General features: G+C 33.7%; 385 protein-coding genes, 4 tRNA genes and 2 other RNA genes (2 of these 391 running past the window's edge). 217 read left to right on the forward strand and 174 right to left on the reverse strand.

Translation table 11 applies throughout. From position 1 onward, the window contains the following. Both FN795_RS11920 and FN795_RS21425 read left to right on the forward strand, forming a co-directional pair. A protein-coding gene (locus FN795_RS11920; RefSeq protein WP_142450813.1) for a class I SAM-dependent DNA methyltransferase crosses the window boundary here: on the forward strand, window positions 1–575 show its 3' portion. Its footprint begins 58 nt before the window's first position; 575 of the gene's 633 nt are visible here — the last part of the coding sequence; its start codon lies beyond the left edge, outside the window; the stop codon is at window positions 573–575. A 108-nt stretch (window positions 576–683) separates the two neighbouring features. After that, a complete protein-coding gene (locus FN795_RS21425; protein WP_167498076.1) occupies window positions 684–857 on the forward strand; it encodes a hypothetical protein in 174 nt (57 codons plus the stop codon). A 46-nt stretch (window positions 858–903) separates the two neighbouring features. Here the strand turns inward: FN795_RS21425 and FN795_RS11925 are convergent, their stop codons facing one another. From FN795_RS11925 to FN795_RS11970, 10 genes are all read right to left on the reverse strand, one after another. Further along, on the reverse strand, window positions 904–2,523 hold the full coding sequence (locus tag FN795_RS11925) for an ABC-F family ATP-binding cassette domain-containing protein (protein WP_142450814.1): 1,620 nt from the start codon (window positions 2,521–2,523) through the stop codon (window positions 904–906). Window positions 2,524–2,662: 139 nt separating this feature from the next. After that, window positions 2,663–3,436: a TlpA family protein disulfide reductase gene (locus tag FN795_RS11930; RefSeq protein WP_142450815.1), complete on the reverse strand. Its 774-nt coding sequence runs from the start codon at window positions 3,434–3,436 to the stop codon at window positions 2,663–2,665. A gap of 334 nt (window positions 3,437–3,770) precedes the next feature. After that, window positions 3,771–8,507, reverse strand: a complete 4,737-nt coding sequence (gene chiA, locus FN795_RS11935) for a T9SS-translocated chitinase ChiA (protein WP_142450816.1) — start codon at window positions 8,505–8,507, stop codon at window positions 3,771–3,773. A gap of 468 nt (window positions 8,508–8,975) precedes the next feature. Further along, complete coding sequence (locus FN795_RS11940; RefSeq protein WP_142450817.1) at window positions 8,976–11,042, reverse strand: beta-N-acetylhexosaminidase; 2,067 nt, start codon at window positions 11,040–11,042, stop codon at window positions 8,976–8,978. A 158-nt stretch (window positions 11,043–11,200) separates the two neighbouring features. Beyond that, window positions 11,201–13,141 (reverse strand): glucosamine-6-phosphate deaminase, encoded by a 1,941-nt coding sequence (gene nagB / locus FN795_RS11945; RefSeq protein WP_142450818.1) that lies wholly within the window; start codon window positions 13,139–13,141, stop codon window positions 11,201–11,203. A 119-nt stretch (window positions 13,142–13,260) separates the two neighbouring features. Beyond that, window positions 13,261–14,841, reverse strand: a complete 1,581-nt coding sequence (locus FN795_RS11950) for a RagB/SusD family nutrient uptake outer membrane protein (RefSeq protein WP_142450819.1) — start codon at window positions 14,839–14,841, stop codon at window positions 13,261–13,263. Between the two features lie 11 nt (window positions 14,842–14,852). After that, on the reverse strand, window positions 14,853–17,882 hold the full coding sequence (locus tag FN795_RS11955) for a SusC/RagA family TonB-linked outer membrane protein (RefSeq protein WP_142450820.1): 3,030 nt from the start codon (window positions 17,880–17,882) through the stop codon (window positions 14,853–14,855). A gap of 359 nt (window positions 17,883–18,241) precedes the next feature. Next, window positions 18,242–19,267: a glycosyl hydrolase family 18 protein gene (locus tag FN795_RS11960; RefSeq protein WP_142450821.1), complete on the reverse strand. Its 1,026-nt coding sequence runs from the start codon at window positions 19,265–19,267 to the stop codon at window positions 18,242–18,244. Between the two features lie 91 nt (window positions 19,268–19,358). Further along, window positions 19,359–20,873, reverse strand: a complete 1,515-nt coding sequence (locus tag FN795_RS11965; protein WP_142450822.1) for a SusD/RagB family nutrient-binding outer membrane lipoprotein — start codon at window positions 20,871–20,873, stop codon at window positions 19,359–19,361. A gap of 11 nt (window positions 20,874–20,884) precedes the next feature. After that, the gene (locus FN795_RS11970) at window positions 20,885–24,073 is read right to left on the reverse strand and encodes a SusC/RagA family TonB-linked outer membrane protein (RefSeq protein WP_142450823.1); all 3,189 of its coding nucleotides are present in this window, start codon (window positions 24,071–24,073) and stop codon (window positions 20,885–20,887) included. 270 nt (window positions 24,074–24,343) lie between these two features. On the opposite strand from FN795_RS11970, the gene FN795_RS11975 reads away from it, so the two are divergent. From FN795_RS11975 to FN795_RS21550, 3 genes are all read left to right on the forward strand, one after another. Beyond that, window positions 24,344–25,396 (forward strand): sensor histidine kinase, encoded by a 1,053-nt coding sequence (locus tag FN795_RS11975; protein ID WP_035648060.1) that lies wholly within the window; start codon window positions 24,344–24,346, stop codon window positions 25,394–25,396. Continuing rightward, window positions 25,386–26,087 carry a LytR/AlgR family response regulator transcription factor gene (locus tag FN795_RS11980; protein WP_142450824.1) on the forward strand — a complete coding sequence of 234 codons (702 nt, stop codon included), beginning with the start codon at window positions 25,386–25,388 and terminating at the stop codon, window positions 26,085–26,087. Before FN795_RS11975 ends, FN795_RS11980 begins: the two co-directional genes overlap by 11 nt. Window positions 26,088–26,264: 177 nt before the next feature. Next, window positions 26,265–28,025, forward strand: coding sequence for an MFS transporter (locus FN795_RS21550; protein WP_244289972.1), 1,761 nt, complete (start codon window positions 26,265–26,267; stop codon window positions 28,023–28,025). Between the two features lie 120 nt (window positions 28,026–28,145). Here FN795_RS21550 and FN795_RS11995 read toward each other — a convergent pair whose 3' ends face one another. The 4 genes from FN795_RS11995 to ffs all read right to left on the reverse strand — a co-directional run bounded on the left by FN795_RS11995 (window position 28,146) and on the right by ffs (window position 30,612). Further along, complete coding sequence (locus FN795_RS11995; protein ID WP_142450825.1) at window positions 28,146–28,643, reverse strand: hypothetical protein; 498 nt, start codon at window positions 28,641–28,643, stop codon at window positions 28,146–28,148. Window positions 28,644–28,734: 91 nt separating this feature from the next. Further along, on the reverse strand, window positions 28,735–29,391 hold the full coding sequence (gene fsa, locus FN795_RS12000; RefSeq protein ID WP_035646944.1) for a fructose-6-phosphate aldolase: 657 nt from the start codon (window positions 29,389–29,391) through the stop codon (window positions 28,735–28,737). 126 nt (window positions 29,392–29,517) lie between these two features. Further along, window positions 29,518–30,321 carry an SDR family oxidoreductase gene (locus tag FN795_RS12005; protein WP_142450826.1) on the reverse strand — a complete coding sequence of 268 codons (804 nt, stop codon included), beginning with the start codon at window positions 30,319–30,321 and terminating at the stop codon, window positions 29,518–29,520. Window positions 30,322–30,514: 193 nt separating this feature from the next. Then, an RNA gene (gene ffs, locus FN795_RS12010) (signal recognition particle sRNA small type) lies at window positions 30,515–30,612 on the reverse strand. Window positions 30,613–30,700: 88 nt separating this feature from the next. Here ffs and FN795_RS12015 point away from each other — a divergent pair. Beyond that, window positions 30,701–31,753 carry a glutaminyl-peptide cyclotransferase gene (locus FN795_RS12015; RefSeq protein ID WP_142450827.1) on the forward strand — a complete coding sequence of 351 codons (1,053 nt, stop codon included), beginning with the start codon at window positions 30,701–30,703 and terminating at the stop codon, window positions 31,751–31,753. A 90-nt stretch (window positions 31,754–31,843) separates the two neighbouring features. After that, entirely contained in the window at window positions 31,844–33,082 is a 1,239-nt protein-coding gene (gene hutI, locus FN795_RS12020) for an imidazolonepropionase (RefSeq protein WP_142450828.1), read from the forward strand. A 72-nt stretch (window positions 33,083–33,154) separates the two neighbouring features. On the opposite strand, the gene FN795_RS12025 is transcribed toward hutI, so the two are convergent. After that, entirely contained in the window at window positions 33,155–34,033 is an 879-nt protein-coding gene (locus FN795_RS12025; protein ID WP_035646952.1) for a hypothetical protein, read from the reverse strand. A gap of 97 nt (window positions 34,034–34,130) precedes the next feature. On the opposite strand from FN795_RS12025, the gene FN795_RS12030 reads away from it, so the two are divergent. Next, on the forward strand, window positions 34,131–35,177 hold the full coding sequence (locus FN795_RS12030; protein WP_142450829.1) for a formimidoylglutamase: 1,047 nt from the start codon (window positions 34,131–34,133) through the stop codon (window positions 35,175–35,177). A gap of 124 nt (window positions 35,178–35,301) precedes the next feature. Then, window positions 35,302–36,549: a DEAD/DEAH box helicase gene (locus FN795_RS12035; protein WP_035646954.1), complete on the forward strand. Its 1,248-nt coding sequence runs from the start codon at window positions 35,302–35,304 to the stop codon at window positions 36,547–36,549. Here the strand turns inward: FN795_RS12035 and FN795_RS12040 are convergent. Beyond that, entirely contained in the window at window positions 36,546–38,648 is a 2,103-nt protein-coding gene (locus FN795_RS12040) for a response regulator (RefSeq protein WP_244289973.1), read from the reverse strand. The genes FN795_RS12035 and FN795_RS12040 overlap by 4 nt on opposite strands. A gap of 396 nt (window positions 38,649–39,044) precedes the next feature. Between FN795_RS12040 and FN795_RS21615 the strand changes: the two genes are divergently transcribed. Then, window positions 39,045–39,176 (forward strand): hypothetical protein, encoded by a 132-nt coding sequence (locus FN795_RS21615; RefSeq protein WP_262711387.1) that lies wholly within the window; start codon window positions 39,045–39,047, stop codon window positions 39,174–39,176. 104 nt (window positions 39,177–39,280) lie between these two features. Here the strand turns inward: FN795_RS21615 and FN795_RS12045 are convergent, their stop codons facing one another. Beyond that, complete coding sequence (locus tag FN795_RS12045; protein ID WP_142450831.1) at window positions 39,281–40,558, reverse strand: dicarboxylate/amino acid:cation symporter; 1,278 nt, start codon at window positions 40,556–40,558, stop codon at window positions 39,281–39,283. A 52-nt stretch (window positions 40,559–40,610) separates the two neighbouring features. Continuing rightward, window positions 40,611–41,669, reverse strand: coding sequence for a chorismate synthase (gene aroC / locus FN795_RS12050; protein WP_142450832.1), 1,059 nt, complete (start codon window positions 41,667–41,669; stop codon window positions 40,611–40,613). A 186-nt stretch (window positions 41,670–41,855) separates the two neighbouring features. Between aroC and FN795_RS12055 the strand changes: the two genes are divergently transcribed. Then, a complete protein-coding gene (locus FN795_RS12055) occupies window positions 41,856–42,707 on the forward strand; it encodes a UDP-2,3-diacylglucosamine diphosphatase (protein WP_142450833.1) in 852 nt (283 codons plus the stop codon). 130 nt (window positions 42,708–42,837) lie between these two features. Further along, a complete protein-coding gene (locus tag FN795_RS12060; protein WP_142450834.1) occupies window positions 42,838–43,335 on the forward strand; it encodes a hypothetical protein in 498 nt (165 codons plus the stop codon). A gap of 245 nt (window positions 43,336–43,580) precedes the next feature. Here the strand turns inward: FN795_RS12060 and FN795_RS12065 are convergent, their stop codons facing one another. From FN795_RS12065 to FN795_RS12100, 8 genes are all read right to left on the reverse strand, one after another. Then, window positions 43,581–44,003 (reverse strand): protease complex subunit PrcB family protein, encoded by a 423-nt coding sequence (locus FN795_RS12065; RefSeq protein ID WP_142450835.1) that lies wholly within the window; start codon window positions 44,001–44,003, stop codon window positions 43,581–43,583. 23 nt (window positions 44,004–44,026) lie between these two features. Beyond that, the gene (bshA, locus tag FN795_RS12070) at window positions 44,027–45,163 is read right to left on the reverse strand and encodes an N-acetyl-alpha-D-glucosaminyl L-malate synthase BshA (protein ID WP_035646963.1); all 1,137 of its coding nucleotides are present in this window, start codon (window positions 45,161–45,163) and stop codon (window positions 44,027–44,029) included. Window positions 45,164–45,933: 770 nt separating this feature from the next. Continuing rightward, on the reverse strand, window positions 45,934–46,416 hold the full coding sequence (locus FN795_RS12075) for a hypothetical protein (RefSeq protein ID WP_035646965.1): 483 nt from the start codon (window positions 46,414–46,416) through the stop codon (window positions 45,934–45,936). A gap of 80 nt (window positions 46,417–46,496) precedes the next feature. Beyond that, entirely contained in the window at window positions 46,497–47,099 is a 603-nt protein-coding gene (locus FN795_RS12080; protein WP_142450836.1) for a hypothetical protein, read from the reverse strand. Between the two features lies 1 nt (window position 47,100). Continuing rightward, window positions 47,101–47,892, reverse strand: a complete 792-nt coding sequence (locus FN795_RS12085; protein WP_142450837.1) for a (Fe-S)-binding protein — start codon at window positions 47,890–47,892, stop codon at window positions 47,101–47,103. 128 nt (window positions 47,893–48,020) lie between these two features. Next, a complete protein-coding gene (locus FN795_RS12090) occupies window positions 48,021–49,358 on the reverse strand; it encodes a (Fe-S)-binding protein (RefSeq protein WP_142450838.1) in 1,338 nt (445 codons plus the stop codon). Window positions 49,359–49,364: 6 nt separating this feature from the next. Beyond that, window positions 49,365–50,330 (reverse strand): MlaD family protein, encoded by a 966-nt coding sequence (locus FN795_RS12095; RefSeq protein WP_035646970.1) that lies wholly within the window; start codon window positions 50,328–50,330, stop codon window positions 49,365–49,367. A gap of 50 nt (window positions 50,331–50,380) precedes the next feature. Then, window positions 50,381–51,508 carry an N-acetylmuramoyl-L-alanine amidase family protein gene (locus tag FN795_RS12100; RefSeq protein WP_142450839.1) on the reverse strand — a complete coding sequence of 376 codons (1,128 nt, stop codon included), beginning with the start codon at window positions 51,506–51,508 and terminating at the stop codon, window positions 50,381–50,383. A gap of 82 nt (window positions 51,509–51,590) precedes the next feature. Here FN795_RS12100 and FN795_RS12105 point away from each other — a divergent pair, with 82 nt between their 5' ends. Both FN795_RS12105 and FN795_RS12110 read left to right on the forward strand, forming a co-directional pair. Then, the gene (locus FN795_RS12105) at window positions 51,591–54,335 is read left to right on the forward strand and encodes a putative LPS assembly protein LptD (protein ID WP_167498077.1); all 2,745 of its coding nucleotides are present in this window, start codon (window positions 51,591–51,593) and stop codon (window positions 54,333–54,335) included. Between the two features lie 28 nt (window positions 54,336–54,363). Beyond that, the gene (locus FN795_RS12110) at window positions 54,364–54,744 is read left to right on the forward strand and encodes a RidA family protein (RefSeq protein ID WP_035646972.1); all 381 of its coding nucleotides are present in this window, start codon (window positions 54,364–54,366) and stop codon (window positions 54,742–54,744) included. On the opposite strand, the gene FN795_RS12115 is transcribed toward FN795_RS12110, so the two are convergent. From FN795_RS12115 to FN795_RS12135, 5 genes are all read right to left on the reverse strand, one after another. Further along, complete coding sequence (locus FN795_RS12115; protein WP_111379227.1) at window positions 54,725–55,099, reverse strand: methylglyoxal synthase; 375 nt, start codon at window positions 55,097–55,099, stop codon at window positions 54,725–54,727. The two genes, FN795_RS12110 and FN795_RS12115, sit on opposite strands and share 20 nt — an antisense overlap. Before the next feature lie 10 nt (window positions 55,100–55,109). Further along, window positions 55,110–55,961, reverse strand: coding sequence for an N-acetylglucosamine kinase (locus FN795_RS12120; RefSeq protein ID WP_035646974.1), 852 nt, complete (start codon window positions 55,959–55,961; stop codon window positions 55,110–55,112). A 134-nt stretch (window positions 55,962–56,095) separates the two neighbouring features. Continuing rightward, the gene (gene gap / locus FN795_RS12125; RefSeq protein WP_142450841.1) at window positions 56,096–57,100 is read right to left on the reverse strand and encodes a type I glyceraldehyde-3-phosphate dehydrogenase; all 1,005 of its coding nucleotides are present in this window, start codon (window positions 57,098–57,100) and stop codon (window positions 56,096–56,098) included. A 92-nt stretch (window positions 57,101–57,192) separates the two neighbouring features. Beyond that, window positions 57,193–58,179, reverse strand: a complete 987-nt coding sequence (pfkA, locus tag FN795_RS12130; RefSeq protein WP_035646977.1) for a 6-phosphofructokinase — start codon at window positions 58,177–58,179, stop codon at window positions 57,193–57,195. A gap of 296 nt (window positions 58,180–58,475) precedes the next feature. Then, entirely contained in the window at window positions 58,476–62,975 is a 4,500-nt protein-coding gene (locus FN795_RS12135; RefSeq protein ID WP_244289974.1) for a translocation/assembly module TamB domain-containing protein, read from the reverse strand. Window positions 62,976–63,169: 194 nt separating this feature from the next. Here FN795_RS12135 and tsaD point away from each other — a divergent pair, with 194 nt between their 5' ends. From tsaD to FN795_RS12175, 8 genes are all read left to right on the forward strand, one after another. After that, window positions 63,170–64,192 carry a tRNA (adenosine(37)-N6)-threonylcarbamoyltransferase complex transferase subunit TsaD gene (gene tsaD / locus FN795_RS12140; protein WP_035646982.1) on the forward strand — a complete coding sequence of 341 codons (1,023 nt, stop codon included), beginning with the start codon at window positions 63,170–63,172 and terminating at the stop codon, window positions 64,190–64,192. A gap of 3 nt (window positions 64,193–64,195) precedes the next feature. After that, a complete protein-coding gene (locus tag FN795_RS12145; protein WP_142450842.1) occupies window positions 64,196–64,909 on the forward strand; it encodes a 16S rRNA (uracil(1498)-N(3))-methyltransferase in 714 nt (237 codons plus the stop codon). Between the two features lie 143 nt (window positions 64,910–65,052). Continuing rightward, window positions 65,053–65,691, forward strand: coding sequence for a DUF4159 domain-containing protein (locus FN795_RS12150; RefSeq protein WP_142450843.1), 639 nt, complete (start codon window positions 65,053–65,055; stop codon window positions 65,689–65,691). A 70-nt stretch (window positions 65,692–65,761) separates the two neighbouring features. Beyond that, window positions 65,762–66,259 (forward strand): TrmH family RNA methyltransferase, encoded by a 498-nt coding sequence (locus tag FN795_RS12155; RefSeq protein ID WP_142450844.1) that lies wholly within the window; start codon window positions 65,762–65,764, stop codon window positions 66,257–66,259. A 282-nt stretch (window positions 66,260–66,541) separates the two neighbouring features. Next, entirely contained in the window at window positions 66,542–67,501 is a 960-nt protein-coding gene (locus FN795_RS12160; RefSeq protein ID WP_142450845.1) for a zinc metalloprotease, read from the forward strand. Window positions 67,502–67,612: 111 nt separating this feature from the next. Then, window positions 67,613–68,704 (forward strand): AI-2E family transporter, encoded by a 1,092-nt coding sequence (locus FN795_RS12165; protein WP_142450846.1) that lies wholly within the window; start codon window positions 67,613–67,615, stop codon window positions 68,702–68,704. A 2-nt stretch (window positions 68,705–68,706) separates the two neighbouring features. Continuing rightward, window positions 68,707–69,888, forward strand: a complete 1,182-nt coding sequence (locus FN795_RS12170; RefSeq protein ID WP_142450847.1) for a class I SAM-dependent methyltransferase — start codon at window positions 68,707–68,709, stop codon at window positions 69,886–69,888. 3 nt (window positions 69,889–69,891) lie between these two features. Further along, entirely contained in the window at window positions 69,892–70,455 is a 564-nt protein-coding gene (locus FN795_RS12175) for a hypothetical protein (RefSeq protein WP_035646991.1), read from the forward strand. On the opposite strand, the gene FN795_RS12180 is transcribed toward FN795_RS12175, so the two are convergent. Then, the gene (locus FN795_RS12180) at window positions 70,456–71,109 is read right to left on the reverse strand and encodes a M15 family metallopeptidase (RefSeq protein ID WP_142450848.1); all 654 of its coding nucleotides are present in this window, start codon (window positions 71,107–71,109) and stop codon (window positions 70,456–70,458) included. A 174-nt stretch (window positions 71,110–71,283) separates the two neighbouring features. Between FN795_RS12180 and FN795_RS12185 the strand changes: the two genes are divergently transcribed. Beyond that, window positions 71,284–71,802: a hypothetical protein gene (locus tag FN795_RS12185; protein ID WP_142450849.1), complete on the forward strand. Its 519-nt coding sequence runs from the start codon at window positions 71,284–71,286 to the stop codon at window positions 71,800–71,802. 85 nt (window positions 71,803–71,887) lie between these two features. Here FN795_RS12185 and FN795_RS12190 read toward each other — a convergent pair whose 3' ends face one another. Then, window positions 71,888–72,991 (reverse strand): fatty acid desaturase family protein, encoded by a 1,104-nt coding sequence (locus FN795_RS12190; RefSeq protein ID WP_142450850.1) that lies wholly within the window; start codon window positions 72,989–72,991, stop codon window positions 71,888–71,890. Between the two features lie 307 nt (window positions 72,992–73,298). Between FN795_RS12190 and FN795_RS12195 the strand changes: the two genes are divergently transcribed. Further along, complete coding sequence (locus FN795_RS12195; protein ID WP_142450851.1) at window positions 73,299–75,059, forward strand: glycoside hydrolase family 9 protein; 1,761 nt, start codon at window positions 73,299–73,301, stop codon at window positions 75,057–75,059. 30 nt (window positions 75,060–75,089) lie between these two features. Continuing rightward, a complete protein-coding gene (locus FN795_RS12200) occupies window positions 75,090–75,863 on the forward strand; it encodes a ThuA domain-containing protein (protein ID WP_142450852.1) in 774 nt (257 codons plus the stop codon). 112 nt (window positions 75,864–75,975) lie between these two features. Here FN795_RS12200 and FN795_RS12205 read toward each other — a convergent pair. From FN795_RS12205 to FN795_RS12215, 3 genes are all read right to left on the reverse strand, one after another. Further along, window positions 75,976–76,049 (reverse strand) — tRNA-Arg (locus FN795_RS12205). 34 nt (window positions 76,050–76,083) lie between these two features. Beyond that, window positions 76,084–76,158, reverse strand: a tRNA-Pro gene (locus FN795_RS12210). Window positions 76,159–76,173: 15 nt separating this feature from the next. Then, a tRNA-Ser gene (locus FN795_RS12215) sits at window positions 76,174–76,257 on the reverse strand. Window positions 76,258–76,494: 237 nt separating this feature from the next. On the opposite strand from FN795_RS12215, the gene FN795_RS12220 reads away from it, so the two are divergent. The 4 genes from FN795_RS12220 (at window position 76,495) to FN795_RS12235 (ending at window position 79,559) form a co-directional block, all read left to right on the forward strand. After that, window positions 76,495–77,673: an acetyl-CoA C-acyltransferase gene (locus FN795_RS12220; protein ID WP_142450853.1), complete on the forward strand. Its 1,179-nt coding sequence runs from the start codon at window positions 76,495–76,497 to the stop codon at window positions 77,671–77,673. Window positions 77,674–77,740: 67 nt separating this feature from the next. Further along, the gene (locus FN795_RS12225; RefSeq protein WP_035647004.1) at window positions 77,741–78,502 is read left to right on the forward strand and encodes a C40 family peptidase; all 762 of its coding nucleotides are present in this window, start codon (window positions 77,741–77,743) and stop codon (window positions 78,500–78,502) included. Between the two features lie 89 nt (window positions 78,503–78,591). Beyond that, window positions 78,592–79,092 (forward strand): type II RES/Xre toxin-antitoxin system antitoxin, encoded by a 501-nt coding sequence (gene parS / locus FN795_RS12230; protein WP_142450854.1) that lies wholly within the window; start codon window positions 78,592–78,594, stop codon window positions 79,090–79,092. Beyond that, entirely contained in the window at window positions 79,092–79,559 is a 468-nt protein-coding gene (locus tag FN795_RS12235) for an RES family NAD+ phosphorylase (RefSeq protein ID WP_142450855.1), read from the forward strand. The genes parS and FN795_RS12235 overlap by 1 nt, the downstream gene beginning before the upstream one ends. 3 nt (window positions 79,560–79,562) lie before the next feature. Here the strand turns inward: FN795_RS12235 and FN795_RS12240 are convergent, their stop codons facing one another. Continuing rightward, on the reverse strand, window positions 79,563–80,408 hold the full coding sequence (locus FN795_RS12240) for an AraC family transcriptional regulator (RefSeq protein ID WP_142450856.1): 846 nt from the start codon (window positions 80,406–80,408) through the stop codon (window positions 79,563–79,565). A 118-nt stretch (window positions 80,409–80,526) separates the two neighbouring features. On the opposite strand from FN795_RS12240, the gene FN795_RS12245 reads away from it, so the two are divergent. From FN795_RS12245 to FN795_RS12265, 5 genes are all read left to right on the forward strand, one after another. Further along, window positions 80,527–81,513 (forward strand): aldo/keto reductase, encoded by a 987-nt coding sequence (locus FN795_RS12245; protein ID WP_142450857.1) that lies wholly within the window; start codon window positions 80,527–80,529, stop codon window positions 81,511–81,513. 281 nt (window positions 81,514–81,794) lie between these two features. Beyond that, window positions 81,795–82,400 carry an NAD(P)H-dependent oxidoreductase gene (locus FN795_RS12250; RefSeq protein WP_142450858.1) on the forward strand — a complete coding sequence of 202 codons (606 nt, stop codon included), beginning with the start codon at window positions 81,795–81,797 and terminating at the stop codon, window positions 82,398–82,400. Window positions 82,401–82,402: 2 nt separating this feature from the next. Then, window positions 82,403–82,681 (forward strand): putative quinol monooxygenase, encoded by a 279-nt coding sequence (locus FN795_RS12255; protein WP_142450859.1) that lies wholly within the window; start codon window positions 82,403–82,405, stop codon window positions 82,679–82,681. Between the two features lie 8 nt (window positions 82,682–82,689). Beyond that, on the forward strand, window positions 82,690–83,667 hold the full coding sequence (locus FN795_RS12260) for a zinc-dependent alcohol dehydrogenase family protein (RefSeq protein ID WP_142450860.1): 978 nt from the start codon (window positions 82,690–82,692) through the stop codon (window positions 83,665–83,667). A gap of 60 nt (window positions 83,668–83,727) precedes the next feature. Continuing rightward, window positions 83,728–84,186 (forward strand): DUF3291 domain-containing protein, encoded by a 459-nt coding sequence (locus FN795_RS12265; protein ID WP_142451297.1) that lies wholly within the window; start codon window positions 83,728–83,730, stop codon window positions 84,184–84,186. A gap of 115 nt (window positions 84,187–84,301) precedes the next feature. On the opposite strand, the gene FN795_RS12270 is transcribed toward FN795_RS12265, so the two are convergent. Continuing rightward, window positions 84,302–85,009, reverse strand: coding sequence for a class I SAM-dependent methyltransferase (locus tag FN795_RS12270; protein ID WP_142450861.1), 708 nt, complete (start codon window positions 85,007–85,009; stop codon window positions 84,302–84,304). 202 nt (window positions 85,010–85,211) lie between these two features. On the opposite strand from FN795_RS12270, the gene FN795_RS12275 reads away from it, so the two are divergent. Continuing rightward, a complete protein-coding gene (locus tag FN795_RS12275) occupies window positions 85,212–86,090 on the forward strand; it encodes a LysR family transcriptional regulator (RefSeq protein WP_142450862.1) in 879 nt (292 codons plus the stop codon). Between the two features lie 176 nt (window positions 86,091–86,266). Then, on the forward strand, window positions 86,267–87,553 hold the full coding sequence (locus FN795_RS12280) for a DUF2130 domain-containing protein (protein ID WP_142450863.1): 1,287 nt from the start codon (window positions 86,267–86,269) through the stop codon (window positions 87,551–87,553). 120 nt (window positions 87,554–87,673) lie between these two features. Here FN795_RS12280 and FN795_RS12285 read toward each other — a convergent pair whose 3' ends face one another. After that, window positions 87,674–88,447 (reverse strand): META domain-containing protein, encoded by a 774-nt coding sequence (locus FN795_RS12285; RefSeq protein ID WP_142450864.1) that lies wholly within the window; start codon window positions 88,445–88,447, stop codon window positions 87,674–87,676. Between the two features lie 268 nt (window positions 88,448–88,715). On the opposite strand from FN795_RS12285, the gene nirB reads away from it, so the two are divergent. The 12 genes from nirB to FN795_RS12345 all read left to right on the forward strand — a co-directional run bounded on the left by nirB (window position 88,716) and on the right by FN795_RS12345 (window position 101,416). After that, window positions 88,716–91,229 (forward strand): nitrite reductase large subunit NirB, encoded by a 2,514-nt coding sequence (gene nirB / locus FN795_RS12290; protein ID WP_142450865.1) that lies wholly within the window; start codon window positions 88,716–88,718, stop codon window positions 91,227–91,229. Window positions 91,230–91,531: 302 nt separating this feature from the next. Continuing rightward, complete coding sequence (nirD, locus tag FN795_RS12295; RefSeq protein WP_132988103.1) at window positions 91,532–91,909, forward strand: nitrite reductase small subunit NirD; 378 nt, start codon at window positions 91,532–91,534, stop codon at window positions 91,907–91,909. Between the two features lie 147 nt (window positions 91,910–92,056). Further along, the gene (locus tag FN795_RS12300) at window positions 92,057–92,641 is read left to right on the forward strand and encodes a DUF4202 domain-containing protein (protein WP_142450866.1); all 585 of its coding nucleotides are present in this window, start codon (window positions 92,057–92,059) and stop codon (window positions 92,639–92,641) included. Window positions 92,642–92,648: 7 nt separating this feature from the next. Next, a complete protein-coding gene (locus FN795_RS12305) occupies window positions 92,649–94,460 on the forward strand; it encodes a PAS domain-containing sensor histidine kinase (protein WP_142450867.1) in 1,812 nt (603 codons plus the stop codon). Window positions 94,461–94,847: 387 nt separating this feature from the next. Next, complete coding sequence (locus FN795_RS12310) at window positions 94,848–95,507, forward strand: response regulator transcription factor (RefSeq protein WP_142450868.1); 660 nt, start codon at window positions 94,848–94,850, stop codon at window positions 95,505–95,507. A 7-nt stretch (window positions 95,508–95,514) separates the two neighbouring features. After that, entirely contained in the window at window positions 95,515–95,922 is a 408-nt protein-coding gene (locus tag FN795_RS12315; RefSeq protein WP_142450869.1) for a hypothetical protein, read from the forward strand. A gap of 107 nt (window positions 95,923–96,029) precedes the next feature. Then, window positions 96,030–97,508 carry an MFS transporter gene (locus FN795_RS12320; RefSeq protein WP_142450870.1) on the forward strand — a complete coding sequence of 493 codons (1,479 nt, stop codon included), beginning with the start codon at window positions 96,030–96,032 and terminating at the stop codon, window positions 97,506–97,508. 78 nt (window positions 97,509–97,586) lie between these two features. Next, complete coding sequence (locus tag FN795_RS12325) at window positions 97,587–98,855, forward strand: alginate export family protein (RefSeq protein WP_142450871.1); 1,269 nt, start codon at window positions 97,587–97,589, stop codon at window positions 98,853–98,855. Between the two features lie 138 nt (window positions 98,856–98,993). Beyond that, window positions 98,994–99,359, forward strand: coding sequence for a hypothetical protein (locus FN795_RS12330; RefSeq protein WP_142450872.1), 366 nt, complete (start codon window positions 98,994–98,996; stop codon window positions 99,357–99,359). Window positions 99,360–99,505: 146 nt separating this feature from the next. Continuing rightward, entirely contained in the window at window positions 99,506–100,039 is a 534-nt protein-coding gene (locus tag FN795_RS12335) for a hypothetical protein (protein WP_142450873.1), read from the forward strand. 37 nt (window positions 100,040–100,076) lie between these two features. Beyond that, the gene (locus FN795_RS12340; protein ID WP_142450874.1) at window positions 100,077–100,790 is read left to right on the forward strand and encodes an exonuclease/endonuclease/phosphatase family protein; all 714 of its coding nucleotides are present in this window, start codon (window positions 100,077–100,079) and stop codon (window positions 100,788–100,790) included. A 5-nt stretch (window positions 100,791–100,795) separates the two neighbouring features. Beyond that, the gene (locus FN795_RS12345; RefSeq protein WP_142450875.1) at window positions 100,796–101,416 is read left to right on the forward strand and encodes a class I SAM-dependent methyltransferase; all 621 of its coding nucleotides are present in this window, start codon (window positions 100,796–100,798) and stop codon (window positions 101,414–101,416) included. A gap of 100 nt (window positions 101,417–101,516) precedes the next feature. On the opposite strand, the gene FN795_RS12350 is transcribed toward FN795_RS12345, so the two are convergent. Beyond that, a complete protein-coding gene (locus tag FN795_RS12350) occupies window positions 101,517–102,221 on the reverse strand; it encodes a Crp/Fnr family transcriptional regulator (protein WP_142450876.1) in 705 nt (234 codons plus the stop codon). 154 nt (window positions 102,222–102,375) lie between these two features. Here FN795_RS12350 and FN795_RS12355 point away from each other — a divergent pair, with 154 nt between their 5' ends. Together FN795_RS12355 and FN795_RS12360 are read left to right on the forward strand one after the other, a co-directional pair. Then, a complete protein-coding gene (locus tag FN795_RS12355) occupies window positions 102,376–105,894 on the forward strand; it encodes a nitrate reductase (protein ID WP_142450877.1) in 3,519 nt (1,172 codons plus the stop codon). 195 nt (window positions 105,895–106,089) lie between these two features. Then, the gene (locus FN795_RS12360) at window positions 106,090–107,520 is read left to right on the forward strand and encodes a rubredoxin (RefSeq protein WP_142450878.1); all 1,431 of its coding nucleotides are present in this window, start codon (window positions 106,090–106,092) and stop codon (window positions 107,518–107,520) included. A gap of 358 nt (window positions 107,521–107,878) precedes the next feature. On the opposite strand, the gene FN795_RS21555 is transcribed toward FN795_RS12360, so the two are convergent. Then, window positions 107,879–108,298 carry a hypothetical protein gene (locus tag FN795_RS21555; RefSeq protein WP_244289975.1) on the reverse strand — a complete coding sequence of 140 codons (420 nt, stop codon included), beginning with the start codon at window positions 108,296–108,298 and terminating at the stop codon, window positions 107,879–107,881. 22 nt (window positions 108,299–108,320) lie between these two features. On the opposite strand from FN795_RS21555, the gene FN795_RS21560 reads away from it, so the two are divergent. Continuing rightward, window positions 108,321–108,542 (forward strand): hypothetical protein, encoded by a 222-nt coding sequence (locus tag FN795_RS21560; protein WP_244289976.1) that lies wholly within the window; start codon window positions 108,321–108,323, stop codon window positions 108,540–108,542. 265 nt (window positions 108,543–108,807) lie between these two features. Here FN795_RS21560 and moaA read toward each other — a convergent pair whose 3' ends face one another. The 9 genes from moaA to FN795_RS12410 all read right to left on the reverse strand — a co-directional run bounded on the left by moaA (window position 108,808) and on the right by FN795_RS12410 (window position 116,112). Next, window positions 108,808–109,815: a GTP 3',8-cyclase MoaA gene (moaA, locus tag FN795_RS12370; protein WP_142450880.1), complete on the reverse strand. Its 1,008-nt coding sequence runs from the start codon at window positions 109,813–109,815 to the stop codon at window positions 108,808–108,810. Next, window positions 109,802–110,716: a bifunctional molybdenum cofactor biosynthesis protein MoaC/MoaB gene (gene moaCB, locus FN795_RS12375; protein ID WP_142450881.1), complete on the reverse strand. Its 915-nt coding sequence runs from the start codon at window positions 110,714–110,716 to the stop codon at window positions 109,802–109,804. Before moaCB ends, moaA begins: the two co-directional genes overlap by 14 nt. 9 nt (window positions 110,717–110,725) lie before the next feature. Continuing rightward, window positions 110,726–111,157 carry a molybdenum cofactor biosynthesis protein MoaE gene (locus FN795_RS12380; RefSeq protein ID WP_035648088.1) on the reverse strand — a complete coding sequence of 144 codons (432 nt, stop codon included), beginning with the start codon at window positions 111,155–111,157 and terminating at the stop codon, window positions 110,726–110,728. Window positions 111,158–111,282: 125 nt separating this feature from the next. Beyond that, the gene (gene moeB / locus FN795_RS12385) at window positions 111,283–112,350 is read right to left on the reverse strand and encodes a HesA/MoeB/ThiF family protein (protein WP_142450882.1); all 1,068 of its coding nucleotides are present in this window, start codon (window positions 112,348–112,350) and stop codon (window positions 111,283–111,285) included. A 9-nt stretch (window positions 112,351–112,359) separates the two neighbouring features. Beyond that, a complete protein-coding gene (locus FN795_RS12390) occupies window positions 112,360–112,599 on the reverse strand; it encodes a MoaD/ThiS family protein (RefSeq protein WP_142450883.1) in 240 nt (79 codons plus the stop codon). A gap of 2 nt (window positions 112,600–112,601) precedes the next feature. Next, a complete protein-coding gene (gene cobA / locus FN795_RS12395) occupies window positions 112,602–113,390 on the reverse strand; it encodes a uroporphyrinogen-III C-methyltransferase (protein WP_142450884.1) in 789 nt (262 codons plus the stop codon). Between the two features lie 6 nt (window positions 113,391–113,396). Next, complete coding sequence (locus FN795_RS12400; RefSeq protein WP_142450885.1) at window positions 113,397–113,969, reverse strand: molybdenum cofactor guanylyltransferase; 573 nt, start codon at window positions 113,967–113,969, stop codon at window positions 113,397–113,399. A 95-nt stretch (window positions 113,970–114,064) separates the two neighbouring features. Further along, window positions 114,065–114,811, reverse strand: coding sequence for a sulfite exporter TauE/SafE family protein (locus FN795_RS12405; protein ID WP_142450886.1), 747 nt, complete (start codon window positions 114,809–114,811; stop codon window positions 114,065–114,067). 128 nt (window positions 114,812–114,939) lie between these two features. Next, complete coding sequence (locus FN795_RS12410) at window positions 114,940–116,112, reverse strand: molybdopterin molybdotransferase MoeA (RefSeq protein WP_142450887.1); 1,173 nt, start codon at window positions 116,110–116,112, stop codon at window positions 114,940–114,942. 911 nt (window positions 116,113–117,023) lie between these two features. Here FN795_RS12410 and FN795_RS12415 point away from each other — a divergent pair. From FN795_RS12415 to FN795_RS12485, 15 genes are all read left to right on the forward strand, one after another. Continuing rightward, entirely contained in the window at window positions 117,024–120,155 is a 3,132-nt protein-coding gene (locus FN795_RS12415) for a SusC/RagA family TonB-linked outer membrane protein (RefSeq protein ID WP_142450888.1), read from the forward strand. Between the two features lie 16 nt (window positions 120,156–120,171). Next, complete coding sequence (locus FN795_RS12420) at window positions 120,172–121,644, forward strand: RagB/SusD family nutrient uptake outer membrane protein (RefSeq protein ID WP_142450889.1); 1,473 nt, start codon at window positions 120,172–120,174, stop codon at window positions 121,642–121,644. A gap of 28 nt (window positions 121,645–121,672) precedes the next feature. Continuing rightward, entirely contained in the window at window positions 121,673–123,574 is a 1,902-nt protein-coding gene (locus FN795_RS12425; RefSeq protein WP_142450890.1) for an arylsulfatase, read from the forward strand. 12 nt (window positions 123,575–123,586) lie between these two features. Then, window positions 123,587–125,515 (forward strand): arylsulfatase, encoded by a 1,929-nt coding sequence (locus tag FN795_RS12430; protein ID WP_142450891.1) that lies wholly within the window; start codon window positions 123,587–123,589, stop codon window positions 125,513–125,515. A gap of 325 nt (window positions 125,516–125,840) precedes the next feature. Next, window positions 125,841–126,893 (forward strand): sterol desaturase family protein, encoded by a 1,053-nt coding sequence (locus FN795_RS12435; protein ID WP_142450892.1) that lies wholly within the window; start codon window positions 125,841–125,843, stop codon window positions 126,891–126,893. 13 nt (window positions 126,894–126,906) lie between these two features. Next, complete coding sequence (locus FN795_RS12440) at window positions 126,907–127,623, forward strand: thioredoxin domain-containing protein (protein ID WP_142450893.1); 717 nt, start codon at window positions 126,907–126,909, stop codon at window positions 127,621–127,623. Between the two features lie 211 nt (window positions 127,624–127,834). Then, entirely contained in the window at window positions 127,835–129,451 is a 1,617-nt protein-coding gene (locus tag FN795_RS12445; protein WP_142450894.1) for a sulfatase-like hydrolase/transferase, read from the forward strand. 62 nt (window positions 129,452–129,513) lie between these two features. After that, window positions 129,514–130,776: a YeiH family protein gene (locus FN795_RS12450; RefSeq protein WP_142450895.1), complete on the forward strand. Its 1,263-nt coding sequence runs from the start codon at window positions 129,514–129,516 to the stop codon at window positions 130,774–130,776. Between the two features lie 616 nt (window positions 130,777–131,392). Then, the gene (locus tag FN795_RS12455; RefSeq protein WP_142450896.1) at window positions 131,393–133,048 is read left to right on the forward strand and encodes an arylsulfatase; all 1,656 of its coding nucleotides are present in this window, start codon (window positions 131,393–131,395) and stop codon (window positions 133,046–133,048) included. Window positions 133,049–133,078: 30 nt separating this feature from the next. Next, window positions 133,079–133,900 carry a serine O-acetyltransferase EpsC gene (epsC, locus tag FN795_RS12460; RefSeq protein WP_142450897.1) on the forward strand — a complete coding sequence of 274 codons (822 nt, stop codon included), beginning with the start codon at window positions 133,079–133,081 and terminating at the stop codon, window positions 133,898–133,900. Between the two features lie 14 nt (window positions 133,901–133,914). After that, window positions 133,915–134,826, forward strand: a complete 912-nt coding sequence (gene cysK, locus FN795_RS12465) for a cysteine synthase A (protein WP_142450898.1) — start codon at window positions 133,915–133,917, stop codon at window positions 134,824–134,826. A gap of 61 nt (window positions 134,827–134,887) precedes the next feature. Then, on the forward strand, window positions 134,888–135,808 hold the full coding sequence (locus tag FN795_RS12470; RefSeq protein ID WP_142450899.1) for a family 2A encapsulin nanocompartment shell protein: 921 nt from the start codon (window positions 134,888–134,890) through the stop codon (window positions 135,806–135,808). Next, the gene (locus FN795_RS21620; protein WP_142450900.1) at window positions 135,792–137,723 is read left to right on the forward strand and encodes a family 2A encapsulin nanocompartment cargo protein cysteine desulfurase; all 1,932 of its coding nucleotides are present in this window, start codon (window positions 135,792–135,794) and stop codon (window positions 137,721–137,723) included. Before FN795_RS12470 ends, FN795_RS21620 begins: the two co-directional genes overlap by 17 nt. Window positions 137,724–138,102: 379 nt before the next feature. Beyond that, a complete protein-coding gene (locus FN795_RS12480) occupies window positions 138,103–141,087 on the forward strand; it encodes a SusC/RagA family TonB-linked outer membrane protein (RefSeq protein ID WP_142450901.1) in 2,985 nt (994 codons plus the stop codon). A gap of 10 nt (window positions 141,088–141,097) precedes the next feature. Next, window positions 141,098–142,492, forward strand: a complete 1,395-nt coding sequence (locus FN795_RS12485) for a RagB/SusD family nutrient uptake outer membrane protein (protein WP_142450902.1) — start codon at window positions 141,098–141,100, stop codon at window positions 142,490–142,492. 126 nt (window positions 142,493–142,618) lie between these two features. Here the strand turns inward: FN795_RS12485 and rocD are convergent, their stop codons facing one another. After that, window positions 142,619–143,869 carry an ornithine--oxo-acid transaminase gene (gene rocD / locus FN795_RS12490; RefSeq protein ID WP_142450903.1) on the reverse strand — a complete coding sequence of 417 codons (1,251 nt, stop codon included), beginning with the start codon at window positions 143,867–143,869 and terminating at the stop codon, window positions 142,619–142,621. A gap of 219 nt (window positions 143,870–144,088) precedes the next feature. Here rocD and FN795_RS12495 point away from each other — a divergent pair, with 219 nt between their 5' ends. From FN795_RS12495 to FN795_RS12525, 7 genes are all read left to right on the forward strand, one after another. Then, window positions 144,089–144,541, forward strand: coding sequence for an Lrp/AsnC family transcriptional regulator (locus FN795_RS12495; protein ID WP_035648092.1), 453 nt, complete (start codon window positions 144,089–144,091; stop codon window positions 144,539–144,541). A 20-nt stretch (window positions 144,542–144,561) separates the two neighbouring features. After that, window positions 144,562–146,043 carry a M20/M25/M40 family metallo-hydrolase gene (locus tag FN795_RS12500; protein WP_142450904.1) on the forward strand — a complete coding sequence of 494 codons (1,482 nt, stop codon included), beginning with the start codon at window positions 144,562–144,564 and terminating at the stop codon, window positions 146,041–146,043. A gap of 11 nt (window positions 146,044–146,054) precedes the next feature. Continuing rightward, window positions 146,055–146,918, forward strand: coding sequence for a cyanophycinase (locus FN795_RS12505; RefSeq protein ID WP_142450905.1), 864 nt, complete (start codon window positions 146,055–146,057; stop codon window positions 146,916–146,918). Window positions 146,919–146,920: 2 nt separating this feature from the next. Continuing rightward, a complete protein-coding gene (locus tag FN795_RS12510; RefSeq protein WP_142450906.1) occupies window positions 146,921–149,119 on the forward strand; it encodes a penicillin acylase family protein in 2,199 nt (732 codons plus the stop codon). 101 nt (window positions 149,120–149,220) lie between these two features. Next, on the forward strand, window positions 149,221–149,994 hold the full coding sequence (locus tag FN795_RS12515; RefSeq protein ID WP_142450907.1) for a dienelactone hydrolase family protein: 774 nt from the start codon (window positions 149,221–149,223) through the stop codon (window positions 149,992–149,994). A 43-nt stretch (window positions 149,995–150,037) separates the two neighbouring features. Then, window positions 150,038–151,027, forward strand: a complete 990-nt coding sequence (locus FN795_RS12520) for a DUF3667 domain-containing protein (protein WP_142450908.1) — start codon at window positions 150,038–150,040, stop codon at window positions 151,025–151,027. Window positions 151,028–151,033: 6 nt separating this feature from the next. Beyond that, window positions 151,034–152,050, forward strand: coding sequence for a M28 family peptidase (locus FN795_RS12525; protein ID WP_035647090.1), 1,017 nt, complete (start codon window positions 151,034–151,036; stop codon window positions 152,048–152,050). Window positions 152,051–152,197: 147 nt separating this feature from the next. Here the strand turns inward: FN795_RS12525 and rho are convergent, their stop codons facing one another. Continuing rightward, window positions 152,198–154,036: a transcription termination factor Rho gene (rho, locus tag FN795_RS12530; RefSeq protein WP_142450909.1), complete on the reverse strand. Its 1,839-nt coding sequence runs from the start codon at window positions 154,034–154,036 to the stop codon at window positions 152,198–152,200. 181 nt (window positions 154,037–154,217) lie between these two features. Here rho and FN795_RS12535 point away from each other — a divergent pair, with 181 nt between their 5' ends. The 3 genes from FN795_RS12535 to FN795_RS12545 all read left to right on the forward strand — a co-directional run bounded on the left by FN795_RS12535 (window position 154,218) and on the right by FN795_RS12545 (window position 156,392). Beyond that, entirely contained in the window at window positions 154,218–154,634 is a 417-nt protein-coding gene (locus FN795_RS12535) for a DUF4293 domain-containing protein (protein WP_142450910.1), read from the forward strand. 146 nt (window positions 154,635–154,780) lie between these two features. Beyond that, window positions 154,781–155,443, forward strand: coding sequence for a response regulator (locus FN795_RS12540; RefSeq protein WP_142450911.1), 663 nt, complete (start codon window positions 154,781–154,783; stop codon window positions 155,441–155,443). Window positions 155,444–155,474: 31 nt separating this feature from the next. Continuing rightward, window positions 155,475–156,392 (forward strand): sensor histidine kinase, encoded by a 918-nt coding sequence (locus FN795_RS12545; protein ID WP_142450912.1) that lies wholly within the window; start codon window positions 155,475–155,477, stop codon window positions 156,390–156,392. 6 nt (window positions 156,393–156,398) lie between these two features. Here the strand turns inward: FN795_RS12545 and FN795_RS12550 are convergent, their stop codons facing one another. Together FN795_RS12550 and FN795_RS12555 are read right to left on the reverse strand one after the other, a co-directional pair. Continuing rightward, complete coding sequence (locus FN795_RS12550; RefSeq protein WP_142450913.1) at window positions 156,399–156,893, reverse strand: metallophosphoesterase family protein; 495 nt, start codon at window positions 156,891–156,893, stop codon at window positions 156,399–156,401. 222 nt (window positions 156,894–157,115) lie between these two features. Further along, window positions 157,116–159,032, reverse strand: a complete 1,917-nt coding sequence (locus tag FN795_RS12555) for an SPFH domain-containing protein (protein WP_142450914.1) — start codon at window positions 159,030–159,032, stop codon at window positions 157,116–157,118. A 462-nt stretch (window positions 159,033–159,494) separates the two neighbouring features. On the opposite strand from FN795_RS12555, the gene truA reads away from it, so the two are divergent. The 14 genes from truA (at window position 159,495) to FN795_RS12625 (ending at window position 170,375) form a co-directional block, all read left to right on the forward strand. Next, window positions 159,495–160,229, forward strand: coding sequence for a tRNA pseudouridine(38-40) synthase TruA (gene truA, locus FN795_RS12560; RefSeq protein ID WP_142450915.1), 735 nt, complete (start codon window positions 159,495–159,497; stop codon window positions 160,227–160,229). 175 nt (window positions 160,230–160,404) lie between these two features. Then, window positions 160,405–162,159 carry an ABC transporter ATP-binding protein gene (locus FN795_RS12565; RefSeq protein ID WP_142450916.1) on the forward strand — a complete coding sequence of 585 codons (1,755 nt, stop codon included), beginning with the start codon at window positions 160,405–160,407 and terminating at the stop codon, window positions 162,157–162,159. Window positions 162,160–162,450: 291 nt separating this feature from the next. After that, complete coding sequence (locus FN795_RS12570; RefSeq protein WP_142450917.1) at window positions 162,451–163,035, forward strand: NUMOD4 domain-containing protein; 585 nt, start codon at window positions 162,451–162,453, stop codon at window positions 163,033–163,035. A gap of 199 nt (window positions 163,036–163,234) precedes the next feature. After that, window positions 163,235–164,623: a dihydrolipoyl dehydrogenase gene (gene lpdA / locus FN795_RS12575; RefSeq protein ID WP_142450918.1), complete on the forward strand. Its 1,389-nt coding sequence runs from the start codon at window positions 163,235–163,237 to the stop codon at window positions 164,621–164,623. 107 nt (window positions 164,624–164,730) lie between these two features. Next, complete coding sequence (locus tag FN795_RS12580) at window positions 164,731–165,636, forward strand: arginase family protein (protein WP_142450919.1); 906 nt, start codon at window positions 164,731–164,733, stop codon at window positions 165,634–165,636. 137 nt (window positions 165,637–165,773) lie between these two features. After that, window positions 165,774–166,160: a YdeI/OmpD-associated family protein gene (locus FN795_RS12585; RefSeq protein WP_142450920.1), complete on the forward strand. Its 387-nt coding sequence runs from the start codon at window positions 165,774–165,776 to the stop codon at window positions 166,158–166,160. A gap of 42 nt (window positions 166,161–166,202) precedes the next feature. Continuing rightward, window positions 166,203–166,883 carry a DUF4919 domain-containing protein gene (locus FN795_RS12590; RefSeq protein WP_142450921.1) on the forward strand — a complete coding sequence of 227 codons (681 nt, stop codon included), beginning with the start codon at window positions 166,203–166,205 and terminating at the stop codon, window positions 166,881–166,883. 13 nt (window positions 166,884–166,896) lie between these two features. After that, complete coding sequence (locus tag FN795_RS12595; RefSeq protein ID WP_142450922.1) at window positions 166,897–167,328, forward strand: GNAT family N-acetyltransferase; 432 nt, start codon at window positions 166,897–166,899, stop codon at window positions 167,326–167,328. A 20-nt stretch (window positions 167,329–167,348) separates the two neighbouring features. Further along, a complete protein-coding gene (locus FN795_RS12600) occupies window positions 167,349–167,978 on the forward strand; it encodes a hypothetical protein (RefSeq protein ID WP_142450923.1) in 630 nt (209 codons plus the stop codon). A 7-nt stretch (window positions 167,979–167,985) separates the two neighbouring features. Further along, the gene (locus FN795_RS12605; protein WP_142450924.1) at window positions 167,986–168,375 is read left to right on the forward strand and encodes a DUF1801 domain-containing protein; all 390 of its coding nucleotides are present in this window, start codon (window positions 167,986–167,988) and stop codon (window positions 168,373–168,375) included. Between the two features lie 32 nt (window positions 168,376–168,407). Then, window positions 168,408–168,998, forward strand: coding sequence for a hypothetical protein (locus tag FN795_RS12610; RefSeq protein WP_142450925.1), 591 nt, complete (start codon window positions 168,408–168,410; stop codon window positions 168,996–168,998). Window positions 168,999–169,080: 82 nt separating this feature from the next. Then, entirely contained in the window at window positions 169,081–169,527 is a 447-nt protein-coding gene (locus tag FN795_RS12615; protein WP_142450926.1) for a hypothetical protein, read from the forward strand. A gap of 17 nt (window positions 169,528–169,544) precedes the next feature. Beyond that, window positions 169,545–169,952, forward strand: coding sequence for a hypothetical protein (locus tag FN795_RS12620; protein ID WP_142450927.1), 408 nt, complete (start codon window positions 169,545–169,547; stop codon window positions 169,950–169,952). Window positions 169,953–169,955: 3 nt separating this feature from the next. Then, window positions 169,956–170,375: a hypothetical protein gene (locus FN795_RS12625; protein ID WP_142450928.1), complete on the forward strand. Its 420-nt coding sequence runs from the start codon at window positions 169,956–169,958 to the stop codon at window positions 170,373–170,375. 49 nt (window positions 170,376–170,424) lie between these two features. Here the strand turns inward: FN795_RS12625 and FN795_RS12630 are convergent, their stop codons facing one another. Next, a complete protein-coding gene (locus FN795_RS12630; RefSeq protein ID WP_142450929.1) occupies window positions 170,425–172,932 on the reverse strand; it encodes a M14 family zinc carboxypeptidase in 2,508 nt (835 codons plus the stop codon). Window positions 172,933–173,037: 105 nt separating this feature from the next. On the opposite strand from FN795_RS12630, the gene FN795_RS12635 reads away from it, so the two are divergent. From FN795_RS12635 to FN795_RS12720, 18 genes are all read left to right on the forward strand, one after another. Next, entirely contained in the window at window positions 173,038–173,637 is a 600-nt protein-coding gene (locus FN795_RS12635) for an NAD(P)H-dependent oxidoreductase (RefSeq protein WP_142450930.1), read from the forward strand. Between the two features lie 241 nt (window positions 173,638–173,878). Continuing rightward, window positions 173,879–174,364, forward strand: a complete 486-nt coding sequence (locus FN795_RS12640) for an SRPBCC family protein (RefSeq protein ID WP_142450931.1) — start codon at window positions 173,879–173,881, stop codon at window positions 174,362–174,364. Between the two features lie 110 nt (window positions 174,365–174,474). Then, complete coding sequence (locus tag FN795_RS12645; protein ID WP_142450932.1) at window positions 174,475–175,371, forward strand: NmrA family NAD(P)-binding protein; 897 nt, start codon at window positions 174,475–174,477, stop codon at window positions 175,369–175,371. A 12-nt stretch (window positions 175,372–175,383) separates the two neighbouring features. Continuing rightward, window positions 175,384–176,298 (forward strand): helix-turn-helix domain-containing protein, encoded by a 915-nt coding sequence (locus tag FN795_RS12650; RefSeq protein WP_142450933.1) that lies wholly within the window; start codon window positions 175,384–175,386, stop codon window positions 176,296–176,298. Between the two features lie 62 nt (window positions 176,299–176,360). Further along, window positions 176,361–176,786 (forward strand): hypothetical protein, encoded by a 426-nt coding sequence (locus tag FN795_RS12655; protein WP_142450934.1) that lies wholly within the window; start codon window positions 176,361–176,363, stop codon window positions 176,784–176,786. Window position 176,787: 1 nt separating this feature from the next. Beyond that, window positions 176,788–177,003, forward strand: coding sequence for an ArsR family transcriptional regulator (locus FN795_RS12660; RefSeq protein ID WP_142450935.1), 216 nt, complete (start codon window positions 176,788–176,790; stop codon window positions 177,001–177,003). Between the two features lie 83 nt (window positions 177,004–177,086). After that, on the forward strand, window positions 177,087–177,455 hold the full coding sequence (locus FN795_RS12665; RefSeq protein ID WP_035647134.1) for a nuclear transport factor 2 family protein: 369 nt from the start codon (window positions 177,087–177,089) through the stop codon (window positions 177,453–177,455). A gap of 188 nt (window positions 177,456–177,643) precedes the next feature. Continuing rightward, window positions 177,644–178,690, forward strand: coding sequence for a serine hydrolase domain-containing protein (locus FN795_RS12670; RefSeq protein ID WP_142450936.1), 1,047 nt, complete (start codon window positions 177,644–177,646; stop codon window positions 178,688–178,690). 7 nt (window positions 178,691–178,697) lie between these two features. Beyond that, entirely contained in the window at window positions 178,698–179,120 is a 423-nt protein-coding gene (locus FN795_RS12675) for a DUF1801 domain-containing protein (RefSeq protein WP_142450937.1), read from the forward strand. Window positions 179,121–179,127: 7 nt separating this feature from the next. After that, window positions 179,128–180,225 (forward strand): MBL fold metallo-hydrolase, encoded by a 1,098-nt coding sequence (locus FN795_RS12680; protein WP_142450938.1) that lies wholly within the window; start codon window positions 179,128–179,130, stop codon window positions 180,223–180,225. A 148-nt stretch (window positions 180,226–180,373) separates the two neighbouring features. After that, window positions 180,374–180,904, forward strand: a complete 531-nt coding sequence (locus FN795_RS12685) for a GNAT family N-acetyltransferase (protein WP_142450939.1) — start codon at window positions 180,374–180,376, stop codon at window positions 180,902–180,904. 136 nt (window positions 180,905–181,040) lie between these two features. Then, complete coding sequence (locus FN795_RS12690) at window positions 181,041–182,165, forward strand: lactonase family protein (protein ID WP_142450940.1); 1,125 nt, start codon at window positions 181,041–181,043, stop codon at window positions 182,163–182,165. A 27-nt stretch (window positions 182,166–182,192) separates the two neighbouring features. Then, the gene (locus FN795_RS12695; RefSeq protein ID WP_142450941.1) at window positions 182,193–182,720 is read left to right on the forward strand and encodes a GNAT family N-acetyltransferase; all 528 of its coding nucleotides are present in this window, start codon (window positions 182,193–182,195) and stop codon (window positions 182,718–182,720) included. Between the two features lie 10 nt (window positions 182,721–182,730). Continuing rightward, window positions 182,731–183,312: an LOG family protein gene (locus FN795_RS12700; protein ID WP_142450942.1), complete on the forward strand. Its 582-nt coding sequence runs from the start codon at window positions 182,731–182,733 to the stop codon at window positions 183,310–183,312. A 127-nt stretch (window positions 183,313–183,439) separates the two neighbouring features. After that, window positions 183,440–183,907: an SRPBCC family protein gene (locus FN795_RS12705; protein WP_142450943.1), complete on the forward strand. Its 468-nt coding sequence runs from the start codon at window positions 183,440–183,442 to the stop codon at window positions 183,905–183,907. A gap of 88 nt (window positions 183,908–183,995) precedes the next feature. Next, window positions 183,996–184,364 carry an iron chaperone gene (locus FN795_RS12710; protein ID WP_142450944.1) on the forward strand — a complete coding sequence of 123 codons (369 nt, stop codon included), beginning with the start codon at window positions 183,996–183,998 and terminating at the stop codon, window positions 184,362–184,364. Between the two features lie 64 nt (window positions 184,365–184,428). After that, the gene (locus FN795_RS12715) at window positions 184,429–185,328 is read left to right on the forward strand and encodes a TlpA family protein disulfide reductase (protein ID WP_142450945.1); all 900 of its coding nucleotides are present in this window, start codon (window positions 184,429–184,431) and stop codon (window positions 185,326–185,328) included. Between the two features lie 8 nt (window positions 185,329–185,336). Further along, complete coding sequence (locus FN795_RS12720; RefSeq protein ID WP_142450946.1) at window positions 185,337–186,020, forward strand: 2'-5' RNA ligase family protein; 684 nt, start codon at window positions 185,337–185,339, stop codon at window positions 186,018–186,020. Between the two features lie 17 nt (window positions 186,021–186,037). On the opposite strand, the gene FN795_RS12725 is transcribed toward FN795_RS12720, so the two are convergent. The 5 genes from FN795_RS12725 to FN795_RS12740 form a co-directional block, all read right to left on the reverse strand. Further along, window positions 186,038–186,253 (reverse strand): discoidin domain-containing protein, encoded by a 216-nt coding sequence (locus FN795_RS12725; protein ID WP_142450947.1) that lies wholly within the window; start codon window positions 186,251–186,253, stop codon window positions 186,038–186,040. A 121-nt stretch (window positions 186,254–186,374) separates the two neighbouring features. After that, window positions 186,375–186,824 (reverse strand): DUF6438 domain-containing protein, encoded by a 450-nt coding sequence (locus tag FN795_RS21625; RefSeq protein WP_317131765.1) that lies wholly within the window; start codon window positions 186,822–186,824, stop codon window positions 186,375–186,377. A 54-nt stretch (window positions 186,825–186,878) separates the two neighbouring features. Next, the gene (locus FN795_RS12730; protein WP_142450948.1) at window positions 186,879–187,175 is read right to left on the reverse strand and encodes a hypothetical protein; all 297 of its coding nucleotides are present in this window, start codon (window positions 187,173–187,175) and stop codon (window positions 186,879–186,881) included. Window positions 187,176–187,186: 11 nt separating this feature from the next. Beyond that, a complete protein-coding gene (locus tag FN795_RS12735) occupies window positions 187,187–187,552 on the reverse strand; it encodes a VOC family protein (protein ID WP_142450949.1) in 366 nt (121 codons plus the stop codon). Window positions 187,553–187,567: 15 nt separating this feature from the next. Next, complete coding sequence (locus tag FN795_RS12740) at window positions 187,568–189,715, reverse strand: cation:proton antiporter (protein ID WP_142450950.1); 2,148 nt, start codon at window positions 189,713–189,715, stop codon at window positions 187,568–187,570. 301 nt (window positions 189,716–190,016) lie between these two features. On the opposite strand from FN795_RS12740, the gene FN795_RS12745 reads away from it, so the two are divergent. From FN795_RS12745 to ypfJ, 7 genes are all read left to right on the forward strand, one after another. Further along, the gene (locus FN795_RS12745) at window positions 190,017–191,444 is read left to right on the forward strand and encodes an L-serine ammonia-lyase (protein ID WP_142450951.1); all 1,428 of its coding nucleotides are present in this window, start codon (window positions 190,017–190,019) and stop codon (window positions 191,442–191,444) included. A gap of 90 nt (window positions 191,445–191,534) precedes the next feature. Then, window positions 191,535–192,353, forward strand: a complete 819-nt coding sequence (gene panB / locus FN795_RS12750) for a 3-methyl-2-oxobutanoate hydroxymethyltransferase (protein ID WP_142450952.1) — start codon at window positions 191,535–191,537, stop codon at window positions 192,351–192,353. Between the two features lie 177 nt (window positions 192,354–192,530). Further along, window positions 192,531–193,220: an RluA family pseudouridine synthase gene (locus FN795_RS12755; RefSeq protein WP_142450953.1), complete on the forward strand. Its 690-nt coding sequence runs from the start codon at window positions 192,531–192,533 to the stop codon at window positions 193,218–193,220. A 78-nt stretch (window positions 193,221–193,298) separates the two neighbouring features. Then, window positions 193,299–194,627: an aldehyde dehydrogenase gene (locus FN795_RS12760; protein ID WP_142450954.1), complete on the forward strand. Its 1,329-nt coding sequence runs from the start codon at window positions 193,299–193,301 to the stop codon at window positions 194,625–194,627. A 120-nt stretch (window positions 194,628–194,747) separates the two neighbouring features. Next, window positions 194,748–195,539 (forward strand): hypothetical protein, encoded by a 792-nt coding sequence (locus tag FN795_RS12765; protein WP_142450955.1) that lies wholly within the window; start codon window positions 194,748–194,750, stop codon window positions 195,537–195,539. Between the two features lie 90 nt (window positions 195,540–195,629). Continuing rightward, window positions 195,630–199,313, forward strand: coding sequence for a response regulator (locus tag FN795_RS12770; protein ID WP_142450956.1), 3,684 nt, complete (start codon window positions 195,630–195,632; stop codon window positions 199,311–199,313). Between the two features lie 93 nt (window positions 199,314–199,406). After that, on the forward strand, window positions 199,407–200,255 hold the full coding sequence (ypfJ, locus tag FN795_RS12775; protein ID WP_142450957.1) for a KPN_02809 family neutral zinc metallopeptidase: 849 nt from the start codon (window positions 199,407–199,409) through the stop codon (window positions 200,253–200,255). Between the two features lie 175 nt (window positions 200,256–200,430). Here ypfJ and FN795_RS12780 read toward each other — a convergent pair. The 4 genes from FN795_RS12780 to FN795_RS12795 all read right to left on the reverse strand — a co-directional run bounded on the left by FN795_RS12780 (window position 200,431) and on the right by FN795_RS12795 (window position 202,881). Then, a tRNA-His gene (locus FN795_RS12780) sits at window positions 200,431–200,504 on the reverse strand. Between the two features lie 77 nt (window positions 200,505–200,581). Then, window positions 200,582–201,298, reverse strand: a complete 717-nt coding sequence (bshB1, locus tag FN795_RS12785; protein ID WP_142450958.1) for a bacillithiol biosynthesis deacetylase BshB1 — start codon at window positions 201,296–201,298, stop codon at window positions 200,582–200,584. Between the two features lie 83 nt (window positions 201,299–201,381). Beyond that, window positions 201,382–202,446 carry a chorismate-binding protein gene (locus FN795_RS12790; protein WP_142450959.1) on the reverse strand — a complete coding sequence of 355 codons (1,065 nt, stop codon included), beginning with the start codon at window positions 202,444–202,446 and terminating at the stop codon, window positions 201,382–201,384. A gap of 3 nt (window positions 202,447–202,449) precedes the next feature. Next, a complete protein-coding gene (locus tag FN795_RS12795; RefSeq protein WP_142450960.1) occupies window positions 202,450–202,881 on the reverse strand; it encodes a PaaI family thioesterase in 432 nt (143 codons plus the stop codon). A gap of 124 nt (window positions 202,882–203,005) precedes the next feature. Here FN795_RS12795 and FN795_RS12800 point away from each other — a divergent pair, with 124 nt between their 5' ends. From FN795_RS12800 to FN795_RS12830, 7 genes are all read left to right on the forward strand, one after another. Further along, window positions 203,006–204,517: a hypothetical protein gene (locus FN795_RS12800; RefSeq protein ID WP_142450961.1), complete on the forward strand. Its 1,512-nt coding sequence runs from the start codon at window positions 203,006–203,008 to the stop codon at window positions 204,515–204,517. 11 nt (window positions 204,518–204,528) lie between these two features. Next, complete coding sequence (locus FN795_RS12805; protein ID WP_142450962.1) at window positions 204,529–205,113, forward strand: XAC2610-related protein; 585 nt, start codon at window positions 204,529–204,531, stop codon at window positions 205,111–205,113. Window positions 205,114–205,310: 197 nt separating this feature from the next. Then, window positions 205,311–207,158 carry an endonuclease gene (locus tag FN795_RS12810; protein ID WP_142450963.1) on the forward strand — a complete coding sequence of 616 codons (1,848 nt, stop codon included), beginning with the start codon at window positions 205,311–205,313 and terminating at the stop codon, window positions 207,156–207,158. A gap of 252 nt (window positions 207,159–207,410) precedes the next feature. Next, window positions 207,411–211,082 carry a phosphoribosylformylglycinamidine synthase gene (gene purL / locus FN795_RS12815; RefSeq protein WP_142450964.1) on the forward strand — a complete coding sequence of 1,224 codons (3,672 nt, stop codon included), beginning with the start codon at window positions 207,411–207,413 and terminating at the stop codon, window positions 211,080–211,082. A 278-nt stretch (window positions 211,083–211,360) separates the two neighbouring features. Beyond that, on the forward strand, window positions 211,361–213,757 hold the full coding sequence (locus tag FN795_RS12820) for a TonB-dependent receptor domain-containing protein (RefSeq protein WP_244289977.1): 2,397 nt from the start codon (window positions 211,361–211,363) through the stop codon (window positions 213,755–213,757). 142 nt (window positions 213,758–213,899) lie between these two features. Continuing rightward, entirely contained in the window at window positions 213,900–214,331 is a 432-nt protein-coding gene (locus tag FN795_RS12825; protein ID WP_142450966.1) for a hypothetical protein, read from the forward strand. A gap of 183 nt (window positions 214,332–214,514) precedes the next feature. Beyond that, a complete protein-coding gene (locus FN795_RS12830) occupies window positions 214,515–216,293 on the forward strand; it encodes an AMP-dependent synthetase/ligase (RefSeq protein ID WP_142450967.1) in 1,779 nt (592 codons plus the stop codon). A gap of 54 nt (window positions 216,294–216,347) precedes the next feature. Here the strand turns inward: FN795_RS12830 and FN795_RS12835 are convergent, their stop codons facing one another. The 8 genes from FN795_RS12835 to FN795_RS12875 all read right to left on the reverse strand — a co-directional run bounded on the left by FN795_RS12835 (window position 216,348) and on the right by FN795_RS12875 (window position 225,784). Next, window positions 216,348–216,893 carry a 3'-5' exonuclease gene (locus tag FN795_RS12835; RefSeq protein WP_142450968.1) on the reverse strand — a complete coding sequence of 182 codons (546 nt, stop codon included), beginning with the start codon at window positions 216,891–216,893 and terminating at the stop codon, window positions 216,348–216,350. A gap of 37 nt (window positions 216,894–216,930) precedes the next feature. Beyond that, window positions 216,931–217,416, reverse strand: coding sequence for a hypothetical protein (locus tag FN795_RS12840; protein ID WP_142450969.1), 486 nt, complete (start codon window positions 217,414–217,416; stop codon window positions 216,931–216,933). Between the two features lie 1,246 nt (window positions 217,417–218,662). Further along, a complete protein-coding gene (locus tag FN795_RS12845) occupies window positions 218,663–221,008 on the reverse strand; it encodes a hypothetical protein (protein ID WP_142450970.1) in 2,346 nt (781 codons plus the stop codon). A gap of 27 nt (window positions 221,009–221,035) precedes the next feature. Next, window positions 221,036–221,752, reverse strand: coding sequence for a DUF434 domain-containing protein (locus tag FN795_RS12850; protein WP_142450971.1), 717 nt, complete (start codon window positions 221,750–221,752; stop codon window positions 221,036–221,038). A gap of 67 nt (window positions 221,753–221,819) precedes the next feature. After that, window positions 221,820–222,632, reverse strand: a complete 813-nt coding sequence (locus tag FN795_RS12855) for a hypothetical protein (protein ID WP_142450972.1) — start codon at window positions 222,630–222,632, stop codon at window positions 221,820–221,822. A 138-nt stretch (window positions 222,633–222,770) separates the two neighbouring features. Then, complete coding sequence (locus tag FN795_RS12865; protein WP_142450973.1) at window positions 222,771–223,568, reverse strand: TatD family hydrolase; 798 nt, start codon at window positions 223,566–223,568, stop codon at window positions 222,771–222,773. 162 nt (window positions 223,569–223,730) lie between these two features. Then, the gene (locus FN795_RS12870; protein WP_142450974.1) at window positions 223,731–225,152 is read right to left on the reverse strand and encodes an RtcB family protein; all 1,422 of its coding nucleotides are present in this window, start codon (window positions 225,150–225,152) and stop codon (window positions 223,731–223,733) included. 71 nt (window positions 225,153–225,223) lie between these two features. Next, window positions 225,224–225,784: a hypothetical protein gene (locus FN795_RS12875; RefSeq protein WP_142450975.1), complete on the reverse strand. Its 561-nt coding sequence runs from the start codon at window positions 225,782–225,784 to the stop codon at window positions 225,224–225,226. Between the two features lie 124 nt (window positions 225,785–225,908). On the opposite strand from FN795_RS12875, the gene FN795_RS12880 reads away from it, so the two are divergent. The 9 genes from FN795_RS12880 to FN795_RS12920 all read left to right on the forward strand — a co-directional run bounded on the left by FN795_RS12880 (window position 225,909) and on the right by FN795_RS12920 (window position 238,223). Next, complete coding sequence (locus FN795_RS12880) at window positions 225,909–226,523, forward strand: HD domain-containing protein (protein ID WP_142450976.1); 615 nt, start codon at window positions 225,909–225,911, stop codon at window positions 226,521–226,523. Window positions 226,524–226,634: 111 nt separating this feature from the next. Next, entirely contained in the window at window positions 226,635–227,672 is a 1,038-nt protein-coding gene (locus tag FN795_RS12885) for a helix-turn-helix transcriptional regulator (protein ID WP_142450977.1), read from the forward strand. A gap of 221 nt (window positions 227,673–227,893) precedes the next feature. Further along, window positions 227,894–228,352 (forward strand): MarR family winged helix-turn-helix transcriptional regulator, encoded by a 459-nt coding sequence (locus FN795_RS12890; RefSeq protein WP_115888678.1) that lies wholly within the window; start codon window positions 227,894–227,896, stop codon window positions 228,350–228,352. Between the two features lie 54 nt (window positions 228,353–228,406). Then, a complete protein-coding gene (locus FN795_RS12895; RefSeq protein ID WP_142450978.1) occupies window positions 228,407–230,797 on the forward strand; it encodes a 3-hydroxyacyl-CoA dehydrogenase/enoyl-CoA hydratase family protein in 2,391 nt (796 codons plus the stop codon). A 4-nt stretch (window positions 230,798–230,801) separates the two neighbouring features. Then, window positions 230,802–231,983 (forward strand): thiolase family protein, encoded by a 1,182-nt coding sequence (locus FN795_RS12900; RefSeq protein ID WP_142450979.1) that lies wholly within the window; start codon window positions 230,802–230,804, stop codon window positions 231,981–231,983. Window positions 231,984–232,106: 123 nt separating this feature from the next. Continuing rightward, a complete protein-coding gene (locus FN795_RS12905; RefSeq protein ID WP_142450980.1) occupies window positions 232,107–232,457 on the forward strand; it encodes a four helix bundle protein in 351 nt (116 codons plus the stop codon). A gap of 48 nt (window positions 232,458–232,505) precedes the next feature. Then, window positions 232,506–234,311, forward strand: a complete 1,806-nt coding sequence (locus tag FN795_RS12910; RefSeq protein ID WP_142450981.1) for an acyl-CoA dehydrogenase family protein — start codon at window positions 232,506–232,508, stop codon at window positions 234,309–234,311. 225 nt (window positions 234,312–234,536) lie between these two features. Then, a complete protein-coding gene (locus tag FN795_RS12915; protein WP_142450982.1) occupies window positions 234,537–235,628 on the forward strand; it encodes a glycoside hydrolase family 18 protein in 1,092 nt (363 codons plus the stop codon). A gap of 87 nt (window positions 235,629–235,715) precedes the next feature. Continuing rightward, the gene (locus FN795_RS12920) at window positions 235,716–238,223 is read left to right on the forward strand and encodes a mechanosensitive ion channel family protein (RefSeq protein WP_142450983.1); all 2,508 of its coding nucleotides are present in this window, start codon (window positions 235,716–235,718) and stop codon (window positions 238,221–238,223) included. Window positions 238,224–238,276: 53 nt separating this feature from the next. Here the strand turns inward: FN795_RS12920 and FN795_RS12925 are convergent, their stop codons facing one another. The 4 genes from FN795_RS12925 to FN795_RS12940 form a co-directional block, all read right to left on the reverse strand. After that, window positions 238,277–238,762 carry a hypothetical protein gene (locus FN795_RS12925; protein ID WP_142450984.1) on the reverse strand — a complete coding sequence of 162 codons (486 nt, stop codon included), beginning with the start codon at window positions 238,760–238,762 and terminating at the stop codon, window positions 238,277–238,279. Between the two features lie 81 nt (window positions 238,763–238,843). Beyond that, complete coding sequence (locus FN795_RS12930; RefSeq protein ID WP_142450985.1) at window positions 238,844–239,734, reverse strand: transporter; 891 nt, start codon at window positions 239,732–239,734, stop codon at window positions 238,844–238,846. A gap of 36 nt (window positions 239,735–239,770) precedes the next feature. Further along, entirely contained in the window at window positions 239,771–240,292 is a 522-nt protein-coding gene (locus FN795_RS12935; protein ID WP_142450986.1) for a DUF4251 domain-containing protein, read from the reverse strand. Between the two features lie 33 nt (window positions 240,293–240,325). Next, complete coding sequence (locus FN795_RS12940; RefSeq protein WP_142450987.1) at window positions 240,326–240,751, reverse strand: META domain-containing protein; 426 nt, start codon at window positions 240,749–240,751, stop codon at window positions 240,326–240,328. A gap of 213 nt (window positions 240,752–240,964) precedes the next feature. Between FN795_RS12940 and FN795_RS12945 the strand changes: the two genes are divergently transcribed. Continuing rightward, window positions 240,965–241,492 (forward strand): superoxide dismutase family protein, encoded by a 528-nt coding sequence (locus tag FN795_RS12945; RefSeq protein WP_142450988.1) that lies wholly within the window; start codon window positions 240,965–240,967, stop codon window positions 241,490–241,492. 111 nt (window positions 241,493–241,603) lie between these two features. Beyond that, window positions 241,604–242,806: an LETM1-related biofilm-associated protein gene (locus FN795_RS12950; protein WP_142450989.1), complete on the forward strand. Its 1,203-nt coding sequence runs from the start codon at window positions 241,604–241,606 to the stop codon at window positions 242,804–242,806. 38 nt (window positions 242,807–242,844) lie between these two features. Here FN795_RS12950 and can read toward each other — a convergent pair whose 3' ends face one another. The 4 genes from can to FN795_RS12970 all read right to left on the reverse strand — a co-directional run bounded on the left by can (window position 242,845) and on the right by FN795_RS12970 (window position 246,217). Then, window positions 242,845–243,480, reverse strand: coding sequence for a carbonate dehydratase (gene can, locus FN795_RS12955; protein ID WP_026730365.1), 636 nt, complete (start codon window positions 243,478–243,480; stop codon window positions 242,845–242,847). A 120-nt stretch (window positions 243,481–243,600) separates the two neighbouring features. Beyond that, window positions 243,601–245,250, reverse strand: a complete 1,650-nt coding sequence (locus FN795_RS12960; RefSeq protein WP_142450990.1) for a SulP family inorganic anion transporter — start codon at window positions 245,248–245,250, stop codon at window positions 243,601–243,603. Between the two features lie 80 nt (window positions 245,251–245,330). Further along, window positions 245,331–245,615, reverse strand: coding sequence for a hypothetical protein (locus FN795_RS12965; RefSeq protein WP_132989912.1), 285 nt, complete (start codon window positions 245,613–245,615; stop codon window positions 245,331–245,333). A 122-nt stretch (window positions 245,616–245,737) separates the two neighbouring features. Further along, window positions 245,738–246,217 carry a Dps family protein gene (locus FN795_RS12970; RefSeq protein WP_035647250.1) on the reverse strand — a complete coding sequence of 160 codons (480 nt, stop codon included), beginning with the start codon at window positions 246,215–246,217 and terminating at the stop codon, window positions 245,738–245,740. A 107-nt stretch (window positions 246,218–246,324) separates the two neighbouring features. On the opposite strand from FN795_RS12970, the gene FN795_RS12975 reads away from it, so the two are divergent. Further along, window positions 246,325–247,269, forward strand: a complete 945-nt coding sequence (locus tag FN795_RS12975; RefSeq protein WP_142450991.1) for a LysR substrate-binding domain-containing protein — start codon at window positions 246,325–246,327, stop codon at window positions 247,267–247,269. A 29-nt stretch (window positions 247,270–247,298) separates the two neighbouring features. Here FN795_RS12975 and FN795_RS21570 read toward each other — a convergent pair whose 3' ends face one another. Then, window positions 247,299–247,496, reverse strand: a complete 198-nt coding sequence (locus FN795_RS21570) for a hypothetical protein (protein WP_026730370.1) — start codon at window positions 247,494–247,496, stop codon at window positions 247,299–247,301. Between the two features lie 166 nt (window positions 247,497–247,662). After that, entirely contained in the window at window positions 247,663–248,328 is a 666-nt protein-coding gene (gene mnmD / locus FN795_RS12985; RefSeq protein WP_142450992.1) for a tRNA (5-methylaminomethyl-2-thiouridine)(34)-methyltransferase MnmD, read from the reverse strand. Window positions 248,329–248,638: 310 nt separating this feature from the next. Here mnmD and FN795_RS12990 point away from each other — a divergent pair, with 310 nt between their 5' ends. Further along, on the forward strand, window positions 248,639–249,709 hold the full coding sequence (locus FN795_RS12990; RefSeq protein WP_035647259.1) for a branched-chain amino acid aminotransferase: 1,071 nt from the start codon (window positions 248,639–248,641) through the stop codon (window positions 249,707–249,709). Window positions 249,710–249,951: 242 nt separating this feature from the next. Here FN795_RS12990 and FN795_RS12995 read toward each other — a convergent pair whose 3' ends face one another. Further along, the gene (locus FN795_RS12995) at window positions 249,952–250,332 is read right to left on the reverse strand and encodes a pyrophosphohydrolase domain-containing protein (RefSeq protein WP_035647261.1); all 381 of its coding nucleotides are present in this window, start codon (window positions 250,330–250,332) and stop codon (window positions 249,952–249,954) included. 458 nt (window positions 250,333–250,790) lie between these two features. Between FN795_RS12995 and FN795_RS13005 the strand changes: the two genes are divergently transcribed. Genes FN795_RS13005 through FN795_RS13020 form a run of 4 tightly spaced genes read left to right on the forward strand, consistent with a single transcriptional unit; the run spans window position 250,791 to window position 253,538 of the window. Continuing rightward, window positions 250,791–252,014 carry an SRPBCC family protein gene (locus tag FN795_RS13005; RefSeq protein WP_142450993.1) on the forward strand — a complete coding sequence of 408 codons (1,224 nt, stop codon included), beginning with the start codon at window positions 250,791–250,793 and terminating at the stop codon, window positions 252,012–252,014. Window positions 252,015–252,072: 58 nt separating this feature from the next. Beyond that, a complete protein-coding gene (locus FN795_RS13010) occupies window positions 252,073–252,615 on the forward strand; it encodes an RNA polymerase sigma factor (RefSeq protein WP_142450994.1) in 543 nt (180 codons plus the stop codon). Window positions 252,616–252,648: 33 nt separating this feature from the next. Continuing rightward, window positions 252,649–253,062 carry a hypothetical protein gene (locus tag FN795_RS13015; protein WP_142450995.1) on the forward strand — a complete coding sequence of 138 codons (414 nt, stop codon included), beginning with the start codon at window positions 252,649–252,651 and terminating at the stop codon, window positions 253,060–253,062. 17 nt (window positions 253,063–253,079) lie between these two features. After that, entirely contained in the window at window positions 253,080–253,538 is a 459-nt protein-coding gene (locus tag FN795_RS13020; protein ID WP_035647275.1) for a sensor of ECF-type sigma factor, read from the forward strand. A gap of 85 nt (window positions 253,539–253,623) precedes the next feature. Here FN795_RS13020 and FN795_RS13025 read toward each other — a convergent pair whose 3' ends face one another. Further along, window positions 253,624–254,685, reverse strand: a complete 1,062-nt coding sequence (locus FN795_RS13025; protein ID WP_142450996.1) for a WD40/YVTN/BNR-like repeat-containing protein — start codon at window positions 254,683–254,685, stop codon at window positions 253,624–253,626. Between the two features lie 236 nt (window positions 254,686–254,921). Between FN795_RS13025 and FN795_RS13030 the strand changes: the two genes are divergently transcribed. The 3 genes from FN795_RS13030 (at window position 254,922) to FN795_RS13040 (ending at window position 259,675) form a co-directional block, all read left to right on the forward strand. Next, a complete protein-coding gene (locus FN795_RS13030; RefSeq protein WP_142450997.1) occupies window positions 254,922–256,205 on the forward strand; it encodes a DUF3300 domain-containing protein in 1,284 nt (427 codons plus the stop codon). A gap of 134 nt (window positions 256,206–256,339) precedes the next feature. Next, window positions 256,340–258,316, forward strand: a complete 1,977-nt coding sequence (locus tag FN795_RS13035) for a KUP/HAK/KT family potassium transporter (RefSeq protein ID WP_142450998.1) — start codon at window positions 256,340–256,342, stop codon at window positions 258,314–258,316. 144 nt (window positions 258,317–258,460) lie between these two features. Beyond that, window positions 258,461–259,675 (forward strand): RsmB/NOP family class I SAM-dependent RNA methyltransferase, encoded by a 1,215-nt coding sequence (locus FN795_RS13040; RefSeq protein ID WP_142450999.1) that lies wholly within the window; start codon window positions 258,461–258,463, stop codon window positions 259,673–259,675. A 76-nt stretch (window positions 259,676–259,751) separates the two neighbouring features. Here the strand turns inward: FN795_RS13040 and FN795_RS13045 are convergent, their stop codons facing one another. Beyond that, complete coding sequence (locus FN795_RS13045) at window positions 259,752–260,795, reverse strand: AMP-binding protein (RefSeq protein ID WP_142451000.1); 1,044 nt, start codon at window positions 260,793–260,795, stop codon at window positions 259,752–259,754. A gap of 20 nt (window positions 260,796–260,815) precedes the next feature. Then, window positions 260,816–261,733, reverse strand: coding sequence for a CPBP family intramembrane glutamic endopeptidase (locus tag FN795_RS13050; protein WP_142451001.1), 918 nt, complete (start codon window positions 261,731–261,733; stop codon window positions 260,816–260,818). Window positions 261,734–261,845: 112 nt separating this feature from the next. On the opposite strand from FN795_RS13050, the gene arsC reads away from it, so the two are divergent. Together arsC and FN795_RS13060 are read left to right on the forward strand one after the other, a co-directional pair. Further along, window positions 261,846–262,190, forward strand: coding sequence for an arsenate reductase (glutaredoxin) (gene arsC / locus FN795_RS13055; RefSeq protein WP_142451002.1), 345 nt, complete (start codon window positions 261,846–261,848; stop codon window positions 262,188–262,190). A gap of 92 nt (window positions 262,191–262,282) precedes the next feature. Then, window positions 262,283–264,742 (forward strand): outer membrane beta-barrel family protein, encoded by a 2,460-nt coding sequence (locus FN795_RS13060; protein WP_142451003.1) that lies wholly within the window; start codon window positions 262,283–262,285, stop codon window positions 264,740–264,742. A gap of 127 nt (window positions 264,743–264,869) precedes the next feature. Here the strand turns inward: FN795_RS13060 and FN795_RS21580 are convergent, their stop codons facing one another. After that, entirely contained in the window at window positions 264,870–265,049 is a 180-nt protein-coding gene (locus FN795_RS21580; protein ID WP_056202312.1) for a hypothetical protein, read from the reverse strand. A 357-nt stretch (window positions 265,050–265,406) separates the two neighbouring features. On the opposite strand from FN795_RS21580, the gene fumC reads away from it, so the two are divergent. Continuing rightward, entirely contained in the window at window positions 265,407–266,792 is a 1,386-nt protein-coding gene (gene fumC / locus FN795_RS13070; RefSeq protein ID WP_142451004.1) for a class II fumarate hydratase, read from the forward strand. A gap of 105 nt (window positions 266,793–266,897) precedes the next feature. Here fumC and FN795_RS13075 read toward each other — a convergent pair whose 3' ends face one another. After that, complete coding sequence (locus tag FN795_RS13075; protein ID WP_142451005.1) at window positions 266,898–268,106, reverse strand: NAD(P)-dependent oxidoreductase; 1,209 nt, start codon at window positions 268,104–268,106, stop codon at window positions 266,898–266,900. A gap of 240 nt (window positions 268,107–268,346) precedes the next feature. Here FN795_RS13075 and FN795_RS13080 point away from each other — a divergent pair, with 240 nt between their 5' ends. Then, window positions 268,347–269,549, forward strand: a complete 1,203-nt coding sequence (locus FN795_RS13080; protein ID WP_142451299.1) for a serine hydrolase domain-containing protein — start codon at window positions 268,347–268,349, stop codon at window positions 269,547–269,549. Window positions 269,550–269,704: 155 nt separating this feature from the next. Beyond that, window positions 269,705–270,102, forward strand: a transfer-messenger RNA (tmRNA) gene (gene ssrA / locus FN795_RS13085). 50 nt (window positions 270,103–270,152) lie between these two features. Here the strand turns inward: ssrA and mug are convergent. Further along, on the reverse strand, window positions 270,153–270,650 hold the full coding sequence (mug, locus tag FN795_RS13090; RefSeq protein ID WP_142451006.1) for a G/U mismatch-specific DNA glycosylase: 498 nt from the start codon (window positions 270,648–270,650) through the stop codon (window positions 270,153–270,155). Between the two features lie 111 nt (window positions 270,651–270,761). Further along, a complete protein-coding gene (locus tag FN795_RS13095) occupies window positions 270,762–271,667 on the reverse strand; it encodes an aldo/keto reductase (protein ID WP_142451007.1) in 906 nt (301 codons plus the stop codon). A gap of 335 nt (window positions 271,668–272,002) precedes the next feature. Here FN795_RS13095 and FN795_RS13100 point away from each other — a divergent pair, with 335 nt between their 5' ends. Further along, on the forward strand, window positions 272,003–273,643 hold the full coding sequence (locus FN795_RS13100) for a hypothetical protein (RefSeq protein ID WP_142451008.1): 1,641 nt from the start codon (window positions 272,003–272,005) through the stop codon (window positions 273,641–273,643). A gap of 190 nt (window positions 273,644–273,833) precedes the next feature. Here the strand turns inward: FN795_RS13100 and FN795_RS13105 are convergent, their stop codons facing one another. Then, complete coding sequence (locus tag FN795_RS13105; protein WP_244289978.1) at window positions 273,834–275,897, reverse strand: beta-galactosidase; 2,064 nt, start codon at window positions 275,895–275,897, stop codon at window positions 273,834–273,836. A 342-nt stretch (window positions 275,898–276,239) separates the two neighbouring features. On the opposite strand from FN795_RS13105, the gene FN795_RS13110 reads away from it, so the two are divergent. After that, window positions 276,240–277,112: a DMT family transporter gene (locus FN795_RS13110; RefSeq protein ID WP_142451010.1), complete on the forward strand. Its 873-nt coding sequence runs from the start codon at window positions 276,240–276,242 to the stop codon at window positions 277,110–277,112. An 85-nt stretch (window positions 277,113–277,197) separates the two neighbouring features. On the opposite strand, the gene FN795_RS13115 is transcribed toward FN795_RS13110, so the two are convergent. Continuing rightward, window positions 277,198–278,622, reverse strand: a complete 1,425-nt coding sequence (locus FN795_RS13115) for a SusD/RagB family nutrient-binding outer membrane lipoprotein (protein ID WP_142451011.1) — start codon at window positions 278,620–278,622, stop codon at window positions 277,198–277,200. A 12-nt stretch (window positions 278,623–278,634) separates the two neighbouring features. After that, on the reverse strand, window positions 278,635–281,823 hold the full coding sequence (locus FN795_RS13120) for a SusC/RagA family TonB-linked outer membrane protein (RefSeq protein ID WP_142451012.1): 3,189 nt from the start codon (window positions 281,821–281,823) through the stop codon (window positions 278,635–278,637). A gap of 795 nt (window positions 281,824–282,618) precedes the next feature. Here FN795_RS13120 and gndA point away from each other — a divergent pair. The 7 genes from gndA to FN795_RS13155 all read left to right on the forward strand — a co-directional run bounded on the left by gndA (window position 282,619) and on the right by FN795_RS13155 (window position 290,066). After that, a complete protein-coding gene (gene gndA / locus FN795_RS13125; protein WP_142451013.1) occupies window positions 282,619–284,028 on the forward strand; it encodes an NADP-dependent phosphogluconate dehydrogenase in 1,410 nt (469 codons plus the stop codon). Window positions 284,029–284,056: 28 nt separating this feature from the next. Then, complete coding sequence (gene zwf, locus FN795_RS13130) at window positions 284,057–285,586, forward strand: glucose-6-phosphate dehydrogenase (protein WP_035647414.1); 1,530 nt, start codon at window positions 284,057–284,059, stop codon at window positions 285,584–285,586. Beyond that, a complete protein-coding gene (gene pgl, locus FN795_RS13135) occupies window positions 285,570–286,286 on the forward strand; it encodes a 6-phosphogluconolactonase (RefSeq protein ID WP_142451014.1) in 717 nt (238 codons plus the stop codon). Before zwf ends, pgl begins: the two co-directional genes overlap by 17 nt. Before the next feature lie 125 nt (window positions 286,287–286,411). After that, on the forward strand, window positions 286,412–286,987 hold the full coding sequence (locus FN795_RS13140; protein WP_142451015.1) for a Crp/Fnr family transcriptional regulator: 576 nt from the start codon (window positions 286,412–286,414) through the stop codon (window positions 286,985–286,987). Between the two features lie 292 nt (window positions 286,988–287,279). Further along, window positions 287,280–288,050: a putative quinol monooxygenase gene (locus tag FN795_RS13145; RefSeq protein WP_142451016.1), complete on the forward strand. Its 771-nt coding sequence runs from the start codon at window positions 287,280–287,282 to the stop codon at window positions 288,048–288,050. A gap of 54 nt (window positions 288,051–288,104) precedes the next feature. Continuing rightward, the gene (locus tag FN795_RS13150) at window positions 288,105–288,890 is read left to right on the forward strand and encodes a DJ-1/PfpI/YhbO family deglycase/protease (protein ID WP_142451017.1); all 786 of its coding nucleotides are present in this window, start codon (window positions 288,105–288,107) and stop codon (window positions 288,888–288,890) included. A 66-nt stretch (window positions 288,891–288,956) separates the two neighbouring features. Then, complete coding sequence (locus FN795_RS13155; RefSeq protein ID WP_142451018.1) at window positions 288,957–290,066, forward strand: alkene reductase; 1,110 nt, start codon at window positions 288,957–288,959, stop codon at window positions 290,064–290,066. 2 nt (window positions 290,067–290,068) lie between these two features. Here FN795_RS13155 and FN795_RS13160 read toward each other — a convergent pair whose 3' ends face one another. Beyond that, a complete protein-coding gene (locus FN795_RS13160) occupies window positions 290,069–290,644 on the reverse strand; it encodes a Crp/Fnr family transcriptional regulator (protein WP_142451019.1) in 576 nt (191 codons plus the stop codon). A 220-nt stretch (window positions 290,645–290,864) separates the two neighbouring features. On the opposite strand from FN795_RS13160, the gene FN795_RS13165 reads away from it, so the two are divergent. Genes FN795_RS13165 through FN795_RS13175 form a run of 3 tightly spaced genes read left to right on the forward strand, consistent with a single transcriptional unit; the run spans window position 290,865 to window position 292,239 of the window. Next, window positions 290,865–291,122: a 2TM domain-containing protein gene (locus FN795_RS13165; protein WP_142451020.1), complete on the forward strand. Its 258-nt coding sequence runs from the start codon at window positions 290,865–290,867 to the stop codon at window positions 291,120–291,122. Next, window positions 291,097–291,663 (forward strand): cupin domain-containing protein, encoded by a 567-nt coding sequence (locus tag FN795_RS13170; protein WP_142451021.1) that lies wholly within the window; start codon window positions 291,097–291,099, stop codon window positions 291,661–291,663. Before FN795_RS13165 ends, FN795_RS13170 begins: the two co-directional genes overlap by 26 nt. Before the next feature lie 18 nt (window positions 291,664–291,681). Continuing rightward, window positions 291,682–292,239, forward strand: coding sequence for a carboxymuconolactone decarboxylase family protein (locus FN795_RS13175; RefSeq protein WP_142451022.1), 558 nt, complete (start codon window positions 291,682–291,684; stop codon window positions 292,237–292,239). 90 nt (window positions 292,240–292,329) lie between these two features. Here FN795_RS13175 and FN795_RS13180 read toward each other — a convergent pair whose 3' ends face one another. Then, complete coding sequence (locus FN795_RS13180) at window positions 292,330–292,974, reverse strand: NAD(P)H-binding protein (RefSeq protein ID WP_142451023.1); 645 nt, start codon at window positions 292,972–292,974, stop codon at window positions 292,330–292,332. 195 nt (window positions 292,975–293,169) lie between these two features. Beyond that, the gene (locus tag FN795_RS13185) at window positions 293,170–293,730 is read right to left on the reverse strand and encodes an NAD(P)-binding domain-containing protein (protein WP_142451024.1); all 561 of its coding nucleotides are present in this window, start codon (window positions 293,728–293,730) and stop codon (window positions 293,170–293,172) included. A 170-nt stretch (window positions 293,731–293,900) separates the two neighbouring features. Between FN795_RS13185 and FN795_RS13190 the strand changes: the two genes are divergently transcribed. Beyond that, a complete protein-coding gene (locus FN795_RS13190; protein ID WP_142451025.1) occupies window positions 293,901–296,951 on the forward strand; it encodes a sensor histidine kinase in 3,051 nt (1,016 codons plus the stop codon). Here the strand turns inward: FN795_RS13190 and FN795_RS13195 are convergent. The 10 genes from FN795_RS13195 to FN795_RS13240 form a co-directional block, all read right to left on the reverse strand. Then, window positions 296,948–297,574 carry a response regulator gene (locus tag FN795_RS13195; RefSeq protein WP_142451026.1) on the reverse strand — a complete coding sequence of 209 codons (627 nt, stop codon included), beginning with the start codon at window positions 297,572–297,574 and terminating at the stop codon, window positions 296,948–296,950. The genes FN795_RS13190 and FN795_RS13195 overlap by 4 nt on opposite strands. A 144-nt stretch (window positions 297,575–297,718) precedes the next feature. Beyond that, window positions 297,719–299,581 (reverse strand): TonB-dependent receptor plug domain-containing protein, encoded by a 1,863-nt coding sequence (locus tag FN795_RS13200; protein ID WP_142451027.1) that lies wholly within the window; start codon window positions 299,579–299,581, stop codon window positions 297,719–297,721. 138 nt (window positions 299,582–299,719) lie between these two features. Continuing rightward, a complete protein-coding gene (locus FN795_RS13205) occupies window positions 299,720–300,862 on the reverse strand; it encodes an exo-beta-N-acetylmuramidase NamZ family protein (RefSeq protein WP_142451028.1) in 1,143 nt (380 codons plus the stop codon). A 196-nt stretch (window positions 300,863–301,058) separates the two neighbouring features. Continuing rightward, window positions 301,059–302,366 carry a serine hydrolase domain-containing protein gene (locus FN795_RS13210; RefSeq protein ID WP_142451029.1) on the reverse strand — a complete coding sequence of 436 codons (1,308 nt, stop codon included), beginning with the start codon at window positions 302,364–302,366 and terminating at the stop codon, window positions 301,059–301,061. Between the two features lie 4 nt (window positions 302,367–302,370). Further along, window positions 302,371–304,872, reverse strand: coding sequence for a beta-N-acetylhexosaminidase (locus FN795_RS13215; RefSeq protein ID WP_142451030.1), 2,502 nt, complete (start codon window positions 304,870–304,872; stop codon window positions 302,371–302,373). A 13-nt stretch (window positions 304,873–304,885) separates the two neighbouring features. Further along, a complete protein-coding gene (locus FN795_RS13220; protein ID WP_142451031.1) occupies window positions 304,886–306,367 on the reverse strand; it encodes a glycoside hydrolase family 10 protein in 1,482 nt (493 codons plus the stop codon). A 142-nt stretch (window positions 306,368–306,509) separates the two neighbouring features. Then, complete coding sequence (locus FN795_RS13225) at window positions 306,510–307,337, reverse strand: alpha/beta hydrolase (protein ID WP_142451032.1); 828 nt, start codon at window positions 307,335–307,337, stop codon at window positions 306,510–306,512. 56 nt (window positions 307,338–307,393) lie between these two features. Next, window positions 307,394–310,309, reverse strand: coding sequence for an FAD-binding and (Fe-S)-binding domain-containing protein (locus tag FN795_RS13230; protein ID WP_142451033.1), 2,916 nt, complete (start codon window positions 310,307–310,309; stop codon window positions 307,394–307,396). A gap of 112 nt (window positions 310,310–310,421) precedes the next feature. Next, window positions 310,422–312,350, reverse strand: a complete 1,929-nt coding sequence (gene nagB / locus FN795_RS13235; protein WP_142451034.1) for a glucosamine-6-phosphate deaminase — start codon at window positions 312,348–312,350, stop codon at window positions 310,422–310,424. Between the two features lie 139 nt (window positions 312,351–312,489). Then, window positions 312,490–313,239, reverse strand: coding sequence for a DeoR/GlpR family DNA-binding transcription regulator (locus FN795_RS13240; protein WP_142451035.1), 750 nt, complete (start codon window positions 313,237–313,239; stop codon window positions 312,490–312,492). Between the two features lie 248 nt (window positions 313,240–313,487). On the opposite strand from FN795_RS13240, the gene FN795_RS13245 reads away from it, so the two are divergent. The 7 genes from FN795_RS13245 (at window position 313,488) to FN795_RS13275 (ending at window position 326,901) form a co-directional block, all read left to right on the forward strand. After that, window positions 313,488–316,754, forward strand: a complete 3,267-nt coding sequence (locus tag FN795_RS13245; protein WP_142451036.1) for a SusC/RagA family TonB-linked outer membrane protein — start codon at window positions 313,488–313,490, stop codon at window positions 316,752–316,754. 24 nt (window positions 316,755–316,778) lie between these two features. After that, on the forward strand, window positions 316,779–318,512 hold the full coding sequence (locus FN795_RS13250) for a RagB/SusD family nutrient uptake outer membrane protein (protein WP_142451037.1): 1,734 nt from the start codon (window positions 316,779–316,781) through the stop codon (window positions 318,510–318,512). Between the two features lie 270 nt (window positions 318,513–318,782). Further along, window positions 318,783–319,976 carry an exo-beta-N-acetylmuramidase NamZ family protein gene (locus FN795_RS13255; RefSeq protein WP_142451038.1) on the forward strand — a complete coding sequence of 398 codons (1,194 nt, stop codon included), beginning with the start codon at window positions 318,783–318,785 and terminating at the stop codon, window positions 319,974–319,976. A 124-nt stretch (window positions 319,977–320,100) separates the two neighbouring features. Further along, the gene (gene murQ, locus FN795_RS13260; RefSeq protein WP_035647460.1) at window positions 320,101–320,913 is read left to right on the forward strand and encodes an N-acetylmuramic acid 6-phosphate etherase; all 813 of its coding nucleotides are present in this window, start codon (window positions 320,101–320,103) and stop codon (window positions 320,911–320,913) included. Window positions 320,914–320,981: 68 nt separating this feature from the next. Continuing rightward, on the forward strand, window positions 320,982–322,490 hold the full coding sequence (locus tag FN795_RS13265) for a sodium:solute symporter (RefSeq protein WP_142451039.1): 1,509 nt from the start codon (window positions 320,982–320,984) through the stop codon (window positions 322,488–322,490). 70 nt (window positions 322,491–322,560) lie between these two features. After that, window positions 322,561–325,557 (forward strand): glycoside hydrolase family 3 N-terminal domain-containing protein, encoded by a 2,997-nt coding sequence (locus FN795_RS13270; protein WP_142451040.1) that lies wholly within the window; start codon window positions 322,561–322,563, stop codon window positions 325,555–325,557. 72 nt (window positions 325,558–325,629) lie between these two features. Then, window positions 325,630–326,901, forward strand: coding sequence for an acyltransferase family protein (locus FN795_RS13275; RefSeq protein WP_142451041.1), 1,272 nt, complete (start codon window positions 325,630–325,632; stop codon window positions 326,899–326,901). Window positions 326,902–326,980: 79 nt separating this feature from the next. Here FN795_RS13275 and nagA read toward each other — a convergent pair whose 3' ends face one another. The 14 genes from nagA to FN795_RS13345 form a co-directional block, all read right to left on the reverse strand. Beyond that, window positions 326,981–328,096, reverse strand: coding sequence for an N-acetylglucosamine-6-phosphate deacetylase (gene nagA / locus FN795_RS13280; protein WP_142451042.1), 1,116 nt, complete (start codon window positions 328,094–328,096; stop codon window positions 326,981–326,983). Between the two features lie 215 nt (window positions 328,097–328,311). After that, on the reverse strand, window positions 328,312–330,357 hold the full coding sequence (locus tag FN795_RS13285; RefSeq protein ID WP_142451043.1) for a protein-disulfide reductase DsbD family protein: 2,046 nt from the start codon (window positions 330,355–330,357) through the stop codon (window positions 328,312–328,314). A 144-nt stretch (window positions 330,358–330,501) separates the two neighbouring features. Continuing rightward, complete coding sequence (locus FN795_RS13290; RefSeq protein ID WP_142451044.1) at window positions 330,502–333,318, reverse strand: M16 family metallopeptidase; 2,817 nt, start codon at window positions 333,316–333,318, stop codon at window positions 330,502–330,504. A gap of 11 nt (window positions 333,319–333,329) precedes the next feature. Then, window positions 333,330–334,712: a TlpA family protein disulfide reductase gene (locus tag FN795_RS21585; protein ID WP_244289979.1), complete on the reverse strand. Its 1,383-nt coding sequence runs from the start codon at window positions 334,710–334,712 to the stop codon at window positions 333,330–333,332. Window positions 334,713–334,740: 28 nt separating this feature from the next. After that, on the reverse strand, window positions 334,741–336,213 hold the full coding sequence (locus FN795_RS13300; protein ID WP_142451045.1) for an aspartyl protease family protein: 1,473 nt from the start codon (window positions 336,211–336,213) through the stop codon (window positions 334,741–334,743). Window positions 336,214–336,219: 6 nt separating this feature from the next. Beyond that, window positions 336,220–337,089, reverse strand: coding sequence for a thioredoxin family protein (locus FN795_RS13305; RefSeq protein ID WP_142451046.1), 870 nt, complete (start codon window positions 337,087–337,089; stop codon window positions 336,220–336,222). A gap of 84 nt (window positions 337,090–337,173) precedes the next feature. Continuing rightward, window positions 337,174–338,676, reverse strand: a complete 1,503-nt coding sequence (locus FN795_RS13310) for a PKD-like family lipoprotein (protein ID WP_142451047.1) — start codon at window positions 338,674–338,676, stop codon at window positions 337,174–337,176. Between the two features lie 34 nt (window positions 338,677–338,710). After that, on the reverse strand, window positions 338,711–339,487 hold the full coding sequence (locus FN795_RS13315) for a DUF4843 domain-containing protein (RefSeq protein WP_142451048.1): 777 nt from the start codon (window positions 339,485–339,487) through the stop codon (window positions 338,711–338,713). A gap of 12 nt (window positions 339,488–339,499) precedes the next feature. Continuing rightward, a complete protein-coding gene (locus FN795_RS13320) occupies window positions 339,500–340,948 on the reverse strand; it encodes a RagB/SusD family nutrient uptake outer membrane protein (RefSeq protein ID WP_142451049.1) in 1,449 nt (482 codons plus the stop codon). Between the two features lie 10 nt (window positions 340,949–340,958). Beyond that, entirely contained in the window at window positions 340,959–344,282 is a 3,324-nt protein-coding gene (locus FN795_RS13325) for a SusC/RagA family TonB-linked outer membrane protein (protein ID WP_167498078.1), read from the reverse strand. Window positions 344,283–344,453: 171 nt separating this feature from the next. Next, complete coding sequence (locus tag FN795_RS13330) at window positions 344,454–345,599, reverse strand: FecR family protein (protein WP_142451051.1); 1,146 nt, start codon at window positions 345,597–345,599, stop codon at window positions 344,454–344,456. Window positions 345,600–345,771: 172 nt separating this feature from the next. Then, on the reverse strand, window positions 345,772–346,362 hold the full coding sequence (locus FN795_RS13335) for an RNA polymerase sigma factor (RefSeq protein ID WP_167498079.1): 591 nt from the start codon (window positions 346,360–346,362) through the stop codon (window positions 345,772–345,774). A 406-nt stretch (window positions 346,363–346,768) separates the two neighbouring features. Next, window positions 346,769–348,463 carry a ribonucleoside-diphosphate reductase subunit alpha gene (locus FN795_RS13340; protein WP_142451053.1) on the reverse strand — a complete coding sequence of 565 codons (1,695 nt, stop codon included), beginning with the start codon at window positions 348,461–348,463 and terminating at the stop codon, window positions 346,769–346,771. A 12-nt stretch (window positions 348,464–348,475) separates the two neighbouring features. Then, window positions 348,476–349,450, reverse strand: a complete 975-nt coding sequence (locus FN795_RS13345) for a ribonucleotide-diphosphate reductase subunit beta (RefSeq protein ID WP_142451054.1) — start codon at window positions 349,448–349,450, stop codon at window positions 348,476–348,478. 549 nt (window positions 349,451–349,999) lie between these two features. Here FN795_RS13345 and FN795_RS13350 point away from each other — a divergent pair. The 3 genes from FN795_RS13350 to FN795_RS13360 all read left to right on the forward strand — a co-directional run bounded on the left by FN795_RS13350 (window position 350,000) and on the right by FN795_RS13360 (window position 352,168). Next, complete coding sequence (locus FN795_RS13350) at window positions 350,000–350,878, forward strand: helix-turn-helix domain-containing protein (RefSeq protein ID WP_142451055.1); 879 nt, start codon at window positions 350,000–350,002, stop codon at window positions 350,876–350,878. A 71-nt stretch (window positions 350,879–350,949) separates the two neighbouring features. After that, window positions 350,950–351,777, forward strand: coding sequence for an NAD(P)H-binding protein (locus FN795_RS13355; protein ID WP_142451056.1), 828 nt, complete (start codon window positions 350,950–350,952; stop codon window positions 351,775–351,777). Between the two features lie 10 nt (window positions 351,778–351,787). After that, on the forward strand, window positions 351,788–352,168 hold the full coding sequence (locus FN795_RS13360; protein WP_142451057.1) for a DUF5367 family protein: 381 nt from the start codon (window positions 351,788–351,790) through the stop codon (window positions 352,166–352,168). Window positions 352,169–352,231: 63 nt separating this feature from the next. Here FN795_RS13360 and FN795_RS13365 read toward each other — a convergent pair whose 3' ends face one another. From FN795_RS13365 to FN795_RS13385, 5 genes are all read right to left on the reverse strand, one after another. Beyond that, on the reverse strand, window positions 352,232–353,479 hold the full coding sequence (locus FN795_RS13365) for an MFS transporter (RefSeq protein ID WP_142451058.1): 1,248 nt from the start codon (window positions 353,477–353,479) through the stop codon (window positions 352,232–352,234). Between the two features lie 17 nt (window positions 353,480–353,496). Next, the gene (locus FN795_RS13370; protein ID WP_142451059.1) at window positions 353,497–353,724 is read right to left on the reverse strand and encodes a hypothetical protein; all 228 of its coding nucleotides are present in this window, start codon (window positions 353,722–353,724) and stop codon (window positions 353,497–353,499) included. 6 nt (window positions 353,725–353,730) lie between these two features. Further along, window positions 353,731–354,327, reverse strand: a complete 597-nt coding sequence (locus FN795_RS13375) for a TetR/AcrR family transcriptional regulator (protein ID WP_142451060.1) — start codon at window positions 354,325–354,327, stop codon at window positions 353,731–353,733. Window positions 354,328–354,529: 202 nt separating this feature from the next. Further along, window positions 354,530–356,131 (reverse strand): family 43 glycosylhydrolase, encoded by a 1,602-nt coding sequence (locus FN795_RS13380; RefSeq protein WP_142451061.1) that lies wholly within the window; start codon window positions 356,129–356,131, stop codon window positions 354,530–354,532. Between the two features lie 72 nt (window positions 356,132–356,203). Further along, window positions 356,204–356,803 (reverse strand): murein L,D-transpeptidase catalytic domain-containing protein, encoded by a 600-nt coding sequence (locus tag FN795_RS13385; protein WP_142451062.1) that lies wholly within the window; start codon window positions 356,801–356,803, stop codon window positions 356,204–356,206. A 346-nt stretch (window positions 356,804–357,149) separates the two neighbouring features. On the opposite strand from FN795_RS13385, the gene FN795_RS13390 reads away from it, so the two are divergent. Then, window positions 357,150–358,250: a hypothetical protein gene (locus FN795_RS13390; RefSeq protein WP_142451063.1), complete on the forward strand. Its 1,101-nt coding sequence runs from the start codon at window positions 357,150–357,152 to the stop codon at window positions 358,248–358,250. A 75-nt stretch (window positions 358,251–358,325) separates the two neighbouring features. Here FN795_RS13390 and FN795_RS13395 read toward each other — a convergent pair whose 3' ends face one another. Next, window positions 358,326–358,805, reverse strand: coding sequence for a YybH family protein (locus FN795_RS13395; protein WP_142451064.1), 480 nt, complete (start codon window positions 358,803–358,805; stop codon window positions 358,326–358,328). A 404-nt stretch (window positions 358,806–359,209) separates the two neighbouring features. Here FN795_RS13395 and FN795_RS13400 point away from each other — a divergent pair, with 404 nt between their 5' ends. Genes FN795_RS13400 through FN795_RS13410 form a run of 3 tightly spaced genes read left to right on the forward strand, consistent with a single transcriptional unit; the run spans window position 359,210 to window position 363,346 of the window. Further along, window positions 359,210–359,659 carry a response regulator gene (locus tag FN795_RS13400; protein WP_142451065.1) on the forward strand — a complete coding sequence of 150 codons (450 nt, stop codon included), beginning with the start codon at window positions 359,210–359,212 and terminating at the stop codon, window positions 359,657–359,659. 11 nt (window positions 359,660–359,670) lie between these two features. Continuing rightward, a complete protein-coding gene (locus FN795_RS13405; RefSeq protein WP_142451066.1) occupies window positions 359,671–362,910 on the forward strand; it encodes a PAS domain S-box protein in 3,240 nt (1,079 codons plus the stop codon). Between the two features lie 43 nt (window positions 362,911–362,953). After that, window positions 362,954–363,346 (forward strand): hypothetical protein, encoded by a 393-nt coding sequence (locus FN795_RS13410; protein ID WP_142451067.1) that lies wholly within the window; start codon window positions 362,954–362,956, stop codon window positions 363,344–363,346. Between the two features lie 108 nt (window positions 363,347–363,454). On the opposite strand, the gene FN795_RS13415 is transcribed toward FN795_RS13410, so the two are convergent. The 15 genes from FN795_RS13415 to FN795_RS13485 all read right to left on the reverse strand — a co-directional run bounded on the left by FN795_RS13415 (window position 363,455) and on the right by FN795_RS13485 (window position 388,441). After that, window positions 363,455–365,374, reverse strand: coding sequence for a sialate O-acetylesterase (locus FN795_RS13415; RefSeq protein WP_142451068.1), 1,920 nt, complete (start codon window positions 365,372–365,374; stop codon window positions 363,455–363,457). Between the two features lie 234 nt (window positions 365,375–365,608). Continuing rightward, entirely contained in the window at window positions 365,609–367,540 is a 1,932-nt protein-coding gene (locus FN795_RS13420; RefSeq protein WP_208743579.1) for a RagB/SusD family nutrient uptake outer membrane protein, read from the reverse strand. A gap of 11 nt (window positions 367,541–367,551) precedes the next feature. After that, a complete protein-coding gene (locus FN795_RS13425) occupies window positions 367,552–370,578 on the reverse strand; it encodes a SusC/RagA family TonB-linked outer membrane protein (RefSeq protein ID WP_317131763.1) in 3,027 nt (1,008 codons plus the stop codon). A 610-nt stretch (window positions 370,579–371,188) separates the two neighbouring features. Then, on the reverse strand, window positions 371,189–372,163 hold the full coding sequence (locus FN795_RS13430) for an aldose epimerase family protein (protein WP_142451070.1): 975 nt from the start codon (window positions 372,161–372,163) through the stop codon (window positions 371,189–371,191). Between the two features lie 26 nt (window positions 372,164–372,189). After that, the gene (gene fsa / locus FN795_RS13435) at window positions 372,190–372,846 is read right to left on the reverse strand and encodes a fructose-6-phosphate aldolase (RefSeq protein ID WP_142451071.1); all 657 of its coding nucleotides are present in this window, start codon (window positions 372,844–372,846) and stop codon (window positions 372,190–372,192) included. Between the two features lie 360 nt (window positions 372,847–373,206). Continuing rightward, entirely contained in the window at window positions 373,207–374,532 is a 1,326-nt protein-coding gene (xylA, locus tag FN795_RS13440; protein WP_142451072.1) for a xylose isomerase, read from the reverse strand. Window positions 374,533–374,540: 8 nt separating this feature from the next. Beyond that, window positions 374,541–376,022, reverse strand: coding sequence for a xylulokinase (locus FN795_RS13445; protein WP_142451073.1), 1,482 nt, complete (start codon window positions 376,020–376,022; stop codon window positions 374,541–374,543). Between the two features lie 2 nt (window positions 376,023–376,024). Then, on the reverse strand, window positions 376,025–377,032 hold the full coding sequence (locus tag FN795_RS13450) for a GntR family transcriptional regulator (RefSeq protein WP_142451074.1): 1,008 nt from the start codon (window positions 377,030–377,032) through the stop codon (window positions 376,025–376,027). Between the two features lie 522 nt (window positions 377,033–377,554). Further along, window positions 377,555–378,580 (reverse strand): glycoside hydrolase family 43 protein, encoded by a 1,026-nt coding sequence (locus FN795_RS13455; RefSeq protein ID WP_142451075.1) that lies wholly within the window; start codon window positions 378,578–378,580, stop codon window positions 377,555–377,557. A 30-nt stretch (window positions 378,581–378,610) separates the two neighbouring features. Next, window positions 378,611–380,044, reverse strand: coding sequence for an MFS transporter (locus FN795_RS13460; protein WP_142451076.1), 1,434 nt, complete (start codon window positions 380,042–380,044; stop codon window positions 378,611–378,613). Window positions 380,045–380,266: 222 nt separating this feature from the next. After that, the gene (locus FN795_RS13465; RefSeq protein WP_142451077.1) at window positions 380,267–381,376 is read right to left on the reverse strand and encodes an endo-1,4-beta-xylanase; all 1,110 of its coding nucleotides are present in this window, start codon (window positions 381,374–381,376) and stop codon (window positions 380,267–380,269) included. Between the two features lie 172 nt (window positions 381,377–381,548). After that, a complete protein-coding gene (locus FN795_RS13470; RefSeq protein ID WP_142451078.1) occupies window positions 381,549–384,155 on the reverse strand; it encodes a glycosyl hydrolase 115 family protein in 2,607 nt (868 codons plus the stop codon). Between the two features lie 97 nt (window positions 384,156–384,252). Next, the gene (gene uxuA / locus FN795_RS13475) at window positions 384,253–385,416 is read right to left on the reverse strand and encodes a mannonate dehydratase (protein ID WP_142451302.1); all 1,164 of its coding nucleotides are present in this window, start codon (window positions 385,414–385,416) and stop codon (window positions 384,253–384,255) included. Window positions 385,417–385,533: 117 nt separating this feature from the next. Continuing rightward, window positions 385,534–386,271, reverse strand: a complete 738-nt coding sequence (locus FN795_RS13480) for an SDR family NAD(P)-dependent oxidoreductase (RefSeq protein ID WP_142451079.1) — start codon at window positions 386,269–386,271, stop codon at window positions 385,534–385,536. 16 nt (window positions 386,272–386,287) lie between these two features. Then, window positions 386,288–388,441 (reverse strand): alpha-glucuronidase family glycosyl hydrolase, encoded by a 2,154-nt coding sequence (locus tag FN795_RS13485; protein WP_142451080.1) that lies wholly within the window; start codon window positions 388,439–388,441, stop codon window positions 386,288–386,290. Between the two features lie 446 nt (window positions 388,442–388,887). Between FN795_RS13485 and FN795_RS13490 the strand changes: the two genes are divergently transcribed. Continuing rightward, window positions 388,888–390,504, forward strand: coding sequence for a L,D-transpeptidase family protein (locus FN795_RS13490; RefSeq protein ID WP_142451081.1), 1,617 nt, complete (start codon window positions 388,888–388,890; stop codon window positions 390,502–390,504). 56 nt (window positions 390,505–390,560) lie between these two features. Here FN795_RS13490 and FN795_RS13495 read toward each other — a convergent pair whose 3' ends face one another. Continuing rightward, complete coding sequence (locus FN795_RS13495) at window positions 390,561–391,478, reverse strand: hypothetical protein (protein WP_142451082.1); 918 nt, start codon at window positions 391,476–391,478, stop codon at window positions 390,561–390,563. Between the two features lie 342 nt (window positions 391,479–391,820). Here FN795_RS13495 and FN795_RS13500 point away from each other — a divergent pair, with 342 nt between their 5' ends. From FN795_RS13500 to FN795_RS13515, 4 genes are all read left to right on the forward strand, one after another. Then, window positions 391,821–392,000, forward strand: coding sequence for a hypothetical protein (locus tag FN795_RS13500; RefSeq protein WP_142451083.1), 180 nt, complete (start codon window positions 391,821–391,823; stop codon window positions 391,998–392,000). A gap of 133 nt (window positions 392,001–392,133) precedes the next feature. After that, window positions 392,134–393,756: a tetratricopeptide repeat-containing sensor histidine kinase gene (locus FN795_RS13505; RefSeq protein WP_317131764.1), complete on the forward strand. Its 1,623-nt coding sequence runs from the start codon at window positions 392,134–392,136 to the stop codon at window positions 393,754–393,756. Window positions 393,757–393,763: 7 nt separating this feature from the next. Then, window positions 393,764–394,432, forward strand: coding sequence for a response regulator (locus FN795_RS13510; RefSeq protein WP_142451085.1), 669 nt, complete (start codon window positions 393,764–393,766; stop codon window positions 394,430–394,432). A 264-nt stretch (window positions 394,433–394,696) separates the two neighbouring features. Next, entirely contained in the window at window positions 394,697–396,049 is a 1,353-nt protein-coding gene (locus FN795_RS13515) for a GH1 family beta-glucosidase (RefSeq protein WP_142451086.1), read from the forward strand. 82 nt (window positions 396,050–396,131) lie between these two features. Here the strand turns inward: FN795_RS13515 and FN795_RS13520 are convergent, their stop codons facing one another. Both FN795_RS13520 and FN795_RS13525 read right to left on the reverse strand, forming a co-directional pair. Next, window positions 396,132–396,494 (reverse strand): hypothetical protein, encoded by a 363-nt coding sequence (locus FN795_RS13520; RefSeq protein ID WP_142451087.1) that lies wholly within the window; start codon window positions 396,492–396,494, stop codon window positions 396,132–396,134. A 345-nt stretch (window positions 396,495–396,839) separates the two neighbouring features. Next, window positions 396,840–397,487 (reverse strand): hypothetical protein, encoded by a 648-nt coding sequence (locus FN795_RS13525; RefSeq protein ID WP_142451088.1) that lies wholly within the window; start codon window positions 397,485–397,487, stop codon window positions 396,840–396,842. 564 nt (window positions 397,488–398,051) lie between these two features. Between FN795_RS13525 and FN795_RS13530 the strand changes: the two genes are divergently transcribed. Then, window positions 398,052–398,279 (forward strand): hypothetical protein, encoded by a 228-nt coding sequence (locus FN795_RS13530; protein WP_142451089.1) that lies wholly within the window; start codon window positions 398,052–398,054, stop codon window positions 398,277–398,279. Window positions 398,280–398,329: 50 nt separating this feature from the next. Beyond that, window positions 398,330–400,039, forward strand: a complete 1,710-nt coding sequence (locus tag FN795_RS13535) for a tetratricopeptide repeat-containing sensor histidine kinase (protein WP_142451090.1) — start codon at window positions 398,330–398,332, stop codon at window positions 400,037–400,039. Between the two features lie 71 nt (window positions 400,040–400,110). Here the strand turns inward: FN795_RS13535 and FN795_RS13540 are convergent, their stop codons facing one another. From FN795_RS13540 to FN795_RS13560, 5 genes are all read right to left on the reverse strand, one after another. Next, a complete protein-coding gene (locus FN795_RS13540) occupies window positions 400,111–401,553 on the reverse strand; it encodes a TolC family protein (RefSeq protein WP_142451091.1) in 1,443 nt (480 codons plus the stop codon). Continuing rightward, the gene (locus tag FN795_RS13545; RefSeq protein WP_142451092.1) at window positions 401,546–404,713 is read right to left on the reverse strand and encodes an efflux RND transporter permease subunit; all 3,168 of its coding nucleotides are present in this window, start codon (window positions 404,711–404,713) and stop codon (window positions 401,546–401,548) included. Before FN795_RS13545 ends, FN795_RS13540 begins: the two co-directional genes overlap by 8 nt. 98 nt (window positions 404,714–404,811) lie before the next feature. Next, window positions 404,812–405,894, reverse strand: a complete 1,083-nt coding sequence (locus FN795_RS13550) for an efflux RND transporter periplasmic adaptor subunit (RefSeq protein WP_142451093.1) — start codon at window positions 405,892–405,894, stop codon at window positions 404,812–404,814. A 177-nt stretch (window positions 405,895–406,071) separates the two neighbouring features. Next, window positions 406,072–406,458 carry a hypothetical protein gene (locus FN795_RS13555; protein ID WP_142451094.1) on the reverse strand — a complete coding sequence of 129 codons (387 nt, stop codon included), beginning with the start codon at window positions 406,456–406,458 and terminating at the stop codon, window positions 406,072–406,074. A 259-nt stretch (window positions 406,459–406,717) separates the two neighbouring features. Beyond that, window positions 406,718–407,122: a GNAT family N-acetyltransferase gene (locus tag FN795_RS13560; protein ID WP_142451095.1), complete on the reverse strand. Its 405-nt coding sequence runs from the start codon at window positions 407,120–407,122 to the stop codon at window positions 406,718–406,720. Between the two features lie 179 nt (window positions 407,123–407,301). On the opposite strand from FN795_RS13560, the gene FN795_RS13565 reads away from it, so the two are divergent. Next, window positions 407,302–407,865, forward strand: a complete 564-nt coding sequence (locus FN795_RS13565) for a porin family protein (protein WP_142451096.1) — start codon at window positions 407,302–407,304, stop codon at window positions 407,863–407,865. A 52-nt stretch (window positions 407,866–407,917) separates the two neighbouring features. Here the strand turns inward: FN795_RS13565 and FN795_RS13570 are convergent, their stop codons facing one another. The 5 genes from FN795_RS13570 to FN795_RS13590 form a co-directional block, all read right to left on the reverse strand. After that, a complete protein-coding gene (locus tag FN795_RS13570; protein ID WP_142451097.1) occupies window positions 407,918–408,529 on the reverse strand; it encodes a hypothetical protein in 612 nt (203 codons plus the stop codon). Window positions 408,530–408,675: 146 nt separating this feature from the next. Beyond that, on the reverse strand, window positions 408,676–409,074 hold the full coding sequence (locus FN795_RS13575; RefSeq protein WP_142451098.1) for an ACT domain-containing protein: 399 nt from the start codon (window positions 409,072–409,074) through the stop codon (window positions 408,676–408,678). An 11-nt stretch (window positions 409,075–409,085) separates the two neighbouring features. Further along, window positions 409,086–410,960 carry a M1 family metallopeptidase gene (locus FN795_RS13580; protein WP_142451099.1) on the reverse strand — a complete coding sequence of 625 codons (1,875 nt, stop codon included), beginning with the start codon at window positions 410,958–410,960 and terminating at the stop codon, window positions 409,086–409,088. Between the two features lie 244 nt (window positions 410,961–411,204). Beyond that, window positions 411,205–412,785, reverse strand: coding sequence for an NADP-dependent glyceraldehyde-3-phosphate dehydrogenase (locus tag FN795_RS13585; protein ID WP_142451100.1), 1,581 nt, complete (start codon window positions 412,783–412,785; stop codon window positions 411,205–411,207). Between the two features lie 77 nt (window positions 412,786–412,862). After that, the gene (locus FN795_RS13590) at window positions 412,863–413,174 is read right to left on the reverse strand and encodes a rhodanese-like domain-containing protein (protein WP_142451101.1); all 312 of its coding nucleotides are present in this window, start codon (window positions 413,172–413,174) and stop codon (window positions 412,863–412,865) included. Window positions 413,175–413,534: 360 nt separating this feature from the next. On the opposite strand from FN795_RS13590, the gene FN795_RS13595 reads away from it, so the two are divergent. Together FN795_RS13595 and FN795_RS13600 are read left to right on the forward strand one after the other, a co-directional pair. Continuing rightward, the gene (locus FN795_RS13595) at window positions 413,535–414,161 is read left to right on the forward strand and encodes a Crp/Fnr family transcriptional regulator (RefSeq protein WP_035647615.1); all 627 of its coding nucleotides are present in this window, start codon (window positions 413,535–413,537) and stop codon (window positions 414,159–414,161) included. 247 nt (window positions 414,162–414,408) lie between these two features. Then, window positions 414,409–415,194, forward strand: a complete 786-nt coding sequence (locus FN795_RS13600) for a sulfite exporter TauE/SafE family protein (RefSeq protein ID WP_142451102.1) — start codon at window positions 414,409–414,411, stop codon at window positions 415,192–415,194. A gap of 137 nt (window positions 415,195–415,331) precedes the next feature. On the opposite strand, the gene FN795_RS13605 is transcribed toward FN795_RS13600, so the two are convergent. The 5 genes from FN795_RS13605 to FN795_RS13625 form a co-directional block, all read right to left on the reverse strand. Continuing rightward, entirely contained in the window at window positions 415,332–416,183 is an 852-nt protein-coding gene (locus FN795_RS13605; protein ID WP_142451103.1) for a hypothetical protein, read from the reverse strand. Between the two features lie 159 nt (window positions 416,184–416,342). After that, entirely contained in the window at window positions 416,343–417,131 is a 789-nt protein-coding gene (locus tag FN795_RS13610; protein ID WP_142451104.1) for a DUF1444 family protein, read from the reverse strand. Window positions 417,132–417,309: 178 nt separating this feature from the next. Beyond that, window positions 417,310–418,386 (reverse strand): cytochrome d ubiquinol oxidase subunit II, encoded by a 1,077-nt coding sequence (cydB, locus tag FN795_RS13615; RefSeq protein WP_142451105.1) that lies wholly within the window; start codon window positions 418,384–418,386, stop codon window positions 417,310–417,312. 2 nt (window positions 418,387–418,388) lie between these two features. Continuing rightward, window positions 418,389–419,735, reverse strand: coding sequence for a cytochrome ubiquinol oxidase subunit I (locus FN795_RS13620; protein ID WP_142451106.1), 1,347 nt, complete (start codon window positions 419,733–419,735; stop codon window positions 418,389–418,391). Window positions 419,736–419,944: 209 nt separating this feature from the next. Further along, entirely contained in the window at window positions 419,945–420,535 is a 591-nt protein-coding gene (locus tag FN795_RS13625) for an HD domain-containing protein (protein ID WP_142451107.1), read from the reverse strand. 200 nt (window positions 420,536–420,735) lie between these two features. On the opposite strand from FN795_RS13625, the gene FN795_RS13630 reads away from it, so the two are divergent. From FN795_RS13630 to FN795_RS13735, 22 genes are all read left to right on the forward strand, one after another. After that, entirely contained in the window at window positions 420,736–422,151 is a 1,416-nt protein-coding gene (locus tag FN795_RS13630; protein ID WP_142451108.1) for an MBL fold metallo-hydrolase, read from the forward strand. Between the two features lie 96 nt (window positions 422,152–422,247). Next, window positions 422,248–422,811: a YeeE/YedE family protein gene (locus tag FN795_RS13635; protein WP_142451109.1), complete on the forward strand. Its 564-nt coding sequence runs from the start codon at window positions 422,248–422,250 to the stop codon at window positions 422,809–422,811. A gap of 10 nt (window positions 422,812–422,821) precedes the next feature. Continuing rightward, window positions 422,822–423,301: a DUF6691 family protein gene (locus FN795_RS13640; RefSeq protein WP_142451110.1), complete on the forward strand. Its 480-nt coding sequence runs from the start codon at window positions 422,822–422,824 to the stop codon at window positions 423,299–423,301. A 456-nt stretch (window positions 423,302–423,757) separates the two neighbouring features. Continuing rightward, window positions 423,758–424,219 carry a MarR family winged helix-turn-helix transcriptional regulator gene (locus FN795_RS13645; protein WP_142451111.1) on the forward strand — a complete coding sequence of 154 codons (462 nt, stop codon included), beginning with the start codon at window positions 423,758–423,760 and terminating at the stop codon, window positions 424,217–424,219. Between the two features lie 4 nt (window positions 424,220–424,223). Beyond that, the gene (locus tag FN795_RS13650) at window positions 424,224–424,856 is read left to right on the forward strand and encodes an NAD(P)H-dependent oxidoreductase (RefSeq protein WP_142451112.1); all 633 of its coding nucleotides are present in this window, start codon (window positions 424,224–424,226) and stop codon (window positions 424,854–424,856) included. Between the two features lie 30 nt (window positions 424,857–424,886). Further along, window positions 424,887–425,453 carry a YceI family protein gene (locus tag FN795_RS13655; RefSeq protein WP_035647640.1) on the forward strand — a complete coding sequence of 189 codons (567 nt, stop codon included), beginning with the start codon at window positions 424,887–424,889 and terminating at the stop codon, window positions 425,451–425,453. Window positions 425,454–425,657: 204 nt separating this feature from the next. After that, window positions 425,658–426,938 (forward strand): hypothetical protein, encoded by a 1,281-nt coding sequence (locus FN795_RS13660; RefSeq protein ID WP_142451113.1) that lies wholly within the window; start codon window positions 425,658–425,660, stop codon window positions 426,936–426,938. Window positions 426,939–427,238: 300 nt separating this feature from the next. After that, window positions 427,239–428,639, forward strand: coding sequence for an anthranilate synthase component I family protein (locus FN795_RS13665; protein WP_035647642.1), 1,401 nt, complete (start codon window positions 427,239–427,241; stop codon window positions 428,637–428,639). A 97-nt stretch (window positions 428,640–428,736) separates the two neighbouring features. After that, window positions 428,737–429,180, forward strand: a complete 444-nt coding sequence (locus tag FN795_RS13670) for a hypothetical protein (RefSeq protein WP_142451114.1) — start codon at window positions 428,737–428,739, stop codon at window positions 429,178–429,180. 79 nt (window positions 429,181–429,259) lie between these two features. Next, window positions 429,260–429,826, forward strand: a complete 567-nt coding sequence (locus FN795_RS13675; protein ID WP_035648151.1) for an anthranilate synthase component II — start codon at window positions 429,260–429,262, stop codon at window positions 429,824–429,826. Window positions 429,827–429,951: 125 nt separating this feature from the next. Then, window positions 429,952–430,356, forward strand: a complete 405-nt coding sequence (locus tag FN795_RS13680) for a GNAT family N-acetyltransferase (protein WP_142451115.1) — start codon at window positions 429,952–429,954, stop codon at window positions 430,354–430,356. Window positions 430,357–430,471: 115 nt separating this feature from the next. Then, window positions 430,472–431,467, forward strand: coding sequence for an anthranilate phosphoribosyltransferase (gene trpD, locus FN795_RS13685; RefSeq protein ID WP_142451116.1), 996 nt, complete (start codon window positions 430,472–430,474; stop codon window positions 431,465–431,467). 79 nt (window positions 431,468–431,546) lie between these two features. Continuing rightward, window positions 431,547–432,326, forward strand: coding sequence for an indole-3-glycerol phosphate synthase TrpC (gene trpC / locus FN795_RS13690; RefSeq protein WP_142451303.1), 780 nt, complete (start codon window positions 431,547–431,549; stop codon window positions 432,324–432,326). Window positions 432,327–432,417: 91 nt separating this feature from the next. Continuing rightward, window positions 432,418–433,050, forward strand: a complete 633-nt coding sequence (locus tag FN795_RS13695; RefSeq protein ID WP_142451117.1) for a phosphoribosylanthranilate isomerase — start codon at window positions 432,418–432,420, stop codon at window positions 433,048–433,050. A gap of 12 nt (window positions 433,051–433,062) precedes the next feature. Then, complete coding sequence (trpB, locus tag FN795_RS13700) at window positions 433,063–434,244, forward strand: tryptophan synthase subunit beta (RefSeq protein ID WP_132989783.1); 1,182 nt, start codon at window positions 433,063–433,065, stop codon at window positions 434,242–434,244. A 127-nt stretch (window positions 434,245–434,371) separates the two neighbouring features. Continuing rightward, entirely contained in the window at window positions 434,372–434,689 is a 318-nt protein-coding gene (locus tag FN795_RS13705) for a gamma-glutamylcyclotransferase family protein (RefSeq protein WP_142451118.1), read from the forward strand. A 10-nt stretch (window positions 434,690–434,699) separates the two neighbouring features. Continuing rightward, window positions 434,700–435,437 (forward strand): carbon-nitrogen hydrolase family protein, encoded by a 738-nt coding sequence (locus FN795_RS13710; protein ID WP_142451119.1) that lies wholly within the window; start codon window positions 434,700–434,702, stop codon window positions 435,435–435,437. A gap of 57 nt (window positions 435,438–435,494) precedes the next feature. Continuing rightward, window positions 435,495–436,256, forward strand: coding sequence for a tryptophan synthase subunit alpha (trpA, locus tag FN795_RS13715; protein WP_142451120.1), 762 nt, complete (start codon window positions 435,495–435,497; stop codon window positions 436,254–436,256). 275 nt (window positions 436,257–436,531) lie between these two features. Beyond that, window positions 436,532–437,161, forward strand: coding sequence for a TetR/AcrR family transcriptional regulator (locus FN795_RS13720; protein WP_142451121.1), 630 nt, complete (start codon window positions 436,532–436,534; stop codon window positions 437,159–437,161). Beyond that, the gene (locus FN795_RS13725) at window positions 437,151–438,473 is read left to right on the forward strand and encodes a TolC family protein (RefSeq protein ID WP_142451122.1); all 1,323 of its coding nucleotides are present in this window, start codon (window positions 437,151–437,153) and stop codon (window positions 438,471–438,473) included. Before FN795_RS13720 ends, FN795_RS13725 begins: the two co-directional genes overlap by 11 nt. Window positions 438,474–438,485: 12 nt before the next feature. After that, window positions 438,486–439,565, forward strand: a complete 1,080-nt coding sequence (locus FN795_RS13730) for an HlyD family secretion protein (protein ID WP_142451123.1) — start codon at window positions 438,486–438,488, stop codon at window positions 439,563–439,565. A 5-nt stretch (window positions 439,566–439,570) separates the two neighbouring features. Continuing rightward, window positions 439,571–441,160, forward strand: a complete 1,590-nt coding sequence (locus FN795_RS13735; protein ID WP_142451124.1) for a DHA2 family efflux MFS transporter permease subunit — start codon at window positions 439,571–439,573, stop codon at window positions 441,158–441,160. A 244-nt stretch (window positions 441,161–441,404) separates the two neighbouring features. Here FN795_RS13735 and yaaA read toward each other — a convergent pair whose 3' ends face one another. Continuing rightward, on the reverse strand, window positions 441,405–442,163 hold the full coding sequence (gene yaaA / locus FN795_RS13740; protein WP_142451125.1) for a peroxide stress protein YaaA: 759 nt from the start codon (window positions 442,161–442,163) through the stop codon (window positions 441,405–441,407). A gap of 449 nt (window positions 442,164–442,612) precedes the next feature. Here yaaA and FN795_RS13745 point away from each other — a divergent pair, with 449 nt between their 5' ends. After that, window positions 442,613–444,034, forward strand: coding sequence for a CCA tRNA nucleotidyltransferase (locus FN795_RS13745; RefSeq protein WP_142451126.1), 1,422 nt, complete (start codon window positions 442,613–442,615; stop codon window positions 444,032–444,034). Window positions 444,035–444,047: 13 nt separating this feature from the next. Further along, window positions 444,048–445,073 carry a COX15/CtaA family protein gene (locus FN795_RS13750; protein ID WP_142451127.1) on the forward strand — a complete coding sequence of 342 codons (1,026 nt, stop codon included), beginning with the start codon at window positions 444,048–444,050 and terminating at the stop codon, window positions 445,071–445,073. 200 nt (window positions 445,074–445,273) lie between these two features. Here the strand turns inward: FN795_RS13750 and FN795_RS13755 are convergent, their stop codons facing one another. From FN795_RS13755 to FN795_RS13810, 12 genes are all read right to left on the reverse strand, one after another. Then, window positions 445,274–446,041: a LytR/AlgR family response regulator transcription factor gene (locus FN795_RS13755; RefSeq protein ID WP_035647681.1), complete on the reverse strand. Its 768-nt coding sequence runs from the start codon at window positions 446,039–446,041 to the stop codon at window positions 445,274–445,276. Between the two features lie 52 nt (window positions 446,042–446,093). Next, a complete protein-coding gene (locus tag FN795_RS13760; RefSeq protein ID WP_142451128.1) occupies window positions 446,094–446,462 on the reverse strand; it encodes a 2TM domain-containing protein in 369 nt (122 codons plus the stop codon). 17 nt (window positions 446,463–446,479) lie between these two features. Next, the gene (locus FN795_RS13765) at window positions 446,480–446,848 is read right to left on the reverse strand and encodes a 2TM domain-containing protein (protein ID WP_142451129.1); all 369 of its coding nucleotides are present in this window, start codon (window positions 446,846–446,848) and stop codon (window positions 446,480–446,482) included. A gap of 18 nt (window positions 446,849–446,866) precedes the next feature. Next, on the reverse strand, window positions 446,867–447,172 hold the full coding sequence (locus FN795_RS13770; protein ID WP_244289981.1) for a 2TM domain-containing protein: 306 nt from the start codon (window positions 447,170–447,172) through the stop codon (window positions 446,867–446,869). A 2-nt stretch (window positions 447,173–447,174) separates the two neighbouring features. Next, window positions 447,175–447,507: a 2TM domain-containing protein gene (locus tag FN795_RS13775; protein WP_142451131.1), complete on the reverse strand. Its 333-nt coding sequence runs from the start codon at window positions 447,505–447,507 to the stop codon at window positions 447,175–447,177. Window positions 447,508–447,509: 2 nt separating this feature from the next. Further along, window positions 447,510–447,812: a 2TM domain-containing protein gene (locus FN795_RS13780; RefSeq protein ID WP_142451132.1), complete on the reverse strand. Its 303-nt coding sequence runs from the start codon at window positions 447,810–447,812 to the stop codon at window positions 447,510–447,512. Between the two features lie 2 nt (window positions 447,813–447,814). Continuing rightward, the gene (locus FN795_RS13785) at window positions 447,815–448,117 is read right to left on the reverse strand and encodes a 2TM domain-containing protein (RefSeq protein ID WP_142451133.1); all 303 of its coding nucleotides are present in this window, start codon (window positions 448,115–448,117) and stop codon (window positions 447,815–447,817) included. Between the two features lie 2 nt (window positions 448,118–448,119). Continuing rightward, the gene (locus FN795_RS13790) at window positions 448,120–448,449 is read right to left on the reverse strand and encodes a 2TM domain-containing protein (RefSeq protein WP_142451134.1); all 330 of its coding nucleotides are present in this window, start codon (window positions 448,447–448,449) and stop codon (window positions 448,120–448,122) included. Further along, window positions 448,449–449,807, reverse strand: a complete 1,359-nt coding sequence (locus FN795_RS13795; RefSeq protein ID WP_142451135.1) for a 2TM domain-containing protein — start codon at window positions 449,805–449,807, stop codon at window positions 448,449–448,451. The genes FN795_RS13790 and FN795_RS13795 overlap by 1 nt, the downstream gene beginning before the upstream one ends. A gap of 23 nt (window positions 449,808–449,830) precedes the next feature. Then, window positions 449,831–450,454 (reverse strand): hypothetical protein, encoded by a 624-nt coding sequence (locus FN795_RS13800; RefSeq protein WP_142451136.1) that lies wholly within the window; start codon window positions 450,452–450,454, stop codon window positions 449,831–449,833. Between the two features lie 47 nt (window positions 450,455–450,501). Further along, window positions 450,502–450,909, reverse strand: coding sequence for a DUF2141 domain-containing protein (locus tag FN795_RS13805; protein WP_208743580.1), 408 nt, complete (start codon window positions 450,907–450,909; stop codon window positions 450,502–450,504). 264 nt (window positions 450,910–451,173) lie between these two features. Beyond that, a complete protein-coding gene (locus FN795_RS13810; RefSeq protein WP_142451137.1) occupies window positions 451,174–453,333 on the reverse strand; it encodes a TonB-dependent receptor in 2,160 nt (719 codons plus the stop codon). 139 nt (window positions 453,334–453,472) lie between these two features. On the opposite strand from FN795_RS13810, the gene FN795_RS13815 reads away from it, so the two are divergent. The 9 genes from FN795_RS13815 to FN795_RS13855 all read left to right on the forward strand — a co-directional run bounded on the left by FN795_RS13815 (window position 453,473) and on the right by FN795_RS13855 (window position 459,970). After that, window positions 453,473–453,931: a DinB family protein gene (locus FN795_RS13815; protein ID WP_142451138.1), complete on the forward strand. Its 459-nt coding sequence runs from the start codon at window positions 453,473–453,475 to the stop codon at window positions 453,929–453,931. A gap of 11 nt (window positions 453,932–453,942) precedes the next feature. Further along, window positions 453,943–454,401: a YciI family protein gene (locus FN795_RS13820; RefSeq protein ID WP_142451139.1), complete on the forward strand. Its 459-nt coding sequence runs from the start codon at window positions 453,943–453,945 to the stop codon at window positions 454,399–454,401. A gap of 2 nt (window positions 454,402–454,403) precedes the next feature. Beyond that, on the forward strand, window positions 454,404–454,979 hold the full coding sequence (locus FN795_RS13825; protein WP_142451140.1) for a sugar O-acetyltransferase: 576 nt from the start codon (window positions 454,404–454,406) through the stop codon (window positions 454,977–454,979). Then, the gene (gene gloA2, locus FN795_RS13830; protein ID WP_035647704.1) at window positions 454,979–455,368 is read left to right on the forward strand and encodes an SMU1112c/YaeR family gloxylase I-like metalloprotein; all 390 of its coding nucleotides are present in this window, start codon (window positions 454,979–454,981) and stop codon (window positions 455,366–455,368) included. Before FN795_RS13825 ends, gloA2 begins: the two co-directional genes overlap by 1 nt. Before the next feature lie 340 nt (window positions 455,369–455,708). Beyond that, window positions 455,709–456,989: a chloride channel protein gene (locus FN795_RS13835; protein WP_142451141.1), complete on the forward strand. Its 1,281-nt coding sequence runs from the start codon at window positions 455,709–455,711 to the stop codon at window positions 456,987–456,989. Between the two features lie 78 nt (window positions 456,990–457,067). Further along, complete coding sequence (locus FN795_RS13840) at window positions 457,068–457,667, forward strand: HPP family protein (protein WP_142451142.1); 600 nt, start codon at window positions 457,068–457,070, stop codon at window positions 457,665–457,667. A 202-nt stretch (window positions 457,668–457,869) separates the two neighbouring features. Then, complete coding sequence (locus FN795_RS13845; RefSeq protein WP_142451143.1) at window positions 457,870–458,412, forward strand: IS1096 element passenger TnpR family protein; 543 nt, start codon at window positions 457,870–457,872, stop codon at window positions 458,410–458,412. A gap of 94 nt (window positions 458,413–458,506) precedes the next feature. Next, window positions 458,507–458,866: a four helix bundle protein gene (locus FN795_RS13850; RefSeq protein ID WP_142451144.1), complete on the forward strand. Its 360-nt coding sequence runs from the start codon at window positions 458,507–458,509 to the stop codon at window positions 458,864–458,866. A 45-nt stretch (window positions 458,867–458,911) separates the two neighbouring features. After that, window positions 458,912–459,970, forward strand: coding sequence for a nucleoid-associated protein (locus FN795_RS13855; RefSeq protein WP_142451145.1), 1,059 nt, complete (start codon window positions 458,912–458,914; stop codon window positions 459,968–459,970). An 86-nt stretch (window positions 459,971–460,056) separates the two neighbouring features. On the opposite strand, the gene FN795_RS13860 is transcribed toward FN795_RS13855, so the two are convergent. After that, a complete protein-coding gene (locus tag FN795_RS13860) occupies window positions 460,057–460,638 on the reverse strand; it encodes a TetR/AcrR family transcriptional regulator (protein WP_142451146.1) in 582 nt (193 codons plus the stop codon). Between the two features lie 72 nt (window positions 460,639–460,710). Further along, on the reverse strand, window positions 460,711–461,373 hold the 3' portion of the coding sequence (locus FN795_RS13865) for a glucose 1-dehydrogenase (RefSeq protein ID WP_142451147.1). It continues 90 nt past the right edge of the window; only the last 663 of its 753 coding nucleotides appear in the window; its start codon lies beyond the right edge, outside the window — the gene reads right to left on this strand; it ends in the stop codon at window positions 460,711–460,713.

Below are 461,373 nucleotides of genomic sequence, written 5' to 3' on the forward strand. Positions count from 1 at the left end.
ATAAGTTTATGAATTTAAGCTTGTACGATGAGACTTACGATTTCTTTTGTAACATTCTAAAACAGGAGCAAATAAACATATTTGAAATTGGTTGCGGGCCAGGAAACATTACAAAATATTTATTATCCAAAAATCCCAACCTAAAAATTACAGGTATTGACATTGCTCCAAAAATGATTGAATTGGCAAAAGCAAATAATCCTTCTGCCAACTTTGAAGTAATGGATACAAGAGAACTTAGCACATTAAATCAAAAATTTGATGCCATTATGTGTGGCTTTTGCTTGCCTTATTTATCCGAAGAAGATTGTTCTAAACTAATAAATGACTCGGAAAAAATACTTTTAAACGATGGGATTTTATATTTAAGTTTTGTTCAGGGAAAACCTTCTGAATCTGGTTTTATTTCTGGAAGCACTGGTGATCGTACTTATTTTTATTATCATTCTTTAGAAGATATAAGCAATCAACTTTTAAGACATCATTTTGAGGTAATTAAACTATTCAATGTAAATTATCCAAAAGCTGAAAGTATAGAAATTCATACCATAATAATTGCTAAGAAAAAAGGATAGTCAATTCAAAAATTATCTCCAAATCCTAAAACATTTCCCAAAAATTCTATAACACATTTTTCTGATTCCTGAAGTAATTTTAAATATCAATTTAAAACATCAGAAGTCATGCAAAATAAAATACTAAGATTGTTAATGGTATTTGTAATACTGTTTTCATTTACAAGCTGCGAAGTTATTGGAGACATTTTTAAAGCCGGAATGGGATTCGGGATATTTATCGTAATTTTTGTGGTTGCGATTATTATCTGGATTTTCGCAAAAATGTTCGGCAGTAAATAAGACATAAAAAAATCCCGTTATTCTCATAACGGGATTTTTGTTTTTATTAAAGATTGTACATCTTTTTTCTTTGTTCCTGAATCTTTTCATCATCAAGATATTCATCAAATGTCATGTAACGGTCGATTACTCCGTTTGGCGTCAATTCTACGATTCTGTTACCAACAGTTTGCGCGAACTCATGGTCATGCGTTGTGAAAATTACAGAACCTTTAAAGTTTTTCAATGAGTTATTGAAAGCCGTAATAGATTCCAAATCTAAGTGATTTGTTGGTTCATCAAGCATTAAAACGTTAGCACGCTCCATCATCATTCTAGACAACATACAACGTACTTTTTCTCCTCCAGATAAAACTCTTGACGTTTTTAAAGCTTCTTCTCCAGAAAAAATCATTTTCCCTAAGAAACCTCTAATAAATACCTCATCACGCTCTTCTTCTGTTTTAGCGTATTGACGTAACCAATCTACTAAAGTCAAGTCGTTTTCGAAGTATTTGTGGTTTTCAGCTGGTAAATATGCTTGGTTTGTAGTAATTCCCCAATCAAAAGATCCTGAATCTGCTTTTTGTTCACCATTTAAGATTTCGTAGAAAGCTGTTGTTGCACGTGAATCTTTAGAGAAAAGAACGATTTTATCGCCTTTTGCCATATTCAAATCAACATCTTTAAAAAGAACTTCTCCATCTACAGATGCAGATAAGTTTTCAACATTCAAAATCTGATCTCCAGCTTCACGATCCTGATCAAAAATAATTGCAGGATAACGACGGCTTGAAGGTTTGATTTCAGAAATATTCAATTTCGAAATCATTTTTTTACGAGAAGTTGCTTGTTTCGATTTCGCCACGTTTGCACTAAAACGACGAATAAATTCTTCCAACTCTTGTTTCTTCTCTTCTGCTTTTTTGTTTTGTTGTGCACGTTGTTTTGCCGCTAATTGGCTAGACTCGTACCAGAAAGTATAGTTTCCTGAATAGTGATTGATTTTTCCGAAATCAATATCAGAAATATGTGTACAAACCGCATCTAAAAAGTGACGGTCGTGAGATACAACGATTACAGTATTTTCGTAGTTTGCCAAGAAATTTTCCAACCAAGCGATTGTCTCGAAATCCAAATCGTTGGTAGGCTCATCCATAATCAATACATCAGGATTTCCGAAAAGTGCCTGCGCCAAAAGCACACGAACTTTCATTTTTCCTTCCATATCAGCCATTAAAGTATAATGATCTGCTTCTGAAATTCCTAAGTTAGACAACATCGCAGCAGCATCAGAATCGGCGTTCCATCCGTTCATTTCTTCGAATTGAACCTGAAGCTCCCCTATTCTGTCTGCATTTTTATCATTATAATCTAAATAAAGTTCATCCATTTCTTTTTTAACAGCGTACAAAACTTTATTTCCCATTAAAACGGTTTCCAAAACTGTATGCTCATCGAACATGTTGTGATTTTGGTTTAAAACCGACATACGTTTTCCTGGCTCTAAATGAATATGCCCCGAAGTTGGGTCCATATCGCCTGAGATAATTTTAAGAAATGTAGATTTTCCAGCACCGTTGGCTCCAATAACGCCGTAAATATTTCCGTGAGTGAATGTGGTATTTACTTCGTCAAACAAAATTCGTTTGCCAAATTGAACTGATAAATTATTGACTGTTAACATGAATGTCTTTTTAATTAATTTGGTGCAAAAGTAGTGAAAAAGGTTCTAAGTTGCAAAGATACTAAGGTGCTAAGGTTTTTTATGCGAACGAATATTTCTCGCAGTCCCAATAGCTATCGGGATTGCGAGATTAATTCATCTAAAGCTTACTTTCTTTAGCTAACGCAACTTCCAGACTTTCGAAATTCGGCAGAACTTTCGAAATCATTCCTTCTTTGTTTATAATAAAATGCGTTGGAAATGAATTTAGCTGCAAAGCTTCATTCATATATTCTTTCATATCAGGAATTACGGAATACGAAAGTGGTTTTCTTGCTAAAAATGTTTTTAATTGCTCTGGAGAATCTTCGGCTAAACTTATAAAAAGAATATCTTTTTGGTCTTTGTAATCTTCTACTAATTTATTGACTTGTGGAAACTCTCTGATACAAGGCGTGCAGTGAATGTACCAACATTTTATTACGATGATTTTTCCTTTCATGGATTCATTCGTTACCAAATTTCCGTTTAAATCTTTAAATGAAAATTTTGGAAATGCGGTTCCTTCCATTTTGAAGTTTTTATAAGCATCAAAACCAATTTGGTTTATTGTTGCTTTTATACTTGTATCGGTTTTCGGCTGAATTTTGAATAGTTTATAGACATATTCACTAGATTCTGATTTTAAACGAATTGGGATAAAATTTCCGTTTGCTAATTGATCCAAAAAAACTTCTTTTGAGATTTCTTTCGAATTAAAATCAAATGCCGTAAAATCTCTGGAAAGCATTATTTTTTTACTCTGATAAATTGACCAATCGCTAAAAGTTTTCTGAATTTGAATGGGATCAACTTCTGGATTTCCAAGTTTGTTTTGGCTGAAGCTTGAAGTGAAAAATAAAAATATAATTATAATAGTGAATGATTTTTTCATGAAGTTTTATGCGATAATTCTAAGGTCAAAAATACTGATTTCTTTTTAACTGCAATGAAAGCAAAAGGTTTTCACTGGGGACACAAAGGTCTTGTCTGGCATTTGCCATCTCTCCTTCGTCGAGATGACAATATTGTGTTTAAATTTAGACATAAAAAAAACCTGGCAATAGAGATTTGCCAGGTTCATAATGCGCTTTTCAAGGAGAAAACCAAATAACAAATCTCCCTAATTCACAGCATTTGTTTGAAATAAAAATTAGATTAAAAAATAAATAACCAAACTCAATTTTAACCGTCCCAATTTTTTATTTCGAAATTTTCAATTCTTTACTCTAGTTTAAAAAATTCATTACTTTGAGTGTTTTTTTGTTTCCTGCTTTGTCTGTCACTATCACTAAAAATACTTGTTTAGATGAAAAATTATGATTCTGAAGCAGTACTTCCTTATTATTCAAAGCGTTTCTCTTGCTTACTAAATTTTGTCCAAAAACATTAAAAACATCAACTTGAGCAATATCTTCATTGTCATTTGAAACTAGTAAGGCATCATTTCTAAAATAGGCTATCGTTGCATCGTTTTTTGGAGAAATATCATCAAGAGCTAATGTTTTTGCTGCTGATTGCGATGCAAAATAAGCGGCATAAGCATTAGACAATTCAGATGAATTACCACAAGAAGATGCATCCCAGTTTACAGACCAAGTCATTAAACCTCTTAAAGAAGGATATGGTCCGCCTGGCTGCATAGTGTATGTTCTTCCTGAAAAAGTGGTTCCCGTTCTTAAATAATTCATAGCACTAATTCCTTCTGTCGGCGTTAAATAACCGCTACCTGCTGCACTTGGACAAGCTGGTAATGCAATAAGAACTTTTGAAGCCGGTAAACCATCAAAATGCATTCCTGTTGTAGCAATGTTATATCCTTTTATTACCATATCAGTTAGAGCTGTTACCATGTTTGCTTTCTTAGCTGTACCATAATATTGACCATCTAATCCGTTTTCTCCTCCTGTATTATACAATTGTACCGCTAACAAATCCAATTCATTACGCAAGTTTTGAATAATTGGCAGGAAAGAACCAAAAGTATCTGTATAAGTAGAATACCCTCCTTGTACATATTGTGTTTCCGGAGCTGCAGTTAATAAAAATCCAGGTCCATAGTACGCTTTTAATTCTTTGCAAGCATCTACTATGTTTTTTAATCTTGGATAAGCAGAAATACCCGCATAAGAAATATCTCTTAAACCTCCTGCGTTAAAATTCATCGATCCGCCTTCAAAATCCAAATCAACTCCATCAAATTGATACTCATCAATAATGGCTTTTAGACCATTAACAAAAATATTTTTTTGAGTTACATTGTCTAAAACAACATGACCATTTTGACCTCCGATAGAAACAATAACAGGAACGCCGCTATCTCTTAAAGATTTGATATCATTTTTCAACAATTGCTTATTGAAAACACCATTGGTCAAATATCTGTTGTCATTTGTAGTTAATACTGGTGTATAACCATCACGATTAACTGTTTCTACGAAAGAATAATCAACTACGTTAAACTTTTTCCCCACCATTTGAGAAAAATATAAAAATGGCGCTGAAGTATTTTCCCAAGAATGTGCATACCCTAAAATAATTTTAGACGGAAGCGGAATGAATCGATTAGTGCTCACTGGAGCAATTTTAATGGTATTGTTTAATGTAGTTACGGCAGCTTTATTATCGGTTGCTTTAATTACAACTGGATAATCCTGATAAGCAGATGGTGTGAAATTATACGTGTAAGTATTATTTGTACCTGCTGTCATATTGAATGTACCTCCGTTTATAGTAATAGTAACACCTGAAACTGATCCGTCACTATCTACAGCTGTAACTGAAATTGGTACAACTTGAAAAGTACTTTGATTTACAGTAGTATTCGATGGCGAATTCCAAGTAATTACTGGCAATGAATTTGGGCAGTTTGCACCTGAACAAGTTAATGTAAAACTATATGTTTTTGAATCTGTTGTTCCGTTTGATGCAGTAGCCGTAACGGTTAAAGTATGACTAAGCGAAAACTGATTTGCGACTGGTGTCCAAACCGCTGTATAAGTTCCTGAAGAATTAGTAGCGCTCAAACTTTGTCCATCTAAACTAAATGCCACAGATGAGATTGTAGTAGCATCAGCAGCACTTAATCCAACACTTGCAACAAAATTAATTGATGATCCTAAATTTATAGCAATCGTCGAAGCTGTTGGCGCCGTAATGGCAACCACTGGCTTAGTTGCAACCACCGCTTGTCTATTAAAATTATAAACTGTTGGTGTTGTTGGAACTGCAAAATTGGCTAAGTTGTTTGGATAATAAGTCACTTCACCATTTTCCCATGTGTTTAATTTCAAGCTTAAAATTTGAGTATAACCTGCTACAACTGAATTATCGAAAGTATAATTTCCTGATGCATCTGTTGTTGCTAAAACACTCTTCCAGTTGTGTGTACTGTCTGTCCAAGGTAACACGATTTCTACTTTAGCATTGGCTACTGGCGTTGTTCCGTCTTTAACACTACCGCTAATTAAATTTGTGGCTGCTGCCAATGCTGATTTTGCTGTAGAACTTGTATTAAAATTATAAACCGTTGGGTTTGCAGGAACAGCAAAGTTTGCCAGGTTATTTGGATAGTAATTTACTTCTCCGTTTTCCCACGTATTCAATTTCAAACTTGTTACTGTTGTGTAACCTGCTACAACCGAATTATCAAAACTGTATTTCCCTTGCGCATCAGTCACAGCAATAACGCTTTTCCAGTTATGCGTGCTGTCTGTCCATGGTAAAACTATTTCTACTTTGGCACCAGCAACCGGATTTGCTCCGTTTTTAACTGTTCCGCTTATTTTGTTTGTACTTACAACAACATCTTGTGCAAAGTTCAATGTTTTATTGGCATTCAAATTCGAATAAACTGTTGAAGCTGGTGTAAATGTTTGTCCTGTTAAAGCTGCAGTTACTGTATAGTTTCCGCCAGAAGGCAAACTAAGAGAATAACTACCGCTTGCATTTGTAACCGCTGCATAACTTCCACCTGAAAAACTAGCCGTAACTGTTACGCCAGAAACTGGAGCTGTATTGTTTAAAACAGTTCCGCTAACAGTATAATTAACTACTGCCGCACCCTGTGCAAAGTTCAAAGTTTTATTTGAATCAATTGCGTTATAAACTGTTGAAGCTGGTGTATAAGAGAATCCAGATTTTGCCGCCGTAACAGTATAACTTAATCCTGCTGTTAAACCTGCAACACTGTAAACTCCGCTTGCATTTGAAACTGCTGTTAACGTCGAACTTCCTGAAACCGCAGAAATAGTTACACCAGAAACTCCTGTGCTTCCGTTAAGAACTGTTCCGCTTACTGTATAAGTTGGTTGTGTTCCGTTAATAACAACTGCTGTTTGATTTACCGTAACATTTGTTAAAGTTACAGGAGTAAATGTATAAGTCGCTTTTAAAGCTGTCAATGTATAATTTTGTCCTGAAGTTAAATTGTTGAATGCAAAATTTCCATTAGTAGAAACCACTGTTTGAATAACAGCATTACTTGCATTTCGTAATTCAACCGTAACATCTGTAACTAAAGCTGATCCGTTTTTTACAGAACCCGAAATACTTACCGTTCCCGGAACAACGCTTCCGAAAGAAGTATCAACCTGAGTTAGCAATGAGTTTGGAATTGAACCTCTTGTATCCTGAGATAATTCCCAAATCATTCCTCCAGCTAAGTTTTTAGATTTTATATACTGAACTTTTAAATCCATTGATTGTTTATCTTCATAAGAAATAAACTCTTTTGTCGTAGCATTATATAAATAAGGAACTTTTGTAGTATTATCAAAATATCTTACCCATCCTGCTGCTGCAGCAGATGCCGTTACCTGCATTGTATTTGGATCTAAATAAGCATGTGAATTCGTAACCGGATTTCCAACTAAATCACAAATTTCAATACTCCCTGAACGCTCGCACGCTCCAGAACCATCCCAAGTTCCGATTGGGTTTTGCGGATTTGTACATCCTCCAACTATATCCCTTGGAGCCGAAACGAATAATCCGTTTGTTGAGTTAGTGGCAACGTGATCGAATTTTTTTCCGTAAAAAGGCAATCCCATAATTAATTTATTGGCTGGAAAACCAATTACGTTTAGATATTGATTTGTTAATTCATCTAATGATTCAGATTGTGTTGCACCATACAAAGGATCATTAGGGTTTCCACTTGCATATAAAGGAGCATTGTAGCATGTTTTATCATACCAGTTTCCTCCGAAATCATATCCAAAATAAGTGATATAATCGCAATATGTAGAAATATCTTCAGTCATTCCGTATTGTGATCTGTTGTTTGGGCCTAAATATTGCTTTGCTACATTTCGAACATTGTTTCCTGCAGCGATTGTAATCAGCTTATTTGGCATTGCCTGACGCATTGCTTTTAATAAAAGCACTAAATTTTTATTGTCATCAGGACTGTATTTTTGTGCAGGAACAGGCGCTCCATTCACTACTTCTGTACCATCAGTTCCGCCTGAAAGAGGATATTCCCAATCGATGTCGAAACCATCAATAAACGGATAAGTCACAATGAAGTTTGCCATATCTGCTGCTAATGCAGCTCTAGCTACCGGACTGGCAGCAATTGGCGAAAGATCCTGACCTTTTGTCCATCCTCCGACAGAAATTAAAACTTTTAAATGAGGATACTTTTGCTTAAGTTTCATTAAGTCATAAAAGTTTCCTTTTACGGGAGCATCCCAAGGGATTCCACCTTCCATATGCTCATAATCAGCATAGGTATCCAAACATTTCAATTTTGTATTCTCCGGATGCGCCGGATCATACGTTGTACCATAAAAAGAATAATTTAAATGCGTCAATTTACTTCCATCAATTTTCGGAACGTTAAAATCCCGGGCATAAATAGACCATTGCGCATAATACCCTACTACTTTTTTACCGTGAGCTGGTTGGGCTAACGAAAGCAAGGGAAACAATAACAAAAAGAGCAATCTGTAATAATGTTTCATAGTTATTAATATTGGTTAATAGAAAATAAATAATTGGGCCGAAGCAGTTTTCACTGCTGGGTTTCGCTCAACACAGGTTGGAAGGCTGCGTCGATTGGAAATAAACTCAAATTAAATTCTATAGATAAATATTACTATTACTGATTCTTTATAATCATTAGCAAATAGTAGTGATTGATATTTATTTATAATTTTTAAAAAATTACTATTAAATACAACTGATAAATTTGGGACTACTCATCAATTAACTCTGTTTTGTCATGTTTTAAATTGTACTCTCTCTATTTGGTTTTTAAATGTTAATACTCCGTTAGTGGTTATTTTGTAATTATTCTGTTTGAGATGTGGAATTAAAAAGAATCTAAAAGTTTAATTATAATTACCTCTGCCAAATGTTTTTTTGGCAGAGATAATCAGCATTCTTAAAACAATACTTAAACTTACTAAATACTAATTCAAACCAAATCTTTATATTAATTTCTTTAAACCTGCATAAACTGCAAGCTCAACATCAGCATATTCTTTTGTATTGCAGTCTTCGATTAATTTCTTCAAATCTTCTGATTTTAAAGTCGATTTATTATCCAAAACCAATAAAACCTGTTCTGACGCATCACTTAATTTTTTTGATAAAGGAAGGAATGACTGTACTAGTGGCGCATTTGCACTTAATTCATTTAATCCTTTATTCACAGAAATCCATTTCGTTAAAAATGATGTCACTTTAGCTTTATTCTCAGGCGTTTTATTCGCTACATATTGCGTTACTGCTTCATTAAAAGTCAAAGCATCTTTTGCGTCTGGTGTGCATGCATCTGCGAAAAGCGTTAATGGCGAATACATTTGATATTCAGTTCCGCCTTTGTTTCGCGTGTATCCTTTTAATGGTTCACAAACATTCGAAAACTCATTTAACAAACTGATATCCTGATTGTTTGCTATATTTCTTAAGATTACTGCTTTGTTGCGAATATGCGTCAATCCTAATTCTTCAAGTCTAAATGAAACTACATCTAAACGCTTACGCATATTTGAAACATCTGTAATATCTTCTGCTGACCAAAGTCTTTCTGCAATTGCAGCTGTTCTTGGCCAAACTCTTGAATCAATTGTCGTTTCAGATGCAAGCTCTGTCCACATTGTAGCTTCTCCACCTAGAATTCTTGCTTTTTCTTCTGCAGTCAATACAGCACCTTTAGGCATCGGATCATTTAAATAATGGCTTTCAACCGGATACATCAAGTCGATATAATAACCGTTTGATAGTACGGTTTTATATCCTTTTTTTACAGCATCAACTAAAGACTGTCCAGCTGCCATTCCTTCATTTGCGCCTCTCCAAGAATGAACAATTGCTTCTTTTGAAAGATCTTTAGTTAAAATTTCTTCCCATCCCATTAATTGTTTTCCATGTTTTTTAAGCATTGGAGCCAACTGCATAGTGAAATAGGTTTGTAATTCGTGGTTTGTTTTTAAATTATGTTTCTTTTTAAACTCTTGAATTTTTGGGTTGGCGTCCCAGTCTTTCCCTTCATTTTCATCTCCCCCAATATGAAAATAAGCGCCTGGAAATAAGGGACAAACCTCATCAAAAAGTTCACTTAAAATTTGATATGTTTTAGGATTTGAAGGATCTAATGTTGGCGAAAAAATACCCGCATTTCTTTCAATTCCATAGGTAGCAATTGCTGTTCCTTGAATATTTTTTTCAGAAGTTCCTCCTGTCAACGTAATCACTTTGCTTCCAATTTCTGGATAAGCTGTTAGTATCGAAGATCCGTGACCTGGAACATCTATTTCCGGAACTATTAAAATACCGCGCTCATCAGCATATTTTACGATATTTTTAATTTCCTCTTGTGTGTAATATAATCCATCCGAAGCAACCTCAATTAGCTTTGGATGTTTTTTCATTTCAATTCTCCATCCTTGATCGTCAACCAAATGCCAGTGAAAAACATTCATTTTCATTGCCGCCAATCCGTCAATATTTCTTTTGATAACATCAACAGGCTGAAAATGTCTTGAAGCATCAATCATTAAACCTCTCCATGTAAATCTAGGTAAATCTGATATTTGTGAATTCGGAAAGTAGAATGAGGTATTGTTATTCTGCAATAATTGCAATAAGGTTTCAAGACCATGCAAGGCACCTAAATCACTTGTTGCATTTATTGTGATTTTATTTTGTTTGACATCTAAATGATAACTTTCATCTTCATACAAAGCAATTTTCCCGCTTTTGGTACAGTTTATCTGAAGCTCAGCTGCTGGAACTTCATTTAATTTTGTAATAAAACCTTGAGAAAAAAACATACCAGTCCGTCCATCTAAACGGCGCAAAAAACGCGTTACCCCTCCAAAAATTCTTGGATTTGGGTTTCCGGTAATATTTACTTTAAAGTTTTTAGTTAAAGTAAAATTTCCGTCGTTTATAACAACACTCTGAGGCCAAGGCATAAGATTTAGCTGCTCTTTTTGAATCTGAGCACTAGATGTTAAACCTGCAAATAGTAGGACTAATAAATACTTCATTTTAATTTTTTTGAAATGATGTTTCTGTGAAGAAACATTAATAAATAGATAAAAGAAACAAAACTCAGAATGATCTCTATTGAACCTCACTAATCGCTATGAAACCAATCTGAATTTTGTAATTCGACTCGCTCTAAATACGAATCTTAAATTTTATTCTAGTAATCAAAGCGTTTAAAGGCTTCAATTGCTTCATATTCTGCTAAACCTAATTCATCGTAAAGAATCGCAGTATTTTTGTTTCGGTCTTCGGCTCTAACCCAGAATTCTCTTGAATCATTTCCTTGGAACATAACTCGGTCTTTTTGAGACTGGTGATACAAGATTGCATGACGTTTCAACAATACTTCTGATGGAGAAAGTGGAACTGCCATATCAATTTCGTGGATATCCCATTCGTGCCAAGCTCCTCTGTACAACCAAAGCCAACAATCATCCATGTATTTTTCTGGTTTCAATTCTTTCATGGCTGCAAAAATTGCGTTCAGACACACTTCATGCGTTCCGTGTGGATCTGCCAAATCTCCTGCTGCAAAAACCTGATGCGGTTTTATTCTTGCGATGATTTCTTTTACAATAGCAATATCTTCTGGTCCTAACGGATTCTTTTTTACCTGTCCAGTTTCATAAAACGGAAGATCTAGAAAGTGTGTATTTTCATCTTTTAAGCCAATGTATCTTGTTGCTGCGTAAGATTCTCTCCTTCTGATTAATCCTTTTAGTTTTCTAACTTCAAGAGAATCTATTTGATTTTCTGATTTGTTGTTCAAAAATTCAATAACCGATTTGAAGTTGATATCTTTTGGAAGATTTTCTCCAGCAAAATCGTTGCAAACTTCAGCGAACTTCAATGCCTCGTCGTCAGTAACTGCTATATTTCCAGAAGTCTGATATACGACGTGTACATCATGTCCTTGTTTGATCAATTTTGAAAAAGTTCCTCCCATAGAAATCACGTCATCATCTGGGTGCGGACTGAAAAGAATCACTCTTTTCTTGGCTGGATTGGCTCTTTCCGGACGATGCGAATCATCTGTATTTGGTTTTCCTCCTGGCCATCCTGTAATGGTGTGCTGCAGAACGTTGAACATATTGATATTCAAATCATAAGCAGAACCTTCCTGCGCCAAAAGATCAGACATTCCGTTATTATTGTAATCTCTATCAGTAAGTTTTAAGATGGATTGTTTCGTTTTTTGGCACAACCAAACAATTGCTTTACTTTTTAATTCCTGATTCCAGATGCATTCTCCAACAAGCCAAGGCGTTTTAAAACGTGTCAACTCAGAAGCTGCAGATTGATCCAAAACAAAAGTTGCATTTGGATGATTTTGTAGAAATGTAGCAGGAACCTCAGAACTAATATCTCCCTGAATTGTTCTTTTGATGATATCAGCCTTATTTTGCCCCCAAGCCATTAATACAATTCGTTTTGATCTCATAATGGTTGAAACTCCCATCGTGATCGCACGTTTTGGAACGTTATCAATTCCGTTGAAATCAGAAGAGGCATCAACTCTTGTAATATGATCCAGTGTAATAATTCTTGTTCCTGAATTGATGTGTGAACCTGGTTCGTTGAAACCAACGTGACCTGTACGTCCAATTCCTAACAACTGAAAATCTAAACCTCCAGCTTGTTTAATATTCATTTCGTAATCGATGCAATATTGATTCAATTCATCAATTGCAACTGTACCGTCAGGAATATTAACATTTTCAGGCTTAATATCAATGTGATTAAAAAGATGCTGATGCATAAAATAATGATAGCTCTGATTATTCTCTTTTGACATTGGATAATATTCATCCAAATTAAAAGTGATTACATTGCTAAAGCTTAATCCTTCTTCTCTGTGCATTCTCACTAGTTCCTCATATACCTTTATAGGAGAAGAACCTGTTGCCAAACCTAATACGCAAGATTTGTTTTTTTCTTGCTTCAATCTGATTAACTGAGCAATTTCCTGCGCTACAATTATAGATGCTTCGGCAGAATTTTTGAAAATTTCGTTGTGAATTTTCTCGAATCTTGTCTCTTCAAATTTACCGGCGCTTTTATAGCTGATATCAGGTTTAATTTCTAAAGCACTTTTCATTTTTTTTCTTTTTTTGGTATGTACAATTTTGGTTTTTTAAATGGTATAAGTAATTCACATTACTTATACCATTTTCAATTACTAACCAAACTTAAATTCTTTTAACCTTAAATTCTTTCTTAGAAATTAGGACCTGTAGTATCCCACCAAAGTCTTGTTCCTCCAGTATCTGGCCCATTTAACTTTGCAATTCCACTAGCAACTCCGCCTGCATTGGCAGCTTTCTCAGATGTTACATAATTGATTCTTCGAACACCAAATTGAGTGGTAATTGTTCCTCCACTATAATTTTTAAGTACTGGGAAAAGTTTTGGATAACCTGTTCTTCTGTAGTCAGACCAAGCTTCTTGTCCTTCTGGGAAACCAGCAATCCATTTTTGAGTAATGATTTTTTGCAATTTAACTTCATTTGTTGCTGCAGCATCCCAAGCAACTGTAACGTTATTTAACGCAGGTGAATTATTCTCTGGGAAGTTTGGATCTACATAAGCAACAGCAGTTTTTACGTTATCTGCAATATAAGCTGCTGCACCAGAAGCTCCTCTTTGATCAAATGAAGCTTTAATACCTTCTTCATATAATGCTTGAGCTGTTCCATTCATATTCCAACCTCTCAATGCACCTTCAGCTCTTAAGAAATAAGCCTCAGCTGTAGTCATTAAAACAATTTCTTTAGATCTAACAACAGAACCGATACCAGAAAAATCCTGGTGATCTCCTTTACCGTTAATTGCAATACCTGTACGCACACCTTTGTATTGACCTGGAAATTGAGTTGAAGTATCAAAATAAGTTGCAGTTCTAGGGTCATTATATCCTTTTAGGATAGACTCCATATCAGCTGACATGCGGATATCTAACCAAGAACCACTAATTGTAGCGATTGGGTTTGTATAAACTGGAGATACAATTTTAAATAAATCTGCATTTGTTGTAAATACTCCAAATTTATGTGCTACTGCTTTTTCAGCTTGAGTTTTAGCTAAAGTTGGATTAACTTTTACTATACGCATTGCAAGTCTCAAACGTAAAGTATTTGCAAATTTTACCCAAGCTTTATAATCTCCACCATAAGCTGACAAGTCTGTACTAACAAATGTTGAAGGCTCTCCAGCATCTACTCTTTTAGTTAATTCAGCAACAGCTGTATCTAATTCAGCAAACATTTGATTGTAAACCTCTTCTTGAGAATCGTAAGGAATTGTTGTTTCTGGCGAACCAAATTTAGAATAGATAATTGGTCCCCAAGTATCAGTAACTCTATGCATTCCTTCTACTTTCAAAATCAATGATAGTGCATAAAACTGATCGTATTTACCTTTTGATTTATTAGCAATATCATATGCATTAAACATTACATATTTATAAGCATAATCCCAGTTGAAAACATTCCAACCATCAACTAATGAATAAGTAGTATTGTTAATACCTCCTGCAAATCCAGTTGGTGTAGCCATGTATCCAGACCAGATATCACAACTTAAACCTTGCTGTAATTGATAAACCCATTCTGGAGTCAATACTTGTATATTGTTAAACATTGGAGCGAAACCTCCTTTAATGTTATTAAAATCCTGTTCTAACTCCTTTGGTGTAAAACCATTTGGATTAGTATTTATATCTTCAAAATCACCTGTACAACCTACTGCCGTAAGTAATGAGATACAGATAGCTGCTTTTGCTATTTTATTTAGTTTCATTTTTTTTAAATTTAGAAAGTTACATTTAAATTAAGACCGATACTTCTAGTAGATGGCAATCCATAAATATCAACTCCTTGAAGACCTTGGCCAGTACTTAATGCAATATTTGGATCAAAAGGAGCATCTTTGTAGATAAAGAATAAGTTTCTAGCAATTAATGAAATACTAGCTGTATTTAAGAAAGGTAATGTTTTGCGGTTAAAGTTATATCCTATAGACACCTCTCTAACACTTACGTTAGTTGCTGAATAAACATATTCACCAGTAATACCAGCTCTACCACCAACTTGTGTATAGTAAGATTTAGCATCCATTGAAGTAACTACTGTTCCGTCAGGTTTAACTGCATTGATAGCAACACCACCTGCATTTCTAGCATCTCCAGTTGCTTTTGAAACTCCAAAAGAGTCATTTTGAGCTTGAGTCAAACTCATTACATCACCTCCAAAACGACCATCAAGCAATACATTTGCAAAGAATGGACCAAATTTGAATGAGTTAGAGAAACCTAACATGAAATCAGGATTAGAATTACCTACTTCTTCAAAATCAGTTTTTTGGAAAGTTCCGTCGTCATTTAATAAAATTCTTCCTTGTGCATCTTTTTTGAAGTTGATACCTTCAATAACTCCATAAGGTCTTCCTTCGATTAATGCATATCTGTAGCTGTTTACTCCAGCCTCAGTTAAATTAACTCTGTTTCCAATGTTGTCAGGAAGCTCTTTAACTTTGTTTTTATTTTGTGAGAAGTTGATAGATGAATCCCAAGAGAATTTATCCCCTCTGATAATACCCGCATTTAACACAACCTCAATACCTTTATTCTCAATACTTCCTGCATTAAATCCGTAAAAGTCAACACCTTCTTGGTTTCCAACTGGAGCAACAACTTGTAAATATTGGTTTTTAGTTTCAGAATTATAATATGAAACCTCAAAACTGAATCTGTTATTAAACATTCTCCACTCTGTACCAAACTCGAACTCTGATTTTAACTCAGGTTTCAAAGTAGTTCCATTTTTTGGTCCAGCACTTGGTTTTGGATCTGTAAAACCTGGTCTGAAGTAATATGTTGGAGTTGAAATGAAAGGGAAAATATCGTTACCAACTTGCGCATAAGTACCACGTACTTTTCCATAATTAATCCACTCTGGCAATGTTGTCATTTCACTAATAAGAGCTGTAACCCCTACAGATGGATAAAAATAACTTGATGTTCCAGTATTAGCCAATGTTGAAGACCAATCGTTTCTTCCAGAAAGATCTAAGAACAACATATCTTTGTAACCAAAAGTTGTAGCAGCAAAAACTGACTGTACTTCTCTTCTAGAATCAATTGTCTGATAGTTATTTGCATTATTTACAAAATTAGCTAATGTAAACCAGTTAGCATAAACTAGACCTGCACTAATTCCTGAATCTAAAATTGTTTTTTGATTTGTTAATGTATTTGTGATACTTGTACCAACGTTAGCGTTGAAAGTAAAATCATCTCCAATTTTTGTATTAATTGTAGCAATTAAATCACCATAACGTTGTGTACTCAATGAGTTCTCAGAGTAATATCTACCATTTGCATGAGAAAGAGTTCCTTGAGTTGTAGCAAATATTCTTTTATCAAAAAGACTTGTTATTCTATTATAGCTATATCTTGAAGCAATAGTTAACCAATTATTAGCTTTGTATGATAAAGACAATGCTCCATTAAAGTAATCATTTTTGTCTTCAGATTTATTTCTGTTGATAGCCCAATATGGATTTTGCATAATATCTCTATTAGTCATCCAGTTTTGCGCCATTAAATTTCTTGTTGGATCAAAAACTTCGTAGTTTTCTTTGTACTCATTAAAGTCGTTACCTCTTGGCATTAAATAAACACCTGTTAATGGGTTAAAGTAAAATCCGTTAACTGGCTTATTAGCAATTGTTTGACTTGTATAGTTTGCATTAGCTGCAAAAGTTAGTTTGTCATCAAAAAATTTAGCAGTTTGACGAATTCCAAAGTTATTTTTCTTTAAGCTATTTCCTGGAGTAATACCGCTAGCTGATGTATTAGCATATGAAAAAGCTGTAGAAGATTTTTCAGAACCAAGTGAATATCCTACTGAAGTAATTTGTGTTACTCCCGTATTGAAGAAATCTTTTACGTGATCAGGAGAACTTTGTTTAGCTCCCCAAGATTCGTCTGCTCCTGCAGCAGCAATATAATCTGTTTGGAATTTAGGAAGATAAGCAGCAGTTTCAAAAGTAGTTACAGAAGAAGCAGCAATATTTGCTTTTCCTTCCTTAGATTTTTTAGAAGAAAGTAAAATTACACCGTTTGCTCCCTGAGAACCATATAACACAGAAGCTGCAGCACCTTTAAGAACTGTCATTCCTTCGTAATCATCAGGATTCACTAATGAAATAACATCTCCTCCATCACGGTTACCTCCAGCTAAACTACCAAATGTATCATTAGGTTGCCCAGAACCAGAATTTAACATTGGAATACCATCAATAACATATAAAGGTTGGCTATTAGAAACAGAAGAGTTACCACGAATTACTACTTTTGTAGAACCTCCAGTACCACCAGCACTTTTTGTAACAGCAACACCGGCGATTTTACCAGCAATTGTATTAATAACGTTAGCATCTTTTACACGAACTAATTCATCTCCTTTAAGCTCTTGTGCAGCATAAGTCAATGATTTTCTAGTTTTCTTAATACCTAAAGAAGTTACAACAACTTCACTCAAAGCATTTGAAGATGCATTAGCCATTTTTACGTTAATTGTAGTAGCATCTCCTACAACTATCGTTTGTGTTTCAAGGCCTACATAGCTAAAAACTAATGTCTGTCCCTTTTGTGCTTCGATTGTGTACAATCCATCAAAATCAGAGCTTGCTCCTTTTTGACTTCCCTGTACTAAAACAGAAGCCCCTGGCAACGGCATTCCATTAGAATCTGTAATCACACCTTTGACATTTTTTACCTGAGCAAGTGAAACTTGCGCCGTAAAAACAATCATAAAGATTAAGAAAATTTTTTTCATGTTTATTTATTTTGTTAGTTATGACGTAAAATTATTCTTAAGGCATTGTTAAAAAAAATAAATTATACAAACAACCTCAAACTTTAAACAAACGACATAAAACATTCAATAATGCGTTTTGCGAAAACGTTTTCAAATAAAAATACTTAGGTGTTTTCAATAATTTTTCACATTATATGCAAAAAATTTGCATGTTTAGTAAATAATACAAAATATTTCAACTATTTAAAATACAGCCCATTAAATTCAATAATCACTTCAAAAGCTTCTAAATAAACTAAATATTAACAAAATATTAAGAATTATCCTTTCTTTTCATTTAACAGATTATATGAAAAATAATGTCGTTCGTATTTTTTTTAATTTCCACAAAGATTAGTGGTCTTGATTTTTAATGATTTAAATTTTTGATGAATAACTTCCAATAATGAATACTCATCAAAAGAATCCTGGGCAAGTTCCCAAATCATGATTCCTCCCGTGTTTTGAGCTGCATATTCTACCTTTTGTGAAATGGTCGGTCTTCCGTTATAATATATCTTCCCTAATTCATCAAGTTCTGCAAATTGTTTTCCTGCTTCAACAATTTGTCCATAAGTTGAACTGGTGACATTCGGATAAGTAAAATTATATCCATAAAAAGGCACTCCGAGTGTTAGTTTTTCACTTGGAACATTTTGAAGTTTATGCCAAAACTCAATTCCGTTTTTCGCAAATTCAGAAGAGCTGTGCTGACCTGGATTATTTGGAGTCCATGGGCCTGTGCTGTCATAGGCCATAATGTTTAAAAAATCAAATGCATTTAAAGCTTCGGCATTGATATTTTCAAAACGAGTATTATTAGGCAATGCTGCCGTCATAATTTTTTTATGTTCAAAAAGACTTTTTTTTAATTCGATTACAAATCCGCTATAACCAACTGTTACAGCATTCCATTCGAGATCAACATCAACACCATCTAAATGATGAAGCTCTACAAAATTGATTATATTCTGAATTAAAACAGGTCTCTTTTCTGGTTTGTCAATTAACGAAGACCAATTTGAGGCCTGTTCATCTGAAATTACGCCTCCTGCGAGAGAAATACTTATTACAATATTAGGATTGACTGATTTGGCATATTTAATAAGTGCATCTATATCTCCGGTAAAAATGATATTTCCATTTTTATCGGGATTTGCAAAAGCAATATTCAGATGGGTTAATTTGCAAAACTGAATCGAAGTCATTTTATTAAAATTATCCGATGCTAGATAACCTACAACTCTGGCCGTTTTCGGCTGGCGATCATCAATATTTGAATCTTTATTTGAAGTGCAGCTGTAAACCGATGCAAGCGAAGTTATAAAGAAAAGAATGCCTAATAAGGCTTTATTATTGATCATAATTTTGAATTTTAAACAAATTGTTTTTAATTTTAATTAGATTGAAATAATACCTTATTAGGCATAACTCTATATTTTTAGGATTTTATTTTTAGTTTTTATCCCACCAAACTTTATTTGTCCATTCATTCTTACCTCCCATTCTTGACAAAGCTTCCTGGAAATTTGGTCCATTTTTCTGTGCTTCATCATTTGGATAATACAAGCGTGTTGGTACAACTCCGCCAGTTTCAGAATCTGGATTTGTAATTGGCAATAACTTAGGGAATCCAGTTCTTCTCCAGTTTGAATAAGCTTCAATACTATTTAATAAATAAGTAACCCAAAGCTGTGTTGCAATTTGTTCTTTTTCTTTTCCTGCAACCAAAGGTTTATTATTCAAATAAGTATCTATCGCACCTTGAGTTGGCAACGCTGCACCATACATTGCAAGATGTCTGATACCTGCTTCAACACCTTTTTTATAATAATCAGCTGCAGAACCTGTAACCCATCCTCTAAACGCAGCTTCAGCCAATAACAATTGTGATTCTGAATAACTTACGTGCAAAAATGGAGTTGTTTTTAATTTTAAATAAGGCTGAATACCTGATATAGCATTTGATCCGCCTGGCATTTCCCATTGAAAAACTCCAGGAGTATTTCCAACATACAATTCTTCACCAGGTCCTGGAGGTCCCCAATTTGAACTTCCAGTTTTTGGAGTAGCCAACATTGTTAATCTAGGATCGCCATTGTTTCTTAAAAAATCAATCATTAAAGAACTGAAGTGATCCCCATTTTCGTTTCCAATAAAAGCATATGACAATCCATTTCCTCTAAAATCAAGCGCTCCTGGCGTATCATTAAATGGATAATCCAAACATTTCATAAAACAGTTGTCTGCATTGCTTTGAAAAACTCCATTTTGAAATGCTGCTTTAGCTTGTTTTTCTGCTTCTGCCGGACTAACTTCAGAAATTCTCATTGCTAAACGCAAACGCATAGTGTTTGCTAATTTTTTCCATTTTGTAATATCTCCATCATAAAATTGATCTCCTTTTACAGCACCTCCACCAGCATTTAATTGAGCAAATGCTTCTTCTAATTGTTTAAAAAAGGCATTATAAATATCCTCTTGCTTATCATATTTAGGTGTTACAATTCCTTTAGAGAATCCCAAACCAGCTTCTGAATAAGGACAATCGCCATAAAGATCTGTAATACGCTGCACAATCATTACTCGCATAATTTTTGCTACTGCGTTCATATTTACTAAAGTTGGATCGCCAGAAGTTTTCTCAATAATATCTACAACACCTTTTAATTCATTCGCATAACCATTTCTCCATAATGCTGTCGCATAATCATCATTTTTCTTGAATTTACTTCCAAACTCTGTTACGTTCCATGCACCTGCATAGTGCTGTACAAATCCTCCTGAGTAAATCAAGTTGGCTCTCCATTGGTAATAACCGTCACCAGACATACACAATTGTGCAAACGTAAGTTGTCCTGCAGGATTTGCAGATAACGCCACCGGATCTTTTTCCAGTTCGTCAAAATTTTCTGTACAGCCAACCAGCGTAAATATTGCCAATAAAGCTATTATTTGTTTAAATTTCATAATTTCTTTTTTTAGAATGTAACTTTAAGATTAAAACCATATGATCTTCTAAATGGCAATGAACCATATTCAAAACCTTGTCCATTTCCTGAAGTGTACATAGACTCTGGATCAATGTTTGGCAAATCTTTATTGAAAGTGAATAAGTTTCTTGCAAATGCCGAAACATAGATCGAGTTAATTTTTGCTCCGCCGAAAACACTTTTCGGTATCTGATATCCTAAACTTACCTCTCTCAATTTCACGTAAGAAGCATCATAAATAAATGGTGCTGGTGTATTATTGAAAACTGAAGTCCAGTAATCTTGCGGATTAACAGGAGTTGTATTTTTTACATAAACCGGATTAGCCTCAGTTCCTGTATTTTGAACACCATTTGCTACATAACCTGCTGTAGGAATCCAAGTTGCCTGGCTAAAGTTAGGATCATTTGCAACTGCCTGAGCTCTTGCTGCATTGTAAGCATCTCTACCTTCTGTTGTAACATCAAGAAGTCCTTTTTGTGCTGCAAGTGAATTTGTCATAGAATAAACATCCATTCCGAATTTCATATCAATTAAGAATTGTAATGTAAATCCTTTATAAGAAAAACGGTTTGTTAAACCTGCTGCCCAATCAGGAAGACCTTTTCCTAAAGCAACTTTAGTATCTGTATATAAAGGTAAACCATTTGCTCCAACGATCATTTCTCCATTTGGTGTCTTTTGGAAATCTTTACCAATGATAGTTCCGTATTGTCCGCCAACTTGTGCAACAATTGCAGCACCAGCCCAACGAGCTTCAGAAATAGTATAAGTATCAATATCTGGATGCAAAGAGATAATTGAGTTTTTGTTTTTTGAAAAGTTCAAATCAATTCCCCATTCAAAATCTTGAGTTTTAATAGGTGTTCCTGACAAGAAAATCTCAATACCTTCATTACGAAGTTTACCAGCATTTACCGAAATATACTCATATCCAGAAGTTGCTGAAGATGGTAAATCAATTGTTTGATCTGAAGTATCTTCACGGTAAACTGTAATATCAGCTTTTAATCTGTTTTTGAAGAAAGCCGTTTCAAGTCCAAACTCAACTCCAGTTTTAGACTGATAAGTCAAATTAGGATTTGGTGCTGAAGTATTTTTAATGTTTACAACACTTCCACCATTATAAGAAGAATATGTAGTATAGTTTAAAGCATTTTTGTAAGCTCCAGGTGCATTTGAAACCTGTGCCCAAGATGCTCTGAATTTTCCATAAGAGAAAGCATCACTTTGAATATCGAATGCGTCAGAGAATACAAAACCTAACGAAGCTGCTGGATAAAAAGCATCTTTATTGATTACACTGAACCAGTCATTTCTTCCTGTAAACTCAGCATACAAATATCCTTTATAATCGAATTTAGCAGAACCGTAAACTGAATTTGTTCTTGTTTTTGTATCCTGTGGTGCATTTTCTGTCTGATTAGAGAAGTTGCTGATATATTCTGTACCCGGCTCAATAATATTTGTCCCGAATCTAGAATTTTGCTGTCTTCTAAAATCTCTTCTTCCTGTTCCTAAAATTCCAGAAAGTGTTAAATCTGTAGCTAATTTTATGTTACTGAAAGTGGCAATAAAATCGGTATTCTGTTCAGAAACTGTAATAGTTTCTAATCCTAAGTAACCAAGGTCTCTTCCTGGCCAGGTACTTCCTTTAGCCATAAAATCTTTAGAATTAAAAGTATAAGTATCTAAACCTGTTCTGAATGTTAATCCTAACCAATTTTTAACTTGATAAGTTCCAGTAACATTCCCTATAAAACGGTTTTTTACAGTAGCATTATGATTTTCATTTACAACCCAATACGGATTTAATAAATACACATTGTTATTCCACTGATACATTGAGCCATCTGCTGGATTTACAGAATTTTTAAGCCAAGCCTGATCAATATTTGGCGCTAATCCGCTTAATGAATATCCAACGTTATTTGGTGAATCTCCCAAACCTGGTCTGTTGTTCGTGTTTTCAGCAATATAATTTACATTAGCATCTAAAGTAAATTTATCTGATTTAATAGTTCCATTCAAAGTAGCATTGTTTCTTTCTAAACCTGACTCTGGAATCACGTCGTCGTTTTTAAGACTATTGAATCCAAAACGAACAAAAGCATTATCACTTCCTGCCGAAAGCGCAACTCCATTTGATATTGTAACTCCCGTTTTAAAGAAATCCTGAATATTATTATCTACTTTAGCATAAGGTCTCATAGAACCGTCAAATATTTTTACCTGTTGTCCTACTGTTTCAGAGAATTTAGGTCCCCACGCATTCGTAGTATATCCATAAATTTCGGTAGGGGCTTTATTTGGATCTGGCAAAATTCCGTTTGAACCAGTACCATATTCCGTTTGATAGTCATTGTATTTAGCATTTACTCTATCGAAACTTACACCGCTAGTTAATTCAACCTGTAGTTTTCCTTTGCTTCCTTTTTTAGTTGTAATTAAAATTACTCCATTTAACGCTCTAGAACCATAAAGTGCCGCTGCTGCCGCACCTTTAAGAACTGTCAAGCTCTCAATATCATTTGGGTTGATGCTCGAAATACCGTCTCCACTATCTCTTCCATCAAACCATTTACTTGTTGCAGCCTGATCATTATTCAAACCTGAGTTATCAATAGGAACACCATCTACAACATAAAGTGGTTGGTTACTCTCACCTATACTTGATATACCTCTAATAATAACTCTTGTACTTCCTCCCACACCTGTTGCAGGAATCGATACATCAACACCGGCAACTTTTCCAGAAAGAGCTGTTGCAACGTTAGTTGTAATTACTTTATTTAATTGATCTCCTTTAACATCCTGAACGGCATAACCCAATTCTTTCTTTTGTCTTTTGATACCTAATGCAGTAACAACTACTTCATTTAAGTTTTGTGCATCTGGACTCAATACAACGTTAACTGTTGTTGCACCTGCAACGGTAACAGTTTTAGTTTTAATTCCGATATACGAAAATACAAGCACATCTCCTGCAGATGCCTGAATCGTATAGATTCCGTCAAAATCCGATTGAGTTACGGTTTTTGTACCTTGAACTAATACAGTTACTCCAGGCAACGGTAATCCGCTCTCATCGCTTACCAAACCTTTGATAGTTTTCACCTGTCCGCTCATAAATTGCGTGGTGAGAAAAATCACAAAGATTAATACAAATTGTTTCATTTTTTCATGGTTTTTTTTAGTTATGCGATAAATTTATTGTTAATTTTAACATAAATAAAACATTTTATACAAACAGCAGAAAACTTTAAACAAACGACATAAATCATTCAACATTATGTTTTACGAAAACGTTATTCTCAAAAAATAAAATACTATTTCACTTTTTTTACATTTTTTTCTTCAAAAGAATTGCGTTTTAGCTTCTAATTGTTTAAAGTTGCACAATATTTAAACATTTACTTAAGAAAAGCTAAATCCCAAAAAATTAAGTTGAACGAAATTCAAAAGTTAAAATTCGACATCAAACTTCAAAACCACATTTGGTTTTGGAGCATTTATTTTACTTTAAATTTTTTAAGATGGGGAGCTTATTTTAATGACTATCCTTATGCTTTCAAATCAAATTCGATTGAATTTGCATTAGTTATACCTTTAGTATATTTCAATTTATTTGTTTTAGTACCACGATTTGTCCTTAAACAAAGATATATTCTATATACATTTTCGCTTTTAATAAGCTTATTTGTAATGTATTTATGCAAAACCGCTCTTACCTATTATATTATATCTGAAAATATATGGCCCGAAGCCAATCGGGAATATCATCCGTTTGAAATTAATCATATTGTAGCCGTTTGTATTGGTGAACTTTATGTTCTTGCAATGGCTTCTTCGGTTTATTTGACTTTAACCTGGCTTCGCGAACGCGAACGAAACAGATCATTGAGAGAAAATCAATTCAAAATCAAATTAAAGTATCTTGAAAATCAAATACAGCCACATTTTTTCTTCAATACCTTAAATAATTTATATGCCTTGTCGCTTGAATCTTCAAATAAGGTTCCTGACGTTATCATTAAATTATCCAATTTGATGGAATATGTGTTGTATGATGTAAAAGGAACAAAATTTGTTCCTTTGATTAAAGAAATTGATTACATTCAAAATTATATTGAAATCGAAAAGCTTCGTTTTGAAAACGTGGAAGTTACCATTAATTTGGAGTCTAATATTGAGGACATTGTTGTACCGCCTCTAATTTTCATTTCATTGGTTGAGAATGCCTTTAAGCACGGAGGTTTAAACAATCGAAACCTGAAAATAAAAATCAATTGTAAAGTTATCGACAATAAATTGTTAGATTTTGAAATCCTAAATAATTTTGTAATTTCACAAAATCTTAATCAAAAAGGAGGAATTGGATTAGTCAATACTAAAAAGAGATTAAAGTTAATTTACAAGAATAATTTTACTTTAAAACAGGCAATAAAACTTAACTACTATATAATCCGTTTGCAAATACCTATTCAAAATGAAGATTAAATGTGTTTTGATCGATGATGAACCTTTGGCTATCAAAGTCCTGCAAAATTACTTTACTAATTTTACAGATTTTGAAGTGGTTGCGACATTCAATAATTCTTTGGAAGCACTTGATTTTATAAACAGCACTCCTGTTGATGCCGTATTTCTAGATATCAATATGCCAATGATGACCGGATTTGAATTAATCAGCCTGATTGAGAATAAAACCAAAGTAATTATAACCACTGCCTTTAGGGAATTTGCTGCCGAAAGTTATGATCTTGATGTTTTAGATTATTTGGTAAAACCAATTCCATTACCAAGATTTATAAAATGTATTAACAAAATAACTACCGAATACAATCTAAAAAACAACATCAAGGTTGAAACAACAAAAGGCGATTCTCATATTTTTATCAAAGTCGACAAAAAGATGATGAAAATTAATATTGAAGAAATCCTATTTGTCGAAGGAATGAAAGAATACATAAAAGTAGTTACTCCCGACAAAACTTATATTACACACAAATCTTTAACATCTCTATCTGAAGAATTGCCAATTGATAGATTTTTGCGCATACATAAATCATACGTAATTGCACTGAATAAGGTAAAATCTATTGAAGGAAACCGTATTCAGATACAATCTTATACAATTCCTATTGGTAGAAACTACAGTAAGGATGTAAAAAACAAAATATTGGAATAAAATCCACTTCATATTCCATTTTCTAACTAAGTTAAAACTAACACATTGTTGAAAAAATGATGTTGTTTGTTTAAATTTAACATTATTTGTGCCTTTTTATTTTTTTTTGCTATTCGTAACAAATATATTTACGGTCTTCAAAAAACACTATAATAAAAAATTAACCTTATTACAATTATGAGTTCAGAAAATGTACAAACCAAGTGGGGACAATTTATCTCATTGATAATCGTCTTCTTCTTTTGGGGTTTTGTTGGTTCTGCCAATGACATCCTGATACCAGTCTTCAAAAAAGTATTTACTTTATCACAAGTACAATCACAGTTAGTAGCATGGGCTTTTTATGCTGCTTATTTTGTTGGTGCAGTAATCTTTTTCCTTGTATCTCTAAAAAGAGATGTTTTACAGCAATTTGGATACAAAAAAACTTTAGCGGCAGGATTAATTCTTTCTGCAGTTGGTTCATTTTTGTTTATCCCAGCGGCTTCTTTAGGTAGTTTCCCTTTCTTTTTAACAGCTTTATTTATCGTGGGACTTGGTTTTTCAATTCAACAAATTGTTGCCAACCCATTAGCTATTAAAATGGGAGATCCAGCAACTGGAGCACACCGTTTGACTTTAGCTGGAGGTATCAACTCATTTGGAACAACAATTGGTGCTATTTTGCTTGGAATCGCTTTATTTGGAATGGGAAATGACGATGGTAAGAAAAAAGACCTTCAATCAATTGAAATTGTACAAAATGATTTCACTAAATTAAGAAATGAATTATCTGAAAACATAAAAGCAATTTCAGTTGACAACATAGATTCAAAAGAAGAAACTCAAGCCGCTACGGTTGCGTTGACTGAAAAAGTAAGCCAAATTGATACTCAATTAGCCGAAATTTCAAAAAACTTAAACAATCCTTCAGTTTCTGTAAAACCTTTTGTTGCGCAATATGAAGTAATTGAAAAAGAGGTTGCAAAAATCAAATTGCCACTTGAAGTTGTAAAATCTAAATTACATTTGGTTAAATTCCCTTTTACAATCTTAGGATTTGCATTTATTGTTGTAGCAATTTTCATGTATTTCTCTAAAATTGAAGATCCTGCAAAAATTGACGAAGAAGAAGCCGTAATCGAACACAAGCATGCTAAATTCAGCATTTTTGATTATCCTCAATTATACCTTGGAATGTTAGGAATCTTTATTTATGTTGGAACTGAGGTTACCATCATTAGTAATCTTCCGGCATTATTAAAAACAAGTGAGTTCGGAAGCGTACTAGAGGATGCTATTGCGCCATTTATTGCCTTATACTGGGGAAGTTTAATGATCGGACGCTGGAATGGTGGTGTAAACGTTTTCAATACTTCTAACCTTGTAAATACAGCTTTAAAATTCATCGTTCCTGCTTTAGCATTCGGAGTAATTATTGGAGCTAATATTTTTGCTGCTCATGACGTTTCTTCATTTTATATTTACCCAATCTGGATTTTATTATTCATTGCAGTAAGTTTTGTAGGAGGTAAAAATGCTGGAAAAACTTTAATGCTTTTCGGAATTTCAGGTTTATTGATGATGGTTTTAGGTCTTGTTTGGCCAAATCCAGAAGTTGCTAAATTCTTCTTTATCTCTGGAGGTTTATTCTTATCTATCATGTGGCCTTCTATCTTCGATTTAGCTATTGCAGGTTTAGGAAAAAACACAGGAAAAGCTTCATCTTTCCTAATCATGATGATTCTTGGAGGAGGAGTAATTCCGTTAATCCAAGGAAGTATTTGCGATTTAGATGCTACAAATCCAGGTGGGATTTTAGGAATTTCATACACACATTTCTCATACATTGTACCACTTATCGGTTTTGCTTATTTAGCTTTTTACGGGTTCTATTGCCCTAAAGTTCTAAAAAGACAAGGAATCAGCCATGTTGAAGGTGGCGGTGGCGGACACTAAAATTTTGAAATACCAATAAAAAAAATCCAAATTCCAATTAAAACGGAATTTGGATTTTTTTATTTACAAAAGAAAAAACCTTAGAATCTTAGTATCTTAGAATCTTAGTCCCTCAGAACCTTACTTAGCATTAATAATATTACTCAAATTCTTTTTAAAAATAACCCTGCTTTGCTCTGATACTTTATAAACAACTTCTTTATCAGCATGAACAACAACTTTATCAATATTAGCCGCTAAAAGAGCATTTGGATCTTTTATTTTTAATGTACAAGCACCATCAAAAAAACCATCATCTTCAATTATTTTTCGAGCTTCAATCACAGTGCCATCTGTTAATACTGCCGAAATAGTCATTTCTTTATTCAGCGTTTTCGAATAAAAACCATCCATAACCAACAATAGTCGATACGAATTTTTCACCTCAGGACCTTTAAACTCATGCCTGGTAATATTATACCGAAGACCTTTTGCCAGAGTCTGAAATTTAGTAGTACAATCTAGCTCATAAGTAGCTACATCGCCTGCGTCATTAACACTTGTCAAAACTTTTGCTGCTTGCGCATTGATAGAAATTGTAGCAGCGAAAAACGAAACTAAAACTAGGATAATTTTCATAAGCTATTTTTTTTACATTTACATAAAAGTAAAAAAAAATCGCCTTTTTCAATGAAAAAGACGATTTAAATATTTTACAAAAACCTGATTCTTACTTGTTTCCTTTTTCAAAGTCAGCAACAAACTGCGCTAAACCAATATCAGTTAAAGGATGTTTCAATAAACCAGTGATTGCAGATAATGGTCCAGTCATAACATCAGCACCAATTTTTGCACAGTTTACAATATGCATTGTGTGACGCACAGAAGCTGCTAAAATTTGAGTCTCATAACCGTAGTTATCATAAATCTCTCTAATTTCCTGAATCAAGTTTAAACCATCAGTTGAAATATCATCTAAACGACCAACAAACGGAGAAACATAAGTTGCACCAGCTTTTGCAGCCAATAAAGCCTGACCTGCAGAAAAAACAAGCGTTACGTTTGTTTTGATTCCTTTATCAGAGAAATATTTTGCCGCCATAACACCTTCTTTAGTCATTGGCAATTTTACAACGATTTGATCGTGCAATTCAGCCAATTCTTCACCTTCTTTAACCATTCCTTCAAAGTCAAGCGCATTTACTTCAGCACTTACATCACCTTCAACAAGATTACAGATATCAACATAATGCTTCAAAATGTTGTTTTTTCCGGTAATTCCTTCTTTTGCCATCAATGATGGATTAGTGGTTACACCATCTAAAACACCTAAAGCCTGCGCTTCTTTAATTTGAGCTAAATTAGCTGTATCAATAAAAAATTTCATAATCTATCTATTTATAATTGTGTGTTGAAAAATTCGGTGCAAAATTACAAAATCAATACCAATAACAGTTTTAAAATTTAAATCAATTTAACAATTATGTTTGAAATCTTGCTATTTACCTAATTTTTATAGTTTATAATGATTCATTAACATTTTCTCGTACATTTTATCTGGCAAAGCACGTTTTAAAACAATTGAAAATTTCTGCATAAAAACACCAACTTTATAATGCACGTTTGGTTTCTTAGTCTGCATGATTTTATAGATTGCCTCAGCCATTTCATTCGGATTGCTTCCTGCATCAACATGCTCATTCATTGTTGCCAGTGTTTCACCATACACTTTTTCATAAGCAGAGCCTTTTATAACTGGCGCATGAAAACGTCCTGCAGCAATATTTGTCGCAAAATCACCTGGAGCTACATTTGTAATCTCAATTCCAAACTGCTTTACTTCCATTCTCAATCCTTCTGTAATCAATTCCAAAGCACCTTTTGAAGCCGAATAAACACTTCTATACGGTAATCCCATATAAGCAGCAATTGAAGTAATATTGATAATCAAACCTGATTTTTGCTCGCGCATTTGCGGCAAAACTGCTTTCATCACCTCAATTGGGCCAAAGAAATTAGTTTCAAAATTGTTTTTGATTTCCTCCATCGGAATTTCCTCCAAAGGTCCGGTGATTCCAACTCCTGCATTGTTAATCACTACATCTAAACGTCCTGAAATCTCAATAACTTTTGCAACCGCAGAATGAATTGAAGCTGCATTTCTAACGTCTAATGCTAAAAGCGGAAAAATAGAATTAACTACTTTTTCTGGATTTCGGCTTGTACCATAAACTATGTAACCTTTTTTATGTAAAAACTCACCAATTGATTTTCCAATCCCTGAGGATCCTCCTGTAATTAAAACAACTTTATTCATTTTTCTAGTTAGATGTTAAATGTTATAAGTTAAAAATATTTTTGGAATCAAAAATTACTGACATTGCAAAGCGCTTTTGACTTTTGATAATAATTTTTATTTCCAAAAGCCCAAAAATAAAAAAATCTCCCCGAAGGAAGATTAGATTTATATGAATTCTAAAAAAGAATCTTAATAACGAAAAAAAAAAAAAAAATGGCAAGCGACCTACATCGCACCGCTCAACCACGTACCCTTGCTATGTTCCCATCCTGGGGGAGTCTGCAGGAGCTGGTCGTGTAGGACTTGCCGGTGCAAATATACAATCTTTTTATATTTTTGCAAGAGCTTTGTTGCTATAAAAATATCGTTGTATATTGGCTTATTCAAATTTTAAACTATGAAAAAATATAACTTCCTAGCTGTCATTTTATTAGGAATCACATTAATTGGATGTGGAGAAAAAAATAAAGGCGAAAATTCTTTATTTACTATCGACGATTCTGCATTTCCGGCTCATTTTACGCAAAAAGAACCGCTTACAATCGGAATTTTAAACCCAAAATCGAAAGAAATCGACAGCGTTGCTTACTTCATAAACGACCAAAGAGTTGGAAGCACAAAAGGTGCTACGGATTTTAGAATTGAATTACTAGATCAAAAATTAGGTTACCAATATTTAAAAGCTACCGTTTATTTTGGTTCAGATTCTTCTGATGCGACTAAACGAATTGAATTAGTTTCTGATGTTGAACCTAAATTATTAAAGTATAAAGTCGTAAATACTTACCCACATGATAAAAAGTCTTTCACGGAAGGTTTAGAGTTTTATAAAGATACTCTATATGAAAGTACAGGACAAAACGGAACTTCGTACGTAAGAAAATACGATTATAAAACAGGAAAGATTTTTAAGCAAATCGATCTTGATTCAAAATATTTTGGAGAAGGAATTACTTTTATTAATGGTAAATTATATCAATTAACCTGGCAAGAAAAAACAGGTTTTATTTATAACGCCAATACTTTAAAACTTGAAAAAACTTTTGCTTACGATAAAGATATTGAAGGTTGGGGAATGACAAATGATGGAAAATACATTTACCAAACAGATAAAACAGAAAAAATCTGGAAAATGGATCCGGCAACGCAAAAAATGATTGATTACATCAATGTTTATTCTGGTGAATCCAAAATAAAAGCTATCAATGAATTGGAATGGATTAACGGAAAAATCTATACCAATGTTTGGCTAAAAGATGCTATTGCAGTTGTAAACCCAACTTCTGGAGCGGTTGAAGGAATTTTAGATATGTCTGGCTTACGTAAGTTTATGAGCGACATTACTAAAGATGATGTTTTAAATGGAATTGCTTACAATCCTAAAACTAAAACTATTTTTGTAACTGGTAAAAACTGGAGCAAAATGTTTGAAATAACAGTTTCGGAATAAACCAAAACAAATAATTTTACGAATTTCACAAGTTTTCAACGTTTAATACGTTGAAATTTGTGAAATTTGTTTTTTAACAACCTTACAAACATGATCACATTAATCAAAAACATACAAGAGCTGCTTCAGGTTCGTGAAATTTCAATAGCAAAAGTTTCAGGTTCAGAGATGGCGATACTTCCTTCACTAAAAAACGCTTTTTTAATTCTAAAAGATGATCTTATTGAAAATTTTGGTTCAATGGAAAATCTGCCTGAAATTAATGCCGATAAAATTATCGATGCTACAGGAAAAGTAGTTCTTCCAACTTGGTGTGACAGTCATACACATATTGTATATGCAGGAAACCGTGAACAGGAATTTGTAGACCGTATCAACGGATTCACTTATGAAGAAATTGCCAATCGCGGTGGCGGAATTTTAAATTCGGCTAAAAAACTAAATGAAACTTCAGAAGATGAAATCTACGAACAATCAAAACATCGATTAGAAGAAGTAATGCATTTAGGAACCGGCGCCGTTGAAATAAAATCAGGCTACGGTCTAACAATTGAAGGCGAATTAAAAATGCTTCGAGTTATTAAAAAATTGGCCGAAAATTATCCTATTTCAATAAAAGCTACATTTTTAGGTGCACATGCTTTCCCAACTCATTATAAAGAAAACAAAGCAGGTTATATTGACGAAATCATAACCAAAATGCTTCCTGAAATTGCCCAAAACAAACTAGCCGATTATATTGATGTTTTCTGCGAAACTGGCTATTTTTCTGTTGCAGAAACTGAAAAAATAATGCAGGCGGGAATTGATTTCGGCTTAAAGCCAAAAATTCACGTAAATCAGTTTAATTCCATTGGCGGAATTCAAGCCGGAATTAAATTTAACGCGCTTTCTGTAGACCATCTTGAAATAATGAATCCAGAAGATATCGAAGCTTTAAAAAACACCGAAACGATGCCGGTTGCTTTACCTTCATGTTCTTATTTTTTAAGTATTCCGTACACTCCAGCACGAGAAATGATAAAAGCAGGCCTACCAATAGCATTAGCCACAGATTTTAACCCTGGGTCTACTCCATCCGGAAATATGAATTTCGTTGTAGCAACAGCCTGCATCAAAATGAAAATGACGCCTGAAGAAGCTATAAACGCTGCAACTATTAATGGTGCTTACGCAATGGGACTTTCAGAAACTCACGGAAGTATCACAAAAGGAAAAAAAGCAAATTTAATCCTGACAAAACCAATTTCTTCTTATTATCAAATTCCTTATGCTTTTGGAAGCAATTTAATCGAAAGTGTTTTTCTCGAAGGAAAAATTTTAGAATAAAAAAATAAAAAAGGTCTGTAAAAACTCACAGACCTTTAATATCAAAGTGGTATTATTATCCTAAAACGACAATTATCTTAAACTAAAACTTGTTTTTGAAACTAATTCACCATTATCAAAAACATTGATAAAATAAGTTCCTTTAACAAAATCTTTTCCAGGAAGATCTTCACTTACATTTACACTCTTATTTTCATACTGAACAGTAGTTTTAAAGCTATAAGTTAAAGAGTTATCACCAAAACTTTCTGTTTTCTTTTCTCCTAAAACATTATTTTTAGCGTCAATAACCTGAACATAATATGTTTTATCTCCAGATTTAGCGATTTGGTTTTCAGCAATTGTAAAACTTACTTTCAAAACATCAGCACGACTTGCTTTATCTGTTTCAATTTGTTTTCCAGAGCTTTTCAATTTGTAAGCTGCTGTTTTTGTGTTTAAAATAGATAATTTAGAACCTTTTTCAACAGTTTTAGCCAGTTCTTCGTTTTGCCCAACTAATACTTCATTGTATTTTTTAGACTCTCCTAAAACTACAATAGTACTATCTCTTTGAGTTGTTAAAACACCATTTTGTTTTTTCAGCTCATCATTTTCAGCAACTAAAGTTTTCATTTTGGTCTGCATTGCCTGAACTTGAGATCTATATTTAGAAACGTCTCCTTTTGATTTATTCAAATCATCCATAAGCGCTACTACTTTATCTCTTTCCTGAATTAATTCATCAGACATTGAAGTATTTTCAGCAATTGCAGCATCATAAGTTGCTTTTAATTCTTGTAAATCCTTCATAACAGATTCTTTTTCTGTCATTGTTGTGGTAAGTTCAGTTTTAACCACTTCTGTATCAGAAGATAATTTAAAAATATACACTAAACTACCAATCAGTAGGACTGCTAAAACTGCGATTACCGCTTTTAGACTTGAGTTGTTGTTCTTTGGGTTTTCCATATTTAATAATTTTCTTTATTAACAAATTTAAGAATTAATATATCGTAATAACGTAAGTTGACGCAATTATATTATTTTTGGACAATATTTTTTTTATATGGAGAAATTAATTCCTTTTACTGTTAATGATTTAGCAAAAATCACAAATCACCGAAGCGGCGAAATTAAATTCGGCGAAAAGATGATTGTCATTCCTAAAGAAGCTGACAAAATAAAATTCTTGACTGAAAGTGAGGCTAAATATGTACTTCTAGGAATTCCGGAAGATATTGGCGTGCGTGCAAACTATGGTCGTCCGGGCGCAGCATCGGCGTGGGAATGCGCTATAAAAAGTATTGCTAATATTCAGCACAATCGTTTCTCGAAAGGAAGTCAGATCATCGTTTTGGGTCAGATTAACGTTTCTCAAGAAATGCGCGATGTCGAAAATCTGGATTTTAATGATATCGACGATCGTTCGAAACTGAGTCAATTGGTTGAAAAAATCGACAAAGAAGTTTCTCATATTATATTCACTATTATAAAAGCCGGAAAAACTCCAATTATCATTGGCGGAGGCCATAATAATGCTTACGGAAATATTAAAGGTTCGGCTCTTGCCAAAGGAAAACCTATAAATGCAATCAACTTTGATGCGCATTCAGATTTTAGAATTTTAGAAGGTCGACATAGCGGAAACGGATTTTCTTATGCTTATGAAGAAGGTTTTTTAAAGAAGTATTTCATCTTTGGATTACACGAAAATTATACTTCAAAAAGCGTTTTGGATATTATTAAGAAACTCGAAGATCGTGTTCGTTATAATACTTACGACAGTGTCAATATTCGCAAGGAAAAAGATTTTGACAGAGAAATGGCGCTTGCTTTAGAATTTATCAGAAACGACTCTTTTGGAATTGAAATTGATTTGGATGCTATTCCAAACATTGCCAGCAGCGCAATGACAATCAGCGGATTTTCGGTAGAAGAACTACGTCAGTTTGTTTCCTTTTTTGGTCAGCATAAAAATGCTACTTATTTGCATATTTGCGAAGGAGCACCAGATTTGGCAGATTCTCCAAATAATAATTTAATTGGAAAATTAATTGGTTATTTGGTTACCGATTTTATTAAAGCAAATAATGAAAAAGAAAAATCCAACTGAACTTCAAGTAGCTTAAAACCACACATTTTCCAAATAATACAAGATTCAAATAAAGGATTAAGCGAATAAACCTATCTTTGCACAGAATTTTAGTTATACAAACTAAATTCTTAATACCTAAGATATGTTATTCGAAGATTTATCACTTTCAAAAAGTATACAAAAAGCCGTATTTGAAGAAGGCTACCTAAACCCCACTCCAATTCAGGAACAATCTATTCCAATTATTTTATCAGGAAGAGATCTAATTGGGTGCGCACAGACAGGAACAGGAAAAACAGCAGCATTTGCAATCCCAATTATACATCAATTACACCGAATTGTAGGTTCATCAAAAAAAGCGAAACAAATTCGCGCTCTTATTGTGACGCCAACACGTGAACTTGCTGTTCAAATTGGAGAAAGTTTTGACACTTATGGCAAATATACCAATTTAACACAATTAACAATCTTTGGCGGTGTTTCTCAAAATCCACAGGTTGAAACCTTAAAAAAAGGAGTAGATATTCTTGTGGCAACTCCAGGAAGATTATTGGATTTACACAAACAAGGATTTCTTGATTTTGACCATTTGCATACATTAGTTTTAGACGAAGCCGATCAAATGTTGGATATGGGTTTTATAAACGATGTAAAAAAGATCGTAAAATTGACTCCTAAAAATCGTCAAACTCTACTTTTTTCTGCAACAATGCCGATTGCTATTCGCGAATTAGCAGAAATGTTTTTGAAAGATCCTGAAAAAGTTGAAGTTTCACCAGTTTCATCTACTGCAGAAAATGTCGAACAACGTATTTATTTTGTTGACAAAACAGAGAAAAGAAACTTACTTTATCATTTAATTAAAGAAGAAAACCTATCAAACGTACTGGTTTTTTCAAGAACAAAACATGGTGCGGACAATGTTGTAAAAGCCCTTCGTAAAAAAGATATTCCGGCCGAAGCAATTCACGGAGATAAATCACAAAATGCCAGACAGCGCGTTTTAGACGCTTTTAAAAATAAAGAAGTTGGCGTTCTTGTTGCTACTGATATTGCGGCAAGAGGAATTGATATTGAACAACTTCCCTACGTAATCAATTTTGATTTACCGAATATTCCTGAAACTTACGTACACCGAATTGGGCGTACTGGACGTGCTGGAAATGGTGGAATTGCAATTTCTTTCTGTGGAAAAGATGAAGAACCTTACTGGAAAGATATTAAGAAACTGATAAAAGTCGATGTCAAAATAATTACTGAACATCCTTATCAATGGCATTCAGGAAGCCCGGAAGCGGGAGAAAAACCTAAAAATTCAAACAGAAGCGGAGGCGCTCATAAATCGCGCAAATCAAACACTTCTAAGAAAAATAAAAAACGCTGGTACTAACCAGCGTTTATTGTTTCATGTATTAAGTAATTTACAATCTTAAAGAGCTTAACCGGCTCAAAAGGCTTAATAATAATATCATTCATTCCTGATGAAAGTGCTTCGTCTGTAATTTCATCCTTATCAAAAGCAGTTAAAGCCACTATTGGTGTTTTTATTCCTTTTAAACGAATTCTTTTTGTTGTTTCAAAACCATTCATCAAAGGCATATTTATATCCATCAAAATAAGATCAAAATCTTCTTTTTCTAAAATTTCCAAAGCAGCAAAACCATCATCTACAACTTTACAAGTGTAATTATTTTTTTCAATGATCTTTTTAGTAACCATTTGATTGATTAAATTATCTTCAACAACCAAAATTTTAAAGACATCATTCGAAGTTAAATCAACTTCAATATCCTCTATGATTTTCTTCGTCTTTTGCGGGTCATGTTCAAACGGAATTACAAATGAAAAAGAAGTTCCCTGCCCTATATCGCTTTCAAGAGTAATATTGCTGCCAAAAAGCCCTAATAATCGTTTTACAATACTCAATCCAAGTCCTGTTCCTTGATAATCTTCCTCTTTTCTGCCAACCTGAACAAATTTTTCAAAAACTTTTCCTTGATCTACAGTTGCAATTCCTACTCCATTATCTTTAATCAAAAAATCAAGGAAATAATTTTTTCCTTCAATTTTAGAAAGATCAACTTTTACTTCGACTTCTCCGTCTTTAGTAAATTTCAAAGCGTTGCTCACTAAGTTCATTAAAATTTGTGCAAGTCTTAATTTATCTCCAATCAAATACTCTGGTATATCCGGGTCGACATAAACGTTGATTTTATTGTTGTTCTTTTGAGACAAAAAGGAAAGTGAGTTCTTGATTACTGTTATTTCATCCGAAATATTAAAAGTTAGATTTTCAAGCACTACTTTGTTTTCTTCAATTTTATTAATCTGCAAAATATCATTTACAAGCGATAATAAATATCTTGCAGAGAACTTGAGAGAACTCAAATGTTGGCTTCTTGATAATTCCTTGTGCTCTTCTAGAAGCATATTTGTAATTCCGACTACACCATACAGTGGTGTGCGCAATTCGTGACTTATAGTCGAGATAAATTGAGTTTTGAGCAATGAAGCTTCTTCTGCAATTTCTTTAGCCTGCAAAAGCTCTATATTGGCCTTTTTCTTTAAACGAATATTTTTAATTAAAGTGATAATTAACAGTAATAGAATCAATGAAATTACGATAAACAATATCACAATTATTCTCGATTTCCTTAAACTATGATATTGTTCTATTTTTTCGCTTTCAATTTTGTCAATTTGTCTTTTATACTCATCCAACTCACGATTAAAACCTGCAGTAGAAGCCTTCTTTACTTTTTCTTTATTTGTTATTTCATCTTTAATGCTGTTGTAAATAACCAAGTTTTTGTAGGCATTCTCAAATTCGCCAATATTATTTAAAAATTTCGAATATTCTAAATGGGCATATAGCAAATCTGTAATTTCATCACTAGATTTATCATAAGATGAAATTGCTTTCAAAAAGTATTTTTTTGCCTTTTCATTATCTTTCTCATGGCCCCAGTACATTCCGTTGAGAAAATTTAATGCAATATCATCCGATTTCCCTTTTAAATCATTTTGATGATCATTAATATAGCGCAGATAAGGCAAACCTTCGCTATAATTTCCAATTTTGAAATAAGACCAAACTATATTCAGATTTGTAATAGCAACTTCTTTCGCATATTTTTGATCCTTGCCAAATTTCAAAGATTCTTTGTAGTACCTAATTCCGTCAGTATACATTTTTTTTTCAAAAAAATAAAGATTACCCAAATTACTGGTAATCATCATTCTCATGCTAATAATATTGGAGTGTTTCGCGTAGAACAAGGCTTTTTTATAAAAGAAAGCCGCTTTATCAACTTCGCCTAATTCGTGAAAATTTATAGCAATTATGTTGTAATTTCTTGAAATTAAAGTATCATTTTTGAGATCAAATGCATATTTTAAAGCAATTCCAGATTTCTCTAAAGATTTTTCATAATTGGCATTATCCAAGTAGTCACAGGCCTGCTGAGTTAAATCATTAATTTTCGCCATTGATGCAGTATTGCTCTGAGCCGGCGACTCATGGCAAAATATACTTAGGAAAATTAAAAAAAGAGAACAAAATCTATAATAAAGCATAATTGGGGAAATCTTTATTCAAATATTTATCATTACAATAATACGAAATAAAAGCAATTAATTAATTGCTAATGATTCTATAATCAGTTTTTTATATTTTATGTTAATAATATTCCGAAAGTCCTTAAAAGAAGATCATAATAATTTCTTTATTATAAAATTTGAGCTCTTATTGCATCGTATTGTCAAAAATTTTCATTCGATTTTTTCAGTAAAATATTATAATAAATAAAAAATAATACTATTTTTAACAAAATAAAAGACACAAGCCCCAAGTGTTTAAGAGATTGGAGCATTAAAATCAAAATTATGTTAGAAAATTTTAAAAAATTCGCAGAAACAGAAAAATTGACTAAAGCACAACAAAAATCAATAACAGGTGGTGACGCTCCAGAACCTGAAAGTGAAGAAAGCAGAAAAGGAAAAGTAGCAGCAAAATAAATTATTAGTTGCTATTTTCTTTCGCTCAAAGAAGTGAATAAAATAAGAAAGCCGTGAAAAAATATTTTTCACGGCTTTTATTTTACAAGAAACAAATTAAATATTTACTCAATATTCAAACTCTCTTCTTTATTATTTTCCCATTGTCCTACAACAGAAGTAGCCAAGGCATTTCCTAAAACATTTGTTGCACTTCTGAACATATCACAAAAATGATCGATAGGCAAAATTAACGCAATTCCTTCTACAGGAATATCAAACATTCCACAAGTAGCAGCTACCACAACTAAACTTGCCCTTGGTACACCTGCAATTCCTTTACTAGTTAGCATTAAAACCAAAAGCATAACCATTTGTGTTCCTAAATCTAAATGAACGCCATAAAACTGAGCAATAAAGATACTGGCAAATGTCATATACATCATACTTCCATCCAGATTGAACGAATAACCAAGCGGCAACATAAAAGAAACAATTTTATCTTTTACACCAAAATCTTCTAATTCCTCTGTCAATTTTGGAAAAACAGCCTCACTACTTGTTGTTCCAAAAGCGATCGCTAATGGTCCTATGATACGTTTTAACAACTCTGTCATTCTTCCTTTTAAGAAAATATAACCAACTGCAATTAAAACTACCCAAAGTGTAGTTATTCCCACTAAAAATGATCCGAAGAATTTAAAATAAGTAATCACTAATTCTTCTGCATCTCTAATTGCAAATACTCCCGCAATCGCACCAAAAACTCCAATTGGAGCAAAATTCATCACATAATTTACCATTTTCAAAACGATGTGCGAAGCTTTATCAAGTGCATTAATTACAGGTTTTACAGGACTTCCAATAGAAGCTGCAGCTAATCCGAAAAAGATTGAGAATATTACGATTTGTAAAATTTCATTGGTAGCCATTGCTTCAAAAATACTTTTTGGAACAATATGTTCAACGAAATTCTCTACAGAAAGTGTTTTTGTTTTTCCAGTTACTTCTGTCGCTGCGGCCATATCAACGTGGCCTAATTTCAAACCTACGCCTGGCTCCAGGATATTTACATAAAATAATCCTATTAACAGTGATATAAATGAAGCAGTAAAAAACCATCCAAGTGCCTTTCCGCCAATTCTTCCAACTGTTTTAATATCGCCAAGTTTTGCAATTCCAACTACTAGAGTTGTAAATACTAAAGGCGAAATAATCATTTGGACCAATCGAATAAAAATGGTCGCCAACATTTTTATTTTGCTGCTAAAAGATTGTGCTGCTTCAGGAGAAATTGTAGCGTGCAATATAATTCCTAAAGTTGCCCCTAAGACCATTGCAATAATAATCTGACCTGTTAATCCTGAAAGAAATGATTTTTTTTTAGTTTCTGTAACTTGCATTAATTGTTTGTTTTAAATTAAAATATTAAGACCCTCACTGCCTTAACTTTTATTAATATGTTTTGTTGATTAAATAAAAATCAGCCAAAACAATTGCGGCCATTGCTTCAACAATTGGCACTGCACGAGGTACTACACATGGATCATGACGGCCTTTTCCTGTCATTGGTGTAATATTTCCTTTATTATCTAATGAATCTTGTGTCTGCATAATAGTGGCAACAGGTTTGAAAGCTACTCTAAAGTAAATATCCATTCCATTGCTGATTCCTCCTTGAATTCCTCCTGAAAGATTCGTTTTTGTACTTCCGTCCGAATTGTACAAATCGTTGTGTTCGCTTCCTTTCATTTCAGAACCTGAAAATCCACTGCCGTATTCAAAGCCTTTTACAGCATTTATCGAAAGCATTGCTTTTCCTAATTCGGCATGCAGTTTGTCAAAAACCGGTTCACCAAGACCAACTGGCACATTCTGAATCACGCATGAAACAACACCACCGACAGTATCGCCTTGCTTGCGGATATCACGAATATATTCTTCCATAATCGCAGCTGATTTTTCATCTGGACAACGAACTGGATTGCTTTCTATTTTCGAAAAATCTAAATCTTGATAAGGAGTATCCAAATGAATTGGACCTACTGAAGAAACATAAGCATTAATCTTAATCTCGGGCAACATTTGTTTTGCAATTGCTCCTGCAACCACTCGGCTTGCCGTTTCACGTGCTGAGCTTCTTCCGCCTCCACGGTAATCTCGAAAGCCATATTTTTGATCATATACATAATCAGCATGACTTGGTCTGTAATTATCTTTTATATGCGAGTAATCGTCAGATTTTTGATTGGTATTCGGAATAATAAAACCTATTGGGGTTCCTGTAGTTTTTCCTTCAAAAATTCCAGATAAAAACTGAACTGCATCTGGTTCTTTTCTTTGTGTTACAATTGCCGATTGTCCCGGTTTTCTTCGAGACATTTCAACTTCGATTGCTTCAAAATCAAGCTCAATTCCTGATGGACATCCATCAATAATACCGCCTAAAGCCTCGCCGTGTGATTCGCCAAATGTTGTAACTCTATATAATGTGCCGTAGCTATTTCCTGCCATGTTATTTGTTTTAGCAAATGTAAGTTTTATGAATTAAATTAAAAAATATAAAATTGTGATTATTAAATAAAGGTTAAGCCGTTTAAAAATCATAATTTATTAAAATTGACCTCAAATTGATAACCTTTTGATAAAATAAATCCAGCGTTTGTTTCTTTTATTTGCTAAACTTCAAATCACGAAAAATTGAAAAAAAGAAATGTCGAACTGGTCATTATTTCTGATGTCCATTTGGGAACTTACGGAAGCCACGCCAAGGAATTAAACAACTATTTATCAAGCATTAAACCTAAAACATTAGTTTTAAATGGAGATATTATTGATGCCTGGCAATTTCGAAAATCATACTTCCCAAAAGCACATTTAAGAGTAATTCAACGAATAATCGGGATGGCTTCAAAAGGTACAAAAGTCTATTATATCACTGGAAACCATGATGAAATTCTTCGAAAATTCAGCGATATGAACATGGGAAATTTTTCTCTAGTCGATAAATTAGTTTTGGAGTTAGATGATAAAAAAGCGTGGATTTTTCACGGCGACGTTTTTGATGCCTCGGTACAACACTCCAAATGGATTGCAAAATTAGGCGGATTAGGTTACGATTATTTGATCCTTACAAATCGTTTTGCAAACTGGTGTCTGACAAAACTAGGAAGAGAACCTTACTCATTCTCAAAAAAAATAAAAGCCAGCGTAAAAAAAGCAGTAAAATTCATTTCGGACTTTGAAACCACGGCAACCGATTTGGCTATTGAAAAAAAATACGACTACGTTATCTGCGGTCACATTCATGAGCCAAAAATAGCAGCCATAGAAAATAAGCACGGATCTACTTTATATTTAAATTCTGGTGATTGGGTTGAAAATCTGACAGCTTTAGAATATCATAAAAAACGCTGGAAATTATACACTTACGAAAAAAACAATTTTACCGAAGAAGAAAATTTATTTGAAATGGAAGATAATCTTACTTCTCAATTACTGACTTCAATAGTTGAAAAAGAAGCCGCTAAATTAAAAAAAGGCAATATTTAACAGACTTTACAACTGATTTACAAAATTCGGTTTTCATAAAAATGTAAATTATATAACAATTTTCAAAAATCTTATACGTTCTATAGGTAGTTGTAATTATACATTTGAAAAAATTAATTGAATCATTTTTATGAAAAAAATCATTTTATCAGCCATTATGCTATTAGGTTTAGCATTTACGGCTCATTCACAAGACATTGCTAAAAATGCGTTAGGTTTGCGTCTAGGCGACAATAACGGTTTTGGAGGAGAAGTATCTTATCAAAGAGGATTAAATCAAAAAAACAGACTAGAATTTGATTTAGGCTGGAGAAATAGCAGTGACGTAGACGCTATTAAAGGTGTTGCACTTTATCAATGGGTTTGGAATATAGACGGAGGTTTTAATTGGTACGCTGGTGTTGGTGGAGGACTTGCTGCTTGGGATCACGATTATTACAACGGAAATGTAAAATATAATGACAGCGGAACGTATGTTTTTGCCGCAGGAGATATCGGAATCGAATATGGTTTTAAAGAAGTGCCAATTCTTTTATCATTAGATGCAAGACCAGAGATTGGTTCTGGATATTATGACGATGATAATTTCGGATTTGATGTTGGTTTAGGAATCAAATTCAAATTCTAAATAAAAATAAAAAATAATTGTAAAAGAAAACCTGTCGTTTTAATTGCGACAGGTTTTTTTTTGTTTTATTAGGTCATCCTGAACAAAGTCAAAGGTCTTAATGGTAACCAAAGGACTTCGACTTCGCTCAGCCTGACATTTACTCAATAACTTTTCACTAATTACTAAGAGCTAATTACTAAGAGCTAATTACTAAGAACTAATTACTAAGGACTAATTACTAAGAGCTAATTACTAAGGACTAATTACTTAATAATAATTTCTTTTTTAGAGTGTACTTTTACGACAGTATAAGGATATGAAATAACCTGCATTACCATTGCATCTGGCGCTGGACTGTTTTCCTTCACCGTAATGATAATATTTTTATCAGTTTCTTCTACTTTCTCAACGCCAATAGAATAACCACTTGTGCTTTTTTCTCCCATATTTAAAATAATATAGTTCGAATTGCTAATATCGGTCTGTTTCATCTTACTAGCTAAAAGCGGATCGTTTTCAAGCATTTTAATTTCGTTAGGTTCAGTCAAAATTTCAAAAAACTTGATATTGCCACCGCCATCTGACTGCTCCGTCAAAACCTCATATAGCGCGGTTGAATTCGAAGATTTTTTCGCTCCACACGAAATCAAAACAAAAATCACTAAAACTGAAATTATCTTTTTCATGCATTAAATTATTAAATTGATGTTTATTCTTTATAATCGTCAATTGCTTTTTGATATAACGCTTCATACTTTGGAAGTATATTTTTAATATCAAATTTCTTAGCAACTTCCAGCGCATTCTTTTTAAATTCTTTTAGCGTTGCATCATCTTTTAAAATCTTGATCGCATTTGCAGCCATTTCATCAACATTTCCAACATTGCTCAAATAACCCGAAACACCATCAAAATTCACTTCAGGCAAACCGCCAGAGTTACTTGAAATTACCGGAACACCAAGTGCCATTGCTTCCAAAGCAGCTAAACCAAAACTTTCTGTTTCCGAAGGAAGCAAAAATAAATCGGTCATACATAAAATCTTATCAATTTCATTACTGTTTCCAAAGAAAATCACTTTGTCGTAAATGCCCAATTCCATACATAGAACTTCCGCTTTTTCCTTTTCAGGACCGTCACCCACCATCATCAGTTTAGCAGGCATTTCTTTCTGGATATTATAAAAAATCTTAATAATATCCGGAATACGTTTTACCTTTCTAAAATTACTAATGTGTGTCACAATGCGCTCATTTTCCTTCGCCATAACATAACGATGACAAGGTGCATCTGGATCTTTTACCACTTTATCCAATTCGATAAAATTCGGAATCACCTTAATTTTGTTCTTAATCTTAAACAATTTCAAAGTATCATCTTTCAAACTCTGAGAAACCGAAGTCACATAATCTGATTTATTAATACTAAAAGTCACCGCAGGTTTATAAAAAGGATGATTTCCAACCAAAGTAATATCAGTTCCGTGAAGCGTAGTAATCATTGGAAGATTAATTCCTTCGTTTTTCAACATTTGCTTTGCCATATAACCCGCATATGCGTGTGGAATTGCATAATGCACATGTAAAACCTCAATTTTATAGAGTTTCACCATATCAACCAATTTGCTCGATAAAGCCAATTCATAAGGCTGATAATGAAAAAGAGGATATTCAGGAACGTTAACTTCGTGATAATGAACATTGGCGTTCAAAAGTGCCAGTCTCACCGGCTGACTGTAAGTTATAAAATGTATTTCGTGTCCACGTCTGGCTAATTCGAGACCTAACTCAGTGGCTACTACCCCACTACCGCCAAACGTTGGATAACAAACTATTGCTATTTTCATGTATTAAATTTAATTCTACGAAAATACTCAAAAATAGCGTTTAATTGACCGTTTCGTTTGTTAGATTTTCGTAAATCTTAGATTCCTCAGAGTATTAAGCTGTTAGAATTCACAACATAAAATCTCTTGTTTTTTATCAGGAGCAGAAAAATCTATTTTCATAAGAAAGTCCAGTCCCGCTGTCCGCTATATCTTTTGTGCCGAACCCCGGCACAAAAGGATACCACTTCCATCGGGGCTAGATGAAAAGTTTTTGTTTTTATAAGAAATCCATTTAAAAGATTTATTCGAAAAAGAAATTACCGTTCCAAGGATATTCCATTCCCTGGTAAATTGTCATTTTTAAAGTAAAAAGCAAAACAAAGACAATTAATAAAATAGTCACTAGTTTAATTTTAGGCAAGGCCACTTTGTTTTTAATGTTTAGAAAAAAAACATACCCGAATATAATTTGTAACACAAGCAATAATATGAGATAGAACATATCCCCTATTCCTTGTCCAAAAACGATCTTTCCCCCAAAAATAAAGCTCAGTATTGTTAAGCTCCAAATAAAATATAAAACACTTGAAGTATTAAAAACTCTCCTCATAAACATCAAATCATTGATAAAAATAGATAATCTGCTCTTAGAAGAGCAACAAACTTAAGCAACTTTGTCAAAGTTTAAAACTTTGGCGAAACCTGAAACCTGAAACTTGAAAACAATTAAAACCAAAAAAGGCATAAAATCTAAATTTCATGCCTTTCAAATATTTTATAACTTCCTCTTAGAAAAATCTGCTATGCCAGCTATCCGCAGCAGGAACTTCCCAAGATTCATTAAATTCTTCTATATTGTTTACAAGATTATTAAAAACAATCGTATTCTCAGAAACCGATTTATCTTTAACCATCTTTTTAAAATCAATTAATGGTTTGTGAGCGATATGTTCGCCTAATTTAAAAGTAACGTTCATTTTATCCAATAAATCAACATTATACTTTTTCTCCAAACCCTGAATAAATTCAACAGAACTATCAATTGAGCAACCTGTCGCCGCCTGCACGTCCTGATTCACAGCTAAAATAATGAAACGATTATACTTCAACAAAAACGAAGCCTCAAGACTTGTTCCGTGTGCAGCCCATTGTTCGACAAAAGCTTTTAAATCCGTTTCAATTTCAGAAAACTCTTCCTCAGAAAATTTTCTGTTCGATTGGTAAATCCAAACTCTAGATTCACCAGGTAAATTTTCAAAAGGTATATACATTTTATTTTTTCTTTAAATTTATTTTGTCTCAAGTCATAAAAAATTACAAGCTCAAAACTTCAAAAATCAGGTTTTAAAAACTACTTTTTTTCAATTTTGGTTATAATTTTATAATATCTGAATTCTTTTGCTTTAGAATCAAATAACTCAATCTCAGAGTAGCTTACTTTAACCTTATCTTTTTTCTTTATTTCATTATTTGTTAACAAAGATGCGGTATCAAAATAATCCAGTAAAAGAAGATTGTAGCTCCTTCCATTTTGATCTTTCAATTGCAAAGTCACAAATTGTTCTGATAAAATATCAACAACTACGCCTTCAACAAATGCGTCTTCTTTTTGAACCTCTTCCTCATCTTTTTGAGCAGCTTGTCCTAATTCCATAATTACATTAGGACAATATTGCATCATTTTAATTGCAACATTTTCTCCTAACTTTCTCATTCCTTCGCTATCACCAAAATCTACTTTATCGCCATTTTTAAATTCAGATAAATGATTTGAGTAACTTTTGATCATACAAACGCCAACTTCTTTTTTTAAATCCTCACCAGATAAATTAGGTAGTTTATCTTTTTTAGCCTGCAAACAATCACAAGTTTCTTTTGCTATCACAGTTAAAACTTCTTGTGAATATCCTGCAACATTGCACAATAAAACAACTAATAAGAATATTTTCTTCATATTATAAATCTTGCGCATTTGCAATTAATTCTGCAATATCAAGCACTTTAACTTGACCTTCTTTTTCCTGATGTTTAATACCATCCGTCAACATTGTATTACAGAAAGGACAACCTGCCGCAATAATATCTGGTTTAGTTTCCAATGCATCTTCAGTACGCAAAACGTTCACTTCTTTATTACCAGGCTCAGCATCTTTAAACATTTGTGCTCCACCAGCTCCGCAACATAATCCGTTTGCTTTAGAACGCTTCATTTCAACTAATTCAACATCTAGTTTCTGAATTAAATCTCTTGGCGCTTCGTAAACTTTATTTGCTCTTCCTAAATAACAAGGATCGTGAAAAGTGATTTTCTTTCCTTTAAACTGACCGCCTTCAACAGTCAATCTTCCGTCATCAATTAATGATTTTAAAAATTCTGTATGATGAATAACTTCATAGTTTCCGCCTAATTCCGGATATTCATTTTTTAAAGTATTAAAACAATGCGGACAAGCCGTAACAATCTTTTTTGCTTCGTATGCATTTAAAACCTCGATATTCATCATGGCTTGCATCTGAAACAAAAATTCATTTCCGGCACGTTTTGCAGGATCTCCAGTACAACTCTCTTCAGTACCTAAAACTGCAAATGAAACATTAGTACGATTCAAAATACGTACAAATGCTTTGGTAATTTTTTTTGCTCTATCATCAAAACTTCCCGCGCAACCAACCCAAAATAAAACTTCCGGCTGCGTTCCTTGGGCTAGCATTTCAGCCATTGTTGGCACTACTAAACTTTCTGACATTTCTCTCACTTTAGTTAAATCGGTTAATCGTTTATTTGGTTAATCGCACTCTTTGCCATAACCTTACCAAAAACCTTAAATATTTTCAAATCGATTAAACGGTTACACAAATAACCGATTAAACTTTTTTAATTCTCATTTTTCCAATTCAAACGGTCTTGCTGGCTGTACTGCCATGGCGCTCCATTATTTTCAATATTAGTCATCATAGCATTTAGCGACATTGGTGCAGCACTTTGCTCCATCACCAAATAACGACGCATATCCATAATAATAGAAAGCGGACTAATATTTACAGGACATTCTTCTACACATGCATTACATGATGTACAAGCCCACAATTCTTCTGGCGTAATATAATCGTTTAATAATGTTTTATTATCTGGAACAAAAACACCTTTATTTGCATCAATATTTTTTCCAACTTCTGTCAAACGATCCCTTGTGTCCATCATAATTTTACGTGGAGACAATTTTTTCCCTGTTTGATTTGCCGGACATGAAGACGTACAACGTCCACATTCTGTACACGTATAGGCATTTAAAAGTTGAACCCAGTTCAAATCCTGAACATCACTTGCTCCAAATTTAGCCGGAGCAGCATTTTCATCAACTGGAGCCGCCGCAAACGGATCTGCATTTGGATCCATCATCAATTTCACTTCTTTTGTAACCGATTCTAAATTATCAAACTGACCTTCTGGTTTCAAGTTTGCAAAATAGGTATTTGGGAATGCCAAAAGAATATGCAAATGTTTTGAGAAGTACAAGTAGTTCATGAAAACTAAAATACCAATGATGTGAAGCCACCAAAATACCTCAAATAAAAGTCCAACTAATTCATTAGATGTACCATTAAAAATTGGCGCTATAAATTGACTTATTGGATAACTTCCTGCTTTATGAAAATGAGAATATCCACCTGGAACATTCTGTAAATGTAAATCAGAAGCATTCATTAATAAAAACAGAATCATTAAAACGGTTTCGAAATACAAAATATAATTCGCATCACTTTTAGGAAATCCGTTCAAATCATTACTTATAAAACGTTTTAAACGAATTACATTTCTTCTGATCCAAAAAGTGACAACTGCAATAATTACAAGTATTGCCAAAATTTCAAATGAAGCAATAAGAACGTCATAAACAACTCCTAAATAAGGAGCAAAAATTCTATGCGTACCAAAAAGCCCATCAATAATAATTTCAAGCAATTCAATGTTAATAATTACGAAACCAACATATACAAAAACATGAAGTATTCCGGCAACAGGGCGTCTCACCATTTTTGATTGTCCAAGGGCAATCAATGCCATGTTTTTCCAACGAGCTTTAGGATTATCTTTTCGATCTACATCAACTCCCAAATTAATGTTGCGGATGATTTTTTTTACGCTCGCTGTAAAAAAACCAAAACCAACTATAAGAAGTATGGCAAATAAAATATTATCTAAATAACTCATTTATAATTATTTTTTATCGGTTGAGTTTGTTTGTTCTGTTGGTGCTACGTAAGGTTTGTTTTTCTTTCCAAAAAGCGAAACATTCACATAACGTGTTGGGTAAAGACGAACGTCTTGCAACAGTAATTCTAGTTCTTTTGAAGTTTTTGCTAAGTTATTATATAATGCATCGTCATTTAATAATTTACCTGCTGTACCTTTTCCTGAATTTAAATTTGTCATTAAACCGTCTACTTTAGCTAAGGTCTGATTTAAGCTTCGTACTGTTTTTCCTAAATCGGCTTTGTTTAATGAGTCAGATATTTTATTAAAGTTGCTTGACATTTTATTGAAATTTGTCACAACTCCATTGATCTGACCTTTATTAGTATCCAAGATAGAATTAAGAGTTCCTGAAGCTTTATGAAACTGCTCCATTGTCTGGCTTAATTCTGCAATTGTTTTCTTTAAATTTTCTTGTGTATTTTTATCTAAAGTATTGTTTAATCCAGTAACTAGATTATCAATATTCACAAGCATTTTGTCTAATTTCGCCTGAATTGGTTCAAGTTTTCCCCCTAAAGATTCTGTCAAACCAAGCTCAACAGTTCCATTCAATGTCTGACCTTCTGCTGCTGGATCTTTATCCGTTAAATTTGGCACAATTTTAATTTGTTTTCCACCAATCAAACTTGGAGAATACAAAGCTGCTGTACTTGTTTTAGAAATTGGGAAATCAGTTTTAAGCTGAAGCTCTACTAATAATTTTCCTGTTGTTTCATTAAGTGTAATTTTATTTACTTTACCAATTGCAAGTCCGTTAATGGTAACTGGAGCCGATGGTGCCAAATCCTCAACATTATCATACTCAACAAATAATGTTTTGTAATTTGTAAAAAGATCTCTGCCTTTTAAAAAACTGTAGCCCCAAATAAATAATAAAATTGACGCGATGACTAAAATAGCCGTTTTAATTTCTCTTGTTAGTTTCAAAATTCTAAGTGTTTGTACAAAATTAATATAAATATTCGAACTTGTGACTATTATTTAGTAGCGTCTTGAATACTGATTTTTTCTCCATCTTTAGTTGCAGTCAAAAATGCAGCGCCATATCCTTTACTCTTAGCTTCTTGCAAAAATTTCTTCGCTGCTTCATAATCCGAAGTTTCCTGATAGAAATATTTATAAACATTATTTTCGTAAAGCATCGTTACATTTTTTAAACCTTTAAAATTTTTAGGTTCTAATGTAGTCTTTTTGATACTAGCAATAAGCTGTACTTTATAAAATGTTCCTTTTACTGCATTTTTTGCTGCTGCAGATGGCTCAGCAGGTTTAGCCTTTTTTGGAGTTGAAGTATCTTTTGCAGGTCTAACGTCTGACATTTCAGGAATTCCAGAACCAAAATACTCGCTTTTATAACTCAAAATAGCATCTGCAATTGCTTTTGCAATATCATTTTGCCCTTCTTCTGAATTCAGAATATTTCCTTCTGTAGGGTTTGAAACAAAACCTGTTTCCACCAAAACTCTCGGCATATATGCTTTATGAAGTACCATAAACGGCGCTTGTTTCACACCACCTTGTCTTAATTTCTTTCCAAGTCTATCAAAATTATCTTCAATTTTAGTTGCCAAAGAAATACTGTTATCTAAATATTCTTCCTGCATTAAAGTCATTCCGATCATTGATTCTGGCGAATTCGGATCGTAGCCTTCATATTTACGCTTATAATCTTTTTCTAATGTAATTACCGAGTTCTCTTTTTTCGCCGCCTCAAGATTCGATGCAACTTTACTCAAACCCATTACATATGTTTCTGTACCATCAGCCGCTGTATTTTTGTTTGCATTACAGTGAATCGAAACAAAAATATTAGAATTAGCTCTGTTTGCAATGTTAGCTCTTTCGACCAAATCGATGAAAACATCCGTTTTACGCGTATAAATCACATCAACATTTGGACTTGATTCTAATATTTTACCAACTTTTAGTACAATCGCCAAGGCAATATTTTTTTCAATTCGGCCACTGTAAACCGCTCCAAAGTCATGATCACCATGTCCGGCATCTAGTGTTACTTTAAAAACATTTGCCTGACTGTAAGCACAAAACGAAATTATAGTTAGAAAAAAACTAAATAATAGCCTAGTTTTGTTAAATATATTCATAAATCTAAAAGTTAATTTTAATAATTTGCAACTGTTATAATTTTCGCAATTGATTATTTTTGCCAAAAAATTATATGTAGTTTTGACATGTCAAAAAACAAGCCATACTTTTACAAAAATAGCATTTAAACCTTTGCACACAAACTTATTTAATATCGTTTTAATATCATTTTTCCTAACACTAGGATGTGGTAAAGTATATTCACAAGATATAAAAAGCTCAAAAAAACCGTTACCAACTGTAAAACAAACAGATAAAGGTTCAACTGCAAAAACCGATACAGCAAAACAAAAAGATCAATCTGTAGCAACAAAAGTTGATACTGTAAAAATTGACAGTATCAAGCCTGTAAAGACTTTTCTTGATGGTAAAGTAAAGTATAAGGCAAAAGATTATGCCACAATTGACAAAAAAAAGAAACAGCTTACCTTATATAATGAAGCTGAACTCTACTATAAAGATGTAGAATTAAAATCTGGAATCATTGTTTTGGATTACGGAAAAGATGAAGTTTATGCCGGAAGAATAAAAGATTCAGCCGGAGTTTTAATTCAGTATCCAAATTTCAAACAAGGATCAAATGAAGTACAACCAGATTCGATCCGTTTTAATTTCAAAACTAAAAAAGCCTTAATTTTTAATTCCAGAACAGAGCAAGGTGAATTTAAAATTAAAGCTGCGGTTACTAAAAAAGAAAACGATTCGGTTTACTTTTTAAGAGGCGCACGTTTCACCACATCAACAGACGTAGACAATCCAGAATATTACTTCAAAACCAACAAAGTAAAATTTGTTCCCGGAAAAAAAGTAGTAACCGGTTTAACCAATATGGTTATTGCAGATGTTCCTACTCCACTGGCTTTGCCGTTTGCTTATTTTCCAATGAGCCAAGAAAAAAGTGTTTCAGGGATTATCTTACCAAGTTATAACGACTCAAACACAAGAGGTTTCTCCCTTCAAAACGGAGGATATTATTTTGCTTTAAGCGATAATTATGACTTGACTGTTTTAGGAGATTATTATACCAATGGAAGTTACGCCTTACGTTTTGAATCGGCGTATGCCACAAGATATAAATACAGAGGAAATATCAATGTGCGTTTTGAGAATTTAATCAGCAGCGAACGAGGCTACCCTGATTATTCGAAACAAAAAATCTACAACATTCAATGGTCGCACTCAAAAGATACTAAATCCAATCCAAATTCAACCTTTTCTGCATCGGTAAACATGGGTAGTAGTAAGTATTTTAAGCAATCTATCAATCAGGCAAATATTGGTTCTAATTTGAACAACACATTAAGTTCATCTATCTCATGGAATAAGACTTTTAATACTATTCCACAAGCCAGAATAGCCTTAACAGCTACACATTCGCAAAATACACAAACCGAAGTCATTAACATGACTTTGCCATCACTTCAGGCAAGTATTGATCGTATTTATCCTTTTGTTGGAAAAGATGGAGTAAAAAAAGGTTTCATAAAAAACATCAATTTACAATATAACTTAAGCGGAAAAAATAGTTTTGTAACTACTGATTCTTTATTCTTTAAACCACAAATGTTTAGAGATGCTCAAATCGGAATGCAGCATACAATTCCGTTAAGCACTAACTTTAAGCTTTTCAAATATTTTAGTGCTGGAATGTCAACCAATTATCAGGAAACATGGGTAACTAAAACAATCAGCCGAAGCTACGACGCAAGCCAAAGCAAAGTTGTGGACACACCTGTAAATGGTTTTGACGCTTTTAGAACTTATAATTTCAGTTCAAATTTAGGAACAACAATTTACGGAACATTCAATTTTGGTGCAGACAAAAAAATTCAATCAATTCGTCACGTCATGCGTCCTTCTATTACATACGCATATACGCCAAGTTTTGAAAAATACTACGATACTTATGCCGTAGATGCTTCTGGTCGAATCACAACAGAATACACACGTTTTGAAAACGGTGTTTACGGAGCTCCAGGAAAAGAAAATTCAAATGTTGTAGGCTTTGCATTAAGCAATACGTTTGAAGCAAAAGTAAGAGACCGTGACAGCACAAAAACGGAACCTAAAAAAATAATGTTGTTAAACAACTTAAACTTCAGTACGAGCTACAATTTTAATGCCGACGGAAAACAAGTTCTTGCCTGGCAGCCTGTACTTGTATCAGGCGGAACACAGTTTTTTGATAATAAATTGAACATGAATTTTGGTGCTACTTTAGATCCTTATGCAATTGACAATTCAGGAACAAGAATTGATAAATATAATATTGATAACGGAGGAAGTTTATTTAGAATGACAAGTGCCAATGTTACTTTAAACTATTCGTTTTCTAATAAAGGAGGAGACAAAGAAAAAACGAATACACAAAGCCAGCGGAACGGAGGTCGTAATGATGATTTGTTTGGAACCAATACCGACTTAACTGACAGCAGAAACAGTCAGTTTGCCAATGAAAAAGACGATGACAAAGATGTCATAACAGAATTTTTCAATGCAAAAATTCCGTGGGACATGACAATGGCTTATTCATTAACATACTCAAATGTAAACAGGGAAAACAAAATAAGCGGAAACTCTATTATGATTTCCATCAATACTGATATTACACCAAAATGGAAAGGCGGAGTTTCGACAGGATATGACTTTGTACAAAAAGGGATTACTTTTACTCAATTCCGTTTTGAAAGAGATTTATTAAGCTGGAGAATGGCTTTTAACTGGCAACCTCTAGGAACAAATTCTAACTGGAATTTCTTTATCGGAATTAAATCTGGTATGCTTAGCGATATCAAATGGAACAAACGAAGCGTTTCAAATAGATAAACAATTTTCGAATCAAAATACTTTCATTATGAAAAAAATCATCTTTACCGAAAAAGCTCCGGCTCCAATCGGTCCGTATAATCAAGCCGTATTATCTGGAAACACACTTTATGCTTCTGGCCAAATTGCTATCAATCCAGCTTCAGGAGAACTTGTAACCGATAATATCAACGACGAAACAAAACAAGTTATGGAGAATATTGCAGCTATTTTAGAAGCTGCAGATATGACTTTTGAAAATGTTGTCAAAGCAACTATTTTCATCATGGACATGAACAACTTTGGAGCAATAAACACCGTTTACGGTTCTTATTTTAACGAAAAAACCGCTCCAGCTCGTGAAACGGTTCAAGTGGCTTGTCTGCCAAAAAATGTTAATGTAGAAATTTCTATAATTGCTGTGCAATAGCATCTAATAATAATTGTGCCGTTGCTTCATTTGTTGCCAGCGGCACATTATGCACATCACAAACGCGAATAAGCATGTTGATATCTGCTTCATGCGGATGACTTGATAATGGATCTTTAAAAAAGAAAACCATCTTAGTTATTCCTTCCGCAACTCTTCCGGCAATTTGCGCATCACCACCTAACGGACCAGAAAGCATTCTCTGTGTCTTAAATCCAGCAGCTTCAGCTTTTCCTCCGGTTGTTCCGGTACCAATCAATCTTATTTTTTCATTGTGTAAAACAGCTTCATTTTTGATTAAAAAATCAATTAAATCAGCTTTTTTTCCGTCATGAGCAATAATTGCAATTTCCATAAATCCAGAACTATTGATTAGCAACATGGTAAGCAATTAAACCGTCAATAGGTCTTCTTAAAACATTTCCTAATTTAAGCTCATATTTATCGAAAGTTTCTTGTAATTCATCTTTTAAATAAAATGCAATAGAACCTACGAAATGCACAGGAACTTCTTTACAGTTATCAAACTGCTTAATGTAGTTTTTAACGAAAGATTTCATTCCTTTGAAAATAATTTTTCTGCAGAATTCAGTGTCTTTATGTTTAATTAAAAACTTAGCATACGTTGCTAAATAAGCATTTGGATTTGGCTCTTTGTATAATTTATTTTTAATAAAATCAGGATCAACGTCGTACTCTTTTTCAAGTTCAACAGCTAATTCTTTAGGCATTTTATTAAAATAGTACTTTCTGATTAATTCTTTTCCAAAAACATTTCCACTGCAGTCATCCATTACGATATATCCTAATGACTGTACTTTTTGATGCAATACTTTTCCATCAAAATAACTGCAATTAGATCCTGTTCCAAGGATTGAAACAATAGCTTCTTCACCTTTAGGAGTTGTTGCGTAAACAGCCGCATAAGTATCTTCCTGAACATCCACGATAGCGTTAGAGAAATACTCCTGAAAGATTTGTTTTAACCATTCTTTCATTCTGTCTGTTCCGCACCCTGCTCCATAGAAGAACAAATGTGAAGCATTTTTTTTATTTTGCAAAATATCAAAACGGTCGTTTAATCTTTCGATGATTTCCGGACCATCAAGAATTTCAGGGTTCAAACCTAAAGTTTGTGTCGTGAATAATACTTTTCCATTATCATCAATTGCAATCCAATCTGCCTTAGTAGATCCACTATCAACTATTAATTTCATTTTATTTTTTTGTTTTTTGAGTTAGTTTTTCTTCATTTAAATAAAAAGTGTATTTTTTACATTAATTAAAGACGTAACAAAATAAGAAAATCCCGTTACTTGGAGATAACGGGATTTTGCAAAAATATATAATATTATTTTAAACCTGCGATATGCACAGATAAATCGATCAATTTGCTTGAGTATCCGTACTCATTATCGTACCAAGATACTAATTTAAAGAAAGTTGAATTTAAACCAATTCCTGCACCAGCATCAATGATAGATGTTCTTTTATCAGAAATAAAGTCTTGAGAAACAACAGCATCTTCAGTATATCCTAAGATACCTTTTAGTTCATTTTCAGAAGCTTTTTTCAAAACTGCCATAATTTCTTCGTATGAAGTTTCTTTAGCAACTTTTACAGTTAAATCTACTGTAGAAACGTCAGCAGTAGGAACACGGAAAGCCATACCTGTTAATTTTCCGTTTAATTCTGGAATAACTTTTCCAACCGCTTTAGCAGCACCTGTTGAAGAAGGAATAATATTGATTGCAGCAGCACGTCCACCTCTCCAGTCTTTTCTAGAAGGTCCGTCAGCTGTCATTTGAGTTGAAGTTGTTGCGTGAACAGTTGTCATTAAACCTTCAACAATTCCAAAATTATCGTTGATCACTTTAGCTAATGGAGCTAAACAGTTTGTAGTACAAGAAGCGTTAGAAACAACTAAGTCAGAAGCTTTTGCAGTTTCGTGGTTTACTCCCATTACAAACATTGGAGCATCAGCAGATGGAGCAGAAATGATAACTTTTTTAGCTCCTCCTTTTAAGTGCTCGCTTGCAGTTTCGATAGTTGTGAAGATACCAGTACATTCAGCTACTACATCAACATCAACTTCGTTCCATTTTAAGTCAGCTGGATTTCTTTCAGCAGTGATACGGATGTTTCTTCCGTTTACATATAATTTTCCTTCTTTAACTTCAACAGTTCCGTTAAAACGACCGTGAACTGAATCATATTTTAATAAGTAAGCCAAGTGATCTACATCTAATAAATCATTGATTGCTACAACCTCTACATTATCTCTATTGAAAGACTCTCTAAAAACGATTCTTCCGATACGTCCAAATCCGTTTATTCCTAATTTTACTTTTGACATTTTACTAAATTTTTTGCTTTTGTTTTTATTACACTAATTTAAAAGTCTAATTTCCTCACAATAAACTTTCTTTCCTTTTAAACTTTTATTTATTAGGTCGACATGATGTCTGACACTCTTAACAATTCTCTATCAATTTCTGATTTTCCTTTAATTGCCTGTTCAAGCGGAGTCAAAACAACTTTATCCTCTTTTAGTCCAACCATATAATTTGATTTTCCTTCTAATAAAGATTCTACAGCTTTTACACCTAAACGGCTTGCTAAAACACGGTCAAAACAAGATGGCGAACCACCACGCTGCATGTGTCCTAAAACAGAAACTCGTACGTCATATTCAGGCAAATTAGCTTCAACGTAATCTTTTAATTCGAATACATTTTTACCAATTTTATCGCCTTCTGCAATAACTACTATACTTGATGATTTTCCTGAAGCTTTACTTTTTTGAAGTGAGTCTAACAATCTGTCTAAACCTAAGTCTTCTTCAGGAATAAGGATTTCTTCAGCACCTGCACCAATTCCGGCATTAAGCGCAATATGCCCAGCATCTCTACCCATAACCTCTACAAAAAACAAACGGTTATGTGAACTTGCTGTATCTCTGATTTTATCAATAGAATCAACAACAGTATTTAAAGCTGTGTCATATCCTAATGTATAACTTGTACCATAAATGTCATTGTCAATGGTACCCGGAATTCCTATTACTGGAAAATCGTACTCTGAATTAAAAATTAAACCTCCGGTAAAACTTCCGTCTCCTCCAATAACCACTAGAGCATCAACTCCAGCTTTTAAAAGGTTCTCGTGAGCTTTTTTTCTACCTTCTGGGGTTCTAAACTCAACTGAACGAGCTGATTTCAAGATCGTTCCGCCTTTGTTTACAATATTATTTACGCTTCGAGGGCCCATTTCTTTAAAATCACCTTCGATCATTCCTTGATACCCTCTATAAATTCCTATGCATTCTATATTATGATAAGCGCATGTTCGAACAACTGATCGTATTGCAGCATTCATTCCTGGTGAGTCTCCTCCCGAAGTAAGAACACCAACTTTTTTTATTGTTTTTGGCATTATTTAAGTATTAAGTTGTAAAATTAGCAAACATTCGGCACTTTTCAGGCTATGTTTATCATAAATTAATAAAATATGTTAAATTCAAACGTTTTCGTTAATAAGTTTTTTGATGGCAAAAAATTCATTTAAAATAATAAAAGGCGCTTATTTTAATTAAATCCTTAAAATTAACAATACATAAATGAAGTGTTATAAAATTGCGAAGTGACTTCATTTGAAAAAAAATGTTTAAATCTTTAAATTTAAGCATAAAAAAAACCATTACGAGAATAATGGCTTTTTTTAACAATATCTTAAAAATCATCGTTATCAGGAATTAATCCTTGATTATTGTTTAAGGGAGGAGGTTTCTTCTCCTCTTCTTTTTTCTCAGGTTTCTTTTTATTCTTATCCGCATCCTTTTTATTGGTAAAATTGATGTAATCTGGATTTAAATACGAATCTTGAACATCATCTGAAGAACCTTTTATTGTACGCTCTAATTTATGGCTTTTAAAAAGCTTGTTTACCAACTCACTGAAAGTATCAAAATCGACTTCATACGAAATACCGACACCTTGTGTATAACCAATTCCCTGTCCTATATAATTAATGTCGTTTTCTTTGTTAAACAACCTAAGATTCATTGAACCATCTTCATTAACTCGATAAAGTATTTCAATATCTCCAACAATAGCCGATTCATTGACTCCTCCTACCGGAACTCCGACTTTTCCATTGATGGAAATTTTTTCATTAATCTGCGATGATATATTAGCCACAAACTGGCCATCGGCTTCCTGACCAATTCGTTTATCAGCAGAAATAAAATTCAAGTCAATATTTACTTTATCATTATCAGATTTGATAATACCACCTAATAAACTTGCTGCAGTTTCTGCAAATGTTCCAGACAAATCACTTTGATTAAATCCATCCGGACTCATAAACGAACCTGTCGAAAGTAAATATAAAGCCTGTGTCTGACGAACGTCTTTATCGTCCAGTTTATATTGTATTTCCGATTTTAAAACACTGCTCACAGATGGAAACTGAATATCGAAATTAGGATCAGGACTCGTTAAATCTCCTCTTAATCCAATAACAACTTCAACCGGTACTTTTTTATTGAAAGACGAATTCTCTAATAATACGGCTGGATTTGCAGATGTTTTATAAACGGCTTCCAGATTCAATTGTGCTTTCATTGGGTTTCCTTCCCAAATGATAGATCCTCCTTTTTTTACAGCGAATTTTTTATCAATCAAACCGCCGTATTTAAAATTATAAGTTCCTTCATATGCCTGGAAATCCCCCCACATATTAAACTTACCGAGTGTATTAATTTTAAATAGTAAAGATCCATAACCTTTACCTTTCATACCGTGGCCGGAATTTCTGTCCAAGATTACTTCAACTTCGGCATCTGGTGTAATATCAAAATCAAATTCTAATTCCAGTCCGTTGTAATTTCTTGTTTTTTCGACAATTCCATTCGCTAAATTGTACTTTTCTTTTGGCGTTACAAAATGTATCCAGCTGCTTTCAGCAACGCTTTGCGCATTGCTAATCGGAATTTTAATTTCTGTTCCTTTTTCAGATTTGGCATCTACTTTAATAAATAAACCTTCTGTTGGTCCTTTTATACTTGCAGTTCCGTTAATGAATGCAGTTCCAAAGTACGCCGCATCTTCACTATCTTTAGTATCAAGTGCTAATAATCTTTTTGAAGTAACGGTTAAATCCAGTTTCCAGTCTCCAAAATTATGATGTTCAATCGTTCCATTCAGCAATCCTTTTGTTTTGTATTTCGTATCGGTAAGCTGATTATTTCTAAATAAGAATTTCTCGTCTGTCAAATCAATTACAGTACGATCACTCAATTCATAATCTGTATTCAAATACGGAATTGTCATTCCTGCTTTTTCAACATACAACCTTCCGTTAATTTCCGGTTTTTTAAGATTCCCAACAACAGCCGCATTTCCTGAAACTGAACCACGCACATTCGAAATAACATCAACACCAACCGTTCCTAAAGTCGCCAGATTAAATCCTTCGAGCTTTAGATTCAAATCTAAAAATGTTTCTTTATTTTCAATCGCAAAAGTTCCGTTTGCTTTAAACGACTCGGTAAAACCATTCTGAATTGAAGAGTTTATCGTAAATTTTTTAAAGCTTTCATCTCCCGAAATATCAAAATTCAACGTTCCTAATTCAGTTTTATTCAAATTAAGATGATCAATTTTGATCGAAGCTGTCGGCTGATAAACATTCTTGTTCTGCTTATAATTTACACTTCCATTCAAATTTCCATTAAAGACAAACTTGGAATTAAATGGCGTAATTTTATTTATATCAACATCTTCAAAATTGAGGACGAGATCTTTATAATCTGTTCCTTTAATAACTCCGTTTAAATCAATCTTTTGATTTTCGTGCGATAAGACAATATTATTGAAATTGAAATTTTTAAAATATTGATCTATAATAATCTGATTATCCTTCTCTGCATCTTCATTCAAATACCATATATAGTCTTTGAACTTCATTTCAGATTTTTTAATTCCTACTATATTATTTTTGTTTTTATCGATAGTATGAAACAAATCCAGATTGAAATAATCCTGACCTTTATCACCTCCCTTAAACTCTGAACGAACAAATAATGTATCTTTTGCTGTTACATTGATCAAATTGAAATCACGTATTTTATAATATGGCGTTTTGATACTATCTAACTCAACATACGCATTATAAAGTGTGTTTTTATTATCAATGTTGATTCTGATATTATCAAATGTGTTTTTAGCTGCTGTTATTTTCTGAGATTTAAATCTAAATTTAAATTCCTGTAAATCTGCATCAATTTTACCGCGAACAACTGTAGACGAATCAATATTCACATCCGGATAAAGCATTTCGACAACTTTATCATAAACATGGAAGTTGAAACGAAGGAATTGTCCTTTTCGAACTTTATAAGGTTTATAATTGGTATACAAACTTCCCACTGAATTCATTACCAATTTATCCAATTGATCAAAACGGAATTTTCCAACAATTTTTCCGTTTACAACATCTGTTGAATTAACTGTTATGGTGCGCAATTTATCAGTGTCAAAACTAGAATTGATTGTTACATCATCAAAAGCATATGTGTTTTTAGGATTTTTATAGACTGCATCTTTGATGAAAATATTTCCTTGTAGATTTTCTATCGAATTTCCAGAAACCTGAACAACAGCATCTCCATTGAAATGTGAAATAGAATCCGACACAAATCTCAATTTTCGCAAATCGGCATTTTCTACATTAATATGAAAATCATATCTATTTTCTCGTTTACTCAAATCCACTAAACCGTCAAAAGTCAAATTCAGATTTGGATCATTTACAGTAACTTCACCTTTATAATAAGGCAACTTAAAATTCCCATTAATCGTTATATTATTATAGGTGTATTTATTGTAATCTAATTTTGCAATATCACCTTTTATAATCGTATTCAAATATTTCTCGGTAAAGCCAACACCATCAACATCTACATTTAAAGTTGTTTTACCAATATCTTTTCTGTCTAAAAATGCGCCAATATTAAAATTATCCAATATAATATTTCCCGAATAAGATGCTTTATCAATAAAGTCCATATTATTCATATGAATATCAGCTTCACCATTTCCTAAATCTGTTACCATTTTAAATTTGGCTTCCAAATCAGTCGTTGAAACTTTTGCTTTACCAACAATATTGACTTTTCCTATTCGCTTAAGTTCTATTGGAAGTTTTTTTCCAAGCACATTTGGCAACAACACAACAAGATTATCATAACTGGAAATCAGTTTATCAAACTTCCCTTCCATTGAGAACTTTTGCATTTTATCACCTAAAAGATTCTTGAAATTAATATTTCCGACAATTCTCGAACCATTGGTATCGCTCAATCTCAAGCGGCGCAGATTTAAATTATTCAAAGGCCCGTTTAATTTTGTGCGGACTTTAAAATGTTGGTTTCTTCCCAATCCATCATAGAAATAACGAATATCATTTGACGCAATAGAAGCAGAATCAATTGCAACATCAAATCGAACTTTATCCGTAAAATGAAGAAAATCCTCAACTTTATAATTTAAAATAGCGTAGCCATAAATAGAAGATCTTTTAGTTTTTATGGCCAGATTCTCAACTCTAATCTGTTTTTTGGTATAACTAAATTTCCCGGCAAAATTAGAAACATACAATCCGCGATGATCCTGAAATGAAAACCTGTGAATGTTTGTATTTACATCTGGGCCATATAATTTGAATTCGCTGATATAAGCGTTCAGCTTTGTAAACTCAAGAAATTTTGGCGTTCTTTTATTTTCATCAACAACAGAAAAGAATCCATTTGAAATGTATGCATTTCGCGCAGTAAGCAAAAAATGTTTTTTTGATTTTGAAGGCTTTCCGGTTTCAAACAATTTTACAAACTTGTTGATATTATTTTCGTCTTCGTTTTTGTATGTTTTCAAATTAAAAATCAAACCAGTTAAACGAAGATCACCAAAAATCAAATCTCCATCCATCAATCTTTTGAAACTCAAAATATCGGTCGTAATAATATCCGAAGCGATCATTACTTTTTTATGATGGTCTAAAATCAAAACATCTTTTAATTTCACACCACCAAAAATATTGATAGCCACCCTTCCTACAGTGATATTAGCCTTAAAATCTTCCCGGAGAGAATCTGTTGCGTATCTTGCAATTTTTGTTTGCACGACAGGCAAAGACAATGTGATAGCAACTGCCAACAAAAGTAGAATCAACCCAATTAGGGTTCTGGATACTATTTTCTTTACTTTTTTGATAGCTGTATTAATTTTAGTTTACTTTAAATTTATTTTGAACAGACAAAGAACGGCTGTTTTTGATAAAAATTCTTTAATTTTGGCTTCTCCTTACAATCAAAGAAAATTAAAAATTTGATTTGTCAAATATAATTCAAAATTTGTGCCTTTATATGCAAAATTCAGAGGTTTTTATTCTTGCCATTGAAAGTTCCTGCGATGATACTGCCGCTGCAGTTTTACATAACGATAAAGTACTCTCAAATGTTGTTGCCAACCAGCTAATTCACAACCAATATGGTGGTGTTGTTCCTGAATTGGCTTCAAGAGCTCATCAACAGAACATAGTTCCGGTAATTGATGCAGCGCTTCGCAAAGCAAATATACAAAAAGAACAGCTAAGCGCCATTGCTTTTACGCAAGGACCTGGCTTAATGGGATCGCTATTAGTTGGAGGTTCTTTCAGTAAATCATTATCATTGGCATTAAAAGTTCCGCTTATTGCCGTGAATCATATGCATGCCCATATTTTAGCGCATTTTATTGATGAAGATGGCTTTGATAAGCCAGAATTTCCATTTTTAGCACTAACAATTAGCGGCGGACACACACAAATCGTAAAAGTAAACAGCTTTTTTGATATGGAAATCATTGGTGAAACTACTGATGACGCAGTTGGAGAAGCTTTTGATAAAAGTGCCAAAATTCTTGGACTCCCTTATCCTGGCGGACCTTTGATCGACAAATATGCTAAAGAAGGAAACCCAAAAGCTTTTCCTTTTACAAAACCAAAAGTTCCTGGATTAGACTTTAGTTTCTCTGGGCTAAAAACGGCGATTTTATATTTTATCCAGAAAAATAAACAGGAAAATCCAAATTTCATTGAAGAAAATCTGAATGATATTTGTGCTTCGATTCAGCATACGATTATCGAAATTTTAATGGACAAATTGAAATTGGCTGTAAAAGAAACCGGAATTAAGCAAATTGCAATTGGCGGAGGAGTTTCGGCAAATTCAGGAATCAGAACGACATTGAAAGAAGCAGAAGGCAAATATGGCTGGAAAACTTTTATTCCGAAATTTGAATATACCACAGATAATGCCGCAATGATTGGAATTGTGGGTTATCAAAAATATTTATCACAACGTTTTGAAGATGCATCTGTAGTTTCGAAAGCCCGAATTCAATTTTAAATTATGCAGTTATTTTATAATCCTGATATAGACGAAACTACCGAATCTTTTTCATTTGATAAAGAAGAAAGCCGCCATATAATAAAGGTTTTACGTAAAAAAGATTCCGATATCCTACATGTTACAAATGGTCAGGGAATATTATTTGAAACCGAAATCACTTTGGCTTCAGATAATAAATGCATTGTTGATGTACGATCAATTCAGAAATTTCCAGAACCAAAATTTCACTTGCATTTAGCTGTTGCACCAACCAAAATGAATGATCGTTTTGAATGGTTTTTAGAAAAAGCCACAGAAATTGGAATCCAAGAAATTACGCCAATATTTTGTGATCGTTCCGAAAGAAAAGCAATAAATGCAGAACGTTTTGAAAAAATCATTCTATCAGCAATGAAACAGTCAAATGAAACATTTTTACCTAAATTAAATCCGGCAATTTCGTTTAAAGAATTTATCAAACAAAAAAATACAGGTTTGCAATTCATAGCGCATTGCGAAGAAACCGACAAAAGATCACTGAAAGAAGCGCTTAAACCAAATGAGAATATAACATTATTAATTGGCCCGGAAGGTGATTTCTCTGAAAAGGAAATCGCATTAGCTTTAGAAAACAATTTTCAGCCGGTTACTCTAGGAAATACACGCTTAAGAACTGAAACAGCAGCAGTTGTAGCTTGCCACAGTGTTGTTTTTTTTAATGAAATTTCAAATTAAAATTATTGTTCTAATAGCGTTAAGTTTGTCATCTCGACGAAGGAGAGATCACACTCGTAACTCTACAAAGATTGGCGATATAGCATGAGGAATTTCTAGTGTGATTTCTCCTTCGTCGAAATGACAAAAACATATAAAATTGTATGAAAAAAATATTCTTTTTGTTTTTATTGGTTTCTGTTTCCTCATTTTCGCAAGAAATCGCTTTGCTAAAATACAGTGGCGGCGGCGATTGGTATGCAAATCCAACTTCATTGCCTAACTTAATTCGTTTTTGCAATTCGAATATCAACACACGTATTAAGACAAAACCTTCAACTGTAGAACCAAGTAATCCTGATCTTCTGTCCTATCCTTTTGTGCATATGACGGGACACGGAAATGTTGTTTTCAGTGATTCTGATGTAACCAATCTGAGAAATTATCTGACTTCAGGTGGTTTTCTGCATATTGATGACAATTATGGAATGGATCAATATATTCGAAAAGAAATCAAAAAAATATTTCCAAATAATGATTTGTTAGAAATTCCGGCCAATCATCCTATTTTTCAAAAACCATTTCCTTTCCCGAATGGATTACCGAAAATCCATGAACACGATGGCACACGTGCACAAGCATTTGGAATTTTTGTCGACAACAAATTAGTCCTTTTATACACCTACGAATGTGATTTAGGTGACGGTTGGGAAGATCCGGAAGTTCACAATGATCCAGCAAATGTTCGCGATAAAGCTTTGAAAATGGGCGCCAACATTATCAATTATATTTTTACCAATTAGTGATTGGTACTTAGCAATTCATCAAATAAAAAAACAACAATAACCAGACTTTTCACTTTTCACAAAAAAAATGCAGCTTACTCACGAAGAAAATCAATTTGAAAGAAAGACATTTCCAATAACATTAATTTGCGATCATATTTATTTTCAGCAGAATATTGGTTCTATTTTCAGAATAAGCGAAGCTTTTGGAGTTGAAAATATTGTCTTTTTTGGAAAAGATATTCCGCTGACACCTCGTAAAATCAATAAAACTTCACGAAGTACACATCTTCATGTGCCACATATGGTTATTGAAGAGTTTTCTGAACTTCATTCCTTCCTTTCGGAAAATAATTTTGAAATTATTTCATTAGAAATCGCATCTAACAGCAAACCTCTTAAAGAAGTCATTATTCCTGAAAATCAAAAAATTGCGCTTATAATTGGAAGTGAAATAAACGGAATTTCAGATGAGCTTTTAAAAATTTCGCATCAAATTGTGCATATAAATATGTTTGGAAAAAACTCTAGTATGAATGTTGTCCAAGCTGCAAGTATTGCACTCTATGAGATTACTTCTTTATAAAAAATTCTTTTTTGAAACATCCTATCTTTTTTCTATGATTTGATTGTTTATTTTTCTCGATAAACAACAGATAATCACGACGAAATACATTTAAAAAATTAAAAAGAAAGAAAAAACTTATTAATATTTTTTGTTAAATTTTTGTAGGAATCAGTATTTGTAAGGGATTGTAAAATTTCTCACAAAATAATCTTTGTAATATTTTTCTACAATACATTTTTGTTATAAAATTGCGTTATAATTAACCAAAAGTAATTTTTTATAACAAAAATCCAAACTATTATGAAAAAAGTTTTTATTACCGCAGTTGCAGCGTTAGTGCTGTTTGCTTGTCAAAATGACCAAACTGATTCAGCTAATTCAGAAACAAGTGCTGCAGCACGTCGTTCTTGTGCATCGCAAGATGTATTAGAAGCACAATTGAAAGCAGATCCGATGCAGGCCATCAGAATGAACCAAATTGAAGCTTTTACAAACGAACAATTACTTAAAGGTTTTTCTGGCCGTTTAGTTAATGGCAAAATTGAAATTCCAGTAGTAGTTAACGTTTTATACAAAACAACTGCACAAAACATTTCTAATGCACAAATCCAAACGCAAATTGATGTTTTAAACAAAGATTTCAATGCTTTAAACTCAGATTACAATAGCGTTCCTGCTTTGTTTGCTGGAGTTAAAGCTAACATTGGAATCACATTTGTATTGGATCAGGTTATCCGCAAATCGACTACCAAAACATCTTGGGGAACAAATGATGCCATGAAAAAAACGGCTCAGGGTGGTATTGCACCAACATCTCCTACTACAAAACTTAACTTATGGTCTTGCGCTATTGGCGGCGGAATTCTAGGTTATGCGCAATTTCCTGGTGGAGCATCTTCAACAGACGGAGTTGTAATTGATTCTCGTTACTTTGGATTATCAGGTTCAGCAAACGCTCCTTTTAATTTGGGAAGAACTGCTACTCACGAAGTAGGTCACTGGATGAATTTACGTCATATTTGGGGAGATGCAACTTGCGGAAGCGATTTAGTATCTGATACTCCAACTCACAACGATGCAAATTATGGTGTACCAGCTTATCCTCATTATAGTACTTGCTCTGGAACTCCAGTTGAAATGACTATGAATTACATGGATTATGTTGATGATAATGCAATGTATATGTTCTCTACAGGTCAAAAAAGCAGAATGATGGCAATATTTGCTACTGGCGGACCAAGAGCAGCTTTTGCACAATAAAAACATTATAAAACCAAGTCAATGTTTTAAAAGCGAGATTTAACGATCTCGCTTTTTTTTGCCTTAAAATTTTAAAAGCTTTTTCCTATATTTATGGTCTAAAACCTAAATATGATAACATCAAAAATCATTTCTAACGGAATTTTAAGAGCATTAGCAACTATTCTTGTAATTAGTGCTGTTTTATACTTTTTATACGAGATACAAACTGTAATCGTTTATCTCTGTATTTCTCTAATTTTATGTTTGATAGCAAATCCGTTAGTACAGTTTTTAAAAAATAAGCTAAAGTTCAGCAATTCATTAGCGGCAACTACAACCATTATTCTTTTTATATTATTGATGGTTGGTTTTATTCTTTTATTTGTTCCTTTAATTATTTCACAGGCAAATAATTTGTCACTTTTAGATACGAACCATCTTCAGTCACAATTTGTAGAAACAGAACAAAGTTTAGAGACTTACTTCAACATTCAACATGTTGATTTAAACAAAATGCTTAATGATTCGAAGATAACTTCGGCATTAGATTTTAACTATTTTACGAGCTTTATAAACTCAATTATGAGCTTTATGGCTGATATGGGAATGGGATTAGTTTCTGTTTTCTTCATCACTTTTTTCTTCATCAAAGATCAGGAAACTTTTAAAAGTCAGGCCAGAAAAATTCTTCCAGATACAAATGAAGACAAAATCTTGAATTCAATAACCAAAATAAATCATTTACTGACACGCTATTTCATTGGCTTGTTATTGCAATTGACTGTAGTTTTTATTTTGTACATTATTGTTCTCGTTATTTTTGGAAACAAAAATGCTTTTGTAATTGCCTTTTTATGTGCCATTCTGAATGTGATTCCGTACATCGGACCAATTATAGGAACTGTATTAGCGGCAATATTAACGATGATTAGTTTGATTGGAAAAGATTTTCAGTCAGAAATACTTCCTACAACAATTTATGTCGTAATTGGGTTCTTATTGGTTCAGGCGATTGATAATAATATCAGCCAACCAATAATTTCATCAAAAAGTGTAAATTCGCACCCGCTTGAAATATTCTTGATTACTCTAATAAGTGGTATTACGTTTGGAATTGTCGGAATGATTATCGCAATTCCGGTTTATACCATGCTGAAAGTTATTTTAAAAGAATTTTTCCCGAACAATAAAATCGTCTCCGTATTAACTGAAAGAATTTAGCTTTGAACACAATTATTTTGCACCAAGACATTCAAGATTTTATATCTCAAAATATTGGTGCTTCAATTTCGAAACTGGCGCTTCAAAAAAATCCTTTTCCTGAAGCCGACTGGATTTTGATTTTAAATCAAATTGAAGCTAAAACAAAAGCTAAAGAAAAACTGCCAACCTGGTTTAAAACAGAAAATATAATTTTTCCGAGCAAAATTTCAGTTGAACAAACTTCTTCTGAAAAAACAGCCGAGTATAAAGCATCTTTAATTTCAGGAAAAACTTTAATTGATCTTACGGGAGGTTTTGGCGTAGATGATTATTATTTCTCACAAAAATTTAAATCTGTAACACATTGTGAAATCAATTCAGATTTATCTGCAATTGTAAAACATAATGTAGAACAGTTACAAGTAAAAAACCTGACTTGTCATGCAGGTGATTCTACCAATATTTTAAAAGAATCCGACCAAAAATGGGATTGGATTTATATTGATCCTTCCCGAAGAAATGATGCAAAAGGCAAAGTTTTTATGTTGAAAGATTGCTTACCGAATGTTCCTGAATCATTGGATTTTTATTTCGAAAAAACAGATTCTATTTTAATAAAAACAGCGCCTTTACTGGACATTTCAGCAGGCTTATCTGAATTAAAATTTGTCAAAAACATTCATATAATCGCGCTTGAAAACGAAGTAAAAGAATTGCTTTTTGAAATTCATAAAAATTTCACAGGAGATATTACAATCAAAACCGCCAACATTCTAAAAGATAAAACGGAAACATTTGAATTCATTTTAGGCAATGAAACTGAATTTCCGTCTTATCATTTGCCTCAAAAATATTTGTTCGAACCAAATTCATCTATAATGAAATCGGGTGGATTTGATGAAGTTAGTTCGTTTTTTAAAATAAACAAACTTCATAAGCATTCCCATTTGTATACTTCGGAAGAATTAATTGATTTTCCAGGAAGAACTTTTGAAATCCAAAAAGTGATTCCGTATAGCAAAAATGAAATGAAAACCGAGCTGGCAAATCAGCAAGCAAACATTACAACTCGTAATTTTCCTGAAACAGTCGAAAACATCCGAAAAAAATGGAAAATAAAAAATGGCGGCAATTTGTATTGTTTTTTTACAACTGATGTAAAAGATAACAAAATAGTTTTAATTTGCACCAAAATAATCTAAGCAATGAAACAACTAATTACACTAACTCTTTTTTTATTAACCTTTACTGCATTTGCACAAAAACCATGTGAATACAGTGTAAATGTAAACGACTCTATCGGGTCGTATAAAGTAACAAATGAATATCTTATAAGTGAGAAAAACTTTGGAGGAAGCTCTAGTTATGTTTTCTTTTCACTGGCGCAAACCGATGGATTACCAACACTTAACTTACAGCTTATTCAAAAAAGCAAGGATTTCATTAAGGCAAACTGTTTTGACAAAAACTCACGTGTATTTTTGCAACTTCAAAACGGCAAAGTTGTTAGCTTAATGCACATCAATCAGGAAAATTGCGGGACACTTATTCACGACAACGGATTTGATAACCGAGTAAATACAGGGATTTTTATGTTCATGAAAGATAATTACGAAGAACTAAAAAAATCGCCAGTAACCATGATGCGAATTAAATATTTAACCGATACGGAAGATTATATTGTAAAAAGCGAAATAACATCTGAAATGAATAAAAAAGTATATAATCCTGATACTTATTTCATTCAGAACATTCGATGCGTTGAATAATTATTCGCATTTCCAATTTTGATCCGAAACCTTATCTTTTAAACCCGCTTTTAAATTATAATGCCACCATTCTGAATCAAAAGAATTGAATCCATTTTTGGTCATTATCTTTTTCAGAAACTTTCGGTTTGATTTTATTTCTTTTGAAAGATTCTCATAATTATGACTGGCTTCGATTCCAAAAAAATCAAAAGGAGTTCCCATATCGACTTCTTTCCCATTAGAATCAACTATTGAAATATCAACGGCTCCTCCTCTATTATGGATGGAGCCTTTTTTTGGATCAGCCACATACTTTGGATTCGAAACAATTTCCCACATTCTTTTTTGAATTGATAAAGGTCTGTAACAGTCGTAAAGTTTGATTTTGAAACCTTTCTTCTTAAAATCATTATTAGCCGCAATTAATGCCTGAACCGTTTTCATTCGCAAAACACATTCAGCACAATCATACACTTTTGCTTTCAAAAAATTATCCTCTGTTGCATACTTCATGTCGTAGACAAAATCTTTGCTAAAATCTTTTAAATTAACAAAAGTAGTATCTGAAATTTCATGTTTTACAGGACTTGAATACATTTCATTTTGAGCATTTGACGAAATATTCCAAAAAAGAAAACCGGTAAAAAAGAAAGATTTTAGAAACTGTGACATAATTTATAGGATTTAAAAATTGAAATTAAACAAAAAAACGCAATCTATGGTTTAATATTTTACAATTTTAAAAATCCATTTGGTGCTTCTTTTAAAATAATAATTTGAGATTTTTTTATTAAATTAGCGAAACAAGCCATTATAAATCAATTAGTTATTTTAAAAAGTTATACTATGAAAAAAAGAACAAAATATTTATTTATAACTGCATTGACTTGTTTTACAATAGTATCATGTAAAAAAGAAAGCATCAAAAATGTTCCAACAACCGACTCGACCTCAATAAGAACTGAAGCTTTGAAAGCAGATTCGGTGGTAATTAATCCGATTGATACACTGAATAATTTGGTTGGAAAAAGCGTTATTGGCACTCATTTATTAGCGCAAAGCAGTTTAACTCCAAGATTAAAAACGCTTTTAGGCACTGATTATGATCAAATGGTGAAATACTGGAATACGGAAACTCCATTTACAAAAGAAGGCGAAATTTTACATGCCAGCGGATGCAAACAACATGATTGCAATACTTACTCATATGATTTATACATAGATATAAAAAACAACAAATTAAATGTGTACAAATTCAGCGAGTCAAAACTGAACATTTTTGCCGAAGATAATTTCAGAATTGTTTTAAAAGATTCTTTATTGCATGATTTAAATATCAAAAAAAGCAATTCTAAAATTCAGTAAAAAAGTAATTACAATTTTTTCAAATAAAAATAGCGGCTTAAAACCGCTATTTTTATTTGAACTTTCGACTTTTGACTTTCGATTACTAGATCTCCCCAGTCATCAGAATATTTTCCTGAATGCCTTTATCTCTAAGCATTCTGAAATGTGACCGAACGGCATGATAAAATGGATATGAAGTATAAGGCAAATCATATTCGGCTGCATAACGCATTATTATTGGCGTGATATAAGGATAATACGTATGTGCAACAGCAGGAAAAAGATGATGCGCTACATGGTGCGTAAAACCTCCGTATAAAAAATTAGCCAATTTACTATTTGTACTAAAATCTTTGGTTACAATCATTTGGTGCATGGCCCAAGTCGCCGAAAGATTTCCTTCTTCGTCAGTTCCCGGAAAATGTGCATCTTCGTCAACATGCGTTGATACAAGTGCCACAACCCCTAGAGCACTTCCGCATAAATGCATGGCAAACCAACCTCCTAAAACTATATACCAAGGCTGATTTAAGAGAAACATCGGAATGAAAAGCATGTAAATCAGATTTATGATTTTTGCGGCAAATAATCGATAGATTTCACGTGTTGGAATCTTCTCAACTACTTTCTTTACATAATTATTTTTTGTTCCAAAGAAATCTTTAAAATCACGAATATAAATCCAATTCAGACTATAAAGTGGATAAATAAACCACATATAAATATGCTGGTATTTGTGATAATTAAACAATGGACTGTTTGGAAAAATCCTAATGATATCGCTTTGTTTGATATCAATATCCCAATCTGGGACATTTGGATAAGCATGATGAAGATTAATATGGCGACGTGTCCACAGCCAGTGATTACTTCCAAAAAGTTCCAAAATATACATGAAACGCTCATTATGCATTTGTTTCTTGAAAAGTGCTCCGTGCGCAGCATCATGAAAGGCATTTATAAAAAGTACGATCATAGTGAAACCGCACAAAATATAAAAGAGAAATAATAACGGTGTTCTATTCCCGAACAACAAAATACAAGCGTAAAATAAAAAGAAAAGAAATACAAGTCCGACAGACTTAATAATGTTTAAACGATACAATGATGAATTTTGTAAAACAGTTTCGTTCACTTCCGAGCGCAGCTTTTTAAAAAAATCATCATTACCCGCTTTGACATAAACTGGGCGTTTTAATTTTTCCATAAGATTTGATTTTGCTGAAATTGTCATACCAAATTTAATAAAAAAAAGTTAAAACACGGTAAAACAAAGCTTTACAGATTGAAAAAAGTAAGAAAAACTTAACATTGGAAAAAGTATAGAAAAATACAGAAGTACTCATAAATAGCACAACAAAAACACATCATTTTTTATTTCCATTTCCTTGCAAATACAGCAAATACTTACCACAGCTTGTTATTCATCTATTAATTACTGAATTTATAAAGACGCTATTAAATTTCACTTTTTCGTATTTTGCTTCTTCAATACCTTTTTAAACCTTTCAATTATGCTGAAATTAAAATACATCGTTATCACTTTGCTTTTTTCTGTTATGGCGTATAGCGGCCCTATTATCTATGTAAATCAGGTTGGATTTGACCCAGAAAGCCCAAAAGTGGCCATTATCGGTTTCAATGGAAACTTTTCAAATACAACTTTTGATATTATTGATACAAAAAGTCAAAAAACAGTTTTCACATCGACAATTGGAAAAGCAGAAAATATTGAAGACTGGATGCTTGATAAATCCTACTACAAAGCTGATTTTTCGTCTTTCAAAAAGCCCGGAAATTATAAAATCACCATAAAAATTGCGGATCAAATCTACAACTCGGCCAGCTTTTCAATTGAAGAAAATATCTTGGCAAAAAGAACCATTTCATCAATCGTACATTATTACAACAAACAAAGAGCCAATACTCCCGAAGAACTTGAAGCCGACAAAAATATGCTGCTATTTGGAAGCACAAAAAAAGTCGATGTTCATGGCGGATGGTGTGATGCATCTGGTGATGTAAGCAAATATTTTTCGCATTTGGCTTATGCTAATTTTGTTTCGCCACAACAAACACCATTGGTAACGTGGTCGCTCATCAATACATCAGAAGAAATTTCAAAAGAACTCATTCAATGGAAAATAAAAGATTCATTAGACAATGAAGCCATTTGGGGCGCTGATTACATGATGCGTTGCTTATCTGACGAAGATTATTTCTACATGATTGTTTTCAGCTATTTTGACAAAAATCCTGCAGCCAGAAGAATTGTCGGGCTTAAAGCCAATAGCGTAACTACAGATGAATATCAGTCCGCTTTTCGTGAAGGCGCTGGAATGGCTATCGCATCACTCGCCCGAATTTCGCAGTGGAAAAAAAATGGAGATTTCACTTCAAAACAATATCTCGACGGAGCAAAACGCGCTTATGCTCATCTTTTAATCAATAACACAAAATATGACGATGACGGAAAAGAAAACATCATCGATGATTATTGTGCATTAATGGGCGCAACAGAGTTATGGATTGCCACGAATGAGAATTTCTATAAAGAAGAAGCCAGAAAATGGGCTCATAAATTAGAAAACCGAATGACAGATCAAGGCTGGTTTAGAAGCAATGATGGCAATCGTCCATTTTGGCATGCTGCAGATGCAGGTTTGCCAATTGTAGCTTTAACTCGCTATTTAAAAAAGGAAAGCGATGAGAATGAAAAAATTAAAGCAAAAGAAGTGATAAAAAAAGCTTTAAATTATAATTTGGCCGTGACTAATAATGTAAGCAATCCATTTGGTTATGCCAGACAGAGTTTTCTATTTAATGACAAAATAAAAGACGGTTTTTTCATTCCGCATGAAAATGAAACTGGCTGGTGGTGGCAAGGCGAAAATGCCCGATTAGCATCGCTTGCGACAGCTGCTACTGAAGGTGGAAAAGCTATATCTCTTCAAAAAAATGATGCCACAAAAAAATCACTTGATTTGTATGCATCTCAGCAATTATCGTGGATTTTAGGTTGTAATCCTTATTCTGTATGCTTTTTATATCAATTTGGAGAAAAGAATGTTCCCTATATGCACTCCAATTATGGGCACGGCTCAGAAAAAGGCGGAATCTCAAATGGCATTACCGGAAAAGAAGGAAATGGCGATGGATCAGGAATAGATTTTAAAATGGATGTTGACGGAAATGATGAATGGCGCTGGACCGAACAATGGATTCCACACTCAGCATGGTTTCTACAAGCAATAACCGCCACCGTTAATAAATAAAATAATGTTGAAAACAACTTTAAAAATCAAATGAAAAAGTCACTTATCATAATTGCTTTGCTAACAATATGTTTTTTTCAAGCGGATTGTTTCGCGCAAAAATCAAAAAAATCAAAATTCAGAGCTTTGGTTTTATATGAAAACGGCGGGCATCATCTGGAATTTACCAAAGCAGCAAAACCATGGCTAAATAAACTCGCAATTGATAGCAGTTTTACAATTGATTATATCGAAAATACCAAAACAATAAATGAGGCACTTTTAAGCAAATATCAGGTTTTTATTCAACTTGATTATCCGCCTTATACCTGGAGCGAAGAATCAATGAAAGCATTTCAAAATTATATGGCGAGCGGCAAAGGTGGATGGATAGGTTTGCATCACGCAACTTTGCTTGGAGAATTTGATGGATATCCAATGTGGAAATGGTTTTCTGATTTTATGGGAGGTATAAAATTTGTCAATTATATTCCGGATTTTGCTAATGCGAAAGTGAATATTGAAGATAAATCTCATCCTGTAATGAAAGGAATTCCATCTGATTTTTTTGTAAATAAAGAAGAATGGTACATTTATGATAAAAGTCCGCGCGAAAATGTTCATGTTTTAGCCTCGGTTGACGAATCAACTTACGAACCTGATTCAAAAATAAAAATGGGCGATCATCCGGTAATTTGGACAAACGATCATTTTGCTTCCCGAAATATTTATATTTTCACGGGACATTCACCCGAATTATTTAAAAATGAAGCTTACACTACTCTTCTTAGGAATTCTATTTTTTGGGCAGCTAATAAAAACTGAAGTTTTTTTCAAACAGAGAAAAATTTTAACTTAAAACCACCTGCCTTATAAGCAAGAATCAAATAAATAATATTAAAAACAAAAAAGCCACTCGATTGAGTGGCTTTTGATGTGATTCCAGAAGGATTCGAACCTTCGACCTACGCATTAGAAGTGCGTTGCTCTATCCAGCTGAGCTATGGAACCATTTATTTTAAAACTTTATCGCTTAAAGTTTTAGTCGGGGTGGCAGGATTCGAACCTGCGGCCTCCTGCTCCCAAAGCAGGCGCGATAACCGGGCTACGCTACACCCCGAAGGCAAAATTTAAGCGGAGAGACAGGGACTCGAACCCTGGCGACGGTTACCCGTCGACAGATTAGCAATCTGCTCCATTACCGCTCTGGCACCTCTCCAAGCTCAAGAAACGTGTTCTGTTTTGCGGTTGCAAATGTAAGACAACATTCCATATCTCACAACTATTTTTGCGCTTTTTTTAAAGTTTTTTTCATCTTTTTTCTAAAACACTTCACAATCAAACGAATAGAATTAACAAAAATTTCATCTTAAATTTAAAATCACCCTATTTCATACAAAATTTGAATTTATTCAAATAAAGAGTAAATTTGCTAGATAACTAATATTAACAGAAAATGAACAAAAGAGTTGTTATCGTTTCTGCCGTTAGAACACCTATCGGAAGTTTCATGGGAGGGTTATCTACCGTACCCGCACCAAAATTGGGCGCTGCCGCTATAAAGGGAGCCCTTCAAAAAATTAACCTAGACCCAAAATTAGTTGATGAAGTTTTTATGGGTAATGTAATTCAGGCAGGTGTTGGACAAGCTCCGGCACGCCAGGCAGCACTTTTTGCCGGTTTGTCTGAAGAAGTTGCTGCAACAACAGTAAACAAAGTTTGTGCTTCTGGAATGAAAGCTGTAATGTTCGCTGCACAATCAATTGCTTGTGGAGACGCTGAAATTGTAGTAGCCGGCGGAATGGAAAGCATGAGTTTGATTCCTCATTACGTACAAATGCGTGCCGGAAATAAATTTGGCCCGGCAACTATGCTTGACGGAATGCAAAAAGATGGTTTGACAGATGCTTACGATAACAACGCAATGGGAGTTTGCGCTGATTTATGTGCAACTGAATACAACATCAGCCGTGAAGAACAAGACGCTTTCGCAATTCAATCTTACGAAAGAAGTGCAAAAGCCTGGGATGCTGGAAAATTCGACAATGAAGTTGTTCCTGTTGAAGTTCCACAAAGACGTGGAGAACCCATTATATTTTCAAAAGACGAAGAATATACTAACGTTAAATTAGATAAAATTCCATCTTTAGCTCCAGTTTTTACAAAAGACGGAACTGTAACTGCTGCAAATGCTTCAACAATTAATGACGGAGCTGCTGCTTTGATTTTAATGTCTGAAGAAAAAGCAAATGCATTAGGATTAAAACCTTTGGCCTACATAAAAGGCTACGCTGACGCCGCACAAGAACCAAAATGGTTTACAACAAGTCCGGCGAAAGCATTACCAAAAGCGTTAGACAAAGCAGGAATTTCAATTTCAGATGTTGATTATTTCGAATTTAACGAAGCTTTCTCTGTAGTTGGTTTAGCCAATTCTAAAATCTTAAATCTTGACAATGATAAAGTAAACGTAAATGGTGGAGCTGTTTCATTAGGACATCCTCTTGGAGCTTCAGGCGCCAGAATTATCGTAACTTTAATCAATGTTTTAGAACAAAACAATGCAAAAACCGGAGCTGCAGCAATTTGCAACGGCGGTGGAGGTGCATCTGCAATTGTTATCGAAAGAGCTTAAATAATATCACAAAAATTAGGAGCTATAGCTTTATGGCTCCTAATTTTAAACTTATAAATTACCCTAAATGTTCGGAATTTGCAATTTAGCTATAGTACCCGTTCGATCTGAACCAAGTGACAGAAGTGAAATCGTTACACAACTTTTGTTTGGCGAACATATCGAAATTTTAGAACGCCAGAATCAATGGGCTAAAATTAAAATTCAATTTGACGACTATATTGGTTGGGTCGATTCTAAACAATATCAGGTAATTTCTGAAGCCAATTTTAATCAGTTGAGCAAAGAAGCTATAATTTTAAATGCTGACTTAATTGATTACATAACTGCGCCAGATAATTTGTTGCTTCCAATTCCGCTTGGAGCTTCTTTATCATTTTTAAATAATAGCGAAATCAATACTTCAAATTTTGATTTTGAAGGCACAAAAACCAGTGGCATCAAACCAAAAAGCGCTATTATAAACACCGCTTTTATGTATCTGAATGCGCCTTATTTATGGGGAGGAAAAACACCTTTTGGTATTGACTGTTCTGGCTTTACGCAAATGGTCTACAAATTAAACGGATATAAAATTCACCGTGATGCTTCCCAACAAGCACTTGAAGGCGACCCATTAAGCTTTATTGAAGAAAGTGAAGCGGGAGATTTAGCCTTTTTTGATAATGACGAAGGAAATATTACACATGTCGGCATCATAATGGAAAATAATTACATTATTCACGCAAGTGGAAAAGTTCGCATTGACCGTTTAGACCACACTGGAATTTATAATCCTGAAATAAACAAACATACGCATAAGCTTCGTGTGATTAAAAAGATTATTTAGTATTTCTTCTAAAATCAAAAACATATTTTCAGCAAGCTTTCCATAAAAGCAACAAAATTGTTGTATATTTACAGCAAATTAGTTGCGTTATGAAAAAAGTTGCATCAAAAACAAAACCGTTCGACACAAAAAGAAGCATTCAGAATGCCTCTGGGAAAGTGATATCTATTAGAAAATCGACTTTGTATTCTGGTGGAAAAGAATATAGCTGGAGCACTAAAATGGAACGCGTGGGAGTTATCAGATCTGGCATCCCGTATGATTCTATTGAAGAAATCAGCCGAAGACTAAACAATCCCGTAAAATCAGTTTTAGCTATTGTAGGCATTCCGCAAACTACTTACAACAAGAAAAAAAGCGAACATCTTTTGCTTGATAGCAGAGACAGCGAATTAGTCATTCTAATCAATGAATTAATCGATTATGGCTTAGAAGTTTTCAACGATGAAGAAGAAAAATTTCAGCGATGGTTAAAAAAACCAAACCTTTCTATTGGTGGCAATATTCCAGAAAATATGCTGGATACTATTACTGGAATCAACGAAGTAAAATTTAGCCTAAACAGATTAGAATTCGGAAATTTAGCATAATGATTGTATTTAGAATTGAAAGAGAAAAGCATTTAAATACTACATTAACAGGAATTGGAGCATCAATGACTGAAGGCTACAGATGGAACAGCCTTAATACACGCATCGTCTATACCGCCGATAGCAGAGCACTTGCAACACTTGAAGTGTCAGTACATTTAGATTTAAGCGAAGACTTACCGACGGATCGATTTTATGTAGAAATTGAAATTCCTGATGAAATCACAATACAAGAAGTACACTTAAATGATCTGCCAACTGAATGGAATTCTAAGCCACCAACTCTAATTACCCAGACAATTGGCGATGATTTTGTGTATTACAATGACGCCGCAGTTTTAAAAGTTCCGAGCGCTGTAGTACCAGAAGAATTTAATTATTTAATTAATCCAAATCACGAAGATGCTTCAAAAATCAAAATCATAAATACCAAAAAAATGACTTTTGATTCGAGAATAAAACAATAAATTTTAGGCGCTAATTCGAATCGTCTTTCTAAACTCAGAAGGGCTATTTCCTTTTTGCTTCTTGAAAAACTTATTAAAGTGGCTTTCATCTGTAAAACCAAATTCATACGCAATTTCATTAATGCGCTTATCGCTGAACTGCAAACGATGCTCAATCAGTTTCGTTTTATAATTACTGATATATTGTTGCATTGTTTCATCAGCATGTTTTTTAAAATAGCGTCCTAAATACGTATTCGAAATTCCAAAATAATCACTTATAGATTCCGCTTTAATCTTCTCCGGATAATAAATATTCGTTTGAATATATTGCAAAATATCCATCGCTTTAGCTTCAGTTCCCACATTTACCTGTTCTGGCAAATACTTTGCAATATTTCTGGCAACAATAATGATAAGTGTATTTACTAATTGCTGAATCAACTCCTGATTGTAAACATCTTTATCCTGATGTTCACGGCAAATCGCTTCCACCATCACTTTCACCAAACATTTATCGGCGTCATTTTTTAAAATACAACCTGGCTGATGATTTGCATTTTGCAGAATATATTCCAATCGCTGAATATTTTCATTCTGTAAACTGGAATTCTTCAAATAAATATCATTAAACCTTAAAAAGAAAAACTTCGTTTTGGTCTCAATCGTAAAATTGTGACAATCCTCCGGAGTTAATAAAAACATATGTCCGGCATCATATTCAAAAATATTTTTGTTGATGCACTGCGTTCCCGTCCCATTTAAAATATAAACCAATTCAAAAAAATTATGACGATCTCCAACATCCGGATATTCATCTAAAGTTTCAAAGGAAACGGTAAACGGTTCGTATAAATTTTCTTTTTTCATAAGTCTAAATTATTTGAAGTTGCAAATTTACATAAAAAAGACAAATATATACAAGTTTATACTCTTAAAAATGGTATAATTTTGCCAAGTGAAATTTAAGATTTAAAAATACAACATTATGGAATATAGAAAATTAGGCAATTCAGAACTTCAATTATCAACCATAACTTACGGTGCTTTTGCCATTGGAGGAAATATGTGGGGCGGAAATGAAAAAGCAGATTCAATCGCTTCAGTTCACGCATCAATCGACCACGGTGTTACTACAATCGATACCGCTCCTTTTTATGGTTTTGGTTTAAGCGAAGAAATGATTGGTGAAGCAATTAAGGGTCAGGATCGTTCAAAAATTCAATTACTTACTAAATTTGGTTTAGTTTGGGACGGAAGCAATAACGGAAAAGGCGATTTCTTTTTCGACGCCGATGATAACGGAAAAAAACTTCCGATTTACAAATATTCTTCAAAAGCAAACGTAATTAAAGAAGTTGAAGAAAGCTTAAAACGCCTTCAAACAGATTATATCGATTTACTGCAAATTCACTGGCCAGACTCCACTACTCCAATTTCTGAAACTATGGAAGCTGTTGAAACTTTAATTCAACAAGGAAAAATCAGAGCTTTTGGTGTAAGTAATTATAGCATTCCGCAAATTCAGGAAGCACAAAAAACAGTTCAAATTTCATCAAATCAGGTTGCATACAGCATGTTAAATCGTAAAATTGAAACCGATTTAATTCCGTTTACCGTAGCAGAAAACATCGGAATTATTGCTTACAGCCCAATGGAAAGAGGTTTGTTAACCGGGAAATACTTCACAGACAGCAAACTAAAAGAAAACGATCACAGAAATGGGTATTTCGGACAATTCGATCTTCAAAAAGTAAAAACTTTAATCGAAGAATTAAGTTCTTTGGCAAACGCAAAACACATTTCGATTTCGCAATTAGTGCTTCGCTGGACAACATTACAAAAAGGAATTGCAATAGTTTTAGCCGGCGCAAGAAACGCAGAACAAGCTATTTCAAACGCTAAAACAATGGATTTCGATTTATCAGCTTCAGAATTGGAATTTATCAATCAGGCGATTTCAAAAATAAAATAATTCTCTTTTTAAATACATAGAGACATAGTTCTTATTGCGCACAAAAGGTGTTTCACCTCCATTACCTAACATATTCAGCGCAATCTTGTCATTCCGAGAACTATGTTTCTATGTGTTTCAAAAAAATCTCAAAAAATTAAATAATTAGAATTTGGGTGTGTTCGCCGCGGCGAATCGGGCTATCCTTTGCAATCTTTTGTATCTCGTTAAAAAACGAGACACAAAAGGATTTCCTCTACTATCCCTCACACATCCTGAATTCATCAGAACAAAAAAGTAAAATGAAAAAGATATTTATAATTAACGGCGGACAAAAATTTGCTCATTCAGGTGGAAAATTCAATCAAACAGTTCAGGACTGGACAGTTGAATTTCTTTCAAAAAACACAAATTACGAAATCAAAACAACACATATTGAAAGCAAAATCGATCTTCAGGAAGAAGTTGAAAAATTCGTTTGGGCAGATTTAATCATTTACCATACACCGGTTTGGTGGTTTCAAATCCCGAATCTTTTCAAAAAATACATTGATGATGTTTTTACGCAAGGACACAACAACGGAATCTACAAAAGCGATGGAAGAAGCCGAGTAAATCCAGATATCAACTACGGAACTGGCGGACTTTTACATGGACGAAAATATATGCTTACAACAAGCTGGAACGCACCTGCAACCGCTTTTACACTTCCGGGAGAATTCTTCGAAGAAACTTCGGTTGATGATGGCGTAATGTTCGGTTTCCATAAAATGAATAAATTCACTGGAATGGAAAAAGTAAACGGATTTCATTTTCATGATGTTGAAAAAGGCGCAACACCAGAAAATATTATTACCTTTAAAGAACAGTATACCAAACACTTAGAAGAAACCTTTAAAACTTTATAATTATGATATCAATTACCGCAATCATTAAAAGTAAAAAAGAGAATATTCAACAACTTCAAAGTTTATTGAACGACTTGGTTGTCGAAACTAGAAAAGAAGCAGCTTGTGTGCGTTATGATCTTCATCAATCTGAAAACGTTTTTATAATCTGGGAAGAATGGAAAGATCAAACTGGCTTAGATCTTCACAACAATCAATCGCATTTACAGGATTTTATCAGCAAAAGCGAAAATTTTGTTTCTGCTCCTATTCAGGTTTACAAGACAGCACAAATTTTATAATTAAATATATGAAAGCATTATTTACAAATACATACGAATCTGAGTTCGTAAAAACCGAAATAGCAAAACCTACTCCTAAAAAAGGAGAAGTTTTAGTTAAAATACATGCAAGCGGCGTAAATCCAATTGACAATAAAATAAGATTAGGACTTTCTCCTTATGCTTCACCTGTTTTACCAGCTATATTAGGCACCGACCTTGCTGGAGTAATTGAAGAAATTGGCGAAGACGTAACCGTTTTTAAAGTCGGTGACGAAGTTTACGGACTTGCAGGAGGTGTTTTAGGTCTTCAGGGAACTTTAGCCGAATATACCGCTGTTGATGCCGACTTATTGGCCATAAAACCAAAAAACCTAAGCATGAAAGAAGCCGCGGGAATTCCGTTAGTGTTACTTACAGCCTGGGAAGGTTTAATTGATAGAGCAAAAGTTCAAAAAGGTGACAAAGTTTTGGTTCACGCGGGCGCAGGCGGCGTTGGACACATGGTAGTGCAACTTGCAAAAATTTTTGGTGCCGATGTATACGCAACCGTTTCTTCTCAAAAAGCAGAAATAGTAAAATCATACGGAGCAATTCCAATTGATAAAAACACAACAGTTGATGATTATGTAAATCAATACACAAACGGAAAAGGATTTGATATTATTTACGATACTATTGGCGGTCAAGCATTCGATGATTCGTTAAAAGCCATTCGTCATTACGGACAAATCAGTAGTTGTTATGCTTTTGGAACTCATACTTTAGCAACAAGTTCACTTCGCAATGCAAGTATTCACGGTGTTTTTGTTTTACGTCCAATGATTGGCAACGAAGGAAGAAAACATCATGGTGATATTTTAAAAGAAACAACGAAATTTATTGAAGAAGGAAAACTAAAACCACTAATTGATCCTAGAACATTCACTTTAGATAATGCAATGGAAGCGCACAAAGCTGTTAGTGACAATTCTGCTATTGGAAAAATTGTTATAGATATAACGTAATTGTCCGAAATAATTATTCAGAAAAAAGCTAAATTGCTTCATATTCAGAAAAATATAAAAATGAGCAGTTACCATCTTGCCGAAATTAATATTGCGAAAATGAAAGGAGTCGATATCAACGACCCAATCATGAAAGAATTTGTAGACAATTTAGATTTAGTAAATACTTTAGCCGAAAACAGCGAAGGTTTTATCTGGAGATTAAAAGACGATAGTTATAATGCCACAAGCCTGAATCCATATAATGATGAGCAAGTTATCATCAATGTATCAGTTTGGGAAAGCATTGAAACTTTGGAATATTATATGTACAAAACTTTTCACAGCGAATTTTTAAAGCGAAGAAAAGAATGGTTTCAGAAATTCGGAAAAGCGCATACAGCCATGTGGTGGATTCCAAAAGGACATATTCCAACGATGGAAGAAGCTGTTGAAAAATTAGATTATCTTCAGCAAAACGGTCCATCAGAATTAGTTTTCGATCTTCGAAACAAATATCCGATGCCAGTTCACGCATAGTTTTTATAGCCACGAATTCACGAATTTATTTTTGAAAATCTATGCACAACGATTTTAAATTAATTCGTGACCCGAGCGATAGCGAACAGGCGAAGCAATTCGTGGCGAACAAAAATTACTTTATTCCGCCAAAAGCCCCGAAACACATATTTTTGTGTAAAATTTCGACTTTTGAAAAACCTACTTTTTTCATCAAATCCAATTGATAATTCATAGATCTTGGGGAATCTTCTTTTTCAATATAATCTAAAACTTTCTGGCGATAATCAGCCCCTCCTATTCCTTCCAAATATTCGCCATAACGTTGCCAGGTATATTCATTTAATAATTCTGTGTCTTGAGTGATCAAATCCGAAATCATTAAACAACCTCCGGGTTTCAATAATTTAAACAATTTGATAAAAGTTGTTTCCCAATCGTTATCATCTCTCAAATGATGCAAAACTGCACCTGCCAAAATAATATCAAAACTATTTTCTTTTAATTCCACTTCTCGAATATCGCCCTGTCTTATTTCAACTTTTCCATTTGTTTCCGCCGAAACTCTTTCAAAAGCACGATTTAACATTGGTAAACTCAAATCGACCAAAGTGCAATTTAAATCTGGCACTTTAGACAACATTTTTAAAGTATAATTTCCGGCTCCGCAGCCCACATCTAAAATAGTTGCAGCATTCGGAACAATTCGTCTTGAAGCTTCAGTTATTAATTCCAAAGAAATAGTTGCGTCGATTGTGGCCACTTGTCCTGTTTCTAGATTTGAAAATCGCTCGACATCATTGTCAAATCGTTCTTTTATTTCTGCAATAGTTGATTTTTTCATAGTCTTTGTTTTTTTTTAATCTCTCGCAGATTTCGCTAATCTTTTGCTATTATGGATTGGAAATATTATGGTTAGATGATTTTATCTAAATTAATAATCTGCTTTATCTGCGAGAGACTTATTTTTTGTTTTTCAAAACTATTCTTTTCATAAATACTTTAAAAATACTATTTTTATCAATTAATAATACTTAAAAGGTATCATGGAATTGCGTCACCTAAAATATTTTCTGGCTGTAGCCGAAGAACTGAACTTTACTAAAGCTTCAGAAAAACTCTTTATTTCCCAGCCTCCGTTGAGTCGACAAATTGCAGAATTAGAAGAAGAACTTCAGGCGAAGCTTTTCATCAGAAACAATAAAAAAGTAGAATTGACCGAAGCCGGAAAATATTTTGAAAAAGAAGTAAAAAACCTTTTCCAAAATCTTGAACGCATTTCTGTAAAGACAAAAAAGATAGCAGAAAACGTTTCAGGAGAATTCAGGATTGCTTATATCAGTTCGATTTATTCTTCTGTCATTTCAGAATTAATAAAACATCTGAAAGCGCAATTTCCATACGTAAATTTTAAACTTTTCGAGGTTTCAACAACAAAGCAAATCGATGCCTTAGAACAAGGAAAAATTGAAATGGGAATTATCAGATCACCAATTCAGTCTCCTAAAATAAAATCGCATTTATGGTTTAAAGATGGATTTTCATTGGTTTACAATAAAAAATCTGTTCAAATAAAATCGGAAAATGAGATTTTAAAATTGAAAGACGAAACATTTGTTTTCTTTAATAAAGATTATGCGCCACATTATCATGAAGTTTTATTGGAACTTTGCGCCTTTTATGGCTTTACGCCGAAGATAATTCACGAAGCGAATAATATCAATTCTATCGTACAATTAGTCAAAAATGGATTAGGAATTTCGATTGTTCCTTCGAATATTGCAAAGAATAATCAAGATCCTGAAATTGATTTTATTGAATTGAAGAAAGTGAATCTTTTTACAAATGTTTCAATTATAACTTCAAAGGATGATGATTCTGAAATCACGCAATCTGCTGTTGATTTTTTATTAAAAAAAGAATAGCCACGAATTCACGAATTTAATTTTTTAAAATCTATGCATAGAGTTTTTATAATAATTCGTGAATTCGTGGCTATAACAAAAAATCGTTACAATTTAGTACAGAAATCCACATAAGAAAAACAGAAGTTTTAAATACCTTAGCAAATTATAATCCCACTCAATAAAAATCAATAAAAATGGCTGAACAATCTTCAATTCAGTGTCCAAACTGCGGAACTCCTATCGATGTAAATGATGTTTTAAAACATCAGTTGGAAGATAGTATCCGTAAAGAATTTCAACAAAAAGCAAATATTCAAAACCGTGAATTAGAGCTTAAAAACGAACAATTGGAAAAAGCCAAAACGGAATTTGAAGCGAAGAAAAAACAGGAAAATGAACTTTTCGCTGAACGTTTAGAGCGCGAGAAAAAAACAGCCGAAAAAGAAATATCCGAAAAACTAAAAGCTAAATTAGAAGAAGAAAACAAAGATCGTTTGTTATTGATGGAAAAAGAACTCTCTGAGAAATCTGAAAAAATCAGAGAATTAAATAAAATGGAAGGTGAAATCGCAAAATTGCAACGCGAAAAACTGGAAATGAAAGATGCGATTCAGGCTGAAGCTGAAAAACAATTGAATGTACAATTAGGTTTGGAACGTGAAAAAATCAGAAAACAGGAAGATGATAAAAACGAACTAAAATTCAAAGAACTTCAGAAACAGTTGGAAGAACAAAAAAAGCTGACTGAAGAAATGAAACGCAAGCAAGAACAAGGCTCAATGCAATTGCAAGGTGAAGTAATGGAATTAGCGATTGAAGAATGGCTGGCTAACAACTTTCCGCTTGATAGTATTGACGAAATTAAAAAAGGAGCAAACGGCGCCGACTGTCTGCAAGTTGTAAACACAAGAGAACATCAAAACTGCGGTTCTATTTATTACGAAAGCAAGAGAACAAAAGCGTTTCAGCCTTCATGGATTGAAAAATTCAAAAACGATATCAGAACCAAAAGAGCAAATATTGGAGTTCTGGTTACCGAAGTTATGCCAAACGGAATGGAACGAATGGGAATGCGAGACGGAATCTGGATTTGTACGTATGAAGAATTTAAAGGCTTAAGTGCTGTTCTGCGTCAATCATTGATTCAGGTTAGTCAGGCAGTTCAGGCGCAAGAAAACAAAGGCGATAAAATGTCGATGTTATATGATTTCCTAACAAGTAATGAATTCCGTTTACAAGTAGAAGGAATCGTAGAAGGCTTCACTCAAATGCAAAGCGATTTAGATTCTGAAAAAAGAGCGATGCAAAGAATATGGAAACAACGTGAAAAACAAATTGAAAAAGTGGTTCACAATACTTTAGGAATGTATGGCTCCATTCGTGGCATTGCCGGAAATGCAGTTCAAAGTGTAAAAGCTTTGGAATTGGATTTTATTGAAGGCAATGATGAAGAGGAAGGAACTAAAGAATTGTTCGAATAATTAACCATAGTATTGTCATTTCGACCGAAGGGAGAAATCACACAAGAAACTCCACAAAGAATATCTACAATCTTTGTCGATTAGCGTGTGTGATTTCTCCCTTCGGTCGAAATGACAAAATCAATCCACCTTCTTAAAAACAGCTAATTTCCCAGAAGGATTAGACAGAGTCAATTGATTATTTCCAATGGAATAAGTTGTAGTACTCTGTAAAGCTTTCAAAAATTCGCCTTCTTTATTTCCTTGTGGACAAGCCATTAAAGTTGAAATCACTTTAGTGAAACGCAAAACATCTTTCTCATAAAAGATTTGTCCCGTTATCGAATTACAGCCTCCAAAACCAGAAAATCTGTTTTCTGTTGAATTAATCTCAAGTCTTGGAAATTCCTTTTGAAAATCAGTTGCAAAAACTTTGTATCCATTTAATTCTTCCAAAACCCAAATATCATGAAGTCGATAATCGGTTAAGTATTTTCCGCATCCACTTAGTTTTTTTGTTTCTAATTCCGAATTATTTTTGATTTCAATTTTTACACTATAAGGCGAAATCGCTCCAGACATTGAATCCTGACAGTCCAATTGCTGAATCGTAATTGTCGCCGAAACAGACTCATTACTAACTTTATACATCTTTACATTAGCATCCATAGCTTTAATCGCTTCAACGGCTGGAAAAACTAGTTTTTCTTTTCCAGGTATTAATGACGTAAAAACAATTTCCTCATTTCCTATTTTAATTCCCCAAAACGGTTCGTTTCCAGTTCCTTTGAAGTAATATTTTAAATCTTCTTCGGTAGAACTTACAGAAGATGTCGTGCCAGATTCTTTGTTTGCAGTTGTTTTACAGCCTATCATAAAGACTGATAACAACAATATTGAAAGTATTTTTTTCATGAGATTTTAGTTTAAAAAATATTCTTTTATAAAACATTGGTAAAATTCTTATGAATTTACGACATTTTTTTGAAACGCTTATTTAGAATCCTTTCAAATTTAAAAAAACTAAATCACTCAAAAATCATTCAAAACCCGCACTACGTAAAAGATTACGACAAAATACGTAGTAAAAAAAACTTCCATCTACTTAAAAAAATAAATATATTACGTATTTTTATAAGTATAAATACTTATATTTGCGTAGTAATACTTAATTAAAGAAATCATGATTAAAGTAATAGTAGTTGGAAACGGCATGGTTGGTTATAAATTTTGCGAAAAGTTTGTTGCAAAATCAGGACAAGAAAAGTATCAAATCACAGTATTTGGAGAAGAACCGAGACGCGCTTATGATCGTGTCCACTTAAGCGAATACTTTGGAGGAAAAACGGCTGATGACTTATCACTTTCCACAAGCCAATGGTATACCGAAAACAATATTATTCTAAATACATCTGAGCTAATTACAGATATTAATCGTGATGTAAAAACAATACATACACATTTAGGGAAAACACATACGTATGACTACTTAGTTTTGGCAACCGGTTCTTCGGCTTTTGTTCCGCCAATTGAAGGTGTCGAAAAAGAAGGTGTTTTTGTGTACAGAACTATCGAAGATCTGGATGCTATTATGGCTTACGCCAAAAAAATAAAGCAAAAAGGAGCTACTGAAGCAGCCGTTTTAGGAGGTGGTTTATTAGGACTTGAAGCTGCAAAAGCCGTTAGAGATTTAGGATTGAATCCGCATGTGGTAGAATTTGCGCCACGCTTGATGCCAAGACAATTAGATCAAGGCGCGAGCGATATGCTTCAATCAAAAATTGAAGAATTAAACATCGGAATTCACCTTAACAAAGCAACGCAATATATTGATGGAAAGGAAAGTATAACGGGAATGATGTTTGCAAACGACGAATTGTTAAAAGTAGACATGTTGGTTATATCTGCCGGAATTAAACCTCGCGACGAACTGGCAAGAGTTTCAGGGCTTGAAGTTGGTGTACGAGGCGGAATTGTGGTAAACAATCAGATGCGAACATCAGATCCTTCTATTTTTGCGATTGGAGAAGCAGCGCTTTACAACCACAACATTTACGGACTTGTTGCGCCAGGTTACGAAATGGCCGATGTAGCCGCTGAGCAAATCTTAAATGGCGATAAAACCATGAGAGAAACCATCGATATGTCAACACAATTGAAATTAATTGGTGTTGAAGTTGCGAGTTTTGGTGATCCTTTTATTGAGAACAATGACGTTACTGCTATTATTTATGAGAATAAATTAAGCGGTGTTTATAAAAGAATCAACGTTACAAAAGATTCTAAAAAATTATTAGGCGGAATTTTAGTCGGAGATTCCAGTGATTACAATTCTCTTTTCCAGATTTATATCAATGAAATGGCGTTGCCTAAAAATCCAGAAGATTTGATTTTGGGTTCTCGCGACGGTTCTGAAGGTTCTTCTTTAGGAAGCGTAATGGATTTGCCAGATACGGCTGTAATCTGTTCTTGCGAAAATGTCACTAAAGGTGCTATTTGCTGTAAAATTTTAGACGAAAGCTGTTCTTCACTTTCAGATGTTGTCAAAGCAACAAAAGCAACTTCGGGTTGTGGAGGTTGCAAACCAATGGTATCTGATTTGGTAAAAGCAACTCAGAAATCTTTAGGAAAAGAAGTAAAAGAAGTTATTTGCGAGCATTTCAGCTACACACGTCAGGAATTATTCGATTTGGTAAAAATCAATAAATACGAGAATTTCTATGACGTTCTGGATCATCACGGAAAAGGTGACGGATGCGAAGTTTGCAAACCAGTTGTTGCTTCTATTTTCTCTAGTATTTACAACGATACGGCGAACAAACACGTAACTACACAAGATACAAACGATAGGTTTTTAGCCAATATTCAGCGAAACGGAACTTATTCTGTTGTTCCAAGAGTCGCAGGAGGTGAAATTACTGCCGAAAAACTAATTGTAATTGGCGAAGTGGCAAAACAATTTGATTTATACACTAAAATTACTGGAGCACAAAGAGTCGATTTGTTCGGAGCGCATTTAAGTGACCTGCCAAAAATCTGGAAAATATTAATCGAAAATGGTTTTGAAAGCGGTCACGCCTACGGAAAATCACTTCGTGCCGTAAAAAGCTGTGTTGGAAATGCTTGGTGTCGTTACGGAATGGACGACAGCGCTGGATTTGCAATAGAATTAGAAAACAGATATAAAGGAATTCGTTCTCCCCATAAACTAAAAGGCGGCGTTTCAGCCTGCATTCGCGAATGCGCCGAAGCACGCGGAAAAGATTTCGGATTAATTGCCGTTGAAGGTGGGTGGAATTTATACATCGCAGGAAATGGTGGTGCAAATCCAAAACACGCGGTTTTATTAGCTGAAAAAATAGATAAAGAAACGGTTATAAAATACATGGACAGATTTTTAATGTATTATATCCGCACTGCCGGTCCGCTAATTAGAACTTCAACTTGGTTAGAAAAACTAGACGGCGGTTTAGAGTATCTCAAACAAGTAATTATCGAAGATAGTTTAGGTATCTGCGAAACATTAGAAGCTGAAATGCAAACCTTGGTAAATACTTTCGAATGCGAATGGAAACAAGTTCTTGAAAAACCAAGATTATTGAAACGTTTCAATCATTTTGTGAACTCAGACGAGAAAGATGACAATATTGCTTTTGTACCATTAAGAGATCAAAAAATGCCTAAAGCTTGGTCGTAACTTAAAACATAAACTTTTAAACACGTAGAGACATAGATTTTAAAAACTTAATAAAGGCGTTTCACTTGCATAAATAAACATAGCTATGTGTTAGAAACTAGTTTCTTTTAATTTTCTTTTTCTCAAACAAAAAACAAAAAAATCTATGTTTCTATGCGTTTAAAAAAATAATAAGCTCCAAAAAAAAGAAAAAAAATCATTAAACGTTTGCTGTCCTTCTTACCCTCTTTTTTACTGCGCCATCATAACTCTCTTGATTGTAAAAAGAGGGCTAAGAAACAGGAAATCAAAACTTAATCAAAATGGAAGAAATCTTAAATCAATACGAAACGGTTCACGCAAGCGATGCTACAATTTGGTTCAAAGCGGGTAAAGTTGAAGATTTCCCGACCAATCGAGGCGGATGCATCAAATACAAAAACAAACAAATCGCCATTTTCAATTTCACTCGCCGTAACGAATGGTATGCTTGCCAGAATGCTTGTCCGCATAAAATGGAAATGGTCCTTTCAAGAGGAATGACAGGTTCAGCAGATGACATCCCAAAAATCGCCTGTCCGATGCATAAAAAGACTTTTTCTTTAGTTGACGGTTCAAATCTAAACGGTGAAGAATACAGCATTGCAACTTATCCCGTAAAGATTGTTGAAGATGAAGTTTTTGTTGGATTTGTAGATTAGAAAAATTGTGAGATGTTAAAAGTAAAATGTTAGATAGATTTTAGTACGGAAACATATATTCTCATTTTTCACTTTTTACAACTCACATTTCACATTTCACATATTTACTAATTCCGTATCTTTGAAATTCTATTATCAAACCAAAAAATGACTACACCTTTTCAAAAAGCAAGCGAATGGATTGATGCTGAAAATGCTCAAGACCCAAACATCGAATTAGATCAAAACAAAGAATATCCAAAAGAATTATTGTATTCCGACAGGATGTACAAAAGACTGATGGAATTTGAGCCGAATGCATCAGAAGAAATTCAGATCGCTTCAAAAGCGCAACATATATGTCGTTGGAAAGTCGCTCGTGAATCTTACCCAATGGATCGTGTTGGTTATTTGAAATGGAGAGAAGAATTGAAAAAATTCCACGCTAAAACCACAGCAGAAATTCTGGTAAAAGCAGGTTATGATCAAACTTTTATTGATCGCGTTTCTTTTTTAATTGAAAAGAAATTACTTAAAAAAGATGCTGAAACCCAATTATTGGAAGATGTTATTTGTTTAGTATTTTTAGAATATTACTTAGAACCATTCGTTCACAAACACGACGAAGAAAAACTAAAAAACATCATCAAAAAAACTTGGGATAAAATGTCAGACAAAGGACATCAGGAAGCTTTAAAAATCAATTATTCTGAAGAAAACTTAAACCTAATAAAAGCTTCTTTAGGATTGTAAAAAAGATATGAAGAAAAGCAATCAGGAAGCTGCAGAAAAAATCACTTTCAAAAATTTACGCCGTCTGTATTTTTTTGCGCTTCTTACTATTGCCTTAACAATAATTGTCAGTCAGTTTTTAGTACAATACAATCTGAATCAGCAATTAAGCGATTCTAAAATCATTAATTTTTCGGGCAAGCAAAGAATGCTGAGTCAGAAAATTGTCAAAGAAGTTCTGATTTTACATTACGTTTCTGATTCGGCTACAGCCAAAAAAACTTCGCATTTAAAAGAGGTTTTAGAACTTTGGAAAAAGAATCAAAATGCATTGGAAAACGGAAATGACAGTTTAGCTTTTCCAAAAGAAAAATCAGAAACACTTTCTAAATTATATCTTGAAATCAATCCGATTTTCAATAAAATTGCACAAACTACAGATTCATTTTTACTGAATTTACAACAGAAAAAATCGACATCTGAAAATCAAAAAAAGGTTCAGATTATTTTGGAAAACGAAGGAACTTTCCTTTCGAAAATGAATCAGATTGTTACGCAATACGATCTTGAAGCACACGAAAAAGTAACCGAACAACGCAAAATCGAATATTGGATTTTTGGTTTTACACTTTTGGTTCTTCTTCTGGAATTCTTCTTTATTTTCAAACCAACCAACAAGAAAATCGAAAAGTTAATTGCCCAGCTTTTATCTTCTGAAAAGAAAGCACTAAAACTGGCATACGACACAGAAATTATCAGCGAAATCAAAGAAAACTCAGTAAAAGAATTGAAATCGCTCAATTATGCAATGGAAAATACGTTGCTTTATTGCCGAATTTCACCAGACGGTTCCATCATTCACATTGGAGAAAAATTTGCTAAACTTCTCAATTACACTAAATTTTCATCTAACAAAAAATTCTCCGAAGTACTTACCGAAGACGAAAAAGAACAAGTTAATTTTGATCGTCTGATTTTCGAAAAACAACGCAGCGGCTGGCAAGGCGAAATCAAAATTCTAAATAAAGAAGAAAAAGAAATCTGGCTCGATTTGTCGATGGTTCCGGTAATGATCAAAAAAGACGAACTGGAACTTTTAATTGTTTGTTTCAACATCACGGAACGCAAAAAAGCACAACGCGAAGTCGAACGTTTAAATCTTGAAAACACAACCGAAAAAATCAATCAGCAAAAGATTATTTCGAGCAAAATTGTTGAAAATCAAGAAAACGAACAAAACCGAATCGCCAAAGAAATTCACGATGGAATTGGTCAAATGCTTACTGGTTTAAAGTTCAGTTTAGAAAGCATCAATCTCGATGACAGAGAAAAATCAGAGCAAAAAATTGAGTATTTAAAGAAACTTTCATTAGATATAATCAAAGGCGTCCGCACAGCAACTTTCAACCTAATGCCACCAGAATTAAGCGATCACGGAATCGTTTCTTCTTTAGCAAAACTTACACAGGAACTTTCAAAACTTACCGGAAAAGAAATTCTATTTTACAATAAAACCGATTTCGATCAGCGTTTAGATTCCCTAATCGAAATAAACATTTATCGACTAACTCAAGAAGCCATCAACAACGCCATAAAATATGCCGAATCGTCGCATATTATTGTACAGCTTTCGCACAGTGAAACTTTATTAAGTATTATTGTCGACGATAACGGAAAAGGTTTCGACGTCAATTCAGTCGACAAAAAACGCAACAGCGAATCCGGAATGGGACTTTTATTTATGAAAGAAAGAATCCAATACATCAACGGGCGTGTTTTCATGAATTCCATTCCAGGCGAAGGAACCAGAATTACTTTTAATATTCCGATTCTTAAATAGAAATTCCAATATTTAAATTCCAAATTCCAAACACTTTACAGTTAGAAACATGTTAAATTTCAAACTTTGACAATGTTTGTGAAATGTAAAGTTTGTCAGGCTGAGCGAAGTCGAAACCCACGTAAGTAGTTCTACAAAGATTGTCGATTTACTTTGCGCGGGTTTCGACTTCGCTCAGCCTGACAATACTGCATGTTAAATTTAACATTTAAATATTGAAATTGATTTTTACAATTGTCATTGATATTGCACTTTTTTCTAATGATTTTTTAATATTGGAATTTGAAATTTCAAAAAATTGGAATTTTAAATAAAAAAAGTACGTATATTAGCGTCTTCTTTATAGATGAATATACGTAAAAATTCAGAATCAAAATTAAGTAAACTATGAGTAATATCATTCGTGTAGTACTGGCAGATGACCATGTTTTTGTTAGAGATGGGATTAAATCTTTACTGGAAAACGAAGCAAACATTGAGGTTGTGGGCGAAGCAATTGATGGTGCAGATGCTCTGGAAGTAGTTACAGAAACAAAACCCGATTTACTTATAGTAGATATCCGTATGCCAAACTTAACTGGTATCGAGGTAGTAGAAAAACTTAGAAGCGAGAATAACAACGTAAAAATCATCATGCTTTCGATGCACGAATCAGAAGAATATGTTTTAAAATCCATAAAAGCCGGAGCCGACGGTTATTTATTAAAAGGTTCATCAAAAGAAGAATTCTTAAAAGCATTGCATAGTGTTTCTGCTGGCGGAAAATATTTCAGCGGTGATATTTCTTCTATTTTAATTGGTCAATTGACAAATTCTTCTGCATCATTAGAACCTAAACAAACTTTGGGTGAAGAAATGATGATTACCAAAAGAGAAAAAGAAATCCTTACACTTTTATTATCAGGAAAAGGAAACAAAGAAATCGCTGAAGCTTTGGATATCAGCAAGCGTACCGCCGAAGTACACCGTTTTAATTTGATGAAAAAATTGAAAGTAAAAAACTTAATGGAACTTTCTAATAAAGCGGCAGAGTATTCCTTATTGTAATCTTGCAATGCGAAATCAATTAAAATATATTCTAGTAATTTTCATTTTTAGCTTAAAAATATATTCCCAAAATGATTCTGATTCAATTAGAAAAAACTGGAAATATTTCCACTTAAAAACAAATACAAAAGCTTTTGTAATTGACCATACTCCTGCCCCAGCACTTTGTGGTACATTCGCATTCTCTTCTATTACAATAGTAAAAACAGAAAGCGGAGAAACATTTCGTGTTCTAGATTTATGTAACTCAAAAAGTTATAAAAAAAATCAGAAAATTGAAATCATGCCAAGTGATAAACCTCAGTTTAATGTAATGCTTCCTTCGATAATAATTGAGAGCAATGAAGGTCATATTTTAGAATTCGGATATGAAAAAACTATTTTAGAGACAACGTGGGCAATTATAAAAGAATAATACCTTTTAATAATTACGTATAAATACGTAATTATTTTTCAAAAACTGCGTTTTAGCAGGTTTTAACTAAGTTTTAGTACTTACTTTTACATAAAAATATAAGTACTATGAAAAATACAAACTCACTATCGCAATCACACAAAATTTTATTTTTGAACACATTGGCTTTTACAGTGTGTTTTGCCTGCTGGACATTAAACGGGGTTCTGGTAACCTTTTTGGTCGATAACGGAATTTTCCATTGGGATGTTATTCAAGTTGGATGGCTTCTTGGAATTCCAATTTTAACCGGATCAATCATGCGTCTGCCAATCGGGATCTTAACTGATAAATTTGGCGGAAAATATGTTTTCTCACTATTATTATTACTAAGTTCAATTCCATTGTTTCTCCTTCCTTATGCTGACAGTTTTTTCATGTTTGCTGTACTTAGTTTCTTCTTCGGAATGGTCGGAACCAGTTTTGCAGTAGGAATCGGTTACACTTCAATCTGGTACCCAAAAGAATGGCAAGGACGCGCACTCGGAATCTTCGGAATGGGAAATGCCGGAGCTGCTATTACCACTTTTTTAGCGCCTTCTTTATTAAATCATTTTTCAATTGATGATCCGCAAAATGGCTGGAAAATACTTCCTGTTATTTACGCTATTTCATTGGTTGTAATTGGCGTTGCCTTTTTAATTTTCGCTCAAAATAAAAAATTAGAAAGCAATGGTAAAACTATTTCACAAATGTTGACACCTTTAAAATCAGAAAGAGTTTGGCGTTTTGGAGCGTATTACTTCTTAGTTTTTGGATGTTTTGTAGCCTATTCACAATGGCTTTTGCCAAATTTCATGAACGTGTATCAAACAAGTTTGGTTATGGGTGGTTTGTTTGCTACAATGTTTAGTCTGCCTTCTGGTGTTATTAGAGCTTTTGGAGGTTATTTATCTGATAAATTTGGTGCCCGAAAAGTGATGTATTGGGTCTTGAGTTCTTCAGTAATTTTAAGTGCACTTTTATCGATTCCTAAAATGGAAATTATGACTTCAGGTCCGGGAATACTAGCTGCTAAAAAAGGTGTTGTAAATGAAATCAGTGATAAAACCGTAAAAGTTGGAGATAAAGAATATCCTATTGCACAAAAAACAGCCAGTACAGCTGAAAATGCCATTTTCCCAACTACTTCAAGCTGGCAGGATGTGGTTGTAGCTCACAATCAAAGCGTGGCCAAAAAAGAACTAATCGCAAAAGGTGTGACCGTTATTAAGTTTGATGCTAATATGTGGGTATTTCTGGTTTTAGTTATTCTGATCGGGATTTCTTGGGGAATTGGAAAAGCGGCTGTTTACAAACATATTCCGGAATATTTTCCAACAGAAGTTGGCGTTGTCGGCGGAATGGTCGGAATGATTGGCGGTTTAGGCGGATTCTTTGGTCCAATTATCTTCGGATATTTATTGACCGCAACTGGAATCTGGTCTAGCTCATGGATTTTTATTCTGATATTCTCCACCGTTTGTCTTGTTTGGATGCATTACACCATTCTTAAAATGGCACCTAAGAAACAACCTGAATTAGTTTTAGCATTAGATGCACAATAAATCACAACAATATAATTTCAATCATATTTTCTAAGGAAATAATCTTATAAATTTGCCTCACAATTAAAACCATGAATCATGAATAAACTAAAATTGGCCATTTTATTGCTTGTGGGAATCAGCTTTGAAATGCAGTCACAGGAATTAGATGTGAATCTGCAAATCAGGCCTCGCTTTGAATACAGAAACGGTTACAAAACTTTGTTACCTTACGGACAGGAAGGCACATCTCAAATTTCACAGCGTTCCCGATTAAATTTCAACTATAAACAAGAAGATTTAATTGTAAAACTGACTTTACAAAATACAAGAACTTGGGGTGATGTTACTCCATCAGCTGTTGCTGACAAAAATGGCATTGCAGTTTTTGAGGCTTGGGCACAATATAATTTTACTGATAAATGGAGCGCCAGAATGGGACGTCAAGTACTTTCATATGATAATCAACGTATTTTAGGAGAACAAGATTGGGGACAACAAGCACAAAGTCACGATGCGTTGACAGTCTCCTTTCATAACGAAACTCAAAAGTTAGACTTTGGAGGTGCGTACAATTCAACTGCCGAAAATACATTTCAAACGCCTTATACCGTTGCTAGTTATAAAGCGTTACAATATGCATGGTATCATAATCAAGTTAACGAAGCTTTTGGTTTAAGCTTTTTATTGCTAAACACAGGTTATGAATATGCGCCTAATCCTAATCCTGCGAATAAATTATTAGTTGATTACAAACAAACTTTTGGACCTTACCTAACTTATAAAAAAGGTAAAATCGATACTAACTTTTGGTTTTACGGACAAACTGGAAAAAGTACCAATTTGCAAGTAAGCGCATGGAATGCTGCAGCTAATTTTGGATACAATATTACAGATGCTTTCAAAGCTGGTTTAGGTTACGAATTTTTGTCCGGAAAAGCTTCAAACGATGGAAGTACGGTAATCAAATCGTTCAATCCTATTTTTGGGACCAACCACGGTTTTAATGGTTACATGGATTATTTTTATGTTGGAAATCACCTGAATAATGTTGGTTTACAAGATGCTTTTATCAAATTGAATTATAATGTCAATAAATGGCAATTTGCTTTGATTCCACATGTATTTTTATCTGCCGCTGATGTAGTTACGCCAGCAAATGAAAAATTAGAATCGTATTTAGGAACAGAGGTTGATGCAACTTTTGGCTATAATTTCAAAAAAAATATTACCGTTACCGGAGGTTATTCTCAAATGTTTGGATCTAGTACTCTAGAATTCATCAAAAACGGAGATGCAAATCATACCAACAATTGGGCTTGGTTGATGATTTCTGTAGATCCGAGAATTTTTAGCTGGAAAAAATAGTTTTTCTTCAAAATTAACTCCTAAAAAATCCCCTTTTCCTATTTCGGAAAAAGGGATTTTTTTTTGTCTTACTAAAATTTTGTTATATGATTTAATTATTTATATTTGAAGTGATTACGAACCCCAAATTCTATCAAAATGAAACCTTTCCTAAAACTGTCAATGCTGACATTTATTGTCACGCAAACAGGCATCGCTCAAAAGTACAATGATGCCTTAATTTCTAATAATTCCGAAATAAATTTTGCCAAAACGCAAAAAAGAGGAATCAAAAAAAACAGTATTGTTTATTATGTCGAGAATGACTTACAAACAATCTCTGCTTACAAAAGAAGCAAATTGAAATGGCAAACCAATGTGATTTCGGTGTGCGGAAAACCAAAAAAAGGACAACCTGAAATTAGATATGTTGGTTACAATTCAGATAAACTGCTTATCGTTATGGGAAAACATAATTTTGCTGAAATTGATGTAAATAGTGGTGAAACAAGACTTGTTGGTTAAGATTTAAAATAGATCTTAAAAAAGATATAAACTGTCCTTTTTTCTTATTTGAAAAAGGGCAGTTTTTTTTATCTGTAATTATAAAATCTTATTCGTATTTTTAATTTCAATTAAAACTTACAATCTATAAATACTAATCATTTTTCATGAATCGAAATTATTTTATTTTAGCAATAGTTGTTCTCTTAACTTGCTGTAAATCCAAAGAAATAGCTTCAAATAACGATTTTTATATTGAAAATGATTCTATAAATCTTTATGCATTTATTGGTGAAAAAATTTCATTAGAGGAATTTGATCCCAATGAAAATAATGCAGATCGAATTGAAATTGATTCCTTAACAGGCGAAAAGATAATTCATAAAAAAATAGTTATGGATAACGCCTTTAAAGCAAAATATAAAGTAATAAAAAATGTGTTCAACAAACTTAAAACAGACACAATTACTTTTGTGGTTTATGATCATTATGGTCGTCCTAAATTTGAAAAATATCAGAATGTTCTTTTATACATTTCAAAAAATGCAAATGAAAAATCCTTCTATCATCAAAAATACTTATTTGATATTGTAATTAAGAATTCAAATGAAAAATGGACTGGAACTAAAGGACAGAACTTAAAAAAATTATTCAAAGAAAAACAAAATGGAGTCTTGAAAGAACGAAAGGTTTTTAATTAATCTATATTGTAAAAAGAATCCAATCAAAAAAACTCAAATGAAACTAATCGCCTGGAATTGCAACATGGCATTCAGAAAAAAAGCAGCATTCATTCTCGCTTACCATCCTGATATTGCTGTAATTTCAGAATGTGAAAATCCTGAAAAACTAAAATTCCCAGATGAAATAAAAGCACCAAACGACATTCTTTGGTACGGAACAAATCCGCATAAAGGGCTTGGCGTTTTCTCTTATAGCGATTATCGATTTCAATTGCTTGATTGTCATAATCCCGATTTCAAAAATATTTTGCCAATTTCCGTTACTGGCGGAAAAGTTGATTTTATTTTGTTTGCAATTTGGGCAAACAATCCCAGCGATAAAGATGACGCTTACGTTACTCAGATCTGGAAAGCGATTCATTTTTATGAAGATTTGATCAAAGAAACCAAAACCATTTTAATTGGCGATTTCAACAGCAATACAATTTGGGACAAACCACGTCGTGAAGGCAATCACACAACCGTAGTAAATAAATTAGCCGAAAAGAACATTTTCAGCACTTATCACAACTACTTCAATCAAATTCAAGGCAAAGAAGAACATCCAACTTTATATCTTTATAGACACGAAAACAAACCTTATCATATGGATTATTGTTTTGTTTCAAATGATTTTATGGAAGTTTTAGAAAGCGTTGAAGTCGGAAATTATAAAGATTGGACAATGTACAGCGATCACAAACCTTTAATAATTAATTTCAATATATAAACCAAATGAACAACTGGACTCAAAGATGGGATGACCGTTACAAAACCGAAGATTTTGCATACGGCACAGCACCAAACAATTATTTACAAGAAGAAATCGAAAAATTAAATCCCGGCGCTATTCTTTTTCCTGCCGAAGGCGAAGGTCGAAATGCTGTTTTCGCTGCACAATTAGGCTGGGAAGTTTCAGCTTTTGACATTAGTGAAGAAGGAAGAAACAAAGCGCTTCGTTTAGCAAAAAACAATGATGTTGCAATCGATTATCAAGTTGGAGAATTAGAAACTTTAGACTTTCATACCGAACAATTTGATGCAATTGCTTTAATTTACGCACATTTTCCAGCAACAATCAAATCCGAAATTCATAGACAACTTGACGAACTTTTAAAAAAAGGCGGCATTATTATTTTTGAAGCTTTCAGCAAAAAACATTTGGAATATGTAACAAAAAATGAAAAAGTTGGCGGACCAAAAGACATTGAATCTCTTTTTTCAATCGAGGAAATCAAAGCTGATTTTCCAAATTATGAAATCATCGAATTAGAAGAAAAAGAAATCGAACTCAACGAAGGTTTATTCCATAACGGAACGGGTTCAGTAATTCGATTTATAGGAAGAAAAAAATAAAAACACGATGTAGAGACGCATGCGGTAAAGACGCACTGCAGTGCGTCTCTACAATAAGAAACCTTAGTATCTTAGAATCTTAGGAACTTAGAACCTTAGATTAAAAATACTTGTGCTCCATAATTTCAGCTCGCAAGGTTGAAACTTCCAAAATCCCAACACGTTTTCCTTCCGTTTTAATCAGAGCTTCTTTTTTAAGGCTTGACAAAATACGAATCGCCTGTTCTTCTGTAGTTCCGGCAAAATCTGCTATTTCCTTTCGCGAAAGCTCAATATCAATCAAACCATTTACCTGTCCAAATTTACGATGAATATAAAGCAGTAAATCAATTACACGTTCTCGAACATTCATGTGCGCAATCTTTCGGATATTGTTTTCGCTTTTGTTTAATTCTTCTGCATAAAACAGCATTAAAGCATAAGTAAATTCAGGAACATGCTGTAAAATTTCCATCATGGTTTCGTTGCTGAAATTGCACAAAACAGTATCTTCCAAAGCATACGCACCAATCAAATAACGTTTGCTCGTTCCGAATCCGCGGAAACCAATAGTGTCGCCATTTGTAGTCAAACGTACAATTTGCTCACGTCCGTTAATTCCCGTTTTTACCGTTTTTACTTTTCCTGAACAAACAAAATAAAGTCCTTGCAACGGCGCGCCTTCTGTAATAAACTGTTGCGATTTTTTGCAGACAAAACTATGTTTCTTCGAGACATATTGGTTCATTTGCTCTAAATGCAAATGTTTTTTAATGAAACAATTTTCATTGGCACAATTATAACAAATAGATTGTTCTTCTTTCATGAGTTCCATTTTTTCAGCATTAAACGTATTTGTTGTTCCTCATTTCTTTTCATCAAAAATAATAAAAATAAAATTAAAAAATACGTATTAATACTTAAAAAATACTTATTTTTGTTTCAAGTTAAGTAAGTGATTTATTTAAAACCGAACTGTAATGCAAAGTACTAAGATCAAAACTACCTGTTCCTACTGTGGCGTTGGCTGCGGAATAATCGTGACCAACGATGCTAAAAATGGTGTAATGGTCGAAGGTGACAAAGATCATCCTGTAAATAAAGGAATGTTATGTTCTAAAGGAATGAACCTGCACTACGTAGTTAATGATACTTCAGACCGAATTTTATATCCGGAAATGCGCGGAAGCAAAAATTATCCGTTAGAACGCGTTAACTGGGATACTGCTCTTGATCGCGCCGCAGCTGTTTTTTCTTCTATCATAAAAAAACACGGACCAGACAGCGTTGGATTTTATATTTCAGGACAATGTTTAACCGAAGAATATTACTTAGTCAATAAATTGGTAAAAGGCTTTTTGAAAACCAATAACATCGATACCAACTCCAGACTTTGTATGAGTTCGGCAGTTGTGGGTTATAAAAAGACATTTGGCGAAGATTCTGTACCAATTGCTTATGATGATATTGAATTGGCCGATACTTTTTTAATTACAGGCGCAAATCCGGCTTGGTGCCACCCTATTCTCTTCAGACGATTAGAAAAACATAAAGAGAAAAATCCGAAAACAAAAATAATATGTATCGATCCAAGACGAACTGATACAGCCGCTTTCGCTGATTTACATTTGCAGATTATTCCTGGTTCGGATATTATTTTATATCACGCGATTGCGAGACGAATTATCGAGAAAGGTTACGTAGATCATGATTTTGTAAAAAACCACGCCGAGAATTTCAAACAATATAAAGACTTGGTTTTAGGAACTTCTCTTGAAAAAGCTTCTAAACTTTGTGGCATTTCCGTAAACGATATTAAACTTGCTGCCGATATTATAGGAAAAGCAAAAGGATTTATTTCGCTTTGGGCAATGGGATTGAACCAAAGTGCTGTTGGCGTTGATAAAAATACGGCTTTGCTGAATTTATCTTTATTAACAGGACAAGTTGGAAAACCGGGTTCTGGGCCATTTTCATTAACAGGCCAGCCAAATGCTATGGGCGGACGCGAAGTGGGCGGAATGGCGACACTTTTAGCCGCACATAAAGACATTGCCAATCCAACACATCGAAAAGAAGTTGCTGACTTTTGGGGCGTTGACGAAATTTCAGATAAACCAGGTCTAACGGCAACAGAAATGTTTGAAGCTCTAGAATCTGGAAAAATGAAAGCCGTTTGGATAATCTGTACTAATCCTTTAGTTAGTTTACCAGATTCCAGAAGAGCAGAAAAAGCACTTCAAAACGCTAAATTTGTTGTCGTTCAGGATATTTCACATAATGCCGATACAGCCAAATTTGCTGATTTATTATTACCGGCGGCAGGTTGGTTAGAAAAAGAAGGAACGATGACCAATTCGGAGCGTCGTATTTCTTACTTACCAAAAGGAATCAATGCGCCAGGCGAAGCACTTCCAGACATTGAAATCTTAATTCGTTTTGCTAAAAAAATGAATTTCAACGGATTCAATTTCAACAGTGCCGAAGAAATCTATAAAGAACATTGCGCACTTACCAAAAATACCAATATTGATATTTCATTCTTAAATTATAATCGTTTAAAAAATGAAGGCACTTTTCAGTGGCCGGTTCCTGATTATAATCATCCGGGAACACCGCGATTATTTACAGACAAAAAGTTCTATACGCCTTCAGGAAAAGCAATTTTTAATTTGCCCGTTTCCATCGAAAATACATCTATTCAGCCAAATGCCGAATTTCCTTTTATTTTAACAACAGGAAGAATTCGCGATCAATGGCATACGATGACCAAAACCGGAAAAGTTTCAAGATTATTAACGCATATTCCGAGTCCGGTTCTGGAAATAAATCCGATTGATGCTTTTAAAAATGATATTAAAAACGGAGATATTGTTACCGTTACGAGCAAAAACGGAGAAGTTCGCGTAAAAGCAAAAGTTACCGATTCTATTAAAGAAAAAGTGGTTTTCCTGCCAATGCATTGGGGAAAACAGCTTGAAAATGATTTAAACAGAACGAACAATTTAACAAACAACGTTGTTGATCCAATTTCGAAAGAGCCAGATTTTAAATACACTACCGTTTCGATTACGAAATATGTAAAACCATTTCAAAAAATTGCCATTGTAGGCGCTGGCGCAGCTTCTTTCCGATTCATTCAAAACTATCGCGAATTCAATACTACTGATGAAATTATTGTTTTTTCGAATGAAGTAAATCCGTTTTACAATCGCGTTTTACTTCCAGAATATATGACCGGAGAATTTAGTTGGGAACAACTTTTAAAGGTTAAAGATGGCGAGGCTTTCAGTAAATTAAAAATTACAATGAAAGCCGGAGTTGCAATCGAAAAACTAGATCCAAACAAAAAAACGATTCTGGACAGTCAGGGCGAAATTCACACTTTTGATTCCTTGATTATAGCAACAGGAAGCCGTCCTTTTGTTCCGGAAAATGCGCAACTTCATCTTCCGGGCCGATTTACAGTCAGAAAAAAAGAAGATGCTGACCGTTTGAAAAAACATCTGGACAGCACCAATCTTCCTCCAGAAGAACAACATGTTGTCATAATTGGCGGTGGATTATTAGGATTGGAATTGGCGGCAGCCTTAAAACATAAAAAAGTAAAAACCACGATCGTTCAAAGAGCTTCTCGTTTGATGGAGCGTCAGTTAGACCGAATTTCAAGTAAATTATTGGCCGAAGAAGTACAGCTTCGTGATATTCAGATTTATTTTGATAATGAAGTCAGCACGGTTTTCGAAACTGACAATCCTAACGAAATTGAAATTGCTTTAAAGAGTGGTAAAATCATTACAGCAAACGCGATTGTCTATACAATTGGAACAATCCCAAATATTGAAATTGCTCGCGAAAGCGGACTTTCATGCGGCCGTGGCGTAAGAGTAAATCAGTATTTGCAAACTTCAAATCCAAATATTTTTGCGATTGGGGAAATAGCGGAATTCAACAATAAATTATTCGGAATCACTTCTGCAGCCGAAGAGCAAGCCGATATTCTGGCCAACTTTTTAGCAGGAGATATCAGCAGTTATTATAAGGGTTCTATTTTAATGAACATTCTAAAATTAGAAGACATTAACCTTTGTAGCATTGGTGATATCGAAATTCCGGAAAATGACGATTCGTACGAAGAAATTGTTTTCTCAGATTTGAAAAAACGTTATTACAAAAAATGCATCGTAAAAGACGATCTTTTGGTTGGCGCAATTTTGATGGGCGATAAAAACGAATTTGCCGAATTCAAAACCATGATCGAAACCAAAATCGAATTATCAGATAAACGAAATTTATTACTCCGAGGCAGCTCAACCGCAAAACCTGTTTTAGGAAAATTGGTTTGTTCGTGCAGTCAAGTCGGAGCCGGAAATATCGAAGAAACAATTAAAAGTGGCATCAACGATTTCACCGATTTATGCAAAAACACAGGCGCAGGTTTAGGCTGCGGAAGTTGTAAAACAGAAGTTAAAGAGATTTTGGCAAAATGTAAAGTTTAGTTTCTTTTTGTTTCAGGTTTCACGTTTCAAGTTATTGGAACGAACAAAACTTGAAACTAAAAAAACATGAAACTTGAAACTTGAAACTTGAAACAACGCAATGTCACCCTGAGCGGAGTCGAAGGGCGCTCCAATTGGAATCGGGCTTCGACTCCGCTCAGCCTGACAAACTTGAAACCTGAAACAAAAAGAAAAATGGAACTAACAAGATTAATAGTAAAAGGAGGCGTTATTTCGCCGGGAGAATTGCGAGAAGTAGTTAATATTGCTTTGGAAGAAGGTCTGGATTCCATTTCATTTGGTTCAAGACAGGATATTATTTTTCCGCAAGGTTTTAAATCTTTGGACAAAACCACTTTAGGAAAACATCATTTTGTTTATCCTGATCAAAAAAGTGGCAACAATATCGTTTCTTCATACGTTTCGACTGATATATTTAGAAATACAAATTGGCTTACCGGAAACCGCTTTTTATATGTTTTGGAAGAATTTAAAGAACAGCCAAAACTCAAAGTCAACTTAACTGATCCAAAACAGCAATTGGTTCCTTTGTTTACAGGACATTTGAATTTTATCGCTTCAGAGCATGAAGATTATTGGTATTTATACATTCGTCTTCCAAAATGGGAAAAAATGGAAGTGTATCCCGTTCTGATTTACAGTTGGGATTTAGCTAAAATTTATTACGAAATCGAAAAAATATCCGAAGAAGATTCTATTGATATCGAAATGCTTTTCACGTTAGTGAGCGAAGCTTTGGACACCAATAACAGAACAATCGACAAACCGCTGAATATTCCTTTTTATCCATTTCCATATTACGAAGGAATGAACAGAATGGGAATTGATCAATATTGGTTGGGCTTGTATTGGCGAAATAATTTATACGATTTAGATTTTCTGAAGGAAATGTGCGATTTGTGTTTTGAATGCAAAATCGGGAAAATCTGTATCACGCCTTGGAAATCATTTATTGTCAAAGGAATTCCAAAAGACAGAAAACTGGAATGGGAAAAATTCTTAGGAAAACGCGGTATCAACGTTCGCCATTCTTTATTAGAATTAAATTGGCATTTGCCAGTTGCGATGGAATGGGCTTTGAATCTCAAAACTTTTCTGGTTCGAACATTGGATCAATTTGACATCAGTACGTACGGATTAAATTTCGGAATTTCCGAATACAACCGCGACGGACATTATTTCACTTCGATTGTTATCGAAAAAAATGAACTTCCACAAGCTTTAGAATCCATTAAAATCAGAGATACTTATAATGTTTTATTCGCGAAGAATTTTGATCCAAATACACGAGAATACATTGTGCATTCTCAAGATATTGACAAACTCGAATTGCCAACAATTTTAATTGAGTTAAGCCGAAAATATTTCGATGAACTCGGAAATTCAACATCTGAAACAACCGAAAATCCTCAGAAGAAAGAAAAACCACAGTTGGATATCTACCAATGCCAGGAATGTTTAACGCTTTATAATCCAGAATACGGAGATGAAAGTCAGGGAATTCCGAAAGGCATTTTATTTACCGATTTATCAGATACCTATTGCTGTTCCTTATGCGAAGCCCCAAAAAGTAATTTCAGAATTTTGGAATTGGTAAAAAACTAATCAAGAAATTCAGAATATTTATTAGGAGCTAATCCCGCTGTCCGCTATATCTTTTGTCCGCCGCGGCACGACAAAAGGATGCCGCTCCCATCGGGGCTAGGGCACTCGTTTTCAAAAGAAGTAATTGCCAAAAAAGCTTTATTTATAAGGCATTTTCTTCTAATTTTTCATGTAGAATTGTTAAGAGATTTCGTTTTAAAATTTCGGTCAAAAAACTAATTATTTAAGATTCAGTTATTTAAATACAAAATTTATAGAAAAGCTTAACATTGAGATGCTTGTTTTATAATTATCTTTACTTAACTGAAACTTAACAATTTAGTTACATTGTTATTAACATACTCATCTAAAAGTACATTTATATGGAAAACAAAACCGAAGAAACGACTCCTGAGAAAATCGATTCTCCAGCAGTAGAAACCACAAAACCAGCTACAGAAAATACTGCAAGCACGCCATCAGCAAAAGCACCAGTACGTAAAACTGCACCAGCTAGAACCGCTGCTACAAAACCTGCAGCTCCAAAAACAACAGCTGCGAAACCAGCTACAGCTAAAGCTCCGGCAGCAACTGTAACAAAAACCGCAACAACTTCGACTGCAAAAACACCTGCAAAAGCCGTTATAAAAACCGCTGCAGCAACTTCACCAAAACCTGCGACAAGAAGAGCTCCAGCTAAAAAAGTATTAACTCCAGCTGCAAAGCCAGAGGAAAAAGCAGCAGTTACTGAATCAACAGAAGAAAATACTAACCCAGCAGTTAAAACTGAAAAAGACAAAGCTGCTAAAAAAGCCCAAAAAGTGAAAGATAAAGAAAAGGAAAAAGCGAAAAAGAAAGCAGCAAAGCTAAAAGAAAAAGCAAAAAAAGATAAAAAGAAAGAAAAAGCGAAGAAAGCAAAACAAAAAGCTGCCGCTAAGAAAAAAGAAAAAGCTAAAAAAGCGAAAGACAAAGCGAAAGCTAAAAAAATTGCTAAAAAGAAAGCTAAAGCTCAAAAAAAGGCAAAAGCTAAAAAGAAAAAATAATAATTTGAAGAAGGTTTGACTTTAAAAAAGTTGAACCTTTTTTTTGCTCATTTTTTGTCATTTCGACGAAGGAGAAATCACACTAGAAACTCCGCAAAGAAGATCGCCAATCTTTGTCGATTTACGAGTGTGATTTCTCCTTCGTCGAAATGACAATATTGTATAAAAAGACTTCGACTTCGCTCAGCCTGACAATCGTTATGTCACCCTGAGCGAAGTCGAAGGCCTATTAACAATTCACTCATAACTCATAACTCAAAATTTCCTACCCTCCAATCGCAATCATACTACGATTATCAAAATGTTTAGCAGGGTCATCCATTTCATCCATCGTAACCATTCCGGCACGGACTTTCTTTTTATTTTGAATGGATTCTGAAATCAATTCAGTGATTGATTCTCCATTTCTAAAAGCAGTTAGTAAATCAGTCTCAGAATTCGAGAAAAGACAGTTTTTTATTTTTCCGTTGGCCGTCAAGCGGATGCGGTTGCAGCTATCACAAAACGGATTTGTAATTGAACTTATAATTCCGAAATCGCCTTGAAAACCTTTAATTTTATAATTCCTCGATGTAAAGTTTTTTTCATCTTCTAACTTTTCAATTTCTTCTGATGAAAATTGTGTTTCAACTAAAGATAAAATCTCCTTCTGTGAAACCATTTTACTTCTATCCCACTCGTTTCCGGCAAACGGCATAAACTCAATAAAACGTACTGAAATTGGCAGAAACTGCGTCAGTTTTACAAAATCAACAATTTCGTTATCATTGAAACCTTTCATCAAAACCACATTCACTTTTACCTGAAAATCATTATTCAAAAGCAAATGCAAATTATCAACAACTTTCTCAAACTGGTTTCTGAGCGTTATAGAAGCAAATTTAGACGAAACCAAAGTATCTAAACTCAAATTGATCTTTTTAACTTTAAACTGTTTTAAAACGTCGATATGACGATCAATTAAAATTCCGTTTGTTGTTATGGAAAGTGAAACATTTAAATTCGATAATTTCGAAACAATTTCAGGAAAATCTTTTCTAAGTAAAGGTTCTCCACCTGTTAATCTAATTTTGTCAACACCATTTTTCACGAAAGTCTGGGCAATGGCAAAAATCTCCTCAGCCGTCATTAAACTGGCTTTTGGAGATAATGCGATTCCATCCGCCGGCATGCAATACGTACAACGCAGATTGCATTTTTCCAGCAGCGAAATGCGCAAATAATTGTGTTTGCGCCCAAAACCATCCGTTAAAATAGTATTAGAGGCTGTCATGATTTTTTCCTTTTAAAATATGAAAAACGTGCATTACGTGCGGGAAAACAGCGTCCATAGATTCTCTTACTCCGTTTGTTGAACCCGGCAAAGCCAAAACCAAAGTTTTGCCCAAAGTTCCTGCAATACTTCGAGAAAGCATCGCATACGGCATTCTCTGTTGCCCGTAACTACGGATTGCTTCTTCAATTCCTGGAATTCTGCTTTCTAAAATTGGTTCCAAAGCTTCTGGTGTTACATCTCTTGGCGACAAACCAGTTCCACCAGTAAAAATTACCAGCTGATTTTCTTTAGCGAAAGCTTTTGTTTTTTCCTGAATAATATCCAATTCATCTGGAATGATTTCGTAATGAGAAGTTTCAACTCCGTAAGAATTCAGTTTTTCTACTATTGTTTTACCGGAACGATCTTCTTTGTCACCAGCAAAAATTGAATCAGAACAAACAAAAACTGCTGCTTTGATTACATTCGGAAATTTATTTTTGAAAGACGATTTTCCGCCTTCTTTATTGATTAATTTGATTGATGAAATTTCAATTTCCTTATCAATTGGTTTCAGCATATCGTACATAGTCAATGCAACAATTGACGCGCCGTGCATAGCTTCGACCTCAACTCCAGTTTTGTAAACGGTTTTTACTTTGAAAATAATATGAATTTCTAAACCTTCTATAATATACTCAACAGCAGTAAATTCAATTGGAAGCGGATGACAATCCGGAATAGACAAATGTGTGTTTTTTACCGCAAATAATCCCGCCGTTTTTGCCATTTCAAGCACGTTTCCCTTTGGCACTAAATTATTGACAACGGCATCAATTGTTTCTTGTTTACTAACTTTTACAATTGCGGTTGCGGTTGCGACTCTTAAAGTGCTTATTTTATGCGTAATATCTACCATTATAATTTCTTAGGTATTTTGTTTCCAGGTGAATGTATCGTTTTCAAACATTTCTTTGCCAAAAATCGGCACATCGGTTTTAATCCAGTTTACGATGGCTTCTGTAGCTTCATAGACTTGTTTGCGTCGCGTTGCCGAAACAAAAACAAACAAACAGATTTCGCCTGCTTTTACAACACCTAAACTGTGGTAAATGTGCATGCAGGTTAAATCGAATTTGGCAAATGCTTTTTCACGAATCGCATACAATGCTTCATTTGCCATATCGGTGTAAGCCGAATAATCAATCGCCACGACTGTATTGTCGTGAATGACATCGGCGCGAACTTGTCCTAAAAAAATATTGTGCGCCCCAATTGTGTGTTTCGATTGGTGTTTCGCAATCGACTCGGCGATAAATTCAGGAGCGATTGGTCCTTCTACAAATACATTTTTACTCATTTATATTTATTTTTTTTCGCCACGAATTCACAAATTAATCCAATACTTTACGAATAGATTTTAAAAAATAAATTCGTGAAATTTAGATTACACAAATTATTACGTGATAATTCGTGAATTCGCGGTTATATCTTTTCTTCTTTCAATATATTCTTCATTGTCAAAGCTCCGCCTGCAATGCTTTTTGCACTTTTAAATTGATATTTCTGAAGCAATTCAACAGCGATTTTACTTCTGATTCCAGATTGACAGAAAACATAAAATATTTGATCTTTATTCAGTTTTTCAATTTCGCTTTCCAAATTTATTAACGGAATTTGAACTTTATTTTTTAAACTGATTTTTGGTAATTCGTCTTCATTTCTAACATCCAAAAATAAAACGTTATCATCGTCTATTTCTTCAAAAATCGATTCAAAACTTATTTCTTCAACTTCAGCTTTATTGTATTTTTCTTCGAATGATTCTCTACTTATGTTTTGAGCATCACTTTTATCGAAATCATATTTTTGCTGTTCGTTTTTCAACGTATTGTAAACCAATATTTTTCCGCTTAAAACTTCTCCAATTCCGAGAATCATTTTTAGAACTTCATTGGCCTGAAACATTCCAATAATTCCAACCGAAATTCCAATTACGCCTGCATCTTCACAATTTAAAGCATTCGAATTTTCATCTGGATATAAACATCTGTACGTTGGACCGTTTTGATAATTAAATACCGAAACTTGTCCTTGAAATCTAAAAATAGATCCGTAAACCATTGGTTTATCGGTTGCCAAACAAGCATCGTTTATTAAATATTTTATCGAAATATTATCTGTTGCATCAACAATAATATCATATTTTTCAAATAACGAAATCGCATTTTTACCCGATAATTTTTCAGAAAAAGTATTGACTTTTATTTCCGGATTTAATTCTGAAATCATCAATTTAGCTTCTTCAACTTTGGATTTTCCAACAGCCGAAGTTTTGTAAATAACCTGTCGATGGAGATTCGAAACGTCAATTACATCATCATCAACAATTCCGATTTCACCAACTCCCGCGCCGGCCAAATAAGGTAAAATTGCGGTGCCCAAACCACCCGCACCAATTACCAAAACTTTCGATTTTAATAATTTCTGCTGGCCTTCCTCTCCTATTTCAGGAAGAATTGTTTGTCGGTTGTATCTCGATGATTCTTTCATGATTTTTAATTATCCTCCTGCAAATGGAGGTAACAAAGCTACAACATCACTTGTTTGCAAAGTGTAATCTGAAGCTTTTGAAACTATTTTTTGATTTACTGCAACGCTGAAAGTCAGTGATTCAAAATCATATTTCCCGTTTAAATCCTGCAACAATTTTTGCAATGACAATTCTTCGGAAAAAGATAATTTTTCGAATTCACATTTTGTTTTTTCAGCAACAGCTCCAAAATATTTAACCTCGATCATTTTTATAAATTTAAATTTTGAAAAATGAATTCATCATCAAAATGTTCCTGAAAATATTCAGTCAGTTTTGATGTATTTTTCACTACTTCGCCAATCACAATAATGGCTGGCGATGAAATATTTTTTTCGGATACCAATTTAGTAATTGTGTTTATAGTTCCAATCACTTTTTGCTCTGAATTTTTAGTTCCGTTTTGAATAATGGCAATTGGAAGATCATCATTTCTGTTTTCCTGATAAATCGAAATGATTTCGTCTAACTTATGCATTCCCATCAAAATAACCACCGTCGCCGCCGATTTTGAAGCTAAATGGATATCTTTCGATAATTCATGATTCGAAGTTGTTCCGGTAATTACCCAAAAGCTTTCGGCAATTTTACGCTGTGTCAAACTAATTCCTGCCGAAGCCGGAACGCCCAAAGCAGACGAAATTCCTGGAACAACAGCCGTTTCCAAACCGAATTTTACTGCATAATCAATCTCTTCGCTTCCTCTTCCAAAAACGAAAGAATCACCACCTTTTAAACGAACGACATGTCCGTGAATATTTGCCATAGAAACTATCAAATCGTTGATCTGATCTTGTGTGTAAGCATGACAGCCTAAACGTTTTCCAACAAAAATAATTTCTGCATTTGATGCATATTCTAGTAATTCTTCGTTTACTAAGGCATCATACAAAACGACATCAGCGCTTTCTAAAGCTTTAATTGCTTTTAATGTAATCAATTCAACGTCACCCGGACCTGCGCCTACGATCGTCAATTTTGGGGTTTTAAAACTTTGCATAATCTTTTAGCTTAAATTGATATTCAGATCATTTAATTCGTCTGCTGAATTAATATTAGTGAGAGGAAAGTTTTCACTTTCTTCAATATTGATGATTTGATGCGGAATAGTAGCAAACAAGTTCATCATTTTCAAATCGTCGTTATCAATTGCGCCTTTGATAACAGGCAATATTTTTTTAGAATAAATTCCGATCAACGGATGTAATCTACTTTCAGAAGCAAAAACCGTAATTTCGGCTTCAGTATTATGTTTTGAAATTAATTCCTGTAATAATTCGGTTGAAATCAACGGAATATCACAACTCAAAATCAAATTAAATTCGGTTTCAGAATGAGATAATGCAGTGTAAATTCCACCTATCGGGCCTTTATCTGCAATTAAATCTGGAATTTTTTCATACTCCAGATAATCATATTCTTTAGAAGCCGTAATCAGTTTTATATTATTTGTAATCGGCAAAATCGCCTGAATAATGTGTTCAATAAATGGTTTTTCCTGAAACAGTACTAATCCTTTTTCAGACTGCATTCTGGAGCTTTTTCCTCCGCAAAGAATAAATACTGTTAGTGTTTCCATTGTTTTTTTGTTTCAGGTTATCTTTGCTTCAGGTTTCAGGTTTTAGATTCATTATCTAATTATATAAATGTCTAATTATCTCAATTTTCTCTTTTTTAAGGAAAAATCAATTTAACGCTTGCCATTAAAATAACCGTTCCTAAAACCATTTTTAATGTTCTATTCGAAAATTTCCCACTTCCATAAAAACCTCCTAACATTCCTCCAACAACTGCAATTGGAACTAAATAAAAACTTTCTATCGGAATTGTTTTTCCTGCTAAAAAGAACCCAAGCATTCCTGCAAATGAATTCACAAAAATGAATAAACTCGAAACAGCCGCTGATTCTTTTACCGAAGCCCATCCTAAAAACAATAAAATTGGACTCAAAATTATTCCGCCGCCAATTCCTAACATTCCTGATAATAATCCGATTGCGAAACCTATTAATAATGCAAAAGGAAGATTGATTTTCACTTCTTCTTTCTCTTTAAAATTAAAGATTCCGAACAATCTTAATGCTGCGAAAACTAATACAATTCCTAAAACAATTTTATAAATCGCATTGTCTAAAGTTATAAATCCACCAATAAAAGCCGCTGGAATCGAGGCAATCGCAAACGGATAAAAGAGCTTTGGCTTGAAATAATTATTTCGATAATAAAATAAGAACGAAATACTCGAAACAAATAAATTCAACAGCAAAGCCGATGGTTTCATCACCGAAATCGGAAAAGCAAAAATGCTCATCAATGCCAAATATCCCGATGCTCCGCCGTGCCCAACACTAGAATATAAAAATGCAATTATAATTAAGGCAAAACTGAATAATAAGATATTTTCGGAACTTAAAATGCTCATTTGGTATTTGTTTGTTTCAGGTTTAAAGTTTCAAGTTGACTCAGCTATATGTTTTTATTTACATACTGCTTTTTATCTTTAACAACTAAAATCTTTTTTCTTGGCTCTTTATTCTATTTTCTTAAAATCTAATCAATTGGCAATAATGTTACTAACTGACCTTTTTTGTAATTTTCAATATCTTCCGGAACGATTAGTAAACTGTTTGCAACTGCAAATGTATTTAGCATTGCAGAGCTTTGACCATCTAAAACCGTTACGCTTGTTTCATCGTATTTTGCTTTTAAAAAAAGCGTTTTTCCTGTGTTGTTCTTAATTTCCGAATTTAATTTTCGAACTACTTTCGACTTATGAATTTCCGAAAACCCAATTCTGTTTTTTACTGCCGGTGCTACATAAATGTAAAAATTAGTCAGTGACGAAGCCGGATTTCCCGGAAGTGCAAAAACTAAAGTTTCATTTTTAGAACCAAAAAACATTGGTTTTCCTGGTTTCTGATTGATTTTATAGAAAAGCTCTTTTACATCGTTTTGTAATAATGCTTCTTTTACAAAATCATAATCTCCAACTGAAATCCCACCTGAAATAAGAACAATATCGTATTTTTTTAAAATACTTTTTAAAGCTTTTTTTGTTGCTTTCAGATTGTCTTTTACTCTGTAAACTTTCGTTTTTTCAATTCCGATTGTTTGAAGTCCCGCTTCAAGCATAACCGAATTGCTTTCGTAAATTTTCCCTTTTTTTAATTTCTTTCCTGGCTGAACTAATTCATTTCCTGTCACTAAAATGGCGACTTTCGGTTTCTTATAAACCTCAACTTCTGTAATCCCTAAGCATGCTAGAAAACCAATTGCTGCAGGTGTAATCAAAGTATTGGCTTCAAAAACAACCTCATCTTTAGCAATCTGTTCTCCTTTTGGACGCACATTTGATAATTTTTGAGGCATTTCAGCAATCAAAATTGAATTACTGTTTGCCATTACATGTTCCTGCATTACAACTGTATCGGCATCATCAGGAACGTGAGCGCCTGTAAATATCCGAACAGCTTCAGTCGATTTTAATTTTATATTTGAATGATCTCCGGCTTGTGAAATCCCAACAACGTCATATTGATGTCGAATACTGTGTGTAAAAGCATATCCGTCCATGGCTGATTGGCGAAATGGAGGCATATTGATTGGCGAAATCACTTTTTCTGCCAGAACATATCCTAAAGCTTTGCTTACCGAAATATGTTTCGTTGGCATTTTAGTACTATTTACTTCAATTATTTCAATGGCTTTACTGACTTCTATCATTTTTGAATATAAAAACTAAGTACAAATACTTAATACAAATATAAGTATTTATTCGTACGATGAATAAAAAATTAAAATTTATTTTAATGTCTATAAAATTACTCTAATTTATTCAAAATCAACTTTAAAAATTGAAGTACTTTTTATAAAAATACTCTAAAAGAACATCGGAGGAGCTGTTTTTTATTTCATTCTTCTTAAAATCATACATTTAAAAAATTAAAAATTAAGTATAAAATACTACAATTTAAAGATGCCTTAAAAAAATATTTAACATTTTAAGCAAACAAAAACAACAATTTAAAATACTGAATATCAATTAATTAATACACAAAACCCAACTCAAAAGCATCTTAAAGACTACTCGCTTTAAAAAAAAACTTAATATTTTTTTGGATTTTATTATATTAAAATTAACTTTGTCTATAGGATTAGTAGAGTTTAGATTTTTATTGAAAACCAAAAAAACTATATTTTGAAAACAACCGAGAGCATATCGTATTTAAATCTTCAAAAAAAATATACTTATAACAATTGTTGTTATATGTGCTTCTGTTGCTAATTCATCATGCAATACATTCGTCATTTGATCCATTTCTGTAAGTCAAAAACGAAATTCAAATTCACCCACAAATTACCTTTATTGAAAATACAAATATCTGGCTGATGCATATTTTGCATTGTGATGATTTTTTGAATATACCCCTATTTTAAAAAGAAACTAATTAACAACTAAAAAAACTAAAATGAAAAATATGCAAACGTGTTGCTGTAAATAAAAAAAGCCATTTCTGCGGCAACAGAAATGGCGAGGCTTAAAGAACATTTATCACTAAATCAAGGAAACAATTAGAGGGTTGAAAATTCAACGCTCAGGGCGCCTTGTTAATTACTTAAACCATTACAAAGAAATGAAAAAAATTTTAAAGATATACTCAATATTATTTCTCTTGCTTCTGACGGCAGGACTAAATGCCCAGAATACAACCCCGCTTATTCAGTCAAAACTTGATGGAACTGTTGTGGATGATATTACAAATCAGCCCATTATAGGCGCTTCAGTAACCATTAAAGGAACCACACACGGCGTTGTAACAGATGTTGAAGGAAAATTTTATTTTCAAACTGGTCAAAAATTGCCTTATACATTAATCGTAAGTTATATAGGATACAAAAAGCTTGAAATCGTAGTTGATAAAAATCCAGTAACCATCCATTTAAAAGAAGAACGTCAGGAATTAGACGAATTGGTGGTTGTTGGATACGGATCTCAGAAGAGAAAAGACATTACAGGTTCAGTTGCTTCGGTTCCAAAAGCAAATTTGTCTCAAGTAACTTCTTCTGCAGATAACTTGCTTCGTGGTGCAGTTCCTGGTGTGGTAGTTACACAAAGTTCAGGACGTCCGGGGGCTTCATCAAGTGTGCGTATTAGAGGTGGAAATTCTATTACAGCAGGTAATGAACCTCTTTATGTATTAGATGGCGTTTTAATTTACAATGACAATAATAATGGTACAGCTGGCGTAGCATACGCAGGAGCTTCGGTAAACGTGCTTTCGACAATTAATCCAGCGGATATCGAGTCTATTGAAGTTTTGAAAGATGCATCAGCAACTGCCATTTATGGATCTAGAGGAGCAAATGGTGTTGTTATTATTACAACCAAAAAAGGAACAAAAGGACAGGATAATATTTCTTACCAAGGGTATTTCGGGTTTCAGAATGTATCTAAAAAACTGCATTTGATGGATGCCAGCCAATGGGCAAGTTTACGTAACGATGTTCAGGCAAGTATTGGTCAGTCTCCGTCTTTTACTCCTGCCCAAATTGAAGCTTTTAAAACTTCTGGAAGTTATGATTGGCAAGATGCTGTTTTTAGAACTGCGGCTCCAATACAAAATCATCAATTGACTTTTTCTGGAGGAGATGATCGTTCGAGATATACAATTTCAGCAGGTTACTTTGACCAGGATGGAATCGTAATTGCAACTGATTTCAAACGTATTTCGCTTCGTGCTAATTACGAAAGAAATTATTCTCAGAATTTCAAATTTGGCGTAAATGCAAATTACACAAATTCAGATTCAAATGGAGTTGGAACAAATGGTGGTTCAAGTGCAGGAAGGCAGCCAAATCCATTAGTGGTTGCTTTGTATCAGCCGCCTGTAGTACCTATCAGAAATCCAGACGGAAGTTTTAATTTAACAAACAATCCTTACGCTACGGCAACTAACGGTATCATTCCAAACCCTATTAATGATTTGGAAAACACTACAAATGAAACTAAAATCAACAGAATCTTAACCAGCTTGTTTGGTGAATATAAAATTACAAAAGAAGTTGTTGCAAAAGTTGCAGTAAGCGGTGATGTAATTGATACGAAACAAAATTATTATGCACCTGCAACTACTACAACCGGAGCAGGAGTTAAAGGTTTAGCTTCTGTAGGTACCCGTCGAGTAAGTTCAGTTTTAAATGAAAACACAATAAATTACAATACTACTTTTGGCGAAAGCCATAAATTCTCAGCTTTAGGAGGTTACACACTTCAATACACTAAAGGTGAGGTTGTTAATGCAGGAGCGCAGACATTTGTAAATGACGCGAATACTTATAATGCACTGCAAGATGGTGTTCCGGTAAAACCTTATAGCGATGCTTTCGAAAGTGTTTTAAAATCTTGGTTGGCGAGAGTAAATTATTCTTATAAAGGAAAATACAACTTTACGCTTTCTGGCCGTGCGGATGGTTCTTCAAGATTTGGATCAGAATCGCTTTGGGGATATTTCCCATCTGCAGGTTTTTCATGGAATATTACTGATGAAGAATTTGCCAACAACATTAAAGGTGTAACCGAAGCTAAACTTAGATTAACAGCGGGAACAACAGGAAATCAGGAAATCGGGAATTACCTTTCACTTGCTTCAATGGGTTCTGTAAATTATTCTTTTGGAGGTACAACTTATACCGGACTTGCTCCTACTCGATTGGCAAATCCGGATTTGAAATGGGAAAAAACAAATCAATATAACGTTGGTTTAGACTTATCATTATTGGACAGAAAAATCAATTTTGTTTTTGATGTTTATTACAAAAAAACAAAAGATTTGTTAATCAATGTTCCAGTGCCGTTAACTTCAGGATATGCAACTGTACTTCAAAATATTGGAGGTGTTGAAAACAAAGGTCTTGAAATTGGTTTGACTACTGAAAATATTAAAACAGAAAATTTCTCATGGAATTCTAACATTGTTTTCTCAACTAACAAAAATAAAGTAACAGCGATAGGAAACGGTGTAGATCAATTCTTTCCTGTTGTTCCAAACGGATCATTATTACAGCAACAGCCTGTAACTGTAAAAGTTGGATTGCCTTTAGGAACTTTCTGGGGATACAGAACAAACGGAATTTTCCAAACTCAGGAAGAAGTTAATACACAACCAAAAATCAACAGTTTAGCCAACACAAAGGTGGGAGACAGAAGATATGTTGATACAAACGGAGATGGTGTAATTACTGCTCTTGACAAAGGAGACTTAGGCACTTCTCAACCAAAATTTGTTGGAAGTTTCGGTAACACCATTTCGTATCATGATTTTGACTTGAATTTCTCTTTCCAAGGTGCTTATGGCGGAAAAATATTCAATGCTTTGAATCAGCAATTAGAAATTTCTACACTTGGAACAAATGCTAATGTGACGTTAGACGATCGTTGGACGCCAACAAACCCGAGCAATGAAATTCCGAGAGCAACAAGTTCACCTTTAGGAATCGTATCTGAACGCTATGTGGAAGATGCTTCTTTCTTGAGATTGAAATTAATTACGCTAGGTTATACTTTACCAAAAAGTGTTTCTAAAAAACTGGGAACAAAAAGCGTGAAATTCTATGTTTCGGCAGAAAACTTAATTACATGGACAAAATACACTGGTTATGATCCGGAGGTAAGTTCATACGAACAAAACAACTTATATCCGGGAATTGATTTTGGTTCTTATCCAAACTCTAAAACATTTATCTCGGGCTTGAACGTAACTTTCTAAGTAAAAAAAATATAAAATGAAAAAGATTATTATAACATTCCTATTAAGTGCCGGTTTATTTGTATCGTGCACAGAATTAGAGGTAACGCCAACCTCTTTTGTAACCGAAGATAATTACTTTAAAACCCAGGATGATGCTGTAGCAAGTGTAACGGCTGTTTATGCCTCATTAAGCTTAGATCCTGGAGAACAGAGTTTATTTGGAAGAAACCTTTATTTCTTAACTGATATGGCTTCAGATTATGCTGCAGCTGGGGTTTCAGCAACAAATCCACAAGTTAGAGCATTAAGCAGTTTAACGCACGATGCGACTTCAGACCGTGTTCAGGTGGCGTGGAGACAAATTTATGCTGGAATCAACAGAGCGAATGTTTCTATTGATAATATTCCGAAAGTTGCCGGAACAGAAGCTGTAAAAAACAGATTGATTTTGGAAGCAAAATTTATCCGCGGATTGCTGTACTTTCAGGCAGTTCGTCTTTGGGGAGGCGTTCCAATTGTTTTGCACGAACCAACTTCTATTCAGTTAGAAAGCTTAAAGTCAAAAAGAGCAACGGTTGACGAAGTTTACGCACAGATAATTTCAGATTTAAAAGATGCTGAAGGTCTACCGTCAACTTATCCAGCAACTGATGCCGGACGCGCAACATCTGGCGCTGCAAAAGCGATTTTGGCAAAAGTATATCTGACAAGAAAAGACTGGCCAAACGCAATTACGAAAGCAAAAGAAGTTATTAACGGTGGTTACGGTTATGCTTTGTTCGAAACTTTTCAGGACATTTTTACTAAAACAAAAAAGAACGGAAAAGAGCATATTTTCTCTGTTCAGTTTGAACCAAATCAAGCTGGAAATGGTTCAAGCGGAAGTACTTTTCAAGCGACATCATTTACAGGATTTACAGCAACTGAACCTGCAGATATCATTTCAGATGTAGCTTTGTTTTATGATATTTATGCGCCAGGAGATGTAAGAAGAGATGTAAGTTATGCTAAAACATTACCAATTCCTGGTACAGCAAACGTTTATACTTTTCCTAAACCAATTTTCAAAAAATATTTAGATCTAACGAATTTGGCAACTCCTGCAAACGTAGCAATCAACTTTCCGGTTATTCGCTATGCCGACATTTTATTGTCTTTGGCGGAAGCCATAAATGAGCAAGGCGGACCAACTGCTGAAGCTTATGAATTGATCAATCAAGTAAGAAGAAGAGCTTTTGCAAAACCAATTACAACGCCAGATGCAACGGTAGATTTAGTTGGCTTAACGCAAACCACTTTTAGAGCTGCCATTCAGGAAGAGCGTAAAAAAGAATTTGTTCAGGAAGGACAAAGATGGTTTGACTTAGTTCGTTGGGGAACTCTAGTTACTGAAGTGAAAAAAGTAACGGCTAAAAACTCTGTTTCTGAAAGAAATAATCTGTATCCGATTCCACAAAGTGAAAGAAATATCGATCCTGTAGGTCTGCCTCAGAATCCTGGATATTAACCAATCAACCACTATTAAACCATAAATTATGAAAGATTATAAAAATAGCATATCAATCAAAAGTCCTAAAAAAGGGCTTTTGATTACTGCAGTTTTACTTGCGCAATTTGGTTTTGCACAAACTAAACCAGAAGAATTTAAAGGTGTAATCGGAAAAACATTAGCCGATTCTAAAGAATATTGGCCAGAACTTGTTACGGCTCCAAAAGGCGCTCCAAATGTCGTTTGGATTATTTTAGATGACGTAGGTTACGGAGCTTCAAGTGCTTTTGGAGGCTTAATCCAAACTCCGGTTTTAGAGAGTCTTGCTAACAACGGATTGCGATATACTAATTTTCATACGACAGCGATTTGTGCTCCTACTCGTTCCGCTTTATTAACGGGAAGCAATTCTCATAAAGTTCATGTTGGCGGATTCTCGCATACTATTATGTCTGCAGGATTCCCTGGCTGGGATGGAAGATTGCCTTCAAAAAATGGAACCGTTGCTGAGATTTTACGTGATAAAGGATACAATACTTTTGGTGTTGGAAAATACGGAATTACTCCAGACGAAGACGCTACTGATGCCGGACCTTTTGATCGCTGGCCAACCGGAAAAGGATTTGAACATTTCTTCGGATTCTTAGGTTCCGCAACCGATCAATATAAACCCGATTTAATTGAAGATCAAGCACATGTTACTCCTGATGGACGCCACCTGAGCGAGCAAATTACTGATAAAGCAATCAGCTATATTTCGAGACAGCAAAAAGCCGCTCCGGGAAAACCGTTCTTTTTATATTATTCACCGGCAGCTGTTCATGCACCTCATCAAGTTGCCCAAAAATGGAGCGATCCGTATAAAGGAAAATTTGACGATGGTTGGGATGCTTACCGCGAAAAAACCATAGCTAATCAGAAGAAATTAGGAGTTATTCCTTCGAATGCTGTATTGCCGGAACGTAATCCGCTTATTGCAGATTGGAAAAAATTAACTCCGGATCAAAAGAAAGTATATTCCAAATTTATGGAAGTATATGCTGGATATCTTACTTATACCGATTATGAAATTGGAAGATTGGTCAATTATCTGAAAGAAATTAATCAATTGGAAAATACAGTCGTTTTTGTTTTAATTGGTGACAATGGAGCAAGCAAAGAAGGAACATTGCAAGGCGCTGTCAACAGACAAACTTATGTTGTTGGTGAAACAGACGAAACCGTTTTTCAAAATAACTTAAAGCGAATTGGTGAAATTGGAACACCTGAAACCTATACTAATTATCCTTTAGGCTGGGCGCAGGCAACAAATGTTCCATTTAAAGATTGGAAACAAGATGCCAACTCTGAAGGCGGTACTCATAATCCGTTGATTGTTTATTATCCAAAGGGAATTAAAACTCCCGGAATCAGAACACAATACAGCCACGTAATTGATATTTTACCAACAACGCTGGATATTTTAGGCATTAAAGCGCCTGAAACGATCAGAGAAATTAAGCAAGATACCATTCAGGGATATTCTTTTTACAATTCTTTAAATGATGCAAAGGCAGTTTCAAATCATAAAGTACAGCATTATTACATTTTTGGAGCCAGAGCTATTTACAGTGATGGTTGGAAAGCCGCTGCGGCACATCATCCAAATTCAATTGAAGCTAAAGAAGCTTTGAGTGATCCAAAAAAAGCAGGTTTACTAAAAGCTGATTTCGACAAAGATGTTTGGGAACTGTACAACATCAACGAAGATTTTAACGAACAAAAAGATTTGGCTAAAAAATATCCAGAGAAACTGGCCGAATTGAAAAAACTATTTGACCAACAAGCCAAGAAAAACAACTTATATCCTTTAATAGATTGGTCGGATGTTTATCAGAGAAAAATACATCAAACGCCAGGTACAGAAGGAAAATCTGCCCAAGAACTATTGACCAAAGCAAACAAGTAAAAAATAAAAACTATGAAAAATTTTAAATACAACAGTTTAATCAAAAGTCCTAAAAAAGGGCTTTTGATTACAGCGCTCCTGGTTGCACAATTAGGAACTGCACAAAATAAAACAGAAGAATTTAAAGGAGTAATCGGTAAAACTTTAGCCGATTCTAAAGAATACTGGCCAGAACCGGTAAAAGCGCCAAAAGGTGCTCCAAACGTAATCTGGATTTTATTAGATGACGTAGGATTTGGAGCTTCAAGTGCTTTTGGAGGTTTGATCAGCACGCCAACTTTTGATCAGTTAGCAAATAATGGTTTACGTTATACTAACTTTCATACAACGGCAATTTGTGCACCAACTCGTGCGGCTTTATTAACAGGAAGAAATTCTGGAAGAGTGCATGTTAGCGGATTTTCACATACTATTTTATCTGCTGGTTTCCCAGGTTGGGACGGAAGAATTCCTTCTGATAAAGGAACAATTGCAGAGATTTTACGTGAAAATGGTTACAACACTTTTGCTGTTGGAAAATACGGAGTAACTCCGGATGAAGATGCTACAGATGCAGGACCTTTCGACAGATGGCCAACCGGAAAAGGTTTTGATCATTTCTTCGGATTCTTAGGTTCTCAAACCGATCAATACAATCCTGATTTAGTTGAAGATCAAGTTCATGTTACACCAGACGGACGCCACTTAAATGAATTAATTACGGATAAAGCAATAAGCTATATCCAAAAACAACAAAAAGCGGCTCCGGGAAAACCATTTTTCTTGTACTATGCACCAGGCGCAGCGCACGCACCTCATCAAGTTGCTACAAAATGGAGCGATCCTTACAGAGGAAAATTTGATAAAGGCTGGGATGCTTATCGCGAAGAAGTTATTGCGAACCAAAAGAAATTGGGTGTAATTCCGGCTAATGCAGTTTTACCAGAACGCAATCCTTTGATCACAGATTGGAAAAAATTATCTCCAGATCAGAAAAAAGTCTATGCAAGATTCATGGAAGTTTATGCTGGATTCTTAACCTATACAGATTATGAAGTGGGAAGAGTTGTAAACTATTTGAAAGAAAGCGGTCAACTTGACAACACTGTAATTTTCGTAGCAATTGGCGATAACGGAGCAAGTAAAGAAGGAACAACTGAAGGAACAATCAATCAAAGTTTGTTTTCTCAAGGAGTATCTGAGCAAGAAAATTTAAAGGCAAACTTAGCTAATATTGACGAAATTGGAACTCCAAAAGGTCTTAATACCAACTATCCTTTAGGATGGGCTCAGGCAACAAACGTTCCGTTCAAAAACTGGAAACAAGATGCGCAGTCTGAAGGAGGAACTCATAATCCACTGATTGTTTTTTATCCAAACGGAATTAAAGACAAAGGCGGAATCAGAAATCAGTACAGCCACGTAACCGATTTGCTTCCAACTACTTTAGACATTGTTGGAGTTAAAGCACCAGAATCTATCAAAGGTATTAAACAAGATATTATTCAGGGTTCCTCTTTATATGCATCTTTAGATAACGCTAAAGCGGAGTCTTTACACAAAGTACAATACTATTATATTTTTGGAAACAGAGCTATTTATAAAGATGGTTGGAAAGCTGGAGCTGCACATGCAAACCCATTTACCTCTCTAAAACCTAACTCGGCACCTACACCAAGCAATTTTGATACTGATGTTTGGGAATTATACAACTTGAACGAAGATTTTAACGAGCGCTACAATTTGGCAGCGAAATATCCTGAAAAATTAGCCGAGCTTAAAAAACTGTTTGATGAGCAAGCTAAAGAAAACAACGTTTATCCGTTAATTGACTGGCAGGATGTAATTACAAGAAAAATACATAATACGGGTCCTGATAAAGGTAAAAGTCTTCAGGATTTAATTAAACAAGTGACCAAACCAGGAGAAGGTACAACACCTACTGCAGGAAGCACTAATTAATATATTGATTTCAAAACCTGCAAGGTATTTTAAAAAACCTTGCAGGTCTCTCAATACTATTTACAGAATAAATCACAATAAATAATAAAAAAAGAATAATTTAAACACTACTAGTTCTATAGAATTAAAAGTTTTTAATTTAAATTTACACTTTATAACTTTTTGATTTTCAACAACACACAATAAAAAATAAGAAATCATGAAACGAGTAGACTATGAAATCATAGGAAAAAAAATCATCGTGGGCGCGATTGTTTTTTTAGTTCCGCTAGTCATATTGGCGGGAGGTTTAGCATTAATTAATCAATTTTTAAAATAAGAAATCATGGCAATAATTCAAAAAGAAAAACTGACAAGAGACTTACTAATAAGCCTTTTTATATATTCTTTGCCTGTAGTGGCAATTTTCCTTTACTTCAAATTAAGCAATAATTTGGTAAGCGAATCTCACATTTCATTACCTGCTTTTTTAGAATTTTCAAAACCTGCTTTTGAGCATATTAGAACTTGGGGATTAACTGTTTTTATGCTGATTTTAGGCGTAATCGAATTCACTGCAGGTTTATACGATGACGAATGGACAGGGCAGGAACGTAAAGTTGATATTATTTGTTTCTTAGCGCCAAAATTGATTTTACCTCCAATAATTGCTTTTTTCAGCTTGACCGCTTTACCTTATTTGATCCCAAATTTGGCTAACACCCTTTCTTGGGTTCCTTTCTGGGGAGGCTTTTTCCTAATCGCAATTGCTGATGATTTGACGCAATATTGGTACCATAGATTACATCACCAAGTTCCGTTTTTATGGCGTTTCCACAGAACACACCACTCTGCTCCATACATGGGAATGGCGATGGCGTCTAGACAAAACTTTATTTATACCGTTTTCTTTTCTCAAATTTATTTGACTGCAACGCTAACGTATTTAGGTTTAGGATTACCAGCTTTATTTGTTTTGGTTATTAAAAGTTTCATCACTTTGGGCGCGCATTCAAGTATTGCATGGGACAAACCATTTTACAAATACAGAGTTTTGCATCCAATTGCATGGGTTTTAGAACGCTTAATTTCTACACCTGCAACGCACCACGCGCACCACGCAGATACAAGCGGAGACGGCGTTGGACACTTTAAAGGAAACTTCGGGAACATGTTTTTCATTTGGGACGTAATCTTCGGAACAGGATTAATCACTCGTAAATTCCCGGAATCTTACGGAACAAAATCATACAAACAAGAAGAATGGTACGCACAATTTTTATGGCCGATTTTCAAATCTAAAAAAGAAGGAAGCCCACTTGCTGATGGCGTATTGTCACTTCCGTTAAAAGCAAAAGTTGTTGAACAGGCTCCTGCTCCAGTATTAGAGCAAGTTTAATCTTAAAACAAAGATGAAAAACTCAACTTTCAAAAATAGTTTGACAGCAATTGCATTTTTCATTGCAATTGCTGTTTTTTCGCAAAACAAAAGCGAAAATACTTTGTCAATAGATGCATTTTATTTCAAAATCCAGGCAGAGAAAAATCCGCAGATTATTGATGCTCGAGGTCCTGAAGAATTTGCTTTGAATCATATTTTAGGCGCTGTAAATTTCAATTTAGATTCAAAAGATTACGCTCAAAAAATAGCAAAATTAGATAAAACAAAACCCGTTTTTACGTATTCAATTGGAGCCGGAAGAAGCGTTTGGCTGGCAGACGATTTACTAAAAAAAGGCTTTAAAGAAGCCTACAGTTTAGAAGGCGGAATCGCAAACTGGATTGGAAGCGGAAAACCATTTTTTGCTAATTCGAAAAGCAAATTGACATTAGCAGAATACAATAAAATTATTTCTGATAATAAAACGGTTTTAGTTGATATTGGATCTGTTTATTGTGGTGCGTGTAAAAAAGTAAAACCAGTTTTAGAAACTATAAAAACACAATACGGAAGTAATCTGAAAGTTGTTGAAATTGATTTGGAAGACAACACGCAAGTCATCGCCGATTTGAAAACCATAAAAGTTTTCCCGACATTAATTCTTTATCAAAATGGAAAAATCATTCTTAAAAAAGAAGGTTTTGAGAATTTGAAAAATGAGATTGATGTGGCTTTGGTATCGAAATAGCTTTTTGACCTTTATTTAGACTTGGATAACCACAATATTGTCATTTCGACGAAGGAGAAATCTTCACGAGTAACTCCGTAACGAATATCCAATCTTTGTAGAGCTTCTTGCGAAGATTTCTCCTTCGTCGAAATGACAAAAATGCACATAAAACACAAAGCTCTTATAGACACTTTTATTCCATTCAAAAAAACTAACCAAAAACCAAAACATGGCAAACTATAAAAAAATAACCAAGATTGTTATACCGATTTTAATCGTACTCTTTCTTTTAGCCGCATTTCTTTTCTGGCCAATAAACACAGATGGAACTCTAATAAAACCAGATGATAAATTAGCCGAAGGAAAAGCTGCATTCTTAGCACAAAAAGACACTTCCGCTTCAGTAAAAAAGCCCAATATTATTATTCTACTTGCCGATGATTTAGGCAAATATGATATTTCATTATACGGAGGAAAAGCAGCGCCAACCCCTCAGATTGATTCTTTGGCAGCGTCAGGAGTTACTTTTACAGATGGTTATGTATCGGCTTCTATTTGTTCGCCATCGCGCGCTGGATTGCTTACAGGACGTTATCAAGAACGTTTTGGCCACGAATATCAACCGGGCGACCGATATCCAAAAAACAATTTAGAATATTACGCTTTCAAATACTTGATCAACACCAATAATTGGAGATTAAATAATAAAATAAATTATCCAAATGAAGCGTCTATAGCCACGCAAGGTTTGCCACAATCTGAAATTACTTTTGCTGATTTAGCAAAAAAAGAAGGCTACAACACGGCGATTATTGGAAAATGGCATTTAGGACACAACAAAGGATTTTTTCCTTTAGACCGAGGTTTTGATTATCATTATGGTTTTTATCAGGCATTTTCGCTTTACACTCCCGAAGATGATAATCCGGATATTATCAATCATCATCATAAAGATTTTACCGATAAAATGATTTGGGGAAATGGACGTGTCGGAATTGGACAAATTCGCCTCGATACCACTATTATTCATGATAAAGCCTATTTAACTGAAACATTTGCTGATGAAGCAGAAGCTTTTATCGACAAAAATAAAAACAAACCCTTTTTACTTTATGTTCCGTTTAATGCGCCACACACGCCGTTTCAGGTTCGTAAAAAATATTACGATCGTTTTCCGAATGTAAAAGACGAAAACAAACGCGTGTATTATGCGATGATCAGCGCACTTGACGATGCAATTGGAAGAATCAGAGCCAAAGTGAAAAAGGAAGGTTTAGAAGAAAATACGCTAATCATTTTTGCAAGCGACAACGGTGGTGCCGATTATACTTTTGCAACCACAAATGCACCTTTAAAAGGTGGTAAATTTTCTCATTTTGAAGGCGGGATAAATGTTCCGTTTGCACTTTCGTGGAAAGGGAAAATCAAACCGCATACCGTTTATAAAACGCCTGTAAGTTCTCTTGATATTTTCAGTACGATTGCTTCTGTTACGGGTTCTGGCTTGCCAAAAGACCGTGTTTATGATGGCGTTGATTTAATTGATGTGGTAAATAACAATAAAGAAGCACATAAAGATTTGTACTGGCGTTCCGGCGATGCAAAAGCAATTCGAAGCGGTAATTGGAAATTAATCATTAGCGGAAAAACACATGAAACCTGGCTTTATGATTTATCAAAAGACAAATCTGAAACAACTGATTTAGCTTCAAAAAATCCAGAAAAAGTAAAAGAATTGCAAACTGCCTTACAAACATGGGAAAAAGGATTAGTTAAACCACTTTGGCCAAATTTGACATACTACGAATTCGATTTTGGAAAACAAAAATACTTTGTCGATTTATAATTAAACAATATGCAAACCCGACAGGTTTTAAAACCTGTCGGGTTTAATCTAAAACTCAATTAATGTCATCTCAAACTAAACAATTCAACATTCACGAAGACTGGACCGTAGTAATTCTAGGATTTCTAATTATCGGAATTTCTCTTTTCATATTTCTTCCTCAAGTTCCTGTTTTTAGCTGGTCAAGCACTTCCGATTTATTTACGAATGTATTTGATTCTAAAAATCTTATAATCCTTTTTATTCAATTTGTATATCTGATTTCCATTGGTACACTTGGTGCTTTTTTAATTGGAAAATCAGTTAAATATTTTCTATTTACGTTTCCGATAGTGTATATTTTAACATTAATTGCCTTAATTCTAGCAGGAAATTCGGCTATTAAATCTATTAATCTTGAAGCTGTAATTTTTAGTTTGTTAATAGGTTTAATAATTGGAAATTTCTTTAAACTTCCAGAATGGCTTCGTTCGGCACTTTCTACAGAAGTTTTCGTCAAAATCGGATTGGTTTTATTAGGAACTAGTGTTATTTTCTCTGATATTTTAAAGGCAGGTTCATTAGGCTTAATTCAGGCTTTAGTCGTTGTTTTATCGGTTTGGTACTTTGCCTTTTGGCTTTGCCGAAAATTAAAAGTCGATGATGAATTGACCATGATGATTTCGAGTGCCGTATCTATCTGCGGAGTTTCAGCTGCAATCGCAACTTCGGGCGCTATTAAAGGCGATTCAAAAAAACTGTCTTATGTCATTTCTATCGTTTTGGTAACTGCCATTCCAATGATGATTTTCATGCCCATAATTGCCAAATATTTCAACTTTCCTGAAGAAGTTACCGGCGCATGGCTTGGCGGAAGTATTGATACTTCTGGAGCTGTTGTAGCTTCTGGAACTTTGGTTGGCGAAACTGCTTTAAAAATTAGCACCATTGTAAAATTTTCTCAGAATGTATTATTAGGATTAGCCGCTTTTGCAATTTCGGTTTATTGGACTTACACGCATAATAAATCGGCTGAAGTTGTGGAATCAAAGCCTACTTTGAAAGTTATTTGGGAACGTTTTCCAAAATTCGTAATTGGTTTTATTCTGGCTTCTCTCCTATTTTCTTTTTTTATTACTTCAGAAGTCCGAGATTCGGTAAAAGACAGTTTAAAAAATTTGCAGGGAATTTGGTTTGCCTTAGCTTTTACAAGTATTGGTTTAGAAACTAATTTTAAAGATCTGCTTTCTAATAACAGTCGTAAACCTCTATACGCTTTTTTAATTGCGCAATTATTCAATGTTATTGTTACGTTGATTATTGCTTATTTGCTTTTTGGGAAGTAAGTTTTGATAATTTTATAGCACTGCAAAATTCTCTAGCAAAGTCGCAAAAACGCAAAGTTTTTTATAATCATCAATTATCCATTCTGTTTGTCATTTCTCGCTCCTCGAAATGACAAACTAAATCTTTAATATATTTCCAAACATTATCACAATTACTTAAAAATCAGTAAACTACATTTTAAAACATTTCTTAATACCTTCTACTTCACTTCTTTTTTCAAAAAAAAATCAAGATTAATTTGGTTTTTACAATATTAAATATAACTTTGTCTATATAATTAGTAGAGTTTAATATTTAAAACTTACATTTTGAAAACAATAGCACACAGAACGTCTTTCATTCTTCCTAAAAATTACGCCTATAACACTTTTTGTTATATGTGTAGCTGTTGTTAATTCTTACATTGGTTTGTCATGATTTTGCTTCATTTAAAATCGGAACAAACCCCACTTTTATTCCAATTTCATTTACAATATAGTATGCAATTCGCCTCAAACGAAGCTGCGCCTTAATGGTATATAATTAAAAATAAAGGAATTTCTGCGGCAACGGAAAACCTCTATTAAAGAACATTTATCACTTACAAAACAAAAAAAACAAAAAAAGCATTTTAAAATGAATAATAAAATTACCTCAATATTATTTTCTGCCTTAATAACCGGAACTGTCAGTTTTACTACAATAAGCGCTCAGAATACAGCAAAACCAAATATCATTCTGATTATGGTAGATGATATGGGATATTCTGATTTAGGAAATTATGGTTCAGAAATTAAAACTCCCAATCTTGATAAATTAGCGAGTGAAGGTTTGCGTTTGCGCGAATTCTACAATAACTCGATTTGTGCGCCAACGAGAGCTTCTCTCCTAACCGGTCAATATCAGCACAAAGCGGGCGTTGGTTTTTTTGATGTGAATTTAGGATTGCCAGCTTATCAAGGCTATTTAAATAAAGAATCTTTGACTTTAGGAGAAGTGTTCCATTTTGGCGGCTACAGTACAATTTTATCAGGAAAATGGCACGTTGGTTCTGAAGATCAGGCACAATGGCCCAACCAAAGAGGTTTTGATAAATTTTACGGCATCTTAAAAGGCGCATCTAATTATTTTGATACAAAGCCTTTGCCTTTCGGGAAAACGCCCTATCCAGTAAAACTGATTCGTAATAATGAAGAACTGCATCCAAAAGACGATTCGTATTATTTTACAGATGAAATTGGAAATAATGCGATCACTTTCTTAGATGAGCAAAACAAAGAAAATAAACCTTTCTTTTTGTATTTAGCTTTTACAGCACCACATTGGCCTTTGCAGGCAAAACCGGTTGATATTGCCAAATACAGAGGAAAATTTGATGAAGGTTGGGATATTTTAAGAGAAAAAAGAATTGAGAAATTAAAAGCAAACGGAATTTTACCAGCCAATCAAACTATTTCGCCAAGAGACCCTGAAGTTCCTGAATGGAGCAAACTGACTTATGACGAAAAACAATTCTGGAAAGCAAAAATGGAAGTTTATGCCGCAATGGTCGACAATATGGACCAGAATGTGGGGAAAGTTTTGGATAAATTAAAAGCCCTTAAAAAAGATAAAAACACACTTATAATTTTCATTTCGGACAATGGCGCTCAAGGCGGATTTAATACTTACAATCCGTTAGGAAGAGGTTTAGTTCGAAATGACGGACCAGTTGGAACTTCGGGATCATTTGATTATCAGGAACAAAACTGGGCATATTTATCGAATACGCCACTTCAGCAATATAAAAATAATATGCACGAAGGCGGTTTCAGTTCGCCGTTTATTGCTTGGTTTCCTTCAAAAATAAAAGCCGGAAGAATTGACAAAGGAACTGGACACATTATTGACCTCGCTCCTACTTTCTACGAATTGGCCGGAATTGAATATCCTAAAAATTATAATAACGTAAATACGAATCCGCTTCCGGGGAAAAGTCTGCTTCCTGTTTTATTTGACAATGTTTCAGAAGTTAACCGAGGCGAACCACTATTCTGGGAAAGAGCAGGAAACAGAGCGGTTCGTGACGGAAAATGGAAATTGGTTTCGATTTATCCTTCTTACGAATGGGAACTGTATAATTTAGAAACAGATCGTGGTGAAACTACCAATGTTGCACAACAAAATCCGGGAATTGTAAACAAACTTTCGGCATCTTATTTTGAATGGGCAGACCGCACTGGCGTTGTAGAATACAGCAAATTCAGGCTAAAACCGGAGGTAATGCCCGGAGGTGCCTCTCTCAAGAAATAAAAACCTTTTTCTAACCATAAAATAATCATTATGAGTTCATTTTATCAAGAAATAGCAAAACAGCATCATGACTTAGTAATTCTGCCTGAGAAAAAATTAATTCATCAGTTTATAGATGATTTGTTTGTCATCTTATTTTCGAATACCTCAAAATCATTAGAATCTGAAGCAACGATCAAATACAAATTCAATCAGCTGGAAAAACAGTTTGACGAATTAGTTTTGGATTTTTCACCAAAAAGTGACCAAAAACAGCAGACCAAAAACTTTTTTGAAGCGATACCAAAATTGCACAAAAAAGCATTAAACGATGCTGTAACCATATTTACAAAAGATCCTGCGGCCAAATCTCTGGAAGAAGTGCTATACTCGTATCCTGGTTTTTTCGCTATTGCCGTTTACCGATTTTCTCATCAGCTTTGGGAGCAGGATTTAAAATTATTAGCACGAACAATTTCAGAATATGCTCATATTAAAACGAGCATCGAAATTCATCCCGGTGCACAAATTGGAAAAGATTTTGCAATCGATCACGGAACAGGAATCGTGATTGGAGAAACAACAATTATTGGCGATAATGTACAAATTTATCAAGGCGTTACACTTGGAGCTTTGAGTGTAAAAAAAGATGAAGCCTTTATAAAAAGACATCCAACTATTGAAGACAATGTCATTATATATGCCAACAGCACCATTCTTGGTGGTCAAACTACAGTTGGAAAAGATTCTATAATTGGCGGAAATGTCTGGCTGACGTATACAATTCCTTCCAATTCTGTTGTATATCATAAAAACGAAATTAAAATCAGAGATAATAATCCTTTCCCTGCACCCATTTTTTATTCTATTTAAAAATATCAAAACCAATGAAATATCAAAACATTTTAGAAACCATAGGAAACACTCCTCACATTCGATTAAATAAACTTTTTAAATCACATGAAGTGTGGATTAAATTGGAAAAATCAAATCCAGGTTCAAGTATTAAAGACCGAATCGCTCTTGCAATGATTGAAGATGCAGAACAAAAAGGACTTATAAATCAAGATACTGTAATTATTGAACCAACTTCAGGAAATACCGGAATTGGACTTTCATTAGTTGCAGCCGTAAAAGGTTATAAAGTGATTGTGGTAATGCCAGAATCGATGAGTATTGAGCGCAGGAGAATTTTGAATGCCTATGGTGCCGAATATGTTTTGACACCGAGAGAAAAAGGAACTTCGGGCGCAGTTGAAAGAGCAAAGGAACTTGCTTCAACCATTAAAAACTCGTTTCTTCCTTCACAATTTACCAACAAAGCAAATGTTGAAATACACGAAAAAACAACCGCTCTAGAAATTTTAGCTGATTTTCCAGACGGAATCGATTATCTAATAACCGGAGTTGGAACTGGAGGTCATATTACAGGAGTTTCAAAAATATTAAAACAACATTTCCCAAATCTTCAAACTTACGCAGTTGAACCAGCCTTATCACCAGTTTTGAGTGGCGGTTTGCCTTCTCCACATCCATTTCAGGGAATTGGAGCTGGATTTATTCCAGAAGTTTTTAATCGCGAATATGTCGATCATATTTTAACAGTTGATAAAAACGAATCGTACAATTTCACTAAAAAAATAGCCAAAGAAGAAGGAATTTTTGCCGGAATATCGACCGGAGCTGCACTTGCAGCACTATCAAGAAAGCTCAAAGATATTCCTGAAGATGCCGTAATTCTAACTTTTAATTATGACACTGGAGAAAGATATTTATCTGTAGATGAGTTATTTGATTAAAATTATGAATAACTTTAAGCAAGCAAAAAATAATTTACAAACCTATTAAAATACCCGAAAAATGGCAGAATCAAAACAACAACAGACCGCATTAGGCGATGTTGCAGCAAGACAACTCGCAATTGCAACACGTACAGTACCTCAAATTGGAACAACTTCTCCACGCTGGCTGACACATCTTTTACATTGGACACCGGTCGAATCGGGTGTGTTTCGTTTGAACAAAGTTAAAAATGCAAATCATATCGAAGTCGATTGTTCTGCACGCGACGAAAGAGTTTTACCAAACACTTTTGTTGATTATGTTGAAAATCCGAGAGAGTATAATCTTGCTGCCGTACAAACCATTGTAGAAGTTCATACACGTGTTTCTGACTTATACAGCAAACCGTACAACCAGATTTCAGAACAGCTTCGTTTGGCTATAGAAACCATTAAAGAACGTCAAGAAAGCGAATTAATCAATAATAAAGATTACGGATTATTAAGCAATGTGGCGCCTTCGCAAATTATAAAAACACGTACTGGTGCGCCAACTCCAGATGATTTAGACGAATTGCTGACTAAAGTTTGGAAAGAACCAGGTTTCTTTTTATTGCATCCGCTGGCAATTGCCGCTTTTGGACGCGAATGTACGCGCAGAGGTGTTCCACCACCAACAATCTCTTTATTTGGATCTCAGTTTTTAACTTGGAGAGGAATTCCGCTTATCCCATCTGATAAATTGCCGATTGTCAAAGGAAAATCAAAAATCATTTTATTACGTACCGGCGAAAGCCGTCAAGGTGTAATCGGGTTAATTCAGCCGGGATTACAAGGTGAGCAGTCTCCAGGATTATCAGTCCGTTTTATGGGAATTAATGAAAAAGCGATTGCTTCATACTTGGTTTCACTTTATTGTTCTTTAGCTATTTTGGTTGATGATGCCATCGCTGTTTTAGAAGATGTCGAAATAGGAAAGTATCATGAGTACAAATACTAACCCAGACGGATTACCAAACATTGACGATTTGCAGTTTTTAGCAAACGAACTGTTCAGTGCACTGCCAAATGAATTTCCAAAAGAAATTTCATTGAGTCCAGATAAAGCTGAACATCCTCGTGCGACAAAAATTGCAGAAACACTTTTGCATGCTGGCGGTGCCAATATTTTAACGCCGTTTTCTGCGCAAAGTCCGTTAAATGTAAATCTGGCTCCACCTTCGTTTAGCGGTTTTGGAGGTTCTCCAGCAAGTGCTTCTCAAAGTTCCAGTGCCTCGGCTTTGTATCCAAACGCTGGTGCAGGTTTTGATCCTAAATATGGCATCCCTTCTTCTGGAATTCCTGAAGATAACGGACTAAATATTAATAATCCGCAGACTGGATTTTATGATATCAATTTAAAAAACAGCAGATCACCACAGCTTAATGAAGAATCGTTGTTTTCATCGCTGTTTTTAAATGATCAATATTTGCCTTTTCAAAGCGAAAATTCTTCTTTTGAAAACGAGTTGAAAATAGCTTTAGAAACGGTTGATACTTTTTTTAGAAAGCGAAATGATTTTCCGTCAAGCGGAAGTGAACTCCAAAACTCGTATTATTTTTTAGATCAGAATCCGTTTGCTTTTGATTCTAAAAACACCAATGCAATTGTGGGAAGTTCCTTTGGAACAAATCCATTAAGTGGTAGTACAAATTCAGCTTTTAATGCCGAATTAATCAAAAAAGATTTTCCTATTTTGAGTGAAACTGTAAACGGAAAACCTTTAATATGGTTTGATAATGCAGCAACAACTCAAAAACCAAAATCGGTTATCGATCGCATTGCGTATTTCTATGAGCATGAAAATTCGAATATTCATCGTGCAGCGCATGAATTAGCAGCGCGCGCATCTGACGCTTATGAAGCTGCTCGCGAAAAAGTGAAAACGTTTTTAAATGCCGGTTCAGTAAATGAAATTGTTTTTGTTCGCGGTGCAACTGAAGGAATAAATTTAGTAGCTTCAACTTGGGGCGATCAAAATTTAAATTCTGGTGATGAGATTATTGTAAGTAATCTGGAGCATCATGCAAATATAGTTCCGTGGAAAAGATTAGCCGATAAAAAAGGTTTGAAATTACGAGTAATTCCAGTCGATGATGACGGTCAGATTTTGCTTGATGAATATGCAAAATTGCTGAATTCAAAAACACGTTTAGTGGCTTTTACGCAAGTTTCAAATGCATTAGGAACTGTAACTCCAGCAAAAAAAATAACTGAAATGGCTCATGCAGCAGGTGCAAAAGTCTTAATTGACGGCGCACAATCTGTTTCACACATGAAAGTTGATGTTCAGGATTTAAATCCGGACTGGTTAGTTTTTTCTGGACATAAATTATTTGGTCCAACCGGAATTGGCGCTTTGTACGGAAAAGAAGATTTATTGAACGAAATGCAGCCGTATCAATCGGGCGGAAATATGATTCAGGATGTAACTTTTGAGGAAATCAAATACCACAAAGCTCCTAATCGTTTTGAAGCCGGAACCGGAAATATCGCCGATGCAATTGGTCTTGGTGCCGCAATTGACTACGTAACGAAACTCGGAATTGAACAAATTGGACAGTATGAGCATTATTTATTAGAATATGCAACAAGGCTTCTTAAAGAAATTCCAGGTGTACGTTTAATCGGAACTGCAAAAGACAAAGCAAGTGTATTATCTTTTAATTTGCAAGGCTATACAAATGACCAAGTTGGTCAGGCATTAAACAAAGAAGGTGTTGCGGTAAGAACCGGACATCATTGTGCTCAGCCAATTTTGCGACGAATGGGAGTTGAAACAACGGTGCGTCCGTCATTGGCATTTTACAATACCACTCAAGATGTTGATACTTTTATCAAAACTTTGTGGGAACTGAAAAAAGTCAAATTTTAAAAATACTGAGATTAAATTCTCTACTTGAATAATTACTTTTTTTGATATTTTAAGTAATTATACCCAAAAGCGATTGTTTTCCTGAACAGTCGCTTTTTTTTTTATTAACAAATTAATCAAATTCTTTTATAAATATCTACCGCAACTAGTACTTTCTCCTTTTTTATGTTAATTCTTAATACATACAACTAAAACAGAACCAATCAATTAAACATTAATCACATTACCCCTTAAATTTTTACAAAATAAAAGTATTTGAGCACCAATTGTTACAAATATTACAAAAATGAAGTTATGTGTTATTTTTAATGTTAAAAAGAGGTTTCAACTTAACATAAATTTAAGATATTTGAAAGAACTAATTTAAACACAATAAAAAATGAAAATTAATTTAAAACATTTTTTTTGGCTATTGCTCGTTTTGAGTGTGCAAATAGCTGTGGCTCAAGGAGGGGCAATTTCTGGTACAGTTACTGACAATAAGGGTGTTCCCATTCCAGGAGTAAATATTGTTCTCAAAGGAACAAATGTCAGTACACAAACTGATTTTGATGGAAATTTTAAAATTCAGGCCAAAACTGGCGATATTTTAGTAGCTAGTTATGTTAGTTTTGCTACTATTGAAGTCAAAGCTTCTAATTCAATGACAATTAAAATGGTTGAAACTCAAAATGAGCTGGAAGCCGTTCTTGTTGTGGGTTACGGTACACAATCAAAAAAGAATTTAACCGATAATATAGCTCGTGTAACAGCAAAAGATATTCAGCAAGTACCTGTTGCTAACGTACAAAATGCCTTAGTTGGTAAATTAGCCGGTGTACAGATTACACAAACAAATGGTAAAGTTGAAGGAGGAATGAATATTAGGGTTCGTGGAGCTGCGAGTATAAGCGCCAGCACACAGCCTTTGTATGTTTTAGATGGTATTCCGCTTATCACAGATGATGAGTCTAGCAATGGAGCACCAACAAATCCATTGTTGACCTTAAGCCCAAATGAAATTGAATCAATTGATGTTTTAAAAGATGCTTCTTCTGCAGCAATTTACGGAGCTCGTGGAGCTAATGGAGTTGTCATCATTACAACTAAAAAAGGTAAAGAAGGGAAAGGAAATTTCTCTTTAAACTTCTCTCAGGGTATCAGTGAAGCCACTCACACGAAAAAATTTCTGAATGCTAAACAATATGTAGAATTACTACAGGAAGCTGGACGAAATGTTGATGATTTAGAATCTGTCGAAGATGAATTGGAATATTTATCTCAAGGAACAGATTGGAGAAACGGAGAAATCGATACGAATTGGCAAGATATCGCTTTACGCACAGGTTATACTACTGATGCCGATTTTTCTGTATCTGGAGGTGACGACAAAACAAAATATTTCTTTGCAGGAGCTTACAATAATACTACGGGAATAGTTGACAGCAATGATTTAGAAAGAATAACAGCGAGATCAAACGTATCTCATAAAATTACAGACCATTTTACGGCCGGAATGAATATTGGTTTTTCCAGATCAGTTATCAATAGGGTTCAAGATGACAATTCATTCTCTACTCCTATGCAATCTCTAGCTCAGGCTCCAATTTCGCAAGCGAGATTAGAAGATGGAACTCCAAATCCAAATACTGAGTATGTCAATTATTTATTAGCAAAAGACAATACTTCTTGGAAAACTATTATGAGAAGAGTTACAGGAAAAATATTCGGAGAATTAAAACTGGTAAAAGACTTGAAATTCAATTCTGATTTTGCTTATGACTTATTAACTCAGACTGAGGATTACTGGCAAGGCAAAAATGCTCCTTTTATGGCAACTGACGGAGCTGTATTTGCAACTTCTGTAAACACTGAAAGTTATATTTTCAGTAATTACTTTACGTATGATCTTACTTTTGCTGAAAACCACACTATAAATGCTGTTGCCGGCATGGAATTCAATAAATACAACAGAAGATACCAAGATGTAAATAGTATTTATTTTCCAAATGACAGTTTTCATACTGTTGATGGTGGTGCAGAAGTTAATGAAGGACATGGTAGCGAAACGGATTATGCCTTTGTTTCTCAATTTGGGCGTTTCAATTATAGCTTCAAAAATAAATATCTTTTCAAAGCAAGTATTCGTCGCGATGGATCATCTCGCTTTGGAAAAAATGAAAGATTTGCGGTTTTCCCTGCATTTTCTGCCGGTTGGGTTATGTCGCAGGAAGAATTCTTAAAAGACAATACTGTTTTAAGTTATTTAAAATTAAAAGCAAGCTGGGGTAAGGTAGGAAATGCTGAAGTTGGTAACTTCGCGTCACGACAATTATACAGACCTAGTTCTTACAACTTAAAATCTGGATTGACTTTTAGCCAAGCTGGAAATGACAACCTTACTTGGGAAAAATCTTCTCAAACAGATGTTGGTATTGAGGCTGGATTCCTCAACAAAATTAATTTAGAAGTCGATTACTATGACAAACGTACTGATGGTCTTCTTTTTGCAAAACCTTTGGCTTTAAGTTCAGGCGCTACATCAATCAACACAAACATTGGAGAAATAAAAAGCAGCGGGTTTGAATTCACTTTGAACACAAAAAATGTTGAAACAGAAAAATTCAAATGGACTACAAGTTTTAACCTTACGACAAACAACTCAAAAGTAAAGTCACTGCCTAACAACAATACTGATGTTATTACAAGTTATAACATCAATCGTGTTGGAGAAAACATTTCATCATTTTATTTAGTTGAATACGCGGGCGTTGATCCTGCAAACGGAGATGCACTTTTTGTAAAAAACACTGTAAATGCTGATGGAAGTCTTGACAAAAGTACTACTAACGATTACAGTGAAGCCAAAAGAATCGTAGCTGGAAATCCTTTCCCAACTTTAATGTCTGGATTGACCAATACGATTAATTATAAAAATTTTGACTTTAACTTTACATTTCAAGGCGAATGGGGAGCTAGTATTTATAACTCAGCTGGTATATATATGTCGACAGCAGCAGATTATTTTGATAACCAAACCGCAGATCAGCTAAATCGTTGGCAAAATCCAGGTGATATCACAAATGTGCCTCAGGCAAGATTTGGAGGCTCAAACGGAACACAAGAATCTACTCGTTATCTAGACAAAGCCGATTTTATTCGTTTACGTAACGTTACATTAGGTTATTCTTTACCTAAAGAAACTGTACAAAAAGCAGGAATGAGTAATTTAAGAATTTATTTTACAGCTGTAAACTTGCTTACTTTTACAAATTATGAAGGAACAGATCCAGAAGCAAGAAGAGATGACACAGGAATTGGAGAAGATTTTTACTCTGCCCCACCTGCAAGAACTATGGCAATTGGAGTAAATATTAATTTTTAAAAAGAACAAAATGAAAGCAAATAAATTAATCTTACTTATAATTTTCTCAGTCTTTTTTGCAAGCTGTGAAGATCAACTAAATTTAGACCCTAAGCAGGCTGAAGACGCATCGGTTACATTAAGTACCGAGGAAGGTATTACAAATGTACTAACAGGGACTTATGCGATTGCCGCAAACGGAAATGCTTATGGCGGAAGAGTTTTACTTTATGCTGATTTACTTGGTGTGACTGGCTCATTGAGCACTACCGATTTAAGATGGAGAGGAACTTATGGCGAGCTTAGACAAATGTACCTTAAGACAATGGTATCTAACAACGTAATTATTGAAGGAACATATTCTAGACTTTATTCGATGATCAATGCTGCAAATACAGTTATCGAAAACATTGACAAAGTAAAAGATCCGGGCAAACAAGCTGTTATGATTGGAGAAGCTAATTTTTTAAGATCGTTAGCGTATTTTGATTTGGTTCGTTTTTTCGCAAAACCTTATGTAGCCGGACAAGCTAACTCCCAATTGGGAGTTGTTATCAGGCCTAATGCCATTTATGATTTCAGTGTAGATCTTTCAAAAGAAAGAAGCACTGTCGATGAAGTTTATAAAGTAATCATTGATGGATTAAATTTAGCTTATACTAATCTTCCTGAAGAAAATGGTTTTTATGCAGACAAATATGCTGCTAAAGCTTTATTAGCAAGAGTTTATCTGCAACAGCAAAATTATGCCGCAGCAAGAGATGCAGCAAATGATGTTATTGAAAACAGCGGACACGGCCTATCTCTTAAATATGCAGATGCATTTAATCACGACACAGATAAGACTGAAGATGTTTTTGCAATTCAAATTACAAAACAAACTGGCTTGAATGATATGGTAACTTTTTATGCTTCTGAAGGGAATGGAGGCCGTGGAGGAGATTTCTCTATCAGAGACACTTATTTAGAGAAATTTAGCGATCCTGATGACAGAGCTGCTTTTAATTATGTAAACGACGATAACGGGCGACTTTTAACTTCTAAATTTACGGATCAGTTTGGTGATGTACCTCTTATTCGTTTAGCCGAAATGTATTTAATTAGAGCTGAAAGTAATTTACGTGCCGGAACTGCCGTTGGCAACACGCCATTGGATGACATCAACATTATTCGTTCAAGAGCAAATGCCGATGAATTGGCAAGTGTAACCGTTGATGATATTTTGTTAGAACGTCAATTGGAATTAGGAATGGAAGGGTTTTTAATTCATGATATTCGCAGAACAAAACAATCTATTGATATTAGTTCTGATGGCGACGGTTCTGATTTGATTCCGTATGATGCAAACAGATTGGTCTTCCCTATTCCATTAAAAGAAATGGATGCCAATAAAAAAATCACTCAAAATCCAGGTTATGGAAGTTAATTTAGGTTCAAAGTAACAAAGTAAAAAGGTCCAAAGTTTTATAAATAACTATAAAACTTTGGACCTTTTAAATTATATAATAAAAACCTTTGAGCCTTTGTAACTCTGAACCTTAGTCCCTAAAGTTTATCTAAACTCATTCAAAGATTTCTCAATAATTTCAAGACATTCCTGAATTTGAGCTTCAGTCATTACCAATGGCGGAGCAAATCTAATTTTATTTCCGTGAGTTGGTTTTGCTAACAATCCGTTATCTCTAAATTTTAAGCAGATTTCCCAAGCCAAATCAGACTCTTCATCACTATTAATCACAATCGCATTCAAAAGTCCTTTTCCACGAACCAGTTTAATCAAATGATTTCTTTCAGCGATTTCATTTAATCCTTTTCTTAAAATAGCACCAAGACGTTCAGCATTTTCAGCTAGTTTTTCATCTTTTATAACTTCCAATGCTGCAATCGCAACCGCCGCTGCAACAGGGTTTCCACCAAAAGTAGATCCGTGCTGACCTGGTTTAATCACATTCATGATCTCGTTATTTGCTAAAACAGCCGAAACCGGATAAACACCTCCCGAAATTGCTTTTCCTAAAATCAAAATATCAGGCTGAACATTTTCGTGGTGAACGGCTAATAATTTTCCTGTACGTGCAATTCCTGTCTGAACTTCGTCGGCAATAAATAATACATTATGTTTTTCGCATAACGCTTTTGCTTTCGCCAAATATCCTTCTGACGGAACATAAACTCCTGCTTCACCCTGAATTGGCTCAACTAAAAATCCTGCAATATTTTTTGATGATTCTAAAGCTTTTTCAAGAGCTTCAAGATTATCATATTCAATTTTTATAAATCCATCTGTGAATGGTCCGAAGTTTTTACGAGCCGATTCATCATTAGAAAATGAAATAATCGTAGTGGTTCTTCCGTGAAAATTATTTTCGCACACAATTACCTGCGCTTGATTTTCAGGAATTCCTTTTACCTCATAAGCCCATTTTCTACATATTTTAAGTGCTGTTTCTACAGCTTCAGCACCTGTATTCATTGGCAAAACTTTATCAAAACCAAAATAATTGGTAATATACTCTTCGTAATTTCCCAATTTGTCATTGTAAAAAGCACGAGACGTCAGCGTTAATTTTTGAGCCTGATCCACCATTGCTTGCACAATTTTCGGATGACAATGACCTTGATTTACAGCAGAATAAGCTGACAGAAAATCATAATATTTTTTCCCATCAACATCCCATACATATACACCTTCTCCTTTTTCTAAAACCACAGGAAGCGGATGATAATTATGAGCTCCGTATTTATTCTCTTTTTCAATCAAAACTTCAGATTTTGATGAAAGTATGTTTTCTGTATGTGTCATAATATATTATTTTTCAAACACAAAAGTATCAAAAAATCTCAAATAAGACATAAAAAAGTAAAAATTAAACTTGTATCTCATTAAAATAAGTCAAATTTTATTTTTAAATCGAAATTAAAATCAAATTCACCTATTCAGTATTTTGATTTTATTCCTCATTATTGAAAAAAATAGTTACTTTTATAAATCAAAAAAAGAAAATAAACTCAATTTCAACGAATGGATATTTTAGACGAATTCGATATTAATATACTGAAGGAATTAGAAAAAGACGGAAGAATGGCTTTTTCTGCCATTGCAACTAATTTAAAAATCTCCAACACCATGGTGCATCAGCGAATCAATAGAATGATTGAGCAAGGTGTCATTGGCGGAATAAAACCTATCATACAAGAAAAAAATATTGGTTACGATTGGGCTTCTTTCACCGGAATCACATTAAATAAAGATTCTGATTCTGATCGAATTATTGAAGAAATGAAAAAAATTCCCGAAATTACAGAATGCTATTATGTCACAGGTTCTTTTACACTTTACATAAAAATTGTAGCGAAGAATCACGAACACATGCGAAAAATTCTTTACGAGAAAATCGATAACATTCCCGGAATTGCTAAAACTGATTCGATTATAGAATTAGGTTGTGCTTTTAAAAGAAACATTTCATTATAATCAACTTTTAAACTAAAAAAATGCGTTTACGAATCCTGCTTTTATTTACTCTTTTTTGTTGTAAATCAATGCTGTTTTCGCAGATTTCAGTTCCAAATCCTTCTAAAAGTGATTTTTCTGAAGCAATAATTATTTTAGCTTCAGATTCGATGCAAGGTCGAAAAGCCAATCAAAAAGGCGCTTTTATGGCTGCTGATTACATTGCCTCTAAAATGTATGCTTACAATCTAAAACCTTTCACTAAAATCAAAAATTACTATCAAATATTTAAAATTCAAGAACATACTATTAAAAACACTTCTCTAGAATTCAAAAAAGGAAATCAGGAAACCATTTCTCTCTCTTCAGAAAAAGATTTTCAAGCTATTCCAATTTCAGCCTCTATCAACAAAAAAGAAGCAGATGTAGTTTTTGCAGGCTATGGTTTAAGTCTACCAAAAGAAAATTATAACGATTATAAAAAACTCAATGCAAAAAATAAAATTGTTGTAGTTTTAAGTGGATTCCCAAGCGATCAGGACAGTACTTCTGCAACTTATAAAAAATTCAAAAAGATATTTCCTGAAAAAAATGATTTAGAAGAAACTAAATTAAAAACGGCCATTAGTAAAGGCGCAATTGCCTTAATCGTTATTGAAACACACGAATATTTTAAGTCTCCAAACACCACAAAAAATGAGGTTTTTCATTCTTTAGAAAACTCAGTTACAACTTCAATACCTGTATTCAAAATTCATAGAACAACGGCTGAAAACCTTTTTTCAAAAATTAATATTCCATCAAAAAGTAGCCTCACTTCTACTTCATTGCAAAAAGTAAAAATCAATTTTTCGATAGCATTAGAGTCAAAAACTTTTCCCGTTACAAATGTATTGGGAATGATCCCTGGAAAAGACACTACAAAAACTATTATCGTTGGTGCACATTATGATCATTTAGGAATTATAAAAGATTCAATTTACAACGGTGCCGATGATAATGCATCGGGAACTTCAGGAATGCTGGCTCTAGCAAAAAAATGGTCAGAATCTAAAATAAAACCTCCTTGCAATATTCTTTTTGCTTCATGGACTGCCGAGGAAATGGGACTTTTAGGAAGTGAATATTTTGTTCAGAATTTTGATTTCAACAAACAAAAAATACTGTTGGCGATCAATATGGATATGATTTCCAGAAGCGCGCCTGAAGACAAATTACACCGAATTTTGAGTATCGGAACTCAAAAAGAAGATGGAAATTTAAAAAAGATGTCCACCGAAATCAATGCGAAACTTCAAAAGCCGTTTACTTTAGATTTATGGGAAACAAACGGGCATTCAGGAAGTGATTATGCGTCGTTTACCACAAAAGGAATTCCTATTATGACTTTTTTCAGCGGTTTTCACGATGATTATCATACACCGAACGACAAAGCTTCGAAAGTAGATTTTGACAAAATAGAAGATGTGCTTTTTATTGTCAATTCTTCTCTTTCAAAATTTTTAGAAAATCAGAATAACTAAACCGAATAACTATGAAAAATCAGTTTCTTTTTAAATTTTCTTTCCAAAAATCAATTTCGGCTTTATTGTTATTGACAAGCTTTTTAATGCAGGCTCAAAATCCAAAAGGAAAATTATTCATCATTGGCGGAGGCGATCGTTCAGATGCGTTGATGAAACAGGCTTTGGCTGTCGCCGAATTAGGAAAAAAAGATTATATAGTGGTTTTGCCAATGTCAAGCGAAGAGCCGGATAGTTCGTTTATTTTCTTTAAAACGCAAATGGTGAAACTAACTCAGAATCCTATTGTGATGCTGAATTTCACTGCAGCAACCGCACAAAATAAAAAACTTACAGATTCTGTTCAAAAAGCAAAATTGATTTTTATAAGCGGAGGCGACCAAAGCCGTTTCATGGCAGTTGTTCATAATACGCCTATAAAAACAGCAATTCAAAAAGCATATGAAAGTGGAAGCACAATTTCTGGAACGAGCGCCGGAGCCGCCGTAATGTCTGAAAAAATGATTACTGGGAATCAGAAATTAGAAAAAGAATATTCGGGCACTTTTGACAATATTCGATACGATAATTTAGAAACTTCTGAAGGTTTGGGATTATTGAAAACGGCCGTTATTGATCAACATTTCTTAAAAAGAAACCGTTACAACAGATTGCTTTCTGCTTTGGTTGAATTTCCAGAACTAACAGGAATTGGTATCGATGAAGCAACTGCAATTATTGTTCGAAATAATCAGGTTGAAGTTGCTGGAGAAAGCGAAGTTATTGTAGTTCGCAAACCACAAGGCATCAAAAAATCAAACAAAAACAATCTTATATCGATCGAGAATTTACAAATGAGCATTTACACTCCCGGTCAAAAATTTAATATCAAATAATCATGCATTTCTATTCTAAAATAATAAAATCCTTCTTTTTCATTTGTGTGAGTTTTCAAATTTCGGCACAAAAAATCAACACAAAAGAAGTCGCCCGATTAGAAAATCTTGCCAAACAAGTTACCATCATTAGAGACAATTGGGGAATTCCTCATGTTTATGGAAAAACAGATGCCGATGCGGTTTTTGGATTATTGTACGCGCAATGCGAAGACGATTTCAAAAGAATTGAAATGAATTATATTGAAAAACTGGGACGACTTTCTGAAATAAAAGGACAATCGGTCTTGTACAATGATTTAGAAATCAAACTTTTGATTGACGTCGACGAAGCTAAAGCTGATTATACTAAAGCACCTGTATGGCTAAAAAAGCTATTGAATAGTTATGCCGATGCCATCAATTTTTATTTATACAAACATCCTGAAGTAAAACCAGCGCTTTTAACACATTTTGAACCATGGTTTCCGCTACTTTGGACGGATGGAAGTATTGGCGCGATTAGTACCGCCGATCTTTCAACAGCCGAATTAAAAGCTTTTTATTCTGGAAATAATGATAAAGTGGCTTACGTAGAAAGAGAAAAATACGTCCAAACCGGATCAAATGGATTTGCATTTGCACCATCTAAAACCGCTGACGGAAATGCGATTTTATACATAAATCCGCATACAACTTTTTATTTTAGACCCGAAGTTCAAATTACCAGCGAAGAAGGTTTGAATGTTTACGGCGCGGTAACTTGGGGACAATTCTTTATTTATCAAGGTTTCAACGAAAATTGCGGTTGGATGCATACATCATCAAACGTTGATGTGGCAGATATGTATGCTGAAAAAATCGTCAATCAAAAAGGTAAATTATTCTACGAATTTGACAACAAACTGTTGCCTGTAATTGAGAAAGAAATCACGATCAATTATACCGAAAATGGAAAATTGATTCCAAAAAAATTCAAAACCTATTTTACCAACAACGGTCCAATTATGGCTAAACGCGACGGAAAATGGATCAGTTTAAAATCAAATAACAGATCAATGACAAGTTTGATTCAAAGTTGGGTACGAACAAAATCGACCAATTTTGATGATTACAAAAAAGCTATGGATTTGAAAGCCAATACATCAAACAATACTGTTTATGCCGATAATAAAGGAAATATAGCGTATTGGCACGGCAATTTTATTCCAATTCGGGACAAAAATTTAAATTGGTCAAAAGTAATTGATGGTTCAATTTCTGCAACACAATGGAAAGGTTTGCATGATGTAAATGAAACCGTTCATATTTATAATCCTGTAAATGGCTGGTTACAAAACTGCAACTCTACTCCTTTTTCTGTTGCTGGGATTAACAGTCCCAAAAAAGCTGATTATATTCCTTATATGGCGCCAGATGGAGAAAATTTTAGAGGAATTAATGCAGTCCGAATTTTCAGCAAAGGAAATAATTATACTTTGGACAAAGTAATAGCTGATGGTTATGATTCTAAATTATCAATTTTCGAAATATTAATTCCAAGTTTAGTTAATGTTTTCGAAAAAAACATAAACGTACAATCTCCAGAATATACTGCATTAAAAGAGCCTATTTCGATACTGAAATACTGGGATTATTATGCAAAAGAAAATTCAGTTGCAACTACTCTGGCTGTTGAATGGGCTTATAAATTAGACCCAATTATTTTGAAAGCTTATATTGACGAAGGAGAATTGGATCAAGTTGAAAACACCAAGAAATTTGCAAAAAATGCTACGGCAGCACAAATGATCCCACAATTGCAGGCAGTATTGAAAGATTTAGAGTCAAAATTTGGAAGATGGCAAGTGGCTTGGGGTGAAATCAACCGCTTTCAGCGTTCAAGCGGTGCGATTGATTTAAAATATGACGATTCAAAACCAAGTATTCCAATTGGTTACGGACCCGGTTCTTGGGGAAGTTTGCCTTCTTTTAAAAGCAGTTATCAGAATAATTCTAAAAAACGCTATGGTTACAATGGAAACAGTTTTATCTGTGCGGTGGAATTTGGACCAAAAATAAAAGCAAAATCATTGTTGGCTGGCGGAAACAGTGGAGACGAAAACTCAAAACATTTCACTGATCAGGCCGAAATGTATCGAAAAGGACAATTTAAAGATGTTCTTTTTTATAAAGAAGATGTTACTAAAAATGCCGAAAAAACGTATCATCCCGGCGAATAATTTTGATCAGAAAAAACATTACAAACAAACCTTGGAAGAACTTTCTTTCGAGGTTTTTTTATAAGAGAATATTTCTGATATTTGTTTAAAATTGTAAAATCATGAAAAATTCAGCCCTTCTTATTTTTGCTACCATACTGTTTTCTAACACTATAAGCGCACAATTAAAACCCGTAAAATATGCCGATGGAAATCAGGCATTAAATGGTTTATCTATAAAATCTGCTAAAAAAAGCAGTCAGAATCCTGGCATTTTACTTTTGCCGGCTTGGCTTGGAATTGATAATGCTTCTAAAAAATATGCCGAAGATTTATCAAAATTGGGCTACCATGTTTTTATAGCCGATATTTATGGCGAAGGAAATTATCCAAAAAACACTTCAGAAGCAGGAAAGCAAGCAGGTTTTTATAAAACTAATTATGAAGCTTATCAAAAAAGAATCAATGCAGCATTACAGGAATTAATTAAATCAGGTGCAAATGCTGATAATATTGTGGTAATTGGATATTGTTTTGGAGGAACAGGCGTTCTTGAAGCTGCACGCGGACATTTGAACGTAAAAGGAGTGGCTTCATTTCATGGCGGTTTAGGAAAAGATGCATCCAGAAAAACAGAACCAATTACAGCTAAAGTTTTGATTTGTCATGGTGCAGATGATCCTTTTGTTTCAAAAGATGAAGTTGCCGCTTTTCAGCAAGAAATGCGCGACTCAAAAGCCGATTGGCAAATGATTTATTATGCAGATTCAGTTCATTCTTTCACAAATCCGGAAGCTGGAAGCGATAATTCTAAAGGCGCAGCCTATAATCCTGTTGCCGCCAAAAGATCTTTTGATCATTTATTGCTTTTCTTAAACGAAGTACTTAAAAAGTAAAAACAAAAACTAACCCAAAACACCAAATCAACTAAATAAACCAATGTCACACAATAAAATCAGAGAAGACAAAACCTGCCTGAACTGCAGGCATGTAGTCGAGCAAAAGTTTTGTCCAAACTGCGGACAAGAAAATAGCGATACCCGCAAAACTTTCCATCATTTATTTGTTCATTTTTTCGAAGATTTAACGCATTATGAAAATGCATTTTGGAAAACAATTAGAAACTTACTTTTAAAGCCTTCAACATTAACCAAAGAGTATCTTTCTGGAAAAAGGCTGTCTTATCTGGCTCCGGTTCGTCTTTATATTTTCATAAGTTTTATTACTTTTTTATTGATTGCCTTGTTTCCAAATAAGGTAAGTGAAGAAATAAATAAGAGCGAAAATCAATTTTTTTCTCAAACATCAACAAAGGATAAAAAAGACAAAAAAGATAAAAAAGTAGTTACAACTTTTAATGATAAAAGCCATTTCGAATTAAAAACGATGAAAGAAATTGATTCCATTCAGAAATACGGAAAGGAAGATCAAAAATTATCTGAGTTTGAATATTGGGTTTATGAAAAATCTATACATGTTACTGAAAACAATTCAAAAAAAGAAATTATAGAAAAATTCATAGAATCTTTCATTCATAATATCCCTAAAATCCTCTTCATCATAATGCCATTTTTTGCCTTTTTTCTATGGATTTTTCACAGTAAGAAGCGATGGTATTATTTTGACCACGGAATTTTTACACTGCATTATTTTTCGTTTTTGCTATTAATCTTTCTGATATTATTTATTGTCAATAAAGTAGCCGCGTTATTTGGCGGAAATGGAATTGCAGAAGCAATAGCAGGTATTACAAATTTTGTAGGAATCATATGGATGTGCTACTATTTTTATCCGGCACATCATCGTTTTTATGGTGAAAGCCGATTTGTTTCATTTGTTAAAAGTGCACTTCTATTTGTTATAAATTCTCTTTTTATTCTATTTTTACTGATATTCTATGTTTTATACATATTCATTAATTTACACTAACCCAAAATGAAAAAAATTGTACTTCTTTTATTAATTGCTTCGGCGTTTTCATGTAAAAATGCGCAGTCTGTTGCTTCAAAAGACAATTCAGACCCAACGAAATACATGAATTCGATCACAGCAAAAGACTTGAAAAAAATGCTTTATGTTGTTGCTTCTGATGAAATGGAAGGCCGTGAAACTGGTTCGAAAGGACAGAAAAAAGCCGGACTTTATATGATCGAACAATACAAAAAAAATAAAATCTCATTCCCTAAAGGAGCTGCAGATTACTATCAGCATATTCCAGCATCATTTTTAAATGCAAGACGTAATGAAAATTTACCTGATTCAGAAAATATCTGGGCGTATATCGAAGGTTCTGAAAAACCAAATGAAGTTTTGGTAATTTCTGCGCATTATGATCACGTTGGAATTAAAGATGGTGAAGTTTACAACGGAGCCGATGATGATGGTTCTGGAACTGTAGCTGTAATGGAAATTGCAAAAGCATTTGCAAAAGCTAAGAAAGAAGGACATGGACCAAAACGTTCTATTTTGTTTCTTCACGTAACTGGTGAAGAACACGGTTTACACGGTTCTCGTTTTTATTCTGAAAATCCTTTATTCCCAATTGCCAATACAATTACAGATATCAACATTGACATGATTGGACGTCGCGATGTTGAGCACGCAAATACAAATAATTACGTATATGTAATTGGAGCAGACAGATTATCTAGTGAATTACACAATGCAGTTGTAGCTCAAAATGATAAATACATTAAAATGAACTTGGATTTTAAATTTAATGATCCAAAAGATCCAAATCATTTTTACGAGCGTTCTGATCATTACAACTTTGCAAAACATGGTATTCCGTCAATCTTTTTCTTCAATGGAGTTCACGAAGACTACCACGGAAAAGATGATACACCTGAAAAAATAGAATACGACGCCTTAGCAAAAAGAGCACAACTTGCCTTTGTACTTGCATGGGATTTAGCAAACAGAGAAAACAGACCTGTAGTTGATAAGAAATAGGTACTAAGGTTCTGAGGGGCTAAGGCTCTAAGGTTAAAAAAGCAAAAAGGGATGAGTTTTAAAAACTCATCCCTTTTTTATATTTTAAATAATCTCAAAGCAAAAAACCTCAGAACCTTAGCCCCTCAGTACCTTGAGAACCTTTCCTTAGTCATTCATCGAAATCAAAAACTCTTCGTTATTTCTAGTTTTCTTGAAACGATCGTTTACAAAATCCATAGATTCTACTGGGTTCATATCTGATAGATATTTACGCATAATCCACATTCTCTGTAATGTTTTTTCGTCTAATAATAAATCATCACGACGTGTACTTGACGAAGTAAGATCAATTGCAGGGAAAATACGTTTGTTTGCAATTTTGCGATCCAATTGAAGTTCCATGTTTCCAGTTCCTTTAAATTCTTCAAAGATAACCTCATCCATTTTAGAACCTGTTTCAGTCAGTGCAGTTGCGATGATACTTAATGAACCACCGTTTTCTACATTTCTTGCAGCTCCAAAGAAACGTTTTGGCTTCTGTAATGCATTCGCATCAACACCTCCACTCAATACTTTTCCAGAAGCTGGCTGAACCGTGTTGTATGCTCTAGCTAAACGTGTAATCGAATCTAATAAAATTACAACATCATGTCCGCATTCAACTAAACGTTTTGCTTTTTCAAGAACGATATTAGCAATTTTCACGTGTTCCTGTGGCTCTCTGTCAAAAGTTGACGCGATAACTTCACCACGAACACTTCTTTGCATATCGGTAACCTCTTCAGGGCGTTCATCAATCAAAAGAACGATTAGATAAACCTCAGGATGATTGGCGGCAATTGCATTTGCAATATCCTTTAAAAGCATTGTTTTACCCGTTTTAGGTTGTGCAACGATCATACCACGTTGTCCTTTTCCTATTGGAGAAAATAAATCGATAATACGAGTTGATATAGAACTGCCTTTTTCGGCTAATTTGAATTTTTCAGAAGGAAAAACTGGTGTCAAGTGTTCAAAAGAAACTCTATCGCGAACTACTTGTGGGTCGTGACCATTGATTTTAAGTACACGAACTAAAGGGAAAAACTTCTCACCTTCTTTAGGAGGACGAACCACTCCTTTTACTGTATCTCCAGTTTTTAAACCAAACAATCTGATTTGTGAAGTTGATAAATAAATATCATCTGGAGAAGCTAAATAATTATAATCTGATGAACGTAAAAATCCGTAACCGTCTGGCATCATTTCAAGAACACCTTCACTTTCGATAATTCCGTCAAATTCGAAATCTGAATCTCTGAAATTATTATTCTTTTTATTTTTATGATTTGGGTTTTGATTTCCGTTATTCCCATTTCCATTACCGTTTCCATTTTGGTTTGGATTCTGATTCGGGTTTTGGTTTTGATTAGGGTTTTGATTTTTATTTTGATTCGGATTTATCTTTTTTACCTGAGGGGCATTTTCCGTTTTTTCTGCGATTGGAGCAGCATTTTCAGTACTTTCTTCGGCAATCACTTCTTTTACAGTGTCTTTTGTTGCCTCTTTTTCTTTTTGCAGCGCTACCTTTTTTTCATAAGCCGATTTGTTGAACTTAACAATTTTTGGCTCTTTTTTCACTTCTACAGGGCTTTCCGTACTTTCCTGAACTTTTGGTTCAGACTGAATTTTTGGTGTCGACTGAATTTTCGGCTTAGCTGTTGGTGCAGCTTCCTTTTTTTCAGGCGCAGCTTCTTCTGCTTTATCAAATTCTAAAACTGGAGCATTTTTTGGTGCTGCTGTTTTTTTTGCAGGAGCTATTCTTGCTCTTTTTGGTTTTTCGTCTGCTATTTCCTTATCAGCCACAGCAGGTGCCGGCGGCGCAATAGTCGCTTCTTGATGCGCTAAAATCTGAGTAATCAGAGTCTCTTTTTTAACACCATTAAACTTTATAGTTTTAGCCAACTTAGCTATTTCTTGAAGCTCAGAAAGCTTCATTTCTTTTAATGCAGAAATATCAAACATGAATGTTCTATGAATTTAATTATTTTAAAGGAAATACTGTAAAAAGTAGGTAGATAAATTATTTCAATTGACCGCAGTATGAAGTGCTTACGGTATTATGATGCAATAATACGAATAAATTTTAATCATACAATAGTATTTATAAAAAAGAAAATATATTTTTGTAAAACAATTTCAAGTTATGTTACAAAGAATTCAAACCGTATATTTAATTCTTACCTTTGTAATTACAGGGGTTTTATTATTTTTTATACCACTTTGGTCAGTAAACGGCGGTAAACCTTTTTACTTTATGCAGGATCAGGTTTACACTGTATTATTAGGATTAAGTACAATGCTGACTATTATCAGTATTATTTCATACAAAAAAAGACAAAATCAGTTTGTTATGAACAGGCTGAACATAATATTAAATTTAATTTTATTAGGATTATTTGTATATCGATCACTAAATTTATCTGGAGAAGCAGCTACGGCTGTTTCTGAGAAAGGTATTGGGATGTTTCTTCCAATTGTTGCTATCGTATTATTAGTTTTAGCTAATAAGGCCATCAAAAAGGACGAAGATCTTGTAAAATCTGTAGATCGTTTGAGATAAACCTATAAACTTAATTTTTTGTGCGAAGAAGAACCCGAATATTTATTCGGGTTTTTTTTGTGTCTTATATTATTATAAATCAGACTTAAAGAGCACTTCTAAAGATGATTCACTTGGTAAATTTGCCTTTTCAAAATCAAATTATCATGACATCAAAAATAAGGATTCATCTTGCAGATGATCATCAAGTACTTATTGATGGCCTTACCAATTTATTACAAACAGTTGTAAACTTTGAGGTTGTAGGCAGTTCCTTAGATGGAACTACAGTATATAATGATGTTATTCAAAATAATGCTGATATTTTGATTTTGGATATCAGCATGCCTGAAAAAGATGGGATTAAAGTTTTACAGGAATTCTATGCTCAAAAAAATACATTGAAGGTTATTATTCTTTCTAGTTATGATGATTTAAAGATCATTAAAGAAGTTGTGAAATTAGGAGCAAAAGGTTATCTCACAAAAAAAAGTGCAGGTGAAAATATTATTGAAGCAATTAAAACTGTTTATGAAGGACAAGAATATTTTTCAGATTCGATAAGAGAAAAAATATTCAACAGTTTTACGCAAAATAATCCACAATTAAACAACAACGTCTATATTGAAAACCCCATTTTAAGTCCGCGCGAAATTGAAATTGTCACTTTAATATCTCTCGAATACAGTGGAAAAGAAATAAGCGAGCAGCTCTTTATCAGTCTTAATACTGTTGAAACGCATCGAAAAAATATCATGAAAAAACTACAGACAAAAAACACAATTGGCTTAGTCAAATATGCTTTAAAACACAATCTAATAAATCCATAATCTGAAAAATGATATAAAAACAGTTGTAATTATGCATATTTTTAGAATTTCAATCATATTCTTTTTCCTGCTTTTTTTTAATGAAAATACTGTTTTTAGTCAGCAAAAAGAAATTCCAAAAGAAAACGTTCAAAACACATCTATATCAAAAAAAATAAGCATTGCCGAATTAAATAAGCTTGAAAAACTTCGAAATAAAAAAGTAGTCAGTTTAGGGATTGTTCTTGTTATTATCCTCTTTTTTTTATTTTATTTCTTTTATCAAAACAATAAACTAAAACAAAAAATAAAACGAAAAGATCTCAAGCAAAAGATTCTTCTAAATGTCATTAATTCCGGAATTGATACTCAAGAAATAGAACGTAAAAAAATAGCTTCTTTTTTACACGACAATATCAATTCGCTACTATCGTCTGTAGGGCTTCATCTCAATACTTTTACCACACAAAACAGTATACAATCAGAAGAAATCCAAAAAGCAAAAGCCATTTTAGCCGAAGCACATGATCTTCTGCGCGATATATCACATGACCTTGTTCCTAGTCTTTTGGTTCGTTTTGGGTTAATTTATGCATTGGAAGATTTATGCGAAAAAACCTCAAATCGTACTCTAAATTTTGATTTTACCTGTTCAATTTCATCCAATAAACGATATACCGAAAAATTTGAAATGAAAATCTATTTTATTATATCTGAACTCTTTAACAACATTATAAAACATAGTAAAGCAACAAATGCACAATTAATTCTAAGCGAAACAGGAAACAATTTCATCATTAAAGTACAAGACAACGGACTAGGTTTTAATGCTAGAAAAACGGATGAATATGAAGGTTTTGGTTTAAACAGAATACGAGCCCGAATCAAGAAATTCAAAGGAAGTTTTGACATTGTTTCAAAAATGAATCAAGGTACTACTATAAAAATAAAAATCCCGATTCCGCATTAAAAACCATTATTTTTTCCCGATTTCAATAATTTCCAAATCTTTGATTTTATCATCATCAATTACAAATCGAAGCATAGTTCGCATTTGATGAAAACCGCTTTTTCCTGCCGCACCTGGATTCATATGTAATAAATTATTCTTTTTATCAAACATCACTTTCAAAATGTGAGAATGTCCACAAATAAATAATTTAGGAGGATTTGCAGTCATTTCTTCTCTGATATTCGGATTGTATTTTCCCGGATAACCTCCAATATGTGTAATCCAAACGGAAACATTTTCACACATAAAACGATTATTTAATGGAAATTCCAACCGTGCTTTAGCATCGTCGATATTTCCGTAAACTGCTCTCAAAGGTTTTAATTTTTTAATTGTATCGGTAACATTCAAATCTCCAATATCTCCGGCATGCCAAACTTCGTCAGCTTGTACTACATATTTTAAAATAGTATCGTCAATGTGACTGTGAGTATCAGAAAGAAGAAGGATTTTTGTCATTTTTAAGAGGCTAAGATTCTAAGTTGCTAAGATACTAAGGTTTTTTTTCAAAGCTACAAAGATTCAAAGCTACAAAGTCACAAAGGTTTTTAATTGTAAAGACTAACTAACCGCAATGCATATAATGTCTGGATTAGGGAAAATTAAAAAAACCGATTTACTTTCGTAAATCGGTTTTGCTTGAATCTGTTTTATTTTAAAAATCTTTTCGATTAAAAACAATTATTGTTTTTTAGGATTTTTTCCTTCTTTTAATTCTTTGGTATCCATCATTTCCATTAATTTCAATCCTAATAATCCACTAATTGAACCATCAGAACCACCATTTCCGGAAATCAATACATCTGGAATTACTTTGATATTTCCTTTACCAATTTCTTCAGTTACTTTATAACGGGTAAAGTTATCACCTCCCATTGCACTCACCTGAAGTTGATAAGCTTCGGCAGTTGATTTACCAATCGCCATAATTTTCTCCGCTTCAGCCAAACCTGTTTTTGAGATTTTTTCAGCTTCGGCGCTGGCATTTAATCTTGTTGCTTCTGCCTGTGCTCCTGCTCTTGCTTTAGTCGCTTCGGCTTCAGCACTTGCACGCATTTTTGTTGCTTCAGCTTCGGCATTTACATTCAGTTTCAAACTTGTTGCATCTCCTTCTGCTTTTTTTACAGTTGCATCGGCAGTTCTTTGTGCGATTTCAACACTTTGCGAAGCGCGAACAATTTCTTTCTGCATATCAGCGATGGCAGTTTCTTTTTCCATACCCTGACGCTGTTCCTGAGCCATTCTTTGTGTTTGATATGTTTTTTGCTCTTCTTCAGCTAATTTCCTATCAGTCAAAGTTTTCATCAACGAATCAGGTGGAACAATATCTCCAATTAAAGTATCAACAGCATTTACGTTATATTCGTCAAGCACCAATTTAATGTGATTTTTAGCCGATTCCTGACGCTCTTTTCTTGTTGTCAAGAACGAAATCACATCACTGTCCTGAGCCGAGTTTCTGAAATAGTTACCAATCGTTGGTTCTAAAACCTGAGAAACCAAGTTATTCATACTTCCAAAACGTGCAATTACTTTTGGCGCTTCAGCAGCCGGTACGTGTATGATTTGCGCAACGTCTAGATTAAAGGGGAAACCATCTTTTGAACGAACTGTAATCGTAGACAGATTTTTATCTAAATCATGTGATTCACTTCTAGCATTTGCCCAGTTTAAAACCAAATTGGTTGTTGGAACCGCTTCTAACTTAGTAGTGTACTTATTTAGCGCATATTTTCCAGGTCCAAGAGGTTCCATCCAGACACCACGTTGTCCTTTTGAAACAATATTTCCATGTTTGAAAGTATCTCCGGTAACATCCTGACCATCTTCTCCAATATAGGAAATTACAACACCAACATAACCAATTGGCACATCTGTCATAGGATTTTGTTCAATTTGAATTCCCCATGTATTGATATAATACGAACCTGCCAACATCACCTGAGGCTGTAAACCACGATTTCCGCCACTTTCCAAAAACTTGTCAAAATCTTGAAAGTTATTATGCGCTTCAACAAACTTACCAGCGATCTGACCTTGCGGAATTGGTTCACCATCAAGGGCCGTCACGATACCAATCATATTTTCATAAATCTTAATTTGCTCTGCCACTACAATTTCAAATAAAAACGTATTAATACGATAAGATCCTGTAGTGATAAAAGCAGTCTGACGGCCTTTTTGACCTCCATTATTCAAGAATGCAGTAGCATCCTGAAAATTATCACTGTCTACTCTTCTGGCCAAGATGCGTCCGGTTGGAATTTCCTTTCCGTCTTTACTTAAAACCAATCCAATTTTTCCTTCCGGAATAATCGTAAATCCAGTCATATCGATTGAATATTGCCAGATCCACATTCCCCAGTATAAACCCGGAGCAAGTGTTTGCGCCTGATAACCCGCTTCGCCTTTAGTCGCAATAATACGGCCATCTGGCAAAGATTTGTCGGCTCCAAACAAAACGAATTTTTTGGTCACTAAACCAATTTTATCCTCAGGAACGATTACCATTCCGAAGAAAACACGTAAAATAAATTTGTAAAAAAGAAAGGCAAATAAAATTAAAAGTATCCACCAATAAGAAGTAATTTCATTCATAGTTTTTGATATTTAGTTGTACAAACATAGGAGAAATATGAAATGTTAAAATGAAATTTTTTAAAAATTAACATTTGGAAATTTCTGCTTAAAAATGTTAAAATTTGGCTTAAATTATATCGTTGGAATTGTCAATTTTTGACACGATTTTTAACTGAACAAACTATGATTCGCATTTTGGGTTTTAAGCGATTTTAACAAAGGTTCTGAGATTGTAAGAAACTGTTATGGTAAGTTTTCATTTCTGAATTTTATAATATTGATGTTAATCGATTTTTCATTTATATCGAACTATTACACCTAATATATAAGTAAAAATTTTCCAATCTGGCGTTAGACGCACCGCAGTGCGTCTCTACGATAACGTCATGCAAAAAACCTTAGAATCTTAGCATCTCAGAATCTTAGTATCTTCAAAAAAACCTTCGTACCTTTGCCATTCTGAACCTTTGAACCTCTACTGTGAGATATTTTATTCAATTTGCTTATAACGGAACCCATTATCATGGCTGGCAATTTCAGCCCAATGCGTCTTCTGTTCAGGAAACCCTAAACAAAGCACTTTCAGTTTTACTAAATTCACCTATAAATGTTATGGGCGCCGGACGCACTGATACTGGAGTTCATGCCGAAGAACTGTATGGGCATTTTGATTTTGAAACTCAATTAGACATCCCAAATTTAGTGCATAAACTGAATTCGTATTTGCCGAAAGATATTGCCATTTATGACATTATTTTGGTTCATGATGAAGCGCATTGCCGATTTGATGCTACAAAACGAACATACGAATATCATATCAACACTGTTAAAAATCCGTTTTCACAGGAACTCAGCTGGTATTTTAATCAAAAATTAGATGTAGCTTTGATGAATGAAGCTGCGAAAATTTTATTGAATCATACCGACTTTCAATGTTTTTCTAAAGTAAATACAGATGTTAATACATTTGATTGCACGGTTTTTGAGGCATATTGGAAACAAGAAAACAACAAATTGATTTTTACGATTTCAGCAAACCGTTTTTTACGAAATATGGTTCGTTCTATTGTGGGAACTTTAGTAAATATAGGACTGCATAAAATCTCTTTGTCTGATTTTGAAAATATTATTGCCAGTAAAAGCAGAGAAAAAGCAGGATTTTCGGTTCCTGCGCATGGTTTATATTTAACCGAAATAAAATACGATTATTTGTAGCTGTAAACTATAAGCTTTAGGCATTAAGCTTTAAACTTTGAGCCTAAAACCTATTGATCAAAGCACTAAAAAAAATACGATTATTTATAGCTTTAAGCTATAAGCAACAGGCTTTAAGCATTAAGTGTTGAGCCTATTGCCTAAAGCCTAAAGCTTAAAGCTCATAAAAAAATAAATGAAAGCAAAAGCATTCGATACCGGATTATTCAAACGAATTTTAAAATATACAAAACCTTATAAATGGCGCTACTATGGCGTTATTGTTTTTGCAATTTCGTTATCGATTTTTGCTGCGCTTCGTCCTTATTTACTAAAACAAACGGTTGACGGCTATATCAAGACACATGATAAATATGGTTTACTCCTATATATTGTCTTGATGGGCGGCGTACTTTTAATGGAAGTTTTTTCACAATTCTATTTTGTTTATTGGGCGAATTGGCTTGGGCAAGACATCGTAAAAGATATTCGTACCAAACTTTTCAAACATATTTTAAGTTTTAGAATGAAGTATTTTGATTTGGTTCCGGTTGGACAACTGGTCACCCGATCAGTTTCGGATATTGAATCGATTGCCCGTATTTTCAGTCAAGGTTTATTTATGATCATCAGTGACTTGATGAAAATGCTGGTGGTTTTGCTTTTTATGTTTTATATGAACTGGAAACTGACTTGGATTGTGGTAGTAGCCATGCCGATTTTGGTTTACATTACCAGAATTTTTCAGCGCAAAATGCAGGTTGCTTTTGAAGAAGTGAGAACTCAGATTGCCAATATGAATTCATTCGTTCAGGAACGTGTTACAGGAATGAAAATCGTACAGCTTTTTAACAGAGAAAAAATCGAGGCTGAAAACTTTAAAGTTATAAATGACAAACATCGAGTTGCATGGATAAAAACCATTTTATATAACTCGATTTTCTTCCCGATTGCTGATATTATTTCGTCAATTACTTTAGGATTAGTGGTTGTTTTTGGTGGATTCAAAATTTTAAACGGAGATCATTTTACGACTTTCGGAGATTTATTCTCTTATACGATGTTTATTGGAATGCTTTTTAACCCGTTACGACAAATTGCTGATAAATTCAACGAGATGCAATTAGGAATGATTGCGGCGAATCGAGTTTTTGATATTATTGATACACAAGATCATATTCAGGACACTGGAACTATTGAAGCTCCTGTATTTGAAGGAAGTATTGAATTTAAGGATGTTCGTTTTAGTTATATTCCCGAAGAAGAAGTAATAAAAGGAATTGATTTATCTGTCAATTCTGGACAAACTATTGCAATTGTAGGTTCTACAGGTGCAGGAAAATCGACTATTATTAATTTGCTGAATCGCTTTTACGAAATCAACAGCGGAAGTATTTATATTGACGGACATAATATCGAAAATTATACATTGGCATCTTTAAGAAAACAAATTGCTGTGGTTTTGCAGGATGTGTTCCTGTTTGCTGATACAATCTACAATAACATAACTTTACACAATCCAGAGATTACACGCGAAAAAGTATTGGAAGCTGCTAAAAAAATTGGCGTACATGACTTCATTATGAGTCTTCCTGATAATTATGATTTTGATGTAAAAGAACGTGGTGTGATGCTGTCGTCTGGACAAAGACAATTGATCGCATTTTTACGTTCGTATGTAAGTAATCCTAGTATTTTGATTTTGGATGAAGCAACCTCATCAATTGATACCTATTCTGAAGAATTAATTCAACGTGCTACTGAAACTATTACGAAAGGAAGAACTTCTATAATTATTGCCCACCGATTAGCAACAATCGTAAATGCAGATAAAATTGTCGTAATGGATAAAGGACTTATTGTGGAGCAAGGAACACATCAGGAGTTACTAAATAAAACAGATGGCTATTACAAAAACTTATACGATTCACAGTTTTCTGTAGCTAATTAAACTTAGAATAGCACAAATAATTTAAGCTTTCACAAACGATTTGACCAACATCTTAACTTATTTCATTAAAACCAAACAAAGAACCAACCTCTTTCTTATCAAAAATGAAAAATAAAAGAGAATTCATAATTTTATGTACTAAAATTAGGTTTAAAATGCTAAAAAACCATTTCTAAACGTTAAATCAGCGTTATAGAAATCATAAAACTGCTCTTGAGCGCTAGTGCTTTAACACTTCATTTTTGGTTTATTATTTATCTTTGAGATTATAGAAATCAAATGTAAATGAAAATGCCACAAAATAGATTTTACCCAGAAGAACAATTCAAAGAAATAGAAATAAATGCTTCATTACAACTTAAATATGCCATTTCAAACAGAGGCCGATTAATAAGTTTTACTGACGAAATTGAAAACGGCCGAATCCTTAAAGGCGGATTGAGCGATGGTTATCCAACTTTTAGATTCAAAGTTAAAAAGGACGACAAAATTGTCAATAAATATCTTTTTCTTTACAAATTAGTTGCCCAATATTTTATTCCGAAACAATCTGAAGACCAAACCTATGTGCTTCACTTGGATTACAACCGAAGCAACGATGACGCAAGTAATTTACGTTGGGCGACAAAGCAGGAAATGATGGCGCATAGCCGTAAAAGTCCACGTGTTATTCAGGCAAAAAAGAATCTCATCGAGCACAACTTAAAAGCTGATGGAAGAAAATTGACCACTACAAAAGTGATGTTGATCAAGAAAATTTTAGCCCGACCAGAACAAAAAACACGTTTAAAAATGATTGCTAAACAATTCGGCGTGAGTGAAATGCAAATCAGACGAATTGCCAGCGGTGAGAACTGGGGGCATGTTAAAATTTAATTGCATTATAAAATGTTAAAAGTAAAATGTGAGATGTTTGATATTGAAATCAACATTTCACATTTTACTTTTTTACATCTTACCTTTTTTTAAAATAAATCCTTAAATTCGCAATCACAAATAACAAAAGAATAAATCGGAAAATGAGTTTCGGAATTAAACCTCATTATTTCGGTAATAAATACTAAAAACCAAAAAAATGAAATACGACGTTATTGTTTTAGGAAGTGGTCCTGGAGGCTATGTAACAGCGATTAGAGCTTCACAATTAGGCTTTAAAGTAGCTGTAGTTGAAAAAGAAAACCTTGGTGGTGTATGTTTAAACTGGGGTTGTATCCCAACTAAAGCATTATTAAAATCAGCTCAGGTTTTTGACTATTTGAAACATGCTTCTGATTATGGATTGAAAGTTTCTGAATTCGATAAAGATTTCCCTGCAGTTGTACAACGTAGCCGTGGTGTAGCAGAAGGAATGAGCAAAGGAGTTCAGTTCTTGATGAAAAAAAACAAAATTGACGTTATTGAAGGTTTTGGAAAACTAAAACCAGGAAAAAAACTTGACGTTACTGATAAAGATAATAAAGTTACTGAATACAGCGCTGATCACATTATCATCGCAACTGGAGCTCGTTCTCGTGAGTTACCAAACTTACCTCAAGATGGTGTAAAAGTAATTGGTTACCGTCAGGCAATGACTTTGCCAACGCAGCCAAAATCTATGATTATTGTTGGTTCTGGAGCAATTGGAGTTGAGTTCGCTCATTTCTACAACTCAATGGGAACTGATGTTACTATCGTAGAATTTATGCCAAACGTAGTTCCTGTAGAAGACGAAGATATCTCAAAACAATTTGAGCGTTCTTTGAAAAAAGCTGGAATTAAAGTAATGACTAACTCTTCTGTTGAACGTATTGATACTTCAGGTGCAGGAGTTAAAGCATTCGTTAAAACAGCAAAAGGAGAAGAAGTTCTTGAAGCTGATATCGTGCTTTCTGCAGTTGGAATCAAAACTAACATTGAAAATATTGGTTTAGAAGAAGTTGGAATCGCTGTTGACAGAGATAAAATCTTAGTTAACGCTTACAACGCAACTAACATTCCTGGATATTATGCAATTGGAGACGTTACTCCAGGTCAGGCTTTGGCTCACGTAGCTTCTGCTGAAGGAATTAACTGTGTAGAGAAAATCGCTGGTTTACATGTAGATCCAATCGATTACGGAAACGTTCCTGGTTGTACGTATGCAACTCCGGAAATCGCTTCTGTAGGTTTAACTGAAAAACAAGCTAAAGAAAAAGGATACGAATTAAAAATTGGTAAATTCCCATTCTCAGCTTCAGGAAAAGCTAAAGCTGCCGGAACTCCAGACGGATTCGTAAAAGTAATCTTCGATGCTAAATACGGAGAATGGTTAGGATGCCACATGATTGGTGCTGGTGTTACAGATATGATTGCCGAGGCAGTTGTAGCTCGTAAACTAGAAACTACAGGTCATGAAATCCTTAAATCGATCCACCCTCACCCGACAATGAGCGAGGCTGTTATGGAAGCTGTTGCTGATGCTTACGGCGAAGTAATTCACTTGTAAAAATAAACCGTTTTACGGTTACTTATAATTTTCAATTTAAAAATCCGATTTGTGAAAGCAAGTCGGATTTTTTTATTTTCATAACTTTACCCTAAACAGAGTAAATTATGAAAGAGATTTGTATTGTTGAATTTCCATCGAATTTAGGTTTGAAAGAACCTCAGCCAGGAAAAGAACCCGGAGTAAAAAAATTGCCCGAATGGCTATGGCGACATAATCTGCATAAAGAAATTAATCCGAAAGATGTCTTGACGCTTGATGCTCCAAAATACACCAATATTAAAGATCCTGAAACGCAAATTCTCAATGCAAATTCGCTTGTAGAATATGCTCGAGAACAAGCTTATTTAATCAATAATTTACTTTCGCAAAATAAATTCCCATTTATAATTGGTGGTGACTGCAGTATTCTTCTAGGAACTGCAATTGCTTTAAAGCAAAAGGGAAATTATGGTTTATTTTACCTCGACGGACATACCGATTTCATGGATATTTCTTTATCTGAAACTGGTGGCGTCGGCGGAATGGCTGCTTCAATTGTAACAGGAAACGGGCATCCAAAACTGACCGACATTCTTAATCTTTCTCCTTATATCAAAGAAGAAAATCTTTGGTGCGTGGGGAATCGCGAATATGATGAACAATATGAAAATGAAATTCAAAATTCGGAAGCAAAATATCTTAGTTTAAAGGAACTTCGGAAGCAAGGGATTTCGAATTGTGCTGAAGTCTTCCTTTCTGAAATAAAAAACAAAAATCTTGATGGTTTTTTTCTTCATATTGATGTCGATGTTCTAAACGACGAAATTATGCCGTGTGTTGACAGTAGAACGCCAGACGGACTTTCATATGCTGAGTTTAATGAACTTGCCTCCTATTTATTTCAAAGTGAAAAATTAACCGGACTTGAAATAACAATTCTTGACCCAGATCTTGATTTGACTGGGCAATACACAAAGGATTTTGTTGTCAATATTACAAGTACTTTTGACAAATCCAGAAATAACTTTTAATAAAGTAAACCATAAAACAAGTTGCTCTTTTAAAAAATTACAATACTCAAATTCAATATTTTACACTATTTTTACTACTGACAATCCGTTGTCACAATGCCATTTTACTTTTACTGAAACAATTAAAAATAAGTTTTATGGAAACAAAAGACGGAAAACTAGCTGTATATGCCGAAACTCGGGCAGACTGGAGAAAATGGCTTTCAGAAAATGGTCAAAATGAAAAATCAGTTTGGTTGATTTTATACCACAAAAAAAGCCAGACAAAAAGTGTCAATTTAATTGAAGCTACTGAAGAAGCGCTTTGTTTTGGATGGATTGACAGTCTTTGCAAAAAACGTGATGGCGAAAGCTATTATTTGACTTTTTCACAGCGAAATCCGAAAACCAGCAAATGGAGCAAATCCAATATTGAAAGAGCTGAAAGACTTATTGCCCAGAATTTAATGACAGAACAGGGTCAAAGATTAATTGATATTGCCAAAGCGCAGGGAAAATGGATTATTGATACTTCAGAAAAATAAATATCACTCAAAATCACAGTTATAACCTAAACAATCTATATTATGCTAAAACATTTTCTTTTCATCTTGCTTTTCAGTTTCGGAATAAATGCTTTTGCTCAGGAACTTGATTTCAAAGCACCGGATTATAAACAAATTGAAAAAGAAATTCAGGATAAAAAATCGGCATTTTATTATCCGAAGCTGATAGATCGGTTAGCCAAAAATGATACGCTCATGACGCAGGATGATTTTAGATATTTATATTTTGGATATGTTTTTCAGCCCAAATACAACGCTTTCTGGAGATCTCCTGATGAAATAAAACTTCGCGAATATTACAACAAAGAAAAACTGGAAACTGCGGATTATAATGAAATCATCAAACTTGCGAATCATACACTGACTGATTTTCCTTTTGATTTAAAACAGCTCAATTATCTGGCTTACATTTATCATTTGAAAGGTGATGATGAAGCAGCCAAAATAACTTCATATAAATTTCACAACATTATGAACGCGATTTTGTCTTCTGGCGACGGCAAAAAATGCGAAACAGGGTTTCATGTCTTACTAGTCGAACATGAATATGTTATGCTGAATCTTTTTGAGCTCGAATCAAAAGGACAATCATTAGTTGGAAATTGTGATTATCTTAGCTTTGAAAAAGGAAAATATAATGTTGATGGTGTGTATTTCAACATCGAAAAAATGCTTGAAAATGAAGCCAAGGGAATTAAATAAACTTATAAATTGAATGACTATATCAATAATAAGAGAAAAGGATTATGAGCCTTTGAAAAAATTATTTTTAGAGGAAAGAAAAAATACTTTTTCGTGGCTCGACCAATCGGAATTTCAGTTAGATGATTTCGAGAAACTGACTCAAGGCGAGTTTATTCTAACGGCTCTTATTGATGATTTTCCGGTTGGATTTATATCGATTTGGCTGCCTAATAATTTCATTCATCACTTATATATCAGCAGAAAATATCAGGGGCAAAACATTGGAACTGAATTACTGAAAGCTGCCACAAAAAAAGCTGCATTTCCTATTACATTGAAATGTTTAGAAAAAAACATTAAAGCCGTCGATTTTTATAAAAGCAAGGGATTTGTAGAAAAGGAAAAAGGAAATTCTGAACATGGCACTTATATTTTATTCGAATTATTAGAAAACATAAACTAACCAAAACTATATACCTCAAAATGAATTTAACAGTATTACCTGCTGATCTTAAAAAACAAATTGAAAATGAAAAAACAGATTTCTCCATAAAAGCACAACGAAAACAGCCACTCAACAAATCATTAGGCGGGTTGCTTATTGGGATTTTAATGTGTGCTTTTATGAGTCTTTTTATATATGGTTTTCTTGGCCCTTTATTTAAAAATGAAGAAACTCACTTTAAGTCTAATGGAGTTCCAGTAACTGCTAGTTTAGATGATTTAGGTGAATTAATAGTTCCGGGTGGAATTATCTGTTTATTAACGCTGGCGGGAATTTACGTGATTATAAATTCAATTTATTCCTTATTTCAAAAAGGAGGATATTTTGTTGGAACAGAAACCAGACTTATTCAATTTCAAAATGGAAAAACAGTCAGTACCGATTGGGAGCAATTTACAGGAAATGTAAAAATAAAGGCTAGGAATAATTTTGGTAATCTTGAGTTTGAACTAAGAACCGGAAAAATGGAAAGCAGAAAAAACAACACAGATAAATTCGTTCCGGATATTATTTATGTTTCAGGAATTGAAAATGTATATGAAATTGAAAAAAAATGCAGAGCGAGAATCAAGGAAAATGATCCAACTCCAGCCGCTGTTTTAAATTAAAAACATTATGAATCAGGAAATTAAAGATTATAACAATGCTCAAACTTCCGAAGACAAAAAAATATGTGATTTGTTGAGTTCTGAGATAAATGCATTTCTACACGAAGCGGAAAGCAAAATTTGGCACAGACATCCGGTTTGGTTTTTAGACGGAAATCCTGTTGCTGGCTATAGCAAATTGAAAGATTCTGTGAGACTACTTTTTTGGAGCGGTCAGACTTTTGAGGAATCCGAACTTCAGAATGAAGGAAGTTTTAAAGCCGCTGAAAAGCGTTATACAAATGCTGAACAAATCAATATTGACGATTTAAAAAGATGGCTTGAAAAGGCAAGAAACATTCAGTGGGATTATAAAAATATTGTTAAACGAAAAGGTGTTTTGATTCGCCTGAAATAATTTTACTTAAAAAAAAAACACTAAAACTACAAATGAAAACATTAACCAAAAAAGACATTGAAAAACCAATTGGAGGCTTATTCTTCATGATTATTAACACTTCGATTTGGGCTTTTATAGCCGAATATTATCTTGAAAATAAAGACTCCCGTCTTGCAGGTATTTTTTTAGGACTTATCATTATGAGTTTCTTGTTCTTTTATCTGAAATTTACAAAAGCTCAAAAAAATCTTCCGGAAAGTACAATTGAAAAAACAGAAGAAGAAAAGAAAAACGAAAAATGGTTTTTGATCATTTTTGGTCTGGAAGGTATTGGAATATTGCTCGCCAAAAATATTTTGATGAATATTAATCACGACGAACTTTTTATTTGCTTTTTTGTTCTAATTGTTGGCTTGCATTTTTTTCCGCTGGCTAAAATATTCAAACGTACTTTTGATTTATATATAGGAACGTGGACTTCTTTATTTGCAATTCTTGGTATGTTTTTAATAACACAAAAAATTACACCCGTAAATATTGCTAATGTAATTGTTAGTTTAGGCTGTGCGTTTGCAACCATTTCTTATGGTTTCAGAATGATTCTGGAAGGCCGAAGATTGCTTTTTTCAGAAACAAAATAAAAATGCTTGAAAAAATAATCAATTGTAAAGCAACCATTTAGCAAAATCTTCATCTTTAAATAAAACCAATTAATTTAAACCGATGAAAAAACATTACTTATTATTACTTATAATAGTTCTCGGCTCCTGTAGCAGCAACGATAGTGAACCAAACGACACTACAGCTCAAGAATCTTTAGGAGGACGCTGGAACTGGGTGCAATCTACCACGCAATCTAATAATACACCTATTACGCCTGCCTCACAAAATACTACAATTGTTTTAGAATTTTCTGGCACTTCTTTCAAACAATATCAAAATGGAGCTTTGGATTCTAACAGAACCTTTTTTGTTGTAAAAAAGCCATCAATTTATGGTGGTGAAAAAAATATGTTTGTATTTGTCAATGCTTATTCTCTTGCCGGAAAATCTTCACAAACTCGACCTACCGGTAATCTTTCCTTTGAAATCATTGAAAATAAACTGTATATCAGGGAAGAATTCACGAATGGTATAATATCAGAATATGACCGTGTAAAAGAATATTAAAAGCTAAATCAATCCTTATGAAAAAATATCTTTTACTTTTTGTATTAATCATTTTGAGTTCGTGCAGTAATGATGATAAAAATTCTAATAGCGCAGCTTCGTTGCAAGGCCGATGGCTTTGGGTTTCGTCAACAGGAGGTTTTCAAGGCGTTACGCCAGCAGCTTTAAAACAAAAGTCAGAGCTTGAATTCTCTGACAATTATGTAAGCACGTACACAGATGGCCAACTAATGAAAAAACTAAAGTTTCATATTGCTACAAAAAAATCAATTTTTGGAGGAAATAAAAAAATGATTGTAATTGATAAAGAAGACTTAACTCAAGTATATTATGCTGATCGATCTTTTATTATTAATGGCAATGATTTGACTTTAAGCGAAGAATGCAATGACTGTTTTATATCAAAATATGAAAAAGTAAAATAAATTATGATGAAAAAAATTATTCCGATTATTTTTATTCTTTTGGCTTTTACAAGCTGTTCGGATGATGACGACAATACTAATCCGTTGATTGGAAGTTGGAAATTAGTAAAAACCCGAAATTTTGTTTATGGCGCTGCTGATTATCCAAATAAGGAAACTTTCACTGATTACTCAGACAAAAATATTGTCTACACCTTTGATGGAAAATCTAATTTAACAATTAGTATCGATGGAGAAAAAGAAGAACACGAATATGAATATAAACTCGACTATTTATCTGGAGGTCCTTCTTCCGGAGAACCAAAAACCCAATTAGTTCTTATTGATAATTCAAAATGGACTTATGGAATTTCCGATAAAGGGGAAATGATTTTAGGAAAATCATATGTTGATGGTTCTGATTTATATTTTGTACGACAATAAAAATAAAAAAAAATGCTCTCCTGAATAATTTCCAGAAGAGCATTTTTTATTAATTGACTAAAAACAGTGAATTGCTAAATAAGAGGATTCCGTTTTCCCAAAAACCTCTAAAAAGCGGATTATCCATCATATAAATTACGCTTCCGTCGCCTCTTTTATCAACTGCAAAAGTCACCGTTTCAGGGAGTTTTTTCTTGATATCGTTTCCAACGAAACCATAACTTAAAAAGTTCTTTGGAATATATGCCACGTTAATTGCGTTTTTTAAAAGTGAGAACGATCTTTCGTTTGTTTTTAAACTATAATAAGTATTTCCTAATCCAAATGCCATTGGATACGTTTTATCTAATTTATTTTCGATAATCGCACCCGGAATTGTACCTGAAATTTCTCTTCTTTCTGAACCTTCAAAGTCTAGAAAGCGTTTTTTAAGCTCAATTTCTTTCTCTTCTTTCTCTGATTTCTCTTTGTCTTCTTTGCTTGCGAACATGCTTAACGCATAACCTTCGCGATCCTGAAATAGCGAAATTGCACTGCTCATAGCAATTACTTTTCCGCCGTTTTTAATCCATTCGTCAATATGTTTTTTCTGATCGTCTGAAAAATCATAAGAGCCGTCAGAAAGAATCAATGTATTGTAATTGTACAATTTAACTCGATTGAAATTTGAAGTTTCAACAATACTTACCGGATATTTTATGACTTCATCCAGATAATGCCAATTGGCACCAAACTCTGTCGAAACAATTCCTTTTCCTGAAAGCATCAATATTTTTGGCGCTTTTAAAAGAACAAAATTTTCTCCGCCAATATCTTTTGAATTCGCCGAAAATCCAGTCGTAATAAAACTGTAATCCGATTTTATTTTAATGATTTCGCTGACTGTCTTCTCAAAATCGGCAATTTTTGGATTATCTGCACGACTAATGATTAACCCGCCTGGCTCAATTGTAATCGTTCCGAAAACTGCCTTTTTCATTGCCGAACGCACTTTGATTCCGCCTTGATGTAATATGGAAAGAATTTGTGCCGAAGTTCTGCTATTCCAAGGCACATAAAAGGCGTAAACACTTGCTGGAATATTTTTTGGAGCAATTTCAATTGCAGTTTTCGTTTTTACAGAAAGTGCATTTTTTACTGCATAACCTTCAACTCCATAAGCCAGAGGCAATGCCCAAGCCGTAATATCATACGATAAACTGTCATTCAATTTTTGATTTGGTTCAAACAAAACCTGCGTTAAAACAGATCTCGGCTGATCTGCTTTTATAATCAAATCATTTGGTTCAATCTTGAAACTTTCAGTTTTCTTGTTTTGATAATGAAACCCAGATGCGTTTGCAGATGCATCAGCGTAACTGAACTCAATATCATTCTTTTTCAGCACTTCAGTCAGTTGTTCCAATTTTGCATTGCCTTTTAAAACATAGGTATTGTAAACACCTTTTGCTTTTTTACGGGCGTTGGTATGAAAATCTCTAAAACCTTTTAAAAGTACCTCTTTTTGTGAAGCTGCACTTTCAACAACTGTCAATACAGCCGTTGCATGATGTGTCAATCGGTCTTTTATGGTTACGTTTGTACCATTTTCCATTGTTATTTCTCGTCCTGCCCCAATTCCACCTTGTTCTAATGTCAAACCAACTGCACCGTTGTATGTTGGGTATGTATCACCATAACTCGGATAAAACAAATCAAACCGTTCCCTTGTATTGTACATCCAGTTTTGTTTATCGAATTTTTGCGAAATATTTTTTCCTAAAACATTATGAAAATCTTTTTGGTATTGTTCAATAAACTCATGTAAAGGTTCGGCTGCAGGAGGAAAAAAGTAAGGTGAATTGTAACTCATTTCATGTACATCTGTATGAACCTGAGGCATCCATTGATTGTACACTTTTATGCGTTGCTTTGATTCAACTTGAGTTTGCCATGCCCAATCGCGATTCAAATCAAACAAATAATGATTGTATCTGCCGCCTGGCCATTCTTCCATATGTTCTCTATCGTACAAACCGGGATGATTTTTTTTACCTGAAATCTCTCTCAGCCAGTTTCCGTAACGAGAATAACCATCAGGATTAATACATGGATCCAAAATTACAATGGTATTTTTCAGCCATTTTTTTGTTTCTTCATTTGACGGATTCAAAAGTTCGTAGGCAACAGTCAAAGCGCTTTCGGTTCCTGCAAATTCATTTCCATGAACATTGAAACTCAGCCACACAATTATTTTATCTTGCGTGCTGGCCGATTTTGAATCAGAAAGCCCAATCGAAGCCAAATTATTTAAACGGATTTGCTCCAGATTTTTCAGATTTTCAGCATCCGAAATAAAATATAGATTCAAATCGCGCTGTTCGTTTGTCAAACCATACTGCTGTTTTTTAATTAAAGCTGAATTTTCAGTCAGATATTTAAAATAATCTTCGACCTGATGGTAATAGCTGATTTGTTTTCCATAATTCGGAATAAATTCTGAAGGCGACTTTAGCTGAGCCAAAGCAGAAATGGAAGCCGTTACAAAAAGTAATGCTGCGTAAAGGTTTTTTGTCATAATTAGAAATGGTTTGCAGATGGTTAAAAATAAGAATTAACTTTATATAATTAAAAGCAGTTCCAATTTTAATTGAATTATTCACTTTCAAATAAATCAAATTCCATGAATATTTTAATTGTTTACGCGCATCCTAGCAAAAAATCGTATACTTTTCAGGTGTTAGAAAGGCTTAAATCTATTGTCACGAAACAAAACTGGAATCTCGAAATATCAGATTTGTATGCTTCCGATTTTAAAAGCGATATGTCTGAAGAAGAATATGAAAGAGAAGGTTTTGCAAAACTTGATTTACCGATTCCTAAAGATGTTTTGGAAGAACAAAAAAAGATCGAAAATGCAGACTGTATCATTTTTCTTTATCCGGTTTGGTGGAGCGATTGTCCTGCAAAACTGAAAGGCTGGTTTGATCGTGTTTACTCTGTTGGATATGCTTATGGACAAACTGATTCTTTTCCAAAAATGAAAACAATTCCGTTTGGGCTTGTAATTTGTACTGCTGGTCATCCAAATGATTTTTTGAATGAAATCGGAATGGCGCAAAGCATGGAAAAAATCATGCTGGAAGACCGACTTGGAAAACGTTTTGAAAATAAAGAAATGCTGATTTTAGGAGGAACTTTGCAATTAGAAAAAGTGATGGAAAATCATTTTTTATTGATTAAGGAACTTGCTGAAAAAATTAAAACAATCTCAATTAAATAAAATAATCATACAAACAAACCGGACTAAAATCCGGCTCTACAATATGATTCGAACCAAATACTCTTCTATCGCTCCGAAGGAACAAACTATATTGTAGAACTGGACTTCAGTCCAATTTAAATAAAAACATATCAAACAACGCAACTTGTCCGAAACTCCCCTTTCTTTTGTCTCTTAAACACCCTAACATATTGGTTATAAGAAAGTAAATTTGTAATATAAACCTTTAAATTATTTAAAAATGAGTAATTCAGATTTTACAACAACAATAAAAGTAGATCAATCTCCTCAGGAAGTTTTTAATGCCATTACTAATGTACGAGGCTGGTGGTCAGAAGAAATAGAAGGAAATACTGCTAAACAAGACGACGAATTCGATTATCATTATGAAGATGTTCATCGCTGCAAAATAAAATTGATTGAAGTTGTTCCGAATAAAAAAATTGTCTGGCTGGTTGAAGAAAACTATTTTAAATTCACCGAAGACAAAACAGAGTGGACAGGAACAAAACCCACTTTCGAAATTTCAGAAAAAGACGAAAAAACCGAACTTCGTTTTACACATTTTGGTTTAACTTCAGAATACGAATGCTTTGAAATCTGCAGAGGCGCCTGGACAAATTACATTCAAAACAGCCTTAAAAAACTAATTGAAACAGGAAAAGGAGAACCAAATGCAACCGGAAAACCTCAAACTGAAAACGAGAAGAGATTGTCTGAAAACTAAAAGCCAAAACCTTAGAATCTTAGCATCTTTTTCGGCTACAACAATAGTAGATTTGGCTACAGCACATTTTTAGATGTTGCGCAACTTTGCAATATCTAAAATTAGAACAAATGAAAATTATACTTACAGGTTCTTTAGGGAACATTAGCAAACCTTTAGCTATTAAATTAGTACAGAAAGGGCATGACATTTCAATTATCAGTAGTAAAGCTGAAAATCAGTCTGAAATTGAAAAATTGGGCGCAAAAGCATTAATAGGATCGGTTGAAGATTTAGACTTTTTGACACAAAGTTTTACAGGTTCAGATGCCGTTTATTGTATGATTCCGCGTGCAAATTATTTTGATCAAAATCTTGATTTAGATGCTTTTACGCGAAAAATCGGAAATAATTATGCCGAAGCAATTGCAAAATCAGGCGTAAAACGTGTGGTTTTCTTAAGCAGTATTGGAGCACATTTAGAAAGAAATTCAGGAATTATTCAGCGTTATAATGAGATTGAAAGTGTATTGAATAAACTTTCAGACGTTTCGATAACATTTATGCGCCCAACTTCTTTCTATTATAATTTGTTGGCTTATATTCCTGTAATTAAAAATCAAGGTTTTATCGCTGCCAATTATGGAGCTGATTCCATTATTCCGTGGGTTTCTCCAAATGATATTGCAGACGCAATTTTAGCCGAACTTACAACTCCGCTTGACGGAAAAAAAGTTCGTTATGTTGCAAGTGAAGAACTTACTGGTCATGAAACCGCAAGTATTTTAGGAGAAGCGATTGGAAAACCAGATTTAAAATGGATTTTAACCACAGATCAGGAAACTTTGAATGGATTGATTACTGTAGGAATGCAACCTAAAATTGCAGAAGGTTTGGTCGAAATGTACGCCGCACTTCATAATGGCACATTAGGCGAAGATTATTACCAAAACCGACCTGCAGAATTGGGAAAAACGAAACTTGCTACGTACGCAAAAGAATTTGCTTCGATTTACAATCAGAAATAAGTACCTTAGACTATGGCAAATCTTCAACCACATCGAATAAAAACTATAAGCGAATTTCATGAATTTAGAGATTTGCCAAAACCCCAACATCCGTTAATCAGTGTTTACAATTTTGAAGATCTTAAATATCTCAATGAAACCGAACCAAAAAGCTTAATGTTGGATTTTTATTCGATTGCACTTAAAAGGAATTCGAATGCTAAAATGAGATACGGTCAGCAGGAGTACGATTTTAAAGAAGGTGTTTTAATGTTTATTTCGCCAGGGCAAGTTTTTTCAATCGAAGGAAATTCAGAACTACAACATACAGGATGGTCATTATTGATCCATCCTGATTTTTTGTGGAATACGCCATTGGCACAAAAAATCAAGCAATATGAGTATTTTGGTTATGCGGTTCATGAAGCATTACATCTTTCTGATAAAGAAGAAAATATGCTTATGGGAATTATCAAAAATATTCAGCAGGAATACCAATCGAACATTGATAAATTTAGTCAGGATGTCATTATTGCTCAAATTGAATTATTTCTAACGTATTCTGAGCGTTTCTACAACCGACAATTTATTACCAGAAAAATAAGCAACCATCAAATATTAGCTCGTTTAGAAAAATTGCTTGAAGATTATTTCAACGATCATTCTTTGTCAAAAAAAGGTTTGCCAACTGTTCAGTTTATTGCAGAAAACCTCAATGTTTCGCCTAATTATTTGAGTGGTTTATTAAAATTGCTTACGGGCCAGAGCACGCAGCAACACATCCACGATAAATTAATCGAAAAGGCAAAAGAAAAACTTTCAACAACTAGTTTATCAATAAGTGAAATTGCATTCGAATTAGGTTTTGAGCATCAACAATCCTTCAGCAAATTATTCAAAACCAAAACAAATGTTTCGCCTTTAGAGTTCAGACAATCATTTAATTAAAATTTATTTCGATACATATAATTCATAATTTTCATAAATTCGTAAAACTAAAACTTTAATTTATGAACCCTATTTTAAGAAATACTCTGGCGGTTATTGCCGGAATTATTATTGGAAGTATTGTCAATATGAGTATAATTTTAATAAGCGGTTCAATTATTCCTCCTCCAAAAGGTGCTGATAACACCACTATGGAAGGCTTAAAAGCAACAATGCATCTATTCGAAGCCAAACATTTTCTTTTTCCGTTTTTAGCACACGCAATAGGAACTTTTGCCGGAGCAATTACAACGGCTCTGATTGCTTTTAACCATAAAAAGAAACTGGCTTTACTTATAGGTGCTTTCTTTTTGTTTGGCGGTATCGTAAGTGTGTGTTCATTGCCTTCGCCAATGTGGTTTACAGTTGTAGATTTAGTTTTTGCTTACATTCCGATGGCCTATTTGGCTTTGAAATTAACCTGCAGAAGAAAACCTCAACTTCACTAAAATGAACAAAGAATCTGTGAAAGTAAAACCTGCAAAAATGTGTTACTCGCATATTGGTGGAAAACTCGGCCAATTACTAGTTGAAACTTTTGCCGAAAAAGGATGGATTGCCAAAAAAAATCCAACTGATAAACATTTCTATATAACAGAAATTGGCCAAACCGAATTAGAAAAATTAGGCGTTGATATTTCTCAAATCAAACCGGAAGATTTATAAAAAAATAAATAAAATCCGGACTTTATTTACCCCAAGTGTAGCTTCAAATTTCTTAACTTAGTTGTCTTTTATATTTGAACATCATGACTAAGAAAGAAATTGCCAGAGACTTCCTGAAACTTGCTGCAAACGGACATTCGCATGAGGCATTTCGACTTCATGTCAGCAAAAAATTCAAACATCATAACGCTTATTTTAAAGGCGATGCCGAAACTTTGATGCTCGCAATGGAAGAATCAGCGCGAACAAATCCGAATAAGATTTTTAAAATTCATCATATTTTAGAAGATGACAATTTGGTCGCTGTGCATTCTCATTTAAAGCAAAACTCAACAGATATAGGTTTTGCAGTTGTTCATATTCTAAAATTTAAAGGAGATAAAATTGTAGAACTTTGGGATTTAGGCCAGCCCGTTCCAAAAGAAACTATTAATGAAAATGGAATGTTTTGATTATTTTAACCACAAAGTCCGCATTTTTTTTATTTACGTTCTTTTATAAAACCGCAAAGTTCGCAAAGCTTTGTATTGAATCAGCTTTGCGAACTTAATACGTTCAAACTTTTAAACAGAAGAAAAATCTTAGCGCTCTTTGCGGTTAATTTTTTTCTCATTTCAACCCGAAACCTGAAACAAAAACAATGAATTCCATTTTTAAAATTTCTTCTTTATTATCTATCATTTTAATCTTTTCGAGCTGTAATTCATTTGCTCAAAAAGAAAACAATTATTCGACTAAAATCGACAGTCTAATCCAAAATACTTCGCCTGTTTTTAATGGTGTAATCTTAATTTCAAAAAACGGAAAAACATTATATTCTAAAGCAAAAGGCGTTTCTGATTTTGAAACCAAAAAACCTTTGAAATTAGACAATCAATTCGAAATCATGTCAAACAGTAAACTGATAACTGCTGTTTTGATTTTATTAGAAGTTGAAAAAGGAAAAGTGGAACTGAATGCTTCAATAAAAAAATATTTACCAGAGTTGACTCAAACTTGGGCCGATTCTGTTACGGTTCATCAGCTTTTAAATCATACACATGGAATTGTTGATTTACAGAAACCTTTAGCTTTTAAGCCCGGAACACGTTTTGGATACGGAAATCTGAGCTATACACTTCTTACGAAAATTATTGAAGTTACTTCTCAAAAAAGCTATTCAGAAATGGCTAACGCTCTTTTTAAAAAACTAAAAATGAGTAGTACATATTGTTATTCAAAAGATAAAAATCAAAACTTAGTGACTGGATATATTAATTCTGACGGAAATTTTGAAAAAGTAACGCAAACGCTAATTACGCCAGAAAATTTAGGCGCTGATGGTGTTGTTTCTACAGTAAATGATCTGGCAATCTGGAACAATAATCTTCATAAAGGGAAAATTCTAAAACCAGAAACTTACAAGTCGATGCTTAATTATAATATCACTTCACAACATAATTTATTCGGAAAAGCAAATGAAGGTTATGGCTACGGAATCAGAATTATCGAAAAAGAAGCTTTCAACTATATTGGTCACACAGGCTTAGGTGATGGATTTTCTTCTATAAATTTGTATTTCCCCGAAAGCGACATCAGTCTGATTATCATGGAAAATCAGATGAATAAAAATTCTGATTTATTCTATATATCTGAATTTAAAATCAAAAATATTCTTTTGAAAAGCGATTTATTCATTACAAAATAATTCTCCAATGGCTAAAAATAAAACAAACGAAACCGAAAGCAGTGTCATTGATTTTATAAATAATTCTGATGACGAGACTAAAATAAAAGATGCTTTTGAACTGGTAAATATCATGCAAAAGGTCTCGGGTTTTGAACCGAAAATGTGGGGTCCGAGTATAATTGGTTTTGGAAGTTATCATTACAAATACGCAAGCGGACATGAAGGTGACGCGCCTTTAGCAGCATTCTCACCAAGAAAAGCAGCAATTTCACTCTATTTTCATTTGCCTGCTGAAGAAAGAGAAAACTTACTTGCAAAACTTGGAAAACATAAAGCCGCAAAAGGCTGTATTTATGTCAAAAAACTGGCTGATATTGATGTTGAAATTCTTAAAAAAATGGTTTCAATTTCAGTAAAAGAACTACAAAAACAATATCCTTCTAACTAAAAAAAATATGATCCTTACTTTATTTCTTCTTTTAATAGCCGTTGCAATCTATTTTGCCTTTCATCCAAGATTCGGAAAAAGACCCGTGGGCGAAAGACTTGCTTTAATACAAAAATCGCCTCAATACAAAAATGGAAAATTCGAAAACCAAAGTTTCACGCCTGAACTTGCAGAAGGTTACGGCTATTTTGATGTTTTAAAAGAATTTTTCTTCAAGAAAGTAGATCGCAAAATTCCAACTGATGTGATTCCGTCAGTAAAAACTAATTTGCATGAAATTCCGTTAGATCAGGACATTCTAGTTTGGTTTGGGCATTCGTCTTATTACATTCAGCTTGAAGGAAAGCGTTTTTTAATTGATCCCGTTTTCAGTGGTAACGCCTCTCCTATTTACGGAACTACAAAAGCTTTTAAAGGAACCGAAGTTTATACTGCCGATGATATTCCGGAAATTGATTATTTATTGATGACGCACGATCATTATGATCATTTGGATTATGCCACAATTATGGCATTGAAACCTAAAATCAAAAAAGTAATTACAGCACTTGGCGTTGGTTCGCATTTCGAGTTTTGGAAATTCCCTGCTGAAATTATTATCGAAAAAGATTGGCATGAAAAGATAGAATTAGATCAAAATTTAACGCTTTATACCGCTCCGTCAAGACATTTTTCGGGCAGAAGTATTAAACGCTGCAACACACTCTGGACTTCTTTTGTTTTAGAGACCAAAGATTTTAAAATGTATTTGGGAGGCGACAGTGGTTACGATTCACATTATGCGGCAATTGGCGAAAAATTTGGCCCTTTTGATATTGTGCTTATTGACAATGGTCAATATAACCCAGCCTGGAAATACATTCATAATTTGCCGGAAGATGTGATAAAAGCAATTAAAGATTTAAAAGCAAAAAGAGTCTTTCCTGTTCATTCATCTAAATTTGCATTGGCACTTCATCCGTGGGACGAGCCTTTAATTAAAATAACCGAATTGAATGCAAATTCAGAAAATCCTATTCCATTAATTACACCTAAAATTGGCGAATTAGTACAATTAAAAAATGAAAATCAGGAATTTCAGCAATGGTGGAAAGGGGTTAGATAATTATGAATTGTGAGTTATAAATTATGAATTGTAAACCTGAAACAAAAAACCGATGTCACCCTGAGCGAAGTCGAAGGGCGTCTCAATTGGAATGTAGGCTTCGACTCCGCTCAGCCTGACAAAACTCACAAAACCTGAAACAAAAAAAATGACCAAAATAAATTATATCATCCGAAACGCAAATCCTTCAGAATTTGAGGAAATTGGAAAACTTTTAATCCATGTTTATTCGGCTTTGGAAGGTTTTCCGAAAGAAAATGAACAGCCCAATTATTATAAAATGCTGGCCAATATTGGCACTTTTACTGAATATCCTGAAACAGAACTCTTAGTTGCTCTTGATGAAAATAATGTCATTGCCGGAGCAGTTGTCTATTTTAATGATATGCAATATTATGGTTCGGGCGGGATTGCCACTCAGGAAAAAGATTCGGCTGGATTTCGTCTTCTTGGAGTTGATTCTCAAGCGAGAGGAAAAGGAATTGGAAAACTTTTAACTTTAGAATGTATTAAAAAAGCAACTGAAAACAAACGAAAACAAATCATTATTCATTCTACTTTGGCAATGAAAACAGCTTGGGGAATGTATGAAAATATCGGATTTAAAAGAGATGAAATTTTGGATTTTATGCAAGGAGAACTTCCTGTATTTGGATTCAGATACCAATTTATTTCATAAAAAATTAAAAATTAAAACATTTCCTATGTTGCCCTGAGCGAAGTCGAAGGGTGCTCCAATTGGAACTTGGGCTTCGACTTCGCTCAGCCTGACAAAACAAAACTTGAAATATTAAACTTGAAACAAAACAAAAACCTTGAAACTAAAAATTAGCCTTTTTGCCATTGCTTTTTTGGCAACTTTTAACCTATTTGCACAAAACACTTATGTTTTTCTGGGTTCTTATAATCGTGATAAATCAGCTGAAGCGATACAGATTTATCAACTGGATACCATAAACGGAAAATTATCAAAAGTAGCATCAGCAAAAAACATTGTAAATCCTTCTTATTTGACTGTTTCGCCAAATGGAAAATATGTTTACGCCTGCACAGATACTAAAACGCCAAATGCAGGAAGCATCAGCAGTTTTGAATTTAATCCTGAAAATAAAAGTCTGACTTTCTTGAACAGCCAAAGAAGTGGCGGCGAAAATCCGGTTTATGTTACGGTTCATAAAAGCGGAAAATGGATTGCCAATGCGAATTATACTGAAGGAAGCGTTTCTGTTTTTCCGATTTTAGAAAACGGAAAAATCGACTCGATTGCACAAAATTTTCAATATATGGACGGAAGCACACGTAAAGAAAGACAGACTCGTTCACATGTACATTCGGCTGTATTTTCACCTCAGTTTGATTATTTGTTTTTACCCGATTTAGGTGCCGATAAAATCCGTTGTTACGCATTCGATGAAAATCAGAAAAAGCCTTTGATTGAAACCAAAAATCCTTTCACAAAAACAGATTTAGAAGCCGGACCAAGACATTTCACCTTTCATCCAAATCAAAAATTTGGTTATTGCATTGAAGAAATGGCAGGTCAAATAAGCGTTTATCATTATGAAAATGGCGTTTTAAATAAAATTCAGCGCATCGCTACGCATCCGGACAAAATAAAAGAAGGATTTGAAAGTTCAGACATTCACATCTCGCCTGACGGAAAATTTCTATACGCCACAAATCGAGGAAAAGAAAACAATATTGCCATTTTTTCTATTGATGAAAATGGGCATCTGAAAAATATTGGTTATCAATCTACTTTAGGAAAACATCCTCGCGTTTTTGCTATTGATGAAAGCGGAAAGTTTTTAATTGCTTCGAATGTTAATACCGGAAATGTGGTTGTTTTTAAAAGAAATCCAAAATCGGGTCTTCTAAAAAAGGTCGGAAAAGAGATTAAAATGGAAAGCGTTTCCTGCGTTCAAATTAGAAAAATTTAAAAATAGAATTTTTATCTGTAAAAAAAAATGGCTCCGAAAAACTTTAATTTACAGCCTGATTTTCTCGAAAACGAGGTCCTAAAATTGATTCCGTTGCAAGAAAATCATTTTGAAGCCCTTTATAAAGTCGCTTCAGATCCTTTAGTTTGGGAACAACATCCGAATAAAAATCGCTATGAAAGAGAAGTGTTCCAAAACTTTTTTGAAGGTGCAATGGAAAGCAAAGGCGCTTTTGTCATTTTGGACAAAGCAACAAATGAAATTGCCGGCAGTACACGATTTTATGATTACGAACCCGAAAATAAAAGTGTTTTTATAGGCTATACTTTTTACGGCAGAAACTTCTGGGGAACTGGTTTTAACGCACAAGTAAAAAAAATTATGCTCGATTATGCATTTCAGTTTGTTGATAACGTTCAGTTCCATATTGGAGCAGAAAATTACCGTTCGCAAAAAGCAATAGAAAAATTAGGTGCCGAAAAAATAGATGAAATCAATGTTGCTTATTATAACGAACCTTCGCGTCATAATTTTGTTTACAGAATAAAAAAATAAAAAAATAAAAATGAAAAATATAACCGTTTTCTGCGGATCCAGTTTTGGAACCGATGAAATATTTAGAGAACAAGCAGAATTGCTAGGAAAAACTTTAGCAAAGGAAAATATTGGATTGGTCTATGGCGGTGCTAATGTCGGCCTAATGGGCGCTGTCGCAGATGGTGCACTGAGCGAAAACGGAACTGTAATTGGTGTTCTTCCAAATTTTTTAAGATCAAAAGAAATTGCTCATTTAGGTTTAACCGAACTTTTTGTAGTCGAAAGCATGCACGAACGCAAAACCAAAATGAATGATTTATGCGATGGTGTAATTGCCCTTCCGGGTGGTTTTGGCACTTTAGAAGAGCTTTTTGAAATGCTGACTTGGTCGCAACTCGGGCTTCATAAAAAACCAATCGCAATTTTAAACATAAACGGATTCTACGATTCACTGATTCAATTGACTGAAACTATGGTTGATAAAGGTTTGCTGAAAGATGTCAATCAGAAAATGCTTTTAGTAAGCGATAATATTCCGGATTTATTGGAAAAAATGAAAAATTATGTTCCGCCAACTGTTGGAAAATGGATTGACAAAGACAAAGTATAAATACCTTTAAAAAATATTCCTGTTTAAAAAGCTTCACGAATTTCTTGTGAAGCTTTTTTATTTTGATCAACTATATTTCTTAAATTAGTGATCCCAAAAAAATGTTTCAGAATTAGATATTAATGAGATGAAAACAGAAAACAACAAATTTGCAAAAGCCGAAATGCTAATAAGAAAACCAGTTTCTGAAGTTTTTCAGGCTTTTGTAGATCCAGAAATCACGCGTAAATTTTGGTTTACAAAAGGATCCGGGAAATTAGAAGAAAACCAAAAAACGGAATGGACTTGGGAGATGTATGGTTTTTCGCTTTCAGTTACGACATTGGTTTTACAGGAAAATAAAAAGATTGTCATTGAATGGGGAAATCCTGATGAAGTCACTTTAGTCGAATGGATTTTTAGTCCGCTGAATGAAAATGAGACTTTTGTGAGTATAACAAATTCAGGCTTAAAAGGAGATTCAGATAAAATAATTGATCAGGTTCGTAACTCAACTGAAGGTTTTACTTTAGTTTTAGCCGGTGCAAAAGCGTATTTGGAACATAAATTACAACTGAATTTAGTTTTAGACCGATTCCCGAAAGGATTGGCTTAAAAAGAGTTTCAAGTTTTTTTTAGTTTCAGGTTTAATGTTCCGCTCGAAACTTGAAACCTGAAACTTGAAACAAAAAAACAATAAAGTTATGGAAGTTAAAAAGCCTGAAAACATTGACGAATACATCGGAGGATTTCCAAATGATGTTCAGGAGATTTTGGAAAAAGTAAGAATAACGATTCAGAAAGCGGCGCCTGATGCGAAGGAAAAAATTAGTTATTCAATGCCAGCTTTTGAACAAAACGGAATTGTAGTTTATTTTGCTGCTTTTAAAAATCATATCGGACTTTATGCTTTGCCAAGTGGACATGAAGAATTTGCAGCCGAACTTTCAAAATACAAATCGGGAAAAGGTTCTGTTCAATTTCCCTTAAAAGATAAAATGCCATATGATTTAATCACTAAAATTGTAAAATTTCGAGTGAAAGAAAATCTTGAGAAAACGAAAAAGAAATAATTTTATCCTCAGCTATGTTTCTAATATTCGGTTAAATATTAAAAACCGAATCAAATTTTTATCTATGAAAAAACTACACTTTTTCTTTTTTGCCTTTTCATTATTTTCAAGCCATTTTATTATCGCTCAAAATGAAACTACAATAGAAAAAGAAATTCTGGAATTGCATAAACCAACAAAAGTAGTTCACGATTCTATTTCAAAATTAATGAAAGAAGTAGATTTAAAAATCGAAACTGAAAAAGATTCACTCAAACGAAACCAGCTTACATTGCGTCTAGATACATTATGGAATGCATTGGATCAAAATGGTATTAATGAATTAAAACTTGATTTCGATTTTGCCCGAAAACATCCTAATTCACCAAAAGCGCTACATTTAATTAGAATTTCGGTAGGTCGTTTTGTCGGAATGAATTTTTATGACACTTTCGTAGATATTTTCCAAAATTTTACTCCTGAAATTAAAAATTCAGATGAAGGAAAAGAAATGACCGAGAAATTGAAGTATTTTAAACAAAGTAAAGTGGGAAGCAATGCTCCAAGTTTTAGCTTAAAAGATATCGACAACAAAACTATTTCTCTCAGTGATTACAAAGGAAAAAAATACATATTAATTGATTTTTGGGCTAGTTGGTGTGCTCCTTGCAGAGAAGAATTGCCATACGTGAAAGAATTATATAAGAAGTACAAACAGCAAGGTTTAGAAATTATTAGTATTACCAAAGATGAAAAATCAGATCTTTGGAAAAATGCCATTGCAAAAGAAAAAATTGAATCCTGGAAACATATTTCTATTTTAGAAAACCAAAGTACAATCGACAAAGATTATTTCGTCAATGGCATTCCGCATAAAGTTTTGATTGATAGAAATGGAATGATTATTGGCAAATGGAAAGGCAGCGGAGAAAACAACAAACAAAATTTACAACAGCTTTTAAAATCAATTTTTGAAGCGGAATAATTTTTAAAATGAATTTAACCGAACATTACAACCAACTCTATAAAACCTCTTCTGAAGCGATTTCAGCAGGAAAATATTCGATTGATACAGAAATTAAAAACGAAGCTGATTCCCGTTTTGGAATAACGCTATTAATTCGACCAAGTGAAGAAATAAAAACGAGTATACAGTTTTTCATAGATGAATTAAAAAAAGCCGAACCTGAGCAATATTATTATCCTGATTCTGATATTCATATTACGGTTATGTCGATTATTTCCTGTTCAGAGGAATTTCAATTAAATCAGATTGCGCCAAATGATTATATTCAATTAATCTGCAAAAGCATGGTTGATGCTGATAAAATTAAAATTCATTTTAAAGGTATTACAGCCTCACCTTCTGCACTAATGATTCAAGGTTTTCCAACAGATGAGACTTTAGATAATTTCAGAAATAAACTTCGAGAAAATTTCAAAAACTCCAATTTACAGCAAAGTATCGACAGCCGATATACGATTTCGACAGCACATGCAACGGTTATGCGTTTTCAGGAACCGCTTCATGATCCTAAGAAATTAATCGAAATCGCCGATAAATTTCGTGATTATGATTTTGGAGAATTTGATGTAAACAACTTAGAATTGGTTTATAATGACTGGTATCAACGTAAAAGTACTACGCGTGTTTTGGGGAATTTTGGTTTGAGATAATAGTTTTATTTAAGTATTTAATCATCTTTACTTCTTTCGACAAATTTATCTAAAAAACCATTTTGTTTTAAAAAATCGAAACCCAAATCTAATGTAATTTCGATTCCATTTTTTGCTTTAAGATTATAAAATCTACCGTCAGTAAAAATCGTTTTATAACCATCATTTGACCAGTATTCTATTTTATACTTTTTAACATTCTCTTTTTGAACCTGTTTACTATTTAAAAGCAATTTTTTAAGATAAAAACTTTCCGATTTAGTTAAACTCAAGACTTGATTTTCTTTATAAAAACTAATTCTCTGAAAGTCTAATAAATAATTTTTGTCTTTAATTTTATGCAATTTAACTCTATCATGTAAAAATCTCAAAAGGAATATACGCCCATTGAAACTCTGTTGGCGCTTCCTGTCCGTAATCCTCAATTGTTTTTATAATTTTGTTATTCTTAATAAATGTAACCGAAATAGTTTCATCATCAGTGTGAGAAGCTATATATTCATTTTTCAAATTAAACCAGTCGGCATTTTGAAAATCTTTCTCAATTTTATAATAATTTTCATTGGAGGTTTTTGCGACAAAGAAACCAACTTCGTTACTATAAAAACTTCCATTGTAGAAAACATTCCCATTACTATCTATTTCTAAATCGCTTACTGGACAATTTCCATAACATCCGGATGAAGAAACAATAACTTTATCAAATTTCTCTATTTCATTAACTTTCTGGTGAATTCTGATAAATTTGTTATGACTATTATCGTCACTAAGTATATCTAAAGTATCATTCTTTAACTTTGCAATTTTATATGAATACCATTTTTCATCAGATTCATCATATAATTTTAAACTATCGTTCTAAATTTTAAATTTCGAAGTTGTACCCAAATAAACACTTTTTTGTGTATTTTTTTCTTTCTTAAAGAATCCTAATTTGTATTCATAAACTCCGTTTTCCTTAAATTCATAACCAACTAATAAATTATTTCTTAAAGGTGGAGGTGGAGGCGGTATTGATCGAGTAGTATCTAATACAGGTTTTTTAACCAAAATTTTCCATTCACCAAGAATTAATTTTTCGTAATTATTTTCAGGCTGGTTATTGCAAGAAATTAATATTATACAAAACAATAAAATACAGGAGAATTTCATCATACAATTATGGTCTAAATATTTTTAAATGTCCCAAAATGCCATAAAACTCCAGATGGATCATGAAGAAAACATTCACTTCCCCAATCTAAATGACGTGTTGGAGTTAACTTGACGTCATATTTTTCGGTTAAATTAAGTGCTAAAAGTTCATTATAATATCTTTCTGCGTCGTCAACTTCGAGAAAAATCATAGTGTTTTCAATCCAACTTTTATCGTAGTAATCTTGAAGATAAAAAGCAAATTCTCCGCTTTTAAAAACAGAAAAATTAGATTCTAAAACACCTTCTTCAAATCCTAAATCTCGATAAAAACTTCTCGATATTTCGAAGTCTTTAGCTCCGATAAAAGGTCTGATTGATTTGATATTGTGATTCATTTTATTGATGTTTTTTTATCCTTTTTTCAAAATGCTTCCTAAACCTCTACCAATCTGTTCAATCGCTTCAAGACCTTTTGTTAAAGGCGTTGCGGTAAAATCTTCATAGGCATCCATAGCACTTTCTTTTCGGTCATCCTGCGGATAAACCAAAATGATATTATTGTCTCCAAAGGACTTCTCAAATTTCTGCGGAAGTCTTTCAAAAATAGATTGATAGGAAACGGAACCTTTTCTCGATAAATTAAAAACAATTAAATCAGTTGACTTCATTTCATCTGAAATCGATTCAAAATTATCCCATTCAATAACGCTTTTAAATCCGAATTTTGCGTTTAATCTTAAGTTATTTGCAATTCCTTGAATGGCTTGATGCGTTTTGTAATCGGCGTAAATCACGATCGGAATGCTTAATTCCTGAGATAATCTACAGATTTTTTGAAGTAAAAGATGAAAACCAATTCCTCTTTCAGAAAATGGAGGACAAACAAAAACAAGTCTTTTTTCTTCTATAAAGTTAGTTGGAAATCGGCAGATGAATAAACTTTTGTCTACATTATTGATAATCGAATCAACATTCTCTCCAAAAATTTTATCTAAAAATCCTGTCTTTTTAGGCCAGCCAATGATCACGATATCCGACATGATTTCTTTAGAAGTTCTTGCAATTCCACTCGCCGGATTATGATCAATTCTGGCAATTGTATTTATTTTTACTTCCGAAGCTGAACCTTGAATAACAAATTTATCAACCGCTTTTCGGTACTTTAAAATATTTTTTTCGGCCTGATCATTATTCGGAACAATCGTTAATAATGTAACCGGATTTGGTGATTTTTTATCTTTAATCAAAAGTGCAAAATCCAATAAACTTGCCGTCGCCGAAGTTTTTGCAAGCGGAATTAAAATATGTTCATCTAAAATTTGATCATGGCTGGCATCTTCATGCGAAATTTCTTCTTCACAAATAGCGATTTTTTTTGCCGCTTTTTCCGTAGCAAAAGAAGCCACAATACAAGTAATCAAAATCAGAATAATAGTTCCGTTTAAAATATTTTCATCCAGAATTTTAGCTTTAAAACCAACTAAAATTACGGCCAAAGTTGCTGCGGCATGTGCACTGCTCAATCCGAAAATTAATTGTCTTTCGGTTTTGGTATATCTAAAAACAATCTGTGTAAAAAAGGCTGCCGTCCATTTTCCAAAAATTGCTACAACACTCAATGTTGCTGCAACAATTAATGCTGTTGGTCCACTTAAAATTACACTTACATCAACAAGCATTCCAACAGAAATCAGGAAAAACGGAATAAATAATGAATTTCCAATAAATTCTATTCGGTTCATCAAAGCAGACGAATGCGGAATCAAAGGGTTTAATGCCAAACCGGCAACGAAAGCGCCAATAATAGGCTCTACTCCTGCTACTTCGGCTAAGAAAGCCGCAAAGAAAACAACTGAAAGTACAAAAATATAATGTGCATGTTTTTCACTTTCCAATTTCTTAAAAAACCATTTGGCTATTCTCGGAATCACTAAAAACATAATCGCTGAGAAAATCGCTAATGAAACAGTCAATTTTATCCAAAAAGCCTGATTCAAACTCCCCTGACTGCTTCCCATAATAACAGCCAGAATAATCAAAACTGCAGTATCTGTTAAAATAGTTCCTCCGACGGTAATTGCAACTGCTTGATTTTTAGCAATTCCTAATTTACTCACAATTGGATATGCCACCAAAGTATGCGTTGCAAACATACTCGCTGTTAAAAAACTAGCATTGAACCCATATTGAAGCAAATAATAACATACAGGAAAACCGATGGAAAGCGGAATTATAAAGGTGAAAAATCCGAATAATAAGCTTTTGTTTCTATTGGCTTTGAATTCATTCATGTCCAGCTCTAAACCTGCAATAAACATGATATATAAAAGTCCGATCGTTGAAAATAAATTTACAGCCGAGTTCTTTTCCAAAAGATGAAGACCATGAGGCCCAATAATAACTCCCGAAATAATAAGTCCGATAATTCCCGGGATATTGATTTTTTTTAATAAAATCGGCGAAAGCAGGATTATGAAAAGTATTAAAGAAAAAATCAATACTGGATTAGTGAGCGGTAATTCGAATTCGTGTATGAAATGCCTGAAAAATTCTATCATATTGTAATTTTATGCTTTGTGGTATTGTAATCGCAAAAAGACATTTTCAGAATTCAAAAAAATTCTTTGAAGTAATTTTTAATTATACCAAACAATTTAAGCTGTTTTAGTGTAAGGCTCTTTACAAAAATACCGAAAAAACGCTAACTTTCTACGCAAACTGCATATTAAACAATTAAATTTATTTTGTTGTCAAATTATTAATATTTAATACCTTTTTTAACAAAAATGCAACATTAACAATCAAAAGCGAATCATCATTGCATTATTCAATTATCTTTGTAATAACAAAATTGAAACAATGGAAGAATGTATCTCTGTTTTTGATATGCTTAAAATTGGTGTTGGACCTTCATCCTCACATACTTTGGGTCCTTGGAGGGCTGCAGAACGTTTTTTAGAAGAGCTAAAAAACGAATCTATTTTAGATCAGATCAAGCGCGTGAAAGTCGATTTATATGGCTCACTTTCCTTAACTGGAAAAGGGCACGCTACAGATTTGGCCGTAATGTTGGGCTTGAGCGGGCAAGATCCTGAATACATTCCGGTTGATAATATTGCCGGAATTATTAAAACGATCGAAAACAAAAATGAAATCGTTTTGGCAAATCAATATACAATCCCATTTTACTTTCTTCAGGATATTGTTTTCAATAAAGACTTTCTTCCTTTCCATGCTAATGGTTTGAAATTTACTGCTTATAAAAATGATGATTCAGAATATGAATCGACTTTTTATTCAATTGGTGGTGGTTTTGTTGTCAAAGAAGAACGAGAAAATGCCAAAATAAAAGAAGTAATAAAATGTGCTTTTCCTTTTCCGATTCAAAATGCCGTCGAGCTTTTGAATTACACCGTTTCAGAAAACAAATCAATTTCTGAAATTGTTTATGAAAATGAAAAATCAATGCGTTCTGAAGATGAAATTCATTCCGAATTAATGCGTATTTGGAATACAATGCTAGAATGCATGTACATTGGTTGTCATTCTGAAGGAATTCTTCCTGGCGGACTTCATGTACGAAGAAGAGCTTTTGATATGCATCAAAATTTAATTGGTTTATCCAATTATACAAATCCACAATCTTGGTTGGAAGAAATCAGAAAAACTGAGGTTAAATTTCGCCAGATTTTAAAATGGGTAAGCTGTTTTGCATTGGCAGTTAACGAAGTAAATGCTTCTTTAGGACGCGTTGTTACTGCACCAACAAACGGAAGTGCGGGCGTAATTCCTGCTGTTTTAATGTATTATATGGTAATCGAAAATCATAATGCGGGCGAAAAAGAAATCAAACAATTCTTGATGGTTGCCGGAGAAATTGGAAGTATCTTCAAAAAAGGTTCTACTATTTCTGCTGCAATGGGAGGCTGCCAGGCTGAAATTGGCGTTTCATCATCAATGGCAGCGGCGGCGCTTTGCGAATTAATGGGCGGTACTCCTGCTCAGGTTTTAATGGCAGCTGAAATTGCAATGGAACATCATTTAGGTTTAACCTGCGATCCAATTGGTGGTTTGGTTCAGATTCCCTGTATCGAAAGAAATACAATGGGTGCGATAAAAGCTATAAATGCTGCCGAATTAGCTCTTGAAACCGATTCAAAAAATGCAAAAGTGCCATTAGACAAAGTAATCGATACCATGTGGCAGACTGCTAAAGACATGAATTCCAAGTACAAAGAAACCTCGGAAGGTGGATTGGCAATTGCCGTAAATATGGCTGATTGTTAGAATATATTACTTAATTTTGCAAACTAAAAATCACTTTTTAAAAGTATAAATTGCTTTTAAAATCATTAAAAAAACTAAAACTTACTCATAATGTCAGTTGCTAAAAAAGATTATAAAAGAATCACTACCAAATCATTAATTGAAATGAAAAGCAATGGAGAAAAAATCTCTATGCTTACCGCGTACGATTATACAATGGCCAAAATTGTCGATACTGCTGGTGTTGATGTGATTTTAGTGGGTGATTCTGCTTCAAACGTAATGGCGGGTCACGAAACAACTTTGCCAATTACTTTAGATCAGATGATTTATCATGCTTCATCTGTAGTTCGCGCTGTCGAAAGAGCTTTAGTTGTAGTTGATTTACCTTTTGGAAGCTATCAGTCTGATCCAAAAGAAGCTTTGCGTTCTTCTATCAGAATCATGAAAGAAAGTGGCGGACATGCAGTAAAATTAGAAGGCGGAAAAGAAATCAAGGAATCAATCAAAAAAATATTAAACGCCGGAATTCCTGTTATGGGACATTTGGGTTTAACACCTCAGTCTATCTATAAATTTGGGACTTATAGTGTTCGTGCAAAAGAAGATCAAGAAGCTGAAAAATTAATTGAAGACGCTAAACTTCTTGAAAAAATTGGTTGTTTTGCTGTAGTTTTAGAAAAAATACCTGCTGATCTTGCTAAAAAAGTAGCTGAAAGCATTTCGATTCCTGTTATCGGAATTGGTGCCGGAGGAGGTGTTGATGGACAAGTTTTGGTGATTCATGATATGTTAGGAATGAACAATGAATTTAGTCCGCGTTTCTTGCGCCGTTACTTAAATTTATACGAATTAATGACAAAAGCAATCGGTCAATATGCTACTGATGTGAAGTCGAAAGATTTTCCTAACGCTAGTGAACAATATTAATTTTAAGGTTCTAAGTTGCTAAGATTCTAAGGAACTAAGTTTTTAGGCACAAAGATTCAAAGAACATTAAAAAATATAAAATTCAAATTCAATTGCCTCCAGCTTTAGCTGGAGGTTCATTTTTAAGGCTACTTGAAGGCTTTAACCTAACTTTCTCAATCTAAATTTCAACTTAAAATGAAAATTATTTCAGATAAAAACAATCTCCAAATCTTGCACGAAGACAATCACATTATTGTGGTCAACAAGCGTGTGGGCGATATTGTGCAGGGAGATAAAACAGGAGACAAACCTTTATCTGATGTTGTGAAAGAATACATTAAAGCCAAATATAATAAACCAGGTGATGTTTTTTTGGGCGTAATTCACCGTTTGGATCGACCTACAACCGGAATTGTAGTTTTTGCGAGAACTAGTAAAGCTTTATCTAGAATGAACGAACTTTTTAGTAATCGTGAAACTAAAAAAACATATTGGGCGGTTGTAAAAAACAAACCATTGGAAGCTACTGCCAAATTAGTTCACTATTTAAAACGAAACGAAAAAAACAACACTTCAAAAGCGCATTTAAAAGAAGTTCCCGACAGCAAACTCGCAAGTCTGGACTACAAAATCATCAAAGAGCTTCAAAATTATACAGCTTTAGAAATTAATCTTCATACTGGACGTCATCATCAAATTAGAGCGCAGTTGTCCGCAATTGGTTCTCCAATAAAAGGAGATTTAAAATACGGCGCTGATCGCAGCAATCCTGATGGCGGAATTCATCTTCACGCGAGAAAGCTGGTTTTTGTTCATCCCGTTTCTAAAGAAAACATCACAATTATAGCGCCAGTTCCAGACGATACAATTTGGAATGCCGTTTGATTTTTTATGATATAATTGTTAATTTTTTAATTATTATCGATTAACTTGCATAGTCAAAGAAAACAAGCTAATCATAAAATGGACTACAAAAACGACATCGGATACAGAAAAGAAACGCTGAAAAAATTGTTGTATAACATTCAAAAAAGCGAAGATTTAATTGTAAAAGCTTTGTACGATGATTTTAAAAAGCCAGAATTTGAAGCTGTTTTAACGGAAACAAATTATGTTATTTCGGAATTAAAAGACACCATCAAAAACATTAATTCCTGGGCTAAACCCAAAAACATTTTTCCGTCACTTCTTAATTTCCCTTCCACTGATTATATTTACAAAGAACCTTACGGAAAAGTTTTAGTAATTGCACCCTGGAATTATCCGTTTCAATTAGCGCTTTGTCCCTTAATTGCTGCCGTTGCAGCCGGAAACAGAGTCGTTTTAAAACCATCAGAACTTACACCGCACACTTCAGCTATAATCGCTAAAATCATTTCTAAAACATTTCATGTCAAACATGTAGAAGTTGTTGAAGGCGGTATCGAAGTTTCAAATAAATTACTAGCAAAACGCTGGGATTATATATTTTTCACAGGAAGTGTTTCGGTCGGAAAAATTGTTGCTAAAGCAGCGGCCGAGAATCTAACACCGGTTACTTTAGAATTAGGAGGCAAAAATCCGTGTATTATTGACGAAACTGCTAATTTAAAACTAGCTGCAAAACGAATCGTCTGGGGAAAATTTATGAATGCCGGACAAACTTGCATTGCACCTGATTATATTTTGATTCAGAAAAATATGAAAGTTAATTTCATCACTTTTTTAATTGATGAAATATTAAAAGCATATGGCAAAAAAATAGACAAATCTCCCGATTTCGCACGCATCATTAATACAAAAAACTGGTTACGCCTCGACAGTATGATTGAACGCGAAAAAGTAATTTTTGGAGGAGAAACTGATGCTGAAAGATTATACATCTCACCTACTTTAATAGAAGAACCAGCATTAGATAGTCCTGTAATGGGAGAAGAAATCTTTGGTCCTATCCTGCCTATTCTTGTTTATGAAAACGAAGCTGATATTGAAAATGTGGTAAATCAATATGAAAAACCTTTAGCATTTTATGTTTTTAGTGAAAACAAAAGTTTTGCTAAAAAACTAATTACAACATATTCATTCGGGGGAGGATGTATCAACGATACAGTTGTTCATTTTTCGAATAAAAGACTTCCTTTTGGAGGAGTTGGACATAGTGGTATCGGTGCTTATCACGGACAGCTCAGCTTTGATATTTTCTCACATCATAAAGCTATCGTAAAAAAGGCCAACTGGCTCGATCTACCAATGCGATATGCTCCTTATAAAGATAAATTAACTTCCCTTAAACGACTATTAGACTGGCTTTAAGCAAATAAAAAATGTCTTCGTTAATTTTATAGATTATAATATGTAATTGATTAAAAATACTATATTTACGTTTCAATAATCAACGTAAATTCTAAAAGTACAAACAATTCCATAATAAAAATGAAATCTACTCTTGCCCAAATCGAAAACATAAAAAATAATGGCTATTCATTGGATTTTTCTAACGTTTTTGACCATGCTTTCGAAAATTATAAAAAAATTGCACTTTACTCTGCTCTGATCATATTTTTGGTTTTCGTTATCTTCGGAGTTGGTGCGATGGTGACAATAGGTGCTATTTATGGCCTTGAACATGCACCTAAGATCATAGAGGAAAGCATGAAACCTTCAAAATTGACTTTAGAAAGCGCTTTAATCTCAACAGTTGGAGTATCACTTATAACAGCTTTATTTGCGCCTTTTGCTGCAGGATTTTTTAAAATGGCCGATGCTGCAGACAAAGACAGCGAGTTTAAAGTTTCAGGAATGTTTCATTATTACAAAGCTCCCTATTTTATACAGTTATTTGTTGCGACTTTAATTATAAGTGTTGTTAATAACATCATTGCAAATAGTCTTGAAAGTACAGGCTACATATTTTTAGGCGCGGGAATCTCTATTTTCATTAACTATTTCATGTATTTTACAGTTCCATTAATTGTATTTGGAAACCTAAAAGCTATTGATGCTATTAAAGGAAGTATTACCTTAGTTACAAAAAATCCGTTATTAATTTTCGGCTTATTCATTCTAGGGATGATTGGCTCTATAGTTGGGGTAGTTGCCTGCGGAGTAGGATTGTTTTTTACAGTTGTTTTTAATACATCTCTAATTTACGCTACTTATTGTGGGATTTTCACCATGGAACAAGAAGAGGATTCAATTGACACAATTGGTCAATCGGATTTATAACAAAACGTCTTTCTAATTAAAACAGAGTCTGGCCAACTCTTTTAGAAATTCATAAAATGCTATTGATTAAACCGTACATTCCCAAATCATATGGTAGAAAACTACAGTTTTTATAGTACATTGTTTTCAGGAATTGCCTGCATTGGCAATTCTTTGAAATCAACTATAACAAATTGGTTTGTTTTTAGCTCCGATGTCATTTTCTACAACAATCCTAAACTCATTATTCTAGGACTTTCCCTCTTTGGCTTTTTGGGTATTTTGGTGTACCAGTTTTTCAGAATTAAAAAGAAAATTGGTTATTTTATTCAGAAGAAAAAAGAAAACGAAACAATTACCAAAGAATACCAGCTTTATATTCTGTTTTTTGGTATCGCTGTTATTGTAATCGAGATTATTAATGAAATTTTTAAAATAAGACCCGTAAGTCTTCTGATTATAAACCTTATTATAGGTTCCAGCGTTTTAGTAATCTATTTTCTTACGGACAAAATAAAATATCTCCGCGATAGAATTCAGACTATATTTATTGTTTCTTTCTTTTTCTACATTTCATATGTAGCGCGCAATATTATTTATCTTGAAGGTGATGTTTTGCCAATAATTACTTTTCTGATTTCTTTTTTCTTTTCTTATAGCGTTCTAAGACCCATAAAAATATATTGGCTTTTTGTTGCAATTACCTTTATTTTCCTGCTTACCACTGTTGCTTTTCAATTAATCCCCATAAAATCTTCAGTCCTTTTAATCGATTTTACGATCGTCATTTTTATCATAAATCAGGTAAAATTTGCCGTTTTGCAAAACAACAAAGACAATTACAGGTTTACGAATGAAATTGTACACAAAGGAAATTCGCTTACCATTGCAACAAATGATAATGGCGAATTATTATTCTGTAGTGAAACAATTACTTCGATTTTAGGTTATCATCCAGACGAAGTGATGGCGCTTGAATTTTGGAAACTTACCGAAGATTCCGAATTCAGCAGAGACAATTATTATAAAAATTATATTGACAACAAACTGTATATCCGAAAATTAAAAAGTAAAAACGGGGAATACAAATACATTCAATGGAAAGATAAAAAGTTTTCAGAAGACTTGATTATTAGTATTGGTCAGGATGTTACAGAGCAAATTATAGTTCAGGATCAATATAAAAACCTAATACAAACTGCCACCGATATTATTTTTGAAATAAGCATTGAAGGTCATTTTACCTTTATAAATGAGTTTGGTTATTCCATTTTAGGATATACTGAAAATGAAGTGCTTTTACAGCATTATTCAAATTTTATTCATGAAGATTATATTGGGAATGCAGTTGATTTTTATGAAAATCTGGAAAAAAATGAACTGAATTATCCAACAATCGAAATTCCGATTTTAAAGAAAAACGGTGAGGAATTATGGATTTCCCAAAAAGTAATCGTTCGCAAAAACGACTTGGGAATTACTACCGGTTTTGCAGGAATCGCAAGAGATATAACCGAATTAAAAAATGTTGAAAACGAGAAAAAGAGACGTTTAGAAAAAATCGAATCTTATAACAACTCAACCAAAAAGCTTTCGACAACAAATTTTAGCGATTACGATAATATGCAAACTGTGATTGATTATATCATCAAAGAAGGAGCAATTGTATCAAAAGCGAATCGCGTAAGTTTCTGGAAATTTTCAAATGATGTCATTACATGCAAGAATTTATTTAGCCGGGACAATCAATCCTTGAGCGATAAAAATGTTCTCGATAAAGAATCGTATCCAATTTATTTTGAAACGCTAAAAAACAAAGCCATAATCAACGCGCCTGACGTTTTTGATAAATTAGAAACATCTGAATTTCAAAAAATTTATTTTACAAAAAACAAAATCAAGTCAATGCTTGATGTTCCTATTTTCTTAAACGGACAATTGGCCGGAGTTGCCTGTTTTGAAAGTACAGGAGAAAAAAGAGAATGGGACAATGAAGATATTAACTACGCAAGAACGATAGCCGATGTTATTTCACTTGCTATTTCTTCGCAAATGAGACTTAAAGCCGAGAAAAAACTGGAACTAAAAACCGATTTGCTTTCGGCAATGGCGCTTTGTACAGAAAAGTTTCTGTCAAGCAAAGGACCTCAGAAAATGTTTCAGGAAACCTATGATATTATCGGAAAAGCTTCAAAAGCAGATCATATTTTTTACTATGAAAAAGATTTTGAAACCAATACAATTAGTCAGAAATACAAATGGTCAAGAGAAGGAGTTGCTCATCAAATAACAGAGCTTCAAAAATTTACTGACGAAAATTTGAAGGAAATTATTTTTCATTCGCAAAGCAAAAGAGTTTTAAGCACACTGACAAAAAATCTTGACGATACGTTTTTTAAAAACTTGCTTGTTACAAATGATATCAAATCAATTTTGATTCTTCCTTTATTTTCAAATAATGTTTTCTCTGGTTTTATCGGTTTTGACGATTGCACAAAAGAAAGAAAATGGACAGATGATGAAATTTACATCTATCAGACATTAGCTAATAATATATCATCTGCTTTAGACCGACATAGAAATCAGGCAAAGATTAAAGAAAGTGAAGATGCCATTAAAGCAAAAGAACTTGCCGAAGCTGCAAATAAATCAAAATCTGATTTCTTAGCCAATATGTCACATGAAATCAGAACTCCATTGAATGGAATCATCGGATTTACACACTTATTGATGAAAACAAATCTTGAAGAAATTCAGGAAAAATACATGACAACCATTAATCAGTCGGCGCATTCGTTGCTCGAAATTATTAATGACATTCTTGATTTCTCAAAAATTGAAGCAGGAAAACTCGAACTTTATATTGATTTATATGATCTTCAAAAAATACTCGGACAAATATTTGACTTGATTATATATGAATCAAATCAAAAAAATCTTTTGCTTGAACTAAATGTCGACCCAAATGTGCCTAAATACATCTGGACGGACATTGTACGTTTAAAACAAATTTTGATCAATCTTTTATCAAATGCCATCAAATTTACTAATGAAGGTTCTATAAAATTGAATGTTTCTGTACTGGATAAAAAATGTGACGACTTTCATGTTATTCGTTTTTCAGTTATTGATACCGGAATTGGAATATTAGAAAAAAATCAGAAGAAAATTTTCAAAGCTTTTTCACAAGAAGACAGTTCAACAACCCGAAAATTTGGAGGAACCGGTTTAGGTTTGACGATCTCAAATCAGTTATTGGCTTTAATGGAAAGTCGTCTTCAGCTTAAAAGCAAAATTGACGTAGGAAGCACTTTTTATTTTGATCTGAGTCTTAAAACCAGCCAAAACACGGTAAGCGAAAAACTAAAAGCGCTTTCAAACGGAGTTGAACCTGAATATGCATTGAGCTATAATTCGAATATGGAAAAAATAAATATTCTGATTGTAGAAGACAATAAAGTAAATATGCTTCTTTTGAAAACCATTGTCAAAAACCTCAACATGAATTCGATTATTTTTGAATGTGAAAATGGCTATGAAGCCGTAAAACAAATCGAAAATATAAACCCCGATCTTGTGTTTATGGACATACAAATGCCAATCATGAACGGTTACGAAGCTACAAAAGCCATAAGGGTTACAGAAATTGGCAAAAACATCCCTATTATCGCGGTAACGGCTGGAGCAGAAAAAGAAGAAAAGAACAAATGTATTGCGGCTGGAATGAACGATTATATCTCAAAACCTATTATTAGAGGTACTGTAGAAGAAGCATTGCGAAAATGGTTAAAATAGTTCAAAACTAATTGATTCAGATTGTAAAAATATTGCTGAAAAATATATAAATTCGTATTAATAAAAACATAATAAGTTTAAATCTAGTACACTATGAAATGGCAAGGCAGAAGACAAAGCGATAATGTTGAAGACCGAAGAGGCATCTCAGGCGGGAAAGTCGCTATTGGTGGAGGTGTTATTGGAATCATTGTTTTGCTGTTGAATGTTTTTGGCGGAGAAACTGGCAAACAAATAGCACCAGTTTTAGAACAAATGCAAGGCGGACAGCAACAAACTGAAGCAGCAGCTCCATTAAGCAAGGAAGATGAAGAAATGGGGAATTTTGTGAGAGTTACTTTGGCAGATACCGAAGATATTTGGAGCAAAATATTCGAAGAAAATGGAATGACTTATAAAAAGCCAAAATTAGTTCTTTTTAGAGGATCTGTACAAACAGCTTGTGGTGGAGCCTCTTCAGCATCTGGACCTTTTTATTGTCCTGGAGATCAAAAAGTCTATATGGATTTAGGTTTCTTTGAGGAGCTTCAAAGTAAATTTGGAGCGAAAGGAGGAGATTTTGCAATTGCATACGTTATAGCGCACGAAATTGGTCATCACATTCAGACTTTGCTGGGCACTTCGGCAAAAATGCGTCAGGCGCAGGAAGGAAAAAGTGAGGCCGAAGCCAATAAACTTTCTGTTGCTTTAGAACTTCAAGCCGATTTTTATGCAGGAGTTTGGGCACATTACAATCAGCAAAACTTAGATACTGGCGATATTGACGAAGCGTTAAGTGCTGCGAATGCAGTTGGTGATGACGCTATTCAAAGCAAAATGCAAGGACATGTTGTTCCAGATTCATTTACCCATGGATCATCAGAACAAAGGATGTACTGGTTTAAAAAAGGTTTTAAAACCGGAGACATCAAACAAGGCACAACGTTTGAAGAAATTGAATAATACACAAACCAAATATAATAACCACAAAAAAAGCACAACTTAGCAGTTGTGCTTTTTTTAATTTCCAAAATAAAAATTCCAAATCTCGTTAGTTGAAATTTGGAATTTCTAAATTGAAATTTGTTTTTGGACGAAAACAAAAAAAGCCTTGAATTTCTTCAAGGCTTTAAATCTGGGTGGCTGACCGGGTTCGAACCGGCGACCCGCGGCACCACAAACCGCTACTCTAACCAGCTGAGCTACAACCACCATTTTTGCTTAGCGAGTGCAAATATAGAACAAAGGTTCAGTTCTACAAAGAAAAAAATGAAAAATTTTCATAAAAATTACATCAAATTTTCTAAGCTATTGACTGCCAAACACCTTTCAACGGTAAAACCTTCAGCAAAATCTTTCCCAACCAATCTTCCTAAGTCCTGCGCACGATAATTTAAACTTTCAAAGAAGTTTTTACTCGTAATTGGCGTTGCAGGTTCGCTTGAATTTGGATCGTAAAATTGCGTTTTATAAGCAGAAATTGCTTCTACTTTCTTTTTTTCAAATCCTGTAATGTCAACTACAAAATCCGGAGTAATATTTTTCCATTGAATATAATGATATACAACTTTAGGTCTCCAGGCTTCTTGTGACACTCCATCAATCGAAGTTTCAATTTTCATCAAACCTGATAAGAAACAAGAATCAGAAACCAATTTACTTCCTTTTCCGTGATCAATATGACGGTCGTCAATTGCATTACACAATACAATTTCAGGTTTATATTTACGAATCATTTTTATCACTTCTAATTGATGCTTTTCGTCATTAACGAAAAACCCGTCACGCATTGCTAAATTTTCACGAACAAGAACACCTAAAATAGCCGCAGCATCTTTTGCTTCCTGATCTCTAATTTCTGCCGTACCACGCGTTCCTAATTCACCACGTGTTAAATCAACAATACCAACTTTTTTCCCAAGGGAAACTTCTTTTAAAATTGTTCCGGCACAACCCAATTCTACATCGTCCGGATGCGCACCGAAGGCTAATATGTCTAGTTTCATTTTTTTGTTTTTGTATGTTTTGTTTCAGGTTTCAGGTTTCAAGTTGTGCACAAAACGTGAAACCTGAAACTTCAAACTTGAAACTATTTTCTTAAAACTCTTTTCATCGTCATCGATTTGTTGACGCTTTCTTCCCATTCTTTTTCGGGAATACTTTCTTTTGTAATACCGCAGCCCATGTACAAAATAGCTTTATCTTCCTGAATCTGCATGCATCGTAAATTTACAAATAAATCAGAACTTGCTTTAATTCCTTCAAAAGTACTGTTCAATTCACCTAAAAAACCAGTGTAGAAAGTTCTATCGTAATTTTCTTTTTCTAAAATAAATGTTTTTGATTTCTTTTTTGGAAGTCCACAGACAGCAGGTGTTGGATGTAATGTATCGATAACTTCTTCTAAAGTTGAATTTTTCTTTAAAACTCCCGAAATATCCGTTTTAATATGCCAGATTGAACCCGCTTTTAAGCTGTAAGGTTCAGAAACCACAACCGAAGCCGTAAATTCTCTCAATCTTTTTACAATAAAATCAGTTACAAATTGCTGTTCATCTTTTTCTTTTTGCTGCCAGACGATTTCTGTTTGTAGATTATCTTTTTGTGTTCCTGCCAAAGCCATAGTTTCAAAAGCATTTCCGTTTGCTTTCAACAGTTTTTCAGGTGTTGCTCCCATCCAAAGTCCAATTTTTGGATGAAAAAAACAATAACAAAAAGTCGCAGGATATAATTGAACCAAATGCTGAAAAGTTTCGATAAAATCAAATTCAGACAAAGACACTTCTTCGCTTCTTGACAAAACTACTTTTTTGAATTCTTCGTTTTTAATCGCCTGAATTCCCTGCGCTACCAAATATTCATATTGAAATTTAGCTTCAGAATCAAAACTCAAATCGTCAATTTCTATTGGTTCAAATGAAGTTGTTTCTTTTTCTGCAATAATAATTTCCGATTCATTTTCAGGAATCAAAATCAATTGTTTCTCATCAAAAGAAGCAAAAACAAATCCTTTTTCGCTGTAATCTGAAACGGTGAATAATGTGTTATTTTGTTGTAAAATCCCAACTAGGTTTGTTGTGTTGGGTTTTGAATAAAGTACAAAAGGTAAATTCTGTTCTTTATGATTTTTAATTTTTAAGAAAAATGGATTCATAGTTTATTCACTTTTCTTTCTATCCAAAACCATATTCGTCAATTTACAGAGCGAAACTAAATTTCCAGCTTCATCTGTAATTTTGATTTCCCACAAATGAACAGTTCTTCCTTTGTGAATAATTCTTGCAGTACCAAAAACATAACCTTCACGGATACTTCTTAAATGATTTGCCGAAATTTCAATACCTCTTACCTCCTGCTCTTTCGGATTAATAAAAAAGAAAGAAGCTGCACTTCCAACACTTTCCGCTAAAGCCACTGAAGCGCCGCCGTGCAACAATCCCATTGGCTGATGAACGCTTGGATTTACTGGCATTTTTGCAGTTAAAAAATCTTCTCCGGCGTCGATATATTCAATTTTCAGCGTTTCCATTAATGTGTTTTTAGAAAACTCATTACAGCGCGCCAAAATCTGTTCTTTTGTATAATTCATTAAAATAAACTTTAAAAACGTAAAATTAAAGAAAGATAAGACATAAATCTAAAAACCGATTCTAAAATTTAAAATTCAACTTCAAACCTGTAGGTTTTTTGCTATTTTTACAAAAAGAATTCAAATGCGTCAATACTTTACACTTTTCATCATTGGTTTAATTTTAGCTTTCAGTTCCTGCCGAACTGATTTTGACACTGTTGCCAGTACTGGAGATTTAAAGTTCTCAAAAGATACTGTTTATTTGGATACTGTTTTTAAAAACATCGGTTCAAGCACTTATCAATTGAAAGTATATAACCGCAGTAAAAATGATATTTCAATTCCGATTATTCAGTTGAAAAACGGATTGAATTCAAAATACAGAATGACCGTTGACGGAATGAGCGGAACAAATGGAAAGATTTTTAAAGATGTTACGCTTTTAGCAAAAGATAGTCTTTACATTTTTATAGAAACTACTGCAGACATTACAGACGCTAATCCGACTGATTTTTTATATACTGATGAAATTCAATTTGACAGCGGGGCCAATCTTCAAAAAGTGGCGCTAGTTACCTTAATACAGGATGCGGTTTTTTTATATCCGAATCAAAATCCAGACGGAACAAAAGAGAAAATTAAAATTGATGGCAAAGAAGTTGATGGATTTTATCTGAATGAAAATGATGCCGTAAACGGAAACGAACTTCTTTTTACCAAACAAAAACCTTATGTTATTTATGGATACGCGGGTGTTCCCGAAAATAAAACCGTAACTTTTGAAGCCGGTGCAAGAGTTCATTTCCACGCCAATTCTGGATTGTATGTTGCAAAAAATGCTTCCCTTCAAATTAACGGAACTGTTTCAACATCTGAAAAACTAGAAAACGAAGTTATTTTTGAAGGCGATCGTTTAGAGTCACTTTATTCTGATATTCCAGGACAATGGAATTCGGTTATTCTTGAAAACGGAAACTCCAATCATTCCATCAATCATCTTACCTTAAAAAATGCCGTAACTGGTTTAGAAATAAGAAATACAACCAATACGATTCCCATTAAAAATAGCCAGTTTTATAATTTTGTGGAACATGGAATTCTAACTAAAAATGCCCGAATAAATGCAGAAAATTTAGTTATAAATTATGCCGGAATTGCGAGTTTATCTTGTCTTTATGGTGGTAATTACAATTTTACACATTGTACATTCAATAACAATTGGCAAAACAGTTCTCATTTTGCAGTAAACCTCAGCAATAGTTTGACTGGCGCAACTCCTGAAACAAATCCGCTTACACAAGCGACTTTCAACAACTGTATTATTTATGGTTCAGGTACAAACGAGTTTAATTTAAGTAAAAACACCAATACAGCATTTGTTTATCAATTAAATAACTGTCTTCTAAAATTCAGTAGTTCATCTACAAATCCAGATTATCAATTTAAAACAGATACGCAACATTATAACAACATCATCTTGAATGAAAATCCAAAGTTTTATAATGTTAATCAGAACAAATTCAATATTGATAAAAGTTCATCCGCTTTCGCGAAAGGAAATCAGGCGTTTATAATTCCGAAAGATATTTTAGGAATTACAAGAACTTCACCTCCGGATTTAGGCGCTTATCAGAGTCAAGATTTTCCTAAATAAATTTAAGATTTATGAAATTAATTTTTTCGCTTGTCACTTGTCTTTTATTCTTTAGCAAAGCATTTTCTCAAAATACAACCATAATTAAGTGTGATTCTATTTATAAAAATAAAGGAATTACGATAAAACTTGCAACTTTCAACGATAGAGAAGATATCGAAGATGACGAAAAAAATGCGACTCTGACAATCACTCAGCAATTAAACGGCAAAAAAACAATTTTAGTAAAAGAAAATCTTCATAGCAGTAATCAGGAAATTGAATTTAGAGATTTTAATAACGATAAAATAAAAGATCTTTTAGTTCAAAATTATTCAGATGCTCGAAGTAATTGGACTTATAGCTTATATCTATATAATTCCAAAGCAAATAATTTCAAAAAAGTAGTCGGTTTTGAAGAAATCAAAAACCCAACATTAAATACTAAATATAATATTATTGAAAGTCACGTAGTTTCCGGAACCAATTGGGCTTCCTTTTATAAAATAAAAAACAATAAAGTAATTGATTTTAATATAGTCATAACTGATGACGGTAGTTCTAAATCTGAAAAAGAATATAGAAAAGCCATTAAAAAAATAACTTCAATAAAATAAACTTCACGCCTTAGTGCCTTCGCGGCAGTTAAAAAATCACTCGTAAGAAAATCTATCTAAATTTAAACTTACCGTAACGTTTTGCATCTTAAAAAGTAGTAGTTTTGTTACAATATTAAAATTTAAAGCATTTAAAATCAATATTTTAAATCAGTAAATTTTTAGTATTTCAAACCAAATCTTAAACACTATTACTTATGAAAAAAAACTACTTTTTACTGTTATTGGTACTAACTTCAATTGGTTTTGCCCAAATTCCATCTGGATATTACAACACTGCAACCGGAACAGGTTACACTTTAAAAACTCAGTTGTATAATATTATTAAAGGTCATACTGATAATGGATATGCCGGCTTATACACCACTTATCAAACCTCGGACGTTGATAATTTTTATGAAAATGATGGAACAGTTTTAGACATGTATTCTGAAAATCCATCAGGAACAGATCCATACAATTATAGCACAGGAAGCACACAACGATGCGGAAATTATTCAGTAGAAGGCGATTGCTACAACAGAGAACATATTATCCCGCAATCTGTTTTTAATGAACAGTCACCAATGGTTGCCGATGCACATTTCATAACGCCAACGGACGGAAAAGTAAACGGAATGCGTTCTAATTATCCACATGGCACTGTAGCTTCTGCAACTTATACTTCTCAAAATGGAGGCAAATTAGGATCAAGTTCTGTTTCTGGATATTCAGGAACTGTTTTCGAACCAATTAACGACTTTAAAGGAGATATTGCCAGAATGTATTTTTACTTCGCTACACGATATGAAAATACGGTTGCCGGATATTCTTATGCCATGTTTAATGGTTCTAGTAATCAGGTTTTCACAACAGCTTTCTTGAATATGCTTTTAGCTTGGCATTCGCAAGATCCTGTAAGCGCAAGAGAAATTGCAAGAAATAATGCCATTTATGCGCGTCAAAATAATCGTAATCCATTTATTGATCATCCGGAATATGTAAATCAAATTTGGGGCGGAACTCCTTCTGGAGATACTCAGGCGCCAACTACTCCAACAAGTTTAGCTTCTACTTCAAAAACAGCGACTTCAATTTCACTTTCATGGACTGCATCTACAGATAATGTAGCCGTAACGGGTTACGATATTTATGCTAATAGTGTTTTAAAAACTACCGTTTCTGGAGTTACAGCAACAATTACAGGTTTAACTGCTTCTACTGCTTATTCTATTTATGTAAAAGCGAAAGATGCAGCTGGAAATGCTTCTGCTTCAAGCAATACCATTTCGGTTACAACCAACAGCAGCGGAACGGGAACTGCAACAGATTTGCTTTTCTCTGAATATATTGAAGGTTCTGGAAATAATAAAGCTTTGGAAATTGCGAACAATACAGGAAGTTCTGTTAGCTTGTCTGCTTATACAATTAAAAAACAAACTAATGGTGCTGGCGCATGGAGCACAGGTTTAGCTTTAACGGGCACATTAACAACTGGAAGTAAATTTGTAATTGTAAACAGTTCTATTTCTTCAACCTGTTTTTCTCCAAGTTCAGCCAATATTTCAACAACAGCAACTGAATTAACTTTCAACGGAAATGACGCTGTAGGTTTATTTAAAAACGGAGTTTTAATAGACATTATCGGAACTTTTAATGGCGGAACTGCAAATTTTGCTGTCGATGTTACTTTAAGACGAAAATCAACTGTAACTTCTCCTAGCACTACTTTTAATTTAAGTTCGCAATGGGACTCATTTACACAAGATACTTGTAATAATCTGGCCAGTAAAAAAGCGTTACCTGTAGAAGATGAAGAAATTGTGGAAAGTTCAGATGAAATTTTAATTTATCCAAACCCTTCAGATGGAAATTTCAACGTTGGTTTAAATGATTTTTCAACTCCTTATTCTATAGAAATCCTTTCTTTCTCAGGGCAAAAAGTTTTCGAAAAATTAGACACAACAGCATCGTCTGTATCAATAAGCCATCTTTCAAAAGGAATTTATGTGGTTAAGATTGTAAAAGATTCGAGAACTATTATCAAAAAGATAGTAATCAATTAGATATTTTTTTTCACGCAGATTGGCTCCGATTTATTCATAAACCAAAAAAACCTGCTCAATCTGCGTGAACAAAAAAACTGTGCGTCTTAGCTCTCGATAGCTATCGGGATTGCAAGATTAAATACACAATCCTTAAAATTCAATCGCTTTTCAGATCAAGATCATTTTTTTGTAAAGAGTTTGTTATCAAATTTGCGCTTACTATTTATTTAAACTAAATTTGCAGCTCAATACAACAAACTACACATCACAATGATCCATTTCTTTGAAAACCAAAGCAAAACTGTTTTTGCCGTACAGACGCAAAACGAAATTTCAGCTCAAGACATTTCAAAATTAAACTGGCTTTTTGCCGACTCGAATAAGATCGAAAAATCCGCACTGACGGGTTTTTTTGTTGGTCCCCGTGCCACTATGATCACACCTTGGAGTACAAATGCTGTAGAAATCACTCAAAACATGGGTGTTCCGGGCATTATCAGAATTGAAGAATTTCATCCGGCAACGGAAGATTTCGCTGATTTTGATCCGATGCTTTTCCAAAAATTCAATGAATTAGATCAGGAAATTTTCACGATCAACATTCAGCCAGAACCAATTCTGGAAATTGATGATATTGCAACTTACAATAAAGTTGAAGGTTTAGCTTTAAGCGAAGAAGAAGTAGAATACTTAAATAATCTTTCAACAAAACTAGGAAGAAAACTTACTGATTCTGAGATTTTCGCTTTCTCTCAGGCGAACTCAGAACACTGTCGTCACAAAATCTTCAACGGAACTTTTGTTATTGACGGTGAAGAAAAAGAAACTTCTCTTTTCAAATTAATTAAAAAAACATCTCAGGAAAATCCTAACGATATTGTTTCTGCTTACAAAGACAACGTAGCTTTTGTAAAAGGGCCAAAAGTGCAGCAATTTGCACCAAAATCGGCAGATAAACCTGATTTTTACGAAATAAAAGAATTTGATTCGGTTATCTCATTAAAAGCCGAAACACACAATTTCCCAACAACAGTTGAGCCTTTCAACGGAGCTGCAACAGGTTCAGGAGGAGAAATCCGTGACCGTTTAGCGGGTGGACAAGGTTCATTGCCATTAGCAGGAACTGCGGTTTACATGACATCTTACTCTCGTTTGAAATCCTTCGACTCCGCTCAGGATGACAGAAAATGGGAAAATGCTGTTGAAGAAAGAAAATGGTTGTACCAAACACCAATGGATATTTTGATCAAAGCTTCAAACGGAGCTTCTGATTTTGGAAATAAATTTGGTCAGCCGTTAATTACTGGTTCTGTTTTAACTTTTGAACATTCAGAAAACGACCGTAAAATTGGTTATGATAAAGTAATCATGCAAGCGGGTGGAATTGGATACGGAAAACTAGATCAATCAATTAAAAAGAAACCACAAGAAGGCGATAAAATTGTAATTCTTGGAGGTGAAAATTATAGAATCGGAATGGGTGGTGCTGCGGTTTCTTCTGCAGATACAGGAGCTTTCGGTTCAGGAATTGAGTTAAATGCGATTCAGCGTTCAAATCCTGAAATGCAAAAACGTGCTGCAAACGCGATTCGTGGTTTAGTAGAAAGCGACAATAATCCAATTGTTTCTATTCATGATCACGGTGCAGGTGGACACTTAAACTGTCTTTCTGAATTGGTGGAAGAAACTGGAGGTTTAATCGATTTAGACAAATTACCAGTTGGAGACCCTACTCTTTCTGCAAAAGAAATTATCGGTAACGAATCTCAGGAAAGAATGGGATTGGTTATTGGCCAAAAAGATATTGATACGTTGCAAAGAATTGCCGACAGAGAGCGTTCACCAATGTATCAGGTTGGAGATGTAACGGGAGATCACCGTTTTACATTCGAATCAAAATCACATGGTTCAAAACCGATGGATTATGCTTTAGAAGATTTCTTCGGAAGCTCTCCAAAAACGGTTATGACAGACAAAACTATTGATAGAAAATATGCTGATGTTTCTTATGACGCTGCAGATTTCGAATCATATTTAAAAGACGTTTTACGTTTAGAAGCTGTTGCCTCAAAAGACTGGTTGACTAATAAAGTGGACCGTTGCGTTGGTGGAAAAGTTGCTAAACAGCAAAATGCAGGTCCATTACAATTGCCTTTGAATAATGTTGGAGTTATGGCTTTGGATTATTTAGGAAAAGAAGGAATTGCAACTTCTATTGGCCACGCTCCTATCGCAGCTTTGATTGATCCTGTTGCAGGAAGTAGAAATGCTATCGCAGAATCGTTATCAAACATTATCTGGGCGCCAATTAAAGATCAGTTGAAAGGTATTTCATTATCTGCAAACTGGATGTGGGCTTGTAAAAACGAAGGTGAAGACGCTCGTTTATACGCTGCTGTTGAAGGTTGTTCAGAATTTGCAATCGAATTGGGAATCAATATTCCGACAGGAAAAGATTCACTTTCGATGAAACAAAAATATCCAAACGACGAAGTAATTGCGCCGGGAACGGTTATTATTTCGGCTGGAGGAAACTGTACCGATATTCGAAAAGTAGTTGAACCAGTTTTACAGAAAAACGGAGATTCTATTTATTATATCAATTTGTCTCAGGATGATTTCAAATTAGGAGGTTCATCTTTTGCACAAATCAGAAATACAATCGGAAACGAAACTTCTACTATAAAAGACGCTTCTTTCTTCAAAAATGCATTTAATACAATTCAGGAATTAATCGGCGAAAGCCAAATTTTAGCGGGTCACGATATCGGAAGCGGTGGTTTAATTACTACTTTATTAGAATTGTGTTTTGCAGATGTGAATTTAGGAGCAAAAATTGATTTCAGCGCTTTCGCGGAAAAAGACTTATTGAAAATCCTTTTCGCTGAAAACATCGGAATTGTTTTCCAAGCTAAATCTGATGCAGTTGTTGAAGCTAAATTAAATGCTAACAATATCGAATTCTTCAAAATTGGTTCTGTAACTTCTACAGCTACTTTGGAAATTGGAAATTGGAATTTAGATATTCCAACTTACAGAGATGTTTGGTTTGAAACTTCTTATTTATTAGATCAAAAACAATCTAAAAACGGAAGAGCTCAAGCTCGTTTCGAAAACTATAAAAATCAAGTTTTAAATTATACTTTCCCAACACATTTTACAGGAAAGAAACCAGAAATTGATAATTCTAAACCAAGACCAAAAGCAGCTATTATCCGTGAAAAAGGAAGTAATTCTGAGCGTGAAATGGCAAATGCAATGTACTTGGCTGGATTTGACGTAAAAGACGTTCACATGACCGATTTAATTTCTGGTCGTGAAACGCTTGAAGACATTCAGTTTATTGGTGCTGTTGGAGGATTCTCTAACTCAGATGTTTTAGGTTCTGCTAAAGGTTGGGCTGGAGCTTTCTTATACAACGAAAAAGCAAAAACAGCTTTGGATAATTTCTTCAAAAGAGAAGATACTTTATCTGTTGGAATCTGTAACGGATGCCAGTTGTTTATGGAATTAGAAGTGATTAATCCAGAACATGAAGTTCACGGAAAAATGCACCATAATGAAAGCCACAAACACGAAAGCATATTTACTTCTGTGAAAGTTCAGGAAAACAACTCTGTTATGTTATCTACTTTGGCTGGAAGCACTTTAGGAGTTTGGGTTTCTCACGGAGAAGGTAAATTCAAATTGCCTTATTCAGAGGATCAATACAACATTGTTTCTAAATATGCTTACGAAGGTTATCCTGCAAACCCTAACGGTTCTGATTACAACACTGCTATGATGTGTGACAAAACAGGAAGACATTTGGTTATGATGCCTCATATTGAGCGTTCGACTTTCCAATGGAACTGGGCACATTATCCAAAAGACAGAAATGACGAGGTTTCGCCTTGGCACGAAGCTTTTGTTAATGCTAGAAAATGGATTGAGAAAAACTAAAAAATATATTTTATTAAAACGCCCGAATTTTATCGGGCGTTTTTTTTAAGCCACGAATTCACGAATTGATTTTATTGAAAACAATAATAGCAAATGATTTTCTTATTACACTTATCCTTTTCTATATTAACTTTTTCGCAATCTGTCATTCCGAGAAACGACAAACTTTGTGTAAAAAAACTACTATTTAAAACTATTCTAAGATTAATTTAATGGTATCTTAAGACAGCTTAAGCAAGCGTAAACATTCTGGTAAATATCTTTGTCTCATGAAAAATATGATACACAAAATATACCTTCCATTTCTCTTAGTCATTATAAGCCAATTTTCTTTTGGTCAAAAAACTTCATCTATAAAAGGAAATATCACTGACGGAAAACTTCCTGTAGAATTTGTTGATGTGGTTTTAAAACACGCTAGTGATTCTACTAAAATAGCCAACTACGCTGTAACCGATGTTATGGGGAATTTTGCTTTAGAGAATGTAGCGTCTGGAGATTATCAGCTTCAATTTAAATTAATTGGTTTTAAAACGATTTCTCAAAAGATAAAAGTTTCTGAGAATCCAATTTCTATTGGAACAATTAAACTGCAAAACGATGCTAATTTACTGAATGACGTTGTTGTAAAATCGCAGAAAAAACAAATTCAGAAAACGAATGAAGGTTTTATTTTTAATGCTGTTTCGAATATTTCACAATCTGGTGGAACTGCAACAGATATGCTAAAAAGTATTCCGACAGTTGCTGTAGATGCGGAAGGCGGAATTACCTTAAGAGGAAAATCGCCTATGATTTTGATTAACGGAAAAAATTCAGCGATTACGAATATGGATCAGATTGCGGCAAGCAGTATTGAAAGTATTGAGGTAATCAGCAATCCGACCGCGAAATATGATGCAAATGCAGAAAGCGGCATCATTAATATTAAACTCAAGAAAAACAATCAAAATGGTTTAAATGGCGCTGTTGTTTTAGGAGGCGGTTTTGGCGCAAAAGGAAGAGTGAATAGCTCGGTTCTTTTAAATAACAAAACTGAAAAATGGAACATTGGTTTAGGATACGACAATCGTTTTGCCGGAAGAACTAAAAAGATTAACGCTGACCGAACAAACTATTTTATTGATGATGAACATTACATTCATCAACATAGAGATGACGCCCGCACAGAAGGTTTACAAAATCTAAAATTCAATGTTGATTTCACTCCAAACGACAGAAATACTTTTTCTTTTGAAGCATTAGGAAATATTGAAACTCAGGATAACGACGAAACTTTGTACACGCAGGTAAACACAAGTACAAATGCATTTTTCTCAAATAACAAAAGACATTCTTTAGAACTGGAACGTTCAAAAGTTGGAGAATTGTCTTTTAATTACGACCGAAAATTTTCTGATGAACGAAAAAGTTTAAATACTTCAATCACTTCCTCATTTGGGAAACACAGAGAAAACACTGATATCGATACTTATAATTACGATGAATATCAACAACAGATTGGTGAAGCTAAATTACAACGTACGCACAATTATGAAAACCAAAACATTTCTAATGCAATTGTAAATTATGCTTTTCCTGTTTCAGAAAAAACAATTGTAGAAACTGGATATAAAGGAACATTTCGCTTTTTCAATTCTGATTTTGAAAGTGCCGATTTAGTTAATGGCGATTATGTTGTAAATCCTATTGCTAGCAATACTTTTGAATTTAATGAGCAAATAAACGCTGTTTACGGAATGCTGAATTCGTTCATCGGCGAAAGCGAAAATCCAAAATGGAAATACAATTTAGGTTTGCGTGCAGAAAATGTTTCAAACACTGGAGCAACGCAAAATAATAGCGATCGCTTTAGCAATAATTATTTGAAATTCTTTCCATCGGCTTCGCTGCAATTAAATTTAAAAACTGATGAATTTGTGAAAATTGGTTACAGCAAACGTATCAATCGACCAGATTTAGACGATTTGAATCCGTTTATTGATATTACAGATGCCCTAAATCCGCATGGTGGAAATCCTTATTTGAAACCTGAAATTATTCATATTGCAGAAATGAGCTATAATAAAGACTGGCAAAATTATTCGTTATCGACAAACGCATTTTATAGAAATACAACTGACGCAATCAGACAATATGCTGAATTACTCGATAATGGTGTAATTTTTCTCCAGCCAAGAAACATTGGAAGTACTGTTACTTATGGTTTAGAAACAATTTTTAGTCTAAAACCTATTGGTTTTTATGATGCGAACATCAGCTTGACTGCTTTTCAGCAAAATATTAATGCATCAAATCTAGGCGAAGATGTAATAAACAATGCTTTTAGCTGGTACGGAAAAATTATTAATAATTTTGTTCCATGGAAAGGCGGAAAACTGCAGATTATTGGAAATTATAATTCGGCTTTAGCGACTGCACAGGGAAAAAGAATTCCGATTTATAATGTCGATATGGGATTTCAACAAAAACTCGGAAAAGGAAATGCTCGTTTAGGTTTGGTTGTCACCGATATGTTTAATACACTCGAAAGTGGCTATAAAAACAATACCGCATTGTTCAGTAATAACAGAACCAACAAATCAGACACCCGCGCTTTGATGATTACATTTGCGTATACCTTTAAATCTGATTTTAAAGAAAAACTATTAGAAAATCAGTTTTCGACAGAATAATAATTCGCAAAATAAAAATCTGATAATTTTTTCATTCTTGTAATTGGGATTTATTTTTTCTATGGAAATTTAAAGTATATTCGCCTTGAAAATCAGCCACTGATTTTCCTAAAAGACTAAAAACACTTAAACCTACTATAGAATGAAATCTGTACACGTATTGCTTATTGCACTATTTTTTGTTGTTGCGAAATCTTATTCGCAAGTTGAAGTAAACACAATCACTCATAATTCTAAAGAACGCTATATCACAACCACGATTGGTTTTCCAGTTTCCGGGACTTATGCGCCAATTGGCCAAAAAGAGCCAATTAGCCAATTAAATCCAGATGGAACAGGATTTATTCAAGCAGCTGATTTAAGCAAAAAGAAAATCAACTGGGGAATCGAATGCACAGAAGAGGGAATTCCTGTTTTCAAGGAAGGATTCAATAGTAAATCGTACACTTTTTGGTACAGACCAAATGATAGCGACGAATGGTCTTATTCTCAATTTTCTATTCATTTTGCGAAGAAAAAAATGTTTTTGATGGGAGAAAGAGTTAAAGAATATGAAGATTTTAATGTGCAATAATCTCTAAAAAAATAATATTTTTTTTAATTTGATAATCTCTAGTTTTTTCGAAAATTTACTACAAAAAAGAAAACGTTTTCGTTGATTTTTAAGAGTCCCTATAAATTTTCCCATAAAATTCCACAAAATTAAAAATTATACCTATTTTTTATTTAATTTGCGATAAAATTCAATATATTAAACATGGTTTCAATCACACGCCTTTTTGATTTTCCCTATTATCAACAAGAAACTTACAACCTTCCGGTTGCTTTAGCAACAAAAAAAAACGGAGTCTGGGAAAAAACATCTAGCCAGGAATATATTGCAAAAGCAAATGCAATTTCGAGAGCATTATTACGAATGGGCATTCAAAAAGATGACAAAATTGCCCTGATTACATCAAATAACCGTACCGAATGGAATATCATGGATATTGGTATTCTGCAAACAGGCGCACAGACGGTTCCAATTTATCCAACAATATCTGAAGAAGATTACGAATATATATTAAACCACAGTGGCAGTATGTACTGCTTTGTGTCTGATGAAGAAGTACTTCACAAAGTAAACCTTATCAAGGCAAATGTACCGACTTTAAAAGAGGTTTATTCTTTTAACGAAATTCCAGGTTGCAAACACTGGAGCGATTTATTGTTGTCAGGCGAAGATGAAAGCAATCAAAATGAAGTTGAAGCTAGAAAAGACAGCATTCAAACAGATGATTTAGCGACTATTATTTATACTTCAGGAACAACAGGAAGACCAAAAGGCGTTATGCTTTCGCACAAAAACATTGTTTCGAATGTTTTAGACAGCGCTCCTAGAATTCCGTTTGATCCGGGAAAAAGCACTGCATTGAGCTTCTTGCCTATCTGTCATATTTTTGAAAGAATGATCTTGTACATTTATCAATATTATGGAGTTTCGGTTTATTTTGGAGAATCAATTGACAAAATCAGTGATAACTTAAAAGAAGTTCGTCCGACTGTAATTACAGCTGTACCAAGACTTTTAGAGAAAGTTTATGATAAAATTTATGCAAAGGGAGCCGAATTAACTGGCATCAAGAAAAAACTGTTTTTCTGGGCTATTGATTTAGGTTTAAGATACGAACCATACGGAGCAAATGGTGCTTGGTATGAGTTCCAATTAAAAATTGCCCGCAAATTGATTTTCAGCAAATGGAAAGAAGGTTTGGGTGGAAATTTAGATTTAATGGTTTCTGGAAGTGCCGCTTTACAGCCACGTTTGACGAGAGTTTTTGCTGCTGCAGAAATTCCGGTTATGGAAGGTTACGGATTATCTGAAACTTCTCCGGTAATTGCGGTTAACGATCAAAGAAACAGAGGTTTCAAGATTGGAACTGTTGGAAAAGTGATTCGCAATGTAGAAGTAAAAATTGCCGAAGACGGAGAAATTCTTTGCAAAGGACCAAACGTAATGTTAGGTTATTTTAAAGATCCTGAAAAAACTGCTGAAGCTTTGCAAGATGGTTATTTCCACACGGGAGATATTGGAGAAATCGACAGCGAAGGTTTCTTGAAAATCACCGATCGTAAGAAAGAAATGTTCAAAACTTCGGGAGGAAAATATATTGCACCACAAATCATTGAAAATGCCATGAAGCAATCTCGTTTTATTGAGCAGATTATGGTGATTGGTGATGGCGAAAAAATGCCAGGCGCTTTTATTCAGCCAAATTTTGAATTCGTAAAAGAATGGGCAAAAATCCATAAAATTACTTTAGGAAAAACAGATAAAGAAATCAGCGAGAATCCAGATGTAATCAAACGCATCGACGAAGAAGTTGAAAGCATTAATGAGAAATTTGGAAACTGGGAAAAAATCAAACGTTTTGAGTTAACTCCGGATGTTTGGTCTATCGATGGCGGACAACTTACTCCTACTCTAAAATTAAAACGTAAAATCATTAAAGAAATTTACAAAGATCTTTACGCTAAAATCTATGGTCATAATTAAAATTCCAAAATAGTTAACCAAAGGAAAAGGCTGTCTTTATTGAGACAGCCTTTTTTAATTTTGCAGACACCAATGCAAAATCTTAGCGATGTTTTTAGCATCATCAATTCCGCGGTGATGCGTTCCTTCCAACGGAATATTAAGCAGCGCCAAAGCACCATTCATTCCGGTTGGTTTTACCAAACCAAACTTTTCGGCAAAATGCTCTTTAACATTAATATGCTCATCTGCCATTGGATATGAAATACCGAACGATTTACACTGCTTTTTAAGCATATTCAAATCGTATTGACCGTAACTTGCCCAAGTGTACAAATCGGGATTGTATTGGTCGATTAACAAATCAATAGCTTCTTCAAAACTTACTCCATTTTGATCCAGTAAATCCTGAGTTATTGTTGTCAATTCTGTACAAAACGGACTAACGCTAGAACGTTGCGGTTTTATCAAAATCCCTTTATTCTTGGAAATTTCGCCAGTCGCAGTATCTAAGACCGCTAATCCGATTTCAATAATTTCATTTTGCTGTCCGCTCGGGACTGCGCCTTGCCAACATGTGGCTTCTAAATCGATAATAATAATTTTATCTGTAGCTTTCATTTTTTTTAATTTTTAATAATTGTTTTAATTCTATCTTTTAGAAAAATAAGCTTTTAAAATCTAGAAAGAAACTTCTTTTCTTAGACTTTTTTTCAGCGCTCTTCTTTTCAAAAACAGCTTTCACTTTCTCCATTCTTTCGATTGGTTTTGCTTTCTCAGTTTTAGAATTTTCGTAAAACTTTTTGAAAGGACGCAATTCAAAATCAACCAAAATTGCAGCCATATTAATAGCATCAATGTTTGACGGATCTGTTTCGCCTTTGAAGAACGTTTCGATAGGTCTGAACTTATCTTTCTTCTCCTTAAACTTATTCTTTTTGGTGTGATCGAAATCTAAACCCAAAAGATTACTGAAAACATTTAAATCCTCTTTTGTTGGGTTATTTTCGAAAATCAACCAGCACAAATCACGAAGTTTTCCACGAGAAGGCTTGTACAAATAATCAAAGTATTTCCCTTCTTTTTCGATTTCGTATTTTTTTCTAATTGCGTTTTTATATTGTTGTAATGTATTGTTTTGCATGGTATTTTGATTTTGTAATTCTTGGGAATCTCAGGAAATCGAAGGCTTTTCTAAGAAATCCAATATCACACAAGTTCAAAAGCACCATTGCTTTACCAGAGAAATATCTCTAAATGATATATATAATTTTCCTAAAATTCACCTTTTCCTTCCATAGGTTAATAAGTTCTAAATCCATCTCTCTACTCGAGGCAAATGGCGACTCACTAAATTCCACTTTATCTGTTTGACCACTATAGTCTGACCTAAGTCCTATTTTTTGATTCATCCTAATTTTTTTTTTAGTTTCTAAGGGACTAAGATGCTGAGATACTAAGTTTTTTCTTTTAGCACTCTGAACCTTTGTCACTTTGTTTTTTTGTTCCTTTTTCACTTGCCGTTAAGGCAAAAAAAAAGCACCCGATTAAAGGTGCTTCATGACAAATACGATATAACTATCCTATTGCTTATATTGATGCACCGACATGTAAAAGCTTTCACGATCCGAAATCGAGGCTGCTAATCCTGGGTTGTGTATGTATAATTTAAAACTCATTTTATTTGTTTTTTATAATTGTTGTTGTTGTTTTATGAAACGCTATGTTTTAATTTTGTTTGGCAAAGATAGGATAGAAAAAATCATATTTCCAAATCTTTTTTAATATTAATTTTCTGATTACCAATTAGTTATGCTAAAAATTTAGACAAAGAAATTCCTGTCCGCAAACTGGTGCAGATCTCTATTTTGTATCAAATGACTGTTACTCATCAGATTACTTTCCAAGACTATATCTTCCTATTTTTATTAATCATTAAACATTTTGGTCAATTATTTTTTTAATTTTTTTTAGTTCTGGTTTGTTTTTCTATCATTTTAAACGTCTTTCTTGTCATGTTGAGCGAATTTCATTGTCACACTGAGCGAAGTCGAAGTGCTTTAAAACAAAAAAAGCGTCCTACAATGTGGACGCTTTTCTATTTTATGATGAGTTTGATTCTAAATCTTACATTTCAATTTCACAAAAATACATACGCATCCTGAGCTTACAGCTGGAGAATTTCCGGCTAAAGTTTCAAAATTTTGGCTTATTGATAGTATCATTGTGTTTTTTTATGTTTTTAATTACAGATACAAATGTAGTATATTTTGTGATAATTTAACAAATATTGGTTAAAATAAAATTTTTATAACAAAATCCTATAAATTGATATTTGTGCAGTTTGCATTTTTTATTCTTAAAACTATTCAGCTTTAAGAACATTATTTTTAAGTTTCCATTAAAAACATAATTAATCTTTCTTTACTAATTTCTGTGTTCCAAATTCTCTCTTCATTCAAATAAAAACAAAATAACTCTTCTTCATAATGTTCAAAAAAAATCTTTCTAAAAGAGAAAATCGGATCATCAGATTCGTAACTAAAATCGAAAGACGTTGTGCTTATTTTTAATTTTACATTAAACTCTTTATACCTTTCTTTTTCAAATTGCAGGTTATACACAACGTCGCATGATATAATTTCATCTGCATGTTTTATATTGTAAAATGAGATGTTGTAACCATAATATAATAATTCAGGTAATTTTAAATTAACTTCAGATCTATCTTTTAAAAAGCTCCATTTTTTATATCCATCAAATACATATTTGAGTTTATTATTAGAATTATATAAGCATTTTATTTCTTCAGGCTCAAAAGAATTTTCTTGTTTTTTGAGTTTTAATTTAAAAATAAAAGGTTCATAAACTTTTGCTTCTATTTCAGGAACAAACGGAAAAATTGATTTAAAAAAAGAATTATTAGTTTTATTCAGGCTGCTAAACTGTTCTTTTTCAAACTCATCTACTGTATAGGTTGTTTCATTAGAATAATAATTTAAAACTTTATTCGAATCTTCAAAATTTACAATTACAGTATCGAAATCATAGCCTAATTCACTTTTAAAATTATCATAAGAAATCTTTCGGGCATATTTTAAATCCATTTCATCATTCTTAAAAACAACTCGTGTAATTTCTCTACCAAAAAAGTCCTGAACCAAAATTCCCTTGTAATGTCCAATTTCTAATGTCTCAACTACACTTTCAAAAATATCATATACAAAATATCCATTTTGATGCTTTTTATTATGATAAACAATAAAATTTCTTGTAGAATAAAATTCGAAATCTTCTGGTTTTTCCTGATCAGAACAATAGTATTCTACAAAAGAACAGGAATTATCTTTATAAGTTTTGATTTCTTTTGTGAGCTGGTTTATTTTTACTTCTTTCTTATATTCATATACTTTTTTAATTTCATTTTCTGAAATAACTTGACCAAGATGATTTTTATAAATAATTTCTATTTCTTCTTTTGAACTTTCCGGAACCTCCGAAAAAAAAGATTTAAAAAAAGGATCTTCTATCCTATTAATATAAGTTTCAAATTTTAGATTTGGCATTTCCCAAACAGTATCCTCCCACATAGAATCAGAACCAAAACCACAATCATCTATATAAGAGATTGCACCAGAATCATCATACATGTAAATACTTAGTATCTGAGATTCATAATTGTTTTTGTAACAATACTTAATTAAAGAATGGGTTCTAAATTTATTACTAAGAAGATAATTAACACTAATCAATTGATCTTGATAATTGTAAACCTCATTTCTTTTTTCGATTACCATTCCATTTTCGTCATACTGTATAACTTCCCAATATGTGCAATTATTTTTGATTATAGGTTTATGATAAAAACAATACTCAATCCCATTTTGCATTTCTTCCAAAAAGTCTTCAATGGTTTCGTCAATATTTAGAAAGTAAGTTTTCGATACAATTTTTCCATACGCAAATTTTTCTATAAAACGTTTCTTCTTATCTAAATACAAAGTTTTATGAAAAAATCGTTCTGTAAAAATTTCTTTAAATGCTATTTTGTTTTTGTAATAATCTGAATATTCAATACAAATTTCAGGAATGTTAAAATCTGAATTGGGAATTATGGGAAAAAATGATTTTAAAAAATCTTTATCAATATTTAGATGATACCTTTCTGAAAAATCATTTGTAAATAAAAATTCCTGAAGATTCATTTCTAAATTTTCATTTGAAAAATATGCCGATTTAAAATCTCCGTTTTCAAAATAGTTAACGCTTATAGTCGAATCTTCTTCAACCTTTCTGCTCAAAATTGAATATTTAGCATCACTTTTTATTGTTTTGGAAAAATTAAAAAAGCTGGAATCCTCATAAGTTTTCAAACTATTACCTGTTTTTACAACTAAGTTTTCCTCTTTATCTTTTATTATAATCGATTGTTGTTCAAGATTTCTAAAATCATAACTTTGAAACAAATAGACTGTAAAACCAAACTTATCGAATAATTTATAATGAAAACTTCTATCTAAAAATTGATTATTTTCAAGCAATATTTCTTCTATTGACTGATTGTTATTCAAATAGTAAATCGTAAAATTACTATTACTGTCAGATGAGATATATTCGGTTCTTATAAGTTCATCATCAATATAAAAATTCTTGAAAAAGTTTTTTACAGTATGAAGTTCTTCCTTTGAAATAACTTTTTCATTTCTACCTGATTTATATATAATTTCTTCCTCCATTTTAAAAGTATCATTTGACTTCTTTGTTTATTCACACGAAATTACGGTTTCTTTCATCGTCATTTTAGACAGTACATAATTCATCAAATTGAAATTAGTTAAAGCATTATCCAAAATCCAAGCATCAGAAGTGACAGCAATCCAATAGCTATCAGCTATTACTTTATCTGGATTATAGACCAATTCTACTTTCCAATCATATTGTTTTTCTAAAGCTACTTCTTCGATCATTTTTTTCAATCTTCCACTATTTGAAACAGGTTTATCGAAAAACCAATGAATAGTTTTGACTTTTTCTTTTTGATAGAAATCAGCAATTATTTCTATTGCTTGAGATGTTTGTTTTACTCTCTTATAAGTTCCGTGCACACTCGACAAATCACGAATAAAACCATCTTGTCCTTTAAAGACATAAGCGTTTGATAAAATGCTTTCTAATAAAATCAAAGCATTAAAACCATCTATAGCAATTTCTTTTCCTTCTAATTCTTGACTTTGAATTTCTTTTGCTTTTCGGTTTTCGATCTGGTTTTGAGAAGCGCTCATTCCGCGAACTGCCTGTTGCTGACGAGAATTTAAACGATATCGGTTTCCTACCAAAGCTAATGTCGCTTTTTCGCCATAACCTCTACTCAGGAAATAAGACAAATCTGTTACAGCTTCTTTTAACTTCAACTGTATTTTCTCTGTTCCGAATAAAATATCGTCACTTGCTTCTTTTCCTCTGTTTTTTAGATCTGTCATGACTTTGATTTTTTTCATCCTGACAGATTATAAAACCTGTTAGGTCTTGTACTAAATTATAAATTCTTTAAACCAAAAAATCTGAAATCAGTCGTTGTTTGAATCGATCGATAGGCTTCAGATCGACATTGGTATCTCCGTTGAGAATATCAAAAGGATCGTCTAAACCGCTAATTAATAAATACAAATAGCAAAACAAAAATGTAATGGCAGAAGTTACTAAATAATCTGCCGAGGGGCTTTTGAATTTAGTAATAAGTAAAAGTGACATTACGATAAACAAGATACTTTGCAGCAAAGTATAAGCCGGTTTGATAAAATTGTTTCTCGAAATCGAATAGGCACGGGTAAGTTGTTTTCGCATCGCATTGGTATTTTCCTGTATACCTTTTATGGCTTCTTTGTCGACACCTCTTTCTGCAAAATAATAGGCAATCTCATTTGATTTTCGAATTAAAGGAAAGATAATAGTAGAGTCTTTTCCGTGAGAATATATCCATGCAATAATACCATCGGTTATGGCGATCATTTGCTCACGCAAAAAAGTGCTGTTTAATTCTTCCCTGCACAAATCTGAAGCTCCTATTCTTGGTGCTCTGTAAGCCAGATAAATCCAATCTTTGATCGCTTCGAGATTTGAAGCAACTTCGCCTGGGATTTTTTCACTTTCTTTAAAATCGGTCATGGTTGCGGCCAGTAACAATCCGAACACAAAAAATGCACCCGTAAAAATAATCGTAATATCGGATAGCTCTATCAAATCGTGAAAATCCTGTCCGTAAAGAGAAAGCTTTTTAAATATAAAATTTTTAATTAGTAATATGGCTAATGCCGCAATAAATGACTTTATGATTATGGTTCTGTGCAGTACAAATTTCATTATATTCTTTTTTGGCAAATTAAATAAAAATCTTCATGAATCAGGATTTTATTATTGCCACAAAACCACTAAGCTGCAAAGTTTTTTTTAGCGTTACCCTTTGCGCCTCTGTACCTTTGTCTCTCTGAACCTTAAAGTCTAAATCCCAAAAAAGCTTTTAGAATTCCTAGCCGTTTCCTCCCCTACTTTAGCTAAAGTAATACCTTTAAACTGTGCAATTGTTCCGGCAACATACGGCAGAAAAGCAGGTTCGCAACGACGTTCGTGATATTTCTTCAAGAGACTGTTCGGGACATTTTTAGGAAGCATAAACGGCGCATCGGTTTCGATCATCATTCGGTCCAGCGGTACGTACTGAATGACTTCTTTTAAATGACCGAAACGTTTGGTATCTGAAATCGCTCCCGTAAAACCCAGATAAAATCCGTTATCGAGATAGGTTTTGGCTTCTTGCAACGTTCCCGTAAAACAATGCACAACGGCTTTTGGCAATTGCGGTAAATAGTCTTTGGTAATATTCATAAAAGAATTAAAAGCGCTTCGTTCGTGCAAAAACAAAGGTTTCTGCACTTCGATCGCCAATTCTAATTGGGCTTTATAACATTCTTCCTGTTTGTTTCGGGGCGAAAAGTCGCGATCAAAATCGAGTCCGCATTCGCCAACGGAAACGACTTGTTTCTGTTTTAATAAATTTCGCAGTTTTGAAATACTTTGTGCATCAAAACTCTTCGCATCATGCGGATGTATTCCGGCTGTCGAATATAATATTCCCGGATATTGTTTCGCGATTTCTAATGAAGCTTCACTATTTCGTACGCTTGTGCCCGTGAGTATCATTTGCAATACGTCGGCGTCGAGCGCGTCTTGTACGACATCGTCTATGTCGTTTTGGAATTGTTTGTTCGTTAAATTAATTCCTATATCTATATATGTCATTTTTTTCTTTTTAAGTTGCTATCCCGATAGCTATCGGGACTAAGAGGCTAAGGTGCTAAGGTTTTTTTCTCTCTAGAACCGATTATTTTTTCTTTTAAGATTTTAGAAGAAAGAAGCAAGAGACAAGACCACAATATCTTGCTTCTTGCCTCTTGCTTCTCTTTAGTCTTCACGGCTTCCATCATCAGCCATTCTCACTAATTTCGGTGTAAACTTCGCTACAACATCAACCAAATCCTGTTGTGCTTCCATCACCTGATTGATATCTTTATACGCCATTGGAGCTTCGTCCAGACCTGCTCCGATAAGCGTAACACCATGATCTTTCAGGATCGATTTCATTTCGGTTGGTGTGATGTTTTTAATGGCTTGGGTTCTGCTCATTTGTCTTCCTGCTCCATGCGAAGCCGAATTGATGGCGTTCTCCTCGCCTTTTCCTCTCACCAAAAATCCTGGTGCGGTCATACTTCCCGGAATGATTCCCATAACGCCTTTTCCGGCTGGAGTCGCTCCTTTTCTATGTACGATCACTTCTTCACCGTTCCAAATTTCTTTCCAGGCGAAATTATGATGGTTTTCAACTTTGGCTAAAATCGTCGCACCCAAAGCGCGTTCCATTTTGTTATGAATAATCTCGTGACAAGCCGAAGCGTAATCTCCCGCCAAATTCATTGCCAGCCAATATTCCTGACCTAATTGCGAATTCATATCTAAATACGCTAAGTTTTTTGCCACTTCTGGAAGTTTACATTCCTCTTTCGCGATTTTCGTATAATGTCCGGCAATTGTAGCTCCCATTCCGCGTGAACCGGAATGCGTTAACAAAGCGACGTATTTTCCTTTTGGAATATTCAAAACTGCATCGTCTTGCGCAAATTCCATGATTCCGAATTCCACAAAGTGATTTCCACCACCTGAAGATCCTAATTGCGACCAGGCTTTATCCTTCAAGTTCTTCACAAACGGATTCATATTGAAAGTTTCGTTCTCCAAAACCGCATGATCTGATTTGTACTGACCATGAAATCCGTGTCCCGCTCCAAAAATGGAATTCGCAATTAATTCTTTTTTGAATTTAGCTTCGTTTTCAAAGTAAAAATCTTCCGGAATATCATAAACTGACAATGCCATTCTACACCCAATATCAACTCCAACGCCATACGGAATAATGGCATTTTTTGTGGCTAAAACTCCGCCAATCGGTAATCCATAACCTTGGTGCGCGTCTGGCATTAAAGCTCCGGCAACCGTAACAGGCAATTTCATAGCAACTTCCATTTGTTTTCTGGCTCCGTCTTCGATATGATCTAATCCGTAAGCCGAATACGCATTTGGATTTTCATTTAAAGCGATGAAATCTTCTGGTTTTTCATTCGATTTTTCGATTAAAGCTACAGCCAGTTTGCTGAAAATTTTATCGTCTATATAATTCTCCGGAGTTTCTAAGACGTTTTTGAAATTTGTTATCATTTTGTCTCTTGTGAATCCGTTTCTTTTGCTGTTTATTTTTAAGGCGATTCCGATTATTTTTCCTTCTGGGAATCCTAATTCTAATATATCTGTACCGTTTATTTGTGTTTTCATTTTTTCTTTTTTAAGGGGAAAAGTGTCAGAGACTCATAGGTGCAAAGGTTTTAAACTACTACGTAATTATTTTAAAATCGCCCACGATTCTCTTTTTGTTGCAATAAAATTTCATTAATTCTCTTAATCTCATTTATAATTGGTCCCATTTCATATTCGACGTTGAACATCTTAAAAATATCCTTATCATAAAAATATGCTCTAAAAAATGTTCTATCATCATCGACGTAAATTCTTGGTCCCACGTATTTCTGCATTACTTGATATGTGGTATTTTTTCTTAAAAAATCATCTAATTTCTCGTCAAAATGTTCGATATGATTTCTCATATCTCGATTTTTCAAAACACTTGAATCATTAACAAGATAAACTTCACGTAACTTGTTCCCTCTATTTTTATGATATACATCATTCCCTGAAGGCCAAAAAAAACGAGAAATTCCTCCTGCATTAAGAATGATATTTTGAAGCAAATCTAAAATCACTTCATCGTTTTGACAATCATAATAATCTTTTTTCCAGAAAACGTCTAATGCTTCAGCATCATTCAAAATTGAACGTGTTTTTGTTAATAAAGCTTGGCTATAAAAAGCTTCATTAAAAAGATGGATTTCAAATTCTGAATTTTTCATACATATCAATTTTATAAAAATTAGACAATGGTTATTGTTTTATTTCTTGAGCAAAGATTTCAAAACTACTACGCAATTATTTTGCGCAGTAAAAAAAGAATTTTAAATTTGAGTAAAAAACAACATGAATTTAGAGAAAATCTATTCTGAATTACTCTCAAAAATTGGCTTTTCAGCAAATGAAATTCAGCAAAAATGGAAAGATTTACAAAAGACATATTCAGGAAAATCAAGGCATTATCATAATCTTAACCATTTAAAAGAAATGATTGAGAGCTTTGAAATCTATCGGGACAAACTTGAAAACCCGGATGAAATATTATTTTCTATTTTTTATCATGATTTTGTTTATTCAGCTTCTAAAAAAGATAACGAACTTAAAAGTGCTGAATATGCTTTGGCTGTTTTACCTGAAAATGTCATTCTAAATAAACAATTGATTTTTGATGCAATCTGCGCGACACAGCAACATCATCAAAATGAAATTGAAGATATTAATTGGCTAATCGATTTTGATTTGAAAATCCTCGCTAAAGATTGGGGAGATTACAAAATTTATTTCGAACAAATTCGAAAAGAATATCGCATTTATCCTGATTTTCTATACAAACCCGGGCGTGCAAAAGCTTTGAAACATTTTCTTGAGAATGATTTTATTTTTCAAACTGAGGAGTTTAGAGATTTATACGAAGAAAAAGCGAGACAAAATATTGAAAACGAGATTTCATTATTAACGTAAATGCGTGAGGGATTGAAGTGGAGCTCTTTTTTAAGGCGATTTTTCTTCGCCTTAAAAAAAGCGGGAACGTAAAGCCCGACCCGGAGGGGCACGCCCAAAAACAACATAACAATGTCACAAAACAAAAATGCTTTAATCCGGTACAAGACAATCGATAAATGTCTGCAGAATAAATACCGGCAATGGACTTTAGAAGATTTGATCGAATGTTGTTCTGAATCTTTATTTGAATATGAAGGACGACAAAATCCAATTAGCAAACGAACGATTCAAATGGATATTCAATTGATGCGAAGTGAAAAACTCGGTTATAATGCGCCAATCGTTGTTTACGATAAGAAGTACTATAAATATGAAGATGAAGATTTCACCATAACCGATATTCCGCTGACGGAGACCGACATGAATGTTTTGACCGAAACCGTTTCGATGTTGAAGCAATTTAAAGATTTTTCTCTTTTTAATGATGTATCAGATATTCTACAGCGATTGGAGGACAAAATCTACGCCGAAAAGTCGCACACAAAGCCTGTAATCTATTTGGATAAAAATGAAAATTTAAAAGGCTTACATTATTTAGATGAAATTTATCAGGCGATAATTAAAAAAGTTACGTTGGTAATTACTTATAAATCTTTTAAATCCAGAGAAGAAACGAAATTTCATTTTCATCCTTTTATATTGAAGGAATTCAATAATCGATGGTTTTTGATTGGGAAAAAGAAATCTTCACAACCTATTACAAATTTGGCTTTAGACAGAATTATAGCAATTGACTACGATTTTAACCTCCCATATATAGAAGAAGATTTTGATGCCGATGCTTATTATAAGAATGTAATTGGCGTTACCGTTAATTCGGGATTACAACCCAGACGAATCGAACTTTGGATCGATGCTGTAAATGCACCATATGTTCTAACAAAACCTTTGCATCCGTCCCAGCGATTAATTAAAGAAAACGAAGATCACAGTATTATAGTACATATATTTCTTTCTCCTAATTATGAAATGGAACGTATATTATTAGGTTTTGGCGACGGAATTGAAGTTCTCCGCCCCGAATATCTTCGAAACAGAATGAAAAAAATTCTTGAAAAAGCAATTTCCAGATACGAACCTGAAAATAATACTGAATTAAACCTATAATTTTTTGAATAATACCGAATTAAACCTCGTTTTAAAATCAAAAAAGTTTTTTTACCATATGAATTTTGTTAAAATTTCAAAAAAGAATAGTATATTTCAGTTAAAATTTAACCATAAAACCCTAGAAACCAAAGGCATTTTTTAATTAACCAAAAATTTATTTAAAAATAATATGCACGCATAGTATTTTTTAATTATATTTGAAATCGATATAGTTACCTATGAAAGATAAAACGATAGATTATATTTTGAGAGCGACATGGCAAGCTGTTTCAAGAATGTATAACGAAGAAGCTGCAAAGTACGATGCAACAATGGCAACCGGATTTGCACTTTTAAGCATGGACAAGGAAGAAGGAACACCATCGACCGCTTTGGGCCCTAGAATGGGAATGGAAGCTACAAGCTTAACCAGAACGCTCAAATCTATGGAAGAAAAAGGATTAATTGTTCGCAAGAAAAACCCAAGCGACGGCCGTGGTGTTTTGATTTACCTGACCGAATTTGGAAAAGAAAAAAGAGATTTATCTAAAAATACAGTTCTGAAGTTTAATGAAACGGTAAAGAAACATGTTTCGGAAGAAAAGCTGAAACATTTTATCGAAGTTTCTGAAATCATCAATGAACTGATTCACGATAAAAATATATTTAATCAAACAGAAAATACAGAAAATGAATAGTATTTCTTTTAAGAGATAATTCAGATTCTGGCAAAAAACAAATATTAAGTACCTATGAAACGCACAATTAAAAAAGTTGCTGTAATTGGATCCGGAATTATGGGTTCAGGAATAGCTTGCCATTTTGCCAATATTGGTGTTGAAGTTTTACTTCTTGACATCGTACCACGCGAATTGACCGAGGCTGAAGCTAAAAAAGGATTAACTCTTGAAAGTAAAGCTGTTCGCAACCGAGTGGTAAACGAGCACTTGGCGAATTCATTAAAATCGAAACCATCTCCTATTTACAGTCAGAAATTCGCAAATAGAATTACGACTGGAAATACGACTGATGATATGGCAAAAATTGCCAATGTTGATTGGATTATCGAGGTTGTTGTAGAGCGTTTAGACATTAAGAAATTGGTTTTTGAACAAATCGAGAAATTCCGCAAACCAGGAACTTTGGTTACTTCTAATACTTCTGGTATTCCAATTCATTTTATGAGTGAAGGAAGAAGCGAAGATTTCCAACAACACTTCTGCGGAACTCACTTTTTTAACCCTGCGCGTTACTTAAAATTATTTGAAATTATTCCTGGTCCAAAAACTTCAACTGAAGTATTGGATTTCTTAAACGAATACGGATCTAAATTCTTAGGAAAAACTTCGGTTGTTGCTAAAGATACTCCAGCGTTTATTGGAAACAGAATTGGTATTTACGGAATCCAAAGTTTATTCCACTTGGTAAAAGAAATGGGATTAACAATTGAAGAAGTTGATAAATTGACTGGACCAGTAATTGGTCGTCCAAAATCGGCTACTTTCCGTACGGTTGACGTTGTTGGTTTGGATACTTTGGTACACGTTGCCAATGGTATTTATGAAAACTGCCCGAACGACGAACAACACGAATTATTCAAACTTCCTGATTTCATCAACAAAATGATGGAAAATAATTGGTTAGGAAGTAAAACCGGACAAGGTTTCTACAAAAAAGTAGATAAAGATATTCTTTCTTTAGACTTAAATACATTAGAATACCGTGCTGCAAAAAAAGCAAATTTTGCTACGCTTGAACTAACAAAAACTATCGACAAACCAATCAATCGTTTTAAAGTTTTAGTAAAAGGAACAGACAAAGCGGGAGAATTCTACCGTAAGAGTTTCGCCGGAATGTTTGCTTACGTGTCAAACAGAGTTCCTGAAATCTCAGACGAATTATACAAAATTGATGATGCCATGAAAGCTGGTTTTGGATGGGAAAATGGTCCATTCGAAATCTGGGATGCTATCGGCGTTGCAAAAGGAATCGAAATCATGAAAGCAGAAGGTTTAGAGCCTGCTGCATGGGTTACTGAAATGTTGGCTTCTGGAAGCGAAAATTTCTATACTGTAAAAGAAGGAGCAACTTATTTCTATAACATTCCAACAAAATCACAAGTAAAAGTTCCTGGACAAGATTCATTCATTATTCTGAACAACATCCGCGAAAGCAAAAAAGTTTGGAGCAATAGTGGTGCAATCATTCAGGATTTAGGAGACGGAATTTTGAACTTAGAATTCCAATCTAAAATGAATACCATTGGTGGCGATGTACTTCAGGCCATCAATAAAGCAATCGACTTATCTGAAAAAGAATATCAAGGTTTAGTTATTGGTAACCAAGCAGCGAATTTCTCTGTTGGAGCTAATATCGGAATGATTTTCATGATGGCAGTTGAGCAGGAATACGACGAATTGAACATGGCAATTAAATTGTTCCAAGATACAATGATGCGTGTTCGTTACTCTTCTATTCCAGTTGTAGTAGCGCCTCACGGAATGACTTTTGGCGGTGGATGCGAAATGAGTTTACACGCTGATAAAGTTGTTGCTGCTGCTGAAACTTATATGGGATTAGTTGAATTTGGTGTTGGTGTACTTCCTGGCGGAGGTGGATCTAAAGAAATGGCTTTAAGAGCTTCAGATTTATTCCGTAAAAACGATGTGGAATTGAACGTTCTTCAAGAGTATTTCTTAACAATCGCTATGGCTAAAGTTTCGACTTCTGGTTATGAAGCTTTTGATACAGGACTTTTACAGCACGGAAAAGATGTTATTGTAGTAAACAAAGATCGTCAGATTGCTGAAGCTAAAAAACATGCATTGTTAATGGCTGAAGCTGGTTATACGCAACCAATCAGAAGAACTGATGTTAAAGTATTAGGAAAACAAGCTTTAGGTATGTTCTTAGTTGGAACAGATCAAATGGAAGCTGGAAAATACATTTCTGAGCACGATAAGAAAATCGCAAACAAACTGGCTTATGTAATGGCTGGAGGTGATTTATCGGAAGCTACTTTAGTATCTGAACAATACTTATTAGATATCGAACGTGAAGCTTTCTTATCTCTTTGTACAGAGAGAAAAACATTAGAAAGAATTCAATACATGTTAACCAAAGGGAAACCTCTTAGAAACTAAGAAAATGAAAACAGCATATATAGTAAAAGCATATAGAACAGCAGTTGGAAAAGCTCCAAAAGGTGTTTTTAGATTTAAAAGACCTGATGAATTAGCTGCAGAAACCATTCAGTTTATGATGGATGAGCTGCCTGATTTTGACAAAAAACGTATCGACGACGTTATGGTAGGAAATGCCATGCCGGAAGCGGAACAAGGTTTGAACGTTGGACGTTTGATCTCTTTAATGGGATTAAAAGTAGAAGACGTACCTGGAGTTACAGTAAACCGTTATTGTGCATCTGGATTAGAAACTATCGGAATGGCGACTGCTAAAATCCAATCAGGAATGGCAGATTGTATCATTGCCGGTGGTGCTGAAAGTATGAGTTTTATTCCGATGGGAGGTTACAAACCAACTCCGGATTATAAAGTTGCTGCTGCAGGTCATGAAGATTACTATTGGGGAATGGGTTTAACTGCGGAAGCGGTTGCTAACCAATATAAAATCTCTAGAGAAGATCAGGATGAGTTTGCCTATAACTCACATATGAAAGCCTTGAAAGCACAAGCAGAAGGGAAATTCGACAAACAAATCGTTCCAATTACTGTTGAGCAGACTTTCATCAATGAAAATGGTAAAAAAGAAACAAAATCATACGTTGTAAATAAAGACGAAGGGCCAAGAGCAGGAACTACTAAAGAAGCTTTAGCAGGTTTAAGACCAGTTTTTGCTGCTAATGGAAGTGTGACAGCTGGTAACTCTTCTCAAATGAGCGACGGTGCAGCATTCGTTTTAATCATGAGTGAGGACATGGTTAAAGAATTGAATCTTGAGCCAATCGCCAGATTAGTAAATTTTGCTTCTTCTGGTGTTGAACCAAGAATTATGGGTATTGGTCCGGTAAAAGCAATTCCGAAAGCGTTGAAACAAGCAGGATTAACATTGAACGATATTGAGTTAATTGAATTAAACGAGGCCTTTGCTTCACAAGCTTTAGCAGTAACTCGCGAGTTAAACATAAATCCAGAAATCGTAAACGTAAACGGTGGAGCAATCTCTTTAGGACACCCTCTAGGATGTACTGGTGCTAAACTTTCTGTTCAGTTATTTGATGAGATGAAACGCAGAGGTAACAAATACGGAATCGTTTCAATGTGTGTGGGGACTGGACAAGGTTCTGCAGGGATTTACGAGGTATTATAGTTTTTAAGAGGAAAGAAGCAAGAAGCAAGACTTAATTTTGGAATGAGGATATTCTGAAAACAAGACTTTTAAAGTAGTAAAAAACTTACTTTTATTTTTTCTTCTTATCTTGCCTCAAAAAACATGAAACACAATTTTAAGAATTTGAAAATTTGGATTTTAGCTATGGAAATCACTAATGACACCTATAAACTAACAGCCTCTTTTCCAAAATCAGAAACGTATAGTTTAACAAGTCAAATGAATAGATGTTCTGTTTCAATGCCTTCTAATATTGCTGAGGGCTCTAACAGAGGAAACAAACACTTTCAGCATTATTTGAATATTAGTTTAGGTTCGTCATTTGAATTACAAACGCAATTACTGATAGCTTTTCAAAATGATTATCTATCTAAGACAAAAACAGAAGAAATAGAAAACAAAATAATTGAATTTCAAAAGATGACAACAGGTTTCATAAACAAGTTAGATTAAAAATCTTGCTTCTTGCTTCTTTCATCTTTTATAAAAAACAAAAACAAAATGGCAGATACAATCGAAAAAAACGTGACTCGTGGTGGTCAGTTTTTAGTTAAAGAAACAAAATGCGAGGATATCTTCACACCAGAAGATTTCTCTGAAGAGCAGTTAATGATGCGTGACTCTGTAAAAGAGTTCGTAGACAAAGAATTATGGGCGCATAAAGATCGTTTTGAGAAAAAAGATTACGCTTATACAGAATCATCTATGCGTAAAGCTGGTGAACTTGGACTTCTTGGAGTTGCAGTTCCTGAAGAGTACGGCGGATTAGGAATGGGATTTGTTTCTACAATGTTGGTTTGTGACTACATTTCTGGAGCAACAGGTTCGTTCTCAACTGCTTTTGGTGCGCATACAGGAATTGGAACTATGCCAATCACCCTTTATGGATCTGAAGAACAAAAGAAAAAATACGTTCCATTATTAGCTTCTGGAGAATGGTTTGGAGCTTATTGCTTAACTGAACCAGGTGCAGGATCTGATGCTAACTCAGGAAAAACAAAAGCTGTTTTATCTGAAGACGGAACTCATTATTTAATTACAGGTCAAAAAATGTGGATTTCGAATGCAGGTTTCTGCAGCGTTTTCATCGTTTTTGCTCGTATTGGAGATGATAAAAATATTACAGGTTTCATCGTAGAAAATGATCCAGCAAACGGAATTTCTATGAATGAAGAAGAGCATAAATTAGGAATTCGTGCTTCTTCTACGCGTCAGGTTTTCTTCAACGAAACAAAAGTTCCAGTTGAAAACATGTTATCTGAAAGAGGAAACGGTTTCAAAATCGCTATGAATGCTTTGAACGTTGGTCGTATTAAATTGGCTGCTGCATGTTTAGATGCACAAAGAAGAGTTACTTCTGGAGCTGTAAAATATGCTAACGAAAGAATTCAGTTCAATACTTCTATTTCATCTTTTGGAGCTATCCGTTCTAAATTAGCTGAAATGGCAACAAATGCTTACGCTGGAGAAAGTGCTTCTTACCGTGCTGCAAAAGACATCGAAGACAGAATCGCTGCTCGCGAGGCTGAAGGAACGAGTCACCAAGAAGCAGAATTGAAAGGTGTTGAAGAATATGCTATTGAGTGTTCTATCTTGAAAGTAGCAGTTTCTGAAGACGTTCAGTCTTGCTCTGACGAAGGAATTCAGATTTTTGGTGGAATGGGATTCTCTGAAGATACTCCAATGGAAAGTGCTTGGAGAGATGCTCGTATCGCTAGAATCTACGAAGGAACAAATGAAATCAACAGAATGCTTTCTGTAGGTATGTTGATCAAAAAAGCAATGAAAGGTCATGTTGATTTACTTGGACCAGCAATGAAAGTTCAAGAAGAATTAATGGGAATTCCATCTTTTGATACTCCAGATTTCTCTGAATTATTTGCAGAAGAAAAAGTAATCGTAGCTAACTTGAAAAAAGTTTTCTTAATGGTTGCTGGTAGCGCTGTTCAAAAATATGGTCCTGAATTAGATGCTCACCAACAATTATTAATGGCAGCTTCTGATATCTTAATCGAAATCTACATGGCTGAAAGTACTATTTTGAGAACTGAAAAATTAGCAAAAGCACAAGGCGAAGATAAAGTTCAGGAGCAAATTGCTATGGCAAAATTATACTTATACAAAGCGGTAGATATCGTAAACTTAAGAGGAAAAGAAGGAATTGCTTCTTTTGCTGAAGGTGACGAACAACGTATGATGTTAATGGGATTAAAACGTTTTACAAAATACACTAACTTACCAAATGTTGTAGCGTTAAGAGAAAAAATCGCAGCAAAATTAGTGGCAGAAGATACTTACTGCTTCTAATATCACAATAGTTTTTAGCTTTTAATTTGTTTAAGCCCGCGCAAGTCCGAAACTGCGCGGGCTTATTTTTTTAGTCAGTCAACTTTGTTAAAGTTTCTATGACGCAATATTTTTGCAACGATTTGCAAAATATTCGTTAAAATCAGCTTTCTCAGTTATATAAAATGCTTAAATATTGAATGTATTGCTTTATATTTAACATTCTAAAACTTCAAAAAATAAAAAATGAAACAAATTAACCTAATTGCATTTTTATTTATCTGCGTTTTTTCTACCTCAACTTTTGCCCAGAAAAATAAAAAATTGGACATTATCGCTTATTATACAGGCGATTCCAAATTAATTAACGAATACGAAGTCAATAAACTAAATCAGATTATTTTTAGTTTCTGTCATTTAAAAGATGGAAAACTGAGCGTCGATTCTCCTAAAGATTCTATTACAATCAAACATTTGGTTTCGCTTAAAGCAAAAAATCCACAACTAAAAATTATTTTATCACTAGGTGGTTGGGGCGGATGCGAACCTTGTTCATCAGCTTTTTCTACCGCTGAAGGTAGATTGATTTTCGCAAAATCAGTAAAAGAAGTTAGCGATTATTTTAAAGTTGACGGATTAGATTTAGATTGGGAATATCCTGCAATTGAAGGACTTCCTGGACATTTGTATCAAACTGTTGACAAACCTAATTTTACTGAATTACTTAAAATTCTTCGATCAACTTTAGGAAAAAAGTATGAATTGAGTTTTGCTGCTGGAGGATTTCAAAAATATCTCGACGAATCTATTGATTGGAAAGCCGTAACTCCACTAGTAAATCGTATCAATATCATGAGTTACGATTTAGTAAACGGATACTCTAAAGTTACTGGACATCATACGCCATTATACAGTACAAATCCTAAAGAAGAATCAACAGACAGAGCGGTTACTTTTTTATTGAAACAAGGGATTCCTGCTGAAAAATTAATCATTGGAGGCGCTTTTTATACCAGAACTTGGAAAAATGTAGAAAATGTTAATAATGGTTTGTATCAATCTGGAGAACATACTGAAGGAGTTCAATTTAAAAATTCCTCAACAGTATATACCGAAGCAAATGGTTGGAAATATTTTTGGGATGATAAAGCAAAAGCGCCATATTGGTATAACGAAAAAGAAAAAGTTTTTGCAACCGGAGATGATTTAGCTTCAATAAAAGCTAAAACGGAATATGTAAAAGCTAAAAAATTAGGCGGAATCATGTTTTGGGAACTTCCTCTGGACAAAACCCGTGACGGAATGGTAAATGCCATTTATGAAGTTAAAACCAAATAATTAAAACATAAAGAGTAACCTGAAAAGATTTTTTCAGGTTATTTTTTTTTGTAGTATTTTTGATATAACTCTCAAAAACAAACTGTTATGAAATTTTATAATATTATAGCAAATAATCTTATTTATAAAATTGCAAAACGACAGTTCTTCATTTCAAAAACATTTTCTATTCTATTTTTCTTCCTTTTTCAACTTTATGCATTGTATTCCCAAAATCATCCTTTAACCGATTCTACAAAATCAGATGATAAAAATTCTTCATACAATAAAATCGAAAACTTATTAAAACTAGATGAGGAAAAAAGCAATACGCTATTTAAAGAAAATAAAATAAGCAGAGAGCGCGCAGAATTATTCGATGCCATTTCTAAAAACATTCAGAAAGCAGATCTTACCTTAAAAACCGGAATTGACTATAAAGGCTTTACTTCAGAATTAGATTATGTTATTAAGCTCAAAAAAACGGCAATTGATGGTATCATCAAAAACAAAAATGATTTTCAGACCCTTAGAAACATTACCGTTACGTCAATAATGTTGAAAGAGCTGCAGACAAGAGTAGAAATTCAGCTTACAAAAATTAAAAAAAACAGAACCGAATTAAGCGAAATACAAAGCGTAATCGATTCTTTATCCATAAAAAAATCCCTTTTTACGCTTCCAAAAGATTCTTTAAGAAAATCACTTTATTACGAACGATATTCGCAAATGAATACTGATGTAGATCTTCTAAACAAGCGATTTAAAGATGCTTTAGACAGTATCAGCAAACTTCAGATTATTGGAAGCCAATTTAAATATGACCTTCAAAGCGACATTATTGAAACTGATAATATTAGAAAAAATGAATTTCAGAATCTACTTCATTCTGATGGAGAAATTTTTAAAACAAATACAGGCAACACTACTTTTAAAGAAGCTTTCTTTTATTCGGTGACCAAAGTAGTGATCATCTTACTGTTTTTTATAACAAATCACTTTAATGCAATTATTCTAATGCTTTTAGCAGCTTTATGCTTAATCATTTATTTATTTTTTCTAAGAAGCAAATTTATAAAAGAGGGTATTCATAAGAATGTAAATTTTTCAAAACAAATTTTCATCCATCCAGTCAGCTGCGGCATATTGATTTCATTTACAATATTCAATTTTTTATTTATTTTTCCACCGTTTGCTTTTACATCAATTATTTGGTTTATTTCAATGGTCGCATTAACGATTGTAAACAAAGAGCATTTTTGCAAAAAAGAAAATTTTGTCTGGAGGATTTATGTTGTTTTGATTCTGTCGGGTTTGTACGATAACAATATTTTAATTCATTCTGTAGCTGAAGTTTTTTTAATTCTGTTTATTGCATCGGCTTCGACTATATTTAGTATTTATAATTTAAAAAAGAGTAAAGAAATTCTAAATCCTTTTTTTAAATACAGTCTTATTGTAATGATTATTTGCGAAATAGGATCAATTTTATTTATCCTGTTTGATGAAAATTATAATTTAGGAAAACTATTGATGATCAACGGAATCATTACAATTCTGATGTATTATTTGTTTACAAATACGTATCGTTTGATTGTAGATATTCTAAAATATTCCAACTTTCTTAAAGAATCAAATGAGGGAAAACCACAAGAACTTAACGAATTTGAAACCATATATTACGGCCCAATAATCAATGTTTTATTTGTTGCTGGATGGTTAATTTCGATTGTAAAAAACTCATACTTTTTTCATGCAATCCTAGATCCAATTATAAGTTTTTTTAATGAACCAAGAACTATTGGAGACATTAATTACTCGTATCAGAGTATAATCGTTTTCTTTTTCATTATTACAACTTCTGTGCTTATCGCTAAAATTGTTTCCTTTTTAACCAGCAGTTCTTCAAATTCCTTTAATGCTAACCGAAAAAATCGATTTGGAAGCTGGATTCTTCTTATCCAAATTGCGATTTTTAGTATCGGAATCAGCCTGGCATTTATTTCTTCGGGAATTCCAGTTGATCGTTTGACTATCATTATTAGTGCATTGGGAGTTGGAATTGGATTTGGACTCCAGACTTTAGTCAACAATTTGGTAAGCGGACTTATTATTGCTTTTGAAAAACCTGTAAATATAAATGATACAATTGAAATTGGAGGACAAACCGTAACAATGAAATCGATAGGAATTCGAAGCAGCGTTGTGGCCACTTTTGATGGTGCCGATGTAATTATCCCTAATGGAGATTTATTAAGCCAACATTTAACAAATTGGACCTTATCGAATAATAAAAAACGAACTGATATTACGATTGGCGTAGCATACGGAACGAACCTGGAAGAAGCAAAAACAATATTAGAAGAAATATTAAAAAATCATTCTTTAGTGTTAGAAAATCCTGTGCCAATTATTTGGTTTAAAGATTTTAATACAAGCGCAATTGACATTGTGATCAAGTTTTGGGTAAGTCATATCAACTTCGCAAATGATGTAAAGAGCGATTTGATTATTTTGATTGATAAAACTTTTAGAGAAAATAATATTGAAATTCCTTTTCCACAACAAGATATTCACATTATAAAAAAAGAGAATAAAGAATCTGAAAAAGAATAAAAAAACGGCAACCGTTTATTTAACTGTTGCCGTTTTTCTCTTTTATAAAAAGTTTACTGCACTTTTGTCTTATCTAATTCTCCAATAAACGGAATTGCTTCTAAAATCTCACTTCTTATAATCGTTTGAAGATAAACCTCAAGCTGAATAAATTTCGCTGCATTTATAGCGCCAATTGCTTTTTTAGCCTGACCATAGGTTTTCTCGTATAGTTTTTCGTATGCAATATGATTTTTTAATGTGCCTTTTGCTAATTCATCTGCTTTTGCATCAGTTAAAGTGGCATAATTAGCTGCATAATCATTAATAAGCTGAAATTTAGTCTGTCCTAAAGCTTTACGTTGTGTTTCATAATTGTCGTAAACTTTCGTAAAAGCAACTGACTGTTCATCAGATAAATTCATGTATTGTTTCACTAAATCACTTTTCGATTTTCCGTAAATACTTTGCAAAACTTCTACATCTTCTTTGAATGAAGATTGCGCATTAACTGAAAACGTGGCAATTGCCATAATTAAAATAAGACTTAACTTTTTCATAGTTTTGATTTTTAATTTGTTCCTAAAAATTATGCACTCTTAAATATATTGATTTTAAATGTTTTGCATTTAATCACTATTTTAGAAAAAAGAATATTGATATACAGCGGATAAAGCATAATAATCCAAACCATTATTGGTAAAAGCCCCAACATGATATTGAAATCTAATGGATTGTCCTTTTGCTATAGGTGTTGAAAATGTGCCTCCTACCCTCCAGTTATCAATTTGGCTAGCTTCAGGAACACCATCAATTATTGTTTTTCCGCCAAAGAACCAAGTAGTATTAAAACCAACCCACATTTGATTTTTAAAATAATAACTCGCATGTGCCTGTAAACTATAAGTAGGCTTTTGCTCCAATCTTTTTCCTAGAAAATCATTATTGTCGGTATAAAACCAAACCCCTCCATACGCTTCTGCATAAACATGAGCGAATCGTTTTGAAATACCAATTTCAGGTTTTATTCCCCATCGGTTTGTACCGATATTAACCCGCTTATCGTCATAATATCTTCCTGTCGGAATTGAAGTTACCAAACTAACCCCTAAAATTGTTTTTTGCTGAAAAGCCCTAAACTCACTTTTATCAAGAGCAGGAGAACCTAGCAAATTGATACCAAAACGCACTTTTGTGTCGGCAAAACCAGTCCTTGAACCTGTCACTAAATCACCTGCAACTAATGCAGAACCATCCATAAAAGTAAAAGGAAGCGAAACTTGAATACGCGCCAGTTTATTTGCCAGACCAAAAGTCCTGATATAACTCGCAGCAATATTATGACTCTGAATTTTAAAATCAGAAATCGGCAAAGACGGCTCGGTGACCACATTTCCGTCCATAAATACATATCCTAATGCAGCTACATTAAGTTTTTTGGGAACATTAGCATAAGCTCTTGGCTCTAAATCCTGACCATAACTTATAATCGAAAACAAAAGTAAAGTCGCGCAGAAGTATTTTTTTGGCATAAATTAAAGAATTGGGAACAAAACAATTAAACAATCTTAATTTTTAACTTCATTTGTTTTAGGCGCTTCGACTTCACCATCATAAGAAATTGGCGCTCTGTTATTGCTGGTTACCGATAAAGAAGCATCTCCATTAAAGAAAACATTCAACAAAAGGTCATACACATCATTTTTTCCTTTTACTGTGGCTCTTACGGTATATTTTTTCTTTGCTTTTTCAATTCTAATATTTTCAGGAACACCTTCAAATTTGATTCCGCCATCGCCTCCATACGCTACATTATAAGCGCGTCCAAAAAAAGGAAGATCGCAAGTAGTATTTGTTTCATTAAATTTTAAAAAATAGGTATTGTAATCAAGATTTAAAAGCCTTCCTCCTTGTGGAGTAGCTTTCTGGGCTTCAAAAACAAAATTTTTCGAATCGATTAAAGCTTCAATTTCTTTTTGTTTTTTCAGTTCTTGCTCTGCTTTAAGTTCTTTTTTAGTTTTTTCCTGGGCAAAAGCCGGAAAACTCAAAAAACTGACGAACAATAATAAAGTGGATAATTTAACTGCCATAAAATAAAATTTAAGAGTTAAAATAGAATGCTTTTATTTTTTGGTAAATCGCATCATAGCAATATCGCCTGAAATAAAATTTAAAGTTTTTCCGTCATCGGTAATGTCGTAAGAAGTTATTTTCTGAAGTGTACTCATGAAAACCTGCTCGCCCTTCCCATCCATGCACATCATTTTTGTAACTGCCATTGGCTGGGTAAAATCAATTTTATTAACATCAACAACTAATTTTCCGGTAAATGAATTACAACTGTTATTTCCTGAAACCTGATTTTCTTTTGTATTGAAATTGATTGTTGGTTTTTTATTGGGATACAAACCATCAAAAGCTATTCTTGGGCCGGTAATATAATTTAGCTCCCAATTTCCATCTAATTTAGAAACTGAATCCGTTTTTTGGCATTTGCATGAAATTAGCACTGCAGAAAAGAAAACAAGGGAAAAAAAATTCTTCATCATAACGTTAAGCATTAAAAATTAATGAATTATAAAACGAGATTTGGGAAATTTTTCGTTAAAAAGCTATACGAATTTAAGCAATATTTTTTTGTTCTGAGCTCAAAGCGTCATTAATTTACGTTTAATAGTTTTAGATATATTTAACTTTTAGAGTTAATTATATCGGCTTTTTTATGTTAAATTTACTTAATCTTTAATTTAAATGCCTCTCATATGAAAAAAGCACTTGTTTCTATCGCTATAATTACAGCCTTAATTATTGGCTGTAAGACTAATACAAAATCAAATGATGCCAAAACTTTGACTGTAAATTTGGAACCAAAAAGCAACAGTACTGTTAGCGGAACTGCAACTTTTACGGAGAAAAACGGAAAAGTAACCTTTGTTGCAAAAGTTGCCGGATTACAACCTGGAGTTCATGCCATCCACATTCATGAAAAATCAGATTGTTCTGCAGCAGACGGAAGTTCTGCAGGTGGACACTGGAATCCAACTTTCAAAAAACATGGAAAATGGGGAGTTGGCGAATATCATAAAGGTGATATCGGAAACTTTACTGCCGATGCAAAAGGAAACGGAACTATTACATTAACTACTGACGAATGGTGCGTTGGCTGTGGCGATGCAAACAAAGATGTTTTAGGAAAAGGTTTGATCGTGCATCAGGGAACAGATGACTTTACAACACAACCTACTGGAAATGCAGGTGGTAGAGTTGCCTGTGCAGGAATCATCAAATAATAAAAAATCACAATAACCACTATTTTTTCACAAAATCTAGTGGTTATTTCATTTAAAATGAATTCTAAAACAAGAAAAAACAATTAGCTTTGTAGCCTCAAATTAAAGTTAATGATTAACGCATCGGCACCAGGCTGGATAGATAAGTTTTTTAGTGAACAAAAGTTTTCAGAAGCAATTCCTTTTGAAACTACAGATTCGTTTTACTATAAAGTTAGAGAAACCGGCTTTATCTATGGACATATCATTTCAATAGATTCGCAAATTCCAATTCCGATAAAAGGCTGGTTTAAGACCGAAATTTCTAAAGTTGCGTTATTAAACACCTTGTATCATGTTTTTTGTTTGGAAAAAAGAAACTCGGAACCCAATAACTTTATTTCAGAAGCTTTAAAATTCTACAATCAGATGAATCCGGAAGGTTTCAACTTGTTTAAAATTTTACTTCCAAAAGATACTCCTTCCCTTTCATTAGAAAATATAATAGACCAGAGAGTTCAAACGAATGACAGTATTATCAGTAAAAACTTTTCGCATTTAGTTACAAATGCTTTATTATTTATTGATGTATTGGCCTTCAGACAATATTTGGAACATGGCGCTATTCCTGACAAATATTTAAAACGTATTGAAGAAACAGTATTAGGAATCGTGGGACTTGCGTTAAAAACAAAAACGGTCAAATCACAACACGATGATTTATTGATAAAACTTTTTGAAGCATCAATTCGTTATTCTAAATTTTCGAAAGTTACTGTTGAAACGTTAGAAACATTGTCTCTGGATTATTTTAGCAATACATTAGAACATTACTATTTAATCGATATGGCCGGAATGGCATTATGGAGCGATGGCGTTGTTGAAAATGAAGAGGCTTATTTCTTGTATTCATTAGGTTCGATGATGAATACTTCAGATGATTTTGTGACAAATAGTATTGCAACAACAAATACATTTATTACTACTCATAAAAAGAAAATTCCGTATTTCAATTATTCAAATCCGGTAAAGCATTTTTACGATCAAATGACACACACCGTTGTAAAATTGATTATAAGAAACAAAAACCGATTGGTAAAAGAAATTGTCCAAAGTAAAGAATTAATGGTGCTTTTGGCTTATTCAACAACCCGAGATTTGGATGCGAAAGAAAAGAAGAAAGTAAAAAAACAGCTTTTGGATATCTGTAAAACGATTCCGTCATTGACGATTTTCTTGCTTCCGGGAGGAAGTTTATTATTGCCAATTTTGATAAAGTTTATTCCAACAATGCTTCCGTCAGCTTTTAATGAAAATCTTGACGAAAATGAATAAAAAAAAATCGCCCTTTTGAGGCGATTTTTTATTTTCTATTATAAATCCAGCTGATAAACAGTATCAAGCTCATCATTTGAACTGATTGTAACATTCAAATCCGTTACAAAACCAGAATTTAATCCGTAAACCCATCCGTGAAGCATCAAATCCTGACCGTTTTTCCAAGCACCCTGAACAATTGATGTTTTAGCTAAATTATAAACTTGTTCTTTAGCATTGATTTCAACAAAAGCATTAAAACGTTCCGTTTCGTCTTCGATTGAATTCAAGTATTTATCATGTAAACGGTATTCATCTTTAATATGACGAATCCAGTTATCTATAATTCCTACTGACTGATTCCCCATTGCAGCTTTTACACCACCACATCCATAATGTCCGCAAACAATAATATGTTTTATTTTCAAAACATTTACTGCATAATCCAGAACACTTAGCATATTCATATCAGAGTGAACAACCATATTTGCAATGTTTCTGTGCACAAAAACTTCTCCCGGTTTTGCACCAACAATTTCGTTTGCAGGAACACGGCTGTCAGAACATCCAATCCATAATAATGGTGGTTGTTGCCCTTTTGCAAGATCAGCGAAATAATTAGGGTCTTTTGCTAATGAAGTTTCAACCCATTTTTTATTATTCTCTAATAACTGCTCATAAAATTTTCTCATTTTTTTTATTTTTTGAATGATATTTCTATTGCCTTAAGGCATCAAAAAGAACTTATGTAAAGTTACCTAAATTTTGACATTTCTTATGTCATAGAAATATTTTAATTTTTGTTATTTGTTTTAAAACTTTTCTTTGACTGTTTCTTTTTTCACCAAAGCTCTTTTGGCGACATCATAATAATGCTCAATAGTAACATGATTATTGTTCTCTGGAGTATTTTCCAGTTCGTAAGCTTCTTTAAAACCTTTAAGTTTTACCTTAATATTTTCGTCGATAGCTCGGGTTTCTTTAAACTCACGAATCAAGTCCAAAACGTCATGCGCAATATATTCCGTATCGTGCGCATTGATAACCACTTTTGAATTTTCTGGAATCTCACTTAAAGTTTGCTTAATCGCAGCTTTATTCAAAAATGAAACTTCCTGAGCTAAGTCAATATGAATGATGTCACCATCTTCATATTCTTCTTTTTTGAAAATATAAGCTCTTTTTAAGTTACCTCTCAGTACAAAAATTATACTGATGATAATTCCCAACGCAACCCCTTTCAGCAAATCTGTAGCAACAACAAAGACTAAAGTTGCTATAAAAGGCACAAATTGATATTTGCCCTTTTCCCAGAAATGCATGAAAGTTGCTGGTTTAGCTAATTTATAACCTACTAAAATTAAAACTGTAGCCAAAGTTGCTAATGGAATCTTATTTAAAATTGCCGGAATCGACAACACACTAATTAATAATAGTACACCATGAATAATGGTTGACATTTTTGATTTTGCACCTGCATTATTATTTGCAGATGATCTTACCACTACAGATGTCATTGGCAAACCGCCTAAAAGCGAACTAATCATATTCCCAATTCCTTGTGCTCTAAGCTCAACATTGGTATTAGTATAACGCTTTTGAACATCCATTCTGTCAGAAGCTTCGATACATAATAATGTTTCGATAGAAGCTACAATAGCAATTGTAATACCAACAACCCAAACCTGTGGATTTGTAACGGCGCTGAAATTTGGAAGAATCAAAATAGATTTGAAATCATCAAAAGATTTTGGAACAGGCAAAGAAACCAAATGCTCTTTTGCAATTGCCAATGAACTTCCTGAAGAAACAAAAACTTCATTAAGTACTACTCCAGCAACAACGGCAACCAAAGCGCCCGGAACTAATTTTAAGCGCTTTAAAAACGGCACTTTGTCCCAAGCAAGAAGTATAACCAATGAAATAGCTGATATTACTACTGCTCCTAATTGAATGTGATTAATGACATTAAACAAAAACGAAAACGAATTGCTTCCATCATTTTGAATAAAAGCCTGATCACCTTCAAAATCAGCATCATAACCAAAAGCATGCGGTAATTGTTTTAAAATAATAATGATACCAATACCGGCTAGCATTCCTTCAATTACGTTGGTAGGAAAATAATTTGATATACTTCCGGCTTTTAAAAACCCTAATGCTAATTGAATTATTCCTGCGATAAAAACAGACAGCAAAAACACATCAAAAGCACCAAAATCAGTAATAGCGGTTAAAATAATTGCTGTTAATCCAGCAGCTGGACCTGAAACGCTAATGTGTGACTGGCTTAAGTAACCTACTACTATTCCGCCAATAACACCTGCTATAATTCCAGAAAACAAAGGTGCTCCAGAAGCCATTGCAATACCTAGACACAACGGAAGAGCCACCAAAAAAACCACCAAACCTGAGGCAAAGTCAGATTTTAGGTTAGCAAAAAGATTGATTTTTTTTGTCATAACACAATACTAAAAAAATTATTCATTAAAGATTAACCGCATTTATGCAAATGCAGTCCAGTTCAAAATAATCGGAAGTATTATGCCAAGTTAGGGGGTGGAGCAAATATGCTCGGAGAAATATTCTCTAGTTTTACAATATTTTCAGACGCTATGGTCTTTTTTTCAATATAAACTGGCACTATTACCTCATGCTGAAGTATTGCCGGGTAAACAGCAGCCTTAAGTTCTTTGTGTGAGTGCTCCTCTTCAGAAAAACTGAAAAACATAGACGTATCATTGCTTTTCTTCAATAGCGTAACCACAGTTGGTGTTGCCAGGAAAGCAATAAATATGAATAATAATATGCGAGCGACTAATTTCATTGAGGCAAAAATAGCGTTAAAGAAATAAAATCAAAGTTTTTTTTATAGAAATTTAACATTAACAAAAAAGCAGAACCCATTTCTCATGTCGTTCTGCTTTTATTTTATTAATAAACAATTACTTAAATCGTTTCTTCAAGCCATGCATTCATCATCCAGATTGTCTTTTCTTGCTCTGCAATGAAGTCACTCATCATAGAATTTGTTCCTTCGTCATTAATCTCACCAGATTTATTCAAGATTTCTCTTTCTATTTTTAACAAATCAGACAATGAATGAACAATCAATTGAACTGCTTTCTCATCATTTGAAATATTTTTTCCAACAGTCAATTTATTGTTTTTGATATAATCTTCGAAAGTATGCAGAGGAGTTCCTCCAATAGTCAAAACTCTTTCGGCTATCATATCTATTTTAAGCTGAGAATCTGTATATAACTCTTCAAATTTTACATGAAGATCAAAAAAACGCTTTCCGCGAATATTCCAGTGAATTCCTCTTAGATTTTGATAATATACTTGAAAATTGGATAGCAAAATATTCAATTCTTTTACTAACAATTCTGATTCTTTAACTGGTAATCCTAAAATATTTGTTTTCATAATCTAATTTTTTACACTAATTTACTACAAATTTAAAGTAAGTTTCACGAAAATTATATAAATAAAAATTATATTTTCTTATTTTTGTATCAAAAATTACTATCAATATGACTATAACTCAATTGCAATATGTATTAGCTGTTGCAGAACATAAAAATTTCACTCTGGCTGCTGAAAAGTGTTTTGTAACACAGCCCACTTTAAGCATGCAGATTCAGAAAATTGAAGAAGAACTCAATATTTTAATTTTTGACAGAAGCAAAAAACCAATACAATTGACTGATATTGGACAAAAAATTGTAAACCAGGCTAAAAATATTGTAAACGAAGCAGACCGAATCAAAGATATTGTTGAACAGCAGAAAGGTTTTATTGGCGGTGAATTTCGTTTAGGAATTATTCCGACGATAATGCCAACGCTTTTGCCAATGTTTTTGAATAATTTCATCAAAAAATATCCAAAAGTTAAACTCTTGATCGAGGAGTTAAATACGGAAGAAATTATTCTAAAATTAAAAAACGGACATTTGGATGCGGCAATTGCGGCAACTCCACTTGAAGATGAAAAAATCAAAGAAATCGTTTTGTATTTTGAACCGTTTGTGGCTTATATTCCGGAACATCATGCTAGTTTTGAAAAACAAGAAATTGAAGTTGCAGACTTAAATCTAAATGAAATTCTGCTTTTACAAGACGGACATTGCTTTAGAGACGGAATTTTAAATCTTTGCAAAAGCGTTTCTGATGCCGATCAAAATAATTTCCAGATTCAAAGCGGTAGTTTTGAAACGCTAATTAAATTGGCCGACGAAGGTTTGGGCACAACGTTACTTCCGTACTTGCACACCTTAGACTTAAAAGAATCCGATAAACTGAAACTCCGTAACTTTAAGGAACCAAAACCTGCTCGTGAGGTAAGTTTGATTTACCCAAAGAGCGAATTAAAAATGCAAATCATTGACGCAATCAGATCTACAATTGCCGGCGTTGTAAAAGGAGCAATTGTTTTTCAGAATGTTCAAATCATAAGTCCGCTACAAAAGAAAGCGTAATAAAAAAGGAGCCAATTTGGCTCCTTTTTTTATACTTTGATCAGTAGTAGACTTTGTTTTAATTCTGGTTTTTCTATTACAAAACTTAACAACCATTCTTGCAATTGTTCCATTTCATAAGGTAACAGTGTTTTGATAGCTTTTTCTAACTCTTTGCAGAAAAGTACCGGATCGAAACTTACTCTTTCAAGTATTGATTTCGTGTAATCAAACATCATTTTTGACATAATAAAATAAGATTTTTGGGGTTATCTAATTTTTTAAACTCGCACCAAATTTAAACAAATAACCTTTATAACAACTCTTTTTAACTATTTTTTTTAAAAACTTTAGCAACGAATACGTTTTCTTAAAACATATACTTCAATATAGAATCATTCTAAACAACTCGTTCTAAGCGTCTTTAAAGGCGCGAAACATCTCTCGTTTTCCTGGAGGACCAGCTAATTTTTCGACTCTAAATCCAACAGAAATCATACTTCTTTTAACAACTCCACGGGCAGCATATGTTACTAAAACGCCATTCGGTTTTAAACTATTGTACATTTTCTGAAAAATTTCGGTACTCCAAAGTTCCGGCTGAACACGATATCCGAAGGCATCAAAGTAAATCAAATCAAAAATTTCAAAATCGTCAATTTCATCAAAAAATTGTTTCCTTTTGGTTAACCAGAATTTGTCGCTAAGTTCGGTTTTCTGATTCCATTCGCTTTTATGCATTTTCTCAAAAATGTTGTCAAATTCCAATGCTTCCAATTCAGCAACATAATTCATCGCCAGAACTTCTTCCGCATTTACCGGATATGCTTCTACTCCGACATAATCAATAGTTTGCTGTTTATTTTCTGATTCTAAAAAAGTAATAAAAGCATTAAGACCAGTTCCAAAACCAATTTCCAAAATTGTTACCGGTTTATCTTCAAATAATGAAAGTCCGTTTTTTATAAAAACATGTTTTGCTTCCTGTATAGCGCCATGTTTTGAGTGATAACTTTCATTCCATTCTTCCAAATGAATTGTTGTTGAGCCATCTAGCGTTTTAATTATTTCTCTTTTCACAATTTTCGAATTTTATAATGGACTTTAACTGATTTACAGCCCCTTTTATTGATCAAAATTAATCAAAACAAATGCGTAAAGCCTTAAAAAACTGTACTTTTTTCATAAATAATTTATAAAACTTAGCCAAAATTTTAGGTTTATTATAAGATAAATAAATCTCAGTCAAATGCAGGAATTAATGCAGTTTTACTAAGCAAATTACATATTTTTCCGTAATTTTGCATTCAACAAAAACCTATTCTTCATCAGATCATTACGTTATATTTTCATCTGTTAAGAATTCAATTCGATAAAACTTTACATAATTATGAGTACAACTCAAACAAGCAAAATTGAAATCAGAAAAGCTACTTCTTCTAAGATAAGTTCTGTAGACTTTGAAAACTTAAGCTTTGGTGCTGTATTTACAGACCATTTATTTGAATGTGATTACAAAAATGGACAATGGCAGACTCCGGTCATTAAGCCTTATGCTCCTATTTTGATGGATCCTTCTTCTAAAGTCTTTCATTATGGACAAGCGATTTTCGAGGGAATGAAAGCTTATAAAGATGAAAGCAATGATGTTTGGTTGTTTAGACCTGATGAAAACTACAAACGTTTCAACAGTTCTGCTGTTCGTATGGCAATGCCAGAAGTTCCGGAAGATATTTTTATGGAAGGTTTAAATGAATTATTAAAAATCGATCAAGAATGGATTCAGAGAGGAAACGGTGCAAGTATGTACATTCGTCCTTTTATGATTGCTACTGGACCTGGAGTTATCGCAAATCCATCTGATGAATATAAATTTATGATTTTACTTTCTCCTGCAAAATCATACTATGGCGGTGAAGTAAAAGTAATTATTGCAGAACATTATAGTAGAGCTGCAAATGGCGGAATTGGAGCTGCAAAAGCTGCAGGAAACTATGCCGCACAATTTTATCCAACTAACTTAGCAAACAAAGACGGTTTCCAGCAAGTTATCTGGACTGATGATGCAACGCACACTAAACTTGAAGAAGCAGGAACAATGAATGTTTTCTTCAGAATCAATGATACTTTGTTAACTGCTCCAACAAGCGAAAGAATTTTAGATGGTATTACCAGAAAAAGTTTGATTGCAATGGCAGAAAAAGAAGGATTAAATGTTGAAGTTCGTCCGGTTATTGTTTCTGAATTAGTTGAAGCTGCTAAAAACGGATCTTTAAAAGAAATTTTTGGAGCTGGAACTGCTGCAGTTATCAGTGTAATCAAAGGTTTCTCTTATAAAGGTGAATATTATGAAATGACTCCTATCGAGAATTCATACGCTTCATTCTTAAAAGAAAAATTAACAAGTCTTCAAAACAAACTTTCTGAAGACACTTATGGATGGACAGTTAAAGTTCAATAAACCAAAATCAATAAAAGAAAACCCGATAAGATTTTATTTTCCTATCGGGTTTTTGCTTTTATAGTAGTTCCTTAAATTTAAACACATAGAAAATATTGATTTAATGTATTTATAAAGGATACTAAAAGAAACTTGTTTCTCACACGTAACTATGTGCATTAATGCAAGTGAAACGCCTTTTTTAAACACGATCAAAAACTATGTTTCTATATGTTTAAATATCTTCGGCATAGAATTCTGTTTTATAAAAGTTTCGAAAAATCGGGTTTAAAATAATTTGGTCCTTTCATTACTTTTCCGTCTTCGCGATAAATTGGTTGTCCGTCTTCTCCAAGTTTACTCATATTACTACGCTGAATTTCATCAAAAACAGCTTCGATTTTATCTTGTAAACCATGTTCAATAATAGTTCCACATAAAATATACATCATATCTCCAAGAGCATCAGCAATTTCGACCAAATCATTATTTTGGACAGCTTCAAGATATTCCTCGTTTTCTTCTTTCATCAAATTATAACGAAGTAGTTTTTTAGTTGCTCCCAAATCAGCAATTGGAGTCTGACTATGACCTATTTTAAAAGCCGTATGAAATTCCGTTACGGCATCCAGTTGTTTCTTCATGTTTTTAATTGATTAAATGAATTGGCAAATTAGCAACAATTCGTATACAATTCTCTAAATTTGCCAAAAATAATTTTAACTATGTTTAGTCAGGGACAATTAATATTCGGAGTCTGTTTTTTTATTGCTTTTGTAATCGTTATGATATTTGCATATCGAAAAGATCTCGCGCTTCATAAAATATTCTACAAAGGAAATTACAAAGTTTTGCTTGTATTTTTACTCTTCATTGCTCTTTTATTTGTGATCAAAATCTTTTTCAAAAGATAGATAACGAATCCCGATTTTTACTTTCATAAAATAAATTTCAAAATTTATAATTAAACACTTTCAAAATCGTTTAATTTGAATATTTTTTGATCAAAATAATTTATAAAGTGTATTTTTATCGTGGTGCTATTTTTAGTACTACTAGTAATAAAAATTTATAACTTTACGACACCAAACAATCTACCCAAATGAAGATTCTAAAATATTTATTTCTTTTAGCATTATTAAGCTTAGTTGCTCTTACCGTTTTTGTTGCTACTCAAAAAGGAATTTTTGATGTAGAAAGAAGCAAAGTAATCAATTCACCAAAAGCTACTGTCTATAATTATATAAATGACTTTAGAAATTATGAAGATTTTGAATCTTGGGCTCTTGAAGATCCGTCATTAAATTTTACTTTCCCAAATAAAACAGCTGGAAACGGCGCATCATTTTACTGGACAGGAACTGAAGGTTCTGGAAATGCAATCACTCTTAAAACAAAAGATGGAGAAAGCATTCAACAAAAAATGAAATATGATGGCACAGAGGCCGACGTAAACTGGACTTTCAAAGATACTTTAGCGGGAAAAACAAAAGTTACCTGGAAAGCAAAAGGAACAATGAGCTTTTTGTTCAAAATTTACACAGCGCTTAATGGAGGTTCAAACAAAGTTATTGGAACAATTTATGAAAAAAGCCTTGCCAACATTGACAAAAATCTGGATTACGAAACTAAAACCTACAATATAAAAGTAGACGGTGTTGTACAAAAAACAGAAACACCTTATATTAAACAAACTTTTACAAGTGAAATTTCTAAAATAAATAAAAACGCAAGAATTGTCATTCCGAAACTTATTCATTTTAGCGAAACCAATGCGCTACAAACAACAGGCAAACCTTTTATTATTTACCACACTTACGATACAACAACAGGATTGGCTAAGATTTCAATCTGTTTACCAATAAACAAAGAAATTTCGACTAGTTCAGGAAGTGATATCTTATCAGGAAAATTAAATGGTTTTGAAGCTGTAAAAACAACTTTAACAGGTGATTATTCGCATACAAGCGAAGCAATTGCTAAAACTACAGCTTATATAAACAATCAAAAAATTATGCCTGATTTAAGCTGGTCGCATCTAGAAATTTTAACAGTAAGCAAATTAGACACAAAAAGTTCGTCTAAATTACTTACTGAAATTTATTTCCCAACAAAACCTAAAGTTGTTCCGGTAACAACAGCTCCAACTACTGAAGTTTACGGTTCTCAGCCTGATCCAACGGAAACAAATACAACAACCGCAGATCCTGCTGCAACAAATCCGGCAGCAACGACACCTGTTGTAAAAAAACCAGTAAAACCAAAACCGGCAGCACCAAAACCTGTCACTACTCCACCAGCAAAACCTGAAGAAGACGAATTCTAAAATAAAGACTTTTAAACCTTTAGCTTAAAATTCATTCTAATACGATAAATGAAAAAATTTGACAGACGAGAAGGAATTTATACAAGAATTATTAAATCCTAAAACGCAAAACGCTGCGTTTCAAAAACTCTTGTCTGATTATCAAAAACCACTGTATTCTCATATTCGGAACATTGTTTTGAATCATGATGATGCAGATGATGTTTTGCAAAATACTTTTGTAAAGGTTTTTCAATATTTAAAAAACTTTAAAGGCGAAAGCAAGCTTTTTTCCTGGATGTACCGCATTGCAACAAACGAAGCTTTGACTTTTTTAAATCAAAAAGCAAAACTAAGCGGATTGACATCAGAAGCTTTACAGACAAAAACTATAGAGAATTTAAAATCTGATATATATTTTGATGGAGATGAAATTCAAATAAAACTCCAAAAAGCCATAATCACTTTGCCCGAAAAACAACAATTAGTCTTTAAAATGAAATATTTTGAAGAATTAAAGTATGAAGAAATTGCTGAAATTTTAGGAACTTCAGTAGGTGCTTTAAAAGCATCTTATCATCATGCGGTAAAAAAAATTGAATTATATGTTACATCAAATTAAACCTTTTGTAAAAAAAACTATCTTATAGACATTATGAAAGCATTTAAATTAGAAAACGAACCGAAAATCAAATCTGGATTTAAAACTCCAGAGCATTATTTTGATGATTTATCGGCAAAAGTTTTACAACAGATTAACGAAAAAGAAGTAAAAGTAATACCGTTTTACAAACGCAAGAATGTAATTTCAATTGCTGCGGCCGCAGTAGTTGTTTTTGCACTGATGATTCCTATAGTCAATAATTACAATGCCACTTCTAAAGAACTTGACGAAGCCACTTTAGAAACTTATTTATCTTATCAGTCAAATTTGAATCAATATGATCTGATTCAGAATTTGGATACTAAAGATATTCAAAAACTAAATAAAAATGTTGCTATTGAAGATGAAACTCTTGAAGACATTCTAGCATCAAATCCAAACATTGAACACTTAATTTCTGAATAAAAAACAAAACTTAAAAGATGAAAATCAAAAACATATTGCCGATAATTTTATTCCTGGTAAGTTTTTCGTTTTATGCCCAAAGTGGAAAAACAGATGAAAAACGTGAAAAGATTAAAGCTTATAAAGTTTCTTTTTTAACAACCGAATTAGAACTGACTCCCACAGAAGCTGAAAAATTCTGGCCTATTTACAATGCCTATGATGATAGACAATTTGAATTGAGGCATCAAAAAATGAAAGCCTATCTAGAGCGTCTGGATGATGATAATATTAATTCAATTTCAGAAAAAGAAGCTGCAGTCCTGCTCGCACAAATGGAAAGCACTGATAAGGAATTATATCTTTTACGCGAAAAATACAATTCGAACTTAAAGAAAATACTTTCAGCCAAAAAAATATTAAAGCTTAAAAAATCTGAAGACGACTTTAACCGAAAATTATTAAAACAATATCGCGATAAAGCTGCAAAAGATTAAGAAAAGTACAACAGCGACAAACCCCCTATATAATAATACTTACTTTATTATTTAGGGGGTTTGTTATTTTTAAGATATTGTCTGATTATATAAAAGTGATTCGGATTAACTTATTATAACCCGCAGCAATTGCAGTATTTTTATTAATGAATCTGATAGTAAAAAGCTTAGAATCATCTGATAATTGTTTCCATGTTGCGCCTCCATCCTGAGAATACTGAATTCCTGAAGAACCCACACAAACCAATTCTCTTGCATTACTTCCCGGAACATATTGAATACATGACGCATATCCAAAACCTTGGTTCTGCCCTACTAATTCCCATGTTTTCCCTCCGTCTTTAGTGCAAATTTTGTTTTCAGCATTTTTCTCTGGAAATTCATAATCTCCGCCTGCTGCAAAACCGTGCTTGGCATCATAAAAATCAGCTGTAAAAATACCGGTCATTTCTTTGCCCTGCATAATTGGAGTATCAACAACTTTCCATGTTTTTGCTTTATCAGGAGAGTAAAAAACACGAGCTTTTTTTCCGCCAGAAACTAGCCATGTATCATTTCCTTTAATTACAATATTGGTATTACTTGCCGCAAAAGCCGCTTCACCTTGAGTATTTGTAGGCAATTTATCAGATAATAGCTTTGTCCAGGTTTCGCCTCCGTCACGAGTAACAATAATAGAAAAAGTATCTTCCGTAGGATCACCAATTGCAATTCCTTCTTTGTCATTCCAAAACTGCATACTGTCGTAAAACACTTTCGAATTAACTTCTTTATAAACTAATTTTACTTTTCTGGTTTTTTTATCAACCTGATACAATAAAGCAGGATTTCCAACACTTAATAAAAATACACTTTTTGTATTTTGAGCAATGCTCCTAAACTCTAAATTAAGAGTGTCGCGGTAAATATGATCTTCAAATTTTTCTCTTTTATCTAAATCAAAACAGCCAAAACGGGAATTATCGGCTCCGTACCAAACTTTATTATTATCAATTGAAATAGCTCTGATGCTGATTTTATCCTGAAACAAAATTTCTGTCTGCATCGAAACAAAACCACCTGTTACTGGTGCTTTATCACTATTTTTCAATGCTTTAAAAGACACCAACAAAACAAATAAACTAAAAAATAATATAATTTTTCTCATGTAGGTTAGATTTAGTATTTGCTAAAATACAATTATTTATAACATATAAAATAGCTTTTGTTTTTTTTGATAATAAAATTTTTGAACACTATTTTTTGTCTAAGCAAAAATAAAAACAATCCAACAAAACACAACTATTTAACAGTTAGCTTTTTAAAAGAATCAGGCATGTAAATTATTTTTTTGGCACAGTAATTGGATATTCTACAATAATTAATTTTTTAATATTATTTGCCATGAAAGCGAACCTACTTATACTAGCATTTTTAACCATCGGACTTAGTTCTTGTTCAGCGCAAAACCAAGCCACTGTTTATGCAAAAAACTCAGACATCAGCGATAATTTAGACTTAAGAGCTGTTGCTTCAATGTTTGGAGAATCATCAAATCTTCAGGATTTTGAAAGAAGATTGAATGATCCAAAATATCAAATATCAAATCTTGATTTAAATGGAGATGATCAAGTTGATTATTTACGTGTAATCGAATCTGTAGAAAACAGAACTCACGTAGTAATTATCCAGGCAGTTTTAGATCGTGATGTTTACCAAGACATTGCAACAATTGATGTAGAAAGAGACAACTATAACAAAGTAACTGTTCAAGTAGTTGGTAACACTTATTTGTATGGCGCAAACTATATTTATGAGCCTGTTTACAATGTTGTTCCAGTAATTTACGGTTCGTTTTGGGTAACCAACTACAGACCATACTGTTCTACTTGGAATTGGGGGTATTATCCAACTTATTACACAGCGTGGAGACCTTACCCTGTTTACAGATATAGAAACAACGTAAATATTTGCATTAACGCAAACTACAGCTACAATTATGTTAACTACAGAAGAAGTTATAGAGCTCCGATTCTTTACGAATCAAGACGCACTTATGGCTACGAAAGAATGAGACCTAATTATAGTTTTGCAGACAGACACGTGAATACAAGCAACAGATATGATTTGGACCAAAGAAGAGCAACAAGCAGAAACTATAATGCTTATCAAAACAATGACAATCCAATCAGATCAAATTCTGGAAGACCTCAATATGGAGAAAACAGAGTTTCAGACAGAAACTATAATTCAACTAGAAATTCAGACAGAAATTATAACAATACAAGCCGTCCAGCTGTAAACAACAGAGAAAACAATACACCTGTTACTACTCCTTCAAGACCAGATTACAGTAGAAATAATCCAGCTGTTTCTGTTCCAAGAGGGAATTCAGAAAACAGAAATTATGCAGACAGACCAGCATCTCAAAACAATAATCCTTCAAGAGGTTATTCTGAAAACAGAGGAAACTCAATGAACAGACCTAGCGTTGAAAGAACTGCTCCTGCACAACAAGCACAACCATCAAGAAGTTACTCTGAAAACAGAGGAAACTCAGAGAACAGATCTTATAGTTCAAGACCTCAAAGTGCACCACGTTCTGAAGCTCCACAAATGAGACAAGAATCTAGAAGCAGTGAACCGCAAAGAGAAAACGGCTCTAGAGGTGGCGGTAGAAGAGGTTAATATCAAAATCATATTTCTAAAATAAAAAAATCAGCACAATTTACGGATTGTGCTTTTTTTTATCTTTTTATTTATAATTGATGCTAATTTATTTTAAAAGAGTAAATTTGCAACCGTCTTTTATAAAAACACACATGAGCGCAGCGCATAAAAACTTACATAGTAAGTTGTCTATAGGGGGTCTATTGATCACATTAGGAATTATTTATGGAGATATTGGTACTTCTCCATTGTATGTAATGAAAGCCATTCTTGGTGAATACGCGATAAATTCGGATATTGTTTTAGGGGGGATTTCCTGTGTTTTTTGGACTCTTACTCTTCAAACTACAATAAAATATGTACTTATTACTTTAAGTGCTGATAATCATGGTGAAGGTGGAATTTTTGCTCTTTATGCTTTAGTTAAAAAAACAAAAATTCAATGGCTCATTGTGCCCGCCATTATTGGGGGAAGTGCGCTTTTGGCCGACGGAATCATTACGCCGCCAATTTCGATCTCATCTGCAGTTGAAGGAATCAGGGCGTTCTATCCTACAATGGAAACGGAAACCATTATTTCTATTGTAATTGCCATTCTATTTATTTTATTTACGATACAGCAATTTGGAACAAAATTGGTTGGAAAATTTTTCGCACCAATGATGCTGATATGGTTTGCAATGCTTGGAACTCTAGGAGCTATTCAGATTTTTCATTATCCTGAAGTTATCAAAGCGGTAAATCCATATTATGCTTACCATTTATTATCTATTCATCCTGATGGATTTTTTGTTCTTGGCTTTGTATTTCTTTGTACTACAGGAGCTGAAGCCTTGTACTCTGACATGGGACACTGCGGAAGAAAAAACATTCGTATAAGCTGGATTTTCGTAAAAGCAACTTTAGTATTAAACTACTTTGGTCAGGCAGCTTATTTAATACACCATGAAGGAAGTACTTTACAGCAATTAGGTGGTGAAAATGGAAACCCATTTTACCTAATCATGCCACACTGGTTTCTTCCATTCGGAATTGTAGTCGCAACTTTAGCAGCTGTAATTGCATCACAAGCCTTAATTAGTGGTTCGTTTACTTTGATTAATGAAGCAATGCGTCTGAATTTCTGGCCAAAAGTAAAAATCAAATATCCAACAGAAGTTAAAGGACAATTATACATTCCGTCAATTAACTGGTTATTGTTTTTTGGATGTGTTGGAATCGTACTTCACTTCGAAAAATCAGGAAATATGGAGCATGCTTATGGTCTTGCCATTATTTTATGTATGATCATGACTACTATTCTATTGAATTATTATTTGATCATGAAGCGTGTAAAACTATATTTTATGGTACCGTTGATCACGATTTATTTATTGATCGAATTCAGTTTCCTTTTTGCCAATATTACAAAATTTGCCGAAGGAGGTTATGTAACTTTGATCATTGCAATTTTATTGATTTCAATTATGACAATTTGGTATCTGGCTAAGAAAATTAACAAAAGCTATACTAAAATCATCAAAATTGACGACTATAAAAAAGTACTAGTAGAACTGAGCAAAGATTTATCAATTCCAAAATACGCAACGCATTTGGTATATATGACGAATGCCAATCGTGTTGATGAATTAGAGGAAAAAGTAATTTACTCGATCTTGCAAAAGCGCCCAAAAAGAGCTGATATTTACTGGTTTGTACACGTAAACATTCTTACTGAGCCTTATAAAACCGAATATAAAGTTACTGAGATTGCCAGAGATGACATTTACAGAATCGATTTTAACTTAGGATTTAGAGAACCTACAAAAATCAATTTAATGTTCAGAGAAGTAATCCGTGATATGGTAAAACGTGGTGAAGTTGATATTACCAGCCGTTACGAATCATTGAACAAAAACAATATTATTGGAGACTTTAAATTTGTATTGTCTGAGAAATTCTTATCAAACGATAATGATTTAAGATGGCACGAGAACATCATCATGAACTCTTATTTCTTTATTAAAAAACTGAGTTTGTCTGAAGAAAGAGCATTTGGTTTAGATAGTAGTTCGGTTAAAATAGAGAAATTTCCAATGGTGCTTCACGCTCCGGAAAATATCGGATTAACCCGAATTATAAAAAATTAACCTTTTTAAAATATTCTAAAAAACACTCTTTTAAAACTTTATCAGAGTGTTTTTTTCTTTTCAAATGAAAGTCAAATGAACAATCAGCATTAAAAATTTAACTTTCAATCAATTAATAGTACCTTTGCAACTCAAATTATAGAAATGAGATTACACAGAAATTTAGTTTATACTACCATCGATTCTTTAAATGCAATTTTTAATGAAGGAGAATATGCAGATAAAGTGGTAGCAAGAGCATTAAAAAAAGACAAACGTTGGGGAAGTTCTGACAGGAAGTTTGTTGCTGAAACAATATACGAAATTGTTCGTTGGAAGCGTCTTTACGCAGAAATTGCGGAAGTAAAAGAACCATACGACAGGGATAATTTATGGAGAATGTTTGCGGTTTGGGCTGTTTTAAGAGGATACCCAATTCCAGACTGGAGACAATTAGAAGGAACTCCTGAAAGAAAAATAAAAGGTCGTTTTGATGAGCTTTCAAAAGTGAGAGCTTTAAAAGAATCTATTCCAGATTGGATGGATGAATTAGGTGTAAAAGAATTAGGCGAAAAAGTTTGGTCTAAAGAAATTGCAGCTCAAAATCAGCCTGCAAAAGTTATTTTAAGAACAAATACACTTAAAGGAACTAAAGAAAACTTAAGAAACACGTTGATGGATTTGAATATTGAAACAGAATATTTGAAAGATCAGCCTGAGGCTTTGGTTTTAAAAGAAAGAGCAAACGTTTTCCTTACAGATGCTTTTAAGCAAGGTTTGTTTGAAGTTCAGGATGCGAACTCACAATTAGTAGCAGGTTTTCTTGATGTTCAGCCTGGAATGCGCGTTGTCGACACGTGTGCCGGAGCAGGCGGAAAAACATTGCATATGGCTTCTTTAATGAACAATAAAGGTCAATTGATTGCAATGGATTTGTACGAAAGCAAATTGAAGCAATTAAAATTAAGAGCTAAAAGAAATGGCGCTTTTAATATTGAATACCGCATTATTGACAGCACAAAAGTGATCAAAAAATTACACGAAAAAGCAGATCGTGTTTTAATTGACGCACCATGTAGCGGATTGGGAGTTTTAAAAAGAAATCCAGATTCGAAATGGAAATTACAGCCTGAATTTATTGACAACATTCGTAAAGTTCAGAGTGAGGTTTTAGAAAGCTATTCTAAAATTGTAAAACCAGGCGGAAAATTAGTTTATGCAACTTGTTCTGTTTTGCCTTCTGAGAATCAGGAGCAAGTAGAGAAATTTCTAAAAACAGAAATAGGAAAACAATTTAAATTTATTGAAGATCGCAAAATGCTCGCTTCTGAATCTGGTTTCGATGGATTCTATATGGCACTTTTAGAGCGTAAAGCATAAGACTTTAATTCGCATATTTAAAATCCCAAATTTCAATCGCAGTTATTGAAATTTGGGATTTTTTATTTTAGCATTTTTATGATTCTAAAGTTGGCTTTCGCAATAACTTTCCGTTTTCGTTTTCTTTAAATTTTGGTACAAAAACAATTTCTTTTGGTTTTTCAAATTTTCCTAAAATATCAAAAAAATCAGGGGCAAAATCTTGTTTTTCACCTTCTATAACCAAAATTAATTTTTCACCTAAAACTGAATCCGGAACTCCGGTAACAAAAAAACGATTTGAGATTTTGCCAACCAATTTTGCTTCAATCTGTTCAGGAATTAGCTTCACTCCTCCACTATTAATCACATTGTCGATTCTTCCTAAAAAAACAAATTGTTTATCATTTATCAATTCGACCAAATCATTCGTAATAATTGGTTCATCAGAAATAGACGAAACATAAATTACGAGACAACCGCGATTATCTTTTTCGATTTTTACATTTGGCAAGATTGAGAAAGCACTTTCTCCAACTTTTTTGGCAGCAATATGCGTTATGGTTTCGGTCATTCCATACGTTTCGTATATTTCACCATTCAATTTTAGTAATTCCGCTTCAAGCGTAGAATCCATTTTTGCTCCGCCAATGATTAATTTCTTTACATTTTTAAGCTTTTCAATTGAATTCTGAACTTGTAAAGGAACCATTGCTACGAAATCATATTTCTCCGAATTAAAAGCTAAAGGTTCAGTACTTGGTGCTTTAACATCAATATCAAGTCCTAAAATCAAACTTCTCACCAACATCATTTTTCCGGCAATAAATTGAGTTGGCAAACACAACAACGCTCTGTCTCCTGGCTCCAAACCAAAAAAATCTCCAGTTGCCAAAGCCGACTGGATCATAGCTTGTTTTTCTAATCTGACTACTTTTGGAAGTCCGGTTGTACCCGAAGTCGTCATTTCGATATAATCCTTATTATCAAACCAATCCAGAAGAAACTCACCTATTGCACGCTCATAAACATCACCTTCTTTTATGAAACTGTAGCCAACGCGGCATAAATCTTTTGCATTTAAATGATATCCGTTGATTTTAAAATAATTATGTACATTTTTATGTGTTAACTGTGTCATGATTATTAAATTAAAGATTTTTAAGTAGTTATCTCACCAGTCAATTTTTCTTTCCAATTTGTCCATTTATATTTTTTGCTGAAAATAAACAGCAAAATAGGATACACAATTACAACAGGCAATATTACGTCAAGACCCGCCGAAGGTTCAGACATATCTTTGAAAATAGAATGTGTTTGAAAAACGGTCCAATCTGACGTTACCAACAAAGCGCCGGTCAAATTATTTGCAGCATGAAAGCCAAGTGCCAGCTCTATTCCTTCATCCATAAGTGTAATGATTCCTAAAAACAAGCCGGTTCCTATGTAATAAACCATAATAATATAGCCCATTTTTGCTACTTCGGGATTAAAAACATGCATGGAACCAAAAATAAGTGAAGTCATCATTAATGGAAACCATCTGTTTTTAGCCAAATTTGCAAAACCTTGCATTAAATATCCTCTAAAAACATATTCTTCGGTACTGGTTTGTATCGGAATAAGCAAAGTTCCTATGACAACTAAAATCAAAAAAGGAACTAATTTAAAATTCCAAATAAAATTCTGAGGATCATTTAAATAAAGAACTCCAAAACTCAAAACGGAGAAAATTGCCCAAAGTATAAATGAAAATAAAATTCGGTTCCAATCGACTTTCTTTCGTGATGTAGTTACTGATAGAAGTGTTTGGCGATGAAGATATTTTACAACCAAATAAATACCCGCAAACGCAAAAACAAAAGAAATCATAACCAAAAATAAAGTCATATTAGGTTCAAATACTTTTAAAACTGCGTCATTACCAGTCGGGATTTCTGTTTTATTTTTAAAACTAGAATAAAGAACCGCTACAGAAAGCGGAATCTGGCCAATAAACGACGCTACTATAATAATTATTGAACCAATCAGATACAGAAAAAATTTATTGTGAGGCTTAATTCCTTGTTCTAAAAACATTTATATATAATTTTAAAATGAGAATTCGATTTAATAAGTAAATAGTATTTTTGGTCCTGCGAAAATACCTAATTTTTGCGTTAACTATCTTACAATTCCTAAATATAACAAAATGATACAAATTTATCATAATCCGCGCTGCGGAAAATCAAGAAGCTGTTTGGCTTTTATTGATCAGTCAAAAGAAGAATATGAAATTATTCCTTATTTAACAGATACTCCAAGTTTTTCAGAATTAAAAGATCTTCTAGCAAAATTAAACCTGGAACCAATTCAGTTAGTTCGAATTAAAGAAAATATCTGGATAGAAAATTACAAAGGAAAAAACCTTACTAGCGACGAAATTGTTCAGGCAATGGTTGAAAATCCAATTTTAATTGAAAGACCAATTGTTGTTAAAGATGGAAAAGCTATTATTGGAAGAGATCTAAATCTGGTAGCCAATTTTCTGGATTAATTTCAAAAGTCGAATTAACATTTTTTTGTGATTTACTCTTTAAACCAAACGTCAAATTTTTGGTCTAAACAGGAAATGAAACCAAAAATAAAATGAAGAAAATCAAATTTGCTGTACTGCTTGTTCTTTTTTTTACAAGTTTTTACAACTATGCACAACAGGCGCCTCCTGGTAGAAACAAGGTAAAAGTTACTGGAAAAGTTTTAGAAAAGGTTAGCAAACAGCCACTTGAATACGCCATTATTTCGTTTAAGGCACCTAACAACACAAAAGTTGTTGCTGACGGAGTCACAAATCCAAAAGGAGAATTTGAAATAGCGGTAGCACCTGGAACTTATGATATTAAAGTAGAATTCATTTCGTTTAAATCAACTGAAATCAAAGGAAAAACTATTTCTGGCGATACAAGTTTGGGCGTTGTCAGTTTATCAGAAGATGCAGCACAATTGAACGAAGTTGTCGTTCGTGCTGAAAAATCGACTGTAGAAATAAAATTGGACAAAAAAGTATACAGCGTTGGTCAGGATATGATGGTAAAAGGAGGAACAGTAAGTGATGTTCTTGACAATGTTCCGTCTGTTTCTGTTGATACTGAAGGAAATGTAAGTTTAAGAGGAAGCGACAATATTAGAATTCTGATTGACGGACGACCTTCAAATGCTATTAATATTGCCGAAGCTTTACGTCAGCTTCCAGCTGATGCAATTGACAAAGTAGAAGTTATTACCAATCCGTCTGCTCGTTACGATGCGGAAGGTGGATCTGGATTAATCAATATTATTCTTAAAAAAGGTAAAAACCAAGGATTCAACGGAACTTTTATAGCTTCAACAGGGATTCCTGAAACTTACGGTTTAAGTGGTAATTTGAACTACAAAACTGAAAAATTAAATTATTTTACAACTTTAGGATACAATCACAGAACAAACGAAGGAGCTGGTTTAACCAACACTGAATATTTGAACGCTGACGGAACTCCTAAAGGTTTCTTGGATGAAGATCGTGATACTAAAAGAACTTCAGATGGTTTTAACGGAAGAGCAGGAATCGAATGGACTGTGGCGCCAAATACCTATTGGACAAACGCCATTAACTATCAAAAAAATTCAGGCGATACACGTGATTTAATCAATTACAACAATTTTGATGCATCGCATGCTTTTACAGGAACTTCTTTCCGTTTAAATGATGGTGAAACCGGAAGTCAAAACGTTGAGTATACTTCTAATTTAATCAAAAACTTCAACGACAAAGGGCATAAACTGACCGCCGACTTATCGATTTCTAAAAACGATGACGATAGCAACAGTACTATTACTGCTTCTCCAAATTACAATACTACATTAAATAATCAGGTTCAAAAGCAAGTATTATTCCAAGCTGATTATGTTTTGCCATTAGGAAAAGGAAGTCAGTTTGAAGCTGGATACAAAGGAAGTTTTGGTGATTTGAACAATGAATATTTTGTAACTGATGAAAATGGATTAAAAGACCCAAATCTTTCAAACACATTAGAATACAAAGAAAACATCAATGCGCTTTACACACAATATGGTTTCAAAGTAAATAAATTCTCTTACTTATTTGGACTTCGTTGGGAGGATACAAATATTCATGTGAATTTATTGGAGACAAGTGATTTCAATACTAAAAAATACAACAACTTGTTTCCAAGTGCTTTTATTAGTTATGAAATCTCAGATCAGAGTAGTTTTTCTGCTAGCTACAGCAAGCGTTTAACTAGACCAAGAGGGCGTTTCATGAACCCAGCTGTAAACTATTCAAGTAACATCAATATTTTTCAAGGAAATCCGGATCTAGATCCTTCATTGACTGATAAATACGACATTGGATACATTAAACGTTGGAGCAAATTAACTTTCAATACATCGGCATATTTTGAAGACACAAAAGATGTTTTCAGTTTTGTACGTACTCCAAATGGTAATTTAGTAAATGGTATTCCGGTTATTTTAAATAGACCAATCAACCTTGGAAAAGAACAAAAATTCGGATTTGAATTTACATTGAATTACACGCCATTCAAAATCTGGAGAATCAACAGTAATTTCAACTTCTACAACGTAAAAACAACTGGAGAAAACACTTATGTTGATTTCAACGGAAATACAGTAGTACAAAATCTTGACAATCAAGCGAACACTTGGTTTGCAAGAATCAACTCAAAGTTAACTTTGCCATATAAAATTGACTGGCAGTTAAGTGCAAACTACAACGGTTCACAAAAAACAGCTCAAGGAAAAAACTTAGACATGTTTGGTATGAACACAGCATTGAGCAAAGATGTCATGAAAGACAAAGCAACTATTGCATTCAATATCAGCGATATTTTCAATTCTAGAATTATGAGATCATATACGTATCTGCAAAATTCTACAACACTTGAAAGCCAAACAGCATATAGCGAAATGCAATTCCGTAAACGTCAATTCAATTTATCGTTTACCTACCGTTTCAACAAACCTAAAGGAGAAAGAGATAAAAATGCTGCGCCAAAAGAAGGTGATGGCGGAGGAGACTTCCCAGGATAATAATATAAAAGCCCAATATTTAAAAATCCAAATTCCAAGTTTAAAAACTGGAATTTGGATTTTTTTTTTATATCAGATTTAAATAAAAAAAAGGACTCACAATTGTGGTCCTTTTTTATGAAATCAATTAATATTTAACTGATTGTTCTTCTTGTCTTTTTTTAGCTCTCTTTTCTTTGAACATTTCCCAGCTAGCTCCCGTAACCCAATAAGATACGAAACCAACCAAGAAAAACATTAACCAAAACCCTATAGTTAGTATGGTTAAGAAAAGTAAAAAGCCTAAGTACTGTGAAAATTCAAACATGTTTTCCGGAATTTTTGAATGTTACGACAAATGTAGGTTATAAATTCGTCCTTGGCAATAAAATCTAAATCAATTTTCGGGAAATAACATTTATCCGTATATTTATACTCATTTTAAATAAGCTTTTTTTGAATGCGAAACCTTTTAAATAAAGACTTCATCGAAATTCATAATAATTTTCAGGAGCTGATTCCTGCTGTCCGCTATATCTTTTGTGCTGAACCCCAGCACAAAAGGATGCCGCTCCCATCAGGGCTAGGAAACCCGTTTTCAAGAGAAGTTCATTTTTACAGACAACATTTCACATTTTACAGACAACATTTCACATTTTACAAATAACATTTTACAAACAACGTAATGAAATACAGAATAGAAAAAGACACCATGGGTGAAGTTCAGGTCCCAGCCGATAAATATTGGGGTGCTCAAACAGAACGTTCCCGAAACAATTTTAAAATAGGAAACTCCGGTTCAATGCCAAAAGAAATCATTGAAGGTTTTGCCTATTTAAAAAAAGCAGCCGCTTACGCTAATTATGATTTAGGAGTTTTGCCAATCGAAAAAAGAGACGCCATTGCAACAGTTTGCGACGAAATATTAGCCGGACAATTAGACGATCAGTTTCCGCTGGTAATTTGGCAGACCGGTTCAGGAACGCAAAGCAACATGAACGTAAATGAAGTAATTGCCAATCGCGCTCAAGTTTTGAAAGGTTTTGAAATTGGCGAAGGCGAACAATTCATAAAAGCAAATGACGATGTAAACAAATCGCAGTCATCAAATGATACTTTCCCAACAGGAATGCATATTGCGGCTTATAAAATGGTAGTTGAAACCACAATTCCGGGAGTTGAAAAACTACACACAACATTAGTCAAAAAAGCAACCGAATTTAAAGACGTCGTTAAAATTGGCCGTACGCACTTAATGGATGCAACACCTTTGACACTCGGACAGGAAATTTCTGGTTACGCAGCTCAATTAGCCTTCGGATTAAAAGCTTTAAAAAATACTTTAGCACATTTATCTGAAATTGCTCTAGGCGGAACTGCAGTTGGAACCGGATTAAACACACCAAAAGGTTACGATGTAAAAGTTGCCGAATACATTGCAAAATTTACCAACCATCCGTTTATAACAGCAGAAAACAAATTTGAAGCTTTAGCCGCGCATGATGCCATTGTAGAAACTCATGGAGCCTTGAAACAATTAGCCGTTTCATTAAACAAAATTGCAAATGATGTTAGAATGCTGGCATCTGGACCTCGATCTGGAATTGGCGAAATTCATATTCCTGAAAACGAACCAGGATCTTCTATTATGCCAGGAAAAGTAAATCCGACGCAATGCGAAGCTTTAACGATGGTTTGCGCGCAGGTTATTGGTAATGACATGGCAATTGCTGTTGGTGGCATGCAAGGACATTACGAACTTAATGTTTTTAAACCCGTTATGGCTGCAAACTTTTTACAATCGGCTAGATTATTAGGAGATGCGTGTGTTTCATTTGATGAACATTGCGCTCAAGGAATCGAGCCAAATTACAAACGCATCAAAGAATTGGTAGACAACTCCCTTATGCTTGTAACCGCTTTAAATACTAAAATTGGTTATTACAAAGCAGCTGAAATTGCTCAAACGGCCCACAAGAATGGAACAACTCTGAAAGATGAAGCTGTTCGTTTAGGCTATGTTTCTGCAGAAGATTTTGATGCTTGGGTGAAACCGGAGGATATGGTGTAAATTAATTGTGAATTATAAATGGTTAATGGTTAATTAATCTGCAACGTTATATAAAAAGAGCTTTCTAAAATTTAGAAAGCTCTTTTTAAATTTATAATTAACAATTTACAATTCACCATTATCAACGTAGTCTTGCAAATAACTGAATCTTTCCGTCAATTTTCCGTTTTCGGTGATTTTGGCGCGTTTTAGAATTCCGTCTTTATCTCCATTGAAGAAAGCTGGAATTACATGTTCCATAAATTGTTCTCCAAAACCTTCGCTGGCATCTTTCGGAATTTCACAAGGCAAATTATCAACAGCCATTACTGCAACCGCAGCCGGATGAAAAAAATCAACTTCCTTATCTTCTAAAGGAAAATAACCATATAAAGGCTCTGCAATAGTTGATGAACGAACGGTACAGGCAATCGGCCCGCCAACGTCACATGAAATGTCTGCCACAACTTTAAGTTTGCAATCGCTGGCATTCAACATTTCTCTTGTCAAAATCATTGGCGCCGCACTGGCGTGAAAATGTCCTGCAAAATAAATATCCGAAACTTTTGTAAATTTCTCAAAATCAGAAGTATATTCTTCAGGATGATTTACAAAATCTTTAAAGTCCAAAACTTGTCCGTCTTTTCTTTTATTATATTCTAAAACATCTAATTGAACATAAACTGCCTGTGCGTACTTTTTAGTCAAATAATTATCAATTGTAATTTCTTTAACTTTAATAGCGTCCAAAATTTCTTTTGCTCCACTCCCGACCTTTCCGGTTCCGGTAACAACAAATTTTAAGGCAGGCATTGTTATGCGTTTTAAATGCTTTATCAAATCCTCTTTTCCTGAAAGTGTTTCCGCTTTTGGAAGTTTAAATAATTCAAATTTAATTCCGAAAGCCCTGATTCCGTTGTAAACACCTACCATTCCGGCGTATTTCCCGAAACCTATTAAACGGTGATCTAACTCATTAACTATCGTTTCATGATCATATAAGTCAATTTTCTTTTCTAAAATAGCCTGAAGTAATTTTCGGTTATGAGGCTGTTTTTTTATGGTATGCGAAAAAAAGAAATACGCTTTATTTGGAATTAAATTTTCTACAGGAACCTCTTTTACTCCAAATAAGACATCACAGTCAGAAACATCATCTGTCACCGTTAAGCCCATACTTTTATATTGAAGATCTGAAAAAATCCTAATATCAGAACTCTCTACTTCTATTACAGCATCATGATATTGCTGTTTCAATTTTGCTAATGCATCTGGAGCAAATACTACACGTCTATCTGGTGGGTTTTTTCTTTCTTTTATAATTCCAAATTTCATTTAAATAAGTTTAAAGCTTTTAATAATATAACTTTTTACATCGTATTTGTTTCAAATATAACAAATTTCGTTAAAGTTTTGTTCAAAAATTACAATTTAGAATATTTAAAAACCGTTGAACGCTGAATAACAATCGACTAACTAAAAATTTAGTTAAAATTATGTTAACATAGCCTTTTGAAGTCGCTAAAATTTCAAAAACATAAATATTGAATTCTATATATTTGTTTTTAAAGAATGATGAAAATGAGTTTCCTTAAAATGACAAAGATACCACAAATACTTTTCCTAATTTTAGTTTTAAGTTCATGTGGCAATGATAAAAAGACTAGCGTTGATCCAGCTTCAGTAGTTGAAGATACAATGCCAAAGATGAAGCCATTAGGGCCGGAAAAAAGAATATCACAAGCCTACATAAATTCCGTAAAAGGCAGAATTAATCACTTTTATAATAAAAACTGGCCAAACAATAGCATGAATGGAAGTTTTTTAGTGGCAAGAAACGGACAAATTATTTTTGAAAGATACAATGGTTACGCCAACAAAAATGAAGGAACAAAAATCACTGCCGAAACTCCTGTACAAATTGCATCAGTAAGTAAAGTTTTGACGGCAACTGCTGTTTTAAAATTGGTAAATGCAGGAAAACTTGATTTGGATCAAAAAGTCAATACGATTCTAAAAACCTTTCCATACGAAGATTGTACAGTTCGAATGCTTTTAAGTCATCGCACCGGAATGCGCAATTATGCTTATTTTACAGATCATGACAAATCGGTTTGGGACAGACATAATCAATTAACAAATAAAGATATTCTAGATATTTTAGCCACAAAAGACATTGGTCTTGAAGCAAAAACCGGAACTCGTTTCGGATATTGTAATACCAATTATGCAATGTTGGCGTTGATTATCGAAAAAATCACAGGTTTAAAATATAAAGAAGCAATGGCTGAAATGATTTTCAAGCCATTGGGCATGACGCATACTTATATTTTTGATGATGATAAAGACAGAAAAACAATTGTTCCGTCATATAAAGGAAACGGAGCTGAAATTGGTTTTGATTATTTAGATAATGTTTACGGAGACAAAAATGTTTTTTCAACTGTTCGCGATCTTTTGAAATTTGACCGCGCAAGACAATCACCTGACTTTTTAAAACCGGCTTTATTAAAACAAGTTTATACGGGTTACAGCAACGAGCGCAAAGGAACTAAAAACTACGGTCTTGGAATCAGAATGATTAATTGGGAAACGGGACAGAATTTTTATTTCCACAACGGTTGGTGGCATGGCAACACCTCATCTTATATTACTTTAATGAAGGAGCATGTAACCATTATTGCGCTATCAAATAAAATGACCAGAAACACTTATGCGGTTCGTAAACTGGCTCCAATTTTTGGCGATTATCCTTTTAATTTCAAGGACGAAGAGTAAAACTAATAGTCATAAAGTCGAAAGTCAAAAGTCGTAAAGTCCTAAAATAGTTGCTAATATTGACTTTGGACTTTTGACTTTCGACTTTATGACTTTTTTTTAAAATTTTAGCAGAAAGTAATTTCAAATAGTATAAATTTGCAGACTTATTTTTTGGGGTCGACTGGTTTTGACAGCAAGTCGAATTGAACAGTAAGCACGTCGAGCATTGAGACCTTGCTCGTAAATATAAGATCTCGAACTTTTACACGGCGAAAATAATTACGCTTTAGCTGCTTAATCCGAATCATAGTAAGATTGCGCCACGTCTCTACAAGGTAGAGAAGCTGGATTCTCCTGGAAAGCCTTGGTTTGTGGCGTTCCGTTCAGGGGAACCGTAAAAATAAACCTAGATTTCTATGAGCTTCGGGTAGATTTCGAAAATTAAGAAGATAAGTGTTCGGTGGCTGTTTCTGGCCTAGCTTAACATCGAAAATCTAATCAGGAAATAAACGTGTAGAAAGCTCTTTAGTTGCTTGTTTGGACCCGGGTTCGATTCCCGGCGACTCCACAGAAAAAAGCCTGTAAACTCTATGTTTACAGGCTTTTTGTTTTTTAATTCATTTAAATAATTATTTCGCGTAATTCTGAATAAGAAGTAACGAGATCACTAAGTGTAAATCCACGATTTAGACCACTCGGATTAGGGAGTATCCAAACCTTGGCCCCGCAAAAATCTTCAGACTGTAATCCCCATGTAATTTGTTTTTTACCTGAAAAAGCTTTGTAGGCGGCTTTACCAAGAAAAGCAATATACTTAGGTTTAAATTGCTTGATCTTGTCCCTAAAAATCTCAATTGCATCATCAAATTCCTCTTTTGATAGCTGATCTGCACGAGAAGTTGCCCTTGCTACAGCTGTAGTCAAACCAAATTCAAAATTTAAGATGTCAATATCGTTTATGGCTTCTATTTGATATGGAGTAAAACCAGCCTGATGTAATACTTTCCAAAATCGATTGCTTCTTCCTGAAAAGTGATGTCCATCTAATGCCGATTTTAAGCCCGGATTAATTCCGCAAAAAAGCACATTCAAATTTTCTTTAATAATATCAGTTAACATTTATGAAATTCAAATCGGTTAGTTATAAGTTTAAAAATAGCAATTACTTTATACATCATTTTGATCCTAACAAAGTTACTTAAAGATAAATCGTCACAACGTCTTTTGCAATTAATTCCCTTTTGCAATAAAACCCGGAACTCCAGTTTTAACTACGCCATTAAATCGCTGTCTGATCGGTATAGAATTAATTTGGTCAAAAGCTTCTTGTGGTAAAATACCAATATTAAAATTTTCATAAGCACGTTCCAGAGTTTTAGGAGTAGTCAACAAGGTTGTACCACGCTGTACTGCCCAAGAAAGCAATACTTGTGCAGGCGTTTTTCCTGTTTTTTCTGCAATCTTTAAAACAATTTCATCTTCAATTGGTCCGGGCTTTATTCCGTGTCCAAGTGGGGCAAAAGCCAAAAAAACAATTCCTTTCTCTTTACAATAATCAAGAAGCTCATTTTCTGGTAAATATGGATGTGATTCCACTTGAACTACTGCTGGTTTTATTCTGGCAGCTTCATAGATAGGTATAAGCTCTGTTAAACTAATATCAGATAAGCCAATTGATCTGACCTTCCCGCTATCAACAAGACTTTCCATCGCTCTCCATGTATCCATCAAAGTTACTTCGTGATCGTAAATTACATTCCCGTTTTGATCTCTAGGATCCTGTTCCTCTCCAGGTTGAAAAGCAAATGGAGTATGAATAAGATAAAGATCCAGATAGTCAAGTCCAAGTCTCTTCAAACTTGCCTCAAACGCTGGTTTAACACGCTCCGGTCTATGATTAGTGTTCCATAACTTCGTAGTAACAAAAATCTCTTCACGTGTAATTCCTTCAATTGCCATTCCTTCTTTTAAGGCCTCTCCTACCTCTTTTTCGTTGCGGTATCGTTCTGCGGCATCAAAATGACGAAAACCCGCTTTTAATGCATCTTTAGTGGCACTTATTGTTAATAATGGATCAGGAATAAGGGTTCCAAATCCGAGTGAAGGGATGCTTAAGTTTTTATATGATATGCTCATTTTTGAATATTTTTAAGTTAATATTTTTTCCTTTTCATCAACAAATTGTTACAATTCTCTGAAGGTTATTAAGCCTTAGAATTAAAAGATAAAGTTCCAGCTAAAAACTCAGATACATATGTGACATACATCACATATTAGTATAAAAATCGTCTACATTTTTAGGTTCAGATGTACTAAGTAAATCACGTAAAAACCCCCAGTAATTAGGGGAAATTTGCCCTTGTTGCAACGTTTCTAAACTTATAATTTAGTTTCAGAATTCATGGCCAGAATTTAATTCGGAGTAAGTCGAAAATCCAAGAAAGAGTAGACGTAATTTTATTAATAATAAAATGGAAACTTTAGAAGAACAATTCAAAAACATGCATCTTCTTGACCGAGATGAGCGCTTGAGATTACTCAGTAAAATAGATATAATTCGCCCGGAAATCCTGAAGCCTTTTTTTCCTGGACGATGGCTTTGGAAACGCTGTAATCTAAAAGTTTTGATTGTAACAGATGGTGGTTTGGATTTTGGTACGGGAGCATTTGGCTTATCTGAATTTTTAACCACTTTTAATGAACTGCAAAGATCTACCTGGTATAATTACCAAATAACACTTGGTCACAGAAGTCCTACCGCTTTTTCAAATCCTAATCCATTGGTTGTAGCCACTATTCCAAGTTTTAATTTTGCTTCAAGTGTAACGCTTGCTAATTTTGACCAGGTGTGGTTGTTTGGTATCAATTCTGGATCAGGTTTACCAACTAATGAATTAGCCGCGGTTGAAACTTATATGAATAATGGTGGCGGATTATTTGCTACAGGTGATCATGGGACTTTAGGTTCAGCTATGTGCAGTAATATACCAAGAGTAAAAGACATGAGACATTGGGCTGATTTCGGCGCAAATGAAGTGGGCATGACCCAGCCACGAAGAAACGATACAAACCGACCAAAAGCAGGTGATGCAACTTCTTTGTATTTTGATAACCAATCAGACAACATTCCGCAAAATATTTCTGTGAGAATATTTGGTACAGGCCTGCCGCATCCTTTGTTATCCATTAAAAAAAGTATCAGACCATCTGGATTAATTGACATTATGCCAGATCATCCGCATGAAGGTGAATGCAAACCTGAAACATCATTTACTGTTAATGGGATCACTGTGGCTACTCAAAATATTGCAACTTCTCATGTTTTAGGAGGCAGCACTACTGGAGGTGGCGGAAAATCGCTAACTATTCCACATTCTTTTTCTTCTATTGCTGTATGGGATGGCCGTTTGGCAAAAGTGGGCCGTATCGTAGTCGATTCAACATGGCATCATTTTGTAAATGTTAATCTAAATGGGTCCGAATCTTTTTTTAACGGAGATGACAGACCGGGTTTACAATCTGGTTTAACCACAGCTGATTTTAAAGCTATTAGACAATATTATATGAATATTTCGCTTTGGATTACCAAAAACAAAGCATTTTTATGTTTGAGAAGATATGTGTGGTACTACCTTTTAAAAGATTCACAACTTATAGAAGCAAGTTTGAATTACCCACTTGAAAAAAGAGAAAATATTTCAATTGCAGATTTAAACAGTATTGGAGCGTTGGCAGAAGAAATTCTATCTGAAAAATATAGTCCGTCATTTGCCAGAGATTTTTTAATTGAAGCTCTTGAACCCATAAATCCAAATCTGGCTTATAAATTAAACATTTGGAAACCTGATAATCTGGAAGAAATTAGAAAAAAAGACGACAAATATTATCAACCTTGGGTAAACTTAGATTTTATTTTACATACTGCCATCGGAGGTGGATTTATCGCATTAAGAGATGATAAAATTATTTCTGATGAAAATGTAAATGAAAAAGATTTGGATAGTATAATCGATGTCTTCAACAAAGGAGCACAATTTGGTTTTGATAAATCTGTAACAAATCTTGGGACAAGCATTAACTCTTTGAGCAATGAATTAAAAATCAGACTTTAGCAATAATCTTTTTATAGGAAATAAAACTATTAAACATGTTTTTTTCATATTTAAGCATTGCATTAAAATCTAAGACACTACCAAAAAGCCTAATAAACTGTCTCGTCCTGAAATATCATAAAACAAAAAAAGCCTGACAAAAAATCAAAATTTTCATCAGGCTTTTTACTTATTTTTAAAAATTTTCTCATCAATATTTCCACACCAAAACATCGGCCGTTTTTATAGACTGAGTTCCAAAGATAATTTTTGCATCTTTTGGCAAATTGAAGTTATAAGGCTTATCAGAATAGTTAACTGCTATTCCGAAACCGTCGCGATAATCGATCATTACTCCTTCTGGATAATCTTCTATAGGTGCGTTTTGCTGTTTGTATAATTTTCTGATTACTTGTTTTTCTAAGTCGCCATTTTTCGAATCTGTACCAACGTATGTCACGGTTCCTTTTCCTAATTTATGCGAAACGACAGATGCTGTACCTGCATAAAAATCACCTTGATAAGTTGCCCAGATTTCTGTTCCTTTATTCGGTTTTAGTAAATCTCCCCAACTTGTCCAGGCAAATTCTTGATTTTCAAATTTAATAGCACCAGGAGAATGAGGCATTAATAAATCATACGATTCTATTTGAGATCCTATCAAACTCCAAATGGGCTCATAAAATTTTGCCTCCCAAAGATGTCCTTGACGGTTTTGGATTCCAGATCGGCAACTCATGATTAAATTTCCACCATTTTTTGCGTACAAGGTTAATTTATCAATCAATTTTTGATCGATCATTTGATAAGCCGGCACGATCAAGAAAGGATATCTTGAAAAATCTGTTGTGTCTCTGACGAAATCAACCGGCGCACCAATTGACTTTGAAGCTTTATAATATTTTAAAAAGTGATTAATCGTATTCCATTCTTTGGTTTGCTTATTTAAGTCAATCCCTATCACATTATCCGGATTGAACAAAATTCCGGTTTTACGTTTTAGATAATAGTCTGGTAATTCTGCCTTTGCGTTATAGTTTTTTCGAAGTGTTTCTATTTCTTTTATAAATTGGCTGAATTCCAGTCCGCCCGGTGTTGGCGTCACGCCATCTGTACCAACGATACCATAGTGATACTGCTCATAACCATACAAAGGAGCACGAAAACGATACGTACATTCGAATTTACTGCCTCCTGCAAAAACATGCCACAGCCACATTCGAACACTGCCCGGCAAAGGTTGCGGATTAATGCTTCCCCAGTTCACTTGTCCCGGCTGTAATTCCATACAACCATACATTCCTTTAAGCGGTCTGAAAAAATCATTAGCCATTCCGATAGCAGCATAATCTCCCAAACGATATCCATTTTTTCCTATCCCAAAACTTCCACCATAAACCATATAACGAGTATAGCAATCAAAATCAAATTCTGTGCTCATACCAATAAAACTCTCATCATAAGCGGGTCTATAATTAGAAGTAATCCATTGATCCTTGCTTACATATTTGCGAATGACTGCCGCTTGAGAATCCAGAAAAGTAGCAGTTTCCTTATCGGAAAATCTGTAATGATCCAATTGCGAATGCAAATTCATTCCCCATTCTTTATGCAAAGGAATATTTATTTCACTGAAATCAGAATAAATACCACTCCAAAAACTATTGCCCCAAGCTTTATTAAGAGTGTCGATATTCTGATATTTTTCCTTTAGCCAATTGCGGTAACGTTGTTGTGCATCTGCTCCATAATCCAGAAAACGTGCTGGTTCATTATCTATTTGCCAACCAATGATATTTTTGTTATTTCCATATTTTTTTGCCAATTGCTCGACCATTTTTAAAGAATAACTTCTATAGTAATTGCTCGAAAATGAGGCGTGTTGTCTAGAACCATGATCACTTTTGGTCCCATCCTCATACGTAACGAGTACATCTGGATGCTTGCGCACCAGCCATACGGGAGGCGTTGCTGTAGAAGTGCACATGACAATTTTTAGTTTATATTTTGTTGCAATTGCTACTGCTTTATCAAGCCATTTAAAATCATAAACTCCTTCTTGTGGTTCTAATTGTGCCCAAGCAAATTCTCCAAAATGAGTAAACTCAAAACCCATTTCTGCAATTTTTTTCAGATCTCTATCCCATTGGCTTTCATCCCAATGTTCGGGATAATAATAAACTCCTACGGTAGTCAGATCTTTTTTTGGAAAATACTTTTCAAATTTTTGAGCATTTGTCACCATACAAGCCATTGTCACTAAAAAAGTTAGCACCAACTTTTTGAATATCTTTCTTTTAATAATCTTCATCTCTTATTTACGGATTTGTTACATAAATTAAAGTGTTAAATATACACTTATTTTAAAATATAAAACAGTTACAAATATCTTTCTTTTCAAAATCTTTGTTTCAAAACACAAAAGACACAAATAAGCTTAGGCGGTTTGCAATTTTAAAATTATCTTTACGGATATGTATACACAAGGACTTCTTTCACCACCACGATTTTAATAGCATCTCTGATCTAACAGAGCATACTTTCGGCGCGCTTGCCGAATGATTTTGTATGCTTATTTGATAATATTAAAATCTGCCATTTTTGGTGCAAAAAATTCATGAAAAATTCTTATTTCCTATTACATCTAGCCGTATTTTTGGCTGGATTCACTGGCGTATTTGGTAAACTGATTACACTTAATGAAGGTTTACTGACATTCTACCGAGTTCTCTTTTCAGCAATAATATTATTTATCCTAACCCGATTTTTGAAAATTGGAAGCGATACCACAAACTCCGAAAAAAAATCAATTGGTAAAGTTGGGATATTGATTACCGTTCACTGGGTGTTTTTCTATGCCAGCATTAAATATTCAAACATTTCCATTGGTGTGATTTGTTATTGTTTGACTAGCTTTTTTACTGCAATCTTCAAACCTTTGATTGATAAAACGAATTTCAAATTTACCGAATTAGTGCTGAGTACTTTGACTTTAGCAGGAATTAGCCTAATATTTCATTTTGATGCATCATATCAATTGGGAATTATTCTTGGAGTGATTTCTTCAGCTTTTGCTGCGCTTTACACCATTTATAATGAACGTTTGGTTCAGTTTTATGACAGCAGGCTTATCAATTATTACCAAATGGTTTCGGGTTCGATTTTTCTAATCGTTTTGTTGCCTGCTTATTTATACTTTTTTCCAGTAAAAACTATTGCCCCTGATTTAAGCGACACGATTTATCTTATTTTATTGGCATTATTCTGTACAGTTGGCCTTTATGTTTTGTTTGCCGAAGTATTAAAAAAGATTCCAGCTTTTACCGTAAATCTGACTTTTAATCTAGAACCCATTTATGCCATTGTGATTGCTTTTCTTTTTTTCAATGAAAGCAAATCTGTAAATACTTCCTTTTATGCTGGAATACTTTTTATTATAAGTTCAGTTGTGTTGCAATCTTATGCATCATCAAAAACAAAACTTAAATAAATTACGATTTAAAAAAAAAAGCCTGAAAATTTAGTTTTTCAGGCTTTTTTACTTTCCAAAATATTTAAATATCGGCGTATAAAATTTATTTTACATCAAACCAAAGTTTCGTAGTCAGCAAATCTTTTCCTTGACCTGCAACTGCAGCTTGGTAACTGTCTCCGTTTAATGATTGCTCTGTTCCTGGATAAAAGAAACGTGAAGGAATTTTTCCATCTAGAACTGTTGCTGGACCTGCTTTCAAAACCGGATAATCTAATCTTCTCCATTCTGTAAAAGCGTCTAATCCTTGTCCGTAGAAAGCAATCCATTTTTGCGTACCAATCGATTTAGCATAATTTGTAGCATCGTATTTTACTGTTGCCTGATTCAGATAATTCGAAATCGCAGTTGCATCGGTAATTCCAAATTGATTGAATGATGCCGTAATTGCATTTTTATAATACTGTTCAGCATCTCCGGAAATATAGCCACGAGCCACAGCTTCAGCAAGATTGAACAATGTTTCTGAATAAGAAGCAATTACTGCCGGCGATGCCGAAGTCAAAAAGTAAGTTCCCGGTTTTGATGTTTTGGCAAAACCCTGGCTATTGGCATCACTGTTAGATAATCCGTTAGCTCCACCAACGTATTTTCCAACACTTGCATCTGATGGCAATTGCGCATAAACTGGCAAACGCGGATCTGATAATTCATACAACTTGTCAACCAATGTTTTCGAAATACGGAAATCATCACGAGTTTCAAACCAAGCCGAAGCCGGATTTTGTTGCGGTGAACTGATGTAAGTAAATTTGAAAGTATCTGCATTACTACTGATTAATCCGCCGGCATCGCTTGTTGCATCAATTGCTGCTTGTTTTGCCAAAGCTGGTTCTCTGTCAGAAATTCTCAATGCGATTCTTAAACGAAGCGAATTCACCAATTTTTTCCACTTTGAAATTTCGCCTTTATAAACCAAATCTCCAGTTACAGCGCCATTTGCTGTATTCAATAAAGATTGCGCTTGTTTTAAATCATCAAGCAATCCAGTATAAACTTCTTTTTGAGTATTGTAAGCTGGCGTTACTTTTAAACCGGCTTCTTTGTATGGAATGCTTCCATAAGCGTCAGTCAATAATAAAAATGTCCAAGAACGAAGCGTTAATGCAATTCCTTTATAATTTGAATTTGCCTGCGCATCAGGAAATTTAATGATGGTGTTCAAATCTGTAATTAATGTTGCATAACCTGTATTCCATAAAGAAGTAAACGAAGTATTTGAAACATCATATCGATCTGGTTCTGTATACTGGATTTTAGCCCAATGTTGAACAAACAACAAAGACGAGTTAAAGTTATTTCCATCACCCCAATATAAATCCGCTCCTTGTTTTAGTGTTCCTGTCAACAAGTAAGGCGCTAATGGTGTTTCAGTTGCATTTGGATTTGCATTAATATCATCCAAAGTATCGTTGCAAGAACTCAGTGTCAATGCAATCAAGGTTGTATATAATAGTTTTTTAAGCATGATTCCGAGTTTTTAAAATTTAAGATTAACATTCAGACTGAAATTTCTGGTAGTTGGTAAAGCTAAACTCTCCAAACCTTGTGCGTTTCCAGTATTGAAAGCAGTTTCAGGATCTATATTTGGCACATCTTTGTAAATAAATAATAGGTTACGACCAGCAGCAGTAATACTTGCGCCCTGAAGTCCTAATTTCTTAGCTAGTTTTTTATCTACGTTATAAGTAAGTCTAACTTCTCTTAGTTTTACATAAGTTGAACTGTAAATGTAAGCTTCGCTGATATTGTACGATGCTTTGTAATATTCCTGTGCACTAATCACTTTATTGTTTGGAGTTCCGTCAGCAAATACACCACCGAAAATCATTCCGTCATCATAAACTGCTACACCACCAGGAGCAGCTCCTCCAGTTACCAATGTTTTTGGGTTAGAAGTATTATTTCCTGGATAATAATAGCTTAATCCGCCATTCTCAGCACCTCGGCCTGGAAGCGTCTGCGCTAAAACTCCCGTATAATTACCCGTTCTGTTTGTTCCTGAAAAAAGCTCTCCACCTACACTTGCATCAACAAGAACCGAAAGCTCAAGATTTTTATAGGTAAATGTATTGGTAACACCTGCTAAATAATCTGGCGTATAATGTCCTAAAACTTTCTTTGTCGGATCTGCTTTTGGTAATCCATTGGCACCTACTACAATATTTCCGTTTGCATCACGCTCGTAAGCTGTACCATAAAGTGCTCCGTAAGCTTGTCCTACTGAAGCTAGCACATCAACACCTCCCGAAGAACCAATAGTATAGTTTTGAATCTTTTTATCATAATCCAAAATCTCAACTTTACTTGTATTCTTAGAGTAATTTACACCAACATTCCATTTGAAATTTTCAAGCTGAATAGGATTTCCATCCAACTGAACTTCGATACCTTGGTTGTTAATTTTCCCTGCATTGATTAATTGCGAATTATAACCACTTGAAGCTGTTGTTTTAATCTCCAAAATTTGATCGAAACTGTTCGTATTATAATAAGCAACATCAAAATGTAATCTGTTTTTCCAGAAAGAAGATTCGATACCAACTTCTGTAGAACGAGTTGTTTCAGGTTTCAAGTCCTGATTCAGTTTCTTTTGTGAAGAGGTCTGAATTGGATTTCCATCAAATGCTGTTTGGAAATTATAAACTGTCGATAATTGATATGGATCTGCATCATTACCAACTTCAGACCAACCACCACGCAGTTTTAAGAAATCAAGCGTATTGCTTTTTATATTCAACGCATCAGTTAAAACTAAACTTCCATTGATCGAAGGATAAAAATACGAACGATTACTGCTTGGTAATGTAGATGACCAGTCATTACGAGCTGTAAGATTCAAAAACGCATAATTTCTGAAACCCAATTGAGCAGAAGCATACGCACTATAAACTCTCAATCTTGATAAGGTGTTTGAAGAAGTCAACGGGTCACGTGAATTTGTCAATGTATATAAATCTGGTACAGCCAAACGCGGTGCTTTTTGGTAATTGTTTGCATCGCTGTGGTTACGAATATTAAAACCTGCAAGAGCATCTAAAGTAAAATCTTCACTAAGGTTTTTGTTATAATGAAAAAGCCCTTCAGTATTTTGTTCGTTTACGGTATAAGCATCTTCAGCATAAGAACCGAATGGCGTTCCGTTTGTGCCATATTTAATGGTGTATTTTCTGCGGTCATTGTAATAATCAACTCCTGTACGGAATTTAAAATCAAGTCCGTCGAAAAGTTTCGCTTCCAAATGAATATCACCAATTAAACGGTTGCGTTGTTGGCTAGTAGTATTATAATAAGCATTCCAATACGGATTGCTATAATAGCTGTTGTTCCAGTTTCTAGTCCAATCCTTATCAAGTTCATTGATATCGACCTGACGTCCAAACCAAAGAAATTGCAACATTACACCTGCCGCACGCCCGCCTGATGGACCACCTGGAAGTTGTGGAGCATCTGTTACAATATAATTACCTGTTACTCCAACTTTAATACTTTTTGATATTTGGTAATTCGTATTAATTGTGAAATTTGTTTTGTTTATTTCACTGTTGGGCACTGTCCCTAATTGCTTCTGATTATTTACTCCAACACGGAAATCTGATTTTTCATCTGATTTTGCCACCGAAATACTATTATCATAAGTAAGTCCAGTATTAAAAAAGTCTTTCACATTGTTTGGATGTGCTACAAACGGAACTGCTTGCCCATTTGAATAAAATTGAGGAATCAAACGTCCGTCTAAACGCGGTCCCCAGCTTTCATCAACACCATCGTTAACTCCTCCTCCTTTTCCATCTACAAAACTAAATTTTCCATTTGATCCTTGTCCGTATGAATTTTGAAAATCTGGCAAAGTAGTAACCTGAGAAACCGTAATACCAGAATTAAAAGTAATACCAAGTCCGTTTTGACCTTTTCCAGATTTTGTAGTAATTAAAACAACACCATGCGCCGCACGTGAACCATAAAGTGCTGCTGCATTTGGTCCTTTTAATACTGTTAATGTCTCGATATCCTGCGGATTCAAATCGGCGATTGCATTTCTGAAATCACGAGTTGCTCCACCTGCATTCAATTGCGAATTATCTACAGGAACTCCATCAACAACAAATAATGGCTGATTATTTCCTGCGATAGAAGTTTCACCACGAATAATAATACGTGAAGATCCCATATCTCCTTGTGAATTGGTAATACGAACACCTGCTAATTTACCAGTAAGACTGTTCAAGAAGTTCGTTTCTTTTGTACTAGCAAGTTCTTTACCTTTAAGCGCCTGAGTCGTATATCCTAATGATTTCTTTTCTTTTGTAATTCCAAGAGCCGTAACTACAACTTCTGATAGCGCATTCTGCTCTTGAGTAAGATCAATGACAACCGCATTTTTATTAACTACAACTTCAGTTTTTTTATAACCTAAATAACTTACAATTAAAGTATAAGGAAATTTTTGTCCGGTTTGGAAGTAAAATTTACCATCAAAATCGGTTACAACTCCATGCGTTGTCCCTTTAATGTTGATTGAAGCCCCAATTACAGGCTCTTTTGTAACAGCATCTACAACTGTTCCTTCAAGTTTTGACTGGATTAACGGTTTCGTTTCTTGCGCGTTAACCCCTATGGAAATCAAGAAAATACACAACAGTATATATCTATTTAATTTTTTTTTCATTACTTTGTTTTAGTTTAATAAAAAGGTGAGCCGAAAACAGATTTAGTCCATTTTCGCTTTCCTTCTAGAGATGACAATTTCTTTAAGCTTCACCATTTCTGCTGCAACAGAAATGGTTTTTTCTTTTTATCTGCAACACATTCGTTTTTTCATTTTTCTTTTTTTTATTTTGGGTTATTATTATTTTATTTGGTCTATACAATATTATTCCCCCTGCAATTGAAGGTCTTTGTTATAAAATTTAATAAATCAGGGATTGAAGAATTTTAGGAGAGACATCTCCTAAAACATAAACCATCAAAAAGTTCTTACTCGCTCAGAAATCATTTGACAATTTTTAATCTTTATTTTAAATTCTACTAATTTGATAGAACAAAGGTAAATTAAAAATATTAACTCAAAAACTTTATGCGCTTTTTTTGCAAAAAAAATGTTAACTAAAAAATTTTAGTAATTTTAAATCATTAAAAACTAAACAGTTAAAATCAAAATAGATTTTGGCACGATATGAGAAATTTCTGAGAACAACCTACAAAGGCCATATTTACTGTATCGTTTTCGTTAAAAATAAATGTGTTTCGAACACAAAAAAGTATCACAATAAAGACCAAAAGTGAACTATTTTACCCCTACTTTTTCATCATTTTTCTCTAACTTAGCGGTCTGTATATTTGAAATATGCGATTTAAAATAAACTTTGTTTTTCTGCAAAACACTGAATAAAAAAGCAATACCGTTTTTTCTCTTACTTTTTTGCAGTAAACATTCTTCTAATAATTTAGTTAATTGAAAACTATGAACAAATTTGATTTTGGAATTGTAGGATTAGGTGTAATGGGCCGAAACTTACTTTTAAATATTGCCAGTCATAATTTTGCGGCTGCAGGTTTAGATTTAGACACAGAAAAAGTCAATTCTCTTCAGCAAGAAGCCGATGCAAACCATACTATTGAAGCAACTACAGATGTCAAGCATTTTGTAGAGCTTATCCAGCAACCTAGAGCAATTATGTTATTGGTTCCCGCGGGAAAACCAGTTGACAGTGCAATCGCAAGCTTACTTCCTCATTTAGATAAAGGTGACATTATTATTGACGGAGGAAATACTTATTTCACTGACACAGACAGACGATTTTTAGAATTATCTGAAAAAGGAATTCATTTCTTCGGAATGGGAATTTCTGGTGGTGAAAAAGGTGCTCGTTTCGGTCCTGCTATGATGCCAGGCGGTGATCAGAAAGCTTATGAAAGACTTCGTCCTATTTTTGAAGCAATTGCAGCAAAAGTTGACGGAGAACCTTGTGTTGAATATTTAGGAAATGGTTCTGCCGGAAACTATGTAAAAATGGTTCACAACGGAATTGAATACGGAATCATGCAGTTGATTTCTGAAATTTATGACCTTATGAAAAGAGGTTATAATTTGGATGACGAAACCATTCAGAAAACTTTTGCAGAGTGGAATCAAACCGATGATTTAAGATCATATCTAATTGAAATTACCGGAAACATCTTAAAACAAAAAGATGAAGACGGAACTCAATTAATTAATAAAATCTCAGATTGGGCAAGATCTAAAGGTACAGGAAAATGGACTTCGCAAAATGCAATGGATTTACAAGTTCCAGTTCCAACAATCGACGCAGCGGTAAACATGCGCGATATGTCAAAAACTAAACCAGAAAGAATTGAAGCTGCTAAAAAATTAGTTTGGAACGCAAGCGAAACAAATGTTGATCAAAGCGAAGCAATTTCCGCTTTAAAATCGGCTTTATATTTTTCTATTGTTGTGACGTATGCTCAAGGTTTAGCACAACTTCATACCGCTTCTAAAGAATACAACTACGGGTTAAATCTAGAAACAGTTGCTAAAATCTGGCGTGGAGGATGTATTATTCGTGCGACAATTTTAGAAGATTTCAGAAAAGCTTATGTTACAAAAGCAGATTTACCAAACTTACTTTTAGATGGCGGAATTGCTTCTAAATTAACAGAAAACCAAGCAGGAATGAGAGCTGTAATTCAATTTGCAATTCAAAAAGGATTGCCAGTTTCAGGATTAATGAACTCGTTATCTTATTTTGATGCTTACCGTTCAGCAAATCTTCCAACAAATTTAATTCAGGCACAACGTGATTATTTTGGAGCACACACTTACGAACGTATAGACAAAGAAGGAGTTTTCCACACACAATGGGCTGAATAAGCAACTTAAAGCAACACAACTACACACAATGACTAAAAATAAACTAAAGAATCCAACAATCATTGTCATTTTTGGAGGAACCGGAGATTTGGCAAAGAGAAAGCTCTTTCCCGCATTTCAAAATCTGTACCTTGACGGACGTATGTCTGAAAAGTTTCAGATTATTGCTCTTGGAAGAGCAGAAAAAACAAATGAAGATTTTCGCGCTTATGTAGCAGAAAATCTGGCTCTTTTTTCAAGAAGAAAAGGAATTGATGATCCAGAAACAGAAAAATTCCTTTCTCATATAACCTATCATAGTTTAGATATTGACAAAGAAGAATCCTATATTGGATTGAACGAGAAAATTGAAGGCTTTGACCAATCTTTTGGAGAACGCGCAAATCGTCTTTTTTATCTTTCAATTACGCCTTCTTTCATTTCAACTATTTCGAGCAATATCAAAAAAATCGGACTTGCGGCGAATCCAAAACAAGATCGTATTATTATCGAAAAACCTTTTGGTTATGATAAAACGTCTGCAATTGCACTTAATGAAATGCTTTCGCAGACTTTCAAAGAAGAGCAGATTTACAGAATCGATCACTATTTAGGAAAAGAAACGGTTCAGAATATCTTGGCTTTCCGTTTTGGAAATTCGATGTTTGAACCATTATGGAGCCGTAATTTTATTGATTTTGTCCAAATTACCGTAGCAGAGGAAGTCGGCGTTGAAGAACGAGGCGGATTCTATGAAGGTGTTGGAGCATTAAAAGATATGATTCAGAATCACTTGCTTCAGATTTTATGTATGACGGCTATGGAAGCGCCTGCATCATTAAATGCAGATGACATTCGTAACCGAAAAGCAGATGTTTTGAAATCGATTCGTCGAATCAAGCCAGAAGAAGTAGATCATTATATTGTCAGAGGTCAATACGATGCTGGTGAAATAAAAGGAGTTCCTGTTCCGGGTTATCGTCAGGATAAAGGAATTGCACCAGATTCTAATACAGAAACTTACGTTGCAATGAAAATTTATCTGGACAACTGGAGATGGCAGGGAATTCCGTTCTATTTGCGTTCAGGAAAAAGAATGGAAGAAAAACAATCTTCAATCATTATTCAGTTTAAACCAGTTCCGCATTCTTCATTTTCTTATGGGAAAGAAGGAATGACACCAAACCGATTGATTATCAACATTCAGCCTGCAATGGACATTAAACTGCAATTTATGACCAAAAAACCAGGACTTTCGCTTGCATTAAGACCAGCAGAAATGGTTTTTGATTATTTTGCCTGCTCAACAATGTCGCCAGAAGCTTATGAAACCTTAATTGCAGATGCACTATTAGGAGACCCTACTCTATTTATGCGTTGGGATCAGGTGGAAGAAGCTTGGGACGCAATTGATACAATTCAACAAGTTTGGAAAACAGTAGCTCCAACAAATTTCCCAAATTACAAAGCAGGAAGCTGGGGACCTGAAGAAGCCGACGAATTGTTAGCGCGCCAAGGCCACAAATGGATTCCGAATACACAAACAAAAGAAGAAGTTTTAAATGATACAGATTTATAATAACACAGAAGAAATCAATATTACAGCTGCAGATCTTTTTGTAGCATCGGCTCAAAAAGCGATTGCTGAAAAGGGTAAATTTACAGCTGTGCTTACAGGAGGTTCTTCTCCTGCAGGGATTTACAAATTATTAGCTTCTGATGCTTACAAAAATAAAATAGACTGGAGCAAAGTTTATATTTTTTGGGGAGATGAACGTTGGGTGCCGTTAAACGATGATTTGAGCAATGCTAAAATGTCGTATGCAACATTATTAAGCCACGTTACTATTCCACAGGAAAATATTTTCGAAATGTACAAAGATGGCGTTACTCCTGAAGAATATACCGTTACCTACGAACAAATCCTTAGAAAGATATTAGGTGAAGAAGGGAAATTTGACCTGATTTTATTAGGAATGGGAGATGACGGACACACTGCTTCTCTTTTCCCTGGTGAAGCTGTTTTAGAAGAGCAAACTAAATGGGTTGACGCTTATTATTTAGCACCTCAAAAAATGCACCGAATTACGCTGACTGCGCCGTTAATCAACAAAGCAGAAAAAATTGTTGTAGTGGCTTTTGGCGAGAAAAAAACACACGCTTTAAAAGAAGTTACGACTGGAGCTTATAATCCGACTTTATATCCAATGCAATTGATTAAACCAGTTTCTGGTGAATTATTATTTTTGGTAGATAAAGCTGCTGCAGGAACAAATTAATTTTATTCAAAATAACTTATAAAATCGTAATCATCTGAAAATGGGTGATTGCGATTTTTTTATTTTATTCATTTTCAGTCGATAAACTTTTTATCCTAACAAAAAGTTTAATTAAATTTACTCCGATGGATGGACTAAAAAAACATATAGAGGAAATTACTCCAATAACCAATGAAGAATTTGACTATATCAAAACATTCTTCAAAGAGAAAAAAGTAAAAAAACACCAATATCTGCTTCAGGATGGTGATAAAGTGACTTCTGAATATTGGATTGTCAAAGGTATTTTTCGCGCGTTTCATATTGATAAAGACGGAAAAGAACACATTTTGCAATTTGCTCTTGAAAATTGGTGGTTCTCTGATTACAATGCTTTTTTTAGCCAAAAAGAATCAAACATTAATATTGTTTGCATGGATGATGCCGAAGTTTTATGTCTGACACTTTCTGGCCGGGAACAATTGGCATCGGAATTTCATAAAATGGAACATTTTTTTAGAATGAAATTGACCAGCGGTTATTCGGCACAACAAAGAAGAATTATTTCGCTTCTTTCAAACAATCCGAAAAAACGCTATGAAGAATTTGCAAGTCTTTATCCAAACATAATGCAAAAAATCCCAAAAAAATATATAGCCGAATATTTAGGCGTTAGCCGAGAAACTTTAAGCCGTCTATATTCTACTACTAGCCGAGATTAACAAAACTCAAGCGTGATTTTTATCGCGCTTTTTTTATATCCCCACTTCAACAGCAAAAATCATTCTTAACCAAAGTCAATGATTTTAAAGACGCTGCAAATCTACTTTTGTCCCGTAATCAATAGTTATTTATTCCAACTTTTTTAAGTGTGATTTGAATCACACTTTTAAAGTGAGTTCGGTCAACCGCCAGGTTTTAAACTTGACGGAACTTTGTCTCAGATGAAAAGCTAATTATTTCGCTTAAAAAATTATTAACTGAAAACATTCAATAATTTAAAAAATAAGAATCATGAAAACAACTGCTTTTAAATCCATTAACAAAAAAATTATCGCTTCGATAAATGTGCTCGTACTTATGACAACTGCAGCTAAAGCTCAAAATTCAACAACTGTAAAGACAAAGATTTTGAACGAGACGATTTCAAAAATGACTCAATATGAAGTGAAAGAAGAAGAACAAGCTCAGCTTCGTAAAATACTTTCAGATTATGTCAATAGTGCAATTGCTTCAAAAGAAAATATTATGGCTGAAGCTTTCTTCGAAGAAAAGAAACCAAACATATTATGGCTAATTGAAAGATGGAATAACAAAAATGAATTAGAAAAATTCAGCAAAAAATCAGAAGCAAAATCCTTAGCAAAATTGACTGAAAAATCGCTTCTAAAACCTGTCAGAACTTATTACATAAAAGATCTAGAACCGTTGACAAAAGAACAATGGCGTAAAACAGCAAAAAAAGAAGACAACCAACTAGTTATAATGTTATTTGTTGATGCTAAAAAAGGAACACAGCAAAACTTTAAAGATACGTACCATATCGCAATGCCTCAATTTAGAAGTGAGCCGGGCGTTGTGAATTATCAGCTTTCAGAGATTGAAGGAGATGACACACAATTTGTCACTTACGAAAAATTCAGAAGCAATGATGCTTTTCAATATCATCTCAACTTTCCTCCTATCAAACCCGTAATCGAATATTTGGAAACCAGCATAAAAACCCAACCTTTTCAAAACGGACTGCATAATCTAATCGAATTTGCGCCACTTACAAGAGAATAATTCAAAAAATAAATTCATAAAAAACAATTATCAATATTTTAAAAATTAGAAATCATGAAAAATTTAAAACAAGTTATCGCAGCAGGTTTAGTAGGCACAGCATTAAGTGCAGAAGCTCAGATTAACCATGAACTGAATGTAATGAATCAATTAGCAACTCCTTCACACGTGTCTGTGATGCCCGTTTCTCAATTATTGAATGCACCAGGAAATGAGGCTTTAAGAGCGTTCTTTTTTACGCCTGTAAAAGACAAAACCGTATTAAAAGGCAAAAAAATCGCTGTATTGGCTGCTGATGGCTTTGAAGAAATCGAACTTACTGGACCTGTTTGGTATTTCAGAGAACTTGGCGCTCAGGTTGACATCATCGCTCCAAAATTCAATCCAGCTCCGGCAAGATACGGATTGAGCACTCCTGAAATGGCAAAAACGCATATTATGGCGATTCAATATTTACAACCTGTTGGTTGGATCAAATTTGACAGAACTGCAGATCAGATCAAAGTAAGCGATTATGATGCGGTGTTTATTCCTGGCGGAGCGTGGAATCCAGACAACCTTCGTTATGACAAAGATGTGATCAAATTCATTCAGGATTTTAATAAATCAGGAAAACTGATTGCGGCTATATGTCACGCGCCAGTTGTTTTGGCATCTGCTGATATTCTTAAAGGAAGAAAACTTACTGGATATTGGAACATTCAAATTGACCTTAAAAACGCAGGCGGAATCGTTTCTGATCAACCAGTTGTAGTTGATTCCAACATTATTACAAGCAGACATCCAATTGACGTAGCCGATTTTTCTAAAGCTGTAGAAAGTTGGTTGGCTAAAAAATAATTCAAAATAATAACGGAAGATGAAGTTCATCTTCCGTTATTCCAAAAAAAGATAAATTATAAAATAATGAAAACAAATATTTTCGAACCTGTTAAAATTGGTTCTTTACAATTAAAAAACCGCATTTCGATGGCTCCAATGACAAGAGCAAGAAATGCTGACGGAATTCCGAATGACGATAACGCCTTATATTATGCACAACGCGCCGGAGCGGGATTAATCATTACTGAAGGAACTGCCATTTCAGAAACAGCAAAAGGTGTTCTTTATATTCCAGGATTATATACAAAAAAACAAGTTGAAGGCTGGAAAAAAGTAACAAAAGCAGTACACAAAAAAGAGAGTACTATATTTACACAATTGTGGCATGTTGGACGCGTTTCTCACACTTCAAATCAACCTAACGGAATTGCGCCTGTTGGTCCATCAGATATTCAGGCTACAACTTCTTTTGCCTGGGGTTATGACGAAAACGGAAAAGAAGGTCCTGTAATTTCTTCTAAACCAAGAGCGCTTTCAAATACTGAAGTGAAACAAATTACAAAAGACTTTGCAACTGCAGCAAAAAATGCAATTGATGCAGGTTTTGATGGTGTTGAACTTCACGGAGCTAACGGTTATTTGATTGAACAATTTTTAAATCCTTTTGTCAATAATCGCAAAGATGAATATGGCGGTTCTATTGAAAACAGATCACGATTTTTATTAGAAACCATTGATGCTCTTATTGAAACAGTTGGCCATGAAAAAACGGCTATCAGATTGACGCCTTATGGAGGTTTGGGCGATTTGCCTCATTATGATGAAATTGAAGCGACTTACCAATATTTGGCAAAAGAATTAAACAAAAGAAATTTGGCTTATTTGCATTTGATGGATCAACAGTCTAAAGGAAGCCATGCATTGCCTCATGGATTTTTGGAACGCTTTAGAACTTGGTATGACGGCGTTATCATTTTGGCCGGAAGTATGGACAGAGAAAAATCGGAACAACTGATTCACGCAGGAACTATTGATATTGCAGGTTTTGGTGAACCCTTTATTTCAAATCCTGATTTAGTCGAACGCTTAGAGAATAATTGGGAATTGACTCCTCCAAACAGAAATCTTCATTACGGTTTAGGAAACCATGGTTATACTGATTGGAAAACATATAAAGAACTTGAAATCGCTTAAATTTATTTACCAATCATTCTTTTGCGAAGCCTGCTTAAAGATTCTGGCTTAATACCAATGTAAGACGAAAGCTGATTCTGTGATACCATTTGAAAAAGATAAGGTTCCTTTTTTAAGATTGTTTTATATCGCTCTTCGGGAGTTTGAAAATGAAGCATTTCTTGTCTTTCAATAATAATGAGATACGCAGATTCAGCAATCAGTCTTCCAAATTTTGACCAGTTCGGACAACTGTTGTATAACTTTTCGACTTTTTCATATTCTAATGCAATTACGGTCGAATCTTCCATTGCTCTACAGCTATAATGGGCCGTTCCTTGGGTAATAAAACTAGCAAAATCGACCAGAAAATCATTTGGTTTTGCAAATCTGCTGTTGATTTCGTTTCCTCGATAATCCACATAAAACATTCTAAAAAAACCACTTTCAATAAAATAAATGTGACGGCAGATTTCTCCTTGCTGCAAAAGATCAGTCTCTTTCTTTACTTCTACTCTGCTAATAATTGGCAACATCAAATTATACTCTTCATCAGACATTGGAACAACTGATGTTATAACGTTCTTAAGGGCATCCATACTATTGATTTTAAGAGAAATAAGTTGCTTAAAAGTAAATTTAATTCTCCTAAAAACAAAATTACATTCATTAAATAGTAAAGAAACGTTCTTAACCAAAGTCAATGGCATGAACAAAATTACCGCTCTATCTTTGTCATGTAAATAAGTTGAAAATCAATTGTTTATAAAAAATTAATTAAAAAATATTCTATTACTAATAATTTTAAAAAACTGTATCATGAAAACTAAATTCAACATCGAAGCAAAAGCAAACAAGAATCCAAAATTAGGATTTAGAATCCACCTTCTTGTATTTTTATTAGTTACACCAATTGTATTTATCATTTGGTATTTGACTGACACAACATATCCTTGGCCACTTTGGTCTACACCAGCATGGGCTTTGGGAATTGTTTTTCATTATTTAGGCGTATTTGTATTCAATAAAAACAACACAAAATCATATTCTCATGGAAACAAATCTTACAGCATTTAAGCGAATTGTAACCGGTCATGATCGTGACGGAAAAGCAGTAATTATTTCTGAAGAAACTCCTTCACGCACTTATATGGTAGGCGGGCCAAATGGAGCCAAGTTTCATGAGATTTGGAATACGAAACAAACTCCTGCTTTAATTGACAGCGTTTCAGCAGATTCCGAAACTTCACTTATTCTCGGACCTCCAAAACAAGGAACAAGAATTCGGGTTATAGATTTTCCACCAGAAAGTGATGAAATCAGAAATCTGACCAAAGAACAAGCCTTTGAACATTTTAAAACCATGAAAGGCGAACACGCTTCAAAGGCTGATGAAAACGCACCTCATCCGTTAATGCACAAAACTGAAACTATTGATTACGGAATTGTATTGGAAGGCGAACTGACATTAATTGTAGATCGTGGCGAAACCATCGCAAAAGCAGGCGACATTATTATACAAAGAGGCACGAATCATGCGTGGAGCAATAAATCAGGAAAAATATGCCGCGTGGTATTTATTCTGATTGACGGGCAATTTGAAGAAAATCTTCGCTAAATCTAAAAACCAATTGTTATGCGAGTACATCCTATAAAACCAGAAAACATGAACGATGAAGTTCGTTATGTTCATGATGAAGTTTTTAAACTCATTACACATAGTCAAGGTCCCGTTGTAATGACAAATAATGATGGAGCTTTAACCGGTCCGTTTCCACCAATGCTTGCTTTTCCGCAATTTGGAATTCCGGCTCTCAGTTTTGTACGTTCATTAGACAATCATGCAACGCTTCCTAAAAAAGTTCGGGAAGTTGCTATTCTTACTGTTGGTGCAGCGTTTGGAGCACGTTTTGAACTTTATGCACACGAAATTATGGCAAAACATTTTGGTTTTTCTTCAGAAGCCGTTGCGTCATTAACTTCAGGAATTCGTCCTTCTGAATTAAATCAGGAAGAAAGAATCGCATATGAAATTGCTTCCGTTTTAATGAAAGGAAAAATTGTCCCAGATTCATTATACAATTTTGCAACAGAAATGATAGGAAAAGACAGTGTGGCTGAGCTCATATTTCTAATCGGCGCTTACACGTTACTCGCAACAGTCTTAAATGGTTTTGATGTTCCCGCGCCTTAAATAAACCTCCAAAATCGCCGTTTGATTATATTAAAAAGCCTTAAAGAAATAGCTCTTCAAGGCTTTTTAAATTTATATTATCAAGCAATTTTATTTATCCAAATTTAAAATCGCATTAAGTTCAAGAATAGTAGTTCCTATTGGAAGTTTTTTGGGCGCAATTAGCAATTTCTCTGCTAAAAATGGTGTTGAAATCGGTTTTAAATTTTTAAACAGACCGATTGCATTTAGCACTTTAAATAATTTAACTGAAATTTTTTCTCCCCAGCGATCAGTATTTTGTCTTATTAATGGTCCAGGTCGAAAAACCAAATACTGCTCAAAATTTAAATCGGCTATAAAATCCTCTAGTTTTCCTTTCATTTTAGAATAAAAAACATTGCTTTTGGCCGAAGCTCCATAGGAAGAAACCAGTACAAAAGATTTTACGTCATTTTTTCTGGCCGCTGTTGCAAATGCAGCTGGAATGTCAAAATCTATTTTCCATTGATTTTCTTTTGAACCTGCTACTTTTAATGTAGTTCCAAGACAGGAAAAGAAAACATCTCCTTTGATCAAATCTTCAAACTGATTTACTTCTGAAAAATTCACAACATGTTCTGTGAGTTTAGAATGGGGTTTCCCTATCGACCGACGTACAAAAATAGAAACCGAAGTGTAATCATTATTATCCAGAAGCTGTTCAACTAGTTCTTTTCCGGTTGCGCCTGTCGCTCCAATTACCAATGCTTTCATCCTATAATAATTTTAAGAAATTAGAATTCTATATTTTAAGTCTCATTTAAATGAAAAAATATAGTTTAAAAATAAGCAAAAAAAAACTGCTTAAAAAGCAGCTTTAAAACCTAAATTTTAATAAAGTAATTTGAAAAAGTAACTGTTGACCAGGATAATAAAAAAAATTCCCCCTTTTTTCATTAAATTATCTACTTAATTTGGCGAATAAGCAAACTTAGTCTCGAGATACATTTCTTCAAAATCAATTCCTGAAAAATTTAAAGTTTTTAAAAAGTTTTTGACCTTATTTTTTGCTTGAGAATTAGCCCCTGTGTAAAATAATTCGTTTGTAGTTTGCTTTTTAATTGCTGGCGGAGCAATTTCAGAATCCACAATATTATGTATTTTAACTATATGGGCTTCAGGTAGTAATGATGCAATTATTTCACCCGAAGATTTCAAATTCAAACTTGGCGACAAACATTCTAAACTATAAATTGGATTGTTTGCGTGCACTAAAATTTTCTCGGTCATATCGGGCAAATCGGATAAAAATACCTGAATATCTTCGCGAGGAATAAATAATACAAGCATTTTTGCTTTTGCCGCTTCTTTTTTGCTCACTAATTTTACCTTTCCTTCCATCATCCCTACCAGATCTCTTGCGTGGCAATTATTTTTCGTGTGGCTTATTAAAACCTGATGACCTGATTTAGCTGCTCTTGCTGCTAATTCCATTGTTGTGCTGCAAACTCCTATAAATCCAATTTTCATATTTTTTTATTTTTTAATCTACTTTGATTTTTGATAAAAATTATTAAATCGTTAAAGTAAAAAGGTTACATAACAAATATAAACCTATAATGTAATCGATTGATTAGTAATACCGTACCAATAAATCTACATTTTGTAGATTTAAAACTACAAACTGAAAATTCTGAATTATGTTTGCTATGTTTGTGCATACAAATCTGATTGCACAAATGACGTTATCCCCAACTTTTCGTTATTGCTGGTTTTTACTGCTCCTAACTGCAGTGAAAGGTTTTTGTCAGGAAAACTACGCCTTCAGATGGTATACCGCCGATAATAATGAACTACCACAAAGCAGTATAAAAGCTATAGTTCCAGATAAATATCATTTTATTTGGATGACGACTGAAAATGGTTTGGTCAGATATGATGGGAATACTTTTGCTGCTTTCAATTCCTCAAATACCAACTTAGAGGGAAGTCGTTTTACTGATATTTTTGGCAGCATTGAAAAAGACAGCTTGCTTTGTTACAATCAAGGAAAAAAAGAACTGGCCTTAATTAATGGCCGAAAAATAAAGATCTTCAAAAAGAAACCACCCGTTTCCAACATTATCCGAAAAGGTCAGCACTCTTACTTTCACGACGGACTTCCTTCTTATCTTTCAATTGATCCTTCTCAACAATTTTGCACCAAACTCCCAAATGGAAGTATATTTTTCATTGATCCAAAGGAAATAGAACTTTGCGATGCAAAAATGAAAAGTATTTATAAGATTGCATATTCAAATAATAATGTCTTTAATTTTTTTGCCATCGGAAATGATTTGTTTAATCTAAAAAATGATGGAACTTATGATTGTTTTTCTAAAAACGGAAAGAGCTCAGGTAAATTGGATTCAGAAGTTTTTAAAACGCCTCACAAGATTTATTGGAACATTACAACGGGACAAGTCTTTCTTTCTTTCAAGAATAAAATTTTTCTTTTAAAAGATCACAATAATAAGCTTTCTACAGAGTTTATTGTGGAGTTTAAAGAATTTGAGAATAGTAATATCGTCTCTATTTATTATGATCGCATCAATCAAAAATTATATTTGGGAAGTAATACAAACGGCTTGTGTATTGTAAGCTTTCCTGCTTTTAAATCAGTAAAAAAAGATCATTACAAATCAGAAGTTTATTATGCAGCTCAGGCGTTTAGCGACAGTACAATTATAACTCCCCGAGGGCGAATATTTAGCAATAAAAAATTCATCGACAGTATTCCTTTTCCGCAACCCGTTTTTTTAGATGAAAAGGTAAACATTGCACTAGATGATGCTAAAAACATATGGATTTCAAGACTTTATAATGTTTTGTGTTATTTAAAAACCGCTAATTATAAAGAACATCTCGCTTATCGTTTTAATCAAAACCCTAAAGTCATTTTCAAAGACGATCAAAATACGATCTGGGTTAGTTTAGGCAACACTGAATTTAAGAAAGCGAAATTACATACCATCAAAAACGGAAAAATTTCACTTGTTGCCATTTTTAAAAGCAATATCAATTACATTGCCCAATATGATAGTGAAACACTGCTTCTGGGAACAGAAAAAGGTCTTTTTAAATTTAATAAAAGCTCAAGAAGACTCTCTTTTGTAAAAAACTCTGAAAATATAAATATCAGAAGTATTTTTATTGATAGTGGGAAAAAAATCTGGCTTACCACTTATGAAAAAAGCTTTTTTCTGTATTCAGACAATACTTTTTATTCTTTTCCTGTTGATGAGGACAATTATTTAAATTCATCTCATTGCATTGTCGAAGATAAAAAAGGCTTTTTTTGGATTCCAACTAATAAAGGGCTTTTTCAAGTTTCTAGAAAAACGTTGCTTCAATACAGTAAAAATAAAATCAATTCGATTTACTATCACCAATACGACAAATCAGATGGTTTTTTGACTAATGAATTCAATGGCGGATGCGAACCAAATAGCAATTTTCTTAAAAATAATACTATTGCTTTGCCATCAATAAATGGTTTTGTTTTTTTTAATCCATATAAAGTTTTGCCCTTGCTTCCTGGCAACGAACTTTTTATAGACAGGGTAATTGTAGATCAAAAAGTACTTCCGCTTGAAGAAAAAATTATACTTCCTAACAATTTTCAGAGAGTCAGCATCTTGATTGCTTATCCTTACTATGGAAATCCTGAAAATTTGCATATTGAAGCAAAACTGGACAAAACCCCAAATAGTCGTTGGGAACGAATCAAAAACGAGAGATCAATATCGTTTACTACTTTGCCTCCTGGGGAATATAAATTAATGATAAGAAGCTTGTCGGGATTTAATTCTCAATATGTTTACAAAAAAATATTGCTTAAAGTTCCTGCCAAATTTTATCAAACAGCATGGTTTACATTCTTGACTTATCTTTTATTTATTGTTTTTGTAATTTTCATCTGGTATGTACGATTGTACTATATCAAACTAAAAAACATAAAATTAGAACAGGTTATTGATGAAAAAACGAAGAAACTGGCAGCTACAGTAAAAAAACTGCAAAAGACAAAAAACAATCTAAAACAAGAAATCAAACAACAGGAAACTTTAGTAAAAAGCATCAGTCATGATATTAAAAGCCCTTTAAAATTTCTGACAAATTCGATTAGTCATTTATTTGAAAATGAAACCATTCAAGACGATGTGAAACTAAAAAAACATGTCGGTACAATAAAAATGTCGACTACACAACTTTATGAATATGTTGAAAATTTAATCAAATATTCATCCATTTTTATTGAAGGAAAAAAATTGGAAGATGAATGCTATTCGTTATATGAGCTGATTGAAGAAAAAATCGACATTTTTGAAAAAATTGCCGAAGCTGAAAATATAGAAATCATAAATAGCGTTGATAAAAAACTCCGCATCAGAACAAATAAAAAAGCATTATCTATAATTGTCCATAATTTGGTAGATAATGCATTAAAGAATACACAAAACGGCCACGTAGAATTATTTTCGGGAACTAAAGAAAATAAATTAATGCTCACAATTATTGATAACGGAAGAGGAATGAGTAAAGAACTAATTGATTATTACATGGATTTTTACAAAAACCCGATTGTCAAAAATTATCATTTAGGTCTGCATATGATTATTGAACTTCTTTTAATTATTGAAGGAAATATCAATATCACAAGTACTCTTAATGAAGGAACCGCGATTGAAATAATTGTTGAATACGATTAATATTCGTACGTTTTGAAAAGATTGATCAGTTCGACCAAATTTGTAATTTTAAGTTTTTCAAAAAGTCTGGCTTTATAAGTACTTACGGTTGACATATGTATATTAAGCATATTTGAAATCTCAAGATTTCCATTGCCGTTGATTAGCATTTCGGCAATTTGAAGTTCTCTTTTAGAAAGGCTTTCCAGTGGATTTTTAGCTTTTTTGGTAACTCTTGTTTCTAATAATTTACTCACAAGTTCTGAAGACACATAAGTCGAAGTCTCAAAAATTGAGTTTATGGCAAATATCATTTTTTCTTCGCTGCAAAGTTTATTCAGATATCCATTTGCGCCTGCAGAAATATATTGTAATGCGTACTGATCTTCTTCATGAGCTGAAAAAACCAGAATTTTTACACCCGACTGAATTGCTTTAATATCACTAATCATTCCGGTATTTTTTCCACCCGGAATATTGATGTCCAAAATCACTAAACAAATTGGTTTTTCTCTTAAAATTGCAAGAGCTTCAAAGAAATTTTCAGCATGCGAAATTTCTACATTTTCGATTTGTTTTTCCAAAACCATCGAAACTCCATTTCGTACCACCAAATGATCATCAACTATTAAAATTTGCTTCATAAAAAGAAAAAGAATTAGTGTCAAATTAACACACAATTTTTTAAACAATTAAATTTTTAACGAAAAACTTTTTAGCAGAATCAAAGCACAAAAAAAGGAATAGCAAATTCACTATTCCTTTTTTCTATTTTTAAAAAATCAACTTTAAAAAGTCACGAGTTTCACTCCTAAAGTAAACCATCTTGAAGGCAACGGCACCGCACCAACTTCATAATAAGTGGCATTAAAAATATTTTGAGCATCTAAAAAGATCGTAAATTTATGAATCGACTGACTTACTCTAAAATCGTTTATCCAGTAAGAAGGGCCTGTAATTCTTTCGTTAAAACGTGTTGCAAATAAAATAGAAAAATCTTTGTATTGATAATCTATTGTATTCGTAATCTGATGTTTTAAAGAAGATATAAGATATTTTGAATAGATTTCTGTACGTGAACTTTTGAATTCTGAATCCAAATACGTGTAGGCTAAAAGAATATTTAATCTGGAATCTTTAGAGAAATCAAATCTATAATTTCCACGTAAATTGATTCCGTTTGTATTTAAATCTCCAGTATTCTGGCTTTGCCAAGGCACTGTTGTAGCATTACGCATCCAATCGATGTAATTATCGATTTTTCTGTAGAAATAATTCGCATTAAAACTCAACGCTTTTTTATTGTATTTGAATCCGATTTCACTCTGAAAAGCATTTTCTGAATCTAAATCCGAATTTCCAATATTTCCAGTTTGTTTCAAATATAAATCTGTAAACGACGGAATTCTTTGACTTGTGCCAACATTTCCAATAATTTTAAATTCATTTGTTATGGCATAACTTGCGTCGATTCCTGGATAAATCTGCCATTTATAATCTGAATTATAATTTAAATAAGTTCCTAAATTAATGTCTAATTTTTCGAAGAAACTGGTTCTATATTCTGCATACAATCCGACATTTTCGCGGTCATGATCTCCAATGTTTGACGAATGAATATCTTCATTTCTGAACTCAGCTCCAAAACCAATTTCGCCTTTAGACAACTTTACAGTAGAATTCAATTCTGCAGCAATTGAATTGGTATAATGTTGGCTTCTTCCAACCGTCAAATTTGAGTTTCCTAAATAACGATAATCATCATAATTGTATCTGTAAGTAACTCTTGGCATAATTTTCCAGCTGTCTGTAATCGAATGTTTTGACTGAATATTAGCAAAAGTTGTTTGAACAATTTCTGTCGAATTTATATCGCCGGGTGCCGCGTAAAATCCGTTTGCACCAAATCCGTTGTTGATGTAACCCGCAGAACCTAAAATTTCGTTATTATCATTGATTTGAACATTTCCCTGATAGAAAATTTTATTGTTCTCAAATGCTGTATTATAACGATATCCGTTGCTTTTATCGTGCGAAGCGAAAATTAAATGTTGTTGTTTTTCTTTCCCTAAAACAGCGCCTGCCTGAATCCCGGTTCCATAAAACGTATCTCCGCTATCCTGCGTATCTTTTTCAAAATTAGAACCTGCATAAGTGCTTACTAAAAATCCAGAATCTTTAGGCTTTTTGGTAATAATATTGATCGCTCCGGTTAAACTGTTAATTCCGTAAATTCTTGCAGCTGGCCCGCGAACGACTTCAATTCTTTCAATTACCTCTACCGGAAGAGGCAAATTCAGCATATTATGAGCAGTCTGCGAATCGATTACTTTTGCTCCATTTAATAAAACAACAGTCTGCTCAAAACTTCCACCATCAACGCTGATATCAGCCTGTGTTCCAAACGGACCTCTTTGTCTGATATCGACTCCGTTGGCATATTGCAATACTTCTTGAAGTGTTCTCCCTGGAAGTTTTTTAATAGTTTCACTGGAAATAATGTACACATTTCTGTTTTGCTTAGAAATCGGCGTACTAAAACGGTTTTCATTTATGAGGACTTCATCCATTTCATTAATGGAATCTTTCTTGGTTTGTGCGTAAAAATTGCTACAAATTACTGTTAAAACAGCAATATAGAGTTTTTTCATTTTGGCTTACTTTTTTTTTGCAAAAGTAACACCTTATTGCACCAACCAAGCAAATCATTTTTATAATTATTCAAGTCGTGAACGTTTTTTTTTAATCCCGATTTAAATCTCAAAATGAAAACAAAGCAAACAAATCTATTATTCTTTATAAATCAAATATTTAGACCTCATTTTTTTAAACTCCGCCAAACCTTCTTTCCAACTGTTTCTAATTTCTTCTTCTGAGATTCCAGCTTCAATTTGCTGTTGCAGTTTTTCATTTCCTGCACGAATTGAGAATTTTCTTTTATCAAAAAACTTCGATTTATCTGCTGTAGTCTGATATGCTTTTATCAGCCATTTTATTTCTAATTTATTTATTCTCGGAATTGCAGATAAATCTTCTCCGTTACATTCTATCCCATTATACAAAGGATCTTTATCGCCAAAATTTGGTTTTGGAGTAAAAGCAAAATCACTTTTTGGAAGATCGGGCGAACCGTAAATCTGAAACTGCTTTTCAGTTCCACGCCCCATGCTCACATTTGTTCCTTCAAAAAGGCATAAACTCACGTATAAATTAATCGCCTGATCGTTTGGTAAATTTGGCGAAGGTCTAACTGGTAAACTGTAAGAACTTTTTCTGGTATAATTCAAACAAGGAACAACAGTCAAATCACATTGAATACCATCCTTTAGCCATTTTTGTCCGTTAATCATTTTTGCTTCTTCACCCAAAGTCATTCCGTGCAATAATGGCGTTGGATGCATTCCTATTCCGCTTTTAAAAGCAATATCCAAAACAGGCCCGTCAACAATCGCAATATTTGGGTTTGGACGATCCAACACAATTAGCGGAACATTATTTTCTGCACAAGCTTCCATAATTCTGTGCATCGTAGAAACGTAAGTATACAATCGTGTTCCGACATCTTGCAAATCAAAAATCATGATATCGATTCCTTTTAATTGCTCTGGAGTTGGTTTATTATTTTTTCCGTAAAGCGAAGCAATTGACAAACCTGTTTTAGAATCAATTTCGTCAGATACATGTTCGCCTGCGTCTGCAGTTCCTCTAAAACCGTGTTCTGGTGCAAAAATGGTTTTGATTTTTACTTTTTGTTCCACTAAAAAATCGACTAAATGTTTTTCTTTTGAAATAATTCCCGTTTGATTGGTTACAATTCCTACGGTTTTGTCTTTTAATAATGGCAAATATTTTTCAGAATTTTCAGCTCCTGTTTTTATTTGCTGCGCAAAAGAAACTGCTGAAATTAGTATGCAGATTATTATATTTTTCATGAGAATTATTTTTTTATTTTGCCACAGATTAAAAGGATAAAAATGATTTTTGCCTCTCGCAGATTTAGCAGATTTAGCAGATAATTTTTAATAATAAAATCTCCTAAATCTGCGGAATCTGCGAGAAAAAAATTTAGATTTTGTGTCAAAACAAAAAAATCATTTTAATCCTTTTAATCTGTGGCTAAAAACCTTTTTAATATTTATTAATCTGTCTCCAGATTTTGGCACTAAAATCGTCTTTGTACATTAATCTGTTTGTTCTGGTTGGGTTAACTCGATTTGTCAAAATGATTAAAAATCGATTTGTATTTCTATTCATAAAGAAAAATGTTCCTGTAAAACCTGTATGTCCAAAATCATCTTTTGTAAAAAACTCATCTGGTTTTCTTTTATCAAAACCTAAACCTCTGTAAACTCCTTCTTTAGCAAGCGGAGAATCTGTAAACTCTTTTACGACTTTGGCTTTTAGAATTTGCTTTCCTTTATAATTTCCGTTGTTCATTAGCATTTTGCAGATAACGGCAATCGATTCTGCATTGGCAAATAAACCTGCATTTCCAGAAACACCACCAAAAATCGCAGCTGCTTCATCGTGTACATAACCTTTAATGGTATCTTTTCTGAAAAAATTATCTACTTCAGTCGGCATTACATTTTCGATCGAAGTCCATTTTAATGGATTATATCCAATTTTTGAAATTCCCAATTCTTTATAAATTTCATTTGTGAACTGATCGAGTTTTTTTCCTGTTTTGGTTTCAATCATTTGTTTCACCAAAAGCAAGTTTAAATCGCTGTATAAATATTTGCCTCTCGGATTTGTATTCGCCTTCGCAATCCTTTCATAAACCGATGGATAAAATTCTGGATTCAGCCACATGTTTTTATAAATCTGAACCCAATTTTCTTTTGGCTCAAAAACCAAATATCTAGAATCGTAAACAATGTTTTTGTTCACATACATATTATCAAAGGGCTCAATATATTGCTCAGATTTTTGATTACTCAACAAAGGAGAATGATCTGGTGTAGAAAGCAATGCCTGATAAAAAGTGATACTTGGTGTTAATCCAGAAGTATGCGTTAACAATTCAAAAAGCGTTAAATCCGAAATAGCTGTATTTTTGTACATCGGAACAATTTGGCCAACTTGATCTGTAAGTTTAATTTTTCCATCTCCAACCAAACGCATTGTTACAAGCGTTGCTCCTAAAACTTTAGACATCGAAGCCAGATCAAAAACGTCATCTGATTTTACTAACTGCTTTTTGGTATAATCATGATAACCGTAATTTTTAGAAATCAGATTAAAATCTCCTGTTCCTACGATAATTTGTGCTCCCGGAAAAAAGCCTTTTTCAAGCGCATTTATCATCATTGAATCGATGTAAACTTCATTTCGTTCTAAACCAAATGATTGTTTTGAGTTTTCCTGAGAATAACCATTTACTCCTAAAAAAATCAAGGAAACAATTATAATTTTGACACCAATATTTTTCATAGTACTATGGATTAATTTTTAAGTCCTGTCCCGCCATCAAAGGCTCATTATTGGTTCCTGTAATTTGTATTCTAACTGCTTTTACAGGTTGTTTTGGGTAAATCGATGCATTTCCGTAATCGAAATTATCGCCTTTTATAAAATCCGTTCCATTGTATGAAAACTCTACAAAACCGTTATTTATTATAAATCTCGGATGATGCGGAATTCCAGTTAAAACATCAATTTTAGAAGACGTTACAGGATTGGTAAATGTGTACAAAATCCAATCGCCGTCTTTACAAGCAACATCGGTACGCAAATACGATTCTTCATTATAATCTTGCAGATTCGAAATTGGAAACTTCGGATTTTCTGCCATCGAAGAAGTCACTTTCACTTCTGGTTCCTGATAAGGCGAACAGTTGAATTTCACATTTGCAGCAGATTTTTTTTCTTCTTTATTTTCGACTGTAAAATCTAATCTGTATGTGTTTTTTTCGTTGTAATTTTCAATTAAAAATCTCAAACGAGGTTTTGATTTTAACGCCTTTTCATCTGCATAAGTCTGAACTAATTTATCATTTTCAAAAAGCGAAACATTTTTGATTGTTCCGTTTGCTCCATCATCTGTTGGATTAAAAGTCAGATACCAAATCCCTTTTTTATCCACATGTTCTGAGATATTTTCAGAAATAGTCAAAACTTCTACTTTTGAAGTATTCCAAGTTGCAACAGGCAGTTTCTCCACTTTTACCGCTGGACTTGCCGAAGTTTCATTGAAGAAAACTCTAAACATATAATGCTCATAATCTTTCGTCTGAATTGGTCCTGTGTACAAGGGCGATTGTCTCGTTGGTTCATTTCCGTCTTTATCAAATCGCACGATTGCTCCTTCATAAGGCGGAGTAACAGTAATTATTCCGTTTTTATAAATAGCTGTTGGAGGAAAATCCCTGAAAGCAATTCCCATATCAGCCAATCTTTTTAAATGGCTGTTGGTTAATCTTCCATAAAAATCATCCCAGTTTTTATCTTCTTTTTTAGACCAGCCAATTTCAGACAACGCACTGATTCTCGGATAACTTTGGTATTCCATAATTCTTGCAGGACGATCCAAATATTCGCTCCACAAAGCACCTTGAACTCCAATTATATTTTTTTGTTCTTCTGGAGTTAAATCAGCATCAGGAATTGGTTCAAACGAATAGGCTCTTTTTGTATCAGTAATTGCTGCCCAGCGGTGACCGCGTTCTGTTTCTGATTGTGCCATATCAAAATACAGAAATTGTCCTGGAATCATAATGGTTTTATATCCTTTTTTTGCCGATTCAATTCCGTAACTAATTCCTTGCCAAGCAGAAATAAGTGTATTTGAATTGATTTCTCCGCCTTTCAGGATTTCATTCCATCCATCCGTTTTTTTATGGTATTTATCTACAATTTTTTGAACTCTTCTAAAGAAATAATTCTGAAGCTGAAAACTGTCTGTAAAACCTTCTTTCGCCATCAAAGCTTGACATTTTGGACAATGCTCCCAATTGGCACGATTAACTTCGTCTCCTGCCACATGAATATATTCGAAAGGAAACAATCCAGATACTTCTCTAATAATTGAATCTAAAAGATCATAATTTTCTTCACGTCCAACACACCAGACATTTTTTACTTCGCCCTGAACACTTTTAAGTTCCTGTGTTATAGCGCAACCCACTTCTGGATACGAAGCTGTTACGGCACGCGAATGTCCCGGAATTTCGATTTCTGGCATTACTGAAATACCGCGATCTGCCGCATAAGTCACGACTTCTTTAATATCTTCTTGTGTATAAAAACCTCCATAACGTTTATCTCCAGAACCATAAGATGGTAGCAAAACTTCGCCTGGACCTCTCCAAGCGCCTTTTAAAGTTAAATCGGGCATCGATTTTATTTCGATTCTCCAGCCGTTATCATCAGTTAAATGCCAATGAAAAACATTCATTTTATGAGCAGCCAGCCAATCGATATAATTTTTTACGGTTTGTTTATCGAAGAATTGTCGAGAACAATCGAGCATCATTCCGCGCCAATCGAAACGAGGATAATCTTCTATTTTTACAAACGGAAGAGCTCCTTTTTTAACTTCTTTTGCAGAACAAATTAGCAGTAAAGTCTGGAATCCGTTTAAAACGCCTTTATCCGTTTTTCCTTTTATGAAAATTCCTTTTTGATTTATTTCTAATTGATAACCTTCATTTGGAAGATCCAATTTCTTATCGATTAAAAATGAAATATTATTTTTTCCGTGTTTTTTTCCTATCGAAACAATTGGGTTAATTCCTGTATTTTTTGAAAAATCTGCAGTGATATAAGCGACACTGTTTTTTAGTTTTTTGTCGACCACTATTTTTAATGGCGAAGGAAAAACAAATTGTCCCGCGCTTTGTTGAACGGAAACAGGTTTCGGAATTATGTCTAATTTTTGGGCTTGTACAAAACTAAGCGAACTTAGAAATATGGCTAATAGAAGAATACTTTTTCTCATCTCTTTTAATATTTTATTTTGCTGAAAATTCAATCGGACTGCTTTCTGTCTGGGTCTGACTCAAAGCGGTGAGCGCATAAACGTAGTTTTCCAAATCTGGATTTGGCACTTCTAGTTTTAGCGCTGTTGTCACATAATAAATATTCTGAGGATTTGAAAAATCAGTTATTTTTCCTTTTGGAAATCTGTAAATCACATATTTTTTGTCGTTAAATGCCGCTTTCCAAGTCAAAACTGCTTTATCGCCTTTTTTGGCAATTACTGCATTTGTTGGTGGTTCTGGTTTTAATCTAGTAATTCTATTCGCTTCGGGAGTTAAAGCAATGTATTTGTATTCTTTTTGAAGAAGAGGCTGTCTAAGTGTATCTCCTTTTTTAAGAAAAGTAGATGCTGTAAAATGCATTGAACCATCAATTTGAGGCATTTTACGAATCATTTCAATTTGTTTTACAATTTGATCGGGACTTCTCCACTCAGGTTCTTTTGCTGAAGTTGAAATCTTGTAATCGCCATGACCAACATAAACATTTGCTCCATACTTATGTTCTGCCCACCATTTTGCCAGAACTTCAAAATTGGCGCGGTCAAAACCAATGTGCCAGTATATTTGAGGTGTTACGTAGTCTATCCAGTTTTCTTTTTGCCATTTTAAGATATTCGCATACAAATCATCATAATTTGTAGCTCCGGCAACAGTTTTAGAGCCTTCAGAATCTTTAGCAATATTTCTCCAAACTCCAAAAGGCGAAATTCCGAATTCGACTTCTGGTTTATTGGCAATAATAGTATCTCTAATTTGTTTGATAATTAAATCGACATTGTCTCTTCTCCAATCGTCTTTATCTTTAAATTGACGCGGTTCTTTAGCGAATGCTTTCTCATCTGGAAATTCTTGTCCTGCAATTTTATATGGATAAAAATAATCATCCATATGAACTGCCTGAATATCGTATTTACGAACAATTTCACCCACGACAGAAGCCACAAAATCTCTTGTTTCTTTTAAACCCGGATTAAAATATCTGGTTTTTCCGTACGTCAGAAAAAGGTCTGGTCTTTTAAAATATAAATGATCTTTTGAAAGCACATCTCTCACGGTATCTTTCTGAACACGATACGGATTAAGCCAAACGTGTACGTTCATTCCACGTTTTCCTGCTTCATCAATCATCATCTGCAACGGATCAAAACCTGGCGCAACACCTTGAGTTCCCGTTATCCAATGCGATGCTGGTTCTTTTGTCGATTTGTAATATGCATCGGCAGTAGGGCGAATCTGAAAAATTACGGTATTAAGATTATACGAACGAAGATTATCCAAAATAGCAATCATTTCGTTCTTCATTTCTTTATCTGACAAACCTGGTTTAGACGGCCAGTCGATATTTTCTACAGTAGAAATCCAAGCTGCTCGCATTTCTCTTTTTGGAGATTGCTGACTGAAAATTTTGGTTTGAATCAGCAACACCAAAATCATAATTTTTATGCTTTTCATAATTATTATTTTAGGTAGTTAGTATAGTTAATATCTGCTTTTTTGACTGAAAAAACCTAACAGGTTTTAAAACCTGTTAGGATAACCAACCAAAGTTTATGCATCACGGTAAATTGACAAAAAACCGGAATACACTTATCGCTTACTTTGTTATTTCAGAATCATTAAAATAATTGTAAAAAAACAATAGTTGAAATTTTAGGGAATTCTCCCAATATTTTAAATTATGTTCGCCCGGGCGCTCAATATAATCGTGATTTATTTTTAGGGCCAACATTTTTGCATGAAGTTCTCTGTTTACAGTCATGAAAAAATCATCAACTCCACAATCAATAATCAGTTTTAATTTATTGTCTTTTACCAAATCCAGCATATTTGTCACCGTATTTTGATTCCAGTTTTCAGGAAAATCAGAAATTGATCCTAATCGTTTTTTGATATCCCAATTTTCAGGAAACGGACGAAAATCCACTCCTCCACTCATGCTTCCGGCAGCTCCAAATACATCCTGATGTCTGAATGATAAATACAATGCGCCATGTCCGCCCATGCTCAAACCTGAAATGGCTCTTGCTTTACGGTCTGCAATGGTTTTGTATTCTTTGTCAATAAAAGGAACCAATTCTTTTACAACATAAGTCTCATATTTAAAAGTCGGATCTATCGGACTGTCAAAATACCAACTTCCGTAATTTCCGTCGGCGCAAACTACTATAAAACCATATTGATCGACTTGCTTTCCGAGTTCTTTAAAATCTTTTGCCCAAGAACGATAATTTCCGCTGTAGCCGTGAAGCAGATAAACAACCGGAAATGCTTTCATGCTTTTTTTATAATTATCCGGAACTACAACACAAGTTTTAATATTCTTTTGCATCGAAGCACTAAAAACTTGTAAAGTATCAACCTTTGCTGCTCTTGCTGTGAAAATTAAAAATGCGAACAAAAAGGTGTAAATTGTTTTTTTCATAACTGCTGTTTTTATAAAATACTATTTTTGAAAAGCACTAGTAAAGTACAAAAAAATTATTTCAGACAATCCTTTAAAATAGTCACGGGATGCATCGCTTTTCTGCTAGTTCCGTCAAAAATCTGATGGCGGCAGCTGGTTCCTGCAGCGACAATTTCTGTTGATGGCTCTGTTGTCCTAATTTTCGGGAACAACGTATCTTCTCCCATCTGCATGCTTATTTCGTAATGTTCTTTTTCGTATCCAAATGAACCCGCCATTCCGCAACAGCCAGAATTGTAAATCGTAACCGTATTATTTTTTGGAACATTCAGCATAGCAAAAGAAGCTTCAACTGAGCTTAACGACTTTTGATGACAATGCCCATGAATTTTGATATTTTTCTCTTTTTCAGAAAATTGTCCCGAATGAATTTTTCCGTTTGTAATTTCTCTTTTGAAAAATTCTTCAACCGTGAAGGTGTTTTGGGCTAATTTTTCAGCACTTTCTTTATCACCAGCTAATCGTAAATATTCATCTCTGAAAGTTAATATTGCAGAAGGTTCAATTCCTATTAAAGGTGTGTTTTCAGAAATTATATTTTTAAAAATATTGACATTTTTATTCGCGATTTCCTGCGCTTCTTCCAAAAAGCCTTTTGAAATAAAAGCTCTTCCACTTTCTTCATGATCGATTATAATTACGTTGTAACCTAATTTCGTTAACAATTCGTAAGCGTCGATTCCGACTGAAACATCATAATAATTGGTAAACTCATCACAAAAAAGATAAATGCTACCGTTTTCAAAAGAGTTCGTCGTGTAAAGTTTTTTGTTCTTTTCATACCATTTTCTGAATGTCTTTGGAGCCAGTAATGGCACTTGTCTTTCAGGCGCAATTCCCATACGTTTTTTAACGAATGAAAGATTGGAAACCCAATTGGTAAGAGATGGTGCAATACTTCCAAATTCATTTAGTTTAGAATTGAAAGCAAATATTTTATTTCGGAAAGAGAATCCGTTTGCTTTTTGATATTGGTATAAAAATTCTGCTTTTAAAGTCGCTACATCCACATTGCTCGGACATTCGCTTGCGCAGGCTTTACAGCTTACACATAATTCAAAAACCTTATATAATTCTTCGTGATCGAATTTATTTTCTTTTTCCGAATGCGTCAGATATTCTCTTAAAGCGTTTGCTCGTGCGCGTGTAGTATCTTTTTCATTTCTTGTGGCACGGTAACTCGGGCATAAAGTTCCGCCTGCCGAAGGCAATTTACGGCAATCGCCAGAACCATTGCATTTTTCAGCAGCACGCAAAACCCCTAAACTATCAGAGAAATCCTGAATCGTTTTTATTTCAGGTTCAATTCTTCCTGCTTCGAAACGAAGATTTTCATCCATTTTAGAAGCATTTACGATTTTCCCAACATTCAAAATTGTATTGGGATCAAATGCTTTTTTTATTCGTTTTAGCAGTTCGTAGTTTTTATCTCCAATCATAAAAGGCAAAAACTCTCCTCTTAAAATTCCGTCGCCATGTTCACCACTTAATGAACCTCTGTATTTTTTTACTAAATGCGCTACTTCAGTAGATAAGTTTCTAAACTGGTGTAATCCTTCTTTTGTTTTTAAATTTATCTTCGGACGCAAATGAAGCTCTCCTGCTCCGGCATGCGCATAATAAATCGCGCTTTGTCCGTGTCTTTCCATCATTGCAGCAAAATCAGCGATATAATTAGGAAGATCGCTCAATTCAACTGCTGTATCTTCAATAGAATCCGCTGCTTTGTCATCTCCAACAATACTTCCTAAAAGTCCGAGTCCTGCTTTTCTTACCTCATTTACTTTATCAATATCTTCTCCGTAAATTTTTGGCAATGCATATCCAAAGTTATTATCCTGAAGTTCTTTAATTAATGCATCGGCCTGTAGTTCGGCATCTTCCATACTAATGTGCGATCCAACTTCAAGCATAATAACTGCCTTTGGTTCGCCCACAATAAAAAACCGGTTTTTAGCTTGTTCTCTATTGGTTTTGGTACAGTCTAAAATCGTATCATCCATCATTTCGCAAGTGTACAAATGATGTTTCATTGCAGTAACGACTGCTTCCAAACTCTCCTGAATTGTATGAAAATGCGCCACAACCATAATATTGTTTACAGGCGGCAAATCATCCACTTTCAAAGTTATCTCTGTCGTAAATGCCAAAGTTCCTTCACTTCCACAAAGGAGTTTTCCCAAATTGATTGTATCTTCTGGTCCCGAAAAAAGTTTTGATTTCAGCAAAACATCAATCGCATAACCTGTATTTCTTCTGTGAATTTCTGGTTTTGGAAATTCTTTTAAAATTTCTTTCTGATTTTCCTCGTTTGAAAGTTCTTCGTAAATTGTTTTGTAGATTTTACTTTCTAAAGAATCTCCTTTTGTTTTCTCAATAAATTCTTCAGAAGTTAAATCTTTAAAAACCGCAATACTTCCGTCACTTAAAACTGCTTTTATTTCGACTATTTTATCTCTGGTAACGCCGTAACGAATTGAAGTTGTTCCAGATGAATTATTCCCGACCATTCCGCCAATCATACATCTATTGGTTGTTGAAGTAGTTGGTGCGAAAAATAATCCGTGCGGTTTTAAATATAAATTCAATTCATCGCGAATTACTCCGGGTTGAACTGTAATGGTTTTCTTTTCGGCATCAAAAGAAACAATTTTGGTAAAATGTTTAGAAACATCTACAATAATTCCGTTACCAACAGTTTGTCCCGCCAGAGAAGTTCCTGCCGTTCTGGGTGTTATTGAAATATTATTTTCTGAGGCAAAGCGAATAATTTTTACAATATCTTCTTCAGTTTTAGGAACAGCAACAGCTTCTGGCATAATTCTATAAGCAGAAGCATCTGTGGCGTACAGTTTTTTATGAAGATCATCATAAAAAAGAGTTCCTTCTAAGGAATCTGATAATTGTTGTAATTGAATTAAATCAGGCATTATTGGGTTGTATTGCTTTTGGAAGTTAATTTGAAAAGTTGATATTGGTTGTATAATTTTAAACCTGACGGAATTTAAAATCCCGCCAGGTTCTTTCATACAAGCATACTAATTAATAATCAAAACGTTTGAAAGCCTCGATAGCTTCGTATTCTGCTAATCCTAATTTATCGTAAAGAATCGCTGTGTTTTTATTTCGGTCTTCGGCTCTAACCCAGAATTCTCTTGAATCATTTCCTTGGAACATAACTCGGTCTTTTTGAGACTGGTGATACAAGATTGCATGACGTTTCAACAATACTTCTGATGGAGAAAGTGGAACTGCCATGTCAATTTCGTGGATATCCCATTCGTGCCAAGCTCCTCTGTACAACCAAAGCCAACAATCGTCCATGTATTTTTCTGGTTTCAATTCTTTCATGGCTGCAAAAATTGCGTTCAGACATACTTCATGCGTTCCGTGCGGATCTGCCAAATCTCCTGCTGCAAAAACCTGATGCGGTTTTATTCTTGCGATGATTTCTTTTACAATAGCAATATCTTCTGGTCCTAACGGATTCTTTTTTACCTGTCCTGTTTCATAAAACGGAAGATCCAAAAAGTGTGTATTTTCATCTTTTAGGCCGATGTATCTTGTTGCTGCGTAAGATTCTCTCCTTCTGATTAATCCTTTTAGTTTTCTAACTTCAAGAGAATCTATTTGATTTTCTGATTTGTTGTTCAAAAATTCAATAACCGATTTGAAGTTGATATCTTTTGGAAGATTTTCTCCAGCAAAATCGTTGCAAACTTCAGCGAACTTCAATGCCTCGTCGTCAGTAACTGCTATATTTCCAGAAGTCTGATATACGACGTGTACATCATGTCCTTGTTTGATCAATTTTGAAAAAGTTCCTCCCATAGAAATCACGTCATCATCTGGGTGCGGACTGAAAAGAATCACTCTTTTCTTGGCTGGATTGGCTCTTTCCGGACGATGCGAATCATCTGTATTTGGTTTTCCTCCTGGCCATCCTGTAATGGTGTGCTGCAGAACGTTGAACATATTGATATTCAAATCATAAGCAGAACCTTCCTGCGCCAAAAGATCAGACATTCCGTTATTATTGTAATCTCTATCAGTAAGTTTTAAGATGGATTGTTTCGTTTTTTTACAAAGCCAAACGATAGCTTTACTTTTTAATTCTTCTGTCCAGATGCATTCTCCAACAAGCCAAGGCGTTTTAAAACGTGTCAACTCAGAAGCTGCAGATTGATCCAATACAAAAGTTGCATTTGGATGATTTTGTAGAAATGTTGCAGGAACATCAGAACTTATTTCGCCTTGAATTGTTCTCTTAATAATAGAAGCTTTGTTTTGTCCCCAAGCCATTAATACGATTCGCTTTGATTTCATAATGGTTGAAACTCCCATTGTGATCGCACGTTTTGGAACGTTGTCAATTCCGTTGAAATCAGAAGAGGCATCAACTCTTGTAATATGATCCAGTGTAATGATGCGTGTTCCTGAATTGATGTGTGAACCCGGCTCGTTGAAACCAACGTGACCTGTACGACCAATTCCTAATAATTGAAAATCAAGCCCGCCGGCATTTTTAATTTTCAATTCGTAGTCGATGCAATATTGATTCAATTCATCAATTGCAACTGTACCGTCTGGAATATTGACATTTTCAGGCTTAATATCAATATGGTTAAAAAGATGCTGATGCATGAAGTAATGGTAACTTTGGCGGTTTTCCTTATTCATTGGATAATATTCATCCAAATTAAAAGTGATTACGTTGCTAAAGCTTAATCCTTCTTCTCTGTGCATTCTGACTAATTCCTCATATACCTTTATAGGAGAAGAACCTGTTGCAAGACCTAATACACAGAATTCATTTGCATTTTGTTTTAAACGTATTAATTCAGCTATTTCTTGAGCGACATTTTTTGAAGCTGTAGCAGAACTTTCAAAGATTACATTATGATTTTTCTCAAATCGGGTTTCTTCAAATTTTCCTGGTATGTCGTAAGCCAAAGAAGTAGTGGTTTTCATAATATATCTATATAGTTAAAATTTAGTTTTAACAAATATATAGAACAAAAACAGAACAATTACATTATTTTGCGTTATTTAACAAAATAAAATTAAAAACATGCAAAAAAACGCAAAAACTGAAATATAAAAACGAAAATTACAATATAAGTACTCCAGATTTCCTATATTCTTCCAATCTGCTGTCGTTAGGATCAAGATCAGTAACTATAGTATCCAATTGTGTAAGATCACAAACACCGTGGGCCATTTTAGTATTTAATTTATCCGAAGAAAACATTGAAACTACCTTATCAGAAGCTTCTATCATTGCTTTTTTGACAATTGAAATCTCATAACCAATTTCCGTCAAGCCTTGTTTTATATTAATACTACTTGCACCAATAAAGCAAATATCGGCTTTAATTTTGGACACAACCTGAATTACATCCATACCAATAGTTACCATTGCGTTTTTTTGCATTTTTCCACCAATAAATATTAAATCTATATTTGGATGCTGTGATAATTGCATGGCAATTGGAAGACTATAAGTATAAATAGTAGCCTTTAAATCGGCTGGAATTAACTTTGCAAAAACCAAATTTGTACTTCCTCCACTCATTATAATTACCTGGTCATCACGAAGTAAAGACAATGCTTTTGAAACAATTTTAGTTTTTTCCTCCTCAGCACCGATATATATATCAAACACATTGGCAGATTTTTCCGACACCTGAACCGCTCCGCCATATACTTTCACTAAAAGCTTTTTACTGTCAAGTTCGTTCAAATCTCGACGAATAGTATCTTCAGACAAATCTAAAGCCAAAGCCAAATCTGTTGTGACAACTTTTTGGTCCTCAATTAGCTTTGTCATTATGTATTTATGTCTTTCGGCTTTCAGCATATTTTTGAAAAGTTAAAATTCAGGACAAATATATCAAATATTTCAATTTATATCCGAAAACTCCTTACAATCTGCAACAGTACGCAAATTTTAAATTTCAAGTCTTAATTACGAATAATTTAAATACGATTTTTTGCGTGTTTTTGCGTTATTTTAGTTAATTTTTGAAAAAAATGATTAAATAATGCATTTGTATGCAATAAATAAATATATTTGCTCAACAACCATTAAAAAAAAACCAGATAATCATGAAAAAATTACTTCTTATTTCATTATTGGTTTTGTTTATTCAAACAGCATTTGGACAAGCAAAAACAATCACTGGAACTGTAAAAAGCAAAACGGACGGAATTCCAATTCCTGGAGTCACTGTCGTTATTCAAGGAACTTCTAATGGCACCACCACCGATTTTGATGGAAACTACACCATCTCAATCGCGCCAGGAAGAACTTTGAGCTTTAGCTACATGGGGTTTGAAACCCAATTAATTAAAATTGAGAATCAGCAAAAATTAAATGTCACTCTTTCGGAAACGACTTCAAAATTAGATGAAGTAGTTGTCGTTGGTTTTGCTTCTCAGAAAAAAACAAACCTAACGGGTGCTGTAGCAAATATCGATGTTGCAAAAACAATCGGAAGCAGACCGTTAACTGATGTCAGCAAAGCATTACAGGGAACTACACCTGGTGTAAATGTTAGTTTTAACTCAGGAAATATTAATCGCGCTGCCAATATCAATATTCGTGGTGCTGGTACTATTAATGGTTCAGATGCTCCTTTAATATTAGTTGATGGAGTTCCGACAGATTTGTCTCTTATCAATCCAAATGATATTGCAACGATGTCTGTACTTAAAGATGCCGCTTCTGCATCAATCTACGGAGCTCGTGCTGCTTTTGGTGTGGTACTTATTACAACTAAAGGTGGAAAAACTGGCGAAGGAAAAGTAAGATTCTCATACAGTGGAAACACCGCTTTTGTTAATACTATTTCTACATTAAAATTTTTAGATCCAACTGATGAGATTCCGGGGTTAATTGCAGCGGGAACACGCACAGATGGCTCTACTCCGGAGATTTTTGGTCAAAACTATAGCACTTTACTTGCAGGAATTAAAAACTGGAAAGAAAAATACGCAAATAATCGTACTAGTCATGAGATGGTTTATGGAGAAGACTGGGAAATTAAAAATGGTACGCCATACTTCTACAGAGTTTGGGACGCAAACAAAGAATTATATGCAAAAGATGCACTTCAAACAACACACAATTTATCTGCACAAGGAAATTTAGGTGATAAGAGTTCTTTCTTTGCTTCATTTGCAATTGCCAACCAAGAAGGTATGTTAAGAGTAAATCAGGAACAAAAACAGCGTATCAATATTAACTTAGGATTTACCACAAAATTAGCTGAATGGCTTACTGGTGATTTCAAAGTAATGTCAATCAACAGTTCTTATGAGCAACCTTTTAACTACTATGGTGGTTCTGGTACTGATGATACTGGTTATGGAGGTTATTTTGGATATGCTCTTCGTTGGGGTCAGTATTTTCCAAATTTTGGAACATACAGAGGATATAATTTCCGTACTGCAGGAGGATATTTATCTAATGCATCAAGAAATGAAAACACTAACCGCAATACTAGATTAAGTGCAAAATTTACGGCTGACATTACTAAAGCATTCAATGTAATTGCTGAAGTAAGCAACGTAACGAACTATTCGAACAGAAAACAAAATGGTGGAAAATTCCAGGCTTGGGATAGCTGGTCTGCGATGCCATATGATGCGACAACAATTCAAACAGCAGTACCTGCAACACTTGAAACAGGAAATGATTTCGTAGGGCAGTCAAAATCAGAATCTGCGACAAACGTTATAAATGTTTATGCGAATTACAAAAAGCAATTGGATAAACATAACTTCAAATTCTTAGGAGGTTTCAACTCTGAGTGGCAAGAATACTCTCGTAATTATGCAAGAAGAAATACTCTTTTAGATAAATCAAAACCAGAATTTAACCTTGCAGTAGGTGAACAATTTGTTTCAGGATCTGCAAATAGCTCTTTAAATCCAGCAGAAACAACGTATTCAATTGCAGGTTTCTTTGGACGTATCAATTACGATTATAACGGAATTTATTTAGTAGAATTAAATGCTCGTTATGATGGTTCTTCAAAATTCCCGACAGACCAACAATGGGGCTTCTTCCCTTCTGCTTCTGTAGGATACAAAATTGTGAATGAGAAATTTATGGAAAGCACTCGTTCTTGGTTAAATGACCTTAAATTACGTGCTTCTATTGGATCAATCGGAAATCAAAACGTAGGAAACAATGCTTTCTTATCTTTATTAAACTCTACAAATCCTTCGTGGATAAATAGCGGCTCTACTCTTCCTCCATCTATGAGTTTACCAACTAACGTTGATCCAGCTTTAACATGGGAAAAAGTGTATACAAAAGATGTAGGTATTGATATTAAAATATTTGACATGCTTGGCGCTTCGTTTGACTGGTACCAACGTGACACAAAAGGAATGTTAGCTCCAGGTATAACACTTCCAGGTTCATTTGGACAGAGTGCTGCACAGACAAACTCAGGAAACATGAGAACAAGAGGATGGGAACTTTCTTTGAACTTTAACAAACAATTAGGCGAAAATGCTTCGGTATTTGTTGATGTTGCTTTATCAGATTATCAATCAGTTGTAACGAAATGGAACAACAGTTCTAAATTATTATCTACTTATTATGATGGTTATGAAATTGGACAAATTTGGGGTCTTACAAGTGACAGACTTCTTCAGGCTGATGACGTAATTACTAATAACGGTAAAACGGTTAATGGTATTGATTATTCTAAAACAATGCTTGGTAATTTTAAATATGGAGCTGGTGATGTTCATTATATCGATACAAATGGAGATGGTTCTATATCACGTGGAGCAGGAACTGCAGATGATCATGGAGATTTAAGCAAAATTGGTAATTCAACTCCTCGTTACAAATACGGAATTACATTAGGTGGTACATATCGTGGATTTGATGTTTCGGCTTTCTTCCAGGGAGTTGGTAAACGTGATTACTGGGCTGCTTCTGATGCTGTTTTACCTTTTTATCGTGCACCACAACAGATGTATGCAAACCAAGCTGATTACTGGACACCAGAAAACACAGATGCCTATTTTCCTAATCCTTATTACGGTAGTGAATCAACAGCATTTGGAGGAAGCACAAATGGTATGAATAACTTTGTAACACAAACAAGATATTTATTAGATATGTCATACTTCCGTCTTAAAAACTTTAGCCTTGGATATTCTTTACCAGCAAATATTGTGAAAAAAGCTGGGTTAGACAAAGTAAGACTTTATACTTCAGGTGAAAACATCGTAACATGGAAAGATAAACGTCTTCCTGTTGACCCTGAAATTGATGAAACTGAAGTTTTCTGGGGAAGAGCTTATCCTTATACTAAAACATGGTCTTTTGGTGTTGAGCTTTCTTTCTAATCCTAATCTTACAAAACTTTTAAAATGAAAAAATCAAATATAAAATCAAGATTTCTGCTTTTATTTGCTGTTGCCGCAACATCAATGACTGCAGTGAGCTGTACAGATTATCTTCAAGATGATCCTGCAGATAAATTTACAAACGACAACTTCTGGCAATCAGAAGATAATGTAAGAACATTTTCATGGCTTAACTATGATACTTTTTATGGCTACGGAAATGGAACCACAATTGGGCTTTCTTTTTTCTACTACCACGGAAGTGATTACAGAGTAGATGACAACTTATCGGCTTTTACTTTTTATCAAATGCCAATTACAGCGGCGACAACTAATACTTATTCTTGGAATGAATATTATACTCTTATTCGTCGTTGCAATTTGATGCTTGAAAAACTACCTACTGTAAATATGTCTCCAGATAAAAAGAACCATTACACTGGTGTGGCTAAATTTTTCAGAGCTTATACTTACTATCGTTTAGTGCAAAAATTTGGTGATGTTCCTTATACAGATAAATATTTAGCACAAGGTGATGCAGAGGTTTATGCTCCGGCAAAACCAAGAGCAGAAATCATGGACAAAGTAATTGCAGAATTACAAGAAGCTGCTGATTTAATGCTTCCTGCTGATGATAAAAATGTTACAGCTAATAAATACACAGCTTATGCTGCTTTAAGCAACGCTTGTCTTTATGAAGGGACTTATAGAAAATACCATTTAGGTCAGGACGGAAGCTCTTACCTAAACAAAGCTAAAGCGGCTTCTTTAGTTATTATGAATAATCCAGCTTATAAATTAAATGCTGACTGGAAAGGTCTTTATAACTCAGTTGAATTGCTTGGAAATACAGAAGTTATTCTTGCAAAACGTTATTTAACAAACGTATTAATGCACTCATTACAAAACTATACGAATACTTCAACAATTCAGTACGGTTTAACAAAATGGGCAGCAGACAGTTATGTAACTACAAACGGACTACCAATTCAGCAAGCTGGAAACAGCCAATATCTTGGCGATAATACAGTTACAAATACTTTTACTAACAGAGATCCTCGTTTTGGTAAAACTGTTAATCCTGCTAATTATGGCTACAAAGGAAAACCTTTTGGAACAACAGCTTTAGTTTCAATGTCTGGATATGTATTTGAATTATACAACAACCCAGCTACTACTGGTCCAGATGTTACAACTGGAGGACGTAATTATACTGATGCTCCATTATTTACACTAAGTGAAGTATATTTAAATTATGCTGAAGCTTGTGCTGAATTAGGAACTGCAACAAATAATGATCTTGATATCTCGATAAACAAAGTTCGTGCTCGTGCCGGAATTGCAACTTTAACTACTAATGGAACTAATGCTTCAGCTGGAGGTGTAGCAATCAATGATCCAAGAAGAACTTCTGCTTTAGAGCAAATTTCAGGTGTTGTTAATCCGTTGATTTGGGAAGTACGTCGTGAGCGTCAAATCGAATTTATGAGCTGGACAACATTAAGACAAGCTGATATTTATCGTTGGAAAAAAGGTGATTATTTAGATACTTCAAAAAATCCTGATGTAAATCTTGGTGCGAGAATTGGAACTCCAGTTGGTTCACAAACTGTTGTCGATGGTAATGGTTATGTGAAAATATACCCGGCAAGTACTAGAAATTTTGAGGCTAAACATTACTTAATGAACATTCCAACGAATGACATTGACTTATACAAAGCCCAGGGAGTTACATTGAAACAAAACCCAGGCTGGTAATTCGGAATTCATAAATAAACTATTTGCCCCTTATAATAAAACTGCCTCTGAATTGAGTTATTTCAGAGGCAGTATTTTAAAAATACTCTTTTTTAAACACATGGTGATAGATAAAAAGAGACCAAATAAAATTTTTAACCTGAATATTCAGGCTATACAAAATTAGTTTTTAGATTTCCCCCAATCTACCTAAAACATCCACATACAACCAAATAATATCTTAATTTTATTTAGTCAATATTTTTGTCTTAACTATTAACTGTATTTAAAATGATAAAATTTATAGCAAAAAGCGCTTTTGTTGCAGCATTTCTATTTTCTATTCCGACTTATTCCTCAGCAATTCAAACTAATAATTCAAAAGAAATCAATGCTGCTGTTATCAAGACCGGGGCTGATAATTACGAAAAATATCTCCCTCTTTTAAAAGATAAAAAAGTTGGAATTGTGACCAATCAAACCGGAATTTTATCCAACAAAACACATGTTGTTGATTTTCTTTTAGAGAAAAAAATTGCTATACAAACTATTTTTGCTCCTGAACACGGATTTAGAGGAACTGCTGATGCTGGTGAACACATTGTTGACGGAAAAGATCCTAAAACCGGCTTGTCAATCATTTCACTTTACGGTGATAACAAAAAGCCAAAACCAGCGCAATTATCAGGAATCGATGTCATGATTTTTGATTTACAGGATGTAGGTGCGCGTTTCTATACTTATATTTCTTCGTTGCATTATGTAATGGAAGCTTGCGCTGAAAACAACGTTCCGCTTATTGTTTTTGACCGACCAAATCCAAATGGTTCTATTGTTGACGGTCCGCTTTTAGAAAAAGAATTTACAAGTTTTGTGGGGATGCACCCTATTCCATTATTACACGGAATGACAATTGGTGAATATGCACAAATGGTAAACGGCGAAAAATGGCTGAAAGATGGTGCTCAATGCAAATTGACCATTATTCCATGTTTGGATTATAAACGTACAATGCCTTACAGCTTATTGGTAAAGCCATCTCCAAATTTGCCAAACGACCAATCAATCAATCTTTATGCAAGTTTATGTCTTTTTGAAGGAACAAATGTAAGTGTTGGCCGAGGTACTGAAACGCAATTTCAAATTTACGGTTCTCCTTATTTAAGCAAAACGAATTTCACTTTTACACCTAAACCTAATTTTGGTGCGAAAGATCCTTTATACAATGGAAAAGAATGTTTTGGCGAAGACCTGACTTCTTATCCAAAATTAAAACAGCTTGAGCTAAAATGGCTCATTAAAGCGTATCAAAATACGAGTGATAAAACAAAATTCTTTAATGCTTTTTTTACCAAATTGGCTGGAACAAAAAAATTACAACAGCAAATTGAAACTGGCATTTCTGAAACTGAAATCAGAAAAAGTTGGAAAAAAGACTTGGAAACTTTCAAAAAAATGCGAGTAAAATACCTTATTTACAAATAAGTTTTTATCCCATAATCTCCTCAAAAAAATAAAACTATTTCTCTATAAATAGAGATCATTAATGTAAAATATCGAAGCTAATTATTCGAAGAATTTTGGCTTCAAAAATCAAAAAAAAAGAAAAATGAAAAATAAAAATCCTGAAACTGAACAAGAATCTCTGTACAAAGATTTGGATCAAATGAGCGTGAAAGAACTTCTTACTAACATTAATACAGAAGATAAAAAAGTACCACATATTATTGAGGAGCAAATCCCTAAAATTGAAAAACTGGTTAAGGCGATTGTCAAAAAAATGCAATTAGGTGGGCGATTATTTTATATCGGAGCAGGAACTTCAGGACGAATTGGGATTTTAGATGCATCAGAATGCCCGCCTACATTTGGCGTTCCGCATGACATGATTATCGGGATTATTGCCGGAGGAGATACAGCTATCAGAAAAGCGGTTGAAAATGCTGAAGATGATACCGAACAAGCCTGGAAAGATTTGGCCAAATATGAAATCTCAAGTTTAGATTTTATTATTGGAATTGCGGCTTCTGGAAATACGCCTTATGTTTTAGGAGCTTTGAAAAAAGCAAAAGAACACAATGTCAAAACAGGAAGTATTTCCTGCATTAGCAACGGACTTATTGCTCAGGAAGCAGATTATCCAATTGAATTGATTGTCGGACCAGAATTTTTAACTGGAAGCACTAGAATGAAATCAGGAACAGCACAAAAACTGACACTAAATATGATCTCAACTTCGGTGATGATTAAATTAGGAAAAGTAAAAGGCAACAAAATGGTTGATATGCAGCTTTCTAACGAAAAACTGGTAAAACGCGCTATCAAAATGATTATAGAAGAACTTGGAATTGAATATGATTTAGCCGAAGAATTACTTCATAAGCATAAAAGCGTAAGAGCGGTTTTACAGGCTCAAAAATAAAATCAGCAAAACCAAAACTATTTAAAATCTTTTATAGTTTTATAAAAGAATCAAAAACCAAAAATAAAATGACACCAAGTACCATTCTTATCCTTATTATCGTTTATTTCGGAACATTATTTTATATCTCACACAGAGTTAGTAAGAAAGACAGTGGAAACGATGCTTTTTTTACAGCCAATAAAAATTCGAAATGGTATTTAGTAGCCTTCGGAATGATTGGAACTGCACTTTCCGGAGTGACTTTTATATCGGTTCCTGGCGAAGTTGGTGCTGCAAGTGGTGAACAATTCAAATATTTTCAGTTTGTTTTAGGTAATGCACTAGGTTTCATTGTTATTACAAAATTATTATTGCCTTTGTATTACAGAATGAATCTGACTTCTATTTATGGCTATATTGAGCACCGAATGGGCGTTTTCAGTTATAAAACAGCAGCTTCTATTTTCTTAATCAGTAGAACTATTAGCTCAGCGTTCCGACTTTATTTGGTAGTGATTGTTTTGCAGCGTTTTGTTTTTGATTTCTATCACATTCCGTTTGCTTTCACGGTTTTGATTTCGCTGTTACTTATTTTCTCTTATACTTACAGAGGTGGTTTAAAAACCATTATTATTACAGATACTTTGCAGACTTTCTTTTTAGTAACTTCAGTTTTCCTTACTATTTATTTTATCTGTGACCGAATGGATTTGAGTGCCATCAGCGCTTTTGAAGAAGTAAAAAACAGTAATTATTCGAAGATCTTTTTCTTTGATGATTTTATGGGAAGTAAATTCCATTTCATAAAACAAATTTTAGGTGGAATGTTTGTTACAATTGCAATGACAGGTCTGGATCAGGATTTAATGCAAAAAAACCTGAGCTGTAAAAACATCGGCGAAGCACAAAAAAATATGTTCACTTTTACAGGAATATTTGTTGTTATCAATATTTTCTTTTTGAGTGTTGGCGCATTGTTATACATTTATGCGAATAAAAATGGAATCGCAATTCCAACTGATTTGGTGACAGGAAAACCAAGAACCGATTTATTATTTCCTGAAATTGCCTTAAATCATTTAGCACTAATTCCTGCAATTGTCTTTTTATTGGGAATTATTGCTGCCACTTTTGCCACTACAGATTCGGCTTTAACAGCCTTGACGACTTCTTTTTGCGTGGACTTTTTAGGAATGAACAAAGCAGAAAACAATCATAAGAAAAACACAGTAAAAATTAGACATTTAGTTCATATTAGTTTTTCGATTTTAATCTTTTTTATCATTTTGATTTTTAATTCGATAAATGACAGTTCTGTTGTTGGAATGATTTTTAAAGTAGCGTCTTATACTTATGGTCCATTGTTAGGATTATACGCTTTTGGTTTATTCCAAAAAACAAGAAATGTCAACGACAAACTGGTTCCGATAATTTGTTTATTGTCTCCATTTTTCACGTATTTAATTAATGAGAATTCGAAAACATTATTTGGAGGATATGTTTTTGACAATGAATTAATCGTTCTAAACGGACTAATTACCTATTTAGGATTGTATTTTACAAGTTCAAGAAGTACTACCAGAATAAGTTTCTAAACAGCATACGAATTACCAGAATAATCAATTGAAAACTAAGTTTAAATTCAATTGTTTCAAAAAAAATTACATGAAAAATTCAATCTTAAAAATAAGTCTATACGCCGCTTTTATTTTTTTAATTACCAATTGTGCTTCCAAAAAAAACACGAATACAATTGATGCAAAAAAAAATATTTCCTTAAAAGATACCGTTGTGTATGATCAAAAAAAAGAAAGCGAGAAAAAGACTTTTTTCAAAGATTCCGATAAAGAAACGGCTTGGGTTGACAGCATTTACAATAAAATGTCGGTTCAGGAAAAAATCGGGCAATTGTTTATGGTTTCGGCTTATTCCAATAAAGATTCCGTTCATGTTAATCAGATCAATAAATTAGTTACCGATTATAAAGTTGGAGGTGTTATCTTTTTTCAGGGCGGGCCAGTTCGTCAGGCAAAATTGACCAATTTATATCAGTCAAAAGCAAAAGTTCCTTTGTTTGTTGGAATTGATGCCGAATGGGGATTAGCCATGCGTTTAGATTCTACATATCGTTATCCTTGGAACATGACTTTGGGCGCGATTCAGGATTTGAGCTTAATTGAAAAAGTGGGGAAAAATATGGCAGCCGAAAATAAACGAATTGGCGTTCATTTTAATTTTGCCCCAGTTTTGGATATTAATACAAATCCTAAAAACCCTATTATTGGAAATCGTTCTTTTGGAGAAGATAAAGTGAATGTAAGTGAAAAAGCGATTGCTTTAATGAAGGGAATTCAAGGAAATGGTGTTTTCTGTACTGGAAAACATTTCCCTGGACACGGCGACACTTCTACCGATTCGCATCACGCATTGCCTACCGTTAATTTTTCTAAAGAACGTCTTGATTTAGTGGAGTTATATCCATACAAAAAAATGTTCAATGAAGGTTTGGTTTCTGTCATGGTTGCGCATCTTAATATTCCGAGTTTAGAATCACAGCCAAATTGTCCTTCTTCGGCTTCATATAACGTCGTTACAAATCTGCTTCAAAAAGAATTAGGTTTCGATGGATTGATTTTTACTGATGGTTTAGGAATGAAAGGTGCTGCCAATTTTAAAGGTCCGGGAGACTTGGAAATAGCCGTGATTTTAGCCGGAAATGATATTTTGCTTTGTCCTGATAATGTTCCAGTTGCTTTTCAAAAACTGGAAACCGCTTACAATGAAAAAGTAATTACAGAAGAACGTTTGGCGCATTCTGTAAAAAAGATTTTGCATTACAAATACAAAGCAGGATTAAATAAATACAAGCCAATTGATATGGCGAATATTTACAACGATCTAAATCCTTCTGCTAATGATGCTTTACATTATAAATTGTATGAAAATGCAATTACGGTTTTAAAGAATGATAAAGAAATACTTCCGATAAAAGATTTAAGCGAAAAAATTGCTTACATAAAACTTGGTGAAGACACGAACAGCACTTTTGTTTCTACCTTAAAAAAATATACCGAAATCACAGAAGTTAAAGACACCAATCTTGACAGTCTGAACAAGGAATTGAAAAAATTTGACAAGGTTATTATCAGTTACCACAAAGTGAACAAACCCTGGGAAAAACAAGAATTTACTTTAACAGAACTGCTTTGGCTGAAAGAAGTTGCAAAACACAATAAAGTAATTTTAGACATTTTCGCAAAACCATATTCACTTCTGTCAATTGATAATTTTGAGGATATTGAAGGATTGGTGGTTTCCTATCAAAACTCAGATATCAGTCAGGTAGTTTCTGCAGAATTGCTTTTTGGAGCGATTGATGCGAAAGGTAAACTTCCCGTTTCTATTAATAATGCTTTCCATGTCAATGATGGTTTAACTACCGAAAAACTAAATCGTCTTGCTTTTACAGCTCCGGAAAATGTCGATATGAATCCTGCGATTTTATCCAAAATAGATGCTGTTGCACAAAAAGCAATTGATGGAAAAATGGCGCCGGGAATGCAGGTTTTGGTTGCAAGAAAAGGAAATGTGATTTTTCAGAAATCGTATGGAGCGCAGACTTACGATAACGGAAAAAAAGTAACCAATTCTGATTTATATGATGTCGCTTCGATTTCAAAAATGATTTCAACATTGCCAAATGTGATGCAATTGTATGATAAAAGCAAAGTAACGCTAGACACGAAACTAAAAGATATGTTGCCTTTTTTTGCCAAAACCAACAAAGAAAATATCATTTTCAAAGATTTGCTAAATCATTACGCAGGACTTCAGGCATGGATTCCGTTTTACAAAGCAACTTTAGACAATAACAATCAGCCTTCTGACAAATACTATCGAAAAATAGCCGAAAACGGTTTTACAACAAAAGTTGCCGACAATCTTTATATTCGAAATGATTATCACGATACGATTATGAAAATCATTGCTCAAAGTCCGGTATCACAAAAAAAGGAATACAAATACAGCGACTTTACTTTTATCATTTTAAAAGAATATTTAGAACGAAAAACGCATAAAAAACTGGAAGATTTAAGCAAAGAAAATTTCTACAGCACATTAGGAATGACGAATACGCTTTACAATCCGCTGGATAAATTTGATAAAAGCAATATTGCTCCAACCGAAATTGATAATTATTTCAGACATCAGGCAATTCAAGGTTATGTGCACGATATGGCAGCCGCGATGGAAGGCGGAATAGCGGGTCACGCCGGAATTTTTTCAAACAGTATGGACGTTGCCAAAATGATGCAGCTGTTTTTGCAAAAAGGAAATTACGGAGGTATTCAATATTTTTCTCCACAAACTTTTGATACTTTCAATACTTGTTATTATAAAAATCAAGGCGTTCTGAGAGGTTTAGGATTTGACAAAAGAGTACACAAAGGCGGACCAACTTGCAACTGCGTTTCTGAAGCAAGTTTTGGACATACAGGTTTTACAGGAAACATGGCCTGGGCAGATCCTGAAACCGAAATTGTCTATGTATTTCTTTCCAACAGAACTTATCCAGAAGTAGTTAACGACGAAAATAAATTAGCCAAAGGAAATATCAGAGAAGACATTCAAAAAATAATCCAAGAAGCGATGATAAAATAACTCAAAAATCTTTCTTCTTGCATCTTGCCTCTTTTTTCTAAAAAAAAAACTAACCACAAAAAACAAAACCCAATGACCAAAGAACGTTTAACCTCACTAGATGTATTTAGAGGATTTACCATCTTCTTAATGACAATTGTAAATAATCCCGGAAGCTGGTCTTCTATCTATCCACCTTTAGAACATGCCGAATGGAATGGCTGTACGCCTACCGATTTAGTTTTTCCGTTTTTCGTTTTCATAATGGGAACTGCAATTCCGTTTGCAATGCCAGTAAAACATTTTGATGGAAGTGTTTTTAATAAAATCTTAGTCCGTTCGCTTCGAATTTTTTGTTTGGGATTATTTTTAAGTGTCTTCAGCAGAATACATTTATTTGGTTTAGAAGGAATTCCGTTATTGGGAGTACGATTGATTATAGCTTTTGCAGTTGCTTATGCCCTTTTAGGAAATTTTTCCATGAAAGTCAAAACGTATCTTGCTGTAGGAATCTTTTTGATCTTGATTACATTATCATTTAGCGGTCTTGAACATTTTGAAGATACCCGAATTCCAGGCGTTTTACAGCGAATTGCAATTGTGTATTTCTTTACTTCGATTTTGTATTTAAAGACCAATTTAAAAACACAACTTCTAGTTTTAGCGACGCTCTTAATTGGATATTGGCTATTGATGGCTTTTGTACCTGTTCCAGGATTTGGTCCTGCTAATTTTGAAAAAGGAACAAATCTAGCAGCTTGGATTGACGATACACTTTTAAACGGACATTTATGGGCATCTTCTAAAACGTGGGATCCTGAAGGAATCTTAAGCACATTACCAGCAATTGGAACTGGAATTTTAGGAATGTACATTGGTCAGCTTTTAAACTTATCAATCGATAAAATTGAAATTGTCAAAAAAACAGCCATCACAGGAATTGTTTTATTAATTGGAGGTTTACTTTGGAATATTATTTTCCCGATTAACAAATCACTTTGGACAAGTTCCTATGTTTTGTATACTGCAGGAATAGCTACCATTTTATTGACGCTTTTATATTTTATAATTGATGTAAAAGGTTATAATAAATGGACCAAACTATTTTTAATTTGGGGTGTAAATCCAATGATTGTATTTTTCTTTTCTGGAATAATCCCGAGGGTTTTAAGCGCCATAAAAGTTGCTGATCCTGAAATCGCTGGAGAAGAAATCAGCTTTCAAACTTCAATATACAAACACGGAATTGCTACTTGGTTTGAAAATCCATTAAACGCTTCCTTAGCTTATGCTTTATTATACGCGGCTTTCTGGTGTTTTATTTTGTGGATTTTCTATAAAAAGAAATTGATTTTTAAAGTGTAATTCTATTTTAATTAGAACAAAATTTTATTCGCATCACTGCTATTTTTAAGTCAATGATGCGAATATTTTTTTTGTCGCTTTAGAAATTAAGAACTTCAATTTCACTTAAATCTGCAGAAAACTGCACGAAACTCGCAGGAAATCCAGCCTTAATTTTTCCGATTTTATTTTCCATTCCAATTGCTGAAGCCACTCTGGTATTCGCCATTTTTATTGCTTCATCTGCTGAAACATTCAAATGATTATAAGCATTTTGTACCGCTTCTTTCATCGAAATTGTAGCGCCTGCCAAATTTCCATCTTCATTTCTGTAAAAACCATTTTCTAAATGCGCATCAAAATTATCCCATTTAAAATTAGCTACTTTTCGTCCTAAAAATGTCGCATCGCTTATTAAAAAGAATTTTTCTTGCTTTAATTTATAAGCCACTTTTGCTGCTGCATAATCACAATGTGCTCCGTCTAAAATAATAGGCGCATACACTTTTTCGTTTTCAAAAACTGCCCCAACCAAACCCGGTTCACGATGCCCAAATTGTGTCATCGCATTAAATAAATGCGTTACCAGATTTATACCTTTCGAAAAATAAAATTGCGCTTCTTTATGAGTTATTGTAGAATGTCCAACTGAAATGATAATACCACTATCTAATAACATTTTCAGTTGTTCTTCTGTAAAACACTCGGGAGCAATTGTAATAACTTTTATAATATCTTTTCCGTGTTTGATAATTTCTTCAAGTTCTTCATTCGTTGGTTTTCGAACCTGATCAATACTGTGCGCGCCACGTTTTAACGGGTTTAAAAATGGGCCTTCCAAATGCATTCCCAAAACTCCATTATTGTATTTTGCTTTATAATCACGTATCGCATCAATTCCTTTTAAGATTGTTTCTTTTGAAGACGAAATTAAACACGGTAAAACATGCGTTGTTCCAAATTTCAAACTGGAATCATAAATATCCTGAATGGTTTCTTCATTAGGCGTTTGGCTAAAATAATATTGCTCTCCGCCGTTAATCTGAATGTCAATAAAACCTGCTGCAATATGATTTCCTTTAAGATCAATTTGTTTTATATCGTTTGGAATTTCCTTTTGTATTGAAATGATTTTTCCGTTTTCAATAACAATTACACCATTTTCAATTATTTCTTCACCTGTATGCACTACAGCATTTACAATCGCCTGTTTCATGATTTTTGTTCGCTCTTTTTCTTTCAAAATTAAAGAGTAAGATCGGATAAATTATCCACATTCACGTTATATTTTAGTGGATTTTTAAAAAATATGAAACAATAAATTGGCCGTCAAAAAGAGAATATAAAATCTCGAATTTGCACAAAAAAAACGGAATAGCAGTTTAGCTATTCCGTTTTTACAATTTAACCTTGGGTAACAATAAATAAAAATTAATTAAAACTATTTTTAAAATTACAAATGCCACTTTGGAGCCAATTCAGATAATCATCGATATCTGGATTATATGCCGAAGTTTCATTTAGTGCTTCGCCTTCGTTATTTACCAATACGTAAAAAGGCTGAGCATTTGTTTTGTATTTAATGGTTTGGAATTCACTCCATTTTTGTCCAATATATTTAATTTTTCTGCCTGTCAATTTCGACACAACCTGTTCGTTTTTAGGCAATTCTCTTTTATCATCAACATATAAAGAAATTAAGACAAGATCATCTTTCAAAACCTTAAGGACTTTTTTGTCAGACCAGACATTATCTTCCATTTTTCGGCAATTCACACAGGCATGTCCGGTAAAATCAATCATGACTGGTTTTCGCATTTTTTTGGCGTATGCCATTCCTAAATCATAATCGGTAAAAGCAATAATATTGTGTGGACCAAATTCTGCTCCGGCTGGCAATTTTGATGGCAATTCATCGGAATTAGTTCCTAAGCCATTCGGAATTTCACTGTAATTCAACGGTGGCGGAAAACCGCTGATTAATTTCAAAGGCGCACCCCAAATACCTGGAATCAAATAAATTGTAAAAGATAAAACGACGATTCCAAGACTTAATCTCCCAACGCTGATATGCGATAAAGGACTATCATGCGGCAATTGTATTTTTCCTAATAAATAAAGACTCAGCACTGCAAAAATCGCAATCCAAATCGCTAAAAAAGTTTCCCTTTCCAGCCAATGCAATTGCAGCACCAAATCGGCATTGGACAAAAATTTAAAAGCCAAAGCCAATTCTAAAAATCCTAAAAATACTTTTACCGAATTTAGCCATCCACCTGATTTTGGCAACGAATTCAGCCAGCCCGGAAAAGCCGCAAATAAGGTAAACGGCAAAGCCAAAGCCAGAGAAAAACCAAACATCCCCATAAAAGGTGCAATTCCTCCTCTTGAAGCAGCTTCCACCAATAGTGTCCCAACAATTGGACCTGTGCATGAAAACGAAACAATTGCTAAAGCCAAAGCCATAAATAATATTCCGATAATCCCGCCTCTGTCTGCCTGACTGTCTACTTTATTGGCTAATGAATTGGGAAGCATAATTTCAAATGCACCCAAAAATGACATTGCAAAAACAATTAAAAGGACGAAGAAAATCAGGTTAAACCAAACATTTGTCGAAAGCGCATTCAGCGAATCGGCACCAAAAGCCCAAGTTACAACAGCTCCTAGAAAAATATAAATCGTAATGATAAAAATACCGTAAAAAATAGCTTTTCTAATTCCCTGCGATTTGCTTTTGCTTTGTTTGGTAAAAAAACTTACCGTCATAGGAATCATCGGGAAAACACATGGCGTAAGCAAAGCAGCAAAACCAGAGAAAAATGACAATATAAAAATTGTCCATAAACTATCTAATTCGGCTTTATTCAGCTTTTTGTGAACAACTGGTTTTGTTGGTAAAACTGTCTTTTCCTGAACCGGAATTTCGGCTTTAACTTCTGCCAATAATGAATCTGTTTTTATTTCTTCAACAACTTCAACAGGAGCAATTTCTTTTACAATTGCGGCATTGGCACTGATCGTTGCGTTTACATCAAACTCAAGTTCATCATAACTCGGCGGAAGGCAATTTTCATCATTGCAAACCATATATTCAACCTCCGTTTTGATTTTAAAAGACTTTTTTCCAATGTTTTTTATACGTTGTCTAAATGTCGTTTCTTTTTCAAAAAACTTAATTGACATTTTGAAAACAGGATCATTTATGGTTTTTCCTTTCTCTTCTCTTACATTTCCAATCAATTGAAAATCTGGAGTTTTAGTAAAAACAAAATGCGTTGGAATTGGGCCTCCATCAGAAACTTCCTGGCTGTATAAATGCCAGCCTGTGTCTAAAGTTGCTTTTGCCTGCAATTCATATTCAGTATCTGAAATCTTTTCGACACTGGTTTTCCACTTAATGGGAGTATAAATTTGAGCCTTTACCATTATTGTAAACAACAACAGCAAACTCACTAAAAATATGTTCTTGTTCATGGGTAAAATTTTAGAAAAGAGGGCTGAATAGCAAAAAACAACCCTCTCGTAAAATCCGATATTACAACTAATAATGCTTACTAATTCAAAATATCAATTGATTACGGAAGTACAAATTAAATTCTGGCTAAAATAGGTGTCAGATTATTTTAATGGCTTGAAAACAACTTCCATAGCATCTGCTTTATCTAAAACTGAAACTGCAAATTCCTGAATATCTTTTGCAGTAATGCTTTTTACAATATCCACATAATTTTTAGGATCGTTCATATTGTAATCGTTCTCAAAATAATTATAAATCAAGTTCATGCTGTAACTATTGAAGTTTTTGCTGTCTTCTCTTGATTTCAAATAATTTGTTCTTGTTTTCTCGATATCTTCAGCAGCGATTTCTCCTTTTTTAATTTTATCAATTTCCTGATAAACAATTGGCAATAAATGCTCTACTTTATCAGCATCACAATCAAAATTAATTTGAATGTTTACTTTTGAAATCGGAAGTTTATCAATGCCTGCTTTTACGCCCGCACCATAAGTTCCGCCCTCTTTTTCACGAAGACTTTCCGTATAACGCAACGTCAGAATATCACCTAAATATGACGCTAAGATTCTGTTTTTTTGAGTAAAAGCACAATCTTTTAAAAATGCGATACGAACCGAGCTTTTTGGTGTTTCCATTTTAATGAAAATATCGCGATCAATTTTATTCGAAACCCATTTTGGAACGTTTGTTTTAAACTTTTCCTTGCGTTTAATTCCGTTTATACTCGCAATATATTTTTCCAATAAAGGTTTCAGAACTTCTGGCGAAATATCTCCAACAATATAAAATTCAAAATTTGAAACATCTGCAAAACGATCTTGGTAGAATGATTTCATTTTATCAAAAGACAAATCATCAATATATTTTTGGTTGAATGGCAGCACTCTTGGATTATTTTTTCCATAAACCACAGCTGATAAACTGTCTTCCATTTTTGCATTAATGTCATTTGCTCTGTTTTTCAACGAATTTTCCAATCGTTGTTTTAAAAGCGCATACATCTGATTATCAAATCTTGGCTGAACAAAACGCAAATGAACCAATTGCATCATCGTTTCTATATCTTTTACATTTGCAGAACCCGAAACTGTTTCTTTAAGCGAACTGATGCTTACTGAAGAATTAGCAATTTTTCCTTTTAAAACTTTTTCCAAATCAACATTTGAAAGTTCTCCAACTCCAGACATCATTGCCAATACCGTAGCACGACCAATTGATGGAAGATCTTGTGGCTCATACAATGAAGTCCCGCCAAAACTTTCTGCTTTAAGTTCTACCTCTTTTTTGTTTTTATCAGCAAATTTATAGTGCACTTTTACGCCATTGCTCAATACAAAAGTTGTCGCATCAATTGCAGTTTCTTTTTTTTCTGAAACAATTTTTCCCGAATTGATTTTCAGATTTCCTAAAAGTGTTTTCCCTTCAAAAGTATCAACATATGGCTGCAATGACGCATCATTTTCAGCTTTCTGAATAATATCAAAAGCTTTTTCCTGGCTTAGATTTTCTTCACCTTCTACTCCTGTTACGGTGATAACACGATTTTGTTTTGTGTATAATTTGGCAATTTGATCTTGCAGAATTTTGCTATCCAGACTTTTCAAAATGCTTTTCGTCATTTCAAATTCTACTTTCGGGTCTGCAATTATTTCATGATCCAAATAATCGTCTTTCACCATTTCGATTACTTGTTTATGCGAAATCTCATTTAATTTTTCTAAATAATTTTCGTAACCCGAAATAGTTTCCGTAACGGCTCTTTCAATTTCTCCTTTTGAAAAACCAAATTTATACGCTCGAACCCATTCGTTCATAACAGCTGCGAAAGCTTCGGCTTGTTTTTCAGGTTTTGGCGAAACATTTAGAATCCATATATCGTTCAAACGTGAATAGTTTTGATAGCCAATTTGTGCACTTTTAAACGGACATTCTTGTTTCTGAGCCAATTCAGCCAAACGATTATTTAAAATTGAAAAAGCAATACTTTTTTCTGTAGATTTTTCTAAATCGACGAAAGTTCCGGTTGGTTTTTCAGCTGTATGACGAATCATAAAACTGATATTAGAAGCCGAAATTTCTTTATCCAAAGCCAATTTGAAAGTTGGTTCTTCTTTCTCAGGAATTGCAATTTCAAAACGTTGTTTAGGATTTTGAGGCGTCGGAATATCAGCAAAAAGTTTTTTGATTTTCGCCTCAATTTCATCTGAATTAATATCTCCAACAATAGCAATCGCCTGCAAATCCGGGCGATACCAATCTTTATAAAAATCTTTTAAAACTTGATATTTGAAGTTTTTAACGATTTCCATATCGCCAATCGGCATGCGGTCTGCATAAAGCGAATTATTGTAATAATAAGGCGCCAATTGATTGTAAATTCTTGCTCGGGCATTTTGTCTTGTACGCCATTCTTCGGTAATTACGCCACGTTCAGCATCGATTTCTTCATTTGTCAGAGACAAAAAATTTGACCAATCGTGCAAAACCAGCAAACATGTATCGACAACGCTTCCATCTTTTGACGGAATATTATCTAAATTGTAAACTGTTTCGTCTGTGCTAGTATACGCATTGATATTTTTCCCAAAAACGGCTCCTTGTTTTTGAAGCGTATTCAGAATTCCTTTTCCTTCAAAATGTTTGGTTCCATTGAAAGCCATATGTTCTAGAAAATGCGCCAAACCTTTCTGTTGGTCGTTTTCTAAAATCGAACCTACATTTTGAATAATGTAATAACTCGCCGTATTTTTATTTACATCAGTTGGATAAATGTAATACGTCATTCCGTTTGGAAGAACACCTTTTTTGATTTTTTGGTTGACCGCAATTGGGTCTGTTGCTTTAAAATTCTGCGCTTTCGCGGATGAAAAACATCCAACGATGAATAATAAAATTGATATTTTTTTGCTGTACTTCATAAAGCTAATTATTAACCTTTCAATAATTTATCCAACTGCACTCTCAATTCCGGATTTGACGGACGAAGTGCATCGGCATTGATGATATTTCCTTTTGTGTCAAACAATAAAAATCTAGGAATAGCATTTACATCGTAATTTTTAGCCACATCAGAGCCAAAATCTTTATCTGCCATTAACTGAATTCCTTTTAATTGTTCTTTAGTCACAAAATCTTTCCATTTTTGAGCATCTTTTGGTTTGTCTAACGAAAGACTTACAAAAACGATATTTTTTCCGTGATAATCTTCTTCGATTTTTTTCATGTGTGGAATCTCCGCTTTGCAAGGTCCGCACCAAGTTGCCCATAAATCGATGTAAACAAATTTACCTTTAAAATCTGAAAACGAAACTGGTTTATCGTTTATGTCGTTATAGGTGAATTCAAGTCCTTTTTGACCCACATTTTTATGAAGTACTTTTTCGTATTCGATTAAAAACGTTTTACTTGCATCAGAAATCATATACGGTTTGATGCTTGGAGCGATTTTTTCATATTCTTCAATTTTCATTCTTGAAGTTGCTACCCCATCACGAAGATAAACATCTTTTAAAGCCGGTTCTGTAATATGTGTAATTGCTTCAGCCAAATCCAAACGTTTTGGCGCATCACCACTATTCATTGTTACATAAAAGAAATAATTTGACATTAATGAGAGACCGTTTTGCAATTTTAACAAATCAGCATCCGTAAATTTTTTGTCTGTTTGCCAAGTTTTGATAACTGCTGGGCGATCGTCTTTATCAGGAAAAGCGCTTCTTGGCATTCTGAAAAAAGTGTACGTCAATTCTTCAACATCAGTCGCTACGGCTAATTTTAATAATTTATCAAAAACTGCATCTTTGGTTTTAATGTTTTTTGAAAATTCATTTGCTTTTGCAATTCCTTTATCAATCCACGGATAAAAATCAACATACGTAATATTAGTTCCGAGTCTCGAAAATGGTGCAAATTCGTTGTAGATTTCATTTGCTTTTTGAACCAAAGCATTCTGTCCAACATTTTTGCCGCTTAAAACATAATTCTCTTTATTGATCAAAAGGCTAATGTCTAATTTTGGTTCCAAGTACAAACGAATCAATTGATTTCTACTTTTCATCTGACCGTAATCAACGTAATAAAAACCAGCTGCTGAAACCGGTATCATAAAGCCAAATTCCCCAAGTGTGTTGACTTTTGCAGTTGCAGCTACCGCTGGTTTTCCTTCTTCGACATTATAAAGTGTAACTTCTTTTGCTTTAAAATCTGGAATTGAAACTGTTCCTTTAATAACTGCATATTCCGAAAAATTTGCAGCAAAACTCACCTGAACCGCAAAGCAGATCAAAATGAAATTGAAAATGTGTTTTTTCATGATATTCTATTGTTTTTTGTTGATAATTTTAAATTGAAATTCGCATCGATTGATCGCCTTGTTCAATGATGAAATCTTTGCTTTCTTTATTTTCTTTCAGCTTTTTGAGATTTTCCGGATTCAGTAAATCTTTGGCTTCAAAATCATTTATTTGAGTGACTTTGGCACCTTCCTTTACTTTCTTTAAATCTTCATTTTGCTGATCTATGATTCTTTTTACTACCAAGTTTTGGTTTTCATCAAAATCTAAATTCATTCCGCCTAGATAGAAAGAAGACATTTTTTTGAAATTTTTATTCGGTTCTAAATAAACCGTTTTATGCAAAAGATCGATTGTGAAATTGAAACGTTTTATTAAATCAATTCCGAGTGATCCATCGGCGAAAGCCCAGCTTTTATTGGCTTCATCATATTCCTGCAACGCGATGGTTACGTTTGGAAAATTATTTCCGTTAATCGCTACATTTGGAATCGCCCCCCCGACAATTTTAGTTTGTTTTCCTAAACTGTAATTCACCGAAGTGTATTCTGTTTTTAGACTTGTTTCCAGATTATTTTTATGATTGAAAGGACCGTAAGCAATTAAATCGTAACCTGCTCCGGTATCAAAAGTGAAACTGCCTTCGACTGTTTTTTTATCTTCAAAAGTCAGACTCATTTTTACTACCGGAAGCCCCGATTTATAGTCAAAAACAAATGGTTTTGCTTTTCCCCAGTAATTGAAATTTCCGAAATTGTACAAATCAATTGTCATCGTATCAAAATTGACAGAAGTAATAAAATTGCGAAGCAGGTTTGCACCAAATAATCCATCATAAACGCCATGTTTTGGAAAAATAACCAAGCCTTGATTCTTCAAAACCTGATCGCCAATATAAATGGTATTGTCTGCTGAATATTGTACTTGCTGACTTCCGCCAACCACAGAAGCCGATTTATTTTTGGTAACCACAACTCCAGCTTTGTAAGCGCTGTCAGGATTCAAAGCCATTCCGTCTGCGCCGGTATCAAAAAGCATTAAAAATTCGCGATCGGCTTTGTTTAGTTTTATTTTGATGGCGATTCCGTTTTCGACAATTTGAAACGGAATGCTTGCTACTTCTTTTACAACAGCATGACGGTCAACTTTATACAAACCATCAAAAAAGGTCACATACAAAATTTTATTATCTGAATTGAAAACAATTTGAGATGGCTTTTTTTCTTTTCCTTTGAAACAAAAATCGGCCAAAACAAAAGTTTCATTTTTAATTGCTACCGATTTTACCATCTGAATAGAATCCAGAACAGGAAATGCATTGAAAATTCCGTTTAAATAAAATTCATTTGAAGAAGCATCTCCAACACCAACAGTAAACTCTGGAGCTAAAAGACTTTTAATCTCACTATAACTTTTATTTTGAAATGCTTTTTCGAAAGATTCAATAGATTTTTGAATGCTGTTTTGAGCATAAATAGAGCATCCAAAAATCAATATTGAAAACAAGAATAACTTTTTCATTTCGGTTTACTTTTGTAAAGTATATGGATTAGTCACCACTTTTTCTACTCCAAAATCTTTTAATAAAATGCCCGAATATTTAGTGAATTCTTCTGGCGTATATAATTCTTTAGAGTCATTTACCAATTCCTGAAAACCTTTCAAATCATTCTTTTTTTCAAATTCTTTTTTCTTGCGTTGCAAAATGCCGAATACGTGAGTTGTGACGTTCCATCTTCCGTAATCTTGAGCAAACTTTTTACTTGAAAAAAGAAAAGAATCATCATATTGTTTTCCTACTCTTAAACCCGTCACGATTACAAAAGAAACCTCATCAGTGGCATCTTTAGATTTTAAATAAGTGTCGATAACGTCAAAAGGAACATTTCTCTTGTTTGCCATATACGCCTGTACATAAAAATCTGGATACTCTTTTTCATTAATCTGCGGACTGTATTTTTTGAAGATTCCTTTTTTAGCTGCGTCTTTTGCATTTTGAAGCAAGGCTGTAAATTGCTCAACGTTTTGAAAACCGCCCGCAATATCAATCACTTTTCCATCAGCATTCATAAATAAAAATGTTGGAAAACCCGTAACACCATATTTCATGCATAACTTTTTACCAATTTCTTCTTTCAAAATATCCGATTTGAAAGTGACAAAATCTTTGCTTAAAACAGCTGCTACTTTAGGATCAGGAAATACCTCCTTGTCCATTTGTGCGCACGGCATGCAACCTGTGAAATACAAATCGACAAAAATTAGTTTTTTCTCCTTTTGAGCTTGTTTTTTAGCCAATTCCCAACTTTCATCAGCTGGATTTGTCTGTGCATTTAAGGCAATAGAAGAGCTGGCAAGCAGCAAAACTGCACTTGCGATTTTAAAAAAACGTTTCATAAAATGTGGTTTTAGAAACCGAATGAAGAATGAGATTTATTCTTCATTCGGTATTTTAGTTTTTAAGTTTTAAATTATCTGTAATTATCGTACACGGTAAGTAACATCGACAATTTTGCATAAGTTCGAATAGCTGTTTTCCAAAATTAAATTTCCATTTACAGGTGGCACTGTATACAATTCTAATTTTCCAGTTGTGCTGTAAGAACCTACAAGTAATTTGTTGACAATCTCTTTTTTACCTCTCTTGCTGAAACCTAAATAAGTAATTTCTTCATTTCCTTTGTCTAACATTAATTTTGCAGATTGCGTTCCGCTATCATATTCATACACTTTGTTTCCAACAGTATAAAATAAATAGCCTGTATCTGGACTTACGGCAAATTTTGTTGCTTTATCAAAATCTGGTGCATTTAGAATTTCTTTAAAATAGGTTTGTAATAATGCTGGCGAAAAACGAAGCAACTGATATTTTCCTGTTGTAAGATTTTTTAGCACTGCAAAACTTTCCCCTTGATTATAATCAGAACTCGTCATGTAAACCAAATCAGAATTAGTTTTATTCCAATCTAAAACAGTTGAAGAACCTACAAGCGGCGGCATTGCGGAACAAGAACCTTTTAAAGTATTAAAACGTAGAAAACGACGTAAATCCCTATCAAAAAATACTGGATTATACGGTGACGATACCACGCTTTCTGCAATAAAAGGCGCCGCGTAAAAGTTCTTGGCTTCTGTTTCTACCTTATTTTGTGGTAAGCCATATCTAATTTGCTGTGCTTTATTATAATAGTAAATGTTTCCATCGCTGTAAAGAAAGTTTTCACCTCCCAAACCAACGGCTTTCATAAAATCGACACCAAAATTATTTGGAAGCGCACCACCAATTGTTTCATAAGCGATATTTTGCGTTGGAACCCAGCCGAAAGAATCAGGATCAAGTCTTGCCGTTCCAGATTCTGATGCTGTAACATAAACACCATAAGTAGGAGAAGTTGTTGGCAATGCCGATGTAAAACAATCTACATCTACCGCCTTTCCTTCTAGTTTCAATGCTGATCCAGAAAAATCTAAAACATCATTGATAATACGAATATTTGTACTTCCTGGAATTATAGAAACCATATCCAGACGTGCTTTCCCATCGACATTACCAATAATCATCCAGCCTTCGTAAATAGAAGAAACAACATTTAATGTAAAAGGTTTTTGCTGCCATCTTACGCCCGTTATTTTATCTTTTATAAAATAATAAACCGTGTATTTTGCAGGCGGCAATTTTAAAACATCATTATAATCTTTTGTAGTAGCAATCGTTGTTCTGGATTCTGATGCTAATTTAGAAGGATTAACAGCTACCCATTCATACTCATAGCGATCTTTAGTACTACCATCATCCAATGTTGGATTTAAATTTGGTTTAATCACAAACGGATCGCCATTATAAACAGTATACTCTTCTTGTATTCCCGTAACATTTAATTCGTTTATGGCATTATAATCGTAATTTCCTTCGTCGTTTGCACAGCTCCAGTTCAAAAGCACAAGCACGAGCAAGACCAATTGTATCTTTATATTTTTAAACATTGTCGTATATTTTAAATTAAATAAATGTCTCTAATTAAGGAAAAAGCATTTCTGTACCATTTTCTTCATAAATCGTATTTCCGGCTGCTTTTTGTTCAACCAAATAACGTTTCATAAAACTTTGGTAATACTGAACCTCCGGAATTGATAAACCAACGGCTCCAGGTGATGAATTAAAAATCACAGGATCCAAATGCATTAAATCGCACATCATAAAGAATTTCTTGGCAGAAAAAGTTCCAAAAAAACCTACTATCCATCCTTTTGGCTGTGATAAAAAATCATCAATCGTTAATTCAAAACTTATAAAACTCATTGTTTTCTTTGTCAAAGCATTGGTCACTCTAGTTTTCATTTCGGTTTTGAAAAATTCATTTTCTTCTAAATTAAAAACTAGAGAAAATGTACTTTTTTTCATATCAGGAGTTCTAATAACTTGTACCCTAATTGTATCAACTACTTTCCCGGCAGGGATAATTATTTTGTCAGGTATTGTAAAATGGGTTCCTTTTATTGCTGTACTCGAAGGATCGATACTAACTTTTACTTCTCTGTCAACATTGCTTGCTTTTCCTTGTACCGCAATAGGAATTTTAAACAAACGTCCTGTAATAGTAGGATTATCTAAACTAAAACTTAGACCAATACTATCCGTCAGTACTTTGGCACCATTAAGAGAAATATAAGAAACTACTGCAGGCGAAAAATAGATATTATCTTTACCACTGTAGGTTTCGATTTCTTCTTTAGTACAAGATGAAAATCCTGCAATAAAAAGAAGCGTAATACTTAAAATCAATATTTTTTTCATGCTATAGCTTTTTTAGTTTTGAAAATTAGTTTCCGACTCTGGCAATGGAACAACGTATTGCAAAGCACCCATTGAAACATTTCCTGATGTCGCTGCACCATTAGGAATTGCTGTTGTATTATTTCTTTTGTAATAGAAAAAAAGCTGTCCTTCGCCAATAAATTCTTTTCGATATTCTTTTGTAATTTCTGTAGCTAATACAGCCGTTGCCGCCAGATTAGTTAAACCTCGATTAAATCGCAGTGTATTCAAATAAGCTATTCCATCAGCAGGAACTGCAGCCGTTTCTGCCGCGATCAAATACATTTCTGAAAGTTTAAGCATCGGAATCTGCAAACGAAATATTTTTGTTTTATCTGTTACATCTTCATATTTGAAAAATGTTTTTTGGGTTTTTCCTCCAATGATTGGAACCTTCCAACTTGGCAAACTTCTATAATCATTATCATTAGATTCAAAAACCGCATTTATTCTATTCAACAAAGGAGCATAGATTTTAGTGTCTTCTAAATTAGAATCGTATAAATCTCGCTGTTTGTTATATAAAGTATAATCGCTTAACGAAAAGAAATTTTCTGAAGAAAAAGTACGATCAGGATTAGATGCATTTGTAGCATCTAAAAATGAAGTCCATGGAAAGAAGGTTGTGTTTTTAGTAAATGTGATTACTTCATTTGCAACAATAGAAGCATTCGTTTTGTCTCCTGAATATAAGAGAACACGCGCTTTTAAACATTTTACAGCCAAATAATTCATTCGTTGTCCGCGATTTTGAGAATAATACGGATTAGCATCAAATGCTGTCGAAGGGCTATATTTGCCAGTAGTAAGTATTGGATCATTTGCCAATAAAACCAAAGCGGCATCAAGATCTGTAATAATTTTAGCAATAACATCTTTAGCAGGCAAAATTGGTTTAGTGCTTGGCGTATATGCATCATAATAAGGAATAGACGGATCTGCTGGAGCAACTTTATAAATTGGCCCGTATAATCGAAGCATATCAAAATGAATCATTGCGCGAATTGCAATAGCTTCTCCTTTTAACATATTGGCTTTTTCAGCTGATATTACTTCTGGATGCTCATTAATGCTTTCCAAAAATTTATTAGCAGTTAAAATTGTCGTAAAAGCACTTTTCCAAATACCATTAAATATCGATTTTGGAGCAGCTTCAGCATAAGCATAAGCCGCAGTTCTAATTCTAATATGAGATCCTGAAATATTGTACTGCTGTCCTAAAATCTCTACAGCATCCATAGTAAGATGTCTGCCATACAAATTAGTTCCAGTCAACTGCAAATAGATTCCATTATGCGCATTTTGAATTCCGGCTTCAGAGCTATAGGTCTGCTCTTCTAAAATTTTGTCTTGTGGAACTACATCCAAAAAATCACTACAACTTGCTAGAGTTAGCGATGCAAGCAAAAGGAATGTAATTTTATATAAATACTTATTCATAATTTCTTTATTAAAATGATAAATTAAGACTCAAAGAATATATTCTTGAAAAAGGATAATCAATACCTCTTTCTGCTTTAATAGTTGAAACACGGAAGAATTCATTTGCCAAAGCATTAAATCCTAAAGCTGTAAGTCCATTTCTTTTTAACCAGGCTCTGTCAGTTATACGGTAACCTAATCGAATAGATTCTCCAGAGATATAATCATCCTTCTGAATAAATCTTGAAGAAATTGGTGTTGAATTTGTCATGCTAATTCCTTTAAACTGAGCAATCTGCCCTGGTGTAGTCCAACGATCTGTAAAAGCTCTGGCATCTTGGTTATCAAAAATATTATCTTTTGAAATGTTTTCAACTTTGTCATACAATGCACTATTAAATCGCTCTGCACCAAAACTGTATCTCACAAATAAGCCAAAACTAAAACCTTTGTAATTTAAATTTGTCGACACCACTCCTGTAGCCGTTTCTCTAGAATTCCCCATTACTACTTCATCTTTTTTATCAAGAATAAAAGTAGTCTGGCCATTTTTCTTTAAGAAAACTTCTTTTCCAGTTGCAGGATCAATTCCTAATGAAGGTACAGCCCAAAGATCATTGCTGCTGGCACCATCATAATATCTGATCAAACTGGTTGTTTTTTGAGCTGCATCATTTAAAGAAGCTAATGTATTGCCAAAACCACCTAGTTTATTATCTCCAGTAGTTCCCATTAAACCGATTCCCCATACAAAATTTCGGCTCAAATCGTAGATAAAATTATAGTTCATTTTTAGCTCTAATCCTTGTGTCGTTAAGTAACCAACATTTAAAGGATAACCGTTAATACCTGACGAAGCAGCAAGATCAATTGCTACAATTTGTGGAGACGTTTTACGTTTGTAAGCACCCAAAGTCATTGTTAATCTATTTCTAAACATTGCCAGATCTAATCCTAAAGACAAATCTTTGGTTCTTTGTGGTTCTAAATCTGCATTTGCAACTTGAGAAATTGATAATGCTGGTCCAAAAATGTTCGTATTTGCACTATAAGAATACACATCATAAGAAGCATAACCGGCTAAATTCTGGTTTCCTGTCTGACCAATATTGGCACGTATTTTAAAAATATTGACAATATCTTCGTTCATTTTAAACTCATTATTCAAATTCCATCCAAATCCAATTCCCCAATAAGGCGAATATTTTTTATTTGTTCCGAAATTAGTTGCTCCCGAAATTGTGTGCGTAAAATCAAATAAAAATCGGCGGTCGTAAGCGTAGTTAATTTGGTTTGTCAAGTCGACATTTCGAATTAATTCAGTAAAAATTTCTGGTTTACCATTTGGTTCATATCCGAAAGCAAATGAAGGATTTCCGGGAACACCAAGAGGGAAACCTCTTAAAAATGATTTATAAGAATTGTTTTTTGTCTCTGAAGCCGAAGCCCTAATCGTGTAATTAAAAGAATGAACACTTTTAAATACATTTGAATAAGTAGCCCCAAGATTAGTATTCCATTTATCTGTAATGGCTTCATATCTGCTATAAGTTCCTTTTTCTGTTGCAATATTACTTATAAAACGAGTATCGTCTGGAGAGACAAAAACGGTATTGTAATTATTCAATCTTGAAACCGATAAAGCTCCCGTTGCCTTAATATGCGGGTTAATATCATAATTAATCGCAAAGTTATTCGTAAAATTAAAGTCGCTTCCCTTGTCATAACTTGGCAAAAACACATTGTAAAGCGGATTTGTCGCGTGATTTACTATAACAGATTGGTTTGCTGGAATTGGCAATGAAGTTCCGTCTAGATAACGTGTTACTACTCCGTTTTCATTATATTTTGGATAATACGGACTTGCTTTTGCCCAAATGTCAAATGTTCCATATGGCGATTCTTGGTTATTTCCTCCAGAAACAAAAAATTGATTATTAAAACTTAATTTATTTTTTCTGTAAGTCAAAGTTGCATTATAGCCCCAAGTATCGTGCTCAGAACCTTTCATTGTTCCTGTTAGTGTTTTATAATTTCCGGCAATGTTAAATCTGAATTCATCTGAGCCTCCGCCAAAATTCAAACTATGACCAGAAGTAATCCCCATCTGGATTGGTTCATTCAACCAATACGTGTTTACTCCACGTCGTACTGCAGCCAAACGTTTGTTGTACTCCTGATCCCATTTGTACTGTGTTGCTGCGGCAGCGCCATCTCCAGCATAATAAGCATTAGATAACCTTTCAAACTCTAATTTTTGTTCGGCACTCATTAAATTGTAGACACTCAAATCGGCTACTTCATAAGATGAATTATATACATAATTGAATTGTAATTTTCCAGGAATTGGCTTATTCGTTTCAATAACCACGACTCCGTTTGCAGATCGAGAACCGTATAATGCTGTCGAAGCAGCGTCTTTTAATAATGTAATAGTTGCAATTCTGTTAATATCTAAATCGACAACTTGCTGCAAAGTAGTTGGAAATCCGTCCAAAATAAACAACGGTTGATTTGGGTCGTCTCTAAATTGGCTGTCCACCTGATTTGCAGTTAAACTTGTCTGCCCTCTCACCTCAATCGTTGGCAGAACATTTGGATTTGAACCTGCAATATTGTTATTCACAACAATAAAAGAAGGGTCTAATGATTTTAAGGCCTGAACTGCATTTTGAGTAGAAATTTGTCTTAATTCTTCTCCTCTAAAAGTAGTTACTGCACCCGTTATCAATTCTTTTTTACGAACTGTAACTCCGGTATTTACTATAACTCCTTCAAGTTCTTTTCGCTCTTCCAGAAGTTTTACATTGATAAGTTTTCTATTATTAACCTCCACAATTTGCGCACGATGTCCAATATAAGTAAACAAAATTTGTCCATCTTCTGGAGCTATGATGGTATATTTTCCGTCAAAATCAGTTTGAGAGGCAGCGCCTGTACCTTTTACTTTGATGTTTACACCCGGAATAGGATCTCCTTTATCATTGGTAACAATACCTTTAATTTCAATCAATTTTGATTGAAAAACGACAACATTTTCCTTTGGTAATTTTCTAACTAAAATTGTATTTCCGTTTGATAAACTAAAATCGAAATCTTTATTAGGAAAACTGGCTTCTAATAAATCATTTACTCTGATTTTACCTTTTTTCAAATGTACTTTCGGTAGTTTCTTAAATAAATCTTCCTGATAAATAAAAGTGTAGTCTGTTTGCTGTTTTATAAGATCAAAAACTTCGTCAACAGTTACCGTTTTATCGGTTGCAATTACAATTTTTGTGTTTTGTGAAAATAAATTTGCGGGTGAAAAACCAAAAATTGCAGTACAAAACAAGAATATAAAAGTTCTCATAATGTTAATAATTAGTCTTTTTCTAAAATAGAAAAAGACGTCGGTTAATTTAAATTTCATAAATTTACATGTTAATTGGTTGGTCGGTTGTTAAATGATTAATTGATTAATACACAGAAAGGGATGAAGTGCGGTACGGTGAGAGGTCTGAACTTTAATCCCTTTTCTTTTTTATTTGATTATAATCTTATTGTCTTTTTTCTCATAGGCATTAATAAAATTAATATTCTTGATCGTGGTTAATATATCTTCTAATTTTTGATTTTTGTTCAAAACACCATTGAATCTAACATTGCCGAGTGCCGGATCTGCAAACTCAATATCAACATCATACCATCTTGACAATACTCTTGCAATATCTTTCAAAGGCATTCCTTTAAAAACAAACAATCCTTTTCGCCATGAAATTTCGTTGTAAACATCAACTTCTGAAATTGCAATGCGATCATCACTTTTGCTGATTCTCGATTGTTCGTTTGGCGCTAAAATTTCTTTATTACTTGCATTGCTAACCGCAACTTTTCCTTCTACCAATGTGGTATAAATTGCCGTTTCGTCTCTGTAGGCTTTGATATTGAATTCGGTACCAATAACCTCTACATTTTGCATTGCTGTTTTTACCTTAAACTTAGAGCCTTTGTGTTTTGTGCTTGGAGAAACTTCAAAATAAGCCTCGCCATAAACCAACTCTACTTGTCTGATTTCGCCATCAACAAAAGCAACAGGGTATTTTAGTTGCGATTCTGAGTTCAGCCAAACTTTTGTACTATCTGCTAATTGAACAAAAAACTGTCCTCCTCTCGGAATCGTTAAAAAGTTATTTGCAATCGTTCTAGTATTATTTTTAGAATTATAAATCAATTTTTCGCCGTTGCTAGTTGCATTTCCTTGATTGTAGGATTCTCCTTTTTTCAGTTCAATTACAGATCCGTCTTCTAGAGTCAATGTTGCTTTGTCGCTTCCAATCAGAATATTTTTATTAGCAACAACTGGAATATTTTGTTTTGAATTTTTCGCTGTATTGAATAATAACGAAATTGAAATCAACATTGCAACTGAGGCCGCAACTGCAACTTTAAAGCTTGTTCTGGAATAGAATGGCCTTAACGGAATAACTTTTGTTTCTTCCGATTTTATAGCTGTCTGAATCCGATGCAGCATTTTATTTTGAATTTCTTCTTTTGATCCTAAACTTTCGTCCCATTCATCTGAAGTTTGGAAACTTTCATAAAAATGCAACATTTGCTTATTCTCCTCCCGATTCGTATCGCCAGAAAGATATCTGTTTAATAACGTTAAGAATTCTTCTTTTTTCATTTTTTTTTATTATTAATGCAGAAGTATATTAGGTAAGTATCTAAAAAGATATTTACCCCCTAGTCCAAATTGTATTTTTTTGATTTTTTTTTAATCTTTTAAGAAAAGCCTCGCCGGAAACTAGAGAAATCAACGTTTTAGGCTTAGAATCGGCAATCATTTTTATTTTCCTTTAAAGATTTTTAGACAGCCATAAAACCATTGCCACGCCCAGTGTACTGCCCATAGACAGACGAATTGTCTGAAGCGCTTTGGTAATATGATTTTCAACAGTTTTGGTTGAAATATTAAGACGTTCAGCGATTTCTTTGTGACTCAATTGTTCTTCTCTGCTTAATTTATAAACTGCCTGACATTTTTCAGGAAGCGTTTCAACAATTAAATGAAGCTGCTGCACTAATTCTTCGTGCATCAATTGTGTTTCAGGTGTAGTATATTGAAATCGTTTTTCTAAATCATCAAAAAGTTCGACATGAATTTTGTCTTTGTTTTTTCTCAAATGATTAAAAACCTGATAACGCGCGCAGGCATACATATAGCCTTTTAATGAAATATGGATTTCTAGTTTTTCGCGATTTGTCCAAATATTCAGGAAGATATCCTGAATAATATCCTCGCACAATTCTTTGTCTTTAATGACATTGTAAGCCGACACAAAGAGCGCCTGCCAAAAGGCATTATACAATTCCGTCAAAGCCGATTCATCTCCGGAACGAAGACGATCGATTAAAGTTTTATCTTGATTTGATAACAGTGACGGCAAGTTTTTTTGGCTTTTGGTAAATTGAATAATTCGCAACAAACTTAATAATATTATCCAATAATCCTAATTTGTTCTTCCGTCGATCATCCATTCTTTGTTGTTGATTTTATTTTACAAAAAACCAAAATCGTTATAAATTCAGCAATCAAAAACCTTGAATAATCTAAAAAATTATAATTTGCATAATTTTTAACCGTTTAAAAACGGATTTTACAAAGCGTCTTATGTTAAGATAAAATCATGTTTTTATTAATTATTATAAAAATACCGTAGCCAATTTCTTAATTCATAAATGCAACGGAAAACAGCTTATAGGAATTAGTAAAAAAAACTTTACTATAATTTTAGGTGCGTTTTATAAAACTTCAAGGCAAAAAAAATCGGAAGAAAACCTCCGATCTTAAATTTATGATTCGCAACTGCTGCAGGTAACCAAACTTGTAACCAATTCCTTTGAAACGCTTTGGCTTCGCTGATAATACAAACTTTTGATTCCGAGTTGCCAGGATTCGATCATTAATCGATTTACCTCTTTAATAGGCAGTTCAGCAGGAATATTTAGATTTAAACTTTGTCCCTGATCTACAAATTTCTGGCGAATTGCCGCTTGCTGTACAATTTCCAATTGACTGATTTCTTTGAAGGTTTTAAACACATCTTTCTCTTTTTGACTAAGTTGCTCCATGTGTTGAACACTTCCGCCGTTCAGCATAATTCCTCTCCAAATTTCCTCATTATCAAGGTCTTTTTCCTCTAATAATTTTTTCAGGTATTTATTCTTACGCATAAAATTTCCTTTGCTTAAACCCGCTTTGTAATAATTACTACTAAAAGGTTCAATTCCAGGAGAAGTCTGCCCTAAAATCGCCGATGAAGAAGTAGTTGGAGCAATTGCCATTGTCGTTGTATTTCTTCTTCCATAACCTTTCAGCAATTCTGGTTCGCCGTAAATTCTAGCTAAATCCTGAGTCGCTTTATCGGCTTTGTCACTAATATGTTTGAAGATTTCCGTCGTTTTCATTTTGGCTTCTAAACCTTCAAAGGGAATCATATTTTTTTGCAAATACGAATGCCATCCTAAAATGCCTAAACCTAAAGCGCGATGTCTTTTTGCAAATTTATTAGCTGCTGAAAGATAATAGTTGCCTTCTGTTTTTTCGATAAACTCCTGTAATACAGCGTCCAAGAAAAATATCGCCAATTTTACTGCTTCAGTATCTTTCCATTCTTCATAAAGTTCCAGATTCATTGACGAAAGACAGCAAATAAACGATTCATCAAAATCAGATGGAAGCATAATTTCACTGCACAAATTACTCGCATTGATACGCAAGTTTTTATCTTTATAAACTTGAGGTTTATTTTTGTTTACGTTGTCACTGAAAAAAATATAAGGCAATCCTTTTTGCTGACGACTTTCCAGAACTTTAGCCCAAATTTGACGTTTTTCGATATCGCCGTCAATCATTTCCTGCATCCAATAATCGGGTACCGAAATTCCGGTAAACAAATTCTGAATTGGATTACCAATACTTTTAATCTTCAAAAACTCTTCAATATCCGGATGATCAACGTCTAAATACGCTGCAAATGCACCACGTCGCACACCACCTTGTGAAATCGTATCCATTGCGGTATCAAAAAGTTTCATAAAACTTACTGCACCGCTGCTTTTTCCGTTATCGGTTACGGCGCTTCCTCTTTCGCGTAATTCTCCAAAATATCCAGATGTACCTCCACCAATTTTGGTCTGCATGATTACTTCGCCCAGTTTATGCGTAATTCCTTCTATTTCGTCTGGAACGTGAACATTGAAACACGAAATTGGCAAACCACGTTCTGTACCCATATTTGCCCAAATCGGCGAACTGATGCTCATCCAGCCGCGTTCAATCATTTCAACAAAAGACTCTTTTAATTCTGGTTTATAAAGTCGGCGGGCTGCGGCTGTGCAAATTCGGTCAATTGCACCTTCAACAGTTTCACCTTTTAAAAGATAACCGCGATTCAAGATTTGTTCACTTTCGGAGTTTTTCCACCACATTTTATTTCCAGCTTCGCTCATCGGAAGACTTTCTGGATTTATATCTATCGTATTCATTATTTTATACTTTTAAAAAAGGTCGTTTGCCGTTATACTCTTATCATGTTTTGTATATTCTACAGGTCTTTTTGCAAAGAAATCATCAAGACTATTGGCAAAAACTTCTTCTTCAAACCACAACATCGCTTTATAATCTTCTGCTGAAACATCAAATACAGTTGGAATTCCAATTTGTTTCAGACTTTCGTCTAATCTGAATTTCATAAAATTAACGAGATCTATTTTATTGATTGATTCGATTTCTCCATCCTCAAAAATCCAATCCAAAATATCCGATTCAACATCAATAGAATGTTTAACAGTATCTCTGATTGCCAGCAAAGTTGCATCATCAAAATAATCCGGAAATTCTTCACGTATTTTATTGATGATGAAAATTCCTCCATTTGCATGAATTTGCTCATCGATTGAAGTCCACGCAATAATGTTGCTCACATTTTTCATGTAACCTTTGAATCTGGTAAACGAAAGCAAAATCGCAAACTGGCTGAAAAGCGAAACATTTTCGATCAAAATGCTGAACAAAATCAGCGAAACCATATATTTTTTATTGTCCTGCGAACGTGTATCTTTTAAAACATTTGAAAGATAATCGACACGTTTGCGGATTATAGGAACGTCAAGTAATTTTTCGAATTCATCATTATATCCTAAAACTTCCAGCAAACGTGAATATGCTTCAGAATGTCTGAATTCACACTCAGCAAAAGTGGTTCCTAAACCATTAAATTCAGGCTTTGGGAAATGCTCGTAAATATTTCCCCAAAAACTTTTTACAGCAACTTCAATCTGAGCAATTGCCAATAGACTGTTTTTGATTGCCGTTTGTTCAGCTGGCGACAAATGCGAATGAAAATCTTGTGTATCAGCAGTAAAATCAACCTCTGTATGAACCCAGTACGCTTTGTTTATCGCTTCAGTAAATTGTAGTACCTCCGGGTATTCAAAAGGCTTATAATTGATTCTTTTATCGAAAATAGACATAATAAAATTGTATTTAATGGTGAATATGTAAGTAAACGAAATGCAGATTTGGGAGGTATTTTTACATCTCGCTACTTACAAATTTAAGCCACGATTTTTTGTTTTACTTTCGTTTTGATGTTAAAAATAGAAGCAATTATCAACAGCGAAAATTGTGGTTTTTTATTCGTTAAAAAAGTTTTTATCAACATTACTTTTTAAAGTCATAAAGCTCGAAAAACCAGTTATTTAAAAAGAATCTAAATAAAGTTGTCAACAGGAAAAAATGCTTTTATTCTTCGATCAAAAAAAACAGTTATCAACAGCGAACACAAAAAAGCGCAAAATTTTGCTCAAAAAACTGTTACAAAAAAAGGATTTTAAAGTCTCATTTGTACACTAAAAAAGTTTGAAGTTGAAAAAAATCGAATTGCCTAAATTAAACTAATTGTTTAATTTTAAACATTTTACATAATTTAAGAATTGTTTAAACTCTAATTTCTAAATCTAAGGAAAGAAATAAAAATGAGCTTTTTTTCTTAAACAGTTTTAAAATACACGACAAACAAAATGACGACAGATATTATAGAATTGAATGACTTTATTGTTTTAATCGAACAATCGAATACGACAAAAACCATAGTTCAGAAATGCGAAATCGACGGCGACGCGGTTGGTTTTGCGTTTTACGGATCTGGCAATGTCGAACTGGAAATCAAACACAATAATCAGACAAAATATTTGACGAATACAACGGGTTTGGCAATTTGTTTTTTCGGAAATCAAAAAGTGGAATTCTCACATAAAATCGAACCCGACAAACCTTTACAGTCAATCAGTATTTTTACAAAACCGAAACATCTAAATTCGCTTCCTGAGGCCGAAAAAGAGATTTTTGAAAAACACCTTCCTGAATTATTAAATCCGAAGGAACATTTTGTAAAAGGTCCGTCGTATTATATGACGCTCGATATGCAATTGGCGGTTCAAAAAATCTTCAACACGACTTACGTTGGTAATACGCGATTGCTGTTTTTAAGAAGTCAGGTCAACGAACTTTTGGCACATTTTTTTGCGCTTTTGAGTACTGACGCCAAAATTGACTTTTCGGAAATCGACAAAAACAAATTATACAAAGCGAAAGAAATTGTTGCCACGCATTATTCTAAACCGCCTTCACTCACTCAATTATCGCAAATGGTTGGGTTGAACAGCAATAAACTAAAAAAGAATTTTAAAGAACTTTTTGGCATTCCGGTTTTCAAATATGTTCAGGAAGAACGACTTCATAAAGCGTATGAGTTGCTCCGCGAAAGCGAAAAAACGGTTCAGGAAGCAGCATGGGAAGTTGGTTATGAAAGTTTGAGCTCTTTCTCGAATGCTTTCCATAAAAAATTCGGAATGCGCCCGAATGAAGTTCGGCTTCAATTCCTTTCAGACAAATTATAATTCTTTTGCGACAAATGTTTCGTTTTTAATCTAATCAACTTTGTATCAGTAATCATTTAAAGAATATTGATATGAGCAAAAAGAAAATTTTAGTTTTGGGTTCCAATGGGAAAACAGGACGCAGAGTAATTGAAAGATTGAAAAATAATTCGGACGTTGAAGTTCGTTTGGGTTCCCGATCTGAAAAAATCCCTTTTGATTGGGAAAATCCAGAAACCTGGGAAAATGTGCTGAAAGATATTGAAGTTGTTTACATCACATTTCAGCCTGATTTAGCCATTCCTTCGGCAGTTGAGACAATTCAGAAATTTACCGTTTTGGCAACAGAATTAGGCGTTCAAAAAATGGTTTTATTATCTGGAAGAGGCGAAAAAGAAGCACAACTTTGTGAGGAAATCGTAAAAGAAAATGCCAAAAACTGGACGATTGTAAGGGCAAGTTGGTTCAATCAAAATTTTAGCGAAAGTATTTTTTTAGAACCGATTTTAGCCGGAATTGTCGCCTTGCCAAGAGCCGAAGCGCTTGAACCTTTCACTGATGCCGACGATATTGCCGATGTTGTTGTCGAATCTCTTTTGAGCGATGCCCATAATGAACAAACTTACGAATTGACCGGACCAAGATTACTGACTTTTAAAGAAGCCGTAAATACTATTGCTGAAGCAAGCGACAAAAATATTACTTTTCAGAGTTTATCATTAGATGAATATTCGCAAATGCTGAAAGAATATCAGGTTCCTGAAGATCATATTTGGCTTGCAAATTATCTTTTTGAACAGGTTTTGGATGGAAGAAATTCGCACATAACTTCGGATATTGAAAAAGTTTTGGGTCGAAAAGCTAAGGATTTTACCGCTTACGCGAAAGAAACTGCCAAAACCGGAATTTGGAATTCTTAAAACTAAAAAGATGAATTATTTCAGAGCAATCTTTTCTGGTTTCCTAGTTTGGATTTTAGTCAGTATTTCATTTTATATTTTGGATCAAATTCCGTTTGTACAGAATTTCTTTTGGATTCAATGCATAATCGTAATGTTTGGAATTGTCTTTTTTGGAATTCTTGGCGCAAAATTATATTATAAAAAAGTTCTCGAAACTCACGGATTATTCCTTGGAATTGCAATGTCGGCAACGGCTTTGATTTTAGATGTTTTGATAACCGTTCCTTTTGTAGAAATACCAAATGGACGAAGTTATTACAGCTTTTTCAGCAGTCCGGTTTTATGGCTTTTGGCTGCTATAAATGCGCTTTCAGTTTATTTTTATTGGAAGAAAAAAACAATTATTTGAAGTTATAAAAAACAAAAAGCTTGTCCCACAGAACAAGCTTTTGTTTTTATATCAAAACTCAGATTAAGCAATTAAATCTTTAGCTTTCTTTTTTGCCAATTGATCCACGCGCCATATTAAAAACACTGTAAATAAAGTAACGACTGCAATTACGTATCCCAGAATATCATAATGTTCTAGCGGTGAAGTTTTTGTTTTTTGATGCACGATAAAGCCTGCACAAACTGCCGCAATCCCACCTGCAATCTGCTGTAATGAAGATGTAATTGACATATAAGCGCCACGATCTTTCATCTCCGGAATGGCTGTATTTAAAGTTGTAGCTGGAATCATTCTACTCATGATTCCCATAAACATAATCATAGTCAATCCGACAATTTGCCATAAAGGTACGGGTCCCAGATTAGTGTAAATTATAATAATAACAACAGAAATCGCAGATCCGGCTGCAAACAATTTAAACTTACTCACTTTGTCACTTAGCTTTCCAATGATTGGCATTATAAAAAGTACTGAAAGTCCCGTAAAGAAAAACACCATTGGCAATTCAAGCTGACTGATGTGAATATTATTTACTAAAAATGCGCTTCCAAAAGGTTGCAGCATAAATCCTCCAACTGAAAGAAATGCAATTGCAGCGAATCCTACCTGATATTGCTTATTGCTAATCGTATGCCAAAGATGCAAAAACGGACTTTTATCTGATTGTAATTCCAAGTGCTTTGTTATTGCGGGCATTTGAGTAAAAACAGCAATAAGAATCAGTACGGCCAAAACCGCAATCATAATAAATGCAGAATGCCATCCCCAATTATTGGCAAAATACAACCCTACCGGAATTCCTAAAATCTGGCTTGTTGCAAATGCCATTTGTATAACACCCATCACACGTCCGCGTTGCTGAATCACAAATAAATCGGTTACAATGGCTAGTGATATCGAACCAATTACACCTCCAAAAAGTCCGGTTACAATGCGTGCCATAAGCAGCATTATATAACCTGTTGAAAGTGCACAGAAAACCGTTCCAATAATAAATCCGATATAAAAGAAAATCAATAATTTTTTGCGGTCAAATTTATCAGCAAAACCTGCTGCCAATAATCCTGAAATTCCGGCACTAAAAGCATAAGCCGATACTGCAAAACCAAAGTTTGATGTTGTCATATCTAATGTTTTCATTAAGATATCTCCAAGTGGAGAAATAACCATAAAATCAAGAATGACAGTAAATTGCAAAAGCGCCAATATGGCAATAATAATTTTTTGATGTGAAGTGAAAGCAGGGCTTTCAATGGTAGTTTTTTCCATTAATTTATAAATATTTTTTAAGACAATTCCTGGCATTCAAAGCCTAAATTGGTGATTATTGTAATAATTTCGTGAGGTTTCAAAGTCTCTGAAACCACGCGTAAAACGCAGTCAACATCTTCACAGTCAATACTCCATTGTTCAATGTTTTGATTATTATTCAGTACATAATGCGCTGGGCATTCTGCGTTAATTGCACTGATATTGGTTTTAAAAATATGTATGATATTTAAATCTGTTTCCATAATTTTTCAAGGTTTTAAGCCTTTAACAGCTGCTTGAAAGGCTTCTTTCATAATTTCTTTTGTAAGCACAAATGGTTTTCCTCCCATACTTTTGCGTTCAGCATGCATGTTCAATAAGGTATAAAGAGGTCCGTACGCCACACACCAAAACGCTTCAAAACTCATTGGGAGAAGTTCTTTGTTCCGAAGTGCGTTGTCTGTAAATTGAGTCATAATGGCTCTGAAATCAGCAAATTCTTTAATAGAATCCAAAATGATTTCTCCGTGAGGCGAATGTTTGATGATTTCAAAAAATGCAACTTCTTTAGGATATTTCATTGCAAAGTTGGCGCGGTTTTCCCATTGTCTCCACAAACCTTCTTCAAATGGCATGTCGGGCGAAAAGTCTTTTATGGTGCTTTTAAAAAACTTCAGTGCCATGCTGGCTCCTATTTTTTGAATTAAATCATCTTTATCAGCATAATAAATATAGAGCGTACCAACAGAAATTGAACAGGCTTTCGCCAATTTATTCATACTGAAACCTTGAAATCCTTCCTGCACAATCTGGTCAATCGCCATTTCAATAACCAGTTTTTCTTTGTCAATATCTCTAACTCTCATAGCTGTATTTTTTTTACAAAGATATAATAATAAATGAATGAACGCTTTTTTATTAATTATTTTTTTAATGTGATTTGTTAGAAGTAAAATGTGAAATGTACTTTACATAACTTCTTTTCATAAAAAAAGTCTGTAAACAAAACGCTTACAGACTTTAAAAAACTAAACAAATAAAATTAGATCACTTTTTACATTTTACAGATTACTTTTCACTTCTCACTAAAGAAACATCATCTACTAAACAAAAAGATTTTGCTTTTCCATTCGCAAGAAATCCCACTTCGGCCTTCTCTCCTTTTATAGCTATATTATTGATGACAATTGTTTTCCATTCTGCATTTTCCTCTTTTACTATAAACTGAAACTTTTTATCATTACTTACAGCATATACTTCAAGGTTATCAAATCCGTTACTGTTTCTAATTTTGGCAGTTAAAGTGTATAATCCATCTTCCAGTTTTACGTATGGGGAAGATGTTATAACCTGAAATACTTTTCTCTTAAAATCAATTTTATCACTGATATTCAAACTCTTTTCTCCAATTACTATTTTTCTTTCGGCTTGTGTATTAAAATGATTTAAAACTGGCGAAGTAAGAGTATCTAAACTTATTTTATTGCCTTCAATAACTTCGCTTGCCCAGCCTGTCAACTGAATTTGCACCGGTTTTACAGGACTCGGAATATGTCGGCGGTCAGCTTCAAAACTGCCATTTTTTACGTAATTATTTTCCTTGTTTACTTTCCAACTTCCTGTTTTTGCATCCAAATCCCAAGCGCTCAGCGAATTGAAATACGGTACACTTCCATCAAATGACATTGGACACCATTGATTATATCCTAAACCATTTCCGGCAAAATCGGCCCAACGGTCTCCACAATACACAATCGTTTCCTGTTTACTTCCTTTTACAGAAAAGAAAAAACCTGTTTGCGAAACATGCGCAAAATCATCTTCGGCGCCTTTTGTTATCAGCATTTCATTCGTTGGAAGATAAGGTCCGCGAATATCATCGGCAACTAAATAATAGGCAAACGAACCGTCCCAGCCGTAAATATTTGAAGCGTACATATAATAGCGGTTTTTGTATTTGAACATACAATTTCCTTCTCTGCTTTCTCCTTTAAAAATTTCTGTGCAATCTAAAAGGTTTACTTTCCCATCTTTCATTCCAATTTCAGAAACATAGATTCTGTTTCGTCCTTTTCCGTAGGAATAAATCAAATAGGATTTTCCGGTGTCTTCATCTGTAAAAACGGTTTGGTCGCCAGTATTGCTGGTTCCGATCATTTTCTCCATATTTATTTTCTGATGCCAAATAAACTCACCTGTCGGAGAATCTGAAAGTGTAATCAAAACTTCGCTTCCATGCTGTACAAACATGGCGTATTTATTAATTTCTTTGATAAATGCGACTCCCAAACGTCCAACCCAGGTTTTTCCGGTTTTGTTCGCTTCTTCTTTTGATAAAACATTTTTTTCAAAAGTCCAATTCACTAAATCAGTAGAACTATAGCAGGTTACAGCTTCAAAATTATTTTTTTCATGCGTCACTGAAGGATCTGCACGATATTGATCAGCTTCGGCATAATGCACGCCGTACCAATAATATTTTTGTTTACCAGTTTTAGGATCCGGAAATTTGAAGATACCACCGCCTTGACTGTTTAACGGTTTTCCGTCTTTAGTATTCCAAAAAACATCATTTTTAATCGTCTTATTTTGAGCTATTGTTTTATTTGATATTCCGAAGAAAAACATTGTAAAAACAACGCTTAAGGAATACCATTTTTGAATTTTCATATTTATTACGGTTAGTTAGTTCGTAATAAAATTATCGAATAGCTATAAAGTTTGCGTCATGTACTATCCTGTTTAATAATAGATATTTAAGATTATTGTAGATTTTGAATGGTCAATTATTTTTTCAAGTCTTTTAAAAAAAACTTCGCTCACCATAGGGCATCCTCGGCTGCGAGAAATATAATATTCCTGCTCAACATCAGGAACCGCCGAATATGAGTGCAAAACAACGGCTCTTTTTAAGGCATTGCTGTTGCTTTGGTCTAAACCATTTAATTTATATGATTTTCCGAACATTCCTTTATAAGATTTTCCAATTGCATATCGGCCCAAAGATGTGGCATTTGAATTTGGTTCATTGCTGAATTTCAGATTTCCTGCAATCCCAGTTTCAGAACCGCTGCCGTGCGCAACAAGTCCTTCATCTATAATTTTATTGTTTTCTAAATCATATACAAAGAATCGATTTTTGCCTGATTTGATTTTCATATCAACAAAAAAAGCAATTTTTGTATTATATAGATTGCAGGTTTTTATTTTCTCTTTTACTTCTGCCAACTGATTATTGAATCTTTCGACTTCCGTTTCATTCCAATTTTCTTCGCCTGAAATTGCTTTTGGATTTCCAAAAATAGATAGAGAAAGTAATACAATTAAATTGAAAATTTTCATAAAAGTGGTATTTAAAATTTACGATAAGCAGCTTCTTAAAAAACTGTTTTATTTTGGTGCAAATTTATCTTGTCTTCAAATTAAAAAATACACCTTAAAAGACTCAAAAACAATATAATAAGACATTATTTTCAATTAATTATTTTGAATTTTTCGAAAAAATTCCTTTAAAACAAGAGGTTGAAGTCATTTTTCAATTTCAGCTTATTTACATTCCTATTTTCCTTCCAACATAAAACTAACACACTGATTAAAAGAATTTTACAATAAGAATTTTAAGACTAATACTTTTTTATATGCGTAATATTATCTAACTTGCATGTAGTAAATTAAAAACCAACACATTATGAAAAAATTTCTATTCTTTTTTTTAGCAGTTGTGATTAGTTTAACAAGCCAATCTATTTTTTCTCAATCTGGTGACGATGCACCAGCTTTAAATCTTCCGGGAGATAATCTTGATCTTTATGCCGTATTGACGTTATTTCAAAAATCAAAAACTATTGAAGACTTTGAAACAGCATTAAATAAAAAAGAAACCGGAATTAATAATCTGGATCTTAATCTGGATAAAAAAGTAGATTTTATAAAAGTCACTACGACGAAAAAAGATAATTCTTTCACATTTGTACTTCAGGATGCAGTCAGTAAAACTGAAACTCAGGATGTCGCTGTCATTTTAGTAAATAAAGATAAAAACGGAAAAGTTTCTATTCAATGCGTTGGAGATGAAGATCTTTATGGTAAAAATTATGTTATTGAGCCGAAAAGCACACCTGCAGTTACTGCAAATCCAGCTTACCAGGGTTCCAATCCTGTTACTGTAAGTGCCCCTGCAACAACTGTCGTGGTCGAATCGGCTCCGATAGTTCAATATGTTTATTCGCCAGCTTACGTACCTTATTATCCTCCCTATTATTACGGTTACTATCCTCCTTATTTTGCAGCATTTACAGTTCTTGCGGTGGGTATTTATCGTCATAATAACTGGTATCATGGAGGTTATTATGGAGGACATTATAGTCGTAATACAGTAATTATAAACAATAACAATAGAAATAGCATTAATCATTATAATAACAACAGAAATAGATCCAATACGGTCGCAAACAATAATAGAAATGGAAACTATGGCAATCGTGCCGGCAATACAGGCGTTTCTAATCGAATGTCAAATGGATCTGGAAACCGAGCCGGAGTATCTGACAGAGCTTCAAACGGAGCCGGAAATCGCGGATCAGGAGTATCAGACAGATCTTCTGTAAATCGTCCTTCAGCAGGAACATCAGATAGATCTTTTGATCGTCCATCAACATCAAATCGTAGTTCTTCAAACTTTAATTCTGGTGGTGGTCGTACAAGATCAGGTGGAAGCGGATTTAGCGGTGGAGGCGGTGGCTTTCACGGCGGTGGAGGCGGCTTTGGAGGCGGTGGTCGCAGACGATAAAAAAACGTTTTAAAATAAAAAAGGTGATTGAATAAAAATTATTTAATCACCTTTTTATTTATATAGTATCTTATTTTAGTTAGGAGCTGTGTCAGAAGCGCTCATGTCTCTAACACACAAATATTTGCCATCTTTCTTTTCAAACAAACTCATATAATTTCCAGTTGCAATAGTTGCATTTGTCGAATCAACTACCGTATAAGCACCAGTTTCAACAACCTGATTTCCGTCAGTCGATACAAAAACTTCATTTGTTTTAAATGAAATTTTATTTGAATTTGCAACTGCATCGGCTTTTAAAAATTCTACAATTGCTGCTTTTCCAACTAATGGCGCGCGATTCTGAAAAAAAGTTATAGCATTGTTATCATAGTAACCGATGCTTTTTATTTCGCCAGAATTATAAACCGCTGCAAATTCATCTTCTTTGGCCTGAATTTCCTTTTTTATCGCTTCTTTATCAACCACGACAGGTTCTTCTTTTTTTGTATTGCAGGCAAAGACAGAAGTTAAAATACCTAACAATAAAATTTCTTTTAAGAGATTGTTTTTCATATATTTAAGGATTTAAAACTATACCTTAAAAGTACTTATAAAAATTAAAATATCAAGTTATTTCGCATAAAAATATCATTTAAGGAAATCTGAAATTTTAAAAACATTTTATTATATTCAAATGAATTACAACAACTTACAAAAAACAATGTCTTTTTGTCAATATTTTTGCATGACACAAATAAGTAATTAGCATAATATTTATTCGTTGTCGAAAAAATAGCCCTATATTAGCAGTATAAAAAGCGTATTATTGACAATAAATTAACCAAAGCCTTGTTTAAATGATAAGAAATTGGCAATACATTATCAAAAACAACTGAAGCACATTGGCTTATATTTAAACGTAGATTCTTTTTCGCGGCAAATATGCTTTCAATTTAATTTTACTTCCATCTATAAAAATGAATAAAAAACATTACAATATTTTACTAGCAGATGATGATGATGATGACTGCTCTTTTTTTAGAGAAGCAATCGATGAATTGAAGCTTCCTGTAACTCTTGTAACAGTACATGATGGTGTACAATTAATGGATTATTTAAAAGCCAATTCTCCCGGTGCTTTGCCGGATATTCTTTTTTTAGATCTTAATATGCCGCGTAAAAATGGTCATGAATGTCTTAAAGAAATCAAAGAACTTAGCGAGTTTGACACACTTCCAGTTATTATTTTTTCAACTTCTTTAGATATTGAAATTGTTGATTTGATGTACCAAAAAGGAGCAACACATTATATCCGAAAACCTGGTGAATTTGCTAAACTAAAAACGGTGATTAACAATGCTTTGACTACAACTGTCGAAAACAATTTAAAACAGCCTGCGCGGGAACAATTTGTTCTTCAGCCGTAATTTTTTCAGGAATGAGCCATAAAAACAGGGAACATTATTTTATAGCCGATGGTGGTGAAATGGGCGAATTAATGCGATCCAAAGACTGGAGCAAAACTTCATTAGGCAATCCTGAATTATGGCCACAAAGTCTGCGAACGATGGCTTCGGTAATACTCAGCAATCCATTCGGAATGTACATTGCCTGGGGAAATGATTTTACTCAAATTTATAATGACGCCTTTCGCCCTATTTTAGGCGCAACAAAACATCCTGATGCTTTAGGAATCAGTTCAAAAGAAACATTTTCGGAAATTTGGGACACAATTGGCCCCATGTTTAACGATGTAATGAAAGGAAACGCTGTCAGTTCTCCCGATTTTATGGTTGTTTTAAACCGAAATGGCTACGACGAAGAATGTTATTTTGACTTTTCATACAGCCCCATAAAAAAAGAAGATGGCGAAGTTGGCGGTATTCTGGTCACTGTAATTGAAACTACTGAAAAAAATGAAAAACTTTTAGCACAGTCGAAAGTAAGGGAAAGCGAGCAGAAAATAAGACAATTAGTCGAAAATGCACCATTCCCAATTGGTGTTTACACCGGTAAAGAAAAACGCATTGAACTTGCCAATCAAGCCATAATGGATGTTTGGGGAAAGGGCAATGATGTTGTTGGGAAATTATATACCGAAATTCTTCCTGAGCTCGATAATCAATCTGTTTTTGAGCAAGTAAACCACGTTTTTGAAACTGGAGAGGCTTTTCACAATAAAAATGCACGCATTGATATTAAAATGAACGGCATTCTGGAAAGCTTTTATTTTAACTACAGTTTTACACCTCTTTACGATATAAATGGCAAAATTTATGGCGTAATGAATACGGCTGCAGATATTACAGATCTGCATCTTGCAACAAAAAAAATAGAAGAAGCTGACAAGCGTTTTCGCAACACTGTAAAACAGGCTCCGGTAGGAATTACTATTTTGCGGGGATCCGATTTTATGGTCGAAATGGCCAATGATGCTTATTTAAAAATTATTGATCGGGAGGAAAATACTTTTGTTGGAAAACCGCTTTTTGATTCCTTGCCAGAGGTTAAGGAAAGTGTAAACAAACTTTTAAACGATGTATTAACAACCGGAATTCCATTTCATGGAAATGAAGTTCCAATTCCTTTAAACCGCTACGGGAAACTGGATATTTCTTATTTTGACTTTCTTTATAATCCGCTGAAAGAGGAAAATGGCGAAATATCAGGAATTATTGTTACAGTAACTGAAGTAAGCGAAAAAGTTGAGGCTAGAAAAAAAATCGAACTCAATGAAGAAAGGCTGAAGATTATTGTAGAAGCCAGCGAACTTGGTACTTGGGAATTAAATGTAAAAGAAAAACAAGTTCATTATTCGCAACGCTATTTGGAAATTGTAACCGGAAATAAAGAAAATATCAATTTAACTCACGAACAAATTCTAACTTATGTTCATCCGGATGATTTAGAAATACGAAATCTGGCGTATAATGAAGCACTTCATACTGGAGTTATAAATTATGAATTAAGAGTAATCTGGAAGGACAATTCGATTCATTGGGTTGAAGCCAAAGGAAAAGTCTTTTTTGATGCCAATAAAAATCCAGAAAAACTTCTTGGCACTGTCAGAGATATTACAGACGAGAAAAATCATCAGCAGGAACTAGAAAAAAGCGAGAAACGTTTTCGTTCTTTGGCAGAGAGTATTCCTCAATTAATTTGGGAAACAGACGAAAAAGGAAATTCCTTATTTGCCTCCGGAAAATGGTTTGAATACACCGGAATTTATCCAAAAGGAGAAGAAGAATGGAGAAGCATGATTCATCCTGATGATTACGAAGAAAATGCCCGAATTTGGAGCAATAGTCTTGCAACAGGAGAAATTTACCGATGCGATGTTCGAATCAAAAGAAATGATGGTGTTTACAGATGGCATGCTGTAATTGGTGAGCCGATTTTAAACGAAGAAAATAAAATTATAAAATGGGTTGGCGCTTTTACTGATATTCATACTGAAAAAGCATTTACAAATGAACTTGAACAACAAGTAACGGCAAGAACAAAAGAATTGAGCCTCATGAACGAATCACTTCAAAAAAGTGAAGAACGTTATCATTTAATGGTTGAAGAAGTTCAGGATTATGCCATTTTATACCTCAATCACGAAGGAATTGTAGAAAATTGGAATCAGGGTGCGCAAAAAATAAAAGGCTACAAAGCAGAAGAAATTATCGGAAAAAGCTTCTCTGAATTTTATACCGAATCTGACAGAAAAAACAATCTTCCTCAAACTTTATTGAATCTAGCCATTGAAAAAGGAAAAGCAAGTCATGAAGGATGGCGCGTTCGCAAAGACAGAACCTTATTTTGGGCAAATGTGACTATTACAGCTGTTCACAATAAAAAAAATCAGGTTATTGGTTTTTCAAAAATGACACATGACTTGACAGAGAAAAAAACTGCGGATGACAAGCTGAAATTAAATGCCTTAGAACTTGAACAGAAAAATAAAGAACTTGAAAAAATGAATCAGGAACTTCAGTCTTTTGCCTATATTTCAAGTCATGATTTGCAGGAACCGTTACGAAAAATCCAGACTTTTGCGACTCAGATTATGGAAAAAGAATCGGAAAATTTATCTGATTATGGAAAAGATAAATTTAAGCGAATGCAAAATGCAGCACAACGCATGCAAACGTTGATCAACGATTTACTTTCCTATTCGAGAACAAATGTTCAGGAAAGAATTTTCGAAAAAACGAATATTAGCAAAATTATAAACGAAGTAAAAGAGGATTTAAAAGAAGAAATTGAACAAAAAAATGCCAAAATTGAAAGTTTGAAAAATTGCGAAGCGAAGATTATTCCGTTTCAATTTAGACAACTTTTGTACAATTTAGTGAGCAATTCTCTTAAATTTTCAAATCCTGAAAATCCGATTGTCATTAAAATTAATAGTGAAATCGCTAAAGGTTCAGCTTTAAATAATGAAATTTTAGAAGCAGAAATGAAGTACTGCCACATCAGAATTGAAGATAACGGAATTGGTTTTGAACAACAATACAGCTCCAAAATTTTCGAAGTTTTTCAACGTTTACACGGAAAACTTGAATATACCGGAACCGGGATTGGACTTGCTATCGTAAAGAAAATCGTAGACAATCATAACGGAATTATCACCGCTAAAGGCGAATTGAATAAAGGAGCTATCTTTGATATTTATATTCCGGCGAACTAGTTAAAATTTATCAAAAGCAAATCTTATTTATAATTTAAAATCTATGAGAAAGCTATTTTTTACCCTGGCATTGCTGTTTTTTGTTTCAGCACTTTTTTCACAAACTCAAGATCCTTCATCAAAACGCATTTTAGGAAATTGGTATTCGAACACCATCCGAACGACAAAATGGGTATTTACACAGGATGGAAAACTTTACAATTATGACAAAGACATAATGAAAGTGATGTATAAGTATTCTATTTCAAACAGCTGTCAGAACAATTCAAGTGATACTTCTGAATTTATAACGTTAAGAGATAGAGACGGCGATGAGTATTGCTTTAAAATCAACGCTGTTAATGAAAACAAAAATGGCGTTTTATCACTTACCAATATGAGCAATATGCAACCGCTCATTTTTGTAAACGATGTAAATTTGAAGATTGCACAGTAGTTGAAAAACAAAGATGAAAGAAGTTTTCCTTAATTCATTTTTCTTAATCGGATAAAGATTAAATAAAAGCAGGATTTCTTTGTTTGAAATCCTGCTTTTATTTAATCTTTATTTATCTAAACTTCCCTCAAAAGGTGAAGCTGGTAAATTTTCTTTATTATATAAATTTGCCTCAATTGGGTTATCCGCCCAAGCGTATCGAACTTTTACTGGTTTTGAAATATTCTCATTCCAAATTTTGATTTTATTTCCTTCGATCTTGGCATTTGCCCAAACAAATTTTCCGTCGCTTCCTGCGATTTCAAAACCTTTTAAACTGGAGTTATTCTTAGCTATTAATCCGCTTCCTGTATCTGAAAAAGACAAAATAAGTTGATTTCCTTTTTGTTCCATTGATTTAAAAAGTGGTCCCGAAGAAACTATGTTTTTTTCTCCATAAGCTACTTTTCTGGCTTGTAAAGACAATCTTTTTCCGACATCGTATTTATTTAGAGGATGAATATCATTCCATTCTCCTAAATCAATAGTTACCGCCATTCCTGTATTTGGAACTGCTAAAGTATTTTTTTGCTGTTGTCGCAGCGCCGCCCAATTGCTTTCGGATGGCTCTGTTTTTGGTTCCATAAAATTCGTCAGCTGCACATATAAAAACGGAAAATCACCTTGCTTCCACTCTTTTCGCCAACTAGTAATCAAGGTTTCCATCAAAGCACCATATTCCTGAGGTTTTTTAGTACTTGATTCACCTTGATACCAAAGCACGCCTTTTATTGCGTAATTTTTCAAAGGTGCAATCATCGAATTATAAAGTCCGACAGGTTTCCATCTAATAAAAGTTGGCGGTGGCAAAGGAGCCATTTTTACTCCTAATTTGTATTTCCATTCTCCTTTCAAATCAATCGAATCTTTATCAAGAACTAACTGATAAGGTTTATCTTCAACAAAACCGCCTTTTCCGGAATTATTGATAACTCTGATGGCTATTTCATTTTTTCCTTCTTTTAATAATTTTGGATCAAAAGAATATTTTCTTGGCGGATATAAATACGAAGTTGTTCCAACGAAATTTCCGTTTACATAAACCGAATCGGCATCTACAATTCTTCCTAAAATCAATTTTGCTGATGAAGCTTTTAGATTCGATAAATTAACTTCTTTTCTAAACCAAACTGCCCCGTTAGTTTTCTCTAAAGCATAATCGGTCCAATATCCGGGAATATTCATAACCGGCCAGTCGATATCATCAAAATCCGCTTTTGACCATTGTTTTTTTAAACCTTCATCCTGACGATTTACTTCAGAATACCAATCGGCGCTGACTTTTTTGTCATTTGCTTCAATTTGTGCGCCTAAAGTTCCATCTTTAAATTTCTGATATTCGGCATCATAATCAGGAAATTTTTTAATTGCATCTGCACTAAGCCAGGATTCAGCTGGAGAACCTCCTAAAGCACTATTGATTAATCCAATTGGAACTTTATATTTTGCATAAATTTCGCTTGCAAAAAAATAAGCCACAGCCGAAAAACTCAAAATATTTGATGCGTTTGCTTCTTTCCATTCTCCACTTGACAAATCGGTATTTTCTTTTGAGAAATCATATTGATCCGGCACTAAAAATTGTCTTATTTCCGAATTATTAATCTTTGAAATAACACCGCTGTATTTATCTTTTACACGTTCCATAGGAAGCTCCATATTCGATTGTCCGGAGCAAAGCCAAACATCTCCAAATAAAATATTCTTTACAACAATTGTATTGCTTGCCGTTAAAGTCATTTCATATGGCCCTCCCGCTTTTTGAGAAGGCAAAGTCAGAATCCAATTTCCATCTTGAGAAGTTGTAGTCTGAAACTTTTTTTTATTGAAGGTTATTTCTATTTTCTCATTTGGCGCCGCCCATCCCCAAATTTTCACAGGAATATCGCGCTGTAAAATCATTCCGTCGCTAATAAGCCTTGGAAGTTTTATTTGAGAATAAATAGTGCCACAAATAAGCACACTGATAAGAATTAATACTTTTCTCATTTTTACAATTTATTTATCTGCTTAAATTCTGAAATCTTTTTTAAATATAATTATTCTCCCTTACATCTGACGCCAAAAAGCCGAGAGGGCTCAACTCTCGGCTTTCTTTTATAAAACAAATGTATTTGCAGTTCTAACCAATTCTGTAAAATAACACTTACTTACAACCTTATCTAACTTAATTGCTGCTTTACTTGTCTTATCATTTGATTTCGGAAAAATCAGGATTCATTCCTAATAACCAGGATTTTGATATGCTGCTTTTTCTTCATTAGTCATAATCATTGCATCAAATTGAACCTGAGGAATTGGACGTAAATAATGGTACGGCTTAATATCTCTAGCAACTGTAAGTGGCGTGTGATTTCCATAAGCTGGACCGCAAATCTGGTATGAACTTGAAAGTTCTGTCCATTTTTGAGTACGAAGCAAATCATACCAACGGTATCCTTCACCAAAGTATTCACGAGAACGTTCTGCCAGGATATAATTGATATCAATAACTGCTGGCGTTGCTGCGGTCATTGCCGCACTGTTATCAGCAGATTTTGCTACATTTCCATTGTTATCAAATCTCCATTTTCCAGCACGAGCACGTAAAACATTTACTAGTTCTCTCGCACTTTTTCCACCTTGAGGAGCTGCTCCCATAACATTTGCTTCAGCAGCAATTAAATATAATTCTGACAATTTTGCAATATTATAAGGACGTGTGCTAGCTCCATTTGGAGAACCAAGTCCAGTTCCGTTGTCTGTTCTGTACGTTCCTAATTTCCATAAACCTGGATATATAATTCTGCTTATTCCGCTTGGAGCAATAACAAAATCAGATCTTCCTGCTAAAACTCCTGCACCAACAGCTCCTCCTTCAGGACCATTTCCTGCTGCATAAACAATAGCTGGATTTTCAGCATTTAAGAAGGAAAGAATTGCTCCTCCCGGAGCAACTGGCAATCCGTTTGCATTATTTAAAGTTGGTGTTGTGATACCCGCTTTATTCCAGTTTCCACGATATACTGTAGTAAATGTTCCATCGTAACGAGAATCGTTTGTTTTATCAGCAAATGTATTTGCAATTGCGCCAATAGTTGGACACATACGAATAAATGGACGTCCTAAATGCTGTTCTGCTTCACGTTGTACTGAACTCACACCTGAACTTCTGATAACGGTATAATTTGGCGTCATCATCCAAACAGCAAAGTTTTCTGGAGCATTACCGTTTGAAAACGTAAGACTGCTGGCATTATAAAATTCGCTTTTCTCCGTATGATCAGCATACAATAAAATTTCGCTGTTACGGTCGTTGCTTCCTAAATTTACGTCATAATAAGTTGGTTGCAATGCAAATGCGCCATGGCTGTCAATACCTGCTGCTGCTACATCATAAGCTTTCTGGAAATACCACGCCGCATCATGTCCATCTGGATCAACACGAGTTGTTTCAGGATAAGTTGGAATATTATTTGGATTTTTCAACCACCATGCATATGTCAAATACGCTTTAGCCAAATAAAGTCTTGCAGCTGTTTTAGTTACTCCACCTTTTACTCTACCTGCATCTGGTAAATCATTTACGGCTGTTACTAAATCAGGAAAAATAGCTTTAGTGTAAACTTGCGGTACTGTATTTCTAACAGAAAATCTTGACGGGCTTGTATTAAATTTCAATTCTCCTGCACCCAAATCTAATGGCACTCCACCAAAAGTCTGAACTAACAAGAAATAATCAAATGCACGAAAGAATCTAGCCTCAGCAATCATTGCATTTGAAACAGTTCCAATTGCTGTAGCATTTTCGATAATTCCACTCGCTGTATTAATGTTGATGAATGCCGGTTGCCACAAAGCATCAGCACGGCTTGACGAAGGCGTAATTGATCCTACGCCAGAAAGATCCATATCTTTAAAATTAGCATCGGCACTTTGTGCATAAGTCGCTTCATCCGTTCCGGTTTCTGTCGTATTGTAGTAATAACCTTGTCCGTAGATATAGCGTAAATGTGCATACATTGATGTCAATCCTCCAACTACCCCTTTTTCGGTTTTAAAATATTCGGGAGTATAAATACTGCGAGGTTCTTCTTCTAAAACATTAGAACATGCTCCTAGGAACAGCGTTAACATTGCTGTTGCCATAAAAGTTTTTATTTGTATAGGTTTCATTGTTATCTTTTTTAAAATGTTAAATTAAGGCCAAGCAAAAAGGTACGAGTTGAAGGAGTATTTGTTCCTAATGTCAGTAAACGTCTTTTGTAGAAATCAGTTACTGCTGCATTTTCGTTACCGTATGAGTTGGTTTCAGGATCCATACCAGTTTCTCTGTGGTAAGGTGATGAAATTACGAATGGGTTCTGCACTGTGCAGTACAAACGAAATCTATCAACTCCTAAATCCTTAATGAATTTTTCAGTAATATTATAACCAAGAGTGATTGTACGGATTTTAACATAAGAAGCATCAAAGTATCCTAAAGTAGATCCATATTTTGGATTGTCATTACTTGAAATTCCTCCAGGTCTTGGATATTTTGCATCAGTGTTTTCTGGTGTCCAATAATCTACATCCACATTTCCTCTACGACCGCTCAACATATTCAAATAACCTGTTGAAGAATACAGTGTACTGATCAAAACACCTCCGCTTTGGAAAGCTCCTACTACACTAAGATCTAAATTTTTATAGGCTACACGAGAATTGAAACCTCCAAGAAAATCAGGATTTACATCTATGATTTGTCTGTCTGCAGGTCCAATTTGTCTTGTTGGCGAACCATCTGCATTAAAATCTCCCGTATATTTTACTTTAATCATACCTACGTTTCCTCCTGGCTCGTATTTAGTAAGATTTGCATCTCCTTGTTGCCAAAGCCCTACTTTCTCATAATCAAAGATTACATCAATTGGATGCCCTACAAACCACCAGTTGTTTTCATCTCTTGTTTGTCCTGAAGATAATGCTACTAGTTTGTTTTTATTAGAATAGAAGTTAACGCCAACATCCCAAGACCAACCATTTGGATTGTCGAATATTGCTCCGTTAAGCGTAAATTCATAACCTTTATTTTGAGTTTGTCCAATATTTGCAGTGTAACTTCCCACACCTGCTGTTGGAGGCAAACCAACACTTAAAAGAATATCTTTTGTATCTGTAACATAATATTCAAATGTACCTGTTAATCTATTTTTGAAAAAACCAAAATCAACACCGTAGTTCATTGTAGTCGAATATTCCCAGCCTAAATCAGGATTTGGCAATGTTGAAACATAATAACCTGTTGCATTTGTCTCTCCAAAATTATATGGTCTTGAAGCCAAACTTCCTAATGTAGAATAAGGTGCAACTGCCTGATTAGAAGTTTCTCCATAACCTACACGCAATTTTAATTGTTCAAGCCAATTAACATTCTGCATAAATGCTTCATTTTTTACATTCCATCCAGCAGAAACCGCAGGATAAGTATGCCATTGATGTCCTTTAGCAAGTCTTGAAGAAGCATCAGAACGAACTGTCGCTGTAAGCATATAGCGATTGTCATAAGAATACATAGCACGCGCCATGTAAGAAACCAATCCGCTTTGTTGATAATCCTGATTGTCTGGATTAACTGAAATTTCACCTGCCGCTCTTCCTAAATTGTAAAACTGAAAAGCATCTGAAGGAATATCTCTGGCAGAAATCTGTGATTTGTTATATGTGGTTTGTTCTGCTGAATACATAGCAACTGCATTCACTTGATGTTTTCCAAAAGTACGATCGTATGTAAGCAAGTTTTGAATCGTCCAGTTGGTATTAAGAGTGTTTGTAACAGAAGCCGTAGAAACTGTTGTTGGGTTAATGTTAAATACTCCTTCTCCTGTATATTGACCTCCATTAGTAGTACGGAAATTACCGCCTAAATCGAGATGATATTTTAAACCTTCTACGCCTGGTATTTTTACTTCAGCATATAAAGTATTGTACGAACTGTAAGCTTTTGTCTGATCGATCCATTTATCTCCCAAATTTTCTATAACATCTCTTGTATATACCCAGTTTTCATCTATTGGCATCTTAACGGTTCTTTTCAAAGAACCATCTGCATTGTACGGATTAGCAATTGAAGTCGTACTTAAAGTATTGTACAAACTCAAATTTGCACCGTTTGAAATAGAATAATTATTATTAGTCGTAAAACCAACTTTAAAGTACTGTCCTATCGCCTGATCTACAGCTGCTCTCAATGTTATACGGCTGTAATCCTGCCCTGGCACTACTGCTTCTTCTTTGTAATAACTTGTTCCAAAATTATAGTTTCCGTTTTCAGTACCGCCCGAAACACCAACATCATGATTGGTTACCAAACCTGCGCCATACATCAAATCCTGCCAATCTGTATTTATATTATCAGCTTCGTCTACACCATTTGTATAAAGCGGAGTAGTTGTTCCTGGAAGTGTAGCCGCTTTACGCAAAGCAACAAATTCAGGTCCGTTCATCATTGGGAATTTAGCAAAAATGGTTTTCAAACCACTATATGTATTGTATGAAAATTTAGCTCTTTGCCCTTTTAATCCTTTATTCGTTGATATTAAAATAACACCATTTGCTCCTCTTGATCCATAGATAGCAGTTGCCGAAGCATCTTTTAAGATATCAATACTTTTAATATTATCTGGACTGATATCACCAATTGATCCTGCAAATGGCACTCCATCTAATACAACAAGTGGATTATTATCTGCCGTTAACGAACGTGTACCTCTAATACGAATTTGCATCTCAGCACCTGGTTTCGAAGAAGTTTGATTCATTTGTACACCCGCTAAACGGCCCTGTAAAGCCTGTGTAACGTTTGCCGCTGGTACTTCACGAATTACGTCTCCTTTTATAGAAGACACAGATCCTGTTACGGCTTCTTTTCGTTGCGTACCATATCCTATCACAACAACTTCCTGCAGATTATTTTGATTTTCTTCTAAAACTGCATTTATTTTATTTTTTCCTGCAACAGGAATTTCTTTATCCTTTAAACCTAAAAAACTGAATACTAAAACTCCATTTGAAGGAACATTAGCTATAGAATAATTTCCGTCAAAACCTGTAGCAACACTGTTTTTAGTGCCTTTAACAGTTACATTAGCTCCTGGAATTGGTCCATTTGCATCAGAAACAACTCCCGATACTGTAGTCTGAGCGGTGGCGCCCACAGAAAACAGAAACATAAGGGATAAAAACCCCAGACATTTCAGGAGCTTTTTTTTGCTTTTCATTGTAAAAAAGTCAGTCATAAAAATTGATTTAGATAATTAATATATGGTTTGAGTTAGTTGAAAGTTTTAAGCAGAATTTTATGTTTTTTACAAGATCAAAAAACATATCATTTTGCATTTCTTTAACAAATATAAATAAAAATTCAAATCACACAACCGGTTGTGTATTATTTTTTTATTTATTCCAAAAATAATTATCACTTAAATTAAATACTGAATAATTTTGATGCCAAATAATTAAACGATTAACAACAAAACTTCTTTTTTAACAAAACATTCAAGTCTATATTTATTGATTTTAAAAAATAACTAATAATTCTACAAAACTCAATAAAATTAAGATTTACAGCATTTTAACATCAGTAAAATCAGATAAAAATAAGTGTAGTTTAAACAATTAAAAAACGTAATCTCAAACGATTATTCATTACCCGGAAATGATTCCGAATCAAGTTTTTATTTTGTCTAAAAAAAGAATCGATTCTAACACAATCGCTTGCATAAAACAATAAAAAAAGCCTCTTTTGAAAAAAGAAGCTTTAGAATTTTATTTGGATGTAATTTATTTAAAAGTAAATGCAAAAATCATTTCATTTAGATAGTTTTCGCCTGCTCTCAAAATTGAATCCGGAAAGTGTTTTTTATTTGGAGCATCTGGAAAATTTTGCGGTTCAAAACAAATTGCAGGAAACTTTTCATATTGATCATTATTTGAAAAAGGCAAAACCGGAAATTCCTTTGGCGTATAAACAACCATTGCAGGCTGATTGGAAAAAATATCCATATTGATGCCACTTTCTGCAGAAGATAAAGATGCTTTCAACTGATTTTCGTTAAATACAAAAGTATCATCATAACCTTTAAAATCTTCTCTTCTGATTTTAGCTTTTTCATTTCTATCAAAATCAGTTCCTTCCGATTTATTCAATTTTCCTGTGGGAAGTAATTGCGAGTCAACATCTAAATGAAAATCACTGTTGATTTGAAGTTCGTGATCTAAAACAGATCCTTTTCCGTTTAAATTAAAATAAACATGGCTTGTCAAATTTACAGGAGTTGACAAATCAGTATTTGCAGTATAAGTTATTTTGACTTCGTTTTCTGGAGTCAACTCAAATCGTGCTTCGACATTTAAATTTCCTGGATAACCTTCTTCATTATTTTTGCTCAGATAAGATAAGACAACAAAATCGTCAGCCACTTCTTTTACTGACCAGAATTTTTTAAAAAAACCGTTTTCACCTCCATGCAGATGAACACCATCTTGATTTTCTATCTTATAAACAATATCATCAATCTCAAATTCACCGCCAGAAATTCTGCCCGCGTATCGTCCAATACTTGAACCTAAAAAAAGCTTTACATTTGAATAAGGCGCTTCAAGATAATCAGAAGCATTTTTCAAACCTGCTGCAACGTCATAGATTTCACCTTTTGAATTTTTAACTTTTAACCCAATAACTGTTGCACCGAAATTAGAAATTGTCATTTCTAATGCCGATTTGTTTTTGATCGTAATTACTTCTAATTTTTCCATTTTGATGCTCAACAGATTTTAAAATCTTATAAATTCATTTTTTTAGCATCTTCTATAAATTGGTTCAAACCAATATCAGTAAGAGGATGTTTCAACAAACCTTTAATGGCCGACAATGGCCCAGTCATAACATCAGAACCTACTTTGGCACAATTGATTACGTGCATTGTGTGGCGTACAGAAGCCGAAAGAATTTGTGTATTGAAAGCATAATTATCATAAATTTCTCTGATTTCGGCAATAAGATGCATTCCGTCAGTAGAGATATCATCCAATCTTCCTAAAAATGGAGACACATAAGTCGCACCCGCTTTTGCTGCTAAAAGCGCTTGTCCAGCAGAGAATACCAAAGTCACATTCGTTCTAATTCCTTTATCCGAAAAATATTTGCAGGCTTTAATTCCGTCAGCAATCATTGGCAATTTCACCACAATCTGCGGATGCAAAGCCGCAAGTTCCTCACCTTCTTTAATCATTCCGTCAAAATCTGTCGAAATTACTTCTGCCGAAACATCGCCGTCAACGATATTACAGATATCCAGATAATGCTTTAAAATATTGGCTTTTCCAGTAATTCCTTCTTTTGCCATTAACGACGGATTTGTTGTTACGCCATCTAAAACGCCTAATGCCTGCGCTTCTTTTATATCATTTAAATTTGCTGTGTCAATAAAAAATTTCATTGATTTTTGGTTTTTATGTTAATAGAGATTTCATATTTTCAATTCATTACAAAATGAATCTCAAATAAAGATGAAATGGTTTTTATGTTTTAATTTGAAATAAAAAGCAAAAGAAATTGCTTTAAAAAGACGGCAGAAAACTATCTTTTTGAGTACAGAATTAATATACGGCCGTCAACGCTTCAACATCCAACGGCCATACTTACTAATTAATAAATTTTTCTCTGGCGCATCAACTAACCTTCAAATATGCACCAGAGAAGAAAAACTACAAAAAACAATCTTCATTTCGATTTTGTAACCTCACACAAAACCGAAAATTATTTTATGCAAAAACTGTATTTACAGTTTGTCAATCAATTAAATATATTGATTAATAATATTTTCAAACAATTCTTGTTTACCACTTTGAAGATTTAATTCTCCATTTTCATGAGCGATAGTATAAAGATCTTTCAGATTTAATTTTCCTTCAGCAAAATCTTTCCCTTTTCCAGAATCAAAAGAGCTGTATCTTTCCGTTCTTAATTTCTCGTAAGGAGAAGAAGTGATGATTTTATCTGCAGTCAGTAAAGCTCTTGCAAAAGTATCAGCTCCGCCAATGTGCGCTAAGAAAACATCTTCTAAGTCTGTAGAATTTCTTCTGATTTTAGCATCAAAGTTAACTCCACCACCTTGCAATCCGCCAGCTTTTAAGAAAACCAACATTGCCTCTGTTGTCTCTTGAATGTTATTTGGAAACTGATCTGTATCCCATCCGTTTTGGTAATCTCCTCTGTTTGCATCTATGCTTCCTAACATTCCAGCTTTTGCCGCAACTTCTAATTCATGTTGGAAAGTATGTTGTGCCAATGTAGCGTGGTTTACTTCGATATTGATTTTGAAATCTTTATCTAAACCATAATTTTTTAAGAATCCAATCGCAGTTGCCGAGTCAAAATCGTATTGGTGTTTAGATGGCTCCATTGGTTTTGGCTCGATGAAGAAAGTTCCTTTAAAACCTTGTGCTCTTGCATAATCTCTAGACATTGTAAGGAATTGGGCCATATGGTCTAATTCTCTTCCCATATCTGTGTTTAGTAAAGACATATAGCCTTCTCTACCGCCCCAAAATACATAGTTTTCTCCACCTAAAGCGATTGTTGCGTCAAGCGCTAATTTTACTTGTCCACCAGCTCTTGCTACTACATTAAAATCTGGATTTGTAGCTGCTCCGTTCATGAATCTTGGGTTTGAGAAACAGTTTGAAGTTCCCCAAAGCAATTTAATTCCAGATTCTGCTTTTTTCTGTTTTAAGTAATCCGTAATAAAAGCCAAACGTTTTTCTGATTCTGCAAAAGTTGGTCCTTCCGCAATCAAATCGTAATCGTGGAAACAGAAATAATCGAATCCCATTTTGCTGATAAATTCAAAAGCAGCATCTGCCTTATCTTTTGCAGCTTGATATGGATCCGATGAAACATCCCAAGCAAATTGCTGCGTTCCTGGTCCGAATGGATCGCTACCTTGTCCGCAGAAAGTATGCCAGTAAGCGATTGCAAATTTAAAGTGTTCACGCATTGTTTTTCCAGCTACAATTTGATCTGGATTGTAATATTTAAATGCCAACGGATTATCAGATTCCTTTCCTTCAAATTTAATTTGGCCAATACCTTTGTAGTATTCTTTATCTCCTAAAACTATCATTTTATCTCTTATTTAGTTGTTAATATTAATTCTAATTCTTGTTTCCATTTTTTATAAGCCGTTTCATAAGGCTCTTTGTTGTGAAGTGGTAAAAACGTCATTACGTGATCGTTGTCGCTTACATTCGCACCAAACTTGCTGTAATCTCCATCTTTTAAACCAACCGCTCTCGCCGCTCCAACTGCTCCTGTTGTATTGTAAATTTCAATTTCGTGACCAATTAAAGTCGCAACAGTATTCGAGAAAATCTCCGAACGGAAAAGATTATCATTTCCGGCTCTAATCACATTAATTGTCGCATTATCCTCTTTTAAACATTCCATTCCGTACACAAACGAAAAAGCAATTCCTTCAAGAGAAGCTCTAAACAAATGTGCACTGTTATGAATATTCAAATTCAGATTTAAGAAATGCGTTCCGATGTTTTTATTATTGAACATGCGTTCTGCACCATTTCCAAACGGAATTACAACAACGCCTTCCGATCCAACCTCAACGTTTGAAGCTTTTTCGTTCATTGCCTCGTAACTTTCGTTGCCCATATTATTACGAAGCCATCTGTACTGAATTCCGGCTCCGTTAATATTCAAAAGTTTACCAACTCTCGGCGTTTCTAATTCGTAGTTTACGTGAACAAAATTGTTTACTCTCGTGCTTTTTCCAGATGACATTTCGCTTACTGCATAAAATACTCCCGAAGTTCCGCCCGTTGCCGCCACTTCGCCCGGATTCAAAACATTTAATGACAAAGCATTATTGGCCTGATCTCCGGCTCTGTACACAATCGGAATTCCTGCTGGAAGCCCAGATTCTTTTGAAGCTTTTTCAGTAACAACTCCCTGATTCGTAAAATTCTCTACAATTTTTGGAGTCAACGATTGATCGATTCCGTAATAATCCAAAAGCCAATCGGCTACTTTATTTTCTTTGTAATCCCAAAGCATTCCTTCAGACAAACCGTTTTTGGTAGTCGTTACTTCGCCTGTTAATTTCAAAGCGATGTAATCTCCCGGAAGCATGTATTTAGCAATTTTATTGTAAACTTCAGGTTCATTTTCTTTAACCCATTTTAATTTCGAAGCTGTGAAATTCCCCGGTGAATTCAATAAATGTGACATGCATTTTTCTTCTCCGATTTCGGCGAAAGCCTTATTTCCAATTTCAACCGCACGGCTGTCACACCAAATAATAGAATTTCGAAGTGCATTTCCAGCTGCATCCACAATCACCAATCCATGCATTTGGTACGAAATACCAATTCCCTGAATTTTCGATGCGTCTATATTAGCTTCACGAATTACTCTTTTAGTCGCTGTACAAATGTGTTGCCACCAAATTTCAGGATCCTGCTCCGCCCAATCCGGGTGAATCGAAAGAATTTCCATTTCGTTTTGCGGTTCATTCAAAACGATTACTTTTTTTCCCGTTTCAACTTCTACCAAGGCTGCCTTGACAGAAGAACTTCCAATATCATATCCGATATAATACATACTTACAATGATTCTCTTATTATTAATTTTGTCGGCACATAACACTGAGTATCTTCTTCATGCGTAATAAATGCCGCTGCTTTGGTTCCAATATCTTTAAAATCAGTTGATACAACCGAAATTCCTTTGTATATAAATTTCTTCATCGGGGTTTCATTGTAGGATAAAAATCCGACATCTTTTCCCGGTTCAAAATCTTTGTCTTTGCACTGCTCTAAAAAGTGTCCCAAAATCCTGTCGCTTACACTGATATAAGCCATTCCTTTCTCAATATTGAACTTTTTTGGATCTGTAATCACTTCATATTCAAAATTGAAATCAGCACAGAATTTCTTAAAAAACTCAACCGTTTCTTTTGGGTGATTTGTAAAGTCCGGATACACAAATTGTATCTTTTTATACTTTTTAAACAATTCAACCGCTTCTGTCAAAGACTCATAAAATGCTTTCCCGAAATCCTGAAAAACATAATTATTCGTTTTCTCAGCATGAATATTCCAATCAATCAAAAGCAATTTATCTTTCGAAATTGCCGACAAAGCCGGAGCAATTTCTTGGTGATCAAAATTCATCACCACATATTTGTAATACCTCCCAATTCCGTTATTAATGATCGTTTTAAAAACATCAATATTATAATGATGAAACTGCACATCCGTAATCACATTATCCGGAAGATTGTTCACAAATGAATGATACAAAACCTCTTTATAAGCCTTAAACGTATCTAAAACCAAAAGCACTTTTCTGGTTTCACCCGCCACATAATAGCCTTTATTGGGCACAGATTCAATCGTATTCTGATCTTTCAAAATCGAATACGCCTTGAAAACCGTATCTCTCGAAAGCTGATATGTTTTGCAAATCACATTCACTGATGGAAGCAAATCTCCCTTTTGTAAAATATTCTCCGCAATAGCATTTGTAATTCCGTCAACCAACTGTTGGTATTTCGGAATATCACTTTCGTGATTAATTATAAACTCAAATTTTTCTTCTTCTTTTAGCATACCGTTCTGTTCCGTTCTGTTATGCTAAAGTAGCTAAAAATCTTTTATAAAAAATTATTTTTTATATTAAAATTGTTAATTTTTAATATGTTATGCTTACTAATTTGGGCGTGTTTCGCCGCGGCGAACCGGGCTATCTGTTGCAAGTCCTCGTCTCGTCAAAAGACGAGATGGACTTTTCACTTCTATCCCTCACTCAAAACGTTTTCAAAAGAAATTTACTGAACTATTCACCGCATCATTTGTCATTTCGATTGAGAGAACCAAAATGACAAACTGAACGGAAAACGTTGTCTACAAATGATTCTTTTCTGATCTAAAAATATTGGCAGACGCATCATCTTTTCTTTGACAATTTATCCTATTGAAATCAACTACATTTTTTTGAACAACCGGTTGTGGTTTCAGGAAATTTTTTTTACATGCCATTATACTAACCATAGAAAAGGTTAATACTATAATTTTTAAACCAGCTGTTCTTAAGTCAATCATCTTCAGAATTAATTTTGAAAATTGTCTTGTTTAATCTTCTTTATTATAAGGATCAATTGTTACAATCGAACCATCTTCATTATATTCAATTCTAGTCACTTTTATGGATCTCAAATGTGTAACTCCTTTCGACAAACTCGAATCGTGATAAAACAAATACCATTCATTTTCAATTTCGCAAATAGAATGATGCGAAGTCCAACCCACAACTGGATTCAAAATACGTCCTTTGTAAACAAACGGCCCGTACGGATTGTCACCAATTGCATAACAAATAAAATGCGTATCGCCTGTTGAATACGAGAAATAATATTTTCCATTGTATTTATGAACCCATGAGGCTTCAAAAAAACGACGATCATTATCTCCGGCCAATAAAGGTTTTCCGTTTTCATCCAGGATTTTTATCTCTTTTGGATCTTCAGCAAACTCTTTCATATCATCAGAAAGCTGAGCCACAATTGGACCTAATGCTTCTTCATTTGCTAATGGCTCTTCATTCGATTTATCATATATATTGTTTCGGTATTTTTGAAGTTGACCTCCCCAAATTCCACCAAAATAAATATAAAACTTCCCATCATTATCCTCAAAAACTGCCGGATCAATAGTGTAACTTCCTTTTATAGCATTTGGTTCTGACTTAAATGGCCCAGTTGGAGAATCACTTATTGCAACACCAATCTGAAAAATTCCGTCTGCTCGCTTTGCCGGAAAATACAAATAATACTTGCCATTTTTACAAGCAGCATCTGGCGCCCACATTTGTCGAACAGCCCAGGGAACATCATCAACATGTAAAGCTACACCATGATCTACTGCTTCTGCATCAACATTTTCCATTGAAATAACATGGTAATCTTCCATTCCGAAATGATCTCCATTATCATTAAATGGAATTCCCGCATCAATATCATGCGATGGATAAATATATATTTTGCCGTTAAAAACGTGTGCCGATGGATCAGCGGTATAAATATGATTAACTAAGGGATTTGAAATTGCACGCTTATCTAACGCAGCAAAGTCAATGTTTTCAATGCTATCTTCAGGCATATTCTCTTTTTTTAAATTTTCTTTAATACATTAAACTCTTCTTTCTTTTAAATCTGATTCAATTTGCACTTCCATTTTCTTGTCGATTTTGTAGAAAAACAATAATCCAACGCCAATAAGGAAAGGAATAGCTGGAAAAATACTAACCAACAGTTTTATTCCGTTTATAGCTATATCAGTCTGTTGTGCAGCATTTGGCACGTAATTAAAATATCCTAATAATGAAGTAGTCAAAGCGCCACCAATACTCAAACCTGCTTTTAATCCAACCATCATGGCTGAAAAAATGATTGCTGTTGCACGGCGGTTGTTCAGCCATTCTGAATAATCGGCAACATCGGCGATCATTGCCCAAAGAATCGGAATTGTGATTCCGTAGAAAAATCCATGCAAAATTTGAGAGAAAAACATGAAGCTGATTGATGTGGATGGAAAGAAATAAAAAGCGAGGATAAAAAGCGTTGAAATAAATAAAAACAACCCGAATATATTACGCTTTCCGTGTTTATCTGCAAGGCTTTTAGACAAAGTAATCCCAACTATCATAAAGATAATTCCGCCAGCATTAAACAATCCAAATCCAGCTGAAACAGGATCACTCCCAAAATAATTCAACCCAATATTCGACAACGTATCTAAAATAGGCTGAATAAAAACCGCTAATTGTTCTTTATCAACGTAGTTTTCAAAATAATATACATATGATCCGCCTTTCATTGCCAATGTAATAAAAACCAAAGTAGTAAGTGAAAGCATGATGATCCATGGTCTGTTTTTTACCAAATCGCTTAAATCTTCTTTTACACTTGATTTTTGTTCCGGCTTTGGAATAATTCTTTCTTTTGTTGTCAAAAAAGTGATTAAAAGCATAATCGTTCCAATAATCGCTAAAACCGTCATTACTTTTTCAATACCAATTGCCTTATCCCCGTTTCCGGCGCTTTTGATAATTCCGAGCATAAATACCTGAACAAAAAACTGCGCAAACATAACTGCCACAAAACGGTAAGATGACATACTGTTTCGCTCGCCCATATCGCCTGTAATTACACCACTTAAGGCTGAATAAGGCAAATTATTTCCTGCATAGAAAAGCAATAATAAACTATAAGTTACGACTGCATAAATCACTTTTCCCTGATAAGAGAAATTTGGAGTTGTAAATGCCAACAATGCAATTACCCCCAATGGTACTGCTGTCCACAGAATCCAAGGTCTGAATTTCCCCCATTTCGTACTTGTTCTATCTGCGAGTACACCAATAATTGGGTTAAAAATAAAAGCGGCAATCAAACCGACAACCAACATAATTATAGAAGAATGTGCAGGCGACAATCCGTAAATATCGGTATAAAAATACGCCAGATAAGTCATCAAGGTCTGAAAAACTAAATTTGCAGCAAGATCACCTAAGCTATATCCAATTTTTTCTTTTATGGATAGTTTTTGTGAGTTAAAATTCATTATTGGTTTGTGGTTATTTTGGTTAATTTTTACAATCAATTCTTATAAAAAATCGATCATTTCAGTTAGCTCTTATACTGATTTCAAAAGCTTTTCACTTAAGCAATCGGTTGTGTAAATTTAGTAAAAAAAATATACCATCCAAATTTACTTTGTTTAATTGCATTATTTTCAGAAAAACAGTCTGTTAGCATTCTCTATAAATAGAATTCGCATTCTTTTTTATTCTTTTTTTGCTTTAAGCTGAAGAATACTATCGTAAGCTTTTTTATGTTTCAATTGAGCGTCAAACGGCAATGGATAATTTGTTCTACCTTTTATAGGCCAGTCGTTTAACCAAGATTGTCCGTCGTGAACACCCCAAAAAGTAACTCTGCTTATTTTGTCTTTATGCTTTAAAAACAGTTTAAAAATAGAAGCATATCGCTCTGCCAATTTATTCTGAATCGAATCTGGCAATGCTTTTGGATATGGATTCATTTTTTCACTTCCTTCAAAGTTCTGATTTACATCAGCACCTTTTAAATCCCATGGATTTGGCAAAACCGTAATATCCAATTCTGTAAATGCTACCTTAATTCCTAAAGCCGAATATTCCAAAATACTTTTTTCAATTTCTTCTATTGACGGACTTGCTAATCGCCAATGCCCCTGAATTCCAACTCCATCAACTTTTCCACCTGCAGCTTTTATTTTTTTGATTAAAGCAATAGCTCCGGCTCTTTTTGCTGGGTCTTCAATATTATAATCGTTGTAATATAAATCTACTTTGGGATCTGCTTTTGCTGCAAGTTTGAAAGCATCAACTAAATATTGCTCTCCAAGCGTATTCAAAAATACTGACTTTCTTAAAGTTCCATCTTCGTTTAAAGCTTCATTTACAACATCCCATGAACCAATTCTTCCTTTGTATTTAGAAACTATTGTTGTGATATGGTCTTTCATAAAAGCTTTCATTTCTGTACTGTCTTTTATTTTTTCCATCCAAGGAGCTAATTGGCTATGCCAAATCAAAGTATGGCCATGAATAAACATTTTGTTTTTTTCGCCGTATGCCACATATTTGTCCGCCAAAGTAAAATTGTACTTATCCTTTTGCGGATGCACAAACATTGATTTCATAATATTTTCTGCTGTAATTGCATTAAACTCTTTTTTGATCAATGAATCTTCTTTTGTATTTTTTCCCTGAATTTGGTCTGCGCTTAAAGCCGTACCGATATAAAAATCGTTTTTATAAGCGTCTTTTAACGACAGTGTTTCTTTTTTTGAAGAACAGCTTACCATCAGCAACGTTGCGACGGCAAACACGTAAGGGTTAATAAATTTCATATTTTGTGGTTTTAATAGTTAATAGTTTTTTCTTTTTTAGACTTACTTCGCTTTGTTTTGTCATTTCGACGGAGGAGAAATCACACTCGAGATTCGACAAAGATTGGCGACATTCTGTGCAGAGTTTCGAGTGTGATTCCTCGTTCCTCGGAATGACAAATAATACGGATAATTAATTTTTTCTAAAACTCTCCGGCGGTCCTAAATACGACTCCAAAACTTTTCCTTCTTCTGTTTCAATTACGATTTTCTGAAGCACCAAAGCCGGATCTATCGCGTAAATTTTCAAAACATGATTCCCGGAATTTTCAATTTGATGGTCCGATGTTATTATTTTAATATTATTTGCAACCGACTGTGCCCAATTTTTCTCTGAAGAATCTGCATTGAGGTTCATAATTTGTGGTTTTTCCGAATCAAAAGCAATTCCGTATTTTAATCCATCACCCATTTTAAAATTAATTGTTGGCGAAAAATAAGCACTTACTTTTATCTTTCCCTTGCTGAAAAAATGAACATTGTATTCTAATCTTGGTGATTGTTCTGAAATTTCAATCGGCTGAACATTGGAAGGTTTTATTGTTATCCCAGAATCTGTTTTTCCAAGATTTGGGATAACAGTCCATTTTACTGCATCCGAATTTATTGCTTTTGAATAATTTTTAGCTTCAATAGAAATATAACCGTTGTCCTCAACGAAACCACGAGCATGACTTAAATCTCTATTTTTTTTAATTGATGTTTCCTCCTTTGGGGAATCCTTTACAGAAATTTTCGCTTCGCCTTTATTTGAAACCTCAATTGTTTTTGTTTTCGGAATCACATTTTTATCTGGCTGTTGCCAATTTGTATAACCAATATGCGTCTGCGACATCATATGATTCCATTTCCCATTCGCTACTTTGGTATGAAAATAATTCGTCAACAGACTATCTTTTTCAAATAATGATTTTACTTTTTCAGCATAATCATTTGCCGAAACTCTTCCCTGTTCTACGTATAAATGATTTTTAGCCGTCGCGACATACAATTCATTCAAATTTGCACTAGCCAAAACTGGAAACAAAATCAGCTGATAATAAGCATCTTTATAATCAGACTTCAATTTCTCGTTTATCAAATTGGCTTTTTTTACCAATTTCTGATAATCTACTAAAACTCTTTCTGCTTCATTATAATTAGTGATGCTATATGTTTTCTCATCCAACAATTCAGGTTTTCTGCGTGCATTGTATTTGGTGTACAATTTTAAAACCTCAGCAATTTCTCCTGCAAACTGATTTCCAAAATTCTCTTTTGCCCAATTCACATAATAATCTTGTAAATTTCCGGCATTGAACTTTTCAGGATTCCATGCCATATCAAGGAAAAACTCAATCGGAAATTCCATCGGTTTTATGTCGCCAACATTTACAATCCAGATTTTATCAACGCCGTGTTGATACGCTAAATCCATTTGTTCCCAAGTGCGCTCGATTTGGTTGGTGTTGATCCATTTATAATTTCGCGGACCGCCAACGTAATCATAATGATAATAAATTCCGTAACCGCCTTTTCTTGGTTTTGCATTCAGTTCCGGAAGTTTGCGGATATTTCCCCAATTATCATCACACAATAAAAGTGTTACGTCATCGGGCACCGTCATTCCTTTGTCGTAATAATCCTGAACTTCTTTATAGAGCGCCCACATTTGAGGCGTTTGCTCAATCGGTTTTTGGGTTATTTCTGCAATAATATTTCTTTGCGTTTTTACGATATTTTCCAAAAGTCCAATTGCAGTTCCTTGAGTCATAGGTTCGTCGCCATCGCCTCGCATTCCGATTGTCACAATGGTTTCTTTATTTCCCATTCTTTTAATTCCGTCTTTCCAGAAATTAATCAAGGTTTCTGAATTGGTATTAAAATCCCATTTCCCTTTTTCTTTTCCCCATTCAGCATGCGCTCGCGTTAACGGTTCGTGATGCGAAGTTCCCATCACAATTCCGTATTCATCAGCCAAAACTGCATTCTGAGGATCATCCACATAAAACATTCTCCCCCACATTGCTGGCCATAAATAATTGCCTTTCATTCGCAGAATCAATTCAAAAACATTGTCATAAAATTTCGAATTGAATCCACCGAATTTTTCAAAAGCCCAGCCCGTTAATGCCGGCGCTTCATCATTAATAAAAATACCGCGATACTTTACTTTTGGTTCTCCCTGCGAATGAATTCCAGGCAAAACATGCAATTCTGATTGTTTTTTAACCGGAACATCTGCCCAAAAATACCAAGGTGAAACGCCAATTTGGCTAGACAAATCGTAAATTCCGTAAATCGTTCCTCTTTTGTCTGAACCAGCAATTACCAAGGCTTTTTTGATTCCTTTAAACGGATTTTCAACAATTTGCGTAGTAAATTTTTCCCATTTTCCCTGAAGCTGATTCGCATCAATTTTTCCGTCTTTGGCTAATTGATTGATAATTTCGCTTTTTCCTAAAGTCCCAATTATGACTACAAAATCTTCGGCATCAGAAATATTTTTAATTCTTTTCGAATGCAAATCTGAAACTTTAAAAATATCATTTTCTAAATGTTCCGCAACTTTCAAAACGCCTGAAAAATCAGTTGAACTTACTAAAATTGAAGCCGTTTTTCCTTTCGAAACCAAAGGAAAATTTTTAGCAGAAGCCTGATTTACTATATATTTCTCTGGATTTATGGCATATGATTTTGTGCTTAATCCGATAAGGAAAAGCGATAAAATGATATAACAAGTTTTAATTTTTAAACACATAGAATCATAGTTTTTTAGCTCTTTCAACTTTTTTCGTTCAGTTTTGTCATTCAATATCTAACAGGTTTTAGAAACCAGTTAGGATGCATAATTTTAATTACAAATTCAATTTATAAGCAATTCCCATTTCCAAACCTCTCAACTCAGCAAGGCCTTTCAATCTTCCTGTTAAGGAATAACCAGGATATGTCTCTGTTTTTTCATCAACTGCATGCAGAAATCCGTGATCAGGGCGAACTGGGAGACTTGTTTTAGTTTTGTTCATTAGAAGTAATAATTTCTCTACAATCGCTTCCATTTTAACATCGCCATTTAAATGTTCTGATTCTCTGAAAATAGTTTCGCTTTCGCGGATGGTATTTCGAAGATGCAAAAAGTGAATTCGGTCACCATAATCATCAATTATTTTTTCCAGATTATTTTTTGGATCAGCACTTAATGAACCCGTACAATAACACAATCCGTTTACTGTTGAAGGAACCTCATCAAAAATGGCTTTCAAATCAGCTTCTGTAGAAACAATTCTTGGAAGACCTAAAACCGAAAATGGCGGATCATCTGGATGAATCGCTAATTTTTGCCCATTTTTCTCAGCAATCGGAGTAACTTCTGATAAAAAATAAATAAGGTTTTCTCTTAGTTTTTGATTATCGATATCGGCATAATTTTCTAAAAGTGCCAAAATCTGTTCGGCCGTAAAATTGATTTTACTTCCTGGTAATCCTAATAAAACATTTTTAAACAATAACGCTTTTTCATCTTCAGACAATTGATTTCCAAATTGCAACGCTTTTTCTTTTTCAGCATCTGAATAATCATTTTCTGAATTCGGTCTTTTCAAAAGAAATACATCAAAATAAGTAAATGCATCCTGATTGTAGAGTAAAGCTTTACTTTCATCAGCGTTTATAAAATTATGATTGGTTCTTACCCAATCCAGAATTGGCATGAAATTATAAGTAATGATTTTGATTCCGCATTCTGCCAGATTCTTTAAACTGATTTTATAATTTTCAATGTATTGAAGATAATTTCCCGAAGCACGTTTTATTTCTTCATGAACCGGAAGACTTTCCACAACTGCCCATTCCAGACCTGCATTTTTTATGATTTGCTGTCTTTCTTTAATCTCACTGATTGTCCAAATTTCTCCAACTGGAATATGATGTAAAGCTGTAACAATTCCGGTTGCTCCAGCTTGTTTGATATCTAATAAAGTAACGTTGTCCTGAGGTCCAAACCAACGCATTGTTTGTTGCATTTTTGTCATACTGACTATTTTTTATTTAATCTCGCAAAGTCGCAGAGTCGCAAAGCTCCTTTTTTTTAAGCTTTTTTAAATAAACTTTGCGCCTTTGCGAGAAATTTTCAACACTTATTAAAACCCAATACTATTCCCGCCATCAACTGGCAAAATAGTTCCGGTTGTATATTTTGATTCGCTTAAAGCGAAATAATAAACCGCATCAGCAATGTCCGAAGGTTCTCCTAAAAAGCCCATTGGTGTTCTTCCTAATACTTTATTTTTTCTTTCTGGATCGCTGTCCAAAGCTTTAGCAGACATCTTCGTTTTGATAAAACCAGGAGCAACGCAATTAACACGAATCCCGAATGGAGCCAATTCTACCGCCATAGCACGCGTCATCGATTCAATCGCACCTTTGCTGGCCGAATAAGCAATTACTTTTGGAATTCCGTATTGCGATGCCATCGAGCTGATGTTTACAATACTTCCTGCGCCGTTTTCTTTCATATTTTTTACGACCGCTTTACTTACTGCAAAAACACTTAAAAGATTGGTGTGAATTATGGATAAAAAATCTTCATCAGTTACGTCTAAAAATTCCTTTTTTAGATTGATTCCAGCATTGTTCACCAAAATATCAATCGGATTATCTTTCGATATACCTTCAATCATAGCAGGAATTCCGGCCAAATCATTCAAATCGAAGATTACCGGAATAGCATTTTCGCCAATTTCCTTGCAGGCTTCTTCTGTTTTTTCTTTTGATCTTCCTATTATGTAAGTTGTGATTCCGTTATCACAAAGTTTTTTTGCTGTCGCAAATCCTAAACCCGAATTTCCTCCGGTTACAATTGCCGATTTTTTATTCATAATTTTTAAAATATATTTATCCATTTCCCGGTGCAAAAGGGAATTTTAATGATTTAAAATAGTCTAATGTTTGTGTTGGTTTTTCTACTCCCGCCGGAAGTTCTTTTCCTGAAAACTGCTGAAAATACAACAAACACGCATCGCGCCACCATTTTGCTTCTTTGTTCTGAATTTCTAACAACATTCCGACTTCATTAAAGCGTTCGCTGTCGATATATTTTTCGGTTTTCTTCCAGACATCCTGCATAGCTGCAACCTGATTTACGCCTTCTTGATATTTAAGCGCCAAACCATTCCAAAGTGTCTGACCGTTTTTCAATTTATAATCCCATGAAACGTGATGAAACCATAAAAGATCTTTTTCTGGACAGGTTTCTAAATTATCAAAAAGTTTTTCAACTTCAGACGCGTATTGCGAAGTAGCATTTGTACCCGATTTTGATCGGTCAAAACCAATTCCGTTTTTGTCTGCTTTATGATAATACGTCGGATTCCATTCTGGTCTTGACAAATTCGAAACCCAAGGTCCCGGCCCATAATGATGTCCTGTGTCCATAATGTGATGCAATCCAAGAGGTGTCATATAATTGACAACCGCTTCACGTGATTCCATCATCATATTTTTAATCGGTTTGATAAAGTTTTCATCATTTGAAAAAGTACACCTCAACCATTCATCAGCAATAATTTCTGAATCTAAATACGGATTCCATGCCAATCTTCCGAAGCCATACCAATTGGCTTGTGCAAAAGGATGTCCTGTCCAGTTTAAATCGTTCCCGATATTAGCAACACCAGCAATTCCGGTTAGTTTGTTTTGATATAAAGTGCCGTCAACGACTTTAGCAACAGTTGAACCTTTTCCTTTTTGAAATGTATCAGATTGTAAAACTTCCTGAAATAATTTAGGCAGAAAAACCAAATGCGTACTAAAACCCAAATATTCCTGCGTAATTTGAAATTCCATCATTAACGGCGTTTTCGGCATCGCTCCAAATAATGGGTGAAAAGGTTCTCTAGGCTGAAAATCAATAGCTCCGTTTTTGACCTGAACAATTACATTTTCTTTGAATTTTCCATCATACGGTTGAAATTCGGCGTAAGCTTGTTTGGCGCGATCGTTTGCATCATGTTCAGAATACACAAACGCTCGCCACATAATTACACCTCCAAAAGGCGCAACTGCATCGGCAAGCATATTGGCTCCGTCGACATGATCTCTACCATAATTTTGCGGGCCCGGCTGACCTTCTGAATTGGCTTTTACTAAAAAACCACCAAAATCCGGAATTCGTTTATAGATTTCGGCCGACTTGTTTTTCCACCAATTAATCACTTCAGGATCTTTTGGATCGGCAGTTTTTAGGTTTCCAATTTCGATTGGTGCCGAAAATCTTGCCGTTAAATACACTTTTATTCCGTAAGGTCTGAAAACATTCGCTAAAGCCTCAACTTTCTCTAAATATTGCGGAGTCAAGATTAAAGCGTTTGCATTAACATTGGTCAAAACCGTTCCGTTGATTCCAACTGAAGCATTTGCTCTCGCGTAATCAATATAACGCTGATCAATAAAATCAGGCAGTTTTTGCCAGTTCCAAAGTGAAAATCCGGCGTAACCTCTTTCGACCGTTCTATCTAAATTATCCCAATGATTCAGAATTCTGATATTTGTTTTTGGAGAATCGGCAATGTTTAAATTTTTAACCGATTTATTAGTTTGCAATATTCTCAGGAAATTAAAAACTCCGTATAAAACAGCAACATCGTTTTTTCCGGTAATAATGATTTGTTTTTTATTTTGAATGGAAACCGATTTGATGATAAAACCTTCATTATTTATTTTATCAAAATCAGCACTGACTGTCTTTTTTATTTCAGGATTTAATGAAGATTCAGCGCCTACAATGAGATTATTTTCTTCTTTTAATTCTGATTTTATTTCGGGAACATTTCCCAACATGCCCAAAAATGCTGTTTTAAGTTCTTTCTTGGCAACTTTAATCGTTTCGGAGTTTCCTAAAACAACAATTCCTTTAAGATTGCTTTTATATTCTGAAGCCATTGCAGAATTGTTCACAGCATTATATTGAAGCCACAATTTATAATCCTTTTGTGCCGAAGTGGAAAAGGAAATCAGAAGAAAAAGGAAAACAAATCTTAATGAAATCATTTTGGTTTTTAATTTATTCTTTAAAATTTCAATTTTGAATGAATCAGTGTTTTTCGTCTGTATAAAAATATTTGATAAAATTTTAATTCAAAAAATACATTATTCGAAATAAAACAACAATTGCAATCGGTTGCGTAAAAATATAAGATTGCTACTGAAGAAAAAAACTTTTGCTTCATTTTTTTTCAAAAAATAATTTCTTTAACAAATAAAAGCAGGATAATTTGAAAAACTATCCTGCACTTTCTTTACTTATTTAGATATCATTTTCACCTTTAGTAGGTACTATTTTTTTTAACGCAATTTCTTAAAATATAAACCTCAAAATATTAAGATATTTTTTATAAATTTGAGTAAGAATAGCGATTTCCCCAAATCATTTTTTTACAACTTACTGCTTGTTTCCACTGTTTTCAAAAAGGATCTATAACGTAAAATCGAAAAAAATGAAAAACTTTACTTTTGCCGTAATTCTTTTACTGGGGATTTTTTTCAATTCCTCAACTGTTTTTTCAAAAAATGATCTGCATATTTCTGAAGCACATAAAATAATTGCTTTTTCTACCAGCGCTCCAGAAATTACTACCGCCTCAATCGCTGCATTTTTCAAAAAATATTCTGATTTAAAATCCTATCAAACCGATGTCGCGGCTTTGTATAAGGATAAAGCATATAAACCGATTTGGTACGAAGGAAATGATATAAACGAATTTGGATATCTTTTATATCACAAATTAAATTCAACTTACGAAGAAGGCGTTCAAATTGATATTCCGTATAAAAAGAAACTTGACGAAGTTTTTAACGAAGAATCAGCATCAAAATCAAAAATTTCAGAATCTGATACAGAACTTTTACTAAGTTCCATGTACATTTTATATGCCAAACATGTTTATCAGGGAATTGATGCCGATGAACAAAATAAAATTCAATGGTACTTGCCAAAGAAAAAATTATCTTATGATACGCTATTGGATTCAATTGTAAGCAATCCCGATTTATTAAAGGAAAATAAACATGTTCTTTTCAGCCAATATTACAAACTTCAGGAAGTTTTAAAAAAATACCGCGAAATCGAAAAAAGCAATCAATGGACTCCTATCTATATGGACAAGCCTTATCAAGATTTGCGTCCTGATGCTACTTCTCAAACCATTGCCGATGTTAGACATCGTTTATTCATAATTGGCGATTTAGCCACCGATTCTAAAAGCAATTTTTATGATCAGGAATTGATGGATGGTGTAATGAAATATAAACTACGACATGCATTGGCACCAAATTATATACTTTCAAAAGAACATATTGACCAAATGAATGAGCCTATCAGTGATCGTATTAAAACCATAATGCTAAATATGGAGCGTTGCAGATGGATTCCGCCATCATTGGAAGATCAAAGCGAATATGTGATGGTTAATATTCCGTCGTTTATGCTGTATTTTGTTAGAAATAAAAATTTCGATATTGTATCGAAGGTTTTTATCGGTACTCCATTAACCAAAACGGTGATTTTTAGTGGACAGATTGACCGAATTGTTTTTAGCCCGTATTGGTATGTCCCAACAAGTATTATCCAAAATGAATTAAAACTAAAAATGGCCGAAGACAAAAATTATCTAACCGATCATGGTATGGAATGGAATGGCGGGAAAGTGCGACAAAAACCGGGTCCGGAAAATGCTTTAGGACTTGTAAAATTCATGTTTCCGAATCCGAATGATATTTATATGCATGATTCGCCGTCTAAAAGTTTATTCGGATTTGAAAAACGTATTTTCAGCCACGGTTGCATCAACGTAGAAAAAGCAAAAGAACTTGCCGTTTCAATGATGAAAGATTATCCAGAATGGACAATGGATAAAATAAATGAAGCCATGAGCGGTGAAAAAGAAACTCCTTTTTTCCTAAAGAAAAAAATCCCGATTTATATAGGTTATTTTACCGCTTGGGTAACAAGAGATGGAAATATGAATTTTTATCCTGATGTTTATCAAAGAGATACTCGCTTAAATGGAATGTTGTTTCCAAATGATACTGCTTATAAATCTGATCAGGAGTAGACGTAATAAACCTCATCAATGAACCTCCCAAAGTAATTTTTATTTTGGGAGGTTTTTTATTTATCTGTACTAGACTTATGTGCATATTTTTTAAAAATATCTTTTGTCACCGGTTTAAGTGCAATATTATTTTCAGGATGTCTGCCGTGTCCGTTAAAAAAATCAATTCCATCTGAAGTTCTTGCATACCAGATCATAGCGCGTCCATATTTATCAAAACAAACTGTTGTGTCATAAATATCTATTTTTTTTAGATGAACCAAACTTTCATCTAACAATTCAACTGGATTTCCTGCAAGCGAACCTTCTGTTTTCAAATCACAACTAACAAGTTCATAATGATCACCAGACCACTGCATGCATTCTTTCTGCGGAAGCGCCAAATAAATGATAACGCCAATCAAGCAAACGACAGCCGTTATTGCTGCAGTTCGAAACATATTAAATTTTGATTTAGAAATGGTGATTTTTCTTTTCTTACTTGGCGTTTTTACAAATACTGGTGTTTCAGGCTGTTCAAAAATTTCGGTTATTTTCTCAACTTCTTTTTTAGATAAAACCTCAGCGCCGTGTACCGTTATTTTCTCTTCCTGAGACATTGCTTTTGCCTTAAATTTCCGAAAAGGTCTTGGCTGAAAATCGATCAAAATTGCAGCCATGTCAACTGTATCAATCTTTTGAGGTTCTTTCTCACCTTTCAAAAATGCGCCAACTTTTTTATACTTATCGGTGTAAGTTGTACAAGTGTCTTCTGCATTTTTATCGAAAGGAATACCTTTAAAATCCCAATATACTTTTAAGTCGTCTGGAGTAGGATTTACACTTAAAATTTTCCAGCATAAATCTCTCAAATTTGCTTGAGAAGGTGTTTCCAGATAATTAGAATTTTCTCCTAATTCTTTTTCGCTATTATATTTTGTTCGTATAGCTTCTTTATAAGCTTTTTCATAATTGCATCGCGTAATGTTGTCCATATACATTCAGGATTTTTAGGATTTTCAGGATTAATACTCGGATTTTTCAGGAAAATCAGGAACATTAGGAATCTCCGGATTTCCTTCTCAATTCGAAGAAAAATACATGTTTACTTTGCTTCAGAATTAGTTCTGTTCTGAGTCGCGATTAGAACAATTGTACAAAACTAGTTCGCTCATAAAGTGCGGAAAACCGTAAGACAAAGTTTAGAAGGGAAGTCTAAATTAACTCTTACTGTTTTACGCGCTTTTCTTCCCAAACAAAAATTGTCATTGCCAAAAAAACGATTCAGAACACTTCTGAACAGCAATGCTTATGCCAAATTTTAAAATCTTAAAAAAATGAAAAAAATATTTTTATTGGGAGCTTTCGCTTTATTGAGCACAACATTATTTTCTTGTACTGCTGATGAATATGATGATGTAAAAAAAGAAATCAAACCTGCAAAACCAACTTTTGCTGATGGACCTGGAGATACTCCGCCTCCACCTCCACCACCTCCACCGGCAGATGGTGAATAAAAAAACAGATACTAAAAAATAATTAGTACTTTCGGGGAAAGTAAGCTTTATGTTACGATCCCCATTTTTTTGTTTTGTTCTTTTTGTTTTTCTTATTTCATGCAAAGACAAGAAGGTTGTTCATGCGAAAAATTTGGCATTAGAGAAAAAAGCTTTAAAGATTAGAAATAAAGGAATTAAAACTCTTGAGAAAGAAAACTACGATAGTGCATTTTACTATTTCAATAAATCTATAAGTTTATATAAAAAAAATGCCGACAGCGCTAATATAGTATATGTCCTTTCTCAAATAGCGAATATACAGCAAATAAATGGCGATTATTACGGAAGCAAAGAAACACTCACAGAAACATTACCTTATATCAGGAAAAAAGATGTGTACTCCGCTTATATAAATACCCTTTTTGGAATAGCTGAAAAAGAATTGTCTAATTATAAAGATGCCATTTACTATTATAATGCATCCATTAAAGATTATGATGATCCTGAATCTAAAAAATATAATTTAAACAATATTGCGGTTGTATATATAAACCAAAAAAAATATGATAAAGCGATAAATCTACTGGAATCTGCTACAAAATTAAAAATAGCTAACAAGAAATTACAAGACAATATCCCCAGAATTATAGATAACTTAGGCTATGCTTATTTTAAAAATGGATTGTCAGAAAAAGGGCTTTTATACATGCAAAAAAGCTTAGAATTGAGAAAAACTTATCCAGATGATTACGGAAGTATTGAAAACAGCCTCCATTTGTCAGAATTTTATAGTAAAACTAATCCTCAAAAATCAAAAGAATTTGCATTAAAAGCTTATAGTACAGCTACAAAAACACATAGTATTGATGAGCGTTTGGAGGCTTTAGCTTTATTAATAACAAATGAGTCGGTTGCAGAAAATACTCAATATGCTAAAAAATTCACTTTTTTAAATGACAGTATTATCAAAGTTCGAAATAATTTTAAAAACAAATTTGCTAAAATCAAATACGATTCTCAAAAGGAAAAAGATGAAAATGAAAAACTACGTTTAGAAAAAGCTGAAAATCAATTGGAATTACAGCGCGCACATTATCGTCAATTTATATTTCTTTCTATTTTCCTTCTTCTTTCGCTTCTAATATTTTATTTGAGAAAATATTACCAAAACAAAAACCGAATTGAAAAACTAGAAGCTGCCTACGAAACCGAAATCCGAATTTCTAAAGATATTCATGACGAACTTGCTAATGATGTTTTTCATACCATAACATTTTCACAGACACAACCACTGGAAAATGAAAACTCCAAAGAAATACTGATTCAAAGATTAGACAATATTTATGCGAGAGTTCGTAGTATTTCAAAAGAAAACAACACTATTGATACCGGAATAAATTATGTTCACAACCTGAAAGAAATGCTTTCGACCTATAATAATGAAACAAGAAACATTATTATAAACAATATTGAAAAAATAAATTGGGATGTTATTGATGATATTAAAAAAATTACAATTCAACGTACCTTACAAGAATTAATGGTCAATATGACTAAGCACAGCGAGGCTTCGCTGGTTGTGGTAAAATTTGACCACGACGCAAATAAGATCTTTATTGACTATACTGACAACGGAAAAGGAACCGAAAAAAATAAAATTATTAAAAATGGGCTTCAAAATATGGAAAACCGTATTTTGTCTACAAAAGGAACTATTACTTTTGACACTGAGCCCAATAAAGGTTTTAAAATGAAAATATCCATGCCTAAATAATTTTTATATGTTTAAAAAAGTAATAATAGCTGAAGATCTTGATAGCATCAATTTTGGAATCGAACAAGTCCTGAAAGATTTGGGAATTGAAAATTTTCATTATTCCAAATATTGTGACGATGCCTTTTTAAAAATACGCAAAGCTATTCAGGACAATGAACCGTATGATTTATTGATAAGTGATCTCTCTTTCAAGGCAGATCATCGGGAAATAAAATTGACAAGCGGCGACGAATTAGTTCAGAAAACACGTGAAATACAGCCGGACATTAAAATCATTACCTATTCTGTAGAAGATAAAAGTTATCGCATAAAATCACTTTTTGAAAATGCAGCAATCAACGCCTTCGTTTTAAAAGGCAGAAACAGCATTGAAGAACTTAAAAAGGCAATAGGCATCATATCTGATTCTGATGAAAAATTTATTTCTCCTGAAATTGCTTCATTATTGCAGGAAAAAAATAATTTCGAAATTGATGATATTGATATTAAAATCCTAAAATATTTATCTGAAGGACAATCGCAGGATGATATTATCGAAATTTTCAAAAATGCTGATATCAAACCAAACAGTAAAAGCGCCATCGAAAAAAGATTATCAAAACTAAAAGATTTTTTTAAAGCCAATAATGCTGTTCAGTTAGTTTTTATTGCAAAAGATATGGGGATTATTTAACTCTCGGCAAACACTTTATTTACTAAAGCTCCTCTGGGAGCTTTTTATCGTTTTTTTGATCACTTTCATCTTATTTAATTATTTGATAATAATGCCTTTACAATTTATTCACATTAGTTTTCTTAATTTGAATAAAAGTAAAAGTTATGAAATTCTTTAATCTAAATTTTCTGGTATCATTCAAAGAATGGCTTTTTTTAAGAGCTATGCAATCTTCTTTCCTTCATTAAAAAATCAATTAAAAATCAAGGAATACATAGTTGAATGAATAAAGTTGAAAACTCATTTCTAAACAAAAATCAATTTGGAGAAGGTTTCTTGTGGGGTGTTTCTACCGCCGCATTTCAAATTGAAGGTGCTCATGATGCAGACGGAAAAGGCTCTTCTATCTGGGATGTTTTTACCTCTCAAAAAGGGAAAATTAAAAACGGACATCATGCTGTAACCGCTTGTGATTTCTATAATTCATATGAAAATGATATTAGTTTAATCAAAGAATTAAATATCCCGAATTTTAGATTTTCGATTAGCTGGCCACGAATTATGCCTACAGGGACTCATCCTGTAAATCAGGCCGGAATTGATTACTATAATAAAATCATCGATTCATTGCTTGCTCAGGGAATTGAACCTTGGGTTACACTTTACCACTGGGATTTGCCGCATGCGCTTGAAGAAAAAGGCGGATGGACGAATCGCGAATCTATTTCCTGGTTTTCAGAATATGTCGAAATCTGTGCAAAGCATTTTGGCGATCGTGTTAAAAACTGGATGGTTATTAATGAACCTTCTGTTTTTACCGGAGCTGGCTATTTTTTAGGCATTCACGCCCCTGGAAAAAAAGGAATTACAAATTACCTAAAAGCCATGCATCACGTCACAATGGCGACTGCAGCCGGAGGAAAAATACTCAGAAACAGAATTCCCGATGCCAATATTGGAACTACTTTTTCTTCGACTCATATTGAACCCGCTACACTAAGCCAAAAAGATACTGAAGCTGCAAAACGTGTCGACACTTTACTTAACAGAACTTTTATCGAGCCACTTTTAGGACTTGGATATCCACAAGGCGACTTACCTGTTCTAAAAAAACTAAACAATTACATTGCGGCCGATGATTTGGAGAATATAGCTTTCGATTTCGATTTTATTGGTCTACAATGCTATACCAGAGAAGTTGTAAAATCGTCGTTGATAATTCCGTATATCGGTGCCGAATTAATAAGTGCCGAAAAAAGAAATGTCATTGCAACTGATATGGGCTGGGAAGTTTACCCTCCTGCTCTCTACCATGTTTTAAAAAGATTTAACGAATACAAAGGCATCAAAAAAATTATAATTACCGAAAATGGCGCTGCTTTCCCAGACACTGTTACTAACGGAAAAGTGCACGATATTAAGCGTACACATTATATTCAGGATCATTTAGAACAAATTTTGAAAGCCAAAGAAGAAGGACTAAATGTCGATGGCTATTTTGTATGGACTCTTACCGATAACTTTGAATGGGCCGAAGGTTACAACGCCAGATTTGGACTAATTCATGTTGATTTTGAGACTCAAAAAAGAACAATTAAAAATTCCGGATTCTGGCTCAAAGATTTTTTGTCTTAAGTCTTTATTCCTAAAAATAGCAAAAGCCTTTCTCATTAAATGTGAAAGGCTTTTATATTTAAAATAAATCCCGTTTAATCAATTAAAATCTAAATTTATAATTCTGCTTTCGAATTCCAATATATAGTTTCCCGTTATTTATTAAATGGGCGGTCACCACAATATATTTTTCTTCGGGATAATTTACATCATAACTAAAAGTTGTATCTTTTGTTTTAACTTGAAGCAGATGTTTTCCTTCATCAGATATTGAAAGTTCTGCTGTTTGGTAAGTCGGCATTTCATTTGTTGCTTTCAAGTTAATATCCTGAACTTTCTTTTTATCAAGAAACACTTCTAGTTTTAAATTATCTAGTTTCATTTCGGTTGGCTGTTCAAACGACACAACATACTTTTTACAACCGAAAATGCATAAAACAATTAATAATAGTAGTACCTTTTTCATGTATGATTTTTTAAATTGATTTTTGGCAGAATTAAATTGTTTTTACTGTTTTATAAATATAAATAATTTTATTGAAATCCAGCTAAAAAACAAGATTTGCTGTCTCATTTATTAAGCAAAAAAAACATAAAAAAAAGTTCTAAAAAAGACGAAAAAAAATCATTATTTCATTGATTTTATTAGGTTTAACGGTATTTTTTTCTTATCTTTATAGTGTAAATAACAGTAAATATATGCCGAAAAACAAACTTTTTAAATGCCTAAATTACGTTTCAAAAAATTATTCTTTTTCCAACTTTTTGCATTTTATTTTTCAAAAAAATGCTTTCAATCTTCATTTGGAAACTATTCTACCTGATCTTTTTTCTGCACATAATTTAAACACGCAGAAGACACCAATAAGACTGTTCCTATTGCAATCTTAATTACTCTTTTTGGCTGTATGTTCTGAGCTATTTTTTTAGAATTGGAATATATGTCTTTTAAATTCGAAAAAAGATTTCCTTTTTTAGGAGCTTCTTTAGACTCTTCATTTTCATTTTCCACAAAACTCTTTGATTCTATGACTTCATTCTCGATTTCAGCAGTTGCTTTAATTTTTTCCGCATTTTCAGTCACTTTAGTTTCTGCATTTCTGCACTTTTCATTAAACTTTTTAAAAGGACGCGGTTGAAAATCGACCAAAATTGCCGCGAGATTTATTGCGTCAATATTTGACGGATCTGTTTCTCCTTTAAAAAAGGTTTCAATGGGTCTAAACTTATCTTTTTGTTCTTTAAACTTATTCTTTTTTGTATGATCAAAATCCAAACACAATAAATTCTTAAAAACATTCAAATCATCTTGAGTAGGCTTGTTTTCGAAAATAAGCCAACACAAATCGCGGAGTTTCCCTCGTGAAGGATTGTACAAATAGTCAAAGTGTTCTCCCTCTTTTTCGAGTTCGTATTTAATTTTAATCGCCTTCTTATATTCTTCTAATGTATTATTCATTTTGTCTTTTTTAGGAATCTTTTTGGAGTTTTTACTTTCAATATTAATCAAAACATTTTTATATGCCTTTATTTTTGACTTCTAAAATTCAAGTCCGTATCAGCACTTCTAATTTTTGTTCCAATTCCATCTTATTTGTACATTTTTTTTCACAATTCAAACCAACTTTTGTTAAGCATATTGCATCTCTTATAATAGAGATTGGTCTAAAATTAAATAACATTTAATAAAAAACAGGCATTGCATTTTTATTTTATTGGGAAATCATGGGAATCTCAGGAAAACATAGGAATTCCGGGAATTCCTTATCTACAGTAGCCTAGAAGTGCCTTTCCTTTGCATCAGAAATTAGTTCAAGTTTTGTCTGCAGACTAAAACAAAAATATAAAACTAGTTCTAATTAACATTGTGGAAAACCGTAAGACCGAGTTTATTCGGGAAGTTTAAATTACGTCTTACAGTTCTACACGATCAACTTCCCAAAATCAATTTGGTATTGCCAAAAAAGAACTCTGGATAACTCCGGACAGCAATACCTATGTCTAATTTCTAAATTAAATCAAAATGAAAAAACTATTATTTTTTAGCACTTTTGTGTTATTGTTCACTATATTTTCTTGTACTCCGGATGAATTTGAAACTCAGCCAAAACAAGAAACAAAAAAAACTGTTAATCCAGTAAAAGATACTTATGCTGAGGATGGACCGGGTACCGGCCCTGGAACCGGAACTCCTGGCGGTGATGGCCCTGGTGATGGTGGTCCAATTAAACCACCACCAACTGATGAATAAATATACTTTGGTATCTAATTAATTACTATTTTCGGGGAAAGTAAATTTATATGTTACGGTCCCCGTTTTTTTATTTTATAATTCTTCTTTTTCTTTTTTCATGCAAAGAAAAAAAGACGGCAAATCCTAATACAGAATCTATTCGAAAAGAAGCGCTTAGCTTACGAAATAAAGGATACGAAAATATCCAAAAACAGAATTTCAACACTGCTTTTCACGAGTTTAATAAATCCAAAATACTTTTTGAAACTTTAAATGACAGTGCCAATATTGGGTATGCACTTATTCAATTAGCAACAATCCAGCAAGTCAATGGTGATTACTATGGAAGTAAGGAGACTGCCACGGAAGCCTTAGCGTATTATACAGAACAGAATACATATACCTCTTCAATAAATCTTATCCTAGGTATTGCTGATAAAGAATTATCTCTTTACGACGACGCGATTTTTTACTACAAGGAATCCATAAAAGAAGAAACAGACCCTGTACTTAAACATGACCTTATGGGCAATATTGCTACTGTCTATATCTTCCAACAAAAATATGACAAAGCGATTACTCTTATGGAATATATATTAAGTACTAAACTTTTTAATGAGAAATCTAACGCATCCAGTAAAGCGAGAATTCAAGATAATTTAGGTTATGCCTATTTTAAAAAAGGATTGGATGGAAAAGGATTTTATTTAATGAATAAAGCACTCCAGAAAAGAAATGAAATTAATGACACTTATAGAACTATTGAAAGTTATCTTCATCTAGCAGATTATTATTCCAAAAAAGAAATTCAAAAATCAGATGAAAGCGCGCTGAAAGCATATAATATCTCCACAAAACTGAACAGTGTTGATGAAAGATTAGAAGCTTTGCAAATTTTAATTTCAAATGATAACAGTGCCCAAAAGCAAAAATATGTTCAAAAATATTTTACACTAAACGACAGTATCATTAAAGTTAGAAATAACTTTAAAAATAAATTCGCCAAAATCAAATACGATGCTAAAAAAGAAAAAGACGAAAATGAAAAACTTCGTTTAGAAAAAGCAGAAAACCAGTTAGCGCTTCAAAAAGAAAAATATTTTCGAATTGTATTAGTAATCATATTTGTTTTTCTTGTCATTTTAATAGCAATTTTAATCCGTTATTATAAAAATAAAAACAAGGCAACCGAATTTAGAGCTTCATATGAAACCGAAACTAGGATTGCTAAAAAAATCCATGATGAGCTGGCAAACGATGTTTATAATGTGATTGCTTTTACCGAATCTCAGTCTTTGTCTAAAGAAAATACAAAAGAGAATCTTCTTCAAAAATTAGATGATATTTATAGCCGTGTAAGAGGAATTTCTAAAGAAAATAATAAAATTGATACGGGTGCAAATTTTACCAGCACCATTAAAGAATTGCTTTCGACTTATAACACCACTGAAAGAAATATCATATTTACTAATTTAGAAAATATAAATTGGGAAATTGTTGACGATATAAAAAAGGTCACCATAAGCCGAATTTTACAAGAACTATTGGTAAATATGAAAAAACACAGCCAGGCAAATCTTGTTGTCATAAAATTTGAAAGTGATCAAAACTCAATACTAATAAACTACACCGATAATGGTATTGGTTGCGAAAAAAATAAGATTGCAAAAAATGGTCTCCAAAACATGGAAAGCCGTATTCAGGCTGTTAAAGGAACTGTAGATTTTGAAACAGAACCTGACAAAGGTTTTAGAGCGAAAATAACTATTCCCAAATAAGTGAAAATAAAAAACCTCTCAGACATTAATTTCTGAGAGGCCTCTACTAATAACTAATTAAAATGGGCATTCTACTTCCAACCTCCGCCTAGGTCTCTGTAAACATGAACCGCAGCGTTAAGTTGTTCTTTTTTAGTATCAATCAATTCTAAATTTGCTTCTAATGCGTCACGTTGCGTCATTAAAACTTCAAAATAATCTACTCTTGCCGATTTAAATAAATCATTCGAAACATCAATTGATTTGTTCAATGCGTCAACCTGTTGTGATTTCAAATCATAACCCTTTTGCAGATTATCAATTTTAGAAAGCTGATTAGATACTTCTAAATAAGCGTTTAAAATCGTTTTATCATAATTGTATAATGCCTGAAGTTGTCTTGCATTTGCGCTTGAAAATTCTGCTTTAATTGCATTTCTGTTAATCAATGGAGCAGCAAGATCTCCTGCTAATGAATATAAAAGTGATTCTGGAAACGTAAACAAATAAGATGGCTTAAATGCTTGAACTCCAAAAGCTGCTGAAATATCAAGTGAAGGATAAAATTCTGCGCGCGCTACTTTTACATCTAACTTCGCCGCTACCAATTCTAATTCTGCCTGTTTAACATCAGGACGATTCATCAACAATTGAGACGGAATTCCAGCACTTACAGACGCTGGTAATAAAGTCAGGAATTTTGTATCAGTTCTTTTAATCTCTTGCGGATAACGTCCTAACAGGAAATTAATTTTATTCTCCGTTTCTTTGATTTGCTGTAAAATATCAAACTCCATGCTTTTTGAAGTCAATACTTCAGCCTCGAATTTTTTAACTCCAAGTTCTGTTGCTCTTGCAGCTTGCTTTTGAATTTTTACAATTTCCAAAGCATTACTTTGCAAAGTAATTGTTTGTTTTACAATATCAAGCTGACTATCTAAAGCCAATAACTCATAATAAGAATCAGCGATTTCAGCAATAAGATTTGTCACTACAAAGTTTTTACCTTCAACTGTAGCCAAATATCTGTTTACTGCCGCTTTTTTAGAATTGCGTAGTTTTTTCCAAATATCAACTTCCCAGTTTGCATAAGCTGCAATCGTAAAATCTCCAAGCGGATCTGGAGTTTCAACGCCAGGTTTGATTTCAGTAGTGGCATCACCAGCACCTTGGCTGGTATACCTTCCTACTTTTTCTACTCCAGCTCCGGCACGAACACCAACTTGCGGCAATAAAAGTCCTTTGCGAACTCTAATGTCATTCTTAGCAATTTCGATTTCCTGCAGCGTCATGTTTAACTCCTGATTGTTTTTCAGGGCCACATCAATCAAATCAATAAGGTTTTGATCCTTAAAGAACTCATTCCATTTTACAGCTGCAGTATTGATTGTATCCTGAGTGGCAGCAGCACTAAATGATTCCGGAACCGGCGCACTGGCAGTTGCAGTGTCTGGCGCAGGAGCTTTACACCCTACTACAGCAAGACACAAGCCTAATGCAACGCTATATTTATATATTTTCACTTTATTATACATGATTGTTGTCAATTTCTTCAGTTAATGGGTTTTCTTCTTCATGTTTAACCAATTTGTATTTCTCGGCAATTCGTCCGAAAATGTAATACAATCCCGGAATTAGGAATACCCCACAAATAGTTCCAATAAGCATACCTCCTGCAGCAGCAGTACCAATAGTTCTGTTACCAATTTTACCTGGACCAGTTGCAAATGCAAGTGGAAGCAAACCAGCAATAAATGCAAACGAAGTCATCAAGATAGGACGGAACCTCGCTTTTGCTCCTTCCATAGCTGCATCGAGAACTGATTTTCCTGCAGCGTGTCGCTGAATAGCAAACTCTACAATCAATACGGCATTTTTACCTAATAAACCAATAAGCATTACCATGGCAACCTGAGCATAGATATTGTTTTCTAATCCTGTGAATTTCAATAAAAGGAAAGCCCCAAAAATACCCGCTGGCAACGAAAGAATTACTGATAATGGAAGAATGAAACTTTCATATTGCGCTGCTAATACCAAGTAAACAAATCCTAAACAGATTAAGAATACCCAAATTGCCTGATTACCTTGAGCCACCTCATCAGCAGAAATACCTGCCCAGTCAATGTCATATCCTCTTGGTAATTTTTTCTCTGCTATTTGCTGAATTACTTTAATTGCTGTACCTGAACTATAACCTGCAGCCGGAGAACCACTAATTTGTGTTGAGGTGTACATATTATGACGTGTGATTTCTGAAAGTCCGTACACTTTTTCTAATCTCATAAAAGCAGAATAAGGCACCATTTCATCACGGTCGTTTTTCACATACAATTTCAAGATATCATCTGGCTGTGCACGATATTCTGGTGAAGCCTGAACGATTACTTTATAGTTGATTCCGAATTTAATAAAACTGATTTCGTAGTTACTACCCACAAGAGTTGACAAAGTATTCATCGCATTTTCGATAGAAACACCTTTTTGCTGTGCCAAATCATTGTCGACTCTCATCATATATTGAGGGAAACTCGAGCTATAAAAACTGAATACATTTGATAATTCTGGTTGCTTGTTTAATTCGGCAACAAAATCATTGTTTACCTTCTCCATTCTTTTGTAATCACCAGAACCTGTTTTATCTAATAAACGAAGCTCAAACCCTCCTGCAGCACCATATCCAGGTACAGCTGGCGGTTGGAAGAATTCGATATTCGCACCTGCAATATCTTTACATTTTTCTTCCATTTGCTTCATAATCTCAACAACAGACTCTTTTCTATCGCTCCAATCCTTAAGATTGACCAAACAAGTTCCTGAGTTTGCACCAGTACCTTCAGATAAAATTTCATATCCCGCTAATGAAGAAACAGATTTTACTCCGTCAATTTCCTCAGCAATTTTTTGAACTCTTTCTGCAATATTATTAGTTCTTTCTAATGATGAACCCGGAGGCGTCTGAATAACAGCATAAAACATTCCCTGATCCTCATTCGGAATAAATCCAGAAGGAACAGTGCTACTAATTCCCCATGTTCCGATACAGAAACCAATTAAAGCAACAAATGTCACTACTCTTCTGTCAACAATTTTTGCTAATACATTTTGGTATCTGCCTTGTGCTAAATTGAATTTTTCGTTGAAAGCATCAATAAATCTGTTTGCAGGAGTTTTCTTTTTAGGTTGTCCGTGATTGTTTTTCAACATCATTGCACAAAGTGCTGGCGTCAATGTTAATGCCACAACACCTGAAAGTATAATAGCAGTTGCCATTGTTACTGAGAACTGTCGGTAAAATACTCCAACGGGACCAGACATAAAAGCAACCGGAATAAATACCGCTGCCATAAGGAATGTAATCGCTACAATCGCTCCAGCAATTTCATGCATTGCTTTTTTCGTTGCCTTAAATGGCGACAGATGCTCTTCTTCCATCTTGGCGTGAACGGCCTCGATAACCACAATCGCATCATCGACCACGACCCCAATTGCCAATACTAAAGCAAATAATGTAATTAAGTTCAACGAAATATCGAAGAATGTCATGAACACAAAAGTTCCAACCAACGATACCGGAACCGCAATTGCCGGAATAACTGTAGATCGCCAGTCACCCAAGAAAAGGAATACTACTAAACCTACCAAAATAAAAGCTTCAACAAGCGTATGAATTACTTTTTCGATAGAAGCATCAAGGAACTTAGAAACGTCATACGAAATCTCATAATCCATTCCTTTAGGAAATTTTTGTTTGATTTTTTCCAATTTCGCTTTTACCTCCTCAATAACCTGATTCGCGTTACTTCCGAAAGATTGTTTCAATACAATTGCCGCTGAAGGTCTTCCATTCAAATTTGAATAGATATCATACATCGAACTTCCAAATTCAACTTTTGCAATATCTTTCAAACGCAAAAGCTCTCCATTCCCATTCGATTTTACTACAATATTCTCATATTGCTCTTTTGTAGTAAAACGCCCAGAATATTTCAATACGTACTCAAATGCCTGAGAACGTTTACCAGAACTTTCTCCTGTTTTACCTGGAGAAGCCTCTAAACTCTGACTTGATAATGCTTCCATTACCTCATCAGCCGAGATTTTATAAGCTAGCATACGATCTGGTTTCAACCAAATACGCATTGCATATTCACGTGTTCCTAAGATATCTCCAGAACCAATACCGTTTACCCTTTTTAATTCTGAAAGTACGTTGATATCAGCGTAATTGTACAAGAATTTCATATCGGTATTTTTGTCTGTACTGTAAAGGTTCACGTACATCAACATACTCGGTACCTCTCTTGTAATTTTGATACCTTCTCTAATTACTAAAGGCGGAAGTTTATTTGTTACCGAAGCCACACGGTTCTGCACGTTAATTGCAGCCTGATTTGGATCAGTACCTAAGTTAAAAACAACTTTAATTGTCGCTTCACCATCGTTACCAGCATCAGAAGCCATGTATTTCATTCCAGGAACTCCATTCAAGGCTCTTTCCAACGGAATAACAACTGCCTTAATCATCAATTCACCGTTAGATCCTGGATAATCAGCGGTAATATTTACCATCGGTGGTGAAATTGTTGGGAACTGTGTAATTGGCAAATTCAATACCGACAGTACTCCCAAAAAGACAATAATCAGCGATATTACTATCGACAGAACAGGTCTTTGTATAAATTTATTAAACATTTTATATTTTTTTAATGATTAAACTAACTGAAAGTTTAAAATTGTTTCAGGTTTCAGGTTTCAAGTTTCATGAAACTTGAAACTTTCAAACAAAATCCTTATTCTGCTTTTACGCGCAAATGTTTCATTACCTCTTGAGGAGCTTGGTATTCATATTTAATTTTGTCGTTTTCTTTTACTTTCTGAACGCCTTCAAGCAAAATTTTATCATTTTCAGAAAGTCCGCTTTTTACAACATACAAATCAGGAACTTCACCTGTAATTGTAATTTCTCTTGAAGTAACTTTATTGTTCTTATCAACAATAAAAACATACTTTTTGTCCTGAATTTCGTAAGTCGCTTTTTGTGGAATTACAATAGCATTTTTAAGAGGCAAATACATTTGAACTTGTCCAGTTTCGCCATTTCTAAGTAATTTTTCAGTGTTTGGGAATCTTGCTCTAAAAGCGATATTTCCTGTTTCATTGTTAAATTCACTTTCAATTACTTCAACATTTCCTTTATGTTTGAAGGTTTCGCCGTTAGCTAAAACCAAGTTTACTTTAGTTTCTGCACGGTCCTGAACATCAGTTTGATACTGAAGATATTCTGGCTCAGTAACATTGAAGTAAGCAAACATTTGACTATTGTCTGAAAGGCTTGTTAATAATTCGCCTTCGTCAATAAGACTTCCTAGTTTTAATGGAATACGGTCAATTGTTCCGTCAAACGGAGCTCTGATTTCTGTGAATGATAAATGAAGTTTTGCTAATGAAACCTCAGCTTTTGCTGATTGCAGTTTAGCCTGGGCAACACTCAATTCGTTTTTAGAAACGATGTTTTTATCTGCTAAAAGTTTAGCATTCTGCAATTCAATTTCAGTTGATTTTTGTTCTGCTTGCGCTTTTAGCAATTCTGCCTGATACATATTCGGCATAATTCTGAATAGCAATTGACCCGCTTTTACAAACTGTCCTTCGTCAACATAAATGTTTTGCAAAAACCCTTTTTCCTGAGCGCGGATTTCGATATTTCGTACAGATTTAATCTGCGAAACATATTCTTTAGTAAATGAAGTATCAATTTTTACCGGATTTGTTACCGTAAAAGTTTCCACTTCTTCTTTTTCTTCTTTTTTAGTTGTACAACTAGTTAGGCACACAAAGGCAATTAAGCCTGTGAACAAAATAATTCTTTTCATGATTTAGTTTGGAAATTAAGCGATTGAATGCTTGGAATACAATGATTCCTTTAGATGAAAAAATGCATCAGGCACCAGTAACTCATAATCTCACTTTCAACAAGAAGAGGTAGAAAAAAAATATACATCAACAAGATTGTAGGATTACAGCTGAGGTAACCGATGTATATTGGTAAATCAAATTCTTAATACTCTCTGAGTAATGTAAATAGGATTTGAATGCGCAAGAAAGGGCGCATAAATTTTAAAACGATTTGATTCATTTGTTGCAGATTGATCTGAAAAAGATAAATACCAGTTATCAAGTAAACTGTAATTAACTGCAAAAAGTTTCGTTGTAAGTCCATCATTGACATCATCACTTCCAAGTAAATCTTCTTCCAAATCAACATCTGCTGCATCTTCAATAACTGAAGTGCCTCTTTCCTGATTAGTGAATTTTACACGGTGCTTTTTTTCAAAGGTATGATGGTGAGAAAATCCAAAAGTACTTGCATTAAGATTTTGGCCTCCGCCTAGCAGAAGCAAATTCATGAATACTAAAAATACTATTAACTTTCTCATTTCGGTGCGAAAGTAATAAAAGATTACAATAAAAAAAATAAAATAAGAAAGTCTTAACATGTCGGTAATAAACGAAAACGTTTTCATTTTTTTTCGCTATTTATTCCATAATTAAACTGATGGTTTTATATCAAAATTGCAGTCAATTGAAATTTGAAGGTCTTGTTTGTTTGAAAAATCAAAAAGAAGCTCCCGTAAATTAATAAAAACACAAATATTTGACAATCTATATTTTATTCCTCAATTTGGATCCAATTTTCTACAGCAAAATTTCCATAATAGTAAATTCCTGGCCTTCTTTAGAGAAAGTTTTTTGTGTATCGATCATTCCGAATTTTTCGTAAAATGACTTTTTATTTGTACGTGCATTACACCAGATTTTAGCTATATTTCTCTCTTTGGCCAGCTTAAATATATGCTTTAGTAATTCTGAAGCGATTCCTTTTCCTTGAAATTCTTCCAGAGTTGCAAGTTTTCTGAACTGCATTTCATCTTCAGAAAAAAAACAAGAAACAATAGAAACCAATTTCTCATCTTCAAAAGCACCAAAATGAAATCCACCTTCATCTTCCTTTAATTGAACAAATTCAAAAGGCTGATCTGGCCACATTACTTTATGGCGAATTTGCCAAGTTTGCGAAGGCTCAATTGCTGCAATTTTCATTTTAAAAAATATTTAGTCTTTTGTCAAATTTACAGCATTTATTATTTTTTATTCTTCCAAACAGCACAAAACAACATAAGCCTCATTATCAAAAAGATAACTCAAAATAAATCAGAAAAATCATTCCATTTAAATTAAATATAAGTAAATTTATGGGATCAAAATAAATAAAACCGGTTATGAAAAAATTCTTTCTTGCGACATTCTTATGTATTTGTGCGAATGGATTTGCACAGTTTATACAATTTGGCCCCCAGTTTTCAACCAATATTACCTCTGTCATTACTGATAATTTCAGCTCAAAAAGTGCAGGAACTGATTATGGTTTCGCCGGTTTTGCCCGAGTAAATCTGGCTCTTTTTTATGCTCAGGGCGAATTTGGCTATTCCCAATCTAAGTTTACTGTTTCACAAACAGGAATTGGGGAAACCGAGTATGAGTTGGGCGGAACGGACGCTACCCTAATTGCTGGTTTAAAACTTGTACCATTAGGAAAACTAGGAAATGTTAGGCTTTTTATTGGCTACAACTGGAAAAACTTCTCTGATATTAAGGCCAACAACAATCTGAATTATATTGCTTTTGAACGAAATAACAGTAGTTTCTTAGGCGGAGTTGGAGTTGATTTATGGCGATTCACCGTAGATTACAGATATCTTGCCGGATTAACCGATCTTGATCCTTCTGGAAGAAGTATTAAAACAGGAATTTCGAATTTTTCGGTCGGATTTAAATTCTTATAAAAACTTAAATTAGCGAGCATAAAAAAGGGAATCAAATTAGATTCCCTTTTTATTATTTTATTTTGACAAAAAACGCTTCTTCATTATCGCTCGTAATTTTTTCAACTCCAGTTTCTGTTTTTTTAGCAACATTAATGACACGCAACACATTTGTTTCTTTATTTAACAAACAACTCCAGATTGTTCCGTCAGAAAGAATAATATCTGAAAATGCAGCATCAGATGCGTCTTTGTTGTAATATTTTAAATCTTCCGCTTTAATCATTTTTTTGATTTGCGTTTTTTTATCCATTTCATAAAACAAAATCTTTTCTTCGCTTATTTCAACTATTTCCTCGATTTCATTTTTTTCAATATTGTCTGTCTGTACCCAAGTAGGTTTGTCTCCTGTCATTTTCCAAGTACCAACAATATGACTTAAAGCTTCATCCCGCAAAATAGTCTTTAAAGCATCTACCTTTTTTATAGACTCTTTGCCCAATTCATTTTCTGGTTTAAGTTTAGATGCAATAGAAAATAAATCTAGTGCATTTTTGAAATCTGCTTTTTTATAATAGGAAACAGCCAGATCGTATTTATTTTTCTGAAACTTGATTTTAGCATCCGTTTGCGCCATATTTTTTATTGAAAAGAGCATAAAAACAAGAATAGAATAATTTTTCATTGGTTTGGGGTTTGTTTTTTAAAGTTTCCGCAAACTTAGTTAATTAATTATTCAAACAATTACGGTTTTCCACAATAATTAGCATAAAAAAACTGCTTCAAAAATGAAGCAGTTTTATATGAATATTTTAAAAATGAAATAAAAATTTATTCCTGATTTGAAAATGATTTTAGAATTTTCATTGCTTTTTCCGTATCCTTTTTATCAACAAAAATATGATCGTGATAAAATGCGGCAACTACATTACAGCTTATATTATGTTCTGTAAGCGCTTTAGAAAAAGCGGCAGTCAAACCAACAGCTTCTAGTGAAGAATGTACAGTAAGTGTAATCCAAGACATTACAATCGAATAATCCAGATTTAATTTTGATGCAATTTCTTCTTTCAAAATCAGCGTTATGGCTTCTTCCTCTCTAAAAATCATATCAATTTCATTTAAATCCAATCCTTCTAGTTTTTCTACTTTGCAAAAAACATAGTCACCCAATTTATGTTTGGGTTTCATTGTTTTAAGTAACTTTTGAAGGTCTTTTTCTCCAGACATTTCTTCTTTTATTATTGTTTATTCAACCAAAAATTATTTGTTGGCGATGCATCCATAAAAATACCACCATCAATAGTAATCTGTTTAATTTCTTTCTTGCTTTTAAGAGAAATTACTGCTGATTTTTGATTTTTCTCCCAAACAGCTGGTGTTTGATGTACAGTTTCAGCTGAATTATCAGTATAAACCACTACTAAATCAAACGGAACGGCAAAACCTCCTACGTTTTCAATTGAAACTTTATTTTTGTCCACATTCTTAACCGAAAGGTCAATATAATTATTAGTGAAAAACCAATTGTTAAAGAACCAATTCAGATTTTTTCCTGTTGCCGAATTAATTGAATTGAAATAATCCCATGGAATTGGATGTTTTCCGTTCCAATTATCCATATACGCATGCAATGCTTTTTTGAATAAATCATCACCAAGCAAATCTTTCAAAGCAATATAAGAAAGAGAAGCTTTTCCATAAGAATTATTTCCGTAACCTGCATCAGATACCTGAGATGACATTGAAATAATTGGCTGATCTTCTTCTGTTGACGCATCATTAATATAGTTTTTTACTCTAAATTCTTTATAGAATTTATCAGCTGCTTCTTTTCCGTGTTCCGCAATTCCAATCAAATATTCAAAAGTTGTTGCCCAACCTTCATCCATAAAAGCATAACGCGTTTCGTTGATTCCCATGTAAAAAGGAAAATAAGTATGTGCTACTTCATGATCCTGAACTAATTGTGCAAATTTAGGATCACCCATTTGTGAATCGTTACACATCATTGGATATTCCATATCAGCAAATCCCTGAAAAGCTGTCATCTTAGAAAATGGGTATGGAACTCCCGGCCAATTGTTCGAAAAGAAATCTAAAGCATATTGATTATTTTTTACCGAAGCCACAAAATCAGTTCCTTTTACATCATACGCAGCCTGAACACTTGCACGTCTGTTTGTTTTTTTGTCAACTACAACACTGCTAGCATCCCATAAATAATGATCGCTTAAACCAAAACAAACATCTGAAATGTGCTTAGCCTCAAATTTCCAGACATTCCAGTCGTTTTGTTTTGTAACTAATCCAGATTTCATTTCTTGCTCATTTGCAATGTGCAAAATTTCATCTGAAACATATGATTTTTTCAAACGAGCAGCAAATTCTGGTTGTAAAACCTCATCTGGATTCAGTAAATCTCCAGTCGCATACACCACATAATTTTTTGGTGCTTTTACAGAATAAGTATAATCATTAAAATCATTATAAAACTCCTGACGGTCTGTATGCGGCAATCTGTCCCATTTGTTGTAATCATCAAAAACAGAAACACGCGGATAACTGTAAGCTACAAAAAATGTAGTTTCATCAATTTGTCCTTCTCTCCCGCTTTCTTTTGACAAAGGATAATTCCAGTCAATATTAATAGTTGTTGTGGAATGAGGCGGAATAGGTTTTTTCATTCTTACCACTCCAACTGTTCCCCATTTTCTGCCGTCTTCTTTGTAAACTTCGCCAGCAATTTTTAATGAAGTAATTGTTAATCCGTCACTTAAAAAATCTTGGCTAACGACACCGCTTCTTGGCGAAGATGGTTTATGAAGGTTATTCACAAATCGAATTGGCAAGTTTTTCAATGTATCGTTGCTGTTATTTGTATATTCAATCGTTTCTGTTCCGCTTACTATTTTTGTTTTGGCGTCAACGGTAATTTCCATTGTATATTTTCCGTGATTTTGCCAATAGTTTTTACCAGGTTTTCCGTCCATTGAACGCGTACCTTTTGCGTAAGCTTCTTTTATATTTCTAGGCATGTAAAGTTCCTGCGCAAAGCTGTTTTGCGCAAAAAATGCCAAAGCAATCAATAATAATTGCAATGATTTTTTTCTCATAAATGTTTTAAGATTTTGATGATTTTAATTCGCTATAATATTAGTGGATATTTTTAACTTATTGTTACAATAGCGTTATAAAATTTTAAAGTTACAAGTTATAGGTTTCAGGTTTATCAGATTGATCGAAAAGAATTAAACCTTAGCACCTCAGAACCTTAGTCCCTCAGTACCTTTCAAAAAAAAACCGTCTTTTTCAAAAAAGAAAAAGACGGAACCTACAATTAATATATAACTCTGATGACTACAAAATATAATCGGTATTAATGAAGTTTGATTCTTTGCTGTTCAGCAATTCCTGCAAAATTTCATTGTTGTAATCGATATCTTTTGAAGCTACAAACGTACGTATTGAAAAAGAACGCAAAGCATCTGGAATACTTAATGTTCCTACAGCAGAATCTTTACGTCCTGTAAATGGGAACGCATCTGGTCCTCTTTGACATGAACTGTTTAAATTAACTCTGCAAACTAAATTCACCAAAGCATCAATAAGTGGTGCCAAAGTTTTAATATCTTTTCCAAACAAACTCACTTGCTGACCATAATTTGATTCGGCCATATCTTCAAGAGGTTCATTGATATCTTTAAAAGAAATAATTGGAACCACTGGACCAAATTGTTCTTCATGATATACTCTCATTTCTTTATTTACCGGATATAAAACGGCTGGAAAAATGAAATTTTCTGTATGTTTTCCTCCTTTTTCATTGATAATGCTTGCACCTTTATGTTTTGCATCATCAATTAATCCTTGAATGTAAGCTGGTTTGTCTGTTTCGGGAAGTGGCGTTAATGAAGCTCCTTTATCCCAAGGATTTCCAAATCCTAAACTGTCTACTTTTTCAGCGAAACGTTTGTTGAATTCTTCTCTGATTGATTCGTGAACATATAGGACTTTTAAAGCTGTACAACGTTGACCGTTAAAAGATAAAGTTCCCGCGATACATTCCTGAATAGCCAAATCTAAATCGGCATCTGGAAGAATAATTGCTGGATTTTTGGCTTCCAAACCTAAAATCAAACGAAGTCTGTTTTTATTTGGATGTTGATCCTGTAAAGCAATCGCCGATTTACTGTTTCCAATTAATGCCAAAACATCAATTTTTCCCGATTTCATAATTGGCGAAGCTACTTCTCTTCCGCGTCCGTAAACGATATTGATAACACCTTTTGGAAAACTGCTTTTAAAAGCTTCTAATAAAGGCGAAATACATAAAACCCCATGTTTTGCAGGTTTGAAGATTACAGCATTACCCATAATCAACGCCGGAATCAATAATGAAAAAGTTTCGTTTAACGGATAGTTGTATGGTCCAAGACACAAAACAACTCCAAGAGGTCCGCGGCGAATCATTGCGTTTACACCTTGTACTTTTTCAAAATGCGAACTACGTCCGTTTAATTCTTTATAACTGGCAATCGTATCATAAATATACTCAACCGTTCTGTCAAATTCTTTTTGCGAATCGCCAAGGTTTTTTCCAATTTCCCACATTAAAAGTTTCACCACTTCTTCACGGGTTTCTTTCATTTGCTTGACAAAATTCTCCATACATTTAATACGGTCAGCTACTTTCATAGTTGGCCATAAACCTTGTCCTTTGTCATAAGCAGCATTTGCAGCTTCTACTACTTCGGCAGCTTCTTTTTCAGCCATGAAAGGAATCGATCCTAATAATGTTGGAGTGTATTTTTCAGTTGATGAAATCGTCGAAAATACTGGTGTTGTTTGCCCTGTCCATTTTTTCAATTCTCCATTTACAAGATAGGTATCTTGATTTATCAGGTTTTTAATCTGATATTCTTCGGGTATAAAACTCATAATCTGGTAATTTATAGTTTGGTTATTAATAGCATTTTAAAACAAAAAAAGAGGCTTTTATGCGCCTCTTCTTCCTTTTATGGTTGTATGGTGTCGCCTTCCCAGTCTAGTATACCACCAAGTAAATTATAGGCATTATTGATACCTAATTCATTCATGATTTGGCATGCTTTTGCACTTCTGGCGCCAGAGCGGCAATACACATAATAATTTTTGTTTTTATCTAATTCTTCAATTTCATAAATAAAAGCCTGACCTTTATTGATATCAATGTTTAAAGCATTTTCAATATAGCCATCATTAAATTCGTCCTCAGTTCTTACATCAAGTATAACTGCATTTTCGTCAGCGTTTAACTGAGCAACCCAATCTTCTTGTGATAAATTCATAGTAATATGTGTTTTTGTAAAATTACGACGTTTCTATTAATTAAAAACGTACCAAATGCGATTTCGATTATTATTCTCAGAAAACGTTTTAGAGAAAGGATTATAATCAGTGATTTACAAATTTACTTACTATTTTTAAAAATTCACTCTACAAAATCGATAGAAAATAGGATTTATTCATTTACACAAAATGCATCTTATTTATAATTTTCCGACAAACAATGCCAGCCGAATCTATTATCTTTGTAAAGAATTACAATTTTTAATCCGATTTTGATAAAATTACTCGCTACACATTTGACAAATTCTCACGAAGTAATTGATATAAATCTGTAAAATTAGTGGCAAAAAAACGTTACAATGCAGCACTCCATAAAAAACAACTTTCCAAATTTTTCCAGCGAACTTGTCGCTACTATTGAAGAAAACGGAACTGAGCAAAGTTTTGAAGCCGGAACCATTTTAATGCGCACCGGCCAATACATTAAAAATACCGTTTTGATTCTAAAAGGAAAAATCAAAATTTACCGCGAAGGTGAAGATGGAGGCGAATTTTTGATGTATTATTTACAGCCTGGACAAGCCTGTGCCATTTCGATGATTTGTACTGCCAAAAGCGAAAAAAGCCAAATTATGGCCAAAGTTGTTGAAGATGTGACTGTCATGATGATTCCGCTACAATTGATGGATAAATGGATGATGGAACACCGCTCTTGGTATGAATTTGTAATTGAAACCTACAGAAGCCGTTTTGAAGAAGTCTTAGAAGTAGTCGACAATATTGCTTTTCGATCGATGGATGAACGTTTGGAATTTTATTTAAAAAGACATTCTGATGCTTGCGGCTGTGCTGAGGTTAAACTTTCACATCAGGAAATCGCAACCGAATTGAATACTTCCCGAGAAGTCGTTTCCCGATTATTAAAAAAAATGGAACAAAGAGGTTTGGTCAAACTCAACCGAAATCAGATTGAATTACTGAAATGATATTGACCACAGATTATACTGATTAAATAGATTGCCACAGATTAATTATTAAAAGTGTGTCAGGCTGAGCGAAGTCGAAGCCCGCAAGCATTTCGACTCCGCTCAATGTGACAAGCTTAAATTAATTTAAAATCGGTACAAACCTCTTTAATCTGTAAAATCCGTAGGCCAAAAAAAAGATTCTTCTGTGATAAATGTTACTGTAGGTTTCTAATTTCCGAAGCAACTTTGCATCAAAATAAATGCAATGGAATATTTAGGCTATTTTGCTTCAATCATAATCGGGATTTCGCTGGGACTAATTGGTGGTGGCGGTTCCATTTTGACTATTCCAATTTTAGTGTATTTGTTTAAAGTAAATCCAGAACAGGCTACTTCTTATTCTTTATTTATTGTTGGAATGACAGCACTTTCCGGAAGTTATAGCCATTATAAAATGGGGAATTTGAAACTAAAATCGGCGCTGTATTTTGCAATTCCTTCTGTGATTTCCATTTTAATTATTCGCGAAGTTATTTTTCCGCAGATTGCTTCTACCCTGTTTTCAATCGCTTCTTATTCGGTTTCGAAAGATTTTCTGATTATGATTGTCTTTTCAATTTTGATGATAACGGCAGCCATTTCGATGATTCAAAAACCTCAACCTGAACTTAAAAGTACCGAAACAAATTATCCACAATTAAGTTTAATTGGTTTTATTGTCGGAATTGTAACGGGATTTCTTGGCGCTGGCGGTGGATTCTTAATTATTCCGGCATTATTGTTTTTTGCCAAATTACCAATGAAACAAGCCGTTGGAACTTCTCTCTTAATTATCACAATAAATTCCTCAATAGGTTTTGCAGGTGATTTATACATTGGAACACCAATTAATTATACTTTCTTATTAAGCGTTTCTGCAATGGCATTAATCGGAATGTTAATTGGAAGCCAGCTTTCTAAAAAAATTGACGGAGCAAAATTAAAACCGCTTTTTGGCTGGTTTGTTCTCGTAATGGGATTTTATATTATTACAAAAGAGGTTTTATTCTAGAATTTACAGCATCACACAGACTCAACAAATTTGTGTAGATTTTTAAATATTTTCAATTTAGTTCACTTGTAAAAGTAATCTTTGTCAAAGTTTTATACTTTGACAAAGGTGAAACTAAAAAAGGTTTCTTTCACTATTTAAAGATCATATTTCCATTTTTTATTTTCCTTATCAAACTCCACACGCACATAGCGAATGTATTTTACAGGAACTTTAGTTGTTACATGTTTTTTTTGTTCCCAGTCTTTAACCTGACTAAATAAATGGATAGCCTCTATTTCAAACTCATTTAGTGGTCGCTTACTTTTCACACTAAAACTCTTCATTAATCCAAAAACAGGATCATTTACAAAATCCGGTTCCGAATAATCCATATCCAATCCTGTAAAAATCGAAATCAATTTTCCTTTTTCATCTATATACAATGCCAGTACTGCATATGTTTTTTCATAATCTTTAACCTTTCCATTTCTAAAAACCGAATCTATATCAGTTATGGGCTTAGTGTAATTAAATTCACTTCGCACATCAACGTTATCATTATATATGTAATCCTGCAAATTAAAACGATTTCCGCTGTCTAGAATTTTTTGCGTATATGCATCAATCCCTCTTCCTCCAATAAATTCCGAGTTAGAACACATACTACTAAAACCTAGCTTTCCATTATTTTCTTGAGCAAAAACCAACCATTCCTGATATTGATATTCCTCTGTATAACAAGAACTCCATCTCGCATTTTCTTTCTTATAATAAGATGTAAAAGACAATTCTTTCGGAATTTTACCTTTTTTATAACTCTCAATTACTTTAAACTTGATCGTATAAGTTGCAGAATCCTTGCTAAAGATTTTAGAAGTAATTATTCCTTTAAATACATATTTTGAAGAATAAAATTCTAAAATTGTTTTTGGCGTATCACAATCACAGGCAGAAACTTTAATACAGCCAAATAAGAAAAAGAAGAAAGAAAGTATTTTGGTTTTCATGAATTTATAATTTTCCGAAATAATCTAATTTGTTTTATGGGCGTTTTCGCCGCGACGAACAGGCTATCCGCTATATCTTTTCCTTGTTAAAGAAGCAAGAAAAAGGATACCGCTTCTATCCCTAACGCAGACTTGAGTAAATTGAAGTTTTTCATTCAACTATAATTGCAAAACTTCAAATTTTCCATTTTTAAACTCGAAAATTTTATCTGAAACAATATGATCTCCTGTTTCATTTATATTTTGCACCGAATCATAAAGGCGATGTAAATTTTCAGAATCTTTACTTCCTGTAATTAACAACAAATCTCTCGACGGAATTCCGATAACAAAACTACCATCTACCAAAAAATTTTCATGATTCCATATATCAAGTAAAATTAAACTTGACTCATAATTTCCTCCAACTGTCAACATAAAATATCCATTTTCTCCATGGCGCTTCATTTCGAAATTATTTGAAAGATTTTCAATTGCTTTTCTTCTTAAATTATCAATTGAGAAATTAATTTCTTCTAAATCATCTTTCGAAAGATAATGAATTGAATTCTCTCTGTCTTCAACATAAAAAACAATTAATTCCTCATTATAAAATTCATAAATATGATTCTTTTCAAAATCAGCATTTATATCTTCTAAACTTTTTATAAATCTTCTATCCTTAATAACTGGTAAAATTTTTTCCGCATCTAGAAGTTCTTTTGGTAAAAACATTGAAGACAAACCATTCACATATTTTTCGATAATCCTTTTAATAAATTTTGGATCATTTACATATTCTGAATAAGCATTATTTAAAAAATGCTGATGTTCACCTTCATTAAATTCACTTTTAACCTCAAGCTCATTTATTGAAATAATTTTTAAACCTTTATTATTTTTAATTAATTGCTTAGCAAATTTCGCCGCAAAATCTCCTTCCGAAAGAAGTCTTTTTCTAAAAAACATATATTTTGATTTTTTGTCAATTGCCTCCAGCTAAAACTGGAGATAAACAAATCTATATAAATAAAAGACTTTAGCCAAACTTTACGTTTTTGGCTAAAGTACAATTCAAAATAAAACAAAAACCTCCAGTTAAAACTGGAGGCAATTAGTATAATTCGTGAATTCGTGGCTAAAAAAATCAATGTTCCCCATACCCAACATCATCCATTTTTCCACTAAAAACACGATATTGAATAATAAAATAAACAATCACGAGAAACAAAGCCACAAAAAACCAGCTCAATCCAGCATTCAATCCATATTCATGAGCGGCAGTGTTGTAAATCGTTAACGACGGATTTACATTATTAGTCGAAGGCAAGACATTCGGAAAAATTGAAACCGCTGTTGAAGCAAATCCACCAAGTAGAAATAAGGTTGAGAAAATAAATCCGTGACCGTCTTTTTTGAAAGAACGGACTTTAAATAATCCAGCAATTCCAACGAATGTCATTAGAGGAAAAAACCAAAGAATCGGATTTTCAATAAAATTATGAAATGGTTTTGGCTCAATAAAATGCCAAATTCCCAGAGAAATAAAAACCAAAACAAGCAAAACAAAGTTCAGTTTAAAAACTACATTTTTAAGTTTTGGATTCAACGAAGAATTCGTTTTATAAATAATCCAGTTCGCACCATGAATCGTTAAAGCGACAACACTTACAATTCCCAGGAAAAGCGTAAACCAATCAATAATTCCCAATTCATTAGCTTGCGGACTAAAAGTTGGATTCCACAAAGGCAGAAAGAAAAAATGAGGTTCTTGTGTCGAAACGCCATTTTGAACCATTCCGAGGTTTACTCCGCGAACAATATTTCCTAAAGCAATTCCGAAGAAAAGCGCCAAAAGCAAACTCGCAATTCCGAATGCTTTATCCCAAATCGCTTCCCACATATGATTATGCACTTGTCCGCGCATTTCCAATCCGATCGCGCGGAAAATCAGAAGCCACAAAATCATAATCAAAGGCAGATAAAATCCGCTGAAAGAAGATGCATATAATGTCGGAAAAGCAAAGAATAAAACTCCTCCGGCTGCAATCAACCAAACTTCATTAGCATCCCAAAATGGACCAATTGAATTTGTAATTACTTTTTTATCTCTTTCAGTATCGGCAAAAAATAAATGAATAATTCCTGCTCCAAAATCATAGCCGTCTAAAACCAGATAAACAGCCAAAATTCCCATTAAAACTACGTACCAAAAAAATTCCATACTTATATTTTTTCTGTTGAAAGTTCCACATGATGAGGTCCTTTATTGATAATTTTTCCAATTAAAAGCAAAAACAACATTCCGAGCAAAAGATATAAACCAATAAATCCAAGCAATGTAAATAAGGTATTCCCGGAAGAAACCGTTGGCGAAGCGCCCGATGCTGTTCGCAATAAATTATAAACCAGCCACGGCTGCCTTCCTAATTCGGCCGTGTACCAACCTGTTGTGTTGGCGATGTACGGAAACGGCATCATGAACATCAAAGACCATAAAATCCATTTGGTTTCAAATAATTTTCCTCTTATTAATTGGAAAAGAGACAATATCATCAAACCGATAAAAACCGTTCCTAACCCAACCATAATATGATAAGCGTAATATAATCCTGAAATATTAGTTGGATGCAGGTTTTCTTCAAACTGATCTAAACCTTTTATTTCCTGATTCCAATTCCCGTAAGTCAGGAAACTTAAAATATTTGGAACTGCAATTTTATTGTCCAACTTTTTGTCTTTTACATCGGGCTGACCGATTAAAACAATTTCAGAACCTTTTTTCTCAGTATGAAAAATCCCTTCCATTCCGGCAAAAGTTACGGGTTGGTATTTCACTACATTTTTTGCCAATAAATCTCCTGTTGGAACTGCAACTACGATACTAGAAATCAATCCGAAGATAACTCCAGTTTTTAGGAACAATTTTCCAAAAGAAACATTCTTTTTACTTAAAATATAAAAAGCGCCAATTCCGGCAACAACAAAAGAACTCGTTACCAACGAAGCAGCCTGATTGTGCAGATAAGAAGGCCAAAGCCAAGGATTTAAAAATAAGGCCTGAAAATTATTGAGAACAAATTTTCCATTTTCGAGAATTTCATAACCAACTGGATTCTGCATCCACGAATGTGTTGCGATGATTAAAAATCCGCTGGCCCAAGAGCCAATCATGATTAATAATCCGGTTACAAAATGCCATTTATGTCCGAGGAGTTTTTCCCCAAATAAAAATATTCCTAAGAAAGAAGATTCGAGAAAGAAAGAAAACATTCCTTCCATTGCGAGGGTTTGCCCGATAATTCCGCCGGTTAACTCTGAGAATTTAGCCCAATTCGTTCCAAATTGAAATTCCATCGGGATTCCGGTTACCACGCCCATTGCAAAATTGAGGGCAAAAATCTTCATCCAAAAATGGGTGGCGTGATTGTATTGTTCGTCTTTAGTTTTGAGATATTTCCACTTGAAGTAAACGATGATGAGCGAAAGCCCCATTGTAAGTTGTGGAAAAAGATAATGAAAAGTAATCGTGAAAGCGAATTGCATTCGGTCGTAAAAGAGCATTTCTTCCATAAGTAGTATTTGTTTTATGAAGTTCAACAAATTTAACCATTAGAACCCGAAATGTCACTCTTAAAAAAAAGTTTATCGCCTGAGATTTGTTAAACTTTTCAACAATTTGAAAGGTAGAAATAACACTTATGTTTAATTCGGATGCCCACAAAATTTGTCATTCCGAGGAATGACAAGATTGTGTATAGATATTTGCGGGCTATGTTTGATTATTTCTTCAAAATCCCTTTTTCAACGCTTTCATTAATCAAACCTTCTGCGTAATTCCAAATCGATTCTGAACCTTCTTTAATGATACTTTTCTTTTCATAAACTTTATCATACTTCACACCAAACTCTTTCCATGTTCCGCCATTGTTAGAAGTATTTTGTAATAAAGGTTCTAATCTGTCCATCGATCTTGCAAATTTAGCTTCGTTGGTTTCTCCGGCTTCAAATTCTTCCCAAATAGCAATAAAATCTTCCGCTTGTTTTTTCGGAAGTAAACCAAAAATTCGATTTGCTGCCAACCGTTCTTCATCTGTATTATCGTGACTTTTTACCGTATCATAAATAAAAACATCTCCGGCATCAATTTCAACAATATCATGAATCAAAACCATTTTTACGACTTTCAAAACATCAATCTGCTCATTTGAATGTTCAGACAAAACAATTGCCATTAAAGCTAAATGCCAGCTGTGTTCAGCATCATTTTCACATCTGTCGCTGTTAAAAAGCTTAGTTTTTCGTTGAATGTATTTTACTTTATCAATTTCTTTTATAAAAGCGATTTGATCTAATAAGTCTTTTGTATTCATTTTATTTTGTTTTGAAATGATATTCATCATATGCAAAATTAAAGCTTAAAGCGTAATTGCTCAAGTTTAAATTACTTAAATAACTCATATGATGAAAATTCACTTCTTTTTGCGCAGAAATCAAATTTCTGTAACATTAGTCACTTATTTTAACGAAAAACAAACTTACCTTTGTGAACCAAATTTTAGATTTGCAAATCATGAAAATTGAACAAATTTACACCGGATGCCTTGCGCAAGGTGCGTACTATATTACTTCAAATGGCGAAGCGGCCATTATTGATCCGCTTAGAGAAACACAGCCTTACTTAGATCGTTTAGAACGTGACGAAGTAACGCTGAAATATATTTTTGAAACACATTTCCACGCCGATTTTGTTTCCGGACATGTTGATTTAAGCAAAGAAACTGGAGCGCCGATTGTTTACGGACCAAATGCTGCCTGCGAATTTGACTGCATTTCTGCAAAAGACGGACAAGAATTCAAACTTGGAAAAGTTACCATCAAAGTTTTGCATACTCCTGGACACACTATGGAAAGCACTACTTTTTTGCTAATTGACGAAAACGGAAAAGATCATGCGATTTTCTCTGGCGATACTTTATTTATCGGCGATGTTGGTCGTCCGGATTTAGCTCAAAAAGCTGCGGGAATGACGCAAGATCAGTTGGCTGGAATTTTATTTCATTCGTTGAGAGATAAAATTATGACTTTGGCTGATGATGTAATCGTTTATCCTGCGCACGGTGCAGGAAGCGCTTGCGGAAAAAACATGAGTAAAGAAACGGTTTCTACAATCGGGAATCAGAAAGCTACAAATTATGCTTTGCGAGCTAATATGACCGAAGAAGAATTCATCAAAGAAGTTACGGACGGATTATTACCTCCTCCAGCCTATTTCAGTATGAATGTAGCCATGAACAAACAAGGTTACGAAAGCTTTGAAACGGTTTTACACAACGGAATGAAAGCGATAAAAGCAGCAGATTTTGAAGTGATAGCAGAAGAAACCGGAGCACTGATTTTGGATACAAGAAGCGCTGCCGATTTTAGCAAAGGTTTTATTCCTCAGTCTATTAATATCGGAATTAATGGTGATTTTGCTCCATGGGTTGGTACTTTAATTGCCAATGTTAAACAACCTATCGTTTTGGTTACTACAGTTGGAATGGAAGAAGAAACCGTGACACGTTTAAGTCGTGTAGGTTTTGATACCATAATCGGACATTTAGAAGGTGGTTTTGAAGCGTGGCAAAAAGCAGGTTTCGAAACAGATTCTGTAAACCGAATTACAGCTGAGCAATTTGCAAATGAAGTAGACATTCAAAAAGACAAAATAATTGACATTCGTAAAGAAACAGAATACGAAGCTGAACATATTGAAGATGCATACAGCAAACCATTAGCTTATATTAATGACTGGGTGAAAGATATTAACCCGAATGAGCATTTTTATTTGCATTGTGCAGGTGGCTACAGAAGTATGATTGCCGCTTCGATTTTACAAGCGAGAGGTTTCAGAAATTTCTCTGAAGTGGAAGGCGGTTTTGGAGCGATTTCAAAAACGAATGTTCCAAAATCAGATTTTGTTTGTCAAAGTAAAGTATTAAAATAATTAAAGAAGCTAAGCTACTAAGATGCTAAGGGGCTAAGTTTTTTTGCCTTTGAACTTAGTAGCTTAGCTTCTTAGCAACTTAGAACCTTAAAAAATATGCTAGAAATCATAAAAGAACCTTGGCCTTGGTACGTTGCAGGTCCGCTAATTGGATTAACTGTTCCTATTTTATTAATTATCGGGAATAAATCTTTCGGGATTAGTTCGTCATTGCGTCATATTTGTGCGATGTGTATTCCTTCTAATATTCCGTTTTTTAAATACGACTGGAAAAAAGAAAGCTGGAATTTATTTTTTGTTCTCGGAATATTTCTTGGCGGTGCTATTGCAGCCTATTTTCTATCTAATCCAAATGCGGTTGTAATTACTCCGGAACTTTCTGAACAATTATCAGGTTACGGAATCACAGATCATACAGGTCTAGTTCCTGCACAATTATTTTCGTGGGAAAGCTTATTAACACTTCGCGGATTTATCATGATTGTAGTAGGCGGATTTTTAGTTGGCTTCGGAACGCGTTATGCAGGAGGTTGTACAAGCGGACATGCGATTATGGGATTATCAAATTTACAATGGCCTTCATTAGTAGCTACAATCTGTTTTATGATTGGTGGTTTTGTAATGGCACTTTTGATTTTACCTTATATTCTTTCACTTTAAAATTTCAAAAATGAATAATTTAGAAAACAAAAATACAGACGGCGAAGGAATTAACGCAAGCCAAAAAAAAGAAAACGCATTTGGCAATATTAAATATTTAATCGTCGGGATCTTTTTCGGAATTGTTTTCGTAAAAGCTGAAATCATTAGCTGGTTCCGTATTCAGGAGATGTTTCATTTGCAATCTTTCTTTATGTATGGTGTAATCGGAAGTGCGGTTGCTGTTGGAGTAATCTCAGTATTTCTGATTAAAAAGTTCAACATCAAAACCCTTCAGGGCGAAAAAATCGAAATCCAACCAAAGACTTTCAACAAAGGTCAAATCTATGGCGGATTAATATTTGGTTTTGGATGGGCGATTACCGGAGCTTGTCCGGGTCCGCTTTTTGCTCAAATTGGAACTGGAGCGACTGTAATAGTTGTTACTTTAGTAAGTGCAATTGCAGGAACTTGGGTTTATGGTTTGATTAAAGACAAACTTCCTCATTAATATTCCTACCTTATTATATATAGAGTATATCAAACCCGACAGTTTTAAAAAAAAATGGCGGGTTTTCTCTTTCGTACCCTCGCGTGAGGGATAGAAGCTATCCGCCGCGGCGGAGCGTATAGCCCGACAGTATTTAAGAAAAGGCCTCATGAACGCAAAGTATAGTAGGCCTTTTTTTAAATACTGGCACGCCCTGATGATCAAAATTTACATTCTGTTAAAGCCAATTATTCGAACTAATACAAACTTAAACGTATCTTTATCAAAGCTTTAAGATCTTTAACAGAGATAATTGGTCGATTTTTAAAAAATAATATTAATTTTATACTAATTATATAGGCTTTATCAAGTTCTGATTTTTAGCATTATTTCAATTAACAAAAATTTAACACCACATTTGTATATACAAATATTAAAAGTTATACATTTGTATATACAAATTATACACTTACGACTATGACAATTGAAGAGGTTATTAAGAGTACAGTTAAGATGGATAATGCGAAAAAAGTTATTCTGAATATCATGTACACACAGAATGTGATTCAGGATCATTTCAACGAGTTGATAAAACCGTATGACTTGTCTGGAGAACAATATAATGTGCTGCGTATATTAAGAGGACAAAAAGGAAATCCTGCTAATATGTGCGTGATACAGGAACGCATGTTAGCTAAAACGAGTAATACAACCCGATTAGTTGATAAATTATTGCTGAAAGAATTCGTAACAAGAAATGTTTGTCCGGACAATCGACGCAAAATTGAGGTTTTGATTACTCAGAAAGGATTAGATGTTTTAAAAGAATTAGACCCAAAGGTAGATGAGCACGAGCGCGTATTTGCCCAGAATATAAGCCCAGAAGAATTAGAATTATTAAACAACTTATTAGAAAAATACCGAACCCAACAAAATTAATATTATGAGCACATTAGTAAACAATTTAAACTGGAGATACGCAACTAAGAAATATGATGCGACTAAAAAAGTATCTGCAGAAGATTTGAATACATTAAAAGAAGCGGTTAGATTAGCAGCTTCTTCATACGGATTACAACCTTATAAAGTTGTTATTGTTGAAAATCCAGAAATTAGAGAAAAATTAAAAGCGGCAGCTTGGGGACAAACTCAACTTACAGATGCTTCTCAAATATTTGTATTTGCAAATGACTTAAACGCTGGTCCAGAATCTGTGGCAGCTTACATTAAAAACATTAGCGAAACAAGAGGCGTTCCTACTGAAGCTTTAGGCGGATTTGCAGATATGATGAATGGTGTAATTTCAAACCTTTCACAAGATGCTAAAAATATCTGGACAGCAAAACAAACTTATATCGCTTTAGGAACTTTACTTGCTGCTGCAGCCGAACTAAAAATCGATGCAACTCCAATGGAAGGTTTCAATGCAGCACAATTCAATGAAATCTTAGGTTTCGATAAATTAGGCTTAAATGCTTCTGTTATCGCTGCTGTAGGTTACAGACATGATGAGGACGACGCTCAGCATTACAAAAAAGTTAGAAAATCTTACGAAGAATTATTTATCACTCTATAATTATTATTAATCAAATTCAATTTTAACAACATGAAAAATTTAAAAACAATTGCAATAGCATTATTCGTAGCAGCGGCTAGTATTTCAGTAAATGCTCAAACTAAAAAAATCGACGTAAAAGCGTCTTCTATCAAATGGGTAGGTAAAAAAGTAACTGGAGAGCACTCTGGAACTGTAAACTTCAAAGAAGGAGCTGTAGTTTTCAAAGGAAAAAAATTAGTTGGTGGAAGCTTCACTGTTGATATGACTTCTTTAACTTCTACTGATTTAACTGGAGAATACCAAGGAAAATTAAACGGTCACTTAAAAGCTGACGATTTCTTCGGAACTGATAAATTCCCAACTTCAAAATTAGTTTTCAAAACTATTGGTGCTAAAGCAACTGACGTTTATACTGTAACTGCTGATTTAACTATCAAAGGAATCACTAAACCAGTAACTTTTGATATCACAGTAAAAGGAAACACTGCTACAACTGCTTTCAAAGTTGACAGAACTAAATATGACATTAAATACGGATCAGGAAGTTTCTTCGAAGGTTTAGGAGACAAAACTATCAATGACGAATTTGAATTAACTGTAGCTTTAAAATTCTAATTTTAAGACTTACTAATTCATACATAAAAAGTAACCCCAATAGTTTATTCTATTGGGGTTTTCTTTTATAATCAGTTTTCAAAAAGATAACGTTCTTAATATTAAAATAACGCTTTCATAATAACTATAGCCGAATTGATTAACATTCGGGCTCTAATTTTGAAGAAATTAAAAAATCAAAAACTAGAAATTAAAATTATAGTTATGAAAACAAAACTACAAATTGCTGCTCTTGCCCTTTTGAGCACTTTTTTTCTTCAAGCACAACAACAAACAAAAGGAATTATTGGAACAACAAACTGGATGAACAACTGGACCAATTTTAAACCTGCTGCCAACGAATATAACGAAGCTACAAATATAATTGCCGGAACAATAGAGAAAGATTTAAAGTTACTGAAACGAAACACTTATCAATTAGTTGGTGTTGTTTATGTTACGAACAATGCAACGCTAAGCATCGAACCCGGAACTGTAATTCGTGGAGATGATAAAACTTGCGGAACATTAGTTATTACAAATGGAGCAAAAATTATTGCCGATGGTTTAGAAACTGATCCAATTGTTTTTACATCAAACAAAGAAAAGACCGAAAGAAAACCAGGAGACTGGGGCGGTATTATAATTTTAGGAAAAGCGCCAATTAATACTTTAGGAGGACTTCATACCTTACCTTTTGATCTTGAACCATTACTAAATCATTACGGAGGACAAGATGCAGAAGATAATTCGGGAATTTTAAAATATGTACGAATTGAATATGCCGGAAGAAAATTAAGTTCATTGAAAGAGCTAAACGGACTTTCATTAGCTGGCGTTGGAAGAAAAACGGTTTTAAATAATATCCAGATCAGTTTCTCAAATGATGATTCTTTTGAATGTTATGGCGGAGATTTAAATATGAACAATTTAATCTCATACCGAACTACAGATGATGATTTTGATTTTACTCAAGGCGCACAAATCAATATCAGCAATAGTATTGCTATTCGTCATCCATTTTCATCAGATATTTCAGGATCAAGATGCTTCGAAGTAGATTCATACGACAAAATTGGAAATACTGATATGAGCAAAAAAATGACTAAAATAAATGCTTCAAACATCACTTTGGTCAATCTTGAAGAAAACAATCAAGGATTAGTTCGTGAATCTGTTTATGTTAGAGAAAATACTTTTTTTAATCTGTCAAATAGTATTGTTTCAGGCTTTTCTCCATTTGTTTTGTTGGAAGGAAATATTGGAAATGGAGACGAAAATTTATCAAAAATTACCTTCAAAAACATAATTGCGAACAATTGTAATGGTGGTATTACAAGCGAATCTTCAGCAAGTGATCCTGTTATTCAAAACTTTTATAATAAGCCAGGTAGCGGATTAGAATATACAAATGTTAAAAATACAGAGTTATTTACAATGCCAAACATTAAAGGAAGTCCAGATTTTAGAGCAAACGTAAATAACACGCTGGCTATTGGAAACTAAGGCTTTAAAGCAATAATAAATTTTAAAATTTAACAAAATTTCAAAATTAGAAAAGATTTTTTTGAAATTTTATGTCTTTTAATTCAAATTACCTTTATATCTTTGTGATATCAAAATAAGGAAATGAAAACATTAATGAACAATACTTGGTGGTGGAAGAATTTACGTCAAACGTCGTGAACGAAGCTTCCTATGGTATTTTCAAAACTATAAATCTAAAAGGCTTGTCATCACGACAAGCCTTTTTTTTTGGTCACAACTTTAGCATAAAAAATATTAAAAACTAAAAAACAACATACTTTGAAACCTTTTATACTTAATACACATTACAAGCAAATTCTGGCAGACACGATTACGCCGGTAAGCATCTATTTTAAAATAAGAGATAAATTTCCGAATAGTTTATTATTGGAAAGTAGTGATTATCATGGAAATGACAACAGTTTCTCGTACATCTGCTGCAACCCGATTGCAACAATTAAGATCGAAAATGAAGTTATTTCAAAAACTTTCCCAGATGGAACTTCGGAACAAATTAAAATTGATTCTAAGACAAATATTCCAGAAGTAATTCAGGATTTTTCAAATCAGTTTAAATCGGAGAAAAACGATTTTAAATTCATCAACAACGGATTATTCGGATACATTTCGTACGATGCTGTTCGTTATTTTGAAAAAGTTTCAATTGCAAAAAAAGATGACGCAACTTCAATTCCAGATGTATTTTATGCAGTTTATCAAAATATCATTGCAATTAATCACTTCAAAAACGAAGCTTATATTTTCTGCCATAGCGTTGATGGAAGAAATAACATTTCTGAAATTGAACAACTTTTACAATCCAGAAATATTGCTTTATACAAATTCACCAAAGAAGGCGAAGGTTTCTCTAACCTAACCGATGAAGAATTCAAGCACAATGTGGCTTTAGCCAAAAAACATTGTTTTAGAGGAGACGTTTTTCAATTAGTTCTTTCCCGTCGTTTTACGCAAGGATTCAAAGGTGACGAGTTCAATGTTTACAGAGCTTTAAGAAGTATTAATCCATCTCCTTACCTATTCTTTTTTGATTATGGAGATTTCAAAATATTTGGTTCTTCACCTGAAGCACAAATTATTGTAAAAAACAGAAAAGCCGAAATTCACCCAATTGCAGGAACTTTCAAAAGAACTGGAAACGACGAACGTGATGCGCTTTTGGCTAAAGAACTTTCTGAAGATAAAAAAGAAAATAGCGAACACGTAATGCTGGTTGATTTGGCAAGAAATGATTTAAGCCGAAACGGACACGATGTGAATGTAGAAAAATATAGAGAAGTTCAGTTTTTCTCTCACGTAATTCATTTAGTTTCAAAAGTGACGGGTTATTTACACGATAAAGCAACAACAATGCAGGTAGTTGCCGATACCTTTCCAGCTGGAACTTTGAGCGGTGCGCCAAAACACAGAGCAATGCAGTTGATAGAAGATTACGAAAAAACAAATCGTAATTTCTATGGAGGAGCAATCGGTGTAATGGATTTTGACGGAAATTTTAATCACGCGATTATGATCCGAACTTTCCTTTCTAAAAATCATCAATTGCATTGTCAGGCCGGCGCCGGAATCGTAGCAAGTTCTGATGAAGAAAGCGAAATGCAGGAAGTTTATAACAAATTAAGAGCGTTGAATACAGCCTTAGAAATGGCAGAACAAATATAGGTTTCTTTGTTTCAGGTTTAAAGTTTCAAGTTGTTGGAACATGAAACCTGAAACCTGAAACTTGAAACCTGAAACAAAAAACTAAAACCCACAAACTATGAAAAAAGCAGCATCAATTTTAATTTTAATCATTTGCATGACATCTTGTAATTCTGAAAAAAAACACAATCCAATTGAAGGAACCTGGCGTTTAATATCAGCTGAAACGACAGAGAAAGATTCAACTTTTTCGACTTTCAATCCAAAGACAAAAATGATTAAAATTATAAATGAGACGCATTTCGCTTTTTTCAATCATGATTTAGTAAACGGAAAAGATTCAACAAATGCGGTATTTTTTGGCGGAGGCGGAAAATATACATTGAAAGACAGTGTTTACACTGAAAATCTGGAATATTTCAATAACCGTCAATGGGAAAATGGAAAATTTGAGTTTGTGGTAAAAGTTAAAAACGACACCTTAACTCAAAAAGGAGTAGAAAAAGTAGAAAAATTAGGGATTGACCGTATCATTACTGAAAAGTACGTTCGAGAAAAATAGAAAATTTAGTTTCAAGTTTCAGGTTTCAAGTTGGTTGGAACATGAAACTTGAAACAAAAACAAAAACAAAAACAACACAATGAAAAAAATATTAGTTATAGACAATTACGATAGTTTCACTTACAATTTAGTGCACTATTTAGAAGATTTGAATTGCGAAGTAACCGTTTACAGAAACGACGAATTCGAAATTGATGAAATCGCATCTTTTGAAAAAATATTGCTTTCGCCAGGACCTGGAATTCCAGATGAAGCTGGTTTATTAAAAGCAGTAATCGAAAAATACAGTCCAACGAAAAGTATTTTGGGCGTTTGTTTAGGACAACAAGCCATTGGGGAAGTTTTTGGTGGAACACTTTCTAACCTTGACAAAGTGTATCACGGAGTTGCAACGAATGTAAAAACGGTTGTTTCAGACGAAATTTTATTTGAAGGCTTAGGAAACGAATTTGAAGTTGGAAGATACCATTCATGGGTTGTAGATGCCAATCTACCTGATACTTTAGAAGCAACTTCTGTTGATGAAAACGGGCAGATTATGTCGTTAAGACACAAAACTTTTGATGTAAGAGGCGTTCAGTTTCACCCAGAAAGTGTTTTGACACCAAACGGAAAAAGGATTTTAGAAAATTGGATTAAGAGTTAGTTTTTTTGTTTCAGGTTTCATGTTTCAAGTTGTTGGAACGTGAAACCTGAAACCTAAAACCTGAAACAAAACCATAGCATCTCAGTCCCGATAGCTATCGGGATAGCAACTTAGAACCTAAAAAAATGATTACAATTTCAGAAACCAGAGAAATCAACATTGACGACATTTTAGTTTTATATAAAGCAAATGAATGGAGTTCAGCCAGTAAACCGAATGAACTTTACAACGGATTATTAAATTCGGAGACTTTGGTAACGGCTTGGGAAGGAAAAAAGTTAGTCGGACTTGGGAATGCGATTTCTGATGGATTTTTAACCGTTTATTATCCGCATTTATTGGTACTTCCGGATTATCAGGGAAAAGGAATTGGAAAAATGATTTTGGATAAAATGCAGGAGAAATACAAACACTTTCACATGCAAATGTTAACTGCCGACGGAAGATCAGTTGATTTTTATAAAAAAAATGGTTTTGAACGAGCAGGAAAAACAGAACCCATGTGGATTTATCAAGGAAATGAACATTAAAATTTAGTTTCAAGTTTTATTTGTTTCAAGTTTCAAGTTGTTGGAACGTGAAACTTGAAACCTGAAACAAAACCTTAGCATCTTAGAACCTTAGCAACTTAGAATCTTAAACAAAATGAAAACTATATTAAATAAATTAATCAATCACGAAGTGCTTTCAAAAGAAGAAGCAAAAAACGTTTTGATTAATATTTCGAGCGGTCAATATAATCCAAGCCAAATTTCGGCATTTTTGACTGTATTTATGATGCGAAGCATTACAATTGAAGAACTATCTGGCTTTCGCGAAGCTTTGCTAGAATTATGCATTCGCGTTGATTTATCAGCCTATAACACTATCGATTTATGTGGAACGGGCGGTGACGGAAAAGACACTTTCAACATTTCGACTTTAGCATCATTCGTTTCTGCCGGTGCGGGAATAAAAGTGGCAAAACATGGAAATTACGGTGTTTCATCGATTTCAGGATCAAGCAACGTGATGGAGAAAATGGGAATTAAATTCAGCAACGAACCCGATTTCTTAGAAAAATGTATCGATCAGGCTGGAATTTGCGTTTTGCACGCTCCCCTATTTCACCCAGCAATGAAAAATGTTGGACCAATCAGAAAAGAATTGGCTGTAAAAACCTTCTTCAATATGTTAGGACCAATGGTAAACCCATCATTTCCACAAAATCAATTAGTTGGAGTTTTCAATTTAGAATTAGCGAGAATGTACGCTTATTTATATCAAAATACGGATGTGAATTTCACAATCCTACATTCGCTTGACGGTTATGACGAAATTTCTTTAACCGGACCAACAAAAATCATCACCAGCCATATGGAAGGTATGATCAAACCAGAAGATTTTGGCGTTCGTCTTTTATCCCAAACTGAAATCGAAGGCGGCACAACGATCGAAGAATCGGCTGAAATTTTCATGAATATCATTTCCGGAAAAGGAAACGAAGCGCAGAATAATGTAGTTTGTGCGAATGCCGCAATGGCAATCGCAACGGTTAACAAATGCTCTCCGCAAGAAGGATTTGAACTGGCAAAAGAAAGTCTATTCTCTGGAAAAGGGCTTCAAGCTTTAAAAAAATTACAGGAATTAAGTAAAATTTAGTTTCAGGTTTAAGGTTTCATGTTTCAAGTTGTTGGAACGTGAAACTAAAAAAACTTGAAACTTGAAACAAATCAAGACAATGAATATTTTAGATAAAATAATATTAGACAAAAAACGAGAAGTAATTCTGAAGAAATCAATCATTCCGGTTTCTCAATTGGAAACTTCGGTATTTTTTGGAAAACAGACGATTTCTCTTAGTCAGAAATTGAAAGAAAGCAATTCCGGAATTATTGCAGAACACAAACGCCGATCTCCTTCAAAATCAATTATCAACAATAATTTTACAGTTGAAGAAGTTGTAAAAGGATACGAAAATGCTGGTGCTTGCGGAATTTCTGTTTTAACCGACGGAAAATATTTTGGCGGATCTTTGGACGATTTACTTTTAGCAAGAGCTTCTGTAAATATTCCGCTTTTGCGAAAAGAATTTATTGTAGATGAATATCAGATTTTAGAAGCAAAAGCGCACGGAGCCGATTTGATTTTATTGATCGCAGCAGTTTTAACACGCGACGAAATCAAATCATTATCTGAATTTGCAAAAAGTTTAGGTTTAGAAGTTCTTTTGGAAGTACACAATCAGGAAGAATTAGAAAAATCAATTATGCCGACTTTAGACATGATTGGCGTTAACAACAGAAATTTAAAGACTTTTGAAGTAAGTCTGGATTTCAGCAAAGAACTAGCATCGCAAATTCCAAATGATTTTGTAAAAGTTTCGGAAAGCGGGATTTCATCCATCGAAGCCATTCAGGAATTGAAACCTTACGGATACAAAGGTTTCTTAATTGGAGAAAACTTCATGAAAACCGATAATGCTGGCCAAGCCGCTGTTGACTTTATTAGTCAGCTATAAGCAATAAGCTTTAGGCTATAAGCTGAAAAAAGTAAAAAATCAACATTATGCTAAAAAGCTTAAAGCTTAAAGCAGAAAAAAGCATCAAAAAATGAAACTCAAAATATGCGGCATGAAATATCCAGAAAATATCCTCGAGGTAGGCACGCTCCTACCCGATTATATGGGATTTATTTTCTGGGAAAAATCCGCTAGATATTGCAACGGGAATGTTCCTGAATTGATAAAAACAATCAAAAAAGTGGGTGTTTTTGTCAACCAAAATCAGGAAGAAATTCTGGAAAAAGTAGAAAAATTCAATTTACAAGCCGTTCAGTTACACGGAGAAGAATCAGTTGAATTTTGTTCAGAATTAAAAGAAAAACTTCCAAAGAAAATCGAAATTATTAAAGTATTTTCGGCTGACGAAAATTTTGATTTTGAAATCATTAAACCTTTTGAAAATGTCTGCGATTATTTTTTATTTGACACAAAAGGAAAACTCCCAGGCGGAAACGGAACAACTTTCGACTGGAGCATATTAAAAAAATACAATTCGAAAAAACCGTTTTTTTTAAGCGGTGGAATCGGAATGAACGAATTAAAAGCCATTGAAGAAATTTCAAAAACCAAACTACCTATTTATGCTGTCGATGTAAATAGCAAATTTGAAATCGAACCTGGGCTAAAAAATAAAAATCTATTAAGCAATTTCAAACGAAAATTTGATGTTGCCAACTTTTAAAATTTAAACAAAATGAGTTTTAACGTCAACGAAAAAGGATATTACGGAGAATTTGGAGGAGCTTACATTCCTGAAATGCTATATCCAAATGTAGAAGAATTACGCCAGAAATATTTAAGCATAATGGATGAACCTGATTTTAAGGCAGAGTTCAACCAGTTATTAAAAGATTATGTAGGACGCCCTAGTCCGCTGTATTTTGCAAAACGTTTGTCTGAAAAATACAATACCAAAGTTTATCTGAAAAGAGAAGACTTAAACCATACCGGAGCACACAAAGTAAACAATACAATCGGACAGATTTTGCTGGCGAAACGTTTAGGCAAAAAAAGAATCATTGCCGAAACCGGAGCAGGTCAGCATGGTGTTGCAACGGCAACAGTTTGCGCTTTAATGGGAATTGAATGTATCGTTTATATGGGCGAAATTGACATTGCGCGTCAGGCACCAAACGTGGCTCGTATGAAAATGTTGGGCGCAGAAGTTCGTCCGGCGCTTTCGGGTTCAAGAACCTTAAAAGATGCTACAAACGAAGCTATTCGAGACTGGATCAATAATCCGGTTGATACACATTATATTATCGGATCGGCAATTGGACCACATCCTTATCCAGATATGGTAACACGTTTTCAAAGTATTATTTCTGAAGAAATCAAATGGCAGTTAAAAGAAAAAGAAGGACGTGAAAATCCGGATTATGTTGTAGCCTGCATTGGCGGAGGAAGTAATGCTGCTGGAACATATTATCACTTTTTGCATGAGCCGGAAGTTGGAATTATTGCTGTTGAAGCAGCCGGAAAAGGCGTTGACAGCGGACATAGTGCAGCAACAAGCAAACTAGGAAAAGTAGGTGTTATTCACGGTTGTAAAACCTTATTAATGCAAACTCCAGACGGACAAATTACAGAACCGTATTCTATTTCTGCTGGATTAGATTATCCGGGAGTTGGACCTTTGCACGCGCATTTGGCACAAACAGGAAGAGGCGAATTTTTCTCTGTTACCGATGATGATGCAATGAATGCCGGTTTACAACTGACAAAATTAGAAGGAATCATTCCCGCTATTGAAAGTGCACACGCTTTTGCAGTTTTGGATCAAAAGAAATTCAAACCAACAGATGTTGTGGTAATCAGCCTTTCAGGCCGCGGTGATAAAGATTTAGATAATTATATTGACTATTTTAAATTGTAATAAAAATCGTAATTTGGGCGTTCCCTACGGTCGGGCTGTCCGCTATATCTTTTCATTTTTAAAGAAAAAATAAAAAGGATGCCGCTCCCATCCCTAACGCATACAAATAACGAGAAAAATAATAATTATGGAACAGTTATTCTCATACGGAACTTTACGATCAAAACAGATTCAAATGCAGGTTTTCAATAAAGTATTAACAGGCACTGCAGATCAATTACTGGGTTACAAATTAAAAAGCCTTCAAATTGAAGAAGAATTTGGAATGGCTGATTATGTTGTGGCAGTAGCAAGCGAAAATCCTTCTGAAATTATACACGGTATGGTTTTCAATGTTACTTTAGCAGATTTAGCCAAAGTTGATTTATTTGAATCTAACGCCTACAAAAGAGTTCAGGTAACGCTAAAATCTGGAACTGTGGCTTGGATTTACATGGAAAATTAATATCAGAAAAATGATTTTAGCTGCGGCACAAACCAAACCAAAACGCGGAGATATATCTGCCAATTTATTGAATCATTATCAGCTTATCGAATTGGCTGCTCAAAATGGCGCCAATTTGATTGCTTTTCCGGAATTGTCAATTACGGGTTACGAAAGAGAAAATGCGGCACCGCTAGCTTTTACAAAAGACGATTACAGAATTGACCATTTAAAAGAATTGGCTGTCAAAAATAATATTATAATTATTGCCGGAGCGCCTATTCAAGTTGAAAATGAAATGTTTATTGGGGAATTTGTAATTTCTCCGGATAATTCGGTTTCAATTTATACGAAGCAGTTTTTACATGAAGGTGAAGATGAATTTTTCCAATCGTCTTTCAATTATAATCCAATAATTACGATTGAAAATCAGAAAATATCATTCGCGATTTGCGCGGATATTGACAATCCGAAACATCCGGAAAATGCCAAAAACAGAGAATCAGATATTTATATTGCCAGCATTTTCTTTTCGCCAAACGGAATTCCGAATGCGTATAGAGACTTGCAAAATTATGCTGAGAAACATAAAATGAATGTTTTGATGTCCAATTTCAGCGGAGAATCCTGGGGATCGCCATCGGCAGGACAAAGCGCATTTTGGAACAATAAAGGAGAATTAATTGGTCAGATGAATGATTCAGATTCCGGATTATTATTGGTTGAAAACAAAAATGATACTTGGACAAACAAGATTATCATTAGTTAAAATAAAAAACAAATACCCAGCAAGTTTTGAAAACTTGTTAGGATAAAAAATAAAACGATGAACAGAATAACTCAAAAATTACAAGAAGATAAAAAGATATTATCAATTTATTTTTCTGCAGGATATCCAAGTTTAAATGATACCGTTCAAATTATACAAGATCTAGAAAAAAACGGAGTGGATTTAATTGAAATCGGACTTCCTTTTAGTGATCCTTTGGCAGACGGACCAACAATTCAGGCGAGTTCGACGCAGGCACTTCATAACGGAATGACGACTCAAATTCTTTTTGACCAGCTGAAAAACATCCGCGAAAGCGTAAAAATTCCGTTGATTATTATGGGATATTTTAATCCGATGCTACAATACGGAGTTGAAGCTTTTTGCCAGAAATGTGCTGAAATTGGGATTGACGGATTGATTATTCCAGATCTTCCGGTTGATGTTTACGCTGATGAATACAAAGCTATTTTCGAAAAATATGGTTTAATAAATGTGTTTTTGATTACGCCTCAAACTTCTGATGAAAGAATTCGTTTTATTGACAGCGTTTCAAACGGATTTATTTACATGGTAAGTTCTGCAAGTGTTACGGGTTCTCAAAGTGGTTTCGGAAATGTTCAGGAAGATTATTTCGAAAGAATTGGAAATATGAATTTAAAAAATCCTCAAATCGTAGGTTTCGGAATTTCGAATAAAGAAACTTTCAATCAGGCAACAAAATATGCAAAAGGCGCTATTATTGGAAGTGCTTTTATCAAGCATTTGAGTGAAAGTGGAAGTGGAAAAATTGCTGAGTTTGTTGGTGAGATTCGATAAATATCTCCAATAAAAAGTTTTATTTGTCATTTCGACGAAGGAGAAATCACACTAGAAATTCTGCAAACAAAGTCGCCAATCTTTGTTGAATTACGAGTGTGATTTCTCCTTTGTCGAAATGACAAGATTGCGAAAAAAGCTGAAATACTTGGTGTTTCAGCTTTTTTTATTCAAAAAAACGAAACCGTTTTATGTTAATATTATGTTAAAATAAAATTAAACAAGCGTTTAAATTAAACAACTGTTTAATTTTGTACTCAATTAGAAACAATACCATGTCAAACATCGAATTAAACGATAAAAAAATTCAGATTCTTGAAGTAGCAGAAAGTCTTTTTTCTGAGAAAGGATTTGAGGGGACATCCATACGGGATATCTCAAAAGAGGCAAAAATCAACATTGCCATGGTGTCCTATTATTTTGGGTCAAAAGAACGGCTTCTGGAAGCTTTAATTCTTCATAAAACCACCGATTTAAAATTACAACTCGAAAATTTATTGCAGGAAAACATTGAACCGCTTGACAAAGTCAATAAATTAATCGAAATTTACATTAACAGAATTTGCCTTAACAAAGGCATTTACAGGGTTTTACATTTTGAATTAAACAATAAAAAAAGAGAAAAAAGCCTGAATGCTTTTACAGAACTTAAAAAAGGAAATTTAAAATCTGTTGAAAGTATTATTAAACAGGGACAAGATCAGGGCGTTTTTAGAAAAGATTTAAATATTCCGCTTATTACGCCAACGATTATTGGAACCTTTTTCCACTTTCATATGAATCGTTCTTTCTTCGAAGAATTATTGGATTTAAAAACCGAGGAAATGTTTAACAATTACATTAAAAACAATCTTACAAAGCACATTCAACAAACTATAAAAGCGCTACTTGTTTATGAAAATTAGTCAATTAATGCTCTTTGGAGTTTTCTTCATCGGAATATCTTCAATTGAAGCACAAGAAAAAACAAGTTTAACCTTAGACGAAGCCGTTAAAATGGCTTGGGAAAAAAGTAACGAAGTTACGCTTGCCAACACTAAGGTAAACACAAAAAAATACGAGCTAAAAACCGTAAAAAATAATCAATACCCAGACATTAAGGTTTCTGGTCAATATCAGCGACTTACAAAAGCTTCGATTGATATGCATAATGACGGGAGCGATCCGGCAACTTTAGCATCTCCTGACAGAGCTATGTTGGGAATGGCAAATTTAAGTCTTCCAATTTTTGCAGGTTTTAAAATTCAAAACAGCATTGATGCATACGACAACTTATATGAAGCTGAAAGTGCAAATGCTGCAAAAACAAAAGAAGATGTTGCTTTAAAAGTAATCACTTATTATACTGCATTATACAAAGCTCAAAAAACTTTAGATGTTTTAAACGAGAATCAAAAAAGTGCTAAACAACGTGTTACTGACTTTATAGAATTGGAGAAAAACGGAATTATTCCTAGAAACGATTTATTGAAAGCTCAATTATTGGTTTCGAAAACTCAATTATCTATTGATGAAGCAAATAACAACATCAATAATATCAACTTTTACCTTACTACTTTATTAAAATTAGATCCTTCTGTAAAAATTGAGGTGAATGAACAGGATTTCTTTAATCTGAAAACAACCAACTCAATAACATCTGACGCTGTTGCGCTAGAAAGCAGAAAAGATTTGGAAGCAATTAGATTACAAGGAAAAGCTTCAGAAGCTAATGTTAAAATAGCAAAAGCTGGATATTATCCTTCACTTTCATTACTTGGAGGTTATACAGCATTTGACCTTAAAGACATTATTACGGTAAAATATGCCATGAACTTCGGGATTGGTTTATCGTATGACTTGTCTGGAATTTTGAAAAATAATGTTCATGTAAAAGAGGCAGAAAGCAGGGCTTTGGAAGTAAAAAATACTGAAGCTATCATGACGGACCGCATTAAAGTTGAAGTTCAAAAATCTATTGAAGATTATGATTTGGCAATCAACCAAAGTGTGGTTTATGAAGAAGCGCTTCAGCAGGCAGCGGAAAACTACAGATTGGTAAAAGACAAGTTTGACAACGGACTTTCAGACACAAACGACTTGGTTGAAGCCGATGTAGAACATTTAAATGCCAAAATTCAAACTGCTTTATCTAAAGCAACTATTATTCAAAAATATTACGAATTACTTTCAGTCTCAGGACAATTATCACAATCATTCAATCTTTCTAAAATATAATCGATAGCTCTCATGGAAAAGAAAAAGACAAATAAAAAATTCATCATCATACTTGCAGTTCTGATTTTAGGAGGCGGTAGTTACGGAATATCAAAATACTTACACTCTCAGGCACACGAAGAAACGGATGATGCTCAAATCGAGAAAAAAATGAATCCGATTATTCCTAGAGTATCAGGATATATCAGCAAAGTTTATGTTAAAGATAATGATTTTGTAAAAAAAGGAGATACCTTATTTACTATCGACAAGAGAGATTATCAATTAAAGATTGATGAGGCAAATGCTGCATTATTAGGCGCTGAAGGTCAATTTGAAGCTGCTAAAGCTGATATTGGAAGTGCTTACGCAAGCATTAATGTCTCTGATGCTCAAATGAAATCTGCAAGTGGTTCTATCGAAAGTGCTAAAATCAGATTGAGACAGCTTACAAACGATTATAACCGTTATAACAATTTATACAAAACGCATACCATTACAAAACAGCAATATGAGCAGGCTTTAACAGCAAAAGAAGAAGCTGAAAATCAAGTACGCGTTTTAGAACAACAACAAAAAGCAACTTCTTACCAAAAATCTGTTATTCAGTCAAAATCTAAAGTTTCTGACAAACAAACAGAAGTTGCAGCTGCAAATATCAAAAAAGCACAAACAATGCTTGATGTTGCTAAATTGAATCTTACTTACACTGTTGTAACTGCAGCAATTGATGGTCAGGTTTCTAAAGTTGACATTCAGCCAGGACAATTGGTTCAGCCAGGACAATCTTTATTTTATATCATCAATAATAACGAAGCTTGGGTTGTAGCTAACTTTAAAGAAACGCAATTAAACAAAATGGTTGTGGGACAAAAAGTAAGTTTAAAAGTAGATGCTTATCCTAATTATGAGTTTAAAGGAATTGTAACTTCTTTTTCTCCTGCTACAGGATCTCGTTTCTCTTTATTGCCTCCTGACAATGCAACAGGAAACTTCGTAAAAACAATTCAGAGATTACCAGTAAAAATTAGTTTAGATCCTTCAAACGATCCTGAAAAAGTAAAATTATTACGCCCAGGAATGAATGTTGATGTAGACGTACATTTGAAATAAAATAAATGGCAACAGCAGTACAAGCAGAAGACGATTTAGTAGAATACGGCTACAGACGTGTAATCATTACGATTACGGCAGTACTTTGTGCACTGTTGGAAATTGTAGATACAACGATTGTAAACGTAGCGCTGACAGACATGCGAGGAAGCCTTGGTGCTACCCTGACTGATGTCGCGTGGGTAATTACAGCATACGCAATTGCAAATGTTATTGTAATTCCGATGACGAGCTGGCTATCACAGCAATTTGGAAGACGTAATTATTTTGTGGCTTCTATCATATTATTTACGGTTTGTTCCTTTTTATGCGGAAACGCCAGTAATATATGGGAACTTGTAGCCTTTAGATTCTTTCAGGGAATGGGTGGAGGTGCGTTACTTGTAACCGCACAAACAATTATTACCGAAAGTTATCCGGTTGCAAAACGTGGTATGGCGCAGGCAATTTATGGAATGGGTGTAATTGTAGGTCCAACTTTAGGTCCGCCATTAGGAGGATATTTAGTAGATAATTATTCTTGGCCTTATATTTTTTACATCAATATTCCACTAGGAATTATTGCCACAATTTTAGCACTTACTTTTGTAAGAAGTCCAAAATATGGTGAAAAACTAAAAGCAAACCAGGTTGACTGGTGGGGAATTATATTGTTGAGTGCTTTTATTGGTTCATTGCAATTCGTATTAGAACATGGACAACAAGACGACTGGTTTAATGATCCACTAATTGTAACATTAAGTGTTGTAACCGTTCTAGGATTGGTATTGTTCATTTGGAGAGAGCTTACCTACAAACATCCAATTGTAAATTTAAGTGTTTTAAAAGATGGAAATTTAAGAATTGGGACCGTTTTGTGTTTCATTCTAGGTTTCGGTTTATATGGATCAACTTTGATTATCCCAATTTACACGCAATCCATTTTAGGATGGACCGCAACTGATGCAGGTTTATTATTAATCCCAGGATCGATTACGACTGCGATTATGATGCCATTTGTGGGTAATATGATTCAGAAAGGTGTTCCACAAGGTTATATGGTTGGAGTAGGATTTTTAATTTTCTTCTTCTTCACCTTTATGATGCAGACACGAATGACGCCAGACACAGGTGTAGAACATATGTACTGGCCGTTGATTTTAAGAGGAATTGGTTTAGGATTACTTTTTGTACCTATTACAACACTTTCACTTTCAACTTTAAAAGGAAAACATATTGGTGAAGGAGCAGCTTTCACCGGAATGATGAGACAATTAGGAGGTTCTTTTGGTATTGCAATTATTACCACTTTTATAACACGTTTTAGTCAGGAACACAGAGTAAATCTGATTAATAATTTGGATCCTGCAAAATTCGATGTTCAACAACGTATTTCAGGAATGCAGCATGCTTTTATGGCGAAAGGCTATAGCGCCGATGTGGCACTCAAAAAAGCCTATCAGGCAATAGATTATTCGATCATGAAGCAAAGTACCGTAATGTCTTACATGGATATTTTCATGTATTTAGGAATTATGTTCTTATGCTGTATCCCAATCATCCTTTTTATCAAAAAAGGAAAGAACAAAATTAGTGCAGCCGACGCAATGCATTAATAATAATAATTTTATAATACGCAGAAACGCCGAATTCATCATTTAGAATTCGGCGTTTATTTTTTTGTTTAACCGCAAAGTACGCAAAGAATTTATTCCAAAAGAGTCTAAAAAAACGCAAGGTTCGCAAATCTTTATGTAAAAACTTTGCGAACCTTGCGTAAATCATTGTGCCTTTGCGGTTAAAAAACTTAGTCCTGATAGCTATCGGGATAGCAACTTAGAACCTTAGCATCTTAAAAAATCATCTTGTAAAAACCAAATGATTTCCTTTTGAAAGATTTGCATCAAACTGATATCCTTCGTAATTAAAACCTTTTAAGTCATCAATTGTTTCGGCATTTGTGTCGATGATATAACGAACCATCATACCTCTCGCCTTTTTTGCAAAAAAACTGATCATTTTTAATTTTCCGTCTTTATAATCTTTAAAATCTGGAGTAATTACAGGAACTTTCAACGCTTTTACATCAACAGCAGAAAAATATTCATTACTTGCTAAATTCACGAATAATTCGCCTTTTTTCAATTCTTTATTCAACGCTTTAGTAACTGTTGGCTTCCAGAAATCGTGCAAGTTTTTAGATTCGGCAACTGGCATTTTAGTTCCCATTTCTAAACGGTATGCCTGCATTAAATCAAGTGGTTTTAAAAGTCCGTAAAGTCCTGACAAGATTCTTAATTTATCCTGCAAAACATTTAATTTTTCTAACGGAATTGTATAAGCATCTAATCCTGTATAAACATCACCGTCAAAAGTATAAACCGCCGGGCGCGCATTTTCGGGCGTGAAAGGCGTTTTCCACTCCTGATTTCTTTTCCAGTTTAAATCGGCTAGTTTGTCTGAAATTGACATTAATTCTGATAATTCAGCTGGCTTTTTTTGTTTAACCACTTTGTGAACTATTCTCGCTTCTTTTAAAAAAGAAGGCTCAGTATATTGAGATGTTGGTAATTCTTTTTCGAAATTCAGTGATTTCGCTGGCGATATAACAATTTTCATTTGTATGTTTTTCTATGTTTCAAAAATACAAATTGAATTTTTAAAAACAGATTATCTCAATTGATTTGTTCTATTGTTGTATTTTTTTTCCGCCACTCCCGATAGCTATCGGGATCACGAATTTTCAATAATTAATGTTTGACTCAGATTGAAGATTTTTTTGCCACAGATTACAAGATTAACGCAGATTTTTTAATCCTTTTAATCTTGTAATCTGTGGCAGAAAAAAATAAATTCGGGTAATTAGTATAATTCGTGGTAAACCTTTTGTCTTTTCACAAAAATCAATATCAAAAACTATTAATTTCTTCAAAAAAGTTGGCTGCAGATTATAATAGGCATTTTCTATGTTGTAAATTTGCATGCATTTTATTTCATCTGAAATTCAAATTGCATTTTTACTCAAAAATTAGTGATCCCGATAGCTATCGGGAGTGGCAAAAATAAAAATGAATTATAAATCTGCTTTACAAAACAAAATCTTCGATATCATTTCGAAAGCTTCTCAGGAATTAAACGTAGACTCTTATGTAATAGGAGGATTTGTTCGTGATTTGCTTTTAAATCGAGGTTCTAAAAAAGACATTGACGTTGTTGCAGTTGGAAGTGGAATCGAATTAGCTTTAAAAGTTTCTGATTTACTTCCAAACAAACCAAAAGTTCAGGTTTTTAAAACTTACGGAACCGCAATGCTTCGTTTTGAAGATACTGATATTGAATTCGTAGGCGCCCGAAAAGAATCCTATAACCGCGACAGCCGAAACCCGATTGTAGAAAACGGAACACTTCAGGACGATCAAAACCGTCGTGATTTCACTATAAATGCGTTGGCTTTATCTTTAAATGAAAATAATTTCGGAGATCTTTTAGATCCTTTTGATGGTTTAGCCGATTTAGAAACCAAAACAATCAAAACGCCTTTGGATCCGGATATTACCTATTCTGATGATCCTTTGCGAATGCTTCGTGCGATTCGTTTTGCAAATCAGTTGAATTTTGAAATTGAGGAGAATTCCTTAAATGCAATTACAAAAAATGCAGAACGCATCAAAATTATAACCGGCGAAAGAATTGTAGATGAATTGAATAAAATTCTTTCTACAGATAAACCGTCAATAGGATTTTTACTTTTATATAAAACAGGACTTTTAGATTTAATTTTACCTGAATTAACTGCGTTGAATCAGGTCGAAGAAATTGAAGGTCATACGCATAAAAACAATTTTTATCACACTTTAGAAGTTGTCGATAATATTTGTCCAAATACTGATGATGTCTGGTTACGTTGGTCTGCATTACTTCATGATATTGGAAAAGCGCCGACAAAACGTTTCAATAAAAAACAAGGATGGACTTTTCACGGACATGAATTTCTCGGTGGAAAAATGGCAAAGAAAATCTTCGAACGTTTGCATATGCCTTTGAACCACAAAATGAAATTTGTGCAAAAAATGGTCATCATGAGTTCGCGTCCAATTGTTTTGGCACAAGATATTGTGACTGACAGTGCGGTTCGTCGTTTGGTTTTTGACGCTGGCGAAGATGTAGAAAATTTAATGATTTTATGTGAAGCCGATATCACGACCAAAAATCCTGCGAAATTCAAAAAATACCATAAAAACTTTGAGCTTGTCCGCAAGAAAATTGTTGAAGTTGAAGAACGCGATCATGTTCGTAATTTCCAACCACCAATTTCCGGCGAAGAAATTATGGAAATGTTTGATTTAAAGCCTTCCCGCGAAATCGGAATTTTAAAAGAAGCTGTAAAAGAAGCCATTTTAGAAGGTGATATTCCGAATGAATATCAAGCGGCTTATGATTTTGTAATTAAGAGAGCTGAAAAGTTAGGCTTAAAAAAAATAGAGAAATAAGTATTTTAATAAAATGAAAAAAGAGAATAAATCAGTAATCATTTGGTTACTATCAGGTTGTGCTTTATTATTTTTAATGGTTGTCGTGGGCGGAATTACGCGTTTAACCAATTCAGGTTTATCAATGACCGACTGGCATTTAGTAACCGACACTTTCCCGCCTTTAACAGAGGCAAAATGGCAAGCTGCTTTTGATGAATACAAGAAGTTTCCAGAATACCAAAAAATCAATATTCACAACGATTTTCAATTAGCCGATTATAAATTTATTTATTTCTGGGAATGGTTTCACCGTTTCATCGGACGTATTATTGGTTTGGTTTTCTTTGTGCCTTTTGTTTACTTTTTAGCTAAAAAGAAATTAGATACAGATACAATCAAAAAATGTGTTGTGCTTTTAGGAATGGGCGCTTTTCAAGGATTCTTAGGATGGTTCATGGTTCGAAGCGGATTAATTGACAACCCGGATGTAAGTCACTTTAGACTTTCTTTACACCTGACTTTTGCCTTTATCACTTTCGCTTACACACTTTGGGTAGCGCTGGATTTAATTTATCCTGAAAGAAATATCAATAAAATTTTACCGCTTCGAAATATTGCACGTTATGCTTTAGCTGCTTTATTAATCCAAATTATTTATGGCGGATTTGTAGCGGGACTAAATGCTGGATTAATTCACAATCATTGGCCTTTAATGAGTGATGGCGAATTTATTCATGAATCGGTTTTTATTGAGCAATCATCTTTGATTAAGAATTTAATTGAAGGGAAAAGCGGCGTTCAGTTTGTACACCGAACTTTCGCTTATGTAGTTGTGGCAATTATTCTTTTTCTTTTCTTCAAAAGCAAAAAATACACACTTACGTCTACTCAGGCAAACGGAATCAAAACTCTTGTAGCATTTGTTTTCATTCAATTTTTACTTGGTGTTTTCACTTTATTGTATAGCGTTCCGTTGGCTTTAGGATTAATTCACCAAATTATGGCATTTTTTCTTTTGAGTGCGATGACGTATACTTTGCATAGATTGAGTAAATAATTTAAAATTTAAGACATAAAAAAAATCCTTCAAAATGAAGGATTTTTTTTTATGTATATAAGCCTATAATGTTTCCAATCTTTTCCAACCGGATTGATCCCGATAGCTATCGGGAGAGCCCTACAAAATGAATCGAGCCGCTGGCTCTTTATTTAGATAGTTTTGAAAAAAAATTAGATCTTAAAATGAGGGAAGTAATTTTATCCCAACCAAGCCTTAAAATCCTGTACTTTTTCTCGGCTTACAATTACCTCATCTTCTTTATAAGATGGCAAAATAACTTTAAGTCGGGAATTGGTGTAAACCTGAATTTCTTTTATTGCCTGAAGCGGAACAATAAATTTTCTGCTTACGCGAAAGAAATCCTTCATATCTAATTCCTGTTCCAGAATTTCCAGAGTTGAATCGATCAGATAATTTCGATTGTCGAAAGTGTGAATGTAAGTTCCTTTATTTTCACTGAAAAAACATTCGATTTCATCTGTAGTAATTACTTTTAAATGCTGTCCGATTTTAACTGTAAAACGTTTTTTGAATGTTTTCTCAAAAGGATTTGACAGCATTTTTCGTATTTGTTCAAAATCAAGCTGTAAATTACTGCTTTCTGATTCCGGTTTAGGAAGTCGGGTTTTGAATTTCGTCACTGCAACTTCCAGATCATCTTCATCAATTGGTTTTAAAAGATAATCGATGCTATTCAATTTAAAGGCTTTTAATGCATATTCATCATAAGCCGTTGTAAAAATTATAGCGCTTTTGATATCTATTTTTTCAAAAATTTCAAACGACAAACCATCAGAAAGCTGAATATCCAAAAATATTAAATCAGGATGCTGATTATTGGCAAACCAATCAACAGATTCTTCAACAGAATGCAGCATGGTTTCTACAGCAATATTTAATTTTTCTAATTTTCGCTGTAATAATCTTGCAGCCGGTTTTTCGTCTTCTATAATTAATGTGGTCATTTATTAAATTGAAAAAATTAAAAATTTGGTTTTGGTTATAGTTTTTGTAAAATTACTCCCATTTATTGGTATTTTGAGCTTCTTTATCCATATACTTCTGAATTTTTTTCTTTTCCCATTCGCTACCAAAAAAGACATCTGGTCCAAAAACAGAAAAAGCATGAATTACTAATGCGATTCCCCAATAAAAAGCAGTAGAATAAGTATGCCAGTCTGATAAGCCGTTGTAAATTATATCTTTTCCAAATACATCACGGTTTAAATTTGTTATTATAATTATGGCATTTACAATAATATAAACTCGTAAATGCGAGTAAAAGCCTTTTATTCTTTTGACTTTTCTGTAAGCGATATTAAAGTTTTCATCTTTACTATATTCTTCGCCATATTCTTCAAAAATGTTTCTTCCAAAACGTCTCATTTTATATGCCTTTTAAATTATTGCCATTTATTTGCTTTCGTAGACTCCTGATTCATATATTCCTGAATCTTTCTTTCCTCCCAGTCATCACTAAAGAATATGTCTCGTCCAAAAACTGATACAGCATGCATTACTAATGCAATTCCCCAGTAAAAAGCTGTAGAATAAGTATGCCATTCAAATAAGCCACTATCATTAAAATGACTTCCAATAAACTCTCTGTTCAAACTCGAAATGATAATAATTGCATTCACGATTAGATATACTTTTAAGTGCGAGTAAAAACCTTTTATTCTTCTCACTTTTCTGTATGCAATATTAAAGCGTTCATCACTCGAAAATTCATTTCTGTATTCTTCGTACATGCGTCTTCTTAAACGTCCCATTTTTTTATCTTTTAATGATTATTGCCATTTCTTTTTGTTCTCTTTTTCCTTTTCCATCAGTTCTTTTATCTTTTTTTCTTCCCAGTCTTTTCCAAGAACCGGAAATACTTCAAAAACCTTTAATCCGTGAAAAAGAACTCCAACGCCCCACCACATTAATGGCCAATAAAACCAAAGATGATTTGGTGAAGTCATTAAATTTATAACAATCAAAACTATGTTTACTAAAATAAAGGCCGTTAAGTTTCCATAAAAACCTTTTATATTTTCAACTTTCTTTTTTGCCAGGTAATATTTATCCTCGTCATTAAAATTTACTTCCATGATTATTCCCATTTTTGTTTTTTAACTTTTTTATTATCTAAAAGGCTTTTCATTTTTCGCTCTTCCCATTCTTCATCAAAAATCTTATATGAAGCAAACAAATCGATTACAGATACTAAAAATACACTTGTCCAAATTACCATTACAACACTGTTTAAATATTGTACAGGAAAGAAATTCAGTGAAACTCCGTAAAATTCTTTTAAAATATAGATCGTCAATCCAATCGTGTAAATAAATGCATGTACATATAAAGATCTGAATTGAACAGATTTTTTGCTGAAAATTTTTTGAAACTCAAATTTTCCTCGGTCATTATTACAATTTGTTTCCATAATTATTTCCAAGTTTGTTTATTTTTTTCTTTTTCTAAAATTTCTTTTATTTTTCGCTCCTCCCAATCTTTACTAAAAGCAGGTGAAATTTCAAAAGTTTTTAGACCATGTATTACTACTCCTATTCCCCAGCCGAACACACACCATATAAACCATAAATATTCTGGCGAAGTCATCAGGTTTATAACAATCAGGATTACCGTTACCAGAATAAAAACCGTTAAATGCTCGTAAAATCCTCTAATCTCTTTTACTCTTTTTTGAGCTTTCTGATAACGTTTTGCTTGAGTATGATCAGATTCCATGATTATTCCCAGATTTTTTTGTTATTTTCTTTCTCTAGAAGCTCTCTAATTTTTCGCTCTTCCCATTCTTTACTAAAGGCCGGCGAAATTCTAAAAACCTTCATGGCATGCATTACGATGGCAAATCCCCAGCCTAACAAAGACCAAATAAACCATAAATAACCTGGAGAAGTCATAAGATTTACTACTATTACAATTGGATTGCAAAGAAGAAACACGGTCAAATGCTGGTAAAATTCTTTAATCTCTTTTACTCTTTTTTGAGCTTCATAGTAACGTTCTGCTTCAGTATAATCTGGTTTCATAACTATTCCCATTTTTGTTTTTCGTTTTCTTTTTCTAAGATCCTTTTAACTTTACGCTCTTCCCATTCGGTTCCAAAAATTTTAAACGAAGCAAATAAATCTATTGCGTTAATTAAAAATGCTGTTGTCCAGATGACCATTACAAATCCGTTAATATATCTTAAGGGTAAAAAATTAAATGGTACTCCAAAATATTCTTTCAATACATAAATTACCCATCCAATAAAAAAGACAAATGCATGTGAATAAAATGATTTCAGTTTCTCTATTTTTCTTTTAGCAAACTGCTGTAAATCGTATTCCTCCTGATTATTATTGAAATGTGTTTCCATTATTTCCAGGTTTGTTTGTTGTTTTCTTTTTCTAAAATCTCTCTAATTTTACGTTCTTCCCAATCTGAGCTGTAACCAAAAACTTTAAAAGCATGCATTACAACTCCAAATCCCCAGCCCAAAGCTGAAAACCAAAACCATTGAAATCCAGGAGAATACCTCAAATTTATAAAAATTAAAAACGGAATCACGCAACAGTACGAAATAACATTTCCGTAAAAACCTTTTAATTCCTCTACTCTTTTTTTAGCTCTGAAATAAGCTTTGTTTTCATCGCTATAGTCTGCACTTGTTTCCATAACTGTTATTTGTTTAGTTAAAATCGGAATCTTAACTGTGAATGTTTTTTCATTTTGTTCTACTAAAACTTTTCTGTTGGTTACAATTCCGTATCGGTTTACGATATTTTGTAATCCAACTCCTTGTCTGTCCTGCAAAACTTCCTTCTTTTGAAAATCATTTTGAATCGCGAGATAATCTCCGTCAATAAAAATTCTGATATGCAAAGGTTTTTGTTCACTTACAACATTGTGTTTTACCGTATTTTCTAATAAAAGCTGCAACGATAACGGAACCACTTTTGCATCTGGATTAATAGCTGTTGAAGGCAATTCGTAGAACAAACTATTTTCGAAACGCATTTTCAGCAAATTCATGTACGTTTTCGCAAATGATAATTCGTCTTCAACTGAAACCAATTCTTTATCTTTTTGCTCCAAAACATAACGATAGATTTTAGACAAAGAGGTGGTAAATCGTTGTGCATTATCTGGATTTTCTTCAATCAAAGAACTTAATACATTGAGGCTGTTAAAAAGGAAATGCGGATCAATTTGGTTCTTTAAACTCTCGAATTTGGCATTTGCTGTTCCGGCGATAATCTTTTGTTGCGTGATTTCAAATTTTGATGCCTGTTTCCATTTCACCATAAAACTTCTGGCCTGCAAGAAAGTCGAAACTCCTAAAGAAACAACGATATAAAAAAGATGTACCCAAAGCATTCGTGCACTAAAAAACACATCTAAAGTAACATGTTGCAGGATAACAAAAATGAAATAATTTATTCCTAAAACTACCGGAACTGTATACAACACAGTAGTCAGGATTCCGTAATAAACTCTCAAATTTGTTTGTTCCAGCCAATCCCATTTTTTATCCAGATAAACGCTTATAAATCCGTTTCCAAAACCGAGTCCGAAAGAATAAAGACAGCTTACAAAAAAAGTTACTAGAACATTCTTAACGCTTAAATCGTCTCCCAAAAATGCTGAAAATAATATGGCAAAGACCATAGAAATCTTGAAACATGTGATTGTTCCATTTCTTACATCTGCAAAGCTACTTCTATAGTCTTTCATTCTAAATCAGCTTAAATTAGTTTTTATTTTTTACAATTTTTTTGTGCTTCTACTGCTCTTTCTAATCCCCATTTTGGTGAAAAAGGTGTTGCAGGTTTAAATGTAGCAAAAAGTTCAATAGCTTTATCAACTTGCGCACAAAGCGGTTTTGTATCAACTCCTGTCCATTTTGCGCCTCCTAATTGGTAGTCAGCTTCTCCAAAAACGGCTCTTGGATTATTTGGATCGATTGCTTTTGCTTTTGCGTAAGCTTCCATTACTTTTCCAGAATATTTCATTCCGTTTGTCATTGGATCAGCTACAACATATCCTGTGTAAATCAACGCTTGCATAACATAAAGCTCAGCATTGTTTTGATCTTTTATCATTTCCTGATCTAAAGCATCTTGTGCTTTTGTCAACAACAAATCAATTTTTGTTTTGTCTTTTTCAGAAAAAACGGCTGTTGCATTAATCAAGGCTACATAATAATTAGGCAAATAACTTGTTTTTTCAGCTGCTGCGATTCTTTCAAACATTGCAGAAGCTTCTGCATTTTTCCCTTCTTTCCAAAGCCCGAAAGCTTTTCCCATTCCTTGTTCAAACTGTGTTTGTGCTGAACTTATTACTACTACAAATAATGCGATTAAAGTGGTGATTTTTTTCATTTTATAAATTATTTAATGGTTTGTTATATGGATTAGTTATTTGTTTATTAGAATTTAATTTCGACTTTTGAATCTTTACTGACATTAAATTTAGCGTCGGCATACGCCGGAGGTCCCATAAATCCTTTTGCATTGTTTGAAGCTGCATATTCTTCTGATGGAATTCCCATTGCATTTCTGTCAAGCTTTCCGTTAATGTTTTCATCATGATAGGTTGAAATTGCATATTCTCCCGCAGGAAGATTTTCAAAAGTTACAACCGCTTCATTGTTTTTAATTTCGGAAGCAAGGCTTTTGTAAGTTGTTTTAAGAAAAGTTCCGTCTGAATTATATAATCCTACTTTAACAACTCCTGTGTCATTTTTTAAGCCTGAAACAGCAACAGTTAATTTTACATTTTGTGCAGACATTAAGCTGCAGATAAATAAAATAGTTATGGTAATAATTTTGGTCATGATTTCTTTTTTTTTTTAAGTTTCTAAGTTACTAAGGTTCTGAGATTCTAAGTTTTTGTTGATGACTAAAACTCTGTTGTTAATTTATACTTCAAAAGTATGTTGGTTTTTACTCTTTTAAAATTAAATGATACCGAGTTGTTGAATTTGGTTACTGAATTGTTTTTTTATTAGGTTCTGAGGTTCTGAGCGACTATCCCGATAGTTATCGGGACTAAGTTTTTTTTCTTAGCACCTTAGTAGCTTAGCATCTTAGAACCTTTTTTAAAGATTCTTCAACTGATTCTCATTTTTATTCTGGCTGATAGTCCAGAAGAAACCTACGAAGAAAAATCTATCAGCTGTAGGCACAACAGCTTGTCTTTGATATACTCCGTTTGGATCTGGGAGTTTTGCATAATCATATCCAAAAATATTTTGTGTTCCTAAAATGTTTGAAACAGAGAAATAAAGGATTTTTTGTGTTGTCAGCAAATACGCCCAGTTAAAACTCAAACTATTGTATGATTTTGTTTTTCCGTTCATAAATTGCGTTTGGTTTGGATCATTATACGGACGTCCTGAACTGAAACTGTTCGTAAAACCAATTTGCGATTTCCAGTCGGTAATAAAATATTTAGTTACGACAGACAAACTGTGATTGGCAACAAAACTTGGCGTCGCCATATTTGGAAAGTTTTTATATTGTCTTTCTGAATCGATATAAGAATAAGAAATCCAGTATTCTAAGTTTTTATACAAATTACTATCTCTCCAAAACAAATCGATACCTTTTGCATATCCTGAACCGTTGTTATTGAATACCGAATTGTACTCGATATTTTTTGTGTCATATTGCACTAGATTGTCGTACTCTTTATAATAAGCCTCTGCTCTAAAAGTCTGTCCTGGTTTTGTGAACTGATAATTCAAAATATAATGTCTTGCTTTTTCACTTTCAAATTGATGGTATTTTGAATATTTAATATAATCAACAACAGGCGTTTGTGAAAAATCTCCGTAAGCAAAAGAAAACTGGCTGCTTTTTGAAACTTTGTATGCCAATGAAGCTCTCGGCGCAATATTATTTTCGTTTAGCAAACTATTATTTGAATATCTCAATCCAACTTTCATTGCCAGTTTTTTAGAAAATAGAATATCTGCTTCAGTGTAAGCTGCAAAAATGTTCGAATCGTAACCGTTTGCCACATCAATAGAAACGTTATCATTTACATTTTCATTGAATTTTGTTATGAAATAATCTGTACCAAAAGACAATTTAAAATAGTTTGAAACTTTTTTCTGCAATTTTAATTTCAGCTGAGCAGCATTTTCGTTGTTGTCAACATCAGTGATATTGTATGTGATTTTATTTTTGCTGTATCCATAACTAATTCCAGAAGTCAACTGCCAGCCAGTTCCAAAAGTTCCTTTATAAGAAGAATTCAAATAAAAATTATTATTGTTCATATCTGTTCTGATTGGATTTTCAAAATTGATATTCTTCTGATTTAAGTCGAATTTTTCTGAATCGAAAGAAGCATATAATTTAAAAATTCCGTTTGTGAAATTGTATCTGTAAACGGTTTCACCACCAAGCGACTGATATGGATTATTCCAGTCAACATTCTGAGGAATTACAGCCTGATAAGGCGCTAAATTCACATACATCATATTTACGCTCAGCGAACTTTTTTTGAATTTTTGAGTATTTCCTAGGCCCAAACCAACAGTCATAAATGAAATATCTGTTTTTTCATGGTCTTCTTCATCATTAGTATTCAAAAGCAAAACACTTGATAAAGCTTCGCCATATTCTGCAGAGTAACCTCCGGTAGAAAAAGCAATTCCACTGAATAAGAAAGGAGAAAATCTACTTCTTGTAGGCAAATTATTTGTTGTTGCTCCATAGGGTTGCGCAACGCGAATTCCGTCAACAAAAGTCTGAGTTTCGCTGGCTTCTCCACCACGCACAAACAAACGTCCGTCCTCACCTACATTCTGCGTTCCAGGCAAAGTCTGCAAAGCCGCGATAATATTTCCTGCAGAACCTGCTGTGGTTACAATATCTAAAGGTTTCAAAACCGAAACTCTAGCTTTGTCACCAGATTCTAATGTTCCAGCAGTAATAACAACCGCATCGAGCGTGTTAACATTTTCTCTTAATTTGATTGTTTGGTCTTTGTAATTCGCAACATCAATTTCTTGCTTGAAAGTTTCAAAAAGTAAAAAACTTACCACGATAAACTTATTTCCTGTTTCAGTAGTTTGAAAAGAAAAGTCTCCCGTTTCAGAACTTGTTGCTCCGTCATAAGTTCCGTCAATATAAATATTTGCGCCAGCAACCGGTTTTCCTTTTTGGTCTACTACTTTTCCTGAGATGGTACTTTGGGCAAAAGTAAAAATGCTTGTTAATAATAAAATAAAAGTAATTCTAGTTTTCATGATCTTGGTTTTTGATGAAGCAAATGTATTTTAACATTTCTTGTTAAAAAATATTAAATAACCCAATTGTAGAATTTCGGGGATGAGTTGTAAAATACTTATTTGTATCTTAGCTGTAGTGTTTCTAAAACTATTAACTATGTCAGAAAGTAAAAGAGTTTCGAATTTATATCAATCCATTTATAATGGAAATCCGTGGCTTGAAGTTACCTTAGCAGATACTTTAAAAGATGTAACTGCAGCTCAGGCTTATAAAAAAATCAATCCTAATTTAAACACAATTTGGGAAATTGTGAATCACCTAATACAATGGAGAAGAAACATATTAAAACGTGTTCAAGGAGAAATAATTACAACTCCCGATCATAATTATTTTGTACCTATTTTAGATTCATCTGAACCAGCTTGGGAACAATCACTACAAAGTCTTGCAAAATCTCAGGAATTATGGAATGAATGTTTGAGTAATTTTAATGATGCAGATTTTGATAAAATAGATCAAAATAATAATCATAATTTTTATGAAGATATTCACGGAATTATTCAGCACGATGTCTATCATTTAGGACAAATTGTTATTTTGAAGAAACTGCTTTAAAAATCATTTTTATGAAAAATTCACTTTTTATTCTAGCATTATTTCTTTCCAGCTTCATTGGATTTTCTCAAGAAACTGAAGTAAAATATGATGAAGCTTTAGCCAAATCTCTTCATGCCGACGAATACGGAATGAAGAAATATGTTTTCTGTTTATTAAAATCTGGAACCAATACAACAGCTTCAAAAGAGGAAACAAAAAAATTATTTGAAGGTCATATGGCAAACATTGGCAAACTTGCCAAAGAAGGAAAACTAGTTGTTGCCGGACCTTTCATGAAAAACGACCGAAATTATCGCGGAATTTATGTTTTTAACGTAGAAACTATTGAGGAAGCAAAAGCACTTGTTGCCACCGATCCGGCAATAAAAGCAAACTTACTCGAAGCCGAATTAACGCCTTGGTACTGCACCGCAGCTTTGCAGGAAACTGTGAAAATACATGAGAAAATCGCCAAGACGAAAATGTAAATATGAAAACAGAAAAAGAAAAAATGATCTCTGGCGAATATTACAACGCCTTTGATCCAGAATTACTTAAAGGCCGAAGAGCAGCAAAAAACCTTTTGCACAGCCTAAACGTAAAAGAATACCGAGTTACCAAAAAAGCGAAAGAAATTTTGGCAGCATTGATTCCGAATGCGGGAGCTGGTCTATATATAGAACCACCTTTTCATTGCGATTACGGTTATAATATTTTCTGTGGCGAGAACGTTTATTTCAATGTGAATTGTGTTGTTCTGGACTGTGCGCCAGTAAATATTGGCTCAAATGTATTTATTGCGCCAAATGTTCAAATTTATACTGCCTCGCATCCGCTTGATGCCGAATTACGAAAAACTTTGGAAAATGCTTATCCGGTTACCATTGGCGACGATTGCTGGATTGGCGGAAATTCGGTTATTTGTCCTGGCGTAACAATCGGAAAAGGTTGTGTTATTGGCGCTGGATCTGTTGTTACAAAAGATATTCCAGACAATTCACTCGCCGTTGGAAATCCGGCAAAAGTTATTCGAAAATTAAACCAAGAACCTGAATCTACTAAATAATGCTTACTCTTAATAAAGTTCATCATATTGCCATTTTATGTTCCGATTACGAAAAATCGAAATATTTCTACACTCAGATTCTGGGTTTAACTATTATTCGGGAAATCTATCGTGAAGAACGCCAGTCTTATAAATTAGATTTGGCTTTGAATGGTTCTTATGTTGTTGAATTATTCTCCTTTCCAAATCCGCCACAAAGACCTTCAAGACCTGAAGCTGTTGGTTTGCGCCATCTGGCTTTCGAGGTTATTAATCTAGAAGAAACCATTGCTTTTTTAAACTCAAAAAAGATTGAATCTGAACCGATCAGAATAGACGAAACAACTGAAAAACGCTTTACTTTTATTGCAGATCCTGATTTGTTACCGATTGAGTTTTATGAGAGATAAGTTTTAAAGGTTCTGAGGTTCTAAGACTCTAAGATACTAAGGTTTTCTCATTTAGTTTAACGAATAATTAAGTACAGTTTGTCATTTCTCCTTCGTCGAAATGACAAGTTTGGGTTTAATTCCAAGTTTTAAGAAAAAAAAATTTTGTCACTTTGCAACTTTGTGTCTTTGCAACTTTGTCCCCAAAAACAAGCGATATTCAATAAAAAAACAAAGAAAGAATTTTCTTATTTTACTAATTTTAACATATATTAAAGACCAATTATTATTAAAAAACAGATTTGATTGTCTAATTTTGTGAAATCGCAAATAAAATCTGGCGACTACAAAATCACTTCTGATGAACAAAACGGCGCAAATCAAAAAAAATCATCAATTAATCAAACTCCGAAAATTAGTTATTGTTTCTATCTTAATTGGCTTCCTTTCTGCTTTTCTCGGAATTTCATTAAAAAAAATAACAGAGTATTACGAAGAAATTTTCTTCCACGAAGTATCTGTTCATCCTATATTTTACATCGTATTTCCTGTTTTTGGTTTATCAGTAATTTATTTTTTAAGACAATATCTTTTCAAGAAAAAAGAAAATAAAGGAATCAAAGAGGTTTTTGAAAGTACAAATTCAAAATCTAAAAACCTTCCTTCGTATAAAATTCCATCGCACTTTATCAACGGATTATTAACGGTTATTTTTGGAGGTTCAACAGGAATCGAAGTTTCGACTGTTGTTGCTACAGCGACAATTGGCTCAGTTGCTCACGAAAAAGAAAATGTTTTCCGTCAATACAAAACCGAATTAATCTGCGCCGGAGTTGCAGCGGGTGTTACAGCACTTTTCAGCAGTCCAATTGCGGGAGTTTTATTTGCATTGGAAGTAATTTCCAGAAAAGTTACACGAGCTTTTATAATTTCAAATGTAATTGCAGTTTCAATTGCTTTTGGTTTACTAACTATTTTAAAAGAAGAGCCATTATTTGCCGTTTCAATCGAAACATGGAATTTAAAAGCGATTCCATACTTTATTCTTTTAGGAATTTTAGCCGGAATTAATTCTGTTTATTTAACACGTTGCGTATTATTCTTCAAATCACAATTTGGAAAAATTGATACACATTACTATAAAATTTTAATTGGTTCAGTTGTTTTGAGCGTTTCCTTATTTATTTTTCCTCAATTATATGGTGAAGGTTATCATGCAATAAAAGGAATTTTTGGTAATTCGAGCCAGCTTCCGTTGACTATAACTTTAGCCTTGACATTTATCGGAATACTAATTCTAAAACCAATTGTTACTTCAATTACTTTAGCTTCTGGTGGAGATGGCGGCGTTTTTGCACCAAGTTTATTTATAGGCGCATTTTTAGGATTATTACTGGCTTCTATCTTAAACAGCTTTTTCCATGTAAATGTAATTCCGGTAAACTTTATGATTATTGGAATGGCGGCGGTTTTGAGTGCGAGCATTCATGCACCTTTTACTGCAATTTTCTTAGTTTGCGGTTTAACAAACGATTATACTTTATTTTTCCCAATTCTTGTAGTTTGTCTGATTTCAAAATACACTGCAAAAATGATTTATCCTTATACTGTATATAGTTATTCGCCAAGTTTAGTTAAATAATTTCCAAACTAAATCTAGAGATTAAAAACATCTAGCAAAATATATTTAAAAGCATAACGAGCAAAATAATACCACATTATGCCAACTGAAAAAATAAAAAGAAGTTACCGCAAAACGCGTTACATTCTATACAAAGAAACATTAATCGATTATAAAGAACATTTCTGGTCCTTTTTAGGATCATTTGTTGGAATTGGAATTTTAGCATACGTTCAATCGATGCATTTTTCAGGAAGTGATGCCGTTTATTTGATAGGTTCTTTTGGAGCTTCAAGCGTTCTTGTTTACGGAATTATTCAGAGTCCGTTTTCTCAACCTCGAAATTTGATTGGCGGACATGTAATCTCTGCAATAGTAGGTGTCACGGTTCATAAATTGGTTCCCGATATTATGTATATCGCCGCTCCACTTGCCGTTTCGATTGCCATTATTTTAATGCAAATTACCAAAACACTTCATCCGCCAGGAGGAGCAACAGCCTTGATTGCTGTTATTGGAACTGAAAAAGTAAAATCCTTAGGTTATATGTATGTCATTTCTCCGGTTTTAGTCGGTGTTTTGATTTTGTTTTTAACAGCTTTGGTTTTTAATAATATGACTTCCAGCAGAAGTTATCCGAGTCACAGTACTTACCACAAACATTATCATAAGATCCGAAAAAGACTGGCTAGAAAATAATTTTATTTTATAGTTTGTCTCCCTAAGCGATTTCGAAACTTCGGGAGAAGGGCTTTTCTATTGGATTTGGGCTTCGACTTTGCTCAGCCTAACAAACTAATTGAAAATCAATTTTCTAAAAATATTTTCAACAAATCGTAATTCATAATTCGTATTTCGTTTTTTATATTTTACCTTTGACCTCTCAATAAAAACAAAGATTATGGTTTATAAATTTAGAGTTATTCTAGACGCCGAAGAAGATATTTTCAGAGACATTGCTATCCTTGAGGAAGATACACTTGAGGATTTACATAATGCAATCTTCAACGCTTTTGGTTTTGACGGATCAGAAGTGGCTTCATTTTATACTTGTGATGATACTTGGAATCAAGAAGATGAAATTCCTCTTTTTGATACAGGAGATGTTCCTGGAGAAATGAGAACCATGAACGATTATCCATTGTCTAGTATTTTAGATACAGAAAACACAAAAATCATCTACGTTTACGATTTCATCAGTATGTGGACTTTCTTAGTAGAATTGGCTGCAGTTGAAGATGAAACGGTTGGCGCAACTTATCCTGAAACTTTATTTTCTCACGGAGAAATGCCTGACGAAGCTCTTGAAAAAAACTTTGAAGCTGATGATATGCACGACGATATCTACGGAGAATTTGAAGACGATTTAGACGAAGACGATCTTGATATGTTCGAAGGTGATGACAGCTTCGAAGATTATGGATTTGAGGAGAATTGGAACTGACGTAAGTTGCTAAGATACTGAGATGCTAAGATTCTAAGTTTTTCTTATTTTTGAAAGTTTTTTCTTATATTTAAATTAAATTTTAAAATAAGAAATGAGTCATTTTAGAAAAATCTTAGTTTGGCAAAAGTCAATGTCCTTAGTTACCAAAATTTACAAAGCAACACGTACATTTCCAAAGGAAGAAATGTTTGGATTAACTTCACAAATACGTCGAAGTTCAGTTTCCATTCCGAGCAATATTGCGGAAGGATCAAGTAGAGAAAGCAGTAAAGATTTTTTACGATTTTTATATATTTCTCTTGGTTCTATATTTGAGATGCAGACTCAACTCGAAATTGCAAAAAATATAATTTACATAAACGAAGAAGAATTTAACCTTTTATATGAGGATAGTCGAGAGATCGAAAGAATGTTAGCGTCATTAATCAGAAAATTAAAAGACAATAATTAAAAAACTTAGTATCTTAGAAACTTAGAATCTCAGCAACTCAAAAAAATGATCAATTTATTCAATACCCACATCGACACACTTTCGATACACCGCGTAGGAAACAAAAGCCGTAATGAAGCTATTTTTTTATCAGAGCAGCCATTTAATTTAAATGATGAGATTGTTCCTTTGATAAAAGAATTCTTTTTTAAGCCTTTTAGAGAGAAAGAAGAAAACTACTATCAGTTTGCACACGAAGTGGACTTGGACTACAACGACATGTTTAAATATGCAACTGAGATTTTTGATAATCCGGCGAATGTTCATGAGGTTTCTAAAAACATCACAAAACATTTATTTGAACAGTCAAATCATCCGCATATTAAAAACGGAGAGGTTTATGTAACCTATTTGACAAACCTAAGTATCGATAATAATGTTGTTGATGCAATCGGAATTTTCAAAAGTGAATTACAAGCCGACTTTTTACAGTTTGAAGAAAATGGAAGTAACCTTGAAATGATTTTACAGCAAGGAATTAACTTGAGTAAATTAGATAAAGGATGTTTGATTTTCAACTACAAAAAAGAAGAAGGTTACAAAATCTTAACTGTTGACAGCAACCGTTATGACGCACGTTACTGGTTAGAGCACTTTTTATCTGTTGACGCTTTTGAAGATGAAAATTTCATCACTAAAAAATATTTAAAATTCTGTCAAAACTTCGCAAAAGACGTTGTTTTGCCAGCAGAAGACAAGAAAGAGGAAGTAATGTTTATGAACCGATCTGTGAATTATTTCGCTAAAAACGATCAGTTTGAAGAGCAGAATTTCTTGAATGAAGTATTAGACAATCCTGATTTGATTCCAGAATTTAAAAACTATAAAGTTGATAAAGGAGAAAAATACAGCATCGAAGATGTAACCTCATTCCCTATTGCCAACGCAGCTGTTTCTGACGCTAGAAAATCGATTAAAAATGTGATTAATTTAGATACTCACATTCAGATTAAAATGGATTTCATCAATCCTGAAAGTGCAGAAAAATTTGTTGAAAAAGGCTGGGATGAAGAAAAACAAATGTATTACTACTTAGTTTACTTCAACAAAGAAGAAAAAAGCTAAGAAGTTTTCATTTTCTATTACTTACTTACTAAAACAGAAAACGGCAGTTATAAATATAACTGCCGTTTTTTATTGCAATTGATTTTCTAAAATAAAGCGAAAATCGATTTTAAAATATCATCATAAACTTGTTTGTCTCTCTCGCCTGCCCTTGCCAAAACCCGAATTCCGGAATAATTGTTAAAAATAAAACGAGCTAAAGATCGAGCTTCTTGCTTATCAGAAATCTGTCCATACTCCTGCCCTTTTTTTATGGCCTGATAAAAAACTTCTTCAACCGCTTTTTGATTATCATGAACGATTTTTCCAATTTCGGGATCGTGCATCGCCAATTCAACCGCTGAGTTTACCATAAAACAACCTTTTGTTATTCGATCCTGAAGACTTTCTACAACAGCTTGTTTAAAAATTTCAGTTAAAGCGGTTTTAATGTTTTCAGCATTTTCAAAAAGCAATTTGAGACTCTCTTCATTTTGCTGCTGATATCGTTGCAATGACTTTACAAAAAGCTTTTGCTTATCACCAAAAGTATCATACAAACTAGAACGACTTAAACCTAAATGCGTTACCAAATCCTGAGCAGAAGTTCCGTTGTAACCTTTGTGCCAAAAAATCTCAATTGCTTTATCTAAAGCCTGATCTTCGTTAAATTCTTTCGTTCTAGCCATCGCTTCAAAATTAAATTCTTTTCCAAAGATACTAAAAATACGGAACAATCGTTCCTGAATTAGTCAAAAAAATTATAATACTGTGTTTACAGTAAGTCCGCCATCAACAACAATTTCAGTTCCTGTTATGAATGAAGCATCATCAGAAGCTAAGAAACTAATTGTTTTTGCAACTTCAGTAGCTTGTCCAAAACGTTTCAATAAAATCTTTTGTCCTAAAGCTGCTCCTAAACCTTCAACTTCTTCTTTTTCTAAACCAACTTTACCGTATAAAGGAGTTTCGATTGGACCAGGAGAAACGGCATTTACTCTGATTTTTCTTGGTGCTAATTCTGCTGCAAAAATTTTGTTTAGTGATAAAACTGCTGCTTTACTTGCTCCATAAACACTTGAACCTGGCATTCCTAATTGAGCATTTACTGAAGTATTGAAAATAATAGATCCACCATCATTTAAAATTGGTAATACTTTCTGTACTGTAAAATAAACTCCTTTTACATTCACATTCATGATACTATCATAATGATCTTCTGAAGCAGAATCAACTGGAGCAAAAGCTGCAATTCCGGCATTTAAAAACAGAATATCTACTTTTCCGAATTTTGCTTTTACTTCTTCAACTAAATTATCAATTGATTTTAAATCAGATTGATCTGCAACGATTCCGGTAACGTTCAATTCTGTTTCAGCTTTTGTTAAAGCTTCTTTGTTTCTTCCTGTTACAATTACTTTTGC

The sequence above is a fragment of the Flavobacterium resistens genome (assembly GCF_900182645.1).
Lineage (GTDB): Bacteria > Bacteroidota > Bacteroidia > Flavobacteriales > Flavobacteriaceae > Flavobacterium > Flavobacterium resistens.

Bases quoted from the DNA above. Each gene is read 5' to 3' on its own strand.
- FN795_RS21425 (WP_167498076.1), top strand. From the start codon at position 684: ATGCAAAATAAAATACTAAGATTGTTAATGGTATTTGTAATACTGTTT.
- FN795_RS11925 (WP_142450814.1), bottom strand. From the start codon at position 2,523: ATGTTAACAGTCAATAATTTATCAGTTCAATTTGGCAAACGAATTTTG.
- FN795_RS11930 (WP_142450815.1), bottom strand. From the start codon at position 3,436: ATGAAAAAATCATTCACTATTATAATTATATTTTTATTTTTCACTTCA.
- chiA (WP_142450816.1), bottom strand. From the start codon at position 8,507: ATGAAACATTATTACAGATTGCTCTTTTTGTTATTGTTTCCCTTGCTT.
- FN795_RS11940 (WP_142450817.1), bottom strand. From the start codon at position 11,042: ATGAAGTATTTATTAGTCCTACTATTTGCAGGTTTAACATCTAGTGCT.
- nagB (WP_142450818.1), bottom strand. From the start codon at position 13,141: ATGAAAAGTGCTTTAGAAATTAAACCTGATATCAGCTATAAAAGCGCC.
- FN795_RS11950 (WP_142450819.1), bottom strand. From the start codon at position 14,841: ATGAAACTAAATAAAATAGCAAAAGCAGCTATCTGTATCTCATTACTT.
- FN795_RS11955 (WP_142450820.1), bottom strand. From the start codon at position 17,882: ATGAAAAAAATTTTCTTAATCTTTATGATTGTTTTTACGGCGCAAGTT.
- FN795_RS11960 (WP_142450821.1), bottom strand. From the start codon at position 19,267: ATGATCAATAATAAAGCCTTATTAGGCATTCTTTTCTTTATAACTTCG.
- FN795_RS11965 (WP_142450822.1), bottom strand. From the start codon at position 20,873: ATGAAATTTAAACAAATAATAGCTTTATTGGCAATATTTACGCTGGTT.
- FN795_RS11970 (WP_142450823.1), bottom strand. From the start codon at position 24,073: ATGAAACAATTTGTATTAATCTTTGTGATTTTTCTCACCACGCAATTT.
- FN795_RS11980 (WP_142450824.1), top strand. From the start codon at position 25,386: ATGAAGATTAAATGTGTTTTGATCGATGATGAACCTTTGGCTATCAAA.
- FN795_RS21550 (WP_244289972.1), top strand. From the start codon at position 26,265: ATGAGTTCAGAAAATGTACAAACCAAGTGGGGACAATTTATCTCATTG.
- FN795_RS11995 (WP_142450825.1), bottom strand. From the start codon at position 28,643: ATGAAAATTATCCTAGTTTTAGTTTCGTTTTTCGCTGCTACAATTTCT.
- fsa (WP_035646944.1), bottom strand. From the start codon at position 29,391: ATGAAATTTTTTATTGATACAGCTAATTTAGCTCAAATTAAAGAAGCG.
- FN795_RS12005 (WP_142450826.1), bottom strand. From the start codon at position 30,321: ATGAATAAAGTTGTTTTAATTACAGGAGGATCCTCAGGGATTGGAAAA.
- FN795_RS12015 (WP_142450827.1), top strand. From the start codon at position 30,701: ATGAAAAAATATAACTTCCTAGCTGTCATTTTATTAGGAATCACATTA.
- hutI (WP_142450828.1), top strand. From the start codon at position 31,844: ATGATCACATTAATCAAAAACATACAAGAGCTGCTTCAGGTTCGTGAA.
- FN795_RS12025 (WP_035646952.1), bottom strand. From the start codon at position 34,033: ATGGAAAACCCAAAGAACAACAACTCAAGTCTAAAAGCGGTAATCGCA.
- FN795_RS12030 (WP_142450829.1), top strand. From the start codon at position 34,131: ATGGAGAAATTAATTCCTTTTACTGTTAATGATTTAGCAAAAATCACA.
- FN795_RS12035 (WP_035646954.1), top strand. From the start codon at position 35,302: ATGTTATTCGAAGATTTATCACTTTCAAAAAGTATACAAAAAGCCGTA.
- FN795_RS12040 (WP_244289973.1), bottom strand. From the start codon at position 38,648: ATGGCGAAAATTAATGATTTAACTCAGCAGGCCTGTGACTACTTGGAT.
- FN795_RS21615 (WP_262711387.1), top strand. From the start codon at position 39,045: ATGTTAGAAAATTTTAAAAAATTCGCAGAAACAGAAAAATTGACTAAA.
- FN795_RS12045 (WP_142450831.1), bottom strand. From the start codon at position 40,558: ATGCAAGTTACAGAAACTAAAAAAAAATCATTTCTTTCAGGATTAACA.
- aroC (WP_142450832.1), bottom strand. From the start codon at position 41,669: ATGGCAGGAAATAGCTACGGCACATTATATAGAGTTACAACATTTGGC.
- FN795_RS12060 (WP_142450834.1), top strand. From the start codon at position 42,838: ATGAAAAAAATCATTTTATCAGCCATTATGCTATTAGGTTTAGCATTT.
- FN795_RS12065 (WP_142450835.1), bottom strand. From the start codon at position 44,003: ATGAAAAAGATAATTTCAGTTTTAGTGATTTTTGTTTTGATTTCGTGT.
- bshA (WP_035646963.1), bottom strand. From the start codon at position 45,163: ATGAAAATAGCAATAGTTTGTTATCCAACGTTTGGCGGTAGTGGGGTA.
- FN795_RS12075 (WP_035646965.1), bottom strand. From the start codon at position 46,416: ATGTATATACCTTTTGAAAATTTACCTGGTGAATCTAGAGTTTGGATT.
- FN795_RS12080 (WP_142450836.1), bottom strand. From the start codon at position 47,099: ATGAAGAAAATATTCTTATTAGTTGTTTTATTGTGCAATGTTGCAGGA.
- FN795_RS12085 (WP_142450837.1), bottom strand. From the start codon at position 47,892: ATGTCAGAAAGTTTAGTAGTGCCAACAATGGCTGAAATGCTAGCCCAA.
- FN795_RS12090 (WP_142450838.1), bottom strand. From the start codon at position 49,358: ATGAGTTATTTAGATAATATTTTATTTGCCATACTTCTTATAGTTGGT.
- FN795_RS12100 (WP_142450839.1), bottom strand. From the start codon at position 51,508: ATGAATATATTTAACAAAACTAGGCTATTATTTAGTTTTTTTCTAACT.
- FN795_RS12110 (WP_035646972.1), top strand. From the start codon at position 54,364: ATGAAAAAAATCATCTTTACCGAAAAAGCTCCGGCTCCAATCGGTCCG.
- FN795_RS12115 (WP_111379227.1), bottom strand. From the start codon at position 55,099: ATGGAAATTGCAATTATTGCTCATGACGGAAAAAAAGCTGATTTAATT.
- FN795_RS12120 (WP_035646974.1), bottom strand. From the start codon at position 55,961: ATGAAATTAATAGTTGATAGTGGATCTACTAAGGCAGATTGGATTGCA.
- gap (WP_142450841.1), bottom strand. From the start codon at position 57,100: ATGTCAAAAGTAAAATTAGGAATAAACGGATTTGGACGTATCGGAAGA.
- pfkA (WP_035646977.1), bottom strand. From the start codon at position 58,179: ATGCCAAAAACAATAAAAAAAGTTGGTGTTCTTACTTCGGGAGGAGAC.
- tsaD (WP_035646982.1), top strand. From the start codon at position 63,170: ATGCAAAATTCAGAGGTTTTTATTCTTGCCATTGAAAGTTCCTGCGAT.
- FN795_RS12145 (WP_142450842.1), top strand. From the start codon at position 64,196: ATGCAGTTATTTTATAATCCTGATATAGACGAAACTACCGAATCTTTT.
- FN795_RS12150 (WP_142450843.1), top strand. From the start codon at position 65,053: ATGAAAAAAATATTCTTTTTGTTTTTATTGGTTTCTGTTTCCTCATTT.
- FN795_RS12155 (WP_142450844.1), top strand. From the start codon at position 65,762: ATGCAGCTTACTCACGAAGAAAATCAATTTGAAAGAAAGACATTTCCA.
- FN795_RS12160 (WP_142450845.1), top strand. From the start codon at position 66,542: ATGAAAAAAGTTTTTATTACCGCAGTTGCAGCGTTAGTGCTGTTTGCT.
- FN795_RS12165 (WP_142450846.1), top strand. From the start codon at position 67,613: ATGATAACATCAAAAATCATTTCTAACGGAATTTTAAGAGCATTAGCA.
- FN795_RS12175 (WP_035646991.1), top strand. From the start codon at position 69,892: ATGAAACAACTAATTACACTAACTCTTTTTTTATTAACCTTTACTGCA.
- FN795_RS12180 (WP_142450848.1), bottom strand. From the start codon at position 71,109: ATGTCACAGTTTCTAAAATCTTTCTTTTTTACCGGTTTTCTTTTTTGG.
- FN795_RS12185 (WP_142450849.1), top strand. From the start codon at position 71,284: ATGAAAAAAAGAACAAAATATTTATTTATAACTGCATTGACTTGTTTT.
- FN795_RS12190 (WP_142450850.1), bottom strand. From the start codon at position 72,991: ATGGAAAAATTAAAACGCCCAGTTTATGTCAAAGCGGGTAATGATGAT.
- FN795_RS12195 (WP_142450851.1), top strand. From the start codon at position 73,299: ATGCTGAAATTAAAATACATCGTTATCACTTTGCTTTTTTCTGTTATG.
- FN795_RS12200 (WP_142450852.1), top strand. From the start codon at position 75,090: ATGAAAAAGTCACTTATCATAATTGCTTTGCTAACAATATGTTTTTTT.
- FN795_RS12220 (WP_142450853.1), top strand. From the start codon at position 76,495: ATGAACAAAAGAGTTGTTATCGTTTCTGCCGTTAGAACACCTATCGGA.
- FN795_RS12225 (WP_035647004.1), top strand. From the start codon at position 77,741: ATGTTCGGAATTTGCAATTTAGCTATAGTACCCGTTCGATCTGAACCA.
- parS (WP_142450854.1), top strand. From the start codon at position 78,592: ATGAAAAAAGTTGCATCAAAAACAAAACCGTTCGACACAAAAAGAAGC.
- FN795_RS12235 (WP_142450855.1), top strand. From the start codon at position 79,092: ATGATTGTATTTAGAATTGAAAGAGAAAAGCATTTAAATACTACATTA.
- FN795_RS12240 (WP_142450856.1), bottom strand. From the start codon at position 80,408: ATGAAAAAAGAAAATTTATACGAACCGTTTACCGTTTCCTTTGAAACT.
- FN795_RS12245 (WP_142450857.1), top strand. From the start codon at position 80,527: ATGGAATATAGAAAATTAGGCAATTCAGAACTTCAATTATCAACCATA.
- FN795_RS12250 (WP_142450858.1), top strand. From the start codon at position 81,795: ATGAAAAAGATATTTATAATTAACGGCGGACAAAAATTTGCTCATTCA.
- FN795_RS12255 (WP_142450859.1), top strand. From the start codon at position 82,403: ATGATATCAATTACCGCAATCATTAAAAGTAAAAAAGAGAATATTCAA.
- FN795_RS12260 (WP_142450860.1), top strand. From the start codon at position 82,690: ATGAAAGCATTATTTACAAATACATACGAATCTGAGTTCGTAAAAACC.
- FN795_RS12265 (WP_142451297.1), top strand. From the start codon at position 83,728: ATGAGCAGTTACCATCTTGCCGAAATTAATATTGCGAAAATGAAAGGA.
- FN795_RS12270 (WP_142450861.1), bottom strand. From the start codon at position 85,009: ATGAAAAAATCAACTATTGCAGAAATAAAAGAACGATTTGACAATGAT.
- FN795_RS12275 (WP_142450862.1), top strand. From the start codon at position 85,212: ATGGAATTGCGTCACCTAAAATATTTTCTGGCTGTAGCCGAAGAACTG.
- FN795_RS12280 (WP_142450863.1), top strand. From the start codon at position 86,267: ATGGCTGAACAATCTTCAATTCAGTGTCCAAACTGCGGAACTCCTATC.
- FN795_RS12285 (WP_142450864.1), bottom strand. From the start codon at position 88,447: ATGAAAAAAATACTTTCAATATTGTTGTTATCAGTCTTTATGATAGGC.
- nirB (WP_142450865.1), top strand. From the start codon at position 88,716: ATGATTAAAGTAATAGTAGTTGGAAACGGCATGGTTGGTTATAAATTT.
- nirD (WP_132988103.1), top strand. From the start codon at position 91,532: ATGGAAGAAATCTTAAATCAATACGAAACGGTTCACGCAAGCGATGCT.
- FN795_RS12300 (WP_142450866.1), top strand. From the start codon at position 92,057: ATGACTACACCTTTTCAAAAAGCAAGCGAATGGATTGATGCTGAAAAT.
- FN795_RS12305 (WP_142450867.1), top strand. From the start codon at position 92,649: ATGAAGAAAAGCAATCAGGAAGCTGCAGAAAAAATCACTTTCAAAAAT.
- FN795_RS12310 (WP_142450868.1), top strand. From the start codon at position 94,848: ATGAGTAATATCATTCGTGTAGTACTGGCAGATGACCATGTTTTTGTT.
- FN795_RS12315 (WP_142450869.1), top strand. From the start codon at position 95,515: ATGCGAAATCAATTAAAATATATTCTAGTAATTTTCATTTTTAGCTTA.
- FN795_RS12320 (WP_142450870.1), top strand. From the start codon at position 96,030: ATGAAAAATACAAACTCACTATCGCAATCACACAAAATTTTATTTTTG.
- FN795_RS12325 (WP_142450871.1), top strand. From the start codon at position 97,587: ATGAATAAACTAAAATTGGCCATTTTATTGCTTGTGGGAATCAGCTTT.
- FN795_RS12330 (WP_142450872.1), top strand. From the start codon at position 98,994: ATGAAACCTTTCCTAAAACTGTCAATGCTGACATTTATTGTCACGCAA.
- FN795_RS12335 (WP_142450873.1), top strand. From the start codon at position 99,506: ATGAATCGAAATTATTTTATTTTAGCAATAGTTGTTCTCTTAACTTGC.
- FN795_RS12340 (WP_142450874.1), top strand. From the start codon at position 100,077: ATGAAACTAATCGCCTGGAATTGCAACATGGCATTCAGAAAAAAAGCA.
- FN795_RS12345 (WP_142450875.1), top strand. From the start codon at position 100,796: ATGAACAACTGGACTCAAAGATGGGATGACCGTTACAAAACCGAAGAT.
- FN795_RS12350 (WP_142450876.1), bottom strand. From the start codon at position 102,221: ATGAAAGAAGAACAATCTATTTGTTATAATTGTGCCAATGAAAATTGT.
- FN795_RS12355 (WP_142450877.1), top strand. From the start codon at position 102,376: ATGCAAAGTACTAAGATCAAAACTACCTGTTCCTACTGTGGCGTTGGC.
- FN795_RS12360 (WP_142450878.1), top strand. From the start codon at position 106,090: ATGGAACTAACAAGATTAATAGTAAAAGGAGGCGTTATTTCGCCGGGA.
- moaA (WP_142450880.1), bottom strand. From the start codon at position 109,815: ATGACAGCCTCTAATACTATTTTAACGGATGGTTTTGGGCGCAAACAC.
- moaCB (WP_142450881.1), bottom strand. From the start codon at position 110,716: ATGGTAGATATTACGCATAAAATAAGCACTTTAAGAGTCGCAACCGCA.
- FN795_RS12380 (WP_035648088.1), bottom strand. From the start codon at position 111,157: ATGAGTAAAAATGTATTTGTAGAAGGACCAATCGCTCCTGAATTTATC.
- moeB (WP_142450882.1), bottom strand. From the start codon at position 112,350: ATGAAAGAATCATCGAGATACAACCGACAAACAATTCTTCCTGAAATA.
- FN795_RS12390 (WP_142450883.1), bottom strand. From the start codon at position 112,599: ATGATCGAGGTTAAATATTTTGGAGCTGTTGCTGAAAAAACAAAATGT.
- cobA (WP_142450884.1), bottom strand. From the start codon at position 113,390: ATGCAAAGTTTTAAAACCCCAAAATTGACGATCGTAGGCGCAGGTCCG.
- FN795_RS12400 (WP_142450885.1), bottom strand. From the start codon at position 113,969: ATGGAAACACTAACAGTATTTATTCTTTGCGGAGGAAAAAGCTCCAGA.
- FN795_RS12405 (WP_142450886.1), bottom strand. From the start codon at position 114,811: ATGAGCATTTTAAGTTCCGAAAATATCTTATTATTCAGTTTTGCCTTA.
- FN795_RS12410 (WP_142450887.1), bottom strand. From the start codon at position 116,112: ATGATAGAAGTCAGTAAAGCCATTGAAATAATTGAAGTAAATAGTACT.
- FN795_RS12415 (WP_142450888.1), top strand. From the start codon at position 117,024: ATGAAAAAAATTTTAAAGATATACTCAATATTATTTCTCTTGCTTCTG.
- FN795_RS12420 (WP_142450889.1), top strand. From the start codon at position 120,172: ATGAAAAAGATTATTATAACATTCCTATTAAGTGCCGGTTTATTTGTA.
- FN795_RS12425 (WP_142450890.1), top strand. From the start codon at position 121,673: ATGAAAGATTATAAAAATAGCATATCAATCAAAAGTCCTAAAAAAGGG.
- FN795_RS12430 (WP_142450891.1), top strand. From the start codon at position 123,587: ATGAAAAATTTTAAATACAACAGTTTAATCAAAAGTCCTAAAAAAGGG.
- FN795_RS12435 (WP_142450892.1), top strand. From the start codon at position 125,841: ATGGCAATAATTCAAAAAGAAAAACTGACAAGAGACTTACTAATAAGC.
- FN795_RS12440 (WP_142450893.1), top strand. From the start codon at position 126,907: ATGAAAAACTCAACTTTCAAAAATAGTTTGACAGCAATTGCATTTTTC.
- FN795_RS12445 (WP_142450894.1), top strand. From the start codon at position 127,835: ATGGCAAACTATAAAAAAATAACCAAGATTGTTATACCGATTTTAATC.
- FN795_RS12450 (WP_142450895.1), top strand. From the start codon at position 129,514: ATGTCATCTCAAACTAAACAATTCAACATTCACGAAGACTGGACCGTA.
- FN795_RS12455 (WP_142450896.1), top strand. From the start codon at position 131,393: ATGAATAATAAAATTACCTCAATATTATTTTCTGCCTTAATAACCGGA.
- epsC (WP_142450897.1), top strand. From the start codon at position 133,079: ATGAGTTCATTTTATCAAGAAATAGCAAAACAGCATCATGACTTAGTA.
- cysK (WP_142450898.1), top strand. From the start codon at position 133,915: ATGAAATATCAAAACATTTTAGAAACCATAGGAAACACTCCTCACATT.
- FN795_RS12470 (WP_142450899.1), top strand. From the start codon at position 134,888: ATGGCAGAATCAAAACAACAACAGACCGCATTAGGCGATGTTGCAGCA.
- FN795_RS21620 (WP_142450900.1), top strand. From the start codon at position 135,792: ATGAGTACAAATACTAACCCAGACGGATTACCAAACATTGACGATTTG.
- FN795_RS12480 (WP_142450901.1), top strand. From the start codon at position 138,103: ATGAAAATTAATTTAAAACATTTTTTTTGGCTATTGCTCGTTTTGAGT.
- FN795_RS12485 (WP_142450902.1), top strand. From the start codon at position 141,098: ATGAAAGCAAATAAATTAATCTTACTTATAATTTTCTCAGTCTTTTTT.
- rocD (WP_142450903.1), bottom strand. From the start codon at position 143,869: ATGACACATACAGAAAACATACTTTCATCAAAATCTGAAGTTTTGATT.
- FN795_RS12495 (WP_035648092.1), top strand. From the start codon at position 144,089: ATGGATATTTTAGACGAATTCGATATTAATATACTGAAGGAATTAGAA.
- FN795_RS12500 (WP_142450904.1), top strand. From the start codon at position 144,562: ATGCGTTTACGAATCCTGCTTTTATTTACTCTTTTTTGTTGTAAATCA.
- FN795_RS12505 (WP_142450905.1), top strand. From the start codon at position 146,055: ATGAAAAATCAGTTTCTTTTTAAATTTTCTTTCCAAAAATCAATTTCG.
- FN795_RS12510 (WP_142450906.1), top strand. From the start codon at position 146,921: ATGCATTTCTATTCTAAAATAATAAAATCCTTCTTTTTCATTTGTGTG.
- FN795_RS12515 (WP_142450907.1), top strand. From the start codon at position 149,221: ATGAAAAATTCAGCCCTTCTTATTTTTGCTACCATACTGTTTTCTAAC.
- FN795_RS12520 (WP_142450908.1), top strand. From the start codon at position 150,038: ATGTCACACAATAAAATCAGAGAAGACAAAACCTGCCTGAACTGCAGG.
- FN795_RS12525 (WP_035647090.1), top strand. From the start codon at position 151,034: ATGAAAAAAATTGTACTTCTTTTATTAATTGCTTCGGCGTTTTCATGT.
- rho (WP_142450909.1), bottom strand. From the start codon at position 154,036: ATGTTTGATATTTCTGCATTAAAAGAAATGAAGCTTTCTGAGCTTCAA.
- FN795_RS12535 (WP_142450910.1), top strand. From the start codon at position 154,218: ATGTTACAAAGAATTCAAACCGTATATTTAATTCTTACCTTTGTAATT.
- FN795_RS12540 (WP_142450911.1), top strand. From the start codon at position 154,781: ATGACATCAAAAATAAGGATTCATCTTGCAGATGATCATCAAGTACTT.
- FN795_RS12545 (WP_142450912.1), top strand. From the start codon at position 155,475: ATGCATATTTTTAGAATTTCAATCATATTCTTTTTCCTGCTTTTTTTT.
- FN795_RS12550 (WP_142450913.1), bottom strand. From the start codon at position 156,893: ATGACAAAAATCCTTCTTCTTTCTGATACTCACAGTCACATTGACGAT.
- FN795_RS12555 (WP_142450914.1), bottom strand. From the start codon at position 159,032: ATGAATGAAATTACTTCTTATTGGTGGATACTTTTAATTTTATTTGCC.
- FN795_RS12565 (WP_142450916.1), top strand. From the start codon at position 160,405: ATGAAAGCAAAAGCATTCGATACCGGATTATTCAAACGAATTTTAAAA.
- FN795_RS12570 (WP_142450917.1), top strand. From the start codon at position 162,451: ATGCCACAAAATAGATTTTACCCAGAAGAACAATTCAAAGAAATAGAA.
- lpdA (WP_142450918.1), top strand. From the start codon at position 163,235: ATGAAATACGACGTTATTGTTTTAGGAAGTGGTCCTGGAGGCTATGTA.
- FN795_RS12580 (WP_142450919.1), top strand. From the start codon at position 164,731: ATGAAAGAGATTTGTATTGTTGAATTTCCATCGAATTTAGGTTTGAAA.
- FN795_RS12585 (WP_142450920.1), top strand. From the start codon at position 165,774: ATGGAAACAAAAGACGGAAAACTAGCTGTATATGCCGAAACTCGGGCA.
- FN795_RS12590 (WP_142450921.1), top strand. From the start codon at position 166,203: ATGCTAAAACATTTTCTTTTCATCTTGCTTTTCAGTTTCGGAATAAAT.
- FN795_RS12595 (WP_142450922.1), top strand. From the start codon at position 166,897: ATGACTATATCAATAATAAGAGAAAAGGATTATGAGCCTTTGAAAAAA.
- FN795_RS12600 (WP_142450923.1), top strand. From the start codon at position 167,349: ATGAATTTAACAGTATTACCTGCTGATCTTAAAAAACAAATTGAAAAT.
- FN795_RS12605 (WP_142450924.1), top strand. From the start codon at position 167,986: ATGAATCAGGAAATTAAAGATTATAACAATGCTCAAACTTCCGAAGAC.
- FN795_RS12610 (WP_142450925.1), top strand. From the start codon at position 168,408: ATGAAAACATTAACCAAAAAAGACATTGAAAAACCAATTGGAGGCTTA.
- FN795_RS12615 (WP_142450926.1), top strand. From the start codon at position 169,081: ATGAAAAAACATTACTTATTATTACTTATAATAGTTCTCGGCTCCTGT.
- FN795_RS12620 (WP_142450927.1), top strand. From the start codon at position 169,545: ATGAAAAAATATCTTTTACTTTTTGTATTAATCATTTTGAGTTCGTGC.
- FN795_RS12625 (WP_142450928.1), top strand. From the start codon at position 169,956: ATGATGAAAAAAATTATTCCGATTATTTTTATTCTTTTGGCTTTTACA.
- FN795_RS12630 (WP_142450929.1), bottom strand. From the start codon at position 172,932: ATGACAAAAAACCTTTACGCAGCATTACTTTTTGTAACGGCTTCCATT.
- FN795_RS12635 (WP_142450930.1), top strand. From the start codon at position 173,038: ATGAATATTTTAATTGTTTACGCGCATCCTAGCAAAAAATCGTATACT.
- FN795_RS12640 (WP_142450931.1), top strand. From the start codon at position 173,879: ATGAGTAATTCAGATTTTACAACAACAATAAAAGTAGATCAATCTCCT.
- FN795_RS12645 (WP_142450932.1), top strand. From the start codon at position 174,475: ATGAAAATTATACTTACAGGTTCTTTAGGGAACATTAGCAAACCTTTA.
- FN795_RS12650 (WP_142450933.1), top strand. From the start codon at position 175,384: ATGGCAAATCTTCAACCACATCGAATAAAAACTATAAGCGAATTTCAT.
- FN795_RS12655 (WP_142450934.1), top strand. From the start codon at position 176,361: ATGAACCCTATTTTAAGAAATACTCTGGCGGTTATTGCCGGAATTATT.
- FN795_RS12660 (WP_142450935.1), top strand. From the start codon at position 176,788: ATGAACAAAGAATCTGTGAAAGTAAAACCTGCAAAAATGTGTTACTCG.
- FN795_RS12665 (WP_035647134.1), top strand. From the start codon at position 177,087: ATGACTAAGAAAGAAATTGCCAGAGACTTCCTGAAACTTGCTGCAAAC.
- FN795_RS12670 (WP_142450936.1), top strand. From the start codon at position 177,644: ATGAATTCCATTTTTAAAATTTCTTCTTTATTATCTATCATTTTAATC.
- FN795_RS12675 (WP_142450937.1), top strand. From the start codon at position 178,698: ATGGCTAAAAATAAAACAAACGAAACCGAAAGCAGTGTCATTGATTTT.
- FN795_RS12680 (WP_142450938.1), top strand. From the start codon at position 179,128: ATGATCCTTACTTTATTTCTTCTTTTAATAGCCGTTGCAATCTATTTT.
- FN795_RS12685 (WP_142450939.1), top strand. From the start codon at position 180,374: ATGACCAAAATAAATTATATCATCCGAAACGCAAATCCTTCAGAATTT.
- FN795_RS12695 (WP_142450941.1), top strand. From the start codon at position 182,193: ATGGCTCCGAAAAACTTTAATTTACAGCCTGATTTTCTCGAAAACGAG.
- FN795_RS12700 (WP_142450942.1), top strand. From the start codon at position 182,731: ATGAAAAATATAACCGTTTTCTGCGGATCCAGTTTTGGAACCGATGAA.
- FN795_RS12705 (WP_142450943.1), top strand. From the start codon at position 183,440: ATGAAAACAGAAAACAACAAATTTGCAAAAGCCGAAATGCTAATAAGA.
- FN795_RS12710 (WP_142450944.1), top strand. From the start codon at position 183,996: ATGGAAGTTAAAAAGCCTGAAAACATTGACGAATACATCGGAGGATTT.
- FN795_RS12715 (WP_142450945.1), top strand. From the start codon at position 184,429: ATGAAAAAACTACACTTTTTCTTTTTTGCCTTTTCATTATTTTCAAGC.
- FN795_RS12720 (WP_142450946.1), top strand. From the start codon at position 185,337: ATGAATTTAACCGAACATTACAACCAACTCTATAAAACCTCTTCTGAA.
- FN795_RS12730 (WP_142450948.1), bottom strand. From the start codon at position 187,175: ATGATGAAATTCTCCTGTATTTTATTGTTTTGTATAATATTAATTTCT.
- FN795_RS12735 (WP_142450949.1), bottom strand. From the start codon at position 187,552: ATGAATCACAATATCAAATCAATCAGACCTTTTATCGGAGCTAAAGAC.
- FN795_RS12740 (WP_142450950.1), bottom strand. From the start codon at position 189,715: ATGATAGAATTTTTCAGGCATTTCATACACGAATTCGAATTACCGCTC.
- FN795_RS12745 (WP_142450951.1), top strand. From the start codon at position 190,017: ATGGAAGAATGTATCTCTGTTTTTGATATGCTTAAAATTGGTGTTGGA.
- panB (WP_142450952.1), top strand. From the start codon at position 191,535: ATGTCAGTTGCTAAAAAAGATTATAAAAGAATCACTACCAAATCATTA.
- FN795_RS12755 (WP_142450953.1), top strand. From the start codon at position 192,531: ATGAAAATTATTTCAGATAAAAACAATCTCCAAATCTTGCACGAAGAC.
- FN795_RS12760 (WP_142450954.1), top strand. From the start codon at position 193,299: ATGGACTACAAAAACGACATCGGATACAGAAAAGAAACGCTGAAAAAA.
- FN795_RS12765 (WP_142450955.1), top strand. From the start codon at position 194,748: ATGAAATCTACTCTTGCCCAAATCGAAAACATAAAAAATAATGGCTAT.
- FN795_RS12770 (WP_142450956.1), top strand. From the start codon at position 195,630: ATGGTAGAAAACTACAGTTTTTATAGTACATTGTTTTCAGGAATTGCC.
- ypfJ (WP_142450957.1), top strand. From the start codon at position 199,407: ATGAAATGGCAAGGCAGAAGACAAAGCGATAATGTTGAAGACCGAAGA.
- bshB1 (WP_142450958.1), bottom strand. From the start codon at position 201,298: ATGAAACTAGACATATTAGCCTTCGGTGCGCATCCGGACGATGTAGAA.
- FN795_RS12790 (WP_142450959.1), bottom strand. From the start codon at position 202,446: ATGAATCCATTTTTCTTAAAAATTAAAAATCATAAAGAACAGAATTTA.
- FN795_RS12795 (WP_142450960.1), bottom strand. From the start codon at position 202,881: ATGAATTATACAAAAGAACAGATTTTGGCGCGCTGTAATGAGTTTTCT.
- FN795_RS12800 (WP_142450961.1), top strand. From the start codon at position 203,006: ATGCGTCAATACTTTACACTTTTCATCATTGGTTTAATTTTAGCTTTC.
- FN795_RS12805 (WP_142450962.1), top strand. From the start codon at position 204,529: ATGAAATTAATTTTTTCGCTTGTCACTTGTCTTTTATTCTTTAGCAAA.
- FN795_RS12810 (WP_142450963.1), top strand. From the start codon at position 205,311: ATGAAAAAAAACTACTTTTTACTGTTATTGGTACTAACTTCAATTGGT.
- purL (WP_142450964.1), top strand. From the start codon at position 207,411: ATGATCCATTTCTTTGAAAACCAAAGCAAAACTGTTTTTGCCGTACAG.
- FN795_RS12820 (WP_244289977.1), top strand. From the start codon at position 211,361: ATGATACACAAAATATACCTTCCATTTCTCTTAGTCATTATAAGCCAA.
- FN795_RS12825 (WP_142450966.1), top strand. From the start codon at position 213,900: ATGAAATCTGTACACGTATTGCTTATTGCACTATTTTTTGTTGTTGCG.
- FN795_RS12830 (WP_142450967.1), top strand. From the start codon at position 214,515: ATGGTTTCAATCACACGCCTTTTTGATTTTCCCTATTATCAACAAGAA.
- FN795_RS12835 (WP_142450968.1), bottom strand. From the start codon at position 216,893: ATGAAAGCTACAGATAAAATTATTATTATCGATTTAGAAGCCACATGT.
- FN795_RS12840 (WP_142450969.1), bottom strand. From the start codon at position 217,416: ATGCAAAACAATACATTACAACAATATAAAAACGCAATTAGAAAAAAA.
- FN795_RS12845 (WP_142450970.1), bottom strand. From the start codon at position 221,008: ATGGAGGAAGAAATTATATATAAATCAGGTAGAAATGAAAAAGTTATT.
- FN795_RS12850 (WP_142450971.1), bottom strand. From the start codon at position 221,752: ATGACAGATCTAAAAAACAGAGGAAAAGAAGCAAGTGACGATATTTTA.
- FN795_RS12855 (WP_142450972.1), bottom strand. From the start codon at position 222,632: ATGAAATTTGTACTGCACAGAACCATAATCATAAAGTCATTTATTGCG.
- FN795_RS12865 (WP_142450973.1), bottom strand. From the start codon at position 223,568: ATGACATATATAGATATAGGAATTAATTTAACGAACAAACAATTCCAA.
- FN795_RS12870 (WP_142450974.1), bottom strand. From the start codon at position 225,152: ATGAAAACACAAATAAACGGTACAGATATATTAGAATTAGGATTCCCA.
- FN795_RS12875 (WP_142450975.1), bottom strand. From the start codon at position 225,784: ATGAAAAATTCAGAATTTGAAATCCATCTTTTTAATGAAGCTTTTTAT.
- FN795_RS12880 (WP_142450976.1), top strand. From the start codon at position 225,909: ATGAATTTAGAGAAAATCTATTCTGAATTACTCTCAAAAATTGGCTTT.
- FN795_RS12885 (WP_142450977.1), top strand. From the start codon at position 226,635: ATGTCACAAAACAAAAATGCTTTAATCCGGTACAAGACAATCGATAAA.
- FN795_RS12890 (WP_115888678.1), top strand. From the start codon at position 227,894: ATGAAAGATAAAACGATAGATTATATTTTGAGAGCGACATGGCAAGCT.
- FN795_RS12895 (WP_142450978.1), top strand. From the start codon at position 228,407: ATGAAACGCACAATTAAAAAAGTTGCTGTAATTGGATCCGGAATTATG.
- FN795_RS12900 (WP_142450979.1), top strand. From the start codon at position 230,802: ATGAAAACAGCATATATAGTAAAAGCATATAGAACAGCAGTTGGAAAA.
- FN795_RS12905 (WP_142450980.1), top strand. From the start codon at position 232,107: ATGAAACACAATTTTAAGAATTTGAAAATTTGGATTTTAGCTATGGAA.
- FN795_RS12910 (WP_142450981.1), top strand. From the start codon at position 232,506: ATGGCAGATACAATCGAAAAAAACGTGACTCGTGGTGGTCAGTTTTTA.
- FN795_RS12915 (WP_142450982.1), top strand. From the start codon at position 234,537: ATGAAACAAATTAACCTAATTGCATTTTTATTTATCTGCGTTTTTTCT.
- FN795_RS12920 (WP_142450983.1), top strand. From the start codon at position 235,716: ATGAAATTTTATAATATTATAGCAAATAATCTTATTTATAAAATTGCA.
- FN795_RS12925 (WP_142450984.1), bottom strand. From the start codon at position 238,762: ATGAAAAAGTTAAGTCTTATTTTAATTATGGCAATTGCCACGTTTTCA.
- FN795_RS12930 (WP_142450985.1), bottom strand. From the start codon at position 239,734: ATGCCAAAAAAATACTTCTGCGCGACTTTACTTTTGTTTTCGATTATA.
- FN795_RS12935 (WP_142450986.1), bottom strand. From the start codon at position 240,292: ATGGCAGTTAAATTATCCACTTTATTATTGTTCGTCAGTTTTTTGAGT.
- FN795_RS12940 (WP_142450987.1), bottom strand. From the start codon at position 240,751: ATGATGAAGAATTTTTTTTCCCTTGTTTTCTTTTCTGCAGTGCTAATT.
- FN795_RS12945 (WP_142450988.1), top strand. From the start codon at position 240,965: ATGAAAAAAGCACTTGTTTCTATCGCTATAATTACAGCCTTAATTATT.
- FN795_RS12950 (WP_142450989.1), top strand. From the start codon at position 241,604: ATGATTAACGCATCGGCACCAGGCTGGATAGATAAGTTTTTTAGTGAA.
- can (WP_026730365.1), bottom strand. From the start codon at position 243,480: ATGAGAAAATTTTATGAGCAGTTATTAGAGAATAATAAAAAATGGGTT.
- FN795_RS12960 (WP_142450990.1), bottom strand. From the start codon at position 245,250: ATGACAAAAAAAATCAATCTTTTTGCTAACCTAAAATCTGACTTTGCC.
- FN795_RS12965 (WP_132989912.1), bottom strand. From the start codon at position 245,615: ATGAAATTAGTCGCTCGCATATTATTATTCATATTTATTGCTTTCCTG.
- FN795_RS12970 (WP_035647250.1), bottom strand. From the start codon at position 246,217: ATGAAAACAAATATTTTAGGATTACCAGTTAAAGAATCAGAATTGTTA.
- FN795_RS12975 (WP_142450991.1), top strand. From the start codon at position 246,325: ATGACTATAACTCAATTGCAATATGTATTAGCTGTTGCAGAACATAAA.
- FN795_RS21570 (WP_026730370.1), bottom strand. From the start codon at position 247,496: ATGTCAAAAATGATGTTTGATTACACGAAATCAATACTTGAAAGAGTA.
- FN795_RS12990 (WP_035647259.1), top strand. From the start codon at position 248,639: ATGAGTACAACTCAAACAAGCAAAATTGAAATCAGAAAAGCTACTTCT.
- FN795_RS12995 (WP_035647261.1), bottom strand. From the start codon at position 250,332: ATGAAGAAACAACTGGATGCCGTAACGGAATTTCATACGGCTTTTAAA.
- FN795_RS13005 (WP_142450993.1), top strand. From the start codon at position 250,791: ATGAAGATTCTAAAATATTTATTTCTTTTAGCATTATTAAGCTTAGTT.
- FN795_RS13015 (WP_142450995.1), top strand. From the start codon at position 252,649: ATGAAAGCATTTAAATTAGAAAACGAACCGAAAATCAAATCTGGATTT.
- FN795_RS13020 (WP_035647275.1), top strand. From the start codon at position 253,080: ATGAAAATCAAAAACATATTGCCGATAATTTTATTCCTGGTAAGTTTT.
- FN795_RS13025 (WP_142450996.1), bottom strand. From the start codon at position 254,685: ATGAGAAAAATTATATTATTTTTTAGTTTATTTGTTTTGTTGGTGTCT.
- FN795_RS13030 (WP_142450997.1), top strand. From the start codon at position 254,922: ATGAAAGCGAACCTACTTATACTAGCATTTTTAACCATCGGACTTAGT.
- FN795_RS13035 (WP_142450998.1), top strand. From the start codon at position 256,340: ATGAGCGCAGCGCATAAAAACTTACATAGTAAGTTGTCTATAGGGGGT.
- FN795_RS13040 (WP_142450999.1), top strand. From the start codon at position 258,461: ATGAGATTACACAGAAATTTAGTTTATACTACCATCGATTCTTTAAAT.
- FN795_RS13045 (WP_142451000.1), bottom strand. From the start codon at position 260,795: ATGACACAGTTAACACATAAAAATGTACATAATTATTTTAAAATCAAC.
- FN795_RS13050 (WP_142451001.1), bottom strand. From the start codon at position 261,733: ATGTTTTTAGAACAAGGAATTAAGCCTCACAATAAATTTTTTCTGTAT.
- arsC (WP_142451002.1), top strand. From the start codon at position 261,846: ATGATACAAATTTATCATAATCCGCGCTGCGGAAAATCAAGAAGCTGT.
- FN795_RS13060 (WP_142451003.1), top strand. From the start codon at position 262,283: ATGAAGAAAATCAAATTTGCTGTACTGCTTGTTCTTTTTTTTACAAGT.
- FN795_RS21580 (WP_056202312.1), bottom strand. From the start codon at position 265,049: ATGTTTGAATTTTCACAGTACTTAGGCTTTTTACTTTTCTTAACCATA.
- fumC (WP_142451004.1), top strand. From the start codon at position 265,407: ATGAAATACAGAATAGAAAAAGACACCATGGGTGAAGTTCAGGTCCCA.
- FN795_RS13075 (WP_142451005.1), bottom strand. From the start codon at position 268,106: ATGAAATTTGGAATTATAAAAGAAAGAAAAAACCCACCAGATAGACGT.
- FN795_RS13080 (WP_142451299.1), top strand. From the start codon at position 268,347: ATGAAAATGAGTTTCCTTAAAATGACAAAGATACCACAAATACTTTTC.
- mug (WP_142451006.1), bottom strand. From the start codon at position 270,650: ATGTTAACTGATATTATTAAAGAAAATTTGAATGTGCTTTTTTGCGGA.
- FN795_RS13095 (WP_142451007.1), bottom strand. From the start codon at position 271,667: ATGAGCATATCATATAAAAACTTAAGCATCCCTTCACTCGGATTTGGA.
- FN795_RS13100 (WP_142451008.1), top strand. From the start codon at position 272,003: ATGGAAACTTTAGAAGAACAATTCAAAAACATGCATCTTCTTGACCGA.
- FN795_RS13110 (WP_142451010.1), top strand. From the start codon at position 276,240: ATGAAAAATTCTTATTTCCTATTACATCTAGCCGTATTTTTGGCTGGA.
- FN795_RS13115 (WP_142451011.1), bottom strand. From the start codon at position 278,622: ATGCTTAAAAAACTATTATATACAACCTTGATTGCATTGACACTGAGT.
- FN795_RS13120 (WP_142451012.1), bottom strand. From the start codon at position 281,823: ATGAAAAAAAAATTAAATAGATATATACTGTTGTGTATTTTCTTGATT.
- gndA (WP_142451013.1), top strand. From the start codon at position 282,619: ATGAACAAATTTGATTTTGGAATTGTAGGATTAGGTGTAATGGGCCGA.
- zwf (WP_035647414.1), top strand. From the start codon at position 284,057: ATGACTAAAAATAAACTAAAGAATCCAACAATCATTGTCATTTTTGGA.
- pgl (WP_142451014.1), top strand. From the start codon at position 285,570: ATGATACAGATTTATAATAACACAGAAGAAATCAATATTACAGCTGCA.
- FN795_RS13140 (WP_142451015.1), top strand. From the start codon at position 286,412: ATGGATGGACTAAAAAAACATATAGAGGAAATTACTCCAATAACCAAT.
- FN795_RS13145 (WP_142451016.1), top strand. From the start codon at position 287,280: ATGAAAACAACTGCTTTTAAATCCATTAACAAAAAAATTATCGCTTCG.
- FN795_RS13150 (WP_142451017.1), top strand. From the start codon at position 288,105: ATGAAAAATTTAAAACAAGTTATCGCAGCAGGTTTAGTAGGCACAGCA.
- FN795_RS13155 (WP_142451018.1), top strand. From the start codon at position 288,957: ATGAAAACAAATATTTTCGAACCTGTTAAAATTGGTTCTTTACAATTA.
- FN795_RS13160 (WP_142451019.1), bottom strand. From the start codon at position 290,644: ATGGATGCCCTTAAGAACGTTATAACATCAGTTGTTCCAATGTCTGAT.
- FN795_RS13165 (WP_142451020.1), top strand. From the start codon at position 290,865: ATGAAAACTAAATTCAACATCGAAGCAAAAGCAAACAAGAATCCAAAA.
- FN795_RS13170 (WP_142451021.1), top strand. From the start codon at position 291,097: ATGGAAACAAATCTTACAGCATTTAAGCGAATTGTAACCGGTCATGAT.
- FN795_RS13175 (WP_142451022.1), top strand. From the start codon at position 291,682: ATGCGAGTACATCCTATAAAACCAGAAAACATGAACGATGAAGTTCGT.
- FN795_RS13180 (WP_142451023.1), bottom strand. From the start codon at position 292,974: ATGAAAGCATTGGTAATTGGAGCGACAGGCGCAACCGGAAAAGAACTA.
- FN795_RS13185 (WP_142451024.1), bottom strand. From the start codon at position 293,730: ATGAAAATTGGATTTATAGGAGTTTGCAGCACAACAATGGAATTAGCA.
- FN795_RS13190 (WP_142451025.1), top strand. From the start codon at position 293,901: ATGTTTGCTATGTTTGTGCATACAAATCTGATTGCACAAATGACGTTA.
- FN795_RS13195 (WP_142451026.1), bottom strand. From the start codon at position 297,574: ATGAAGCAAATTTTAATAGTTGATGATCATTTGGTGGTACGAAATGGA.
- FN795_RS13200 (WP_142451027.1), bottom strand. From the start codon at position 299,581: ATGAAAAAACTCTATATTGCTGTTTTAACAGTAATTTGTAGCAATTTT.
- FN795_RS13205 (WP_142451028.1), bottom strand. From the start codon at position 300,862: ATGAAAAATATAATAATCTGCATACTAATTTCAGCAGTTTCTTTTGCG.
- FN795_RS13210 (WP_142451029.1), bottom strand. From the start codon at position 302,366: ATGAAAAATATTGGTGTCAAAATTATAATTGTTTCCTTGATTTTTTTA.
- FN795_RS13215 (WP_142451030.1), bottom strand. From the start codon at position 304,872: ATGAGAAAAAGTATTCTTCTATTAGCCATATTTCTAAGTTCGCTTAGT.
- FN795_RS13220 (WP_142451031.1), bottom strand. From the start codon at position 306,367: ATGAAAAGCATAAAAATTATGATTTTGGTGTTGCTGATTCAAACCAAA.
- FN795_RS13225 (WP_142451032.1), bottom strand. From the start codon at position 307,337: ATGAAAAAAACAATTTACACCTTTTTGTTCGCATTTTTAATTTTCACA.
- FN795_RS13230 (WP_142451033.1), bottom strand. From the start codon at position 310,309: ATGCCTGATTTAATTCAATTACAACAATTATCAGATTCCTTAGAAGGA.
- nagB (WP_142451034.1), bottom strand. From the start codon at position 312,350: ATGAAAACCACTACTTCTTTGGCTTACGACATACCAGGAAAATTTGAA.
- FN795_RS13240 (WP_142451035.1), bottom strand. From the start codon at position 313,239: ATGCTGAAAGCCGAAAGACATAAATACATAATGACAAAGCTAATTGAG.
- FN795_RS13245 (WP_142451036.1), top strand. From the start codon at position 313,488: ATGAAAAAATTACTTCTTATTTCATTATTGGTTTTGTTTATTCAAACA.
- FN795_RS13250 (WP_142451037.1), top strand. From the start codon at position 316,779: ATGAAAAAATCAAATATAAAATCAAGATTTCTGCTTTTATTTGCTGTT.
- FN795_RS13255 (WP_142451038.1), top strand. From the start codon at position 318,783: ATGATAAAATTTATAGCAAAAAGCGCTTTTGTTGCAGCATTTCTATTT.
- murQ (WP_035647460.1), top strand. From the start codon at position 320,101: ATGAAAAATAAAAATCCTGAAACTGAACAAGAATCTCTGTACAAAGAT.
- FN795_RS13265 (WP_142451039.1), top strand. From the start codon at position 320,982: ATGACACCAAGTACCATTCTTATCCTTATTATCGTTTATTTCGGAACA.
- FN795_RS13270 (WP_142451040.1), top strand. From the start codon at position 322,561: ATGAAAAATTCAATCTTAAAAATAAGTCTATACGCCGCTTTTATTTTT.
- FN795_RS13275 (WP_142451041.1), top strand. From the start codon at position 325,630: ATGACCAAAGAACGTTTAACCTCACTAGATGTATTTAGAGGATTTACC.
- nagA (WP_142451042.1), bottom strand. From the start codon at position 328,096: ATGAAACAGGCGATTGTAAATGCTGTAGTGCATACAGGTGAAGAAATA.
- FN795_RS13285 (WP_142451043.1), bottom strand. From the start codon at position 330,357: ATGAACAAGAACATATTTTTAGTGAGTTTGCTGTTGTTGTTTACAATA.
- FN795_RS13290 (WP_142451044.1), bottom strand. From the start codon at position 333,318: ATGAAGTACAGCAAAAAAATATCAATTTTATTATTCATCGTTGGATGT.
- FN795_RS21585 (WP_244289979.1), bottom strand. From the start codon at position 334,712: ATGAAAAAACACATTTTCAATTTCATTTTGATCTGCTTTGCGGTTCAG.
- FN795_RS13300 (WP_142451045.1), bottom strand. From the start codon at position 336,213: ATGAAAAAGTTATTCTTGTTTTCAATATTGATTTTTGGATGCTCTATT.
- FN795_RS13305 (WP_142451046.1), bottom strand. From the start codon at position 337,089: ATGAAACGTTTTTTTAAAATCGCAAGTGCAGTTTTGCTGCTTGCCAGC.
- FN795_RS13310 (WP_142451047.1), bottom strand. From the start codon at position 338,676: ATGTTTAAAAATATAAAGATACAATTGGTCTTGCTCGTGCTTGTGCTT.
- FN795_RS13315 (WP_142451048.1), bottom strand. From the start codon at position 339,487: ATGAAAAAAATATTGATTTTAAGTATTACGCTTCTTTTTATTGCAGGA.
- FN795_RS13320 (WP_142451049.1), bottom strand. From the start codon at position 340,948: ATGAATAAGTATTTATATAAAATTACATTCCTTTTGCTTGCATCGCTA.
- FN795_RS13325 (WP_167498078.1), bottom strand. From the start codon at position 344,282: ATGAGAACTTTTATATTCTTGTTTTGTACTGCAATTTTTGGTTTTTCA.
- FN795_RS13330 (WP_142451051.1), bottom strand. From the start codon at position 345,599: ATGAAAAAAGAAGAATTCTTAACGTTATTAAACAGATATCTTTCTGGC.
- FN795_RS13340 (WP_142451053.1), bottom strand. From the start codon at position 348,463: ATGAATACGATAGATATAAATCCAGAAAGTCTTCCGATGAGCGAAGCT.
- FN795_RS13345 (WP_142451054.1), bottom strand. From the start codon at position 349,450: ATGTCTATTTTCGATAAAAGAATCAATTATAAGCCTTTTGAATACCCG.
- FN795_RS13350 (WP_142451055.1), top strand. From the start codon at position 350,000: ATGACGACAGATATTATAGAATTGAATGACTTTATTGTTTTAATCGAA.
- FN795_RS13355 (WP_142451056.1), top strand. From the start codon at position 350,950: ATGAGCAAAAAGAAAATTTTAGTTTTGGGTTCCAATGGGAAAACAGGA.
- FN795_RS13360 (WP_142451057.1), top strand. From the start codon at position 351,788: ATGAATTATTTCAGAGCAATCTTTTCTGGTTTCCTAGTTTGGATTTTA.
- FN795_RS13365 (WP_142451058.1), bottom strand. From the start codon at position 353,479: ATGGAAAAAACTACCATTGAAAGCCCTGCTTTCACTTCACATCAAAAA.
- FN795_RS13370 (WP_142451059.1), bottom strand. From the start codon at position 353,724: ATGGAAACAGATTTAAATATCATACATATTTTTAAAACCAATATCAGT.
- FN795_RS13375 (WP_142451060.1), bottom strand. From the start codon at position 354,327: ATGAGAGTTAGAGATATTGACAAAGAAAAACTGGTTATTGAAATGGCG.
- FN795_RS13380 (WP_142451061.1), bottom strand. From the start codon at position 356,131: ATGAAAATTCAAAAATGGTATTCCTTAAGCGTTGTTTTTACAATGTTT.
- FN795_RS13385 (WP_142451062.1), bottom strand. From the start codon at position 356,803: ATGAAAATTTTCAATTTAATTGTATTACTTTCTCTATCTATTTTTGGA.
- FN795_RS13390 (WP_142451063.1), top strand. From the start codon at position 357,150: ATGAAAAAATTTCTATTCTTTTTTTTAGCAGTTGTGATTAGTTTAACA.
- FN795_RS13395 (WP_142451064.1), bottom strand. From the start codon at position 358,805: ATGAAAAACAATCTCTTAAAAGAAATTTTATTGTTAGGTATTTTAACT.
- FN795_RS13400 (WP_142451065.1), top strand. From the start codon at position 359,210: ATGAATAAAAAACATTACAATATTTTACTAGCAGATGATGATGATGAT.
- FN795_RS13405 (WP_142451066.1), top strand. From the start codon at position 359,671: ATGAGCCATAAAAACAGGGAACATTATTTTATAGCCGATGGTGGTGAA.
- FN795_RS13410 (WP_142451067.1), top strand. From the start codon at position 362,954: ATGAGAAAGCTATTTTTTACCCTGGCATTGCTGTTTTTTGTTTCAGCA.
- FN795_RS13415 (WP_142451068.1), bottom strand. From the start codon at position 365,374: ATGAGAAAAGTATTAATTCTTATCAGTGTGCTTATTTGTGGCACTATT.
- FN795_RS13420 (WP_208743579.1), bottom strand. From the start codon at position 367,540: ATGAAACCTATACAAATAAAAACTTTTATGGCAACAGCAATGTTAACG.
- FN795_RS13425 (WP_317131763.1), bottom strand. From the start codon at position 370,578: ATGTTTCTGTTTTCTGTGGGCGCCACCGCTCAGACTACAGTATCGGGA.
- FN795_RS13430 (WP_142451070.1), bottom strand. From the start codon at position 372,163: ATGGAAAAATTAGAAGTAATTACGATCAAAAACAAATCGGCATTAGAA.
- fsa (WP_142451071.1), bottom strand. From the start codon at position 372,846: ATGAAATTTTTTATTGACACAGCAAATTTAAATGATATAAAAGAAGCG.
- xylA (WP_142451072.1), bottom strand. From the start codon at position 374,532: ATGATAGTTTTAGGAGATAAAGAATACTACAAAGGTATTGGCCAAATT.
- FN795_RS13445 (WP_142451073.1), bottom strand. From the start codon at position 376,022: ATGTATTATATCGGATATGATATTGGAAGTTCTTCTGTCAAGGCAGCC.
- FN795_RS13450 (WP_142451074.1), bottom strand. From the start codon at position 377,032: ATGCTAAAAGAAGAAGAAAAATTTGAGTTTATAATTAATCACGAAAGT.
- FN795_RS13455 (WP_142451075.1), bottom strand. From the start codon at position 378,580: ATGCCTGAAGATAGCATTGAAAACATTGACTTTGCTGCGTTAGATAAG.
- FN795_RS13460 (WP_142451076.1), bottom strand. From the start codon at position 380,044: ATGAATTTTAACTCACAAAAACTATCCATAAAAGAAAAAATTGGATAT.
- FN795_RS13465 (WP_142451077.1), bottom strand. From the start codon at position 381,376: ATGAAATTTATTAACCCTTACGTGTTTGCCGTCGCAACGTTGCTGATG.
- FN795_RS13470 (WP_142451078.1), bottom strand. From the start codon at position 384,155: ATGTGTTTAAAAATTAAAACTTGTTATATCATTTTATCGCTTTTCCTT.
- uxuA (WP_142451302.1), bottom strand. From the start codon at position 385,416: ATGCAACAAACAATGCGTTGGTTTGGACCTCAGGACAACGTTACTTTA.
- FN795_RS13480 (WP_142451079.1), bottom strand. From the start codon at position 386,271: ATGAATAAAAAATCGGCAATTGTAACCGGAGGAAATTCGGGTTTAGGA.
- FN795_RS13485 (WP_142451080.1), bottom strand. From the start codon at position 388,441: ATGATTTCATTAAGATTTGTTTTCCTTTTTCTTCTGATTTCCTTTTCC.
- FN795_RS13490 (WP_142451081.1), top strand. From the start codon at position 388,888: ATGAAAAACTTTACTTTTGCCGTAATTCTTTTACTGGGGATTTTTTTC.
- FN795_RS13495 (WP_142451082.1), bottom strand. From the start codon at position 391,478: ATGGACAACATTACGCGATGCAATTATGAAAAAGCTTATAAAGAAGCT.
- FN795_RS13500 (WP_142451083.1), top strand. From the start codon at position 391,821: ATGAAAAAAATATTTTTATTGGGAGCTTTCGCTTTATTGAGCACAACA.
- FN795_RS13510 (WP_142451085.1), top strand. From the start codon at position 393,764: ATGTTTAAAAAAGTAATAATAGCTGAAGATCTTGATAGCATCAATTTT.
- FN795_RS13515 (WP_142451086.1), top strand. From the start codon at position 394,697: ATGAATAAAGTTGAAAACTCATTTCTAAACAAAAATCAATTTGGAGAA.
- FN795_RS13520 (WP_142451087.1), bottom strand. From the start codon at position 396,494: ATGAAAAAGGTACTACTATTATTAATTGTTTTATGCATTTTCGGTTGT.
- FN795_RS13525 (WP_142451088.1), bottom strand. From the start codon at position 397,487: ATGAATAATACATTAGAAGAATATAAGAAGGCGATTAAAATTAAATAC.
- FN795_RS13530 (WP_142451089.1), top strand. From the start codon at position 398,052: ATGAAAAAACTATTATTTTTTAGCACTTTTGTGTTATTGTTCACTATA.
- FN795_RS13535 (WP_142451090.1), top strand. From the start codon at position 398,330: ATGTTACGGTCCCCGTTTTTTTATTTTATAATTCTTCTTTTTCTTTTT.
- FN795_RS13540 (WP_142451091.1), bottom strand. From the start codon at position 401,553: ATGTATAATAAAGTGAAAATATATAAATATAGCGTTGCATTAGGCTTG.
- FN795_RS13545 (WP_142451092.1), bottom strand. From the start codon at position 404,713: ATGTTTAATAAATTTATACAAAGACCTGTTCTGTCGATAGTAATATCG.
- FN795_RS13550 (WP_142451093.1), bottom strand. From the start codon at position 405,894: ATGAAAAGAATTATTTTGTTCACAGGCTTAATTGCCTTTGTGTGCCTA.
- FN795_RS13555 (WP_142451094.1), bottom strand. From the start codon at position 406,458: ATGAGAAAGTTAATAGTATTTTTAGTATTCATGAATTTGCTTCTGCTA.
- FN795_RS13560 (WP_142451095.1), bottom strand. From the start codon at position 407,122: ATGAAAATTGCAGCAATTGAGCCTTCGCAAACTTGGCAAATTCGCCAT.
- FN795_RS13565 (WP_142451096.1), top strand. From the start codon at position 407,302: ATGAAAAAATTCTTTCTTGCGACATTCTTATGTATTTGTGCGAATGGA.
- FN795_RS13570 (WP_142451097.1), bottom strand. From the start codon at position 408,529: ATGAAAAATTATTCTATTCTTGTTTTTATGCTCTTTTCAATAAAAAAT.
- FN795_RS13575 (WP_142451098.1), bottom strand. From the start codon at position 409,074: ATGTCTGGAGAAAAAGACCTTCAAAAGTTACTTAAAACAATGAAACCC.
- FN795_RS13580 (WP_142451099.1), bottom strand. From the start codon at position 410,960: ATGAGAAAAAAATCATTGCAATTATTATTGATTGCTTTGGCATTTTTT.
- FN795_RS13585 (WP_142451100.1), bottom strand. From the start codon at position 412,785: ATGAGTTTTATACCCGAAGAATATCAGATTAAAAACCTGATAAATCAA.
- FN795_RS13590 (WP_142451101.1), bottom strand. From the start codon at position 413,174: ATGAATTTATCACAAGAAGATTGGGTTGCTCAGTTAAACGCTGACGAA.
- FN795_RS13595 (WP_035647615.1), top strand. From the start codon at position 413,535: ATGCAGCACTCCATAAAAAACAACTTTCCAAATTTTTCCAGCGAACTT.
- FN795_RS13600 (WP_142451102.1), top strand. From the start codon at position 414,409: ATGGAATATTTAGGCTATTTTGCTTCAATCATAATCGGGATTTCGCTG.
- FN795_RS13605 (WP_142451103.1), bottom strand. From the start codon at position 416,183: ATGAAAACCAAAATACTTTCTTTCTTCTTTTTCTTATTTGGCTGTATT.
- FN795_RS13610 (WP_142451104.1), bottom strand. From the start codon at position 417,131: ATGTTTTTTAGAAAAAGACTTCTTTCGGAAGGAGATTTTGCGGCGAAA.
- cydB (WP_142451105.1), bottom strand. From the start codon at position 418,386: ATGGAATTTTTTTGGTACGTAGTTTTAATGGGAATTTTGGCTGTTTAT.
- FN795_RS13620 (WP_142451106.1), bottom strand. From the start codon at position 419,735: ATGGAAGAAATGCTCTTTTACGACCGAATGCAATTCGCTTTCACGATT.
- FN795_RS13625 (WP_142451107.1), bottom strand. From the start codon at position 420,535: ATGAATACAAAAGACTTATTAGATCAAATCGCTTTTATAAAAGAAATT.
- FN795_RS13630 (WP_142451108.1), top strand. From the start codon at position 420,736: ATGAAAATTGAACAAATTTACACCGGATGCCTTGCGCAAGGTGCGTAC.
- FN795_RS13635 (WP_142451109.1), top strand. From the start codon at position 422,248: ATGCTAGAAATCATAAAAGAACCTTGGCCTTGGTACGTTGCAGGTCCG.
- FN795_RS13640 (WP_142451110.1), top strand. From the start codon at position 422,822: ATGAATAATTTAGAAAACAAAAATACAGACGGCGAAGGAATTAACGCA.
- FN795_RS13645 (WP_142451111.1), top strand. From the start codon at position 423,758: ATGACAATTGAAGAGGTTATTAAGAGTACAGTTAAGATGGATAATGCG.
- FN795_RS13650 (WP_142451112.1), top strand. From the start codon at position 424,224: ATGAGCACATTAGTAAACAATTTAAACTGGAGATACGCAACTAAGAAA.
- FN795_RS13655 (WP_035647640.1), top strand. From the start codon at position 424,887: ATGAAAAATTTAAAAACAATTGCAATAGCATTATTCGTAGCAGCGGCT.
- FN795_RS13660 (WP_142451113.1), top strand. From the start codon at position 425,658: ATGAAAACAAAACTACAAATTGCTGCTCTTGCCCTTTTGAGCACTTTT.
- FN795_RS13670 (WP_142451114.1), top strand. From the start codon at position 428,737: ATGAAAAAAGCAGCATCAATTTTAATTTTAATCATTTGCATGACATCT.
- FN795_RS13675 (WP_035648151.1), top strand. From the start codon at position 429,260: ATGAAAAAAATATTAGTTATAGACAATTACGATAGTTTCACTTACAAT.
- FN795_RS13680 (WP_142451115.1), top strand. From the start codon at position 429,952: ATGATTACAATTTCAGAAACCAGAGAAATCAACATTGACGACATTTTA.
- trpD (WP_142451116.1), top strand. From the start codon at position 430,472: ATGAAAACTATATTAAATAAATTAATCAATCACGAAGTGCTTTCAAAA.
- trpC (WP_142451303.1), top strand. From the start codon at position 431,547: ATGAATATTTTAGATAAAATAATATTAGACAAAAAACGAGAAGTAATT.
- FN795_RS13695 (WP_142451117.1), top strand. From the start codon at position 432,418: ATGAAACTCAAAATATGCGGCATGAAATATCCAGAAAATATCCTCGAG.
- trpB (WP_132989783.1), top strand. From the start codon at position 433,063: ATGAGTTTTAACGTCAACGAAAAAGGATATTACGGAGAATTTGGAGGA.
- FN795_RS13705 (WP_142451118.1), top strand. From the start codon at position 434,372: ATGGAACAGTTATTCTCATACGGAACTTTACGATCAAAACAGATTCAA.
- FN795_RS13710 (WP_142451119.1), top strand. From the start codon at position 434,700: ATGATTTTAGCTGCGGCACAAACCAAACCAAAACGCGGAGATATATCT.
- trpA (WP_142451120.1), top strand. From the start codon at position 435,495: ATGAACAGAATAACTCAAAAATTACAAGAAGATAAAAAGATATTATCA.
- FN795_RS13720 (WP_142451121.1), top strand. From the start codon at position 436,532: ATGTCAAACATCGAATTAAACGATAAAAAAATTCAGATTCTTGAAGTA.
- FN795_RS13725 (WP_142451122.1), top strand. From the start codon at position 437,151: ATGAAAATTAGTCAATTAATGCTCTTTGGAGTTTTCTTCATCGGAATA.
- FN795_RS13730 (WP_142451123.1), top strand. From the start codon at position 438,486: ATGGAAAAGAAAAAGACAAATAAAAAATTCATCATCATACTTGCAGTT.
- FN795_RS13735 (WP_142451124.1), top strand. From the start codon at position 439,571: ATGGCAACAGCAGTACAAGCAGAAGACGATTTAGTAGAATACGGCTAC.
- yaaA (WP_142451125.1), bottom strand. From the start codon at position 442,163: ATGAAAATTGTTATATCGCCAGCGAAATCACTGAATTTCGAAAAAGAA.
- FN795_RS13745 (WP_142451126.1), top strand. From the start codon at position 442,613: ATGAATTATAAATCTGCTTTACAAAACAAAATCTTCGATATCATTTCG.
- FN795_RS13750 (WP_142451127.1), top strand. From the start codon at position 444,048: ATGAAAAAAGAGAATAAATCAGTAATCATTTGGTTACTATCAGGTTGT.
- FN795_RS13755 (WP_035647681.1), bottom strand. From the start codon at position 446,041: ATGACCACATTAATTATAGAAGACGAAAAACCGGCTGCAAGATTATTA.
- FN795_RS13760 (WP_142451128.1), bottom strand. From the start codon at position 446,462: ATGAGACGTTTTGGAAGAAACATTTTTGAAGAATATGGCGAAGAATAT.
- FN795_RS13765 (WP_142451129.1), bottom strand. From the start codon at position 446,848: ATGGGACGTTTAAGAAGACGCATGTACGAAGAATACAGAAATGAATTT.
- FN795_RS13770 (WP_244289981.1), bottom strand. From the start codon at position 447,172: ATGGAAGTAAATTTTAATGACGAGGATAAATATTACCTGGCAAAAAAG.
- FN795_RS13775 (WP_142451131.1), bottom strand. From the start codon at position 447,507: ATGGAAACAAATTGTAATAATGACCGAGGAAAATTTGAGTTTCAAAAA.
- FN795_RS13780 (WP_142451132.1), bottom strand. From the start codon at position 447,812: ATGGAATCTGATCATACTCAAGCAAAACGTTATCAGAAAGCTCAAAAA.
- FN795_RS13785 (WP_142451133.1), bottom strand. From the start codon at position 448,117: ATGAAACCAGATTATACTGAAGCAGAACGTTACTATGAAGCTCAAAAA.
- FN795_RS13790 (WP_142451134.1), bottom strand. From the start codon at position 448,449: ATGGAAACACATTTCAATAATAATCAGGAGGAATACGATTTACAGCAG.
- FN795_RS13795 (WP_142451135.1), bottom strand. From the start codon at position 449,807: ATGAAAGACTATAGAAGTAGCTTTGCAGATGTAAGAAATGGAACAATC.
- FN795_RS13800 (WP_142451136.1), bottom strand. From the start codon at position 450,454: ATGAAAAAAATCACCACTTTAATCGCATTATTTGTAGTAGTAATAAGT.
- FN795_RS13805 (WP_208743580.1), bottom strand. From the start codon at position 450,909: ATGACCAAAATTATTACCATAACTATTTTATTTATCTGCAGCTTAATG.
- FN795_RS13810 (WP_142451137.1), bottom strand. From the start codon at position 453,333: ATGAAAACTAGAATTACTTTTATTTTATTATTAACAAGCATTTTTACT.
- FN795_RS13815 (WP_142451138.1), top strand. From the start codon at position 453,473: ATGTCAGAAAGTAAAAGAGTTTCGAATTTATATCAATCCATTTATAAT.
- FN795_RS13820 (WP_142451139.1), top strand. From the start codon at position 453,943: ATGAAAAATTCACTTTTTATTCTAGCATTATTTCTTTCCAGCTTCATT.
- FN795_RS13825 (WP_142451140.1), top strand. From the start codon at position 454,404: ATGAAAACAGAAAAAGAAAAAATGATCTCTGGCGAATATTACAACGCC.
- gloA2 (WP_035647704.1), top strand. From the start codon at position 454,979: ATGCTTACTCTTAATAAAGTTCATCATATTGCCATTTTATGTTCCGAT.
- FN795_RS13835 (WP_142451141.1), top strand. From the start codon at position 455,709: ATGAACAAAACGGCGCAAATCAAAAAAAATCATCAATTAATCAAACTC.
- FN795_RS13840 (WP_142451142.1), top strand. From the start codon at position 457,068: ATGCCAACTGAAAAAATAAAAAGAAGTTACCGCAAAACGCGTTACATT.
- FN795_RS13845 (WP_142451143.1), top strand. From the start codon at position 457,870: ATGGTTTATAAATTTAGAGTTATTCTAGACGCCGAAGAAGATATTTTC.
- FN795_RS13850 (WP_142451144.1), top strand. From the start codon at position 458,507: ATGAGTCATTTTAGAAAAATCTTAGTTTGGCAAAAGTCAATGTCCTTA.
- FN795_RS13855 (WP_142451145.1), top strand. From the start codon at position 458,912: ATGATCAATTTATTCAATACCCACATCGACACACTTTCGATACACCGC.
- FN795_RS13860 (WP_142451146.1), bottom strand. From the start codon at position 460,638: ATGGCTAGAACGAAAGAATTTAACGAAGATCAGGCTTTAGATAAAGCA.